This is a genomic window from Delftia sp. NA_296.1, from assembly GCF_052692095.1.
On record NZ_JBQZGF010000005.1, the window covers coordinates 1 to 446,186 of the forward strand.

The following is a 446,186-nucleotide window of genomic DNA, read 5'->3' on the forward strand; positions in this document are numbered from 1 at the left end:
CAGGTGGAGCAGCTGGCAGCCGCTGGCGACAACGGCAAGAGCAGCTTCGTGGGCCGTGAGGTCACCAAGAATGACCGCCCGGAACTGACGGCTGCCAAGATCATCGTCTCCGGTGGTCGCGCGCTGGGCAGCAGCGAGAAGTTCAACGAAGTCATGACCCCGCTGGCCGACAAGCTGGGCGCCGCCATCGGCGCTTCGCGCGCAGCGGTGGACGCAGGCTATGCGCCCAATGACCTGCAGGTCGGCCAGACCGGCAAGATCGTGGCGCCCCAGCTGTACATTGCGGCTGGTATTTCCGGCGCCATCCAGCACTTGGCCGGCATGAAGGACTCCAAGGTGATCGTGGCGATCAACAAGGACCCCGAGGCACCGATCTTCTCGGTGGCCGACTACGGCCTGGAGGCCGACCTGTTCCAGGCCGTGCCCGAGCTGGTGCAGTCGCTGTAAGAACGCAAGGCACCGCACCGGGAGGCGGTGCCAACGGGCCCGGGTGAAGTATCCGGGCCCTGGCCAGAGCGGCACACAAGGCATGTGCCCCGGCCCCACCTGGTTCAGAGATGCAGGAGACAGATATGCAGATTTCCATTGGCCGCCGCAGCCTTGCGCTTGCGGCTGTTGTCTTTGTGGCCACCACGGGCGCCAGCGCACCGGCATGGGCCCAGGCCAGCGACTTTCCCACGCGCCCGATCACGCTGATCGTGCCCTTCCCCGCAGGCGGCTCCACCGACCGCCACATGCGCACCCTGGCCGACATCGCGGGCAAGCAGCTGGGCCAGACCATCATCGTGGAGAACAAACCCGGCGCGGGCGGCACGCTGGGCCCGGGCAACATGTCCCGCACGGCCAAGCCCGATGGCTACACCATCACCCAGTTCCCCATGTCCATGCTGCGCATGGCGCACATGCAGAAGACGGCCTGGAACCCGGTCACGGACTTCACCTACATCATCGGCGTCTCGGGCTACACCTTCGGCTTCACGGTGCGCTCGGACTCGCCCTACAAGAGCTTCAACGAATACATTGCCGCCGCGCGCAAGAGCCCCGGCAAGATCGAGTACGGCTCCACCGGCATAGGCTCCTCGCCCCACCTGCTGATGGAGGAGCTGGCCGAGAACGCCAAGGTCACGCTCAACCACGTGCCCTTCAAGGGCAACGCCGACCTGCAGCAGGCCCTGCTGGGCGGCCACGTGGCCGCGCAAAGCGATGCCTCGGGCTGGGACACCTATGTGGATGGCGGCCAGATGCGCCTGCTCATGACCTTCGGCGAAAAGCGCACCCAGCGCTGGCCCGACGTGCCCACGGCCAAGGAGCTGGGCTATGGCGTGGTCTCCACCTCGCCCTACGGACTGGCCGGCCCCAAGGGCATGGACCCGGCCGTGGTGCGCAAGCTGCACGACGCCTTCAAGAAAGCCATGGATGACCCGCGCCACATCGAGGTGCTCAAGCAGCTGAACCAGGACTCCTGGTACCGCTCCGGCGCCGACTATGCGCAGTGGGTGCGCGAGGCCTATGCCAAGGACAAGGTCCTGATCGACCGCCTGGGCCTGGCCGCCAAGTAGGCCTGTCCTCCAATGCGCCCGCAGGGCCAGGGGGCTGGCGGGCGCAGTCCGCTTGAGATTCGTGAATTCGTGAAACGGAGTCCCTCATGACTGTCTCCCTGCCTTCGCCCGATGCGCCCTTCACCACGCTGGCCGAACTGATCCGCAGCCACGCGCGCCAGCAGCCGGCCCATGCCGCGCTGCGCGACGACCAGCAGACGCTGAGCTACGCGCAGCTCGACGCCCTCATGGACCGCGTGGCCGCCGCGCTGCAGCGCGACGGCGTGCAGCCTGGCCAGGCGATTGCCATCTGCGCGTTGAACTCGGTGCGCTATGCCGCGCTGTTCCTGGGCGCCTTGCGCGCGGGCGTGGTGGTTGCGCCGCTGGCGCCGTCCTCCACGGCCGACAGCCTGGCCTCCATGCTGCGCGATGCCCAGGCGCGCCACCTGTTCCTCGACAAGGCGGCCCAGGACCTGGTGCCTGCCGACGGCGCCCTGCAATGCATCTCGCTGGACGGCGCCGCGCCCGGCCGGGCCTTTGACGACTGGCTGGCGCCCGAAGGCGCGCAGCCCGCGCCCGTGAGCGTGGAGCCGGCCGCGCCGTTCAACATCATCTATTCCTCGGGCACCACGGGCACTCCCAAGGGCATCGTGCAGTCGCACGGCATGCGCTGGGCCCACATCAACCGGGGCAGCGTCTACGGCTACGGCCCCGAGGGCACGACGCTGCTGGCCACGCCGCTGTACTCCAACACCACGCTGGTGGTGTTCTTCCCCACGCTGGGCAGCGGCGGCTGCGTCGTACTGATGCCCAAATTCGACGCGGCCCGCTACCTGCAGCTGGCCCAGCAGCACCGCGTCACCCACACCATGCTGGTGCCCGTGCAGTACCAGCGCATCATGGCGCTGCCGCAGTTCGGCGAGCATGACCTGTCCAGCTTCCGCGCCAAGTTCTGCACCAGCGCGCCGTTCCGGGCCGAGCTCAAGGCCGACGTGGTGGCGCGCTGGCCCGGCAGCCTGACCGAGTTCTACGGCATGACCGAAGGCGGCGGCACCTGCATCCTCGAAGCCCATCTGCACCAGGACAAGCTGCACACCGTGGGCAAGCCCGCCGAAGGCCATGACATCCGCCTCATCGACGAGGACGGCCGCGAGGTCGCCCCGGGCGCGGACGGCGAGGTCGTGGGCCATTCGGCCAGCATGATGACCGGCTACCACGGCCAGCCCGCCAAGACGCGCGAGGCCGAATGGTTCGACCCCACGGGCAAGCGCTTCATCCGCACGGGCGACGTGGGCCGCTTCGATGCTGATGGATTCCTCACCCTGTTCGACCGCCGCAAGGACATGATCATCAGCGGCGGCTTCAACATCTACCCCAGCGACCTGGAAACCCAGCTGCGCGCCCACCCGGCCGTGGACGACGTGGCCGTGGTCGGCGTGCCGTCCGAGCAATGGGGCGAGACGCCCGTGGCCTACGTGGTGTCGCGCGCGGGGCAGCCGGCCCTGCCCGAGGACATCATGGGCTGGTACAACCAGCGGGCCGGCAAGACCCAGCGCCTGGCGGACCTGCGCTTCATTGCCGAGCTGCCGCGCAGCGCCATCGGCAAGGTGCTCAAGCGCGAGCTGCGCGACCAGTACGCGACGGGGCGCTGAACCGGCGGATGCTTTCTCCAAACGATGTCCACCACGATGTCCACCAAGAGGTACACCCCATGAGCAACGACACCACGATGTCCGAGGTCCGCCGCCAGGTGACGGCCGAGGAATGGCAGACCCGCATCGAGCTGGCCGCCGCCTACCGGCTGGTCGCCCACTTCGGCTGGGACGACCTGATCTTCACCCACATCTCGGCGCGCGTGCCGGGCCAGCCCGACCAGTTCCTGATCAACCCCTACGGCATGCTGTTCGACGAGATCACCGCGTCCAGCCTGGTCAAGGTCGATCACGAAGGCCGGCCGCTGATGGAGACCGAATACGACGTCAACCCGGCCGGCTTCGTCATCCACAGCGCCATCCACGACGGCCGTCCCGAGGTGCAGTGCGTGCTGCACACGCACACGCGCTATGGCGTGGCCGTCTCGGCGCAGAAGGAGGGGCTGCTGCCCATCTCGCAGCAGTCCATCTTCCCGCTGGCGCGCCTGGCCTACCACGACTACGAAGGCGTGGCCCTGCGCGACGACGAGAAGCCGCGCCTGGTCGATGACCTGGGCGCCAGCAACTTCCTCATCCTGCGCAACCACGGCCTGCTGACCTGCGGCCGCAACGTGGCCGAGGCCGTGCTGGCCATGTACACGCTGGAGTCGGCCTGCCGCATCCAGATCCTGGCGCAGTCGGGCGGCGGCGAGCTCACGCGCATCCCGCAGGACATCATTGCCGATGCGGTCAACCAGTCGCGCCAGGTCACCAAGGGCAAGGGCGCAGGCCTGGCCTGGCCCGGCCTGCTGCGCCGCCTGGACCGCATAGACCCTTCTTACAAGGACTGAAGGAAACCATGGGAATTCTGGTCAACATCCATCCGAGCATGGGCGCGCCCATCGTCGACTCGCTGCGCGCGCTGGCGCCCGGCGTGCAGGTCTGGGGCCACCGCGAGGAGGCGCCGGCCGACGCGGTCGAGGCCATGCTCGCCTGGAGCCTCAGGCCGGGCGTGCTGCCGGCCTATCCGGGCCTGAAGCTGCTGTGCGCGCCCAGCGCAGGCGTGGACAAGCTGCTGGCCGTGCCTGACCTGCCGGCCGGCCTGCCCGTGGCGCGCACCGTCGATCCGCAGCAGCATGTGGAGATCGCACAGTACGTGGTCGGCACCGCGCTGCGCCACACGCGCGAGCTGGACCTGTTCGCGCGCCAGCAGCAGGCCGGCGACTGGCTGCGCCGCCCCGTGCGCGCCAGCGCAGACTGCCGCGTGGGCATCCTGGGCCTGGGCGAGGTCGGCCGCTTCGTGGCCGGCGCCATGCAGGCCATCGGCTACCCCGTCGCAGGCTGGAGCCGCAGCGCCAAGAGCATTGCAGGCCTGGCCACGCACAGCGGTGCCGAAGGTCTGAAGCAACTGCTGTCCACCAGCGATATCCTGGTCTGCGCCTTGCCGCTCACGCCCGAGACGCGCGACCTGCTGGACCGCCGAACCCTGTCCCTGCTGCCGCGTGGCGCCTACTTCATCAACGTGGGGCGCGGCGAGCAGGTGGTGGAAGATGACCTGCTGGCCCTGCTCGACGAAGACCACCTGGCCGGCGCCGCGCTGGACGTGCTGCGCGACGAACCGCCCCAGCCCGGCAACAAGGCCTGGGGCCATCCCAAGGCCTTCGTCACGCCGCACATCGCGGCCCAGGCCTCGGCCGACACCGTGGCGCGCCAGTGCCTGGAGAACCTGCGCCGCCTGCGCGCGGGCGAGCCGCTGCTCAACCTTGTGGATGTGGCGCGGGGGTACTGAGCCTTGTTTTCCATCCGACGCTGCGCTGTTGCGTGGCGTTTTTTCATCGCCGGGCCGCCCCAAGATGAAAAGCGGCCCCCTTGGGGGCAGCGGACCTTGCGCAGCAAGGGTAGCGTGGGGGCCATTTTTCAACTGAGAAGAATCCAGAGACACCATGCCTTCGACTTCCCGCCGCGGCTTTTTGCAATCGACCGCTGCCGCCGCTGCAGCAGCCACCACCGTGCTGGCCCCCTCGGCCTGGGCCCAGAGCCCCTGGCCCTCCAAGCCCATCCGCATCATCGTTCCCTACACGGCAGGCGGCTTCACCGACCAGATGGCGCGCCTGCTGCAGGTCGGCCTGCAAAAGGCCCTGGGCCAGCCCGTCATCGTGGAGAACAAACCTGGCGCCAACAGCATCATCGGCGTGGACCAGATCGCCAAGGCCGCGCCGGACGGGCACACCTTCGGCGTGGTCATCGCGGCCTATGCGGCCAACACCACGCTCTATCCCAAGCTGCCCTACAACCCCAAGAAGGACCTGGTCGGCGTCTCGCTGATGGGCGTCTCGCCCCTGGTCGCTGCCGTGGCCATGAACGCGCCCTTCAAGACCACGCCCGAGCTGATCGCCTATGCCAAGGCCAATCCCGGCAAGGTGGGCTTCGGCTCCTCGGGCAGCGGCTCCAGCGCCCACCTGACCACCGAGCTGATGAAGCTGCTCACCAAGACGGACATGGTCCACGTGCCCTACAAGGGCGCCGCGCCCGCGCTGGCCGACCTCATGGGCGGCCAGATCCCGCTGTTCCTGGACCCGCCGCCCAACCTCATCCAGCCCGCCAAGGCGGGCCGCATCCGCCTTATCGGCGTGGCCAGCGACAAGCGCCTGGCCGCGCTGCCCGACGTGCCCACCTTCGTGGAGCAGGGCTACGACGGCCTGCTGGGCAGCACCTGGGCGGCCATGATCGCGCCGGCCGGCGTGCCGCGCGAGATTGTGCAGCGCATGTCCGCCGAGGTGTCGCGCATCATCCGCAGTGCCGAGGTGTCGCAGCGGCTGGAGCAGGTGATGGGGACGTTTGCGGAGGGGTCCACGCCTGAGGAGTGCGATCGGTTCATTGCTGCCGAGACGGAGAAGTGGGGGAGGGTGATTCGGGAGGCGAAGGTGACGGTGGACTGAGTCTTTCTTGTTCTCGGGTTCTGTTTTTGTCCCTGTCCCGTGCCTGCTCGTCCAGCCATCCGTCAGGCCTGGGTGACCTTGATGCCATGCCGATACATCTGTGTGGCATTGTCCTATGTGCTACCTTGTACGTACCCTGTAACATATGAGAGCCCGCGCCATGAGCGAAGCAACTTTCACCTTCCGGGTCGATGAGGTCCTGAAAAACGACTTTGCCACCGCCGCCAAAGCCTGCGACCGCACGGGTGCGCAGCTGCTGCGCGACTTCATGCGCTCATATGTGCAACAGCAGGAACAGACTGCGGCACATGACGCATGGTTGCGCGCGCAAGTGCAGGTCGGCATCGACGCGGCCAACGCGGGTGAGGTGCTGTCTGCCGATGAAGTGGAAGCAGAAGCACGGGCATGGCGGGCCGAAATGCGCAGGAAGATTTCCGCGCCGTGAAGCTGGTATGGACACGTCCAGCAGCCGCCGACAGGCGGGAGATCCGTGCCTACATCGCTCAAGACAATCCGTCCGCTGCGCTGGCCCTTGACGAGCGGTTTTCCGAAATAGCGGGGCATTTGATCGACCATCCCCTGCTTGGCCGAGTCGGGCGCGTCGCCGGCACGCGCGAACTGGTGGTGCATCCCAACTACATCCTGGTTTATGACGTGATCGCCGACAGCGTGCGTGTGCTGCGCGTCCTGCATGCGGCCCGCCAGTGGCCGCCGCAGCGGACATAGCCGTATCCCGGACGGGGAGATCCGGTACGCGCATGGATCGACGCGACGCAGGAGTCGATGGTCGATGCCCATCGCGAAGCGGTGTTCAAACGTCTATGCCCGTAGCCTTCCCGTCCAGGGCATCGACCCTCCACCGCCTCCTCGGCGCCCTCAGCGCATGCCTTTCCCGATAGGCAGCAGGCGCCATTCCCACATACCGCAAGAACACCCGCCGAAACGCCGAGGCATCCCCATACCCGCAGGCCAGCGCCACGGACGGTACGCTCTCCAGCGTGATCTCCAGCAGCACCCGGGCCCGCGCGCAGCGCAGGCGGTGCAGGTGGTCCAGCGGGCTGTGGCCCAGTTCCTGCTGGAAGTGGCGCAGCAGGGTGCGCGGGCTGGTGGATGCCGCGTCCGCGAGGGCCTGCAGGTCATAGGGCTGCTCCACGCGTGCCTCCAGCCAGGCGATGGCATGGGCCAGCACGCTGTTGCGCGTGGCGGGAATGCGGCGGTCCTGCAGGGCGGCGCGGGTGGCGCGTTCACGCTGGGCATCGGGCTGCAGCACGGCGGCCAGCGCTGCGGCCAGGTCGTCGCCGAAGGCATGGCGTGTGAGTGCAACGGCCATGGGTGCCAGGGCCTCGGGGTGGGAGGCGCTGAGCCAGGGCCTGTCGTCCACGAAGGGCTGGCCCTCGGCCAGTTCGATGCCCGGGAAGTCCAGGCCGAAGCCGCCCATGAAATACCAGGGCAGGGCCACAAGCCGGCCCTGGCAGCGGCCGCCGGTTGCCGCAAACCAGGCGGCGCTGCCCAGCGTGCATACGGCCAGGCCCTGGTCGAAGGCCGTGGTGATGCGGCGCACCAGGGCCGGATGCGCGGCGACGATGTCGCGGATGGAGGGAATATCAGGGCAGTGCAGCGCGCTCACGAAGACGGCCTGCGCGGGCCCCTCGGCTGCCGCGCCTTCGGCCGCATGCGGCATGGCGGGCAGGGGCCGGCCCTGGCCGTCGACCCACCGCCAGCCAAAGCGCGGTGCGCGCCGGCCCAGGCGCAGGCTGGCGACCAGGTTGGCACTGCGCAGCATCTCCACCAGGTGCGCGGCATGGCCGATGGCGCTGTGCTCCAGGCAGGGCAGCTCGATGATGAAGGCTCGGGGCATGGCGGTTCTGGCTCCTCAAATGGCGATTTTGACGTGCCCGTCATACGTGCTTCACTTTTAGCATGGCTGCTTGTGCCACTTTCCAGGACCACGAAGATGCTCCACACCAGCGCCGAGACAAAGCCTTCCTCCTCCCCGCGCACAGGCCTGCGCTCCATCGCCCTGGCCGGGCTGCTGGCCTGCGGCCTGCCACTGGCGGCCAGCGCCCAGGGGCTCGATGCACAGGGCCTGGCGGCCCTGGATACCGCCATCCAGCCGCTGGCGCCCAAGATGGTGGAGTGGCGCCGCGACATCCACCAGCACCCTGAACTGTCGGGCCAGGAAGAACGCACGGCCAAGCTGGTGGCCGATCACCTGCACCGCCTGGGCATGGAGGTGCAGACCGGCGTGGGCGGTACGGGCGTGGTAGGCGTGCTGCGTGGCGGCCAGCCCGGCAAGACCGTGGCGCTGCGTGCCGACATGGATGCGCTGCCCGTGGCCGAGAAGACCGGCCTGCCCTTTGCCTCCAAGGCCAAGGCCCAGTACATGGGCAAGGAGGTTTCGGTCATGCATGCCTGCGGGCACGATGCCCACGTGGCCATGCTCATGGGCGCAGCCGAGGCGCTGGCCGGCATGCGCGCGAAGCTGCCCGGCACGGTGAAGTTCATCTTCCAGCCCGCCGAGGAAGGCGCCCCGGTGGAGGCCGATGCCCACGGCCATGTGCCCAGCTTCGGCGCCAAGGCCATGGTGGAGGCCGGCGTGCTCAAGGACGTGCAGGCCATCTACGGCCTGCACATCACGGCCAATCTGCCCTCGGGCATGGTGGGCTATCGCAGCGGACCGCTGATGGCGGGTTCGGACAGCCTGAGCATCCAGGTCGAGGGCCGGGGCGGCCATGGCTCGTCGCCGTGGAATGCGGTCGATCCCATCGTCGCGGCCAGCCAGGTGGTGCTGGGCCTGCAGACCGTGGTCAGCCGCCAGCTCAACATCAGCCTGGAGCCGGCCGTGCTGACGATCGGCTCCATCCAGGGCGGCACGCGCTACAACATCATCCCGGACAACGTGGAGATGCAGGGCACGCTGCGCACCTTCGACGAGGACATGCGCCAGGAGGCGCACAAGCGCATCACCGCCACGGCCGAGCAGATCGCGGCCTCCAGCGGCGCCAAGGCCAAGGTGCGTTTCGGTCCGGTGGCCTATCCGGTGACCACCAACCCCGCAGCACTGACCGAGGCCTCGCTGCCCGCGCTCAAGCTGGCCATGGGCGGCAAGGCCATGGTGATTCCCAAGGTCAGCGGCTCCGAGGATTTCTCGGAATTCCAGAAGGTGGTGCCTGGCTTCTTCTACTTCCTGGGCGCGCCGCCGGCCGGCCAGGATTTCGCCAAGGCGCCGTCCAACCACTCGCCGCTGTTCGACATCGACGAGAAGCAACTGCCCACGGGCGCGCGCTCACTGGCCGCGCTGGCCGTGGACTATCTGCAGCGCAACCCATAGTTATTGGACTCCCCCTGAGCGGCGGACGCCGCTTCCCGTTGCACGGCGCCCCCTCTCTCGCTACGCGGGAGGGGGACGGCACCCTCGCTGCGGGGCGGCGCGGCCGGCGTAGGCCCTTGCTCGGTGCCCCTGGCTTGAGATCGAGTCCGTGCGAACCGCGTCGGCTTTATTTGGCGCTAGCGATTGCCGATGGGCCTTTCCACCACCGGGCGATGGCGAGCCGGAAGGGCAGCAGCAGCGCCACGCCCAGCACCAGCTTGACGCCCAGGTCGCCCAGGGCCCAGGTCACCCAGGGCTCGGCGGCGCCTGCGAAGGCGATGCTCCAGAACAGGAAGGTGTCCAGGCATGCGGCCAGCAGCGTGGCCACCAGGGGGGCACGCCACCAGCGGCCCGCACGCAGGCGGTGGAACACGCCGATGTCCAGCCATTGCGAGGCAATGAAGGCCGCGCCCGAGGCCAGCGCGATGCGCGGCGGCGCCAGCACCAGCGAGGCGGCAACGGCCACGGCAAAGCCCACCCAGGCCACGCGCCGGGCCTGCTGCGGGCCGAAGCTGCGGTTGACCAGCTCGCTCACCAGGAAGGCGAACGGATAGGTGATGGCGCCCCAGGTCAGCCAGTCGTTGATGGCGTACTGCACCAGGATGTTGGACGACAGCACCACCACGCCCATGGCCGCAATGGCGGCCAGCAGCTGGGTGCGCGAGGGGGCGGCGAAACGGTGCGGACGCGGTGTCATGCTGCGCCACCGGAGCCGCGTGCGCCCGACGAGGGCAGGGGCAGCCCGAGGATGGCGCAGGCCACGGCCTCGCCCACCTTGACGCCGTCCACGCCGGCCGACAGGATGCCGCCCGCATAGCTGGCGCCTTCGCCGGCCGGGTACAGGCCGCGCGTGTTCAGGCTGTGGAAGTCCGCGCCGCGCTCGATCTTCACGGGCGAGGAGGTGCGCGTTTCCACGCCGGTGAGCACGGCGTCGTGCATGTCGTAGCCGCGGATCTTCTTGCCGAAGGCGGGCAGCGCCTCGCGCATGGCCTCGATGGCGTAGGCCGGCAGCACGTGGTGCAGGTTGGTCAGCGTGATGCCGGGCTGGTAGGAGGGCTCGACCTCGCCCAGCGCGGCCGATTCCTTGCCCGCGATGAAGTCGCCCACCAGCTGGCCCGGCGCGTTGTAGTTGCGTCCGCCCAGCAGGTAGGCCTTGGTCTCCAGCTGGCGCTGCAGCACGATGCCCGACAGCGGGTGCAGCTCGCCGTCCTTGAGGTCTTCCACGCCATGGGTCTTGCCGTCGAAGGCCCAGGCAAAGCTCTTGGCATCGCGCGGATAGTCGGAGGGGTCGATGGCGCAGACCATGCCCGCGTTGGCATTGCGCTCGGCGCGCGAGTACTGGCTCATGCCGTTGGTGACCACGCGCTCGGGCTCGCTGGTGGCCGCCACCACGGTGCCGCCCGGGCACATGCAAAAGCTGTAGACCGCGCGCCCGTTGCTGGCGTGGTGCACCAGCTTGTAGTCGGCCGCACCCAGCAGCGGGTGGCCGGCATGCCTGCCCCAGCGCGCCCGGTCGATCAGGCCCTGCGGATGCTCGATGCGAAAGCCCACCGAGAACGGCTTGGCCTCCATGTGCACGCCGCGTTCGTAGAACATGGCGAAGGTGTCGCGCGAGCTGTGGCCCAGTGCCATCACGGCATGGTCGGTCTCCAGCCACTGGCGCTCGCCGCTGTCCTGGTCCAGCACCTCCAGGGCGGTGAGATGGCGGTCCTCGCCCTCGCCCTCGATGCGCATGTCACACACGCGCTGGCCGAAGCGGATCTCGCCGCCCAGGCGGATGATTTCCTCGCGGATGCCCTCGACCACCTTCACCAGCTTGAAGGTGCCGATGTGCGGGTGCGCGGCATAGAGGATCTCGGGCGGTGCGCCGTGGGTGACGAACTCCTGCATCACCTTGCGACCCAGGTGGCGCGGGTCCTTGATCTGGCTGTAGAGCTTGCCGTCGGAGAAGGTGCCTGCGCCGCCTTCGCCGAACTGCACATTGGACTCGGGCGCCAGCTCGCGCTTGCGCCATAGGCCCCAGGTGTCCTGGGTGCGCTCGCGCACCGAGCGGCCGCGCTCGATCACGATGGGCCGGAAGCCCATCTGCGCCAGCACCAGGGCCGCAAAGATGCCGCAGGGCCCGAAGCCCACCACCACGGGCCGGCGCTGCAGGTCGGCAGGCGCCTGGCCCACGGCATGCCAGCGCATGTCGGGCGTGGGGTTCACATGGGCATGGCTGGAGAACTGCTCCAGCAGTGCGGCTTCCTGGCTCTCGTCGGCCAGCGTCAGGTCGACGATGTAGACGGCCAGCAGCTCGGACTTGCGCGCATCGAAGCTGCGCTTGTGCACGTGCACGGAGGCAATGGCCTCCTCGGCAATGCCCAGCTGGCGCGCGGCCAGGGCGCGCAGCGGCTCCAGGGGCAGGTATTCGGTGTGGCTGTCGGGGTGGTATTGCACCGCCGACAGGGGCAGTTTCAGTTCAGAGACGCGGATCATGGCTTGTACCTATCAAGCAGAGGGCCGGCGATGGTAAGCCAAAGTGGGCGACCGCACAGGCTGCGGGCCGCACAGCCTTGGGGTGTGCTCGGGTTCGGATTTTCCGCCAGATATTCCTGGTCCTGGTGCTGCCCCGATCCGGGCACGGACCTTGCATGCAGGGCCGGCCATCCGCGAGCGGGGTCCTTCAGTCCCGCTCTGACGGGGTGGCTGCATCTGCGCGAAGTGGTGGTGGAACGGATGTAAGCTCGCGGCAAGCCTGCGGGCGGGTGCTGCCCCAGGTGAACAAGATCAACGCATTCCACGCACCACAAGGAGACATTTCATGAAGCAACCCCCTTCCAGGCAACGCCTGCCTGCATGGCAGTGGATCGGCCTTGCGGCCGCCACGCCGCTGTTCCTCGCATCGTGCGGAGGCGGTGGCAATGGCGGATCGGGCCAGGACGACCTGGCCGCCTGTGCCATCACCTCGGGCGATGGCAGCGTGGTCGTGGGCTCGGGCCTGCCCGGTGATCCGGCCGCACCCGAACCCTCGTCGGGCTACCGCCTCGGCAAGAAGGCCCTGCACACCTCCAAGTACATGGTGGTCACGGCCAACCCGCTGGCGTCCAAGGCCGGTTGCGAGGTGCTCAAGTCCGGCGGCTCGGCCGTGGATGCGGCCGTGGCCGTGCAGATGGTGCTGGGCCTGGTGGAGCCGCAGTCCAGCGGCATCGGCGGTGGCGCCTTCATGCTCTACCGCGATGCGGCCACGGGCAAGGTCGTGGCCTATGACGGCCGCGAGACCGCGCCGGCCGCCGCCACGGAAAACTACCTGCGCTACGTGGACGACACCGCCGACCAGACCGCGCCCAAGCCCTCGGCGCGCGCCAGCGGCCGCTCCATCGGCACGCCGGGCGTGGTGCGCATGCTGGAACTCGCGCACAAGGACTACGGCAAGACCGCGTGGCCCCAGCTGTTCAATTCGGGCATCGACCTGGCCAGCAAGGGCTTTCCCATCAGCGGCCGCATGGCTGCGGCGCTGGACGGCTCCAAGGTGGAACTGGCGCGCGACGCCGATGCCGCCAAGCTGTACTTCGATGCCCAGGGCAAGCCGCTGGCGCTGGGCGCCAAGTTCGTCAACCAGCCCTATGCCGACACGCTGCGCAGCATCGCCAATGGCGGCGCCGACGCCTTCTACCGTGGCGACCTGGCCCAGGCCATCGTCAGCAAGGTGGGCGTGACGCAGACCGTCTCGGACGGCGCACCCATCACCCCCGGCAAGACCACGCTGCAGGATCTGGCCAGCTACGAGGCCAAGCGCCGCGAGGCCGTCTGCACCACCTACCGCGCGCGCTACATGGTCTGCAGCATGCCGCCGCCGTCGTCGGGTGGCATCGCCGTGGCACAGGCCATGGGCATTCTGGAAAACTTCGACCTCAAGGCCTATGCGCCCACGGCCATCGATGGCGAGGGCGGCAAGCCTTCGGTGATGGGCGTGCACCTGGTCAGCGAAGCCCTGCGCCTGGCCTATGCCGACCGTGACAAGTACGTGGCCGACACCGACTTCGTGTCCCTGCCCGGCGGCTCGCCGGCCCTGATGCTGGACAAGAGCTACCTGCGCCAGCGCGCCGCCCTCATCTCCACCACCAAGAGCATGGGCACGGCCCAGGCAGGCAACTTCGGCACGCCTTCGCAGGGCGTGGTCGATGTCAAGGAGGCCGGCACCACGCACATGAGCATCGTCGATGCCAAGGGCAACGCACTGAGCATGACGACCACGGTGGAGTCCAGCATGGGCTCCTTCCACGTCACGCGCGGCTTCGTGCTCAACAACCAGCTGACCGACTTCGCTGCCATCCCCAGCACCACCGACGGCCCGGTCGCCAACCGCGTGCAGCCGGGCAAGCGTCCGCGCAGCTCCATGGCGCCCACGCTGGTGTTCGACCTGAAGACCGACGGCACCGCCGGCGACTTCAAGATGGCCACGGGCTCGCCGGGCGGCAGCACCATCATCCAGTACGTGACCAAGACCCTGGTCGGCGCGCTGGACTGGGGTCTGGATGCCCAGCAGGCCACGTCGCTGGTGGACTTCGGCGCGGCCAACAGCCCGACCACCAACGTGGGCGGCGAGCACCCCAACATCAACACGGCCAATGGCGGCAACGACGATCCGCTGGTCAGCGGCCTGCGTGCCCTGGGCCATGTGGTGTCCATCAGTGCGCAGTCCAGCGGCATCGGCACCATCTTGCGGGTGCAGCGCAATGGGCAGGCGCAGCTGGAAGGTGGGGCTGATCCGCGCCGTGAAGGGCTTGTTTTGGGCGATACCGTTCGCTGATCTTGGTCTGATGATTGACTGAGGAAGGCGCTGCTGGCAGGGATGCTGGTGGCGCTTTTCTTTTATGGGGTCCATAGCCTGCCCCCCGGCAGGGACAAAAAACATCCCTGAATGGCAGCCGCTCTGAAGGCATACGTGTCACGTCAAAGACATGCCCCAATCACCGCGATGCGCACAAAAAGCAGCCCACAAACTCTGCAAACCAAGTAACCACGTCACCCTGCGCTATAGAGTTCCACTCCCCGCACCCACGCTGCGCGTTTTCCCCAGACGCCCCAACGCTACGGGCTTGCCCGAATCCATGGTTGGCATGCATCCATCTAAATTGAACAGCAGCAAGTTCGATGGTCGTGAGCCTCTGAGGAAGATGGAAATGCAAAGACGAGTGTTTGGCGCATGGATGTGCGCATCGGTCCTGATGACGGGCGCAGCATGGGCGCAGGACAGCTATCCCAGCCGCCCCATCAGCCTGGTCGTGCCCTACGGCGCGGGCGGCGTGACCGACGTGGTGGCGCGTGCGCTGGCCCAGGGCATGGGCAAGCAGCTGGGGCAGACCGTGGTGATCGAGAACAAGCCCGGCGCAGGCGCGTCCATGGGCGTGATGGAGATGCGCACGGCCAAGCCCGATGGCTACCGCCTGACGCTGGCGCCCGTGAGCATCTTCCGCCAGCCCCACATCCAGAAGGTGCAGTACGACCCGGTGCGCGATCTCAGCTACATCGCCACGTACATGACCTATGACTTCGTGCTGGCCGTGCCCCAGGACTCGCCGTTCAAGACGGTGCAGGATCTGGTCGAGTTCGCCAAGAAGAATCCGGGCGCCGTGGATTACGGCACGCCGGGCAAGTTCACGGCCAACCACGTGGTGATGGCGCTGCTGGAGCAGGCCACGGGCGCACGCTTCACGCATGCGCCCTTCAAGGGTGATGCCGAGGCGCTGAACTCGCTGATGGCCGGCCACATCAAGTCCGGCGTGTACGCCAACACGGTGCTGCCGTACCTGAGCTCGGGCAAGCTGCGCGCGCTGGCCTCGGCCTCCGAGGTGCGGCCCGAGGCCTTTGCCAACGTGCCCACGTTCCGCGAGGCCGGTTATGCCTTCGATGTGCCCTCGCCCCTGGGCATCGCCGGGCCGCGCGGCCTGCCGCCCGAGATCGTGCGCAAGCTCGAAGCCGCCATCAAGGCCGCCATGGACGACCCGGCCTTCCGCCAGGTCGTCGGCAACTACGGCGTGCGCACGCAGTTCCGCGGCAGCCAGGAGTACACGGCGTTCGCCAGGAAGGCGTTCGAGGACGAGAAGAAGATCGTGCAGAACATAGGCCTGGAGGATTGAGGCCGCTACGCGGGCGGCAGCCCGGCCATGGCCCGCAGGTCCACCAGCCGGTCGTACTCGGCCGCCGTGATCAGCCCCAGCGCCACGGCCGCCTCGCGCGGCGCAATGCCGCGTGCCATGGCCTCGCGCGTGATGCGTGCCACGGCGTCATAGCCCAGTACCGGGTTGAGCGCGGTGGCCTGCAGCAGCGAGTGGCTGACCTGCTGCTCCAGCCGCTCGGTGTGTGCCTGCAGGCCGGCCACCAGCTTCTCGGCAAACACGCGGCTGGCGTCGCCCAGCGCGCGCATGGCGCGCAGCAGGTGGTGGATCAGCACGGGCTTGGCCACGTTGAGCTCGAAGTGCCCGGCCGAGCCCGCCAGCGTGACGGTGAGGTGGTGGCCCATGGCCTGGTAGGCGGCCTGCACCACGACCTCGGCCACGGTCGGGTTGCGCTTGCCCGGCATGATGGAGGAGCTCAGCCCATCGTCGGGAAACACCAGCTCCCCCAGGCCGCAGCTCGGGCCTGAGCCCAGCAGGCGGATGTCATTGGCCATCTTGGCCAGCGAACCGGCCACCACGTTGAGTGCGCCCGAGACCTCGATGAGCGCATCGTGCGCGGCCATGCCTTCGAACTTGCAGGGGTTGGGCGTGACCGCCAGGCCCGTGAGCGCCTGTATCTCCTCGCAGAAGACCCGGTCGAATCCGGCCGGCGCGTTGAGCCCCGTGCCGGCCGCCGTGCCGCCCTGTGCCAGGCTCCACAGCCGGGGCTGGGTGGCCTGCAGCCGGTGGATGCCATGGCCCACCTGGTGGGCAAAGGTCTCGAAGCTCTGGCCCAGCGTCATGGGCACGGCGTCCATCAGGTGCGTGCGCGCCACCTTGAGCACGCCGGCAAAGGCCAGGGCGCGTTCCTGCAGGCGCTGCTGCAGCCGCTCCAGGGCGGGCAGCAGGTGGTCGCGCAGCTCCAGCGCCGTGGCCAGGTGCATCACCGTGGGAAAACTGTCGTTGGACGACTGCGAGGCATTGGCATGGTCGTTGGGGTGGACCGGGCTGCGCGTGCCCGGGGGCTGGCCCAGCATCTGGTTGGCGCGGTTGGCGATGACCTCGTTGGCATTCATGTTGGTCTGCGTGCCCGAGCCCGTCTGCCAGATGGTCAGCGGGAAATGCGCGTCCAGCAGGCCGTCGTGCAGTTCGGTGGCCGCGGCCTCGATGGCCGCGCCGCGCTCGTCGTCCAGCACGCCCAGGCGCCGGTTGGCGCGCGCTGCCGCCAGCTTCTGCAGCCCGAAGGCGCGGTACAGGCCCTGCGGAAAGCGCTCCTCGCCAATGGTGAACAGCTCCAGCGCGCGCTGGGTCTGCGCGCCCCAGAGTCGGTCGGCAGGGATGTGGACGGGGCCGAAGGCATCGTGCTCGATGCGGGTATGAGCTTGGGTCTGTGCCTGGGCCTGGGTGCGTGTCTGGTCCATGGGCTCAGTCCAGCGAGATCTTCGCGTCGGCCGCCACCTTGCGCCAGCGCTCCACCTCGGCGGCCGTGTGGCGTGCCAGGGCTTCGGGCGCGTATTGATCTGCGGGCAGCAGGCGTATGCCCTGGGCGGCCATCCTGTCGGTCCAGGCCTTGTCGGCCAGCGCCTTGGTATAGGCCTGGTAGACCTTTTGCACCACGTCGCGCGGCGTGCCCTTGGGCGCGTAGATGCCGTACCAGGTGGCGGTCTCGAAGCCGGGCAGCAGCTTCTGGCCCAGTGCGGCGGCGCCCGGGAACTGGGGCATGGGCTTGTCCGAGGTGAGGGCGATGGCGCGTATGCGCTCGCCCGCCAGCTGGGGCAGGGCGGTGTTGGTCTGGTCGAACATGGCATCGACCTGGCCCGAGATCACATCGGTCATGGCCGGCGCCGCGCCCTTGTAGGCCACCTGGGTGATCTCCATCTGCGCGCGGCTGGCGAACAGCGCCGCCACCAGGTGCGAGGTCGATCCCACGCCCGCGTTGCCGAAGTTCAGCCGGCCCGGGTTCTGCTTGCCGAAGGCCACCAGCTCTTCGGCCGTCTTGTAGGGGGAGTTCTTGCCCACCAGCAGCACCAGCGGCGTGTCGGGGAAGCGGAACACCGCCTCGAAGTCCTTGACCGGGTCATAGGCCAGCTTCTTGTACAGCGACGGCGCCGCGCCCATGTAGCCCATGTGGCCGACCAGGAAGCTGTAGCCGTCGGGCGCCGAGCGCGCCGCCTTGGCCGCGCCGATGGTGCCGCCCGCGCCCGGCACGTTCTCGATGATGATCTGCTGGCCAAGTTGCGTGCTGGTGCGCTGGGCGATGTCGCGTGCCATGGCGTCGGTCGGGCCGCCGGCCGCGAAGGGCACGATCCAGGTCAGCGGCTTGGCGGGGTAGCCGCCCTGGGCGTGCGCGGCCAGGGCGAAGGTGGTGGCGGCCAGGGCAAGGGCCAGGCGTGGCAGGCGGGGAAGATGGAAAGGCATGGTGTTGTCTCCTGTAGTGCTGTGTTCTGTCCTGGGCCGGTGTGTCAGCGGCCGCTGGCTGTATGGGCGCGCGACAGCGCAAGGGCGCGGTCCACCATTTGCGGGGCCTCGCCCAGGTAGTTGCGCGGGTCGGTGAGGCGCTGCAGCGCCGCGCGGTCGAAATGGGCCGTGACTTCGGGCAGGCGGGCCAGCGCATCGGCCAGCGTGCCGCCCTCGGCGTTGACGCTGCGGCAGGCGGCATAGACGATGTCGTGCGCCTGCTGGCGGCCCGTGTGCGGGGCCAGGCCCATCATCACGGCCTCGGCCACGATCAGGCCGTCGGTCATGTCCAGGTTGCGGGCCATGCGTCCGGGATCGACGATGAGGCCGCCCAGCATGAAGCGCGCCTGGTGCAGGGCGCCGGCCGAGAGCACGAAGCTCTCGGGCAGGGCCACCCATTCGGCGTGCCAGGGGCCGGTGGCGCGCTCCAGGTCCTGGACCATGGCGTCCAGCATCAGGCCCGCATGCTGGCGCACGGCCTTGGAGGCGGCCAGCATCAGCTCGCTGGAGATGGCGTTGCGCTTTTGCGGCATGGTGCTGCTGGCGCCGCGCCCCGTGACGAAGGGCTCGAACACCTCGCCGAACTCGGTGGAGGACAGCAGCATCACGTCGTAGGCGATCTTGCCCAGCGAGCCGGTGACCAGGGCCAGGAAATTCACGGCCTCGGCCAGGCCGTCGCGCGCCACATGCCAGGTGGTGGCGGGCACGCCCAGGCCCAGTTCTTCCATCAGCAATTGCTGCACTTCCAGGCCCCGGCCGCTCAGCGAGGCCAGCGTGCCTGCCGCCCCCGCGAACTGGCCCACCAGCACGCGCGGGCGCAGTTCCTGCAGGCGCTGGGCATGGCGGTCGAACATGGCCAGCCAGATGGCGGCCTTGTAGCCGAAGGTGATGGGCAGGGCGTGCTGCAGGTGCGTGCGGCCGGCCATGGGCGTGTCGCGGTGGCGCTCTGCCAGGTCGGCCAGGATGGTGCGCAGCGCGGCGATGTCGGCATCGACCAGGTCCAGCGCATCGCGCACCTGCAGCACGGTGGCCGTGTCCATGATGTCCTGGGTGGTGGCGCCCCAGTGGATGTAGCGGCCTGCGTCGCCGCACTGTTTCACCAGCTGGTGCACCAGCGGCAGGATGGGGTAGCCGACAATGTCGGTTTCCTTGCGCAGCAGCTCGAAGTCCAGCGCGTCGAGGCTGCAGCGCTGCGCGATCTCGTGTGCGGCCTCGGCCGGAATCACGCCGCAGCGGCCCTGGGCGCGCGCCAGCGCGACCTCGACCTCGATGTAGCGCGACACCAGCGCGCTGTCGGCGAAGATGGCGCGCATGGCGGGGGTGCCGAAGGCGTCGCGGAACAGCAGCGAATCGATGGCGGTGCTGGAGGTGAAGGACGGAAGGGTCATGGTGCGCAATTGCAATTAAGTTCGGACATATCGATATTTTTATTTATGTACGTACATTACGAACATCCGGGTTTGCCTGGGGTGAGGGCCTGCGCCCATGGCTGAGACACGCTATGCCCAGGTGGCGCGCGACCTGTCCGAGCGCATTGCCTCGGGCGAATACGCCGTGGGCGCCCTGCTGCCCACCGAGCTGGAGCTGTGCGACCGCTATGGCGTGAGCCGCCACACCGTGCGCGCGGCGATTGCCGAGCTGCAGCAGTCGGGGCTGGTATCGCGGCGCAAGAAGGTGGGCACGCGCGTGGAGGCGGCGCAGCCCCATGCGCACTACCGCCAGGCGCTGACCTCGCTGGAGGACCTGGTGCAGTTCGGCGCCACCCATGTGCGCGAAGTGCGGCGCATCGAGGAGGTGGTGCTGGACCAGGACCTGGCCGCCGAGCTGGACTGCCCGGCCGGCAGCCGCTGGCTGGCCATCTGCAGCCTGCGCCGCGACGGCGCCGCGCCGCACCTGCCCATTGCCTGGACCGTGGTCTATGTGGATGCGCAGCGCTTTGACACGCAGGAACTGGCCCAGCGCGTGCGCGCCGCGCCCGAGTTGCTGGTCAGCAGCCTGCTGGAGCAGCAATACGGCCTGCGCATCGCGCGGGTGCGGCAGGCCGTGGTGGGAGCGCTCATTCCGGATGCGCTGTCGGAGGAATTGCAGGCCCCGGCCGGGTCAGCGGCGCTGAAGATCGTGCGCCGCTACCTGGATACCGATGGGGAGTTGATGGACCTCAGCGTGACCTTGCACCCGGCCAGCCGCTACACCTTGCATACGCAGCTGGACCGGGATCTGGCGAGCGTCTAGCCGTTGGCGTTGGCAGCTTCCGAGCCCTGCTCTGCGAGGAAGCCGCCGCTCTGGTGCGACCACAGCTTGGCGTAGATGCCGCCCAGCTCCAGCAGTTGCTGGTGCGTGCCCTGCTCGACGATGTGGCCCTGGTCCATGACGATGAGCCGGTCCATGGCCGCGATGGTCGACAGGCGGTGGGCGATGGCGATCACGGTCTTGCCGTGCATGAGGCTGTCCAGGCTTTGCTGGATGGCCGCCTCGACCTCGCTGTCCAGCGCGCTGGTGGCCTCGTCCAGCAGCAGGATGGGCGCGTCCTTGAGCATGACGCGCGCAATCGCCACGCGCTGGCGCTGGCCGCCCGACAGCTTGACGCCGCGCTCGCCCACCTGGGCGTCATAGCCGCCACGGCCCTTGAGGTCGGTCAGCGTGGCGATGAAGTCCGAGGCCTCGGCCTTTTGCGCGGCGGCCAGCATCTCCTGCTCGGTCGCGTCGGGGCGGCCGTAGAGGATGTTGTCGCGCATGGAGCGGTGCAGCAGCGAGGTGTCCTGCGTGACCATGCCCACCGCGCCGCGCAGGCTGTCCTGAGTGACGGTGCGTATGTCCTGGCCGTCGATGGTGATGCGCCCGCCCTGGGCTTCATGGAAGCGCAGCAGCAGGTTCACCAGCGTGGACTTGCCCGCGCCCGAGCGGCCGATCAGGCCGATGCGCTCGCCGGCGCGGATGTGCAGGTTCAGGTGGTCGATCACCTGCTTGCCGCCGTCCTTGTAGGCAAAGCTCAGGTCCTCGAAGGCGATGGCGCCGTGCGTGACCTGCAGCGGCCTGGCGTCGGGCGCATCCACGATGGTGCGCGGCTTGGTCAGCGTGAGGATGCCGTCCTGGATGGTGCCCACGTTCTCGAACAGGCCCGTCATCTGCCACATCACCCAGTGCGAATAGCCCATCAGGCGCAGCGCCATGGCGATGATGGCCGCCACCACGCCTGCGCTGGCCTGTCCGGCCGACCACAGGTACAGCGCCGTGCCCGCCGAGCCCACCAGCAGCATCGTGATCATCAGATGGTTGACGATCTCGAACTGGCTGACCAGCCGCATCTGCGCATAGCCCGTGGACTTGAAGGCCTCCATGGCGTTGCGCGCGTACTCGGCCTCGCGGCGCGTGTGGGCGAACAGCTTGACGGTGGCGATGTTGGTGTAGGCATCGGTCACGCGGCCCGTCATCATGGAGCGTGCATCGGCCTGCTCCTTGCCGATCTTGCCCAGGCGTGGAACGAAGTAGCAGCAGGCGCCGATATAGGCGGCCAGCCACAGCGCAAACGGAATCATCAGCCGCCACTCGAAGCTGGCCGCCAGGATCAGGATGCCGATCATGTAGACGCTCACGCCCACAAGCACGTCGACCACCATGAACACCACTTCGCGCACCGACAGCGCGGTCTGCATGATCTTGGTGGTGATGCGGCCCGCGAACTCGTCGGCATAGAACGACATGCTCTGGCCCAGCATCAGCCGGTGGAACACCCAGCGCAGCCGCATCGGGAAGTTGATGGCCAGCACCTGGTGCATCACCGCCGTGTGAAAGGCCAGCAACAGCACGCTGGACAGCAGGACGGCGGCAATGCCCCACACCGTGCCGCGCTGCTCTGCCCAGAAACCGGCCGGCGACACCGTGGACAACCAGTCCACCACATGGCCCATGAGGGCGAACAGCGCCGCCTCGTAGACGGCCAGCAGCGCCGAGGTGCAGGTCAGCAGCGCGATCCAGCCGCGCATGCCTTGCGTGCAGGCCCAGATGAAGGCAAAAAATCCCTTGGGAGGGACCGTGGGCTCGACGCTGGGATAGGGCGGAACGCGTTTTTCAAAGAAACCGAACAAGATTTTTTTACTCCTTGGTCAGACCATCGTAGGCCAGAGTCGGGTTTGCCCGATGCCCGTTCAGCATGACCTTGGGCCGCAACATGTTTTGTAAGAAATCTCCACACAACTGTCCTACGCGTGGGTTCGCGCCCGGATTTCAGTGCAGGGGAACACGGCGCCGTGGGGAAGATTGTCCGCGTCCGGGGCCGCTTCGTTGTGCGCGAATGGGGAATGCAGCATGCCGCTGGCGGCAACAAAAAAGGCCTCTTGCGAGGCCTTGTGTTTCATGCCGCAGTGCAGTGCACTGCAGCGGGCGGGGCTTGCCGCCGGTCAGGCAGGCAGAAAGCCTTCCACCGACAGGTAGCGCTCGCCCGTGTCGTAGTTGAAGCCCAGCACCTTGGCGCCTGCGGGCAGCTCGGGCAGCTTCTGCGCGATGGCGGCCAAGGTGGCGCCCGAGGAGATGCCGACCAGGATGCCTTCCTCGCGGGCCGAGCGGCGTGCGTACTCGCGCGCGGGTTCGGCCTCGACCTGGATCACGCCGTCCAGCAGGCTGGTGTCCAAGTTCTTGGGCACGAAGCCTGCGCCAATGCCCTGGATGGGGTGGGGCGAGGGCTGGCCGCCCGAGATCACGGGTGAGGCGGCAGGCTCCACGGCAAAGACCTTGAGCTGGGGGAACCTGGCCTTGAGCACCTTGGCCACGCCGGTCAGGTGGCCGCCCGTGCCCACGCCGGTGATCAGCACATCCAGGCCTTCGGGGAAGTCGGCCAGGATTTCCTGGGCCGTGGTGCGCACATGCACATCGATGTTGGCGGGGTTCTCGAACTGCTGGGGAATCCAGGCGCCGGGCGTCTGGCTGGCCAGTTCCTGGGCGCGGGCGATGGCGCCCTTCATGCCCTTTTCCTTGGGCGTGAGGTCGAAGCTGGCGCCGTAGGCCAGCATCAGGCGGCGGCGCTCGATGCTCATGCTCTCGGGCATGACCAGCACCAGCTTGTAGCCCTTGACGGCGGCCACCAGGGCCAGGCCGACGCCGGTGTTGCCGCTGGTGGGCTCGATGATGGTGCCGCCGGGCTGCAGGGCGCCGGACTTCTCGGCGTCCTCGACCATGGCCAGCGCGATGCGGTCCTTGATGGAGCCGCCGGGGTTGCCGCGCTCGGACTTGATCCACACATTGGCACCGGCGCCGAACAGGCGGTTGATGCGCACATGGGGCGTGTTGCCAATCGTTTGCAGGATGTTGTCAGCTCTCATCGGACCTCCGCGAGTTGGGGTGGTGGTTGGACAGTCGGGGGTGGCGCGCAGACACTGCGCGAAAACCAGGCATTCATTGTGCACGCAGCTGTTCTATGCATGGGCTATATCGATATGGCCTGGACGGCTAACATCGCCGCATGAATCTACGGTTCCTGGAAACCTTTGTCTTGCTGGCCGAGCTGCGCAATTTCCGCATGACGGCCGAGCGGCTGTACACCACGCAGGCCGCCGTCTCCAGCCGCATCGCCACGCTGGAGCAGGAGTTCGGCGTGCGCCTGTTCGACCGTGGCGTGCGCGAGGTCACGCTGACGGCCGACGGCGCCAAGGCCCTGGTCCATGCCGAGCGCATGCTGCGCCTCATGCGTGAGATGCGCGAGGACATGCTGGACAAGCAGGCCTATGCCGGCGTGATCCGCATCGGCGCCATCGAGTCCATCGTGCACAGCTGGTTCCCCGATTTCCTGGCGCTGCTGCAGCAGCGCTATCCGCGCCTGCAGGTGGAGATCGCCTGCGACACCACGCTGCACATGTCCGATCAATTGGTGAAGGGCCAGCTGGACCTGTCGCTGCAGGCCAAGCCCGTGACGGCGGCCGGCGTGGGCCATCTGTCGCTGGGTGAATTTCCCATGGCCTGGGTGGGCAGCCCCAAGCTGGGCATTGGCGACGAGACCCTGAGCCTGGCCGAGCTGGCGGCCTTTCCCATCATGTGCTTTGCGCGCGGCTCCGAGCCGTATGCGGTGATCGAGCAGTTGTTCTCCACCGAAAGCAGCGCCTCGGTGCACCTGAACTGCATTGCCTCGGTGGCCACCATGATCCGCGTGGTCTGCGACGGCCTGGGCGTGGCCGCCGTGCCGCCGGCCATCATCCAGCGCGAGCTGGCCGAGCAGCGCCTGCGCCTGCTGCGCGTGGACCGGGAGTTCCCTTCGCTGCCGCTGGTGGCCTGCTACCGCAACGACCACCAGAACCCGCTGACCGAAGTGGTGGCGCGCGCGGCCGAGGAGACCGCCGCCGCCTTTGCGCTGAACCACGGCCAGGCCGTGGCCCGGCTGCCGGGCAGCGGCCTGGGCGGCTAGGCCCGAGGCCGCCTGGTCGATCAGCCCTGCGCCGAAGCCAGCAGCTGCTCCACGGCCAGGGCCACGGACAGCAGTCGCCGGTCCTGCCCGCCGAGGCCGGCCAGGCTCAGGCCCACGGGCGCCTCGCCTGCGCGGTGGCAGGGCAGGGAGATGGCGCAGCCGTCGAGGAAGTTGATCAGCGTGGGGTTGCGCAGGATCAGGCCGTTGGCGCCGAAGTAGGCCTCGTCGCTCTGCGTGAGGTCGGCGATCTTCGGGGCGACCACGGGCACGGTGGGCATGACGATCAGGTCATGGTCGGCCATCTGGGCGCTCACGGCGGCAATCCACTGCCTGCGGCGTGCCAGCAGGTCGATGTAGTCGGCCGCGCTGATGTCCTTGCCGCGCAGGATGCGCGTGCCCACGCGCGGGTCGTACTCGGACAGGCGCGTGGCGATGTGGTGGCGGTGCCAGGCCCAGGCCTCGGCGGCCGTGAAGCCTCCCTTGGAATTGATGTCGGCCAGCTCGCCGAAGGGCGCGACCACGGCGTGGGTGATGTGGGCGCCCGCCTGCGACAGCAGGGACAGGGCGCGCTCCCAGGCGGCGGCCACGGTGGCGTCCATGCCGTCCAGCACCACGTTGGTGGGTGCCAGCAGGCGCAGGCCCTGTAGCGGCGCGGCATGCAGCTCGCCCAGCGGCTCGCCGGAGAGGATGGCGTCCAGCGTGGCGCAGCAGCGCACGCTGGGGGCCAGCGGGCCGATGGAGTCCAGGTTGGCCGACAGCGGCAGCACGCCTTCCATGCTCACGCGGCGCGCCGTGGGCTTGAAGCCCGTGAGCCCGCACAGCGCCGAAGGAATGCGCACCGAGCCGCCCGTGTCCGAGCCGATGGCCGCCATGGCCATGCCGTCGGTGACCGAGATGGCCGCGCCCGAGGACGAGCCGCCCGGGATGCGGCCGCCGCCCTCGTCACGCTGCCAGGGATTGCGCGGCGTGCCGTAGTGCGGGTTGATGCCCAGTCCCGAGTAGGCGAACTCGGTCATGTTGGTCGTGCCCACGATGACGGCGCCGGCCTGGCGCAGGCGCTGCACCACTTCGGCCGTGCGCTGCGCGGGCGGTGCGTCGGCCAGCAGGCGCGAGCCGCCCAGCGTGGGAAAGCCGGCGATGTCGAACAGGTCCTTGACCGAGACCGGCAGGCCCTCGATGGGCGAGCGCGCCAGGCCGGCCGCACGCAGCACGTCGCTGGCACGGGCCTCGGCCAGGGCCGCGCCCTGGAACACGCGCGTGAACACCTTGGGGCCTTCCCCCGACATGGTGCGGGCCAGGGCCTGCTCGGTCAGCTGCACCGAGGTGGTTTCGCCGCCATGCAGGCGCTGTGATGCCAGTTCCAGGCTGGGCAGGGGGAGGGCTTGGGTCATGTGGGAAGTCCTGTGGGTGAAGGCGGGCGTGGGCGGATCGGAGTCGTGGCTCAGGCCACGACGTCCAGCAGTTCGCTGCGGTAGCTGTGGCGGATGGAACGCTGGCTGCGGGGATCGTACAGCTCCATGGAGAACTGCGTCGAGGGGCGGATGCCACCGATGGCGCCCACCGTGCCGCAGGTCATGCCGCAGCCTGCGGGCAGCAGATCCTTGCCGCCCGTGAAGCCTGCGATCAGGTCCTGGGGCGTGCGCAGGCTGGCCAGCGTGCCTTCCTGGTAGAGCACATCGCGGCCGTCTTCCACGATCCACGAGCGCACGACCAGCTCATCCCAGTGGCCGGCCACGTCGGCAAAGCGCCAGGCCTGGGTGGCCACGGGCTTGACGCAGGCCTGCTTGGAAAAGGCCACGCTGTAGGCTTCCAGCTTGCGGTCCGTGTGGTCGGAGGCCAGGCTCACGAACATCTCGCCTTCGTGCGTGAACACGAAGACCTCGACCTCGCCGGAGGAGTCCGGGCCCAGCACCTGCAGCGCGCTGCGCTGGCTCAGCTGGTTGCTGGAGATGCGGTAGTACAGCGGCACGGCGCTGGGGCGCGGGATGCCGATGGCGGCCAGCTCCTCGATGTGGTGCTCGATGGCCTCGCGGTCGCGGCCGGCCCAGCCGGCGACGATCAGGGTGTCGAATTCAGGGGCGAAGGTCTGGCCCTCGGGGGTGGTGAACTGCAGTTGCATGGCAGGCGATCCAGGGAAAAGGCGGGGCCGCAGGCCCCGGTGGGAAAGAGGAGGGGGCAGTGGCGCGCGCGGTGCCGCGCGCAGGCATCACTGCTTCTTGACGAAGAGCACGACCAGGAAGGCCGCCAGGAATTCGAGGGCTGCCACGAAGTACAGGCCCGAGGACAGCGATCCCGTGCTGGTCTTGAGCGCGCCGATCATGTAGGGCGCCACGAAGCCGGCCAGGTTGCCGATGGAGTTGATCAGCGCAATGCCGCCGGCCGCCGCCGTGCCGGCCAGGAAGGCGGCAGGAATCGACCAGAACACGGGAAAGGCCGCGAGGATGCCGATGGAGGCCAGCGTCAGCGCGCACAGGGCGAGCACGGCGTTGTGCAGGAACAGGCCCGTGAGGATCAGGCCCGCCGCCGCGATCAGCGCGGACAGGGCGCAGTGCATGCGGCGCTCGCCGGTCTTGTCCGAGTGCATGCCGTTCCAGACCATGGCCAGGGTGCCGGCCAGGAAGGGAATGGCCGAGATCAGGCCGATCTGCAGCGTGTTCTGGATGCCGATCTCCTTGATGATGGACGGCGACCAGAAGGCAATGGTGGCGTTGCCGCTGACGATGCAGAAATACACGGCCGCGCACAGCCACACGCGGTAGTTGCGGCATGCGTCCAGGAACGACACATGCTTGTGGCCGGCCTGGTTTTCTGCCTCCACGGCGGCGGTCACGGCGCGCTGCTCGGCCGGGCTCAGCCACTTGGCGTTGGCGGGCTTTTCGGGCAGGTACAGCAGCACGAAGAAGCCGGCGATCACCGAAGGAATGCCTTCCAGGATGAACAGCCACTGCCAGTTGGACAGATGGCCCACGCCCTGCATGCCGTTCATGATGGCGCCCGCAATCGGGCCGCCCACGGCGCCTGCAATGGCGAACGAGGTCATGAACAGGCCGTTGACGCGCGCCCGATGGCGGGCCGGGAACCAGTAGGTCAGGTACAGCACCACGCCGGGGAAGAAGCCGGCCTCCACCACGCCCAAGATGAAGCGCAGCACGTAGAACATGGTGGGCGTGGTCACATAGGCCATGGCCATGGAGGCCGCGCCCCACAGGATGGTGATGCGCGCCAGCGTCTTGCGTGCGCCGATCTTCTCCAGCAGCAGATTGCTGGGCACTTCGAACAGGAAGTAGCCGATGAAGAAGATGCCGGCACCCAGGCCGTAGATGGCCTCGCTGAACTGCAGGTCGTCCAGCATCTGCAGCTTGGCGAAGCCGACGTTGACGCGGTCTATCCACGCCAGGATGAAGAGCAGCACCAGAAAGGGAATCAGGCGCCAGGCGATCTTGCGGTAGGTGGCGTCCATGTCGGGCGGCGATGCCTGGCCGGCGCCGTGGGCGGGGGAATGTGCGGCGGATGCCGGACTGCTCATGGGGTGTCTCCTGTCTTCGACGGTGCAGCGGGCACACGGACCGGGGCGGGGCCCGTGTGTCTCAGGGGCTTCAGGCGCTGGCGGGTCTGCAGTGAGACCGGCCGGGCGTCTGGAGCTGTTCCTGTGGCGGCAGTATCGAAAGGCGGGACAGGGCTGTCCAACAAGAAATTATGAGCAGGCCTGAATGCAAATTCTTATGGGCAGAGCTGGTGCGGGCGCCGCACCGGCATGCAGCATGCGTGCACCATTTGCGCTCGGGAAAACCCTGATTTTTTCAGGCGGTGGCGGCGGCACGCGGTGCGCGCAAAGGCTGCTTCCACAGCTCGGCCAGCAGCAGGCCGCCAATGGTCAGCACGCCGCCCACGGCGTGGTAGGCCGCCAGGGGCTCACCCAATGCCATGAAGGCGATCACGGCCGTGAAGATGGGTACCAGGTTGAAGAACATGCTGGAGCGGCCCGGCCCGATGCGCGCCACCGACATCATCCACAGCAGCGGCGCGGCGATGGAAGCCATGATGCCCGCAAAGCCCACCAGCGGCAGGTTGGTCGCGTTCAGCCCCGTGCGCGGCGCCATCAGGAACAGCGGCAGCTGCGCGATCACGGCCACCAGGATCTGCAGGTACAGCAGTTGCACCGTGGCCAGGCGCGGCATGGGCCAGCGCTTGAGCAGGATGTTGTAGACCGCATAGGCCAGCATGGCCACGAACATCAGCGCGTCACCGCCATTGAGGCCCTGGGTGAGCAAGGTGGCAGGCTGCCCCGAAGACACCACCAGGGCCACGCCCGCAATCGCCAGCACGCAGCCCAGCACGGCGCCCCGGCTCAGCGCCTGGCCCAGCATGGCGGTGGACAGGCCCAGCACCATCATGGGCGTGAGCGAGCCGATCAGGCCCATGTGCGTGGCCGATGTCATATGGGCCGCGTAATAGGCCAGGCTCTGGTAGATCACCATGCCCAGCATCCCCAGCACGATGAGGCGCGGCAGCAGCGGCCGGATGTCGGCGCGCTGGCGCCAGATGGACGGCAAAAGGAAAGGCGTGAACAGCACGGCCGCCACCAGCCAGCGGTAGAAACCGATCTCGGCCGCGCCGATGCTGTCGGCCGCCATCTTGCTGACCACGGTATTGACCGACCAGATGAGCACGGCGATCAAAGGGAAAAGGTAAGACCCCATTGGAAGACTCCTAAGACTGGTCCTATGATCGTTCTGTCCGACTTGGAGTGCATCCCTGGTTTCGGACAATCGATAGCGCAACCCGGACCATCCGCCATGCCCCGTCCCAGCAAGCCCATGCACATCCAGAACGTCGAGGATGTGCCGGGCGAGTACTACTTCCGCTACGACGAATTCGGCGCCGACACCGAGGTGCCGCCGCACAGCCACAGCTGGGGACACCTGAACTACACGCCCCACGGCAGCATGTGCATGGACACGGCAGGCCAGCACTGGGTCTCGCCGCCGCAGTACGGCGTCTGGGTGCCGCCCGGCGTGGTGCACAGCTGCCATGTGGCGCACGCCGTGGTCTACCGCTCGGTCTACCTGGCGCCTGCGCTGTGCAGGGAGCTGCCGGCGCAACCGTGCTCCATGCGCATCGGCGCCATCGTCAAGGCCATCCTGGCCGACTTTGCCGTGCGCGACGTGCACATTCCCGCCACGGATGCCGACCTGCGCCTGGCCCGTGTGCTCTACGACCAGTTGCGGGCCGTTCCCGTGGAGCCCGGCTATCTGCCGGCCGCCGAACACCCGGCCCTGGTCGAAGTGCTGACCCGCATGCGCGCTGCGCCCGAGGACCACCGCAGCCTGGCCCAATGGGCCGCCAGCGTGCACATGACCGAGCGCACCCTGGCGCGCCACTGCCAGCGCGAGCTGGGCATGGGCCTGGGCGAATGGCGCCAGCGCATGCGCTACCTGCTGGCCATCGACGCGCTGGAGGCCGGCCTGAGCGTGCAGCAGATCGCCTATGACCTGGGCTACAGCACGCCCTCGGCCTTCATCGCCATGTTCCAGCGCGAGGCCGGCACCTCACCCGAACAATTCCGCCGCGAGTTCTGCATGCCGCCGTGAGGCTGTTGCGCCATCTGCCTGCAGCCCGGCCCAAGCCGCGAGATAATGCCGCCCGTGAAGCACGCCAGACCGCCGCTGGTGCAATCGTGGAAACACGGCACTGGAGGAACGTCCGGACTGCACAGGGCAGCGTAGCAGCTAACGGCTGTCCACCGTGAGGTGAGGATCAGAGCAACAGAGACGAGTCGGGGACATGTGCCGCCAACTTGGTGTTCTATGGGGTGCCAGCGCAAGCTGGCGACGGATGGCGCAAGCCAGACGCCCAGGCGAAAGCCTGGGCCCCATAGCCACCCGGGGACGCGGAACGCGTCCCCGGGTGAAACGGGCAATCTCTACGCGCAGCAATACCAAGTAGGCACACGTTGACGGGGCCCCCGGAGTGTGCGGGTAGGTAGCACCGAGCCGGGCGGCGACGCCCGGCCCAGATTAATGGCGGTCACATGCGGGCAACCGCGTGCACAGAATCCGGCTTATCGGCGCGCTTCACACTTTCTTTCATGCCCCGCCACCGGCGGGGCATTTTCATGGGCGGTTCAGAACTGGTATTTGGCCGTCAGCAGCAGCCTGCGCGGCACGCCGAAATAGTTGCCGCCGTTGTTCGTGCCCAGGGTCTCGAAATAGCGGCGGTCGAACAGGTTGCTGACGTTCATCTGCAGGTCCAGCTGCCGGTTCACCCGATAGCCGATGACCAGGTCGGCCACGGCATAGGCGGACTGGCGGATTGCATAGCCTTCGGCGCTGGTCAGCGACTCGGACGTGGTGCGGCTCTGGTAGCGCAGGCCACCGCCCACGCGCCATGCGCCCAGCTCGCCGCCCAGGTGGTACATGGCCGACAGCTTGAGCTGGTGGCGCGGCGTGTAGCTGGCATAGGGCGCGCCCTTGGCGCCTTCGGTGCTGTCGCTGGCGATCTTGGCCTGAGTGAAGGTATAGCCAAGGCCGGCGTTCAGGCGCGGCAGGATCTCGCCGCTGATGTCCACGTCCAGCCCCTTGCTCTTGACCTTGCCGACGGAGCGGTAGCAATTGGTCTTCACCGTGCAGGAGTTGATGTCCGCGATGGCCTGGGGCAGGTTGTCCTGCGTGGTGTTGAACACGGCAACGGCCAGGTTCACGCGCTCGTCCAGGTAGCTGCCCTTGAGGCCCAGCTCGAAGTTGCGGCCCTCCACCGGCGCCAGCATGCTGCCCGAGACATCCAGAAAATCCTGCGGCCGGAAGATGCTGGTGTAGCTGGCATAGGCCGAGTAGGTCTTGCTGATGTCATAGGTCAGCGCGGCATAGGGCGTGGCATGGGCTTTCTCGCTGAATTCGCGCTCCCGGCTCCAGCTGCCCTGGCGCTGGACGTTGGTGAAGTCGTACCAGTCCAGGCGCGCGCCGGCGATCAGGTTCAGTGGCTCGGCCAGCAGGAAGCGGCCCGTGGCGTAGGCCGAGGTGAGCGTGGTCTTCTGGCGACGCGTCCACAGGTCTTCGGCCAGCAGGCCGGAGCGGTCCAGCGAGTCGGGGTTCCAGGTATAGGGATCGACGCCATTGGCGATCAGCCATTCCCCCGTGGGCGACAGGTAGCTGTAGCCCTGGTCGCTCCAGCGGATGGTGCGGCGGCTGACGCCGAAGGCCAGGTCATGCTCGCGGCCGAACAGGCGCACGGGGCCCTGGGCCGAGGCATCGAGGCTGAGCTGGCGCTTGTCGTAGTCGTACAGGCCGCCGGCCACGTCGTAGCGCGTGCGGCCCTGGTCGTCCAGGCCGCCCGAGACCAGGTATGCGCCGTCCAGCGCGGACTTGGCCTGCAGGGCGCGCGCGGCCAGCCTGGCCTTCCAGCCGTTGTCGAAGCGGTGCTCCAGGTCGGCGAACAGGCTGACCTCCTTCTTGTCCCATTTGCTCCAGGAGGGCGAGAAACGCCTGGATCGCGCAATGTCGAGGAAGGAGCCATCGAAGCCCATGGGCACGCCCATCCATTGCGAGCCGGGGTTGTCCTCGTTCACATAGGAGCCGCCCACGCTCAGCGTGGTGTCGCGCCCCAGGTCGAACTCGGCGGTGCCGTACAGCAGCTGGCGACGGCTGCTATAGCCATCAATGAAGTGGTCACGCGACTGGGCCGAGGCCACCACACGCCCGCGCGCCGAGCCGTGCTCGTTGAGGGCGCCCCCCACATCGACCTCGCCCACGGCCTGGTTCCAGCTGCCGCCGCGCAGGGTGACCGAGCGCTGGGTGGTGCGCGGCGCGCGCTTGCGCACGAAGTTGATCGTGCCCGAAGGGTCGCCCACGCCCGTCATCAGGCCCGTGGGGCCGCGCACCACTTCCACGTGGTCGTACATGGCCATGGTGTCGTAGGTGGAGGTGTCGGTTTCATACGAGACGGGCACGCCGTCCTGCAGGAAGGAGCCGATCACGAACCCGCGCGAGAAATAGCGCGCCCGGTCGTCGCTCCAGCGGTTGATGGTGATGCCGGTGGCGCTGTTGGCCACGTCGTCGATGGACAGCATGCCCTGGTCGTCCATCTTCTGGCGCGTGACCACGGTGAGGGACTGGGGCGTCTCGCGGATGGACAGCGGCAGCTTGGTCGAGGTGCTCATCAGCCCCGTGGTGTAGGAGCCCGAGCCCTCGGTGGTCGTGGTCTCGCCCACGGCGGAAACCGTGACTTCGGGCAGGGCCACGGTGCCGGCGCGCTTTTCCACCACCAGCGTGCCCTGGCTCACATGGCCTTCCAGCCCGCTGCCGCGCAGCAGCCGGGCCACGGCGGCGGCGGTGCTCAGGCGCCCTTCCACGGCGGGCGCACGGCGGCCCTGCACCAGTTCAGGCGCGGCCAGCAGCTGCAGGCCAGCCTGGCGGGCCAGTTGGGCCAGTGCCTGGTCCAGCGGCTGGGCGGGAATGTGGAAGTCGGTGCTGGCGGCCGTGGCTGTGGCCGGTGCCGCCTGGGCCAGAGCGGCTGGAGACAGCTGCAGGGCCAGCAGCGCGATGCCCGCGGCAACGGCATGGTGGCGGGCAAGGCGGGAAGGCTTGGAGGGGAAGGAAGACATGGAAGGTCCCGTGGCGGATCTGGGCAATGGCGATTTCCGGGCTGCGAATGCGTCGCGTTCCCGGGTCCTCATGCCTATACGAACGGGCGCAGACATTCCCTCACGCCTGGTGCGCATGTGCCGTGCATTCCGGGGCCATGGGCGCATCAGCGCATCAGCGCATCAGCTGCGGCGGCGGATGACCAGGGTGCGCCCGGTTCCCGGGCCCTGTTCCTTTTCCTGCACCTCTTCCTGCACGCTGACCGGCAGGGTGCGCGGGAGCATGCGCAGCCAGCCCTGGGCCGCCGCAATGCGCACGCGCCCGAGCACGGGCAGGGCGGCGGCGTCGGGCTCCACGCGCAGTGGCTGCAGGCTGTAGCGCTCCAGGCGCCGGGCGACCTCGGCCAGCGGCGTGTTCTGGAAGTCCAGCCAGCCTTCGCGCCAGGCGGCCACAGCCGCAACCGTTTGCACGGCGGCCGTCTGGCCAGGCGCCAGGCGCAGCAGCTGGCCTGCACCCAGTTCATGCCGGGCGCCGCTGCCGTCGCGCACCTGCACGCGGCCCGCATCGACGGCGACCAGCACCGCATCGTCCTCCAGCGCCACCTCGAAGCGCGTGCCCAGCACGGTGACCTGTACGTCCGCCGCCTGGACCATGAAGGGCCGTTCCGTGTCGCGCGCCACGGCGAAGAAGGCGCTGCCGGCCAGCAGCCGCACCTGGCGGCGCGTGGCGTAGAAGTCCACCTCGGCACGGCTGGCGGCGTCCAGCGTCAAGCTGCTGCCGTCGGGCAGGGGCTGATTCAGCAGGCGGCCGGTGGCCGTGGCCAGCCGCACCTGGTACTGCGGCATCCACTGGCGCCAGGCCAGCCACATCGCCGGGCTGCCGACACCCAGGCCCGCCATCCCCAGCAGGGTGGACAGGGCGCGGCGGCGGCCCGTGCGTGGTGCGGGTGCGGCGGTGTCTCCGCGCCAGCGGCGCAGCGAGGCTTCCACGCTGTCCATGGCGCGCATGACCTCGCGTTCCACGGTTTTGACCGAGACGCCGTGGCGCTCGGCCAGCTCTGCATGCGAGGCGCCCTCGATGCGGTCGGCCAGGAAGATGTCGCGGCAGCGCGCGGGCAACTGCGCCAGGGCGCCTTCGACCCCGGCCAGGGCCTGGCGGTAGGAATGGGTGTCGGCCACATCGGGGCTGAGGGGGGAGGGCGGCTCGCCTTCCCTCGCGCTGGTGTCAAAGCGCTCGGCCGTGCGCTGGCCATGGCGCAGGTGGTCGATGGCGATGTTCTCCATCACCGCGTAGAGATAGGCACGGCTGGCGCCTGGCGGACTGTCCGGCGCGGCGGGCGCATCGCTTTCGCCGCGCTGGCGTTCGGCCAGGCGTATCCAGGCGTCATGCACCAGGTCACGCGCGGCCTGCGGGCCGGCGCGGCGCGCCACGAAGCGCACCAGCTCGTGGTAGCTGTCCTGGAAGGTGCTCAGCAGGGAAGAAGAGGAAGAGGCGGGCGCAGGCATGCGGGAGGCCCGAAGGCAGCACGGGAATCCCGCATTCTATGAAATGATTCTCATTTGCCGAATGTGCTGCCCGCCGCGCACCCGGCAATGCCGGCCTAGAACCGCTCCCAGGGCATCAGGTAGCGCCACTGGCCTTCGGGCACCTTGGCCAGAGAGAGGCGGCCAATGCGCAGGCGGCGCAGGCTGACCACGCGAAGGCCCACTTCGGTGCACATGGCGTCGATCTCGTCGGGGGCGATGCCCTTGAGCGCAAAGCGCAGATGGTTCTCGTTCTGCCAGCTCACGCGGCAGGGCGGCAGCTGGCGCTTGCCGATCGGCAGGCCGGCCTTCATCAGCTCCAGGCCGTCCTCGTGGATCTGGCCCTCGACGCCGACGATGCATTCCTGCTCCAGCCACATGCCTTCCTCGCCCAGCTTGCGCGCCACGCGCTTGTCCTGGGTGTAGACGATGAGGCCGCTGGCCGGCAGCGGCAGGGGCAAAAAGGACTCGAGGTTCTTGAAGTGCTGGGCCAGCACCAGCAGCGGCATGGGCGTGTCCACCTGGGCCATGCTGGCTTCGCCCAGCAGGGAGTGGGCGCTGCGCACCCGGCCATAGGGCCGGCCCTGGGTGTAGCCCGCAGGCTTGTTCATCAGCAGGGTGACGGGCGGCACGGCCTCGGGCTGGGCGCCGCTGCGCAGCGTGACCTGCTGCTCGGGGCGCACGCGCGTCTCGGGCAGTTGCACGACCTTGCCGTCCACCTGGACGTTGCCGGCGGTGATATGCAGTTCGGCCTCGCGGCGCGAGCATTGTTCCTGTTCGGCCAGGCGCTTGGCCAGGCGAACGCTTTCAGATTCAGACATGCGCGCAGCTTAACCAGATACCAGGCCCCGCGCGCGTCGTCGGTCATTGCCGGTCATTGCCGCCCGCACAGCGCACGGATGCGCTCCACATGCGCCAGCAGCGAGCGCTCGGCAATCGGCCACAGCTGGGGCGGGGCGTCGTCATAGGCCAGCCGCACCCAGTCCTGCACGCTGCCGTCGGGCTGTTTTTGCATGGCGGCCAGCACCTTGGCCTCGCGCGCCAGCCGGTGGGCCTTGAGTTTGGCGATCGCCTGGCGCGCAAAGCCCAGCACATAGCCATGGGCCGGCAGGATGAAGCGCGCATCGTGCGCGGCGCACAGCGCGTCGAGCCTGTCCAGCGAATCGATGTAGTCGCGCATGTTGCCGTCAGGCGGATCGATGATGGTGGTGCTGCCATTGAGGATGTGGTCGCCGCTGAACAGCAGGGCGTCTTCCTCCAGCACAAAGCACACATGGTTGGCCGCATGGCCGGGCGTGAACACGGCCTGCAGGGTGTGGGTGGTGCCGCCTTGCGCATCCTGCAGCACGATGCGCTGGCCGTCGGTCAGTGCGTAGTCGGGCGTGAAGCGGCTGGCCGGCCGGGCCGTGGGCGCCGAGGGCAGGCCGCCAATGGCGGGCCTGGGCCTGCCGGCCTGCACGGCCAGCGCCTGCAGCAGCGCGGCGCCCGGCGAGTGGTCGGCATGGGAATGCGTGCACAGGATGTGGCGTATGTCGCCGCCCGCCGCATCGAACAGGCGCTGCACATGGGCGGCGTCGGCCGGGCCGGGGTCGATGGCTGCGTAGCCCGTGGCGGCATCGCCCACCAGATAGCTGTTGGTGCCGGGGCCGGTCATCACGCCGGGGTTGGGTGCCGTCAGGCGCAGCAGGTTCTTGCGCAGTGGCACGGCGCGCTCGCTCTGCCAGTCCAGCGTGTGCAGGATCTGGCCGTCCGGGCAGACCATTTCCAGCTCGCCGAAGGGGGCCTCGTCCTCCATGTGGCGGGCTTCCTTGCCATTGAGAAAGCCGGTGCGCGGGCAGCACTGCCACAGCGGCTGCTCTCCTTGCAGGGCGGCGAACACGGCATCGGTGCCCGGGAAGCGGCTGAGCCGGTCCAGCGTGCGGATGGTGGGGAAGATCATGGGGAAGCTGCCCGCGCGGTGGCGCTCCAGCGCTTCCTGCGGGCGCACCCAGATGGGCTCGAACTGTTCCGACCCGTCGGCGTCGGGTTCCTGATCCTCGGGCATGCGCGCCACGAAGAAGGGCACATCGAAGCGCCGGGGCTGGTCGCGGTCGGCCGTCCAGTGGGCCAGGTACCACAGCGCATCCACGGCCAGGTGCAGGCCGCGTGCCTGGCACTGGGGCACCAGCGGCGCCTTGCGGTCCAGCGTGGCCAGTTCGGCGGCAGATACCGGCCGGCCCTGGGCGTCGTGGGCCAGCAAAATGCCCAGTTCCTCGAAGGTCTCGCGCAGCCCGGCGATGGCCTGGGTGATGCGCAGTCCGTCGCCGGCCTGGGCGGGGCGGGTGCTGGCGCGGGCATGGGCGGCCTCGGCCGCGTCCTGGGCCTCGATGCCGCCGCCCGGGAAGACATAGGCGCTGGGCACGAAGCTGGCCTTGGGCGAGCGCCGAGTCATCAGCACCTCCAGCCCCTGGCCATCGGCGCGGTCGCGCAGCAGCAGGACGGTGGAGGCCTTGAGCGTGTCTACGGGCTGGCGCTGGGGGTGCAGGAGCTGGCTGGGGCGGGTCATGGGGGCATTATGCGGATTGGCCCGCCCGCCGCTGTTGCGCAAGAGACGCAAGTACTGCTGCGGGGCATGGCCCCGGATTGCGCCATGAGGCTGCCGTGCAGGGGATAATCGCCGGATGCAGATCCGCTTTACCAAGATGCAGGGCGCTGGCAACGATTTCGTGGTCCTCGACGAAACCGCCGGCCCGCTGGGCCTGAGCGCAGCCCAGTACCGCTTCCTCGCCCATCGCCAATTCGGCGTGGGCGCCGACCAGATCCTCACGGTGCGGCCATCGCCCGCCGAAGGCATCGATTTCGAATATGTGATCCACAACGCCGACGGCGGCGAGGTCGAGCAGTGCGGCAACGGCGCGCGCTGCTTTGCACGCTATGTGCACGACAAGGGCCTGACCGGCAAGTCCGTCATCCGCGTGCAGACGCTGGCCGGCCTCATTGCCCCCGAGCTGCATGCCGATGGCCGCGTCACCGTGGACATGGGCCAGCCCGTGCTGGAGCCCTCCCTGGTGCCCTTCAATGGTGCAGACCTTGTGCCCCGCCCGCTGGGTGCGGCGCAGCAATGGCCCCTGCAGCTGGGCGACGAGGCCACGGTCTGGATCGCCCCCGTTTCCATGGGCAACCCGCATGCGGTGCAACTGGTGGACGATGTGGACCACGCCCCCGTGGCCACCTGGGGCCCGCTGATCGAGCGCCATGTGCGCTTTCCCCAGCGCGTCAATGCGGGATTCATGCAGATCGTCGATCGCGGCCAGATCCGGCTGCGTGTTTACGAGCGCGGTGCCGGCGAGACGCTGGCCTGCGGCACGGGCGCCTGCGCGGCCGTGGTGGCCGGCATTCGCTGGGGGCTGCTCGACGCGCGCGTCGATGTGCACACCCGCGGCGGCCGGCTGACCATCGAGTGGGACGGCGGCGCAGTGCGCATGACCGGCCCCGCAGAGTTTGTTTTTGAAGGACAGATCGAGGTTCCCGACCAGCCATGAACAGCACTACCGATATCGCCGTCACCGAAGAGACGATTGCCGACTACCTGCTGAACCATCCGGAATTCTTCGAGCGCCACGCCGAGATGCTCGCGCGTGTGCAGCTGGTCAGCAGCCACAGCCCGCGCACCGTCAGCCTGCAGGAACGCCAGGCCGAGATGCTGCGCGAGAAGATCAAGGGCCTGGAGCACCGCATCATGGACATGATGCGCCACAGCAGCGAGAACGCCTCCATCGGCGACAAGCTGCATGCCTGGAGCTGCGCACTGGCCAAGGTCCAGGACCTGCGCGAGCTGCCCCACGCGCTCACGGCCAGCCTGCAGCATGTCTTCGAGGTGCCCCAGGTGGCCCTGCGCCTGTGGAACGTCTCCGGCGCCCAGACCAGCAGCATCTACACCATGGGCGTCAGCGAGGACGCCAAGTCCTTTGCGGCGTCGCTGACCATGCCGTTTTGCGGCCCCAACATGGGCTTCGAGCCCGGCGGCTGGCTGGTCGATCCCGATGCAGCCCAGTCCCTGGCCCTGCTCACGCTGCATGACGGCGACAGCATCAACCCGGCCAATGCCTTCGGCATGCTGGTGCTGGGGTCTCCCGATCCGCTGCGCTTCGAGGCCACCATGGGCACGGAATTCCTCTCGCGCATCTCGGCCCTGGCCAGCGCGGCCCTGTCGCGCATGCGGCCCGTGCCGCTGACCCTGGCGCGCGGCTGACCGGCTGAAAGCCCATGCCGGGAGCATCGGACAGGGACGGGCTCCCGGAAGGCGACCTTCCGGCAGAGGATCTGGCGGCACAGAACCTGGCGATGCTCCCCGCCGCCGTCCATGCCTATCTGGAGCATGTGCGCGTGCAAAAGCGCCTGGCCGACCGCACCTGCGCACTCTATGCGCTGGACATGGCCCGGCTTTGCACCATGGCCCGCGACGCCGGCCAGGAGCTGCTGGCGCTGCAGCCCGCCCATATCCGCCGCTTCGTGGCCCAGATGCATTCCCGGGGCCGCAGTCCGCGCGGCATTGCGCTCATCCTGTCTGGCTGGCGCAGCTTCTTCCGCTGGGCGGCCCAGCAATCGCTGGTGCCCTTCAATCCCGTCGAGGGCGTGCGCGGTCCCAAGGCCCCCAAACCCCTGCCCAAGGCATTGGGCGTGGATGACGCGGTGCAGCTGGCCGCCTTCAGCAACGCCAACGCCGACCCCTGGATCGAGTCACGTGACGCCGCCATCACCGAACTGCTCTACAGCTGCGGCCTGCGCGTGGGCGAGCTGGTGGGCCTGGACGTGGCGCCCGGCCAGAACACGCAACGCCAGGGCCGTGGCTGGATAGATTTGCAGGCCGCCGATGCCCATGTGCAGGGCAAGGGCGGCAAGCGACGCACCGTGCCCGTGGGAGCGGCCGCGCTGCAGGCGCTGCAGCGCTGGCTGGCCTTGCGGGAGACGGGCCTGGCTGGCGCGGCCGCGCAGGCTGCGCATCACGAACCCGCACTTTTCATCGGCCGGCGCGGCGAACGCCTGGGCGCGCAGTCGGTCTGGGCGCGGCTGCGCCAGCGCGGCCAGCAGGCCGGGCTGTCGGCCGGTGTCCATCCCCATGTGCTGCGGCATTCGTTTGCCAGCCACATGCTGCAGTCCAGCGGCGACCTGCGCGCCGTGCAGGAATTGCTGGGCCACGCCAGCATCTCGACCACGCAGATCTACACGCGCCTGGATTTCCAGCATCTGGCCCAGGCCTACGAGAGCGCCCATCCGCGCGCGCGGCGCCAGAGTGGGAACGGCAGCGACAGTGGCGATGGCAATGGCGATAGCGATGAAAAGGGCGGCCTCCGATAAAAAAGGCCAAGCCCTCTGGCAAAACGGCACTTGACAGGCTCGCTAAACTTATTCGGAACGTCTTTTCGACAAGGCCCGTCCGTGGTGGACGGGCCTTGCCGCTTCCCTTTGCTGAATTTTCTGAAAGCAATCCCATGGCACTGATTCCCGTCACCATCCTCACCGGCTTCCTGGGCTCGGGCAAGACCACGCTGCTCAAGCGCGTGCTCAGCGAGTCCCACGGCATGAAGATCGCCGTGATCGAGAACGAGTTCGGCGAAGAGAACATCGACACCGACATCCTCAGGACGGAGTCCAAGGAGCAGATCCTGCAGATGAGCAACGGCTGCATCTGCTGCACCATCCGCGAAGACCTGCGCGAAACCCTGCAGCTGCTGGCCGCCAAGCGCCGCAAGGGCCTGGTGGAGTTCGACCGCATCGTGATCGAGACCACGGGCCTGGCCGATCCCGGCCCCGTCGCCCAGACCTTCTTCATGGACGACGAGATCGCCGAGACCTATCTGATCGATTCCATCCTCACCCTGGTCGATGCCAAGCACGCCAACCAGCAGCTGGATGATCGCCAGGAGGCGCGCCGCCAGGTCGGCTTTGCCGACCAGCTGTTCCTGTCCAAGACCGACCTGGTCAGCGAGGACGAGAAGAACGCGCTCATCCACCGCCTCAAGCACATGAACCCGCGCGCGCCCATCCGCGCCGTGCATTTCGGCGAAGTGCCCCTGAACGAAGTCTTCGACCTGCGCGGCTTCAACCTCAATGCCAAGCTGGACATCGATCCCGACTTCCTCAAGGAAGACGATCACGACCACGGACATGACCATGGCCACAAGCATGAGCATGACGAGCACTGCGGCCACGACCATGGCCATGAGCACGACGAGAACTGCGGGCACGACCACGCCCATGACCACGAGCACGGCGAGCACTGCAAGCATCCGCACCACCATCACCACGATGACGACGTCAAGAGCTTCGTCTACCGTGCCGACCGGGCCTTTGACCCTGCCCGCCTGGAGGACTTCCTGGGCGCCATCGTCAACATCTACGGCCCGCGCATGCTGCGCTACAAGGGCGTGCTGAACATGCAGGGCACGGAGCGCAAGGTCATTTTCCAGGGCGTGCACCAGCTCATGGGCAGCGACCTGGGACCGCAGTGGGCCGAGGGCGAAAAGCGCCAGAGCAAGATGGTCTTCATTGGCATCGACCTGCCCCAGGACATCTTCCTGCAGGGCCTGGAGCAGTGCCTGGTCTGAGTTTTTTGTGAACCTTTGTGGGCAATCGGATGGCTTTTTGCTGACATCTGAATGACACAGGGGCCGCCCGCATGCGTGGGCGGCCCCTTTGCATTCCTGTGGGGTATGTGCAACGGCTTGCGCTCCTGTAGAGCATCGATACAATCGCGCCCCTGAAGAGAGCCCCCAAGCCCAATGGACTGCCCCGCAGGGGTCGCCCATACCGTGAGGAGACAGCAAGTGAGCGCCGAATCCAGCAAGAAGCCGTCAGTGGCCGCACCGGCCCCGGCTGCAAGCCAGAAGGCCGCGGTCCGCACTGCGGTCGGCGTTGCCGACCTGGTGTCCCTTGCTGACCGCAAAAGGGCTCTTTGCACGCACGGCCGCCGCACGGCCTGGATTGCCGCACCCCGCCGCACGGGGAAGCCGGCAGGTTCCGCAACTGCGGCGATCGGCTGTCCTACACGGCATTCGACCCGGGCGCCCCGATTGACAGTACCATCCATGGCCCCGTCCGAAGCCCTCGGCGCGGACTAAGTTAGCGAAACCAACACTATGCCTACCACTACGCAAACGCCTTCGTCGGGATCGACGAAACGAGACCCCAAGCTGGCCAATGCCTGGAAGACCAAGTCGGTGGAAGAACTGACGGATGCCGAAGTGCTGGCCATGTCGGATGACGAATACATGAATGAGAAGCAGATGGCGTTCTTCCGCCTCAAGCTGCTCACTCTCAAGCACGACATGCACACCAACGCGGGTGAGACGGCAGAAAACCTGCGCGAGGACACCGTGGTGGTTCCCGATCCGGCCGACCGCGCCACCATCGAGGAAGAGCATGCGCTGGAACTGCGCACGCGCGACCGCGAACGCAAGCTGCTCAAGAAGATCGAGCAATCCATTGCACGCATCGACGCAGGCGACTACGGCTACTGCGACGAGACCGGCGAGCCCATCGGCGTGGGCCGCCTGCTGGCCCGCCCCACGGCCACGCTGTCGCTGGAAGCCCAGCAGCGCCGTGAGCTCAAGCAGAAGATGTATGGGGATTGAGTTGCAGCAACGGCCTGCAGGCCGTCGGTGCTAATCTGACTCGCCATGGCAAAAGAAGAGAGCAGCAAATCGGGGGGGTTGTTGTCCAAGGTGGTGCGCTTTGTGCGCCACCCTACGGTCAATTGGTCCGACCTCGACGGCCTGGACGGGGAGCAGGAAAGCCAGTACAGCAAGCAGGCGCTCAAGGAAATGATCGAGCGCAAGCGCCGCAACGATTTCGTGCGCAAGCGCGAGTTCGACCAGCTGCGCCGCCTGCGCCAGGCCGAGCTGCAACAGGCCTCCAGGCCGGGCAGCGCACCGGTCGGTGTGCCCGGCCCCGCCGCGCAGGGCTCGCAATTTCTCAGCAGCCTGCTGAGCTCCAAATCCTCCGGTGAACGCGCCGTCACGCTCAAGAAGATCGACGAGATCGAGGCCCAGATGTCCCAGCAATGGTGGCGGGGCAAGCAGGCGGCCGATGCAACCACCATTCCCATGGCGCTGCCTGCGGGCGGCAATCCCGCTCCGGCCTCGTTCCGCAAGCAGCCGCCGCCGTCTGGGCAGATTCCCATGCTCAGCGATGTGGTGCCGCCGGCCATTGCCTCGGCCGGCGACGTGGCGGCCTTTGCCACCACCTTGCCCATGAGCCTGGCACCTGCGCCGCAGGTGCCCTCCGTCTCTACGGCTCCCATCATTGACCCCATGCCCATGGCCCGCCCCCTGCGGCCATTGGAGGGGGCGACCGATTTCCTGCCGGCCTTCGCGGCCACCGAGGTCTCTCCGCCGCAGCCCATGGACATGGTGCCGCCCTGCTTCGTGGTGTTCGAGCACGATCCCGACCTGGAAGAGCCGGCCATCCTCTTTGCCAATGGCGATGTGGATGGCGCCGAGCAGGGCATGCTGGAGCTGATCGACCGGCGCGATGTTCCCGCGCAGCTGCCGGTCTGGCTGGCCTTGCTGGACCTGTACCGTGCGGCCGACCGCCCGCTGCAGTTCGACAAGGCGGGCATCGAATTCGCGGCGCGCTTCGGCCGCTCCGCTCCCCAATGGTTTGCGATGCCGCAACAGCGCACCGCCCCCGTGGTGTCCATGCCGGGCGCAGCGGCAGGGCGTGGCTGGCGCTGGAGCGCACCTGCACAGATCACGCCGAGTGCCGTGGCGGCGCTCAAGGCCTCCCAGGCCAAGGCTTCCAGCCCCTGGAGCCTGGACTGGGCTGCAGTGGCCGGCATCGACGATGCGGCGGCCACGCCCCTGGAGGCGCTGCTGCAGCAATGGGCGGGCTCGCAGGGCGTGTTCGTGCTGCTCAATGCGGACCGGCTGCTGGCGCTGCTGGGCACGCTGGCTCCCTCGGGCGATTCCAGCGTGGATACGCTGTGGTGGCGGTTGCGCATGGCGGTGCTGCGTTTGATGAACCGGCAGGATGATTTCGAGCTGGTGGCGCTGGACTACTGCGTCACCTATGAGGTCTCGCCTCCCTCGTGGGTGGACCCGGTCTGCCAGTGCCTGACGCAAGCCATCGAAACCGAGGGCGCGGATGCGCCCCTGCAGGCAGGCATTGCTGCCACGGCGGACGCCGTGCGATTTGCGCTGGCCGGCACCATTGAAGGCGATGCCTCCACCTGGCTGGACCCGGTGCAGGAGGGGGCCAGCCTGGGCGAGCCCGTGTTCATCGACTGCACCCAACTGGTGCGCATGGACTTTGCGGCGGCCGGCTCCGTGCTCAACTGGGCTGCCCACATGCAGTCGCTGGGCCATGTGCTGCAGTTCGGCCAGCTGCACCAGCTGGTGGCGGTGTTCTTCAATGTGATCGGCATCCAGGAGCACGCGCAGGTCACTCCACGGCGGGACTGATCCTGCCGCGCGGCGGCTGCGCCACATCCCTTGCGGCAGGACGGCGCGCCCGCCGCGAAGAGCGCGTGGGCATTCTTTGAGCAGACCCTTGAGAAGGCCGCCTTCGCCCTCATCTGGCACCGCTATGGAACAGTATCACGGCACCACCATCATCAGCGTGCGCCGGCAGACCCCCGAAGGCGTGCAGGTCGCCATCGGTGGCGATGGCCAGGTCACATTGGGCAACATCGTCGTCAAGGGCACGGCACGCAAGGTGCGCAAGCTCTACCACGGCAAGGTGCTTGCCGGCTTTGCCGGCGCCACGGCAGACGCCTTCACGCTGTTCGAGCGCTTCGAGGCCAAGCTGGAAAAGCACCAGGGCCACCTGACGCGCGCAGCCATCGAGCTGACCAAGGACTGGCGCACCGACCGCGTGCTGCGCCGTCTGGAGGCCATGCTGGCCGTGGCCGACGCATCGGCCTCGCTGATCATCACCGGCAACGGCGACGTGCTGGAGCCCGAGCAGGGCATCGTGTCCATCGGCTCGGGCGGCGCCTACGCGCACTCTGCGGCCAAGGCGCTGCTGACCAATACCGAGCTGTCGGCCGAGGAGATCGTGCGCAAGTCGCTGGCCATTGCCGGCGAGCTGTGCATCTACACCAACATGCACCACACGGTCGAGACGCTCTGACACCCGCGCGGCGCCGGCTTGCCCAGCAGGCCGGCGATCGAAACGCACGGCATTGAAACTCACAGTCGCCAGCGGCCAGGCAACGGGGCTGGCGGCGCAATGCATCGAATACACACCATGTCCTCTGCCATGACCCCCCAGGAGATCGTCTCCGAACTGGACCGCCACATCGTCGGCCAGGCTGGCGCCAAGCGCGCCGTGGCCATCGCGCTGCGCAACCGCTGGCGCCGCCAGAACGTGGCCGACGGCCTGCGCCAGGAGATCACGCCCAAGAACATCCTCATGATCGGCCCCACAGGCGTGGGCAAGACCGAGATCGCGCGCCGCCTGGCGCGGCTGGCCGATGCCCCCTTCATCAAGGTCGAGGCCACCAAGTTCACCGAAGTGGGCTACGTGGGCAAGGACGTGGATGCCATCATCCGCGACCTGGCCGAGGTGGCCGTCAAGCAGACGCGCGAGGCCGACATGAAGAAGCTGCGCCTGCGCGCCGAAGACGCGGCCGAGGACCGCATCCTCGACGTGCTCGTGCCCCAGGCCCGCAGCGGCGAGGTGGCCGCCGACAACACGGCACGCCAGATTTTCCGCAAGAAGCTGCGCGAGGGCCAGCTCGACGACAAGGAAATCGAGATCGATGTCGCCGACGCGCCGCCCCAGGTGCAGATCATGGGTCCCCAGGGCATGGAAGAGATGGCCGAGCAGCTGCGCGGCATGTTCAGCCACATGGGCCAGGAAAAGCGCAAGACGCGCAAGCTGCGCATTGCCGAGGCCATGAAGCTGCTGACCGACGAGGAAGCGGCAAAACTGGTCAACGAGGAAGACGTGCGCACCCGCGCCATCGCCAATGCCGAGCAGAACGGCATCGTCTTCATCGACGAGATCGACAAGGTGGCCACGCGCCAGGAAACCAGCGGCTCCGACATCTCGCGCCAGGGCGTGCAGCGCGACCTGCTGCCCCTGGTCGAAGGCACCAGCGTCTCCACCAAGTACGGCGTGGTCAAGACCGACCACATCCTGTTCATCGCCTCGGGCGCCTTCCACCTGTCCAAGCCCAGCGACCTCATCCCCGAGCTGCAGGGGCGCTTCCCGATCCGCGTGGAGCTGGACTCGCTGTCGGTCCAGGACTTCGAGGCCATCCTCACCCAGACCCATGCCTCCCTGGTCAAGCAGTACCAGGCGCTGCTGGCCACCGAAGGCGTCACGCTGGAATTCACGCCCGAAGGCATCACCCGGCTCGCCGGCATCGCCTTCGATGTCAACGAGCGCACCGAGAACATTGGCGCCCGCCGCCTGTCCACCGTGCTCGAGCGCCTGCTGGACGAGGTCAGCTTCGACGCGGCCAATCTGTCGGGCCAGACCATCTCCATCGACGCGGCCTACGTGGACCAGCGTCTGCAGTCCCTGAGCCAGGACGAAGACCTCTCGCGCTTCATCCTCTGAAATGGGCCGGCTGCCGCGCAGCCGCCACCGAAGTGACTGCCCGCATTGCCGGGCAGTCACTTTTTGTAGGAGGGTTGCCCGAGTTGCAACCGGTCGCCAGCGAATTGAATCGTTGCAATTGCGTGCAGGCTTTGAGAGATCACTTGCAGTCAGTCCTCTAAGTACTTGTAAAGCCAGGGATTTTTGTCACCACTCACATTGCATTCGGCTTCTAAGTTGTTGATTTCATTGCAAATAATTGTCCATTCCCGGGTTGTGAAACACCAAATTGCTGCTACAGTGCAAAAAAGTGCAATTAAGTGGTGAAAGTTGCCTTTGTGCCCCGATTTCCGGGACGCGATGGCTCCAACCGACCGGGGTGACTGACCGTGTTTCAAGGGGCGTCCTCGCTGAATCTCGATGGAAAGGGGCGGCTGTCTGTGCCGACCCGGCATCGTGACGCCCTTGTGGCCATGGCCCAGGGCCAGGTCACCCTCACCAAACATCCCCACGGTTGCCTGATGCTGTTCCCGCGCACGGAGTGGCTGCAGTTTCGCGAGCGGATCGCGCAGCTGCCCATGTCGGCGCAGTGGTGGAAGCGCATCTTCCTGGGTAACGCCATGGACGTGGACATGGATGCCACCGGCCGCGTGCTGGTGTCGCCCGAGCTGCGTGAAGCCGTGGGTCTGACCAAGGAGGTCGTGCTGCTGGGCATGGGCAACCATTTCGAGCTGTGGGACAAGGCCACTTATGAGGCACATGAAGCGAAGGCCATGCAGGAAGAAATGCCTGCGGCCTTCCAGGATTTTGCTTTCTAGGAAAGAGGCGTTTTCTTGAATCAGCCGTTGCAACACATCACCGTTTTGCTCGACGAGGCCGTCGATGCGCTGCTGGACGGCGCCGCACAGCCCGTTGCCGGGCAATGGGTGGACGCGACCTTCGGGCGAGGCGGGCATTCCCGGCGCATCCTGCAGCGGCTGGGGCCGGATGGGGCCTTGCTGGCGTTCGACAAGGACCCGGACGCGATCGAAGAGGCAGCGCGCATCACCGATGCGCGTTTTTCGATTCGGCACGAAGGGTTTCGCCACCTCAGCGAGCTGCCGGCCGGCAGCGTGCAGGGCGTGCTGATGGACCTGGGCGTGAGCTCTCCCCAGATCGACAACCCCGAGCGTGGCTTCAGCTTCCGCTTCGAGGGTCCGCTGGACATGCGCATGGACACCACGCGCGGCCAGAGCGTGGCGGACTGGCTGGCGGAAGCCGATGCCCAGCAGATTGCGGAGGTGATACGTGACTACGGCGAAGAACGGTTTGCTGGCCCCATTGCAAAGGCGATTGTTGCTCGGCGCGAAAGCCAGGGGCCCCTTCGCAACACCGCGGAGCTTGCCGAGCTCGTGGCTGGCGCGGTCCGGACCCGCGAGGCTGGGCAGAACCCAGCGACACGCACATTCCAGGCTCTTCGGATTTTCATCAATGCCGAGCTTGAAGAGCTCGAACAGGCGCTAGAGGCCAGCCTGCGCGTGCTGGCGCCGGGCGGACGCCTGGTGGTGATCAGCTTCCACTCGCTGGAGGACCGCATCGTCAAGCAGTTCATCGCCAAGCACTCCAAGGAAGTCTATGACCGGCGCGCACCCTTTGCCGTGCCCACACCCATGCGCCTTGAAGCGCTGGGCCGCATCAAGCCCAGCGAGGCCGAGGTCGCCGCCAATGCGCGCTCGCGCTCGGCCGTGATGCGCGTGGCTCGCCGCACCGGGGTGCCTGCATGAAGCGCATTCACCGTCTGGCGCAAGAGGAGGGCGTGGCATGCTGCGCCTGAACCTCGTGCTGCTGCTGGCGGTGATGGCCAGCGCCATCTTCCTGGTGCACAACCAGTACGAATCGCGCCGCCTGTTCACCGAACTGGACCGCGCCGTGGCCGAGTCGCGCCGCCTGGCCACCGAGCAGCAGCGCCTGCAGGTGGAAAAGCGCGCCCAGGCCACGCCACAGCGCATCGAGGTCATGGCGCGCGAGCGCCTGCAGATGAAGCCGGCCACGCCGGCCATCGCCCAGTACGTCAATGACGATGCGCGCACCGGAGTGGCTCCATGACGCGCAGCGTGCTCTACACCTCCAGCCCCTTGCTGGCGTCCAAGACACCCCTGTGGCGCAGCAAGATGATCGTGGCCATGCTGGGCCTGGGCTTTGTCGGCCTGGGTGCACGCGCGGCCTATGTGCAGGTGTTCGGCAACGACTTCTTCCAGCGCCAGGGCCAGGTGCGCTTCGCGCGCACGCTGGAGCTGCCGGCCAACCGCGGCCGCCTGCTGGACCGCAATGGACTGATCCTGGCCTCCAGCGTGCCGGCCGCCAGCATCTGGGCCATTCCCGAAGATGTCGAGCAGGACGACCCCGAGGTCAAGGCCAAGCTCAAGCAGCTGGCCGCGCTCATGGAGATGCCGCTGCCAGCGCTGATGGAAAAGCTGGCCGACGAGGACAAGACCTTCGTCTGGATCAAGCGCCAGCTCGACTGGGACGTTGGTCAGCAGATCCATGCCCTCAACATCAAGGGCATCTACCAGCGCAAGGAATACAAGCGCCAGTACCCGGAAGGCGAATCGGCCGCCCACATCGTGGGCTTCACGAATGTGGAAGACCATGGCCAGGAAGGCATGGAGCTGGCCTTCGACAAGGAGCTGGGCGGCAAGCCCGGCTCGCGCCGCGTGATCAAGGACCGCCTGGGCCGCGTGGTCGAGGGCGTGGGCGAGGAAGTGCCCCCTCAGGACGGCCGCGACATCCAGCTGTCCGTGGACAGCAAGGTCCAGTACTTCGCCTACCAGAAGCTCAAGGAGCAGGTCATCGCGCACAAGGCCAAGGCGGGCAGCGTGGTGGTCATGGATGCGCACACCGGCGAATTGCTGGCCCTGGCCAACTACCCCAGCTACGTGCCCGACAAGCGCAAGAACCTGACGGGCGAGCAGCTGCGCAACCGCGCCATCACCGACACCTTCGAGCCCGGCTCGACCATGAAGCCCATCACCATCGGCCTGGCGCTGGAGTCGGGCCGCTTCAAGCCGGAAACGCCCATCGACACCACGCCGGGCCGCGTCAACGTCACGGGCTCGACGATTTCCGACACCCACAACTACGGCTTGCTCACCGTGGCCGGCGTGATCCAGAAGTCCAGCAACGTGGGCACGACCAAGATCGCGCTGCAGATGCCGGCCAAGGAAATGTGGGAAACCTTCTCGGCCGTGGGCTTCGGCCAGAAGCCGCAGATCTCCTTCCCCGGCGCCGCCAGCGGTCGCCTGCGTCCCTACAAGACCTGGAGGCCGGTGGAGCAGGCCACCATGGGCTATGGCTACGGCCTGTCCGCCAGCCTGCTGCAGATGACGCGCAGCTACACCGTCTTTGCCAACGGCGGGCGCGTGATCCCGGCCACCATGGTCAAGACCGACGAGCCGCCCGTGGGCGTGCCCGTGTTCTCTCCGCGCACGGCCAACGAGGTGCGCAAGATGCTGGCCCTGGCGGCCGGCCCCGGCGGCACGGGCCAGCGCGCCCAGACCATCGGCTACTCGGTGGGCGGCAAGTCGGGCACGGCCCGCAAGCAGCAGGGCAAGGGCTATGCCGCCGGCAAGTACCGCGCCTGGTTCACGGGCATGGCGCCCATCGAGAACCCGCGCATCATCGTCGCCGTGATGGTGGACGAGCCCAGTGCCGGCACCATCTACGGCGGCACCGTGGCGGCACCCGTGTTCAGCGAAGTGGTGCAGCAGACGCTGCGCCTGATGGGCGTGCAGCCCGATATGGAAGTCAAGCCCTTGATCGTCGCCAACCCCGTGGAGGAGCCATCGCTATGAGTTCCTCCCAAGCCCTGCGGGTGCTGTCCACGGCCACCGAGGCTGTCCAATGGCTGGCCGCCCGCCTGCAAGGCAGCGGCACGCTGCAGACCGACAGCCGCAAGGTCCGGCCCGGCGACGCCTTCATCGCCTGGCCCGGCGCGGCCACCGATGGCCGCGCCCATGTGGCCTCAGCCCTGGAGCGCGGTGCCATGGCCTGCCTGGTCGAAGCGCAGGGTGTCGAAGCCTTCGGTTTTTGCGGCGAGCACATCGCGGCGCTGCCCGGCCTCAAGGCCGCCACGGGCCTGATCGCCGACCAGTGGTTCCAGCATCCCAGCGCCCAGATCGACGTGCTGGCCGTGACCGGCACCAATGGCAAGACCACCACCGCCTGGTGGCTGGCGCACGCGCTGGCCCAGGTGAAGCTGCAGGAACGCAGCGGCTGCGCCCTGGTGGGCACGCTGGGCGTGGGCATTCCGCCCGCCATGGAATCCACGGGCATGACCACACCCGATCCGGTGCGGCTGCAGCGCGCGTTCCGCGAGTACGCCGATGCGGGCCTGGCGGCCTGCGCCATCGAGGCCTCGTCCATCGGCATCGTCGAGCACCGGCTGGACGGCACGCGCATCCGCGTGGCGCTGTTCACCAATTTCACGCAGGACCACCTCGACTACCACGGCAGCATGCAGGCCTACTGGGATGCCAAGGCCGCGCTGTTCGACTGGCCCGGCCTGCAGGCCGCCGTCGTCAATGTGGACGACGCGCATGGCGCACGCCTGTGGGCCACGCTGCAGTCGCGCAAGCAGCCTGCCGCGCTCGATGTCTGGAGCATTTCCATCGAAGGCGCGGCGCGCCTGCAGGCCAAGGACATTGCGCTGGGTGCCGAGGGCCTGAGCTTCACCGTGATCGAGGCCGGCCACAGCCTGCGCATGCACACGCGCATGGTGGGCCAGTACAACGTATCCAACCTGCTGGGCGTGCTGGCCGCGCTGCGCTGCCTGGGCCTGACCCTGGACCAGGCCGTTGCGGCCTGCGCCCACCTGGAGCCCGTGCCCGGCCGCATGCAGCAGATCGTCCAGCCCGGCCAGCCGCTGGTGGCCGTGGACTACGCCCACACGCCCGATGCGCTGGACAAGGCCCTGCGCGCCCTGCGCCCGGCCGCCGAGCAGCGCCGTGGCCGGCTGTGGTGCGTGTTCGGCTGCGGCGGCGACCGCGATGCCACCAAGCGGCCGCTCATGGGGCAGGCCGCCCAGAAGAATGCCGACTGTGTGCTGGTCACCAGCGACAACCCGCGCAGCGAAGTGCCCGACCGCATCATCGACCAGATCCTGGCCGGCATGCAGCCGGGCGAGAACCTGCAGTCCCAGGCCGATCGCGCAGCGGCCATCGCTCAGGCGATTGCGCACGCCAGCGAACGCGACGTGGTGCTGATCGCCGGCAAGGGACATGAGGACTACCAGGAGACGGCGGGCCAGCGCCATCCGTTCTCCGACATGGCCGAGGCGCACAAGGCGCTGGCGGCCCGCGAAGGAAAGAAGCGGTCATGATGACCTTGCAACAAGCGCTGGAGCTGATCCAGTCGCATATCCCCCAGGCACGGCTGGTCGGCAACGGCCAGGCCGTGCTCACGCGCGTGCACACCGACACCCGCACGCTGCAGGCCGGGGATCTGTTCGTCGCCTTGAAGGGCGAGCGTTTCGATGCCAACCAGTTCCTGGTCCAGGCCCGCGAGGCCGGTGCTGCCGCAGCCCTGGCCCATGGCGGCCTGGAGGCCGCAGGCCTGTCCGGCATCGAGGTGCCTGACTCGCTGGCCGCCCTGGGTGCGCTGGCCACGGCCTGGCGCGCGCGCTTTGCGCTGCCGCTGATTGCCGTCACCGGCAGCAACGGCAAGACCACGGTCACGCAGATGGTGGCCACCATCCTGCGCGCCCACGCGGGCGAGGAGGCCCTGGCCACGCGCGGCAACTTCAACAACTCCATCGGCCTGCCGCTGAGCCTGATGCGCATGACCGCCCAGCACCGCGTGGCCGTGCTGGAGATGGGCATGAACCATCCCGGCGAGATTGCCGAGCTGGCCGCCATCGGCCAGCCCACCGTTGCCCTGGTCAACAACGCGCAGCGCGAGCACCAGGAATTCATGCACACGGTCGAGGCCGTGGCGCGCGAGAACGGCAGCGTGCTGCTGTCCCTGCCCGCCGACGGCGTGGCCGTGTTCCCGGCCGGCGACACCTACACGCCGCTGTGGCGCGAGCTGGCCGCTGCGCGCCAGTGCCTGCTGTTCGGCGAGTCTGCCGATGGCGCCCAGGTCCATGCGCGCGATGCGCTGTGGCTGGGCGATGCCTGGCAGTTCACGCTGGTCACTCCCGAGGGCGAGGCCCCGGTGCGCCTGCACATTGCCGGCCGCCACAACGTGCGCAATGCGCTGGCCGCTGCGGCCTGCGCCCAGGCAGCCGGTGTGCCGCTGGCCGACATTGCACGCGGCCTGAGCGTGTTCGAGCCCGTGCAGGGCCGTTCGCGCGCACTGGGCGTTTCGGTGCAGGGCCGCACGGTCACCGTGATCGACGACAGCTACAACGCCAATCCCGACTCGGTGGCCGCAGCCATCGAGGTGCTGCGCGAACTGCCCGCTCCCCAGCTGCTGGTGCTGGGCGACATGGGCGAGGTCGGCGACCAGGGACCGCAATTCCATGCCGAGGCTGGCGCGCTGGCGCGCAGCCTGGGCATTGCCCGGCTGTTCACGCTGGGCGCGCAAAGCACATCCGCCGCCACCGCATTCGGTGCAGGTGCGCGGCATTTCGAAGACATGGCCTCGCTGCAGCAGGCAGCCTGTGCCGCGCTGCCCGAGGTGGGCAGCCTTCTGGTCAAGGGTTCGAGGTTCATGAAGATGGAGCAGGTGGTTCAGGCGGTCGAGGCGGCCGGCAAGGATGACGGTTGCAAGAAGGAGGCCGCATGCTGCTGATGCTGTCCCAATGGCTGCAGGGCCTGTCCCCCGAGTTCGGCTTTCTGCGCGTCTTCCAGTACCTCACGATGCGCGCCGTGATGGCCGCGCTCACGGCCCTGGTCATCGGACTGCTGGCCGGGCCGCGTCTGATCCGCATGCTGACCTCGCTCAAGATCGGCCAGCCCGTGCGCGGCTACGGCATGGAGACCCATCTGGCCAAAAGCGGCACGCCCACCATGGGCGGGGCGCTGATCCTGCTGTCCATTGCCGTTTCCACGCTGCTGTGGTTCGACCTGTCCAACCGCTTCGTCTGGATCGTGCTGCTGGTCACGCTGGGCTTTGGCACCATCGGCTGGGTGGACGACTGGCGCAAGGTGGTCAACAAGGACCCCGAAGGCATGCGCTCGGGCGAGAAGTATTTCTGGCAGTCCGTCATCGGCCTGCTGGCCGCGCTGTACCTGGTGTTCTGCATTTCCGAGAACTCCAATGCCCAGGTCTTCGAGCTGTTCGTCACCTGGGTGCAGTCCGGCTTTGCGCTGGACCTGCCGCCCAAGGCGGGCCTGCTCGTGCCTTTCTTCAAGGAAGTCAGCTACCCGCTGGGCGTGCTGGGCTTCGTGATCATGACCTACCTGGTCATCGTGGGCGCCAGCAATGCCGTGAACCTGACCGACGGGCTGGACGGCCTGGCGATCATGCCCGTGATCATGGTGGGCTCGGCCCTGGGCATCTTCGCCTACGTCACCGGCAATGCCGGCTACGCCAAGTACCTGCTGTTCCCGCACATCCCGGGTTCGGGCGAGCTGCTGGTGTACTGCGCGGCCATGGCCGGCGCGGGCCTGGCCTTCCTCTGGTTCAACGCCCACCCGGCCCAGGTGTTCATGGGCGACGTGGGTGCGCTGGCGCTGGGCGCCTCGCTGGGCACCATTGCCGTCATCGTGCGCCAGGAAATCGTGCTGGCCATCATGGGCGGCATCTTCGTGGTGGAGGCGCTGTCGGTGATGCTGCAGGTCACCTGGTTCAAGTTCACCAAGAAGCGCTATGGCCAGGGCCGCCGCCTGCTCAAGATGGCGCCGCTGCACCACCACTTCGAAAAGAGTGGCTGGAAGGAGACCCAGGTCGTGATCCGCTTCTGGATCATCACCATGCTGCTGTGCCTGCTGGGCCTGTCCACGCTGAAGCTGAGGTGAGTGCATGAACACCGAAGACTTCAAGACCGACCTCCACGCACTGCCGGCCACCGAGCCCGCCGTGCCGGCGTCCCCTGCCGAGCTTGTCGAGCTGGCGGAGCCGGCCGGGATGCCGGGCCTCGCTCCCGAGGGGCAGGTGGTTGCGGACCCGGTCCTGGACGATTCACCGGCTCCCGTGCCAGTTGGCGACGGCGAGGCGGAGCCTCCGGCCGTCGAGGTGCCGCCGGCGCCGCAGGTGCCTGTGGCCCTTACCGAGCCCGTGCCCGACATCGCCACGCTGACGGCAGCCAAGGATGCTGCCGCCTTCGTGGCCCAGATCTTTGCGGACCCCAGCATCTCCGACTCGTCCGATGCCGAGGTCACGCCCCTTGCCGCCGAAGAGGCGGTTGAATCCGAGCAGGTGCTGCCGCCCGTGGCTGCCGGCTGGCCCGGCGAGCAGGTCCAGCACCTGCAGGGCCAGCGCGTGCTCGTGCTGGGTCTGGGTGCCTCGGGCCTGGCCATGGCACGCTGGTGCGTGCGCTGCGGCGCCGAAGTCATCGTGGCCGATACGCGCCAGGCACCGCCCCAGCTGCAGCAACTGTCCACCGAATTGCCCCAGGTGCGCTTCGTGCCCGGCGAGTTCACGGCGCAGCTGGTGGACGGCCAGAGCCTGGGCCTGGTCTACCGCTCGCCCGGCCTGAGCCCGGCCGCCGTGGCGCCCGTGGTCGATACCGCGCGCGCCCAGGGCCTGCCCGTGGGCGGCGAACTCGATCTCTTCGCCATGGCGCTCAAGGCCCTGGCCGCGGCCCATGGCTACCGTCCCACGGTGCTGGGCATCACCGGGACCAATGGCAAGACCACGGTCACCTCGCTGACCGGCCAACTGCTGGAGCATGCGGGCCTGCGCGTGGCCGTGGCCGGCAATATCGGCCCCACGCTGCTGGACACGCTGACCCAGGCCATCGATGCCGAAACGCTGCCCCAGGCCTGGGTGCTGGAGCTGTCCAGCTTCCAGCTCGATGGCGTGCAGATGTTCGAGCCCACGGCCGCCGCCGTGCTCAACATCACCCAGGACCACCTGGACTGGCACGGCACCCTGCGCGCCTATGCCGATGCCAAGGCCTGCATCTTCGGCAGCAGCGGCACCATGGTGCTCAACCGCGAAGACCCCGAGGTCATGCGCATGCTGCCGGCGCCCGTGGTGCCGCCGGGCAAGCGCCAAAAGCCCCAGCAGCGCGCCCACATCACCTTCGGCGGCGACATGCCGCGCCGCCCCGGCGACTTCGGCCTGGAAGTGGTCAGTGGCATGACGTGGCTGGTGCGCGCCCATGAGGCCGACGAAACCGCCAAGGGCAAGAACGCCGAAGACCTGTACATCCAGCGCCTCATGCCTGCCGACGCACTGCGCATCCGCGGCCGGCACAACGCCATCAACGCCCTGTCCGCCCTGGCCCTGGCCAGCGCGGGCGGCTGCACGCTGGCGCCGCTGCTCTATGGACTGCGTGAGTACCGGGGCGAGCCGCACCGCGTCCAGCCCATTGGCCGCGTCAACGGCGTGGAGTACTACGACGACAGCAAGGGCACGAACGTGGGTGCCACCGTGGCCGCGCTGTCCGGCCTGGGGCCTGACCACCGCATCGTGGTCATCCTGGGTGGCGACGGCAAGGGCCAGGATTTCTCTCCGCTGGTCGCGCCCGTGTCGCGCCATGTGCGCACGGCCGTGCTGATCGGCCGCGACGCCGGCCGCATCCGCGCCGCCCTGCAGGACTGCGGCGTGCCCCTGGTCGATGCCACCACCATGGCCGACGCCGTGGAGCTGGCCGCCTCGCGCGCCCATGAGGGCGATGCCGTGCTGCTGTCGCCCGCCTGTGCCAGCCTGGACATGTTCCGCAACTACGAGGACCGGGCCCACCAGTTCGTCGATGCCGTGCGCGCCTTGGCGCTGGATGCCGGGCATGAACTCGGAGGTGCTGCATGACCGCCGTATCGCAGGTCCTGGGCCGGATGCGCTCCTGGTTCGGAGGCGCGCAGGAGAAGGCCATCGACGTGCTGCCCGTGCGCCTGGGCGGTCCCCAGTACCACCGGCCCACGCAGACGCCGGCCAGCGTGCTCGGCCTGGACCAGGCCCTGATCTGGGTGGTCATAGGCCTGCTGGCCTGGAGCCTGATCATGGTGTATTCGGCGTCGATCGCCATGCCGGACAACCCGCGCTTCGGCAAGATCGCGCCCACCCATTTCCTGATGCGCCATGCCATGTCCATCGGCATGGCCTTCGTCGGCGCGCTGCTGGCCTTCCAGGTGTCCATGGCCACCTGGGAGCGCATGGCGCGCAAGCTCTTCCTGGTGTCCCTGGTCCTGCTGGTGGCCGTGCTGATCCCGCACGTGGGCACCGTGGTCAACGGCGCGCGGCGCTGGCTGTCGCTGGGCATCATGAATTTCCAGCCGTCCGAACTGGCCAAGTTCGCCGTGCTCATCTATGCGGCCGACTACATGGTGCGCAAGATGGAGGTCAAGGAGCGCTTCTTCCGCGCCGTGCTGCCCATGGGGCTGGCCGTGGTGCTGGTCGGCGTGCTGCTGCTGGCCGAGCCCGACATGGGCGCCTTCATGGTGATCGTGGTGATCGCCATGGGCATCCTGTTCCTGGGCGGCGTGAACGCGCGCATGTTCTTCCTGATCGCGGCCCTGGTGGTGCTGGCCTTCGTGCTGATCATCGCCACCTCCGAATGGCGGCGCGAGCGCATCTTTGCCTACCTCAATCCCTGGGATGAAAAGCATGCCCTGGGCAAGGGCTACCAGCTGTCGCATGCGCTGATCGCCATCGGGCGCGGCGAGATCTTCGGCGTGGGCCTGGGCCGCAGCGTCGAGAAGCTGCACTGGCTGCCCGAGGCGCACACCGACTTCCTGCTGGCCGTGATCGGCGAGGAATTCGGCCTGGTCGGCGTGCTCTTGATCGCCGTCACCTTCCTGTGGCTGACGCGCCGCATCATGCTCATAGGGCGGCAGGCCATTGCGCTGGACCGGGTGTTCTCCGGCCTGGTGGCCGAGGGCATTGCGATCTGGATGGGTTTCCAGGCCTTCATCAACATGGGCGTGAACCTGGGCGCGCTGCCGACCAAGGGGCTGACGCTGCCCCTGATGAGTTTCGGCGGCTCGGCCATTTTGATGAATCTGATAGCGATAGCGGTGGTGTTAAGGGTGGACTACGAGAACAAGTTGCTGATGAAGGGAGGGCATGCATGACACAGCAGCCCACCTCCCAAGGCACGCAACGCCAGCGCACGGCCCTGATCATGGCCGGCGGCACGGGCGGACATATCTTCCCGGGCCTGGCCGTGGCCCAGGCCCTGCGCGAGCGCGGCTGGAACGTGCGCTGGCTGGGCGCGCCCGGCTCCATGGAGTCGCGCATCGTGCCCGCCCAGGGCTTCCCGCTGGAGACCATCGAGTTCTCGGGCGTGCGCGGCAAGGGCATCATGACCCTGGCCTTTTTGCCCATGCGCCTGCTGCGTGCCTTCTGGCAGGCGCTGGCCGTGGTGCGCCGCGTCAAGCCCGACGTGGTGGTCGGTCTGGGTGGCTACATCAGCTTCCCCGGTGGAATGATGGCCGTGCTGGCCGGCAAGCCCCTGGTGCTGCATGAGCAGAACTCCGTGGCCGGCATGGCCAACAAGGTGCTGGCCAGCGTCTCCCACCGCATCTTCACCGCCTTCCCCAACGTATTCCCCAAGGGCCGCTGGGTCGGCAACCCCTTGCGCCAGGCCTTCACCGAGCAGCCCGCGCCCGAGCAGCGTTTCGCAGGCCGCAGCGGCCCGCTGCGCCTGCTGGTGGTGGGCGGAAGCCTGGGCGCCAAGGCTCTCAACGAGATCGTGCCCCAGGCGCTGGCCCTGATTCCCGCCGATGTGCGGCCTGTCGTGCTGCACCAAAGCGGCGCCGCGCAGATCGATGCCCTGCGCGCCAACTATGCCGCCGCAGGCGTCGCGGCCGAGCTCACGCCCTTCATCGACGACACCGCGCGCGCCTTTGCCGAGGCCGATGTCATCGTCTGCCGCGCTGGCGCCAGCACGGTCACCGAGATCGCGGCCGTGGGCGCCGCAGCCATCTATGTGCCCTTCCCGTCCGCCGTGGACGACCACCAGACCACGAACGCGCGTTTCCTGGTCGATGCCGGTGGTGGATGGTTGATGCAACAAAGCGCACTGACTGCCCAAAGCCTGGCCGAAATGCTACAAAATATGCAGCGTGCGACGCTGCTGGAGCGCGCTGGAAAAGCCAAGAAAATGCAAAAGACCGATGCCACCGCCGAGGTGGTCGCCGCCTGTGAGGAACTGGCCGCATGAAGCACGCCATTCATCACATCCATTTCGTCGGCATCGGCGGCGCCGGAATGAGCGGCATCGCCGAGGTGCTGCACAACCTGGGTTACGCCATCTCGGGCTCGGACCTGTCCGACAGTGCCACGCTGCGCCGGCTCGCCGGCCTGGGCATCGCCACCCACGTCGGCCATGCGGCCGCGCACATCGAAGGGGCTGACGCCGTCGTCACCTCCACCGCCGTGCAGTCCGACAATCCCGAGGTGCTGGCCGCGCGCGAGCGCAAGATTCCCGTTGTGCCGCGTGCGCTCATGCTGGCCGAGCTCATGCGCTTCAAGCAGGGCATCGCCATCGCGGGTGCCCATGGCAAGACCACGACCACCAGCCTGGTGACCAGCGTGCTGGCCGAGGCCGGGCTGGACCCGACCTTCGTCATCGGCGGCAAGCTCAACAGCGCGGGCGCCAACGCCAAGCTGGGCCAGGGCGACTACATCGTGGTCGAGGCGGACGAGTCCGATGCCTCCTTCCTGAACCTGCTGCCCGTGATGGCCGTCGTCACCAACATCGACGCCGACCACATGGAAACCTACGGTCATGACTTCGGCCGGCTCAAGGGCGCCTTCGTCGATTTCCTGCACCGCATGCCGTTCTACGGCCGCGCCATCGTCTGTGTGGACAGCCCGGCCGTGCGCGAGATCCTGCCCCAGGTGGCCCGCCCCGTGACCACCTACGGCTTTGCCGAGGACGCCCAGGTGCGCGCCCTCAACGTGCGCGCCGAAGCTGGCAGCATGCATTTCACGGTGCGCCGCAGCAACGGCCAGAGCTATCCCGACCTGGACGTGGTGCTGAGCCTGCCGGGCGAGCACAACGTGCTCAACGCGCTGTCGGCCGTGGCCGTGGCCATGGAGCTGGAGATCTCCGACGACGCGCTGCTGCGTGCCTTCGAAAGCTTCAAGGGCGTGGGCCGGCGCTTCCAGCGCTATGGCGAACTGGCGACTGCCGACGGCGGCAGCTTCACCGTCATCGACGACTATGGCCACCACCCCGTCGAGATGGCGGCCACGCTGGCCGCCGCTCGTGGCGCCTTCCCGGGCCGTCGCCTGGTGCTGGCATTCCAGCCGCACCGCTACAGCCGCACGCGCGACTGCTTCGAGGATTTCGTCAAGGTCATCGGCCTGGCCGATGCCGTGCTGCTGACCGAGGTCTATGCGGCCGGCGAGGCGCCCGTGGTGGCGGCCGACGGCCGCTCGCTGACTCGCGCCCTGCGCGTGGCCGGCCGTGTCGAGCCGGTATTTGTGGAAAACGTTGCCGAGCTGCCGGCGGCCATTGCCGTCAATGCCCGCGATGGCGACGTGTTGTTGTGCATGGGGGCAGGCTCGATTGGCGCCGTGCCCGGAAAGTTGGTTGAAATGCTTCAGAAACAAGAGCTGCAGGCGCAGCAGGGAGCTGTGCAATGAGCAGCTTCGGCACCCAGATCGATGTCAAGGCCCTGGGCAAGGTGGCCGTGCTGTTGGGCGGCCGCTCGGCCGAGCGCGAGGTCTCGCTGATGTCGGGCACGGGCGTGCTCAAGGCCCTGCTGTCGCATGGCGTGGACGCCCATGCCTTCGACCCCGCCGAGCGTGACCTGGGCGAGTTGAAGAAGGAAGGGTTCGACCGCTGCTTCATCGCGCTGCACGGCCGCTACGGCGAAGACGGCACGGTGCAGGGTGCGCTGGAGCTGCTGGGCATCCCGTACACGGGCCCCGGCGTGATGGCCTCGAGCATCGCCATGGACAAGATCATGACCAAGCGCATCTGGCGCTTCGAGGGCCTGCCCACGCCGGACTGGCGTCTGGTCGCCAGCGCAGGCGAGACGCGCGCCGCGCTGCAGGCGCTGGGCGCGCCCATGATCGTCAAGCCCTCGCGCGAGGGCTCGACCATCGGCCTGACCAAGGTCTGGACGGCCGAGGAATGCGAGCAGGCCTATGTGCTGGCCTCCCGCTACGACCCCGAAGTGCTCTGCGAGGAGTTCATCGAAGGCGACGAGACCACCTGCCCCGTGCTCGGCACGGGCGAGGGCGCCCATGCGCTGCCCGTGATCCGCATCGTCGCCCCCGAAGGCAACTACGACTACCAGAACAAGTACTTCACCGACGACACCAAGTACCACTGCCCCAGCGGACTGCCCGCCGAGGAAGAGGCCGAGATCCGGCGCATCGTCGTGCGGGCCTTCCGCACGCTGGGCTGCCGCGGCTGGTCGCGCGCCGACATCATGATCCGCGCCAGCGATCGCAAGCCCTTCCTGCTGGAGATCAACACCTCGCCGGGCATGACGGGCCACTCGCTGGTGCCCATGTCGGCCCGCGCCATCGGTGTCAGCTACTCGAACCTCTGCCTGGGCATCCTGGCCAGCGCCGCGCTGGACGCCGCGCAACCGGAGCAGGAGCACGCATGAGCTACTCCCTGCCGGCCCCCTTCGACGTCAAGCTCATGAACGTGACCGCTACGGTCCTGTTCGTGGGCGTGGCTGCGCTGGGGCTGGCAGCGGTGAGCTGGTGGGCGCTGCGCCACCCGGCCTTCAACATCGGCCGCATCGTGGTCGAGGGCGAGCTGGTGCACAACAACACGGTGACGCTGCGCGCCAACGTGGCGCCCGTGCTCACGGGCAACTTCTTCACCGTGGACCTCAAGGGCGCCAAGGCGGCATTCGAGCAGGTGCCCTGGGTGCGCGAGGCGCAGGTGCGCCGCGACTATCCCAACAGCCTGCGCGTCATCCTGCACGAGCATGTGGCCGAGGCCTTCTGGGGCCCCGATTCGGGCACCGGCCTGATCAACAGCTTTGGCGAGGTCTTCGAGGCCAACCTGGGCGAGCTCGACCGCGACGGCCTGCCGCGCCTGCAGGGCCCCGAGGACAGCGCCCCGCAGATGCTGCAGATGTACCGGCTGCTGGTGCCGGCGCTGGGGCCGCTGGATGTGGAGATCGACGGGCTCACGCTCAATGCGCGCGGAAGCTGGCAGCTCAGGCTGGCCAATGATGCACAGATCGAACTGGGTGGCGGCAGCGTGGAAGCCGTGCTGCAGCGCGTGCAGCGCTTCGTGCGCACGCTGCCCCAGATCACGACCCAATACAAGCGCAAGGCCGACGCCATCGAGTCGGCCGACCTGCGCTACGAAGACGGATATGCGCTGAGGCTGCGCGGTGTGACCACCGGCACGGCCAAGGCGCCGGCTGCAGTGCGTCCCCGACGCTGAAGACGAGGGAGGAAAGACCTATGTACACGCACACCATGCAGCGACACAGCGACAGGACAGAACCAACCGGGGGCGGATGCTGATATGGCAAGAGAATACAAAGATGTGATCGTCGGACTGGACATCGGCACGGCCAAGGTCATGGTCGTGGTCGCCGAGGTCCTGTACAACGGCGAACTCAAGCTCGCCGGCCTCGGCGTGGCCCCGAGCAACGGACTCAAGCGGGGCGTGGTGGTGAACATCGACGCCACCGTGCAGAGCATCCAGCAGGCCTTGAAAGAGGCCGAGCTGATGGCCGACTGCAAGATCCAGCGCGTGTGCACCGGCATCACCGGCAGCCACATCCGCGGCCTGAACTCCAGCGGCATGGTGGCCATCAAGGACAAGGAAGTCACGGCCACCGACGTGGCGCGGGTGATGGAGACGGCCAAGGCCATCAACATCTCCTCGGACCAGCGGCTGCTGCTGGTCGAGCCGCAGGAATTCGTGATCGACGGCCAGGAAGTGCGCGAGCCCATCGGCATGAGCGGCATCCGCCTGGAGGCCAAGATCCACATCGTCACGGGCGCGCAGAGCGCGGCCGAGAACATCATCAAGTGCGTGCGCCGCTGCGGCCTGGAGGTCGAGCAGCTGCTGCTCAACCCGCTGGCATCGAGCCAGGCCGTGCTCACCGACGACGAGCGCGAGCTGGGCGTGGCCGTGGTCGATATCGGCGCGGGCGCCACCGACGTGGCCATCTTCACGGGCGGCGCCATCCGGCACACGGCCGTCATCCCGATCGCGGGCGACCTGATCACCAGCGACATCGCCATGGCGCTGCGCACGCCGACCAAGGACGCCGAGGACATCAAGGTCGAAAGCGGCTATGCCAAGCAGCTGCTGGCCGACCCCGATGCCCAGGTCGAAGTGCCGGGCCTGGGCGACCGCAGCCCGCGCATGATCAGCAAGCAGGCGCTGGCCGGCGTGATCGAGCCGCGCGTGGAAGAGATCTTTTCTTTGGTGCAGCAGGTGGTGCGCGATTCCGGCTACGAGGAAGTTCTGTCCTCGGGCATCGTGCTGACCGGCGGCAGCGCCGTCATGCCGGGCATGGTGGAACTGGGCGAGGACATATTCCTCAAGCCCGTGCGCCGCGGCATCCCCAAGTATTCGAGCGCTCTGGCAGACATGGTGGCCCAACCCCGCGCCGCCACCGTGATGGGATTGCTCGAAGAGGCCCGCCTGGCTCGCCTGCGCGGTTTCAAGGTGGCACAAAAGAGTGGGTCGATGAAGACCGCTTTTGGCCGTTTCAAAGACTTCATCGTGGGGAACTTTTGATATGTGCTTTCATCGACTGCGCATTACCGGCCCGCCCACCGGCTTCCGAATACCGGACAGAAGACAGAATTTTCCCCAGACGGTGGTGACCACTTACAGAGAGCTACAGGAGAACCAACATGCCCATCGACATGATTGAAGTTGAAGAATTCAACCAGGGTACGCAGATCAAGGTGATCGGCGTTGGCGGCGGCGGCGGCAACGCCGTCGAGCACATGATTGCGCGCAACGTGCAGGGTGTGGAATTCGTCTGCGCCAACACCGACGCGCAGGCGCTGCTGCGCAGCAGCGCCCACCGCACCATCCAGCTCGGCGGCAGCGGCCTGGGCGCGGGCAGCAAGCCCGACAAGGGCCGCGAGGCTGCCGAAATGGCCGAGGACGACATCCGCACCGCCATCGAAGGCGCGCACATGCTGTTCATCACGGCCGGCATGGGCGGCGGCACGGGCACGGGCGCTGCGCCCGTGATCGCGCGCGTGGCCAAGGAAATGGGCATTCTCACCGTGGGCGTGGTCACCAAGCCCTTCGAGTGGGAAGGCGGCCGACGCATGGCCAACGCCGACAGCGGCCTCAACGAGCTCGAAGCCAATGTCGATTCGCTGATCGTCGTGCTCAACGAGAAGCTGCTGGACGTGCTGGGTGACGACATCTCGCAGGACGAGGCCTTCGCCCATGCCAACGACGTTCTCAAGAACGCCGTGGGCGGCATTGCCGAAATCATCAACGAGTACGGCCATGTGAACGTCGACTTCGAAGACGTGCGCACCGTCATGGGCGAGCCCGGCAAGGCCATGATGGGCACGGCCAAGGCCGCCGGTCCCGACCGCGCGCGCATCGCCGCCGAGCAGGCCGTGGCCTGCCCGCTGCTGGAAGGCATCGACCTGTCGGGCGCCAAGGGCGTGCTGGTGCTGGTCACGGCCGCCAAGGGCAGCCTCAAGCTGTCCGAGTCGCGCCTGGCCATGAGCACCATCAATGCCTACGCCTCGCCCGATGCGCACGTGATCTACGGCGCCGCCTACGACGACACCCTGGGCGACGAGATCCGCGTCACCGTGGTCGCTACCGGCCTGTCGCGCCCCAGCGCACGCCGCCAGAACATGCAGGTGGTGCAGGGCGGTCTGCGCACCGGTACCGACAACATGAGCTACCAGCTGCCCTCGGCCTCCATGGGTGCCGCCACGGCAGCCGGCGGCCTGGTGGGCGGTGCCGCTGGCGGCGCCGACTATGCCAACAACATGTCGGTCCCCAGCGTCTGGCGTACCAACCGCACGCAGGCCGCTGCCCGCGTCGATGCCCTGGCCTCCGGCGGCATGGACGATCTGGAAATCCCGGCCTTCCTGCGCAAGCAGGCTGACTGAGCAGCGGCCCATACGGTCGCTGCATAGCCGTGATAGCGAAAGCCGTGCCAGGGCCATGCCCTGCGCACGGCTGCCGCGTTCTAAAATAGCCGGATGCTCCAACAACGCACCATCAAGACGATCACCCGTGCCGTTGGCGTGGGCCTGCACAGCGGCCAGCGCGTCGAGTTGACGCTGCGACCCGCGCAGCCCGACACCGGCATCGTGTTCCGTCGCGTGGACCTGCCGGAGCCTGTGGACATCCCGATCTCGGCCGAAGCCGTCACCGACACGCGCATGGCCTCCACCATCGGCACCGGCGGCGCCAAGGTGCATACCGTGGAGCACCTGATGTCGGCCATTGCCGGTCTCGGGCTCGACAACATCTATATAGACATCACCGCCGAGGAAGTGCCCATCCTCGACGGCTCCTCCGCCTCCTTCGTGTTCCTGCTGCAAAGCGCGGGCATCGAGCTGCAGAAGGCTCCCAAGCGCTTCATCCGCGTCATCCGCCCCGTCGAGGTGCGTGAGGGCGAGGGCCAGAACCTCAAGTGGGCGCGCTTCGACCCCTACCACGGCTTCAAGCTGCGCTTCGAGATCGACTTCGCCCATCCGGCCGTGGACTCCACGGGCCAGTGCGTGGAGTTCGACATGGGCGAGGACAACTACACGCGCGACATCGCACGCGCGCGCACCTTCGGCTTCACCAAGGACGTGGAAATGCTGCGCAGCCATGGCCTGGCGCTGGGCGGCGGCATGGACAACGCCATCGTCATGGACGACTACAAGGTGCTCAACAGCGACGGCCTGCGCTACGACGACGAGTTCGCCAAGCACAAGATCCTCGACGCCATCGGCGACCTGTACCTGATCGGCAGGCCGCTGCTGGCCGCCTACAGCGCCTTCCGCTCGGGCCACGGCATGAACAACCAGTTGCTGCGTGCCCTGCTGGCCCAGCCCGACGCCTGGGAACTGGTCAGCTTCGACAGCGAGCGCCAGGCACCCAAGGGCTTCGCCCAGCCCGCGCGGGCCTGGTGAGGCGAGCGCCGCCATGCTGATCTTCCGCTGGCTGGCCACCCTGCTGCTGCTGGCCTCGGCCGTCTCCTTCGCGTTCTACCTGGGCACGGGCCGGTCGCACTACAAGCGCTGGGGCTTCATCATCCTCAAGTGGACCGTGATTGCCGGCGTGACCTTCTTCGCCGTGCTGTTCTTTGGACGCATCGTCTGAGGGCGGCTCTGACTCGCATCTCATCCAACGCAATTGCGGTAGCGAGATCGAGACCATGGCGCTTGCGGGGGGCGCGCTCAGGCGAGAGACAGCAAGCAAGGGCCGCCCCGCAGCTAGGCTGTCGTCCCCCTCAGGGGGAAGGCGCGCAGCGCCTCAGGGGGAGTCAATACACCCTGCCGCCCTTGTAGACGGCGTGCTGGCGGCGCTGCAGCTGCGTGACCTCGGCCATCTTCGACATGGCGGCGCCCGCATGGGCGTGGGTGATGGCCAGGCCCAGGGCGTCGGCTGCGTCGGTGCCGGGCAGGCCGGGCAGTTGCAGCAGGCGGCGCACCATTTCCTGGATCTGGCTCTTGGCCGCGCGGCCGTGGCCGGTCATGGCCTTTTTCATCTGCAGTGCCGTGTATTCGGCGACCGGCAGGCCCGCATTGACCAGGGCCGTGAGCGCGGCGCCGCGCGCCTGGCCCAGCAGCAGCGTGGACTGGGGGTTGACGTTGACGAAGACGATTTCCACGGCCGAGGTGTCGGGCTGGTAGCGGCTGGCGACTTCCGAGATGCCGTCGAACAGCAGCTTGAGCCGGCCCGGCAGGTCGCCGAGCGCGATGCCAGTGGTGCGGATGGTGCCGCTGGCCACATAGGCCAGGCGGTGGCCGTCGACGTCGATCACGCCGAATCCCGTGGTCTGCAGCCCGGGGTCGATTCCAAGAATGCGCATGGCGTGACTGTAGCCGTTCAGGGGATGACGGCGCTGGGCATTCTTTGCATGACCGTGCGCGTGCGCTGCAGCAGATAGCCGGAGTTGGGCAGCTTCTCGAAGCGCTTGGGCTGGGGCAGCATCACGGCCAGGCGTGCGGCCTCGGCCGCGCTGAGCTGTGAGGCGCTCTTGCGAAAGTAGTGGCGGGCTGCAGCCTCCGCGCCAAACACGCCCTGGCCCCATTCCACGCTGTTGAGGTAGATCTCCAGGATGCGCTGCTTGCTCAGCATCAGTTCCAGCAGCTGGGTCAGCACCAGTTCCTGGCCCTTGCGCAGCAGGCTGCGTTCGCCCGACAGCAGCAGGTTCTTGGCCAGCTGCTGGGTGATGGTGGAGCCGCCGTAGATCTTGGGCGCCTTGCCGTTGTCTGCCTTCTGGGCACGGGCTTCGGCGCGCTGGTTGCGCTGCCAGGCCTTCTCGATGGCCTCCCATTGCACCCCGTGGTGTTCGGTGAAGCTGTCATCTTCGGAGGCGATGACGGCGCGCTTGAGCGTGGGCGCGATGCGGTCGTAGGGCAGCCATTGCTGGCTCCAGTGCAGGCCTTCGGAGCTGCGCAGCATCTGCCAGGCCTCGGAGCGCTGAAAGGCCGTGGATTCAGGATCGACCACCACCATCAGCGCAATGCGCAGCACAAAGAACAGCTGCAGCAGCAGGCCGGCGCACAGCACCAGCAGCAGGGCGCGTGCCAGGGATTTCATAAAGCGCTCAGCCGCCTTGAGCAATATGGGCGCGCAGCTCGTTCAGCACCTGGGCCGAGGGCGGGCGCACGCCGCGCCACAGCGCGAACGATTCGGCCGCCTGCTCCACCAGCATGCCCAGCCCGTCGCGGGCCTGGGCGCCATGCTGCTCGGCCCATTGCAGGAAGCCCTGGGCTGCGGCGCCGTACATCATGTCGTAGGCCAGGCTGCCAGGCCGCAGCACGCGGGCCGGCACGGGCACCTCGGCACCGGCCAGGCTGCTGGCGGTGGCGTTGATGACCACGTCGAAATCCTCATCCACGGCCTGCTGCTCCAGCGCCACCAGTTCCACGCCATGGTGCGCGGCGATGGCGGCATGGCGCTGCACCAGTGCCTGGGCGCGCTCGAAGGTGCGGTTGACCACGGCGATGCGGCGCGGGCGCTCGGCAAGCAGCGAGCCCAGTGCGCCGGCTGCGGCGCCACCCGCGCCCAGCAGCAGCAGGTCGCGCCCGGCCAGCGGCACGCCCGCATTGCGCACGATGTCGGCCACCAGGCCCAGGCCGTCGGTGTTGTCGGCATGGATGCCGTCCGCCACCAGCACCAGGGTGTTGGCGGCGCCGGCCAGTTGCACGCGCTCGCTGGAGGTGGTGGCCAGCTGTGCGGCTTCCAGCTTGAAGGGCACGGTGACATTGCAGCCGCGTCCGCCTGCCGCGACGAAGCCGCGCACGGCCTCGGCAAAGCCTTGCAGCTCCACATGCTGGCGCTCGTAGTGCAGGTCCTGCCCGCACAGTTCGGCAAAGCGGGCATGGATCCAGGGCGAACGGCTGTGCGCGACGGGGTTGCCCATGACGCAGTATCGGTCGGATGAGGTGGCGGCGGAAGTCATGTCGGAAAAGGAGGGTGCGCGAAGAGAGGAGGAGGGCGCTACTGCACCGTCGTCTGCAGCGTCTGCTCGCGGGTGAACTTGAAGCGCGAGACCACGGCGATCTGGTCGGCCTTGGCGCGCATGGCGGGGCCGAAATGGCCGAAGGGGCCGGCCGCACGCGCAATGGCCTCGGCCCGGGTGTCGAGCAGGCGGTTGCCCGAGCCCTGCACGATCTCAGTGGACAGCACGCGGCCGTCGTGGTTGACGGTGAGGATCATGACCAGCTCGCCATAGAGCTTCTTGCCCGCCTGTTCGGGAAAGTTCTCCGTGCCCTTGTCCTCGACCTTGCGGCGCAGGCCGTCGTAGTAGATGGCGTAGACGGCCTCGCGCGTGGACGGGCTGATATAGCGCTTCTTGGGGCGGGCGTTTTCCTCGTTGATGCGCTTTTCGATCTCGGCCAGCAGCTTGACCAGCTGCTGGCGCTTTTCCTGCTGGGCCTGCTGCTCCTTGGTCTGCTTGGCCGCCTCGCGCGGGTCCAGCGGCGGCAGGGCCGCGACCTGCTTGCGCAACTGCGTCAGCAAGACGGTCTGCTGCTCCTGCATGGAGTCGATCTGGCGCTGGCGCTCCTCGAAGTCGTCGCCCACGGCCGTGAGTGCCGAGTAGGGCATGGGGCTGGAGGCCCGGCCCTTGTCGGCCTCGCCGCCGCCGGCCAGCGAGGTCTGCGCGATGGCCTGCGCCTTGTCGGGCTGCTCGTTGGCGCGGGCATTGACCAGGATGACTTCCAGCGGCGTGTCCTGGAACACGCGGTCGAAGCGCTCCGGGTCGATGAACCGGAACGAGAACAACCCGGCATGCAGGGCGATGGAAACGCCCAGTGCCAACTGCAGCGTGCTCAGGGAACGGAGGGCGGTAGGCAGTTTCACGTCAGATCTGGGGCAGTTGCTCGGATGTGAGGCAGGTCAGGGCTGGGCGGGGTCGGCCGCCGGTGTGCCATCGGTCTCGTTCATGTCCACGGCGATGGCGATGGGGCCGGCCACGGCTTCCTCGTCATCCTCGGCGCTGTCTTCGGCGCCATCGGCAGCTGCCGCCGCATCGCCATCCAGGCGTTCGATCAGCGTGCCCGAGACATCGAGCGCGATCTCGTCGATCTCGCCCAGGCGCACGCGCACATGGGCGCCGCGCGGCAGGCCGGTGACGCCCAGCACGGGGAAGACCAGGGGCAGGTCATCGGCGCGCACCAGCAGGCCGCCGCCCATGCCTTCCTTGATGACGGTGGCCGTCAGCTCGGTGATGGCGTGCTGCTGCAGGTACTTGAGCGTCCAGAACCGTTCCATGCCGGCCTGGTAGCCGTTGTAGGCGCTGTAGGCACCGTCGAAGCTGCTGATGATGCCGAACAGCTCGGCATCCTTGGGCTTGAACGGCGCGGCCAGGGCGGCGGTCTTGCCGTGGCGCGCGCAGGCAATGATCTGCCACTGGTTGACCAGGTCCACGTAGCGGCGCAGCGGCGAGGTGGCCCAGGCATAGCTCTTGACGCCGATGCCTGCATGGGGCTGCGCCTTGGTGGACATGCGCACCTTGATGCCGGGCGCCAGGCTGGCCTGGCTGCGGTAGATGCCGGGCACGCCGAGCTCGGCCATCCAGCCGCCCCAGGTGCTGTTGGCCACGATGGCGGCCTCGGCCACGATCAGGTCCAGTGGCGCGCCGCGCTTGCGCACGCTGATCTCCACCTGCTCGTTGCCGCGGGGCTCGGCGCCGCCGTTGCCCACGAGGCGGAAGTTGTAGTCGGGGCGGTTGAAGTTCTCGGGCTTGCCGCGCACCAGTTCGCGCCCGGCCTTCAGGTGCCTGGCCCAGCGCTGCAGGAACGTCAGTTCGGCGCGCTTGCCTTGCAGCACTTCGGGCGTGCCCTCGACCTCGAAGGAGGGGTCGGCCAGCCACTGCTCGGTGACGATGTGGTCCAGCTTGTCATGGCGGAAGTTGACCTGCACGGGCACGCGCTCCAGGCGCGTCTCGCTGGCCGTGGTCTCCAGCGTGGCCTCGTCCACGGTGACGTACAGCGACACGGCGGGGTTGGCGCGGCCTTCGTCCAGCGTGTAGATCTGCACCACCTCGTCGGGCAGCATGGTGATCTTGTAGCCGGGCATGTAGACGGTGGACAGGCGCGAGCGGCCGAGCTGGTCCAGCGGCGTGCCCGGCACGATGGCCAGACCGGGCGCGGCAATGTGGATACCCACCGTGACCGTGCCAGTGCCCAGGCCGCGCACCGACAGCGCATCGTCGATTTCTGTGGTGGCCGAGTCATCGATGGAAAACGCCTGGACCTCGGCCAGCGGCAGGTCGGCCGGTGGCTGGGGTGCCTGCAGGGCCGGGAACTGCGTGCCCTTGGGGAAGTGGTCGAACAGGAAGCGCTTCCAGTGGAACTCGTAGGCCGATTCAATGGCGCCGGCCCTGTGCAGCAGATCCAGCGGTGCCAGGCGCGTGGCGCGGCTGGCCTCGACCACGGCCTTGTATTCGGCGGCGTTCTTGTCGGGGCGGAACAGGATCTTGTAGAGCTGCTCGCGGATGGGGCCGGGGCATTCGCCGGCGCCCAGCTGTTCGGCCCAGGCCGTGATCTGGGCCTGGATCTGCTTTTTCTTCTCTATGCCGGCCAGCGCCTGCTGCAGGATCTCGGCCGGCGCCTTCTTGAAGCGGCCCTTGCCGGAGCGGCGGAAGTAGTGCGGTGCGTCGTAGAGGCGGAACAGCGCGCCGGCCTGCTCGGCCAGCGTGGCCTTGTCCGAGAAATAGTCGCGTGCAAGGTCGGCGAAGCCGAATTCCTCCTCGGGGGCGAATTCCCAGGCCAGGTCCAGATCGATCTGGGCGGCCTGCGCCTGCGCCTGGGCGATCAGTTCGGCAGGCGCCGGCTTGTCGAACTTGAGCAGGATGTTGGCCGACTTGACCTTGACCCGTTTGCCCGAGTCCAGCTCCACCTGGGCGGAGGTGTCGGCTTCGGAGAGGATGCGGCCGGCCAGGAACTTGCCGGATTCTTCAAACAATGCGTGCATAGCCCGACATTCTCCCATGCTGCGGCTGGCAGCTGCCGCGCAGTCTTGCGCGGCATCAGGCCAGATTCAGGAACTCGTCCAGCTGAGGCAAGTACTCCTCGAAGTTGCTCAGCGCGTGATCGCCGCCCTCCTGGATGATCTGCAGCGCATGCGGATAGCGTGCGCTCATCTCGCGCCAGTCCAGCACCTCGTCGCCCTCGGCCGCCAGCAGCATTTCGGGGGCGGCCGGTGTCATGTGGCGCGTGTCCAGCGCGCGCAGCTCCTCGATGTATTCGCGGCGGAAGAAGAAACGCTCCTCCGGGTTGTGCCAGGAAGTCTGCTCGCCAATGTACTTTTCAAGATCGCGCGCCGGGTTGACGGCCGGGTTGATCATCACGCTGCGGCAGCGCGCCAACTGGGCCACCCAACTGGCGTAGTAGCCGCCCAGCGAGGAGCCGATCACGGCCATGGTCTCGCGCGGCCAGCTGCCGATGCCATCGGCAATCAGGGCAGCCGCCTCGCGCGGGGAAGGGGGCAGCTGCGGGCTCCACCAGCGCACATGGGGATGGCGCGTGGCCACATGCTCGGCCAGGCGCCGGGCCTTGTTGGATTGGGGAGAGGAGCGAAAGCCGTGCAGGTACAGCAAATGGGTGGTGGTCATGGCGGGCGCTCTCCTTTGCGTTGCTGGGGCCGGGCGCGGGATGCGGCCCGGACGGCTCATGGCCCATTGTGGCCGCTGCGGCAGGCGGCGCCCAGCAGGGAAGGCCCGGGCCGACAGCTGGATGACAACCGCCTCCGTGGGCAACCCTGCGCCGGGCTGGGCCGCATGCGCCACGGGATAATGGCGGCCCGTGCCCGCGACCGACCATCCCCGTGACCGAATTCGACAAGCCCTCCCTCTGGCAACGTGTTGCCCCGCTGCTGCGGGGCTTTGACTTCTGGTTGCTGCTGTTCGTGGGCATGCTGGCGTCGGCGGGGCTGATCGCCATGTACTCCTCGGGCTTCGACCACGGCACGCGCTTCACCGACCATGGGCGCAACATGCTGATCGCGGCGGCCATCCTCTTTGTCGTGGCCCAGATTCCCCCGCAGCAGCTCATGAAGGTGGCCGTGCCGCTGTACATGCTGGGCGTGGCGTTGCTGGTGGCGGTGGCGCTGTTCGGCATCACCAAGAAGGGGGCGCAGCGCTGGGTCAACGTGGGTGTGGTGATCCAGCCCAGCGAACTGCTGAAGATCGCCACGCCGCTGATGCTGGCCTGGTGGTTCCAGCGCCGCGAGGGCCAGCTGCGCGGCACGGACTTCGTGATCGCCATGGTCCTGCTCCTGGTGCCCGTGGGGCTGATCATGAAGCAGCCCGACCTGGGCACCTCGCTGCTGGTGATGGCCGCAGGCCTGTCCGTGATCTTTTTCGCGGGCCTGCCCTGGAAACTCATCGTGCCGCCCGTGCTGGCCGGCGCCATCGGCATCACGCTCATCGTGCTGTACGAGCCCCAGTTGTGCGCCGACGGCGTGCGCTGGCCCGTGCTGCATGAATACCAGCAAACCCGTGTCTGCACCCTGCTGGACCCCACGCGCGACCCGCTGGGCAAGGGATTCCACATCATCCAGGGGATGATCGCCATCGGTTCGGGCGGTGTCTGGGGCAAGGGCTTCATGGCGGGCACCCAGACCCACTTGGAGTTCATCCCCGAGCGCACGACCGACTTCATCTTCGCGGCCTATTCCGAGGAGTTCGGACTGGTCGGCAACCTGTTCATCATCGTCTCCTTCCTGCTGCTGGTCTGGCGCGGGCTGGCCATCGCCATCCAGGCCAACTCGCTGTTCGCGCGGCTCATGGCGGCAGCCGTGGCCATGATCTTCTTCACCTATGCCTTCGTGAACATGGGCATGGTCAGCGGCATCCTGCCCGTGGTCGGCGTGCCGCTGCCCTTCATCAGCTATGGCGGCACGGCCATGGTCACGCTGGGGCTGGCGCTGGGCGTGCTGATGTCGGTGGCGCGCTCGCAGCGGCAGCTGCCGGGCGAGGGCGGCGGGCCGCTCTGAATCGCACTTTGCGGCGCCAAAGGCGCCCGCAAATGTCAAAGAGTCTGGATGCCTGCGGTATCGGGCGTCGCATTCCTTCCTGCGATTTGGCTTGGAAACTGAGATTCCAAAAGCGCTGGTTGCTCCTTTTTTGATAGTTTCTGAGGGAGTCTGCTCACTTGCCACCGCCGCCAGGGCAGGCTACAAAGCAAGTGCGGACATGGGCCAGCATGTTCGCCATCCACGCGGATGCATGCCTACGGAATGCCGCTCAGCCTGGTGGAGCGGCATTCCGTTCTTTTTTGTGGGTTGGCAAGCCGCTGGCCGCAGCCGTTGCACGGCGAGGGCATGGCCGGCTCTCTACAATGCGTGAATGATCTCCCGCGAACCCACCATTGAACGCCTGGCCACAGCGCGCCAGTTGCTGCTTGAGCCCTTCGGGCTCGATGAAACCCATCTCGCGCGCGCACTGGCCGAGATCCGCAGCCACCAGGTCGACGACGCCGACCTCTACTTCCAGTACACCCGCGCCGAAGGCTGGAGCCTGGAAGAGGGCATCGTCAAGACCGGCAGCTTCAGCATCGACCAGGGCGTGGGCGTGCGTGCGGTCAGTGGCGAGAAGACGGCATTTGCCTATTCCGACGATATTTCCGAAGCCTCGCTGCTTGATGCCGCGCGCACCGTGCGCTCCATCTCGGGCGCGGCCCAGAGCAAGCGCGTGCGCGCCAATGCTCCCAAGATTGCGCAAAGCCGCTCGTTGTATCCCGGTCTGGACCCCATCGCCACGCTGGACAGCACGGCCAAGGTCGAGCTGCTGGGCAAGGTCGAGAAACTGGCCCGCGCCAAGGACCCGCGCGTTGTCCAGGTCATGGCCGGCCTGGCCAGCGAGTACGACGTGGTGCTGGTGGCCCGTGCCGATGGCACGCTGGCGGCCGACGTGCGGCCGCTGGTGCGCCTGTCGGTTACCGTGATCGCCGAGCAAAAGGGCCGGCGCGAGGTGGGCTCTGCCGGCGGCGGTGGCCGTTTCGGCCTGGCCTATTTCAGCGACGAGCAGATCGCTCAGTACGTGGACGAGGCCGTGAGCGCGGCCCTCACCAACCTGGAATCCCGTCCCGCGCCGGCTGGCGAGATGACCGTGGTGCTTGGCCCCGGCTGGCCCGGCGTGCTGCTGCACGAAGCCGTGGGACACGGTCTGGAAGGCGACTTCAACCGCAAGGGCGCCAGCGCCTTCAGCGGCCGCATCGGCCAGCGCGTGGCTGCCAAGGGCGTCACCGTGCTGGATGACGGCACGCTGGCCGATCGCCGCGGCTCGCTCAACGTCGATGACGAAGGCTGCACCAGCCAGAGCAATGTGCTGATCGAGGACGGCATCCTCAAGGGTTACATCCAGGACGCGATGAATGCCCGCCTGATGGGCGTCAAGCCCACGGGCAACGGCCGTCGCGAAAGCTATGCCCACATTCCCATGCCGCGCATGACGAACACCTACATGCTCGGTGGCGACCGGGAGCCGCAGGAAATCGTGGCCTCGATCAAGAAGGGCCTGTACGCCACCAACTTCGGCGGCGGCCAGGTCGATATCACCAGCGGCAAGTTCGTGTTCTCCGCCAGCGAGGCCTATTGGGTCGAGAACGGCAAGATCCAGTACCCCGTCAAGGGCGCGACCATCGTGGGCAGCGGCCCGGAATCGCTCAAGCACATCACCATGATCGGCAACGACATGCGCCTGGACAGCGGCGTGGGCACCTGTGGCAAGGAAGGCCAGAGCGTGCCTGTGGGCGTGGGCCAGCCCACGCTGCGCATCGACGGCCTGACGGTGGGCGGCACGGCCTGACGGTCCCATGCCCGCGCCCTGCATGGCAGGCCGGGCCCTGTCCTGCCTGACGCGGCCCGCCGCGTTCGATGGGCGCCGCCCGGCGCCGATTCCATGACCCAGCTTTCCTTTTCCTCCCGGCCAGGCCCGCGGACCTCCGTCCATCCCCTGCGCAGCCTGCCGAAGCAATGGCGTGCCTGGGCCGGCGAGTCGCGGCTGAGCCGCTTCTGGCAGCATGAGCTGATCGTGGGCGACCTGCAGCCCATGCACCAGCAACTGGCCTTGCTGGCCGTTGCGCTGGACGAGTCCGTGCGCGTGCGCTATGCGGGCAGCCCGCGCCCCGCGGTCGAAGACGCCATACAGCAGCTTGACCTGGCGGTGCTGGACCACCAGCACTTTCTCACCACCCTGGCAACGGGCTGGCATGCCCTCTACGAATTTCCTGCCTACCAGCGTCTGCTCAAAGGCTTCAGGGAGGCCGTCCACGCCTGGCAGCAGTCCGTGCTGGTGGGCGATGCCCAGGAGCCCGAGCACTTCCGCCGCTGCGAGCGCCTGGGCTGGCGTCTGCTGGGCGATGCCTGCCTGTTGACGGACATGTTTGCCGAATCCGCTGCCGTGGCCGGCGAAGCCGATGTGACTGCCATCCTGTCTGGCTACAAGGCGCGCCGATGGCAACCCTTGAGTGCCGTGCGCCGGGCCCTGCGCAGGCTGCGTGACGCGTTGCTGCGGCGTTGATCGGGCCCTTGCGTGACGCGCAGATGCGTCATTTCCCGGGGTTTGCACGTTTTCATGGCTGATGGCAATAAAACTGCATGGCATCGTGATTTTCTGCATATGCCTGAAGAATTTTTGCGTGAAACTGAGAAAAAAGCAGTTTTACTGCGTCAATGATTTTGTGCTTTCTCTCTGTGGTACGGTGAACGGCAGCTTCCCCGCCTTCATGTCCATGTTGCACTGCGAAAAATGACTGTGCTACATTCGATCCCCATGCAAGCCCGTGCCTCCTTCTACTTTTACTTTTGGTTCTCCTCCCCGGCGGAAGAGAGGTAAGCGCGCGCACCCGAACAAACCTCCCTCAAAACCGCCGAAGCTGTAAAGCCCGGCGGTTTTTTGTTTTTCCCTCCCGATTCTTCGCTCCGTTTTCCACGATCCATCTTTCCTCACGAAAGCAAGCAATGACTGCTCATCAAGCTTCCCTCGCCGATTCCTGGTATCGCGGCGGTTCCCAAAAGACTGGCCAAACCGACGACGCACGTATCAAGGACATCACCGTGTTGCCCCCTCCCGAGCACCTCATTCGCTTCTTCCCCATCCGCGGTACGGCCGTCGAGACCCTGATCGGCGACACCCGCCGCACCATCCACAACATCATGGCTGGCGAGGATGACCGCCTGCTGGTCATCGTCGGCCCCTGCTCCATCCACGATCCGGCGGCCGCCATCGAGTACGCGCGCCGCCTGGCGCCCATACGCGAGCAGTACAAGGACACGCTGGAGATCGTGATGCGCGTGTACTTCGAAAAGCCGCGCACCACCGTGGGCTGGAAGGGTTTGATCAACGATCCCTACCTGGACCAGAGCTACCGCATCGACGAAGGCCTGCGCATTGCGCGGCAACTGCTGATCGACATCAACCGCCTGGGCGTGCCGGCCGCCAGCGAGTTCCTGGACGTGATCTCGCCCCAGTACATCGCCGATCTGATCAGCTGGGGAGCCATCGGTGCGCGCACCACGGAAAGCCAGGTCCACCGTGAACTGGCCTCGGGCATCTCGGCGCCCATCGGCTTCAAGAACGGCACGGACGGCAACATCCGCATCGCCACCGACGCCATCCAGTCGGCCAGCCGTGGCCACCACTTCCTGTCCGTGCACAAGAATGGTCAGGTTGCCATCGTGAACACGGCGGGCAACCAGGATTGCCACGTCATCCTGCGCGGCGGCAAGACCCCCAACTACGACGCGGCCAACGTGGCCGCAGCCTGCGAGGATCTGGAAAAGGCCGGCCTGCCTCCCACGCTGATGGTGGACTGCAGCCACGCCAACAGCTCCAAGCAGCATGAGCGCCAAAAGGATGTGGCACGCGACATCGCCGGACAGATCAGCGGCGGCTCGCGCAGCGTCTTCGGCGTGATGATCGAGGGTCATCTCGTGGGCGGCGCCCAGAAGTTCACGCCCGGCAAGGATGAGGTGGCTGCGCTGACCTACGGCCAGAGCATCACCGATGCCTGCCTGGGCTGGGATGATTCCCTGGCAACGCTGGCCGAACTGTCCGACGCCGTGCAGCAGCGCCGCGTCAAGCATCCCGAGCCGGCTGCGGCCCTGGTTGCCGCCTGAGCCGGAAAAGAAAACGGGGCATGCATGCCCCGTTTTTTCCATGTCCCGGTTTTCTTGTTCAGTGTGGCGGCGTGGCGTCCGCCGGGGTCAGTCCGCCCTGGTTCAGCGTGTCGTCTATGCCCAGCAGCAGGACCAGCAACTGGCGCTTGTCGAATGCCACGGGCTGGCTCCATTCATGCTCGGCCAGTGGATGCACGTGGCTTTGGCAGGGCAGCTGGCCGCGGGCATCGACCACGGCACGCAGCCGGGGCAGGAAAACCCACTGCAGCCATTCGTGCAGCTTGAGTGTGTCGTACATGAACGGCATGGTCGATGCCATGGCCTCAGGGCTGGGCGCCACGGCCGACCAGAGGCTCTGGCTGCGCAACTCGTCTTCGAGTTGCTGCAACTGGTCGAGCAGTTTCTGGTGCGTGGTGTCGGTTGTCATGCGGTGAGGTCCATGAAAAAACGGGGCCAAATCTGTCGGCCATTGTACGTTTGCACCTTTGGGCAGGCGCTGGCAGGCCTTGAAACACCTGCTGGCGGCAGTGCCGACTCCAGCGCCGGAGCCAGTCTCTGGCACTTGAGGCATGTCAGCTTGCCCGGGGTGTGGAAAAGGCGCTTGCGGTTAAGCTCAGGGCATGAGTGACAGCCCTGTCTGCATGAGCGGGCACAGGGCCGTATCCCGTAATGAAGAGAGGAGTTCCATGCGCAGCGAAGTGATTGTGGTGTTGGATGCCGGACAAGAGTACCGCACGGACACCAGCGGGCTCACCCCCATGAGTTCCGATGAAGGACGGCATTGGCTGGACCAGCAGTTCATCTCCATGGACTGCGAACCCCTGCGCGCCAGCGGCAAGGTTCTGCTGGCCGACAAGCTGGTGGTGGTGGCGCGTGCGGCGCGTTCGCGCTCCGGGCTGTTCGACAACGAGCAATGGCGCAACAGCTATGCCGTGGCCGCCCAGGCCGTGCTGTCCAAGCCGCTGATCCGTGTCGATGTGCCGGCCATGTCCATCAGTTACTGACGACGGACAGATAGCGATACAGCAAAGAAGCCTGGGCATGACCCGGGCTTCTTTCATTGGGGGCTGTGCCCGGTTCAGCCTGCGGCTTGCAGCGCCGCCAGCAGCTTGGGATGAATGCCACCGAAGCCGCCATTGCTCATGCACACCACGTGGTCACCGGGGCGGGCGGCTGCGCGGATCTGCCCGATCAGCGTATCGATGTCTGCAGCCACCTGCGCCTTGTGGCCGGCTCCCACGCCCAGGGGGCGCAGCGCCTCGGCAGCATCCCAGTCCAGGCCGGCCGTGTGGCAGAACACCAGATCGGCACTTTCCAGGGCCCAGGGCAGTTGCGACTTCATGGTGCCCAGCTTCATGGTGTTGCTGCGCGGCTCGAACACCGCCAGGATGCGTGCCTGGCTGCCGAGCTTGCGGCGCAGGCCGTCCAGCGTGGTGCGGATGGCCGTGGGATGGTGGGCGAAGTCGTCGTACACGGACACGCCACCCGCCATGCCGCGCAGCTCCATGCGTCGCTTGACGTTCTGAAAGCGCGCCAGCGCATCGCAGGCCTGGGCCGGCGTCACGCCCACATGCTCGGCCGCTGCAATGGCAGCCAGCGCATTGAGCTGGTTGTGCTCCCCGGTCAGTGCCCATTCCAGGCGCGCGACCTTGTGGCCACGGTGCAGCACGTCGAAGGCGCTGGGATCACCCTGGGCACTGAAATCGCTGACCACCGCACCGAAGCTGGAGACCTCGCTCCAGCAGCCCTGGTGCAGCACGCGGGTGATGCTTTCCTCTATGCCGTTGACCACCAGCCGCCCGGAGGCGGGAACGGTGCGAACGAGATGGTGGAACTGGCGTTCGATGGCGCCGAGGTCCTCGAAGATGTCGGCGTGGTCGAACTCCAGATTGTTGAGCACGGCCGTGCGCGGGCGGTAGTGCACGAACTTGCTGCGTTTGTCGAAGAAGGCCGTGTCGTATTCATCGGCCTCGATGACGAAGACGGGCTCCGCGCCGGCCGGCCCCTGGCCTGGCGTCGGGCGGCTGGATGCGCCCAGGCGGGCCGAGACGCCGAAGTCCAGTGGCACGCCGCCGACCAGAAAGCCCGGAGCCAGGCCTGCGCATTCGAGAATCCAGGCCAGCATCGACGTTGTGGTCGTCTTGCCGTGGGTGCCGGCCACGGCCAGCACATGGCGCGGGCAGGACGGATGGTGCAGCACCTGTTCGCAAAGCCATTGCGGACCGCTGGTGTAGGGAGCGCCGCTTTCAAGAATCGCCTCCATCAGCGGGAACTTGGGGCTGCCGTCGGGCAGCCGTGCCCGGCTGACCACGTTGCCCACGACATACATGTCGGGTTGCAGGGCCATCTGGTCGGCGCCGTAGCCCTCGATCAGGTCGATGCCCAGTGCACGCAACTGATCGCTCATCGGCGGATAGACGCCGGCGTCGCAGCCTGTGACGCGGTGCCCAGCCTCGCGCGCCAGTGCGGCCAGTCCGCCCATGAAGGTGCCGCAGATGCCCAGAATATGTATGTGCATGGCCGGGCATTCTACGGTTGCCGTCATGTCCGGGAGGCCTGTCCTGCAAAAACAGGAGCTTGCGGCCCAGCAGGCACCGGGTCCCGGAAACACAAGGTTGCGAAATCGCCGGTGCAAGGCGCTGGCGGGAACGTGCAAAGCCCGTCTGCGGTCGGCGGTGCCGCGGCTTGGGTCACAATGGCCCGGGGCCATCCGCAGGGAAGGCCTCTTATATATATGTAGGGATACAGCGGATCGGAAAGCCATGGACCAAGCCACTGCCGAAATTGCCCAGACCGCGGCCCGCCTCGTGGTCGAGGAAGGGCTGGAATGGGGGGCTGCCAAGCACCGCGCACTTCGCCAGCTGGGGCTGCCCGCGCGCACCGCGCTGCCGGGCAACGACCTGGTGGAAGAGGCCGTGCGCGAATACATTGCCCTGTTCTGCGCCGACACCCAGCCCCAGGAACTGCAGGCCCTGCGCGAACTGGCCCTGCAATGGATGGACCGCCTGGCCGAGTTCCGGCCCCATCTGGCCGGCGCCGTCTGGCGCGGCACAGCCACCCGCCTGTCCGATATTTACCTGCAGCTGTTCTGCGACGACCCCAAGTCGGCCGAGATCGCGCTGATCAACCAGCATGTGGAGTACGAGCCCAGCACCGTCACCGGCTTTACGGGGCAGGCCGTGGAGGCCTTGAGCATCCACGCCTTCTGCCGCCCTTTGAACGAGTCCGTGGGCGTGCATCTGCTGGTGTACGACCATGATGATCTGCGTGGCGCACTCAAGCCCGACGGCCAGGGGCGCAGCCCGCGCGGCAGCGCCGAGGCGCTGCGCAGGCTGTTGGATCAGGATGAAGAGGAGGCCGACCGTGGCTGATTCAGTGGATGCAGGGCAAAACACATCTTCCCGTCGCCGTTGGCTGATGGGCGGCGTTGCCGCCGCCGCGGGCCTGGGTGGGGCAGGGTTTGCGTGGTGGCGTTTTCAGCCGCACGCCATGGATGCCAGTGCCGAAGAGCAGCTGTGGCAACAGCGCTTCATCACACCCGATGGCTCGGCCATGACGCTGTCGCGCTGGCGCGGCAAGCCGGTGCTGGTCAATTTCTGGGCCACCTGGTGCCCGCCCTGCGTGCGCGAGCTGCCCATGCTCGATGCCTTCTCGGCGCGCCAAGACCAGCATGGTATTCAGGTCATTGGCCTGGCCGTGGACAAGCCGGAGGCCGTGCAGCGCTTCCTGGGTCGCACACCGCTGCGTTTCCCTGTGGCGCTGGCGGTGGAAGGCGGTCTGGGCCTGACCCGCTCGCTGGGCAATCTGCAGGGCGGACTGCCCTTCACCGTGCTGCTCGGCGAAGATGGCATGGTGCAGCAACGTAAAATAGGTGAGCTTACTACCGAAGATCTGGCTTCCTGGAGCGCAAAAGGCTGATTTTTCGCATCATCGAAGCTGTGAAAGCTCAGGAAATGCCCTGAATTCCATGGCGACGTTGATGAAAAATATGCCTCAAAGCACGCAGAAGGGCGAAATTGGAGTAAATTCGCGCCCTATTTAGTTGTTAGCCGCTGGAGCTCCCATGGATTTGCGAAAACTCAAGACCCTCATTGATCTGGTGTCCGAATCGAACGTGTCGGAACTGGAGATCACCGAAGCAGAGGGCAAGGTCCGGATCGTCAAGAGCGAAGGCGCCGTGGTGCAGCACTATGTGGCAGCGCCCATGCAGGCTCCCATGGCCGCGCCGATGGCGGCACCCGTCGCCGCTGCCCCCGCAGCGCCCGTGGCGGCACCGGCCGAGGCAGCCGTCTCCGGCCACGTGGTGAAGTCGCCCATGGTCGGCACCTTCTACCGCGCCTCCAGCCCTGGCGGCAAGCCCTTCGTGGAAGTGGGCAACCAGGTCAAGGAAGGCGAGACCATCTGCATCATCGAGGCGATGAAGATTCTCAACGAGATCGAAGCCGACAAGAGCGGCACGATCACGCGCATCCTGGGCGAAAACGGCCAGGCGGTAGAGTACGGCCAGCCCCTGTTCGTGATCGAGTAACCTGCAGGCGAGCGATGCCGCAAGCGGCACGACGCCCTGGCGCGAACGCATGCCGCGGCGCGACAGAGCAATTGGCTCAACTGACGGCTTCGGCCTGCGTACCGGCGCAGGCACCAAGTCGCGAGGACCTTCATGTTTAAGAAAATTTTGGTTGCCAACCGGGGCGAGATTGCCCTGCGCATCCAGCGCGCCTGCCGTGAACTGGGCATCAAGGCGGTGATGGTGTATTCCGAGGCCGACCGTGACGCAAAGTACGTCAAGCTGGCCGATGAGGCCGTGTGCATCGGCCCCGCGCCTTCGCCGCTGAGCTACCTCAACATGCCGGCCATCATCTCGGCCGCCGAGGTGACCGACGCCGAGGCCATCCACCCCGGCTACGGCTTTCTCAGCGAGAACGCCGACTTTGCCGAGCGCGTGGAAAAGAGCGGTTTCACCTTCATCGGCCCCACGCCCGAGAACATCCGCACCATGGGTGACAAGGTCTCGGCCAAGCAGGCCATGATCAAGGCGGGCGTCCCCTGCGTGCCCGGCTCGGATGGCGAGCTGCCTGACGATCCCGTGCAGATCCGCCGCATCGCCAAGGCCGTGGGCTATCCGGTGATCATCAAGGCCGCAGGCGGCGGCGGTGGCCGTGGCATGCGCGTGGTGCATACCGAGGCGGCGCTGATCAATGCCGTGCAGATGACCAAGGCCGAGGCCGGTGCGGCCTTCGGCAATCCGGCCGTCTACATGGAAAAGTTCCTGCAGAACCCGCGCCATGTGGAAATCCAGATCCTGGCGGACAACCACCGCAACGCGGTCTACCTGGGCGAGCGCGACTGCTCCATGCAGCGCCGCCACCAGAAGGTCATCGAGGAAGCACCGGCTCCGGGCATTCCGCGCCGCCTGGTCGAGAAGATCGGCGAGCGCTGCGCCGCTGCCTGCAAGAAGCTGGGCTACCGTGGCGCCGGCACCTTCGAGTTCCTCTTTGAAAACGGCGAGTTCTACTTCATCGAGATGAACACCCGCGTTCAGGTGGAGCATCCGGTGACCGAACTGATCACGGGCGTGGACATCGTGCGCACCCAGATCATGGTGGCCGCAGGCGAGAAGCTGCCCTTCACCCAGCGCCAGATCAATGCCCAGCTCAAGGGCCATGCGATCGAATGCCGCGTGAATGCCGAGGATCCCTACAACTTCATGCCGTCGCCGGGCCGCATCACCATGTGGCATGCCCCCGGTGGCCCTGGCGTGCGCGTGGACTCGCACGTCTACAACAACTACTTCGTGCCGCCGAACTACGACTCCATGATCGGCAAGATCATCGTCCACGGCGACACGCGCGAGCAGGCGCTGGCGCGCATGCGCACGGCGCTGCTGGAGACCGTGGTCGAAGGCATCAAGACCAATATCCCGCTGCATCAGGATCTGATGGTGGACGCCAAGTTCATGGAAGGCGGCACCAACATCCATTACCTGGAAGAGTGGCTGGCGCACCGCAACGCCAACAAGCGTTGAGCAGGTCGCCCGATTGACCCTGCATGCTGGCCCCCGGCGACGGCGGCCAGCATTTTCATTTATTGCATAGAAAAGGATGGGCCCATGTTCGAGTTGAGCCTGCTGTGCCCGGAAGACCGGGTTGAGACCGTCAGCGATGCGCTGGATGCGCTGGACGCCCTGAGCGTGTCGGTGGAGGATGCCGACGCGCAGACCGAGGCCGAGCAAGCCCTGTTCGGCGAGCCCGGCATGCCGCCGCCCAAGGACGGCTGGCAGCGCAGCCGCCTGGTGGCGCTGTTCCCCTCGCAGCAAGCGGCCGAAGAGGCGCGTGATCTGCTGCTGCCCCAGGACTTCTTCGAGGGCTGCAGCATCATCGCCGTCAAGCAGGTGCCGGAGCAGGACTGGGTGCGCCTGACGCAGTCGCAGTTCGCCCCGGTGGACATCACGCCCGAATTCTGGATTGTTCCCACCTGGCACGAGCTGCCGCCCGAGGCGCGCGTGAGCATCCGCCTGGACCCGGGCCTGGCCTTTGGCACGGGCACGCACCCGACCACGCGCATGTGCCTGCGCTGGATCGCCCGCCAGCCCCAAGGCAGTCTTGGCCGCACGCTGGACTACGGCTGCGGCTCGGGCATCCTGGCCATTGGCGCTGCCAAGTTCGGTGCCACCGACATCGACGCGGTGGACATCGACCCGGCTGCCGTGGAGTCCACGCGCTACAACGCCGACGCCAACGCCGTGCAACTGAAGGCGGGCCTGCCCGATGCCGGCAACGGCGAATACCGCACCGTGCTGGCCAACATCCTGGCCACACCGCTCAAGGTGCTGGCGCCGCTGCTGTGCGGCCGCGTGGCAGCGGGTGGAAGCCTGGTGCTGGCCGGTATCCTGGAGCGCCAGGCCGACGAGCTCAAGGAGGCCTATGCGCCGTACCTGGCGCTGGAAGTGGCCGACAGCGAAGATGGCTGGATCCTGATGACCGCGCGCCGCGCGGCCTGATTTCCGGCCCGAGTCCCCGCGCGGCCGCCGCCTTCGTGGCGCGGGCCGCGAGCAGCTGCCTACAATCGATCGCTGATGAGCCAAGTCACCCGCTGTCCTGCCTGTGGAACCCGCTTCAAAGTGGTGGCCGACCAGCTGCGAATTTCGCAGGGGTGGGTGCGCTGCGGCGTCTGCCATGAAGTGTTCGATGCCTCCGAGGACCTGCAGCCCCTGCCCACGGCACCTGTGAACGCGGCCGGCACCTTGGTGGCCGGCACTCCGGTGGCTGGCGGGGCATCGCACAACCCGGCCGAATTCGAGGACGATGACATCCGCGAATTCAGGGAATCCATGTGGCTGCCTACGGCGCCGAGCGGATTGCCGGGGCGGGGCGCATCGGGGTCTGCTGCACCTGTTGCACCTGTTGCGCCCTCTGTACCTGCCACACCTGCCGCACCTGCGGTATCCACCGCAACCACGGCTGCCGCTGCCAGTGCCGAGCCTTCGCCGTCCATGCCGCCGGCCGAGATGCCGGCTCCAGAGGCCCCGCCTTCGCCCCCTGTGACCGCGAAGGACCCCTCCGCCAGCGCCGCCGAAGAGTCGGGCAGCGCGCTGCCTGGAGCGTCGCTGGTGGACGAGATCCTGGCTGCGTCCCGGGCAGCGCCGAAGTCCCCGCCCGCCGCCCAGGCCGGGCAAGCCGTTGACGGCCTGCTCGGACCCGAGCCTGACACTGCGGCTCCTGTGCCCGCACCGGCAAAGGATGAGGAAGGCGTGCCGTTCACACGGCCCCATAAGCCATCTGACAAGCCATCCGACAAGTCGTCCGACAAGTCGTCCGATGCGCCTGCGCCGTCCGTGCCAACCGGCCTGCTCCGGGAATCGGAGCCGCAGGCGCAGGCCTCCGTGCCTTCGCCGGAGTTCTCCCGCTGGCCCGACAGCGATGGCGAAGGCAGCGGTGAGGCTGCGGCCGCGCTGCCCGAGGCCGAGCCCGGCTTTGTGCGCCAGGCGCGGCGCAAGGCCTTCTGGCGCCGGCCTGCCGTGCGCGTGGCGCTTGTGATGGGCAGCCTGCTGGGCGTGGGCGCCTTGGCAGGCCAGGTCATGTGGGGCCAGCGCGATGCGCTGGCCGTGCAGCATCCTTCGCTGGCGCCCGCGCTGCAGGCCCTGTGCGCCATGGCGGGCTGCGAGCTGCAGCCGCGCCGCCAGATCGGCGATGTGGTGATCGGCAGTTCGGGCTTTCGGCAGTTGCCGCGCAGCGGCCAGTACCAGTGGAGCCTGAGCTTGGAGAACCGTTCCGACTTCCCCGTGGCCATGCCCGCTGTCGAACTCACGCTCACCGATGCCCAGGACAAGCTGCTGCTGCGGCGCGTGATCCGGCTTGACCAGTTCGGCGCGCCCGCGCAGATCGAGGGCCATGGCGAGTGGAGCGTTACGGCCCCGGTCGAAGTGCAAGGCCTGGAGGCGGCCGTGGCCGGCTATCGCGCCCTGGTTTTTTATCCCTGAATCCCCCTGACTTTTCAAGAAAGCCGAGACACACCATGGCCGCTCTCATCTGCGGATCGCTTGCGTTCGACAACATCATGACCTTCGAGGGAAGGTTTGCCGACCAGATCCTGCCTGACCAGTTGCACATCCTCAATGTGTCCTTCCTGGTGCCCACGCTGCGCCGCGATTTCGGCGGCTGCGCCGGCAACATCGCCTACGCCCTGCGCTTGCTGGGCGGCGATGCCTGGCCCATGGCCATGGTGGGCAGCGACGGCGCCGACTATGTGCAGCGCCTCGACGAACTGGGCGTGCAGACCGCGCACATCGGCCAGCTGCAGGACACGCACACGGCCCAGTGCATGATCATGACGGACCGTGACAACAACCAGATCACGGCCTTCCACCCGGGCGCCATGATGCAGGCCCACGGCAACCGCATCACGCCAGAGCTCAAGGAGCAGGTGCGCGTGGGCATCATTGCACCCGATGGCCGCCAGGCCATGCTCGAGCATGCCCAGCAGTTCAAGGCGGCCGGCATTCCCTTTGTGTTCGATCCAGGCCAGGGCCTGCCCATGTTCGATGGACAGGAGCTGCGCAGCTTCATCGAGCAGGCTGACTGGGTGGCCGTGAACGACTACGAGGCCCGTATGCTCAGCGAGCGCACAGGCTGGAGCCTGGAGCAGATTTCCGGGCAGGTGCAAGGCCTGGTGGTGACGCTGGGGGCAGAGGGCTGCGAGGTCTGGGTGCAAGGCGCCAAGACCCTGGTGGCGCCGGTGCAGCCCGCCGCCGTGGTCGATCCCACGGGATGTGGCGACGCATGGCGTGGCGCCATGCTGTTCGGCCTGGAGCGTGGCTGGGACCTGGTGCGTTGCGCCGAACTGGGCAACCGCCTGGGCGCGCTCAAGATTGCCAGCCGTGGCCCGCAGAACTACGTGCTGGACTTCGCCCAGCCCTGAAGCCGGGATCACCGGCCGGCGGCGCAGCCGCGGTCTTCACAATGAAAAAAGCCCGACTCCAAAGAGCCGGGCTTTTTGCTTTGAGACCGGAAAAGTCTCAGGGCTTGTTGCCTGTGGGGAAGGGCCATGCGGCTTGGGGAGCCAGGCGGGTTTGCGCGATGGGCGCGGGTGCGGCAGCGGGAGCTGCAGGCGCGGCAGCGGCGGGAGCTGCTGCGGCCTTCTTGGGGGCAGCGGCCTTCTTCGGGGCTGCAGCCTTCTTCGGGGCTGCAGCCTTCTTGGCGGGAGCGGCAGGAGCTGCTGCGGCCTTGGCGGGCGCTGCGGCAGGCTTGGCAGCTGCAGCGGGCTTCTTGGCAGCAGCAGGAGCGGCAGCCTTCTTGGCGGGAGCAGCGGCCTTCTTGGCAGCAGGTGCAGCAGCCTTTGTGGCAGCGGGAGCAGCGGCCTTCTTGGCAGCAGGAGCAGCAGCCTTCTTGGCAGGAGCAGCGGCCTTCTTTGCGGCAGGTGCAGCAGCCTTCTTGGCGGGAGCAGCGGCCTTCTTTGCGGCAGGAGCAGCAGCCTTCTTGGCAGGAGCGGCAGCCTTCTTTGCAGCAGGAGCAGCAGCCTTCTTGGCAGGAGCGGCGGCCTTCTTTGCAGCAGGAGCAGCAGCCTTCTTGGCGGGAGCGGCAGCCTTCTTTGCAGCAGGAGCAGCAGCCTTCTTGGCAGGAGCGGCAGCCTTCTTTGCAGCAGGAGCAGCAGCCTTCTTGGCGGGAGCGGCAGCCTTCTTCGCAGCAGGAGCAGCAGCCTTCTTGGCAGGAGCGGCAGCCTTCTTCGCAGCAGGAGCAGCAGCCTTCTTGGCAGGAGCGGCAGCCTTCTTCGCAGCAGGTGCAGCAGCCTTCTTGGCAGGAGCGGCAGCCTTCTTTGCAGCAGGTGCAGCGGCCTTCTTGGCAGCAGGAGCTGCAGCCTTCTTCACAGCAGGTGCAGCAGCCTTCTTGACGGGTGCTGCCTTGGCAGTGGCCGTGGTTTTCTTCACGGTTTCAGCCTTGGGAGCAGCCGCCTTTTTGGCAGTGGTCTTCTTGTCGGTGGGGGCCTTGGTGGAGGCCGTCTTCTTCGCAGTTGCCATCATCTTCTCCTTCGTTGATTTGCACAAAACACTTCGGGGTACGGGGCTCCGAAGCGATCCAAAGCGATGTGGAGTGACGCATCGCAATGAACACGGAGACGCCCCACGCCGCAACACCATCGGTATTGCAAAAGCGTGAAGCGCGTCATGGTTCGCATTGTGCCTGCAGAGAAGCGATTAATCCCAGGAAAGTGCGCCGCCGGTTTGATACTCGATGACGCGTGTCTCAAAGAAGTTACGTTCCTTCTTCAAATCGATCATCTCGCTCATCCAGGGGAACGGGTTTTCCTCGTTGGGGAACAGGGCCTCAAGGCCGATCTGCGTGGCGCGGCGGTTGGCGATGTAGCGCAGGTAGCCCTTGAACATCGATGCGTTCATTCCGAGCACGCCGCGCGGCATGGTGTCCTCTGCGTAGCGGTATTCCAGCTCGACGGCCTTGACGAAAAGCGCCGTGATTTCTTCCTTGAATTCGGGTGTCCACAGCTGTGGATTTTCGAGCTTGAGCTGGTTGATCAGGTCGATGCCGAAGTTGCAGTGCATGGACTCGTCGCGCAGGATGTATTGGTACTGCTCGGCGGCGCCGGTCATCTTGTTCTGGCGGCCCAGCGCAAGGATCTGCGTGAAGCCCACGTAGAAGAACAGGCCCTCCATCAGGCAGGCGAAAACGATCAGCGACTTGAGCAGGGTCTGGTCGGTTTCGAAGGTGCCGGTCTTGAAGGCGGGGTCCATGATCGCTTCGATGAAGGGGATCAGGAATTCGTCCTTGTCGCGGATGGAGGGGACTTCGAGATAGGCGTTGAAGATCTCGCCCTCATCCAGGCCCAGCGACTCCACGATGTACTGGTAGGCGTGGGTGTGGATGGCTTCCTCGAAGGCCTGGCGCAGCAGGAACTGGCGGCACTCGGGCGCCGTGATGTGGCGGTAGGTGCCCAGCACGATGTTGTTGGCGGCCAGAGAATCGGCCGTCACGAAGAAGCCCAGGTTGCGCTTGATGATGCGGCGCTCGTCCTCGGTCAGGCCGTTGGGGTCCTTCCACAGGGCGATGTCGCGGTTCATGTTCACTTCCTGCGGCATCCAGTGGTTGGCGCAGGTGGCCAGGTACTTTTCCCAGGCCCACTTGTACTTGAACGGCACCAGCTGATTGACGTCGGTCTTGGCATTGATGATGCGCTTGTCGGCGGCATTCACGCGCTTGTGTGTGGTGCTCGGCGCAGCCTCCGCGCCGCTGGGCGTGTTCGAGAGGGTGGCGTCGTCGTCAAAGGTCAGCATTGCAAATTTCTCCGGCATGCCCTGGGGCATATGTTCAGTTCATTCGGTGCGAAAGAGTCCTCTCTTTCTGCTCCGGTCAATGTAGGACCATGGGTGGCCTGGCGTGTTGAGCAGGCCCAAGGTCCATGGCGAAGATCCTGCGCATGGCGCTGGCTGGCGGGCAGGGCGCGGGGCCTGCGCCGTGGCGAGGCCCCGCGCTGCGCGGCTTACTGGCAGGCTTCGCAGCCGGGATCGTCGATGGCGCAGAACTTGATGTCCGTCGCCGGTGCCTGGGCGCGCGCGGCGGCTGCCGCGGCTTCCAGGGCGCTGGAGGTGTTCACGGCGGCAGGCTGTGCGGCGGCGGCCGAGGGCACGGCGTTGAGCACGCGGCTTTGCACCGTGGACTTCTCGATGTTGGTGGCGCTGGTGGTGCGCAGGTAGTAGGTGGTCTTCAGACCGCGCAGCCAGGCCAGCTTGTAGGTGTCGTCCAGCTTCTTGCCCGATGCACCGGCCATGTAGATGTTCAGGCTCTGGGCCTGGTCGATCCACTTCTGGCGGCGCGCAGCGGCCTCGACCAGCCAGGTGGGCTCGACCTCGAAGGCGGTGGCGTACAGGCTCTTGACGTCCTGGGGCACGCGGTCGATGGGGCGCAGCGAGCCGTCGAAGTGCTTGAGGTCCATGACCATCACGTCGTCCCACAGGCCCAGGCGCTTCAGGTCACGCACCAGGTACTGGTTGATGACGGTGAACTCGCCGGACAGGTTGGACTTGACCGACAGGTTGCCGAACGAGGGCTCGATGGAGGCATCGACGCCGACGATGTTGGAGATGGTCGCCGTGGGCGCGATGGCCACGCAGTTGGAGTTGCGCATGCCGTGCTGGCCGATCTTGGCGCGCAGGGCATCCCAGTCCAGGCGCGAGGAGCGGTCCACTTCCACATAGCCGCCGCGTGCCTTCTCCAGCAGGTTCAGCGTGTCCAGCGGCAGGATGCCCTGGTCCCACAGCGAGCCCTTGTAGCTGGAGTACTGGCCGCGTTCCTTGGCCAGCTCGGTGGAGGCCCAGTAGGCGTAGTAGCAGATGGCTTCCATCGACTGGTCGGCGAACTCCACGGCCGCGTCGCTGGCGTAGGCGATGCGCATTTCATAGAGCGCATCCTGGAAGCCCATCAGGCCCAGGCCCACCGGGCGGTGGCGCAGGTTGGAGTCCTTGGCCTTCTGCACGGCGTAGTAGTTGATGTCGATCACGTTGTCCAGCATGCGCATGGCCGTGGTGATGGTCTTGCGCAGCTTGCCGTGGTCGATGGCGCCATCGACGATGTGGCGCGCCAGGTTGACCGAGCCCAGGTTGCAGACGGCGGTCTCGGTGTCGCTGGTGTTCAGCGTGATCTCGGTGCACAGGTTGGACGAGTGCACCACGCCGGCGTGCTGCTGGGGCGAGCGCACGTTGCAGGGGTCCTTGAAGGTGACCCAGGGGTGGCCGGTCTCGAACAGCATGGACAGCATCTTGCGCCACAGGTCCATGGCCGGGATGCGCTTGAACAGCTTGAGTTCGCCGTTGTCGGCCTTGGTTTCGTAGGCCTTGTAGGCGTGCTCGAAGGCGGCGCCGAAGAGGTCGTGCAGGTCGCCGACATCGGAGGGCGAGAACAGGGTCCAGTGGCCCTTTTCCATGACGCGCTTCATGAACAGGTCGGGAATCCAGTTCGCCGTGTTCATGTCGTGCGTGCGGCGGCGGTCGTCGCCGGTGTTCTTGCGCAGTTCGAGGAATTCCTCGATGTCCAGGTGCCAGGTCTCCAGGTAGGTGCAGACGGCGCCCTTGCGCTTGCCGCCCTGGTTCACGGCCACGGCCGTGTCGTTGACCACCTTGAGGAAGGGCACCACGCCCTGCGACTCGCCGTTCGTGCCCTTGATGCGCGAACCCAGGGCGCGCACGCGCGTCCAGTCGTTGCCCAGGCCGCCGGCGAACTTGGACAGCAGGGCGTTTTCCTTGATGGACTCATAGATGCCGTCCAGATCGTCGGGCACCGTGGTCAGGTAGCAGGAAGACAGCTGCGAGCGCAGCGTGCCGCTGTTGAACAGCGTGGGCGTGCTGCTCATGAAGTCGAAGGACGACAGCAGCTCGTAGAACTCGATGGCGCGTGCATTGCGGTCCTCTTCCTGCAGCGCCAGGCCCATGGCCACGCGCATGAAGAAGGACTGGGGCAGCTCGATGCGCGTCTTGCGCACGTGCAGGAAGTAGCGGTCGTACAGGGTCTGCAGGCCCAGGTAGTCGAACTGCTCGTCGCGCTCGGCCTTGATGGCGGCAGCCAGGCGGGGCAGGTCGTAGTTCAGCAGCTCGGGGTTGAGCAGCTCGTTGTCCACGCCCTTGCGGATGAAGCCGGGGAAGTACTCTGCGTAGGCCGCCTGGATGTCGGCCGGGTGCACGTCACGGCCCATGACCTCGCGCACGATCGTGTGCAGCAGCAGGCGGGCGGTGACGTAGGTGTAGTCGGGGTCTTTCTCGATCAGCGTGCGAGCGGCCAGGATGGAGGCCTTGAAGACTTCTTCGATCGGCACGCCGTCGTACAGGTTGCGCAGCGTCTCGGCGACGATGGGGGCGGCCTGGATATCGGCGTTGAGGTTGCGGCAGGACGCCTCGATCAGCGCCAGCAGGCGGGCCTGGTCCAGCGGCACGCGCTGGCCGTTGTCGGTCACATGCAGCACGGGCGCCGGTGCGGCGGCAGCAGCCGCTGCGGCCTCGGCGGCCTTCTTTTGCTCGGCACGTTCCTGGTTGCGGCGGTCGCGGTACAGCACGTAGGCGCGCGCCACGTCGTGGTGGCCGCCGCGCATCAGGCCCAGTTCGACCTGGTCCTGCACATCTTCAATATGGAAGGTGCCGCCGCCCGGACGCGAGCGCAGCAGTGCGCGAACCACGGCCTGGGTCAGCTCGTCCACGGTCTCGCGCACGCTGGCGGAGGCCGCGCCCTGGGCACCGCGCACGGCCAGGAAGGCCTTGGTCAGCGCGACGGCGATCTTTTGCGGCGTGAAGGGCACCACATCGCCGCTGCGGCGGATGATCTGGTAGCCGTCCTGCACGGACAGGTGATGGGCGGAGGAAGGATTGGCAGCATCACCGTGCGCAGCGGGAGCCAAAGAATTCAGTGCTTCTTGCATGAGTTTCCTCAACGGGTGTTTGTGGATAGAACGGACGCGGACCTGCACTTGGGGCAGGCTTGCTGGGAGATGGAATCGGGGTCGGATGTACACACCGTTTTCACAGGGTGTGCACAGCTTGTGAACACTAGATATGGTGTCCAGCGTGCTTCTGGGCACTACCTGTAGTGTATCGCCGTCTCATGTACACGGGGTACTCACAGCCGGAAAACCGCTGTTTGCGCTGCGCCAAACGGGTGCGCAACCTACAAGCCAATAGCAGCAAAGGCCCGCTGCGCGGTGGCTTGCGGGCGATGGTCCGCCGCAAGCCGCGGCAGCCTTGGCCTTGCGCCGGTCGGACCGCTGAAAGCCCCATGGACAGTGGGGCTGCGACACATGCGTGAATTTGTAAAAAATGATCAGGCAGCCGGTGCGTGCGCCTGGCGCGCCACATCGGTTGCTTTCTGGATTGACACAGCCTTTGTCCTCTGCCTGTGGACAAGCGGGATTTTGCGCAAGACCTGGTGGTGCCTGCGATGAGGGTGTGCGCTTACGTGGAGGGCTGGCCCGCGCCCGGCGGCAGCTGCCAGTTCGCCGTGGCAGGGTGATGGGCCAGCAGCCCGCGCAGCCGGTGCCAGTCGAAGCCAGCGCCCGGATCGCATTTGCGGCCCGGCGCGATGTGCTCATGGCCTGCGAGATGGGCCACGGGGTAGCGCGCCGCGATGGCGTTGCACAGGGCATCGAGCGCCGCGTACTGGGCCTGTTCGAAGCGCAGGCCCTCCAGGCCTTCGAGTTCTATGCCGATGGAGTCGTCGTTGCAGCGGTCGCGGCCCCGCCAGCGGGAAGCGCCTGCATGCCAGGCGCGCGCATCGCAGTCCACAAACTGCCAGACCTCGCCCTGGCGCGTGATGAAGAAATGCGCTGACACCTCCAGGCCGCGTATCCCCTGGTAGTAAGGATGGGCGTCCCAGTCGAGCTGGTTGGTGAACAGTTGCTGGACCGCACCCGTGCCGTACTCGCCCGGGGGCAGGCTGATGGAGTGCACGACGACCAGATCGACCAGCGCCTGGGCCGGGCGCTCGCCAAAGTTGGGCGAGGGCAGGTGGCGGGCCTGCTGCAGCCAGCCGCCTTGCCAGGTCCAGGCCGGGGCCTGGGTGGCTTGCGCCTGTGGATCAGGACTCGCCATGGCCGCCTCCGTCCGTCTCCGCGCTGGCATCGCCGGGCAGGGCGATGTTCAGCCGGTCGATGCGGTAGCGGATCTGGCGCAGGCTCAGCCCCAGCCGTGCGGCCGTGGCCGTGCGGTTGAAACCGTTTTCCTGCAGCGCCTGCACCAGGATGCCGCGCTCGCGCTCGTCCAGCCAGGCCTGCAGGTCGCGGGGCAGGTCGGCATCGGCTGGCTCTGGCGATAGCGGGCTGCCTTGCGGCAGGGGGCGCGAAGGCGAGAGCGGAGGAGAGGGCGAGGCGGATGCAGGCGGTGCGGGCGGGGCTGGTGGCGTGCCGCAGGGCAGCTGCATCTCGGGATCTATGCGCAGCGGTCCGTCCTCGCCCAGCGTGATGGCGCGGTGCAGCAGGTTCTCCAGTTCACGCACATTGCCGGGCAGGGGCAGGCGGGCGATCTGCTGCACTGAACGCTCGTCGATCTCGGGCATGGGCAGGCCGGATTCCTGCGACAGCCGTGCCAGCAGGGCGCGGCACAGGGCAGGCAGGTCTTCGCGGCGTTCGCGCAGCGGGGGCAGCAGTACCTCAATGACATTGAGGCGGTAGTACAGGTCCTGCCGGAAGCGCCCCTGCTGCACATCGGCAGCCAGGTCGCGGTGGGTGGCGCTGACGATGCGTACATCGGCCGCTTCCTCCTGTGCGGAGCCCAGGGGGCGCACGCGGCGCTCCTGGATGGCGCGCAGCAGCTTGGCCTGCATGGCCAGGGGCAGGTCGCCGATCTCGTCCAGAAACAAGGTGCCGCCGCGCGCAGCCTGGAAGTAGCCGTCGCGGTCCTGGGTGGCGCCGGTATAGGAGCCCTTGCGCGCGCCGAAGAACTCGGCCTCCAGCAGGTTTTCGGGAATGGCGCCGCAGTTCACGGCCACCATGGGGCCATGGGCACGCTGGCTGCAGGCATGCAGCGCGCGGGCCACCAGCTCCTTGCCCGTGCCCGACTCGCCATGCACCAGCACCGGCGCCATGCCGCGGGCCACCTTGGCAATGCGCTGCTTGACGGCCTGCATGGCGGGTGACTCGCCGACCATGGCGTCCAGTGCGCCGCTGCCGTTGAGCACCGGGCTGGCGGCGGGAGAGGCCGAAGGGCTGCGCGCCGGCATCACGCCCGGGGCCGGCACACCGCCCACGCCCTGGGCGGCCGAGGCCACGACCAGGCGGAACTGCTTGAGGTCCACGGGCTTGGTCAGGTAGTCGAAGGCGCCTGAGCGCAGGGCCTCCACGGCGTTCTCGGCGGAGCCGTAGGCCGTCATGACCACGCAGCGCTCGCGCCGCTGCTGGCTGCGCAGGTCCTGCAGCAGCTCCATGCCCATGCCGTCGGGCAGGCGCATGTCGGTGATGACCACGTCGAAGCGCTGGGTCTGCAGTTGCTCGCGCGCCTCGCCCACGCTGGCGGCGGTTTCCACGCGGTAGCCTTCGCGCAGAAGGGTCAGTTCATAGAGGGTGCGCAGATCCGGCTCGTCGTCCACGACAAGGATCGATGCGGCAGCGGGCAGGGAGTTCAAAGGCATCACACCACAATCTGATCAAACAGGGAGGCCGGCAGGGCCGAGGCCGGGCCGGCACGGAACACGATGCTGAAGGCATTGCCCTCGACAGGGCCGTGCGGCGTGGGCCGCGACAGCCGCTGGTAGCTGATGCTGGCATCGTAGCGCTGGCACAGCTCGCGGCAGATATACAGGCCCAGGCCGCTGGAGCGGCTTTCCGAAGAGAAGAAGGGCTCGAACAGATGGCGTTGCACCGTGGGCTCCAGCGCGGCGCCGTCGCTCCAGACCTGTAGCCAGATCTGGCCGCCGGCCTGCGCGCCGGTCAGCACCTGCAGCGTGTGTGGCTCGTGGGCGTTGCTGCGGTAGCGCCGGGCGTTGTCCAGCAGGTTCACCAGGATGCGGCGCAGATGCTCGCCATCGAACACCACGGTCTTGTCCCTGGCGTCGAGCAGGAGCTGGATGCTGTGCGCGGGCTGGCCCTGGGCCTGCCATTCCTGGCAAACCTGGGCCACATGCTGGTCCAGGGCCAGCAGGCCGGCATGCGCCTCGCCAATGTGCTGCTGGGCCCGGGCGATGTTGAGTACGTCCTCGACGATGCGTGCCAGGCGCTCGGCATTCTGGCCTACGATGCGGCACAGCTGCTGCTGGGCCGGGTCCTGCGCCAGATCCTCGGACAGCAGGGCATTGGCCTGGGTGATGGCGGCCAGCGGATTGCGGATCTCGTGGGCCACGGCGGCCGACATGCGGCCCATGGAGGCCAGCTTTTCCGTGCGCAGCCGCGCCTCCATCTCGCGCAGATCATGCAAAAAGACCACGCACAGCTGCTGCAGCAGTGCGGGCTCGGCCGCGTCGGCGGCCTCGGATGGGGTGGCGACTTCGGTCAGCCAGGTGCGCAGGTGCAGGCCCGTCATGCCTTCCTGGCCGATGGACTGCAGATGGATGGCGGCCGAGATGGGCAGGTTCTGGGCAAAGCTCTGGGCCACGGCGTCCTGCAGCCGCTGCCAGCCGGAATGCTCCTTGAGGGCGAAGGGCAGGGCATGCGCGTCGGCCAGCCCCAGCAGGTGCAGCGCGGCCGGGTTGGCCTGCTGCACGCGGAACTGGGGATCGACCACCAGCACGCCTTCGCCCAGGTGGCGGATCACCAGGGCATTGACCTGTTCCTGCGTCTGGGCCTTGCGGCTGCTGTGCTGGGCCAGGTGGCGCTCGCGCCGCACGCGGCGTGCCAGTTCGTGCGTCAGATAGGCCACCGCGAAATAGCCTGCGCAGGCAAAGCTGGCCTGGTAGTAGGCCTGGGTGCTTTCTATGCGGCCAGCCACGTCCTGCCATGCCACCCAGCCCAGGGTCAGCAGCGTGACGCTGGCCGTGGTGGCCAGGGCCAGCGTCAGATTGCCCAGCACGGCCGAGATCAGGATGGGAATGGCCAGCAGGGCCGAGTAGTTCAGCGGCCCGGTCTGCAGCATCTGCAGCAGGCAGATGACTGCGATGTCCACGCCGATCACGGGCAGCCAGTGCACGCCGGCGCGGGGCGAGGGCGGCTGGGCGCGTGCCGTCAGCCGCAGCAGCAGCGTCAGCCCCAGGTAACCCAGGCAGACCAGCCAGACCAGGGAATTGCCGCCAGGCTGCACGCTGAGCAGCGCCAGCTGCAGCAGCAAAAGCGCAGTGGCGATGAGCACGCGGCCGGTCAGGAAGCCCTGCCATAGCCGGACAAAGGGGGCGTTGGCGTCGTGCGGCGACTGCGCCGCGGCCTCGTCGATGGTGGGTGGCTGGGGGGGGACCGCGTCCTGCATGCTCAGCGCCGTTGCGCCAGGGTGCGGTGCTCTGCGCTGCAGTAGCTGCGGCCGGCCGCCTCGATGGCCTCGCTGCGCGGCAGGTGCAGGCCGCAGTGCGCGCATTCAACCATGTCCTGCGGTGCCGCCAGCGGCGCATTGGCCGGGTTGGCCGGGTTGCGCGGCGCAGCGGCCTGGCGCCGCTCGCGGGCCTCGGCACGGCGCTGGCTGCGCCAGATGCCGACAGCCACGATGATGACGATCAGGACCAGCAGGTACTTCATGTGGTGCGCTCCAGCAGCACTTCCATGACGAAGCGCGATCCCGCATAGGCCAGCAGCAGCAGCAGGGCGCCTGCATAGAGCATGCGCACGGCGCTGCGGCCACGCCAGCCAAAGCGCGCACGGCCGATCAGCAGCACGGCAAAGGTCAGCCAGGACAGCAGCGAGAACACAGACTTGTGGTTCCAGACCCAGGCCTTGCCATAGAGCTGTTCGCCGAACAGCCAGCCTGCGGCCAGCGTGGCCGTGAGAAGCACAAAGCCTGCGGACACGAAGCGGAAGGTCAGGCGCTCCAGCGTGAGAAGCGGCAGGCCGCTGTCATGGCCACCGCCGCCCAGCCGCATGTGCTGCTCGGCGCGTGTCATCAGCGAGGCGTGGACCACGGCGGCCGCGAACAGTCCGTAGGAGGCAATGCCCAGTGCCAGGTGCAGCGGCAGCCAGGGCGAGGCGTTGACATGCAGGGGCGTTCCCGGAAACAGCGCGGCCATGAGCACGGCGGCCGTGCCCAGCGCGGACAGCGCCAGCTGCGCGCGCATCTTGGGGAACAACTGCTGCTCGACGCCATAGACGGTGAGCACCAGCCAGGCCGTCATGGACAGGGCCGGTGCGAAGCCGAAATGAGGCTGCTCCCCGAGCAGGCCCCAGGCCAGAGCCAGGGCGTGGAGCACCCAGGCCAGGCGCAGGGCAATGCGGGCGCCGGCCTGGCTGATGCGTCGGGCGCCGGCGGCTGGCACGGCATAGGCCACGGCTGCGGCAAGCGCCAGCATCCAGCCCAGGGGCGATACGTTGGCGGAAATCAGGGGGACGGAGAGCATCTTTCAATGATAGCTGTGGCTTTCCCGCCGCCGGTTGTGCAGGCTCAGAATCCGGGTGCCATGCCGTGGTTCGGCGCGCATTTTCAGGGCTCCACGGCTGCCTCGATGCGATTGCGCCCCTGGGCCTTGGCCTGGTAGAGCAGGCCGTCCGCCTTCTGCAGCCAGGTTTCCAAAGGCGCGGCAGACGGCTGCCGCACGGTGAGTACGCCGCAGCTGACGGTGAGCTGCGGCGCCGTGGGAGAGGCGGCGTGGGCGATGGACAGGCGCAGCACTTCCTGGCGGAAATGCTCGGCCATGGCCGGCGCATCGCTTTCGCCGGGGAGGATGAGCGCGAATTCCTCACCGCCAAAGCGCGCGGCCAGGTCGTAGGGCCGGCGCGCATGGCGCTGCAGCGTGGCGGCCACTGCCTTGAGCGCCTCGTCCCCCTGCACATGGCCATAGCAGTCGTTGTATTGCTTGAAGTGGTCTATATCAATGAGAGCCAGGCCCACGGGCTCGCCCGTGCGCAGGCTGCGGCGGTAGGCGCGCTCCAGCACGTCGTCGAAGTGGCGCCGGTTGGCCAGGCCGGTCAGCCCGTCCACCATGGCCAGGCGCTCCAGGGCCTGGCGCTGCAGGGCCAGCCGTATCTGGTTGCGCACGCGCACCTCGACCACGGCGGGGCGTATGGGCTTGGAGACATAGTCGGCCGCGCCCAGGCGCAGGCCGTATTCCTCGGCCTCGGCATTGCTCTGTCCGGTGATGAAGATGACGGCGATATGGGCGGTGCGCTCCTGCGCGCGCAGCGCACCCAGCACCTCGTAGCCGTTCATGCCGGGCATGGCCAGGTCCAGAAGGATCAGCTGCAGGCGGTGGGCCTCGCGGTGGGCGATCACCAGGGCGCCAGGGCCATCCTTGGCCAGCAGCACTCGGTAGTGGGGGCTCAGCAGCTCGGCCAGCATGCTGCGGTTCAGCCGCTCGTCGTCCACGATGAGGACCGTGGGCAGCTCCGACCCGGTCAGGGCGTCAAGCATCTGCGGCTCCCTGTAGGGCCATCCGGTTCGCAGCCATGCTCCGCGCCAGCTGATTGAGCGCCTGCAGCGCCGCCTCGGTTTCCAGGGACTCGGCGCAGCGCTGGATGCGCTGCAGCACGGACGCATGGCGCCCGCTGACCAGGGGCCGCAGCCGTTCCAGTTCGGCCACGGCGGCATAGTCGCTGTCGGCAATCTGCAGCCGCAGCCGAGCCAGCGTGGATGAGACTTCCTCTGCGGTCATCGGCTGCCGCTGCGGCGGCGGCGCAGCGCTGGACACCGTGGCCAGGGGTGGCAAGGCCGCATGCCTGGGCCGCACGGCGATTTCCGCCAGCAGGCCCTGCAGTCCATCGGCCAGCGCCTGCACCAGGGATGGCAGATCACCGCTGGGCCGGGCATTCCCGCCATTGCCGTCGCCTGACATGCAGGCATGCGCGCTGGTCTCGGCCATGGCCGACCATTGCTCCAGCAGGTTCGCGCCCAGGTAGCCCAGGCTGCCCTTGAAGGTATGCGCCAACGACGCCACGGTTGCCCAGTTGCCGCTGCGCGCGGCGCTGCGCAGCTGTTGCGGCGCATCGGCAAAGTCCTGGGCAAAGCCTTCGATCGCATGCAGCATGCGCGGCGATTGGCTGGCAAGGCGTTGCCGCAGCTGCACAGGATCCCAGGCCGGGGCAGGGGTTGGCGGCGTGGGCTGGGAGGGCCCGGCCGGCGCTGCCGTTGTCGGGGGGGCTGCGCGCAGGCAGCGCTGCAGCGTCTCGTACAGCAGCACATCGTCAACGGGTTTGGTCAGATGGGCATTCATGCCTGCGGCCTCGATCCGGGCGCGCTCCTCGACATAGGCCTGTGCAGTCAGCGCGATCACCGGAAGATGCCGCAGCGCGCTGCGCGTGCGCAGGGCGCGCGTGGCACTGAGACCGTCCATGCCGGGCATGTGCACGTCCATGAGCACGGCATCGAAAGGCTGGCTGTCGAGCAGCTGCAGCGCCTGCAGACCGTCTTGCGCAGTCTGTACCGATATGCCGGCCTGCTCCAGCAGCTCGGTGGCCACCTCGCGGTTGAGCACGTTGTCATCCACCACCAGCACCCTGCGCCCAGGCAGGCCCGGGTAGCGCTGCTGTGGCGACGGGCCGGCCGCCGGGTCTTCAGGCTGGGTCGATTCGGGGTCCCGCAGCGCCTCCCGGATGGAGGACCTCAGTGCCGATGCGGTCAGGGGCTTGATCAGCAGGCCCCGCAGGCCAAACTGCGCAGCATGCAGCTGCACTTCGTCGCGCCCGAAGGCCGTGACCATGAGCGCAGCCGGGGTCTTGACCAGGTCCTGTCGCTCGCGCATGCGGCGTGCCAGCTCCAGTCCGTCCATGCCGGGCATGCGCCAGTCCAGCAGGGCCAGGCCATAGGGGGATTCCTGGCGTGCGGCCTCTTGAAGCATGCGCAGCGCCTGCATGCCGTCCGCCGCCGTATCGCAGCGCATGCCCAGTCTGCGCACCATGGCGGCCAGCGCCTCGCGCGCGCTGGCGTTGTCATCGACGATGAGAACGCCGGTGCTGCCCAGGTTGTCGTGGCCGTCCAGCAGCGCATCCGTGGCAAGCCGGACCTTGGCCGTGAAGCGGAAGTCGCTGCCCTGGCCGGGCTGGCTGCACACGCCGATCTCGCCGCCCATGAGCTGCACCAGCCTGTGGCAGATGGCCAGGCCCAGACCGGTGCCGCCGTGGCGGCGCGTGGTCTGGATGTCGGCCTGGGTGAAGGGCTGGAACAGCCGCTCGGCCCGCGATGCATCCAGGCCTATGCCGGTGTCGCGCACGCTCACGCACAGGTGGTGCAGGGGCGCTGCCGTGGTGTCCGCATCGGCATCCGCAGGCGCGTCCACCGGCGGCGGCTCCAGATGCAGGGTGATCACCACCTCGCCATGCTCGGTGAACTTGATGGCGTTGCCGACCAGGTTGGTCAGCACCTGGCCCAGGCGCATTGGGTCGCCGCGCAAACGGGGCGGCAGGTGCGGGTCCAGCGCATAGACCACTTCCAACCCCTTTTCCTCTGCGCGCAGCGCCGTGGAGGCCGTCACGGTCTCCAGCACATCGTCAAGGGCGAAGTCCACTTCCTCCAGCGCCAGCATGCCCGCCTCTATCTTGGAGAAATCGAGGATGTCGTTGATCACGGCCAGCAGGGCGCTGGCCGAGCGCTCCACCTTCTCCAGGTAGCCGCGCTGGCGCGATGTCAGCGCGGTCTGCTGCACCAGGCGCGTCATGCCGATGACGGTATTCATGGGTGTGCGGATTTCGTGGCTCATGATGGCCAGGAAATCCGATTTGGCGCGTTCGGCCGCTTCGGCGGCTTCCTTGGCCTGATGCAGCGCCTGCTCGGCCTCGCGTTCGCGGGTGATGTCCAGCATGATGCCGTCCCAGACCATGCCCTCCTGACAGCGCCGGGGGGCCGAGCGGCAGCGCAGCCAGCGGATCTCTCCGTCGGGCCTGATCACGCGAAAGCGGCAATCGAAGACCCGCAGCGTATCGATCGAGCGTTGCATCATCCCCTGGTAGAGCGGCAGGTCCTCGGGATGGATGGCATTCAGGTAGACCTGCCGATCGGCCATGATGGCGTGGGCCGGCACGCCGATCAGGTTCTCTATGCCGGCGCTGATGTAGCTGAGCCGCAGTTGCGTCAAGCCGCCTTCCAGGCGGTAGATGGCGCCGCTGGGCAGGTTGTCGGCCAGGGCTTCGAGGCGCATGCGCGCGTCCTCGCGTTCGGACAGGTCCTGCAGCGTGCCGCTGAGCGCGACGATGCGGCCTTGCTCGTCGCGCAGGGCCCGGCCCATGAGGCGGGCAGCGAACTGCCGGCCGTCCGGGCAGCGCTGGACCACATCGATGCTGTAGGACTGGCCGGTGCTGATGCACAGATCCACGGCAGCGGTGAGCCGGGCAAGATCCTGCGGCCCGAGCATGGCGCGCAGGGCCTGGCGCGTCAGTGGCGGACCCTGGGGGTCCAGACCGTTCATCACATACATCATCTCCGAGGCCTGAAAGTGCCCGGTGTCCAGCTCCCATGTCCAGCTGCCCAGGCGCGCCAGCTGTTCGGCCTGGCGCAGCACGTCGTAGCTTTTTTGCAGCTGGGACTCGGTCTGGCGCATGAGGGTGATGTCGCGCGCAATGCCCAGCACGCCCACGGTCCGGCCCTCGGCATCGCGATAGGGAATCTTGGTGGACTGGAAGATGCGGCGCTGCCCGTCGACCAGCAGATGATCGTCCATCACCACGGGCGCATCGCTGTCCAGCACCCGGCGGTCGCCATCGGTGAAGCTGCTGTCGGAGAAAAGCTCCTGGTCGGTCTTGCCCACAATGTCTTCGGGCGCGCGTCCGGCAAAGCGCGCCGTGGCGGGGTTGGCGAAGGTGTAGCGGCCCTGCCGGTCCTTGGCGAAGACCAGGTCGGGCGTCTCGCGCATCACGGTCTCCAGCAGGCGCGTCGAGTCCTGCCACGGCCAGGTGCGGTTTTGCAGGTGCGGCTCAAGCTGCGCATTGGGCTGGCCGATCGGCTCGGCGTGGCCGGTGCGCTCGCTGAGGTCGTGCCAGGTAGTGAAGAAAAGCCGCCTGCCCGACAGTGACAGGCAATGGACATGGATCTCGGCGGGCAAGCTGCTGCCATCGCGGCGGATCAGCCGGCCTCGCAGAAGGGCCTGGCTGTCCACGACCATGTCCCGCCAGAAATCACGCGGCCGTCCATCCAGGTCCAGCCATACGTCCATGATGCCCAGCCCCAGCATGGCGGCCTTGTGATGGCCCAGGCTGGCGCAGGCCTGGGCATTGGCATCGAGCAGGCCGCCCTGCTCGTCAAACAGAAGAAACCCGTCGGGCACACGGTCCAGGGACTGGCGATACGGCGTATCAGGCATGAAGACTCCCAGGCGGTAGCAAGCCAGCATTGCGGAATGTGATAGCCATAAACTATGGAAACATTGCGCATGTTACTGCTGGCCGGTGCCTGCCGTGGGGCACGGAAGGCCGGTACTTACCCCGGCAGGGGCAGCGGGTAGAATCATCGGGATCTGCAGGGTCCGTGCCGCGACCCGGCCCCACTTGGCCACCTGGCCCCGGCTGGCTCGCTGCAGCACACCTTTTCCTTTCCGACGACTCCAGTTCCTCCCCGCTTATGGCCTCCGCTCTGACCGACAAACTTTCGCGACTCGTCAAGGAGATGCGCGGCCAGGCCCGCATCACCGAATCCAACGTGCAGGACATGCTGCGCGAAGTGCGCATGGCCCTGCTCGAGGCCGACGTGGCCCTGCCCGTGGTGCGCGACTTCGTTGCGCGCGTCAAGGAAAAGGCGCTGGGCCAGGAGGTGCTGGGCTCGCTGCAGCCGGGCCAGCTGCTGGTGTCCATCGTCAACAAGGAACTCGCCGCCACCATGGGCGAGGGCGTGGCCGACATCAACCTCAACGCCCAGCCGCCGGCCGTCATCCTGATGGCCGGCCTGCAGGGCGCCGGCAAGACCACGACCACGGCCAAGCTGGCCAAGCACCTGATCGAGCGGCGCAAGAAGAAGGTGCTCACCGTGTCGGGCGACGTGTACCGCCCTGCCGCCATCGAGCAGCTCAAGACCGTGACCGCCCAGGCCGGTGCCGAGTGGTTCCCCTCCACGCCCGACCAGAAACCCCACGACATCGCCGTGGCCGCGCTGGACTACGCCAAGCGCCACTTCTTTGACGTGCTGCTGGTCGATACGGCCGGCCGCCTGGCCATCGACGAGCTGCTGATGGCCGAGATCAAGGATCTGCACGCCACGCTCAAGCCGGTCGAGACCCTGTTCGTCGTCGATGCCATGCAGGGCCAGGATGCGATCAACACGGCCAAGGCCTTCAAGGAAGCGCTGCCCCTGACCGGCATTGTGCTGACCAAGCTCGACGGCGACTCGCGCGGTGGCGCGGCGCTGTCGGTGCGGCAGATCACGGGCGCCCCCATCAAGTTCGCCGGCGTGTCCGAGAAGATCGACGGCCTGGAGGTGTTCGACGCCGACCGCCACGCGCAGCGCGTGCTGGGCATGGGCGACATCGTGGCCCTGGTCGAGCAGGTCACCAAGGGCGTGGACATGGAGGCCGCTCAGAAGCTGGCCGAGAAGGTCAAGAGCGGCGACGGCTTCGACCTCAACGACTTCCTTGCCCAGATCCAGCAGATGAAGCAGATGGGCGGCCTGTCCAACCTCATGGACAAGCTGCCGGCCCAGCTCACGGCCAAGGCCGGCCAGGTGGACATGGACAAGGCCGAGCGCGAGATCCGCCGCAAGGAAGGCATCATCTGCTCCATGACTGCCAAGGAGCGCAAGAAGCCCGAGATCATCAAGGCCACGCGCAAGAAGCGCATTGCCGATGGCGCGGGCGTGCAGGTCCAGGAAGTCAACCGCCTGCTCAAGGAGTTCGAGCAGATGCAGGAGATGATGAAGAAGATGAAGGGCGGCGGCCTCATGAAGATGATGAAGCGCATGGGCGGCATGAAGGCCATGAAGGGAATGATGGGCGGTGGCGGCGGCATGCCCAAGCTCCCGTTCTGATGGGCACCGCCTGAGCCGCCGGGCCGCGCGCTCTTTCCCGCCAAGCCGCAGCGCAGCCTGCGGCTTTTCTTTTGGCCGCGAGGGCTTTGTGAGAACATGCAGCGCCATGAAGGCTGGTGTTTCGACTTCCCTTGCAGTGTCTCCGGTGACCGGGGCGCGGCTCTCGCGCCGTGACTGGGGTTTGCTGGCGGCCGCCGTGCTGCTGGCTGGCTGCTCGTCCGCACCACGCAAAGGCTCGGGCCCGGCGCCGGTGCCTTCGCCGCAGGCGCTCAATCTGGACGGCGAATTGCGCGAGGCGCTGCTGGCGCGCACCATGCTTGTGGTCAACACGCCCTATACCTATGGCGGCAATTCGCCCGAAGGCGGTTTCGACTGCAGCGGCCTGATCCAGTGGGCCGTGGGCGGCATCACCGAAAACCGCCTGCCGCGCACCACGGCGCAGTGGGCGCAGTTCAGCAATCCCGTGGGCAGCCGCAGCCTGCAGCGCGGCGACTTCGTGTTCTTCAATACCCTGGGCTCGCGCTATTCGCACATGGGCATCTTTGTCGGCAATGGCCAGTTCGTGCATGCACCGTCCAGCGGCGGCACGGTGCAGCGCGTGCGCATGGACAACATCTATTTCGCCAAGCGCTTCACCGAGGCGCGCAGCATCTTCGCCTGAACGCTGGCCGGGCGACGGGTTTGAGCCGAGTCTTCAATCGATGAGTCAATCAAGATTCCAGGGAAATCCAGGGTGTCGGAATGCGTAACAAGCTCGAATTCGCACTGCGCCTGCGCCAGGCCATCGAGGCTGCGGGACTGGAGCCCCGGCCCAGCGTGCTTCTGAAGCTGTTCAATTCCAGTTACTGGGGTCGGCCGATCTCCTTCCAGGCGGTCTCGCGCTGGCTGAACGGCGAGGCCGTTCCCGAGCAGGACAAGCTGGTGCTGCTGGCGGGTTTGCTCGAGGTCGAGCCCGATGTGTTGCGCTATGGCGAATCAGCCCAGCGGTCCCCGCCGTCCCTGCCGTCGCCGCTCGAATGCCAGGAGCCGGGCGTGGGCTATCTCGAACGCGAAACCTTCGATGCCTTTTTGAAGCTGCCCGCGCCTCAGCGCCAGGTGGTGCGGGAGGTGATCCTCACCTTCGCCAAGGTGCATGGCGAAGGCTGAGCATCGGGCAGGGCAGGCAGCACAGGCGGCGCACCCGCCTGGCGGCAGTCACCGGACGGCCTGCTGCTGCCAGGGCATCGCATGCCAGGGGTGGCGCGGATCGGCCACCCACTGCTGCACTTGCTCGGGCGTCACGCTGCACCCCAGCACGTCGGCGCGGCCACGGGCCAGCCACTGGCTGCGGCCACGTGCGTAGGCCTGGCCGAAGGCCTGCCAGCTGTCAAAGCAGTCCCGCGCGCGGCATGCGTTCAGGTGCAGGATCTGCTGGTGCAGGGCCTCGTCCACCCAGCCCAGCAGCCAGGCGCAGCGCACATGGAAGGCCACGCGCGCGCAGGCAAAGGCCATGGCGGCATGGGGATCGTCACCGGCCTGCAGGCGCTGCAGGTCCAGCGTGAACCAGCGCTGGCGCAGGCCGTCGGGCAACTGGCGTGCGATCTGGGCATCGTCCAGGTCGGTGCGCAGGCCCAGGTGGTGCAGCACCATGGGGCGCAGCTGGGTGGTAAGGGCGGAGTCGGCGCCGTTGAGCTGCCGGTCCGCAAAGCCGCCCTGGATGGCGTGAAAGGCCATGGGATGGGCCAGGGCCAGGGCCCAGTCCAGTGCCGCGTCACCGCTGCGGTAGCTGCTGAAGTCCCCGCGTTGGCGCGACGCACGCATGCGCCGCAGGCCGGCGCGCACTGCCCACCAGACCAATGCAGACAGCACAACAAGGGTGAAGGCGTTCATCGCGGATTTCCTGTCCTGCCCGGCGTTCCCGGTGTTGCCGGCGATCCCGCCCGGCGCCGCGCCAGCTCCAGCGACTGCTGCAGGGCCGCGCTGCGCGGCATGCGCTCGAAGGCGGGCACGGGCACGGTGTCGCGGCGTGCCGCAACCAGCCATTGCATCAGGGGCGACCGGATGTCCAGCTGCTCCAGCAGCGCCGGGTGGGACTGCAGCAACCACAGCTGCTCGGCCTCGGTGTGCAGCTCGCTGGCCGCGCACCAGGCAGCCGCGCTGCCCGGGGCCAGCAGCTGTGCCGGTCGGCGCACGATGCCCATGGCCAGGGCGTCCGCCGGCGCCTCGCCATCGGTATGGAGGTGATTGAGCAGGGCCAGCACATCGGCCAGGTAGCGCGCAATCGGCGGGCGGTTCTGCTTGCCCTTGATCTGGTCGATGCGCAGCCGCCCGTCGTCCCGTACCTGGGCGCTGACGGTGATGCGCGGCTGGGCCGTGCCCGTGCGGTAGCTGAACAGCCGCAGCCGGCCCTGCTCGCAGGCTTCGGCGTAGTGCTCGCCATAGCCGCCGCGCAGTGCGCCGCGCTCGCTGAACTGGCCCAGGCAGTGGCGCATCATCTGGCTTTCATAGGCCATTTCGGCGCGCAGGTCCGGGCTTTGGGCATCGAATTCAACGAAGACACCCAGCTGGCCACGCAGCAGCGGACGCACGGCGCCGGGCCGGTGCTCGGCCCAGCCGCTGTCGCTTCTCCGGGCGAAGGCCAGATGCTCCAGCGTCCAGCGCGCCAGCGCCTGCGGGCAGTTGATGCGCTGCAGCTTTCCCTCCAGCGCGGTGCCGCGCCGGGTGGACAGGAACTCCAGCAGCCGGCTCTCCAGCGCCAGCAGGGGTGCGCTGTCGGGCTCCACCCACCACAGCGGCGCGCTGCCGTCGGCCGCCGGCCTGTCCGGTGACAGCGGCTGGCGGGCCGCATGTTCGCGCAGGCGCTCCAGTGCCCAGGCGGCGGGCGCGGCGTGCCGGTGCAGGCGCAGCAGCTCGGCCTGCGTGGACACGGGCTGCACGGCCGGCGGATCGGCGTCGAGGTTGCCGATCACATGGCGGTAGAAGTGGTTGGCCAGCCAGGCGGCGATCTCCTCGCTGTCGCCGCGTGCAGCGCTGCGCTCGCGGATGCGCTGCTTGATGGCCGGCGCATTGACCACGTCGCGCGGCCGATAGGCACTGGCGGCGTTGGCACCGGCGCCCGGGTTCACCACAGCTTCCACCAGGGCTTGCTGTCCGAGCGCAGCTTGAGGCAGCGCTTGAGGCCGTCCTTTGCCATCCTGTGCTCGGCCTCGCCGTCGTCGGGCGTGAGCTTGGCGATGGCCTCGCGGTGCAGGGCCACGGCCTGGTCGATGGGGCCGCAGCTTTCCATGGCGCAGGCCAGGCGGCGCAGGGTGTAGCACTCGCCCAGGGCGCGCACTTCAGGCAGCAGGGCGTCCAGGCGCGGGCGCACCAGTTCGCCATGGTTTTCGGAGAAGAAGTCGAGCAGGGACATCAGCGAGGCCAGGTAGTCGCGCCGCTGTTCGCGCTGGTCGTCCTCGTCCAGTTCCTCGAACCACTGGTCCAGGCGCTCCAGCCAGATGCCGATTTCGCCTGCGCGGCCCAGCTGGTAGAGCGCCAGCGCCGCGCTGGGGAAGTAGTCCGTGGGGCAGTGGCGGCTGTAGCCGTAGTCCTGGGTGAAGTGCCACAGCTGCTCGGCTGCCGTGACGATGCCGGGGCGGTCGTCACGGCGGATGGCGCACCACAGCAGGCCGTCGTGGTGTTCGGCAAAGGGGCTGCTGGACAGGCCCTTGTGGTGCAGGGCCGCCGCCTCGTCATAGCGCTGCTGCGAGCGGTATTTGATGGCCAGGTTGTTGCAGAGCATGGAGTAGACGTGCAGGTGCGCGTCCTTGTACATGCCCTGGCCGCTGGCCCAGAAGGCCTCGAAGCGGGCCAGGCCCTCTTCGTAGTAACGCTGCACCAGCGGCTCGCGCACCTCGTCGGCCGGCACCTGCCGGCCTTCGCCCATGAGGGCGGCCAGGTCGTCCTCATCATCCAGGGTCACGCCCGCCGCATAGCACCAGTGGGCGCCGTGGCACAGGGGAAAGGGGCGTGCCAGCGCCTGGCCTGCGTCAAGCACCGCAAAGCGTGCAGCCCACAGCAGGGACAGCGGTTCGTAGTTGGCGTACCGGGGCTGCTCGCAAACACCGCGTTCGAGCAGTGGCAGCGCTTGGTCCCAATGGTGTTCCCGTGCCAGGCGCCAGCCTTCGATAAGGGCCAGCATCGGATGGTTCGGCGCCTGCGAGCGTGCCAGTGCCAGGTACTCGTCGGCACTGCGCGGCGCAGCCGGGCTGTCTTCCAGAAGCTCTTGGAGCTGGGGGTGCAGGCCGGCCCACGCCAGGATCAGCGCCCACGTGGGCGCTTGCCCGGTATCGCTGTCCACCATGCGCAGCGCGAGTTCGTAGGCCTGTGCAGCCGAGCCCTGGCGATAAGGCAATATGCATTCGAGAGCCAGGTCCGCCGCATCGGCCAGGCGGCCCGCCTCTTCCAGCCACTGCAGCACCAGGCCGCTGAAGGCATCGTCGGAGTCATCCACCAAGCCGAAGCGGCCCAGCGCAGCCAGCTGCAGCGCGGCCTCGGGCTGGCCCATGGCATGGCAGGCCATGGCCTGCAGCCGGGCCGCATGGACCTTGCGGTGCGTGCGCACCGCCTGCGATGCGGTGGGGCTTTCGGTGCGGGCCAGGTGCTGCTCTGCCGCCATGAGCACGGCCGGAACGCTTTGCGGGGCCAGCGGCAGGACCTCGCGCGCAAGGTGCAGCCAGTCGTCGAAGTCCACGTTCTGCTCTGCATCGGCCTGGGTCAGCAGCGCCGTGGCGGCCTGCACCTGGCGCACGGTGGCGGGCACATCGCCGCGCAGACGGGCCAGCTCGGCCTTGCGCAGGCAGGCACGCGCATCGCGGCGCGCGGGGGAGGCCTCGCCATCCGGGTCGCTGCGTTCGTGGCTGCGCTGCAGGTCCACGCCTTGCTCGGCCAGCTCCCAGGCCTGGGCTTCGCGGGCCAGGTAGTGCCAGCCGTTCCAGTAGCGGTAGGGCTCGCTGGTGTGCGGCAGCCGGCCCATGAGATCGGCAGCGGGCGCGAGCAGGGCCACGCCGCCTTCACGGTCAAAGCGCAGCCGGCTCTGGATGTCGCTGAGCGCCAGGCTGGCCGTGGCCAGCAGGTGGTTGTCGCCCTGCAAGGGTTGCAGCGTGGCAGCGCGGTGTTCGCGCAGCAGTGCGTTGGCGGTTTCGGGCCGTTCCAGGTCCAGCCAGAGATCGTGCAGACGCTCCAGCTCGCCCACCGTGGCCGGGGCGAAACGCTGCTGCGAGAGCAGCTCCATGACGGCCGCCTGGCGTTCGGCCGGGGCGATGGGGCTGGCATCAGCCTCCTGCTGCAGCAGGTCGTGCGCCTGGTCCATGAAGGCATGCAGGGCTTCGCCCTCAAGGACGGCCTGGGCGGTGGCGGGCTGGGAGGTGTTCATGGAATCGATAGCAAGCAAGCGAAGCTGGAAAAGCCATGCAGGCCGACGGACCTCAGGGCGGCGACCCCGCGATGCTAGCGGTCCAGCCAGCACCATGCCAGAGTGGCTGGGCTGTTTTCACGTCCTGTTACATGCAAAAAAGCCCGGCATTGCCGGGCTTTGGTTACGCAGGAGGTCGCTGGGCCGCCGGGGCCGGGTTGGGCTCAGTGGCGCACCACGACTTCGCCGCGCAGCGTGAAGGTGCGGGCCTCGGTGATCTTCACATCGATCATCTGGCCGATCAGGCGCTCGTTGCCCGGGAAGTTGACCACGCGGTTGCACTCGGTGCGGCCCATGAGTTCGCTGCCATCGCGCTTGGACAGTCCTTCCACCAGCAGGCGCTGCACCGTGCCCACGCGCTCGTCGCTGATGTCCTTGATGTTGTTGTTGATCACGGCCTGCAGCTCCTGCAGGCGGCGCAGCTTGACCTCGTGCGGCGTGTCGTCGTGCAGGTTGGCGGCCGGCGTGCCGGGGCGGGGGCTGAAGATGAAGCTGAAGCTGTTGTCGAAGCGCACGTCGTGGATGAGCTTCATCATCTTCTGGAAGTCTTCCTCCGTCTCGCCGGGGAAGCCCACGATGAAGTCGCTGCTCATGGCCATTTCGGGCCGGATGGCGCGCAGCTTGCGGATGGTGCTCTTGTATTCCATGGCCGTGTAGCCGCGCTTCATTGCCATGAGTATCTTGTCGCTGCCGTGCTGCACGGGCAGGTGCAGGTGGCTGACCAGCTTGGGCAGCCGAGCGTAGGCCTCGATCAGGCGTGGCGTGAACTCGTTGGGGTGGCTGGTGGTGTAGCGGATGCGCTCGATGCCGGGGATCTCGGACACGTACTCCAGCAGCAGGGCAAAGTCGGCGATCTCGGCCGTGTCACCCATCTTGCCCAGGTAGGCGTTGACGTTCTGGCCCAGCAGCGTGACTTCCTTCACGCCCTGATCGGCCAGGCCGGCGACCTCGATCAGCACGTCCTCGAACGGGCGGCTGACTTCCTCGCCGCGCGTATAGGGCACGACGCAGTAGCTGCAGTACTTGGAGCAGCCTTCCATGATGGAGACGAAGGCCGAGGAGCCTTCCACGCGCGCGGGCGGCAGGTGGTCGAATTTCTCGATCTCGGGAAAGCTGATATCGACCTGGGGCTTGTGCTTGGCGGCGCGTGCATTGAGCAGCTCGGGCAGGCGGTGCAGGGTCTGCGGGCCGAAGACCACGTCCACATAGGGTGCGCGCTTGATGATTTCCTCGCCCTCCTGGCTGGCCACGCAGCCGCCCACGCCGATGAGCACGCCGCGTTCCTTCAGGTGCTTGTAGCGGCCCAGGTCGCTGAACACCTTCTCCTGCGCCTTCTCGCGCACCGAGCAGGTGTTGAACAGGATCAGGTCGGCCTGCTCCGGGTCATCGGTGGATTCGTAGCCCTGGGCTGCGCCCAGCACATCGGCCATCTTGTCCGAGTCGTACTCGTTCATCTGGCAGCCGAAGGTTTTGATAAAGACTTTCTTGGACATGGTGGGGTTCCGTCAGGCAGCCGCCGCACTGCAAGCGGCGGTCTGCAAAAAATGAAGGTGGCTCGGCCAGGGGGCGGCATGCCCCATGGCCGGGCCGCTGCGACCTGCGAGGCGCGGGCCGCGTCAGCCGTGTACGTGCTGTGCGCTTGCTGTGGTGTGCGCGGTGCTCAGTTGAAGATGCGCTGCAGCATCGACTTGGGCTTGTAGTGCTTGTCGGCCTCGGCCTTGGTCAGGATCCAGGCCTGGTGCAGCCACTGCGTCTGCGGCTCGATCACATAGCCCACCACGAGCTTGCTGCCCCGGTAATTGATGGCCTGCACCAGCGTGCGTTCAGGGCTGAACAGGCGAAAGCCCGGACTGGTGCGAATGGTCTTGCCGTCGATCTCCACCTCGGGGAACTGGGTCACGACCAGCTCGCCGAACTGGGCCTGCGGCGGGAAATTGCGCGTCTCGTTGGACGGCAGGCCCTGCGCGGCCACGCCCAGGCTGGCGCAGGCCAGGCCGGCGAGCAGGGCGCCGGCACACAGGCGGCGGGCGGGAGAGAAATGGGGCTTGCAGCGGTTCATGGTGTACATCCAGGGGCTGAACCCGCGATTCTACGAACTTGCCGCTGCGCAGGCGCGGCACTCGGGCATTGGGTCAGGTGCGGCCCGGCGCATACAGCACCGCCTTGGGCGGGCGGCACAGGCCCCAGAAGCGCAGGCCGATCAGTTCGGCCATCTGCACGCCCATGGCCGTGGGCGCGGAGATGGTGGCCAGGGCGGCGATGCCGACCTTGGCGCATTTGCGCACCAGCTCATGGCTGCCGCGGCTGGAGAGCACGACAAAGCCGGCCTCGCCCAGGCGGCCTGTGCGGGAGAGGCGGCCGACCAGCTTGTCCAGCGCGTTGTGGCGGCCCACGTCTTCGAGCACATCCGTCAGTTGCCCGTCCAGCCCTGCCCAGCCTGCGGCATGCACGGCGCCGGCTTCGGCGTTGAGCAACTGCAGCGGCGGCAGTGCCGCGATGGCTGCGCAGACGGTGTCGGCATCGACACGGGCGATCCAGTCGTGCGCGGGCAGGGGGTCGAAGGACAGGTCCAGCGCCGCGAAGCTGTCCACGCCGCAGACACCGCAGCCCGTGCGCCCGCTCATGCTGCGGCGCCGGTCCTTGAGGCGGGCGAAGCAGCGCGAGGCCACGTCCAGCTGCACCTCGATGCCGTCCATGCCGGCCGGCAGGCCTGCGGCCTGTGCAGCCACGGTGCGCACCTCGATGCCGTAGCAGTCGGCAGCGCTGTCCAGAATGCCTTCGGTGAGCGCAAAGCCCAGCGCAAAGTCTTCCAGGTCCGAGGGCGTGCCCATCATCACGGCATGTGAGATGCCATTGAACACCAGGGCGATGGGGACTTCGCTGGCCAGCACCTGCGGTTCGGCCTGGATGCTGACGGCGCCGTCTTCACCGAGCCGGTGGCGCGCCACCGCATGCGTGCGCAGCGCGGCAATGGCAGGCGGGGCGGCGCATGCAGCATCTGCTGCGCCGGGGCCTTCGTCTGGGGCGGGGACGGGGGCGGGGGCGTGTTCGGTGGTGGCGTTCATGGCGTGGGCCGCGCAGGCGGCTTCCGCATGATATCGGCGCCGCCGCGCGTGCTCAGTCCAGCAATGCCATGCCCTTGATCTGGGCGAAGACATGCATGCCCGGCGCAATGCCCAGTTGCCGGGCGGAATGCAGGGTGATGCGTGCCAGCAGGCGGGACGGGCCCAGCTGCAGCGAGACCATGACCTGGCCCGGGCCGTCCTCGCGCAGCTCCTGCACGGTGGCAGGCAGGATGTTGAGGATGCTGCTGTCTTGCGGGTGCTGCAGGCTCAGGCTCACATCGCGTGCCTGCACGCGCAACTGCACGGTTTCGCCGACGGGGCGCGGGGAGGCCATGACAAGGCGCAGGCGCCCGCCATCGAAGGACAGCGTGCTCAGGTGTGCATCGGGATCGTGCTGCTGGACCTGTGCGCTGACCATGGCCGCTGCCGTGTCGCCCATGCTCAGGGGCAGGTCCAGCCGTGCCAGCAGCTCGCTGGTGGCGCCGGCCGCGACGATGCCGCCTGCCTTGAGCAGCACCAGGTGCTGGGCCAGGCGCGCGACCTCGTCGATGGAGTGGCTGACGTAGAGGACGGGAATGTCGAGTTCGCGGCGCAGCTGGTCCAGGTAGGGCAGGACCTCGGCCTTGCGCTGGGCGTCCAGCGCGGCCAGGGGCTCGTCCATCAGCAGCACCCGCGGGCTGGTGGCCAGCGCCCGCGCAATGGCCACGCGCTGGCGCTCGCCGCCCGACAGGGTGGAGGGCATGCGGTCCATCAGGTGGCCTATGCCCAGCAGGGACACGGCCTGGTCCTGGGACACCTTGCGCCGCGCGGCCGGCGTGCGCCGCATGCCGTAGTCGATGTTGCGCCGCACGGTCAGGTGCGGGAACAGGCTGGCCTCCTGGAACACATAGCCCAGCGCACGGCGGTGCGTGGGCAGCCACTGGCTGGCCGCATCGTCCTGCCAGACCTCGCCGTTGACGGCGACGCGGCCGCGCGCGCGCTCCAGTCCCGCCAGGGCGCGCAGGCAGGTGGTCTTGCCGCAGCCCGAGGGGCCGAACAGGGCGGTGACGCCGCGCCCGGGCAGCTGCAGCTGCACGTCAAGGCGGAAGTCGGCACGTTCCAGCGCCAGGTTTGCGATGATTTCCGAGGAGGGATGGGAGTGCGCGGCGTCGGACATCAGGGAGGGAGAGAAGGCGGTCATCATGCGCGGCGCTCCTCACGCGGCTGCAACAGGTGCAGGGCCAGAAGAACCAGGAAGGAGAACACCACCATGCCGCCTGCCAGCCAGTGGGCGTGGGCGTACTCCATGGCCTCCACATGGTCGTAGATCTGTACCGAGACCACGCGCGTCACGCCGGGAATATTGCCGCCCAGCATCAGCACCACGCCGAACTCGCCCACGGTGTGCGCAAAGGTCAGCACGGCCGCCGTGATGAAGCCCGGCCGCGCCAGCGGCAGCGCCACGGTGAAGAAGCGGTCCAGCGGCCCCGCGCCCAGGCTGGCCGCAGCCTCCATGGGCCGCGTGCCCAGGGATTCGAAGGCACGCTGCAGCGGCTGCACCGTGAACGGCATGGAATAGACCAGCGAACCGATGACCAGGCCCGGAAAAGTGAAGGGCAGGGTGCTCAGCCCCAGCGCCTGCGTCAGCTGCCCCACGGGGCCGTTGGGACCCATGGTCACCAGCAGGTAAAAACCGATCACCGTGGGCGGAAGCACCAGGGGCAGCGCCACCACGGCGCCAATCGGGCCGCGCCAGCGCGAGCGCGTATGCGCCAGCCACCAGGCCAGCGGCGTGCACAGCGTCAGCAGCAGCACCGTGGTCACGCTGGCAAGTTTCAGCGTCAGCCGTATGGCGGCGTAGTCGTCGGCGGTAAGAATCATGCGGGAAGAATTCAGTGGTTCGCAGCGCTGTTGGATCTCACTCAACGCACGAAACCGGCGCGGCCCGGCTCAGCGACGCTGAGCACGGGCCCGTGCCGGCCGACCCCTCCCCAGGAGAGAGGGAAGGCGCGCAAGCGCGCCTCAACAGGTGTCAGAAGCTATAGCCGTAGGAGCGGATGATGGCACGGGCCTTGTCGGCGCGCAGGTACTTCATCAGCTCGGCGGCGGCTTCGTTGTCCTTGCCGCTGTTGAGCACGATGGCGTCCTGGCGGATGGGCTCGTGCATGGAGCCGGGCACCTGCCAGGCCGAGCCTTCGCGCAGCTTGCCGTTTTCCATCACCTGCGACAGGGCCACAAAGCCCAGCTGGGCATTGCCCGTGGCCGCGAACTGGTAGGTCTGGGCAATGTTCTCGCCCATGACAATGCGCGGCTGCACCTGGGCCGTGATGCCCAGCTTGTTCAGCACTTCCATGGCTGCCGTGCCGTAGGGCGCCAGCTTGGGATTGGCCACGGCGATGTGCTTGTAGTCGCCGGTCTTGAGGACCTCGCCCTTGTCGTCCACATAGCCGGCCTTGGGGCTCCACAGCACCAACTGGCCGATGGCGTAGGTGAAGCGCGAATCGGGCAGGCCGCGGCCTTCCTTGGCGATCTTCTCGGGCGTGGTGTCGTCGGCGGCCAGCAGGATCTGGAAGGGCGCGCCGTTGACGATCTGCGCATAGAACTTGCCCGTGGCGCCGAAGGACAGCAGGGCCTTGTGGCCGGTGTCCTTCTCGAACTCGGCGGCGATCTTCTGCATGGGCGCCGTGAAGTTGGCGGCGACGGCCACCGACACTTCGGCGGCCTGCGCGGCGGCCCAGCCGAACAGGGCAAGGGCGGCGAAGGCGGTGGCACGCAGGGGCTGGTTCACGTTCATGGGTCTCTCGCTATTCCGTTGGTGAATAGCGCAGTGTAACGACCTGAAAATGCGCATGCAGGGTGCAGGCGTTTTGCTTGGCGGGAAATAACGCTTGGCGGGCATGATGCTGCGCATGACTGCCGCAACCCCCGCTTCTCCCTCAGACCTGGTGCCCGCGCTGGGCCATGACCTGGCCGACCGGCGCATCGCCATCCTGCGGCATATCGCGGCAGGGCATTCGATTTCCCAGGCCGCGCGCGAGGCGGGTGTCAGCTACAAGGCGGCCTGGCAGGCGCTGGATGTGCTGACCAATCTGGCGGGCCGTGCCCTGGTGGAGCGCTCGGTGGGCGGCGCCGGCGGTGGCGGCGCGCGCATCACCGAGGCCGGGCAGTCCCTGCTGGCCATGGCCGATGCGCTGGAGCAGGCGCGCGCGCAGGTGCTGCAGCGCTTTGGCGGGCCCGCCGGCGTTTCTTCTGCGGCTCCCGGGCTGGGGCTGGGCCTGCGCACCAGCATGCGCAATCTGTGGCCTTGCCGGGTTGGTGCCTTGCAGGCGCAGGGCGCCCAGGTCCGCGTCTGGCTGCTGCCCGACGGCGGCGGGGATGCATCAGGCATTGCCGCACGCATCACCGAAGAAAGCGCCCAGTTGCTGGGCCTGGCGCCGGGCCTGCCCCTGATGGCGCTGTGCAAGGCCACGGCCGTGCAGGTGCTGCCTTCGGCGCCACGCTCCGATGTGCATGCCCAGGCCAATGCCTGGCCCGCCCAGGTGCAGCGCGTGGCCCGGGCCGACAGGGCGGGGCCGCGTGAAGTGGTGGCACAACTGCCCTGGGGCGGTAGCGGCGTGGGTTACGCGGCCGAGCGGGCCGAGGGCGAGTCCTGGACCTTGCGCGCAGGGCGCAAGGTCTGGCTGACGGTGCCGGAGTCCGCCGTGGTGCTGGCCGTGGCTGATTGAGCGGATGGAGTGTTGAAAGAGCAGCAGCGCGTTGCGCATGCGCAGCAGTGGCTGCAGATTCGGACGGGTCTGATGGCGCATTCAGGGCGGTATACGAAGAATTGCGCCGCTGTGAAACCTGCGCGCTCTGGCGGCGCGGGCTTTTCTGGCGACCGAATCATCGAAACCTCCCTGGCCCTCCATGAGCATCCTGAAATTGCGCAGGCAAGAGAAAGTGGCGGTCTACACCGCCTTGCTGTGTTCCTTCATCGCGGCGTTCATCTTCTTCGCGTCCGAAGGTGTGGCTGACAGTTTTCAGCAGCGGCTGGATGCGCTGGCCATCTGCGCCGTCATCGGTGCGCTGGTGACCTGGTTCAATCACTGGTGGTTCCGGGTCTGGGGCTGGCATCTGGTGCCTGTGACCCTGCTGCTGTTTTATGCCGGCACACTGGCCGCAGGGTGGCTGTTTGGCGGATGAAGGCGGTGAAAGCGGTGGTGTGGGAACCTGCTGCCACGCTTTGCATCGAAGATCCTTTTCGACTGCCTCACCAGGCCATCCACGGCCTTGCCCCTGCCATGAAGACCACCCTGTCCGCCGCCCTGATCTGCCTGCTCCTGTCCACCCCGGCCATGTCCCGTCCGCTGGACCCGGCGCCTCTGGACGCCTCGCAGTTCAACCTGGGGCTGGTCGGGTTCGCGGGCGAGATCTCGCCTGCGGAGCGGCACCTGGAGGCCATGCTCAGGCGGCCCGAGGCCAATGCCGTCCTGCTGTCGGTGATCGACGATCCGCGCCGATCTCCCGTGGCCAAGCTCTATGCGCTGTGCGGGCTCAAGCGCATGGGCAGCGGAGGCTACGAGGCAGCGCTGGTCAAGCTGCGCGGCTTTGAGGGCCAGGTCTCCGTGATGCTGGGAGACCAGATGTTCCAGGAAGACATCCGCGAGGCGGCAGACCGCATCGAAAACCTGGAGTGCAGCGAAGGCGGTTGAGCCTGGGCACGCCGGTTGCCGGACAAAAAAAGAGCTGCCATCGGCAGCTCTTTGCATTGTGGGGCATCGTTCTGAGCCGGAGGATCTGAGCCGCTCAGGACAGCTCGCGTCCCTTGAGTTCAGGGATCAGGAAGGCCGTGGCCAGCATGTCCAGCACATAGATGGCCGCCAGCAGGGCGATCGCCACCTGGAACGAATAGCTCATGGCCAGCGCACCGATCACCACCGGGCCCAGTCCGCCCACGGCGCGGCCGATGTTGAACAGCACGTTCTGCGCGGTGGCGCGCGCCTCGGTGGGGTAGGCCTCGCTCATCACGGCGCCGTAGCCGCCCATCATGCCGTTGACGAACAGGCCCATGAGGGCGCCTGCCCAGAGCATGGCCGTGGGGTCGGACAGCTGCGAATAGAGCACGACCATGATGACCGAGCCCAGCTGGAAGATCAGGAAGCTGGGCTTGCGGCCGATGCGGTCGGCCAGCTGGCCGAAGACCCAGATGCCGACCATCATTCCCACCACGGTCACGGCAGTCCATATCGAGGACTTGGTCAGGCTGAAGCCCAGTTGCTTGGACAGGAAGCTGGGCATCCAGATCATGATGCCGTAGTAGCCGAAGTTCTGGACCGAGGTCAGCACGATCACGCCCAGGCTGACCTTGGTCGTGGCGCGGTCCTTCACCAGCAGCTTCAGGCTTTGCAGCACCGGCACGCGGGCCGAGGGCGTGGCGGACTGCTGGCGCTTCACGAAGACTTCGGGCTCGTGCAGCTTGTTGCGGATCACCCAGGCCACCACGGCCGGTATCACGCCCACCAGGAACATGCCGCGCCAGCCGATGAGGGGCAGCAGCAGCGGCGTCAGCAGCGCCGCACCCAGCACGCCCATTTGCCAGCCCAAGGCCACGTAGGACGAGACGCGGGCGCGGTGGCGTGCGGGCCAGGCCTCGGCGGCCAGTGCCATGCCGATGCCGAACTCGCCGCCCAGGCCGATGCCCGCAATCGTGCGGTAGGCCAGCAGGTCCCAGTAGCCCTGCGCGAATGCGCACAGGCCCGTGAAGACTGCGAACAGCATGATGGTCCAGGTCAGCACGCGGATGCGCCCGTAGCGGTCGCTGAGCAGGCCGAAGAAGATGCCGCCGAACACGGCACCGATCAGCGTCCAGGTCACCAGCGAACCGGCCTGGCCCGGCGTGAGGTGCAGGTCGGCCGAAATGGCCGACAGCATGAAGCCCAGGATCAGCAGGTCGAAGCCGTCCATGGCATAGCCCACGGCCGAGCCGGCCAGGGCCTTCCAGCTGTAGCCATTGACCTGGGTGGCATGTGTGCCGACATGCGTGTCTGTGCTGGCGCCGGCAGCAGTGGCTGCGAGCGCCCCGGAGGAAGTGGTGGTCACGTGAAGATCCTTGAAAGCCAGGACGGCGCGCGCTCTCGCTGGGGTGCGGCACCACGCAAAACGCCTGCGCCGCCGGCTGGGCCGGCGTGCGGGCACGCTGCGCGTGTGCGGCATCCTGGAGTGGCGATGGGCACGGGAAATCCTGGTGGGAAAACAAGCTGGGCGGCCGGCATGCCGGAGCATGGCAGGTGCTGCGCGCAAAGACAGAGCGCAAGGTGCAGCGCCAAAAGACCGCTTCTGCAAAAAGCGAAAGCCCTGAAATCGGCCGGGCGATCAGGGCTTGGTGGCCGTGGGCAGGCCCTGCGAGGAGAGGGTGGCCCATGCGAGCGGGCGCAATGGTAAGGGAAGTGGCCGGACAAGGCAAGCTGCGGGGCTTATGCCAGGGCGCTGGGTCTTTGGCCGGGGCGCCAAGGGTGCTCGTGCTAGGCTGGCGCCCGCTGCGGCCATTGCGCCGCTGGCGCGCCCCATTTCTGCCCGGGTCCGTCTATGACCTTGCGGTGCAGTGCGGCGATATCTCGCAGGTTTTGCCAATAAAAACAATTCTCATTACAGTTTGGCATTCCGAGTTCTCCAACCTCCGATCCTTTCTGCCATGCATCCCATCCTGATTGCAGCCGCCCTGGCCCTGGGCGCGGCCGCCCCGATGAGCCAGGCCGCAGCCGCCGGCACCGTTCAACAGCCCGTGAAGAAGAGCCTCTCCGTTGCGGAGGTGGTCAAGCATTACGGCACCCTGGTGCACGCCAATTACTCGGACTCCATCAGCTCCGCCAAGACCATGCAGAAAGCCATCGGGGCCTTTCTGGCAGCGCCCAGCGAGCAGGGCCTGAACCAGGCACGCAAGGCCTGGCTGGATGCCCGGGAGTACTACGGCCAGACCGAGGCCTTCCGCTTCTACGCCGGCCCCATCGACAACGATGAAGGCCCCGAAGGCCAGATCAACGCCTGGCCCATGGACGAGTCCTATGTGGACTATGTGGAAGGCAACCCCAACGCCGGCATCATCAACAACCGCAAGGAAGCCATCACCAAGAAGCGCCTGGCCGAGCTCAACGAGCATGACGGCGAGGAGAACGTTTCCACCGGCTGGCACGCCATCGAGTTCATGCTCTGGGGCCAGGACCTGAACGACAAGGGGCCGGGCGCGCGTCCGTACACCGACTTCGTCGATGGCAAGAAGTCCAATGCCGACCGCCGCCGCGAGTACCTGAAGGTGGTGACCGCGCTGCTGATCGAGGATCTGCAGTCCGTGGCCGACCAGTGGAAGCCCGGCTCGCCCAAGAACTTCCGCGCCCAGTTCGAGAAAAAGCCCGACGACGCGCTGCGCCGCATCTTCGTGGGCCTGGGTTCGCTGTCGCGCGGCGAGCTGGCCGGCGAGCGCCTGGAAGTGGCCCTGGCCAGCCGCGACCAGGAAGACGAGCACTCCTGCTTCTCGGACAACACGCACCGCGATGCGGTGACCAATGCCCAGGGCATCCTCAACGTCTGGCTGGGCAGCTACAAGCGCCTGGATGGCAGCGAGCTGCAAGGCCCGGGCATCAAGGACTGGGTGGCCTCCAAGGACAGCGCGCTGGCCGACAGGACCACGCGCCAGATCACGCAGTCGGTGCAGGCGGCCCAGGCCATTCCCGCGCCGTTCGACCAGGCCATCCAGGGCGCACGCGACTCGGCTTCGCGCGCCAAGATCCAGGCCACCATCGACAGCCTGGTCCAGCAGAGCAAGGATCTGGTGGAGGCGGCCAATGCCGTCGGCATCACCCAGCTCAACCTGGTGGACCCCAAGGCCAACTAAAAGAACATCCACGCCAGCGTCCATCCATTCCTGCGCCCATGTGCCAAGGCCGCCGCCCCCGAAAGGGTTCGGCGGCCCTGGCTTTTCCAGGGACGTCCCCACTCATGAATCTCTCCCCCTCGCTGCTGGTCGCTGCCTCCCTGGTCCTGATGGGCTGCTCGGCCCAACAGCAGGACACGGTGGCTGCCGCGCCAGCGCGCGCGCCAGCACCGCAGCCTGCTCCCGATCCAGCTCCCGATCCAGCTCTTTTGTTCGCGGCACCCGGCGAGCCCCTGCCCCCGGGCGGCCAGACCACGGTCCACGCCACGGGCCGCAACGCCTTCTCGCTGCCCGCCGCCAACCTGGAGGATGCAGAGCGCACGCGCTTTGTCATCGGCAACTCCTTCTTCAAGCGCAACTGGGTGCAGGCGCCGGCCTCCACCACGGCGCGCGATGGCCTGGGCCCGCACTTCCTGGCGCGCTCCTGCGGCGGCTGCCATGTGCAGGACGGCCGTGCCCAGCCGCCCGACTTCCACAACCCGCTCAAGCCCCAGCCCTTCGCGGGCCTGCTCATGCGGCTGTCCATTCCGGGCGAAGGCCCGCACGGCAGCCCGGTGCCGGACCCGGTCTATGGCGACCAGTTCAACACCGAGGGCGTGCTGGGCGTCAAGGGCGAGGGCCAGTTGCGCATCCGCTATGAACAGGTGCATGGCCGCTTTGCCGACGGCACGGCCTACACGCTGGAAAAGCCGGTCTACGAGCTGGCTGCGCTCAACTACGGCCCCCTGGCTGCCAACCTGATGACCAGCCCGCGCATTGCGCCCCAGGTCATCGGCCTGGGCCTGCTGGAGCACATCCCGGAGTCCGAGATCCTGGCCAACGCTGCAGCCCAGGCGGCCCTGGGCGGCCCCATCAAGGGCCAGCCCAACTATGTCTGGGATGCCTACGGCGAACGCATGATGCTGGGCCGCTTCGGCTGGAAGGCCAACGTGGCCTCCATTGCCCACCAGACGGCCTCGGCCTTCCTGGGCGATATCGGCATCACATCGAAGCGTTTTCCACACCAGACCTGCACGCCCGCACAAAAGGACTGCCTGGCCGCGCCCAACGGCAACGGCGCCGAGGGCGTGGAGATCGAGGACCGCGTGCTGGACGACGTGATCTTCTACCAGGCCACGCTGGCGCCGCCTGCACGGCGCAACGCCAGCGACCCGGCCGTGCGCCGTGGCGAGGCACTGTTCCACCAGGCCCAGTGTGCGCAGTGCCACCGGCCCTCGTACAAGACCGGCGGGGAGCTGTTCCCCGCGCTGTCGCCGGCACTCAGCAGCAAGGGGTTGTCGGGCCAGACCATTGCGCCCTACACCGACCTGCTGCTGCACGACATGGGCGATGCGCTGGCCGACGGCCGGCCCGACTTCAAGGCCTCAGGCCGCCAGTGGCGCACGCCGCCGCTGTGGGGCATAGGCCTGCTGCCCGATGTCAACAACCACCAGCGCCTGCTGCACGACGGCCGTGCGCGCGGCGTGCTGGAAGCCATCCTCTGGCACGGCGGCGAGGCCGAAGCCGCGCGCGAACAGGTGCGCCAGTTCAGCGCCGAAGACCGTGAAGCCCTGGTCAAATTTGTGGAGTCCCTCTGATGCAAGACATGCGCATGACCCCTCGCCAAATCCTTTGTGCCGCCGCGCTGGCGCTGCTGGCCGCCGCCCCTGTCCATGCCCAGGAAGTGGATGCCAACATGGCCATTCCCTTCTACAACACGGCCCACGCCGTGCAGGGGCTGTACGGCCAATGGTTCTCGCCCCAGGCCAAGGCCGCGCAGGCAGCCGCCCAGGCGCTGAGCCAGGCGCTGCGCGCGCACTGCACGGCACCTGCGGCACCTGCGGGATCGGCTGCCGCCACGCTGCAGACGGCGCGCCAGGCCTATGTGCAATCGTCGCGGCAGTGGAGCAGCCTCTCGGCCGTGGCCCTGGGGCCGCTGGTGGAGCGCCGCTCGGCACGTCTGGTGGACTTCCGCCCCATGCGCCCGGCCCTGCTCAAGAAGGCCATACAGTCGGCCCCCGCCGATCTGGCTGCCATGGAGCGCATCGGCGCACCCGCCAAGGGATATCCGGCGCTCGAGAACCTGCTGTGGACCCAGCCCGTGGAGCCGCAGACGCCGGCCTGCGCCTATGCCACCCTGGTGGCCGAGGAAATCGGCGCCGAGATGGGCATCCTCAGCAACGGCTTTGCCAAGCTCGCGGCCCAGGATTGGTCCGAGGACGGCGATGCCACCACCGAAGCCATGGCCGAGTTCATCAACCAGTGGGTGGGCGGCCTGGAGCGCCTGCGCTGGGCGGACATGGAAAAGCCTTTGCGCAGTGCGGGCAGTGCGGGCAGCAAACCGCCCGCCTGGGAGCATCTCGCCAGCGGCAGCACGCTGGAGATCTGGCGCGCGCACTGGCAGGGCCTGCGCACGCTGGCCGTGAGCGTGGACCGCAAGGTGCCCCAGCCCGGCGTGGACATCGTGCCCATCGAGTCCTACCTGCGCGGCCGTGGCCTCAACCCGCTGGCCGACCGCTGGCTCAAGGCAGTCAACGAGGCCGATGCCGGCATGCGCGCCCTGACCGAGCCGACCGCCAAGGCCGTCGATGCCGCGACCAAGCCGCTGTCGCGCCTCAAGCGCCTCATGGAAGGCGAGGTGGCGCCTGCGCTGGAAGTCAACATCGGGTTCTCGGATGCCGACGGGGATTGAGCAGGCGCTGAATCGCCGCCGCTGGCTGCAGGGCATGGGGCTGCTGGCTGCCATGCCGCTGGCAACCTCCCCTGCGGCCAGGCCGTCCGGGCCGGCACGGTCGCTGGCTGCGGCCTGGATGCAGGGCGAGCAGATGCGTGTCGGCATCGTGCAGGCCAGTGCGCAGGTGGACAGGCCGCTGCAGGTGCTGCAGGCCCTGGATGTGCCCACGCGCGCCCATGGCATGGCCGCGCTGCGCGACGGCTCCGTGGTCTTCGCCAGCCGCCGCCCCGGTGACTGGCTGGTACGCCTGAAGCCGGGACAGGCCGCCGAGGATGCGCAGTGGCAGTGGATCGAGCCCGACCGCTTCTTCAACGGCCATGTCATCGAAAGCGCCGATGGCCGCCATCTCTACACCACCGAGACCGACCTGGAAGACGCCCAGGGCCTGATCGGCGTGCGCGATGCCATCACCTTGGAGAAGATCGCCGAATGGCGCACGGGCGGCATGGATCCGCACCAGTTGCTGCTGGACGCCGACGGCACGCTGATGGTCGCCAACGGCGGCATTCCCACGCAGTCCGAAACCGGCCGGCGCAAGCTGCAGCTGGACCACATGGATTCGTCCATCGCACGGCTGTTGCCGGCCGAAGGCGGCGCCCGTGCCGGCCTGTGGAAGCTGGACGACAACCGCCTGAGCCTGCGCCACCTGGCCTGGGGCCCGCAGGTCGCCCACGCGCCCGCGCGCCGCTGGCTGGGCATTGCGCTGCAGGCCGAGCACCGCGACACCGAAGCGCGCGCCGCCGCGCCCGTGCTGGCCCTGTTCGATGGCCACCGTTTGCATGCCGTGCCCCTGCCCGAAGGGCGCGAGCCCCTGGCCGGCTATGGCGGCGACATAGGCTGCGACGGCCAGCTCTTTGCCGTCAGCTGCCCGCGCGTGAACACCGTCACCTGGTGGCAGGTGCCCGACAGCGGCCAGGCCAGCGGCCGCTGGCTGCGCGGTGACGCCATGCCGGGCGTGTACTGCGTGGCCAATGCAAGTGTCTCGCTGGATGCCAAGGGCCTGCCCCTGCCTGCCGAGCCCGCGCTGTGGATGGGCGGCGCACGCCAGGCCCAATTGCGCCAGCGCGGCCAGGTGCTGCGCACGGTGCCGGTTCCCGGCATGGCGCTGGACAACCACTGGATTGCGTTGGAGCGCGGCAGCTAGCAGCCGGAGGCGGCGCCGCAAACGGCGCGCTCTGGCGGAGTGCAGCGCCAACGGAAAAAGGGTCTACGTTTGCACGTAGACCCTTTTCTTTGTTTGGTGGCGCTTCACGGATTCGAACCGCGGACCTGTGGATTATGATTCCATCGCTCTAACCGACTGAGCTAAAGCGCCGTAAGACCTAAATTATATGCAGAATTTTCGGCCCATCCGGCAAGTTGTGCAAATTTCTCGAAATTTCTTTGCGAGAGGCTTGCTGCGCCTTGCCGGAAGACGCGCATTGTAGCGCGACTTTCAGCCCGCTCAGAGATGCTTGAAGCTGGCGGGACGCTTGTTGACGAAGGCGTCCATGCCTTCCTTCTGGTCCTGCGTGGCGAACAGCGCGTGGAACAGGCGGCGCTCGAACATGACGCCGTCGGCCAGCGAGCCCTCGAAGGCGCGGTTCACCGATTCCTTGGCCGCCATGACGGCAATCTGCGAGAAGCCGCTGATGATGATGGCGGCGCCCAGCGCCTCGTCCATGAGCTTGTCGAAGGGCACGACGCGGCTGACCAGGCCGGCGCGCTCGGCCTCGGTGGCGTCCATCATGCGGGCCGTGAGGGCCATGTCCATGGCCTTGGACTTGCCCACGGCGCGCGGCAGGCGCTGCGTGCCGCCGGCGCCGGGGATCACGCCCAGCTTGATTTCCGGCTGGCCGAACTTCGCATTGTCGGCGGCGATGATGAAGTCGCACATCATGGCCAGCTCGCAGCCGCCGCCGAGGGCAAAGCCGCTGACGGCGGCGATCACGGGCTTGCGGATGGAGCGGATGGCTTCCCAGTTGCGCGTGATGTAGTCGCCCTTGTAGGCATCGGCAAAGCTGTACTTGGCCATGGCGCCGATGTCGGCGCCAGCCGCGAAGGCTTTCTCGCTGCCGGTGATGATCATGCAGCCGATGGCCTCGTCCGCATCGAAGGCCTGCAGGGCCTGGCCCAGCTCGTCCATGAGCTGGTCATTGAGCGCGTTGAGCTGCTTGGGGCGGTTGAGCGTGATGATGCCGACCTTGTCGGCTTCGACGCGAACTTCAATCATTTCGTAGGCCAAGGGAGTCTCCTGCTGGGGTTGTCGTCGTGATCCTCAAGAATAACCGGCCGGCGGCGCGGGACGGCATGCGCCGTTCAGGGCGTGGCAGGCGCCTGCTCAGTGCCCGTGTGCCCGGCCAGCCAGCGTCCAGCGGTCTCCTCGTCCGTGATTTCCAGTCCGAGATTGCTGGGGGCGGGCGCTGCCAGGGTGCCGGATGTGGCAGCTTTTGCATCGCCGTTGTCCGTTTTCTCCACCATGGCGGCGGCCTCGGACAGCAGGCCCGAGCCCCAGGGCAGGGTGAAGGCCAGGATCTGCCGGTCGCGGGCCACCCAGGCGACGATGTCCAGGGCCGTGCCTGCATAAAGCGCCACGTCGTCCAGCCGGGTGATGCGCCAGCGCGCGGGCTGTGAATCCTCGGCGCCGGTGGGCAGCTCGATGGCCAGCCATTCGTCGCCCGCCATGAAGCCGGCGCGCTCGGCCAGGCTGCCGCGCAGCACGGTCTTGATGGTGATGCCCTGGCTTTCCTGCACGCGCAGGCCCAGGCGCTGGGCAGTCTGGGCCGGTTCGGCCTTGGCCTGCACGCCGTGCGCGGCCAGCAGCTCGGCCAGCGGCAGGTCGTCGGTGCCGTGCACCCATTGCGTGATCTCGGGCGCGAAGCTGCGCCCGCCCAGGTCCTGCAGCACGGCCAGCACGTCGGCCTCGCGCATGGGGCCGCCCTGGCAGCGCTGCCACAGCGCGCGCATCACGTCGTCCAGCGTACTGCGGCCTTCGCGGCGCAGTTGCAGGTCCAGGGCCAATGCGACCAGGCAGCCCTTGGTGTAGTAGCTGACGGTCTGGTTGGGCGTGTTCTCGTCCTGGCGGTAGTACTTGACCCAGGCGTCATAGCTGGCCTGGGCCACGGACTGCAGGTGTCGGCCAGGCGTCTGCAGCACCTGGTTGATGGTGCGCGTGATGAGCTTGAGGTACTGGGCGTTGTCGATCAGGCCGGCGCGGCGCAGCAGCAGGTCGTCGTAGTAGCTGGTGAAGCCTTCGAAGAACCACAGCAGCTCGGTGTAGTTCTCCTGCCCGTAGTCGTAGCGTGCGAATTCGGCCGGGCGCAGGCGCTTGACGTTCCAGGTGTGGAAGTACTCGTGGCTGATCAGGCCCAGCAAGGTGGTGTAGCCCTCGGCGGCCTTGCGCTCGCCCACGCGCGGCAGGTCGCGCCGGCCGCAGATCAGGGCCGTGGAGTTGCGGTGCTCAAGACCACCGTAGCCGTCGTCCACCACGTTGAGCATGAACACATAGCGCTGCATGGGCGCGGGCGTGGCCTGCTCGCCCGTACCGTGCCAGAAGGCCAGCACGGTCTCGCAGATCTTGCGTGCGTCGGCAATCAGGCGCGCGCCGTCGAAGCTGGGCGCGGCGCCCGCGACGACGAAGCTGTGCGGCACGCCTGCGGCCACGAAGTCGCCACGCCAGAAGCTGCCCATCTCCACGGGGCAGTCCACCAATTCGTCGTAGTGGGCGGCGCGGTACAGGCCCCAGCCGCGCGCATCGGTGTCCACGGCGTCCAGGCCGGTCGCCACCTGCCACGATGCCGTGGCGTCCGACGCAAGCAGCTGCAGCGTGTGCGGCGTGTCTTCCTGGCCGTGCACGCGCAGGCACAGGCTGGTGCCGTTGAAAAAGCCGCGGCGTCGGTCCAGCCAGGCCGTGCGCACCGAGCTGTCATAGGCGCAGAACTGGTAGTGGAGCACCAGCGGCACGCCGGCTGCGCAGTCGGCCTGCCAGAGGTTCTTGCCCTGCTGGGCCAGCGCGACGGGGCGGCCGTCCTGCTCGGCAGACAGGCCCTGGAGGTTCTTGGAGAATTCCCGCACCAGATAGCTGCCGGGAATCCAGACCGGCAGCGACAGGGTCTGGCCAGCGGCCGGGCGGGCGATGTGCAGTTGCACGCTGAACAGGTGCGCGTCCACATCAAGGGCCTGCACGCGGTAGTGAATGTCCGCTGCGGCAGTGGCAGCGGCGTTGGCGGTGGCGGCGAGGGGAGAGGTCATTCGGGCTCCTGCAGGTGTGGCCTGGAGGCTGCCCGGGCCCGCTGCGGTGGGCTGGAGCCGGGAAGCTCCGGCCGAGGGGGATCAGGTGGGCGGGCCCGGCGTCCACGGCGCCGGGCCCGCCCGGTGGCGGTCAGCGCGCGGCTGCGGCTGCGGCCAGGTTCTTCTCGACTTCCTGGGCGCTGATGGCGCCAGGCACGCGGGTGTTGTTGGTGAAGATGACGGTGGGCGTTCCCGTGATCTTGTACTTGCGGCCAAAGGCCAGGTTGCGCTGCACGGCCGAGGTGTCGCACTGGGCGGCGGCCGGCACCTTGTCGCGCAGCATGTGGTCGGCCCATGCACCGGCCTGGTCCTTGGCGCACCAGATGTTGCGCGACTTCTCGGCCGAGTCGGGGCTCAGGATGGGGTACAGGAACAGGTAGATGGTGACGTTGTCCACGGTCTGCAGGTCGCGCTCGAAACGCTTGCAGTAGCCGCAGTTGGGATCTTCGAACACGGCCATCTTGCGCTCGCCCTTGCCGTGGACGATGGTCACGGCGTCCTTGAGCGGCAACTGCTTGAAGTCCACCGCCGTCAGCTGGTTCATGCGGTCTTCGGTGAGATTGCGGCGCGCCTTGGTGTCGATCAGCTCGCCCTGGATCAGGTAGTTGCCCTTGGCGTCCGTATAGAACAGGTCCGTGCCGATGCGCACCTCGAAGAGGCCGGACATGGGCGTGGGGCGGATTTCGTCGATCTTTTCCAGCTGGGGGATGCGCTCGGTCAGCGTCTTGCGCAGGTTGGCGTCCTGGGCATGGACACCGAGGCTCCAGGTCAGGCTGGCGGCCGTCAGCAGGCAGGCGAAGAGTTTCATGGCAATGCGATGGGTGGGCGGGGCCGCGTTCAGGCCGGCCGCGCCGTGGTTGAGGGGGATTGCGCGGCGCGGGGCGCCACGGAGCAGGGGTACGAGTCGCAAAACGGCAAAGGGTTCAACGGCACGGGATCGGCTTGGCTCCAGGCTCAGGCGCCGCTGCGCGGGTCCAGGCCCATGGCCTGGCGCGCCATCCAGTCCTTGAGCGGGCCGAAGCGCTCGAAGCCCTTCATACCCCAGTTGCGCAGCATCTGCACCGGAACCTCGGAGCGGCTGAACAGCTGCTGCAGCCCGTCCATGGCCAGGCCCATGGGCGCCAGCGCGGCCTTGCGCTCGCGTTCATAGCGGCGCAGCAGGCGCAGATCGCCGGTGCTGCGCCAGTAGCCGCGCTCCTGCAGCACGCGTGCCAGCGCCTGCACATCGCCCAGGCCCAGGTTCAGGCCCTGGCCTGCCAGCGGATGCACGTTGTGGGCGGCATCGCCCACCAGCACCCAGCTGCGGGCCGAGCGTGCATCGCCGTCGGGCATGGAGCCGCACCAGTGGTCGGCCACGGCCTGCTGCAGCGGCCAGGCCATGCGCGGCGCGCTCAGCTCCAGCCGCCCCAGCGCGCCCTGGCTGATGGCTTCCAGCCGCGCGGTGAAATCCTGTGTGTCGGCGGCCAGCCAGCCGTCGGCCAGCTCGCGGGCGATGGACCAGACCACGGCCACGCTGTGGCCTTGCGGGCCGTCCAGTGGCAGCAGGGCCAGGATGCCTTCGGGCGTGAACCACTGTCGCGCCACCTGTCCGTGCGGCAGCTCGCAGTGCAGCCGGGTGGCGATGGCGTGCTGTGCATAGGGCGTGACGGCGAAGTCCACACCGAACTCGCTGCGCGTGCGGCTGGCGCGGCCCTCGCAGATGGCCGTCAGCGGCGCGGCCACGGGCTGGTCCACCACCTCGACCATGGGCTGGTAGCGCACGGCCTCGGCCAGGCGCTGCTCCAGCGCGGGCACATCGACGATCCAGGTCAGGGCCTCGACATCCTGGCTGGCGGCGTCGAACAGCACATGGCCGTCCAGGTCGCCAAAGACTTCCATTTGCGTCACGGGCGTGGCGTGCTGGTCATCGGGCCAGCAACGCAGGCTGTCCAGCAGACCGCGTGCGCTGGCATTGAGCGCGTAGGCGCGCACATCGGGCGCGTTGCCGGTCGGCGCGGCCACCACCAGGGCCACGCGCAGCCGTTCCCGGGCCAGCAGGAGAGCCAGGGTCCGGCCTGCAATGCCGGCCCCGCGTATACATACATCAAAGGTTTGCGCCATGGCCGGCATTGTAGGAGTCCGGGCCATGCCGGGGATTCCAACTGGCGCAAACTCCGGCTTTGGCATGATCTGCCGCAGCCTGCGTCGCCATCTGGCATATTGCCGCCCATCGCATGGCGCCATTCGCGCCATGGATGGCATACACACTCCAGATTTCCCAAAAAGAGCTATCCGATGTTTGACCAAGAAAGAGACGTGCAGGGCCGCATTGCCCAGTTGTGGGTATATCCCGTCAAATCCTGCGCGGGCATCGCGCTGCAAAGCAGCGGCGTCGGCGCCACCGGCCTGGCCTGGGACCGCCACTGGATGGTGGTCGATGCGCAGGGCGAATTCCTGACCCAGCGCGACCATCCGCGCATGGCATGGATACGCCCCGAGCTGGAGGCCGGGCACCTGGTGCTGCACTTTCCCCAGCAGCCGCCGCTGCGCATCGCGCTGCAGGCCACGGGGCCGGAGCGCCGGGCGCGCGTCTGGTCGGACTGGGTGCAGGCCTGGGACATGGGCCCCGAGGCCGCCCGCTGGCTGACGCAGGCCCTGGGCGCGGATTGCGCCCTGGTGCGCTTCGACCCGGCAGCGCCGCGCCGCGCCAGCGAGCGCTGGACCGGGGGCGAGGCCGCACCTGTGCACTTCGCGGACGGCTATCCGCTGCTGGTACTGAGCCAGGCGGCCGTGGATGAACTCAACCAGCGCCTGCAGGCAGCCGGCCACGCCGCGGTGGACGCACGGCGCTTTCGCCCCAACATCGTGATCGAAGGCCTGGAAGCCCACGACGAGGACCGGGTCGACGGGTTCGACGTGCTCGATGCCCAGGGCCTGCGGCTGCGCATGGCCAAGCCCTGCACACGCTGCCCCATTCCCGACATCGACCCCGTCACGGCCGTGCAGGGCACCGCCGTGGGTGACGCCATCCGTACCTACCGCCAGGACGACCGTGTCGATGGCGCCATCACCTTCGGCATGAATGCCGTGCTGGAAGGTCTGCACGACGGGGCCGAACTGGTCGTTGGCCAGTCCGTGGCCGGCGACTGGCAGTTCGCCTGAAACGACAGGAAATGCCCGGTTGACTAAAATACGGGGTTTGTCCCCAGAATCCCTGTAGAAAGCCCTGCCATGAGCCTCAAATGCGGCATCGTGGGCCTGCCCAATGTGGGCAAGTCCACTCTCTTCAACGCGCTGACGAAGGCCGGCATCGCCGCCGAGAACTATCCCTTCTGCACCATCGAGCCGAACACCGGCGTGGTGGAAGTGCCCGATCCGCGCCTGCAGAAGCTGGCCGACATCATCACGCCCGAGCGCATCGTCCCGGCCATCGTTGAATTCGTGGACATCGCGGGCCTGGTGGCCGGCGCCTCCAAGGGTGAAGGCCTGGGCAACCAGTTCCTGGCCCACATCCGCGAGACCGACGCCATCGTCAACGTGGTGCGCTGCTTCGAAGACCCGAACGTCATCCACGTGGCCAACAAGGTGGACCCCATCGCCGACATCGAGGTCATCCAAACCGAGCTGTGCCTGGCCGACCTGGCCACCGTCGAGAAGGCGCTGAACCGCTACAGCAAGGCCGCCAAGTCGGGCAACGACAAGGAAGCCGCCAAGGTGGTGGCGCTGCTGACCCCCATCCAGGCTGCCCTGGACCAGGGCAAGCCCGCACGCACGGTGCCCGTCTCCAAGGAAGACGCGCCCCTGCTCAAGCAGTTCTGCCTGATCACCGCCAAGCCCGCCATGTTCGTGGGCAACGTCAGCGAAGACGGCTTCGAGAACAACCCGCTGCTCGACAGCCTCAAGGCCTATGCCGAGGCACAGGGCGCTCCCGTCGTGGCCATCTGCGCCAAGATCGAGGCTGAAATGGCCGAGATGAGCGACGAAGACCGCGACATGTTCCTGCAGGAACTGGGCCTGGAAGAACCCGGCCTGAACCGCCTGATCCGCGCCGGCTTCGGCCTGCTGGGCCTGCAGACCTACTTCACGGCCGGCGTCAAGGAAGTGCGCGCCTGGACCATCAAGGTCGGCGACACCGCCCCCCAGGCCGCAGGCGTCATCCACGGCGACTTCGAGCGCGGCTTCATCCGTGCCCAGACCATCGCCTTTGACGACTTCATCGCCTTCAAGGGCGAGCAAGGCGCCAAGGACGCGGGCAAGATGCGCGCCGAAGGCAAGGAATATGTCGTCAAGGATGGCGACGTGATGAACTTCCTGTTCAACGTCTGACGATTTTTGCTGGATCTCGGTGGCGCTCAGTAGCGCTTGGTGGACAGGTTGGCCCATTTGAAATCAATGGGTTGCGTAAACAATACGGTCTACTGAGCGTTCCTATTGTTCATCGAGGTCCAGAAAATTCGGGGGTAGCGTTGGGGGTACTCGTGTTCAACCGTGGGGGTACATCTCCCCGCAGTGGAGTCCAACGATGCCCGAGAATCTACTCACCGACCTCAAGGTCAGGTCGGCCAAATCGACTGATCGAGACTGGAAACTATCAGACGGCGGGGGCCTGTTCCTGCTGGTCAAACCTACCGGCGGCAAGCTCTGGCGGTGGAAGTACCGCCTGCAAGGCAAGGAGAACCTCTTTGCCATTGGCGGCTTTCCTCAAGTAAGTCTTGCGGATGCACGTGCGGCCCGAGAGAAGGCGCGTGCCCTGGTCAAGCAAGGCATTCATCCTGCGCATGAGCGGCAGCAGGTCAAGCGGCGCAACCTCGAAGCGCTGGAAGAACGCAAGCGCGCTCGTGAAAGCTCGTTCGCCAAGGTGGCGAAAGCGTACCTGGCGGAGATCAAGCCAGTCTTTGCGCTCAGTTCCTACCGCACGAAAGAATCCCGCATCAGGAAGTACCTGTCGCCCAAGTTCGATGGGATGCCAATGAGCGACATTGGCGTGAAGCAGATTCGCCCGCTGCTGGAGGAGTGCAAGTCACACGGTGCGTGGGCGGCCATTCACGTCAAAGGCGATCTTGCGGCCATCTTCGAGTTCGCGGTGGTGCGGGGTCTGGTCGAGGCCAATCCTATTCCCAGTCTTCGCGGGCTGCTGCGCGTGCCGTTCAGCGAGAGCAAAGCGGCGATGACGCGAGAGCAAATCCAGAAGTTCTATCAGGAGTTGCGCGGCTACCGGGGCTATCCGGAAACCTCGTTGTGCCTGCGGCTGATTGCGCTGACCGCCTGCCGTCCAGGGGAGGCGGCGGATGCCGAGTGGGACGAGTTCGACTTTGAGGATGCCTTGTGGCGTCGGCCTGCGGCGAAGATGAAAGCGCGACGTGATCATGTCAGCCCGTTGTCGGCGCAGGCTATTGCCGTGCTGAAGGATTTGCAGTGCATCACGGGTGGTGGACGCTATCTGTTCCCACACCGGAGCGGCAAGGGCTTCACCACGCCCAATCGGCTGACCTACGCGATGCGAGATATGAACCTGGGCCGGGGCACGACGCCGCATTGCTGGCGGACGACCTTTTCGACCTGGGCCAACGAGAACGGATACCGGCCTGATGCAATTGAACGGCAGCTTGCCCACGTGGAAAGCAACAAGGTGCGGGCGACGTACAACAAGGCGCTGCTGCTGGATCAGAGAAGGACGCTGTTGCAGGACTGGGCGGACTATCTGGGTGCGGCGGAGGGCAGCGGCACGACATAGGGATGAGTTGGCTGGGTGTTGCAGAACCAATGGACAGAGCGACCTTTTCCTTTTCTGGATAGGGCCATTGTCCCTTGATTGCCGTTCCCTTGCCGTTTGCCTTTGCCCTGAGTTGGGCCTGGAAATGGGGTAAACAATGGGTAAAATGGGGTAATTTTGAAATTATTACCCTTTTTTAGGCATTTCCTTCCTGGTCGGCCATGCCGGCCCCTCGCGATCGGGCCTACGTTCAGGAAATGGGGTAATCAAACACCTTTAATGAGGTATTTCTAGATACAATGCCCCATTTAAAGACTATGATTACCCCCATTTAGACAGCCTAGGCTTACATTTCCATGCACTCGCTCACACCCGAGTACCTTGTCGCGCTTCGCTTCGATGGCACTCAGGCCGCCACGTTGCGCACACTGGGCGAGTACCAGGGTAAGCAGCAACTCTACGCCGCACAGTCGCCCGAAGCCCTCAAGGGCCTGCGCCAGATCGCGGTGGTGGAGTCCACCGAGTCGTCTAACCGGCTGGAAGGTGTTGTCGTCGCACCCTCGCGGTTGAAGTCTCTGGTCATCCGCAACGCAACGCCAAAGAGCCGTTCCGAACAGGAGATCGCCGGCTACCGTGATGCCCTGGCGCTGATCCACGAGTCCGCCACGCACATGCCCTTCAGCGAGGGTGTTGTGCTGCAATTACATACCCTGCTGTACCGCTATATGCCGCAGGCGGGCGGGCGCTGGAAGGCCACCAATAACGACATCATCGAGCGTCACCCAGACGGCACTTCGCGTCTGCGCTTCCAACCCGTCGCTGCGCACCTGACGCCGATGGCCATGGCTGATTTGACAGGGCGCTACGCTACCGCGCTGGACCAGCACCTGGCCGACCCGTTGGTACTGGTGCCGCTGGCGATGCTCGACTTCCTGTGCATCCACCCTTTCCCGGACGGCAACGGTCGCATGTCCCGCTTGTTGACCCTGCTGCTGCTCTACCACTTCGACTATGCCGTGGGCCGCTACATCAGCTTGGAACGCATCTTCGAAGATACCAAGGAAAGCTATTACGAGACGCTGGAAGCAAGCTCGCAGGGCTGGCACCAGGGGCAGCACGACGTAAAGCCCTGGCTCGACTACTTCTGGGGAGCCTTGCTACGGGCATACCGCGAGTTCGAGGAGCGTGTCGGCACCATCGAGCGTGGCCGTGGCAGTAAAGGAGACCGGGTGCGTGCGGAAGTCCTGGGGCGCACCCTGCCGTTCTCGATTTCCGAGATTGAAGAGGCCTGCCCGGGCGTGAGCCGGGACATGGTTCGACTAGTGCTGCGAGCGATGAAATCAGAGCGGTTGATCGAATCGACTGGCAAGGGGCGAGGGGCGAAATGGAAGCGCATCACAGCAGGCACCCCCGGTAGTACAGCGGTTCTGGCGATTGGCCACAAGATGGATCAGTGAGGACTCTCCATGGATAACGTTTTCCAATTCCGCGACCAACTCATCGAACGATACGGCAGCTTTTCCCGCAGTTTCGTTCGCATCGCTGCGCCTGATATCCAAGCCGAGGTCGAACATCAATATGCGCAAGGTCGCTATTGGCCTGAGCCGCTGGTGCAGATCAACCCGAATTACCAACGCCAGGGCACGGTGCAGAACCTGGCGGCACAGGGGGTCTTGCATGCTGCCTGCGCAGAGATCTTCCAGGTCGGGAAGTCTGAAGGTTCGCCAGAACCTCTGCATCTTTACAAGCACCAGATGGAAGCCTTGGCCAAAGGCCAGGAACGCCAAAGCTATGTGGTCACGACCGGAACGGGGTCGGGGAAGTCCCTGTCCTTTTTCATCCCGATCATCGACTGCATACTCAAGGCCAAGCAATCCGATGGCAAAGCACGTACCAGGGCCATTGTCATCTATCCGATGAATGCTCTGGCCAACAGCCAGCTGGAAGAACTCGACAAGTTTCTGCATGGCTATGCGCCAGAGCTTCGTCCCTTCACCGTCAAGCGTTACACCGGCCAGGAAAGCAAGGCGGAACGCAGCGCCATCGCGGATGACCCGCCCGATATCCTGCTCACTAACTTCATGATGCTGGAGTACATCCTCACGCGCTTCGACGAAGTGGATCGGCGTGTGGTGGAGCACTGCGAGGGACTTGAGTTCCTGGTGCTGGATGAGTTGCATACCTATCGTGGCCGTCAAGGGGCGGACGTTGCCTTGCTAGTGCGGCGCCTGCGAGAGCGCTTGAAAGCCGAGCAACTGGTCTGCATCGGCACGTCGGCCACCATGTCCAGCACAGGTAGCCAAGCCGACCGTAACCGCGTGGTGGCCGATGTGGCTAGCAAACTTTTTGGCACCCAGCTCAGCGAGCATGACGTCATCGGCGAGACCTTGGAGCGCGTCACCAACCCGCTCAAGGACGTCAACGCCATCCGCACAGAACTACCGGCGGCCATTACGCGAAAGCAGGATAGCTGGGCTGAGTTCGACGCCTTTCGCAATGATCCGTTATCCATCTGGGTGGAATTGAACCTGGGTATCGAACTACCTGCCGACGAGCCTCCCAGGCGGGCGAGACCTATGATGTTGGAAGAGGCCAGTCGCCGTCTAGCTGAAGACGCGGGTTGCCAGCCTGAAGCCGCTCGCACTGCCCTGCAGCGCTTTCTAGTGGCTGCCCATAATGTGCGCACGCCTCAGGGCAGGCCGCCTTTCGCGTTCAAGCTGCACCAGTTCATCAGCGGCCCCGGCAAGGTGCTCACCACGTTGGAGGCGCGAGGTAAGCGCCATGTCACGCTCGATGCTCAGCGTTTCGCGCCGGGGCGACAGCAAGAGAATGTGCTGCTTTACCCGACGCACTTCTGCCGCGATTGCGGCCAGGAGTACCTACCTGTCTGGCACGCACAGCAACCGGTCAGCTTCAGCTCACGTGAAATCGACGATATCGCGGCAGAAGACGACGCCAGCTATGGCTTCCTGTGTCCTCTGGTGCCCGGGCAGCAATACGGCGGCCTGCTCGAAGACCTGCCGGAAACCTGGATCGACCTCAGCCGTAGCGAACCCAAAATCAAGCCAGCCTACAAGAATGCCGTTCCCTATATGGTCACGGTCGATGCCAAAGGGCAAACGGGCTCGGGGACGGAGTTCTGGTTCATTCCGGGAAAGTTCCGTTTCTGCCTGAACTGCGGTACGACACACGAAGCCCACGGCAAGGATGCCAACCGCCTCTCCAGCCTGTCCGGCGAAGGCCGCTCCTCGGCTACCACCATGATTGCCCTGGCGGCCTTGCAGCAATTGTTCGCACTTTCCGAACCTGCGCCAGGGCAGCCTGACCCACGCAAGTTGCTTGGGTTTACTGACAACCGCCAGGATGCCGCTCTGCAGGCGGGACATTTCAACGACTTCATTTTCCTGCTGACGCTGCGTGCCGGCTTGATCGGCGCACTACAGGGCAGCGGCAGCCAACTCGATGAGGAGCACCTGGCCGAAAGCGTCTTCAAGGCCCTCGGCTTTCAAGGGGTCGATGAAGCGACCTTGGTGGAGTATCTGCGCACCCCCAAGCTCATGGGACTGGCCCGACAAGAAGCGCAACGCACATTGCGCTTCATCATTGCCTACCGGCTACTGCGTGATCTGCGGCGTGGCTGGCGCTTCAATAATCCGAATCTGGATCAACTCGGCCTGTTGCAGATTCGGTATCGAGACCTAGATGCCTTTTGCGCTGACGCCAGCATCTTTGCTGCAAACAGCACCTTGACCAAATTGACGGCAGTGCAGCGTACAGTTTTGTTCGAACTACTGTTCGACGCTTTGCGGCGCCATCTGTGCCTGGAAAGTCGTTACCTCGACCCGGTCGAGCAGGATAAGGCACGCACCAGCGCCCACACCTACCTGAATGAGCGTTGGACCTTCGCTCCCGACGAGAAACTCGATACCGGCCGCTATCTCATCCTCGGCAAGCGCCCGGAATACAAGGGCAAGCCGCGCACCGACCTAGTGACAGGTGGTCCACGCTCTCGTCTGCTACGGCAAATAAAGACGGCCGCCTTCTGGCGCAACAGCGCCTGCGCCAGCGAGGTCGCGCAGTGGAAAGATGTCGAGTGGGCTAAGCTGATCGAAGCGCTGCTGGAGTCTGCCAAGGACTATGGTTATGTGCAGCGCCAACCTATCGACGCCCAGCTCGCAGGCTGGCGCCTGAACGCGGCTGCCCTGGACTGGTGCTTGATTGCCGATCAGCCGCAAACTGATAGCAATCGAATCAACCAGTATTTCCGCACCCTGTATCTCGGCATTGCTGACCTGCTGCGTCAGCCCTCGCATCCGCTGTTCGACTTCGAGGCCCAAGAACACACAGCCCAGGTGGATGCGCCACGTCGGCAACTGCTGGAGCAGCGTTTTCGCTACACCGAAAAAGACAGGCAGGATTGGGCGCAGAACCCGGCCCACGAAGCGCCGTTGGAGCGGCTGCCGGTGATGTTCTGTTCCCCCACGATGGAGCTGGGCGTGGATATCTCCGCGCTCAACACCGTGTACCTGCGTAATGTGCCGCCGACCCCCGCCAACTACGCCCAGCGCAGCGGCCGTGCCGGTCGCTCGGGTCAGCAGGCGCTGGTCATCACCTATTGCGCGGCGCTCAGTCCGCATGACCAGTGGTTCTTCCACAATGCTGAGCAAATGGTGCATGGCGTCGTGCGCGCGCCAACCCTCGATCTGAGCAACCGTGATCTCATCGACAGCCACCTGCAAGCGGTCTGGCTTGCCAGTACCCAGGTGCCGCTGGACGACAGCATTGCGCCGATGCTGGATCTCGACCAGCCCGGTAAACCACTGAAACAGCCCTTGCACGAAGCACTGCGGGCGCAGGCTGTCCAGCAGCGGGCCTTGGCCAGTGCCGACCGGGTCATCAACCAGCTTGAGGGCGAGCTTGAAGGCAGCGCCTGGTTCACGCCTGACTATGTGCGCCAGGTCATCGACAACGCGGCGCAGGCGTTCTCTGGGGCGCTGGAGCGCTGGCGCGTGCTGTTCGATGCTACCCGCCAGCAGATGGATATGGCCGATCGCATCGTCAAGAGCCATACCGCCTCGCACATGGAGCGCCAAAATGCCCAGCGCCGCTACGGCGACGCCGCGCGCCAGTACGCCGTATTGCTCAAGTCCGGCAACGGCCAGAACAATGACTTCTATACCTATCGCTACTTGGCCAGCCAAGGCTTTTTGCCAGGCTACAACTTCCCGCGCCTGCCGCTGATGGCCTGGATTCCCGCCCGTGGCGGCCAGGCCGTCAATGGCAAGGATGACGAAGGCAGCATGGTCAGCCGGCCGCGCTTCCTGGCCCTGTCCGAATTCGGCCCCCGTAGCCTCATTTATCACCAGGGTCGCATGTACCGCGTGGTGCGTGCCAAACTCAACGTAGGCAATACAGACCACATTTCCGGCAACAGCCAGTTGGCCACCATTGCCTCGTTGGTGTGCAGCCAATGCGGCTACGGCCATCTCGGCGAGCCGGGCGGCGAACAACCGCTGGTCAATCGCTGCGAGAACTGCGACGCCTTGCTCACCGAGCACGATTGGGTGCGCGAGCTCTACCGCATCGAAACCGTGGAGACCGTGGCCACCGAGCGCATCTCCATCAACGACGAGGAGCGCCAGCGTCAGGGCTTCGAGCTGCAAACCACCTACCGCTTTCTACCCGGCCCCGATGGCCGTATCCAGCAGCAGAAGGCCACGATCCAACAAGGCGAGGACGTGCTAGGCGAGCTCACCTACGCGCCCGCTGCGCAAATCTGGCGCATTAATCGCGGCTGGCGCAGGCGCAAAGACAAGGAGCAACTGGGCTTCTACATCAATCCCATCACGGGCACCTGGAGCAAGCAGGACGCACCGGATGCGGAAGACGACCAGGGCGGCGACGATGCTTTGCTGGAGAAGGTGCCCAACCAGCGCATCGTTCCTTTTGTGGAAGATCATCGCAATCTGCTGATCTTCGCTCCCGTACATGCCCTGTCGCTGGAGGCCATGGCCACTTTGCAGGCCGCGCTCAAGCGCGGCATCGAAATGACTTTCCAGATCGAGGAATCCGAACTGGTGGTCGAGCCACTGCCGAAGTCCGACGAGCGCCGCGCCTTGCTGTTCTACGAAGCGGCGGAAGGCGGTGCGGGTGTGCTCACTCGCCTGGCAAACAATCGCGACGACCTTGCTCTCGTAGCCAGCAATGCCCTGCAACTGATTCACTATCGCAAACCGCAGAGCAGCATTTGGACGCTGGACGATCTGCCGTCGCTGGAACAGACCGATGCACTTGGCAATCATCAGTGCGAAGCCGGCTGCTATCAGTGCCTGCTGTCCTACTTCAACCAGCCGGATCACGAACACATCAACCGCCGCAATGCGGATGCGCTCAAGCTGCTGGTCGCGCTGGCCAATGCCCAGGTACAGCCCGTAACGAGCAGCCCGGCCACCGTTGCCTCGACGACTTCAGCTGACGAGCCACTTGATGCTTGGCTGTCCGCGCTCCGCCAGACAGGGGCTATACAACCTGATGCGGTCAACGTGTCCGTCAACAATGGCGCAGCCACCGCAGCGGCCCAGTACAAGGCATCTCGTGCTTTGGTGTTTCTGTCAGCGGTGGATGAGCAGGTCACCAGCGTATTGCAGGACAAAGGCTGGCAGGTGCTCGATTTTTCGGACGCTTCACGTTGGTCACAACAATTCGCCGCGCACGCCGATGTGTTCGGTTCCAAGGAATAAAGGCGCATGACGATCCTCGAACACGACTTTCTGCCCGGCAACCTGGTGCGCGCGCGAGGCCGCGAATGGGTGGTGCAAAGCGACTCCCGCCGCGAGTGGCTGCGCCTGCGCCCATTGAGCGGTGCCGATGACGAAAGCGTCGCCTTGATCCCCGAGTTGGAACTGCATCCCGTCGAACCTGCCACCTTCGACTGGCCCGATCCCGCACGCGCCGGCAACCACGCCGCCGCGCTGTTGCTGCGCGATGCCTTGCGCCTGACCCTGCGCGCCGGCGCCGGCCCGTTCCGCTCTTTTGGCAATATCGCCGTGGAGCCTCGCGGCTATCAGCTTGTGCCGCTGCTGATGGCGCTGCGCCTGTCCACTGTGCGCCTACTGATTGCTGATGACGTAGGCATCGGCAAGACCATCGAAGCCGGCCTGATCGCACGCGAGCTCATGGACCGTGGAGAAATCGCCCGCCTGGCCATCCTCTGCCCGCCACACCTTGTCGAGCAATGGCAAAGTGAGTTGGAAACCCGCTTCAACCTTCAGGCCGTGGCGTTGACTTCGGCTTCGGCCTCCCGCATCGAACGTGATCTTCCGCATGGTGTGCGCCTGTTCGACCATCATCCCGTGGTGGTCGTCAGCCTGGACTACATCAAGAGCGAACGCCACCGCGAACAGTTTCTCGCCACCGCCCCCGAATGCATCATCGTTGACGAGGCTCACACCTGCGCCAGCAGCGGCGCAGGCAAGCAATTGCGCTTCGAGTTGCTGCAACGCCTTGCCCGTGACGCGCAGCGACATTTGATCCTCCTGACCGCCACCCCTCACTCTGGTGACGAAACCGCCTTCTACAACTTGCTGTCGCTGCTCGATACACGTTTTGCTGCATTACAAGGCCGCATGACGGCCTCCGACCCGCTGCGTCAAGAACTGGCCCGCCACTTCGTCCAGCGCCGTCGCAAGGATATCGTTGAATGGCAGGCCGAGACCCATGACGGACGAGGTTTTCCCCGTCGCATGAAAACCGAGCTCACCTACCAGCTCAGCGGCGAATGGGGCGCGTTCTTCGACGCCGTGCAGGATTACTGCCGCGAACTGGCTGAAACCGTTGAGCAGCAAGAACAGCAAGGCGGCGCGCGCCTCATCTGGTACGCCACCCTGGCATTACTGCGCTGCGTGGCGTCGTCGCCCGCTGCCGCCGTCAAGGCCCTGACCACGAGGCTGGAAGGAACCCTGCCTGACGACGCCCTCCTCAGTGATGAACGCTTGCATGATGGCGAGGCCGATGACCTCTCCGGCAGTGATCTGGAGCCGCCTGCCCAGGTGCAGGACGCCGCGCCGCGCCTGCAAGCCTTGATCGCTGACGCGCAACGTCTTTCCGGCAAGGCCGGTGATCCCAAGCTGGCCGCGCTCATCCGGCATATCGGCCTGCTGGTAAAGGAGGGCTACCACCCGGTGGTGTTCTGCCGCTACATCGCCACCGCCCATTACGTGGCCGAACACCTCAAGGCCGCTTTCCCCAAGGCCACCGTCGATGCTGTCACCGGCGAACTCACCCCCGAAGAACGCCGCGAGCGCGTGGACGACATGGAGGATGCCGAGCAACGCATCCTGGTCGCCACCGACTGCCTCTCCGAAGGCATCAATCTGCAACATCTGTTTACCGCTGTCGTCCACTACGACCTGGCCTGGAACCCCACTCGCCACGAACAGCGCGAAGGCCGCGTCGATCGTTTCGGTCAGCAGGCTGATGAAGTGCGCTGCACCATGCTCTACGGGCAAGACAACCCGGTGGATGGCTTCGTGCTCAACGTCATCCTCAAGAAGGGCGAGGCCATTCAGAAGGAGCTCGGCGTGCTCGTTCCCATGCCCGAGGACGAAGCCCGCATCAATCAGGCCCTGGTCAAGGCGGCATTGATGAAACGCAGCGACAGTCGCACCTCATCGTCGCAAGCCGCATTCGACTTCGGTGAGCCGGAGCAATTGCTCGCTCCTCTGCAAGCCCAATGGCGCGACGCGCTGGAAAAAGCCAAGGCCAATCGCACCGTGTTCGCCCAGCGCCGCATCCGGCCCGACGACGTTCTACCCGAATGGCACAAGCAGCAGCAGGCCCTGGGCACCCAGGCTGACGTGCAGCGCTTCCTGCAAAGCGCTTGCGTGCGGCTGGGGGCGCCGTTGGAAATCGGCCGCAAGCAGACCGCACGCTTCTTGCCGCAGCACCTGCCCGAAGCCCTGCGCCAACGCTTGGCCGACGAAGGCATAGACAAACCCCAGATCATCGACTTCAGCGAACTGCACCGCAGTCACCCGCTGGTCGGCCTGCTCGCCCAGCACCTGCTGGAAGATGCACTCGGCGGCGAACGCCCGCTGGCCGCCCGTTGCGCTGCCACTCTTACCAATGACGTGGAGGTCGTCACCACCCTCTACCTGCTGCGCCTGCGTCACCAGCTCAGCTACGTGCGCCGTCGCGAACCCTTCCAGATGATGGCAGAGGAAACCGTGGCGCTGGCCGTGCAGGGCCGCAACGCCCCGCAATGGCTGGCCGACGACGGCGTGAGCCGCCTGCTGGAATGCACGCCCAGCGGCAACCTACCGCCAGAGGCAGCACAGCGCGAAATCCGCACCGCGCTCGACTTTCTCGCCGCGCACCCGCAGCAACTGCAAGCGGTGGCCCAACAGCGGGCTGATGCCCTGCTGGCCGACCACCAGCGCGTGCGCGAGGCCACCCGTGACGTCGGCCAGTACAGCGTCAGCCCCTGCCTGCCGGTGGATGTTATGGGCGTGTACGTGCTGCTGCCTGACTCGCTATAAGCCTCGGCCTGGAGAAGAACAACCATGAAACGCATCCGCAAGGCCCAGGCCACGCTGAACCTTCCCACCCTCAAGCTCGAAGGCGGGCTATTCCTGCCCGATCAACTGGGAAAAGCCGCTCAGGGCCGCGCCAGCGCCCAGAGCGAGGCCGACTACGGTACCCCCAAGGGCGTCAAGCTCAAGGACGAATACAGCCGCGCTTTCCAGATCGCCTGCGCCCAATGGCAGCACTTCGCCGCGCAGATGGAACGCGCCGACGTCGATGCCGCGCAGCTCACCACCGCCTTCGTCCACGAACTGCTGCGCGATGCCTTTGGCTACGCCACCTCGCAAGCAGCGGCAGCACAGCAAGTGGGTGAACTGCGTTACCCGGTCAGCCTCATGGCTGGTACCTTGCCCGTCTTGGTGGCACCACACTCTCTGGGCCTGGACGAGGCTGACGCGCGGTTTGCCGTGCAAGGCGGCGGCAACCGCAAGAAAGCCCCGTTCCAGGCCATGCAGGAATTGCTCAACGCCAGCGAACCGCTGCAATGGGGCATCGTCAGCAACGGCAGACAGCTGCGGCTGCTGCGCGACGCTGCCTCGCTCACCCGCCCCAGCTTTCTCGAAGTCGATCTGGCCGATCTGCTCGGCGACCAGCGCTATGCCGAATTCGCCAACGTCTGGCGTCTACTGCACGCCAGCCGCGCATCCCGCCCCGGCCAGGGCGCTACGGCGTGCATCTGGGAACAATGGCGCAGCGAAGGCCAGCAGGAAGGCACTCGGGTGCGCGATGGCCTGCGCAACGGCGTCGAACAGGCCCTGCTGACCTTCGGCGCAGGTTTCCTGCAACACCCTGCCAACTACGCCCTACGCGCCGCCCTGAACGACGGCACGCTCAGCAAGGATGACTATTTCCAACAACTGCTGCGCCTGATCTACCGGCTCATCTTCGTTTTCACCGTGGAAGAGCGCGGCGTGCTGCACCCGCAGGACGACAGCGCCGAAGCACAGGTTGCCCGCCGTGCCCATGCCGAAGGCTACGCCCTGGCCCGCCTGCGCGAGCTGTGCCTCAAGCGCCGTGCCCGCACTCGCCACGACGACCAGTGGCAAGCCATCCGCATCGTCTTCCGTGGTCTGGCACAGGGTGAGCCGCGCCTGGCCCTGCCCGCGCTGGGCGGCCTGTTCGCGCCCGAACAATGCCCCGATCTGGATGTCGCCAGCCTGGACAACGCCCACCTGCTCACCGCCTTGCAACACCTGCGCTGGGCAGTGGTCGCGCAAGGCAAGGGCAGCAGCCTCATCCCAGTGGACTATCGCAATATGGGCCCGGAGGAACTGGGTAGCGTCTACGAAAGCTTGCTGGAACTGGTGCCCGCTATCGACCTGCCTGCACGTACTTTCGGCTTCGTCGGCCGTACCGAGGAAGGCAGCACCGCCGGCCACGCCCGCAAACTCACCGGCAGCTATTACACCCCCGACAGTCTGGTGCAGGAGCTGATCAAAAGCGCGCTGGAGCCGGTCATCGAACAGCGCCTGGCTGCCAACCCGGCCAACCCCACCGAGGCGCTGCTGGCCATCCGCGTCATCGACCCGGCCTGCGGCAGCGGTCACTTTCTGCTGGCCGCCGCCCGCCGCCTGGCGGAAAAGCTGGCCCAGTTGCGCAGCCTCGAAGGCGGGCAGGAAGGCGCTATCCAGCCGCAGGACTACCGCCACGCCCTGCGCGAAGTGGTGGCCTGCTGCATCTATGGCGTGGATCGCAACCCCATGGCCATCGAACTGGCGCGCATGGCGCTGTGGCTGGAAGGCTACGAGGAAGGCCGACCGCTGGGCTTTCTCGACCACCACCTGCAAGTGGGCGACGCGCTGCTCGGCCTGACCGACCTGAACGTGCTGGAACAAGGCATCGCCAAAGATGCCTTCAAACCATTGAGCGGCGACGACAAGGATGTCTGCAAGGAACTGGCCAAGGCCAACGCCGCCGGCCTCAAGCAGATCGCCAAAGACCTGCAAGGCAAGCAGATGCTGCTGGGCGTGGACAACCGCAGCGGCCTGGAAGCCCTGCGCGCCATCGAAACCCTGCCCGCCGACACGCCCGAACAGGTGGCCGCCAAGGAACAAGCCTGGCGCCACTTTCTGGAGGACTCCGCCCAGAGCCCGCTGGCTCACGCCGCCGATGCGCTGGTGGGCACCTACCTCCTGCCTAAGACGGAGAACACGGCAGAAACCGTACCCACCAGCATCACCCTGCATGCGCTACTGACCGCGCCGGAACGCGCCCAGACCGAGCACGCCGCTCCTGTCGTTGCGGCCCGCGACGCCTGCGAGCAGGCTCGCGTGTTCCACTGGCCGCTGGCCTTTCCGCAGGTGGTCGCGCAAGGCGGCTTCGACTGCGTGCTGGGCAATCCGCCGTGGGAACGCATCAAGCTGCAAGAGGAAGAGTTCTTTGCCACCCGCCACCGTGACGTGGCGGAGGCCCGTAACAAGGCCGAACGCGCCCAGCGCATCCAGTGGCTCAGCGAAGGCATGCTGGCGCGCCACCTGTACCCCGACCTGGCCCATGAGGTGCATGAGGACGAGGCCGAAAAACGCCTCTACCGCGAATTCGTCACTGCCCGCCGCACAGCGGAGGCAGCCAGCGTGTTCGCCCATGTGAAAGGCACCGACGGCGGCCGCTACCCGCTGACCGGCGTGGGCGACGTGAACACCTACGCGCTGTTTGCCGAAACCATCCGCCAGATAACGGCGCCTTATGGGCGATCTGGTTTTATTGTTCCTTCGGGCTTAGCCACCGACAACTCAACTAAAAATTTCTTTGGCGATTTGATTTCCAAGAAATCCTTAGACAGTTTCTTTGAGTTTGAAAATGAAGGTTTCTTTCCTGGCGCTGGACAGGGCCATATGTTGCGCTTTGCATTGACGACGATCGTTGGATCTGAGCAAAGAATCGAAGAAACTCGATATCTTTTTCAAGGAAAGAAGCTGGAACAACTACACGACTCAGAGCGAGTTTTCACACTGAGCCCAGAGGATATCGAACGGGTTAATCCAAATACGTTGACTTGCCCGATTTTCCAGTCTCGCCTTGATGCGGAGTTGACCAAGAAAATCTATCGATGCATTCCGGTTCTGATTCGCGAAGCACGCGATAATACTCCGGAGAGAAATCTTTGGGGTATATCGTTTATGCGAATGTTTGATATGTCAAACGACAGTCATATGTTTAAGACTTATCATGAACTAAAACAAGAAGGTTATTCCATAGATGGTAATGTCTTTACGCTAGGAGGGGATATTTTTGCCCCTCTTTATGAATCAAAAATGGTTCATATTTATACGCATCGATATGGAGACTTTAGGGACTCCAATCATGAGCGAGCTCACGTTCTTCCTAGAGTTCCAGAGAGTCGTCTTGAGGATGCAGGTTACTGCACAACTCCTTATTACTGGATTTCTGAGAAAAATGTTTTAGAAAAGACTAAAGACGCAGGATGGAAGGAGAAGTGGTTCTTCGCATGGAGAAGAATTACCGATGCTCGGGCCAGTGCTCGGACACTTGTTGCAACAGTAATACCATGGTCTGCCGCTGGGGATAGTTTGTTTTTGCCGCTTATGCGCCCCCCTGAAAGAAAACAGCTTTTTGCGTGCTTCTTGGCGAACATGGGGTCAATCGTCTTGGACTATGTTGCCAGGCAAAAGCTTGGCGGCCTAAATCTTAACTATTTTACTTTTAAGCAGCTACCATTTTTGACGCCTGATCAATATAGTGACGCGGACGTGGACTTCATAACACCTCGTGTGCTCGAACTCACCTATGTTGCTCACGACTTAGAGCCATGGGCAAAAAGCCTTGGTTTTGATGGCAGACCTTTTAGTTTCAGCACTGAACGCCGCGCTTTATTGCGTGCAGAACTTGATGCCTATTACGCGAAATTGTACGGTCTAGGGCGCGACGAACTTCGTTTCATACTTGATCCTCAGTCGATTCGGCCAGGATATCCATCTGAAACATTTTCTGTTTTGAAGCGGAATGAAGAGCGAGATTTCGGTGAATACCGTACCCAGCGGCTGGTGATGGAAGCGTGGGAGAAGCTGGAAACTGGAGGGTTGACATGAAATCGATGGAAATTGGTGAATCGGTTGTTGAAGATGTCATCCTGCATCAGGTTGGCAATCGCCTGCGAGAAGAGCCGCTGATCTTGGCAGATCAATGCTTCGACATTATGGAAAGCATCGGGAACCTGATACTTGGCGGCTATCTGCGAGGCATCGTCAGCGATAAAAATCAGTACATGCTCACCCATGAAAGCGACATGACACTGAATGACGTGGCTCACCATGTGTCAGCTTTCTTTTCGAGAAAAATCTCTTTTATAGAGCTTTCCAGGAACTTAGCTACACATCTGTACGCTTCGGCACATCACCCTAACATCGCATCAGGCGATTTATTTGTCATTTTGTTTGACAAGCTAAAGCTGGATGGGAAGTATAAGTCTGCTATCGGAGTTTACAAGGCGGAATCAAAGCAGCAGTACATTTCCACCCGTGCCGATGGCGAAAGCAGGCAGCTCGAAGTGTCAAGCGGCATCAACCCGGATCTGATTGACAAAGGCGCACTCATCGTTGATGGCTCTGAAATCGTTTATGCCATCGATCGCTTGAGTAGCCGCACAAAATACTGGATTGAGGATTTTCTGAAAGCGAAGCAGGTTCCCAATGAGAACACCAAGTCAGCCGTCGCTGCTGGGCTGATAGAGAAGGTTCGGGACAACATCGAAAGCCCCGTGGCAAGGCAGGATTTTTGCCGCGAGGTCATTGCCTTGTGTGCAGACCGGGACGAAGTGCCGGGCGATGAGATCAGGACGGTGTCAGAGAAATACGTTTCCTCCGACGTATGGAGCACCGAGCTGGCCAGAATCACCGAACGCAAGGGGCTGGTGGGTACCGACGAAATCAATGTGCCGACCAGAAACCTTCAGGCCAAGTTGAAAAAGATGTTTAATCGCATCAATCTGGGTCAGGATATTGGATTGATACTACCGGACAGCCTTTCGTTCAATGATGCAAGATTCAAGGATGACGGACAAACCATCCAAATAAGCATAACACTGGGGAAGAAGCATGGGTGAGTCGTCGAAGACATCTGGTGAGAATGGCGAGAAGATCACGGAAGAACTCCTGAAGCTGATTGGGTGGAGCAATCTCCTGAAGGGCGTCAGCATTCCATGCAATAGAGCGGCACACGATAAGCAAACGCATGGCAATGATTTTGTGTTCATCTATAACAATCCGCTCCATGACAACCGAACTGATGTTGTTTATATCTCCTCGAAAAACGCCAAAAATGGTTACCCAAAAGGAGAGCAAGGCGTCAGGACGACGTTCAAAGGTCACCTGTCAGAGCTTGATGAGATAGTTTCCTGCTCAAAGATCAGCTCCGAAATCAATCAGGCGATACAAACCTTTGGTGGGCGCAAGCAAAAGAAACACATAGGCCTACTCGTATGGACGCATGGAGACAGGGAAACACTGGATAAAGAGATCAAGTCCGCCTTGAGCCGCATCCAGTTAGATTTGTCGTCAAACTGCCCCTTCTATCTTGTGGATATGGCGCGGGCCTCCTTCATCAAAGAGGCGGTCAGTCATTTCAGATCAATCAAGCAGGGGCAGCAGTACCATTTCTATTACCCCAAGCTTGGAAATGTCATCGCAAACGCAGATGAACGATACGGCGATCTGCTGCCAATCGAGCTTTTGGCATCAGACCTTATCCCCTTTCGGTTCATGTTAGGAGAAAAGCTATCTCTCTGCCTGTATGCCAAACAAGCATTCTCGGAAGAATCCCTGAAAAAGCTTTGCAGCCTGGCTTTCGACTTTGCCGATGGCTGGGTGCAGGATATTTTCATCGGCCTGGAAAGCTACCACCCGGCAGACGACAAGCAAGTGAAAGATGCTGTCCATGATGGCCTTTCGGGAAAGGAAAGCAAGCATCAAGGTGTTTTGCTACAAAGAGTCCGTTCTCGATCTTTTGGAGTGCTGATATGGATAAGCCGGCCAAGCAATTTGATTATGAACGGGCCATGCTCTGGGGAGATCGTTTGAGAGTACTGCTCAATAGCGATCACATCAGCAATGGCGAAATCACTGAAACTCTGAAGGAAAAGGGCATATTTATCGGCAGCGGTGAAAAATCCGATACCGTGCCACTGTTGAGTGCCTGCCTTCTCACGCCGAATGAGTTCACGAATCTTGTCGAAAAATCGTTCGTTCGCGAGTCTGGGAAGAAGTACTCATCCGGCAAATTCAAACTGACATCTTCAGATGCCGATTGGAAAACGGAAATACAGAACAATTTTGACTCGGTGATTGAGGGTATCAAGCTGGGGGATGATCGGGTGTTTGCTTCTGAACCCGCTCTCTCGATTGACCCCGATGGAAACGTAAGAATCACATATTCCGTACGTGTCCTCGACTTCAGCAAGGACTGGATAAACCAAGAGATCACTTACCCAGGTGAAATTCTTCTTAAGCAGTCCGGCAATGGCTTGGAAATTGAAGTCAACAAATCCAGAACATCACAAGACACCAATAAGCTCAATGACGCCATCACCGGCGCCATCGGAAAATTCTGCAAATCAAAGGGCATTACCACGGACGAAAAGCCAGAATCCATTCTCTTTGATGATTTCACGAACAACGAGCGCATCGGCTTCTTTCTGCAATTGACATCTGTCAGTACGCCCGAACTCTCCTTCAAGGGGATTGGAGATTTCGAGATCATTCGAGATCAGGAGGCGGGGGCGCTACCGAAAGAGGAGCGAATTGAGTGGATGGAGGGGCATGTCAACAAGATACAGATAAAAGGAAGTGATCTTGGAAAAGTCTTTCTTCTTGAGGAAGAAAGCTATTATCAGTATTACTACCTGATAAAAATGACGGCTACATATGCCTTCAAGTTCGGTGCAAACGCTGGCGACTGCGGGATTGAATTTGCCTTCTCTGGAAAAACGTCAAGGGACGATAATTACTCTGGGACTGTTTTTGACTTCAGCATTGAGCGACTTCCGCGCCTGGAGGAAGGAAGCAAGAATCGGGTCAGAAAGGACATTATCCAAAAAATTCAAGCAGCAATAGATGCTGCCTTCAAACATGTCAAGCCACCTGCCGTTGCCGACTTGGAAGGAGAGTAGCCCCGTATGTTGATTCATCTCAAACTGGAGAATTTCAAAATTTGGCGCAGCACGGGGCCGGTGCGACTTGCTCCGATTACTCTGCTGTTGGGTACCAATTCATCGGGCAAGTCCAGTCTGATTCAAAGCCTGCTGCTCATCCGTCAGACCGTCAAAGGCGATGATCCGAATCTGGATCTCAATCTAGGTAACCCTGATACCGGCGACTCCGTCACACTCGGCCAGTTCAAGGATGTGCTGTGTCGCCATGGCGCAGCAACAGAAAGCACGGCGTCCAATCAAATAGGTATCGAGTTTCGCTGGAGCGAAACGGGAAATGCCGCTGAATCGGCGATTTTCTCGGCACGCTACCGTAAAGGCCAGTCCGGCAGCGCTGAACTGGAGTTCCTGCGTTTGGGCAAAGACGGTCAAGGCTTCAGCGTCCAACGCCGGAAGCCCGGGATTTATCGCCTCACGCTGGGCAATCAAATCAAACCTTTGGGGCAAAGCGCGGATTTTCGTCCGCAGCGTTCGTTTGCATTTTCACCCTCTACGCTCAACAAGCTGGGTGTGCAGGGTGAGGTGATTCGGCCGGTTGGTCCAGCGCTGCTGGACGAGTTGGGCCGCATCATCTACCTTGGCCCCGTGCGCCGCTTGGCCCAGCGTGACTATGTATGGGCAGGGCGTATGCCTGCCCATATCGGCGACGACGGCGCTAAAGCCGTGGATGCATTGATTGCCAGCGGTGTGGCGTGCCAGCAAGCCAAGAGGCGTAGTCAAGCCTTGCCAGCGGAAGCCTATCTCTTTGAGCAAACGGTTCATTGGCTGAAGGAGATGAATCTGGCGCACGGTCTTTCCATCCGCGCCCTTGGAAATTCAGCGCGTCATGAGTTGCTGGTGGAAACCGATGGCCAGGCCAGTAACCTCAAAGACGTTGGAGTGGGAGTGTCGCAGGTGCTTCCTGTCATTGTGGCCGCCCTGTTCGCACAGCCCGGCCATATCGTGATCGTCGAAGAGCCGGAAAGCCATCTACACCCTCTGGCACAGAGCAAGCTGGCTGAGTTGCTGGCGCAGGTAAGCAAGGAGCGCAACGTTCAGTTCATCGTCGAGACGCATTCAGAGCATTTGTTTCGCCGCATGCAGACTTTGATTGCCCGCGAAGAAGTGTCCGTTGCTGACGCCGCCATGTATTTCGTTGAACGTGACGGCAAGGCCGCGCGATTGAGAACCCTGGAAATGGATGATTTCGGCCGATTGAAGAACTGGCCTGACGGTTTCTTTGGGGATGCGTTGGGTGAGACCCGCGAACAGGCACGCTTGATGTTCGAGCGCCAGAAGCGGAGTCAACCATGAGGGCGCGTTATGTCGTGGATACCAATGTTTTGATTGCTGCCAGTGCTGCTGACCCAACTCACCCGAAGGATATTGATGCGACGCCGGATGATCCGATGGAGCGTCAGAAGGTTTGGCAATGGTTAGATGAATTTCAGCAAAGCACGTCACGGCTCGTACTGGATCTGGTTGGTGAAATTTTCAAAGAGTACAACAACAAGCTGGGATTCAACGACTTCGGCATCCAGGTAGTCATGCACAAGTGGAGCACTGCCGCAGTCGATAATGTTGATGTTGCATATGACGAGCATGGTCATGGGGTATTGCAGCCGCCGTTGCTGGCGGTGATTCACGACGACGCAGACAAGAAAATGGTGGCGGCAGCGTTGGACTCACACAGGGAGTACGGCGAGGGCTGTGTTGCTTTTGCAGGGGACACCGATTGGCATGATTGGGAGACTGATCTGCTGGCGAACAACGTCTTGTTGGAGCCCCTCATTGAAAGTTGGTCACGGCAGAAACATGCTGAAAAGCAGGCTCGTTGAATGAGGATCATGCATTGACCGACTTCTTCCGCTTCCCTACTACTCCGCACCTCGCGTGGCTGGCCAAAGACGGCATGCCTCGCGATGACAAGGTGTTGTCGCCTGCCGAAGTGCAGGCGCTGCTATCAGGGGATGTGATCGTGGAGGAGAAGCTCGATGGTGCGAACCTCGGCCTGTCTCTATCACCCGACGGCACCGTACTTGCTCAGAATCGCGGCCAGTATCTGGGCGAGCCCTATGTTGGTCAGTTTGCGCGTTTACCCGCCTGGCTGGCGCAGCACCAATCCAGCTTGCTTGCCGTGCTGCGTCCTGAGTTGACGCTGTTCGGCGAATGGTGCGCCGCACGCCATTCACTGGATTACGACACGCTGCCCGACTGGTTTCTGTTGTTCGATGTCTATGACCGCAGCAAGAGGCGTTTTTGGAGCACCTCCCGGCGCAACGCGCTGGCCTCAGAAGCCGGATTGTTCACCGTGCCGTGGGTATCGAGTGGCCGCACCACCCTGGCGGCGCTAAAGCAGTTGGTCATGGATACACCCAGCCGCTATCGCGCCAAGCTGCCGTTGGAAGGCTTGGTGGTGCGGCGCGAATCAGCCGACTGGTGCGAGGCGCGTGCCAAGTTGGTGCGCCCCGATTTCGCCCAAGCGATCGACACCCATTGGCGCAAGCGCGTCATTGAGTGGAACCGAGTAGATTGGACGCGGACATGAATCCTCTGCAACGCACCATCATCGAAAAAGCCGGCCACGACAATGGCTTCGAGCACGTGCTGTCATCTGCTGGCGATGCGGTCATACTGACTTCGGCTCGTCATCGAAGTCAGGCGGCAGTGACAGCATTGGTCGGAGGCTTCGAGGTGCGCTTTCAACCTGCCACGCGCGCGCTGCTGCCGGAGTTGCTGCGCAGCTTCCAACCTTGGGCCGGAGCCGATGAGGTGTTTTGTGTGCCGACCCTGCCCGATTTGGCGGCTCTCCTGCGCCGCGCGGCCAGGCTGTCGCAGGCCTTGCCGAATCAGGCAGTGCGCGACTACCACGCGGCCGTGGCGCAAGCTGTCGAGACGATGTCTGCCGAAGCCCGGGGCACGGAAGTCGAACGCCTGGTGCGTCAGCGCGTGGGGCAGGCGCGTTACCGCGATGCCTTGCTGACCTACTGGGGCGGTGCCTGCGCAGTGACCGGCGTCGCGGTGACTGAAGCCCTGCGTGCCAGCCATGCCAAACCCTGGGCTGAATGTGCCGACGATGCCGAGCGGTTGGATGCCTTCAATGGCTTTCTGCTGGTAGCCAATCTCGATGCGCTGTTCGATCGCTTTTTGATCAGTTTCGACGATACCGGGCATCTCCTGACCAGCGCCCGTCTGTCCCCAAGCGATTGGCCTGGGCTTGGCATCCATACAGGGATGACGTTGCGCTGGCTGGCCAGCGAGCACCGGCATTATTTGCAATGGCACCGCGAGCGTTTCCTGCGCGGTACCTGATCGAAGGAAAAAACATGGCCAAGGCCGAAGCCAGCGTTGAAGAACTGGTATCAATGATCGAGCGGGGCGAGCTGCGATTGCCGGAGATGCAGCGCCAGTACGTGTGGCGCTCTACGCGAGTGCGCGATCTACTGGATTCACTATATCGCGGCTACCCATCGGGAGCAATCCTGCTTTGGGAAACGGATGAAGCTGTGCCGCTGCAGGATTTCGCGGTCAGCCAGAGCACGAATCCTTACCAGAGCACGCGGCTTCTGCTGGATGGTCAGCAGCGTCTGACATCGCTCTCTGCCGTCATTCGCGGCGAGCCAGTATCGGTGCGCGGCCGTCGTCGGCCTATCGACTTGCTGTTCAACTTGGAGCATCTCGACCAGTTGGCAGTAGTGACCGAAGTGGAAGAGAACGGCGACGACGAGGACGATGCCGACGACGATAGCGAACTGATTGGCGATGAGACGGACTCGACCGAGGACGAACTGCTCAAGCGCTTCAACAAGATGACTTTCGTGGTGGTCACTAAGAAGCTGGAGCAGTTGCCGCATTGGGTGAAAGTGTCGGAAGTGTTCAAGACCGACAACGATGCGCCTTTCCTCAAACGTGCCGGTATCAGTGGTTTTGACGATCCGCGGTACGAGAAGTACAGCCAGCGCCTGGCTCGGCTACGTGGCATCCGCAAGTACATTTATCGGATGGACGTGCTGGAACGCACGCTTTCCTACGATGAGGTCACGGAAATCTTCGTCCGGGTCAATTCACTGGGAGCCAAGCTGCGCAGTTCCGACTTGGCTCTGGCTCAGATCACCGCCAAGTGGCGGCACTCGCTGCAGACGTTCCAGGATTTCCAGAAGGCATGCGCCAAGACGGGCTTTGACCTTGAGCTCGGTTTGCACTTGAAGAATCTGATGGCGTTTGCCACCGGTCAATCACGTTTCCAGATCGTGGGTAGCCTGAATGTGGAGAATCTGCAGAAGGCATGGAAAGAAGCCTGCGATGGCATGGAATTCGCGCTCAACTTCCTGCGCAGCAATCTTGGCATCGATAGCCCGGCACTGTTGTCGTCGCCTTTCCTGCTGGTGGTGCTGGCGTATTTCGGGCATAGCCGCAACTATGCGCTGAGCAACGATGAGGCCCGCCAACTGCGCTACTGGGCGCTGATGGCCAATGCCAAAGGCCGCTTCTCCCGAGGCTCCAGCGAAACCATTCTGGATCAGGATTTGGCAAATATTCGTCAGGGCGGAGCGGTGAGCGAGCTGATCGACCGACTGCGCCTGCAGTTCGGCCGCCTGGACATTACTGCGGAGGAGCTGGAAGGCCGCAACCAGCGCAGCGCGCTGTTCAAGACCATGTTCCTGGCTTTCCGCGCTGCCGGTGCGAAGGATTGGCGCAGCCATCTGGCCATTGCTCTGGATCATTCGGGCGTCCAGCATCGCCTGCAGTTCCATCACATCTTTCCCAAAGCCGTACTGAAGACCAGCTTCACTGCCCGCGAGGCGGATGACATCGCCAATCTGGCCTTCATCGGCGGCAAGACGAATCGCGCGATCAGCGACAAGGCCCCGGCGGTTTACCTGCCCCCGCTGGTGGACCAGCTTGGCGAGCCAGCGTTCGCAGCACAGTGCATCCCGGTTGAGGCATCGCTGCTGGAAGTGGAAAGCTACAAGGCTTTCTTGCTTGAGCGACGCAAGAGGATTGCAACGGCGCTGAACACGTTTGTTGGGCCTGCAGATTGAGCCGATGGACGGCTATGTATGTAGCCAGGGGGCTCATACTGCCTGACCTAGCTACCGAGGTAGATGGCAATGATTTGAACGCGCTCGTGTCCCAACTCACGGCTGATGGTCTGACGCGCATGGCGGTCTTCTATGCGCTGCGTTGGACTTAACTCCGTGACTAATGGTCCATCTGCCGCTGGCGGCGGCCTTCCCGTCAACATCTCATAACGGCTTTGGGCGTACCGATGCCGCAGCCCATGCATATTGCTCAAGCCCGCCGCTTTGCACTGCCCATCGTAGACGTGCCGCTGCTGGATGTAGGTCTTGTTTGCCGGGATCAGTGATCCTGTGCCCGCCAGGCGGTGCGCTGCGTGGAGCGCGTCGCGTTGCTCTGTTGTGGTGATGGGCACCGTTCGCTCCCGACCGCCCTTGGTCCATGATCCCTTGAGGGCGATGTGGTCACCTCGATCCGCATAGCTGGGCTGGAACTTGATCGCTTCCTCCCGACGCAATCCGAAGGCGGCCTGTAGCTGAAGGCTCATGCGTACGTGCGCGTCGGTGACCTGTTCAAGACCTGTGCCCAGTTTTTGGGCCTTGCTGATGTTGGTCACATAGCGGCGCTCGGCCACGCCGAGTTGCGTGTTGTCCGCCGGCAAGATGCCGGCCTTGCCGATCTTCTCGGCCCACCAGCGCAGGTGAGAGAGTCGATTCTTGATGGTGCCGGACGACAAGCCTTCTTCCTGCCAGCGTTCCAGCAGCGCCTGGACGTGCTTGCCCTTGAGTGATGATGCCTTCATCTGCCGGAAACCGGCCTCACGTAGTTGCCACGCGGCTAGCGACAGCGAACGCATCCGGTCGGCCTGTGTGTTGTGGCTGCCGTCACGATTGCGCTGGCAAAGCTGCCGCAGGGTGTAAGTCAAGTCGTCCATCTTCAGGCCTCCAAGCAAAGCGCCGTACTGCGTTGTCCTGAAATTCAATGGTTAGTGTTGGTGCCAACTCGCTGAGGCGAGATCCCATGAGGGCAAGGGCATGGTGTTCAGGAGACACCAGAGCCTCGAATGAGGCGTCCGTCTTGCTCCCTGCTGGAAGCCCGGACGGGGGTACTACAAGACGAAAGTGATGCGAACGTGGACGAGTCCTCCTATGAAGTGAGTGGGATGAGAAATGCAGCGGGAACCCTGTGCGTTGCGCACAGGCAATTGCCGCAAAGGACAGTGCGCAAGGCGGCGCGGTAGGGATGAGTTCAAACAGACGAAGAAGGCTCCGCCCTCGGTGGGGCCGGTATGCGGTCGGAGCCTGGGCATACCTGGGGTGGCTCCACCCGGTCGGGCCAGCGCTTGCAGGAACCTGCGCTGTTGGGGTTGCCGATGTATGAAGCCCATCGGTCTTGGCAACTGCCCGGTCAGTGTGGGGCGGCCATCATCATGTAGGCCGCACGCAATAGGAACTGACTTTCTCCCGCATTGTTTGCGGTGTTGCGCGGGGCGTCACTGCGGCGTGCAGTGACGCCCCGTTTCGCGGCAGCATTTGCTACGCAGGACGCGGTTGCCATCCCCTGGCCTGCATTGCCTGTGCCGCGACGTCCCCAGCGTTCGTCGAGGCGTTCAGCATCTTGCGGATGTTGGCGATGTGCGCGAGGGCGGTTTCACGCGATGCCGGTGGCGCAGTCGGTTCCGGGCGGACTTCGGTGCGCGGCGGAGTTGTAGGCCGGTTCGCGGCAGACATCTCCTTACGTCCTGCCCACAGACGAAACTCGCCCGCAAAGACGCGCTTCACCAAGGCGAAGAAGTAGGCCACGACATTGCGCACGGTGCCGCTCTGGCTGCGTGCCTGCAACTCGTCGAGCACTTCCTGGCGACGCTGCGGCGACAGCCGCCGTAAGGCGGCCTGCACGTCCTTTTGCTGATCTGCCTGGGCATTGCTCAGGCAAGGTGGCAAGCTCATCAGCCGCGATGCCGGATCGCCGTCGCCTTCGCGCGCGCGGTACGTACGTTCTTTTTTATACATATACGTCTTATACGTACCGCCCGGCTCAGTCGTCATGTGGCGAGCGTGTCCGGTCTGTTGCGGAACAAGCGTGCTGCCAGCGGAATCGCCAGACAATGGCAGTGGGTCGGCTGCCTCGCTCGCCTGCGACGGCGGCGTCGGGGGCAAATCATCGTCATCGCGGAATTGATCGTGGGCCGCAATGGATGCAGCTTCCGGCGCTTGTGCCAGCGTTGCCTGAATGTGGACGGCCACCCGATCCACCTGGTTGTTTTCGTGGCCGATGGAGGCTTGCAGAAGCGCGGACAGGCTGGCATCGAGCGCGCAGGCCTGCTGGAAGTGCAGGGCGCTTTCGTGAACCTGATACAGCTCGCTGAGCACATGGCTGGTCAACGGATCGCGTTGCTGGCCCATCAGACTGATCCAGCCCGTCAACCGAAGCACGACGAGAACGCGCCGGGCCGTCTCGTACCCGGCCCTCTGCCCCAGCGGGGTGGAGGTGAGATAGCGGCGCAATTGCCCCAGGGTTGCCAGCGGGCTGATGCCCTCCGCAGAGCGCAGCATGCGCAGAACCTGCCAGCCATTGCGTTCCAGCGGCGTGAGGCGGGCGTCGAGCATGAGTGAGGCCGGAGTAGTGAACAAGGCGTCTTGCCCCAGCGGATTGTGACGGGTGTGGTGGTCTGCCATGAGAAGTCTCCAAGGTCTGGGCCACAGTGGCCCGTTCCTCTGCATCTCATCGCGTACCGTTCCAGGCGTCAGCCAAAAATGCGGTCTGCGCCATACCCGTTTTATCCGGCAGGCGCAGCGCTGGCACCAGCATCCAGACTGATCTATCATCCCGATACCCTCATTTTGGGGTACAACTGGGGGTACTTCCAGCGATTCCCGCAAAGCCCGTGGACCGATTTCCCCGCGAAACCTAGCGTTCACGGCCCTTTGCCGACCGATCAACGTTTAAACGTGTGATCAACGTCTGAGGCAACGGATGCCGCGGCAGAACTGCTGAAAAGCAGTTCTCGCCCACCTCAGGAAACCGCGCTTGTGCGCGGTTTTTTCATGCCTGGATCGATTCGGTCCCGCGCACCGAACGTCCATGGACAATGGCGCCTTTCCATTGGGGAAAGAGAGACCTTGAAATGGAACGCCCGCATTTCAGATTCCATCCCGGCGCCTACGAAACCGTCTTCGAGCAGGAAGAGGGTGTGTGCTCCTGCTGCGGACAAAACCGCAGCCTCAAGTACGAAGGCCCGTTCTACAGCCAGCAAAGCCCCGACTACCTGTGTCCCTGGTGCATTGCCAGCGGGCAGGCTTGCGAGACATACGACGGCGAACTTGTGGGATATACCGATATCGAAGGCGTGTCGCCTGACCCGGCAGACCCCGAGCCCACCATCGCCAGGGAACTGCTGCTGGAAATAGCTCAGCGCACGCCCGGCTACAGGGCCTGGCAGCAGCCTGTATGGCTCACGCACTGCAATGCACCCTGTGTCTTCCTGGGTCACGCCGACAGGCAGACCATCGAGCCTTTCCTCGCTGAAGTCCTGCCCGACATCGAAGGCAGCTGCAGGAACGATGCGCAGTGGATGCTGGAGCGCATGTCCACGGACGGCATGATTTCCGGCTGCCTTTTCCGGTGCGTGCATTGCGGCCGGCATCGGCTGCATATGGACGTGGGATGAATCCAATGACCACCTACGCCGACCTCTCCACCCAGACCGGCATTGCGCTGCCGCCGCTGTTGAGCGACCTCCTGGCATCGGGAAAGACCGTCTACGGTCCGGATTGGGCCGCCACCTGGCGCCAGCGCTGCCTGCAGGACCCGCCCTTGTTCATGAGTTGGCAGGACTTCGAATGGATAGACGCCGAAGCCAGCCGGGAAATCATCGAGGGCTGGCTTCATCCTGGCGCACAGAACGGCCGGAGCTTTCTGCCATTCGCCCAGTCGGGAGCCGGCGATGCCTGGTGCCTGACGCCGCTGGACACGCATGGCGTGGGCGTGGCGCTGGTGTTGCACGATGACGAGGCCAGCAGTGTTTCGCACGCCTGCTTCGATGACTTTGTCTGTGCGGGATTTCTGCAGGCCTTTGCGGACCTGAGCGATCAGCTGGATGACTTCTCGCAGCCGGAGGCCTTGCAAATGTTGCGGGCCGATGTCGCGCAGGCCGCGCGCTTCATGACGCAGGAGTTGGGTGACTATCTGCAGGATTTCTGCCGGCGCCCCTTGGAGATCAGGCCTTGGCGCGACGGGCCCCGGGCACGTGTTCGCCAGGTGGCTTCATTGATTTCACAAGATGAACTGGCGGCCGAACTGGACCGGCTGCCCGCCGTGGACCTTTCCTTTCCCGTCGTGGCACGCTGGGAAGTGCGTTCGGTGGAGGAGGGAGACGCGCGGCACGGCCCTGCGCCAGAGCCCGCAAAGATCGACTGGCGCACCCTTGCCGCCGACCCCCTGCAGAAGATGGCGGCCATCAGGGTCTGCCAGAGCGAGCATGGCTGCAGCCTGGGACAGGCCAAGGCCATGGTGGACCAGTACATCGGAAGCTTGGACCGCCATGCGTGAACGCGGGCGGACCGGCCCCTGCAACCCACCATAATCACCCATCCCGCCAACCGACCGCCCCGACCTCGAGCGTGAACTGGGATGCAGGATGATCAAACGGCCAGGCCTCCAGGCCACGGGTCAGTGGATCTATGAGTCCGTTCAGACCGATTCGCCGAAATACCCGCGCGTGTACCCCAGGGCCTTCGAGAGTTGCGCGGCGGCGTCGATGACGCGCGGCGCCATCTCCTTCATGCGGGCCACGCTCAGGCGGTCCAGCGGTCCCGAAATGCCGATGGCGGCCACGGGACGCTCGAAGGCGTCGTACACGGCTGCGGCCAGGCCGCCAACGCCTTCGCGCCATTCCCCGCGATTGACCGCATATCCGACGCGAAGCGCCTTGGCGCATTCGGCCTTCAGAAGCTCCTTGCTCACGATCGTGTTTGGCGTGAACCTCGGCAAAGGGTCAGGTAGCCGGTCAAGGTACTGCGCGGGCTGCGCCGCCAGCAGGGCCTTGCCCGTGGCCACGGCGTAGGCGGGAGCGCGGCCACCGATCATCGAGTAGGCGCGTATGGGCTGGATGCTGTCTATCTTGTCCACGTAGATGACATCCTGCCCTTCAAGCACCGACAGATGGACCGTCTCCGCGCTTTCCTCGGCCAGTACCGCCATGAAAGAGGGAGCGATCTTGCGCAGGTCGAGCTGCCCCAGCTGGCGCACGCCCAGTGCATACATCTTGGTCGTGCTGCGAAAGCCCCCGCCTGCCGGGTCGCGCTCCACGTATCCGGCGTGGATGAGGGTCTGCAGTGTCCTGTGCGCATTGCTTCGGGTGAGGCCCACGCGGGCCGCCACGTCGTCGATGACGCGTGCCTCGCCCTGCATCTCGGCAATGGCCTCCAGCACTGCCAGGCCCTTGAGTAGCGTTTTGTCCATGCAATGAATCCCAAATGTTGGGATGAGCTTAGCACGCATGGCGTCGCTCACGGCCCGGACAGCATCTTTGCGAGCCCGCTCGCGCCGTGCCCGGGGATCAGATGGGGCAGGTGCGCTCGGCCCGAGTTTCCGATGCGCACAACTCCTGGACCAGTCGGCCGGCCACTCCCCGTGCGAGCCGTGCGTTGACATCCATGGAGTTGGTCCAGAAGTAGGTTCCTGCCGCCATGGTGCCCAGCACGCTGATGTCCGCATTGATGCTGCCGTCGGACCGCATCAGATTTCCGGTCGCGAAATCCACGCACAAGCCGCCGAAGCGGTGAGGGCAGGCCTCGCCCCGGTCCAGCAGGTTGCGCAGCAATGGCAGGTCCGAGTGCCTGGCGTCCGCGGAAAAGCTCGTGGCATTGATGACCACGTCCGCTTGCAGCTCGGCCCTGTCCCGGGCCTGAATGCGGAACCGGTGGTGCTGGCCGGGGACCGGGGCTACAGACTGCAGGCCCGGCATCACCTGCAGGCGCCCCGCACGAAGCAGTGCCTGCAGCCTGCGTGCATTCTCGATGGGGAAGGTCACGCGGCGAGCCATCCAGATGCTGCGCAGCGTGGCGTCGAAGCGCTCGCGCCCGGCTTCGTCGAGCTGCTGCCAGATGGCGTCCACGACGGCGTTGAGCGCATTGCCCAGCGACTGCCATTGCCGTGGGCGCGATGAGGACAGCGTGATTTCCTCTTGCAGATAGTCCGTGGCAGGGGGCGGTGCAGCCTGCAGGTCCAGGAGTTCGTCGAACGCTATGCCCTGGTGCGCCAGTTCGTCTGCGAGCAGACCCATTGCCTCTCGCAGTGTCAGGCGGCGGCCTTGGGCGACCCCTTCGGCCAGGGTGGCCACAAGGCGCGGACTCAGTGTGACGGGCTGGTTCTTCAGGCCCCTGACCGACGGAAGCCTGCCGTTGCGGGACATGCAGTACATCGGCCCCGTGTGGCCGGCTTCTGCAAGCGCCACCACGGCGTCGATGGCGCTCAGGCTCGTGCCCAGCACGCATACCGTCGCATCGCGGGGGATGCCCCGGGCCAGTGCCCGGACCGGGTACGGGCTGTCGAAGTAGCCGGCGTGGCCGTGCAAGTCCTCGAACGCGGCCGAGCTCAGGTTGCCGATGGCGAGGATCACCCGTTGCGCGATGTGCTCTGCCTGCTGTGTCACGAGCCGGTAGCCGACCGGTGGGTCTGCCCTGACATCGTGCACGGCCTCCCGGACGTGGCGGATGTCCACGCCCAACGTGGCCCCCGTGTCACAGGTTTCGCGGTAGACATCTTCCAGATAGCGGCCGAAAAGCGGGCGCGGCAGAAACGAGTCGTGCGTGATCTGCTCGCCCTGGAAATGGGTGATTGCCTGGCGGTGGAGCCAGCGCAGAAAGTGTTGCCGGTCATCTTCGGCGACGGACATGCTGCCGGCCGTGACGTTCAGAAGATTGGTGGGTGCGTCGTCGGCATAGGCCGCTCCACGGCCGACGGCAGGGGCCGGCTCGAAGACCAGCACCTGCAGCCGAGGGAGGGCGCTTTGTGCCTGCACTCGCGCACGCACCAGATGGAACAGGAAGGATGTGGCCACGGAGCCGCCTCCCACGACGGCAATTCGCATGCTTTGCATGAGGGTGCCGTTGCGTTCACTGCACCTGGGCAGTTTTTTGAACCTGGCCCCACTTGGCCAGCTCGGCCTCGATGAGCCGGGTGGTGTGTTCGGGACTGCTTGCGTAGGCATCGGCGCCCTGCTTTTGCAGCGTCTGGCGTACTTCGCGCATCTTTGCGATCTCCTGCATGGCCTTCGAGAGCTGGCCCACGATGGCCAGGGGTGTGGCCTTGGGCGCGAGCAGCCCGTAGTAGGTCGTGACTTCGAAATCCGGGAAGCCCGATTCCTTGAGCGTGGGCACGTCGGGCAGCATGTCGCTGCGCCTGGCGCTGGTCACGGCCAGGATGCGCAGCTTGCCACTGCCGATCTGCGAGGCCAGTGCCGGCAGCGTCTCGAAGACCAGGTCGATCTGGCCACCCAGCAGATCGGCGACAGCGGGCGCGCTTCCCTTGTAGGGGATGTGCACCAGCTTCATGCCGGCCGCCTGCTGGAAGTACTCCCCCGTCATGTGCTGGGTGGAACCATTGCCCGCGGAACCATAGGTCAGGCCTTTGCCGCCGGCCTTGCCGAGCTTGACCAGCTCGGCCACGGAATGGGCGGGCAGGTCGCTGCGCACCGCGATGGCCAGAGGCACCGAACTGCCCATGGAGATGCCGGTCAATGCCGTCATCAGGTCGTAGGGAGGCTTTTGCGTGGGGATGACCGCGTGGATTGCCAGGCTGCCAATCGCTCCGAACAGCAGGCTGTAGCCGTCGCCGGCGCTGTTGGCCACGGCCGTGGCGCCGATTTCGCCTCCGGCGCCTGCCCGGTTTTCGATGACGAAGGGCTGGCCCAGCCATTGACCCAGGTACTGCGCATAGACGCGTGCCGTGATGTCGGTCGCGCCGCCGGGCGGGTAGGGCGTGACGACGCGCACGGGCTTTGCCGGCCATTGCTGTGCGAGCAACGGCCCCGAGCAGGCCATGCCTGCGATGCCTGCCAGGATTTGGCGTCTGTGAATCATCTTTTGTCTCCTTTTGCCCTTGGGGTCGATGGGTTTCTGATCGCTGTCGGCTTGAATTCAGTTCTTTATTTATTCCCAAAAATTAGGATTGATGTCTCATAATTTGTTGACATCATGGGTGCCGCTGGTAGGATTTGTCAACGCGGCAACACCTTGGCGATAACCCCAGCCAACCGCACACGCCGACCACGCCCCTCGTTTTTGGAGACAACATGAGCCATCAACTGCCGCTGGACGGCATCAAAGTGATCGAGATCTGCAACGTGGCGGCTGGGCCTTTTTGCGGAATGCTCCTGGCGGACCTGGGGGCCGAGCTGATCAAGGTGGAGAACCCGCAAGGCGGTGACACCCTGCGCAGCTGGCCACCCATCAGTGACGGTTACAGCGAGAACTTCGCCTCGCTCAATCGCAACAAGAAGTCGGTCACCCTCAACCTCAAGGAGGCCGGCGATGTGCAACTGCTGCGCGAGCTGGTCCGGGGTGCCGATGTGCTCATCGAGAACAATCGCCCCGGTGTCATGGACCGCCTGGGGCTGGGCTACAAGGACCTGCAGGCCCTGAACCGGCGCCTGGTCTACTGCTCCATCTCGGCCTACGGACAGTCGGGGCCGCGGTCCGGGGAAGGCGGGTTCGATCTCACCGTCCAGGCCATGAGCGGCATCATGGGCATCACCGGGGAGGAGGGCGGCGCTCCCGTGAAGTGCGGCGTGCCGCTGGCCGATTTCTCCGCGGGCCTGTATGCCGCTTTCTCCATTGCGGCGGCATTGCGTGCGGCGCAGGCCAGCGGACAGGGTGTACATCTGGATGTGCCAATGCTGGGCGCCACGCTGGGTATCGCGGCGCTACAGACATCGGAGTACTTCGGCAGCGGGCGTGACCCGCGCGCGCTGGGCTCGGCCCATCCCCGCAACGCGCCGTACCGCGTCTTTCGCTCGTCCGATGGCTACTTCGGCATGGCCGCCGGCAACAACGCGCTGTGGCGTTCGGTCTGCGAAGTGGTCGGCAAGATGGCGCTGCTGGATGATGCCCGTTTCCTGACGCCGACGCTGCGTGCCCAGCACCAGGATGCTCTGCTGGAGATCCTCGAAGAGGAGTTCGTGCGAGCCGACACGGCGACCTGGCTGCAGCGCTTTCGCGACGCGGGGGTGCCCTGCGCGCCCATCAATCGGTACTCGGAGGTGCTCGCCGACCCGCAGGTCGAGCACATGCAGTGGGTGCAACCGCTGGAGCTGCCCAACGGCGTGAAGACCAGGACCTTTGTCTCGCCCGTCCGCTTCGATGACCGCACGCTGGCGGTGCGGCTGCGGCCGCCTTCGCTGGGCGAGCACAACGAGCAGGTGCTGGGTCCGCTGCGCGATGGCGCAAAGGAGACGGTATGAGCGGCGTCCTGGATATCCAGGTCAGCGGCCACCGCTGGACTTTCACCCTCAACCGCCCCGACAAGCTCAATGCCCTCAACGCGGAGCTGGTCGACGCACTGCTGGAGGGGGTACGGCATGCCCATGCCCAGGGGGCTCGTCTGCTGGTCCTGCGCGGCGCTGGAAAGAGCCTGTGCGCCGGCTTCGATCTGTCCGACCTGGAGGCACAGAGCGAAGGCGATCTCGTCCTGCGCTTCATCCGCATCGAACAGCTGCTTCAGGCGCTTGCAACGTCGCCGGCATACACCGTCGCCCTGGCGCATGGCAAGGTGTACGGGGCTGGCGTCGACCTGTTCGCCGCATGCCGCCGGCGTATTGCCAGCGCACAGGGCATGTTCCGCATGCCCGGCCTGAAGTTCGGCCTGGTGCTCGGAACCCGGCGCTTCGCCGACCTGGTGGGAACGCAGAAGGCCTTGGACATCCTCGGCGCAAGCCGGCCGTTTTCCACGGACGAGGCCGTGCAGATGGGATTCGTCCAGCAGGTCCTGGCCCAGGAGGATTGGCCGGGCGTGGTGCAGGAATGCGAAGCGCTGGTCGTTGAACTCGAGGATGAGGCCCGGGCCTCGCTGTATTGCGCGCTCGATACGGTACAGGCGGATGCCGACCTGGCGCATCTGGTGCGTTCCGCCGTGCGGCCAGGGTTGAAAGACCGGCTGCGCAAGTATCTGGGCCAGTAGTGGAGCAATTTTCACAAGGACCAACCCATGCCTTCTGGATTCGTCGGAAAAAACAAATGTGTTCCCCTGCAGGAACTCGTCTCGCGCGTAGCGGACGGGGCCTCCCTGGCCATCGGCGGGAGCTTTCTTCACCGTGGCCCGTTCGCCTTCGTGCGCGAACTGATCCGCCAGGGCAGGACCGGCCTTGAAATCATCAAGCAGTCTCCCGGCTACGACATCGACATTCTTTGCCGGGCCGGGGCCGTCAGAAAGGTGCGGGCCGGCATCGTCGCGATGGAGGGCAACTTCGGCCTGGCGCCCTGGTACCGCCGGGCCGTCGAGCGCCAGGAAGTCGTTCTCGAAGAGCATGCCTGCGCGAGCCTGACCGCCGGGCTGCGCGCGGCGGCGTACGGCATCCCCTTTCAGCCTTGCGCGGGCTTGCACGGAAGCGACCTGCCCGCCTTGAACGGCTGGGTGAGCCTTCCGGACCCGTACTCGGATCGCGCACCGGTGTACGCCATCCCGGCCATCGAGCCGGACTATGCGGTGCTGCTTGCCTCGGAGATCGACCGGCAGGGGAACGTGCGCATTGCGGGCACGCCGCATTGGGACCGCATCATGAGCCGTGCCTCACGCAGTGTGCTGGTGGTGGCGGAAAAGCTGGTGGACACGCAGATATTCCAGGACAACCCGGAGTCCACCGTCGTGCCGTATTTCATGGTCGAAGCCTTCTCCGTCGTCCCCGGCGGCGCCTGGCCAGGCTCATGCTGGCCCAGCTATCCGATCGATTACCCCGCGGTCGAAAGCTATCTGGCCGAGGGCGACGAAGCCCTGGCCGCGCACCTGGCGAAAGCGCCCGAGGCAGCAACACAGGAGAAGGCACGATGAGCGCGAACTGGTCCGGTTTTTCATACATCGCCATCAACCTGGCCCGGTTCATCCGGCCCGGCGAGATCACGTTCAGCGGCGTCAATTCCACCTTGCCCATGCTGGCCTGCCTGCTGGCCAAAAAGACGCTGGATGAGGACTTCATCTACATCAACGTCGCGGGCGGCGTGGACCCCGAGCCGTCCAGCGTCCCGCTGTCGAGCTCGGACCCCGTGCTCGCGCAGCGCAGCGCGTCCATCTTCGCCAACGAGGACTTCTACGACCTGTGCTGCCGCGGGCGCATGGATTTGACGTTTCTTGGCGCGGCGCAGATCGACGGCGAGGGGTGCGCCAACAACTCGGCGATCGGCGACTGGCACAGGCCCAAGGTGCGCCTTCCCGGTGGAGGCGGCGGCGCCGTCATGCTTCCCACCGCCTTGCGCGCGTGCACCTGGCGTACCGAGCATTCGACGCGCACCCTGGTGAACAAGCTCGACTTTCGCACCTCGTGGGGAGGCTTTCATGGAGTGGTCACTCCGATCGCGACCTTCATCAAGCGCGACGGACGCCTGGCGCTGGATTCATGGCACCCGCAGGCATCCCTCGAAGAAGTGCGCGAGCGCACGGGTTTCGAGTTTGACGCCAGCACGGCGCATCCCACCGACCCGCCAACGCAGCGCGAGCTCCAGGCCCTGGCCTCGCTGGACCCTGACGGGCAGTTCGAGCGCGATGCACGCGTGAGCCTGCGCTGAGCCGCACCGGACAGGAGCTGCCAATGACCGACGAATTCGAATCCCTGGTCGCGGCCTTTCATCGCCGCTGGCAGTCGCCAGGGTGGGCCGCAAGGCCGGCCCTGGTGGCGCAAGGCGGTGTCCTGAGCTACGGAGCCCTCGCGCAGCGGGTGGGCGTGCTGGCCGGTGGCCTGCGGGCTGCCGGGATACGCGAGGGCGACCGCGTGGCCATTGCCGTGCCGCGGTCGCTGGACCTGGCCTGCGCCCTGCTTGCTACCCTGGTGGCCGGCGCCTGTCCCTGCGTGCTGGAGCCCGGGCTTGGCGCCGAGGAGACCGCAAGGCGTTTTGCGGCGACGGCCATGACCTGGCTGGTGCATGACCGGAGCCACCATGACGATCCCTGTCTGGCGGCCGTTGCGCAGGTACGGCGCATTGCATTGGAAAGCCTTGCTCCCGATGTGCAGCCGTACTGGGCTTGCACATCGGGCCCCCGGGACTGTGCCTACCTGCTGTTCACTTCCGGCAGCAGCGGCAAGCCCAAGGGCGTGCTGCAAAGCCACCTGGGGTTGCGGGTCAACGCGGACGGCATCGTCCGGCACACGGGGCTCGGCCCGCAGGACCGGCTGCTGCACACCATGCCGCTGCACCACACCAATGGCGTCAACAACCAATTGCTGGCCCCACTGCTGGCGGGCTCGGCCGTCGTACTGGCGGAGCGCTTCAAGGCGCAGGACATGCCGGCGCTGATGGAGCGGCATCGGCCCACCGTGATCACGGGAGTGCCGACCATGTACTCGCGCATGCTCGCGTTCGAGTTTCCGCCAGCCTCGCTGGCCGCCTTGCGAATGGCGCGCTGCGGCTCGGCCCCCATCACCGAGGAGCTGCACAGGCGGGTCGAGGAAAAGTTGGGCGTGCCCCTGGTCGTGTCGTACGGGCTCTCCGAAGCGACCTGCACCTCCACGATGAATCCGCCGCTCGCGCGCAGGGTGGGCTCCGTGGGCACGGTGCTGCCGGGGCAGCGGGTCTTTCTTGCCAGGCCGGGCGGTGCCGAGATCGAAGATCCCCTGCAAGAAGGAGAAATCTGCATCAGCGGACCCACCCTCATGCTGGGCTATCTCGAAGAGGAGACCGCAGGCGCGCCCGCCGACCCCGGGCCGGCACTGCGCACCGGAGACCTGGGGCGCTTCGATGCCCAGGGGTATCTGTACATCACCGGCCGCATCAAGGACGTGATCATCCGCGGCGGCGAGAACCTCTCTCCCAACCTCATCGAAGGCGTGCTTGCGAAGGTGCCGGGCGTACGCGCCTGCTGTGTCGTGGGCCGGCCCGATGCCGACCTGGGCGAGGTGCCGTGCGCCTTCGTCGTGAGAACCGGCGACGAAACGGGACGCGCGCTCACGGAGCAGCACCTGGCCGCTGCGGTGCTGGGCGAGCTCTCGCGGATGCATGCACCCGTTGCCTACCACTACGTTGACGCCCTTCCGGAAAATTCCGTAGGGAAGGTGGACAGGAAGATCCTCAAGGCCGCGCTGGCCTGAGTGGCCGGGTGAGCAGGGCGGGCAGCGCGACAGCTGGCCGCAGCGGTGGCAACCCACCATAGTCACCCATCCCGCCAACAGACTGTCCTCACCTTCGTGCCTCACCCCACCAGCCCTGCAGCCCCTCCCATCCGTGCCGAACTCTTCTGCGGGAATGCAATGCAGATGTCCCGCGGGGTGCCTGGACATTGAGCTTCCGATCGTGCCGGATCGCTCTGCAGAGGCCCAGGCTGTTTCGGAGCGAGCGCCGTAAGATGACCCATCGTCACCCGGCAGGGTGAAAAGACAGGCCCGAGCAAGGTAACGCCAGCAAGAAAGGAATCACGTCCTATGGATAAGCAGGCGCTTGGCGAACGCGATATCTGTACCAAGTTCATCACGCAGGCTATGGAAAAGGCTGGATGTGACGCCCGGACCGAGGTGCGCGAAGAATTCCCTCCGGACCCACTCAGGGCCACCAGCGGGGGCGCAGTATGAGCACCCACCTGCCCGCCGACTATCCGGCACTGCTGGCCGATATCAAGCAGCGTGTCCGCCATGCCCAGACGCGGGCCATGCTGGCGGTCAATGCCGAATTGATCCGCCTGTATTGGGATATCGGGGCACTGATCGACCAGCGCCAGAAACGGGAAGGCTGGGGTGCCGCAGTCATCCCTCGGCTGGCCAAGGATCTGCACAACGAACTGCCGGAGGAAAAAGGTTTTTCCGAGCGCAACATCAAGCGCATGCTGGCTTTTTATCGCGAGTATCCCTCTCTGGCTGCCACAGCCGGGAGCACAGAGAAAGTGCCACAGGCCGTGGCACAACTTGCCCCCAGCGAAAAAGTGCCACAGGCTGTGGCACAAAGCCGCCAGACACCGGGGGTGGCGGCAGATGGCGCACAGGTGTTTGCTGCTGATGTTCTGCTGTCCCTGCCGTGGGGCCACCATGCCGAGCTGATCGCCAAGGTCAAGGAGCCGGGCGCACGCCATTGGTACATGTGCGCAGCCATCGAAAACGGATGGAGCCGAAGTGTCCTGCTGATGCAGATCGAAACAGCCGCGCACCTGCGACAAGGCAGAGCTGCCAGCAACTTCGCCTTGCGCCTGCCTCCGCCGGATTCCGACCTAGTACAGCAAACGCTCAAGGACCCTTACCTGTTCGACTTCCTGACGCTGGAATCAGGTTTTCATGAGCGTGAGTTGGAAACCGGTCTGATCACCCATCTGGAAAAATTTCTCCTGGAGCTGGGCCAGGGCTTCGCCTTTGTGGGGCGCCAATATCACCTGGACCTTGGCGGAGACGATTTCTACATAGACCTGCTGTTCTACCACCTCAAGCTGCGTTGCTACGTGGTCATCGACCTCAAGCGGGGCGATTTCAAGCCTGAATACGCGGGCAAGATGAACTTCTACTGCAACGTTGTGGACGACAGGTTGCGACACGCAACCGACCAACCCACCATCGGTTTGATCCTGTGCCAGAAACCCAATCACGTGCTGGCCGAATATGCGCTGCGTGGCGTGGACAAGCCCATCGGCGTTTCCGGTTTCGAGCTCACCCGTGCCTTGCCGGAAACCCTGCAAAGCAGCCTGCCCAGCATCGAACAGATCGAGCGCGAGCTGGGAGGCGGGCATGAATGAGCACACCGCCGAACTGCTGGAAAAGCACCTGCGAGCGCTCGAACGCCGCGGATAGTCATGCGATAGAAAAACACGCCAATGCTCAACAGGTTGAATTTGACCGTCTGATGGCCCGTGGCGGTCTGGTGTGCCGGGCTCGAAGCTGCCCCTGCAACCCACCATAATCACCCATCCCGCCAACCGACCGCCCTCACCTTCGTGCCCCACCCCACCAGTCCCGCAGCCTCTCCCATCCATGCCGAACTCGTTGCCGTGCTGGCGGCGGTGACCCAGGGTACGCCGCGCGTGCTGACCACGGCGGACGGGCAGTTGCTGCCGGCGGGGCCGTTCGAGGTGGGGCACCGTTCGCTGCAGGCCGGCCTGCGCGCCTGGGTGGAGGAGCAGACCCATCACCCGCTGGGCTACATGGAGCAGCTCTACACCTTTGCAGATGGCGATCGCACCGATGCCAGCGGGGCGCGCGTGATCTCGGTCAGCTACCTGGGGCTGACGCGCGAGTCTGCCGACCGCAGCGCGGGGCAGGCCGTCTGGCAGGACTGGTACCGCTACTTTCCCTGGGAAGACTGGCGCGGCGGCGAGCCGGCCCTGCTGCGCTCGCACATCGCTCCGCGCCTGCATGCCTGGATGGCCGAGGCGCGCGGCGCCCAGCGTGCGCTGCGGCGCCAGCGCGCGGACATCGCCTTCGGCCTGGACGGCGGGCCCTGGAACGAGGACATGGTGCTGCAGCGCTACGAGCTGCTGTACGAGGCCGGACTGGTGCAGGAGGCTGCCCACCGCGTCCATGGCGCGGCCGCCATGCTGCCCGGCGAGGCCATGCACCACGACCACCGCCGCATCCTGGCCACGGGCATGGCGCGGCTGCGCGCCAAGATCAAGTACCGGCCCGTGGTGTTCGAGCTGATGCCGCCCGAGTTCACGCTGCTGCAGCTGCAGCAGACGGTGGAGGCCCTGGCCGGGCGCGGGCTGCACAAGCAGAACTTCCGCAGGCTGATCGAGCAGCAGGATCTGGTCGAGGAAACCGGCCAGCTCACGGTGGGCTCGGCGGGCCGGCCGGCCAAGCTGTTCCGCTTTCGCAGCGATGTGCTGCTGGAGCGGGCCATCTCCGGCAGCAAGCTGCCCCTGGCCAAGGGCATCGACGGTTCCCCCTGAGCTGCACGGCACTTGCCCGATTGTGACAATGGCTTGACAGCACTTATGCTCGTATCTAGCATAAGTTCCTCGCTCAAGCCCGCAAGGCCGCGCGCCACATTTTTTTGACCTACATATACTCAAAATGAGCATTAATATTGCCAATGCCCTCAGTGCCCGCCTGCCGGTACCGCCGCTGCCCGACCTGATGCTGGAGCCGCTGGTGCGCTCGGCCCTGCTGGAAGACCTGGGCCGTGCGGGCGACCTGACCACGGATGCCATCGTCCCTGCGGACGCACAGGCCGAACTGCGCCTGGTGGCGCGCCAGGAGGGCGTGCTGGCCGGGCTGGACATGGCGCGGCTGGCGTTCCGTGCGCTGGATGCGCAGTCGCGTTTCGAGCCGGTGCTGCGCGATGGCAGCGAACTGGCGCCCGGCCAGGAGATCGCGCGCATCCACGGCAGCGCGCGCGCCATCCTCACGGCCGAGCGCGTGGCGCTCAACTACCTGTGCCACCTGAGCGGCGTGGCCACGGCCACGGCATCGATCGCGCGGGCCATCGCCGACACGGGCGCACGCGTGACCTGCACGCGCAAGACCATGCCGGGCCTGCGCGCGCTGCAGAAGTACGCGGTGCGCGTGGGCGGCGGCAGCAACCACCGCTTCGGCCTGGACGATGCCGTGCTGATCAAGGACAACCACATCGCGCTGGCCGGCGGCGTGGCCGAAGCCCTGGCCCGGGCGCGCGCAGGCGTGGGCCACATGGTGCAGATCCAGCTGGAGGTGGACACGCTGGAGCAGCTGGAGGTGGCGCTGTCCCTGGGCGTGGAAGTGGTGCTGCTGGACAACATGGACCTGGACACGCTGCGCACGGCCGTCTCCATGGCGCGGGGGCGCGCGGTGACCGAAGCCTCGGGCCGCATCACGCCCGAGACGGCGCGCGCCGTGGCCGAGACCGGCGTGGACCAGATCGCCGTGGGCTGGATCACGCACAGCGCCCGGGTTCTCGACATCGGCCTTGACACCTGAAATGAGGCACCCCCTGAGCCGCTGCGCGGCTTCCCCCGTGTGCACGGCGCCCTCTCTCGCTGCGCGGGAGGGGGGCGTCCGGGCAACCGGCGACACCCTGGCTGCGGGGCGGCGCGGCCGGCTTAGGCCCTTGCTCGGTGTCCCTGAGTTGGGCTGCGCCGGTTTTTTGCACCTAGCCCAGTGGAGCAGTTGCCATGTTTTTTGAAGGGCGTACCTTGAAGCGACGGAGACTCTGGACGCTGGCGGCCTGCGCGCTGCTGGCCGGCGCATCGGGGCTGTGGCTGGCGGCGCCAGGCAAGGCCGGCACGCGCTTTGAGCGGCCCATCACCATCGTCGTGACCTTTCCGCCGGGCGGCGGCACGGACCTGCTGGCGCGGCGCCTGGGCGAGCAGTTGCAGCAGCGCCTGGGCCAGCCCGTGGTGGTGGAGAACCGTCCCGGCGCCAGCGGCAACATCGGCGCCCATGCCGTGGCCCAGGCCGCAGCGGACGGCAGCACCTTGCTGATGGCCAACAGCTCGTTCGCCATCAACCCCGGTGTCTACGAACGCCTGGATTTCGACCCGCGCAAGGACTTCACGGCGGTGTTCAACGCAGGCTCCATCGCCTCGGTGCTGGTCGTGCCTGCGGACAGCGGGCTGCAAACGCTGGAGGATGCGCTGGCCCAGGCGAGACAGGAACGGCCGCTGCTGTTCGCCTCCTGCGGCAATGGCACGCCCCAGCACCTGGCCGGCGAGATGCTGGCCCGGGAGGCGAAGCGCTTTGTGCAGCATGTGCCCTACAAGGGCTGCGGCCCGGCCATCACGGCCGTGGCGGCAGGCCAGGTGGCGGCGGGCATGGTCACGGCCAGCAGTGCCTCGGCCATGATCGCTGCAGGCCGTGTGCGCGCACTGGCCGTCACGGCGCCGCAGCGACTGCCGCAGCTGGCTGGCGTTCCCACGGTGGCCGAGCGCGGCCTGCCGGGCTTTGCGGTGGAGCAGTGGCACGGCCTGCTGGCACCTGCCGCCACGCCCCGGGCCACGGTGCAGGCATTGCATGACACGCTGGAGCAGGCGCTGGCCGATCCCGCCGTCAGCGCTGGCTTGCGCGACCAGGGCTACACCCTGGCGCGGCAGACACCGGGCCAATTCCAGGCGCTGATCGCGGCCGACATCGACCGCTATGCCGCCGTGACCCGGGCGCTGGGCCTGAAGGCCGATTGAGGGCCAGAGAAGAGCCAGAGAAGGGGCAGAGAAGGGCCGATTGGCGACTTACTGCATGAACCAGCCGTGGCTGACCACCAGCGACTGGCCGGTCAGCGCATTGCTGGGGAAGCCCGCGAACAGCAGGGCCACGCGGGCCACGTCCTCGGTGGTGGTGAACTCGCCGTCCACGGTTTCCTTGAGCATCACGTTCTTGATGACCTCGTCCTCGCTGATGCCCAGCGTGCGGGCCTGCTCGGGAATCTGCTTGTCCACCAGCGGCGTGCGCACGAAGCCCGGGCAGATCACATTGGCGCGCACGCCGTGCTTGGCGCCTTCCTTGGCCACGGTCTTGGCCAGCCCGATCAGGCCGTGCTTGGCCGTGACATAGGGCGCCTTGAGCAGCGAGGCTTCCTTGGAGTGCACCGATCCCATGTAGATCACGCTGCCGCCGCGGCCCTGCGCATACATGTGCTTGAGGCAGGCGCGCGTGGTGAGGAAGGCGCCGTCCAGGTGGATGGCCAGCATCTTCTTCCAGTCGGCGAAGCTGAATTCCTCCACCGGATGCACGATCTGTATCCCGGCATTGCTGACAAGGATGTCGATGCCGCCGAAGGCCCGGGCGGCCTCCTCGACCGAGGCGTTGACCTGGGCCTCGTCGGTCACGTCCACGGCCACGCCCATGGCCTGCGCTCCCGTGGCGCGCAGCTCGGCCGCCGTGGCGTCGGCCGCCTCCTTGTTGAGGTCGGCAATGACGATGCGCGCGCCCTCGCTGGCGAACAGCGTGGCGATCTCCTTGCCGATGCCGCTGGCCGAGCCGGTGATGAAGGCGACCTTGTCCTTGAGTTGCATGGTGAGTCTTTCCTGGAGAGTGGATAAAACAGGCCGGTGCCCATCTTCGGCGGGGCCGGCCGCGTGCCCTTGTCGGCGCAGGGACCAGTCTGGCGCCGGTTTCTTAGACGAAACTGAGTCGGCCCGCCCTTCAGGGCGCGGCGGCCTCGCGGTGCCGGGGCTGCTGGAACAGCTCGCAGACCAGTTCGCGCAGCCAGCGCTTGGCCGGTTCCTGCTCGAAGCGCCAGCTCCAGTGCAGCGACACGTCAAAGCGGTGATCGGGCAGATCGGCATCGCGCACCGCATAGCCACCGCGCTCGACAAAGCCGGCCGCGATCTCGGCCGGCATGATCACCGCCAGGTCGGTCTTGCCCACGATGGAGGGCACGGCCATGAAGTGTGCGGCCGACAGGCGGATGCGCTCATCGAGCCGCAGCGCCTGCAGGATGCGCAGCGTCTCCGAATGCGAGCGCACCGCCGCGAAATCCAGCTGGCGCAGCGTGGCCAGCGCCAGTGGCGCGTCTTCGGGCAGGTGCGCCAGCGCGGGGTGGCCGCTGCGCAGCAGCACGCCGTAGTGGTCGGACAGCAGCACGGTCTGCCGGGTCCGCGTGCCACCCGGCAGAAAGCCGATGGCGATGTCCAGCATGCCCCGGTCCAGCGCATCGGCAATGCCGTCCAGCGGCATGGGCAGGGTCTCCAGTTGCACATGCGGGGCGCGCTGGTGCAGCGCCTGCATCAGCGGCGGCAGAAAGCGCGCCTCGCCGATGTCGCTCAGGTGGATGCGAAAGCGCTGTCGCGCCTGCAGTGGCTCGAAGCTCTGGGCCTCGGACATGGCGACTTCCAGCACCTCCAGCGCCTGGCGAACGGCCAGCGCCAGGCGCTCGGCACGCGGAGTGGGGCGCACGCCCGCATGCGCGCGCTCGAACAGCGGATTGCCCAGCAGCAGGCGCAGCCGCGTCACGGCCTGGCTGGCGGCGGGCTGGGACATGCCCAGCTCCTCGGCCGCGCGGCTGACGCTGCAGTGGCGGTACACGGCGTCAAAGACGCGCAGCAGGTTGAGGTCCAGGTTCTTGATATCCATTTGGTGAATATCTCTTAGATAGTTTATTCAATTGCTGGAAATCATAAGCGCCTGCACCATGGGCGCCGATTTCCATGGCCACTGCGCGGCACGCACCGGGCGGCCGGCCCATTCCCCAGGAGACCCCATCTTGCAAGCACCCACCACACCGCGCAGCCAGCCCGCCGAGGCATCCTCTTCCACCGCGACCTGCACCGCGACCTACACCGTGCGCCATGCCGTGATCGCCATGCTGCGCGAGCTGGGCATGACGCGCATCTTCGGCAACCCGGGCTCGACCGAGCTGCCGCTGTTCCGCGACTACCCCGAAGACTTCTCCTATGTGCTGGGCCTGCAGGAAACCGTCGTCGTGGGCATGGCCGACGGCCACGCCCAGGCCACGCGCAATGCCAGCTTCGTGAACCTGCACTCGGCCGCAGGCGTGGGCCACGCCATGGCCAACATCTTCACGGCCTTCAAGAACCGCACGCCCCTGGTGATCACGGCGGGCCAGCAGGCGCGCTCGCTGCTGCAGTTCGACCCCTTCCTTCACTCCAGCCAGGCCGCCGAGCTGCCCAAGCCCTATGTGAAGTGGAGCTGCGAGCCCGCGCGCGCCGAAGACGTGCCCCAGGCGCTGGCGCGCGCCTACTACATCGCCATGCAGGAGCCGCGCGGCCCCGTGCTGGTCTCCATTCCCGCCGATGACTGGGACAAGCCGGCCGAGCCCGTCACGCTGCGCCATGTGGGCTTCGAGACGCGGCCCGATCCGCGCACGCTGGACCTCATCGGCGATGCGCTGGACGCCGCGCGTGCCCCGGCCCTGGTCGTGGGCGCGGCCGTGGACCGGGCCCAGGGCTGGGATGCCGTGGTCGCGCTGGCCGAGCGCCACCAGGCCCGCGTCTTCGTGGCCCCCATGAGCGGGCGCTGCAGCTTCCCCGAGGACCATCCCCTGTTCGCCGGCTTCCTGCCCGCCATGCGCGAGCGCATCGTGCAGCTGCTGTCCGGCCATGACGTGGTCTTCGCCGTGGGCGCGGCCGCCTTCACCTACCACGTGGAAGGCGAGGGCCCGCACATCCCCGAAGGCACGGCGCTCTACCAGCTGATCGAAGACCCGGCCATTGCCGCCTGGGCCCCTGTGGGCACGGCCGCCGTGGGCAATGTGCGCATGGGCGTGGAGGAGCTGCTGCAGCGCCCCGCACCCGCCCCGCGCCAGGCGCCCGCACCCCGGCCCGCAGCGCCCGTGCCGGCCGCGCCCGCCGCAGGCGAGCGCATGTCGGTGGCCTTTGCCATGCACACGCTGGCCCAGGTGCGCGACCGGCGCAGCATCGTGGTGGAAGAGGCGCCCAGCTCGCGCTCCACCATCCAGACCTACCTGCCCATCTTCCACTCGGGCACCTTCTACACCATGTGCAGCGGCGGCCTGGGCCACAGCATGCCGGCCGCCGTGGGCGTGGCGCTGGCGCAGCCCGAGGCCAAGGTGGTCGCCGTCATCGGCGACGGCTCGGCCATGTACGCCATCCAGGCCCTCTGGAGTGCAGCCCAGCTGCGCCTGCCCATCAGCTTCGTGATTCTCAAGAACCGCCGCTATGCGGCGCTGCAGGACTTCGCCCATGTCTTCGGCTACCGCGAAGGCGAGAAGGTCGAGGGCACGGAACTGCCCGACATCGACTTCGTGGCGCTCGCCCGTGGCCAGGGCTGCGACGGCGTGCATGTGGAGAACGCGGCCGAGCTGTCCGATGTGCTGGAGCGCGCGCTGGCCCATCCCAAGCCCATCGTGGTCGAGGTCGAGGTCGCCTGAGCGCAGGCCCCGGGGCAGGAGACAAAGCCATGGAAAACACAAGAAGCATAGGCATCCTCGGCGCAGGCGCCATGGGCACCCTGTTCGGTGCGCGGCTGGCCCGCATCGGCCTGGACGTGACCCTGGTCGATGTGAACGACGAGCTGCTGCAGGCCCTGAACCGCGATGGCGCGCGCTGCCACACCGATGAGGGGCTGCTGCAGGCCCGCGTGCATGCGGCGCGGGCCGAGCAGCTCACGGCCGGGCCCGCGCTGTGGCTGGTCTTCACCAAGTCGGCCCATACGCGGGCCGCGCTGCAGGGCATTGCCCATCTCATCGGGCCGGACACGCACTTCCTGAGCCTGCAAAACGGCATAGGCCATGCCGATGTGTTGCGTGAAATGGTGCCGCTCGAACGCATCGCCGTGGGCGTGACCACCTGGCCTGCGCGCGTGATGTCGCCGGGCGAGGTCAGCTCCATGGGGCAGGGCGGTATCCGCTTCATGCCTTGCGATGGCCAGCGCAGCGCGGTCTTCGACCTGCTGGCGGAAGACCTCAACCGCGCAGGCATGCATTGCCGCATCGACCCGCAGGTGCAGGAAGCCATCTGGGAAAAGCTGGCCTTCAATGCCGCCTTCAACGGCGTGTGCGCCGTGACGCGCCAGACCGTGGACGGACTGGCCAATCCGCAGGGCGAGGCCCTGCTGCAGCGCGTGCTGGACGAGGTGCTGTCCGTCGCCCATGCCCATGGCGTCGCCGCCAGCGCCGAGCGCGTGGGCGCGGCGGTGCGCGATGCGCTGGACCACCACCGGGGCCACCAGCCCTCGATGCTGCAGGACCTGCTGGCCGGCCGTGCCACCGAGACGGGCGCCATCCATGGCGCCGTGCTGCAGGTGGCCGACCGCCTGGGCATTGCCGTGCCCGTGACGCGCACGCTGCACGCACTGGTCAGCCTGTCCGAGAACGCGGGCGCCGTCGCACCGCGCTGAACGCGCTCAATGCAAAACGAGCCACTACAAGAAGGAGACAGGATGCTGCGCAGACAAGCACTCAAGGCCGCACTGGCCATAGGCGCCCCGCCCCTGCTGGGCATGGGCACGGCACACGCCCAGACCGGCAAGCCCGTCGAATGGGTGGTGGGCTTTGCCGCAGGCGGCGGCTCGGACGCCGTGGCGCGCACCGTGGGCGAGTCCTTTGGCAAGGCCCTGGGCCGCACCGTGGTCGTCATGAACAAGCCCGGGGCCGGCACCAACATCGCCGCCGAATACGCGGCGCGCACGCGCGAACTGGGCAGCCTGGTCTTCACGGCCGACTTCGCCACGCTGGCGGCCAACCCCCACCTGTTTCGCAAGCTGGCCTACAACGCCGAGAAGGACTTCGTGCCCATCGGCCTGCTGGCGCGATTTCCGCTGTTCCTCGTGGTCGGCAACCAGCTGCCGGTGCACAACCTGCAGGAGTTCACGCAGTGGGTGAAGGCCCAGCCAGGCCCCGTCAGCTACGGCAGCCCGGGGCTGGGCACGCCCCACCACCTGGCCACCGAACTGCTGTCGCAGCGCATGGGCGTGAAGATGTCCCATGTGCCCTATCGCGGCGCGGGGCCGGCCCTGATCGATGTGATCGGCGGCCAGATCCCCTTCATGCTGGCCGACAGCGCGGCGGCGGCCCAGCACATTGCGGCCGGCAAGCTGCGCGTCATCGGCGTGGCCAGCGCCGAGCGTCTCAAGAGCCATCCGGCCGTGCCCACGCTGGCCGAGCAGGGCGTGAAGGATTTCGAGGCCCATGCCTGGCAGGGCCTGGTCGCACCCGCAGGCACGGACGACGCCACCGTACAGGCCTGGTCCGTGGCGCTGCAGCAGGCGCTGCGCTCGCCTGCCGTGCTGGCGCGTTTCGAGGCGCTGTCGCTGGAGCCGCTGCCCGGCACGCCTGCGCAGATGCGTGACTACTGGCGCAGCGAAAGCCGGCGCTGGGGCCAGGTCATCGAGTCGGCGGGCATACGGCTGGATTGACCGTTGCGCCGCTGCGCCGCTGCTGCTTCAGGCGCCCTCACCGTTTTCAAGAACTCATAACCCAAGGAGACATAGCTCATGCACAAGACAAATCCCTTCAGCCGCTGGCGCCGCCTGGGCCTGCTGGCCCTGCTGGGCGCGACGGCCTCGGTCCCTGCGCTGGCGCAGAAGGCCGGCGAAAAATGGCCCGAGCGCCCCGTGCGCCTGGTCGTGAACTTCGCGCCCGGCGGCGCGGCCGACGTGCTGGCGCGCGCCATCACGCCCACCATGTCCCAGGTGCTGGGCCAGTCGGTGGTGGTGGACAACAAGCCCGGCGCGGGCGGCAACATCGGCATCAGCGAAACCGTGCGCGCGCCCAAGGATGGCTACACGCTGCTGCTCAGCTCGGGCGGGGCCATCACCATCAACCCGATGATCTACAGCAAGCTGGCCTTCAATCCCGAAAAGGACTTGACGCCCGTGGCTGCCGTGGCGCGCGTGCATGTGTTCCTGGAGACCAATCCCGCCGTGCCCGCCACCAACGTGGCCGAGTTCATCAAGCACCTGAAGGCCAACCCCGGCAAGCTGTCCTACGGCTCGCCGGGCCAGGGCAGCTCGCCGCACCTGGCCGGCGAGATGTTCAAGCGCATGGCCGGCGTCGATGCCGTGCACGCCCCCTACAAGGGCGCGGGCCCGGCGCTCAGCGACGTGCTCAGCGGGCAGCTGCAGTTCTGGTTCGACCCGGGTCCGGGTCTCAAGCAGGTCGAGGCGGGCAAGCTGCGCCTGCTGGCCATCGGCAGCCCGCACCGCTCGCCGCAGTACCCCAACGTGCCCACGCTGGCCGAAAGCGGCCTGCCCGGCTTTGATGCGGACACGCTGTTCGGCATCTACGCGCCCACGGGCACGCCCGAGTCTGTGATCGAGGCCGTTCGCACTGCCGTGGCCAAGGCGCTGGAGCAAAAGAACGTCAACGACGTCATCCTCACCCTGGGCGCCACGCCCGCGCCCCTGAGCCGCAAGGCCTTCATCGACCACCACGCCACCGAGCGCGAGCGCTTCGGCGAACTGGTGAAAGCCATCGGCCTGAAAGTGGACTGAGCTTTCCCGCAGGCCATCGCCCGCAAGCCGCCCGCTCCGCGCTGGCGGCTTTTTGCTTTCCGGTCCGGGCCGGGCCAGGCCGAGGGGCCTTGTGCCGGCCATCTTCTATACGAAGGTATATCCCGCATCCACCAATGAACAGGCCAGCCTTCCCAACAAAGGCTGGCCGCTGGCACTTTCGCCTTTGATAATTCCGGGCACATATTGCACTGCAGCAAACAGGACTCCCGGCCTGCACGGGGACTGCGCCACCCACACGCAAAGGAGTACCCCATGGACCCCGATCCTGATTCCGATCCCGATCCTGCCAGGCGCTGCCGCGCCGCCCCTTCCCGTCTTTCCCTTCTTCCATTTCTTGATCTGCCCGGACCCGGGCGGAGGCCTGTGATCGCCTGAAGGGGCGAGAGGTCTGCGCGGGTCCGTGGCGCCCGGAGACCTCAGGATGACCCGCTTTCTCGCTTCCGAACGACCAGGCCGACCCCATGGTCAACCCCATGGCCTGCACCAGCGCCATCCCTTGCTGGCGGCCGCCTGGCCTGTGGGCGGGCTGCTGATCAGCGTGGCCATGGCCGCCTGCAACGGCCCGGCCGAAACCCAGGCTGCAGTAGCAACCCCCGCCACCGCCGCCCCGCAGCCGGCCCCCGTGCGCCGCGAAGGCAACCTCATCGTGGTGCCCGAAGGCTCGCCGCTGCGCGAGCGCCTGCAGGTGGCCGAGATCGCCCTGCAGCCGCTGCAGACCCGCCTGTCGGCCCCCGCCACCATCGAGGCCGAGCCTGAAAAGCTGGTCCGCATCACGCCGCCCGTGGCGGGCCGCCTGGTGCGCCTGCACCACCAGCTGGGCGATGCGGTGAAGGCCGGCGATGCGCTGATCACCATGGACTCCTCCGAGATCTCCAGCGTGCGTGCCGAGCACGCCAAGTCCCAGGCCGCGCTGCTGCACGCGCGCCAGGAATTCGACCGCCAGAAGCTGCTGTTCGATGCCGAGATCGCCGCGCGCAAGGACTACGAGGCCGCGCAGCAGTCGCTGGCCGCCGCGGGGGCCGATGCGCGCGCTGCCTCCGATCATCTGTCCCAGCTGGGCGCAGCCGTGCAGGAAGGCTCGCGCGGCAGCTACGTGGTCAAGTCGCCCATCAGCGGGCGCGTGGTCGAGATGGCGGGCTCGCAGGGCGGCTACTGGAACGATGTGAATGCCTCCGTCATGACCGTGGCCGACCTGCGCAAGGTCTGGCTCAGCGCCAGCGTCAGCGAGCGCGACCTGGCCCATGTGGACGTGGGCCAGCAGGCCCACATCGCCCTGGCCGCCTATCCCGACCTGCAGCTGCAGGGCCGCGTGCAGTACGTGGGCGAGCTGGTGGACACCGCCACGCGCAGCGTCAAGGTGCGCGTGGCCGTGGACAACCCCGAAGGGCGGCTGCGCCCCGGCATGTTTGCGCGCGTGGGCTTCGACGCCCCGGCGCGCCAGGCCGTGATGGTGCCGGCCGCGGCCCTGCTGCAGGGCCAGGTCAGCACGCGCGTCTTCGTGGACAAGGGCGGCTGGCGCTTCGAGCCGCGTGACGTGCAGGTCGGCGCGCAGCAGGACGGCCAGGCCGAGATCCTCTCGGGCCTGACGGCCGGCGAGCGCGTGGTGGTCAACGGGGGAGTGCTGCTGCAATGATCGAGCGCATCGTCAACATCGGCTTTTCCCGCCGCGGCGTGGTGTGGCTGGTCTTTTGCTTCGCGGCCCTGTATGGCGTGTTCAGCTGGAAGCAGCTGCCGCTGGAGGCCTATCCCGACATTGCCGACGTGACCTCGCAGATCGTCACCCAGGTGCCAGGCCTGGCGGCCGAGGAGATAGAGCAGCAGATCACCATCCCGCTGGAGCGCGCGCTGCTGGCCACGCCCGGCATGCACGTGCTGCGCTCGCGCAGCCTGTTCGCGCTGTCGCTGATCACCGTGGTCTTCGAGGACGGCGTGGACGGCTACTGGGCGCGCCAGCGCCTGAAGGAGCGCATCGACGAGGTCACGCTGCCCTATGGCGCCCGCGCCGGGCTGGACCCCTACAGCTCGCCCACGGGCGAGGTCTACCGCTACACGTTGGAAAGCCCGGTGCGCAGCCTGCGCGAGCTGTCCGAGCTGCAGCAGTGGGTGGTGATCCCGCGCCTGAAGAAGGCCCAGTCCGTGGTGGACGTGACCAACTTCGGCGGCCTGACCACGCAGTTCATGCTGGAGCTGGACCCTGCGCGGCTGCTGCAGTACGGGCTGGCGCTGTCCCAGGTGATCGAGGCCATCAATGCCAACAACGCCAGCGGCGGCGGCAGCGTCATCGACCGGGGCGATGTCTCCTATGTGGTGCGCGGCGTGGGCCTGCTGGGCTCGCTGGACGATATGGGCAACGTGGTCGTCAAGACCACGGACAGCGGCACGCCCGTGCTGGTCAAGGACCTGGGGCGGCTGACCTACGGCAACGTGGAGCGGCGCGGCATCCTGGGCAAGGACGGCAACTCCGACACCCTGCAGGGCATCGTGCTGCTGCTCAAGGGCTCCAACCCCTCGCAGGCGCTGGAGGGCATCCACGCCGCCGTGGAGGAGCTCAACGGCAAGCTGCTGCCGCCCGACGTGAAGGTCGTGCCCTACCTGGACCGCACCACGCTGATCGAGCGCACCACCCACACCGTGGGCAAGACCCTGGCCGAAGGCCTGATCGTCGTCACCCTGGTGCTGCTGGTCTTCCTGGGCAGCCCGCGCGCGGCGCTGATCGTGGCGCTGACCATTCCCATGGCGCTGCTGCTGGCCTTCATCTTCATGCACCACGCGAAGATTCCGGCCAACCTGCTGTCGCTGGGCGCCATCGACTTCGGCATCCTGGTGGACGGGGCTGTGGTCGTGGTCGAGAACATCCTGCGGCGCCGCGAGGCCGACCAGAACCGGCCGCTCACGCCCAGGGACGCCATCACGGCCACGCTGCAGGTGGCGCGGCCCATCTTCTTCGGCATGTGCGTGATCGCGGCCGCCTACCTGCCGCTGTTCGCCTTCGAGCGCATCGAGTACAAGCTGTTCTCGCCCATGGCCAGCGCCGTGGGCGCGGCCCTGGTCGGGGCGCTGGCCGTGGCCCTGCTGCTCACGCCGGCCCTGGCCTGGCTGGCCTTCCGCAGGCCGCGCAGGATCTTCCACAACCCCGTGCTGCATCGGCTGGGCGTGGGCTATCACCGCTTCCTGGGCGTGGCCGTGGGCCGCGTGCGCTGGCTGGCGGGGGCCGTGGCGGCATCGCTGCTGGCGCTGGGCGTGCTGGCCGGCACCATGGGCCGCGACTTCCTGCCGTACCTGGACGAAGGCTCCATCTGGCTGCAGGTGCAGATGCCGCCCGGCATCACGCTGGACAAGGCGCGCGACATGGCCGACGCGCTGCGCAGCGCTGCGCTGGAGTTCCCCGAGGTCTCCTACATCGTCACCCAGACCGGGCGCAACGATGACGGCACCGACTACTGGACGCCCTCGCACATCGAGGCCAGCGTGGGCCTGCATCCCTATGGCGAATGGAAGTCGGGCCTGACCAAGCAGCAGCTGATCGCGAAGATGGCCGCGCGCTTCGACCAGCTGCCCGGCTATTCCGTGGGCTTCATGCAGCCCATGATCGACGGCGTGCAGGACAAGCTGTCGGGCGCGCACAGCGACCTCACGGTGAAAGTCTTCGGCCAGGACCTGGCCGAAGACCGGCGCGTGGCCGATGCCCTGGTGGCCGTGCTGGAGAAAGTGCCCGGCGCGGCCGACGTGGCCGTGGACGTGGAGCCGCCGCTGCCCAACCTGCGCATTGCGCTGGACCGCGCGGCGGCCGCGCGCTACGGCATCAATGCCTCCGAGGTGGCGCAGCTCATCTCCACCGGCGTGGGAGGGGCCTCCATTGGCCAGCTCTACGTGGGCGAGCGCAGCTACGACATGGCCGTGCGCTTCACGCCCGACACGCGCAGCAGCCCCGAGGCCATCGGCGCGCTGCGCCTGTCGGCCGCCAATGGCGCCCAGGTGCCGCTGGCCGACGTGGCGCGCATCACCACCACCGTGGGCCAGAGCGTCATCGTGCGCGAGGGGGGCGAGCGCCACATCCTCGTCAAGCTCAATGTGCGCGGCCGCGACCTGGCGGGCTTCCTCAAGGATGCGCACACCGCCATCGACCAGCACCTGGACTACGACCGCCAGAAGCTGCACATCGAGTGGGGCGGCCAGTTCGAGAACCTGCAGCGTGCCGAGGCGCGGCTGCTCATGATCCTGCCGCTGACGCTGGGCATCATGCTGGTGCTGCTGTTCGGCGAGTTCGGCAACCTGCGCCAGCCGCTGCTGGTGCTGGGCGTGGTGCCGCTGGCCATGATCGGCGGCTTTGCGGGCCTGCACCTGCGCGGCATGACGCTCAACGTCTCCAGCGCCGTGGGCTTCATCGCGCTGTTCGGCGTGGCCGTGCTCTCGGGCGTGCTCATGGTCTCGCAGATCAACCGCCTGCGCCGCGAGGACGGCCTGGGCCTGCGCGAAGCCGTGCTCGAAGGCGCCTCCAGCCGCATGCGCCCCGTGCTGATGACGGCCACCGTCGCGGCCTTCGGCCTCACGCCGGCCATGCTGGCCACGGGCCTGGGCAGCGACGTGCAGCGGCCCCTGGCCACCGTCGTCGTCTGCGGCCTGTTCAGCGCCACCTTGCTGACCCTGCTGCTGCTGCCCAACCTCTACTACGTGATCGAGGCCCGTGCCGCCCGCGCGGCCGAGCGCCGCCAGCGCCGCGCCGCTGAACGCGGTGAGAGCGGCGATCTGGATGCCGCCGAGGACGAGGGCGGGCATCGCACCGCAACGAGCCAACCCCATTGATGCGAGTCGCCATGCAAACGACCCTTTTCTTCCCCAGGCAGGCCCTGGCCGTGCTGCTGTGCCTTGGCGCCGCAGCCCAGGCGCAGACGGCGCCGTCCGCCGGCCTGCGCTTTTCCGACTACCTCAACGCCGTGGAGCAGCACAGCCCCCTGCTGCGCTCGGAGGAGCAGGGCGTGGAATCCGCGCGTGCCGGCATCGGCATCGCCGGCATACGCCCCGACCCCAGCCTCACGCTGGGCGCCTCGCGCGAACAGGTGCGCACCGGCCAGCCCCGGCCCACCACGCGCAACTACGAGATCAGCATGGAGCTGGAGACGGGCGGCAAGCGCGCCGCGCGCATCCAGTCCGCACGCAGCCAGGTGCGCCTGTCCGAGGCCGGCCTTGAAGGCGTGCGCAGCCAGCTGTTCTCCGATGCTGCCCAGGACTACACCCAGGCCTGCCGCGACTCGCTGGCGCTGGAGCGCAAGCAGCAGACGCTGAAGGCGCTGGGCGACGTGGTGCAGGCCAACGAGCTGCGGCGCAAGGCCGGCGACATCGGCGGCGTGGAATGGCTGCAGTCGCGCGTGGAGCGCGACCGCTTCCAGGCCGAGGTGGTGCAGGCGCGCGCCGAGGCGCAGACCGCGCGGCTGGCGCTGTCCGTCCCGCTGGGGCGCCGCCTGTCCGAAGTCTTTGCCAGCGACACGCTGCAATGCGGCTTCATGGAATTGGCCGAAGACTCGGGGCTGGAGGATGCCGACGCCCTGGTCGCCCAGGCGCTGCAGTCGCGCGCCGAGGTGCGCATCGCCCAGGCGGCGCTGGAGCATGCGCGCGACAACGCGGGCCTGGCCCGGGCCAACCGCTGGGTCAATCCCACGCTGGCCGTGGGCATGGCCGCCGTGCCGTCCACGGCGGCCGGCACCGATGCCCAGGGCAATCCCTTCGATGGCGGCGGGCGCTCGCGCACGCTGTCGGTCTCGGTCAGCGTGCCGCTGCCGCTGTCGCGCCTGGACCGGGGCGATCTGGTGCAGGCCGAGGCGGCCGTGACGCAGGCCATGCTGGCCCTGCAGCAGGCCCAGAACCGGGCAGAGGCCGATGTGCGCGGCGCGCGCTTTCGCCTGACCGCCGCGCGCGAGAACGTGCAGCGCTACCGCGACGGCGTGCTGCGCGATGCGCAGCGCGTGCTGGACGGCATGCGCCTGTCCTACCGGCATGGCGAGGCTTCGCTGCTGGAGCTGCTGTCCGCCCAGCGCTCGGCCGACGAGGCCTACCTGGGATCGCTGGAGGCCGAGACCGAGCTGGCCAAGGCCACCGTGGAGCTGCAGCTGAGCGTGGGCCGGCGACCCGCCCTCTGATCGCGGGAGGGCAGGGCATCTTGCGACACAATCGACACGCCCTCATCGCAGCCCTGCACGCCATGACCACCGCTCTGCGCCGCTTTCCCCATTGGCCCCGGGCCCTGATCCTGGCGGCCATGGGCGTCGCCATGGCCGCGATCTTCGCGCTGGACACGCTGACCGACTACGCCGTGGCGGCCGCCGTGTTCCACACTGCCATCATCCTGGTGGCGGTGCGCTGGTTCAGCCCGCGCGTGGTCATCGGCCTCACGGCGCTGTGCATCGTGCTGACCCTGGCCAGCTTTGCGCTCACGCCTGCCGGTGCCTATCGCACCGGACTGATCAACATGGTGATCAGCATCCTGGCCATTGCCATCACGGCCTATCTGGGCCTGAAGATGGTGGCGGCCCAGAACGCGGCCCATGAGGCGCGCACCCAGCTGATGCGCATCACCCAGACCACCAGCCTGGGGCAGTTGACGGCCTCCATCGCCCATGAGGTCAACCAGCCGCTGGCGGCCATCGTCACCAGCGGCAATGCCTGCCAGCGCTGGCTGGCCCAGGACCCGCCCAATCTGGCCAAGGCCGGCCAGGCGCTGGAGCGCATCCTGGGCGATGCGCAGCGCGCCAGCGATGTCATTGCCCGCATCCGCAGCATGGCGCGCGGCGAGGCGCCCAGCCGCCAGTCCTTCGACCTCAACGACGCCGTGCGCGAGATGGCGCGCCTGTCGGACGCCGAGCTGGACCGGCGCGGCGTGGCCCTGGACCTGCAACTGGCGCCCGCGCTGCAGCCGGCCTGGGCCGACCGCGTGCACATCCAGCAGGTGCTGGCCAACCTGCTGATCAATGCCATGGATGCCATGCAGGGCACGCCGGCCGCGCAGCGGCGCATCACCGTCACCACACAGGCCCTGGGCCAGCAACTGGTGCTGACCGTGGCCGATGCGGGCGAAGGCCTGTCGCCGCTGGCCCGCACCCACCTGTTCGATGCCTTCTGGACCACCAAGCCCGACGGCATGGGCCTGGGCCTGAACATCTGCCGCCACATGGCCGAGGCCAACGGCGGCCGCATCTGGGCCACGGACCGCCAGGACATGCGCGGCGGCACGGTCTTTCACATCACCATTGCCTGCACCCCGGCCACGGGCGACAGGTCTTCCACGGGATTGCGCCATGGCTGAACCCTCCACGGCCGAAGCCGAGGCACTTGTCTACATCGTCGATGACGACGCCTCGGTGCGTGCCGCCATCGAGGACCTGCTGGCTTCGGTAGGCCTGTGCGTGCGCGCCTTCGGCGCCACGCGCGAGTTTCTGGACCACTGGCAGCGGCAGCCGCCCGCGGGGCCTGCCTGCCTGGTGCTGGATATCCGCATGCCGGGCCAAAGCGGCATGGATTTCCGGCGCCAGATGCTGGAGATGGGCCTGAAGCTGCCCACCATCTTCATCACCGGCCATGGCGACATTCCCATGAGCGTGGAGGCCATGAAGACCGGCGCCATCGAGTTCCTGACCAAGCCCTTCCGCGACCAGGACCTGCTGGACGCCATCCAGCAGGGCATTGCCCTGGACCGCCAGCGCCGCGCGCTGGAGGCCGGCGAACAGGCGCTGCGCGCCTGCTGGCAATCGCTGTCGCCGGGCGAGCAGGAGGTGGTCGTGGGCGTGGTGCGCGGCCTGCTGAACAAGCAGATCGCGGCAGACCTGGGCGTGAGCGAGATCACGGTGAAGGTGCGGCGTGGCCAGGCCATGCGCAAGATGCAGGTGCGCACGCTGGCCGACCTGGTGCGTGCGCTGGAGCGGCTGGATATCCGCTAGCGCCCGGCTATGCCGCCGGCCTGGATGGCGGAGCGCTGACCTGGCGGCGCCAGTGGCCGGGCGGGCGGCCCTCGGCCTGGGTGAAGACGCGCGTGAAATGGCTCTGGTCGGCAAAGCCGCAGGCCGCCGCGATCTCCACCAGCGTCAGATGCGATTCCAGCAACAGCCCGCGCGCCACCGACATGCGCTGCGACTGCAGCCATTGCAGCGGCGTCTGCCCCGTGGTCTCGCGGAAGGCGCGGATGAAATAGCTGCGCGACAGGTGGCAGGCATCGGCGATCTCGCCGATGGACACCGTGCCGTCCAGCCGGCTGCGCAGCATCTCCTTGGCACGCGCTTCGTGCAGCCGCGACAGCGTGCGGCCCGCTTCACGCGCGCCCGCCAGGGAGCCGCCATAGCGGTCCAGCAGATGCGTGGTCATCACCGTGCCCATCTGGTCCAGGAACAGGGGGCTGGCTTCCTGTGGCCGGTGCAAGGCGGTGGACAGGGCCTGTGCCAGGTGCAGCAGCAAGGGATCGGCCATGCCGGTGACGCAGGCCAGGCCACGGATGCGGGCGCCCGGCCGCTGGGCGGTGGCGTGCTCGAAGGCGCGGCGCGGCAGCTCCATGAGCACGAAGTCGAAGGCTGTGTCCAGGTCGGCGCGGTAGTCCTCGGCGAAGTCGCGCACATAGATGGAGCCTGCCTCGAAGGCATGGGTGCGGGCGCGGCCCTCATGGAAGATGCGGCGCCGGTGGCCCGGCTGCAGCGAGATGCCGATCAGATAGCCGCGTGCGCTGGCGGGCGTGGCCACCTGGGAGGGCGTGGCCGTGCCTTTGCGCTTGCGAAGGAAATGGACGTCGGTGCCCGACAGTTCCTGGTCCACCTCCAGTCGGTCCAGCGAGCAACCCAGTGAATCCCGTTGCGCGGGGCCCGGGGCCGGGATGGAGAAAGCGGCAGCTGGCTGTGAGGGTGAGAAGGGCTTGAAGGGATCGCTGGTCACGCTGTTCGCAATGGCCCCCGGCCGCATGGGCGGCCGGGGTGGATGTCATCAGGCTGGCGACCATATCAGCTCTGGATGACATTGGCGGGGCCGGGCTTTTACCGCACTTTTTCAGTGCGTATGGCCCTGTCCCTGACCGTGCCCATGCGGGTCTGCCTGCGCAGGCCCGTTCGCTACGCTGGCGGCATCCAGCGCCAGGAAGTGGTGGACCACGGGCCGCCCGGGGCCAATGTGAAAGTGCAGCGCCTGGGCCTGCAGATCGGCATCGGCCTTGGACACGCGCTGGTGCTGGCGCAGATGCTCGGCCCAGGACTCCACCAGGAACCACTCGATCACCCGGCCCGGCTCGCCCGTGTGCTCGGCAATGCCCCAGGCATAGGCGCCGTCGCGCCGCCGCTCGCGCGCCACATGCTGCATGGCCTCGATGAAGGCTGGCAGGTCGTCGCGGCGCACCTGGTACTCCACCTGGATCATCACCGGGCCACGGTCATGGGCCACGGGCTCGGCCAGCAGTGGCTCGGGCCAGTGGTTGGAGGCCTGCAGGTCCGCCTCGCCCGTGGGCAGCTTGATGCGGTGGAACACCAGCGAGATGGCCACCAGGCCCGCCGCGCCGATCAGCAGCGCCGTGGGAATGCCAACACCCTGTGCAAACAGCCCCCAGGCCAGGCTGCCGCCCGCCATGGCGCCGTTGAACACCATCAGGTAGATGGCCAGCCCGCGGCCGCGCACCCAGTTGGGCAGCACCGCCTGGGCCACGCCGTTGAGCGTGGTCAGCGCAATGATCCAGCCCAGGCCCAGCACCAGCATCAGCAGCACGGCGGCCCATTGCGGCGGCGCCGTGGACAGCGCGGCCATCACGGCGGCGCTGAGCACGGAGGACAGCAGCACCAGGCCATCGGCATCCAGCCTTTTGCGCAGGCGCGGCAGCACCAGCGCTCCCAGGATGGCGCCTGCGCCCACGGCGCCCAGCATCACGCCGTAGAAGCCTGCCGAGCCGCCCAGCATGCGCCGCGCCACCAGCGGCAGCAGGGCCCAGACCGAGCTGGCGAAGAGGAAGAACACGGCGGCGCGCAGCAGCACCACATGCAGCTCGCGGCTGGAGCGGGCATAGCGCAGGCCTGCGCGGAATGCGCCGAAGAACTGCTCGTTCAGGGCCGAGGCCTCGGCCTTGGGGCGCTTCCACCAGACCAGCGCGGCGATCACGAACACGTAGCTGGCCACGTCCGCGCCATAGGCCGCCGCCGCGCCGAAGCTGGCCAGCAGCAGGCCGCCGGCCGCAGGGCCCAGGGCGCGTGCGATGTTGATGCCCAGCGAGTTCAGCGCCACCGCGTTCTTGAGGTCGCTGCGCGGCACCAGCTCGGGCACGATGGACTGCCAGGTCGGCCCCATCAGCGCCGCGCCTATGCCGCCCACGAAGGTCAGCGCCACCAGGTACTCCACGGTCAGCGTATTGGTGCGGGCCAGCAGCAGCAGGCTGGCGCTGACGGCGGCCAGCAGGATCTGGATGCCGATCAGGAAACGGCGGCGGTCCAGGATGTCCGACAGCACGCCGGCCGGAATCGCCAGCAGGAAGATGGGCAGCGTGGCCGCCGTCTGGATCAGGGCCACGGCGGCCGGGCTGGCCGACAGCTCGGTCACCATCCAGGAGCTGGCCACATCGCGCATGAAGCTGCCGATGTTGCCCAGCACCGTGGCGGCCCACAGCACCGCGAACACGGGCTGGCGCAGCGGCGCGAAGCTGCCGGAGGCGGTGGTTGCGGGTGCGCTCGAATCAGCGGTCATGGCGCTCTCCCAGGTCATGCCAGGCGACGAACAGGAAGCCGCCGACCAGGCCCAGATGCTCGAAGAAGGAATTGGCGGCCATGAAGCGCTCCTGCCCTGCGGGAAGCTCCCAGAAGCGCAGCGCGACGAAGGTGGCCAGCAGCGTGAACGCGGCCAGCGCCAGGGCGCCCAGCCAGCGCAGCCGGCCGGTGATGATCATGGCCGAGGCGCCCAGCTCCAGCGCGATCACCAGGACCGCGAACAGCGGTGCCGGCGACAGGCCGAAGTGGGCCATCTCGCCCAGCGCACCGGGAAAGTCGGTGAGCTTGACCAGGCCGCCCTGCAGATAGGCGGCGCACAGGCCCAGGTAGGCCACCAGGCGCACGGCCTGGCTGCCGAACACCGGGCGTGCGGCGGCCGCAAGGCGGCCGGAGAACGTACTGGCTTGGGTCATGGCGGGTGTCATGCGTGTGGTCCTCAGGCCATCCAGCAGGAGCAGCCCAGCGCGCCGAAGAAGCTTCGGGGGTCCGAGGTCGGCACGTTCGATGCCCAGGCGTCGGCATGGCTGTGGCCGTGCATGCCGCAGCTGGTGCCGCAGCCGCAGGCCGCCGCCAGGCTGCGGTAGCGCGCGGGGTTGAGCGAGTTCCTGCCCGCGCCCTCGGGCTCGCCCCAGGCGCCGTAGCCGCCAAAGCGCCGCACGGGCGACCAGTCGGGCATGGCCGGCGGCAGCGGGTTGTCGTCATGCGGCTGGAAGGGGCCTGCGCCATATACCACGCGGCCGCCCACCACGGTGAGGTCGGAGGTGAGAAAGGAGATCTCGTCCTCGGGCACGGCGAAGTAGTCCTTGCTGGGCACGATCATGTCGGCCAGCTGGCCCACCTGGATGCGGCCGCGCAGGCCTTCCTCGTTGGAGAACCAGGCCACGTTTTCGGTCCACATGCGCAGCGCGGTCTCGCGGTCCAGCAGGTTGCGCTGGGGGTACATCTGCAGGCCGCCCACGGTCTTGCCCGTCACCATCCACGACAGCGACACCCAGGGGTTGTAGGAGGCCACGCGCGTGGCGTCCGTGCCGGCCGAGGTCTTCACGCCGCGCTCCAGGATCTTCTTGACGGGCGGCGTGGCCTCGGTGGCGCGTGCGCCGTAGCGTTCGGTGAAATATTCGCCCTGGTAGGCCATGCGGTGCTGCACGGCCACGCCGCCGCCCAGCGCCGCAATGCGGTCGATGGACTTGTCCGAAATGGTCTCGGCATGGTCGAAGAACCAGTTCAGGCCGTCGATGGGCGTGTCGCGGTGCACCTTCTCGAACACATCGAGCGCGCGCGAGATGGTCTCGTCATAGGTGGCGTGCAGGCGCCATGGCCATTGGTTCTGCACCAGCACGCGCACCACTTCCTCCAGGTCGCCCTCCATGCTGGGCGGCATGTCGGGGCGCGGCTGGCGGAAGTCCTCGAAGTCGGCGGCCGAGTACACCAGCATCTCGCCCGCGCCGTTGTGGCGGAAATAGTCGTTGCCCTGCTTGTACTTCACGCTTTGCGTCCAGTTGAGGAAGTCGGCCTTCTCCTCCTTGGGCTTTTGCGTGAACAGGTTGTAGGCCAGGCGCACGGTGATCTGGTTGGCGTCGCTGAGCTTCTGGATCACGTCGTAGTCGTCGGGGTAGTTCTGGAAGCCCCCGCCCGCATCGATCACGCCGGTCACGCCCAGGCGGTTGAGTTCGCGCATGAAGTGGCGCGTGGAATTGACCTGGTAGTCCAGCGGCAGCTTGGGGCCCTTGGCCAGCGTGCTGTAGAGGATGGTGGCGTTGGGCTTGGCCAGCAGCAGACCCGTGGGGTTGCCGTTGGCATCGCGCGTGATCTCGCCGCCTGCAGGCTGGGGCGTGTCGCGGGTGTAGCCCACGGCGCGCAGGGCGGCGGCGTTGAGCAGGGCGCGGTCATACAGGTGCAGCAGGAAGACCGGCGTATCGGGCGCGATGGCGTTGATCTCGTCGATGGTGGGCAGGCGCTTTTCCACGAACTGGTGCTCGGTGAACCCCCCGACCACGCGCACCCACTGCGGCGCAGGCGTGATGGCCACCTGGCGCTTGAGCATGTCCAGCGCATCGGCCAGCGAGCGCACGCCGTCCCAGCGCAGCTCCAGGTTGAAGTTCAGGCCGCCACGGATCACGTGCGTGTGGTTGTCGAACAGGCCGGGCAGCACGCTGCGGCGCTGCAGATCGATGCGGCGCGTGCCGCTGCCGGCCAGGGCCAGCACTTCGGCGTCCGAGCCCACGGCGATGAACCGGCCGTCCTTCACGGCCACGGCGGTGGCGGTGGGCTGGGCCTTGTTCAGCGTGGTGAAGCGGCCGTTGTGGAAGATGACTTCGGGCGTGGAATCGGACATGGAGGCTCCTTGGCGAGCGTTGGTGGTGCAACCCAGCAGTCCACCCATGGCAAGGGTGGCAGCGGAGCCCAGGACTTTTCTGCGCGTGGTCATGGTGCAGTTTTCTTGGAGAGGGGGGGAGGGATCAGCCGTGGTGCCGATCGGCATCGGCATCGGCGTTCTTGCGGCCGGGCAACTGGCCCAGCACATGCTCGGTGGCCTGCGTCTTGCTGCAGGCGCTGCGCAGGTCCATGCCCTGCAGCAGATGCCGGCCCACGGGCACGATCTGCTCGCCGGCCAGGATGCCCAGCAGGCCGACCAGGGCCACCAGCGGCGGTGCGGGCGAGCGCACCTGCAGCAGGCTGTAGACCACACCGACCAGCAGGCCGGCCCCAAGGGAAAGTGCGTAGAGCTTCATGGTGTCACTCCGTGGACGGGGCCGGCGGCGGCGCTGACGCTCAGACCTTGGCGGGGTTCGGGCCCATGGTCTCGCCATGTTGCACGCGCTCGGCCGCCTTGTGCACCATGGTGTAGGCATAGTCCACGCCCATGCCGTAGGCGCCGGAATGCTCGCGCACGATGTCCATCACCGCGTCGTAGGTCTCGCGGCGGGCCCAGTCGCGCTGCCATTCCAGCAGCACCTGCTGCCAGGTCACGGGCACCACGCCGGCCTGCACCATGCGGTCCATGGCGTAGTTGTGCGCGTCCAGCGACGTGCCGCCCGAGGCGTCGGCCACCATGTAGATCTCGTAGTCCGTGTCATGCAGGGCCGACAGGGCGAAGGTGGTGTTGCACACCTCGGTCCACAGGCCGGAGACCACGATCTTCTTGCGGCCCTGGGCGGCGTTCCTGGCCAGTGCGTCCCGCACGTTCTGGTCGTCCCAGGAGTTCATGGAGCTGCGCTCCAGCAGTTGGTGCTCGGGGAACACGGCCAGCAGTTCGGGATAGGTGTGGCCGGAGAAGCTGCCCGTCTCCACCGTGGTGATGGTGGCGGGAATGCCGAAGGCCTTGGCCGCCTTGGCCAGGCCCACCACGTTGTTCTTGAGCACCTGGCGGTCGATGGACTGCACGCCGAAGGCCATCTGGGGCTGCTGGTCGATGAAGATGATCTGGCTGTTGGCGGGGGTCAGGACTTCGAGGTACTTGCGGTCGGTCATGGTGATCTCCTGGAGGCAGTTGGGACGGGTAGGGGAAATTTTTCGAGGAAGACAGGCGGGCCGGACAGGCCCTGCCGGAGAGCGGCGAATATTAAGAACCGTTCTCAACTTGGGATAGATGATTTGCGCGGTTTTTGAACGTTTGCGCACCGGGCCCCGGCCGGAGCCGGGGCGGCTCCGGGAGGGGCAATGGCGCTTCAGCGCGCCGTGTCGACGAGCACCAGCTCGGTGTCGGCCAGGGCCGTCACACGGAAGCTGTCCACATCGCTGATGGCGGCGCCGTCGCGCTCCTGCAGCGTCACGCCGTCGATCTGCACCGAGCCGCTGGCCGGCACCAGGTAGCCCAGGCGGTCGCGGCCGATGCGGTACTCCGTGCTCTCGCCGGCCTTCAGCGTGGCGCCCAGCACCCGGGCGGCGGTGCGGATGGGCAGGGCGTCCTCGTCACCGGGCAGGCCGCTGGCCAGGGCCACGAAGCTGCCCGAGCGCTCGCCCTTGGGGAAGGGCTTGGCACCCCAGGACGGGGGCTGCTGGCCGCGCTCGTCGGGCATGATCCAGATCTGGAAGATCCGCGTCGTGTCCTTTTCCTGGTTGTATTCCGAGTGGCGGATGCCGGTGCCCGCGCTCATCACCTGCACATCGCCCGCTTCGGTGCGGCCCTTGTTGCCCAGGCTGTCCTGGTGGGTGATGGCGCCTTCACGGACGTAGGTGATGATTTCCATGTTGGCGTGGGCATGGGGCGGGAAGCCTGTGCCGGCGGCGATGGTGTCGTCGTTCCACACCCGCAGCGCGCCCCAGCCCATGCGGGCCGGATCGTGGTAGCCGGCGAAGGAAAAGTGATGCTTGGCATCGAGCCAGCCGTGGTTGGCACCGCCAAGGGCTTGGAAGGGACGGCGTTCGATCATGGTGTTCTCCTGCTGCGTTGTGTGTTGCGATGGATGAACTTTATGTTTTGCAGATCAAGAAGAGAATAGAAAATATGCAAAGACATCTATTCCAAAACTTTCATGCCAAGACTTCCTGACCTCGAAGCCTGGGCCGTCTTCGCCAAGGTGGCCGAAACGGGCTCCTTCGCCAAGGCCGCCGCCGAGCTGGGCGTCTCCCAGCCCACCATCTCCAAGGCCATCACGCGGCTGGAGACGCGGCTCAAGACCAGCCTGTTCCACCGCACCTCGCGGCGCATGTCGCTGACGGCCAGCGGCCAGGCCTCGCTGGAGCGCGCCGCGCGCATCCTGGCCGAGGGCGAGGCCGTGGAGGCCGAGATCAGCGAGCAGTCCAAAAGCCTGCGCGGCCCCATCCGCATTGCGGCGCCCATGTCGTTCGGCATCTCGCACCTGGCGCCGGCCGTGCCCGCCTTCATGGCCGAGCACCCGGAAGTCACGCTGGACCTGCACTTCAGCGACGAACTGATCGACGTCGTGGCCCAGGGCTTCGACATCGCGCTGCGCATCTCCTCGCTGCCCGACTCCAGCCTGCTGGCACGGCGCCTGTGCACGGTGCGCCTGCTGCTGGTGGGATCACCCGAATACTTCGTGCGCCACGGCCGCCCCACCCATCCGCGCGATCTGGCGCAGCACCGGGCGCTGCGCTATGTGCACAGCCGCCTGGGCGAGGCCTGGCGCTTCGTGCATGCGCGCCGCGGCGAGTTCGCCCAGGTCGTTCCCACGGCCATGCGCGTGAACAATGCCGAGGGCCTGGCGCCGGCCCTGCGCGCCGGGCTGGGCCTGGCCCTGCAGCCCGAATTCCTGGCCTGGGAAGATTTGCAATCGGGTGCGCTGCAGACCTGCATGGACGACTGGCAGGTGCCCTCCATCGCCCTGCACATCGTCACGCCACCGGGGCGTGCCCGGCCGGCGCGCGTGCAGGCGCTGATCGATTTCCTGGCCACGCACTTCGCGCTGGCGCCCTGGGCGCGCGAGCCGCAGGCGTAGATCGCAAAAAGGGGAGGGCTTCGGTGGGAGGGCTTCTGCCTCAGCTGGCCCAGGAGGCCGGCAGCAGCTGCAGCAGCACCACCGTCATCACCACATAGCGCAGGAACTTGCCGATGGCCATGTAGAACACGCAGGGCCAGAACGGCAGCCGCAGCCAGCCGGCCACGGCGCACAGCGGATCGCCCACCACGGGCAGCCAGCTCAGCAGGCAGGCCTTGGCGCCCAGGCGGCGCAGCCACACGCGGGCGCGGCGCTCATGGCGGGACAGGGCGCGGGGCGGCTTGGCCCGCAGATCCTCGGGCAGTCCGGCGCGCCGCCGCTCGCGGGCCGCGCGCCAGGCCTTGTGCGCACCCAGGCCCATCCACCAGCTGATGGCGCCGCCCAGCGTATTGCCGGCCGTGGCCACGAAGACCGTTTGCCAGAACAGATCGGGGTTGAGTTGCAGCAGGCCCACCACCGCAGGCTCGGAGCCCAGCGGCAGCAGCGTGGCCGAGATCAGGGCCACGATGAACACGGTGCTGAGGCCGAACTGCGGCAGCGCCAGCCAGCCCAGCAGTTGATGCATCCAGAATTCCATAGAGCGTGTTGTGCACTTTTAAGTACTCGCGTTGGCTCTGCGCGCTGGTGATCGCAAGGCGCAGTGCGCCGCCAAGGCTCATGCCTTGGCAAGCGCTGCAACGCCGCGAGCGCCTGCGCGCAGAGCCAACCCGAAGGGAAAGCCGGGAAAGGGGCCCGGCCCTTCGTTGCAGCCCGCTTGCGGTGTGGCAACCGCGGCGCGTGCTACGCCTCGTTCCGGGCCCCTTTCCCGGCTTTCGCGGGCACTTAAAAGTGCACAACACGCTCTGCTGCCAAGTGTAGGTCTGCGCTGGCTGACGCCTTGTCGGCCTGAAGCTATCGTGGAACCCGTTCCAGAACCACAAGCACAGGGGGCGTCATGCAGACAGGGCGGATTGCAGGATGGGCGGGATGGGCAGCATTGGGAATGGCAGCAGCCGGCCTGGCCGGCTGCTCTGCGTTGCAGCCATCGCCGGGCAAGGACACCACCGTGGTGGCACAGGCCGCTGCCCAGGCGCCGCCCGCCCAGGCCGCACCGCCCTCCGCCTGGGGCAAGGCGCTGCAGGCCAAGGGCTGCACCCTGCCGGACCCGGCCGTGGGCGACAGGCTGGAGCAGCTGCAGCGCGAGCTGGAGCCGCTGGGCCTGGAGCCGCGTCTTCAAGGCTGCGTGAGCCTGGCCGGGTCCGAGCCCGGCCCGGCCCTGGTGCTGGACGCCTGGGTGACCGACGGGCGCAAGGCCATGGCCGTGGTGCGCGGTCCGCTGGCCGACGGCGAGGCGCTGGACCTGGGACTGGAGGCTGGGCTGCAGACAGCTGGGCCGCAGACAGCCGGGCAGCCGAAAGCCGGGCTGCAGAAGGTCGGCCTGCGCCCTATGCCCGACGACCAGGTCTCTCCCGACGTGCAATTCAACCGCCGCTGGTGGCAGGGCCGGCTCGGTGCCTACGGGCTGCAGGCCGTTCCGGGCCAGGTGCGCACCTTCGTGCCCACACCATGAAAACTGCGCACTGTCTTGTTTTCGCTGCTTGGCCGTCTTGACGGCCCGGTTTTAGCCCTGCTGAAAATTTGGGCAGGTACAATCTTGGTCCTTTGTTGCCGCCCGTTTTGTGCTCGGCGCGCGCGTTTTCTCCGGCTTTTCCGATGTCCTCCCCACCCCTGTCCATAGGCCCCCATGCCCTGGCCAATCGCCTGTTCGTCGCCCCCATGGCCGGGGTGACGGATCGGCCGTTCCGCCAGCTGTGCAAGGCCCTGGGCGCGGGCTACGCGGTCAGCGAGATGGTGACATCGCGCAAGGACCTGTGGAACAGCCTCAAGACCTCGCGCCGCGCCAACCATGAAGGGGAGCCCGGCCCCATCGCGGTGCAGATCGCGGGCACGGACGCCGAGATGATGGCCGAGGCCGCGCGCTACAACCTGGACCGCGGCGCCCAGATCATCGACATCAACATGGGCTGCCCGGCCAAGAAGGTATGCAACAAATGGGCCGGCTCGGCCCTGATGCAGAACGAGGCCCTGGCCGTGGAGATTGCCCAGGCTGTTGTAGAGGCCTGCGCCCCGCACGGCGTGCCCGTCACGCTGAAGATGCGCACCGGCTGGTGCGACGCGCACAGGAACGCCGTGGTGCTGGCCCGCCGCTTCGAGGAGGTGGGCATACAGATGCTCACCGTGCACGGCCGCACGCGCGAGCAGGGTTACAAGGGCTTTGCCGAGTACGACACCATCGCTGCCGTCAAGGCGGCGGTGCGCGTGCCCGTGGTGGCCAATGGCGACATCACCAGCCCCGAGAAGGCGCGCGACGTGCTCGCCTACACGGGCGCCGATGCCGTGATGATCGGCCGCGCGGCCCAGGGCCGGCCCTGGATCTTCCGCGAGATCGCGCACTTCATGGCCACGGGCGAGCACATGGCCCCGCCGCTGGTGGCCGAGCTGCGCCGGCTGCTGCTGGACCACCTGCAGGACCACTACAGCCTGTACGGCGAGGGCACCGGCGTGCGCAGCGCGCGCAAGCACATCGCCTGGTACCTGCGCAGCCTGCCGGGCGGTGAAGCATTCAGACAACACATCAACACCATCGAGGACTGCGCGGTGCAATGGCAGGCCGTGGCCGACTATCTGGACGCCCTGGGCGCACAGATGGACCGGATACCGGCCGCCATCGATGCCGGCGCCACAAGCGCCGAATTCGGAGAGCCCGCAGGAATGACAGTATGAGCAACCAGAACATCGAACAATGCGTGCGTGAAAGCCTGGAGGGGTATTTCCGCGATCTCGACGGCGAAAAGCCCAACGGCATGTACGACATGCTGATCCACCTGGTCGAAAAGCCGCTGTTGGAAGTGGTGATGACCCAGGCCGACAACAACCAGTCCCGCGCTGCCGACTGGCTGGGCCTGAACCGCAACACGCTGCGCAAGAAGCTGCTCGAGCACGACATGCTCTGAGCGGCACGAATCTCCATTTCTTCAAACTCCCTGCACTGACGCCCATGAACGCCCTGCTCTCCGTCTCTGACAAGACCGGTATCGTCGAATTCGCCCAAGGCCTGCACGCCCTGGGCATCAAGCTGCTGTCCACCGGCGGCACCGCCAAGCTGCTGGCCGAGGCCGGCCTGCCCGTGACCGAGGTGGCCGAAGTCACCCAGTTCCCCGAAATGCTGGACGGCCGCGTCAAGACCCTGCACCCCAAGGTCCACGGCGGCCTGCTGGCGCGCCGCGAGCTGCCCGCCCACATGGCGGCCCTCAAGGAGCACGGCATCGACACCATCGACCTGCTGGTGGTGAACCTGTACCCCTTCGAGGCCACCGTGGCCAAGGCCGGCTGCACGCTGGCCGACGCCATCGAGAACATCGACATCGGCGGCCCGGCCATGGTGCGCTCTGCCGCCAAGAACTGGGCCGACGTGGGCGTGATCACCGACGCCGGCCAGTACGAGGCCGTGCTGGGTGAACTCAAGGCCAGCGGAAAGCTGTCCGACAAGCTGCGCTTTGCGCTGTCCGTGGCCGCCTTCAACCGCATCGCCCAGTACGACGGCGCCATCAGCGACTACCTGTCCAGCGTGAAGTTCGAGGACGAGAAGCTCTCCGAAGCCTACGTGCCCGAGCGCAGCCCCTTCCCCGGCCAGAGCAACGGCCACTTCACCAAGGTGCAGGACCTGCGCTACGGCGAAAACAGCCACCAGCAGGCCGCCCTGTACCGCGACCTGTATCCGGCTCCCGGCTCCCTGGTCACCGGCGAGCAGCTGCAGGGCAAGGAGCTGTCGTACAACAACATCGCCGACGCCGACGCCGCCTGGGAATGCGTCAAGAGCTTCGAGCAGCCCGCCTGCGTGATCGTCAAGCACGCCAACCCCTGCGGCGTGGCCGTGGGCAAGGACGCGCACGAAGCCTATGCCAAGGCCTTCCAGACCGACCCCACCAGCGCCTTCGGCGGCATCATCGCCTTCAACCGCACGGTGGATAAGGCAGCGGCCGAGGCCGTGGTCAAGCAGTTCGTCGAGGTGCTGATGGCCCCCGACTTCACGGCCGAGGCGCTGGAAATCTTCAAGCCCAAGGTCAATGTGCGCCTGATGAAGATCGCCCTGCCGGCCGGTGGAGAGCGCGCCTGGGACCAGGGCCGCAACGCCATGGACGCCAAGCGCGTCGGCTCGGGCCTGCTGCTGCAGACCGCCGACAACCATGAGCTGGCCCTGGCCGACCTCAAGGTCGTCACCGTCAAGCAGCCTACGCCCGAAGAACTGCAGGACCTGCTGTTCGCCTGGAAGGTCGCCAAGTACGTCAAGAGCAATGCCATCGTGTTCTGCAAGAACGGCATGACCATGGGCGTGGGCGCAGGCCAGATGAGCCGCCTGGACTCGGCGCGCATCGCCTCCATCAAGGCCGAGGCTGCCAAGCTGAGCCTGCAGGGCACGGTCGTGGCCAGCGATGCCTTCTTCCCCTTCCGCGACGGCCTGGACGTGGTCGTTGACGCAGGCGCCACCTGCGTGGCCCAGCCCGGTGGCTCCATGCGCGACCAGGAAGTCATTGACGCCGCCAACGAGCGCGGCGTCGCCATGGTCTTCACCGGCGTGCGCCACTTCCGCCACTGATGGCCGGCCAACTGCCTCCTGACGCAGACGACGAGGGCGACGACGCCCCCCACCGGCCCCGCTGGCTGGGCTGGGCGCTCGTGGTCTTCATGCTGCTGGTGGCGCTGGGTGTCTTCAACATCGGCTGGCGCATCATGCGCGGGCCGGCTGTTGCGCCCGTTGCGGGCCTGCCGGCGGCTGCCGTGGCGGCAGCTGCAGATCCAAATGCAGGTGCAGGTACAGATGCAGGCCCCCGGCTGCTTGCCGGCAAGGCCCTGGTCGAGGGCAATGACTGCCTGCGCTGCCACGGCCTGGTGCGCCACTACGTGGGGCCGTCCTTCCAGCAGATCGCCGAGCGCTACCGGGCCCGCGAAGATGCCGCCGACTACCTGGCGCGCAAGATCCGCGAGGGCGGGGCCGGCGAATGGGGCCGCGCCATCATGCCGCGCCACCCGCACCTCGATACGGCGCAATCCCTGCAGATGGCGGCCTGGCTGCTGTCCCTCCCCTCTGCCGAGCCCGGGAAGTCCTGACCATGTCCCGCCTGTTCACCGCCCCCGACGGCCGGCCGCGCTGCCACTGGTGCGCCGCCACGGACAACTACCTGGCCTACCACGACCGTGAATGGGGCTTTCCCGTCACCGACGACCGGCGCCTGTTCGAGAAGCTCAGCCTTGAAGGCTTCCAGTCCGGCCTGAGCTGGCTGACTATCCTCAACAAGCGCGAGAACTTCCGCGCGGCCTTTGCGGGCTTCGACTTCCACCAGGTCGCGCGCTTCACCGAAGACGACGTGCTGCGGCTGCTGGGCGATGCGGGCATCGTGCGGCATCGCGGCAAGATCGAGGCCGTGATCAACAACGCGCAGCGGGCGCTGGAGATGGTGGAGGCGGAAGGCTCGCTGTCGGCCTTCTTCTGGCGCCATGCACCTGCACCCGTGACCGGTGGCGGGCCCGTGTCCGAGACGGCCGAGTCTCGGGCGCTGTCCAAGGAGTTGAAGAAGCTCGGTTGGAAGTTCGTGGGGCCTACGACTGTCTACTCGTTCATGCAGGCCATGGGGTTGGTCAATGACCATGTTTTGGGGTGTGTGGTGAGGGGTGAGGTGGAGCGGGCGCGGGGGGCGTTTCGCTTGGGCTGAACGGGCCTTCGCTTTGGTAAGGGCTGGGTTTCGTTTTTGACCCTGCCGGGTGGTTGTTTTTCGAGGCCGGGTTTCGGCCCGGCGGCCGACCTACCTTCTTTTGCTTCGCCAAAAGAACGTAGGCCAAGAAAAGGCGACCCGGATGTCCGCGACCCCTTCGCTTCGCTGCGGGGCAACCTGCGTCGGGCCGCCTGCGGGGTTCGCCGTGAAACTCACTTCGCGCTGCGCGCTCCGTTCAAACAATCACGGCGAGTCAGATGACGAAGCAGTCCTGTCCTTCGGCAGGACTGCAACCCCGCAGGCGGCCCGACGCAGGCGCTGACATACGGGGAGTGGGGGCGGGCCGTCGCTGCGCTCGGCCTTGTTTGCAATACCCAGCCATTACACTTGTCGCAGGCCGAAAGGCTTGGTGTGTCGTAACACCACGGATACGGAGGTGCGGCCCCCACCTTGAAGGGGGTCTTGTCATGTCCAGATACCTGGGGCAGATGCGTTAGTGCGCGCCTGTCTCCAACGGTTTTGGACGGGATGGGCCTACCCGCAAGGATGGTCGCACGGCCGTATCCGTGTTACGAACATCCCGTCCACCCGTTGCCTGTCGTAGGGTGACGAGTGGCTCTCTTGATTCATATGGGAACCAAGACATGCACCCTCTCACCGCCGCACAGGCGACCTCTCCCCAACCACCCCTTCTGCCCACCTGGCAGCAGGCCATGCACGCCTCGCTGGGGCTGGTGCAGAGCACGCTGCAGCAGTTGATCGATCTGATGGTCGACGATCCCGACAGGGACGACAGTGAAATCGATGTGGACTGCGCCGTGGAACTGGCGCTGGAGCACATCAAGCGCATGAGTGTCCAGCAGCATGCGGACCGCTATGCCTTCGAGGTGGAGTGGATCAAGGCAACGGCGGCGCTGCGGCTGGCGCAGGGCGCTTTCGGACGGCCGGAATCACGCTTTGGCCTGCGGCTGAAGGACGCCATCCAGCAGCTGGAGATGCTGCCGGAGCTGGTGGAGTTCGTGGACCAGGACGACGAGTGAAGTGACCGGCACGCCAGCGCCGGGGTACGGCGTTGGTGGCGTTGGCGTGCAAGGGAAGATATCTGCGGATATCAGAGCGTCTTGAACACTTCGCGCGCGGCTTCGATGGTTTTGTCGATGTCCGCGTCCGTGTGCGCGGCGCTCACGAAGCCGGCCTCGTACAGGGCGGGCGCAAAGTAGTGGCCGCGCTCCAGCATGCCGTGGAAGAAGCGGTTGAAGCGTGCGCCATCGGTCTTCATGACCTCGGTCCAGGTGCTGGGCAGCTCGGGCAGCAGGTAGAAGCCGAACAGGCCGCCCTGGTGGTCCACGCTGAAGGGCACGCCGGCGGCGTCGGCTTCGGCCTTGAAGCCGGCCATCAGGCGGCCGGTCTTCGCGTGCAGGGCGTCGTGGAAGCCCGGCTCGCTGATCAGCTCCAGCGTCTTGAGTCCGCAGGCCGTGGCGATGGGGTTGCCCGACAGGGTGCCGGCCTGGTAGACCGGGCCCAGGGGCGAGAGCTTTTCCATGATCTCGCGGCGCGCGCCGAAGGCCGCCATGGGCATGCCGCCGCCGATGACCTTGCCCAGCACGGTGATGTCGGGCGCAAAGCCTTCGATCTGCTGGGCGTACAGGCTCTGGGCGCTGCCCAGGGCCACGCGAAAGCCGGTCATCACCTCGTCGTAGACCATCAGCGCGCCATGCTCGCGCGTGAGTTCGCGGATGCGGCGCGTGAAGGGCACGCTGGCGCGCACGAAGTTCATGTTGCCGGCAATGGGCTCCATGATCACGCAGGCGATCTGGTCGCCGAACTGGGCGAAGGCCTCTTCGAGCTGGCCCACGTCGTTGTATTCCAGCACCACGGTGTCCTTGACCACGTCCTGCGGCACGCCGGCCGAGGAGGAGGCGCCGAACGTCGCCAGGCCCGATCCGGCCTTGACCAGCAGCGCGTCGGCATGGCCGTGGTAGCAGCCGTTGAACTTGATGATCTTGTTGCGGCCCGTGAAGCCGCGCGCCAGGCGCAGCGCGCTCATGCCGGCCTCGGTGCCCGAGCTGACCATGCGCACCATGTCCATGGAGGGCATGAGCGAGAGGATCTTCTCGGCCAGCACGACCTCGCGCTCCGTGGGCGCGCCGAAGGAGAAGCCTTCCAGCGCGGCGGCCTGCACGGCGGCCATCACCTCGGGGTGGCCGTGGCCCAGGATCATCGGACCCCAGGAGCCGATGTAGTCGGTGAACTGCTGGGCGTTCTCGTCCCAGAAATGCGCGCCCTGCGCACGGCGCACGAAGCGCGGCGTGCCGCCCACGGCGTTGAAGGCGCGCACGGGTGAATTCACGCCGCCGGGGATCACGGCCTTGGCGCGTTCGAACAGGGGAATATTCAGGTCAGTGGTCATAGTGCAGGAGTCTGCCATGTGCGGGGAACAAGCCAGAGGTGCCAAGCAAGGGCCTGTGCCGGCCGCTCAGGGGGTGGCCTGCCTCAATGCTTGGTGTCATGGGGCGGCATCACGAAGCCTTCGATGGCCTGGGTGTCGGCGTCAAGCTCGGTGAGCGGCTCGGCGGCCTCGGCGTCTTCGTCCTCGGGCTCAGGCTGGGCCCAGAACATGCGGTCGGGGATGAAGTGGCCCATGCCGGGGCGAAAGCCGCTGTCCAGGCTGCGGTCCAGGTACTCCAGCGCCTCCTGCGTGGCCAGCCCCAGGTCGTTGCCGCTGGCCACCAGGGCCGCCAGCGCGGCCGACAGGGTGTCGCCCGAGCCGGTGAACGTGGCGTCGAACATCTCGTACTTGCTGTTGCCCAGCACGGACTGCGCCGTGGCCAGCACGTTGTCCACGAACTGGTCGGGCAGGGGGATGCCGGTGACCAGCACGTAGGGCACTTCCAGTGCCTCGGCCGCCATGGCGATGTCGCGCGCCGTGGGGCTGCGGCTGTTGCTCCAGTCGGGCAGCAGCCAGCGGCACAGCGTACTGTGGCTTCCAACCAACACCGAGGTTTGCGGCAGCACAAGCTCCTTGAGCGCGTCCATGTACTGGTCGAGCGGGTCTTCCTCCCACCACGACAGGTCCGGCATGTAGCAGACGATGGGGATGTCGGGATAGTCGGAAGCTATCTCGGCGATCGCCGCCAGGTTGCCCGGGCTGCCCACGAAGCCGACCTTGATGGCGGACACGGGTATGTCCTCCAGCACGGCGCGCGCCTGCTCGGCCACGGCCTCGTCGTCAAAGGGAAAATGCTCGAAGATCTTGGCCGAATCGCGTGCGTAGGCACCCGTGACCACGGGCAGCGGATGACCGCCGACCGAGGCGATGGTGGCGATGTCGGCCGACAGGCCACCTGCTCCGCTGGGGTCGCTGGCGTTGAAGACCAGCACGCATACGGGAGCGGTTTCGTCCACCAATTCGGTGTCGGGACTGGGGGAGTTGGAGGGGTTCAATGCCATGGCTCAGCCCAGTTTGCGCCCCGCCAGCGAAGGCCGTGGCGGGTGGTTATGACTAGATACAATCGTTGCATTCTATGTGAAGGCCCTTTAAGCTGTGACCGACCCTAAAACTTGGATGTGCTTGATCTGCGGGTGGATCTATGACGAGGCGCAAGGCTGCCCCGAGCATGGCATCGCACCCCAGACGCGTTGGGATGACGTGCCCATGAATTGGACCTGTCCCGAATGCGGTGCACGTAAAGAAGACTTTGAGATGGTCGAAATCTGAGCGCGGGACCACCCGCGCCGACTCATACATTTCCGGGAGGTTTCTCAGTGACGACATCGGGCGCACCCTTGCGCGTACTCGTGGTGGATGACAGCAATACCATCCGCCGCAGCGCAGAAATCTTCCTCAAACAGGGCGGGCACGAAGTGCTCCTGGCCGATGACGGCTTCGACGCACTGTCCAAAGTCAACGACTATCAGCCCCAGCTGATCTTCTGCGACATCCTCATGCCCAAGCTGGACGGCTACCAGACCTGCGCCATCATCAAGCGCAACGCGCGCTTCTCCGATACGCCCGTGGTCATGCTCTCGTCCAAGGACGGCGTATTCGACAAGGCGCGCGGGCGCATGGTGGGCTGCCAGGACTACCTCACGAAACCCTTCACCAAAGACCAGCTGCTGCAGGCCGTGGAGCAGTTCGGCAAGCAAACCATAGGAGCACTTTGATGCCCATCCGCAAAGTCCTGGTCGTGGACGATTCCAAGACCGAACTGATGTTTCTGTCCGACATGCTGCAAAAGCAGGGACTGCAGGTACGTACGGCCGAGAACGGCGAAGAAGCCCTGCGCAGCCTGGCCGAAGACCGGCCCGACCTGATCCTGATGGACGTGGTCATGCCCGGCCAGAACGGCTTTCAGCTCACGCGCGCCATCACGCGCGACCCGCTGTACGCGGACCTGCCCATCATCATGTGCACCAGCAAGAACCAGGAAACCGACCGGGTCTGGGGCATGCGCCAGGGCGCGCGTGACTACATCACCAAGCCGGTGGATGCAGGCGAGCTGCAGGCCAAGATCGCGGCGCTGAACTGACGCGGTGCGCTGGCCATGGCGAACCGTGAAGCACTGCGCGATCTGCAATCCCGTCTGGCCGGCCGTCTCCAGGCCGCACGCAGCGAAGGCGTCAAGGTGGCGGCCTGGCTGGCCGTCCAGGCCGGCGGGCGCAACTACCTGATGCCGCTGGGCCAGTCCGGCGAGATCTTTCCCTGGGCCGGCGTACAGCCCGTGCCCTATACAAAGCCCTGGTTCCTGGGCATTGCCAACCTGCGCGGCACCCTGGCCGGGGTGATCGACCTGGCCAGCCTGCTGGGCCATGGCGTGGCGCGCAGCGAACCGGCGCTGGCCGAGTCCAGCCTGCTGGCCTTCAATGCCGCGCTGGAAGTGAACGCCTCCCTGCTGGTGGACCGCCTGCAGGGCCTGCGCAGCGCCGACGCCTTTGTGCGCACCGAGCCCGCGCCCGAGCAATCCCCCGCCTTTTTCGGCCCCGTGCATATCGATGAAGCGGGCCACCGCTGGCAGGAGCTGCAATTGCAGCGCCTGTCCCAAACCTCCGAGTTTCTGAGCATTCGCGCCTGAGTTTCTGAAGGTCGTCCCATGTCATTCTTGCAACGTCTTGCAAATCGCTTCCAACGCAAGCCGGCCGACTCCGGCTCGGGCGCGGACAACAGCATGCTCGGAGACACCGTCTCCCAGGATATGTACGCACTCGATGCGTCCATGACCGTGCAGGGCGCGCCCGACGCCATGCCGGGCGACGCCGGCGCAGTCCTGGACCAGGAAACGGTGGTCCTGCCGCTGCTGGGCCGCGCGCCTGCCGCGCGCCACCAGCGCACGCTGTCCACGCTGCTGGGCGTTTCCGTGCTGGCCCTGGTGCTGGCGGCGGCATGGGCTCTGCGCCAGGCGGACGGCTCGGCACAGCAGCTGGCCGCCACCGGCCAGGCCCTGATGCAGTCGCAGCGCCTTGCCAAGTCGGTGTCGCAGGCGCTGACCGGCGCGGCACCTTCGTTTGCGGACGTGCAAGACAGTGCGGGCGTGCTGGCGCGCAACGTGCGCGCCATCACCGCGGGCGATGACTCCATGGGCGTGCGCCCGCTGGGCGGAGCCTACGCCGACGAGCTGGGCCAGATCATGCCGCTGATGGAACGCGCCGAGCAAAGCGCCAAGGTGGTGATGGAGCAAAAGCAGATCCTGACCCAGGTCGGCGACGCGCTGCGCACCATCAACCGCCAGTCCTCGGACCTGCTGGAGATCGCCGAAACCATCTCCTCGCTCAAGCTGCAGCAGGGCGCCAGCCCCGCCGAGATCTCGGCCGCAGGCCAGCTGGTGATGTTGACCCAGCGTATCGGCAAGTCGGCCAACGAATTCCAGACCGCCGAAGGCGTGAGCCCCGAGGCCGTGTTCCTGCTGGGCAAGGACTTGAACTCGTTCAAGGAAATCTCCGAAAGCCTGCTGGGCGGCAGCAGCGAACTGCGCCTGCCCCCCACGCGCGACGCCCAGACCCGCGAGCAGATCGAGGCACTGATCAAGCTCTACGAAGAGACCCGCACCGAGGCCAGCGCCATTCTGGGCAACCTGCAGGGCCTGGTTTCCGCCCGCGAGGCACAGACCGCCATCAACGCCGACAGCGAACCGCTGCGCCGCCAGCTGGAAGACCTGCAGACCAAGCTGCAAAGCGGCGCCGGCATCGGCTCGCTGCCCATGGGCCTGCTGGCCCTGGCCACCGTGCTGGTGCTGCTGTGCGGCGTGGGCCTGTCCCGCGTGCAGCTGCTCGACAGCCGCCTGCGCCAGGAAGCTGCCGAACGCCGCCAGGAAGAGTCGCGCGTGCAGGAGCATGAAGCCAAGCGCATCAACGACGCCAACCAGGCCGCCATTTTGCGTTTGATGAACGAGCTGCAGTCGGTGGCCGAGGGCGATCTGACGCAGGAAGCCACCGTGACCGAGGACATCACCGGCGCCATTGCCGACTCGGTGAACTACACGGTGGAAGAGTTGCGCGCCCTGGTGGGCAGCGTGCAGAACACGGCAACGCGCGTGGCGCAGACCACGGCCGAGGTGGATGCCAACTCCACCGAGCTGCTGGCCGCATCGACCGAACAGCTGCGCGAGATCCGCGAAACCGGCCGCTCCGTGCTGGACATGGCCGGCCGCATCAACGAGGTCTCCACCCAGGCGCAGGAATCTGCCCAGGTGGCGCGCCAGTCGCTGGAAGCTGCCGACCTGGGCCTGAAGGCCGTGCAGAACGCCATCGGCGGCATGAACTCCATCCGCGACCAGATCCAGGAAACCTCCAAGCGCATCAAGCGGCTGGGCGAATCCTCGCAGGAGATCGGCGAAATCACCGAGCTGATTTCCGACATTACCGAGCAGACCAACGTGCTGGCGCTGAACGCCGCCATCCAGGCCGCATCGGCCGGTGAAGCCGGTCGCGGCTTCTCGGTGGTGGCCGAAGAAGTGCAGCGCCTGGCCGAACGCTCGGCCGACGCGACGCGCCAGATCGCGGCGCTGGTGAAGGCGATTCAGACCGACACCCAGGATGCCGTGGCCGCCATGGAGCGCTCCACCCAGGGTGTGGTCGAGGGGGCCCGCCTGTCCGACTCCGCCGGCACCGCGCTGACCGAGATCGACTCCGTGTCGCGCCATCTGGCCGAGCTGATCGAGCTGATCTCCTCGTCCACCTCGCGCGAAGCCGTTCTGGCCAACGACGTGGCCGAGAACATCCAGCACATTTTCGCGGTGACCGAGCAGACGGGCGAAGGCACGCGCACCACGGCACAGCAGGTGCGTGAACTCTCGCACATGGCCGAGGAACTGCGCCAGTCGGTGGCGCGTTTCAAGATTGCCTGACCCGGTCCAACATAGCTATGCACAGGCCCTAGGGGCTTGGGGAACTGTCCATGTCAGTGGTTGACGAATCGCAAACGGGCGCGGCGCAGGCCGCGCACACCGAACAGGACCTGGGCCCGCTGGCCTGGGTGCTCGATGAGCTGCGCAAGTCGCTGGAAGGGGCGAGCAAGGCGGTGGCCCGTTTCGTGCGCGATGCCGATGCGGCACGCGCCTCGGACCTTGAGGAGCTTGACACCTCGGCCCTGCGCATCGCCCGCCAGCAACTGCACCAGGCCTGCGGCGCCCTCGAAATGGTGGGCCTGGGCTCTCCGGCCCTGGTGCTGCGCGGCATGGAAAGCGCCGTGCAGCGCTTCGTGCAGCGCCCCGAGCTGTGCACCGACCAGGCTGCCGCCACGCTGGAGCGCGCCAGCTTCGCGCTCATCGAATACCTGGAAACCGTGCTGGCCGGCAAGACCGTCTCGGCCGTGGCCCTGTTTCCCCAATACCGCGACACCCAGGCGCTGGCCGGCAATGACAAGGTGCACCCGGCCGACCTGTGGCCTGCCGAGCGCCGCGCGCGCGAGCCCGAGTGGGCGCGCCAGCCCGAGCCGCTGGCCTACGGCCCCGATGCCCGGGCCCTGCTCGACGGCGTGGTGCTGCGCATGGTGAAGAGCGACGACCGCGAGGCCGCCGCCCAGATGCGCGACCTGTGCCTGCGCTTTGCCGTGGGCCAGACCGAGGATGTCACCGCGCGCAGCTTCTGGAAGGTGGCGGCCGGCTTCTTCGACGCGCAGTCGCGCGGGATGATCGTGGTCGACCTGTACGTCAAGCGCATGGCCTCGCGCGTGCTCATGCAGTACGCGGCCATGGCCAAGGGCGACCGCACGCCGCCTGCGCGGCTGCTGCAGGACCTGCTGTTCTTCTGCGCCCAGGCCCGCCCTGCCGAGCAGGCTGGCGCCGCCCTGCAGGCGGTGCGCCAGGCCTATGGCATGCAGGCCCAGCCCCAGGTGGACTACCAGCAGACACGCTTTGGCCGCTACGACCCGGCGGTGCTGGTGCAGGCGCGCAAGCGCATCACCACGGCAGCCGATACCTGGTCCGCCCTTGCCGGCGGCGATCGTGCCCGCACCAAGACCGTGGTGGACCAGTTCGCCCAGGTGGCCGAATCCCTGGTCAAGCTGCATCCGGCCAGCCATGGCCTGGCGCGCATGCTGATCAAGGTGGCCGAAACCGTGGCCCGCATCGGCGAGCCGCCACCGGCCGAACTGGCCATGGAAGTGGCCACCTCCGTGCTCTACCTGCAGGCGGCCTTTGCCACCATGGACATGGGCGACGAGGAGCTGGCCGAGCAGTCCGCCAACCTGGTCCAGCGCCTGGAGGAATCCCTGCAGGGCGCGCCCGCGCGTCCGCTGGAGCCCTGGATGGAGGAGCTGTACCGCCAGGCCAGCGACCACCAGACCATGGGCTCGGTCGTGGGCGAGCTGCGTGCCACGCTGGCCGAGGCCGAGCGGCACCTGGACCAATATTTCCGCAATCCTGCCGATGCCACCGTGCTGGCACCCGTCTCGGGCCAGATGGCCCAGATGCGCGGCGTGCTGTCCGTGCTGGGCCTGGACCAGGCCACGCAGGCCATGCAGCGCATGCGCGAGACCGTGGAACGGCTGGTGCTGGGTGAGATCGACGACGCAGAACGTCCCCAGGTGTTCGAGAAACTGGGCAACAGCCTGGGCGCCATGGGCTTTCTGATCGACATGCTGAGCTACCAGCGCAGCATGGCGCGCAAGCTCTTCGTCTATGACGAGGCCGAAGGCGGCCTGCGCATCCTCATGGGCCGTCGCGGCCACCGGGCCGATGATGCGGGCAAGGCGCCCGAGCAACTGCCCGCCCTGGATACCGCCGCCGTGCCGCCGCAGCGCGAAGCCGTTGCCGTGGCGCAGCCGCTGCCCGTGCCGCAGGACGCCATCGCCGAGCCGCAATCTGCCGCGCCCTCCACGCCGCCCCCGCCGCCCCCGGCTCCCGTGGACATCGCGACCGAGCCGCTGGCCCAGCCCGCGGCCGCCGAGCAGGACGCGCTGGCCGATGCCGCGGAACTGGCGCAATTCGCCAAGGCCCTTGAAGTGCCGGCCGAGCCGGTCTTCCAGCTGGACCAGTCCCTGGCCGAGCCAGAGCCCGCAGCCGAATCTGCGCCTGAAGCCGTCTCTGAATTCGTCTCTGCATCCGTGTCCGAGCCCGTGCCCCCGCCGGCGGGCCTGTTGGTCTCGGAAGAAGACTCGGACGACGAACTGCTGGGCATCTTCCTGGAAGAGGCCCGCGAGGTGGTGGACAACGGCCTGCAGGCCCTGCGCGCCCTGGCCGACGAGCCGGGCAACCTCAGCGAGCAGACCACGCTGCGCCGCGCCTTCCATACGCTCAAGGGCAGTTCGCGCATGGTGGGCCTGGATGAATTCGGCGAAGCCGGCTGGGCCATGGAGCAGATGCTCAACGCCTGGCTGGCCGAGCAAAAGGCCATGCCCCAGCCCATGCAGGAGCTGGCCAGCGATGCGCTGCGCGCCTTTGGCGCCTGGGCCTCGGCCATAGAGCGCCACCAGGCCGACGCCTGGCAGGCCACGCCTTTCCGCGCTGCGGCCGATGCCATGCGCCTGGAAGGCCTGCGCGCCGACGTGGCCCTGGTGCCGCGCACACCGCGTGCCGAGCCCCTCGCACAGCCCGAACCCGAACTCGAGCCCGCACCCGCACCCGCCGCAATCGAGGAGTTCGCGCCCGTGGCCCAGGAGCCGCAGGCAGAACACCTGGATGCGCCCGAGCAGGCCACGCCCGCCCAGCCCGCCCAGCCCGTCCAGACCTCTGGCGAGCTGGACTTTGCGCTGGACTTCGACCTGCTGGAGCCGGACCCCCAGCCTTCGGCCGCCGCGCCTCAGGAGTCGCTGGAGACACTGACGCCGCAAGCCGCCGAGGCGCCTGCCGAACTGGCCACCGACGCCGTCGAGGAACTGGACTTTGCGGCCTTCGAAGCCGCCATGCGCGACAGCGAGCAGGAGGCCCTGGCCGTCGTCGCGGGCGACCCGCCCGCGCTGCCCGAGGCCGCCGCCATCGAAGCCGAAGCCATCGAGGCCGAAGCTGGAACCGAAACTGAAACTGAAACTGAAGCACCGCAAGCCGCCGTGCCCCTGGCGCCTTTCGAGGGGCTGGACCTGGATCTGGGCCTGACACCGGCAGCGGCACCCGCCGAAGCGATCGAGATGATCGCGGTGCCAGAAACGGTTGAAGCGGTCGAAGCGCCAGAAGCGGTTGAAGCGGTTGAAGCGGTTGAAGCATCCGACGCAGTCGAGCCGGTCACGGCGCCCGAGGTGCCCGAGGCAGAAACCCCGCAGGCCGAAGAGTCCGGCGACGAGGATCTGTCCGGCATCGACGCCGATGGCTTCAAGATCGTGGATGGCCTGCGCATCAGCGCGCCGCTGTACAACGTCTACCTCAACGAGGCCGACGAATGGTCGCGCCGCCTGGACCTGACGCTGCAGCAATGGGCGACCGAGCTCGGCGAGCCCGTGCCCGACGACGCCGTCGCCTTTGCGCATTCGCTGGCCGGAAGCTCGGCCACCGTGGGCTTCAAGGCCTTGTCGGATCTGGCGCGCCTGCTGGAACATACGCTGACCCATCTGCAGCCGCAGCGCTGTGGCACGCCCGACCAGGTTGCCGCCTGCGTGGCGGCCTCCGACGAAGTGCAGCGCCTGCTGCACCAGTTCGCCGCCGGTTTCCTCAAGACGCCCCAGCCGGGCGTGGAAGAGGCCCTGCAGGCCCTGCTGGCGCTGGACATCGAGGCCGCAGACGCGCCGGACAGCCGCCTGGACGCGCTGGAGCAGCTGGACCAACTGGACCAGCTGGAGCCTCAGGACGCCAGCGATGGCACGGACGCCGTGCTCGACGCCGGTGCCCAGGCGCAGACACCGTCGGTGGCGCCCCTGGCCTACTCCATGCGCCCCCTGGTCAACGATGCGCGCCACGAAGCCGAGCTGCAGCGCCGCATCGACGAGGCCATCGCCCATGCCGTGGCCGTGGGCAGCGACCTGGACGATGACATCGATGCGCTGGACGAGGTCGATCCCGACCTGTTCCCCATCTTCGAGGAAGAGGCCATCGAGCTGCTGCCCCGCCTGGGCGCCGCGCTGCGCCGCTGGCATGGCCGGCCCTCGCTGGACGAGGCGCGCCACGAAACCCTGCGCGCCCTGCACACGCTCAAGGGCAGTGCCCGGCTGGCGGGCGCCATGCGCCTGGGCGAGATGGCCCACCGCCTTGAATCTGCCGTGGAGCGGGTCGATGGCGAATCTCCGACCGCCGAGCAGATCGAGCCCTTGCTGGGCAGCTTCGACGCGCTGCAGGCCGGCTTCGACGTGCTGCGCGTGGCTGGTGAGCAGGCGCAGGAAGCGCCGCTGGACCTGGGCGATGAAATCTCCCACGACGAGCCCGCAGCGGCTGCGGCCTCCGACGCATCGGCAGCGGCTGGATCACCGGCGGCTGCGGCCCCTGTGCCAGCGCCTGTCACTGCGCCGCTGCGCGCCGGTGCCCAGCAGACGGTGCGCGTGCGCGCCCAATTGCTGGACCGCCTGATCAGCCAGGCTGGCGAGGTGCTGATTGCGCGCTCGCGTGTCGATGCGCGCCTGGCCCAGGCCCGTGGCTCGCTGGACGAGCTGGCCGGCAACCTGGAGCGCCTGCGCATGCAGCTGCGCGACATCGAGGTCCAGGCCGAGAGCCAGATGCAGTCGCGCCTGGCCCTGTCCAAGGACTCGGCCGTGGGCTTCGACCCGCTGGAGTTCGACCGCTTCACGCGCGTGCAGGAACTCACCCGCATGATGGCCGAGTCGGTCAACGACGTGGCCACCGTGCAGCGCAACCTGCAGCGCGACATGGCCGGCGCCGAGGACGACCTGGTCGCCCAGGGCCGCCAGGCCCGCGAGTTGCAGCGCGACCTGCTGCGCACGCGCATGGTGGAGTTCGACTCCCTGGCCGAGCGCCTGTACGCCGTGGTCCGCCAGACCTCCAAGGAGATGGGCAAGCAGGTGCGGCTGAACATCCTGGGCGGCACCATTGAAATGGACCGGGGCATGCTGGACCGCATGATGCCGGCCTTCGAGCACTTGCTGCGCAACTGCGTGGCCCACGGCATCGAGTCGCCCGAGCAGCGTGCCGCCGCAGGCAAGCCCGCCATGGGCACCATTGAAATCATCCTGAGCCAGGAGCGCAACGACGTGGCGCTGTCGGTGGAGGACGATGGCGCCGGCCTGAACCTGCAGCGCATCCGCGACAAGGCCGTGGCCCAGGGCCTGTGGCCCGAGGACCAGACGCTGACGGAGCAGGACGCCGGCCGCCTGATCTTCGAGCCCGGCTTCACCACGGCCACCGAGGTGACCGGCGTGGCCGGGCGCGGCATCGGCATGGACGTGGTGCGCTCCGAAGTCAACGCGCTGGGCGGCCGCATCGAAACCCACAGCGAGGCGGGCCGGGGCAGTGCCTTCCGCCTCGTGCTGCCGCTGACGACCGCCGTCACCCAGGTGGTCATGCTGCGCGCGGGCCAGTTGCTGGTCGGCGTGCCCGCCAGCCTGGTGGAAATCGTGCGCCGCGCGCCGCTGGAGCTGCTGCAGCAGGCCTATGCCAGCCACAGCTTCGAAGACGGCAGCGAGACCCTGCCTTTCTACTGGGCCGGCGCGCTGTGGCAGTCCTCGCTGCGCAGCGAGGAAACCGTGGGCCGTACCCGGCCCGTGGTCATCCTGCGCAGCGCGGCGCAGCGTATCGCGCTGCACGTGGACGAAGTGCTGGGCAACCAGGAAGTGGTGATCAAGAACCTCGGCCCCCAGCTGGCCCGCCTGCCCGGCCTGACCGGCATGTCGGTGCTGGCCTCGGGCGCCGTGGTGCAGATCTACAACCCCGTGGCGCTGGCCAATGTCTATGGCGACGAGGTGCGCGCCCGGACCGAAGAGGCCGAGCGCGCCGCAGGCCAGGGCGACGGCGAAGCCGTGCTGGCCAGCGCAGGGCCGGCCTCGGTGCCGCTGGTGCTGGTGGTGGACGACTCCATCACCGTGCGCCGCGTCACCCAGCGCCTGCTGCAGCGCGAAGGCTACCGCGTGGCCCTCGCGGCCGACGGCCTGCAGGCCATGGAACGCCTGGCCGAGGAACGCCCGACCCTGGTGCTGTCCGACATCGAGATGCCGCGCATGGACGGTTTCGACCTGCTGCGCAACATCCGCGCCGACGAGGCCCTGCGCGACCTGCCCGTGGTCATGATCACCTCGCGCATCGCCCAGAAGCACCGCGAGATGGCGCGCCAGCTGGGAGCCAACCACTACCTGGGCAAGCCCTACTCGGACGAGGAACTGCTGGGCCTGATCCAGCACTACTCCCTGCAGGGCGGCAGCATCAGCGGCGGCCCGCTGGCGCCGCAGTCGCTGCAGGCGCTGCAGGCGGATAGCGAGCCCCTGGGCGAAGGGGCCTGAAGGCTGGTGGCCTGAACAAAAAAGAGCAGCATCCGCTGCTCTTTTTTTATTCCAGCAGGTTTTTCAGCTGGCCTGCTTGACCACGCCATAGCGGGTCAGAGTGCGCTCGCGCGCGGCTGCGTGGTCCACCACGGGATGGGGGTAGTCCGTGCCCAGCACCACGCCGGCCTCGGCCAGCTCCAGAGGCCGGGCCTGCCAGGGTGCGTGGCGCAGCGCGGCGGGCAGGCGGGCCAGCTCGGGCACGTAGCGCTCGATGAAGCGCGCATCGGCATCGAACTTCTGGCTTTGCGTGATGGGGTTGAAGATGCGGAACCAGGGCTGGGCGTCGCAGCCCGTGGAGGCCGCCCACTGCCAGCCACCGTTGTTGGCCGCCAGGTCGAAGTCGTTGAGCTGGCGCGCAAACCAGGCCTCGCCCCGGCGCCAGTCTATGCCCAGATCCTTGACCAGAAAGCTGGCCGCCACCATGCGCAGCCGGTTGTGCATGTAGCCCGTGGTGTTGAGCTGGCGCATGGCGGCATCGACCAGCGGATAGCCGGTGCGGCCCTCGCACCAGGCGGCGTACAGCGCGTCGGCCTCGGGGCCGGTATCCCACACGATGGCGTCGTAGGCGGGCTTGAAGCTGGCGTGCACCACGTGCGGATGGTGGGCCAGGATCTGGAAATAGAAGTCGCGCCAGATCAGCTCGGACAGCCAGGTGGCGGCGCCCTCGGCATCATGGGGCTGGCTCTGCGTTTGCTCCCAGGCCAGCCTTGCCAGGCGGCGGATGGAGACCGTGCCAAAGCGCAGGTGCACGCTCAGGTAGCTGGGGCCCTTGACGGCGGGAAAGTCGCGCGCCTGCTTGTAGCGCGGCAGGCGCGGCAGAAAGTCGGCCAGCAGTTCCTCGGCGCCAGCGCAGCCCGTGGGAAGGCGCAGGCCGTCCATCGTGCCGGCTTCGAAGCCCAGGTCGGCTGCGGTGGGCACGGGGCGGCGCTCGCCTTCGGGGCGCGGGGCCAGGCGCTCGGGCAGGTCGCGCTCGCTGGGATAGGCGGACAGGAAGAAGGGCGTGATCTGGCGCAGCCAGGCGTTCTTGTACGGGGTGAACACCGAGAACGGCGCGCCGGCCTGGGTCAGCACCTCGTCGCGCGCAAAGACCATGTGGTCCTTGAAGCTGTGCAGGGCCACGCCCTCGGCGGCCAGGGCCTGGCGCACGCGGGCGTCGCGGGCCAGGGCGTCGGGCTCGTCGTCCCAGTTGCAGAACACGGCCTGGGCGCCGAGCTGCCGGGCCAGGTCCGGGATCTGCTCAGCGGGCCGGCCGCGGCGCACGATGAGGCCGGTGTCGGCGCGGCCCGAGGCCTCGCGCAGCGCATCGTCCAACCCGCTCAGGCTCTGGCAGATGAACTCCACGCGCCGGTCTGCACGGGGCAGGGGGGCGAGGATGTCGTCGTCGAAGATGAACACGCAATGCACCTGCCGACATTGGCGCAGCGCGTGGTAGAGGGCAGCATGGTCGGCCAGGCGCAGGTCGCGCCGGAGCCAGACCAAGCCCACAGGGTAAGAAGGTGGCATGGATCGCCGGTAAAATCCGTGGTTATGTCTGCTGAAACTGCGCCTATCAATCTGACGCACCACTTCCTGATTGCCATGCCTGGCCTGGAAGACGAAGCGTTCTCGCGCAGTGTGATCTACCTGTGCGAACACAGCGAGCGCGGTGCGCTCGGTCTGATTATCAACAAGCCCTCGCAGCTTACGCTGGAAGGCTTGCTGGAAAAGGTGGATCTGGCCCTGGGCCGCGAGGACCTTCGCGGCAACCGTGTCTTCAACGGCGGACCCGTGCAGACCGATCGCGGCTTTGTGCTGCACGACCCCATGGTCATCGAAGGCGCGCCCGACGACGAGTCCGCCTACGCCTCGACCATGACCATTCCCGGTGGCCTGGAGATGACCACCTCCAAGGACGTGCTCGAAGCCCTGTCCGACGGCGCAGGCCCCAAGCGCCTGCTGGTCACCCTGGGCTATGCGTCCTGGGGCGAGGGACAGCTGGAGTCGGAGCTGGCCGAAAACGCCTGGCTCACGGTGGGTGCCGACGCCAACGTCATCTTCGACACCCCGGTCGACGACCGCTATGACCGCGCCCTGGGCCTGCTGGGCCTGCAGCGCTGGATGATCTCGCCCGAAGCGGGGCGTGCATGAGCCTGCCCGCTCCCGAGTCCCAGGCAGCAGCGGCAGCCGGCACGGCCGTGCCGCCCACCGTTCCCTCCCATTTCCAGAGTTTCGTGGCCTTCGACTTCGGGGCCAAGCGCACGGGCTGTGCCGTGGGCACGCGCATGCTGCGCTCGGCCAACCCGCTGCCCACCATCCGCGCCGAGGCTGGCGAGGCCCGCCTGGCCCAGGCCGGCGAGCGCATCAAGGAGTGGCAGCCCGATGCGCTGGTCATCGGCGTGCCCTACCACCCCGACGGCAATGCGCACGAGAACACGGCGCGGGCGAAGAAATTCGGCCGCCAGCTCAAGAGCCGCTTCGGCCTGCCTGTCTACGAGGTGGACGAGCGCTACAGCACCACCGAGGCCCTGGCCGGTGGTGCAAGGGATGCTGATGCGGCCTCCGCCTGCATCATTCTTGAACAGTTTTTGAGGAGTCTTCCATGAGTGAAACCATTGCGGGAGCCGGCAGCCTGGTGCTGGACGCCGAGGCCCTGTACCGCGAACTGCTGCGCGGCGTGCGCAGCCTCATGGGGCCTGAAACCCGCCTGGCCGGCATCACCTCGGGCGGCGCCTGGCTGGTGGAGCGCCTGCACAAGGACCTGAACCTGCCCGGCAACCCCAGCGTGCTGTCCTCGGCCCTGCACCGCGACGACTTCGCGCAGCGCGGCATGGCCACCAGCGCCCAGACGCAGATCGACTTTGACGTCAACGGCGCCGACATCCTGGTGCTGGACGACGTGCTCTACACCGGTCGCACCGTGCGCGCCGTGCTCAACGAACTCTATGACTACGGCCGCCCGGCCTGCGTGCGCCTGGCGGTGCTGGTGGACCGGGGCGGGCGCGAGTTGCCCTTCCAGGCCGACTTTGCCGCCGCGCGCATCGCGCTGCCGGCCGACCGCCTGCTTTCGCTGGCGCGCGATGACGCCGGCGTCTTCCAATTCCGCATCCAAGAGGCCTGACCGTGCTGTACAAGCGCAATCCCCAGCTCAACAAGAACGGCGAACTGATCCACCTGCTGTCCACCGAAGGACTGTCCAAGGACATCCTCACCCACATCCTGGACACGGCGGCCAACTTCGTCAGCGTCAATGACCGCGAGGTCAAGAAGGTGCCGCTGCTGCGCGGCAAGAGCGTGTTCAACCTGTTCTTCGAGAACAGCACGCGCACGCGCACCACGTTCGAGATCGCGGCCAAGCGCCTGTCGGCCGACGTGTTCAACCTGGACATCGCGCGCAGCTCGGCCAGCAAGGGCGAGTCGCTGCTGGACACCATCGCCAACCTCTCGGCCATGGCCGCCGACATCTTCGTCGTGCGCCACAGCGAGTCGGGTGCGCCCTACCTCATCGCCCAGCATGTGGCGCCCCATGTCCACGTGGTCAATGCCGGCGACGGCCGCCACGCCCACCCCACGCAGGGGCTGCTGGACATGTACACCATCCGCCACTACAAGAAGGACTTCGCCAACCTGCGCGTGGCCATCGTGGGCGATGTGCTGCACTCGCGCGTGGCGCGCTCCGACATCCATGCGCTGACCACGCTGGGCGCGGCCGAAGTGCGCGTCGTCGGCCCGCGCACCCTGGTGCCGCCGGACCTGGCGCAGATGGGCGTGCGCGTCTTCCACACGCTGGAAGAGGGCATCCGGGACTGCGACGTGATCATCATGCTGCGCCTGCAGAACGAGCGCATGAGCGGCGCCCTGCTGCCGTCCAGCCAGGAATACTTCAAGAGCTTCGGCCTCACGGCCGAGAAGCTGCGCCTGGCCAAGCCGGACGCCATCGTCATGCACCCGGGACCCATCAACCGCGGCGTGGAGATCGACTCCGAAGTGGTCGATGGCCCGCAGGCCGTGATCCTGTCGCAGGTGTCCTTCGGCATCGCGGTCCGCATGGCCGTCATGTCCATCGTCGCCGGCAACGAGGCTTGAAATGAAGCACCCCCTGAGCGACTGCGTCGCTTCCCCCTCTCTCGCTACGCGGGAGGGGGACGACGCCCTCGCTGCAGGGCGGCCTTTGCTCGGCGTCCCTGAGATGGGCCATGCTTTTTCCATGCCCGGTGTCCTGGACTGAGTCCAGGCGCTTTTTGTGAATGCAAATGTTTTTGATCGCCGCAGGCCGCAGCCCATGCGCCGCCTGCGGTCTACGGGGTAGCAAACCATGAAGATACTCATCCGCAACGGCCGAGTGATGGACCCGGCACGGGGCCTGGACCAGCAGGCCGACGTGGCCATCGACGGCGGCAAGGTGCTGGCCATCGGCAAGGCGCCCGAGGGATTTGCCGCAGAACGCGAGATCGATGCCGCCGGCTGCTGGGTGCTGCCGGGCCTGGTCGATCTGGCCGTGCGCCTGCGCGAGCCCGGCCACGAGCACGAAGGCATGCTGCAGTCCGAGATGGCTGCATCGGTGGCCGGTGGCGTGACCAGCCTGGTCTGCCCGCCCGACACCGACCCCGTTCTCGACGAGCAGGGCCTGGTGGAGATGCTCAAGTTCCGCGCCGAGAAGCTGCACCAGTCGCGCCTGTTCCCGCTGGGCGCGCTGACGCTGGGCCTCAAGGGCGAGGTGCTGACCGAGATGGCCGAGCTGACCGAGTCCGGCTGCATCGGCTTCAGCCAGGCCGAAGTGCCCATGACCAGCACCCAGACCCTGCAGCGCGCGCTGGCGTATGCGGCCACCTACGGCTACACCGTGTGGCTGCGCCCGCAGGAGCTGTACCTGGGCAAGGGCGTGGCCGCCAGCGGCCCGCTGGCCACGCGCATGGGCCTGTCCGGCGTGCCCGTGGCGGCCGAGACGATTGCCCTGCACACCATCTTCGAGCTGATGCGCGGCACCCAGGCGCGCGTGCACCTGTGCCGCCTGTCCAGCGCCGCAGGCGTGGAACTGGTGCGCCGTGCCAAGGCCGAAGGCCTGCAGGTCACGGCCGACGTGTCCATCAACTCGCTGCACCTGACCGATACCGATATCGGCTACTTCGACAGCAGCGCACGCGTCACGCCCCCGCTGCGCCAGCAGCGCGACCGCGATGCGCTGTCTGCCGCGCTGGCCGATGGCACCATCGACGCCCTGGTCTCCGACCACACGCCCGTCGATGAAGACGCCAAGGTCCTGCCCTTTGCCGAGGCCGAGCCCGGCGCCACGGGCGTGGAGCTGCTGCTGTCGCTGGCCGTCAAGTGGTCGCAGGAAAGCGGTGTGCCCCTGAACCGCGCACTGGCCGCCATCACGGCATCGCCCGTGCAGGTGCTGGGATCGGCGCTGGGCGAGCTGCAGGAGCAACTGGGCCGTCTGGCCGAGGGCGGCGTGGCCGACCTGTGCATCGTCGATCCGCAGGCGGCCTGGACCGTGAAGCCCCAGGAACTGGCCAGCCAGGGCAAGAGCACGCCCTTCGGCGGCTACGAGCTGCCGGCCCGTGTGCGCTGCACGCTGGTCGATGGCCGTATCGCTTACGAACGCCGCTGAACATGAGCCGTCTGCGCAGGGGAGGGCGCGCCACGCTGCGCGCAGCGCGCCTGTTCGGCCATGTGTGCAAGGGGCTGTGGATCGTGGCCCTGCGCTTTCCGCAGCTGCCCGAGGCGCGCCAGCACGCCCATGTGCAGGCCTGGGCCCTGCAGTTGCTGGCCCATGCGGGCGTGCGCCTGGAGATCCAGGGCGAGCCGCCGCGACAGGGCCCCATGCTCATGGTCAGCAACCATATTTCCTGGCTCGACATTCCCGTGCTGCATGCGGCGCGGCACTGCCGCTTCATCTCCAAGTCCGACGTCAAGGGCTGGCCGCTGATCGGCACGCTGGCCACGGCGGCGGGCACGCTGTACATCGAGCGCACCTCGCGCCGCGATGCCCGGCGCATGGTGCAGAGCATGGAGGAATCCCTGCAGCGCCGCGAGATCCTGGCCATCTTCCCCGAAGGCACGACGGGCGACGGCCGCAAGCTGCTGCCCTTTCATGCCAATTTGCTGCAGGCGGCCGTGCAGATCGATGCGCCCGTGCTGCCCGTGGGCCTGCGCTTCATCGACGGCGCCACCGGCCAGATCAGCCACGCACCCAGCTACGAGGGCGACGAAACCCTGCTGGGCTCCATCTGGCGCACGCTGTGCGCCGACGACCTGGTGGCCGTCGTCCACTATGGCCAGCCGCAGACGGCCGATGGCCGCGACCGCCGCGTCTGGGCACAGGACCTGCATGCCGAGGTGGACCGGCTGCGCCAGGCCTGAACGTTGCCAGCGACATGACTGACACCCTCAAGCTCCGGCCCTCGCGGCCTGATGACCTTCCGGCCCTGAACGCCGTTCTCTGGGCCACCTACGAGAGCACCTGGAAGCCCCAGCTGACGGCGGACAAGCATGCGCAGTTCTGCGCCTCCGGCAAGACCGCGCAGTACGTGCAGTCGCGCGGCCACCTGTTCTGGGTGGCCGAGTGCGATGGTGTGGTCGCCGGCTTCGTGGACTGGGTGGATGACTTCATCGGCGCCCTGCATGTGCTGCCGGCCTGGCAGGGGCGCGGCGTGGGCCGTGCCCTGCTGGCCCATGCCGAGCAGGCTCTGCGCGCCGCCGGCCACGCCCAGGTGCGCCTGGAGACCGACAGCTTCAACACCCAGGCCCTGGGCTTTTACACGGCGCAGGGCTACGCCACGCTGGACACCTATCCCGACGAGGAATGGGACTGCGGCCTGACCACGGTGCTCATGGGCAAGCCGCTGGCCTGAAAGGCCTGCCTCTCAGTTGCTGTAGGGCTGTCGCTCCAGCACCAGGTTGGCGAAGTCCTCCACCAGGTCGGCGCCCAGTTCCTCGATGGCGTCGTCTTCCTCGTCGAAGGCCCAGATCACGCGGATGTCCGTACCCTTTTGCCCGGCCTGGTCGAGCAGCTCGAACAGCGAGCGCAGTCCCATGGTCGATGCGCTGTTGATGTACTGCAGCTTCACCTCGGCCACGAAGCGTGCGGGCTGGCTTGCCTCGAAGTACTGGCCCAGCATGGCCAGCAGGGGGTTGAAGAAGGGCAGCGGGTTTTCGGGATAGCACTCGCCTTCGATGCGCAAAAGCTGCTCGGCCGGCGAGAAGACCACTTCGGGCGTGACGGAAGTGCGTTCGGATTTCAGTGCTTGCATGGCGGCGTCATTCGGATTCGGGAAGGGGGCCCGGCGCTCAGATCAGCGCCTTGACGTGGAACACGGCATGGGGCGCGGTATCTGCGGCGTCCTCTCCCGTGGCGATGTGGTACTGCAGCGGTGCCGAGGCGTCGCGCGCAATGGTCAGCCAGCCCAGACCCGCGCCGCGGCTGATGTCATCGCTGGCGCTGTGGTCGGTGTTGTGCAGCTGGGCCTTGTAGGCGGCCTTGATTTCGGGGTGGCTCATGGCGCGCACGGCATCCAGCTTGGCGGCCAGGCGCGGCACATGTTCGCGGCGCACGGCGTTGCTGCAGGCAATCCAGAAGCGCGCCTGTGCCTGATCGGCCCCCGCGTCCGGGGCACCGGCCGGTGCATCGATGCGGCCCACGCCTATGGCGCCCTGCGCCACGGGTTCGCCGAGTGCCTGGCTGGCTCCGGCGTCAGAGGCAGGCAGCGGCGCCGCGTAGTGCAGCACGTTCTGCGCCATCTCGATGAAGGTGGAAAACAGCTTGCGCTTGGCGCTGCTCGATCCGTCCTCGCTGGCCAGCCGGCACTTGAGCGTGTCGGCTGCCGCCTGGATCACGTTGGGGTTGAAGGTGCCCGCGTAGTACAGCAGCAGGCCGTTGTGCTCGGCCTGGGCGCGCAGGTGCGCGAATTCGGACGGGCTCATGGCTGCAGGGCCTGGTTGCGCCACACCAGCAGCGAGACATCGTCGCGGCGGCGCTGCGTGCCCTGCCACTGGGCAAAGGCCTGCCGGAATTCGGCGCAGGCCTGGGCGGCGGGGCGGTCGTGCTGCTCGTGCAGGAAACGCGCCAGGCGCTTTCTGCCATGGGCGATCTGGCGCGGGCCGCCCAATTGGTCAATGACGCCATCGGTGGCCACCATCAGCAGCGAGCCGGGCGCGACCTCCAGCTCCTGCGTGCTCCAGGCCGCGTCGTCGGGCGTGGTCGCATAGCCTATGCCCAGCTTGTCGCCGGCATGGATCTGCACCTGGGCCGCCTCCTGCACGCCGGGCGGCGCCACCAGCAGGTCCAGCCTGGCCGAGGCAAAGCGCAGTTGCGTGCCGCAGGGCGACTGCAGGAACAGCGCGGCGTCCAGGCCGTCGCTGGAGGATTTTTCGGCGGGCAGGCCATCGGCGGGCGCTGCCGGTGCGCCCCAGGCGGGCTGGACGTCGCGGCTGCGCTGCTGCAGCACGCGCTTGATGTAGCGGTTCATCTGGCCCAGCAGGGCGCCGGGGTCGATGGCGGCGCCGGTGCCGGTGCCGATACCTGCAGGCGCCACGGCCTGTTCGAGAAAGGACAGCGCAATCAGCGTCATGAAGGCGCCCGGCACGCCGTGGCCCGTGCAGTCGAACATGCAGCCCAGCAGGCCCTGCGGTGTGGCGCGGAAGAAATACGCATCGCCGCCCACCACGTCGCGCGGCTCCCACAGCAGGCCGTGGTCGGCCAGCTGGCTGGCGAGCACGCGGTCGGATTCGACCAGGTGCGAGCGCTGGATCAGGCTGGCGTAGTCGATGCTGGCCATGAGCTGGCGCGTCTTGTCGGCCTCGATGTCGGACATGGCGGCCATCAGCGCGTGGCCCGTGCCTATGCCTGCGTAGCGGCCTTCCTCCACGGTGATGAAGCCGTCCTTGAGCACGCGGCTGCCGCTGGCCAGCGCCTGCTGCACCAGCTGGTCGATGGGCAGGCCGGCCGCCACCACCATGGGCGCGGTGTCGGTGAATACCAGGCAGCTGCGGCGGCCGAACACGTCGCGCGCAAAGGGCCGCGCGTACTGCTCCATGAAGCGCTGGCGGTTGATCAGGCCCAGCGGCCGGTCGTCGGCCACCACGGCCAGGGTTTCGAGCAGGGGCTGCTCGCTGAACAGCCGGTGCACATCCTCGTTGCTGGTCTCGGGGGGAATCGGTGCCGTGGGCTGGCTGAGCTGGCCTGCACGGGCCACAAGGCGCGGCGCGGCGGGCGCCGGGGCCAGCGCGGGAATGGGTGCAGGGTCAGGTAGCTGATCCGCTGCAGGGTGCTGCGTGGAGGAGGGGTCCAGAGCAAACATGGGTGGCCTTGAATTGTCACAAGATGTGACTGATTCTGGGTTCCACCCGTGACCGTCGAATGACAAAGCCCGGACGGCGCGGCGGACGCCGCTGGTTCAGGCTGCAGCGGACTGCGGGGCGCTCTGTGTTTCTCGCGGGAAGGCGACCACGTGATTCATGTCGAGCCGGATTCCCACCCACTCGCCCACCGCATGGTCGTGGTGGCTGGGCACATGGGCCATCACGCTGTGGCCGCTGGCCAGCTCCAGCGTGTAGAGGAACTCCGAGCCGCGAAACGCCTTGCGCAGGATGCGTGCCTGCACGGGCGAGGCATCGTCGTGCACCACATCGTCGGCGCGCAGCAGCACATCGCATTCGCCGCCCGGAAACTGCGCGGGCAGCGGGCAGGTGGCCGGATCGACCAGATCGCCCAGCGCCGTGCGCGCCACCACGCCGCCGGCCCCGGAAGGCGCCAGCGTGGCCGGCACGAAGACGCCGTGGCCGATGAAGTCCGCCACGAAGCGCGTGGCAGGGCGGTGGTACAGCGAATAGGCGTCGTCCCACTGCTGCAGCTGCCCCTGGTGGACCACGCCGATCATGTCGCCGATGGCAAAGGCCTCCAGCTGGTCGTGCGTGACGAACAGGGCCGTGGCGCCTGCGGCCTTGAGGATGCCGCGCACCTCATGCGCCAGGCGCTCGCGCAGGTCCACGTCGAGGTTGGAGAACGGCTCGTCCAGCAGCATCAGCTGCGGGCTGGGCGCCAGTGCGCGGGCCAGTGCCACGCGCTGCTGCTGGCCCCCTGACAGCTCGTGCGGAAACCTCCCTGCACTGCCGGCCAGGCCCACCAGCTCCAGCACCTCGGCCACGCGCTCGGCTTGGCGTGCCTTGGAAAGATGGTGGATGCCGAAGGCCACGTTGCGGCCCACGTTCAGATGGGGGAACAGCGCATAGTCCTGGAACACCATGCCGATGCGCCGCTGCTCGGGAGGGAGCGAGAAATCCGCGCTGCCCACGAGCTGGCCGTCGATGCGGATCTCGCCGCCGCTCACGGGCTCCAGGCCCGCCACGGCGCGCAGCAGCGTGGTCTTGCCGCAGCCCGAGGGGCCGATGAGCACGCCGATGTCGCCAGCGGCCAGATTCAGCGTGACGCCCTGCACGGCAGGCCTGTCGCGGCCCGGGTAGCGCACCTCGAGTTGGGAGACGGTCAAAAACATGCGGCGATTGTAGAACCGCGCAAATGAATAGAATTCGCATTTGCATTGGCGGGCCAAGGGCATGCCCTTGGCCCGCCGACTCCAGCAGCCCGCAGGCACGTCCGGTCTCGGCGGCACATCGGCCCACAGGCCGGCGGCAGCCGCAGATCCCGGCCCGTTCCATAGCCCGGCAGCCAGATCCTCCCCCTCATCCTCTAGCCGAGACCTCCGCTTTGCGCCGTCTGTCGTCCGTACTCCGCTCCCTTCCCCTGCTATTGCTGGCCCTGGTGCTGATGCTGCCCGTGCTGGCCGTGCTCGGCTCCTGGCTGCCCGTGGGGCAGGGCGATGCCCTGGCCGGCTCCATCCTGCGCGAGATGGCGGCCACCGTGCTGCCCGGCTACCTGTGGACCACGGTCTGGCTGGGCCTGCTGGTGGCGCTGGGCGCGGCCATCGTGGGCACGGGCACGGCGGCGGCCGTGACGCTGTTCGACTTCCGGGGCCGGCGCCAACTGGAATGGCTGCTGCTGCTGCCGCTGGCCATGCCGGCCTATGTCACGGCCTATGCCTATACCGACTTCCTGCAGTTCAGCGGCCCGCTGCAGACCTGGCTGCGCGACACCTATGGCCTGGAAGGCCGGCTCCTGCCCGAGGTGCGCAGCCTGGGCGGCGCGGTCTGGGTCTTCATCTTCTCGCTCTACCCGTATGTCTACCTGCTGGCGCGCACCGCGCTGGGCGAGCGCGCCGCGCACCTGATGGAGGCCGCGCGCCTGATGGGCGCGCCGCTGTCGCGGCGCATCTGGTCGGTGGCGCTGCCGCTGGCGCGCCCGGCCGTGGCCGCTGGCGTGGCCCTGGTGGTGATGGAGACGCTGGCCGACTTCGGCGTGGTCAGCTACTTCGGCATACAGACCTTCACCACGGGCATCTACAAGGCCTGGCTGTCCATGGACAACCGCATTGCCGCCGCGCAGCTGGCGACCTTCCTGCTGGTGCTGGTGGTGCTGCTGCTGCAGCTGGAGCTGCGCGCCCAGCGGCGCATGCGCTTCGTCACCGGCAGCACGGGCCGCGCCAGCTCGGCCGAGGCGCAGCCGCTGCGCCTGCGCGGCTGGCGCTGCGCGCTGGCCTGGCTGGCGTGCCTGCTGCCCGTGCTCATGGGCTTTGTGGCACCCGTGTTCTTCATGCTGCGCCCGCTGGCAGCCGACTGGTCGGTGCTGCCCTGGGACCGCTTCCTCGACTGGGCGCTCAACAGCGTGCGCCTGGGCACCATCACCTCGGTGCTGGCCGTCATCATCGCCGTCGCCCTGGCGTTTGCCGTGCGCCGCCACAAGGAGTCGGCCGTCACGCGCGGCGTGGTGCAACTGGCCAGCCTGGGCTATGCGGTGCCGGGCGCCGTCGTCGTCGTCGGCCTGCTGCTGCCCGTGGGCTGGGTGCAGCAGGTGCGGCCCGAATGGGGCTTTGCCGGCCTGGTCACGGCCACCGCCGTGGGCATTGTCTGGGCCTACCTGGTGCGCTTTTGCGCCGTGGCCCTGCAGTCCATGCAAAGCGGCTATGCGCGCATCGCGCCCAGCCTGGACGACTCGGCCCGCATGCTGGGCACGGGCGCCTGGGGCATGCTGTCGCGCGTGCACTGGCCGCTGCTCAGGCGCTCCACGGCGGCGGCGGCGCTGCTGGTCTTCGTCGATGTGATGAAGGAGCTGCCCGCCACCATGGTGCTGCGCCCCTTCAACAGCGACACCCTGGCCGTCGTGGCCTACCAGCTCGCGCGCGACGAACGCCTGGGCGAGGCCGCCCTGCCGTCGCTGGCCCTGGTGCTGGTGGGCCTGATCCCCGTGATCATGCTCAGCCGCACGCTGCGCGCCGAGCGCCCGGGCACGGCCCGCTGAGCCTGCGCTGCCGGGTGCTGCAAAGCGCGGCCCGGCAAACCCCGCTACGCTCGCGCCATGCACGCCAGAGTCCTGCGCTATCTCGACGAAGTGGTCCGCCGCGGTTCCATCCGCAAGGCGGCCGAACATCTGCACGTGGCCCCCACGGCCGTCAACCGCCAGATCCTCGACCTGGAGGCCGAGCTGGGCACGCCCCTGTTCGAGCGCATCCACAAGCGCCTGCGCCTCACCCCGACGGGCGAGATGGTGCTGGCCCATGTGCGCGCCACGCTGCGCGAGCATGCGGCGCTGCGCGAGCGCATTGCCGAACTGCAGGGCGCGCGCAGCGGCGAGATCACCGTGGCCGCGACCACGGGGCTGGCCGGCTCGCTGCTGCCCTCGCTGGTGCATGAATTCCGCCAGCGCCACCCGGGCATCGTGGTGCGCATCATCGACCTGCCCCTGAGCGACATCGCGGCCGCCGTGGAAGGCGGCGACGCCGACCTGGGCCTGGCCTACGACCTGTCCGAACGCCCCGCGCTGCGCGCGCTGGCCACCAGCGAATGGCAGATCGGCGCCATCGTGCCGCCCCGGCATGCGCTGGCACGCCAATCGTCCGTGCTGCTCAGCGAGTGCATAGGCCATCCGCTCATCCTGCCCGCGCCGCCGCTGTCCATCCGCAGCCTGCTGGACGAAGCCTTTGCGCGCAACGCCATCGAGGTCACGCCCGTGGCCGAGTCCACCTCCATGGCGCTGATCCAGCGCCTGGTCATGCTGGGCGAGGGCATTGCCCTGCTCAATCCGCTGGACGTGATGGAGGAGCGCAGCCGCAATGCCCTGGTCTTCGTGCCTTTGCGCGATGCGCATCTGCGGCGGCAGACGCTGGTGCTGACCGGCCGGGCCAGGGGGCAGTTGAGCGCGGCGGGGGAGCTGATGGCCCAGTCCATCGGCCAGGCGCTGGCAAGGCTGTTTGCCGGGGGGCGGTGAGTCTTAGTCACTTGTCCACTTTTTGTGGACACATCGGGCGGAATTCAGCGCTATCGGCAATGGCTTGTCCTTCCTAGACTGGCGGCTTTTCCATTTCGAAGAAGAGAACGCCATGACCTTGATCGCACTGAACGCCGATGTACTCGTCACCATGGATGCGCAGCGCCGCGAGATCCGCGACGGCGCCCTGGTGGCCGACGGCCCGGCCGTGCAATGGGTGGGCGCCACGGCCGATCTGCCGCCGCAGTACCGCCGCATGGTGGACGACGGCACGGCCCAGGTGCTGGACATGCGCGGCCGCGTGGTCATGCCGGGCCTGGTCAACACGCACCACCACATGTACCAGAGCCTCACGCGCGCCGTGCCGGCCGCGCAGGATGCAGAGCTGTTCTCGTGGCTCACCAACCTGTACATGCTGTGGTCGCACCTCACGCCGGAGATGATCCACGTCTCCACCCAGACCGCCATGGCCGAGCTGATGCTGTCGGGCTGCACCACCACCAGCGACCACCTGTACCTGTATCCGAATGGCGCTCGGCTGGATGACTCCATCGCCGCAGCGCAGCAGATGGGCATGCGCTTTCATGCGGCGCGCGGCTCCATGAGCCTGGGCCGCAGCAAGGGCGGCCTGCCGCCTGACGCGGTGGTGGAGGAAGAGGAAGCCATCCTGCGCGACAGCCTGCGCCTGATCCAGCAGTACCACGACAGCGCACGCCACTCCATGCTGCGCGTGGTGCTGGCGCCGTGCTCGCCGTTCTCGGTGACGCGCGAGCTGATGCGCGAGTCCGCCGTGCTGGCGCGTGCGCACGGCGTGTCGCTGCACACCCACCTGGCCGAGAACGACAACGACGTCGCCTTCTCTCGCGAGAAATTCGGACTCACTCCCGCGCAGTACGCCGAAAGCCTGGGTTGGGTCGGCCCCGATGTCTGGCATGCCCACTGCGTCAAGCTCGATGCCGAAGGCATTGCGCTGTTCGCGCGCACGGGCACGGGCGTGGCGCATTGCCCGTGCTCCAACATGCGCCTGGCCTCGGGCATTGCGCCCGTGCGCACCATGCGCGATGCGGGCGTGCCGGTGGGCCTGGGCGTGGACGGCAGCGCCTCCAACGACGGCGCCCACATGCTGGGCGAGGCGCGCCAGGCCCTGCTGCTGCAGCGCGTGGGCCACGGCCCCGCTGCCATGGGTGCGCGCGAGGCGCTGGAGATCGCCACCCTGGGCGGTGCGCGCGTGCTGGGGCGCGACGACATCGGCGCGCTGGCGCCGGGCATGTCGGCCGACTTCGTGGCCTTCGACATGTCGGGCGTGGGTTACGCGGGCGCAGGCCATGACCCCGTGGCCGCGCTGGTGTTCTGCACGCCTACCGACGTGTCCACCAGCGTCATCAACGGCCGCGTCGTGGTCCGTGACGGCCACCTGCTCACGGCCGACCTGCCGCGCGTGCTGACCCGCCACCGCGAGCTGGCCCGCACGCTGTTCGAGCGCGCAGCGGGCCACTGACATATCCCTGCAGCGCGGCAGGCCGGCACCCAGGCCATCGCGGGTGCCGGCGTGCCGCCCTGCGCCATTCCCCCGAAGCATCTCCAGGAGGCTCGAAGACCCAGGCAGCACTTTCAGGACCCCCACCCTTTTCCGGCACCACTGCCCCGACATACATACAAGTGCCTCTGAAGAGGCCGACGGCCAGGACACAAGGAGACAAGACAATGGAACAACTGCTTTACAAGGTGGAAGACCGTCCGCCAATGCTCATCACCACGGTCCTTCTGTCGCTGCAGCACCTGCTGGCGGCGCTGGGCGGCATCATCGCCGTGCCCCTGGTCTTCGGCGGGGCGCTCAAGCTGCCGGCCGACCAGATCGTGGCGCTGGTGAATGCAGCGCTGCTGGGCTCGGGCGTGGTCACCATCGTCCAGTGCAGGGGGGTGGGGCCCGTGGGCATACGGCTGCCCTGCGTCATGGGCACAAGCTTCGCCTTCGTGGGCGCGGGCATCAGCGTGGGGCTGGAGCATGGCGTGGCCGGCATCCTGGGTTCCTCGCTGGTAGGGTCGCTGGTGATGATCGTGGGCAGCTACTTCATGCCCGTGATCCGCCGCTTCTTTCCGCACACCGTGACCAGCGTGGTCGTGACCATGATCGGCCTGTCGCTGACCCCCGTCGCCGTGGACTGGGCTGCGGGCGGCGTGGGTCGCAGCGACTACGGCGCGATCGGCCACCTGGCCATCGCCGGCTTCGTGCTGGTGCTGGTGATCGGCTTCGTGCAGTGGGGCAGGGGCATCGTCTCTGCCTCGGCCGTGGTGCTGGGCATCGCCTGCGGCTATGTGCTGTGCCTGGCGCTGGGCCTGATCGACTTCACCCAGGTGAGCGAGGCCGCGGTCTTCGCCATCCCGCAGCCGCTGACCTTCGGCATGACGTTCCCGGTGGCCGGCATCGTCGCCATGTCCATCGCCTTTCTGGTGACCATCGTCGAGACCACGGGCACCTTCATGGCCCTGGGCGCGGCCACGCAGACGCGCATCGACGGCAAGCGCCTGTCCAGCGGCATGCTGTGCGACGGCGTGGGCTCGGCCTTCGCCGCCGTGATGTCCAGCCCTCCGCTGTCCACCTTCGCCCAGAACGTGGGCGTGGTCTCGCTGACCGGCGTGGCCAGCCGCCACGTGGTCATGCTGACGGGCGTCATGCTGCTGCTGGCCGGACTCTTTCCTGTGCTGGGCGCACTGGTGGTGACGATTCCGCAGCCCGTGCTCGGCGGCGCGGGGCTGATGATGTTTGCCATGATCATTTCGGCCGGCATCCGCATGCTCAGCGGCGCCGAGCACTCGCGGCGCGCCAGCCTGATCATCGCGGTCTCGCTGGGCTGCGGCCTGGCGGTCACGGTGCGTCCGGACCTGCTGGCCCGCATGCCTGCCTTCGTGCGCGAAGTCTTCGGCTCGGGCATTACCGTCGGCGCCCTGGTCGCGGTGGGGCTGAACCTGCTGCTGCCCGGCCGCGAGGTCGATGCCCATCCCGAGGAAGCCGTGGCCTGATGCGCATTTTCATGGGCCTACACTGCGGCCCATGAACACCACCGCACCCCGCACCGACATCACCATCTACCACAACAACCGCTGCAGCAACTCGCGCGGCGCGCTGGCCCTGCTGCGCGACAACGGCGTGGAGCCGATCATCGTCGACTACATCGCCCAGCCCCTTGACGCTGCGCAACTGCAGGCCCTGGTCCGGCAGCTGGGCGTGCCCGTGCGCGAGCTGCTGCGCAGCAAGGAAGCCGTCTACACCGAGCTGGGCCTGGGCGATGCATCCGTCAGCGATGAGCAGCTCATCACCGCCGTGGCCGAGCACCCCGTGCTGCTCAACCGCCCCATCGTCGTCACGCCCAAGGGCGCGGCGCTGTGCCGTCCGCCGGAGAAGGTGCTGGCGCTGATCTGAGATGCACGGCGAGGGTTCTAAGCCTCGCCTAAGTCTGCCCCTTCAGACTTCTCCTCAACGCAGCAAGGAACGCTGCTTTTGAGGAAAGGTCTGCGATGAACAAGATTCTGTCCACTCCCCGCCGTCTGGTGCTGGCCCTGGTGGCCGCAGGTGCCATCGGCGCCCTGGGCGCCACGGGCGCCGGTCTGGTTGGTGTGGTGCATGGCGATGCGCGTGCCGCCACGTCGCTGTTTGCGCCTGCAGCACAGCCTGCTTCTCCAGCTTCCCCCGCCGCCGCCGTGGCGGCGCCCAACTTTGCCGACATCACGGCGCGCAATGGCGCGGCCGTGGTCAACATCAGCGTGGTCGGCAGCTCGCGCGCCATGGGCGACGATGGCGACGAGGCCGCTGCGCGGCAGGGCCAGGGCCAGGGCCAAGGTCAGGGCCTGCAGGGCATGGACCCCAACGATCCGTTCTTTGAATTCTTCCGCCGCTTCGGCGTGCCCGGCATGCCGGGCATGGGCCAGGGCCAGCCCCAGCGCGATGTGCCCACGCGCGGCGAAGGCTCGGGCTTCATCGTCTCCAGCGACGGCCTGATCCTGACCAACGCCCACGTGGTGCGCGGCGCCAAGGAAGTGACCGTCAAGCTCACCGACCGACGCGAGTTCAGCGCCAAGGTGCTGGGCGCCGATCCCAAGACCGACGTGGCCGTGCTGCGCATCGAGGCGAAGAACCTGCCCACCGTATCGCTGGGCAAGACGGCCGACCTGCGCGTGGGCGACTGGGTGCTGGCCATCGGCTCGCCCTTCGGCTTCGAGAGCAGCGTGACGGCCGGCGTGGTCAGCGCCAAGGGCCGTACCCTGCCGGACGACAGCTTCGTGCCCTTCCTGCAGACCGACGTGGCCATCAACCCCGGCAACTCGGGCGGCCCGCTGTTCAATGCGCGCGGCGAGGTGGTGGGCATCAACAGCCAGATCTACTCGCGCTCGGGCGGCTACCAGGGCGTGTCCTTCGCCATTCCCATCGAGGTGGCCACGCGTGTGCAGCAGCAGATCGTGGCCACGGGCAAGGTGCAGCATGCGCGGCTGGGCGTGGCCGTGCAGGAGGTGAACCAGGCCTTTGCCGACTCCTTCAAGCTCGACCGTCCCGAAGGCGCCCTGGTGTCCAGCGTGGACAAGAGCGGCCCCGCCGCCCAGGCAGGCCTGGAGCCCGGTGACGTGGTGCGCAAGATCGATGGCCAGCCCATCGTGGGCTCGGGCGATCTGCCGGCCTTTGTGGGCCAGGCGCTGCCGGGCCAGAAGGTCACGCTGGAGATATGGCGCAACGGCGAGGCCCGCACGCTCAGCGCCGTGCTGGGCGATGCCAGCGACAAGGCCGCCAAGGTGGCCAAGGACAAGCCCGACGCCGGCAAGGGCAAGCTGGGCCTGGCCCTGCGCCCGCTGCAGCCCGAGGAAAAGCAGCAGATCGGCGTGAAGGACGGTCTGGTCGTGGCCGACGCCGCAGGCCCGGCCGCCGAGGCCGGCATCACCCAGGGCGATGTGCTGCTGTCCATCAACGGCTCGCCTGCCGGTGATATCGAGGCCGTGCGTGCCGCCATGGCCAAGGCCGGCAAGACCGTGGCCGTGCTGATCTGGCGCGATGGCAACAGGATCTTTGTCCCCGTACGTCTCGGGTAAGTGAAAGGAGGTAAGGGACCAGAAGCATCCACACACTTGATTGATCGCACGGCCCCGGCGTGAATGCGCCGGGGCTATCGCTTTGGGAAAACCCAGAGAAAAATGCCAGCGGTCCAAGGAGCGGTAAGCCAATGTGATGGTTGTATCGTGTGAAATAACGCCCGTTTGCGTTAGTAATGTTTCTTTTTGTGACGGATTGATGTAAGGGAAACCGCTTAGACTGCCGGCCCATCGAGGCGTGCGCTGACCGTCTTGATTCACGGAATACGGCCCCTGGGGGCGCAACGCATCACAGGAAAGGCACGGCTTTGAATCAGGACTACAGCTTGCAGGTGGCGGGTTTGGGCGCATCGTTCGGTGCGCGCGTCATCCTGGCTGAGGTGGACTTCGCACTGCCCGCCCGGGGCGTCACCGTTTTGCTGGGGCCTTCGGGATCGGGCAAATCCACCCTGCTGCGCACGCTGGCCGATCTCAATGCCGCCAACCCGCGTTTTCGCCGCTGGGGCAGCACGCGCTACGCGGGCCAGCCATGGCGCAGCGGCCTGCAGGCGCCGCGCCTGGTGCAGCAGCAGGCCAGGCTGATGATGGCCAGCACCTTCGATGCCATCGTGGAGCTGGCGCGCCCCCGTCTCAAGCTGGTGCCGCATGAGCTGCGCGACTGGTGCCGCGCCCAGGTGCAGGCCTTTGGCTTCCCCGAGCTTGCGCTGATGTTCGACCAGCCGGCGCTGCAGCTGTCCCCCGTGCAGCAGCGGGCCGTGGCCATCCTGCGCGAGGCGCTGGCCGAGCCGGTGCTGCTGATGGTGGACGAGCCCACGGCCGAGCTGGAGGGCTACGAGGCCTTCGTGCTGCTGGAACTGCTGCGCCAGGTGGGTCAGCGCACTGCCGTGCTGATGAGCACGCACCAGCAGCAGCACGCGCAGGCCGTGGCGCAGGACATGCTGCTGCTGGCCGGCGGCCGCATCGCCGAGGCGCAATCCATGGAAGCCTTTCAGCGTGCGCCGCTGTCGCTGGCGGGCCAGCAGTTCTTGCGCACCGGCAGCTGTGCCGTGGCCTCTCCCGATGCGCGGGCCGAAGACCTGGAGGAGGGCGTGCCCCTGCCTCCTCCGCTGCCTGCAGCGGCCATGGCCGCGATCTCCGAGTTTCTGTCGGATGCAGTGGCCACCGAGCCTGCATCCGAGCCCATGCCTGCACCTGAGCCTGCACCTGCCCCCGTGCCTGCATCCATGCCTGCGCCGGTATCTGCACTCGCACCGACACCCGCTGCCGCTCCCCGGCCGCGCGCCGTCAATCCCGCCGTGCTGGTGGACTGGCAGCCGCTGGCCGCCGACCCGCAGGCCGTGCCCGCCAGCCGTGGCCCCAACGGTTTTGCCTGGCTGGTGCCGGGCCGGCTGGCCGGTGCGCCGCAGCCCGGCGTGGTGCAGTCCATGGACTTTGACCTGAAGGCCCTGCGCGGCTGCGGCGTCACCGTGCTGATCACGCTGACCGAAAACGACCTGCCGCAAGAGCCGCTGCAGCGGCACGGCCTGCGCAACCTGCACCTGCCGGTGCGCGACCACGAATCACCCACGGTGGCACAGATCCAGATGCTGCTGGCGCGCATGTCGGCCATGCTGCGCGCGGGCGAGGTGCTGGCCGTGCACTGCCTGGCCGGCCTGGGCCGCACGGGCACGGTGCTGGCCGCATGGCTGGTGCGCGAGGGCCTTACCGCCGACGAGGCGCTGCGCCGCGTGCGCCTCATCGACGCCCAGTACGTGCAGTCCCAGGCCCAGGAGGACCTGCTCTACGCGTACGAAGTGGCACTGCTGCTGAAGATGGGCTGACCGATCACATCCATTCACAAAAAAAGGAAAGCTGCAATGAGCCTGGATAACGTTTTGAGCGAGGTGGCCGGGTCCGTGCCCGAGTGCCTGGCCATCGGCTACGTGGATGCCGCCTCCGGCATGCTGCTGGCCATCCGCACGGTGGACTCGCATCCGCGCGAAGTCATCGACCTGGTGGCCGCCGCCACGGCCGACCTGTTCAATGGCCCCAATGTCTCGATGATCGAGAGCCTGTTCAAGAAGTCGCGCGGTCTCAAGGACGACGGCCACCACTACTTCCAGGAGCTCATCGTCAACAGCGACAACCTCATCCACGTCTTCCTGCGCGGCAAGCTCATGCCCGACTACGTGGCCGTCTTCGTCTGCCGCCGCACGGCCAATCTGGGCATGGCGCTGACCAAGGCCCGCATGGCCATGCCTAAGATTGAAGCGGCGGTGTAGCCGCCGCTCACCCCCTGAGTCGCCAACTGAGCCAGCCTTCCAGGGAGCTATTCTTCAACCATGCGCTTACTGCTTGTTGAAGATGACGCCATGATCGGCGAGGCCGTGCAGACCCTGCTGCGCGGCGAGGGCCATGCGGTGGACTGGGTCCGTGACGGCCTGCAGGCCGATGCGGCCCTGTGCCCCGGCCCGGGTGGCGGCCATGGCTATGACATGGTGCTGCTGGACCTGGGCCTGCCGGGGCAGGATGGCCTGCAGGTGCTGCGCCGCCTGCGCGGGCGCCGCGACCGCACGCCGGTGCTGGTGGCCACGGCGCGCGATGCCGTGCGCGACCGCATTGCCGGGCTGGATGCGGGGGCCGATGACTACGTGGTCAAGCCCTATGACCTGGACGAGCTGCTCGCGCGCCTGCGCGCGCTGGCGCGGCGTGCCTCTGGCGGGTCCGACCCGCTGTACGAGCGCGAGGGCGTGCGGCTCAATCCCGCCACGCGCGAGGCCAGCGTCGATGGGCGCGACGTGGTGCTCTCGGGCCGCGAATGGGCGGTGCTGGAGACGCTGCTGGCACGCCCGGGCAGCACGCTGTCGCGCCAGCAGATCGAGGACAAGCTCTACGGCTGGGGCGACGAGGTCAGCAGCAATGCCATCGAGGTCTACATCCACGGCCTGCGCAAGAAGCTGGGCGCGGGGCTGATCCTCAATGTGCGCGGCGTGGGCTACATGGTGCCCAAGCCATGACGGCGCCGGCTTCCTCCCTTGTTTCCTCCCTTATCGCCCGGGCGCGCAGCCGCCTGCCCGGCGCACTGGGCACGCGGCTGCTCATGTTCCTGGGCGCGGCCATCGTGCTCACGGCGCTGCTGCAGGGCCTGCTGGCCTACCGCAATGCGCTGCTGCAGACCGACACCCTGTTCGACTACCAGATGCAGCAGACCGCCTTTGCGCTGCGCGCCGGCCTGCCGGTGGATGCGCGCGGCAGGCCCCAGGGCACGCCGCCCGAGGATGAGAACCACGAATTCATCGTCCAGGTCTGGACCAACGAAGGCCTGCGTATTTTTGAATCCGCCCTGGGCGCCGCGCTGCCGCAGATGGCCGTGCTGGGCTTTGCCGACGTGCCTGCGCGCGGCACCGTCTACCGCGTGTTCTCGCTGCAGACGCGCTCGCAGGTGATCCAGGTGGCGCAGGACATGCGCGTGCGCCGCACCCTGGCGCGCGATGCCGCCTGGCAAAGTCTGCTGCCCATCGCCTTGCTGGCGCCCGTGCTGGCGCTGGCCGTGTGGTGGGTGGTGCGCAGTTCGCTGGCGCCCGTGCAGCGCGTGCGCCGCGAGCTGGCCACGCGCCGCCCGCAGGACCTGGCCCCCGTGCCTGCCGAGGGCCTGCCCGACGAGGTGCGGCCCCTGGTGGCCGAGCTCAACGCGCTGCTGCAGCGCGTGGGCCAGGCCTTCGAGGCGCAGCAGCACTTCGTGGCGGACGCCGCGCACGAGCTGCGCTCTCCGCTGGCCGCGCTCAAGCTGCAACTGGTGGCCTTGCAGCGCGCGCCCGATGCGGCCGCGCATGACGAGGCCGTGCAGCGTCTTTCGGCCGGCATAGACCGGGCCACACGGCTCGTAGAACAATTGTTGACATTGGCGCGGCAGGAAGCCCAAGGCACGGTACAAGGCACGGCACAAGGCGTGCAAGGCATGCAGGGGCAGCACGACGCTGCCGCGGCCGCACCTGCCGACGTGGACCTGCGCGAGGTGGTGGAGCAGGCCCTGGCAGACCAAGCCGTGGCCGCCCAGCAGCATGGCCTGGACATGGGGCTGAGCGAGTCCCCGCAACTGCGGCAGTCCTTTGCCGTGGCGGGCGACGCACAGTCCTTGCATATGCTGGTGCGCAACCTGCTGGACAACGCCGTCAAGTACGTTCCGCAAGGCGGCCGCGTCGATGTCGGCTGGCGCAGCGATGCCCAGGGCCGCGCGCTGGTGGTCGAGGACTCGGGCCCCGGCATTGCCGAAAGCGAGCGCGAACTGGTGCTGCGGCGCTTTGTGCGTGGACCTTCAGCGGCTTCTGCGGGCCAGCAGGCGCAGGGCAGCGGCCTGGGCCTGGCCATCGTGCAGACCATTGCCGAGCGCCACGGTGCTCGCCTGCTGCTGGACCGCTCGCCCACGCTGGGCGGCCTGCGCGTGCAGGTGCTGTGGCCGCCCGTGTCGGGCCGCTGACATCGGCCGTGGCGCGCAGACGTATCAGCGTGTAGCGCGCGGCGGGAATGCTTCCCGCTTGCGTCCGGTCGGGTCACAATCCCCAAATTGGTGCCGGCCCGCCTGCCTTCCCATTCCCTCATCAGGCGCGCGGGCAGTCTGCATCCGTAGTTATTTCGAGAGGTATTTCATGGAGTCCCTTGTCCAGCGCCTGTCCCAGTCCGTGACCCAGGCGCATTCGTTGGAAGAGTTGACGCGGCCCCTGCTGCAAATGCTCGAAGAGAGCACGCATCTGGAGTCCACCTATCTCACCACCATCAACGAAGAACAGGGCCAGCAGCGCGTGCTCTACGCACGTAACGCGAGCGAGATGCAGATTCCCGAGGGCCTGGTCGTTCCCTGGGGCGACACGCTGTGCAAGCGCGCCCTGGATGAGGGCCGCATGTACACGCCCGATGTGGGCGACTGCTGGGGAGACTCCGAGGCCGCGCGTGAACTGGGCATACGCACCTACGCCAGCGCGCCCGTGCGTTTTTCGGATGGCCAGCTCTATGGCACGCTGTGCGCGGCCAGCAAATCCTCGCAGGCCCTGAGCAGCGAGGCCGAAGGCATGCTGCGCCTGTTCGCCAACCTGATTGCCGAGCGCGTGGAGCGCGAGCAGCTCATCGCCAGCCTGAACCGGACCAACCGGGAGCTGGCGGCGCTGGCCTTGCTGGACCCGCTGACCGGCCTGCCCAACCGGCGCTGCCTCACCGATGAGCTGGGCCGGCTCATTGCACGCTGCGCACGCAGCCAGGAATGCGTGGTGGTCGGCTTCATCGACCTGGACCGCTTCAAGAACGTCAACGACGAGCACGGCCACGAGGCCGGCGACGCGCTGCTGCGTGCCATGGGCGAACGCCTGTCCGCCCACCTGCGCAGCGCCGACATGCTGGCGCGCTTTGGCGGGGACGAGTTCGTCTTCATCGGCGTGGGGCCCTTGTTCGGCAGCGAGGCCGATGCCGTGGCGCGTGAACTGCAGCAGCGCCTGTCGGATGCCTCGGCCTTCCAGGTCGATCTGCCCGATGGCAAGACGCTGGACTACGGCGGCGCCAGCGTGGGCGTGGTCTGTCTCAGGCCCGAATCCATCGATGCCGACGACGCGCTGCAAAAGGCCGATGCGGCCATGTACCGCGTCAAGATGGCGCGCAGCCGCGAAGCCAGGGGCAACGCGCTGCATTGAGCCAGCCGCAGGCCCTGGCCCGGCGGCCAAGGCCTGTTGCTGCCTTGCCCTGGCCTGTCTCGCTGCTTCTCGCGCGCGCTCTTTTTTCTTTCCGTCTCAGCCTGCTGCCAGCATGGGCTGCCTGCGCTGCAGCTCCACGGCGGCATGCTGATGGCCGCTTGCCGCCTCCAGCTTGAAGGCGCCCACCGTGCGCACCAGGTCGCCGGCCTGACCGCGCAGGCTGGAGGCGGCGGCGGCCATCTCCTCCACCAGTGCCGAGTTCTGCTGGGTGGCCTGGTCCATCTGCGTGACCGCCTGGCCGATCTGCGCCACGCCCGAGCTTTGCTCGGAACTGGCGGCGCTGATTTCGCCCATCAGATCCGTCACGCGGCGTATGGCGTCCACCACCTCGGCCATGGTCGTGCCGGCCTGGTCGGCCAGCGCGCTGCCGTTGTGCACGCGGCTGGCGCTGTCGGTGATCAGTTGCTTGATCTGCTTGGCGGCCTCGGCACTGCGGCTGGCCAGGCCGCGCACCTCGGTGGCCACCACGGCAAAGCCCCGGCCCTGCTCGCCCGCACGCGCCGCTTCCACGGCCGCGTTCAGCGCGAGGATATTGGTCTGGAAGGCAATGCCGTCGATCACATTGATGATGTCGGCGATCTGCCGGCTGGAATCACTGATGCCGCGCATGGTGTCCACCACCTGCCGCACGACCTCGCCGCCCTGCTCGGCCACGGTGGAGGCACCCAGCGCCAGCTGGTTGGCCATCTGCGCGTTGTCGGCGTTCTGGCGCACGGTGGAGCTGAGCTGCTCCATGGAGGCGGCCGTCTGCTGCAGCGCGCTGGCCTGGCTTTCGGTGCGCGAGGACAGGTCCTGGTTGGCCTGCGCGATTTGCCCGCTGGCCGCTGCCACGCTGACCGATCCCTGGTGCACCTGGCGCACCACGCCACGCAGCCCCTCCTGCATGGTCTGCAGCGCGCGCAGCAGCATGGACACCTCGTCCTTGCCGCGCACATCGATGTGCCGTGTCAAATCGCCCGCCGCCACGGCATCGGCTGTATGGATGGCCAGGCGCAGCGACCGCGCCATGTTGCGGATGATGGACCAGCCCAGCAGCACCCCCAGCAGCACGCCCGCGATGATGGAGCCCACGGCCACCGCAAAGATCACCTGGTAGAGCGACTGCGCGGCGTCGTATTCCTCCTTGGCGACGCGGGTCTGCAGCGCGGTCAGCTGCACGATCACATCACGCAGCGGCGCGTACAGGGCCTCGTCCTTGTCGATCAGCAGCTGCCGGGCCAGCTCCAGGTCGCCGGACTGCAGCGCCTGCTGGGCCGGCTTCAGAAAGCCCTGCAGGAACAGCGCGCGCACGGCCTCGAAGCGGTCGGCCAGCTGCGCCTCTTCCTCGGTCAGCCGGGTCTGGCGGAACGAGGTCCAGAACTTGTTCACGTCGTTGATGTTGGTCTGTATCTCTTGCTGCTTTTGCTGCGTGTACTCGGGCAGGTGCACGGCAATGGCGCCCGAGACCGCATTGCGGTTGCGCAGCAGCAGGCGCTGCACTTCCAGCAGATCGCCCAGTGCGACCAGGCGCTCCTCATAGACCACCTTGAATCGGCGGTTGGACTCGCTGATTCCATATAGCCCAAAAGCGCCGATCACGATCATGAGCAGTGAGAGAAAACCAATCAAGGCGGTCAGGCGAGTCGATAACTTGAAATTATTCATACTGCGTCCTTTGCATGCATTGCGGATGGTTGGTGGGTACTTGCGTTGTCAGGCCGCCCCGTGATGACTCGCATCTCTCATAACGGAATCGTTAATGAAAATGAGATTTCATTAACGAAAAATGCCCGGTCTGCACAAATGCTCACAGGCATCCGGAAACGGCGATGCTGGCTTGCCGATGGCCAGCGTGGCCAATGGCGATCCATGTTGTATTGGTTTGTAAACTATTTGTTACAAACTATAGTATGAATCGAATGCTCCAGGCAATACCAGTTTTTCAGGCATTGGCCTTGGCCTGATAGGGGTTCTCTGCGTACTGCTTCGCTATTGTTTCGCTATGAAAAATACAGGCGGCAACGGCCCTGGCAGTGGCTGCGGCGCCGAACGGCCCGCCTAGAATCCGCCTTTATGCGCTGTGCATGAGCGTTCATGCGCGCTTGCGCGAGGCCCCTGGCCTGCCTTCACGAAAGAGATCCATGAAACCCAAAACCCTTGCCCGCGCGCTGGCCGCCCTCTGCGTGGCTGCGGCCGGACTGCTCTACGCATCGCCCTACATCGCCCTGCACCAGATCGGCAAGGCCGTGGAGCGCCGCGATGCCCTGGCCCTGTCCGGCTACGTGGACTTTCCCGCGCTGCGCGAAAGCATCAAGGGCCAGATGATGGCCAGGCTGCAGTCCCAGATGGGCGGCTCGGGCGACAGTTCGTCCAACCCCCTGGCCGGCTTTGGCCAGCAACTGGCCCAGGGCCTGGTCAGCCAGTTCACCGAGGCGCTGGTCTCGCCCGACGGCGTCATGCTCATGCTGGAAAAAGGCAAGCCCGGCAAACCCACGGACGTGGCCGCCGCAGGCGTGGGCGTGGACACGCAGGGCGGGCCGCCGCGCAAGGACTACTCCGTGGAGTACCAGGGCTGGTCCAAGGTCTTCGTGCACCCGCGCGGCGAGCCGGGCGGCTTCATCTTCAGGCGCGAAGGCCTGATGGGGTGGAGGCTGGTGGCCGTGAAGATGGATTGAGGGGCGCGGGCAGGCTGCCAGCACCCTGGCCCCTCAGCCTTGATGCAGCACCTTCATCACATGGCGCTTGCCCAGCCGCAGCGCGCGGGCATCGGCCTCTGGCTGTGTGTCGCAGGGCTGGTCATCGGTGACGGCCTCCAGGGCCTTGCCGCTGGCCACCTCCTGCAGGGTGGCGCGCGGCAGCCAGGCGCCTGGCGAGGCATTGCTGGGAAGTGATGCGGGCGTGATCCGCACGCCCATGTAGAGAAGACTGTCCATGGCCTGCCGTATCCGTTCGGATCAGCCTGCCAGCGGCGGGCGGGGCAGGGCCAGCCACTGCTGGACGGCGGGGTGCTGCCACTGCCGGCGCGCATAGGCGGCCAGCGGCGCAGGCACGGCGTCGCCGTTGAGCACCAGGCGGTTGAGCATCAGCGCCAGATCCACATCGGCAATCGACCACGGGCCGGCAATGTGGTCATCTTCCGAGCGGATGAAGGCTCCCGCCACCGAGAACAGCTTGCGCGCCGCCGCCTGGCCCGCATCCGACAGCGGCGTGGGCGTGGGGCGGTAGAACACCACTTCGGTGCTGCGCTCCGAGCGCAAGGCCATCAGATCGCTGCGCAGCCAGGCCTGGACCTGGCGCACGCGGGCACGCGCCTGCGCATCCTGGGGGTAGAGCGGGGCGCCGCCAAAGCGGTCCTGCAGGTACTCGCAAATCGCCGAAGACTCCGACAGGCTGAAGTCGCCATCCACCAGCGTGGGAACGCGCGCAGTGAGCGATGCAGCCACATAGTCCGCCCCGATGTTCTGTCCCGCCGAAAGGTCCAGCGTGCGCAGCTCGAAGTCAATCCCCTTGACCTTCAGCGCAACGAATACGGACATGGCATAGGGAGAGGCGAATTGCGAATCGGCGTAAAGCAGCATGGGGGCCTTTCGGGGAAACTGCATGGGGATTGGGGCACCGATGGTAGCCGAGCAGCCCGGGCGCATCGGCCATGATCGGTCATGCGCTGTCCGGGGGATCGCCGCAGATGCGGCCCATGCCGCCTTCAAAGACATCGCGCACGTCACGAAGGGTCTGCGAGCCCCATTCATCACGGTGCTCGCCATGCAGGGCGGCTGCCACGTAAACGATCTCCGACAACTGCGAGATGCGTGCCGCCATGCCGTGCGCCACGATATGGCTCTCCGTGTTCTGGTGGTCGCCCATTTGCATCAGCACCTGCGCCAACTGCTGGACCTCGTAGTTGGCCTCGCGGGCCAGTTCGCGCCACTGCGATGGCGTTGCGCCGGTGTCCAGCCTGGCTTGCAATTCGTGCAGCGTGGTGCGTGGAAACACGATCCCGTCCACCGGCGTCTCTGATATCTGCGCCAGCGCCTGGGCCGCTTCTGCCAGCAGGCGAGTGCGTGGGCCTGACTCCGCATCGCCGGGCACCAGCCGCGCCGAATTGATGCAGGCGGCCACATCAAACGCCGTGTTCTGCAGATCGCACATCGAGCCGGGCTGCGCCGCGTGGCGTGCCACATCGCTGGCAATGCGCAGCAGGCGGTCGGATTCCCCGCTGTGCCGGTGCGTCTCATCGGTCATCGCGGCCTGCTTGAGTGCTTCAGCGGCCTGCAGGAACAGCGCGCGGTCCGCTTTGGCGAGCTTCTTGCGCGATGGTTTTGCGGCAGCGTGCTTCATGGACCTCCTTTGAGCAACTTACAGGCGCAGCAAAGGAGCCACCTGAGGGGTCAGGTAGTATTTGGCGCTTGTAGTGACAACGCTCCATAGACTATCAAACGAAAATTTGGTCTTCAATGGTTTATATAAAAAATGTTTGACTTCTCTGCGCGCCTGACGGAGGAAAGAAATAGGCTGGGCCTTAGCCAAGAGGCGTTTGGCGCTATCGCGGGAGTGTCAAAGATGTCCCAACTCAACTATGAGAAGGGCGTCAGAAAGCCAGATGCGGGTTATCTCATGGCTGTGGCGGAGCAAGGGGTTGACGTTGCCTACCTGTTAACAGGTCAACGTTTGTTTGACCCGAACGCCATCCAGCACGAGCGCTCCGAACCGACCCTCGCGGCCCGCCTGCAGCAGGAACGCCAGCGCCTGAACCTCAGCGAAGCCGAACTCGCCCGCAAGGCCGGCCAAGCCAAACAGGTCCTGCAGCAATTCGAGTCCGGCGCCCTCGTCCCCGACGCCACTGCGCTGCAGCAACTGCACCTTGCCGGTGTCGATATCGGCTACGTGCTGCTGTCCCTGCGCTCCCATGCGCCCGACGCCGATGTGCAGGCACTGCTGGCGCATTACGGCAAGGCGACGGACGCTGGGCGTGCGCTGGTGCGAGGGGTGGCGGAGCTGGCCGGGCGGGGGTGAGGCTGGAGGCCTTCAACGCTCCCGGCCTGCGCGGCACATATCTGAAAAGCGTCAATAGCTACTGAATGAATAGCAAAATTGCAGCGCACACAAGCCGTGCTGGACAGAGTGAAAAGCGGTAGCTACCATTGGTGGCTACCAGTCAAGGAGCCCGCCATGGACACCGCACGCCTTTTCCAATCCGGCCGCAGTCAAGCCGTGCGGCTGCCCAAGGAATACCGTTTCACGGGCACTGAAGTCGTGGTGAAGCATTTCGGCAATGGCGTGTTGCTGCTGCCCGCAGATGACCCTTGGCAAACACTGCAAGCCGGGCTGGCTGAGTTTGAACCGGGCTTTGTGCTCGAGCGCGAGCAGCCTGACGCCCAGCAGCGGGACGAGATCAGCCCATGATCCTGCTCGACACCAACATCTGCATCTACATCATCAATGCCAAGCCCCCGGAGGTGCTGGCGCGCTTTCAGCAGTACCGCATGGGCGAGGTGGGATTGTGCAGCGTGGTGGCTGCCGAACTGGCCTTTGGCGTGGCCAAAAGCGGCTCGGTCCGTAACCGCCAGGCCCTGGAGATGTTTCTTGCCCCGCTCACCATCCTCCCGTTTGACGAGGCGGCCGTGTGGGCCTATGGCGACCTGCGTGCCGATCTGGAGCGTCGAGGCAGTCCCATAGGCGCGCTTGACACCATGATCGCTGCCCACGCCCTCAGTCAGCGGGCCCTGCTGGTCACCAACAACACCCGCGAATTCGCCAAGGTGCCCGGCCTGCAGTTGGACAACTGGGCTGTCGCTACCTGATTCCCTGGGTAAATCCGATCCTTGTGCTTGCTGTATGAGCGCAAGCAGCTATCAAATGTGAAGTAATCGATATCTTTTCATCGAAACCCGGCTACCCAGTTCGCGCCTCTGGACAGCGCCTGCATGCATGCTGGCTGGCCGGCTCGCACTGACCCTGGACCGAACGGAAAAAGCCCCTCGGCACCTTTCTGGTGCCGAGGGGCTTTTCTTGTTTCTAAGCCACCTGTGCCCAGGCATGTCCCCGGGGCCCAAGTGCAATTCGCAAGCCATTGATACAGGAGCAATTCAATGGTCCCTCCGACAGGAATCGAACCTGTATCTGGCGCTTAGGAGGCGCCCGTTCTATCCATTGAACTACGGAGAGTTGGGGGGCATTGTAGCCCTAATTTTTGCACCGCTCCCTGTGAGCGTCTCATCCCGTATCATTCCGTTCCATCGACCAAGTGATACACAGTGATACGGTGTATCACTATCAAGGAGAGACGACACAGTGGCCAGCATCACCAAAATCGGCAACCGCTGGCGTGCGCTGGTGCGCCGCAAAGGGTATCCATCATATTGCAAGACGTTTGGCGTCAAGGCGCACGCCGAGGCGTGGGCGCGGCGCATCGAGAGCGAGATAGACGGCGGCTCATCCCCGCGCGCCGAGGCGGTGCTGGGCAAAAAATTGACCGTGGCCAGAGTCATCGACACGTATGTGGAGATGCGCGAGCAGTCAGGCCGACCCATCGCCGAATCCGCAAGCGAATACTTCCAGCTGGCCTGCTTGAAACGGCTGCTCGGCACCAGTGATGCGGCAAACCTATCGGTAGACGATGTGGTGGGGTTCTGCCGGGTCCGCGCCGAAGAGGGCGCGGGCCTGTACACGATCAATATGGACGTGTCCAAGCTCGGCACGGTGATGCGGTACGCGGCGCCGATGCTCAAGGTGAAGCTGCCCGATGTTGTGCACGAGGCCAGGCCTCTGCTGTCGCACCTAAAACTGATTGGCGGCGGCGGCGTGCGATATCGCCGCGCAGAGGGCACGGAGCTGCCCGACATCCTTGCGCAGCTGGCGAAGCGGCGCGGCCAGCGGTATGCAGATGCTGTGCAGTTCGCCGCGCTTACCACCATGCGGCGCAGCGAGTTCACGCGCATCGTCTGGGCCGATGTGGACGAGGCCAAGCGCCTGGTGCTGGTGCGCGATCGAAAAGACCCGCGCAGCAAAAAAGGGAATAACCAATGGGTGCCCCTGTTGGGGCCGGCGTGGGATCTGCTGCAGGCCCAGCCCAGGGACGACGAGCACGGCCGGATTTTCCCGCTGCACCCTCAGACCCTGAGCAAGTATTTCAAGGAGGCATGCACGGCCCTGGGCATCGACAACTTGCGGCTGCACGACATGCGCCACGAGGGCACGAGCCAGCTATTCGAGGCGGGCTTTCAGGTGCCAGAGGTTGCCATGGTCACGGGCCATAAAAATTGGAAGCACCTCAAGCGCTACACGAATCTGCGGCCGGAGATGCTGCACGAAGGGCCGGCCGCTGTGCGTGCGGCGAACCAGGCCAGTGCGAAAAAGAAGGGCGAAGACGATACACAGGCCGAGGGCTGAGCCCTCGACCTGGCCTACAGCGCTGCACGCGAGCGGCAATTGTCGATGTACTCGGCCACGTCGCGGTAGTCCGCAAACCGCTTGCCGCCGTCTTTGTAGGTGGGGATGGGCAAATCGCCGTCGCTGATGCGGTTCAGCAGCGCGCCCGGGGTGATGTTCAGCAGCGCGGCCAGCTGCTTGGAGTCCAGCCGCATGCCGTACTTTTCCACCACGATCATTTGCGTTACCAGGCTCATGCTGGCACCTCCTCTTGTGCGGGTTGGACGATGGCATCGGCCCGGATGGTGCCGGCCAGGATGCACGCGGCCAGCTGGTACGCGCCGTCGAACACTTGGGCAGCGATATCGCCGTTTTCGACCAGCAAATCGGCGGACAGGTCCGCAGCTGTTGCCAGCTGCGCGGCCCATGCCGAGTCCCACCGGCCGCCATCGCAGGCCATCTGCACCACCATAGCCAGGGAGTGGTGCAGGCCGTGGGCGTTGCGCTTTTCGGCTGGCAGGCGGGCCGCCACTTCGGCGCCGATGCCCACGAGCTTGGCCAAGTAGGCAAGCAGCTCCCGCTGCTCGCTGCCGTGGTCTGCCATGACCATGGCCACGGACTTTTCGCGCAGCTCGCGGGCCATGGCACGCATGGCGCTGCCGCGCCAGATGGGCGCGCCGTGGGGGTTGTAGTGCTTGCGCTTTGTGTGCTTTTTCATGCCGTTGTCCCCATGGCCAGCCCCAGGGCAATAGGCCGCACCCATACCGGCTGCGCCGAGAGGATGAACGTTTCGCCGCTCAGCGCGAGCAGCAGCGTTTCGCCCATGACGTGGGCGATGGCTTCGCCGGCCTCGCTGGGCACGGCATTGCCGATGCGCTCACGCTTGGCCTGGTCGCTGGTGCCGTCCAGTTCCAGCAGCTCGTCGGGTTCGACCAGGCTCTGCAGGTGCGCCAGCTCCAGGGTGGTGAAAGGGCGGTGCCATGTGCCGTCCTCGGACACGATGCGGCACACGAGCTTGTCAGCAGCTGCCGGCATGCGCGGATCTGCCACGCTCCAGCGGCCGTTGTCGTGGCAGGCCGCGCCGCTGACGGCGCCGGCCTGGCTGTCCCAAGGCACCACGCCGTAGTGGCCGCCCGTGGTGTACGCGGTGCGCTCGGCGTCCATGCCGCTGCGCGGGTCGGCCACGGCAAACGCGCCCTGGCCGGTGGTGCTTCCGCTGATGACGGTGCCGGCGTGCGTGCCGTAGGGCGTCACGGCGTACTTTCCGAAGCTGGGGCCATCGCGGCGCGGATCTGCCACGGCCTGGCCGGTACCGTGGGCACTGGTCACGGCCATGGCGGCACGGTCCCAGCGCACCACGCGGTACTCGTTTGAGTGCTTTGCGGGGCCGTGGTGACGTGGGTCCGCCACCGAAAACGCGCCGTTGGAAGGCAGGCTTTCGCCGGCCACCGTCCCCATGCTCTCGCCCCATCCTTGCACGCCATAGGCGCCGCCACGCAGAGCTGGCACGATCAGGTAGTCCCGCAGCGTGCCATCCTCGACGGCCAGCCGGTTGAGGCTGCGCCAGTCGCTGCCGGCCTCCACGAATGCCAGGCGCACCCAGGTTTTCCACTGCAGGCTGGGCACACGGTGCATGGGGCCGGCGCGCAGGTCGCCGGGCAGGAGCATGCGGCCCAGCACGTCGCCCACGGCGCGCAGCGGCTTGCTGTGGGGCTGGTACAGGAACGATGGCACCTTTTCGGCGTGGCGGGCCACCAGCAGGAAGCGGCGGCGGCTCTGTGCCAGGCCGCCGATTTCGCCGCAGTCGTGCGTCGTCTCGGCCACGGCGTAGCCGTAGGCGCGCAGCAAGGCCACGATCTGGTCCAGCAGGTGCCGGCCGCGCGTGGCGATGCGCGGCACGTTCTCGAAAATCACCAGCTCGGGCGGGTCATCGCTCCAGGCCTCCAGCATCAGCCACACGCCGCGCAGCGTCAGGCGGTTGAGGGCCTGGTACTTGTCGGTTTTGCTCTTGCCCTCGGACAGCAGGCCGCTGAATCCCTTGCAGGGAGCGGACAGAAACACGATGTTCGGGCGTTCGCCGCCAGCTGCGCGCTGGATATCCGCGGCTGTGGCTTCGCGCCAATCCGCTGGCGGTTCGGCGCCGTGGAAGGTGCGGTATTGCTCGCGGTCGAACAGATCCAGCACGGTGCCAGGCACGCCGGCCAGGCGGCCGAAGTCGCGGATGCTGGCCGGGTCCACGTCGATGCCGCCCAGGCAGCGGAATTTCGCCTGCAGGTTGCCCACTCGGGGGCTGGCGCGGTTGAAGCCACGCGCGCCGCCGCCGAGGCCGCAAAACAGATGGAAGTGGCGGATTTCTACGGGGGTGGTTACACGCATGGTCATGCTCCCTTGGCTTGGTCTGCCAAGCGGATTTCCTTGGCGACCTCTGCAATTTCCCCAGCGCTCCAGCCATACCTAAATAGCTGCCGGGCGTGGACACCTGTCATACCTTTTGGGTGCTGCCGCTCGATCAGCGCTAGGCCATCCACTTCTGGCGCCTGGGGTGCTGCTGTCAGGGCCTGCGTGATCTCGCACGTCACAAGGTCGATCAGCTCCGTCCCCGTCACGAGCATGGCCTCGGGCCAGTCCTCGGGACTGTTGCGATCGGGCAGCTCAGCCACGCGCTGGCACACAGCTTCCGCGATAGCGGCTGCATTCAAGGCAGCAGGCGCTTTCTGATCTTTCGCGCTCGGCGCAAAGGCGCCTTGGTGGCCTTCCAAATCGCGCAACACGACGATCGCGGCATGCAACTCCTGTTCGCGGTTGAGCAATTCGCGCACGGGTTGGGAATCCCATTCGCTGGCCGGTGTCTGGTCCAGGTCTTTGGACACCTTGTCGAGCGCGGCCTCGATGCTTTCGACGGCTTTGGCTGCAGTCATTTCGGATAGGTAACGTTGCGCGGCCATGGCTCAGGCCTCCAGGCGTTCAACGCGCAGCACGGGGCGGCCCGTGGCCAGGTGCGCCAGATTGCTGGCCGCGCTGGCAGTGGGCGCGCTCAGGTTGTGGGTGGGCAGCAGGCCGGCGTCGGCCAGCTGCTCCAGCTCGCTGGCCTCGATGTGCGGGGGGACGATGACGGCGCGGTAGCTGCGCAGGGTGGGGGTGGCTTGTTGCATGGTGGCTCTCTGAGTGGTGGTTGGTGGTTGCGGGGTCAGCCGACCAGGCGCAGCTGGGCGGGGTTGGTGTCGGGGATCGCGGCGCGGGGCTTGCGTTGGCGGCGCGGCTTGGCGGCGGCCAGGCGCTCGCGCTCGGCCTCGAAGACCTTGGCCAAGTGGTTCGGCGCCATGTGCTCGCTGCGGATGTAGTCGCCATTGATGGAGCGGGCCCAGCAGTGCACGCGGGGCTCGGTGCGGCGGGCGGCGAGGGTGATTTCGGGCATGGGGTGGCCTCCTTTGCGGGATCAGCGGGAAAAAACGGGGGAAGGGGTGGCGGTGGCGGGCCGGTAGAGCACCGAATCGGGGCTGCTGGGACTGCTCCAGTCCTCTGCCTCGTGCCTGCCGCGCCCGAAAAGGGCTCGCAGCGTCTCGCCGCGCAGGCGGGCCGTACAGTTATTGAAACCAGTCCAAGGGCGCGCCAGCGGCGCGCGGTCAGCGCCCATCGCAAGCGCCTTGCCGCTATCGGCATCGGTGCACGTTGCGGGGTCGAAAGTCTCGGTTTCCTTGGCCACGCTGCGCCATGAAATGCGGCGCGACACCAGCCAGCGGCCGGCGCGGGTTTCCAGGCCCACCACGCGGCCCTGGCCTGGGGCAATCTCTTCGCCGTACTGATTCACGGCGCCGGCCGGCACGGGGCGGCGGGCAATGCTCAGGTGCCAGTGGCCACGGCCCACGCAGTGGCCGCCCATGGCTTCCATGTAGCGGCGCCAGTCGGCCTTTATGTCGTCGCTGTGCTTGTGGCAAGCGCCCCAGGCCTTCCAGGTGGCGCGGTCGCCATCCAGGCGCATGGTTTCGATCTGGTCTTTGCCCACGCGGCGCAGCTCGCGCCACACGCACACGCTGGGCATGCCAATGGCTTGGAACTGGCGAATGCCCCAGCACGCGGCCCAGGCGTCTACGCGGCGGTGGCCGGGCATATCGCCCTGCTCCACGTCCCACAGCTGGCCTTGCACCACATCCAGGTGGTCAGCCAGGGCCGCATGGCCCACGCTCTTGGCGATGTACTTGGCCACATAGCCGGCCGCGCCGCCTGTGGTCATGCGCTTGACGTTGATTCGATTCTTGGCCGCGCCGCGCTCGTCGCCATCGTCGGCCAGCCACTTGTCGCGGATGACCTGCTCAATGCGCTGGGCTGCGGCCTCATGCTCGGCCCAGATCAGGGCGTGCCAGTGGGGCGTGGCGTCGTGGTGGGGCTCGGCCACGCGGATGCCGTACATCCGCACGCCATCGCGGTCCAGTTGGGCACGCACGCGCTGCCATTTGTTGCGCAGCCACAGCTGCGCATCGCGCGGCGTGCTCACGCCGTCATAGCGGGGGTTGGGGCGGGGCCGGCCGCCGCTGCCCAGCGTCACGGCATGGAAACGGCTGGGAGCTGTCAGCGTCAGGAACAGGCCCACATGATTGCGGGCGTCTGCATATTCCTCGGCGCCACGGATGCGCGTCATCAGCTCGCCGCCGCGAATCACCGGGTTGGACGGGGACAGGGCCGCCAGCTCGGCCAGCGTGAACACCTGCCCGGCCTCGTTTTTGAACAGCGAGCGCTCCAGCGCCTTGGCGTTGCGCTCCACCTGCGCCGTGCGGCGGCGCACCGTGGCATTGCTGGCATAGCCGCCCGCAAAGCGGTTGACCACGCCCAGCTTGACGGCTCCGGCCTCCACCGTGCGCGTCACATGCTTGCGCAGCAGGCGCCGCCACCAGGCCGAATCCATGGCACGCCGAATGGCGGGCTCACCCACCAGCGGCGCGGACTCCTGCACGCCCATCATGCGCAGCATCAGGCGCACCAGGTCCACGCGCGCCGGCAGGTCCACGGCCTGGGCCTGGGCGCCCGAATCCAGCTCGGCCACCTCTTCGGCCAGGCGCTTGGCCATGGCGCATATCTCGTAGTCGCTCAGATTCCACTCGGCCGCATTGCCGTGGCGCGCTGCAAAGTCGTCAATGGCCACCAGCGCGTCGAAGCACGCCGCCCACTCGGGCAGATCGCCCGCGCCCAGCTTGCCCAGGCCCATGGCGCGGATGGGCTGCAGCCACTGCGGCGGCAATGCCTTCTCCAGCGCCTGCATGGCGGCTTGCACCATGTGCGGGCGGGGCTTGTGGCGCTTCCATTCCTGCTGCGATGCAGTGCGCAGGCGGCGGCCGGTGGGCTTGGCGTTGAGCAGCGCGGACATAGCTAGTTCCGCAGGGTCAGCGAGCGCAGCCCGGCCATCTCATCGGCCAGATAGCGAATCTGCGCCTTGATCGCGGCGCGCTCGGGCGGTGGCAGCTCGCGCCATTCGCGGCGGGCCAGCTCTTCCATTTCGCCCTCGATGCCCGCCAGCAGCACAACCGTCATGCGCGTGCTGATGTGCAGGCTGGTCCACTCGCGCGCCTCGGCATCGCTCCATCGGCCATTGCTTGCACGGCGCACGGCGTCGTCCTTGAGCATGCGCAGGCGGGCGCGGCATTCGTCCGGGCTCAGGCCCGCGAACTCGGGCGCCACGGGCGGCGGCGGCAGGCGGCGCAGGGCCGGCGCCATTGCGGGCGGTTGGCTGTGCAGTGCCACGAGGCGTTGGAACTCGGGCGCGGACAGGTCTGCCAGATTCATCGGGCACCCCTGCGCAGGCGCACGGCGGTCAGGAACCAGGGCAGGCCGTAGATGCGCTCCACGGCGGCCTGGGCGGCTGCGCGGTTGGCGGCGCTGAGCACCAGGCGGCGGCGCACATGCAGCGCGTCCACATGGGTGATGGCGTATTGGCTCATGCTTGCGAGCCCTCCGCATCACCGTCCCAGCGCAGGTGCGGCACGGGGTCCAGGTGCTCTTTCTTGCGACGGCCCTTGAGCCCCCAGACGTGGGCCATGTGCTCGAAGCGCATGCCGAAGTCCGTGCGGCCGTACATCTGGTTCAGCCACTGATGCACTTCCATCGTGGGGCAGGCATCGAACTGCAGCAGCGTCAATGCGCGCTGCAGGTTCTCGGCGTCTAGGCAGCGCAGGTCCGTCAGGTCAAAGGGAAAGCGCCGGCCGTTGTAAAGGCCCAGCAGCAGGTGCGCTGCCACACGGGCGCCGTCATGGTCTTGGCAGGTGGCCAGGATGAAGAACTGCACCAGGGCGCGCAGCGGGTCCGTGGTGCTCGCCTGGCAATGGGTGGTGCTAGTCATGCCGCACCGCCTTGCGCACCGGCCCCAGCTGCACGCGGGTCCACGTAGAACGCCAGATGCAGGCCGCCCAGGTCCAGCTCCACGGCAAAGCCGCCATCCTTGAATGCGGCCCTGTTGCGGGCCTTGCCGCCCATGCCCATCAGGGCCTGCAGCATGCGGCCGTTGCGGGCGCGGTCCTGGCCGCCGTGGATGAACAGGCCGCCGATGTTGGCGCACTCGTGGCCGCTCACGTCCACGCCAGCAGCGCGCAGCGCGGGCAGGTGCTGCTGCAGCCGCTGCAGGTCGCTGGCGAGGCCGTCAATTTCCTTGAGCCGCGCAGCGTGCCGGGTGTGCTCGGCCCGCAGGGCCTCATCCACCAGGGTGATCTGCTGCGCGGGCCGGGGCCTGCGGAGTTCAAAGATATGCATTGCGTCCTCTCGGGGTTGGCGTTTTTCAGGGTGAGCACGTCCCGCAGGGCCTTCTTTCAGGCTCCGCAGGGCAGGGGGAACGGGGTATGTGGGTGGGGCTCTAGGCCCCGTGGTCAGTCCGTTGGCGGGCTGGTGCCGAACAGCTCCAGGGTGCTGGGCGCGGTCTGGGTGGTGCGGTAGTCAGAGGGCTGGGCGCAGGCCAGCTGCTCGCGCATCAGATCGCGGCGCACATGGGTGCTCAGGGGCAGGCGCACCGTGGGGTTGGGCGTTGCGCTGGGGCTCAGGGTGCGCGTGATTTCCATCGTGGCGCTGAAGGTGTGGCCGCACTCGAAGTTGGTGCAGGCAAAGGCGTATTCGCGCGTCAGGTTCGTGACCTGGTTGCTGCGGCGGATGGTGGCCGGGCTCTCGCAGTGCGGGCAGGCGATGCGGTGGAATTCGGATTTCAGGCGCGGGCCTTCGTCCTGGGCCTGGGCCTGCGTGTCGGCAGATGTTTCCGGCTTGGACAGGTTGTTACAGCCTTGCACGCCTTTTCGCACAGTGGCGCGCGCCTTGGGGGCGGGCTTGCCGGCCCGGTGGATTACACCCAGAGCGGCCTTGGTGAATCCAAGATTCGGCTGCGTGCCGAGCTGGGGCTGAAAGGGGTTTGCTGCTGCCTGTGCCATGACCGGACTTTCAGCGCTGCTCGGCGGCGGTGGCGGTGCCGGTGTCGTTGTGGCCCAGCACGATGCGGCCGTGCTTGGCGTACTGCTCCATGCCCATGTTGTGGATCATGCGGATGAAGTTGCTTGCGCTGCGGCCCTCGTGCTGGGCGCCTGCCCATGCACGTTCCAGCTCTTCGCCGGTCAGCCGCAGGGGAATGGGTTTGGCGTGCATCAGGGGCTCGACCGTAGCCGAGCGATGGCGGGTTTGGTGCGCTGGGGTGGTCATGTAGTATCTGGAGCTAGGTTGTTACAAGGTGGCTCCAATGTATTTGACGAACGTACAACGAGTCAAGAATTATTTGAACTATGTCCAATTTTTTTGAGCGCTTGATAGTGGAGCGCAAGCGCTTAGGTCTCAACCAAGAGGACTTTGGAGCGCTTGCTGGCATCTCAAAATTCACGCAGCTCAACTACGAAAAGGGCACCCGCAAACCGGACTCGGACTACCTCGCCGCGCTGGGCAGCGAGGGCGTGGACATCCCGTTCCTACTGACAGGCACGCGCTCGTTTGACCCAAGCGTGCGTCCTGCTGGGCTTGAGCCTGCGGGCGAAACCATCGCGCAGCGGCTCCAGCAGGAGCGCAAAAGGCTGGATTTGACGATTGGCCAACTGTCCGAGAAATCCGGCGTGGACCGTCTGGCCCTGCTGAAATTTGAAGAGGGCGAGTTCGCGCCCGACGCCAAGGCGCTGCAGCAGCTGCACGCCGTGGGCGTGGATGTGGGCTATGTGCTGCTGTCGCTGCGCGCAGGCGCGGCCGGTGGCACTGCCGGCGCGGCGGGCTCAGTCAGTTCTGAGTTACAGCAGCTGCTGCAGCACTACGAAAAGGTGCCGCAAGAGGCACAGGCTGCGCTGCGCACGTTGGCGGCCATGTTGGCCCGCGCCTGAGCAGGCATCCGTTTTTCACCACCGGAGGGAGAGCAATGAAGAAGTACGTTTTGGCGCTGGCCCTGGCGGCCGTGGCCACGCTGTCGCATGCGCAGTTCAAGGGCAGCATTGAAAAGGTCATTGAAGAGATGGGCGATTTCTCGCCCGACAACAAGACTTTCGAGGTCATCACAGCCAAGCCGCTGCACATCCGCCTGTCCCCGCGCGTGATGACGCTGGCGGCGCCCGAGCAGACCCGCGAAGAGGTGCTGCGCGCCGTGGTGTACGGCGTCTACCGCACGTTCATCCACACGGACCAGGCGCAGGTGCAGGTGACGGCGCAGCCGGTGCTGATGGTGCCCAAGCCCACCGTGCTGGATGCGCCCCGCGCCACGGTATCGGTGACGCGCGCCAAGGCCCTGCAGGTGGCCCAGAAGACGCTGGGCGTGAAGTCGTTCAATGAGCTTGTGGACAGCGACGACACATGGAGCGACAAGATGCAGAACGGCCGCTACCTGAACCGCAAACCCGGCCTGGCCAAGCTGGCCCAAGACCTGGGCGTGGTGTACGTGGCCAAGTAGCCGCCAGCTGCGCAAGACAAAGCCCGCTGCGTGCGGGCTTTTTTGTGCGCCGTCGCGTGCGGGCCACGATGCCCCTGCGATAGAGATTTTCAAAAACGGTAGTGAGCGCTGACACTGTATATTTATCCAGTGAACTGCGAAATTACCTTCCTCCGCCGCAACGGGGTGCGCCTGCACCCCCGCGACTGGCCCGCGCCCGTGGCAGGCGATCTGCGCATGGAGTACGCGGACGGCCGCAAGAACAACATGCGCCGCACGCTGCGCGAGTTCCATCTGTACGAGCGCTGGATATCGCTGGAGCATTCGCGCCACCGGCTGGCGGACCCCATCCCCGTGGACATCCTGGGCGATGCGATGCTGTGGCGCGGCTACACCACGGCCATGACACCGGAGGGGCTGGCCGAGTTCGAGCAGCTGTGGCTGATCCGCCCCAGGCCCACGCTGGACGACACGCCGCTGCCAGCATTCGATTGGGCGGCGCATGTGGAGCAGCTGCCGCAAGCGATTGCACCCACGCCCGAGCGCGGCGCACGCACGGAAACCGTGGCAGAGCAGTGGCATAGGGAGTACGTCCGTGTACCCAGACGATGACCCGCTCAACGTGCTGCACCCCACCCTGGTGCGCCCGCCGCGCTGGGCAGGCATCTGGGGTGAGCGGGTATTGCCGCTGCGCCCCGAGGACTACCGCGTGGAGCACACAGGGCCGCACTGGACGCGGGTGTATGCGCCCGATGGGGAAATCGTCTACGACTTTGTGGGGCCGGCCGAGGTGATCCGCTCACCTGCGCCGTTCTGACCCCGCCTAGCGTTGGCGCAGGATTGCACCAGGTGCCAGGTAGTCACGTTCGCCGGGCCTTGACCCGTAGCGGTAGGCGTTGAGCTGGCGGTTGTCCAGCGTCATCAGCAGCAGGTGCGCCGCATCAAATTCCTGCTCTTGCAAGGCACCGAATGCTGCCGCCGCAGCAGCAAAAACAGGGGTTTGGGTGCGCGTGGCGGGCAGCACTTCGCTGCCCCCGGCGCGCTGCTTGATCACATAGACGCGGTACATGCATGGAGTTTATCCGGCCCACCTGCCCAACACTTCGGCAGCGGGGGCCAACTGGGCGGGCTTGAGGTGGCCGTACACGTCGGCCGTGATGGCCACGGATGCATGCCCAAGCATTTTGGAAACCATGGTCAGCTCCACCCCTTCGGCAAGCATGTGCGTGGCCACGCTGTGCCGGATGACATGCGGCGTGACTCCCTGCACGCCCGCCTGCAGGGCGGCGGTCTTGAGCTGCTGGCGAGCAGATGACACGGACAATCCGACCACGCGGGCGCCCGGCACTGGACGCCGGCCGCGTCCTCGGTGCACCTCTGGCGCGTCACGATAGGCGGCCAAGTAAGCGGCCATCTCGCTGGTGATGGGGACTACAGCGCGGCGCTTCATGCGTTGCGCCAAGGGGTGACGGGAGCGCAGATCAATGACGCGCTCGTGCAGGTCCACGGCGGCCCACGTCAGTTCGCACACAGCAGATACGCGCCCGCAGGTGGCGATGAGCAACCGAAGGAACGCATGCAGGCGGGGCCTGGGTGCGGTTGCCGCAAGCAGGGCACGGACCTCATCCCGGGAGAGAACGCGCTCACGGCGGTTGCTGTGCGCCGGCATGGGCAGCGGGGGCACACGATCAATCAGGCCATCGCGCCAGGCCATCCGCAGTGCGGCCCGCAGGGACACCAGCTCACGGCGAACGGTTGGCGATTTCAGGCCTGTGGCCTGGCGCTTTTGAGCGTACTCCAGCACGGCGCTGCGGGTGATCTCTGCCACCGTGAGCTGCCCGAAGAATGGCAGCAGGTGCGCCACCGTGTCACGGATGCGCTGGGGCTGCACCACCACCGCCACGCGGTCCCGCTCGTACACCTGCAGCAGATGGGCAATGCGGGGCGCGCTCATGAAAAGAATTCCTCGATTTCCAGCAGCGGCGATGCGCCGGCCGCCATCATCATGACCCTTCCGATAGGCGTGTCCCACGCGAACAGCTGGGAATTGAGTTGACGGGCGGGCCGGCCGTTGAGAAAGCAGCTCAGCGAGTATTGCGTGCCCATGCCGTGGCCATTGCTGGGCGTCAGCCGCATTTCAAAAGTGTCGTGCTGGTCGCTGTAGAAGAGGTGCGGCCAGCCTTGGCCGCCTTGTGCTTCGCGGGCCTGCGTGAAGATGTGGGCCAGGGGGCGCACCAGGTCGGCGCGCGTGAGAGTGGTGCATGTGGACATGCGATTGCTCCTATCAAGCATCCGGGAACCCGCCCGGCCGGTTGGTGCCCGGCGCCATGCCAGGCTGGATTGTGTTTAGGCCAACTTGCCGCGCTTCACCGCCTCCCGCAGCACCTCATTGACGCGCGATTGCCAGCCGGCCCCGGTGGCCTTGATTGCCATCAGAACGTCTGCATCCACACGCATGGTCATGGACAGCTTGGGCTGCTCCAGCGGTGGACGGCCTCGCCGGGCCAGCGGTTGCATTTCGGCGAGCATGTCGCCCGTGATTTCCATGGTGTCCGGGTCTTGTTCGATGCCCCGGGCAATGGCGGCATCTTCGGCCGCCGTGGGCTGGATCAGCGCCACTTTCTTAGATTGCTTCATAAGCCTTGACCTCTCTGGAGTTTGCCTTGCGGAGACTGACGATTCGCATGGTCTGCCCGCGCTGCACGAACACCACAACGTACAGCCGTTGGCCGATGACGGTGAAGCCGATTTCACGTACTTCGCCGTAGTCCCGGCGCGCATCCGGCATGCACAGAACATTGCTCCATTCGATGTGGCCCGCCATCTCCAGCGAAACGCCGTGCTTGTCGATATTGGCCTGGTTCTTGGCGGGGTCGAATTCGATGTCCATGGGAATTATTGTACATACGATATTTCCCGGGTCAAGGCTTTTTTGTATGTACGTTAATTGCCGTCGTCCGGTATTTCCGTCGCCGCATCATCCGCATCATCCTGGGCCTGCGCGTCGCCATCGCCCTGGCGCTCCAGCTCGATTTGCGTAGTGAAGCCACCATCGCCCAGCGCGTGCTCCACGGACTTGACCAGCCAGCCCTCGCCGTCAATTTCGGGTTTGAAGCCCTCCACGGTCACGGCCGCCTGCGGCATGAGGTGCGGCCGGCCCAGGGCCAGGGCCAGGCTCAGGGTGGCGGCGCCACGGTCCACGCGCTGCATCTCCGATTGCGCGGCCTGGCGCGCGGCTTCGGCGCTGGCGAAGGTGTCTTTCAGGGTCTTGACGCTGCCTGTCTTGGTGCCCGCCAGCACGCCCCTGCGGCGAGCGCGCTTGCCGTCAGTCCAGTAGGCGCGCACCCCGGTGTAGTTGGTGCGGTCTGCGGTGTGCCATCGGTGTTGATCGCCCGATGCGCGCACGATGTGCATGGGCGCGATGGGCTGGCCGCTGGCGTTGGTGCGGTGGTTGGTGCGCAGAAAGATCAGCTGCCCCTTTTTGACCGTAGCCACGGCGTCGTGCTGGCGGGCCAGGCGGGACAGAAAATGCAGGTCCGATTCGTTGGTCTGGTCGATGTGCTGCACCTTGCGCTCGGCCAGCTCGGGAGCGATGCGCGCCGGCAAGCTGTTGCGCGCGGCAATGTCCCGCACCACGGTGCCCACGGTGCTGTCGTTCCAGCTGTGGCTGGCGCGCTCGCGCAGGCTCTTGGCCATGTCCGCACTGCGGGCGCGCACGCTGATGCGGTCGGGGCTTCCGCCGTGCTCCACCTCATCCACCACAAAGCTGCCCTTGTCCACCATGCCCTCATTGAGCCAGCCAAGGCGAATGGAGATGGTGGCGCCCTTGGGCGGGATGGCCATGCGGCCGTCCGAATCGTCCAGCGTCAAATCCAGTTGGTCGGCCTCTTCGCCGCGGCTTTCGCGCAGGCGCAATTCGATGAGGCGTTTGCCCACCCGTGGCGTGATGTTGGTGCCGTTGATGGTCAATTCGTAGTCAGGCTGTTGGTAGGCGCCCGTGGCCTGGTTTTCGGTGCCGCTCATTCCAGAATCCAGCGCCAGAAGTCGTCATCGCCCCAGTCGTCATCCGTGCCGCCATCGCTGCCGCCGCTGGGGTCGGCCTGGGCATCGTCCACGCGGGCCAGCTCCACGGTGAAGTCGATGCGGCGGGGTAGACCTTCCTTGATGAACACGCTGCCGTTTTCGCTCAGGCGCTGAATGACCCAGGCACCCAGGTTGTCCCCGGCCCCGTTGACCATGGCGTATGCGCTGCCGGCGTCGGCCATCTTGCGCAGCTCATCCAGGGTTTTGCGGCCGCCCCGGAATTCGGGAACAAACAGCCCCGTAAGCGTGATGGTGTCATCGCCCTGGCCCACGTACTGCCGCGCCGGCCGGGCGCCCACGCGGCTATTGCTGGGGTGGCGCCAGTCGGTGGCGCGCTGCATCTCTTGATACGCCACGGTATCGAGGCCAAACACAAATTGGCCCAGGGTCATCATTGGCATTGGTGGCTCCTTTATCCCTCGGTGTCGCTGAGCTGGCTGAGCACGCGGGATTTGTTGGCGCGGTCGCGCTTGTCCAGCTCAGCAGCCACGGCGCGGGCTATGTCTTTTGGATCCATGCCGGGCGCGGCATGAATGGTGATGGTGATGGGGCCGCTGGGCGCTGCCATGGGTGCGCCCGCGCCGGCCGCATTGCCACGTCCCAGGGCGCTGCCGCTGGGCGCCATCAGCGGCGCGGGCGCAGCGAATGCCGCAGGCATGTCAGCCATGGCCGGCATGGCCACAGCCATGGGCAGTGCCTGGGCAGCGGCCAGCGCGTCGGTGCCAGCTGCAGCCATGGGCGCGGCGGTGGCGCCGGCCAGGCCCACGGCCGCCGCTGCGGCCAGGCCCTGGCCCTTCTGGATGCCCAGGGCCGCGCCCTCGGACACCCAGCCGCCGTATTCCATGAATACGCGGCTCGGGCTCGCAATGCCCAGCGTTTCCTTGAACCACTGGCCCACGGATGTGGCGGCGCCCACCACGGTGTCCTTGAGTGCGGTGAGTTTGGCGGTCACGCCGCTGATGAGGCCGTCAATCATCTGGCCGCCAATCTGCACAAAGTTGCCGGCCATGCCCTTGAGGCTTTCCCACAGCGCCAGGGCGCCGGCCTTGATCTCTTCCCAGCGCGTGACGATGAGGTATGCCGCAGCGGCCAGGGCCACCAGGGCCAGGATGACGATGCCAATGGGGTTGGCCGCCAGGGCTGCATTGACCAGCCACTGCGCTGCGGCAAATGCCTTGCTGGCCAGCGCTGCGGTGCGGCTGATGACCATGCTGGCCACCATGGCGCCGGTCTGCAAAATCCAGGCCATGCGCGCCGCAATCAGCACGCCGCGCACGGTGAGCAGGGCGCCCTTGATCAGCGCGAATCCGTAGCCCGCTGCAATGGCCACCACCTTGCCCAGCACCAGGGCGGCCACCAAGAGGACCACGGCGCGCGTGACACCGGGAAAGGCCTGGGTGAGTGCAGACAGGCGCTCCATCCAGGGCGTCAGCATGGTGAGCCCGTCATTGAGCGATGGCAGCAGGATGTTGCCCAGGGAGATGCCCATGGCCGCCGCCTGGTTGCTGGCCAGTTTCAGGCGGTTGGCCGTGGTCGCTGCGCGCTTTTCGTACTCCGCATTCACGGCGCCGCCGTACTTGCTTTCGTCCGTGACCTTCTCGAAGTTTTCTTTGAGCGTGTCCAGCTGGCTGAGCAGGGGCGCAATGGCCTTGATGGATTCCTTGCCGAAGAGCGTTTGCAGGGCGGCGGCCTGCTGGTATTTCTCCAGCCCGCGCACCTTGTCGAAGACGTTCATCATCGTGGCCGTGGCGTCCTGCTGCATGCTCTTGGCCACTTCCACGGCGTCCAGGCCCAGGGCCTGCAGGCCCTCGCGCTGGCTCTTGGTGGCGCTTTCGCCTGCCACCAGGGCAAGCATCAGGTTTTGCACGCCCGTGGCCGCCACTTCCTCCTGCACGCCCATGCCCGCCAGCGTGGAGCCCAGGGCCGCAATGCCCCCGGCCGCCACGCCTGCCACGCCGCCCAGCGGCCCAACGCGCGTAACGATGTTGAGGATCTGCTTTTCGTTGGCCGCGCCCGTGTTGCCCAGCAGGTTGATTTTGTCGGTGAGCGTGGCCACTTCCGGGATGGACATGCCGAAGGCAGATTTCATCTTGGCCATGGCCTCGCCTGACTCTTCGGCCGTCATGCCAAAGGCCGTGCCCATCTTCACGGCGTGCTCTACAAAGCCCACCTGTCCGTCGCCACCCAGCAGCTGCTTTTCGTCCAGGCCGGACTGTCCGCCCAGGGCCATGATCTGGGCGATGTCCTTGGCCGCCATGGGCAGGCGCTTGGACAGATCAATGGCGCTTTGGGACATGCGCTCAAGGCCGCTTTTGTCCAGGTCCATGACCTTGTCCACATCGGCCATGGACGACTCGAAGTCAACGGCCATCTTCAAGGGCGCGGCCAGGGATGCAGCCATGGCGGCGCCGTCAAACAGAGCGCCGCGCGCATCACCCCGGGCGGCCTTGTTGGCGTCCACGGCGGCGCGGTGCTTGTTGGTCAGCTCCTGCGCCTTGCGCTGACGTTCCAGGGCCTTGGTGGTGCGGTCGATGGCCTCGCGCAGCTTGCCTTCTGCCTGGGCCACGTTTGTGATGCCCATGCCGCTGAGCCCGGCGCGCAGGCGCTTGGCCTGGTCAATTTGCCGCTCATGGGCGGCCGAGAGTTTTTGCAGTTCCTCGGTGGTCTTGCGGTATTGCGCACCCAGGGCCTGGGCGGTGGGGCCGCCCTTTTGCATCTCGGCACCCAGCGCGGCCTTGCCCGCCTTGAGCGCGGCCATGCGCTGCTGCGTCTCCTGCAGGCGCTCCTGCATGGAGCGCATCTTGCCCACGGCGGCCTGCTGCTGCTGGAGCTTGCGCAGCGCGTCCTGCGCGCCGCTCACGTCCTCGCCCACGGACTTGGCGCCCGCGCCTATGCGCTTGAGCGGTGCTGATACCCGGTCGGCCAGGTCCAGCAGTACCTGCAGCTTGAGCTTATCCATGCTTGTTCATCTGTTGGAAGCGGTCTACAGCCAGGGCGCGCCAGTGCATCAGCTCGGCCAGGTCCATGGGGTCCATGTCGGCCGGCCGCCAATGGAAGATGGCAGCCACGTCCGCCATGGCGTCCTCTACACGCTCAGGGATTCCATGGCCATCGCCTGATTGGCCTTGACCGTCTCCAGCTGCCGCGCCGGCACCAAAAAATTGACCACCTCCGTAGCGCAGGCCACCAGGTCCACGGAGTCCATGGTCGCAACGTCTTCCCGCGTGAGGGTGGGGGTGGTGATGCGCGGCAGCAGCAGCATGACCGACTCGGCTCGCAGGGTCAGCAGCTCGGCCAGGTTGATGCCGCGCAGTGCGCCGGCCAGGGGCTTGCGCAGCGTTACCACGTCGATGACGCCGCTGCCGCGCGGGATCGGTGTTTCCAGCGTGACATTGACCTGCACGGTCTTGGGGCTGGTGGTGGTTTCGGTGGTCTTGGCTTGGGGGTCCATAGGTGCCTCGGTGGTTGGTTGTGATGAAAAAAAGCGCCGGCCAAGGTAGTGGCCCAGGCCGGCGCGAAGGGCCGTTTCCCATGCGGCCGGAGACAGACGAGAGGGGAAGGAAAACTGTTTGCGGGCGCGGGCCGTCAGATGCCCAGGGCGGTGCGGGTCTGGGCCATGCGGTCCTCGCCGTGGACCTTCTCGACCAGGTTCACGAAGTCGATTTCGAGGATGGTTTCGCCGTCCAGCACTTCCTTGTAGTAACTGAGCGAATACTTGAAGGTCTGCTCCACCATGTCGCCAGCCTTGGAGCTGCCGGGGTCGCGCTCGGTCAGGCGGCCACGCATGACGACTTCAACGGCCTGCACGCCCTCGCTGTCATCGGTCTGCAGGGCGCCGGCAAAGCGCAGCATCACGGCGTCGTGCTTGGCGGCACCCCATTGCTTCATGAGGCCCTTCATGTAGCCGGCGGCCTTGAGTTCGGCTTCCATCTTGTCCTGGCCCATGTCCAGATCAATGGGGCCGTTCATGCCGCCCGAACGGTATTCCTCCAGCTTGCGGGTGAGGGTGGGCAGGGTGACTTCGGGCATTTCGCCCATGTAGTTCTCGCCGTCGATGAAGGTGGCGAAATTCTTGAGTTTGCGGGGCAGTCCCATGGTGTGGATCTCCTGTGTGCTGGAATGCGGCCGGGCTTACTGGCCGGTGCCCACGCGCATGGCGAAGTCGCCGAAATACTTGTCGGTGATGCGCTGGCGGAATCCCAGGTCTTCCAGCGGCGGCACGGGCGTGTAGTCGTAGTCAATGACCAGCTTGCCGGCCTTGAGGGCTTCGGTGGTGTTGACCTCTACGTCAAACCAGGCGCGGCCGTCGAGGATGTAGCCCAGGGCCTTGAGTTCGCGGAACTTGGCATTGATGCCTTCCACGATGTCTTTCACCAGGCTGGGGTGCAGAGGCTTGTCGATGAAGGCGAAATGGCCTTCTGCCACGGTGTCGGCCAGCACCTGGGCGGTGCGGGTTGCGGACTCGAAGCGGAACAGTTCGTCCGTGCTGCAGGTGCGCGAGCCCCAGAAGCGGTAGCCCTGGTTGTTGATCAGAGTGGTGACGTTGCCCTCATTGAGAATGTTCGCGTCCGTCTCCGAGCTTTGCAGGTCGAAATGCACGTCCTTGCTGATGCCAACCGGGCCATTGAGCGGCACGTTGGAGAGGGTCTTGTGCCAACCCTGCTCCACGTCGATGCGGGCACGCAGGCCCAGCGCATAGGCCACGGCCGGCACGTTGGTGGCCGCGTTTGTGGTGGTGCTCCAGGCCTTGAAGTCGGGCCAGATGACCATGGTTTCCCGTGCGCCGAAAGTCTCTCCATAGGCCAGCGCCTCGCTCACATCGTCTGCGCCGTAGCCCTGCACGTAGGCCATGGCGCGCAGCTTGATGGCGGCGGCCGTGAGCGCATCGGCCACGGGCTTGGAGTCCAGGCCCGGCGCGCCCAGGATGCGGGGCTTGACGCCCAGCTGCTGCTGCGCGGTGAGCAGGGCCTGAATGCCGGAGCGCTTGCCGCCCACGTTGTCGCCAATGACCAGGCTGGTCTGGTCGGCCTCGGCCTCTTCTGGCGTGGCACCTGCGCCCAAGGGCACGCGGACGATGACGAGCACGGGGCGGGCCTGGTCCTTGATGGCCTTCAAGGCCTCGGGCAAGGTGCCGGTGGTGCCGGCCGCGTCCAGCGCCTTCTCGATGTTGGTGAAGAGAACAGGCGTATCCAACGGGAATTTGGTGGGGTCGGCCCCGGGGCCGGTGGCCACCAGGCCGATGACGGCCGTGGAGACAATGCGCAGCGTGGTGGTCCCGGTGTTGACTTCCGAGACGCGCACGCCGTGGTGGTAGCCGGCGAGTGACATGGTGATGGGCTCCTGCAGGTGTTCGGTGGGTGTGCGGTGTGTGTCTGCATGTTCCCCCGCCCGCGCGTAGGCGGCCAGCAATGGGCGCGGTGCCAGAGCCTGCTACCCAGAAAGACAAAGCCCGCCAGGGTGGCGGGCTCGTCGTAGTGGCGCGGCCAGGTCAGGCCGGCAGTTCGTCCGGGCGCGGCGGCGTGTCCGTGATCTGCAGCGCGCGGCCGTCAGCGATCAGGCCCACGGTTTCCAGCAGCTGCACGCCGGCCGCCACATCGGGGTCGTCCAGGTCGATGTAGCTGGCCAGCTCCTGGTCCTTGAGGTTGCTACGCAGCTGAGCGGCCTGCATGCGCTCCTGCTGGTCCGCATCGGCGCGGTCAACGGCGGCCCATTCGATGGCGGCGCGCTCGGCTGCGGTGAAGCGGCGGCGAAAGGCCAGCGGGGTGATGCGGCGCTGCACCGGCTCGGGCTCGCGCGGCACTTCGGCCCAATGGGTGCCGGTCCAGCGCATGCCCAGCAGCTCGGGACGAAACTCCGGCATCTCCACCATGTTGGGCGCTTGTATGGGGGCATCGCTTTGGGTCATGGCCACCGCCATGCCGTGGTCATCGATCTGCACGTAGTTGGGCATTATTTGTACTCCACGACTTCCCAGGAAAAACGCACGTCCGTGTGGTCGGGCTGGTTGTAGAGATAGTCAGTCATCCAGAATTCCAGGGTGCTGGCACTGGATAGCCGCAACAACCCATCCCGGCGGTTACCGGCAAACACCCCCTCCACGCCCAGCAGGCTGATGGCGCACTTCGCGGGGTTGACTGCGGCGATGGCCAGGGTGAAGGATTTAATGCCTGTGCTCGAGATCTTCGATATGTGGCCCACGCCACGCTGGACATTCTTGATGGGACTGCTGGCCGCGCCCGCCGCAATTTCATTGCGCGCCGCCGCCAGCTCGCTGCGCGTGGCGCCCAGATTGTTGGCTATCCATGTGATATCGCCGCGCGCACTTGCCAGCGCCGTGCTGACGGCGGCCAGTTCGGCGCGTGCCCTCACCAGGTCGGCGCTAATGATGGGATCTAGGCTGCTCACGTCTGCACCTCCGTTGCAGTAATGCCGCTGACTTGGCCGCCCGCATAGGCATAGGTTTCGGTGCGGGTGCGGTTCTTGTATAGCGTGGTGACGCGGGCCACGGTGCCGTCGCCGTTGTAGGCCATGGTGGTGGTGGCGGGCTGGCCGTCGCGCGTCTCCACGATGCTGGAGACGCGGCCGGTGCCGTCATAGGTGATGGTGGCCTGCGTGGGACCGTTGGCCGGCCCCAGCGCCAGGTGCTCGGGCTTGAGGGTGACAGCCACGCCGGTCTGGCCGTTGATGCTGGCCACCTTGCCCGTGGTCAGGCCGTTGATGCTTTGCTGCAGGGCCTGCAGGCCGGCCTGCACCTCGGTGGCGATGGCGCGGGCGGCCACGGCCTGGTCGATGCGCTGCAGCTCGCCGTCCAGTTGCTGGATGGTGTCGATCAGGCGCAGCACGTCCTGCTCCAGCTGGTTCTCGGGATCAGGCAACGGCAGGCCGTAGCCGGGGGTCTGTTGCTCTGCCATGGTCAGGACTCCAGCACCACGGCGCGCAGGTGGGTGGCGGTGGGGCGCGCGTTGAGGTCGCCCGTGATGGCCAGGCGCACACGCACGCGGGCGCTTTGGATGCCGTCTTTCTGATAGGTGTTTTCCAGCGCGCCGGCCGTGGGGTGGCTGGTGGATTTGTAGGGCACATCGGCCCAGGTGTTGCTGCCCTCGGTCTGGTACTGCACCAGCACGCCGCTGCCGCCCGGCAGGGTGGCGTTGAGCACCACGCGCAGCGAGCTGGCCCGCGTGGCGTCTGCGTTGATCCAGGCGCCCACATAGTCGCCATTGGCCTGCAGGCTGCCGGCCAGCAGGGTGACGCCGGGCTCCAGCGCGGCGGCCAGTTCGCGCGTGCAGTGCAGCAGGGCGCGGACCTTGACGCGGCCCGTGTAGCGCTCGGTCAGCTGCTTGACCTGGCCAGGGGCCACGCTGTGGATCACGGTTTTGCCGGCGACGGTGGTTTCCAGCTCGAAGGTGCAGCCGGCGCCCACGGCGGGCTCATGCGCAAAGGCGGACACCATGAGGTCAGAGGCGGCCACCACATCGGCATGGCCCAGGTCCAGCGCGCTGGTGGCGCCCGTGTACTCGGCCACCAGCAGCTCGAAGGCCAGATCCTGGGTTTGGTGCGCGGTCCAGGTGGATGCGTTGGAGCTGGACAGCAGCACGCCCACCGTATAGGGCTGGGTGGTGATCCACTGCTGCCCGGTGATGTCCCACTGCCCCAGCTCGGCCACGGCCAGGGCGCTGGTGGCGTCGTTGGCCAGGACCACGGCGCAGTATTCGCGGCCGGCGTCCAGCAGCGTGGGCTGCCAGGTGGCGATAGTGGGCGTGCCATCGGTCTTGATCTGCTCGGCCTTGAGGTGGCATTCGGCCAGGATGCGCTGGGTGGGGTAACCGTTGTCCACTTCGCGCAGCTGCACCTGCAGCGGGCCGCCCACGGCGGTGGCCCAGAATTTGAAGCCCAGGGCCTGGCGGGTCTGGGCGAGTGTGAAGGTCTGCGCCAGGGGGTCGTATTTCTCGATCCATATGCGCGTGACCTGCTGCAGCTGCTTTTCGATGAGGGTGCCCTCTCCCGTGAATTGCGTGGTGCCGTAGCTGCCGCCCGTGCCCTTGAATTCCACATCCTTGGTGCCGGCCGGCAGGTTGGCGGGCACGGTGAATTTGCCGCGCAGCAGGCCAGCGGCATCGGCCACCAGGGTGCCACCGGCCAGCGGCGTGGCGGCCACGTCCAGGCCCGCGAATTTCACGCTTTGCAGCGTCTCCCCGGGGCCGAAGTGGCAGACGAATTCCACGGGGATGGTGCGCAGGAATTCCAGGGCGTGGCTGGTTTCGCCAGTCACCACTTCCACGATCTCGCGGCCGCTTTCCCGTTGCAGCAGCCCCCCGCCAATCTTGGTGTAGAACTTTTCCTCGGTGGGCGAGATGTAGGCGGCCGTGGTTTCGGTCCAGCGGTCCACGGAGGGCATCAGCTCCACCAGGCTGGGAGCGATGCCGAAGGCGTCATAGGGGTTGACCTTCATGGCGCCGCTGCGCAGCGGCTGGCTGATGGCGGCCACGGTGGTCGCCTGCACGGTGGTGCGCTGGGTGATGTCCACGCCCAGCGGATAGGCGGTGATGCTGATGGGCAGCTGCAGCGCGCCGTTGGCAATGGCGCCGGTCTGGGCCGTGCCCATGTCGCGCATGCTGTTGTTCAGCATGGGGTCGGCAAAGCGGCCCTTTTGCACGCCGGACCAGCGGCCGGACACGTCCACGGCCAGGCTCATGGTGGCCAGTGCCACCTCGAAACCGTTCATGCGCTCGATGGCGCGATTCTGGGACTCCATGGACACCATCTGCACGCGCTCGTCAATGACGCGGCGCTCATCGGTCCAGGGCTGGTAGACGGTGGCGATGCTCAGGCATCCGGCCGGCGTGCGGGGCTTCAAGGGATTGAAGGCCGAAGACACGCCAGTGACCCACTGCGGCACGCCGTCCGCATCCAGGATGAGGCGGTCATAGCGGCGCAGCGCGAAGTTGTACGAGGCCAGCACCTGGGTGCCGGGCAGGGCGCCCTGCACCTGAAAACTGCGCTCGGTCTGGTTCTTGACCTCGGCCACGATGTTGCATTTGTAGCGCACCTGGTAGGTGGTGCCCGGCGCGGGCTCGGCGCCGGCCGGGCTCCAGTCGATCTGCCCGGCCACCAGCTGCCAGCTGGTGCCCTGGGCGTAGACGGTGGCGCCCTGCTTGACTTCCTCCACCTCGATCACGGAGTTATCGGGCAGCGGGTCGGCCGCGCCGATGAAACCGCCGTGCACCACGTTGACATTGCGGCGCACGGTGATGCGCGCCTGCACGGCGCCCACGGCGGGCCAGCGGTCCAGGGTGATGGTTTGCAGCGCTTCGGTGAGGCTGGCGTGGGGCTCGCTGTCGATCCACTGCACATCGGGCTGGGCCGCGTAGACGATGCGCCGGTCGGCGCCCAGGCGCAGGGCCAGGCCGTTGATGCGCGCGGCGCCCGCCTTGAGGGTGTAGACCTGCTCGCCGCCGGCCAGGTCATCGCCCAGGACCAGCTGCAGGCCGCTGGAGACGTAGTTGCTGCCCGTGGATTCCACGTCATACCGGGCCAGGGCCTGGGTGACGGCGTCGATGTTGGGTGGCGGTTCCTTGGGCCGCACGTTGCCGTCCTCGATCATCCAGACGGGCACGAATTCGCCGCGCGTGCCGTCATCCTTCACGCCCCATACCAGGGTGATGCGCTCGCGGTCGGCGCCGGGTTCGTCCCAGCCGCGCGTGCCCACGGCGGGGTTTTTCAGGCTGGGGTCTTCCAGATGGGTGATGACATCGCGCTGCAGGTAGGCGCCGATATAGACGGTGCCCTCGGTGGCGATGGCCAGCTGCGCGGCTTCGATCTCGTGCACGGCGGCGTCGATGTACAGGCGCCCGGCCTCGATCTTGGCCAGCTTGGCGGCAATGTCGGTCACGCACATGGCGCCGCCGATGATGTCGCCGCTCTTGAACAGCACGCCCATCAGGCCGCGCAGGCGGTGCTCCTGCATGGCCTGCAGGTCGTTGGCTTCGGCGGACTGCACCACGCGGTCGTGGTGCACCAGCATTTTGCTGTAGCGCTTGGTGGGGTCGAAACGGGTGTAGACGGTCATGGCGGGCCTGGTCAGAAGGGCAGGATGATTTCTTCCACGTCGCGCTTGTTCGCGGGGCGCACCACGGCATTGCGCCGCTCCAGGGTGTAGAGCTTGCCGGGCTGGGTGATCTGGCCGGGCTCCACGTAATACTGGCCCGCAGGCACGGCGGGGTCCACGACGGTGCCCATGATTACGGCCATCTCGCGGATGGGCTGGCCCACGGCCTCGCCGTAGGCAAAGGTGGTGCGGATCAGCAGCAGCCGCGTGGGTGCGGCGCTGACGCTGTAGCGGTCGCCGCCCGGGGCCTCGATGGTGCCGGCAGGGTCGCGCACCACGTACAGCTTTTCCGTGACCAGGCGGCGGCCGATTTCATCGACCAGCGCAGTCTGGCCGCTGCCGGCAGGGGGCGTGCCCTGGCCGTCCCACTCGGGCCGGCCCCGGCCGTAGGCAATGTGGATGGTCATGGCCGCTACGGCCTGGGCCAGCACGATGCGGCCCTCTTCTTGCAGTTCTGCTGCCATTGGTCAGTCCAGTCTTGTGGTGATGGTCGGGCACACGATGGCCCAGGTTGCGGAGTCCCAGGCGCCGCGCCAGGTGCGCGTGTTGTCCAGGGGAATGGGGGCCTGCGCAAAGGCACGGCCGCCGCCGAATGCAATGGGGTCGGGTGCGGGCCAGGCGCTGACAGAGAGGTGGCCGTCAGCTGCCATGACGGTGGGCACGAATCGCTGGTACTGCGGCACCTCGGTGGTGGTGATGCCTGCGCTGCCCATGGACACGTCGCGCATGATCTCGCTGTCATAGGCCCATGCGTCGTAGGTGAGGGCGTCGGCCGAGGTCACGGCGGTGTGGCGCAGGCCCAGGGCCATGAGCAGCACATCGGACAGCAGCGGCGCCGGGCTGACGGTGGTGTGGCGCTCGGCCTGGCTTACTTTCACGGGGTCCTCGCCGTCCAGCTCCACCCAGCCGCCGCTGTCGTTGTCCCAGAGGGCGCCGTCATAGCGCGAGCCGTCATAGCGCAGCGCGCGCACATCGTCGCCGTGATAGACGCGATAGAAACTCACATGCAGCGGGATGCTGGCACGCACCACGCGGGCGATGTGCAGCAGGTCGGCGTCGGACACCAGGCGGCCCGGGTCCAGGTGCAGCAGGTAGCCGTCTTCCTCGATGCGCAGGGCCAGGGTGTCATAGCCCAGCCAGCCCAGGGCGCGGCGCACGCCGGCCCCGTTGCCGCGCTCGCGCAGCCAGGGCAGGGCGTGGGTGAGCAGGGCGCCCAGATCAGGGAAGTAGGGCGCAAAGCGCGCCACCTGCCACTGCATGGCAATCCAGGGCTGAAACGCCGCGTTGCCGCGCACGCTGGCCGGCTCCACGGCGTCGGCCAGGTCGCCCCACTGCGGGGTGGCCTGGTCCACGGCGCGCTCCAGCGGTGTGACCTGGGGCGGCAGGATGTGGCGGCGCACGGTGGGGGCTGTGGCCATGGCTACAGCACCCCCGCGTCGGTGAGGTCCACGGCGCCGGGCACCGGGTATTCGTCGGCCGCCAGCACGGTGCTGGCCGGTGGCGCGTCGTCGCCCACGTAGTCCACAGCTGCCACGCCCGGGGCGTGCAGGATGCTGGTGATCCAGCTGCGCGCCACGCGCCGGCCCAGGGTGGCCTGGGTGCCCATGTTGGCGGCCAGCAGCGCGGCCAGGTCGCCCAGCAGGGTGGGCGATGCGCCGGCCGTGCGCCAGATCCTGGCGCGCACGTTGATGGGGCGGGGCTTGGCCAGGCCCACAGACATGGCAACGCCCAGCATGCGGGCGCCCTCATGGTCCAGCGCGGCCCGCACCTGCTGCACGGTGTCCTGGCCCGCGTCATGCAGCCACAGGACCACATGCACGCTGCCGGGCGCGGGCTGCATGGCGTGGGCGCCGCGCACGTTCAGGCTGGTGGACAGGGCCACGAATTCATAGTGCTCCCGCGTGCCCTGGCCGGCCAGCGCGGCAATGCGCAGCTGCAGGCGCAGGCGCAGGCGCTCGTCGTCTTCGCCGGCCAGGCGCTGCACGCCGAACAGGGCGGCCAGGTGGTCGAGGTCGCCGCCCGTGGCGAAGGCCAGCAGGTGGGCGCGGGCGGCATCATTGACGCGGGCGCGGTAGAGCATTTCGCGGTAGGCGAAGGCTTCCAGCAGCTTGACCATTGGTTCCGATTCCAGGGCCAGGACTTCGGCGGCCTCGGGGTAGCGGGCCAGCACATCGGCCTTGATGTCGCGCACCAGGGCCTCGAAGTCCAAGGGCTCCACTACGGCCGGTGGCGGCAGGGTTGCCAGGTCGGTGGTGGTCATGGGGCACCCCCGATGGTGACGGCCAGGCGCAGGGCGCGGGCCTTGGCAGCGGCGGGGCTCAGGTAGTCGCCCCAGATGGTGAGGGTGGCGCGGCCGGGCTGGTCGGTGTCACGCTCGATGAGGATCTGCCGCAGCGCCAGGCGCGGCTCCCAGCGCATCAGGGCGCTGGATGCGGCAGACAGCAGGCGGATTTCAGTGGTGCGGTTGTCGGGCTGGTCCACCAGCGCGGGCACCAGCGAGCCGTAGTCGCGGCGCATGACGCGCGTGCCGATGGGCGTGGCCAGGATGTCGCCGATGGACTGGCGCAGATGCTCCACCTCGGTGATGGCGCGGCCGGTGTTGCGGTCCATCATCGCGGCGCCCCCGTGTTGCTGTCGCCGGTGCGCACGCCGCCGTGGACATGCTCCACAAGGCTGATTCCCTTGGCCACGATGTCCACGTTGGTGGAGATGCCCCCGGCCGTCATGCTGAACGATGCTCTGCCCACGTTGAGCTGCAGGCTGTCGGGCGTCATGTGCACGCGGCACTGGCCCTGCCCCACGTCCAGCGTGATGGATTCAAGGCAGAGGACTTCCAGGGCGCCGCGCAGCCACTGCAGGTAGTTGTCTTGCGCCCACTCCATGCGCTCGCATTCCGGCTGGTCGCTGGGCTGCGGCATGGCGTCGGAGTACAGGCCCACCAGGGCCACGCCCTGGGTCATGTCGCCGCCCTGGCACAGCACCACGGCCTGCTCGCCCACCACGGGCGGGGACCAGTGCCGCCCGCCCTGGGCGCCTCCAGCGCGCAGGGCCAGCCAGGGGAGCCATGCCGTGGTGTTGTCGCCCACCTTGACGCGGATGCGCGCCGGGCTGGCCAGCCGCACGGCGGCCACGGTGCCGCGCCGGATCAGGTTCTCCAGGCGGCGGGCGGCCTCGTAGGGCGATTCGGTTTGTGCGACGGGCGATTCCATGGCCCCCATGGTGGCCACGCACGCGCGCGAAGGCCACAAGCATGGCCGGTGCCAGGCGGTGCAACCGCCGAGAGGCGATCTAGAGTTTCAGGTGCTGTAGCACCAGGGTGCGCAGCTTGTCCAGGTCCTCGTCTCCGTAGCCCAGCAGCTCGCGTGCCGGGTAGTCGTAGCGCGGGCCTCGGCCGGGGTTCACGTTGTCCGTTTCGCCGAAGTGGTGGACGCGGGCCACGCGCTGCGCACGGCCCAGGAATTCGACCACGGCGCCGTCTGTCTGGCCCTTGGCCTGCAGGGCTTTGGCGCGCTTGAGCTTGGCCATCATGGGGCCGGTCTTGGTTTCAAAGCGGGGCTTGCGCCGGCCCTTGAGCGACGGTGGCGGCTTGCGTGCTTCCCAGCGGCTGCCGTCTGGCGCCTGCTGCTGCGTCATGCGGCGCGTGTTGGTGGTGCGCAGGCTGCGCGCCACCTGGGCGGCCAGGCGCTTGCGCTCAGGCGGGCTGAGCTTTTCGAGGAAGGCGCCGGCCCAATCCTCCAGGGCCTTGAGTTCCTGGGCCATGGTTTACAGCGGCATGCGTTGGCGCCAGGCGGGCGGCAACAATTCCCAGGTGGCCAGCTTTTGGTCCCGCATCCACAGCTCCCAGACTTCGAGCTGCCGCACGTCCTTGCCATCGAAGCGCTGCAGGCCTACGGGGCCGGGTTCGTCGGGGTGTGTGATGCGCAGGCGCGTGTCGTGGTCCGGGTCGGGCGTGACGATGGCGCGCTCTGTGAGGTCTATCTCTATGCCCAGGTCGTAGGTGGATGCGCTTTGTGGTGCCACTTCAAAGCGTATGGCGTTCTCGCGCTTGGCAGGGTTGTCGAACAGCTCGGGCTGGTTGACCTGGCACCAGGCCAGCAGCGGCACCATGATGGCGTCCGGGTGGCCCGCGTAGCCCAGCAGGGTGGCATAGGCGGTGTATCGGTACTCGAAGGACAGCGAGGCCGTGCCCGTGGCGATGAGGCGGCCGTCATCGCCATAGACGATGAAATTCTCAGGGTCACGCGCCAGGTCGGGCGCGCATTGGGCCAGGAAGTCGCGCAGGCTCTGCAGCTTGAGCATGTCAGCCCCCCATGCCGGCCAGCGTCTGCTCGGTCCAGCGGTCCATGGCCTTGCGCATCAGCTCGTATCGGTCGATGCAGTGATTCAGCTCCCGGATTCCCTGGTCCCCATCGTGGGCGATGTCGGCAAGATTTGCTGCTGCCGTTGGGTCAAGTTGGGCATACGCGGTTTCAGGCCCAGCGGCTCCACCCTGGGCGGGGCTGCGTGGCGTAGGTCCACCGCAGGCGGGCACTGCAGGGACGATGGGGACGCGCACGCGGACAGTGCCAGCACGCACGCCAGCGACATGGGTTTGATGAGCTGCATTGGCGTTTCCTTGGGTGGTTTCGAGTTTGGCTTTCTGGTCGGCGATCTGCTTGCGCAAGTCGCGCTCTGTGTCGTCGCGCTCGGCGCGCAGCTTGTCCACAGCCTCGTCGGCCTTGCGCTGCTGGGCCTGCAGTGCGGTCTGCTGGGCCTTGGCGGCGCTGCGCCCTTCGTAGAGCACGCCCATGTAGAACGTGGCCAGGATCAAGGCCAGGAGCAGCACGCCGGTCAGCAGGAATTGCGAGCCGAGCAGGCCGCGCTGGTGGTGGTGCGGGGTCACGTCAGGGCCTCCATACATGCGCTGTGCCGCGCGAGCTGCCGGGTCCAGACGCCGCGGCAAACGCGGTTGCCCGGCGTGCTGCAGTCAAAGCGCCAGCGGCGCGGCCGGCCCGCGCTGTCCCATTGGTAGGCGGTCCAGCCTACGGCCTCCTGCCGCGTGCTGGTCATGTAGCGATAGGCCAGGTAGGCCTGGCAGGCGCCCGCATAGTCGCCGGCCCGGGTGCGCGCCAGCATGCTGGAGCCGCGCCAGGCGCCGCAGCCGTACTGCCCGGCAAAGTCCACGGCCTGGGCGAATTCAGCGGCATGCATGGGCGTGTCGCCCAGCGAGTCGCGCACACAGGTGCCGTATTGCGCTTCCAGCAGGTTGGTGGCCAGCTGCCGGGCGCGCTCGCGCGTGATGAGCGGATCTTCCATGGTCACGCGCTTGCCGTCCTCGTAGTGGGTGGCGCCGTGGCCGATGGTGGGCACGTCGCCCTGCACCGGCACGATGGGCGCCGAGCTGAAACCCTCGGCCGCAATCCAGGCGGTGACGATGGCCGCGCCGATGCCCAGCAGCTTGGCGGGGATGCGCTGGCCGCTCATGCCTGCACCTTGCAGGCTGCGGCCTGGTCCAGCGCCTCGCGCGCCTGCTTGGCGCGGCGGTCTTCGCGCTCATTGCTCCAACGCCACACGAGGTAGGCCGCCTGCAGCAGCACGTAGATGATGGTGAGCGCGGTAGCGGTTTGGGTCATGGTCCAGCCGTTGGCAACGTTGGCGGCCACGACGGTGACGGGCGGGGCGGCCTTGGCACCCTCCATGGCAACGGCTTTCACGATGGTTTCGCGGTCCATATCAGTCCCACAGTTGAATCATTGGGCGGGCCGGCGCGGGCGCGGCCACCAGTTGGACGGGCTCGCCAGCGCCCAGGCCAGCGGCGCGCTTGGCCAGGCCCGGGTGGGCGTTGAGCGTGGCCTCCACGGCGCCGGCCGTGCGGCCCAGGTGCCGGTGGCACAGGGCGTCCAGCGTGTCGTGCTCATGGGCGCGCACGGTGGTGGTGGGGCTGCTGGTGGTGACCATGGCTACAGCAGTTCCACGGTGCAGCGGGCACGGCCCACCAGGTCGGCAATGGCCCAGCGCTGGTTTTTGCGGTGGTAGTCCACCTTGGCCGCCAGGGCCTCGCGCACGGCTTCCTCGCCGCCGCCGCCCACCTTGGTGGCCGCGCTTTCACGGTAGGCCTCCTGCAGATCCGCCTGCAGGCATTCGTGCACGGCGCGGCGGTAGTGCAGGAGCTTGGCGCTTTCGCCGCCCACCTGGGGCGCGGGCACGTCAGCCAGCTGCGCATAGCCCCAGCGGACGCGCTGCTCGGCCGCCCATTCCTGCAGCTCGGCATTGACGCTGAGCATTGCGGCTTTGAGGGCGAGCAGCAGGCGCGGTGTGGTCACGGTGCCGTCCAGGCGGCAGGCATCGCGCACCTGGGTGGGCACCAGGTCGGGAAACCAGCCGTCATTGCTCACGGTGGGCTCGGCGGTGGATGCTGGCGGGTTGGCGTTGGCAATGAAGGACATGGCGGGCGGGGGCGGATGGTGAAGGTGGGCGGTGGTCCGTGGCGTTGGCCGTGCATGGCATGGCCAGATGGCCGTGGCCACGGAGCCGCCCGGTGCGTGGGGTTCGCTCAGGTGGGAGGGTTGGACTGCAGCTCGTTCAAGCGGCGCTCCAGACGCTCCACGTCTTTTTTCACGCCCACCTTTTCAAACAAGGTGACGGCGCGTGTCAGGTGCTCCAGCGCGATTTGCACGGGCTGCAGCTCCAGCTGTTTGGGGTCCACCTCGGTGGTGGTGGTCTTGCCCATGGCGGCCCAGCCGATGGCCTTGTGCAGCTTCGCGCGCACTTGGTCATGGATGTCCAGGCCGGTGGTGAGCTGGTCCACCTTGGCCAGCGTGACCATGGCGTCATGGCCGGCCAGCTTGCCGGCAATGGCGGCCTCGGCGGTCTCTTCCATGACCACCGAGGCCAGGTCGCGGCTGTACCTGTCGGACATCTGCAGGCCGTGGCGTAGCGCGTAGTCGGCCAGCTCCAGGACGCGGGGCCAGTTGCCCACGTCGATCTGCCACACGAGCACCTCCACCAGCACGGGGTCTTGCGCACCGGCATCGGCCTGCAGCACGCCGTCGATGTAGGCGTCGAAGTCAGGCAGCAGCTTGACCTTGGCCGCGATCTTGTTGTCCACGGCCTTGATGTTTTTCAGCGTGGCCTTATGGGCGTACAGCGTGGCCAGCATGAGCTGGTGTTCGCTGCCTTGCATGGGGCCGTGCGGGTCGATGGCGGCGGATGCGGCGGCCTCTTGTTCCGCCAGCACACGCATGCGGTGCAGGCGCGCGGGAGTCATTGGCATGGTGTGTTCCAGGTGGTGGCTTGCAACATGGGCCGCGCCGCTGAGCTGCAGCACGGCCCTGGCCCCTCGGCGTGGGGCCGGGCTATTCGATGAATTCGATGTTTTCGACGAAGGCGCAGGCGCCGAAATCCTCGATCACATAGTCGTCGTTGGAGCTGTTGAAAAAGTCCACCTGGTTCATGGACGGGTTGTCGATGATGGCCTTGCGGCGCGCATCGCGTTGCCAGTAGATGGACAGGTTTTTCAGAGGCGTGATGAGCAGGCCACCGTCGATGAAGAAAGGCACGGTCACGGCCTGGCTGCCGCCCAGGCGCATCTGGCTCACAACCATGTCGGCCGCCAGGCGCTCGCTGGGCAGATCGTTGTTGTTCACGATGGGGAACAGCTTGTCATGCATCAGGTCATCGCTGCAGATGGCGCGCAGATCCGGGTGCTTGCGGTGCCACGAATCAATCAGCGAGTGCTTGGCATCCATGGCCAGGGCGTCGAGGTTCTTGTAGTCGCCACCCGGTCCCACAGTGACCTTGCCCGCCACCTTGCCAGAAGACATGACGCGCTCGGGCGCCTCTTCGCGCAGGCGCTGCAGCCACCCCTTGGTCAAATCCTGCAGCAGAGGGTTGGCGGTCAAGTTGGTGGTGGCCTTGGCTTCCTTGCCGTTCCATCCCACCATGATGCGGTCCAGCGCATTGCGTTCGGCAATCAGGTCGCTGATACGCACCTGAAAGTCGGGGAAGTGCGCCCAGGCATCGAGCATCGCGTACTTGATGTGGGTATCGGAATCAATCTGCAGGCAGTGGTATCCGGTCTTGTCCTTGCCTGTCGGATCTTTGGTCTTGCGGGGGCCGTCAGCGGTGGTGTCCGTGCGGCTGGCGACGGGACGGGTCAGGCTCAGACCCACCTTTTCGCCCTGCTGCGGCACCACGGGCAGGATGTTGATGGACTTCAGGAATGAGCTCGATTCCTGCATGCGGGTTTCCAGCTTCTGCTGGACCGTCGGAGAGACGTTGTAGTGCCGCGCGACGCTGGCCACGCCCGACAGCTGGGCTTGCCGTTGTGTGTAGGCATCGAAGAGGGCTGCGGTTGCGTTGAGCATTGTTTGTTTCCTCGGTGATTCGGTGGTGGGCTGGTGAGCCGGGCGTGGTTGTCAGTAGTCGGCCATGGTCTGGCCGTTGCCGCCCGTGGCGGGCTGGCGTTGCTGGCCGGGCTGTTCTTCCTGGCTGAGCTTTTTCACCAGGTCGGTGTGCTGGGTTTGGAGCTGGGCGAACTGGCTGGCCACCGCATCCTGCTTTTTCGCCATGGTTTCGAGCACTTGGCCGATTCCGGTGAAGGCTTCCAGCACCTTGTCCTTGTCCACGCTGTGCGCCTGCACGGGCTCGGGCTTTTTTTCGGGCTGCGGCATGAGGCGCTCCAGCACCTTGGTGAATGCGCTCACCACGGCTTGCACTGCGCCGGTTTCGCCACTAGTGGCTGCCGGTGTCTCTTCAAACACCAGCTCCGCAGGTTCAGCCACCGAGAACATCAGCGCCTGGTCCACCTTGCGGCCGACAAACGGGCTTTTCGCCAGGTCGCCAGCCGAGAACTTCAGCACCTCGGTGCTGAGCGAGGCGGGGCTATCGGTGACGGCCAGGCCGAAGAAGTAGGCGCCGCCCGTCTTGGGAAAGCTGGGATGAATTTCGATGGAGCTGAAAATCTTCTGCCCCTTCTTGTTCATTTCGATGAGGCCCTGCAGCGGCTCGATCTGCGCGAACAGCTGCAGCTTCTTGTCCTCGTTTTCTTCGGCTTTGAGTGCCAGCACGTCGCCCAGGGCGTCGAATGGACCACCGGGCACGGTGCCCCGGTAGTGCTCCAGCCAGACCCGCGCACCATAGGTTTTTTCGCGGTCATAGCTGGCGGCCATTTGCTGGATTTCGGCGCGCGTGATTTCGCGGCCATCGGTGGTGGCGCCTTCGGTGGCCACGCGGAACCATTTGGACTTGGTGGGCATGTGCTGCAGTTCGGTGGATGGTGTGGATCGGCCCCTTTTGGGGATGCCTCTATGCTCCCGCCGCACCGCGTAGGCGTCCAACTGAATGGCCGGTGCGAGGCGATCACAGCGGGCAAAGGTGATGCGCGCGCGCGAGGGCATGCAGACACTCGATGGCATGACTTCTGCCGTGCGCCGAAAGAGGCCTGCCAACCCCTTTCCCATCCAACCCGACGCCCCGCCGCCCGACCAGGTGCAGCTGCTGCATGACCTCACTGCAGACGGGGAGGCGGGCCAGCGGCGCCAGGCTCGGGCGCTGTACTGGATGGGGTGGCGCATCACGCATATCGCCGAGCACCTGGGCATTGCGCGCACCACGCTGCACGACTGGAAAAAGGCCGATGGATGGGACGCGGCCAAGCCCGTGGAGCGCGTCGAGGGATCGCTGGAAATGCGCCTGTGCACGCTCATCCACAAGGAGGGCAAGGGCAACGGCGATTACAAAGAAATGGACGCGCTGGGGCGTGCCATGGAGCGCTTGGCGCGGGTGCACAAGTACGAGCGCACGGGCCGCGAAACGGATCTGAATCCGGCCATCGAAAAGCGAAATGCCGGGCCGAAGAAGCAGCCCGAGCGCAACCACTTCACGCCCGAGGACGTGGAGAAAATTACTCGTGAATTTTTGGACTCGCTTTTCGACTATCAGCGGGTCTGGTGGGAGCACGGGGACCAGCGCACCCGGGTCATCCTCAAATCGCGCCAGATCGGCGCCACGTACTATTTCGCGCGTGAGGCATTCATTGATGCCCTACGTACAGGGCGCAATCAGATTTTTCTGTCCGCCAGTCGCGCGCAGGCACATGTGTTCCGGCAGTACATCATCGCGTTCGCCAAGGAGCATTGCGATATCGATTTGAAGGGCGATCCCATCGTCCTGAGCAATGGCGCCACCCTGTATTTCTTGGGCACGAGCGCCCGCACAGCACAGTCCTACCACGGCAATCTCTATTTCGATGAGTTCTTTTGGACTCACAACTTTAAGGAACTGTGGAAGGTGGCCAGCGGGATGGCCATCCATGCGAAATGGCGCAAAACGCTTTTCTCTACCCCCAGCAGCTTGCAGCACCAGGCCTACGCGCTGTGGAGTGGTGAGCGCGTCAACGAAAAGCGCAGCAAGGCCAATCGTATTGAGCTGGACCTGAGCCATGACAGGCTGGCAGGCGGATTCACTGGCGAGGACATGATCTGGCGCCAGATTGTCACGGTGCAGGATGCTGTGGCTGGTGGCTGCAATCTTTTCGACATTGATGCACTGCGCTTCGAGTATTCGGACGAGGAATGGGACAACCTGCTGATGTGCGGGTTTGTCGATGACACCTTCGCCGTTTTCCCGCTGTCCACGCTGATGCGCTGCCATGCGGACAGCTGGGATGCGTGGAGCGATTTCAAACCTTTCACGCTGCGCCCCTTTGGCCAAAAGCCCGTCTGGATTGGCTATGACCCCAGCCACACGGGCGACTCGGCGGGCCTTGTTGTGCTGGCCCCGCCAGACAAGCCGGGCGGCAAGTTCCGCGTGTTGGAGCGCATGCAGTTCAAGGGAGCGGACTTTGAAGGGCAGGCCGAAGTCATCCGCCAGATGACCGAAAAGTACAACGTGGTCCACATCTGCATTGATTCCACAGGTCTGGGCCAGGGCGTGCTGCAGATCGTGAAGAAGTTTTTCCCGGCCGTGAAATCGCTGCAGTACAGCGTGGAGGTCAAAACGCGCCTGGTGATGAAGGCGGCAAGCCTGATGCGCGCCGGCCGCTTTGAGTTCGATTCTGGCGACGTGGACCTGCAACGCAGTTTCCTGGCCATCAAGCGCGAGATGACGGGCTCAGGCAAGAGCGTGACCTATGCGGCTGGCCGTGGTGGGGAGACGGGGCACGCGGATCTGGCCTGGGCCTGCATGAATGCGATGGACAACGAGCCACTGGAGGCCGTCGCCGTGGGCGGCGTTCCCAGTCGCACGACTTTGGAGATTTACTGATGACAGACACCACAACCCCAGCGGGCACCATGACGACGCCGGCCACTGCCGAAGCATTCTCTTTCGGCGATCCCGAGGCCGTGCTGGACCGACGCGAAATCTTGGATTACGTGGAATGCTGGCTCAATGGGGATTGGTACGAAACCCCCATCAGCTTCGATGGCCTGGCGCGCACGCTGCGCGCTGCCACCCACCACGAAAGCGCCATCCAGTTCAAGGCCCAGGTGCTCGCCAGCACGCTGCGCCCGCATCCACTGCTGAGCCGCGCCACGGTGCATTGGGCTGCTCTGGACTTCCTTGTTTTTGGCAATGGCTACTTGGAGCGCCCGCGCAATCGTCTAGGTGGCACATTGCCCCTGCGCCACGTACTTTCCAAGTACACGCGCCGGCACCGTGGCTTGAGGCTCTTCGGGTTCCGTCGCACCTGGCAGGAAGAGCACACGTTTCCCGAAGGGAGCATTTGCCACATCTTCCAGCCCGATGTGCACCAAGAAATCTATGGACTGCCGCAGTACCTGGCCGCGCTGCAATCCGCCTGGCTCAATGAGTCGGCCACGCTGTTTAGGCGCCGGTATTACAACAATGGGAGCCATGCCGGATACATCCTCTATCTGAGCGATCCCGAAGTGGCAAAAGACGATGTGGATGCGCTGCGCCAGGCCTTGAAATCTTCCAAGGGCATGGGCAATTTCCGCAATCTGTTTTTCCATTCGCCTGGCGGCAAAGAGAAAGCCATCCAGCTGCTGCCCATCGGCGAGGCGGCGGCCAAGGATGAATTTTTCAACATCAAGAACGTGAGCCGCGATGACCAATTGGCCGCCCACCGCGTGCCGCCGCAGCTTATGGGCGTGGTGCCGGCCAATGCTGGCGGCTTCGGCGATGTGGTCAACGCTGCACGGGTGTTCGCGCGCAACGAAATCCAGCCCCTGCAGACGCACTTCGCGCAGGCCATCAATGAATGGATGGGGGATGTTGTCTGCAGCTTTGACCCTTACCTGCTGCCCAGCGTTGAGCAGGCCCAGCAAGGTCTGGTGTAGACGGGAAACGATGGAACAAAGGGGCCTGCATGCAGGCCCCTTTTTCATTGGCGCTGTCAGCTGGTGGCGCGGTCCAGCGTCTTGAGAGCGGGCTGCAGCAGCTGCCGCACATGGCAGGCGGGAATGGGGTTTGCCTGCGCCGCCTGCAGCAATGCATCCAGGGCAATCAGGCTCGCATAGATGTCCCGCGCTGCCGCATGCATCGGCTCATCCGTCTCATTGCTATCGCTCACTCGTGGCCCCTTCTGTCTCTTGGTTCTGTGGAAATATACAGTGTTCTACTGTTTAAATATACAGTAGTTTTGAATCTGTAACTTTTCGCTTACGCACCTGCAGGCCTCCAGCGCGCTCGACCCATGCGGCCTGTCCCACCCCTTGCCGCTGTCCCGTCGCGCTGCCCAGCGGCCCGCCACGCCCCTGCACGCCCCCATCGCAGGGCACCCCCTTCCCGCCATCCAGCCGAAAAGGCCTATCTTGACCGCCAGCGCGCGCTGAGACCCCCGCCTCACCAGCGCGCTAAATGTTTGGCTTTCGACGGCCCTGCCGGCCAGGGCCAGCGCCAAGCGCGGTGCGGCCTGCGCGGCGATGTGGCCTGTATTTCACATGACGGGATTTGACGCAGAAATGCGCGTTTTGACGGTGCTGGACAGGCAGCTGCGGGAAGCCGGGGCGGCAGGGCCAGGAAAACCGCGCGAACGCGGTCCAGAAGCGACAAGGCCCGCGAGGACTCATTTTGTCCGCGCGGGCCTTGGTGATACGAAAGTGATACGAAACTGATTTTTTCCCTCTGTAGCTACTCATTGAACTACGGAGAGGAGCAAACGGCGATTGTAAACCCACGCCGGACCCGCCCCGCGCACCGCCGGGAGGGCGGCATGCGGGGCGCTGGGGCGTCAGTCCTTGCGCACGGTGTAGATCAGGTCCAGCGCGCTGGTTTCCCCGGTCTGGCCGCGCAGGGTGAGGCGGCGCGAGAGGTCGTAGAAGATGTACAGCGTGCCCATGGCCCCCGAGAGGCTTTGCTCGTAGGTGACATAGAGGTCGCTGGACAGGCGCTTGCCCAGGGTGAGGGCCGCGCCGGTGGAGCCTTCGCCGCCCGGGCCCTTGAAGCCGATTTCGTCCAGGCCCAGGTTGCTGGCGATCTTGCCGCTGTTGTTGCGCCCGCCGCTGAGCAGGGACAGCGCGGCCTGCTGGAGCAGGGCGCTTTCGGCGCCGCCCGTGGCGGGGTCACGGCCCATGACCACCCAGGAGAGCTTTTCGGCATCGGGCATTTCGGGGTCGGAGTACAGGCGCACGCGCGGGGCGTTGGCCGTGCCCTGCACCTGCACGCCTGCGCGCACGGCGATGTTCGGGCGCAGCGCCAGGATGTCCAGCGAGGGGTTGGCGTAGGGGCCGTTGAAGCGGATGAGGCCGGTCTCCACGTCCAGCGACTGGCCCCAGGCGCGGTAGCGGCCCTGCACGGTGCGGATCTCGCCGGTGATGCGCGGCGGGCCGCCCGCCACGGTGGGGCCTTGCACTTCCAGCGCGCCTTCCAGCCGGGTGGTGATGCCGTAGCCCTGCAGCGCGAAGTCGCGGCCCAGGTCGAGCTTGACGAGGATGTCGGGCAGCTTGATGGTTTCCGCGCGGGCCTGGGCCTTGCGGTCGGCCTGCTGCTGCTTGCGCGCCGCTTCCTGCTCGGCCTTGCGCGAGGCGGCCGAGTGCACGACCACGTCGGAGTCCAGCGAGGGGGCGGATTCCTCGGGCAGGATGATGGTGGCGCGGTCGGTGGTGAGGTCGCCGCGCAGCGTGAACTGGCCTTGCTCCAGCTTGGCCTGCAGGCCGCCCGATATGCTGACCTGGCGGTCCGCGCGCACCAGCACCTGCAGCCTGGTGGCCTGGGCGCGCAGGTCCATGCTCAGGCCGGAGTTGCTGCCATCGGCATTGGGCGGATCCCAGCGCACGAAGCCCGAGCCTGTGAGTTCGCCGCCTTCGCGCGGGGCCGTGGTGAGGTTGCCGCTGTAGCCCAGGATGCGCGCATTGCTGCCGCGCCCGCCCTGCATGCGCAGTTCGGTCAGGTCCAGCCGGTTGCCTTGCAGGCGGGCGCGCAGCACGCCGTTTTGCAGGTCGATGCCGTCCAGCGCGGACAGGATGCTCAGGCCGTCGGCCGAGAGATTGCCCTGCCACTGCGGGTTCTGGCGGTCGCCGCTGATCTCGGCCTTGGCCTGCAGCGAGCCGGTGACGCGCCAGCCGGGCGGGGCGAACAGCGCCCAGATGCCGATGTCGGGCATGCGGGCGTCGATCTGGCCGGACAGCGGGGCCTTCTCGGGCCAGGTCCAGGTGCCGTCCTGCTGGGCCAGGCGCGTGCCCAGCTGGGCGGTCAGGGTGCCGGCGCGTTCGCTGTCCCAATCGAGCTTGGCCTGCACGTCGTCGCCCTGGGCGCGCACGCTCAGGCGTGCCTGCTTGATGTGGGCGCGCATGCCGGCGCCGCGCACGGTATGCGTGCGCACTTCGCCGGGCTTGCTGGAGCGCGGGCCGGTGGTGTGGATGACGGTGGTGCCCGAGCCGTCTTCCACGGCCAGGCGCAGGTCGCCGGCTGCACGCTCGACCAGCAGTTCGGCCTTGAGCGTGGGGCCGGTGGTGTCCAGGTCCCAGCGGGCGTTGAAGCTCAGGTCACCGCTCAGGCCCATGGCAGCCAGCGGAGGCTCCTCGGCCATGGACAGGGCATCGACCCAGGCCAGCGGCAGGGCCTGGGCGCGGCCGGTGCTGCGCAGGGCCCAGCGGCCGTCTCCGCCCTGGGTGGCGCGGGTGTCGTCCCAGGCCAGCAGCACGGGCTGCGGCGCCTCGGCATTGGCGCGGCGCTGGGCCAGCGTGGGCGGCGTGACCTGCAGGCTGCCGGCCGATGCCGTGAAGGTGGTGGACAGCACGGTACGGCCCGTGGTGCGCTGGGCGATCTGCACGGGCTGCTTGCCCGCCAGTTGCAACTGCCAGGGGCCGGGCAGGTCCTGGCCCGGATTCAACCGGGCCTGCAGTCTGTCGATGCTGGCCTGCCAGTCCAGGGGCGCGGCACCGCGCGCCGTGGCAAGGCCTGCCTGCAGGGCCGTGTCGATCTGCGCGGTCTGCGTGCCACGCTTCGCCTGGCCGGTGAGGGTGAGGCTGGCCTGCTCGGGCGAGCCCTTGAGGGCCAGGCGCAGCTCGGGCAGCTCCAGCGCCTGCTCGGGCGGCGTGTTGGCGGGCAGGTAGCGCAGCTTGGCGGCCTGCAGGTCGGCCTGCAGTTGCAGGCCGCTGGCGGGCAGCGGGTCGCCCACGGCGGCCTTCATGCGCTTTTGCAGGGCGCCCCATCCGCCGCGCCAGCTGGCGTCCAGCTGGGCCTGGCCTTCGACCAGGGCCCCGGCCAGCGGGTCCTTCATGCCGGGCAGCTTGCGCAGCCACTGCGTGAGGGCGGTGAGTGACGACAGCTTGAGCTGGCTGCTGCCCTGGCCTGCGGCGGGGCTGATGTGGCCGTCCAGCGAGAGCTCGGCGCCGGGCAGCTCGGCCTTCAGCACGGTCTGCAGTTTTTGCTGTTCGGTGTCGAACTGCAGGCTGCGGCTGCGCACCGACGCCTGCAGCGCATCAAGCTGCAGGTTCTCCAGCGAGAGCACGGGCTGGGCCCAGCGGCCCTTGGTGGCGAGTTTCTCTATGCGCAGGGGCTGGCGCTTGCCGCCCGCGGGCGCGGCTGCGGCCTGGATGTCCACGCTGAAGTCCACCTGCTGCTCGGCCGTGGTGCTGGCGCGCAGCTCGCCCTGCAGCGGCGCTGCTTCCAGGATGCTGTAGAGCGCGGCGGGGTCCAGGCGCTGGACCTTGGCCTGGCCTTCGAAGACCTTGGTGGCGGGCTCGAAGCGGCCCTGGGCGTCGATGCTGCCCGAGCCGATGGCGATCTGCGCCTGCTCCAGCAGCCACTGCTGGCCGTCATAGCGCACCGCGGCCTCGATCTGGTCCAGCGGCAGGCGCTGGCGGTCCCAGGGGCCAGGCATGGCGTTGTTCAGGCGTGTCGTCAGCTGCCAGGCGGTGGTGGCGATGGCCGAGCCTGGTGCCTGGTCCGATGCCTGATCCGTGGCGGGTGCTGTGCCTGGTGTCGTGGCTGGTGCCTGGGCTGTATCAGCTGCCTTGCCATCCGGCCCGGCCTGCAATTCGCCGCTGATGCGGGTGCGCGGTCCCTGGGGCCAGAAGGCGGCGATGTCGATCTGGCTGAGCTGGGCGCGCGCGGTCTGCAGCGGCTGGGGCTGCCAGGGCCGGATGCTGGCCTCGATGTCCGCATGCATGGGTTCGGACACGGGGGCGGCTTCCTTGCGCTCCCTGGCCTTGCCGTTCTTGCCATCGGCCTTGGCGGATTTCTGTACGACGGGAGGGGCAGGCGTTTCCTCGGACACCGTCCCGGGCTTGGCATCAACCTGGAGCTTGATGCCCAGTTGCGCAGCGGCGGTGGCCAGGGTGCCGTCGATCTGTGCCTTGGCCTGCACGGCCAGCGGTGCAGGTTTGGGGGCCTTGGCCGTGGAGGCTTCGTCATCCGATGCCAGGGCCGGCGCCTGCAGGTCGCCCTGCAGCTGGGCCTGGATGGCCATGGGCGCGCGGGCCTGCAGGCGCAGCCTGGCCTGGTAGTTGCCATCGGCCCATTGCAGGTCGCGCACGTCCAGCTGGTGCTCGCTGCCGTCATAGATGTAGTGGCCTTGCAGGCCCAGTACCTCGGCTTGGGGCGGGCCTTGCCAGACGATGCGCTCCACATGGAAGGGCACGTCGATCTTCACGGGCAGCACGAGCTGCTGCAGTGGCTCGACGGGTTTCTTGTCCTCGGGGTCGGGGGTGCTGGCAATGCTCAGCTCGGCGATGCGCACTTCGCCCAGGCGCACGGTGCGCGACAGCAGGGGGCGCAATTGCCAGCCGATGGTGGCGTCGCGCAGCTCCACCTTCATGGTGGGGCTTTGCCATTGCAGCCAGCCGATGCGCCCGCCCTGGCGCACGGTGCCGGTGACTTCCTTGGCCTGCAGGCTCTGGCCTGCGGGCAGCCAGCCGGCCACGCGCTGCAGGGTGTAGGCCAGCGAATCGGCACGGCCGGCCCACCACCATGCGGAACCCAGCAGGGCGGCCAGCAGCAGGACCAGCACCAGGAAGAACCAGAGCAGGGCGCGCAGCCAGCGGCGGCGCCGGGGCGCAGGCGAGGGAGGGGACGCCTGGGGGCTTTGATCTGGCGCGGCGGAGGAGGCAGGGGTATTCAAGCGGGAATCCACCATGGTCAGAAGTTGAAGCCCAGGCGCAGGTGCAGGCGCAGCTGCTTTTCCTGGGCGCCCCAGGCGATGTCGGCCTGCACGGGGCCCACGGGGCTGCGCCAGCGCAGGCCGGTGCCCACGCCCACGCGCATGTACATGGAGTCGGGCGCATCGCCCACGGTGCCGGCGTCCAGGAAGACGGCGTGCTCCCAGTCCTGTGTGTTGCCCTTGATGACGATGGGCCGCTGCCACTCGATGCTGCCCACGGCCATGTAGCGCCCGCCGATGACCTTGCCGCTGTCGGTGCGCGCACCGATGCTCTGGTAGCCGTAGCCGCGCACGGTGTTGTCGCCGCCGGTGATGAACAGCTGGGTGACGGGCAGGTCGGCATCCTTGCGGGCCAGCAGGGCGCCGCCGGAGGCGCGCAGCGCCAGGCGGCTGCGGCGCTTGGTCTCGGGGTCGACCTCGCCGATGGGAATCAGGCTGAGCCAGCGGCCGGAGACGCGGCCGAACGGCGTGCGCTGGGGCGTGAGCGTGGTGCCCGCGCCGACTTCCCAGGCAAAGCCGAAGCCCGAGGAGGGCGCCAGCGTGCTGTCGAAGTAGCGCCCGGTCCAGCCGTAGTTGGCCGTGACCGACGAGCTGGACGGGGGCGCGCCCTCGCCCTGGGTCTTGGCGTAGTCGTACTGCAGGTAGTAGTTGCGATCGATGTGGTCTTCGGACTTGGTGCGGCCGGCGCGCAGCTGCAGGCTGTTGACATCGAAGTCGCCCGAGGGCGCGCGCTCGGCCTTGGCCGTGGTGAACCAGCGCCACAGGGTTTCATCGGGCAGGGCGGTCCACTGCGTGGAGATCAGCGGGTTCTTGCGGTCGAAGCGCATGCGCGTGACGGCGCGCCAGCCCAGCCAGGGCAGGCGGTTGTGGATGTGGTCCACGCTCAGGCGCGGGCCGGTGTCGGTGCTCATGCCCACGCCGAAGACCCATTTCTGCATCTGGGCCTCGCGCACCTGGGCGATGACGGGCGTGGTGACCTGGGCGCCCTTGCGCTTGAGGGCCTCCTCATCCTCGGCGGCGCTTTCTCCCTGCTGGGGCACATTGGCCAGCGTGAGGAAGACGGAGTCGTAGTAGCCGCTGCTGGCCAGGCGCAGCTGGGCATCGACCAGGGCGGTCTGGTCGTATTCCTCGCCCTCGGGCAGGCGTGCGATGCGGGCCGTGCCCACGGGGTCGTAGCGCTGGGCGCCTTCGATGCGCAGCGGGCCGAAGGTGTAGGCCGGGCCGGGCGCATAGGCCACGCTGACATCGGCCTCATGCGTGTCGGCGTCGATGTCGGCCAGGCTGGAGTCGATGCGCGCCAGCGGGTAGCGGCGCGACTGCAGCGTGCGCAGGCCCTGGCTCTTGGCCTGGCTCCAGCTGGACTGGCTGAAGCGCTGGCCGGGCTGCAGCGGCCAGTCCTCTTCGATGGTGGCGCGCTGGGAGGCGCCGTCGGGATCATCGGCATTGACGCCCGCAAAGCGCACCTGGCTGCGCGCAATGGTGGCGGGCTCGCCCGGGTCCACCTTGACGGTGACCTGCAGCGGGGCCTCTTCGGATTCGGGCGTTTCCTTGATCTCCACCGTGACCGTGGGGCTGAAGTAGCCCAGCGTGCCGATCAGGTCGCGCACGTTGGCGTCGGTGGCGCCCAGCAGCCGCGTGAGCTCGCGCCGCTGCAGATCGCTCTGGTAGCGGTAGCGGCGCAGTTCGAGGTGCTTTTCCAGCAGCTCGCGCACTTCCTTGGGCGCATCGACGACGAGCGAGAAGGCCGGGTCGCCGGTCGCTGCAATCAGCGACGGGTCCGTGTCCTTGTCATCATTCTTGGACGGCAGGAGGCTGCAGCCACCGAGCATCAGGGCTGCACTCAACAGAAACAAAAACGCCGGCCCTCGGGCCGGCGCTGTCGCGGGGGGGAGCTTGGGCATCGGCCTATTTTGACAGCAGGCGCATGGCGTCTTCCAGACCTTTGAGTGTCAAAGGGTACATGCGGTTGCCCGTGAGCTGCTGGATGATGCTGATGCTCTGGCGGTACTGCCAGACGCCAGGCGGCTCGGGGTTGATCCAGGCAAAGCGCGGGAAGGCATGCGTCAGGCGCTGCAGCCATTCGGCGCCGGGCTCCTCGTTCATGTACTCCACGCTGCCGCCGGGCTGCAGGATCTCGTAGGGGCTCATGGTGGCGTCGCCCACGAAGATCAGCTTGTAGTCCTTGTTGTACTTGCGGATGATGTCCCAGGTCGGAAACTTCTCGGCGAAGCGGCGGCGGTTGTTCTTCCACATGAAGTCGTAGACGCAGTTGTGGAAGTAGTAGAACTCCAGGTGCTTGAACTCGCTCTTGACGGCCGAGAACAGCTCTTCCACGCGCTGCACATGCTCGTCCATGGTGCCGCCCACGTCCATGAGCAGCAGCACCTTCACGTTGTTGTGGCGCTCCGGGATCATCTTGATGTCCAGGTAGCCCGCGTTGGCGGCCGTGCTGCGGATGGTGTCGGGCAGGTCCAGCTCCAGCTCGCCGCCTTCGCGGGCGAACTTGCGCAGCCGGCGCAACGCGACCTTGATGTTGCGCGTGCCCAGCTCCTGCGTGTCGTCGTAGTCGCGGTAGGCGCGCTGCTCCCAGACCTTGACGGCGCTCTTGTTGCGGCCCGGCCCGCCGATGCGCACGCCGGCCGGGTTGTAGCCGCCGTGGCCGAAGGGGCTGGTGCCGCCCGTGCCTATCCATTTGTTGCCGCCTTCGTGCCGCTCCTTTTGCTCTTCGAGCCGCTTCTTGAGCGTCTCCATCAGCTCGTCCCAGCCCATGGCCTCGATGGCGGCCTTTTCCTCGGGCGAGAGCTCGCGCTCCAGCAGCTTCTTCAGCCAGTCCTGGGGAATTTCGCGCGTGAGGTCGGCCACCATCTCCACGCCCTTGAAGTAGGCGGCAAAGGCGCGGTCGTACTTGTCGTAGTGCTTCTCGTCCTTGACCAGCACGGTGCGGCCCAGGTGGTAGAAGTCGTCCAGGCTCCAGGCGTCGTCGCTCTTGGGGCCGACCACGCCGGCCTGCAGTGCCTCCAGCAGGGTCAGGAACTCCTTGACCGAGACGGGCAGCTTGGCCGCGCGCATGGTGTAGAAGAAGTCGATCAGCATGGCATCTCCCGAGGGCCCGGCGTACGCGCCCTCATGTGCGCGCCACGGCGGTGCTGCCGTCCGAATGGCGCTGCAACTGGTCCAGCAGCTGGGCGCGCGACTCGGGCCATTCGCCGCTGCGCAGGCTGTACATCACGGTGTCGCGGATGGTGCCGTCGCGGCGCAGCGCGTGGCCGCGGATCACGCCGTCCTTCTTCGCGCCCAGGCGCTCGATGGCGCGCTGGCTGGCGAAGTTGAAACAGTCCGTGCGCCAGCCCACCACATGGCAGGACAGCGTGTCGAACGCATGGCCCATGAGCATGAGCTTGGCCGAGGTGTTGACATGGGTGCGCTGCACGCTGCGCGCGTACCAGGTGTAGCCGATCTCCACGCGGCGCACCTCGGGCAGGATGTCGTGGTAGCTGCTGGTGCCCAGCACCTTGCCGCTGTCGTCGTCCAGCACGGCAAAGGCGAAGCGCTTGCCCAGGCTGCGCTGCTCCAGGGCGGCTTCGATATAGGCACGCACATCACCGGGCTCGGGTGCCGAGGTCACGCGGATGCGCCACAGCTGGCCGTCCTGCACGGCCTCGCGCAGCCCGGCTTCATGGGCGAGGGCCAGGGGCTCCAGCCGCACGCCGTTGAAGCGCATGACCACGGGTCGCACAAAGCCCTGGTGAGCCACCGCGCCGGCCACGGGAATGGTCGTCACCTGGCCGGTGAGGGCCGGCACGCCCGTGTCGTTGGTGTGTTCGGGATGGGGCATGGGCGCAGGCCTCAGCGGTTGCGCTGGTTCATGAAGACCAGCTTCTCGAACAGGCTCACATCCTGCTCGTTCTTGAGCAGGGCGCCCACCAGCGGCGGCACGGCGACCTTGCCCTCGGCGGTCTGCAGCGATTCCACGGGAATGTCCTCGGCCACCAGCAGCTTGAGCCAGTCGATCAGCTCGCTGGTGGAGGGCTTCTTCTTGAGGCCGGGCAGGTTGCGCACGTCGTAGAAGACCTTCATCGCGGCGGTCAGCAGCTCGCCCTGCAGCTTGGGGAAGTGCACGGCCACGATCTGGCGCATGGTGTCGGCGTCGGGGAACTTGATGTAGTGGAAGAAGCAGCGGCGCAGGAAGGCGTCGGGCAGCTCCTTTTCGTTGTTGGAGGTGATGAACACCAGCGGCCGGTGCTTGGCGCGGATCATCTCGCGCGTCTCGTAGCAGTAGAACTCCATGCGGTCGATCTCGCGCAGCAGGTCGTTCGGGAATTCGATGTCGGCCTTGTCGATCTCGTCGATCAGCAGGGCCACGGGCCGGTCGGCCGTGAAGGCCTGCCACAGCACGCCCTTGATGATGTAGTTGTGGATGTCCTTGACGCGCTCGCCACCGTCGATGTCGGACAGCTGCGAGTCGCGCAGGCGGCTGACGGCGTCGTATTCGTACAGCCCCTGCTGGGCCTTGGTGGTGGACTTGATGTGCCACTGCAGCAGCGGCATGTCCAGCGCCGCGGCCACTTCCTCGGCCAGCATGGTCTTGCCCGTGCCGGGCTCTCCCTTGACCAGCAGCGGGCGCTGCAAGGTGGCTGCGGCATTCACCGCGAGCATCAAATCCTGGGTGGCGACGTAGTTCTCGGAACCTTGAAATTTCATGGGCGGTATCAGCGTAAGTATTGATGGGGACGCTTGACGGTGACTGCCATAATCGTTCGCGCTACCCGCTCAGCAGTAGGCATCCGTCAGAACTCTTGAAGGATTGTGCGCGCAAAATGATAAAAACTTTGACCACGGTATTGGCGCTGACTGTCGCATCTGTGACCCCTGTGGCACAGGCCCAGCAAAGCAAAGGTGACGCAAAGGCAGGGGAGGGGAAGATCGCCATGTGCATTGGCTGCCATGGCATCCAGGGCTACCAGGCCAGCTTCCCCGAGGTGTACAAGGTCCCCAAGATTTCAGGACAGGGCGCACCCTACATCGTGGCCGCGCTGCAGGCCTACCAGAAGGGCGAGCGCAAGCACCCCACCATGCGCGGCATCGCCGATCCGCTGACCGAGCAGGACATGGCCGACGTGGCCGCCTACTACGCCGAGCATGGCGTGGCCAAGGCCGCCGACGCCAAGGTCCGCGAGCCCAGCACCCAGGTTGCCGCGCTGCTGCAAAAAGGGGCCTGCGTCTCCTGCCACGGCCAGGGTTTTTCCAAGCCCATCGACCCCAGCTACCCGAAGGTGGCGGGCCAGTATGCGGACTATCTGTACTCTGCCCTCAAGTCCTACAAGACCGAAGGCAACCCCCACATCGGCCGCAGCAACGGCGTGATGGCCGGCATTGCCAAGCAGTTCACCAACAGCGAACTCAAGGCGCTGGCCAACTACATCGGCAGCCTCGATGGCGAGCTGCAGACCCTGCCCCAGCCCCATTTCCGCCTCGGCCAGAAATCGCAGTAGGTCGCGCCTTTCCTCCAAAGCAAAAGCCCGCAATTGCGGGCTTTGTCTTGAGGGCAATGAAGGGCCGGAACTATACGCCGCCCGTGGCCTTGGCGCCGTCGCTGGTGGCGCGGCGCTGCACGGCGGCAATGTAGGCTTCGCCATCCGGGGGGCGGCCCGAGCGCTGGCTTTCCCAGAGCATCTGCCCCAGGCATTCCATGGTGGCGTGGTGGGCGTCGTGCAGCGAGTCCAGGCGGCGGCTGAGCAGCTCCACCGCCTGGCGTATGCCGCGCGGCTGGTCGATGCTGCACTGCTCGCTGATGGACAGGTGCATGGACAGGTGCAGGAAAGGATTGGTCACGCCGGGCGTGGCGTCGTAGTCGCGCAGCAGGGCGGCGTCCACGTCGGCGAGGTCATCGAAATACTCGGGATGCTCGGCAATCCAGAGGCTGGCCAGCGTCTCTATGGCCTCCATCGGCGCGCCGTTCAGCATCTTGGTGCGCACGCCGCAGAAAAAGCGCCGCACATCGGCTTGGGTGGGGTTGAACATGGTGGCGCGCAGCGTAGCACGCAGCCCTTTTGGGCGGGCACGCAAGGACTTTGCCGAGGGCCCGCCGCAAGAAGAGGTCAGAGCACTTCGAAGACCCTGCCGGTCTGGGCGCCTTCCACGCTGCGCTGGTAGGCCAGGGCCACGCGGGCGGCAGGCACGGTCTCGAAGCCGGGGAAGACCGAGCCATAGGCATCGGCCGATTCGGTCAGCAAGGTGGGGCTCACGGCATTGATGCGCAGGCCGCGCTGCAGTTCGACCGCAGCGCCGGTGACGAATCCGTGGAGGGCGGCATTCACCGTCGATGCATTGGCGCCGTGGCGGATGGGCTCGGTGGCGGCGACGCCGCTGGTCAGCGTGATGGAGCCGCCGTCGCGCAGCCAGCGCTGGCCCAGCAGGGCGAGCCGCACCTGGCCCAGCAGCTTGTCCTGCAGGCCGGAGTTGAACTGCTCGGCCGTCATCTCGGACAGCGGGCCGAAGTGCAGTTTGCCGGCCGTGCTGACGATGGCGTCCACCTGGCCGGCGGCTTCGAACATTTTCTGCAGCGTCTCGGGCTGCGTGAAGTCGGCGCGCAGGTCGCCGCTGTTGCGGCCCACGGTGACGATGTCATGGCGCGGGGCCAGCAGGGCGTGGACAGCGCGGCCAATGGTGCCGGTGGCACCGATGAGCAGGATCTTCATGCGGTTTTCTTTCGGAAGGAGTGAACAGGCCTCCAGTGTTTTGCAAATCGCTCATGCCATAAAGTAGCGAAATATTTTTGTACTACTAAGCATTGGTTAGCAATCCATGGACAAGCTGCGCAATATGGAGGTCTTCATGGCCGTGGTCGAGGACGGCAGCTTTGCCCAGGCCGCGCGGCGCCTGGACATCTCGGCCGTGATGGTGGGCAAGCATGTGCAGCAACTGGAAGCCCACCTGGGCGCGCGCCTGCTGCAGCGCACCACGCGGCGCCACAGCCTGACCGAGGTGGGGCGCAGCTTCTACGAGGACAGCCGCCAGGTCTTCGAGCAGTTGCGCTGGGCCGAGTCTGCCGTGGAGCGCAGCCGCAGCGCACCCCAGGGCCTGCTGCGCATCAGCGCGCCGACCACGCTGGGCAACCATGTGATCGCGCCGCTGGTGGCCGACTACCAGCTGGCCAATCCGCTGGTGCGCGTGGACCTGCAACTGAGCGACAGCATGGCCGACCTGGTGGGCGAGAACATCGATGTGGCCGTGCGCATCGGCCCCGTGGGCGGCGAAGGCCTGGTGGCGCGGCCGCTGCAGCCCTATCGCATGGTGATTGCGGCGGCGCCCTCGTACCTGCGGCGGCGCGGGCATCCGCGTGGCGTGGACGATCTGGCGCGCCATGACTGCCTGAGCTACGCGGTCTGGCAGCGCCGCTCGGAATGGATTTTGCGCGGCGACGGCTCGGGTTCGGTGCAGTGGCCCGAAGACGCCCGCCTGCGCTGCAACAGCGGCGACGGGCTGCGCCATGCGGCGCTGCGCGGCCTGGGCCTGATCCTGCAGCCCGAGGTGCTGCTGGCCGCCGACATGGCCGCGGGCCGGCTGGTGCCCGTGCTGCAGGACTGCGTGCCACTGCCGCGCCCGGTGCACCTGGTCTATCTGCCGGACCGCCGCCAACTGCCCAAGCTGGCGCAATTCGTGGACCACATGGTGCGGGCGCTGGGCGCGGCCTGAGGCCCGGTTTTCAGGGGCCGGGCGGCGGCGGGGCTTCCTGCGGCGCCTGGTCCTTCTCCTGCTGCGCCTGGGCCTCCTGCCGCTCCTTGGCCATCTGCTCGACCAGTTGCTGGCGGCCCTGCTTGGCCACGGCAATGAGCTGGGCCTGGTCCTTGTGGTGGGGGTACATGCGCTCGATCAGCTCCAGGTTGTGCTCCCGAAAGCGCGTGGTGGTGCGCTGGGCCTCGGCAGGGCTGTGGCCGGCGAGTTCCAGCACGGTGCGCGCCGAGACCAGGCTGGACTCGAAGACTTCGCGCTCGACATGGTGCACGCCCAGGTCGCGCAACTGGTACCAGTGGGCCATGTCGCGCGCGCGGGCCACGATCTCCAGGTGCGGAAAGCGCTTGCGCACGCGGGCGGCGATCTTCAGCGATTGCTCGGAAGAGTCCACGGCAATGACCAGCACCCGCGCCTTGTCCGCGCCGGCAATGCGCAGCAGGTCCATGCGCGTGGCATCGCCGAAGAACACGCGGTAGCCGAAGGTGTGGGCCACTTCCAGCATCTCCACGCTGTGGTCGAGGATGGTGGCCGGCACGCCCTGGGTCAGCAGCACGCGTGCCACGATCTGGCCGTAGCGGCCAAAGCCCGCAATGATGATTTGCGCGTCCTGCGGCTCCGATATTTCATGGGGCCTGGCAGGCTGGCCCGCGCCGTCGACCTGGCAATCCTTCATGTCGGCAAAGCGCTTGAGCAGCAGCTTGTCCATCAGCACCAGCACCAGCGGGCCGATCAGCATGGACAGGGCCACGGCGGCTACCAGCATGGACGAGATGCTGTGGTGGAACACCTTGTACTGCGCCGCCGTCTGGAACACCACGAAGGCGAACTCCCCGCCCTGGGCCAGCAGCAGGGTGAACACCGGGCGCTCGCGCCAGGGCAGCTTCAGCACGCGGGCCAGGGTGTAGAGCACGGCGCCCTTGAGCGCCAGAAAGCCCAGCACCATGGCCGCCATGGCCCAGGGCGCGCGCAGCAGCACGCCGAAGTCGATGCTCATGCCCACGGCCATGAAGAACAGGCCCAGCAGCAGGCCCTTGAAGGGCTCGATGTTGGTCTCCAGCTCGCTGCGGTACTCGCTGTCGGCCAGCAGCACGCCGGCCAGGAAGGCGCCCAGCGCCATGGACAGGCCCACCTGCACCATCAGCATGGCAATGCCCACCACCAGCAGCAGCGAGGTGGCCGTGAAGATCTCGGGCGTGCGGCTGCGCGCGATCCAGCGCAGCAGGGGGCGCAGCAGCAGGCGGCCGCCCACCACCACGGCGGCGATGGTGCCCACGGTCTTGAGCACCTGCAGCCACAGGTGGCTGTCGGTGTGCGTGGCATTGGCGGCCTTGACCGCGCCCAGGATGGGGATCAGCGCCAGGATGGGAATGGCGGCCACGTCCTGGAACAGCAGGATGGAAAAGCCGGCCTGGCCGCTGGGCGTGCGCATGAGGTTGCGCTCGGCCATGACCTGCAGGCAGATGGCCGTGGACGACAGGGCCAGGCCCATGCCCGCGATCAGGCTCACGCGCCAGGAAAAGCCGAAGGCCCAGGCCGCCAGGAACAGCACGCCCGTGCAGGCCAGCATCTGCGCCAGCCCCCATCCCAGGATGGGCCGGCGCAGCTCCCACAGGCGGCTGGGCTGCAGCTCCAGCCCGATCACGAAGAGCATCAGCACCACGCCGAACTCGGCAAAATGAAGAATGTCATCCACATTGCTGACAAGCGACAGTCCCCAGGGGCCCATGGCAATCCCGGCACCCAGGTAGCCAATGATGGCGCCCAGGCCCAGGGCACGCGCAATGGGCACGGCCAGCACGGCGGCGGTGAGATAGAGAAAGCCGTAGGTCAGCCAGATGGGGGCGCTGTGTTCCATGGGAGCTTGGGATCTTGGAGTTGGTGTTTACCCTGGGGCAATTGATTGTGTCACTCTCACAGCCGGGTCAGCTTTCTGACAGGGTTAAAAATGCCCCCACGCTCCCCTTGCTGCGCAAGGTCCGCTGACCCTGGCCGGGCGCCCCCCGAGGGGGCCGTTTTCATCTTGGGGCGGCCCGGCGATGAAAAATGCCACCGAATGCTTCACCGCCCCATCCGGCTTTGCCGCGGCAGTGCGTCATATCGGCTGCACAGTTTTAAGATGCCGGCCTGCTCCGTATTTTTAAGGTGTTTGGCATGGATTGGCATACTTGGATCGCCTACTTTGTGGCCTGCTGGATCATTGCGGTCTCCCCAGGCTCGGGCGCCGTGCTGTCCATGAGCCATGGCCTGTCGTATGGCGTGCGCAAGAGCAGCGCCACCATCTTCGGGCTGCAGCTGGGGCTGCTGACCATCTTGCTGATCGCCGGTGCGGGCGTGGGCTCGCTGCTGCTGGCCTCCGAATGGGCGTTCAACGCCGTCAAGATCGTCGGCGCCTGCTATCTGATCTACCTGGGCATCAGCCAATGGCGCTCGGGTGCCGCACCCCTGGCCACCCAGGAATCCATGCCCGAGCTCAGCGTGCGCCGCCGCGTGCTCACGGGCTTCCTGACCAATGCCACCAATCCCAAGGGCATCATCTTCATGGTGGCCGTGCTGCCCCAGTTCATGACCACCAGCCGCCCGCTGTGGCTGCAGTTGCTGATCCTGGCCGCCACCATGCTGGCCGTGGACACCATGGTCATGCACGGCTATGCGGCCAGCGCCAGCGCGCTGCGCGGCTTCATGCGCAGCGCGCGTGCGGTGCGCAGCCAGAACCGGGTCTTTGGCGCACTGCTGATGGCCGTGGGCACAGGCCTGTTCTTTGTTCAGCGCGCGTCCAGGTGACATCCACCCTGGACTAACCCTAGCCTGTCGCGCGCCCGACATGGAGCGCGCGGCACCGGCCCCTACCATTTGGGGCATGAAAACCTTCCATTCCTATTCCGAAGTGCGTGCCTGCGTGGGGCAGGAAGTCGCCGTCAGCGACTGGATCACCATCACCCAGCAGCAGGTGCAGCTGTTCGCCGATGCCACGGGCGACCAGCAATGGATCCATGTGGACCCCGAGCGCGCGTCCAAGGGCCCCTTCGGCGCGCCGATTGCGCACGGCTTTCTGACGCTGTCGCTGATCCCCCAGTTTTTCCAGAACTGCTTTCACATCGAAGGCGCGCAAATGGGCGTGAACTACGGCCTCAACCGCGTGCGCTTCACCTCTCCCGTGCCCGTGGGCAGCCGCCTGCGTGCGCGCCTGACGCTGCAGGCCGCCGAGCCCATCGAGCCCGGTGGGCTGCAGATGACCTGGCTGGTGACCGTGGAGCGCGAAGGCGCCGACAAGCCCGCCTGCGTGGCCGAGTCCGTGGCCCGCAACTACGGCGCCAAGGCCTGAATCAAAACTGACCCCCACGCTACCCTTGCTACGCAAGGTCCGCTGCCCCCCGGAGGGGGCGCTTTTCATCTTGGGGCGGCCCGGCGATGAAAAAAGCCCGCAGGGGGCACCTGCGGGCTGGCTGCGTGGTGGCAGCGGTTGCGGGGGGCTGAGGCTCAGGCGCCGAAGTTCAGCTGGCCCGAACGCTCGGCGGCGGCGGCTTCGCGGCGCACTTCATCGCGGCTCACGGTGGCGGTGGCAGTGTTCTGGATGGGCAGGTAGCCTTCGGCGACGGAGGGCATGGTGCCATTGGCCTGGGCGGCCTTGAGGTCGGCCATGACCTGGGCACGTGTCAGCGTGCTTTGGGTCTTCACTTCGGGCGGGTAGCTGCTGTTGTCGGCGTAGTCGAAGCCGGCAGCCTGGGCGGCGATGGCGGAGATGGAGAGGGCGGCCAGGACGGCAAAACGGCGGGTGTTCTTCATGATTCAAGTCCTTTGTTTTGTTTCTGGGACAGGGCGTTCTTTGCGGAAATCGCTTGGTAACGTAGAGCCCATGACTCAAATGTAGGACGGCTTGGAATCGGGAAAAACCCTTGGATTGGCAATGCGCTTTTTCAGCTGTTGAAACAATCGGCCGGGAACTTTCCGCCCGGTCCGACCGATCGCTCAGGCCGCGCCGGCTGCTCCCTCGGCCAGGGCAGCGCCCGCGAATTGCTGCTGGCGCCAGGCTTCGAACACGGTCACGGCCACGGCATTGGACAGGTTCAGGCTGCGCTGCTGCGGCAGCATGGGCAGCCGCAGGCGCTGCTGCGGCGGGAACTGCTCGCGCACCTCGGCGGGCAGGCCCTTGCTTTCGGAGCCGAACACCAGCCAGTCGCCGGGCTGGAAACCGATGGCGTGGGCGGGGCTGCTGCTGTGCGTGGTCATGGCGAACATGCGCTGGCGGTCCGGCTGGCAGTCCTGCAGGAAGGCCTGCCAGTCGGCATGGCGGCGCACGGGCGCGTACTCGTGGTAGTCGAGGCCGGCGCGGCGCATCAGGCGGTCTTCCATGGAAAAGCCCAGCGGCTCGATCAGGTGCAGGCTGCAGCCGGTGTTGGCGGCCAGACGGATCACATTGCCGGTATTGGGCGGGATCTCCGGCGCGACGAGAACGATATGGAACATGGCCCGTATTGTCTCGCGGCGGCCTATGCCCCCGGGCCCCGAACCCCCACGATCAGGGCGTGCGCGCCAGCACCAGGGCGCTGACCTCGGCCGCGCCTGCACGCCGCAGGCAGGTGGCCAGCGCATGCAGGCTGGCACCCGTGGTCATCACATCGTCGATCAGCAGGACCCTGCGGCCGCGCACATGGGGCAGTTGCGCCGGCGGCACCGCGAAGACCCCGCGCAGCTGGCGCAGGCGCAGGGCGCGCGGCAGGTCATGCTGGGCCTGTGCCGTGTGGGCGCGCTGCACGGCCTGGTGCCGCAGCTTGCCGCGGGTGGATGGGCCTGACAGCGCACGGGCCAGCACCAGGGCCTGGTGAAAGCCGCGTTCGCGCAGGCGCTGGGCAGACAGGGGCATGGGCAGCAGCAGATCGCATTGCTCCAGCTGCTCGCGGGCCCCGTGCTGCTCCAGCAGCAGGGCGGCCAGGCTGCGTGCCAGGCCGGTGTCTCCCCGGAATTTGAAGTCGCCGATCACCGTGTGCCAGGGATAGGCGTAGTCCAGCGCGGCAAGGCAGTGCGTCAGTGGCGGGGGCTTGACCAGGCAGGCGCCGCAGACCTGCTGGCCCCCGCTGGCGCCGTGCCCCGCTGGCAGCGGCATGGCACAAAGCCCGCAGCGCGGCAGCGGCCTGGCCCAGCGCAAGCGGCAGTCCTGGCACAGGCGCTGCGCCGGCCAGCGGCGGCAGACGGCGCACTGGCTGGGCAGGCCGGCATGCCAGTGCGAAAGCCATGACGCAGGCAGGTTGGGCATGGAGTCAATATACTCGCGCCGCGTCCGCCACCCCTTTGCTCCGGGGCCGGGCGCCTGTCTTTCGAGGAGCCCGGATTCCCCGCCCAGCCATGTCCCACGAATTGCCCCCCACCATCGATCCGGCCGCCGCATTGCGCTGGCAGCAGGCCGCGCCTGCGGCCTCGCCGTGGCTGCATGAGGAGGTGGCGCGCCGCATGCAGGAGCGGCTGGACTGGATCGTCAAGCCGCCCCAGCGCTGGTGCCACTGGCAGCCCGTGCGCGGCGGCCTGCAGGCCCATGCGCTGCTGCGCCAGCGCTATGCGCAGTCCGAATGCCTGGTCTATGAAGCCTCGCCGCTGCATGAGGCCGCCGCCCGCGAGCAGCTGGGCGCGCGCTGGTGGCAGCCCGCGCGCTGGACCGGGGGCGCCACGCGCTTCGGCGAACCCGAGCCTGCCGGCGTGGACATGCTGTGGGCCAACATGGCCCTGCACCAGCAGGCCGACCCGCAGGCGCTGATCACGCGCTGGCATCAGGCGCTGTCCGTGGACGGCTATGTGATGTTCTCCTGCCTGGGGCCCGATACGCTGCGCGAGCTGCACGCCATCTACGCCCAACTGGGCTGGCCGCCCGCCGGCCAGGCCTTCACCGACATGCATGACTGGGGCGACATGCTGGTGCACGCAGGCTTCAGCGAGCCGGTGATGGACATGGAGCACATCACGCTGACCTTTGCCACGCCCGAGCGGCTGCTGCAGGAGCTGCGCGAGCTGGGCCGCAACTTCCATCCGCAGCGCTTTGCCGCCCTGCGCGGCCGCCGCTGGCAGCAGCGCCTGCACGATGCCCTGCGCGAGCGCCTGGCCGGCCCCGACGGGCAGCTGGCGCTGACCTTCGAGATCGTCTACGGCCACGCCTACAAGCCGCAGCCGCGCGTGCGCCTGGAGTCCAGCAGCGCCGTATCGCTGGAGGACATGCGCAGCATGCTGCGCCAGCCGCGCAACACGGGTTTGCGATAGCCCCAATGTCGCTTTCCGGTCATTGATCGAAAACAAAAACGTCTACACTTTTCCCGAGCTGACAGAGACAACAGCTTTCCCTGGGCTCGCTTTCCCGGGCCGGGAAAAGACCAGCGGTCCGCAGGCCGAAAGGGGAGACGATTTGGTGTTTCGTTTTGCCACGGGAACGAGAACGGGCCGACCCATCCAGGAGCGGCCTGCCCACGAGTTTGATCATCACCGGCTGCAGCAGTGCCTGTTCCTCTGGGAGCGGGCACTGGTCTTTCTGTCCCTGCTGTCCCCTCTTCTGTGTCGCATGCCGGGCCGCATGCGCCCCCTTTTCCAATCCGCTCCCGGCCCCCATGGCACACATGCCCTGAATGGCCGGCGTGCGCGCATTCTTCCGTCCACCTTGCTGCTGTCCTCCGAATTCATGCGCCTGCAGGCGCAGGCGGGGATGGCTGTACGCCCGAATCCTGGTCCCACGTCCGAGCTGCCGTTGATGCCGGCTGGCACGCTATTGGTGATTGCGCGCAGGCACATCTGCGGCGCTTTCATGCATGCTCGGACAGTTGAGGCCGGGAGTTGCCCTTTGGGCAGGCGTTGAACGGTCTGGCTGCGCGGCCCCCACGCCGGCGCAGCGGAGCGAGTGGATAACCCGAGGCTTAGATGTAAGTGAAAACTATGAAAAGCATTTCCACCAAGCTGGTTCTCTGGGGCTTGATGAGTGTGGCAGGGGGAGGCTCCCTTGCGCATGCGACGACAGATCTGCCAGGCGGCCCGGCCGTCAATCAGCTCAACCTTCATCCGGCAGTCACGCGCATCGCGCATGAGCAGCATTACCTGCACTGGATGATGCTGATCATCTGCACGGTGATCTTCATCGGCGTGTTCGCCGTGATGTTCTATTCGATCTGGAAGCACCGCAAATCGCGCGGCGCCAAGGCGGCGAACTTCCACGAATCGGCCACGGTCGAGGTGGTCTGGACCATCGTGCCGTTCATCATCGTCGTGCTCATGGCGCTGCCGGCCACCAAGGTGCTGGTGGCGCAGAAGGACACCACCAACGCCGATGTCACCATCAAGGCCACGGGCTACCAGTGGAAATGGGGCTACGACTACATCAACGGCGAAGGCGAGGGCCTGAGCTTCATCTCCACGCTGGACAGCAGCCACCGCGCGCTGTCCGACAGCGGCGATGTCTCCAAGGCACCCAACGACTACCTGCTCAAGGTGGACAACCCGCTGGTCGTGCCCGTGGACCGCAAGGTGCGCATCATCACCACGGCCAATGACGTGATCCACTCCTTCATGGTGCCGTCCTTCGGCATCAAGCAGGACGCGATCCCGGGCTTTGTGCGCGACACCTGGTTCCGTGCCGAAAAGACCGGCGACTACTACGGCCAGTGCGCCGAGCTGTGCGGCAAGGAGCATGCCTACATGCCCATCCACGTGAAGGTGCTGTCGAGCGACGGCTACAAGGCCTGGGTGGACGAGCAAAAGAAGATCGCCGCCGCCAAGAAGGACGACCCCAGCAAGGTCTGGAGCCTGCCCGACCTGATGGCACGTGGCGAGAAGGTCTATGCCGCCAACTGCGCGGCCTGCCACCAGGCCAACGGCAAGGGCGCCGGTCCCATCAAGCCGCTGGACGGCAGTCCCATCGTCCTGGGTCCCACGGCCGAGATGATGCATGTGGTGCTGGAAGGCCGTGCCAACGGCGCCATGCCCGCCTGGAAACAGCTGAGCGATACCGAGCTGGCCGCCGTGGTCACCTTTGCCAAGAACCACTGGTCCAACAAGACCGGCCAGCTGGTGCAGCCGGCCGAGTTCGTGGCCGCCCGCACCGGCAAGTTCCCCGGCCAGTGAGCCCGCAAGACAGATGAGCGATTGGAGATAACAGCATGAGCGCCGTACTTCCCCCCATCCACAGCCCTGCGGGCGAGGGCCACGAACATGCGCATGAGCACGAGCATGGACACGGGCATGACGACCATCACCACCACGCCACGCCCACGGGCTGGCGGCGCTGGATGTTCGCCACCAACCACAAGGACATCGGCACGCTGTACCTGCTGTTCTCGTTCACCATGCTGATGGTGGGCGGGGTGCTGGCGCTGCTGATCCGCGCCGAGCTGTTCCAGCCCGGGCTGCAGATCGTCAACCCCGAGCTGTTCAACCAGCTGACCACCATGCACGGCCTGATCATGGTGTTCGGCGCCATCATGCCGGCCTTCGTGGGCTTTGCGAACTGGATGCTGCCGCTGCAGATCGGCGCCTCCGACATGGCCTTCGCGCGCATGAACAACTTCAGCTTCTGGCTGCTGATCCCGGCCGGCCTGATGCTGGTGGGCTCGTTCTTCATGCCCGGCGGCGCCCCCGCCGCAGGCTGGACGCTGTATGCGCCGCTGACGCTGCAGATGGGCCCGTCCATGGACACCTCCATCCTGGCCATGCACATCATGGGCGCCAGCTCCATCATGGGCGCCATCAACATCATCGTCACCGTGCTGAACATGCGCGCGCCCGGCATGACGCTGATGAAGATGCCCATGTTCGCCTGGACCTGGCTGATCACCGCCTACCTGCTGATCGCCGTCATGCCCGTGCTGGCCGGCGCCATCACCATGACGCTGACGGACCGCCATTTCGGCACCAGCTTCTTCAACCCCGCAGGCGGCGGCGACCCGGTGATGTACCAACACATCTTCTGGTTCTTCGGCCACCCCGAGGTCTACATCATGATCTTGCCGGCCTTCGGCATCATCAGCCAGATCGTGCCGGCCTTCAGCCGCAAGAAGCTGTTCGGCTATGCCTCCATGGTGTATGCGACCTCGTCCATCGCCATCCTGTCCTTCATCGTGTGGGCGCACCACATGTTCACGACCGGCATGCCCGTCACGGGCCAGCTGTTCTTCATGTACGCCACCATGCTGATCTCGGTGCCCACGGCCGTGAAGATCTTCAACTGGGTGGCCACCATGTGGCGCGGCTCCATGACCTTCGAGACGCCCATGCTGTTCTCGGTGGGCTTCATCTTCGTGTTCACCATGGGCGGTTTCACGGGCCTGATCCTGTCGATGGCGCCCATCGACATCCAGCTGCAGGACACCTACTACGTGGTGGCCCACTTCCACTACGTGCTGGTGGCCGGATCGCTGTTCTCCATGTTCGCGGCCTACTACTACTGGGCACCCAAGTGGACCGGCGTGATGTATTCGGAGACGCGCGGCCAGATCCACTTCTGGGGCTCACTGATCTTCTTCAATGTCACCTTCTTCCCCATGCACTTCCTGGGCCTGGCCGGCATGCCGCGCCGCTATGCCGACTACCCCATGCAGTTCGCCGACTTCAACATGGTGGCCTCGCTGGGCGCGCTGGGCTTCGGCCTGATGCAGGTGTATTTCTTCCTCTTCGTCGTCGTGCCCGCCATGCGCGGCAAGGGCGAGAAGGCGCCGCAAAAGCCCTGGGAGGCCGCCGAGGGCCTGGAGTGGGAAGTGCCTTCGCCGGCGCCGTTCCATACCTTCGAGACGCCGCCCAAGCTCGATGCCACCGCCACCCGCATCATCGGTTGATGCAAGCCCCAAGGGAGATGCACATGGACGCACAGCAACGAAAAGCCAACCTGCGGCTGGCGCTGATCCTGGTATCGGTGGCGCTGGTCTTTCTGGCCGGCTTCGTGATCAAGATCACCGTGCTCCATTGAGGGCAGGCAACAGGAGGGACGTCCGTGAGCGTGCGCAGTGAAAACGCGAAGATGGTGGGCAAGCTGGCCGTGGTGGCGCTGGGCATGTTTGCCTTCGGCTACGTGCTGATTCCCATCTACAAGCACATCTGCGAGCTCACGGGCATCAACATCCTGTCGCTGTCCGAGCGCCAGGTGCCGGGCAACGGCACGGCCGGGCGCGATGTGAAGCTGCCCGCCAACTCGCAGGTGGACAAGAGCCGCACCATCACCGTGGAGTTCGACGCCAATGCGCGCGGGCCCTGGGACTTCAAGCCGGCGCAGCGCTCCATCCAGGTCCATCCGGGCGAGCTGGCCACGGTCATGTACGAGTTCCAGAATGTGCAGGACCGCCGCATGGCGGCCCAGGCGATACCGAGCTATGCGCCACGCCAGGCGGCCGCGCATTTCAACAAGCTGGAGTGCTTTTGCTTTTCGCAGTACACGCTGGAGCCCGGAGAAAAGCGCGAGTGGCCGGTGGCCTTCGTGATCGATCCGCGCATCTCCAAGGATGTGACCACGATCACGCTGTCCTATACCTTCTTCGAGGTGGGCGGCAGGACGCCGGCCGCACCCACGGGCGAGGCGCCGGTGGCGGCAGGGCCGAAGCAGGAGCCCGCCTCATGAATGCGCCGCAGCCACGGGAGCCGCGCCGCCCGCCCAGCGTGTGGCGCACGGTGCGCGCCGTGGCTTGGTCGCTCTTCGGCGTGCGCAGGGGAAGCGAGTACCAGCAGGACGGGGAGCGCATCACGCCGCTGCATGTGATTGCAGTGGGGCTGGCGGCCATCTTCGTGCTGGTGCTGGGATTGATCGCGCTGGTCAAGCTCGTGGTCTGAGCGGCGCGGCCATCGGGGACAGAGTGATAGACGGGAAACCGAGAACCAAGAATTTCAGGAGCTGAGCAATGAGTGCAACCACCCACGGCAAAACGCCTTACTACTACGTGCCGGCCGAGTCCAGCCACCCCGTCATGGCGGCGGCGGGGCTGTTCTTCGTGATCCTAGGCGCGGGCAACTGGATCAATGGGCATGAATGGGGCATGTACAGCCTGGGCCTTGGCCTGGTCTGGTGGCTGGCCGTGCTCTTTTTCTGGTTCCGGGAAGCCGCGCATGAAAGCGAGTCGGGCAAGTACGGGCGCAAGATCGACCTGTCCTTCCGCTGGAGCATGAGCTGGTTCATCTTCTCCGAGGTGATGTTCTTCGGCGCCTTCTTCACCGCCCTGTGGTGGGCGCGTTCGCATTCGGTGCCCGCGCTGGGCAGCCTGGACAACGCTTTGCTCTGGCCCGACTTCAAGGCCGTCTGGCCCAGCATGGCGGCCGGTGCCACGGCCTCGCCGGCCAACAGCGTCGAGCCCTTCCAGACCGTGGGTCCGTTCTGGCTGCCCACCATCAACACGGCGCTGCTGCTGACCTCGGGCGTGACGCTGACCATCGCCCACCATGCGCTGCAGGCCGGCCACCGCGCCCGCACCATCGCCTTCATGTGGATGACGGTGGTCCTGGGCTTCGTATTCCTGTGCGTGCAGGGCTACGAGTACTACCACCTGTACACCGAGCTGAACCTCAAGCTGTCCTCGGGCGTGTTCGGCTCGACCTTCTTCCTGCTCACAGGATTCCACGGCTTCCACGTCTTCGTGGGCATGCTGATGCTGTTCTTCATCACCATGCGCCTGCATGCGGGGCACTTCACGTCCGAGCGGCATTTCGGCTTCGAGGGCGCGGCCTGGTACTGGCACTTCGTGGACGTGGTCTGGCTGTTCCTCTACGTCCTCGTGTACTGGATGTGAGGGCCTGCCCGCCCCATGCAAAAAGAAGCGCCTGGGCGCTTCTTTTTGTTTGCGGGGGCAGGGGGCTTGTCTATTGCCCGGCGGTCCAGCCCGTGGGATGGATGTAGCCCTGCTTGGCGGCCAGCAGCACGCACAGGAACAGCGTGATGGACAGGCCCACGCGCAGCGCCAGTGCGCGGAACATGGCGCGGCTGCGGCGCCTGTCGTCGCCCGGACCCTCCTGGTCTTCGGGATTGCGGCGCATCATGAAGAACAAGGCGCTGCCCAGACTGGCGACAATGGCCAGCAGGGCGAGAACGATCACGAATTTCATGGGTGGATTATCCGGTGCGTGTTTCCAGAATGCCAGACCGCTGGCGGTTTGTACTGATCACCTTGGCCGCGCTGATCGGCGTGGCCATCACACTGTCCCTGGGCCGCTGGCAACTGCAGCGCGCGGCCTACAAGCAGCAATTGTTCGATGCCGTGCAGCGCCAGCAGGGCCTGCCGCCGTTGGACAACGCGCAGCTGGCGCCCATGCAGCCCGGTGCTGCCCTGAACACCGAGGCGGCGCCCTGGCTGCACCGGCCCGTGCGACTGCAGGGCCACTGGATTGCCGGGCAATCGCTGTACCTGGACAACCGCCAGATGCAGGGCCAGCCGGGCTTCTTTGTGCTCACGCCGCTGCGGCTGGCCGCGCCGCATCAGGATGTGGTGATTGCCGTGCAGCGCGGCTGGGTGCCGCGCAACTTCCTGGACCGCACGGCCTTGCCCGAGGTGCAGACGCCCGAAGGCCTGGTGACCGTTGAGGGGCGCATGGAGGCCGCGCCGTCCCGGCTCTACGAATTCGGCCGTGCAGGGGCAGACCCTGATGGGCAAAAGTCGCGCATCCGACAGAATGTGGACATTGCCGAATGGGCCGTGGCCTCCGGGCTGCCGCTGCGCGAATGGAGCCTGCTGCAGACCGGCGAAGCCAGCGAAGGCCTGCGGCGCGACTGGCCCGTTGTGACGGCCGGTGTCGAGAAACACCATGGCTATGCGTTCCAATGGTTTGGACTTGCGGCCCTGATCACGCTTTTGTATGTCTGGTTCCAAATCGTCCGACGCTTTGTCCGCCCGCGCCATGCCCGCTCCTGAGACTCCCCTGGAGATGACCGTCCATGGCCTGCCACCCTTGCAGCCGGCCCTTGCCGGCGCGCAGCGCACGCGCAGCGGCCGCTGGAAGATGCTGGCCGTGTTCGCGGTCTGCGCCGCGCCCGTGGTGGCCTCCTATTTCACCTACTACGTGCTGCGGCCTGGCCAGCAGCGCAGCTTTGGCGAGCTGATCGCGGCCCAGCCGGCCCTGCCTTCGGCCACGGCCACCACGCTGGACGGCGCGCCGCTGCCGCTGCAGTCGCTCAAGGGCCAGTGGCTGCTGCTCAGCGTGGCGGGCGGTGCCTGCGGCAGCGCCTGCGAAAGCCATCTCTATCTGCAGCGCCAGCTGCGCGAGACACTGGGCCGCGAAAAGGACCGGCTGGACCGGGTCTGGCTCATCTCCGACGACGCACCCGTGCCCGCGCACCTGCGCCCCGCGCTGGCCCAGGCCACGGTGCTGCGCGTGCCTGAGGCCGTGCTGCGCGGCTGGCTGCAGCCGGCGCCCGGCCATGCGCTGCAGGACCACCTGTACGTGGTGGACCCGCAGGGCCACTGGATGATGCGCATGCCCGCAGGCCTGGGCATGGCCGATGCCGGCAAGGCCAAGCGCGACCTGGACCGGCTGCTGCGTGCATCGGCCTCCTGGGACACGGCAGGGCGTCCGGGCGACGGCGAGTAAGGCTGGCAGGCCCCGGTAGGCCGGCAGGCAGGCCCCGCGGCGCCGGGGTCTTGCGGTTATGGGTTATGGTTTGCGGCTGTGCGAAAGCGCCTTCAGCGGACGCTTTCGCCTTTTCCCTTTCCAGCCCGGGCCGGCGCGCAGCCTTTGCGGCCACGCAGCCTGCGGCAACTACCTTGTTGAGGAAGCATGAACAAACGGACAGCGCTGCGCGTTCTGGGCTTGACCGCCATGGCATGGGGCGCCCTGGCGCTGAGCGGATGCTCGCGCGAGGCAAAGACCAGTTTCCAGGGCGTCGATGTCACGGGCGCCGAATACGCCAAGGACATTCCCCTGCGCGATGTGGACGGCAAGCAGCGCAGCATCAAGGACTTTGCGGGCAAGGTCGTCGTGGTCTTCTTCGGCTACACGCAATGCCCCGATGTCTGCCCCACCACCCTGCAGGAGCTGGTCGAGGTCAAGCAGCAACTGGGCGCCGATGGCGACAGGCTGCAGGGCGTCTTCGTCAGCCTGGACCCCGAGCGCGACACGCCCGAGGTGCTCAAGGCCTACCTGGGCAACTTCGACCCCGGCTTCGTCGGCCTGCACGGCACGCCGGACGAGACGGCGGCCGTGGCCAAGGACTTCAAGCTCTTCTACAAGAAAGTGCCCGGCAAGACCGAAGGCACCTACACGCTGGACCATTCGGCCGGCAGCTATGTCTATGACACGGCCGGCCGCCTGCGCGTGTATGAGCGATACGGCGGCGGCCCGCAGGTGCTGGGCGCCGACGTCAAGGCCCTGCTGCAGGAAAAGCGTTCCTGATCCTGCGCGCGCCGCAGCCAATGTGACCCCCGTCACATTGACTGCGTTTAGGTGCGCTGCAGCACACCATCCCTGATGTGCATCGCCTCAGGACTGCTTAGAGTGGGCCCCGCCTGGGGGTGTCATGCCGACGCCCCGCCCATCTCCGAGAGACCTGATCCATGCGGCGAAACGTGTACGTCACCCAGCGTGAGTACCCTCTGAGCGAAGGAGAGACGCTTCTTTCCGTCACCGACCTGAAGGGGCGCATCGTCTATGCCAACGATGCCTTCATCCGCGTCAGCGGCTTCGAGGCCGCCGAGCTCTACGGCAAGGCCCACAGCATCGTGCGCCATCCCGACATGCCGGCCGCCGCCTTTGCCGACATGTGGTCCACCATCCAGCGCGGACTGCCCTGGAGCGCCCTGGTCAAGAACCGGCGCAAGAATGGCGACCACTACTGGGTGCGCGCCAACGCCAGTCCCATACGCCATGCGGGCGCCGTGGTCGGCTACCTGTCCGTGCGCACCCGGCCCGAGCCGCGCGAGGTGCAGCAGCATGCGGCGCTCTATGAACAGATCAATGCCGGCGTGCACTCGCTTGGCCTGCACCGGGGCTTTCCCGTGGGGCGTGGCGCCGTGGGCGCGCTGCAGCGGTGGTGGCGCTTTCGGCCACTGGCCTGGCGCGTGCAGGCCGTGGTGGCCGGCCTGTGGCTGCTGGGGTCGGCCGGGCTGTGGTCACCCGCGCTGCAGGCATCGGCCGTGCCGCCGGCCCAGGTCTGGCCGGCCTGGCTGATCTGGAGCCTGGCCTGCGTGGCGTCCGGGCAGTGGCTGCGCAGCCGGCTGCTCATGCCCCTGGCGGCGCTGCGCGGCCAGGCCCAGGCCGTGGCCAGCGGGCAGCAGACCGATGCACGGTTCCTGCAGCGCACGGACGAGATCGGTGCCATCGGCAGCGCCGTGCGGCAGACCGGACTCAACCTGGTCTCCCTGGTCGGCGACATCCAGGGCAAGAGCGACCAGGTGCGCCGCTGCGCGCTGGCCGTGCAGCAGGGCAGCACCGAACTGAGCGACCGCACCGAAGCCGCGGCCGCAAGCCTGGAGCAGTCGGCCCAGGCCATGCAGGCCCTGGCCAGCGCCATCGAGCGCAGCAGCGCCCAGGCCGGCGAGGCCGCCGCCCGCGCGCGGCACGGCGTGGACATGGCAGGGCAGAGCAGCCGCATGGTCGTGCAACTGGACCAGGGCATGCGCGGCGTGGCCCAGACCAGCGACCAAGTGGGGCAGATCAGCTCGCTCATCGACGGCATCGCCTTCCAGACCAACCTGCTGGCGCTCAACGCCGCCGTGGAGGCGGCACGCGCGGGGGAACACGGCAAGGGCTTTGCCGTGGTGGCCGACGAGGTGCGCGGCCTGTCCCAGCGCAGCGCCCACGCCGCGCGCCAGATCAAGGCGTTGATCGAGGCATCGCAGCAGCAGGTGGCGCAAAGCTGCGCCATGGCGCGCGAAGTGGGCGAGGCCATGCTGGCCGTGCAGGCCGATATGCGCGAGCAACTGGTGCTGGCCGAAGGCATGCAGGCCGCCAGCCAAGCCCAGGCCGGTGGCGTGCAGCAGGTGCAGGCCGCCGTGCAGCAGCTCGAACAGATGACCCAGCACAATGCCGCCCTGGCGCGCGACACCATCGGGCACGCACAGCTGCTGGCCGGACAGGCGCAGGCGCTGGAGGCTGCGGCATCGGTCTTTCACGGCAACGGGGCGTCCGCATGATGGCGGCGGGCTGGAGCATGGTTGCCGGCGATCCCGCCGCACCGGGCGAGGCGCTGGACGAAGACCTCAAGCGCGTGGCCATGGAGGCCGCGCCCGACGGCATCCTGCTTGTGGACCGCAGCGGCCGCATCCTGCTGGCCAATCCCGCCATGCAGGCCATGAGCGGCTATGGCGCCGCTGAATTGCTGGGCCACTCGCTGCACATGCTGCTGCCGGCCGAGGCGCAGGCGGCCCACGGGCCGCAACTGCAGTCCTACTTCGCCCAGCCCGCGCGCCGGCCCATGGGCCAGGGGCGCGATCTGTGGCTGCTGCGCAAGGACGGCAAGCGCCTGTCGGTGGACATCGCCCTGGGCCACTCGCCGCACGGCAGCGGCGTGGCCGTGGCCTTTGTGCGCGACCTGTCGCAGCTGCGCCAGATGGAAGCCTGCATGCACTACCACGCCACCCACGACACGCTGACGGGCCTGCTCAACCGCTGGCAGTTCGGGCTGCAGGTGGAACAGGCGATCTCGCAAGCGCAGGCGCAGTCTGAATCGGGCGCAGGCCCCGCGTCCTTTGCGCTGCTGCTGCTCGACCTCGACAACTTCAAGGCCATCAACGACGGTTATGGCCACGACGTGGGCGACCAGGTCCTCAAGGAGGTGGCGCGCCGCCTGCAGGTCGCGCTGGGCGGCTCGGCCACGCTGGCGCGCATGGGCGGTGACGAGTTCACCGCCCTGCTGCAGCCCTGCAACGAGCCCGATCTGAGCCAGCGCATCGACGCGCTGCTGCACGAGCTGTGCCGGCCCTGCACCATAGGCCACTACGCGCTGAACTTCGGCGCCAGCGTGGGCGCAGCCTTCTATCCGCAGGACGCGGGCGATGCGGCCACCCTCATGCGCTATGCCGACATGGCCATGTACGACGCCAAGCAGCGCAGCCGCTCCTCCTATGCGCGCTATGCCAGCGCCATGGGCGAGGCCATGGCCGAGAAAGTGCTGCTGCACGAACGCCTCAAGCGTGCCCTGGACCGGGGTCTGCTGAGCCTGCACTTCCAGCCCCAGGTGCAGGTGCTGGGCGGCCAGGTCCAGGGCGTGGAAGCCCTGCTGCGCTGGAACGACGAGCAGATGGGCTGGGTCTCGCCCGAACGCTTCGTGCCCGTGGCCGAATCCACGGGGCTGATCCTGGCGCTGGGGGAATGGGTGATCGATGCTGCCTGCCGGCAGGCCGGCGACTGGCTGCGCGCAGGCATGCCGCTGCGCGTGGCGGTCAACCTCTCGGCCCAGCAACTGCGCCAGGCCGACCTGCAGCAGCGCCTCATGGCCAGCCTGGCCCGGCATGGCGTGCCGCCGCACCTGCTGGAGCTGGAAGTCACCGAGTCCGCCGCCATGACCGACCCGCTGCAGGCGCGCGAGCTGCTGGGCAGCCTGCTGGCGGCCGGCGTCTGCGTGGTGCTGGACGACTTCGGCACCGGCTACTCCTCGCTGGCCCACCTGCGCGATCTGCCCGTCTCGCGCGTGAAGATAGACCGCACCTTCATCGGCCCCATGCTCGACAGCCCGGCCGACGCCAAGATCGTCAAGGCCGTGATCGCGCTGGCCCGCACCCTGGGCCTGCAGGTGGTCGCCGAAGGCGTGGAAACCGCCGAGCAGCTGCGCCTGCTGCGCATCCTGGACTGCGACGCCTACCAGGGCTGGCTCTTCGCCCGCGCCATGCCGGCAGAGCAGATTCCGCCTCTGTTGCAAAGGCCTGCAGAGGCGGTGTTGGTGCAGTAAGCGGGTGATCCGAGTGTCAGGCTGCTGGCTGCTGCGATGCGGCAGGAGCGATGGTGAGTCTGAAGCCCATGGCCTGAATCACCTTGAACAGCGTCTCGGAACTGGGCGCCCGTTCGCCAGACAGGCTTTTGTAGAGGCTTTCGCGAGAAAGTCCGGTGTCGCGAGCGAGCTGAGTCATGCCGCGCGCGCGTGCGATGTCGCCCAGCGCCGCAGCCAGTTCGGCCGGATCGTTGTCTTCCAGCGCCTGGCGCAGGTACTCCACGATTTCCTCTTCGGTGCCGAGGTAGTTGGCCATGTCGAATGGCCGCATCTTGATGTTGCTCATAGCTTGATCTCCCTGGCCATCGCCCTGGCCGCAGCAATGTCCTGCGCCTGGCTGGACTGTCTGAATCACACGCGGGCAAAGTGTAGCCAGGTGGCTACATGAAATCGTCGGATAGGCATGCTCAATCGCCACTCCCTCCATATTCCTTTGCCTGCAGACCTCCCCCACTGATCCTCAACAACACCGCAGGCTGCAGCACGCAGTGCCATCGGTCGGGCCGCTCCAGTGCGCCGAGCTGCACCAGGCGCACAAGGCTGCGCGCGATGGTTTCGCGCGTGGTGGCCAGCAGGGCGGCCAGTGCGCCCTGGCTGGGCAGGCGCACGAGCAGGCTTGACTGCAGCGCGGCCAGTTGCATCAGGGTGGCGGCCAGCTGGCGCATCACGCCGGGGATGCGGACGATGTGGGCCCATTCCGCCAGCAGGGCGTTGTTGCAGGTGTAGCTGGCGGCCAGCGCGCGCACGAAGGCGGCATCGACCAGGCCGCGGCGCGTGATGGTGGCAATGTCCACGTAGCAGATGCGCCCCGGGCCCAGTGCCTCGAAGTGCATGGCCGAGGGCTGCTGAAGCCAGCCCGGGCTGCCCAGCGCGTGGCCGTTGCCGAACAGTGCCACGGGCCGCTGCACGCCGTCGCCGCCACGGCGGATGGCCAGGACGAAGCCGATCTTGATCACCTGGAATTCATGGGCGACGCTGCCCTGCGCCTGGAGCTTCTGGCCCTTGGCCAGGCCGCGTTCGCGGATGTGCGGAAGCCATTGCTGGAATGCGGGCTCGGGCAATTGGCCCAGCAGGCAATGGGACGAACGCATGCATTCGCTGCAGCGAACCGCTGAAGGCGTGGAGGACGACGATGGCATGGGGCACGCAGGCTAGGATGCGCCGCAGCCTGGGCGGGCAGACAGCCACCCAGGGCACCGGCAGTGGACCCGGGCGGCGCGCCCCGGGAGAAGCCGTGCAGGCTAGCGGGCTATGCCGTTGAATGCAACGCGATGTAACGCGTTTCGCGCGGGATGGCGGCCATCTGCCGCTGTTTCTTGACCTGGGTCAGACGGCTGCGGTGCTGTCGGCGTTGTTGGCGCTGCCGCTGCTGTCACTGCCGTGGGCGCGGGCCGCCTCGCGCATGCGTGCCAGCTCGCGTGCGGGCAGCGGGATGTCGCCGCTGGCGACCTTCATCAGCAGGCAGTGCAGCATTTCGGTGGACAGGCCGTGTAGCACCAGGCGGTGGCCGGCGCGCAGGGTGGACAGGGGCACCAGCGGGTGCTTGTTGTTGAGCATGACCAAGTGCTCGGGCGAGGCGAGGATCTTGGCCGCATAGATGGCCACGGTCTCGTCCAGCTGCAGCGAGTTGCTGGCGCGCCAGAAGTCGTTGTCGGTCAGCAGCAGCTGGTAGACGGGCGTGTAGACCTCGATGGCGCTTTGCAGGTCCAGCAGGTTCAGGCGCCCGCGCGGCATGTCCTCAAGGCGCAGGGGCGGGTTGCGCAGCATGGCGAAGTCGGGCTCGGCCACGGGCTGCAGTTCCTGGCCTGCGGCGCGCAGCGCGTTGTTCAGGCGGATGACGAAGTTGAACAGGTTCAGGTCGTGCCTGAGGAACAGGTCGTCCTTGATGTCGTCGATGCTGTCCGGCTCCAGCGGTGTGGTGGACACGGGCGTGGGCGCGTTGGCCGCGACAAAGGCCAGGATCTGCGAGCCCAGGTGGAAGTGGCGCAGGATGAGCCAGTTGGCCTCGGGCGAGACGAAGCGGTTCATGCTGAAGGCCAGCAGCCGGTGCAGCAGCCTGGAGTGCGCCCAGTTGCGCGGCAGCAGCACCTTGAGGATCTGGATGAGCACGATGCTGGTGCGTGCCAGCGGCCGCAGGAAGGGCAGCAGGTACTGGCGCGAGCCGCTGCTGCAGTCACGCAGCCAGGCGGCCTTGACGTCGTCGGGCAGCGGCGTGCTCTGGTCCAGGTACAGCGCGCGCCAGGGGCTGGGGTCGCGCTCGTCGTGGGGCGGTTCGATGAAGTCTGGTGGTTGCATCAGTGCTCCTCGGGCAGGACATGCTCGAACTGCATCAGGTACAGCGCCGCCGTGTGGCGCGCGGTGCGTACGATGGCCTGCGCCGCCGTGCCCCCGCTTCCGTCTGTGTCGTCCAGCGCCATCACCATCTGCACGGCCATGAGCCAGCGCTCCAGGTGGTGTTCGTCGTTGGCGCCGTGGTATTCCAGGAAGCGGAAGGCATCGGGCGGCAGCGGCAGGCTGGCGCGCAGCAGCGGCAGCAGGCTGGGCACGATGCGCTGGCCCGTGCCTTCGATGATGTAGATGGCGCCCAGCAGGCCGATCGGATTGGGCGTGGCGGCCAGGCCGTGCAGGTAGGCGTTGAGCGCCTCGCCGCCGGGGTTGCGGCGCAGGCGGGTAAGGTCGGTCTCGGTGCCGCCGGCCTTGAGGTAGTCCTCGTGCAGGATGCGGAAGTCGTTCTGCTCCTCGCCCGCATGCACGTCGATCAGCGCGGCCAGCGCCGCGTGCTCGCCGGTCAGCGATGCCGCGCCCTCGCGCATCCACAGGCTGCCCTCGCGCACCTGGGGAACCCAGTGGCTCATCCAGCGCACGTAGTCCGCCGTCTGCAGCCTGCCTGTGCGTATGCGCTGCAGCAGCGGCGTGCGCCACACGCGTGAGCGGTAGTCCTGCCAGAGGCTGGCCAGTTCGGTCAGCAGCGGCGCCAGCGTGGCCGGGGCCTGGTTCGGGTCGTGGGGCGGGGCGATGGTGGAGACATCGGGCAGCAGGTCCGGGGCAGCGGGAGCTTCGGCGGTGGCACTGCGTGCTGCGGCCGTGGCCGGGGTGGCGGTGGGAGCCTGGGCCGCATCCTCCACTTCCAGCAGCATGTAGCCGGCCGTGAAGCGGCCCGATTCGGGAATGAAGCACAGCACGGTATCGCCGTGCTTCAGGCGTGCCGATTCCGTGCGCAGGAACTCGGACAGCATCACGAAGATGGAAGCCGCGCCCGTGTTGCCACGCCAGGCCAGGTTGCTCCACCAGCGCTCGCGCGGGATGCCGAGCTGGGCCTTGCCCAGCAGCTCATCGACCACGGGGATGAAGCGCTCGGACGAGTAGTGGCACAGGAAATGGTCGATGCCGCGCTCAGGCACCCAGCCCGTGTGCGCCAGGTGGGCGTATTCGTGGATGCAGACATCGAACAGGTGCGGCAGCAGGCGGATGTCCTGGCGCAGCGACAGCGCGCCTGCTGCCTCGGCATCGCCCCAGGCGGCAAAGTCCAGGTGGCTGGTGGCGCGGTCGGGCGTCAGGCCCAGTTGCATGCAGACCGGGTAGTCGCCCGCAAAGCTGCGCAGGTGCGTCCAGCGCAGCTTCAGGCGCAGGCCCGGCGCCTGGGGCAGGGCCTGCGGGCCGCCCAGCAGCACGGCGCCTGCGCCATCGGACAGCATCCAGCGCAGGAAGTGGGCATCGAAGTCCGTGTTGTATCCCTGGGCCGCGAAGCGCGAGCGCTTGAACAGGCGCGAGGGCATTTCGCTGGCCACGGCCAGGGCCAGCGAGTCGGGCGCGCGGTCCACGGCCTGGGCCGCTGCCTGCAGCGCGCCCACGCTGGCGGCGCAGACGCCGTGCACGGACAGGGTCTCCATGGGCGGCGCGGCCATCTCGCCCTGGATCATGTTGGCAAAGCCGGGCATGAGTGCATCGCCGCCCGACGAGCCGCTGGCCAGGAAGCCGACATCGCCCAGCGCACGCCCGGCCTGTGCCAGGCAGTCATGGATGGCCTGGGCGGCCATGGCCGTGTTGCTGTGGACGGTGCGGCCTTCGGCGTCTATGGCGTAGTGGCGCTGGACAATGCCGTTCTCGGCCAGGATGCGGCGCTTGAGGCGCTCGGACAGGCGGTTGAGCGGCGCCACGTAGGCATCCATGCCTGCGTTGTCCACGGGTTCACCGGGCAGGAACATGCCTGCGGCATGCAGATAGACGTTGGAATAGGCGACGGGCATGGGTTCAGGGTCGTATCAGTCGTATGTTCCGGGAGGCATTTGCGCACGCGTGCGCGCCGGCGGCCAGACCGTGCCGAGCACGAAGACGCGGGCCATGTAGGGTAGCAGTCCGCCTTCGTTGAGCGCAGGTGCCACGCGCTGGCGGTAGTGTTCGCTGTGCAGGCGCGTGAGCTCGGACCAGTGGGCCTGGGGCCGCTCGTGGTGGGCCGTGTGCAGGCCGATGTTGAACAGCAGCGGATTGACCCAGCCCTCGAAATTGCGCGCGTAGTTCAGTGGCGTGGCGCTGTCCATCCGCTGGCCGCGCGTCAGCGGCCGGCCATCGGCATGGGCGTGCTGCAGGTAGTTGGTGGCCAGCAGCCAGTGCAGGCCATGCAGCTGGGGAACGATCACCAGCAGCAAGGCCTTTTGCCAATCCAGCGACATCAGCAGTGCCCAGCTGCCCAGCCACAGCAGGTACTGGCCCATGCAGTAGCGAAAAGCGCCGGGCCAATGCCGCCGCAGCTGGCCCAGCCAGCGCAGGAACAGCGGGTACAGCACCCAGCCGGCCTGCAGCGGGTGGAGCAGGTAGCCCAGCAGATGGTTGTGGTCGCCGCCGAAGCGGTAGGTGCGTGCCATGTCGCGCGGGCCGTGGCGGAAGCGGTGGTGGTTGGCCACATGGGCGGGCCAGAACACAAAGGTCGGGTGGCCCTGCAGCAGGGTCAGCCAGTAGTCGGTGAAGCGGTTGGCCCAGCGCCCGCGCCACATGCGCAAATGCGTGTGGTTGTGGTGGATGACGCCCACGCCCAGCGTGAGGAACAGCTCGATCCCGTAGAGCCACAGGTTCCAGCCATGCTGCCACTGCCACCACACGATCAGCGGCAGCGCCACCAGATAGGCCAGCGACTGCAGGTCGCGCCAGTGGCGCAGCCGGGGCAGCCGTGGCTGGACGTGGCGAGCAGGCGGTCGGCTCATTCCGTCCTGGGCCGGGCCGTGGCGGGCAGTGCCACGCGCGTGCGCATCAGCCGGTCCATGAAGGCCAGCGCAAAGCCGTAGTTGCCATTGGGCCGGGCATGGTGCAGATGGTGGCGCCGGCTGGCGGCCAGCGCATGCGTGTCGGACACCCCGGGAAAGAAGTCATAGTTGGAGTGGCCTATGACGTTCAGCAGCAGGCTGAGTACCGGCACCGAGGCCAGCGACCAGAAACTGAAGTCATGCACCACCATGGGCAGCAGGATGACGTTGCCCAGCATCAGCGCCTCGATGGGATGGAAGCTGTAGGTGGACCACGGCGTGGTGACGATGGAGCGGTGGTGGTCACCATGAAAGCGCCCCAGCAGCCGCGTATGCAGCAGGCGGTGGTTGATCCAGAAGTGCACATCGTTCCAGATCAGCAGCACCACGATTTCGACGGCAATGCGCCAGGGGCCTGCATCGGGCTCCAGCCGCGCCCAACCCAATTGCAGAAGGCCCCAGGGCACGATCATGCCGATGCCGAAGATCAGCACCGAATGCAGCGACTGGCGCCATTCGCGGCGCAACTGGTCGGGCTTGAGCGGGCGCGTGTCCAGCACGCGGCCCACGCCGCGCCGCTGCAGCCAGCGCGTGAGCGCCGTCATGCCCCAGCCGCCGGCCGTGTACAGCACGCCGAAGAAGAGCAGGCCCCAGGCCATGACCTGCCAGGCGTTGAGTTCGGTGAAGGCTTGGGCAGCGGTCATGGCAGTGTGATCAAGCACGTCATTGCGCGTGGATTCCCTGTTCGCGGATGATGCGGCCCAGTGCCGTCACGTCCTGGCGTATGCGCAGGGCCAGGCCCTCGGGTGAGCTGCCGACAGCCTGCCAGCCCTGGGCGGCCAGGCGTGCACGCATCTCGGGCGAGCGCACGATCTCGCTGACCGCTTCGGCCAGCTTCTGCACATGGGCGGCGGGCATGGCCTTGGGCGCGGCCACGGCGTTCCAGATCTCCAGATCGAAATCCCCCACGCCCAGCTCCTTGAGGCTGGGCAGTCCCGGCGCCAGCGGGCTGCGCGCGGCCGAGGTCACGGCCACGCCGCGCAGCTTGCCGGCCTGCACCTGGGCCATGGCCAGTGCGGGCGGCAGCATGGACAGCTGCAGGTCGCCCCCCTGGATGGCGTTGAACACCTGCGGATAGCCGGGATAGGGAATGTGTTCGGGCCTGAGCGCGGAGCGGCTCTTGAGCAGCTCCATGCCCAGGTGGCCCACCGTGCCCACCCCTGGGGAACCGTAGCTCCAGCGGCTGCCAGCCTGGGCCGCGGCCTCCAGGAAGGCGCGGCCCTCGGGCGCGCCGGCCGGAGCCACCAGCACCAGGGGCGCCACGCCGATCAGGCTGACGGGCTGCAGATCCTTGACGGGGTCGTAGCGCACGGCCGGGTTGAGCAGGCGGGCAATCGTCAGGTTGCCGTTGATCATCACGCTGAAGGTATGGCCGTCGCGCGCACGGGCCACCTGCTCGCCTGCGATGTTGCCGCCTGCGCCCACCTTGTTCTCGACGATGACGGGCTGGCCCAGGCGCTTTTCCAGCGGCTCGGCCAGTGCGCGCGCCGTGAGGTCCGGGGAAGATCCTGCGGGAAAGCCGACGATCAGGTGCAGCGGCTTGCTGGGCCAGTTGTCGCCCGCCACGGCAGCGCAAGGCAGCAGGGCCGAAGCCAGGGCGGTGGCCAAGGCATTGGCGAAGAGGCGGCGTAGTGGCGAGATGGCGCTGGCGGGCATGGGGTACGTGGGGGCCGCAAAGGATGCGGGCAATAAAAAACCCGGAGATTATCCGGGTTTGTCTTGAAGCGGCCTGTCAGCCCAGGCCGTCAGGCCATCAGGCGAACTCGGCCAGGGCCTTCTTCATCTTCTTCATGGCAGCCACCTCGATCTGGCGGATGCGCTCGGCGCTGACACCGTAGACGGCGGCCAGCTCATGCAGCGTCATGCCGCCCGAGCCGTCGTCGTTGACCTTGAGCCAGCGCTCCTCGACGATGCGGCGGCTGCGGTCGTCCAGCGAATCCAGCGCCATGGCAATGCCGTCGGTGGCCAGGTGGTCGCGCTGGCGCGACTCGATCATGGCCGTGGGTTCGTGGGCGCCATCGGCCAGGTAGGCGATGGGGCCGAAGGCCTGCTCGCCATCGTCGCTGGGCGAGGGGTCCAACAGCACGTCGCCACCGGCCAGGCGCGTTTCCATCTCCATGACTTCTTCGCGCTTGACGTTGAGCTTCTCGGCCACGGCGTCGATCTCGCCCGAGGTCAGCGTGTCACGCAGCATGGCGCCGTCCTCGGCCATGGCGGCGTCGGACTTCAGGCCCTGCTTCATGGAACGCAGGTTGAAGAACAGCTTGCGCTGGGCCTTGGTCGTGGCGACCTTGACCATGCGCCAGTTCTTCAGGATGTACTCGTGGATCTCGGCCTTGATCCAGTGCATGGCGTAGCTCACCAGGCGCACGTTCTGATCGGGGTCGAAGCGCTTGACGGCCTTCATCAGGCCCACGTTGCCTTCCTGGATCAGGTCGCCGTGCGGCAGGCCGTAGCCCAGGTACTGGCGCGAGATGGACACCACCAGGCGCAGGTGGGACATCACCAGACGCCCTGCGGCATCCAGATCGCTGTGTTCTTTGAGCTTGCGGGCGTAGTCCTGCTCTTCCTCAAGGGTGAGCATGGGCAGGCGGTTGACCGCGGAAATGTAGGCATCCAAATTGCCCAGAGGCGGCACCAGGGCCCAGGGGTTAGCGGGTGCCAAGGTGGTCGCAATGGAGCCGGAGGCGTTTGTCATTGCAGAGTTCCTTTCTTCCATTCCTTCATATTAGCACTCGTTATGACCGAGTGCTAAAGCCAAAGTTCCGTGGGTTTTTCAGATGGTTGCACTCATTTTTGGAGTGCCAAAAGTCGTTTGTGCCTAGTCTGAGCGATTTTTGGAAACCCTGCTTGCCAGCGGTGGGCGCATATTGCTGGGAGAGCATTACAGTTTTTCCAGCAGGCTTTCAATCTGCCGGCCCAGTTGCAGCAAGGCCGGGTGCAGCTCCTGCACGATGGCCGGCAAAGGCTCCGTGGTGGAGACGCTGCAGTTCAGGACATAGATGGCATCGGGTGTCACCAGCGGCGTGGCCAGCGCAACCACTTCCGGCTGCCACGATGCGGCGCAGAAGCCTTGGCTTTTCACGGACTTGATCGCCGCCTGGATCTGCTGCTCCAGCGCAGGCCATTGGGCGCCCCTCTTGAGCCTGAAGCTGTCGAGCAAGGCCTTGCGCCTGGCCGCTGGCGCTGCTGCCAGGTAGGCGCGCCCCAGCGACGTCAGTTCCATGGGAACGCGCTGGCCCGAGACCACATGCCTGAGCACGATCCGGCGGTTGTAGCGGATGGATTCCAGGTAGACCATCTCGTCCCGGTCGGGACATGCCAGGCCCACGTTGATCCGGCGTGTCTCGGCGAGGGTGCGCATCAGGGGCGCCGCAATCGACAGCACCGTCGAGCCCGTGCTCGAGCTTGCCGCGCCCGTTGCCGGCGAGGGACGTGCCCGGCAGCTGCTTTCCAACATCTGGGAGCTTGAACGGGCGGGCTGCCTTGCCGGCCTCGCGGCCTGACAAGGCTGCATCGCTTGTGGATTGCAGCCTGGCCGTCAGCAGGCCTGTGACAGCTGCTCCAGGATCGCCGGGTTCTCCAGGGTGGAGGTGTCCTGCACGATGGGCTCGCCGCGTGCAATGCTGCGCAGCAATCGCCGCATGATCTTGCCGCTGCGGGTCTTGGGCAGGTTGTCCCCGAACCGGATGTCCCTGGGCTTGGCGATCGGCCCGATCTCCTTGGCCACCCACTCCCGCAGCAGCCTGGCGATGTCGGCCGCCTCGGCGCCGCTGGGCCGCGAACGCTTGAGGACGACGAAGGCGCATATGGCCTCTCCCGTCGTGTCATCAGGCCTCCCCACGACGGCGGCCTCCGCCACCAGGTCGGTCATGGCCACCAGGGCGGACTCGATCTCCATCGTGCCCATGCGGTGGCCGCTGACGTTGAGCACATCGTCGATGCGGCCGGTGATGGTGAAGTAGCCGGTGCGCGCATCGCGGACCGCGCCGTCTCCCGCTAGGTAGTAGCGGCCCTTGAATTCTTCGGGAAAGTAGCTGGCGACAAACCGCTCGGGATGGCCCCAGATGTTCCTGATCATGGAGGGCCAGGGGCGCTTGATCACCAGGATGCCGCTGTCGCCCCAGGGCAGCTCGTTGCCGGCCTCGTCCACCACGGCGGCGGCAATGCCCGGGAAGGCCAGCGTGCAGGAGCCGGGCACCAGGTCCGTGGCTCCGGGCAGCGGCGTGATCATGTGCCCGCCCGTCTCCGTCTGCCAGAACGTATCGACGATGGGGCAGCGGCCCCCGCCCACCTGCTCGTGGTACCAGTGCCAGGCGGCGGGATTGATAGGCTCGCCCACGGACCCCAGGATGCGCAGGCTGCCCAGGTCGTAGCGCGCGGGATGCACCTGCGCATCGGCGTCGGCGGCCTTGATCAGCGAGCGAATGGCCGTGGGCGCCGTGTAGAAGACCGTGACCCCATGGGCCTCGATCATTTTCCAGAAGCGTCCCGCGTCCGGGTAGGTGGGCACGCCCTCGAACACCACCTGCGTGGCGCCCAGCGCCAGCGGGCCGTAGGCGATATAGGTATGGCCGGTCACCCATCCGATGTCCGCCGTACACCAGAAGACATCGCAGGGCTGCAGGTCGAAGGTCCAGGCGCAGGTCACGGCGGCATGCAGCAGATAGCCTCCGGTGGCGTGCTGGACGCCCTTGGGGGTTCCGGTGGAGCCCGAGGTGTAGAGCAGGAACAGCGGATGCTCGGCCTGCACCCATTCCGGTTCGCAGACATCGCTCTGGGCTGCGGTGATTTCTTCAAGCCACAGGTCCCGGGGCTGGTGCATGGCGATGGTGCCGCCCGTGCGCCGTGCCACCAGCACGTGGCGGACCTGCTCGCAGCCGGGCTGGGCCAGGGCCTCGTCCACGATGCTCTTGAGAGGCAATTGCCGTCCTCCCCGCACTTGCTGGTCTGCCGTGATGACGGCGCAGGCCCCCGTGTCCGCAATGCGGTCGCGCAGCGCCGTGGCGGAGAAGCCGCCGAACACCACGCAGTGAATGGCACCTATGCGTGCACAGGCCTGCATGGCGGCCACGCCGTCAATCGACATGGCCATGTAGATGACGACGCGGTCGCCCTTGCCGACGCCCAGGCTGCGCAGGGCGTTGGCCAGGCGATTGACCCGGGCAAGAAGCTGCGCATAGGTCACCTGCGTCACCGCGCCATCGTCGGCTTCGAAGATGAGGGCCGTGCGCTCGCCCAGCCCCCGCTGGATGTTGCGCTCCAGGCAGTTCCAGCTGGCGTTGAGCGTGCCGTCATTGAACCATTCGTAGAACGGGGCGCGGCTTTCATCGAGCACGCGCGTGAACGGGCGCTTCCACGCGACGAACTCGCGCGCGAGCCGGCCCCAGAACGCCTGGGGGTCGGCGTCCGCCTCCGCGACGAGCCGGTCATAGGCGGCGCGCCCGCTCACGCGCGCATTGCGGGCCAGCTCTGCAGATGGGGGATAGGACGGTGCAAGGGACGGTGCAAGGTCTTGGCTCATGGTGGTTGTCTCCTGGGTCTAGAAATCAAGGGGGCACGAAGCCGGCGCAAAAAAACTCCGGCGCAAAGGCTTCGGCGCAAAGGCTCAGGCGCAAGGCCCCGGGGCGTCAGTCCCCGCAGTGCCGGCCTATCCAGCCGGCAATGGCCGCCACGCTGCGGAAGTCGTCGCAGGAGCGGGCCGGAATGTCCGGATGGCGCTGGTTCCACAGGCGTGCCAGCGCCTGGCCGGGGCCGATCTCCAGAACGCACCGCACCTGGCGTGCGGCAATGCTGTCCATGCAGTCGTCCCAGTGCACCGTGCCCGCTATCTGCTCGGACAGGGCTGCACGGGCGCCTGCGGCGTCACGCACCCGCCGGGCCGTGTTGCTGAAAAGCGCCACGGCGGGCGCGTGCACGGCCACCTGGCCCAGGTCCTGTGCGAAGGCCTGTGCGGCCTGTCGCATCCACGGGGTGTGGGAAGCCACCTGCACGCGCAGCCGGGTGGCATGCGCGCCCTGGCGCACTGCCAGCGCCTGCGCCTGCTCCAGCGCCGCATGGGGGCCGCCCAGGATGAGGTTCTCTGGGCCGTTGCGTATGGCCACGGCCAGTCCGGTCGTCTCCAGCAGGGCGGCCATGCGCGCGGGCGGCAGGCCGCTGACGGCCAGCAGCCCGCCGCCGGGCATCTGCTGGGCGCAGCGGTCCATGGCCGCCGCGCGGCGCGCGGCCAGGGCAACGATGTCGCAGGCATCCAGCGCGCCCGCGGCACCGAATGCGGGCAGTTCCCCCACGCTGTAGCCCGCCACGGCCGAAGGCGCGGGCAGTTGCGGGGACAGCTGCATCCACGCGGCCATGGCCAGGCCCGCCAGCAGCGGCTGGGCCACGGCGTTGGACTCGGCCCACGGCGCATCCGCCAACCTGTCGCGCCAGTGCGAAACCTGCAGCTGTTCGCAGACTGCCTGTGTCCATGCATCGTCCGCCAGCCAGGGGAGCATGGCGGGATGCTGCGTACCCTGGCCCGAAAACAGCAGTGCAAAGCTCATGGCCGCTCGCAGACACGCAGCACCCAGCAGGCCGCCGCCAGGGTATCGGCCGCGCCGCCCGGTGAAAGGCGGCGCGCCACGAAATCGTCGCAAATGGCCTGCGCCCTGGACAGGCCGTCGGGATGCGCGCAGCCGCCCGCCTGGAGAAAGCGCCGCGCGGCATCCTGGCCTTGGCGCAGCCCCTGCATGCCCGCGCGGTGGGCGAGGTTGCAGTCGTCCAGCACCGCCATGATGTGGAACAGGGCCTCCAGCCGCGCCAAGGGAGCGGGCAGCCCGCTGGCATGCGCTCTGGCCAGCGCCGGCACGGCGGTCTCGAACAGGACGGGGAAACCCAGGGCAGCCTCCTGCGAGGCGCCCCGCAGGCCGTGGCGGCGCGCGGCGATGCCACCGGGCAGGGCGGAGGCCCGCAGGCTGCGCTGCTGCAGCGCATCGCCCCAGTGGCGGCACAGGGCCTCGCGCAGCCATGCGGCGCCGGGAATGCAGGCCTGCTCGGCCAGCACCGCGCCGCCGGCCGCGCACAGCAGGCCCAGCATGAAGACGGCGCCACGGTGGGTGTTGATGCCGCCGGTGGCGGCCAGCATGCGCTGCTCCGCCTCGATGCCCAGGCGCTCCAGCACGGGAAACGATGCGCCCTGGCTGCCTGCCTGGGCCATTTTGGGGAAGTAGCTGCGCAGCGCGAACAGGCTGCGCATGAAGCTGTGGGCATCCATGTCGTCATGGCTGCCGCGGTCCACCAGGGTCACCAGGCCGGGCTTGGGTGTCAGCGACAGCTCGTCGTAGAGGGCCAGCGTGGCCGCGCGGCCGATATGCCCGGTCGATGGCAAGGCCCGGGCCGGGTGGAGAAGGGCAGGTTTCATGCAGGAACTCCAGGCGCCGCAGCCGGCGCACACCATTCATGGTCTTCACGCAGTGCCACCCCGTGCAGGCCCTTGACCAGGACCGATCGCACCCTGCCTGCACGCCAGGCGGCCCATTCGCGCCAGGCCACGGCCCAGCCGCCGGGAAACACCAGCTCGGCATCCACGCGCGGGCCTTCCTGCGGCATGGCCTGCAGCAGGCGGGCCAGCCGATCGCCCTGTTCGGCGCCATCGACCGGAACCCAGAGGTCGATGTCCGAGCCGGGCCGCAGATAGGGCAGGCCCGTGATGCACTGCCACCCGTGGCTGCCGAAGACAAAGCCCGTCGCGCCGGCAGCGCGCAGGCACTGCTGCAAGGCGCCGTATGTGGCGAGGGGAGAGGCCGAGTGCGAGATCGTGTGCGAGGCCATCAGCTCGCCCAGCGAGGGAAATTCGCGGGTGCCGATGGCCGCGCCGCGCGCCACATCGAAGCCCATGCGCCGCCGCTGCCAGCGCCCGGGCGCAGGCAGGCCCAGCGCCATCAGGCCGGCGGCGGCATGGTCGGCCGACTGCCGCGCGACCACCAGCGGCAGTGCATGGTCGCGCCAGTGCGTGAGGATCTCGCGCGCCTGCGCATCCCAGGGGCGTTCCAGCAGGTCCGCCCAGGCCTGGGGGCCGAGGTTCACCAGCTGGTGGCGGTGCAGGGTGTCCAGCATGCTGCGGCCTGCCTTCATCCAGCGGCCAGAACGCGCTGCACCACCTCGGCGGCCAGCTTGCGGCCGCCGCGCTCGGCGCCGTCCAGTGCGCGCATGTCCTCGCGCGGGCTGTGGGCCAGGGCGTCGCGCAGCGCCGCCTGCAGGTCGCCTTGCCACAGGCCGCGCACGCCGCCCATGGCCACGTAGTTGCCCACGCCGGGCGCGAACACCGGGTTGGACTCGGACAGGGCATTGAGCAGGGACTCGGGCAGCTTGGTGATGCGCGACATGGCGGGGATGCGCATCACGCGGATCTCGGCCTCGGGCAGGGCGTAGCAGGCATCGGCGATCAGGCCCGAGGTGATGAAGCCGCCCGACAGCGCCTGGTCATAGACCAGGCCGATGACGCGGTGGCCCTGGCGCCGTGCCAGGTCGATGCAGGTGCCCAGGTGGGCCATGGCACGGTTGATGCCCAGCAGCTCGTCATGGCGGCGCAGTTGCTGGCCCTGCGTGTCGATCAGCAGCACGATGGGGCGGCCAGGGTGCGCGCCGACCGTCTCCAGCACCACCCGGGCCTGGGCCAGGGCCAGCCGCACGCCGATGGGCGCGTGGCCCGTGGTGCCGACGATGGTGAGGGGCTGGCCATCGAACACGGCGTGGCCTTCGAGGAAATCGCCGTTGGCGTGAATCTGGTGGCCCGGGCCGAACAGGTGCTCGGCAAGTGTGTTCCATTGCATGGCGGCTACTCCTGTGAAATGCCCGTGGCGGGCGTCGTGCGCAAGGCACGCACGGCGGCGGCGTCCAGGTCGGGCACGCGCCAGGCGTCGGGCACGCCCAGGGCCTGCCACAGGCGCATGGCCTCGTCCTGCGGGCCGATGGCGCTGCCCGCCTTGAGGGCGTCCAGGGTGTCCAGCCGCGCGCGCAGCAGCGCATGCTCCTGCAGCAGCCCTTCAAGACTCACCGGACGGGAGTGGTCCAGCGCGGCGATGGCGGCGGCGCGGAAGGCCTCGACATCGTCGGCCACCAGCGCATCGCAGTCGCCGCACAGCCAGCGGTGCTTGCCGCCCGTGGTGCGCCAGACCAGGGCGCGGTCGCGCGCATCGAATTCATCGACGCCGTGCGAGGCCTCGATCACCTCCGGTCCCGACATGGCCAGGCGGCCGATGTCGCTCATCACCACCTGGTCGGCGCAGCGCGCCACGATGCCCATGCCGCCGAAGCAGCCGTTGGCTCCGCCGATGAGGACCACCACAGGGATGCCCGAGGCGCGCACGTCCAGCAGGGCGCGCATGACCTCCGACACCGCGATCAGCCCGGCATTGGCCTCATGCAGCCGAACGCCGCCCGACTCGGCCAGCAGCAGCACGGCCGCGGGCCGCTCCAGCTGGGCGCGGCGCAGCAGGCCCACGAGCTTGGCGCCATGCACCTCGCCCACGCCCCCGCCCATGAATTCGCCCTCCTGCGCGGCCACGAACACCGTGCGCCCGCCCAGCAGGCCCCGGCCGATGGCCACGCCGTCGTCAAAGGCGCTGGGCACGCCCAGCTGTGCCAGATGCGGGCTGGTCAGACGCTCGGAGGGCGGCAGCCATTCATGGAAGCTGCCGGCATCCAGCAGCTTCGCCAGGCGCTCGCGCGCCGTGCATTCCGCGTAGCTGATCATGGCCGGCCTCCCTGCAGTTCGGCCAGGGCCTGGTCCAGCCGCAGGCTGACCACGGCCGGCGTGGCCCCCATGTCGTTGATGGACACGCGCACGCCGCCCACGGGGTGGCGCTCGCGGAAATCCTCCACCACGGCCTGCCAGATGGCGCCGAAGCCGTGTGCCGAGGTCTGCACCTGCACTTCGCAGCCATCGCCGCCCGTGCTCTCCAGCATCACCTCCAGGTTGCCCGAGCCGACCACGCCGACCAGGACGGGGGCAAAGGCGCCGGCCGGCCGGCCGCCTGCGAAGCAATAGCTCAGGGACTCCAGCCCTGCGGGTATCTCGCTCATATCGTCTCTCCTACCAGTTCCTGAATCGGCGGGGAGGCTGGTACAGCCCGCCCGAGGCCTGGGCCAGATCGCGCATGCTGCGCGCGGCCAGCAGATTGCGCGTGGCCTGGCGCGGGTCGATGCCCAGGTCCTGCGGACGGCGGATCACCCCGCGGTCACGCAGGTTCTCCACCATGCGACGGTCGCGCGCCAGGCCCACGGCCGTGTAGCCGGCCACGCCGCGGATGGCCTGCTCGCGCTCTTCGTCGCTGCGGCACAGCAGCAGGTTGGCAATGCCTTCCTCCGTCAGGATGTGGGTCACGTCCTCGCCGTAGATCATGATGGGCGGCAGGTCCATGCCGGCCTGCTCCTGCAGCGTCCAGGCATCGAGCCGCTCCACGAAGGCGGGCTGCATGTGCTCGCGGAAGGTCTCCACCATCTGCACCACCAGCTTTTGCCCGCGCGGCGTGCCTGCCGCGCCGCTGCGGCCCGCCCGCGCCTCGCGCCCGGCCTTGAGCCAGGCGGCGCTGGCATGGCGCCGGCCGCGCGCGTCCGCGCCCATGTTGGGGGCGCCGCCGAAGCCGGCAATGCGCCCCAGCGTCGCGGTGGAGCTGTTGCCGTCCAGGTCGATCTGCAGCGTCGAGCCGATGAACAGGTCGCAGGCATAGTGGCCGGCCGCCTGGCAGAAGGCGCGGTTGCTGCGCAGGCTGCCATCGGCGCCGGTGAAGAACACGTCCGAGCGCGCCCGGATGTAGTCCTCCATGCCCAGCTCGGAGCCGAACGAATGGATGGACTCCACCCAGCCGGCCTCGATGGCCGGTATCAGCGCCGGATGCGGGTTCAGCGCCCAGTGCCGCGCAATGCGGCCCTTCAGCCCCAGCGATTCGCCATAGGTCGGCAGCAGCAGCTCGATGGCCGCCGTGTCGAAGCCGATGCCATGGTTCAGGCGCTGGACCTCGTACTCGGCGTAGATGCCCTTGATGGCCATCATGGCCATCAGCACCTGGATTTCGCTGATCTGGGCCGGGTCGCGCGTGAACAGCGGCTCGATGACGTTGGGCCTGGGCGCCTGCACGACGAAATGCACCCAGTCCGAGGGAATGTCCACGCGCGGCAGCGCCGTGGTGGTGCCATCCACCATCTCGTTGACCTGGGCGATGACGATGCCGCCCGAAAAGGCCGTGGCCTCGACGATGGCCGGCGTGTCCTCGGTGTTGGGGCCGGTGTACAGGTTGCCCTGGGCATCGGCCGCGTGGGCCGCCACCAGGGCCACCTTGGGCGTCAGGTCCACGAAGTAGCGCGCGAACAGCTCCAGGTAGGTGTGGATGGCCCCGATCTCCAGCTGCCGGGCCGAGACCAGTTTGGCCAGCCGCGCCCCTTGCGGGCCGGAGAAGCTGAAGTCCAGCCGCCGCGCGATGCCGTTTTCAAACACATCCAGGTGCTCCGGCAGCGCCAGCACCGACTGCACCATGTGCAGGTCGTGCACCTGCTGCGGATCGAGCTGGACCAGGGCGCGGGCCAGGAAGTCGGCCTGCTTCTGGTTGTTGCCTTCGAGGCAGACGCGGTCGCCGGGCGCCAGCACGGCGTGCAGCAGCTCGGTGATGGCGCCGGCATCGACGCGCTTGCCGGCCAGGCGCGGCCCGAGGGCGGCCTGGGCGCGCGCCAGCCTGGCGGCGCGCTCCCCGGCTTTGAGGTTCCAGGAGGGGTCAGTCATGGGGTATCAGGGGTTGGCGTGACATGGAGGGGGCAGGGGGCGGGCGTCCCGGTCGAAGTGCCTGGCTAGAGGACCACGAACAGCAGCCACACGAGCAGCGGCGCCACCAGGGTGACAAGGCCGCCGTAGACCATCAGCTGGCGGAAGAAGCGGTCGCGGTCCACGCCCTTGGCATTGGCCAGGACGAGGGCGCCGTTGGTCGAGAAGGGGCTGACATCCACGATGGTCGAGGACACGGCCATGGCCGCGATGAAGCCGACGGCGCTCACATCGGAGCCGCCCTGCAGGAAAGGCACGGCCAGCGGAATCAGCGAGCCCAGCACCGCCGTCGAGGAGGCGAAGGCCGACACCACGGCGCCCACGAAGCACAGCAGCAAGGCCGCCACCAGGGGCGAGGTCAGCTGCGCCACGCTGTGGCCTACGAAGTCGATGGTGCCCATCTTGTCCATCACGCCCACATAGGTGCTGACACCCACGATGAGCATGATCTCGGGCCAGGACACCTGGCCCAGCGCGCGCTTTTGCAGGTTGGGCGCCATCAGCGTCAGCACCAGGCCGATGGTGATGGAGACAAAGCCGATGTCCTGCTTGAAGAACAGGGTGAGGACCGCGAGCGCCAGCAGGCCGACCACGGTGGCCACCTGGTAGCTGCGCGATTGCGGGGCGGCGTCCTGTTCAGGGGCGGCGCGCATCAGCGAGTCGCTGGAGCGTGCAGCCGTGTTGCGCTCCTCGGACAGGGCCTCGCCTTCGGCGTCGCCATACACCTGGGCGCCGCCCTGGGCATGCGAGACGCGCGGCGTGGCGGGCACGCTGCCATCGGCGTCGGCCTTCATGCGCATCAGCCGGGCGCCGCCCATCAGGAAGAACAGCAGCACGGCCACGGCCAGGTTGACCCCCATGCTGGCCAGCATGGTGGCCATCTCGTTGAGCGGCAGGCCCGCCTTGGCCACGATCTTGTTGGTGATGCCGCCGTAGATGCTGATGGGCGAGAAGCCGCCGCCCTGCGCGCCATGGATCACCAGCAGACCCATCATCAGCGGATTGATGCCGTACTTGGCGGCAAAGCCCAGGGCAATGGGCGCGATGATGGCCACGGCCGCAGGGCTGACGGCGCCCACCGCCGTCAGCAGGGCCGCAATGAAGAACATGATCCACGGTATGGCGGCAATGCGCCCGCGCACGGCGCGCACCGCCATGCGGACCAGCCAGTCGATGGTTCCGTTGTTCTGCGCCAGCGCGAACAGGTAGGTGATGCCCGCCAGCGTCAGAAACAGGTCGGCGGGAAAACCGCCAATGATGGCCTTGGTCCCCATGCCGGCCACCAGGGTGCCGACCAGGAAGGCCCCGACAAAGGCCAGCAGGCCCATGTTGATGGGCAATGCCGTCGCCAGGACGAACATGCCTATCAACGCGCCAATCGATATCCAATGGGAATTCATGCGATGTCTCCGGTTTTTTATGCGCCTGCAATACGTGTGCATGCTGGTATGCACGGTACGCGGCGGCCCGGAGCGCATCAATAAAGCGCGAGCGCCAACAATTACGCAGAGAGAAACAATGAAGGGTTAACCCGGCGAAGCGGGGCTGCCGCCCCCGGCATGCCGGGTCAGCCGAGCTGCCCGTCCGCGAGGCGGCACACGCTGAGCAGGGCCAGCAGGTTGGGGTCGCGTTCGCGGGAGCGCAAAAAGGTCAGCACGATGGTCTGGCGCATCAGGTACCTGGCCTGTAGCGGTATCAGCTGCACCTTCTGCGGCATCACGCCGCGCACACGCCCGGGCAGCAGCGTGTAGCCGACGCCGCCGCTGACCAGGTTCATCAGCGAGAAGATGTCATCCGTCTTCATCACCACGTTGGGCGTGAAGCCGGCCACCCGGAAGGACTCGATGAAGCCGCCATAGGTCGCAAAGCCTTCGCCCAGGCTCACGAAGTTCTCGCGCGCCATGGCGCCCAGATCGACCTCGGCCAGATGCGCATAGGGCGAGCCCACGGGCGCGGCAAAGAAAATGTCGTCCTCGAACAGCAGCTGCGTCTGCATGTCGGCGGCGTTGTCCGGCATGGCCATCAGCGCCGCGTCCAGCGTTCCGTTGCGCAGCCGCTCCAGCAGGCCGGCGTTCGAGCCCAGCACCAGTTCGGTCTGCAGATCGGGGCGGCGCAGCTTCAGCGCCATCACCAGCGCCGGCACGGTGCGGTTGGTCAGGGAGTACAGCGAGCCGATGCGGATGCGGTCCGCCGAGTAGCCTGCCACCTCGCGCGTGGCGCGTATGCCCTCGGACATGGTGGCCAGCACCTCCCTGGCGACATCGGCCAGGGTCTGCGCTGCCTCGGTGGGCTTGAGGTTGCGCCCCTCGTGCCGGAACAGGGCGCAGCGCATGCCGGCCTCCAGCGCATGCAGGGCGCGGTGCACGCTGACCGAGCTGGTCTCCAGCCGTTCCGCCGTCTTGGCGAGATTGCCTGTCTCCAGGAAGGCGAGCAGCACCTCGAGTCTGCGGAAGGTTATTTCGTCATCGATTCTCAGGCTCATGGCAACGTCACGCTCTCATCGTGGGGGACGGGCGGATTGTGGCGTTGATCGCGTTGCGTGCACAGACTCCGGTCTGTGCGGGGGCCGGGGCCCCGGGTGGCTCACGATGCGGATTGGCTGCGCTGGATGCTGCGGATGTCGAAGGCGCCGCCGGTCTGGGCCTGGTCGCTGGTGGTGACGGCCTGCTTGCCGAGCAGGGGGAAGACCAGCTCGGCAAAGCGGATGGACTCCTCCAGGTGCGGGTAGCCCGAAAGCACGAAGCTGTCCGCGCCCAGCGCGGCGTATTCGCGCAGGCGCTCGGCCACGGTGGCCGCGTCGCCGACCAGGGCCGTGCCCGCGCCGCCGCGCACCAGGCCCACGCCGGCCCAGAGGTTGGGCGCCACCTCCAGCCGGTCGCGCCGCCCGCCGTGCAGCGCGGCCATGCGCGACTGGCCCACGGAGTCCATGCGCGCATAGCCGGCCTGGGCGCGGGCGATGTCCTCGTCGGTGAGCTTGCTGATCAGGCGCTCGGCATCGGCCCAGGCCTCCTCGTTGGTCTCGCGCACGATGACGTGCAGCCGCACGCCCAGGCGGACCTGGCGGCCCTGCTGCGCGGCGCGGCGGCGGATGTCGGCGAACTTTTCGGCCACGGCGGCGGGGGGCTCGCCCCAGGTGAGGTAGGCGTCCACCTGGCGCGCGGCCAGGTCGTGGGCGGCGTCCGAGGAGCCGCCGAAGTACAGCGGCGGATGCGGCTTTTGCACCGGAGGAAAGAAGTTGCGGCCCTGCTTGATCTTGAAGTATTTGCCGTCGAAATCCACGGCCTCGTCGGCCAGCAGGCGGCGCCAGATGGTCAGGAATTCATCGGCATAGGCATAGCGTTCGTCGTGGGCCAGGAAGATGCCGTCGGCCTCCAGCTCGGTGGCATCGCCCCCGGGCACCACGTTGAGCAGCAGGCGCCCGCCCAGGGCCTGGTCCAGCGTGGCGGCCTGGCGCGCGCTGGACACGGGCGCGCCCAGCGAGGTGCGCAGGGCCACCAGCAGCTTGATGCGCTGCGTGACGGGCACCAGGCTGGAGGCGACCACCCAGGGGTCCAGGCAGGAGCTGCCGGTGGGGATCAGCAGGCCGTCGTAGCCCAGCTCCTCGGCCGTGACGGCGATCTGGCGCATGTAGGCGTTGGTGGGGGCTCGGCCGAAGTCGGAGGTGCCGAGGTAGCGCGTGTCGCCCGAGGTGGGCAGGAACCAGAAGATGTCTGGCGATGCGTGGGGGTCTTGGCTCATGGGATCTCCGGGGACGATGGAAAAGACGGTGGCGCGGCCTCGCCCGGCACCTGGCCCAGGCGCTGCAGCCGCGCGCGCACCACGCTGCGGCTGATGCCCAGCTGGCGCGCGGTCTGCACCTGGTTGCCGCGGTTGCGCTGCCAGGCCTTGAGCAGCAGGGCGCCCAGCACGTGCTGCTCCAGGCCTTCGGCATGCACGTCGCACAGGCTGTCCAGCGCTTCGCCCAGGGCCAGTTCGGCGGCGGCGGCCTGGGCGCCGTGTTCGGCCTCGCGCGTGGGGACGGGATCGGGCTCGCCCTGGCTGCTGGCGATGTGCAGGTCGCCCGCGCCGATGTGCATGCCCTGGGTCAGCAGCAGGCTGCGGTGGATGACGTTCTCCAGCTCGCGGCTGTTGCCGGGCCAGTCGTGTTCCAGCAGCTTGCGCTGCGCGTCCTGGCTGAGTGCCATGGGCGCGTAGCGCATGCGCTGGCAGTAGCTCGCGATGAAGTGGCGCGCCAGCGGCAGGATGTCGGCCGGGCGCTGGCGCAGCGGCAGCACGGTGAGGGTGACGACATCGAGCAGGTAGTACAGGTCTTCGCGAAAGCGCCGCGCCGCCACCTTGGTGTGCAGCGGCGCGCTGCTGGCCGCGAGCACGCGCACATCGGCCGGCGTGCGCTGGCTGGCGCCGATGCGGGTGACCGCCCTGTCCTGCAGCACGCGCACCAGCTTGCTCTGGATGTGCAGGGGCAGGTCGTCGATCTCGTCCAGCAGCAGGGTGCCGCCGTGGGCGTCCTCGAAGCGGCCGGGCAGGTTGCCGAAGGCCCCCGTCAGCGCACCGCTTTCGTGGCCGAAGAGCTCGGCGTTGATCAGGGCCTCGGACAGCGCGCCGCAGTTGACGGCGACAAAGGGGCCGTGGCGGCGCGGGCTCAGGCGGTGGATGTGGCGGGCCACCATTTCCTTGTCGGCGCCGCTGTCGCCCAGGATGAGGACGCCGGCCTCGCTGGCGGCCACCTGTCCCATGGTCTTGAGCAGGGCCTGCGAGGCCGGGTCTTGCAGTATCCAGGGCGCGGGCGCGGCGCCGTCATCGTGCGCGGCAGAGGCTGCGGGCGCATGCACGGTTGCAGGTACGGGCGCAGGTACGGGCGCAGGTGTTGCCGAGGACTTGCCGGGCGGCCAGGTGGGCAGACGGGTGTTCATGGCGCGGCGTCACGAGTAGAAGCTGGGCTGCGGATGGGTTCCGTTGAGCACCCAGTCGCCCAGCTCCTGCAGCTTGTAGTGCAGCGGGTCGTGCAGCGTCTGCGTGCGCAGGTTGCGCCAGAAGCGGTCAAAGCGCAGCGCCGCGTGCGTGGCGCGCGCGCCCGTGGCCTCGAAGATGCGGCTGGACAGGTCCAGCCCCGAGCGCGTGGTGGCAATCTTGGCGGCCGTCACGGCCACGGCGACTTCGCCGCGCTCGTGGGCGGTCAGCGCCGGGCCACGGCGCCAGGCGGCGTCAAAGCGCTGCGCGGCCTGCAGGGTCAGCAGGCGCGCGCCTTCCAGCGCGGCCCACAGCTCGCCATACAGCGCCTGGATGTGGGGGTCTGCGCCGGCCGCATCGGCAGGGGACTTGAACCAGGGCCGCGCCTCGTTCAGCGTGTAGCCGCGCGCCTGCTCCAGCGCGCCCTGGGCAATGCCCAGGAACAGATGGGCCAGGATGAGCTGGGCCAGCAGCGGGCGCAGCGCGGCATGCGGCGTGGACAGCGGCCCGGGGTCCAGCAGCAGCTCGGCCGCTTCCACGCGCACGCGCTCGAACAGGGCCGAGCCGCTGTCGGTCTGGCGCTGGCCCATGTTGTCCCAGTCGCGCAGCAAGGTGATGCCCGTGCGCTCCGTGGGCACCACGCCGATCAGCAGCTGGCCGCTGTCGGCATCGATGGCCGAGGCCACCAGCATCTGCGAGTCCAGCGCGCCCGAGGTAAAGCTCTTCTTGCCCGAGAACTCCCAGTGGCCGGGCTGGCGCGTGGCCGTGGTGCGGCGGTCCAGAGGATTCAGCGTGTTGCCCCAGAACCAGCGGTGGCGTGCCGTCTGCAGCAGCCAGGGCCGCCACTGGGCGGGCTGGCCGAACAGCTGCACGGTGGCCAGGTGCAGGTGCTGGAAGCCGTAGACATGGGCCAGCGAGCCGTCTGCCGTGGCCAGGATGCGCACCGTCTCCAGCGTCTGCACCCAGTCCGCGCCCAGGCCGCCCAGCTCGCGCGGAATGCTCAGTGCCAGCAGGCCGCTGGCGCGCAGCGCATCGCGCTCGGCCTTGGGCGTGCCGCCTGCGGCATCGCGCCGGGCCGCCGTGGCGGCAAGGCGCTGCGCCAGATCCTGCGCAGTGGCTATCGGGTCCGCAGGGACGGCCTCTGCCTGGCTCACGCGGGCTGCCCGGCCAGGGCCAGGTCGGCGGCTTCGGGAACAGGCGGCTGTGCCTCGGCCTGGGCCTGAGCCTGGGCCTGCGCCAACTGCTGCAGCGCACCGCGCAGCACCGGCGCCGACAGCTGCACGGTCAGCTCGATGCGCTGGCGCAGCGATTCGCTGTGGACCTGGCCGTCCTGGATGTCCTCGGGAGTGGAGTACACGCCAATGGGCAGGGTGAGGGCCGAGAAAAAGCCGAACAGCGGGCGCAGCTGGTGGTCCAGGATGAGGGCGTGGCGCGGGCTGCCGCCGGTGGCGGCCAGCAGCACGGGCGTGCCCTGCAGCGCGTCCAGGTCGATGAGGTCGAACAGGTGCTTGAGCAGGCCCGGCAGGCTGGCGCGGAAGACCGGCGCGCCGACGATGAGGAAGTCGGCCTGCTCGATGGCTTCGATGGCCTGCAGCGTGGCCGGCGGCAGGTCGTTCTTGGACAGGGCCGCGCCCAGGTGGGGCTGCAGGTCCAGCAGGTCGATGACCTGTGCCTGCAGCGGCAGCTCCTGGCCCAGGCGGGCATGCAGGGCGTCCAGCAGGACACGGGTGCGGGAGGGGCGGCTCAGGCTGCCATTGACGATGACAGTCTTCAGCGATCGGCTCATGGAAACTCCTTGGCGTGGGTTCCAGGAGGCAGCGCGGCATGCGGTTTGCGAAGACTGCCAGCCCGGATGAGGTGGGATGGATGCCTTCATTACAGGGCCGAACGCCGGTATGGCGAAAGAAACTTAACGCATTTGCTTATCGGTTTGAGTGACTTGGCAAGTGCTTGTTTTTGAAAGGAATTTTGTGGCGCATGGCATGTGCTAATGCGTTCTGGCGATATGCGCACGGCCGCTGCGCCCGTCCCTGCGCAGCGCGGCCGCGCAAGGGCCTTCAGCCCGCCACGCCCGTCACGCCCACGTGCCAGTAGTAGATGGGGTCGGCGCCGTTGAGCAGGATGTCGCCCGCCGAGCGGGCCTTGTACAGCACGGGGTTGTGCGAGGCCAGGGTGCGCGCATTGCGCCAGTGGCGGTCCAGTGCCAGGTCTTCGGACAGGGCGCTGGAGCCGCCCACCTCGAACAGCCGCGCGGCCGCCTGCAGCACGGGATCGACCACGGCCACCTGGGCCTGGGCCGTGCGCAGCTCCAGGGCATGCAGTTGCTGCAGCGGCACCTCGCGCCCGGCCTCGCGCTCGCGCGCGATGCGGCCCAGCTCGGCGGCCACGTCGGCCACGGCCAGGCCTGCGATGTAGGCCGTGCCGGCCAGCTGGCCGACGATGTGCTGCACCAGCGGATCGTCCTTGGGCAGGGTGGCGCTGCCGTGGCTGAACACGCGGCGGCGCGCCTGCACATAGGCGATGGCATCGCGCTGCAAGGCCCGGGCAATGCCGGCCAGGGTGGCCAGGTGGGCCAGCTGGAAATAGGCCACCAGGGGCGTGGGCTGGGCGCGCGGGAAGCGGATCACGGCGTCGTCGGGCACGCGCACCTGGCTGAGCACGGTGGTGCCCGAGCCGGTCAGGCGCTGGCCAAAGCCGCGCCAGTCATCGAAGCGCTGCACGCCGGCCTCCGAGGTGGGCACGACGGCGTGCACGGTCTGGTCCTCCTTGCCCGGCTCCACCGCGCGCGCCACCACGGTCACCCAGTCGGCATACAGCGTGCCCGTGCTGTAGAACTTGCGCCCGTCCAGCCGCCACCAGCCGGGCTGCGCATCGGGCACCAGGGTGGTCTGCAGCGTGCCCAGGGTGCCCGTGCCCACCTCGGTGGTGGCATTGCCGAACACGGCGCCGCGCGCGGCCAGCGGCAGCCAGCGGGCCTGGGTGGCGGCATCGCGGTCGATGAGCACGCGGTCCAGAAAGCCGAAGTGCGGGCGCAGGATCTGGGCGACGTTGGAGTCGGCCTCGGCCAGCTCGGTCCACAGCGCGAACAGCTGCTCCACGCTGGCGCCGGCTCCGCCAAGGCGGCGCGGCACGCGCAGCGCGGTGAAGCCGCTGTCACGCAGCCAGGCGATGGGTTCATGGGCCAGGCTGCGCGTGCGTTCGCGCTCGGCCGCACCCTGGGCGATGCGGTCGAACACGGGGCGAAAACGCGCCTGCAGGGATGGCAGCGAGGGCGCGTCGGGATCGGCCGGGCCGTCTGTGGTTGGGCCGGGCGCCGCGTAGGCCGCAGGCTCGGTGGCGCAGGAGAGGGTGGTGGTCATGGCTTTGCAAATTCAAAGGCCCGCCAACCCGGCCTGCCTGCAAGGCAGGGCCGGGCCACGGGCCGGTGGGGGAGGGTGGCTAAGGACTTCAACGCCGCCAGCGCGCGGCGGCGTGGCTGGCGGGCAGGCGGTCGCCCTGGCCGAACAGGCGCTGGCGCAGCGTGGCGTCCTCGCCGTAGCTGGTGCGGTAGCGGCCCCGGTTCTGCAGCTCGGGCACGACCAGGCGGGCGAAGTCTTCCCAGGTCTCGGGCGCGACGATGCGCGTCAGGTTGAAGCCGTCGATCTCGCCCACGTCGATCCAGCGCTCCAGCTCGTCGGCCACCTGGGCCGGGTCGCCCACGATGGTGGCGTAGCGGCTGCCCAGCGTGAACTGCTCCAGCAGCTTGCGCCGCGTGGTCCAGCCCTGCTTCTGCGCGGCCTGGGCCGCCGACTGGATGGCGTTGGTGTTGCCGAAGGAGATGGGGTCGTCCAGCCCGTACTGCGCAAAGTCCACGCCGGTGCTGGCGGCAAAGTGGGCCAGCCCGCTTTCCGCGCTGGCGTGGGCCAGGTAGTCGGCGTATTTCTCTCGCGCCTCGGCCTCGGTGCGGCCGGGCACCACGGCCACGCCGGCGTAGATCTTGATGTCCTCGGGGCGCCGGCCCGCGTCCACGGCGGCCTGGCGCAGCTGGCGCGAGGCCTCGCGCGCGGCCTCGGGCGTGCGCGCGCCGATGAAGATGCCCTCGGCATGCCGGCCCGCAAAGCGCAGCCCGCGCGGCGAGGTGCCGGCCTGGAACAGCACGGGCGTGCGCTGGGGCGAGGGCGCGCTCATGTGGATGGCGTTGGCGCGGTAGAACGGCCCCTCGTGCACCACCGGGTGCACCTTGCCGGGCAGGGCGTGGATGCGCCGCGCCTTGTCGGCGATCACGGCGCCCTCTTCCCAGCTGCCTTCCCAGAGCTTGTAGGAAAGCTCCAGGAAGTCGTCGGCGCGGTCGTAGCGGCTGTCGTGCTCGGCCAGGCCGTCCTGGCCCAGTCCGCGCGCGCCGCTGTCCACATAGCCGGTGACGATGTTCCAGCCGATGCGGCCGTTGGTCAGCTGGTCCAGCGTGGTCACGTCGCGCGCGAAGGTATAGGGCTGGTGCGCGCCCACGGTGGCCGTGAGGCCGAAGCCGATGTGCCGCGTCACCGCCGCCATGGCCGAGACCAGCAGCCAGGGGTTGTTGACGGGCAGCTGTATGCCTTCGCGCAGGGTCAGGTCCACGCCGCCCTGGTAGACGTCGTAGTAGCCGACCACGTCGGCGATGAAGATGCCGTCGAACAGGCCTTCCTCCAGCACCCTGGCGATGTGGGTCCAGTAGGCCAGCGTGCCGTACTCGGTGGAGCGGTCGCGCGGATGGGTCCACAGGCCGTGGTGTATGTGGCCCACGCAGTTCATGTTGAAGGCGTTGACGTGGATGTGGCGCTTGGCTTGCGTCATGGGGCGGGTCCTGCAGTCCGTTGCGTCAGTTCTTCAACCAGGCCAGGCGGTAGAGCTTCTGGTCGTTCAGGTAGAAGGCGTGGATGGTCTTGCGCACCACGTCGGAGTTTTTGTAGATGTCCAGGAAGCGGGCGATGCGCGGGTCGGCCGCGCGGTCGCTGCGGGCCACGAACTGGATGGCCCAGGAGTCGTCCTCGTAGCTGGTGTAGGCCAGGCCCTTGCTGGCATCGAAGGCCTTGGAGGCGATGATGAAATACGGAAAGCCCTGGGCCAGGTCCACGTCGGGCGTGGTGCGCGCCAGCTGCGGGCCCTCGATCTCCACGAACTGCAGCTTCCTGGGGTTGGAGACGATGTCCGCCTGGGTGCCCAGCAGCCCGGTGTCGGGGCGCAGCGTGATCAGGCCCGCGTGCTGCAGCAGGCGCAGGCCGCGGCCCACGTTGACGGGGTCGCTGGCAATGGCCACCTTGGCGCCCGTGGGCAGGTCGGCCAGGGATTTGTGGCGCGTGGAGTACAGGCCCAGATAGGACAGGATGCCCGCCTGCACGCTGGTGAACTTGAAGCCCTTGCTGCGCGCTGCATTGGCCAGGTAGTTGCTGTTCTGGTAGTAGTTGAGGTCGATATCGCCCGCGTCCAGCGCCACGTTGGGCGTGGCCCAGTCGGTGAATTCCACCACCTGCACGTCCAGGCCCTGCTTCTTGGCCTCCTTGGCGGCGGCTTCCACCGAGTCCGCGAAGATGCCCGGCACCACGCCGATCTTCAGGGGCGCGGCCAGGGCGCTGCCCGCGAGCAGGGCAGCGCCCAGGAAGGCGGCCAGCCGGGGCCAGAGTGTGGGGGAGGTCGTTGTCATCATTGCATTCCTGTGTCGTTGATAAAGGTCAGAGCGCGCCATGGCGCGGCGGGCGTATGCCGTTGAGCACGTAGTTGCCCACGGCGTGGTATTTCCAGCGCACGGGGTCGTGCAGGGTGTGGGTGCGCGCGTTGCGCCAGAAGCGGTCCAGGCCCTGTCCCGCCAGGGTGGAGGCCGTGCCTGCCAGCTCGAACAGCTTGCTGCCCGCCAGCAGGCTGGCGCTGGTGCTCAGCGCCTTGGCCTGGGCCACGGCCACCGAGGCAGCGGCCACGCTGTCTTCCGTGGGCGCGCGCTGGGCGGCGTCCACGGCCAGGGCCGCGCGGGCCACGAGGGCATCGGCGGCGCGCAGGCGCACGTGGACATTGCCCAGTTGCTGCAGCAGCAGCGGGTCCTGCGTGGCGCTGGCCACGCCCGCGTCCACCCAGGGCCGCGCATGCTCGCGGATGAAGGGCAGGGCGGCCTGCAGCGCGCCGTGGCCAATGCCCGCATCCAGGGCGGCATGGATGATCTGGGCAAAGGGGCCGATGGTGGTGGGCCGCTCGAAGGAACTGGTGAAGGGCACCACCCATTCGGGCTCCACGCGCACGCGGTCGAACTGCACCGAGCCGCTGCCCGTCACGCGCTGGCCGAAGCCGTCCCAGTCGTCGGTGACGGTGACGCCGGCCGCATCGCGCGGGATGAAGACCAGATACATGCGCTCGCCTTGCCCCGGCGCCTCTTCCTGCGCGCTGACCAGGGTGGGAATCCAGTGCGCGAACAGGGCGCCCGTGCAATAGAACTTGCGCCCCTGCACGAACCAGCCGCCGCTCTCGCGCAGCAGCCGCGTGCGGCGCTGGAAGTCGCGGTGGCCGATCTCGGCCAGCGCATTGCCCAGGCGCTCGCCGCGCAGCACACGGTCATAGAAGAAGGCCTTTTGCGCGGGCGATCCGCCCACGCGCAGCACTTCCAGCGAGTAGTAGTGGTTCTGCGGAATGTGGCCGAAGTTGCCATCGGCCGCCGCGATCAGGGCAATGGCCCGGGTCAGCGTGGCCGTGGACACGCCCGCGCCGCCGTACTCCCGGGGAATGGTGATGCCCCACAGGCCGCTCTGGCTGAACTGCTCCACCTCCTGCCAGGGCAGCAGGCGGTCGCGGTCGCGCGCCAGCGCGCCGGGGGCGATGAGGGCGGCAAAACTGCGGGCCGCCTCCAGCGCCTCGGCCTCGCTGCCGATGATGTGGGCGGGCCGGGCTGGAGGCGCGGCGGGCGCGGGCTGGCTGCCCGGTGTGGAGGCCAGGGCCTGCAGCTCTTGGGTTGATGTCTGTGTCATGGCGGTCAGTTCCACTGGTGGCGGCGCGGCAGGGCGCCGTTGAGCAGGTAGTTGCCCAGCAGGTGGTATTTCCAGCGCACGGGGTCGTGCAGCGTGTGCACGCGGGCGTTGCGCCAGTGGCGGTCCAGGCGGTGGGCAGCGCGGCTGGCCGAGGAGCCGGCCAGTGCGAACAGGTGCTCGCCGGCCTGCAGCGCGGCCTCGGTGGTGAGGATCTTGGCCTCGGCCACGGCCACCGAGGCCTGGGCGCTGGCCTGCTCGTCCACCGCGCCACCAGCCGCTGCAGCAAGCGCATCCAGCGTGCGCGCGGCCTCCAGCAGCACGGCATGGGCTGCGTCCACGTCGATCTGCAGTTGGCCGACCTCGTGGATGAGGTGGGGATCGTCGCTGGCGCGCGCCACGCCGGAGTCCATCCAGGGCCGGCTCTTGTCGCGCACGAAGTCCACCGCGTCGCGCAGCGCGCCCAGGGCAATGCCCGCGTCGATGGAGGCCTGGATCAGCTGCGACACCGGGCCGGACAGCGAGGGCGTGGCCTCGAACTGCCAGGCAGGCACCACGTCCTCGGGCTGTACCTGCACCTGGTCCAGCTGCACGCTGCCGCTGGCCGTGGTGCGCTGGCCGAAGGAGTCCCAGTCGTCGAACACGGTCACGCCTGGCGCATCGCGCCGCACCCAGACCTGCACGATGCGGCCTTCCTCGTCCTGGGCGCGAAACGGCACCCAGTGTGCAAATGCCGAGCCCGTGGAGTAAAAGCGCGTGCCGCTGACGCGCAGGCCCCCATCGGCATCGCGCGACAGGCGCGCCGTGGCCTCCAGCACATGGGCCGCGCGCCCCTTGCGCTCCGGCCCCGCATTGCCCAGGCGGTGGCCGGCCAGCACGTCGGCGAACCAGCGGCGCTTCTGGGGCTCGCTGCCCATGTCCCGCAGGTTCTGCAGCACGGCGAAATGGTTCTGCGGAATCTGGCCCAGCGAAGGGTCGGCCGCGCACAGCGTGACGAAGACCTGGGCCAGCGTCTCGTACGAGGCGCCCAGGCCGCCGTAGGCGCGGGGCACGGTGATGGCGCCCAGCCCGCTGGCCGTGTGGCGCTCGATTTCCTGCCAGGGCAGGCGCCGCTCATGGTCGCGGGCGGCTGCGTCCGCGCGCCATTCATCGGCCAGGGCCTGGGCGGCCTGCAGGGCCTCGGCCTCGCTGGTGATGCGGTGCGGGGTGGAGGGCGGCAGGGGCAGGCGCCGCAGCGCCCCGCCCGGGGTGTGGTGTGTGTTGCCGGGCAAGGCTGCGCCCAGGGCATCCGGTGTGGTCATTCCGTGCCTCGTTGCTGAGTCGGTGGGGAGAGGGCCGCCAGGCGGCGGCCCCGGAGGGAAAGGCGTGGTGCCTGTTTTCAGCGTCAGCGGCTGCGCAGCCGGCGCACGTAGCGGTCGCCCAGCACCTGGACCACGGTGACCAGCGCGATCAGCACGGCAATCACCAGCAGCATCACCTGGGTGTCGAAGCGCTGGTAGCCGTAGCGGATGGCCAGGTCGCCCAGGCCGCCCGCGCCCACGGCGCCGGCCATGGCCGAGGAGCTGATCAGCGCCACCAGGGTGATGGTGAAGCCGCCCACGATGCCGGGCAGGGCCTCGGGCAGGTAGACGTGGCGCACGATGTCCCACTTGCGGCAACCCATGGCCTGGGCGGCTTCGATGAGGCCGGGATCGACCTCGCGCAGGCTGACCTCGACGATGCGCGCGAAGAACGGCGTGGCGCTGATGGCCAGCGGCACGATGGCCGCCCACACGCCGATGGTCGTGCCCGTCACCAGCCGCGTGAACGGGATCAGCGCCACCAGCAGCACGATGAAGGGCGTGGCACGGAAGCCGTTGATCACGCTGCCCAGCGCACGGTGTGTGCGCGGCGAGGCCAGGAAGCCGCCGGGCGCGGTGACGATGAGCAGCACCGCCAGCGGAATGCCCGCCGCCAGCGCGATGCCGCCCGAGACGCCGACCATCATCAGCGTGTCGGCCAGCGCGTTGCCATAGCGCTCAATGGGAATGGACAGATTCAGCGACATATCCGAGATCCTTGATGTCATGCGCAATGGCCGCCGGGCCCTGCGTCAATGTGTGCCAGTCATGCGCGGCCGTGCCGCCGCCCAGCGCGATCAGCAGCTGCCCCTGGGCATGGCCCTGGATGCGGTCCACGCCGCCATGCAGCAGGCGCACCCGGCCGCCCAGGGCCTGGGCGATGCGCGGGAAGTCGGGCTCCAGCCCGTCCTCGCCGCGGTAGGTCAGCTGCAGGATGCGTTCGTGGCGGCCTGCGGGCGCGTCGGGCAGCAGGCGCTGGCGCAGGTCGTCGGGCAGGCCGTGCTGCAGCGGTGCCAGCAGGGCGCGCGTGGCCGGGTGCTGCGGGTTGCCGAAGACCTTCCAGACCTCGCCCAGCTCGGCGATGCGGCCCTGCTCCAGCACCAGCACGCGGTCGGCGATCTCGCGGATCACGCTCATCTCGTGCGTGATCAGGATGATGGTGATGCCCAGCTTGCGGTTGATGGTGCGCAGCAGCTCCAGGATGGACTGCGTGGTCTCGGGGTCCAGGGCCGAGGTGGCCTCGTCGCACAGCAGGATCTCGGGGTCGGTGGCCAGGGCGCGGGCAATGCCCACGCGCTGCTTTTGCCCGCCCGACAGCCGGCTCGGATAGGTGCCAGCCTTCTCCTGCAGGCCCACCAGGGCCAGCAGCTCATTGACCCGCGCATTGATGCGTGCGCGCGGCAGGCCCGCCACCTGCAGGGGCAGGGCCACGTTGTCATGCACCGTCTTGGCCGACAGCAGGTTGAAGTGCTGGAAGATCATGCCGATGCGCCGGCGCAGCTGCACCAGTTGCGACTCGTCCAGCGTGCCGATGTCCACGCCATCGACCCGCACCTGGCCGCTGCTGGGCTGCTCCAGCCGGTTGATGGTGCGCAGCAGGCTGGACTTGCCCGCGCCGCTGCGCCCGATGATGCCGAAAATGCTGCCCGGCGCGATCTCCAGGCTGATCGCATCCAGCGCCTGTACGGGCCCGGCCGAAGACTGGTAGGTCTTGGCCACGCCGCTGAAGGCCACGGCGCCGGGTCCACGGATGGATTCCCGCGTGGTGCCGGCCGCTGCCGATGAGCGCCTGCCCGCGTCATGGGCCGGCCTGTCCGCCTCGTGGGCCGGCCTGTCCGCCAGGGGCTGCCTGGCTGCAATGCTGGTTGACATGGCTGAAGTCCTCCCCGTGCCGCTCAGGGCTTGACCCAGGCCAGGTTGTACAGGCGCTTGTCGTTGGAGAAGGCGCGCTGGGCCTCGGCCTTCACCGCATCGGAGTTCTGGTAGATGCGGATGAACTTCTGCACCACGGGGTCCTGCGTGCGGTTGGCCTTGACCACGAACTGGATGGAAAAGCGCGCATCCTCGATGCCCGAATATGCAAGCCCGCTGGACGGATCGAAGGCCTTGGCCGCCACGATGAAGTGCGGGTAGCCCTGGGCGAGGTCCACGTCGCCCGTGATGCGCACCAGCTGCGGCCCCTCGACCTCGACGAAGCTGAGCTTCTTGGGGTTCTCGACGATGTCGTCCAGGCTGCCCAGGTAGCCCACGCCGGGCTTGAGCTTGATCAGCCCCACCTTCTGCAGCAAGAGCAGGCCGCGCCCCTGGTTCACGGGGTCGTTGGCAATGCCCACCTTGCCGCCCTGCGGCACCTGGGCGATGGCCTTGTGCTTGAGCGAGTACAGGCCCACGTTGGCCAGGATGCCCGTGCCCGCGCTGGCCAGCTTGTAGCCGTTCTTCTGGATGGCGTTGTCCAGGAAGGGCTGGTGCTGGAAGTAGTTGATGTCCAGGTCGCCCGAGTCCACGGCCACGTTGGGCGTGGTCCAGTCGGTGAACTCCACCACCTGCACATCGATGCCCTGGGCCTTGGCCTCCCTGGCAGCGACGGCCACCGAGTCGGCGTAGGCGCCGGGCACCACGCCGATGCGCAGCTTGTCGGCAGCGTGGGCGGAGAACAGGGCCAGGGCGGCCAGCGGGGCGATCAGGGCACGGGAAAGCTTCATCGGGATCTCCGGAAAAAAAGGTTCGAAAAAGGCAGGAAGGGGCCGCGTCACGGCTTGCGCCACGGCAGGCTGTACAGCCTGTCGTTGGCGGCGAATGACTTGTGGATCTGCGCCTGCACGGCGCCCGAGGTCTGGTAGATGCGCACGAACTGCGCAATGCGCGGGTCCCGGGCGTTGTCCTGGCGCGAGACGAAGCGGATGGCGTAGTACAGGTCGTCAATGCCCGAATACAGCAGCGCATTGCCGGCCACCTGCGGCCGCCCGGCGTTGACGAAGTGGGCCGGGTAGCCCTGGGCCAGGTCCACATCGTCCAGCGCGCGCACCAGCTGCGGCCCTTCGATCTCGACAAAGCGCAGCCTGCGCGGGTTGGACACGATGTCGTCCAGCCCCGCGCGCGGGCCCTTGCCTTCGCGCAGCTGGATCAGGCCGGCCTTCTCCAGCAGCAGCAGGCCGCGCCCCTGGTTGACGGGGTCGTTGGCCACGCCGACGCGCGCTCCCTCCTTCAGGTCGGCAAAGCGCTGGGTCTTGAGCGAGTACAGGCCGATGTTGGGCAGCAGGCCCGTGGCCACGCTGGTGAAGGCATAGCCGCGCTCGCGGATGGCGTTGTCCAGGAAGGCCTGGTGCTGGAAGTAGTTGAGGTCGATGTCGCCGGCCGCCAGCGCCGTGTTGGGCGTGGTCCAGTCGGTGAACTCGATGACCTGCACGTCCAGCCCCTGGGCGCGCGCCTCCTTGGCGGCGACCTCCACGGAGTCGGCCAGCGAGCCGGGCGTGACGCCTATCTTCAGCGCGGCGGCCGCCGCAAGGCCGGGCAGCGCCAGCGTGGCGGCGAGCGACCAGAGCAATGTGTTTCTGCGCGTGGGCAAGGCGTGGTTCCTCCAGCTCGGCCAGGCCCGGCGCCGGCGCCCACATGGCGCCTGCCGGCATGGCCTCTGAAGGCATTGCAACACCCGGCCCCGGCGCGCACCACGACGGAATTCACATTTCCTTATAGCGAGCCATGCGCGGCGCAAGGCATTGATCGCAAAGGAAATTTTGCACAGGCAAGATTGAGCTTATGCCCGCGCGAAATATGGCACCGTGCCGGCTGCGCAGGCTTGCGGCAGCCAGGGCGGCCTGCCGCGCTCCCAGGCTCAAGCGCCCTGTTGCGCCTTCATCCTCGTCCAGGCCTTGAAGAGGATGGACTGCAGGCTGGCACGCTCGCCCTCGTCCAGGTAGTCGACCAGGGACTCGCACATGCGCCAGAAGGCCGGCAGCGCGCGGGCCAGCACCTCGCGGCCCTGGTCGGTGAGCGCCAGGTCGAAGCTGCGGCGGTCTTCCTGGCTCAGGCTGCGCGCCAGCAGCGAGCGCTTTTCCAGCCAGTCCAGCAGGCCCGTCACCGACGAGCGCGTCACGCCGACGTAGCTGGCGATATAGGAGGGCGTGACCACCGTGTCGCCCAGCAGCCCGCGCTCGGCCAGGCCGAAGATCATGAGCACGTCGAGCTTGCTCTCGGACAGGCCGAACGCCTGCAGCGATGCGTTGGCGCGCTGCTCCACATCATCGGCCAGCCACAGCAGCAGCAGGCCCAGGCCGGCGGCCGGCGTGTCGGTGCCGGGCTGCGCGGTCTCGGCCATCAGGGCCAGGTGCGGGCGCAGCGCTTCGGGGGCGTTGGCGAGGGGGGTGGAATCGGGGGCCGGTGCGGCAGCGGTCTTGCGCGGACTCATGGGAGTGGATGGAAGCGGGTGAAACCGGGTTGAAGGCGGGTTGAAGCCGGGAGAAGAAAAGGCGGTTGATTTTACGGCTTTCATATATTACGCTTTGTGTATAGTACGTTAAGCGTATTATTTGGCGGCACACAAATCTGCAAGGACATCCCATGCCCATCAAAGTTCTGGAACTCCACCATGTCGGATTCGGCGTCAACCACGCCCAGGCCGACGCCATGCTCGACTTCTACCGCGAAGTGCTGAACCTGCCCCAGGACGCCGCGCGCTGGAAGATCCCCGGCATCTACGGCTCCTGGATCAACCTGCCCAACGGCAGCCAGTTGCACATCCTGGGCAGCGAGGGGCCGTCGCGCTATGCGCAGGGCCCGGGCAAGGACCCCGTGTCCAACCACATCGCGCTGGCCGTGGACGACATCCTCGGCGCCGAGCAGGAGCTGCTGGCGCGCGGCGTCGATTACTTCACGCTGGACAACGTGGCATCGCCCAGCCTCAAGCAGCTGTTCCTGCGCGACCCGGCCGGCAACCTGGTGGAACTGCACCAGTCCAATGCGCGCGCCCCCGGCATCGCCCAGGCCGAGCAGGACGCGGCGCGCGCCGGCAACGAGTGACGCGACGCCCTCCCCTTTTCCCTTCCCCTCCGGAATCCCATGTACTTTGAAATGCAATCGCTCAACAGCGAGCAGCGCAGCAACATCCTGCACTCCCTGGTTCTGCCCCGTCCCATCGCCTGGATCAGCTCGGTGGACGGGGACGGCACGGTCAACGTCGCGCCGTTTTCCTTCTTCAACGCCATGTCGGGCGATCCGCCGCTGCTGTGCGTGTGCATCGGCTCGCGCCAGGGCGTGCTCAAGGACACGGCGCGCAACATCGCGGCCACGGGCGAGTTCGTGGTGAACCTGGTGTCCGAGCCGCTGGCGCGCCGCATGGCGGTGACGGCCATAGAGTTCGGCGCGCAGGTGGACGAGTCGGCCCAGGCCGGCCTGGTCCTGGGCGATGCACGGCGGGTGAAGGCGCCGCGCATCGTGGACAGCCCTGCGTCCTTCGAGTGCCGCGTGCGCCAGATCATCGATATCGACGGCGTGCGCAGCCTGGTGCTGGCCGACGTGCTGGCCGCCCATGTCATGGATGCGGCCGTGGTCGATGGCGAGCTCATGTACTTCGACCCCGCGCCCATGGAGCTGATCGCGCGGCTGCAGAACCCCGGCTGGTATGGCCGCGTGGGCGATGCCTTCCAGATGCCCACGCCTTCGGTGGCGCAGTGGGACGCCATGCAGCGCCAGGGCGTGTCCGACGGCTACCTGGCCTGGGCCGACGATGGCGCCGCCGCGCGCTGAAGGGCCGCCCATGCTTGCGCAACACACCATAGACAGCTTGGCGGCCGAGCTGCACGCCAGCGAAAAAAGCCGGGTGCAGATCCGGCACTTTTCCCGCCGCCATCCCGACATGACGGTGCAGGACGGCTACGCCATCTCGCGCGCCTGGATGCGGCTCAAGCGCGCCGAGGGCCGCACGGTCAGGGGCCACAAGATCGGCCTCACTTCGCGTGCCATGCAGCAGGCCGTGCAGATCACCGAGCCCGACTACGGCACCCTGCTGGACGACATGTTCTTCGAGCCCGGCGGCGACATTCCCTTTGCGCGCTTCATCGCTCCGCGCGTGGAGGTGGAGCTGGCCTTCGTGCTGGGCCGCACGCTCAAGGGGCCGGGCGTCACCCTGTGCGATGTGCTGGCCGCCACCGACTGGGTGGTGCCCGCCGTGGAAATCATCGACGCCCGCATCGAGCAAAAGGACCGCGATACCCAGGCCATGCGCACGGTGCGCGACACCATCGCCGACAACGCGGCCAATGCCGGCATCGTCATGGGCGGGCGGCCCGTGCGCCCCGACGCGGTGGATCTGCGCTGGGTGTCGGCGCTGCTGCAGCGCAACGGCGTGATCGAGGAGTCCGGCGTGGCGGCCGCCGTGCTCAACCATCCGGCCACGGGCGTGGCCTGGCTGGCCAACCGGCTCGCGCAATGGGATGAGCAGCTGGACGCAGGCCAGGTGGTGCTGGCCGGCTCGTTCACGCGGCCCGTCACGGCCCAGGCCGGCGACAGCTTCCATGTGGACTACGGGCCGCTGGGCTCCATTGCCTGGCGCTTTGCCTGAGCTTCGTCCGCAGTGCGGCGATGGTGTCGCCTGCGGCACAGTCCGCAGGCCCGGCGCGTCGCCGACAATGCAGCGGCGCCGCCCGCCACCGGTGCGCGGGCGGCGGCTGCAATACATGCACTACAGGATGGACAAGCAATGGAGATGAAGAACGCAAAGACGGCCGTGGTCACGGGCGGAGGAACCGGCGTGGGCAAGGCCGTGGCGCTGGCCCTGGCGGGCGCGGGCTACCAGGTGGTGGTGGCGGGCCGCCGCCAGGCGCCGCTGGATGAGACCTGCGCCGAGGCCCAGGCAAAGTACGGCGCGGGCGAGCGCATGCTGGGCATTGCCACCGATGTCAGCGACCCGGCTGCCGTGGAGCAGCTGTTCGCGCGCACGGTGCAGCGCTTCGGTCGCGTGGACCTGCTGTTCAACAACGCCGGCCGGGGCAATCCGCCCGGCTCCTTCCTGGACTGGACGCCCGAGCAGTGGCGCGAGGTGGTCGATGTCAACCTCAACGGCATGTTCTATTGCCTGCAGCAGGCGTTTCGCACCATGCGCGACCAGTCGCCGCGCGGCGGCCGCATCATCAACAACGGCTCCATCTCCGCGCATGCGCCGCGCCCCAATTCCAGCGCCTACACGGCCACCAAGCATGCCGTCATGGGCCTGACCAAGACCGCTGCGCTCGACGGCCGTGCCTACGACATCGCCGTGGGCCAGATCGACATCGGCAATGCCATGACCGAGCTGGCATCGCGCATGGCCAAGGGCGTGCCCCAGGCCAATGGCGAGATCGCGGTGGAGCCGCTGATCGACGCGGATGTGGTGGGCCAGTCCGTGCTCTACATGGCCAGCCTGCCGCTGGAGGCCAATGTGCTGTTCCACACGGTGATGGCCACCAAGATGCCCTTCGTGGGCCGGGGCTGAACCGGCAAAGTCAGGCCCTCAGGCCTGCACGCGGCGGCTCGCCGTCTCGGACGGGAGCTCGCCGAAGCGGCTGCGGTACTGGGCCGCGAAGTGGCCCAGGTGCAGGAAGCCGTATTTCTGCGCCACGTCGCGCACGCCGGAGCCGGCTGCGACGCCCGGGCCCTTGGCTGCCTGGAGTTCGGCGCGCACCCGGTCCAGCCGCAGCTGGCGCAGGAAATCCATGGGCCCCATGCCTGCGTGCTGGCGGAAGGCGGCCTGCAGCGTGCGCGCGCTGCAGCCGGCCTCGCGGCAGACATCGGCCAGCGACAGGGGCTGGTCGGCATGGGCCTGCATGTACTCCTGGGCCTTGCGCACGCCGCGCGGCAGCAGGCTGCGCCGGCTGTCCCCGGCCAGTGCGCGGCTGTGGCTGTGCGTGGCCGACATCAGCAGGCTGGTCAGCAGGTATTCCTCCGCATGCTGGGCCAGTGCCTGCGTGGCCTGCAGGGCGTTGCCCGCATCCAGCGTGTGCCGCAGGCAGTCGATGAAATGCACCAGCGGTGCCAGCGCCGGCTGGTCCAGCGGCACGCCCAGATCGAACACCAGGGGCCGGCCTGCGGGCGCCTGCAGCAGCGCCTCCAGCCGCGCCACCAGGGCCGGGCGGGCCATGCGCACGATCAGGTGCGGGCTGTCGTCGGCCCAGCGCATGGACAGCGGCTCGGTCGGCGAGGGCAGGGAGGCCAGGCGCGGCGTGGCATCCACCTGCTGCGCGCCGCAGCGGATCTCGGCACTGCCGCGCAGGGGAATCTGCAGCAGGAAGAAGTCCCGCAGGTAGCCGGGCTCGATGTGCACGCCGGGGCCGTACTGCACATAGTTCAGGCTGACGTTGCGGGAAAGCGGCGCGCTGTGGTGGCAGGCGTCCAGCTCGGCGCGCGGGCGCAGCATGCCCAGGCCATGCGGACAGAAGACGCGCGCCACGCTTTCGCGGGCCTCGTCCATGTCGTGGCTCTCGAAAAGCCGGTAGCGCTGCAGCGGCAGCGGTGTGTGCATGGCGTGTTCCATAGGCTGGGCAGAACGTAGCAAAAACCACCCGCTCCCACAATTCGGACCATTCCCCTGGAGCCAATTTCTGCGCGCCAGGGACAGTGCCTGCGCTTGCCGGATGCCTGCGCGGCCCGGCCCCCCGTAACGTGTGCTGCACAGGCCAGCCCGGCCTGGCATCCACACGGGAGAACAAGCGTCATGTTCAAGGGACTCGAAGGCAAAAGCGCCATCGTCACCGGCGGCTCCACCCTGATAGGCGCCGGCGTGGTGCGTGCGCTGCACGCGGCCGGCGTGAAGGTGGTCATTGCCGACATCGATGCCGACAACGGCCAGGTGCTGGCCGATGCGCTGGGCGAGGGCGCGCTTTTCGTGCGCACCGACATCACCGACGACGCCCAGGTCGCCGCCTGCGTTCAGCAGGCATGCAGCCGGCACGGCGGCGTGCACATCCTGGTCAACCTGGCCTGCTCCTATGTGGATGAGGGCATGCAGTCGCCGCGTGCCGACTGGCTGGCCTCGTTCAACGTGAATGTGGCCAGCGCCGTGGCCATGCTGCAGGCCGTGCACCCGCACATGGTGGCTGCCGGTGGCGGGGCCGTGGTGAACTTCACCAGCATCTCCTCCGAGGCCGCGCAGACGGGGCGCTGGCTCTACCCGGCCAGCAAGGCGGCCATGAAGCAGCTCACGCGCAGCATGGCCATGGACCTGGCGGCCGATGGCATCCGCGTCAACAGCGTCTGCCCGGGCTGGACCTGGTCGGCGGTGATGGACCGGCTCAGTGGCGGCGACCGCGCCAAGACCGACCGCGTGGCCGCGCCCTTTCACCTGCTGGGCCGCGTGGGCGATCCGCACGAGGTGGCGCAGGTGGTGCTGTTCCTGTGCTCGGACCATGCCAGCTTCGTGACCGGCGCCGACTACGCGGTGGACGGCGGCTACGGCGCCATGGGGCCCGAGCGCGCCGTGGCCGCCATTCCCCAATTGATGGACTAGTACGCAGTACGGACACGGAGCCGCAAGGAGACAGCCATGAAGAAAATCGCCATCGTCGGAGCCGGCCAGTCGGGCCTGCAACTGGGCCTGGGCCTGCTGGCCGCGGGCCATCAGGTCACGATACTGAGCAACCGCACGGCGCAGGACATCGCCCAGGGCCGGGTCATGTCCAGCCAGTGCATGTTCGACAGCGCGCTGCAGATAGAGCGCGGCCTGGGCCTGGACCACTGGTCGCGCGAATGCCCGGTGGTCGAGGGCATCGGCCTGTGCGTGCCGCATCCGGCGCAGCACGGCGGGAAAGCGGCCGACAAGGCCATCGACTGGGCCGCGCGGCTGAACGCGGGCGCGCAGTCCGTGGACCAGCGCCTGAAGATCCCCGCATGGATGGACGACTTCCGCCGCCAGGGCGGCGAGCTGGTGCTCAAGGACGCGGGCATCGCCGAGCTGGAGGAATGCACGCACAGCCATGACCTGACCCTGGTCGCCAGCGGCAAGGGCGAGATATCGAGGCTGTTCGAGCGCGATGCCCACCGCTCGCGCTTCGACCAGCCCCAGCGCGCGCTGGCGCTGACCTATGTGACGGGCATGAAGCCGCGCGAGCCGTTCTCCGCCGTGTCCTTCAACCTGCTGCCGGGCGTGGGCGAGTATTTCGTGTTCCCGGCGCTGACGACCACGGGCCCCTGCGAGATCATGGTGTTCGAGGGCGTGCCCGGCGGCCCCATGGACTGCTGGGGCGATGTGAAGACACCGGAGCAGCACCTGGAGCGCAGCCGCTGGATCCTCGACACCTTCGTGCCCTGGGAGGCCGAACGCTGCCGCGACATTGCGCTGACCGATGACAACGGCATCCTCGCGGGCCGCTTCGCCCCCACGGTGCGCAAGCCCGTGGCCACGCTGCCGTCGGGGCGCAAGGTGCTGGGCATGGGCGACGTGGTGGTGCTCAACGACCCCATCACGGGCCAGGGCTCCAACAACGCGGCCAAGTGCGCCGACACCTATCTGCGCAGCATCCTGGCGCGCAGCAATGGCGACGGTAATGGTGACGGAAATCGTGACGAAAATGGCGCATTCGACGCCGCCTGGATGCAGCAGACCTTCGACCGCTACTGGTTCGGCTATGCGCAATGGGTCACGCAGTGGACCAACATGCTGCTGGCACCACCGCCACCCCATGTGCTCAAGCTGCTGGCCAGCGCGGGCACGCTGGCACCGCTGGCCAGCGCCTTTGCCAACGGCTTCGACGACCCGCGCACCTTCTTCCCCTGGTTCGCGGATGCGGGCGAGGCGGACCACTACATCGACAGCTGCGCGGCCATCGCCGCCATGGCAGCCGTCCCCGCCTAGCTGCAGAGGCCGCCATGAGCACATGCGACACCCCGGCCGCCGCCACGGCCTGCTCTTTCGATCCGCGCGAGCTGCGCAAGGCCTTCGGCCAGTTCACCACGGGCGTGACCGTCATCACCACGCGCGCGCCGGACGGGCGGCGCGTGGGCATGACGGCCAACTCGTTCTCCTCGGTCTCGCTGGACCCGCCGCTGGTGCTGTGGAGCCTGGCGCGCCAGGCGCCCAGCGTCTGCGATTTCCAGGGCGCCAGCCATTTCGCCATCCACGTGCTGGCTGCGGGCCAGCACCTTCTGTCGCGGCGCTTTTCCACGCCGCAGCAAGACAAGTTCGGCGGCCTGGACTGCGCGGAAGGCCCGGCCGGCGTGCCCCTGATCGATGGCGTGCTGGCCCGCTTCGTCTGCCGCAACGTCCGGCAATACGATGGCGGCGACCACCTCATCTTCATCGGCCAGGTCGAGCGCTGCGAACGCTTCGACGGCGAGCCCCTGGCCTTTCACGCGGGCTACTATCAGGTGACGGTGCGGCACCCCGAATGCGTATGACGGGCCATGAAAAAAGCGGCACCGCAGCTTTCCCCACCCTTTGAAACGGAGACAGACCCATGCAGCAGAAAGAACCCCCGGCAAGCCGCCATGTGCGCATCAACGCGCTGGACGGCAGCGGCAGCTTCAACGCCTACCTGGCCGTGCCGGCCTCGGGCAGCGGCCCCGGCCTGGTGCTGGCGCAGGAGATCTTCGGCGTCAACGCCACCATGCGCGAGGTGGCCGACTACTACGCCGAAGAAGGCTACGTGGTGCTGGTGCCCGACCTGTTCTGGCGCCAGCAGCCCGATGTGGAGCTGGGCTACACGCCGGCGGACTGGGAGCGCGCCTTCGGCTTCTACAAGGGATTCGACGAGGCCCTGGGCGTGCAGGACATCCAGGCCTGCCTGAACGCCTTGCGCCAGCGCCCCGAGGTCACGGACGGCAAGGCCGGCGTGCTGGGCTTTTGCCTGGGCGGCAAGCTGGCCTACCTGGCCGCCTGCCGCACCGATGCCGATGCGGTGGTCGGCTACTACGGCGTGGGCATCGAGGCGGCGCTGGACGAGGCCGAGCGCATCCGCTGCCCGCTCACCCTGCATGTGGCCGAGCTCGACGCCTTCTGCCCGCCCGAGGCGCGCCAGCGCATCGTCCAGGCGCTGGGCGGGCGTCCCGGCGTGGCCGTGCATGTCTATCCGGGCGTGGACCATGCCTTTGCGCGCAAGGGCGGCGATCACTTCCACCGCGCCTCGGCCCTGATGGCGCACGAACGCAGCATTGCCACGCTCAAGTCCGCCATCGGCCCGCATTTCGACCTGGCCGCGCTGTGGGACAAGCACTGCGAGTACGAGTTCGCCACGCGCAACGTGGACGACACCATGGCCACCATGGTGGCCGAGCCCTATGTGAACCACATCCCCACCATGACCGGCGGCGTGGGCTTCAGCAACCTGCACGCCTTCTACACGAACCACTTCGTCAACAGCAATCCGCCCGACACGTCGCTGACCCCGATTTCACGCACGGTGGGGGCCTCGCAGGTGGTGGACGAGATGCTGTTCTGCTTCACGCACACCACCGAGATCCCGTGGATGCTGCCCGGCGTGCGGCCCACGGGGCGGCGCGTGGAGATCCCGCTGCTGGCCGTGGTCAAGTTCCGGGGCGACAAGCTCTACCACGAGCACATCTACTGGGACCAGGCCAGCGTGCTGGTGCAGGTGGGCCTGCTGGACCCGGCGCTGCTGCCCGTGGCGGGCGTGGAGACGGCCCGCAAGCTGTTGGACGAGACACTGCCTTCCAACGAACTGCTCAAGCGTTGAGCGCGGCGCGGGCGCATGGGTTTCACCCTGCGCCCGCTGGCGGCCTGCAGGCCGCCAGGGCTCTCAGGGTTGCCACCAATGTTGATATGTCAACATTGGCGGATCATGCGGCCATCGCAATCGCCATCGCCGCCCGGTTTCCTCTGCCCAATGCCCCGCCCACGCACATCCACGATCCCTGCCGCCGATGCCGCCACCGGCCCTGCACCGGACACGCAGGTCTGCAGCCAGACGCTGGCGCTGGAGGACTTCATCACCTTCCGCCTGGGCGCGCTGTCCAATGCGCTGCAGACCCAGGTGACGCGCCACTACATCGCACCGGCATCGCCCGTGGGGCTGACCGAGTGGCGGCTCATGGGCCAGATCCAGCGCCACGGTGAACTGCACGCCAGCGCGCTGTCGCGCCTGAGCCTGATGGACAAGGCCCAGATCAGCCGCGCGCTGCAGCCGCTGATCGACCGGGGCTGGGTGCTGCGCCGCGCCGATCCGCAGCACGCGCGGCGCCACCTGCTGCAGCTGAGCGAGGCAGGGCAGGCGCTCTTCGACGAGGTGCTGTCCCGCGCCCGCCCCTACCAGGCGGCCCTGCTCAATGCCCTGACGGCCGATGAGCGCGCCATGCTGGACCGCATCCTGGACAAGCTGGGCCGTGCCTCCCAAGCGCTGGACCAGGGGCTGGACCAGGGGCTGGATGCCTGATTTCCCCACAAGCCACTGCACAACCCACCTCAGAACCCACCCCACGAGCCACACCATGAATTGCTCCATGCACCCTGATGAGCGGGCCGCCCGCATCGAACTGGCCGCCTGCTACCGCGTCTTCGCCATGCTGGGCTGGGACGAACTGATCTACAACCACATCACGGTGCGCCTGCCCGACAGCGTGACGGGCGGTGAAAAGCAGTTCCTGATCAACCCCTTCGGCCTGCACTACGAAGAGGTCACGGCCAGCAACCTGGTGCGCATCAATGTGCGCGGCGAGGTGCTGGACGGCTCGCGGCATCCGGTCAACCCGGCCGGCTTCGTGGTGCATGCGGCCATCCACGACGGACTGCCGGGCGCCCACTGCGTGATGCACACGCACACCACCTCGGGCATGGGCGTGGCCTGCCTGGAGCAGGGCCTGTCGCAAAGCAACTTCTACAGCGCCCAGCTGCACGGCATGGTGGCCTACCATGACTTCGAGGGCATCACCATCCATGCCGACGAAGGGCCGCGCCTGCTGGCCAGCATCGGCCACCGCAAGGCCATGATCCTGCGCAACCACGGCCTGCTCAGCTGGGGCAGCGACCTGCCCCAGGCCTTCGTGGTGCTGTGGACGCTGCAGCGTGCCTGCGACGTGCAGATGGCCACCCTGTCCATGGGCGCGCCGCGCATGGTCTCCGACGCCATGGCCCAGCGCTGCAACGAGGACTCGCTGACCTTCAACGACAGCCACGGCGGTGCCCGCGATGTGTTCGACCACCTGGTGCGCCGTGTGAACCGGCGCGACAGCAGCTATCTCGATCTTTGAACCCGGAGCTTCCCGCGCATGACCATGGAACAGACACGCATTTCATTCGACAAGGCCTGCATCTTCGGCGCCGGTGCCATCGGCGGCTGGATGGGCGCGGCCCTGGCCCGCGCCGGCTGCCAGCTCAGCGCCGTGGCGCGCGGCGCCGCGCTGCAGGCCCTGCGCACCCAGGGCCTGACCCTGGTGCACGGCGAGCAGCGCGAGCACTTCGCGCTGCGTGCCGAACAGGACCCGGCCGCCCTGGGCGTGCAGGACCTGGTCATCATCTCCGTCAAGGCACCGGGCATGCCCGATGTGGCCGAGCGCATCGGCCCGCTGATCGGCCCGCAGACCGTGGTGCTCACGGCCATGAACGGCGTGCCCTGGTGGTTCCTGCACGGCGGTGTCGATGCCAGCGTGCGCGGCAAGCAGCTGAAAGCCGTGGACCCTGAAGGCCGCATTGCGCGGGCCATACCGCTGGGCCAGGTGCTGGGCTCGGTGGTCCATGCCAGCTGCTCCAACGATGCGCCCGGCGTGGTGCGCCGCCACTTCGGCAACAGCCTCATCCTGGGCGAGCCCCTGGCCACAGGGCCCGGCCAGCCGCCCACGCCGCGCCTGGCGGCACTGGCCCAACTGCTGCAGCGTGGCGGCATCGAGGCCAAGGTCTCCGACAACATCCAGCGCGACGCCTGGTACAAGCTCTGGGGCAACATGACCGTCAACCCCGTCAGCGCGCTGACGGGCGCCACCTCGGACCGCATCCTGGGCGACGACCTGGTGCGCGGCCTGATCACGCGCGTGATGCTGGAGGCCAAGGAGATCGGCGCGCGCATCGGCCTGCCCATCAACGAATCGCCCGAAGACCGCCATGCGGTCACGCTCAAGCTGGGCGCCTTCAAGACCTCCATGCTGCAGGACGTGGAAGCGGGCAAGCCCGTGGAACTCGACGCCCTGGTGGGCGCGGTGCGCGAAATGGGCCAGCTGTGCGGCGTGGATACGCCCTTCACGGATGCGCTGCTGGGCCTGGCGCGGCTGCAGGCACGGCAAAAGGGGCTGATGGCCTGACGCCGCAAGGGCCCGTACCGGCCTGCAGCGCGCAACCGTAGACTACGCCCCCATGACTTCCGCCAAGAACCCCGCCTCGTCCTGGTCCACGCTGTGCGTGGTGGCCACCACCGTCCCCAGCGCCGAGGAGGCCGCCCATCTGGCGCGCAGCCTGGTGCAGCAGCAGGCTGCGGCCTGCGTGCAGGTGGAGCCCATCACCTCGCACTATGTGTGGGAGGGCGAGATGCACGCCACGCCCGAGTGGCGGCTGGTCTGCAAGACCCTGCCCGACGTGCTGGAGCGCCTGGCCCGGCTGCTGCGCGCCGGACACAGCTACAGCGTGCCGCAGATCACCATGCGCACCGAGCGCTGCATGGCCGACTATGCGCAGTGGCTGCGCTCCCAGGTCTCGACCCGGGACGTGGCGGACATTGCAGAAAGGGCCGCCGCGACCCGCATCACTGCGGCGTGACGTTGGCGGCCTTGATCACGGGCACCCAGGTCGCTGTCTCCTTGCGGATCAGCTCGCCGAAGGCGCTGCCCGTGACCACCCAGGGCTCGATCCCCTGCAGGTCCAGCTGCCTGACCACGGCCGGCGTGTTGAAGATCTCCTGAATATCCTTCTCCAACTGCCTGAGCACGGCCGGCGGCGTCTTCTTTGGCGCCATCACGCCGTACCAGGACGAGATGGCAATGCCCGGCACGCCCGCCTGGGCCAGCGTGGGCACATCAGGCAGGTACTTGCTGCGGGCCGGGTCGGTCACGGCCAGCGCGCGCAGCTTGCCCGACTGCACATGCGGCAGCAGTGCGGGCACATTGCCCACGATCATTGGCACCGTGCCGCCCAGCACATCGTTGAGGCCGGGCGCCGTGCCCTTGTAGGCCACGTGCAGGATGTCGGCGCCGGTCTGCTGCTTGAACAGCTCGCCGGCCAGATGCAGGCTGGAGCCCACGCCGGGCGAGGCATAGCTGATGGTGGCCGGCCTGGCCTTGGACAGGGCCACCAGCTCCTGCACCGTTTTGGCGGGCACGCCAGGGTGCACGGCGATCACATTGGCCGCCTTGGCCAGCGAGGCCACGGGCGCGAAGTCCGCCTCCACGCTGTAGCCGGGCTTGGCCAGCAGCGTGGGATTGATGGTCAGGTTGCCCTGGGGCACGACCAGCAGCGTATGGCCGTCCGGCGCGGCACGCTTGACCATGTCGATGCCGATATTGCCGTTGGCCCCGGGCTTGTTCTCCACCACCGAGGTCTGCTTGTAGCGCTCGGCCAATCCCGTGGACAGCAGGCGGGCCAGCGCATCGACGGGGCCGCCGGGCGGAAAAGGCGCGACGATGGTGAAAGGCTTGGCGGCCAGTTGCTGCTGGGCGGCGGCATCCTGGGCGAGGGCGCTCTGGCATGCGGCTGCGGCCAGCAGGGCGGCAGTGCCGAGCAAGGTGGGGGCTTTCATGGGGAACTCCGGGGAACAAGGCAAGGCAGGTACAAGCAAAAGAAATGCCTGAGGGCTATCGATTGTTTCTTGTGTAAAACAACGTTCTTCTTATAAATCAATGCAAAGCATAAAACCTGCGGCTTGATTCGAATCAAGGGAAAACCCTTGCCTGCATGCCCTGGTCTTCTCGGTACCTGCGCGCCCATGAAAATAGGAGCGCAGCGCGCTCCCGTAAGTCCACTCCAGAGAATGGGTCAAAGCGCATCAACAGGGGAGCTGATGCAGTCAATGCCAAGCCGCAGGACGACAGAGCCACGAGCAGGTCTTGCTGCCATCGCATGTCAGGCCTGTAGGCAAGTCACCACCAGACCCAACAGCATCAGGCCCATGCCGATCTTCTCTGCTCGACTGAAGCTTTCGCTGAACACGCGGCGCGAAACCAGGTAGCTGAAAACGACCTCGATCATTCCCAAGGTGCGCACAGGCGATGCTCCTTGCATGGCGTAGGCCGTGAACCAGGCAATTGAAGCGGCTGCACCCATGCAACCGGCAAGGAGCGAGATGCGCCAAGCTCGAAAAATAGGTGCCAGACCTTGAGCTGTGCGCAACTGAATCCAAAGTCCCATGCCGACGGTTTGCATCGACTGTGCGATCAGCACGCCCCAGGCGCCAGATAACCATGCCGTTTCGGCGCCAAGTGCCAGCGACCCTCCTCGAAATCCTACTGTTGCAACTGCAAAGCAGGAGCCGCAAGCCAGGCCATAAAGTGCCGATCGGTTGAGCCAGGCGGATAGTGAGAGCAACTGGTCGCGTGGCGGCAGGGACAGCAGCAGCATGCCGATTGTGGCTACGATCATTGCGGCCAACGCCAGCGGTGTTGGAAGTTCATGGAGAAAAACCGATGCGAACAGAGCTAGCTGCAGCACCTCTGTCTTTGTCAGAGTGACAGCCACGGCAAAGTTGCGCTCCTTCATCGCCAGCAGCAAAGCGACTGTTCCAGCCAATTGGAAAAAAGCGCCCAATGCAATCCAGCCAAGGTAAATCGGCGTGATCGAAGGTACAGCGTATGGCTTTGCTGGTACCAGATACAGCAGTGCCAGCCACAACATGGCAAAAGGTAGGCCATACAGAAAACGCACCAGCGTGGCCGATAGCGCGCCCAGCTCCTGTGTCAGGCTGCGCTGCGCTGTGTTTCGTACCGTTTGAGCGAGAGCGGCGAACAGGGTTATGGGAACCCATAACCAAGAAAAACCTTGAATGGATTCAAGCATGAATATGGAGGAGGTATGGGTAAATGGGGCGTAGAGTAAATTTTTACATTGCTGTGGATTATTTGGTAATGCGCAGCAATGCTCATTTGCTGATTAGAGAAATTTTGCTCTGTTGAAGATTTATTGAACGGTTGAAGACAGAGACTCGAGATAGAACATGAGGCCTGCGTAGAGCGTTTCTTCCGGGGTGCCTGCGCGAGGAGAGCTCGGCATCATCCAGGTGTCCTTGCTTCCATTTATCCGCATGCTGCGGAGAAAGCAGTATGTGGTCAATGCGTAGAATTTACGGTAATTTTCTTCGCCAATCCAATTGGATATTTCATGAATGCTACGAATTACCGGTATTTGATCCAGCATCTGCCGATGCTGATCATGCTTCATGAGAAATAGTACGCTTTTCTCAAGTGGAACGATGTTGATGCTATCGCGAATCTCGGCCGCCAGCTCATGCCAGAAGGAAAATGCGAAACGCGAAAATCCAAAGTAAGGGTCGATGCCTTGAACAGAACCATCCGGATCGATGAAGCTGATTTCATTCAAAGTCTCGTCGTAGAGAACATTGCCAAAGTGAAAATTGCAGTGTGCACTTGTGCTGCTCGCCAGGAAAATTTCTTCCTCGGCATAAGCAAGAGCCCTTTCTACCACGGCACGACCACTTGGGATAATAATCTTTCCCTCAATAATTACAGGTTTGTCAAACAGGCTGTGCAATTGTTTTGAGGAATCCCATTCGTAGCGAATCTTTTGGTGTAGTTGATACGTTGACTCTATCGGTTGACTGCATTCAATTTTCACTGCTGTCTTTATGCTGTCCAGGGCATGTTTTATGATTTGGTTTTTATATTCTATGGATTTTGTTGCATCGAATACAAGGCTTGCCAGAGATGCACCAGACTTCTTTTCAAGAATATAAAAATGACGACCTCCAACCAATCCTGTGTGAAGAACTGGCACCATCAGTTTGGGATAAATTCCGTGAAGAGCTTGAATCTGTTGGACTTCTGTTTTGAGCTTCTCATTGAACTCGGCTGTATTGGCTGTTTTAAAAACGAATCCCGAATCAAGAATATCGACGCTGTGCGAGCTTGTCATTTCACATTCCTTAGAAAATGGTGCTGAAAAGACCTAATGCGATGTTGCGTGCAGCTGAAATAGCGAGGCTGGAGTAGCCTACGGTATTGTTGACAAAGGATTGAATTGTTAGTTGAGAAAGTCCTTGTGGCTCCAAATAGCTGGGTCGAGATAGCAGTAAATGGTGAGGGTCAGTAAGAATAGTGGCGCATCGATGGTCGTGTGCATAGGCTCTGCTTCCGAGTGGCATCGTGGTTCCTTGCGCGATGTATCTATATCTATCAAATAAATTATCGATTGATGCTTCAACAGCCTCGCGGGTCATCAAGCCTCGATCCTGAACGATGAATCGATTTATCTGAAAACCTGGCGCATGGACCGGCGCTCGCAGGGAGATGGTATTTACGAGAGGTGCCCAAGGCATAACCTTGGTTTGGCTTTGGGTGATTTGAGAGAAGCTAGGGCGTAAATTGTTCCGTGCATCTTGATCCCTGCCTTCGAAGGAACGGGTGCCTAGAACTCCGTTGGGAGTATCCGGGTGGATGATGTCCGTCTCCACTGCGAGGATGCTCTGGGCTGTAAGGCCAAGTGTTCGCAGCGTATCTATAACTATACGAAGAGACGCATGCATGCCATTGGTTTGGCATGAACCAAGACAATAAACACCATCAGTAATTACTCTGGTTTTTGCGGTTGGCAGATCTGAGGATGAAAGATCTGCAAGACAGCTATATATACTTGGGAGATCATTTGCTTCCGCAACTCCTAGAATCGTGTGACATTTTCTTTTAAGCCACGAGACTACAGCGCTTTCTGCAGAAATGTCTGCTTTGCTCGTCGCGAGAAAAGCTATATCAAAGGAGGTTGATATTGTTGGAAACTCTTTGCGCAGATCACAGAACTCGAATTTGACTTCCCTGGATCCAATTTTCAGTGTTTTTTCATCGATTGCCTGTACAAGCGCATGTGCTCCAGGTTGAGCGAGGGCGAGGCGCGCAATAATTCCATCAATTGGCCGGAGGTGGGGATAGTTTTTGTGAACAGATGGTGTGTTTGTTAGTACTGTTGTAATTGCAAATCCGTCTTTTTCCGGATTGTTCAAGAGCAGTAAATTTGAACCAATTTCCGCGCCTGCTCCAACAAGCATTGCCGTTTTCATGTCATTATCCTCCACGTTGTGATTTGGCGATATTTCTTTGGAAATCGTTTATTTTGTCTGGGTGATTGCGGGCTGTGTCTCAGTCGCGATAGATTTTTTGGCTGTAGATTGACTCGAAAATACGCTTAAGATGATTTTTCTTAAATGTGGAGATATTGAAGTTGATTTGCAGAGTGCGCACTTCTAGTAAGCAATTCGGGGAAAGAATTGCTTTTTCTCAAAAGCAAGCATGAGTGTGCTTGCTATAAAAAGATGATGCGGTGTCTTTATTCTCTGATGCTATCTAAAAATAGCATGACTATAGATGGTGGCTTATCTTGCGTACCAATTTTGAAAGAGCGATTTCATAGGTCCCTGCGTATAGCCGCCAGCAGGCTTTTCGAAGAATTCCAGATATGCTGCTCGGCAAGGGCCTGGGCCTTCTTTGGGTCGCGATTACGGATGGCGGCGAGGATGCCGCGTTTTTCTTCTGTGCTTTCTGAGGCCCGTGAGCTGTGAGAAAGTGAGAGTCTCCGCAGGCGTGCGAGGCGGCTCCTTTGTGAAGAAAGATAGCTTGCCATCAGCGAATTTTGGGCTGCATCCAGGAGAACTTCGTAGAACTCTTCGATGGTCTCGATCTGAGCCCCGACATCGCCCGAAATCTGCGCTTCATTCATCGCTTTCACTGTGACATCCAGGCGCTCGATTTGCTCTATGGTGGCTCGCTCTGCGCACAGTGCCGCCACATAGCCTTCAACGGCTGCACGCATTTCAAAGATCTGGCGAATGCCGTCTTCATCGATAACGGCGACTATCGGGCCTTTATAGGGCTCCTTTGTGATCCACCCTTCTGCCTCCAATTGCCCCAGGGTTTCACGAACTATCGTTCTGCTCACATCAAGGAGATCGCACAGCTTGCGTTCTACCAAACGTGATCCAGGTGGAAGTTGGCCTTCCACAATGGCGCGCTTCAATTGCTCAAGTGCCAGCTGTCGGAGCGTTGGATTCACACGCTCTACGGCCATACTGCCTCGCGGAATTCCCATGTCTGTCAATGCAGGTCTGTCTGTGTCTGTACCTGCTTTAGAGGCTTGCCGTTTCATGTCTGTTGGACTTTCTTGCGAATTGAGTGATGGTATACCAACATACAATCTTGGGTCAAGATATGGAAGGGTGCGAAAAATTGAGAGGCATCTGGTGGGGAAGGCAGCAGGAAGACAGTGACCAAGCCATCTCCGCCATCGATGGTTTGTCTCTGATTGGTTTGCAAGCCACATAAATTGGCCTGAATTTGCCATCCGCAGCCAGCAAGTAGCCTAATCGGCTGGTTTAAAACTCTTGTGTGCTTTTACGAGCCCGAAAAGTGGGGGTAGCAGAGCGGGAGAATATGCTTGGAATGATGCGCGGCACACGCCGTAGTTGGCATATCGAAGGCAGGTCGCACTGAAGAGTCTGTTGCCGAGTTTTCGCACACGCTACTCTGAGTGCGGGCACTCAACAGAGTTGCTGCGCTTGCCGAGGCATGGGCCGTGCGCTCACCCGCACGCAAAGCTGGAGCGACGGGAAAAAATGCGTTCTCCACATCGGAGGCCAGAGTTGAGTGCGGTGGTGCACCGCAAGGCCTGCCAGCCGGCGTCAGTGAGGAAGAGCTAGGATTTCTGACCGTCCGAAGCAAGGACGGGCCTGTCGGTGCTACCGAGCACTGGCGGAAGTGCTGCTTTGACTGGCCGAAGAGATTCGTCAATTGCCCCGTGACGATGAGAGGCTGCTTCGGTGATTGAAGGGCATGCCCTTTCTGGTCTTTGCCGCGCCCACGCTGTCGGCTGTGGCGAAGTTACTGGGCTTTTGCGGCAAGTCACATGAGCTAACCCGGTAGGGCCTAGCCTGATCAGTCCCGAGGCGGTTGAGTGCGTCAGAGGTTGAGGCTGGAGAGCTCTTCGTTGAGCGGTCACTCCCCAATGGATGAGCGGAGAGCGGCTTGAGCGCCAGCTCGCAATTCATCCATTCCGCCTTCCTGTGGCGCCTTTCGAGAAAACTCTGAACAGATTGTCAGGACAGCAGCGCCTGCGCGAATTCCCGGGCGTTGAAGGTTTCCAGGTCCTCGACCTTTTCGCCCACGCCGATGAAGTACACGGGGATCGGCCGTTCCTGGGCAATGGCGGCCAGCACGCCGCCCTTGGCCGTGCCGTCAAGCTTGGTGACGATCAGGCCCGTGAGCTGCAGCGCATCGTCGAAGGCGCGCACCTGGGCCAGCGCGTTCTGGCCGGTGTTGCCGTCGATGACCAGCAGCACCTCATGGGGTGCCGTGGCGTCGGCCTTGCTGACCACGCGGCGGATCTTGCGCAGCTCTTCCATCAGGTGCAGCTGGGTGGGCAGGCGGCCTGCCGTGTCCACCAGCACCACATCCTTCTTGCGCGCGCGGCCGGCGGTGACGGCGTCAAAGCTCACCGCCGCAGGATCGCCCCCTTCCTGGCTGACGATCTCCACCGTGTTGCGGTTGGCCCAGACGCCAAGCTGCTCGCGCGCGGCGGCGCGGAAGGTGTCGGCGGCGGCCAGCAGCACGCTCTGGCCTTCATCGGCCAGGTGACGGGTCAGCTTGCCGATGGAGGTGGTCTTGCCCGCGCCGTTGACGCCAGCCACCATGATCACGGTGGGCTGGTGCTCACCGATGACCAGCGGCTTTTCCAGCGGGCGCAGCAGGTCGGCCAGGGCATCGGCCAGCAGCGCCTTGACGGCGGCGGGGTCGGTGGCCTTGGCCTCCTTGACGCGGCGGCGCAGGTCGGCGAGCAGGTGCTCGGTGGCCTTGACGCCGGTGTCGGCCATCAGCAGGGCGTCTTCCAGTTCCTCGTACAGCGCATCGTTGATCTGCGTGCCCGTGAAGACCGTGGCAATGCTGCTGCCGGTCTTGCGCAGGCCGGTCTTGAGGCGCTGCATCCAGTTCTGGCGGCTGGCACCCTCGGCCTCGGGCTTGGCCGTGGGCTCGGGCGCGGCAATGAAGTCCGCAGACGCGATGGTGGACGCGGGTGCAGCAGCTGGGGCAGGCGGGGTCTCGGGGGGCGCGGCATCGCCCTTGCCGCCGCCAAAGGGCTTGCGCCACCAGGCACTGCCGGTGTCGGCGGCCGGGGCTGCTGGTGCGGCCGGTGGCAGGGCAGGGGGGCTGTCCTGCGGTGGGGTTGCGGGAATGCCGGCCTTTTCAGGCGCGGCGCTGCTGTCCGTCGGGGAAATCTCGGCGGCGGAGGGGGTGGGCTTTTTCTTGAAAAAACTGAACATCGGCAGGTTCTTAGAATCACAGCATTCTATGAAACATGCACTCACCCTCCTGGGCTTAATGGCCTGCATGGGCACCGGGGCTGCTTTGGCAGCCCCGGATGCATCATCTTCCATCCCTTCGTCGCTGCTGCAGACGGTGGCCAGCCAGGCCGCCGGCGGCACGCGCACCGCCACTTCGGCACAGCAATTCACCTTGAAGAACGGCATGCAGCTCATCGTGCAGCCCGACCGGCGCGCGCCCACGGCCGTGCACATGGTCTGGGTGCGCGTGGGCTCCGTGGACGAGGTCGATGGCACCTCGGGCGTGGCCCACGCGCTCGAACACATGATGTTCAAGGGCTCGCGCAAGGTGGCTCCCGGCGAGTTCTCGCGCCGCGTGGCCGCGCTGGGCGGGCAGGAAAACGCCTTCACCAGCCGCGACTACACGGGCTACTACCAGCAGATTCCGTCCAGCCGCCTGGAAGACGTGATGAAGCTCGAATCCGACCGCTTCGCCAACAACCACTGGCCCGACAGCGAGTTCAAGAAAGAGATCGAGGTCATCAAGGAAGAGCGCCGCATGCGCACCGAAGACCAGCCGCGTGCCGTGCTCATGGAGCAGTTGATGGCGGCGACCTTCGTGGCCTCGCCCTACCACCGCCCCGTGATCGGCTGGATGAGCGACCTGGACGCGCTGACGCCCGGCGACGTGCGCGACTTCCACGGCCGCTGGTATGTGCCCGGCAATGCCACCATCGTCATTGCCGGCGATGTGGACGTGGCCAAGGTCCGCGCCTGGGCCGAGAAGTACTACGGCAGCATTCCCGCACGCGCCGTGCCGGTGCGCAAGCCGCGCACCGAGCCCGCGCAGATCGGCATCCGCCGCATCGAGGTCAAGCAGCCGGCCGACCAGGCCCTGGTGGCCCTGGCCTTCCGCGCGCCCTCGCTGACGCGCGTCAGCGACCTGCAGGCCGACGACCGGGATGCGCTGGCGCTGCTGGTTCTGTCGGCCGTGCTGGACGGCTATGAAGGCGCCCGCCTGGAGCGCGCCCTGGTGCAGGGCGAAGGCCGCGTGGCCGACGGCGCGGGCAGCTCCATGTCCCTCATGGGCCGTGGCCCCGGCCTGTTCATGCTGACGGGCGTGCCCGCCACGGGCAAGACTGCCGCCGAGGTCGAGGCGGCGTTGCGCGCCGAAGTGGCCAAGGTCGCCAAGGATGGTGTGGAGCCCGCCGAGCTGGAGCGCGTGAAGACGCAGTGGATGGCCTCCAATGTCTATGAGCGCGATTCGGTCATGGGCCAGGCCCAGAGCCTGGGCAATTACTGGATACAGGGCATGCCGCTGGATGCGGAAGACCAGCTGCTGACCCAGCTGCGCACCATCACGCCCGATGACGTCAAGCGTGTGGCTGCCAAGTACTTTGGCGATGACCAGCTCACGGTGGGCACCCTGGTGCCGCAACCGCTGCCCGAAGGCGGCAAGCCCCGTCGCCCCGATGCGGGTGCCGGCATCGGCGGACCCCTGCATTGATGCCCCCGAAGCACGCTGGAGTGAAGATGAAGAACATGAAAAAAATGGTGGCCAGCACGGTGCTGGCAGGCGTGGGCCTGGGCTTTGGTGCCACGTCCGCATGGGCCCTGCTGCCCATCCAGCACTGGACCCAGCCCAGCGGGGCGCAGGTCTGGCTGGTGGACAGCCCGGGCATTCCCATGGTCGATGTGCAGATGGACTTCGATGCCGGCAGCCGGCGCGATCCCGCCAACCAGGTCGGCCTGGCCAGCGCCGTGGCGCTGATGGCCTCCAAGGGCGTGACCGCCCAGGGCGATGCGCCTGCGCTGGACGAGAACGGCCTGGGCCAGGCCTGGGCCGATCTGGGTGCCAGCTTTGGCGCCCAGGCGGGCCGCGACAGCTTCAGCTACGGGCTGCGCTCCCTGACCGAGCCTGCGCTGCTGCAGCGCGCCGTGGCGCTGGCGGCGCGCCAGATCGCCAGCCCCAGCTGGCCGCAGGACGTGTGGCTGCGCGAGCGCGAGCGCTGGACCGCGGCCATCAAGGAATCGGACACGCGCCCCGGCACGGTGGCCGGCAAGGCCCTGAGCCAGGGCGTGTTCGGCACCCATCCCTACGGCGCGCGCGCCACGGGCGAGAGCCTCGCGCACATCGACCTGTCCGACATGCAGTCCTTCCACCGCCGCCTGATCGCGGCCTGCCGCGCCAAGGTCAGCATCGTCGGTGCGGTCAGCCGCGAGCAGGCCGACCAGCTGGTGCAGCAACTGCTGGCTCCGCTGCAGGCGGCGCAGGGCCAGGACGCCAGTGCCTGCGCGCCCCTGCCCGACGTGCCCAAGGTGCAGGCGCTCAAGGCGCCGGTCAACGAGAACATCCCCTTTGCCTCGGCCCAAGCGCAGGTGCTGATCGCCCAGCCCGGCATTGCACGCAACAGCCCGGACTTCATGGCCGTGCTGGTGGGCAACCACATCCTGGGTGGCGGCGGCTTCACCTCGCGGCTGACCGAGGAAGTGCGCGAAAAGCGCGGCCTGAGCTACAGCGTCTACAGCGATTTCTCGCCGGGCCTGGACGCAGGCGCCTTCACGATCGCCCTGCAGACGCGCCCCGACCAGGCAGCCGAGGCCCTGAAGGTGTCGCAGGACACGCTGCGCCGCTTCGTGGCCGAAGGCCCGACCGAGAAGGAGCTCAAGGCCGCCAAGGACAACCTGATCGGCGGCTTTGCGCTGCGCATCGACAGCAACCGCAAGCTGCTGGGCAATGTGTCCAACATCGCCTGGAACGGCTTGCCGCTGGACTACCTGGAGCACTGGACCGAGCGCGTGCAGGCGCTCACCGTGCGTGATGTGCGCGAGGCCATGCAGCGCATGCTGCAGCCCGAGCGCATGGTGACCGTCGTCGTGGGAGGCAAACAATGAGCCGCAACAGCATCAAAATTCATACCCCTGCCGGCAAGCGCTGGCTGGAAAAGGCCACGGCCGAGGCCGCAGCACCCAAGGCAGCTGCCGCAGCGCCTGCTGCCGCCAAGGCGAAAGCCGGACGGCCGGCGCCGGTGGGCGCGGGCGAGGTCCGCATCATCGGCGGCCAATGGCGCCGCACGCGGCTGCCCGTGGCGCAGCACCCGGGCCTGCGGCCCACGCCGGATCGCGTGCGCGAGACCCTGTTCAACTGGCTGGGCCAGGACCTGACGGGCTGGCATTGCCTGGATGCCTTCGCGGGCACGGGCGCGCTGGGCTTCGAGGCCGCATCGCGTGGCGCGACCAATGTGCTGATGAACGAGCAGGACGCCACCCTGGTCCAGCAGTTGCAGCGCCTGCGCGAGCGCCTGGATGCCCAGTCCGTGCGCGTGCTGCGCGGCGATGGCATCGGCTGCCTGCGCCAGGTGGCGCCGGGCACGCTGGACCTGGTGCTGATCGATCCGCCCTTCGACCATGCCGATCTGTTCGAGCCTGCGCTGAAGGCCGCCGCGCAGGCGGTGTCCGCCACGGGCTATGTCTATCTGGAGGCGCCCCAGGCCTGGACCGAGGAGCAACTGGCCGAGGCCGGTGGCCTGCAGCTGTTCCGCCATCTGAAGGCGGGCGCCGTTCACGCCCACCTGCTGCGCAAGGCACCGCAGGACGAGTAAAGGGCGCTGCGGCGGCCGCGTTCCCTGGCAGGAGCGCGGCTGTCGCACAGCCGACCGGCCATGCTGCAGCGCAATGCATAATGCGCCATCCGTGCCGGACCAGGGCACGCGCAGCCAATGAAAGCGACCGCCATGAGCCACGACGTGATTGCCGTCTACCCCGGAACCTTCGATCCGATCACGCTGGGTCATGAAGACGTGGTGCGCCGCGCGACCCAGCTGTTCAGCCACGTCATCGTCGCCGTGGCGGCAGGCCACCACAAGAAGACCATGTTCAATCTTGAGGAGCGCATGCAGATGGTGCGCGAGGCCGTGTCCATATATCCCCATGTCCAGGTCGAGAGCTTTCATGGCCTGCTGCGCGACTTCGTGGTCGAGCGCGGCGGCAAGGCCATGGTGCGCGGCCTGCGTGCGGTCACCGACTTCGACTACGAGTTCCAGCTCGCCGGCATGAACCGCACGCTGATGCCCGAGGTGGAGACCGTCTTCCTCACGCCCAGCGACCGCTACCAGTTCATCAGCAGCACCTTCGTGCGCGAGATCGCCACGCTGGATGGCGAGATCGACAAGTTCGTCTCTCCCAGCGTGCGCACCCGCCTTCTGCAGAAGGTGCAGGCCAATCGTGGGTCGTGATCGCACCACCTGATCGCACAACCGGATCGCACGCCTTGATCCCGCGCCCTGATGCCCTGACCGCCTGGCTGTCCTGAGGACCGGCAAGAGCCAGGGCCCTCTCAAAGTTCCTTCTTAGAAGGCAGCCTGCCGCGTGGCGCTCGCATTCACGGCGGCGTGCACGAATTCCAGCTTGCGCCTGGCCCCGGCCGAAAGGGCGAACGGATAGGCATCGCCATGGCCCAGGCTGCGGTTGAGGCTGTTGGTCAGCAGCGTCAGCGGCACCCACTGGTCCAGCATGGTGCCGAAGTCCGGCCGTGCATGGACCGCAAAAGGGTCCTGCACGCACAGCGCGGGCTGCGTGCCTGAGCCTGTACTTGTCCCTGAGCCTCCAGGCATGGTGATGCAGGTGCCATAGCTGGCCGCAGTCTCCAGCAGATCCACCATGTGCAGGTAATGGGCCCAGCTTTCGGCCCAGTCTTCCCACGGGTGGGAGGTGGCATAGGCGCTGACGAAGTTGTCGCGCCACTGCTCATCCATCGGGTCGCGCGCATAGTAGTTCTGCAGGGCCTGGCCATAGTCCTGGCGCTCGTCGCCGAACAGGCGGCGGAATTCCTCGATACGGCCCGCGCCCACCACCAGCCTGTCCCAGAAGAAGTGGCCGGATTCATGGCGCAGATGGCCCACCAGCGTCCGGTAGGGCTCATGCAGGGCCTGGCGGCGCCGGGCACGCTCGGCATCATCGGCCTCCACCACGTTCAGCGTGATGGTGCCGTTGGCATGGCCGGTCATCACGGGCGCCTGCCCCGGCAGGTCGGCCAGCAGCTCGAAGCGCGGCCCATCCTCTCCAGGCCGTGGACCCAGGCCCAGGCGGGCCAGCGTGTAGAACAGCTGGCGCTTGGCGGCCTCGATCCGGGTCCAGCGCAGCGCATTGGACGGGTCTGACAGATCGGGCAGCCAGCGTGTCTGGCGGCAGGACTCGCACAGCGCATGGGGATCGTCTGCGGGCAGGGCGAAGTTGCACTGTCCCACGGGACCCCGGTGGCTGCACATCTTGTAGAGCCGGCCTGGCGGCTTGCCGCTCGTCAGCGAGGACAGGCTCTCCCACAGCACGCTGTCCCGCGTGCCGGAAACCGGGCGCAGGCAGGCCACATGCAGTCGCTCGGGCAGGAAGGCCAGGGTGGCGCCGCAGTGCACGCATTGAACGCTGTCGAAGAAGACCGGGTGGCCACAGGCATCGCAGTTGAAGACTCGCATGTCGGTCACTTTACGCCGTATGTCCGGCGCACGGTGGAAAGGGGTCGTACCTGCCGTCGGCTGCAATGGTCGGCAATCCTCGCGGCGGACCGTGCGGCAGTTGGAGCCCTGGATGAAAAAAGGCCGGAAGTCTCCGGCCTTGTACTTGGATCAGCCCCCGCAGGGGCCTGCATCAGGGACGAACCACGATGCTGTTGCGCACTTCACGCACGTTCTTGGTGGTGCGGGCGATCTCGGCGGCGCGGGCCTTTTCCGATTCGGACTTGGCAAAGCCCGACAGCTGCACCGTGCCGTTCAGGGTCTCGACGCTGATGGAAGTGGCCGAGACGCTCTTGTCCTCTGCCATCTTGGCCTTCACGGCCGTGGTGATGCCGGCATCATCCACATACGAACCCACGGACTGCTGGTCGCGGGCCACGGAGCAGGCGGTGGTACCGAGCACGGTGGCACCGGCGACGAGAGCGAAAGCGATGGCACGGGTGTACTTTTGCATGATCAGTTCTTTCCTGGACAAGAAGATTGAGAGTAACGGTACTCGAGGGAACTCAGGGGACTCGGCGGCAGCTCACTTGCGCGAGCGGGAACTCATGAAGAACGCGGTGGCCAGGGCAGCGCCCGTAGCTGCAGCCAGCAGGATGGAGCGGCCAGGCTGTTCGATGACGTAGCGCGTGGTGGCTTCCGTGGCCGATTGCAGCTGGCGGCGGGCGCGGTCGGAGCTGTCGGCACAGAAGTTGATGCCGCGTGTGGCCAGTTCCTGGGCACGTGCTGCGAGGTCATCGATGACGGGGTTCAGTTCACGCTCGATGGACTGCACACCTTCCTCGGCCTTGTCCAGCGCACTCGCTGCAGTGCGGCGTGTGGTGTTGACGGCTTCCTTGGCGGCATCCGCGACATCCTGGGCAACGTCCTTGGCGGTATCGGCGGCTTTGTTCACGGCTTTCTCGGCTTGGCTCATTGGTTCTATCTCCTCAAAACTGGCATGAATGCGAAAGGCGGTCGGGCTGCCGGGCTGGCTGCCCGCGGGAAGCGGGCTTGGGCTGGCAGGGGGCTGAAGGCGGCGCCGCCGCTACTTCTTGATCAGGCTCATCACAAAGGTGACGACAGCCATGATCACGAAAATATAGAACAGGATCTTGGCGATGCCTACAGCACCTGCCGCAATACCACCAAAACCGAATATGGCGGCTACCAGGGCGATGACGAAGAACACGATGGCGTAGTGCAGCATGTAAAACTCCTTGGGTTGTTCGTTTCCAAGAAACGGCACGGGGCGGATGGGCCAAGTGCTGTTTGCATGGGTTCGACTGTACTGAGCCGCCAAAGGTGTATCTGACGGTGGCCGGCGTGGCATGGCGTCAGGGTTAGGCGGGGGGGTGGTGTAGGAATGCTCCGGCTGCACTGGGCTTGCAGCCGCCGCCGGCTGCGACCATTCGGGGGCGCGCATGCAAAATGGCCCCCACGCTACCCTTGCTGCGCAAGGTCCGCTGCCCCCCGAGGGGGCTGCTTTTCATCTTGGGGCGGCCCGGCGATGAAAAAAACCCCTGGCGCGTTGGCGCGCAGGGGCTTTTGCATGGCGGGTGTTGCCGCTTCAGGCGGTGGCGACCGTACCGGCGCTTTTGTCCGTGGAGATCGGCGCCAGCGGTATGACGGCGGAGATCGCCGTGCCCTTGCCCAGTTCGGACGACACGGTCAGGCGGCCGCCTGCGGCCTCCACGCGGTGGCGCATGCCGGCCAGCCCGTGGGAGTTGGGGCGCATGGCCGAGGTCTCGAAGCCTTCGCCGTCGTCCTGGATCTGCACCGTCACATAGGTCGGATAGTTGTGCACGGAGACCAGGACATGGCTGGCCTTGGCATATTTGCCGATGTTGGTCAGCGACTCCTGGACGATGCGGTAGACCGTGAGCTGGGTGGATTCCGGCAGTTCCACCTGCTCCAGGTTGGCCGTGACTTCGATGCCGCTGCGCTCGCCGAACTCGCGCGCCAGGATTTCCAGCGCCGTCGTCAGGCCCAGGTTGGAAAGGGAAGAGGGGCGCAGGTCCTCAATGATGCGGCGCTTGAGGGCGATGCCGCTGTTGAGCGTCTCCACCAGATGGCTGACGCGTTCGCCCACGTCCGGCGCGCTGAGGTCGATCTTGGATTTGAGGCGCGCCACGTCGAGCTTGGCCGCCGTCAGCAGCGAGCCCAGCTCGTCGTGCAGTTCGCGCGCCAGGTGTCCGCGCTCGTCCTCGCGCACCTGCTGCAAGTGGTTGGCCAGCTCCGTCAGCGTGGCCGTGCGCTCGCGCACCAGGGCTTCGAGGCGGTTGCGCTCGTCGCGCTGGATCTCCTGCTCGCGCTGGTGGGCCTGCTGCAGCGCGTGGGCCTGGCGCAGGTACATGAAAAAGCCCAGCACGCCCAGGGCCGTGACCGTGGCGATGCCTATGCGCGACAGCGACAGCGTGTGCTCGATGTCCTGCAGGTTCTTGGCCGAGCGCTGGTCTATGCCTGACAGCAGCTTGCCCGTGTAGTCGCGGATGGCGTCCATGTTCTCCATGCCCACGTCGGTGAACATGACGAAGCGCCAGGCCTCCTCGTTGCCCTGGCGGTACAGGCGCAGGCTGAGTTCCATCTCGCTCATCTTGCGTTCGACCTGGCGCGCCAGCGGGGTGAAGATCGCCAGCTCCTGCGGGTCGTAGATGAAGATCTGGCGCAGCTCGTCCATGTTGTAGTTGATGGCCGTGATCGCCTTGCTGTAGGGCTCCAGGTAGCGCTCCTCGCCCGTGAGCAGGTAGCCGCGCAGGCCGGTCTCCGCATCGAGCATCAGCCGCAGCAGCTGGCTGATCTCCGAGCGGGTGTTCTGGGTCTGGGTCATGGCCTCCAGCGCCTTGGTGGAGCGCTTGTAGCTGGCCTCGTTAATGCTCACCAGCAGCACGGCCGCGACGATGGCGAATGCCAGGCTGATCGCAATTCTTCGGAAATTTATCCAACGCATAAGCATCCTCTCACCTACAAGATCTTCGCCGATATTCTGCATAATTCGTGTTATCGGCTGCCGGGGCAGTTCCTGCGCCGGCCGTTACCATATATTGTTTGCACGACCAGCGATCCCGCTGGTCCCCCGAAAAAGAGGTATTCATGATCAGAATTGGCATTGTGGACGACCATGCAATTGTGCGCTCGGGCCTGCGTCAGTTTCTCTCGGAACACGTGGACCTGCGTGTAGTCGGTGAGGCCGCCAATGGCCGCGAGGCCATCGATCTGGTGCGTGCCCACGAGATCGACGTGCTGTTGATGGACCTGTCCATGCCGGGCCAAAGCGGTATCGACGCGCTGGCCATGCTGCGCGCCAAGGCGCCGGACATGGGCATCCTGATCCTGAGCGGCTATCCCGAGGAGCACTACGCGATCAACCTGATCCGCCAAGGCGCCAGCGGCTACCTGAACAAGGAATGCGATCCCCAGGAGATTGCCGAAGCGATCCGCACCGTGGCCCTGGGCCGCCGCTACCTGACGCCGGCCGTGGCCGACCTGCTGGCCCAGCAGCTCAACCGCAAGGATGACGCGCCAGCCCATGAACAGCTGTCAGAGCGTGAGTTCCAGGTCTTCCTCAAGCTCGCGCGTGGCGAAACCGCAGGTGATATTGCAAAGTCGCTTTCACTGAGCGTAAAGACGGTCAGCACCTATCGCACGCGACTCATGGAGAAAATGGGATTGTCTTCCAACAGCGATCTGACGTATTACGCACTGAAGAACAGGCTGATCGATTGATTTTCAGTCAATAGAAAATACGGGCTGCACGATTATCAAGTCGTGCAGCCTTTTTCTTTGGTGAAAAATCAAATGCAGTGCTTTGGGTTCAGGCTGTTTTGAGTTGGTTGAGTGACGCCGCATCGATATTCATGCAATAGTCCATGAGTGCGTCGATTTCATTGGACTTGTCGAAGACGGCATCCACGCCGAGCTGGGCGCAGCGGCTGCGGATGTCTGGTGTGGCGTAGTTGCTGAGCACCACGATCTTCTGGTGCGGCTGGCGCTCGCGGCAGGCGGTGAGCACACCCAGGCCGCTGCCCTGGCGCAGGAACAGGTCGACGATGGCGAGATCCCATGCGTCGGGGTTCTGCTGAAGCCAGTCCGTCCCCGCGCTCTCCGTCTCCGCGATGCCCACGGCCTCGACATCGGCCAGTTCTTCGAGCGTGGCGATCAGGTTCTCGCGGATCGTAGGGTTGTCTTCAACAAGATAGGTGCGCAATTTCACGGCTGTATCCAATAGGGACGCGGATGGCAATCGGAGTCCGGTGGAGCCCGGCCTCCATTGTCCTGCGCGACAGCGGGCGATTGTGCCAGTGAGGGATCGGCGTCGGGGTCAGCCGATTCCTACGCCTTGTTACCGCAAACGGGACATTCCGGTACACGAGTGGTTTGCATGCTACTCCAATCCAGGCTGCGGCTGTCGAACATGGTCAGGCGGTTTGTTGCAGGCGTGCCAAATCCCGCGATCAGCTTGAGGGCTTCCGCCGCCTGCAGCGTGCCCATGACGCCCACCACGGGCGCGAAGACGCCCATGGTCGAGCACTGCACTTCCTCGAACTGCGCATCGGGCGGGAACACGCAGGCATAGCAGGCGCAGTTCTCGTCGCGCGGGTCCATGACCATGAGCTGGCCGTCCAGTCGGATGGCTGCCCCCGCCACCAGGGGCACCTTGTGTCGCACGCAGGCCGCGTTGATCATGTGGCGCGTGCGGTAGTTGTCCGTGCAGTCCAGCACCAGGCTGGCCTGGGGCACGAGCTCGTCGAGCAGCGCGTCGTCGGCGCGCTGCTGGCGGCAGTCGATGCGGATGCCGGGGTTGATGGCATGCACGGCCGTGCGTATGGATTCCACCTTGGGCTGGCCCACGCGGTCCGTGGTGTGGGCGATCTGGCGCTGCAGGTTGGTCATGTCCACCGCATCGTCGTCCACCAGGGTGATGCGGCCTATGCCGGCCGAGCCCAGGTACAGCGCGGCGGGCGCGCCCAGGCCGCCTGCGCCGATGATGAGCACATGCGCCGCCAGGATGCGCTCCTGGCCCTCGATGCCGATTTCGTCGAGAAGGATGTGGCGCGAGTAGCGCAGCAGTTGATCGTCGTTCATTCGCGTCTCCAGACGTGAAAAAGCCGGGCGCGCGGCCCGGCTTGGTGCAGGCGCGGACCCGGTCCGCGCCGCGCTGTCAGTTTTCCTTCTTCTCGGGCTCGCGCTCGGTCAGGGTCTTGCTGACCATGACGGGCTGGCCCTTGAGGCGGTTGAGCGCCTGCTGCAGCTGGAAGTCCTTTTCGGTGCCGAACTCGGGCAGGCGGCGCTCGGCCGGCGGCTTCTTGGCTTCCTCTTCCAGGCGCTTGCGGGCTTCCTCGCGGGCTTTCTCGCGCACCTCGTCCTTGACCTCGGCGCCCTGTCCGCTGGACAGGTGCTTTTCCAGGTCGGCCTCGCGCATGCGCAGGGCGGCGAACAGGTCGCCTTCGGGCGTCTCATCCACCATCACGTCGGGCACGATGCCCTTGGCCTGGATGGACTTGCCGCTGGGCGTGTAGTAGCGCGCCGTGGTCAGCTTCAGGCCCGTATCGGGGCCCAGGGGGCGCACGGTCTGCACGGAGCCCTTGCCGAAGGTCTGGCTGCCCATGATGATGGCGCGCTTGTGGTCCTGCAGTGCGCCGGCCACGATCTCGCTGGCCGAGGCCGAGCCTTCGTTGACCAGGACCACCAGCGGCAGCTTCTTGAGCGAGGCCGGCAGGCGCTGCAGCGGGTCGCCCATGCCGCGGCGGGCATAGAAGCTGGGCGATGCCTTGTAGGTTTCCTTGCTCTCGGCCAGTTGGCCGTTGGTGGAGACCACGGTCACATCCGGCGGCAGGAAGGCTGCCGAGATGGCGACGGCAGCGTCCAGCAGGCCGCCCGGGTCGTTGCGCAGGTCCAGCACCAGGCCCTTCATGTTGGGGTCCTGCTTGTACAGTTCCTCGACCTTGCGCACGAAGTCGTCCACCGTGCGTTCCTGGAATTGGCTCAGGCGGATCCAGCCGTAGCCGGGCTCGATCACCTTGCCCTTGACGGACTGCGTCTTGATTTCTTCGCGCGTGATGGTCACGGGGAAGCTGCGGCTTTCATCCTTGCGCAGGATGGTCAGCTGCACCTTGGTGTTGGGCTCGCCGCGCATGCGCTTGACGGCATCGTTGAGCGACAGGCCCTTGACGGCCGTGTCGTCGATCTTGGTGATCAGGTCGCCGGTCTTGAGGCCGGCGCGGAAGGCGGGGGAGCCTTCGATGGGCGAGACGACCTTGATCAGGCCGTCTTCCTGGGTGATCTCGATACCCACGCCGACGAAGCGGCCCGAGGTGCCCTCGCGGAATTCCTTGTAGGACTTCTTGTCGAAGTACTGCGAATGCGGATCGAGACTGGACACCATGCCGGAGATGGCATCGGTGATCAGCTTCTTGTCATCGACCGACTCGACATAGTCGGTCTTGATCAGGCCGAAGACGGCGGACAGCTGCTGGATTTCCTCCAGCGGCAGCGGGGTCATGGCACCGCGGGCCACGGTCTGCAAGGAAACCGTGGTCAGTGCTCCGGCGATTACGCCTACGGAAACCCAGCCGGCAATTTTGATTTTCTGGCCCATATCACCCCTTTAACCGCGTCAATATACACCCGCTTGGAAAGGCAAGCGCCCGCGTGGTTCCCTAAAAACGGCGCAGCAAGCGCAATTTCCGCAGCAGGCGCTCACCTCAAGCGGGCCCGGCTCAGGCCTTGCCCTGTGCGGCCACGGCGGCTGCAGCCTTGGCGGCAGCTTCTGCATCGCCCAGGTAATAGTGGCGAATGGGCTTGAGATCGGCATCCAGCTCATAGACCAGCGGAATGCCATTGGGCACGTTGACGCCGACGATGGCGTCATCCGAGATGCCGTCCAGGTACTTGATCAGCGCGCGGATGGAGTTGCCGTGGGCCGCGACCACGACGCGCTTGCCGGACAGGATGGCGGGCGCGATGGACTCGTTCCAGAACGGCAGCACGCGGGCCACCGTGTCCTTCAGGCATTCGGTCAGCGGCACCTGGCTGGGGTCCAGCTGTGCGTAGCGCACGTCGCTGCGCTCGCTGCGCGGGTCTTGCGGCTCCAGGGCCGGCGGGGGCGTGTCGTAGCTGCGGCGCCACACCAGCACCTGGGCGTCGCCGTATTGCTTGGCCATGTCCGCCTTGTTCAGGCCCTGCAGGCCGCCGTAGTGGCGCTCGTTCAGGCGCCAGCTGTGCTGCACGGGCAGCCAGGTGCGGTCCATTTCGTCCAGCGTGTGCCACAGCGTGCGCGTGGCGCGCTTGAGCACGCTGGTGTAGGCCAGGTCGAAGTCGTAGCCTTCGGCCTTGAGCAGGCGGCCGGCGTTCTTGGCCTGTTCGACGCCGGTGGCGGTCAGGTCCACATCGGTCCAGCCGGTGAAGCGGTTTTCGAGGTTCCAGGTGGATTCACCGTGGCGGATCAGCACGAGCTTGTACATGGCGGCTTTCTAAGTCTCTCGATGCGACAAAGCTGGGCTGTCGCGGGGGCAAAAGCCAGCATTCTAGAATTGACAGGTTTGCCAACCCAAGGAATGACGTGAAATTCATCATCGATAACTGGTATTTGATCCTGATCGCGCTGGCTTCCGGCGTGATGCTGCTGCTGCCCCTGGTGCGCGGCGCAGGCGGCGGCTCGCTGACGGCGGCGCAGGCCGTGCAACTGATCAACCGCCAAAAGGCCGTGGTCATCGATGTCTGCGAGCCCGAAGAGTACGCGGCCGCCCATGCCAACGGCGCCAAGAATGTGCCGCTGAGCCAGTTCGAGGAAAAGCTGCCCACCACCGTGAAGAACAAGGCGCTGCCGCTGGTGCTGATCTGCACCAAGGGCAACCGCGCCTCCCGTGCCGAAGGCATTGCGAAGAAGCTGGGCTACGAAAAGGCCCAGGCCCTGGCCGGTGGCCTGAAGGCCTGGCGCGATGCCGGCATGCCGGTTGAAAAGGCCTGAGGCGCCCCCATCTGACGGCGATGGAAGCCGCTGCTCCGAGCCCCGGGCGCCAGCCGGCGGCACGCCGCAAACTCGAAGAAAGACGCACATGCAAGCCGTGAAGATGTACACCACCGCTGTCTGCCCCTATTGCATCCGGGCCAAGCAGATCCTCAAGTCCAAGGGCGTGGAGCAGATCGAAGAGATCCGCATCGACACCGATCCGGCCGCGCGCGACGTGATGATGCAGAGCACGGGCCGCCGCACGGTGCCCCAGATCTTCATCGGCGACCACCATGTGGGCGGCTGCGACGACCTGATGGCGCTGGACGCCGACGGCGGTCTGGTACCTCTGCTGCAAAGCTGAAACACGGGCACTGCATAATGCTGGCCCAGGTGCCCGCTGCGCAAGCTCTTGGCAGCGGGCATTTTGTTGGTGATTTTTTTGATGCCCTGGTCACCGCACCAGGGTTTTTTGCCCAGAAAGACTGATTCCATGGCCGAACAGGACACTCCCGTCTTCCAGATCCAGCGCGTCTACCTCAAGGACCTGTCGCTGGAGCAGCCCAATTCGCCCGCCATCCTGCTGGAGCAGGAGCAGCCCAGCGTGGACATCCAGCTTGGCGTCGAGGCGACTCCCGTGGCCGAAGGCATCTACGAAGTGGCCGTGACCGCCACCGTGCAGACCAAGATCCAGGACAAGACCGTTTTCCTGGTCGAGGCCAAGCAGGCCGGCATCTTCGAGATCCGCAACGTGCCCGAAGACCAGATGGGTGGCGTGATCGGCATTGCCTGCCCCCAGATCATCTATCCCTACCTGCGCGGCAACGTGGCTGACGTGGTCACCCGCGCCGGCTTTCCGCCCGTGCACCTGGCCGAGATCAACTTCCAGGCCATGTACGAGCAGCAGCAGGCAGCCGCCCAGGCGGACGGCAACTCGCTGCCGCAGTAAGCCGGTCCATTCCCGGACGATGTGATTTGCGCCCAGGCGCGTCGCATCGCTGTGGTACAAGAAAAGAGGCCCGAGGGCCTCTTTTTTTCATCAACGTCGCTTCTTCAACGTCGAGCAGATATGAACATAGTGGTGATTGGCGCAGGCGCCTGGGGCACGGCGCTGGCGATGAGCGCGGCCTCGCGCGGTGACGGGCGTGTCGTGACCCTTTGGGCGCGCGACGCCGCCCAGGCGCAGGCCATGCACGGCAGCGGCGAGAACGCACGCTACCTGCCGGGCGTGGCACTGCCTGCCGCGCTGCAGGTGGTGCATGGCGAGATCGACGGCCATCTGGCGGCCGCCGACCTGATCGTGATCGGCACGCCCATGGCTGCCCTGCGCGAATGGCTGGGCCGGCTGCAGCATGTGCCCGCACCCGTGGCCTGGCTGTGCAAGGGCTTCGAGGCCGTGCCCGCAGGCGCTTCGGCCGCCGCCCATGGACTGATGGCGCACGAGGTCTGCGCCGAGGTGGCGCCCGATCTGCTGTGCGGCGTGCTCAGCGGCCCCAGCTTTGCGGCCGAGGTGGCACGCCACCAGCCCACGGCCCTGGTGGCGGCCAGCCGCCATGCCCAGGTCAATGACGCCCTGGTGGCCGCCTTCCACGGCGGCGCCATGCGCGTCTATGCTAATGCCGACATCGTGGGCGTGGAAGTGGGCGGCGCCGTGAAGAACGTGCTGGCCATTGCCACCGGCCTGTGCGACGGCCTGCAGCTGGGTCTGAACGCCCGCGCCGCGCTGATCACGCGCGGCCTGGCCGAGATGACGCGACTGGGCCTGGCCCTGGGCGCGCGCACCGAGACCTTCATGGGCCTGTCGGGCCTGGGCGATCTGGTGCTGACGGCCACGGGCGACCTGTCGCGCAACCGCAAGGTGGGCCTGCTGCTGGCCCAGGGCCGCACGCTGGAGCAGGCCGTGGCCTCGCTGGGCCATGTGGCCGAGGGCGTGTACAGCGCGCGCACCGTGCTGGCGCGCGCGCGGCTGCTGAATGTGGAGATGCCGATCACCGAAACCGTGGTCGAGCTGCTGGACGGCCGGCTGCAGGCGGCCGAGGCCGTGCAGCACCTGATGGCGCGCGATCCACGCGGCGAGTGATTCTTCGGTGTCCATGAAAAATGGCCCACACGCTTCCCTTGCTGCGCAAGGTCCACTGCCCCCCGAGGGGGCCGCTTTTCATCTTGGGGCGGCCCGGCGATGAAAAAGCCCCGGAGCTGGAAGGCCCCGGGGCTTTTTTGCGTCAGAAATCCTGGCGCCTGGCGCGCTACATGCCCAGTTACAGGCCCAGCTCCAGACCCAGCAGTTCCTCCACCGTCTGGCGGCGGCGGATCAGGCGGGTGCTGTCGCCATCGACCAGCACCTCGGCGGCCAGCGGGCGCGTGTTGTAGTTGCTGGACATGGAACTGCCATAGGCTCCCGTGTCATGGATGACCAGCAGGTCGCCCACCGAGGCGCCTGCCAGCGCTCTCGGCAGCACCACGCCGCCGTCGCCCTGGGTGAAAACGTCGCCCGATTCGCACAGCGGGCCGGCGACCACGGCAGCGCGCAGGGGCATGGCCTGGCCGTCGCGGCGCAGCACTTCCATGCCGTGCCAGCTGCCGTACATGGAAGGGCGCATCAGCTCGTTGAAGCCCGTGTCGACCAGCACGAAATGGTTGCTGCCCGCGTTCTTGGTGGCGCGCACCTGGCCCAGCAGCACGCCCGACTCGGCCACCAGGAAGCGGCCCGGCTCGATCTCCAGGCCCAGCGCATGGCCCACGATGGCCTCGGCGTCCTTGCGTGCCGCATCCCACAGGCCGTGGTAGTGGGCGGTGTCGATGGTGGCGTCGCCATCGCGGTAGGGGATGGACAGGCCGCCGCCGGCCGAGATGGCCTGCAGGTCATGGCCTGCCTGGCGGGTGGCGCGCACCAGCTCGACCATGGCGCCGCAGACCTGCTGCAGATGGCCGTAGTCCACGCCCGAGCCGATGTGCATGTGCAGGCCGGCCAGCTTCAGGCCGCCGTCGCGGATGGCCTGCAGCGCCGCCAGCAGGTCGCTGTGCCAGATGCCGTGCTTGCTGTGCTCGCCGCCCGTGTTGGTCTTGTTGCTGTGGCCGTGGCCGAAGCCGGGGTTGATGCGCAGCCACACGGGATGGCCGGGCGAGGCCTGGGCCAGCTGGTGCAGCATGTCGATGGAGCCGGCGTTCACGGGCACCTTGTGCTCGGCCACGCAGGCCAGCGTGGCCTCGTCCATCACGTCGGCGGTGAACACGATGTCGCTGTGCAGGTCGTCGCCATGGCCGGCCGCGTAGCCGGCGGCCAGCGCGCGCAGGATTTCGCCGCGCGAGACGGCGTCCACCTTCACGCCCTGCTCGCGCATCAGCCGCAGGATGTGGATGTTGGAGCAGGCCTTCTGTGCAAAGCGGATGGTGTCGAAGGCCTTGAGCTGGGCAATGCGCGCGCGGATGGTGGCGGCGTCATAGACCCACAGCGGCGTGCCGTGCTGGTCGGCCAGGGCCCAGAGCTGGGCGGGAGAGAAGGGATTGGACATGGTGTCTCTTTCAGGGGAACTGCCGCGCATGATGGTGGATGGCGGTCATTCAGTCCAATGCTTGTTCTTATGGTGTCTATTTGATTTGGATATGCTCCTGCCATGCAAGACCCCGCGCTGCCGCACACGTCCCCCGAGCCCCGCATCTCCCACCGCCACCTGGAGGTGTTTCGCGCGCTCATGCTCAGCGGCAGCGCCACGGCGGCGGCGCAGATGCTGTTCAGCTCCCAGCCCACCGTCAGCCGCGAATTGGCGCGGATGGAGAGCCTGCTGGGCTATGCCCTGTTCGAGCGTGCCCAGGGCCGGCTGCGGCCCACGGCACGCGCCCTGTCGCTGTGGGCCGAGGTGCAGCGCAGCTGGCAGGGTCTGGACCGCGTGGTCGAGCATGCGCTGGCCCTGGGCCGGCCGCACCAGGCGCGCATCAACGTGCTGTGCCTGCCCGCCCTCAGCCATGCGCTGCTGCCCGCAGCGCTGGCGCGCCTGCATGCGGAGCACGGCCCCGTGGCCGTCAGCGTGGCCACGCAGGAGGCGCCGCTGCTGCAGGAGTGGATGGCCGCCCAGCGCTACGACCTGGGCCTGGCCGAGCTGGCCGAGGCGCCTCCGGGCACGCGCGCCCTTGCGCTGCCCGCCATGGACGAGGTGGCCGTGCTGCCCGCAGGCCATGCGCTGGCCGCAAGGCCGGTGCTGGAGGTGGCTGACTTTGCCGGGGAAAGCTTTGTCAGCCTGGCGCGCGACGATCCCTATCGCCAGCAGATCGATGCCGTGTTCGAGCAGGCCGGCGTGCAGCGCCAGCTGCACCTGGAGACCCACAGCGCCGTGGCGGTCTGCGCCATGGTCCAGCATGGCCTGGGCGTGGCCATCGTCAATCCGCTGACGGCGCGTGCCTGCGCGGGGCCGCAGCTGGTGGTGCGGCCGCTGGCGTTTTCCATTCCCTTCCAGGTCCATGCGCTGCTGCCGCTGCACCGGCCAGCCGTGGCCGAGGTGCAGTGGCTGGTGGACGCGCTCGCCGCCGAGGTGGCCGCGGTCGGCTGAAGGCGGCAGTGCCTAGGCCGAAGGGGTGCGCACCATGTCGGCGGGAACGATGGCCTGGGCGCTGCGCTCCAGGCGCTGGCGCAGCCACCGGTGGGCGCTGTCCTCATGGCTGCGCGCATGCCAGACCAGCTCCACGGGGAAGGACGGAAAGGCAAACGGCAGCGGGCTGATGGCCAGGCCGAACAGCGGCGCATAGTGGCGTGCCACGATGGCCGGCACCGTGGTCAGCAACGGTGCGCGTGCCACGGTGGCGAACAGCGTGAGGAAGTTGGATGCCGCGAGCACCGGGTTGATGGCCACACCGGCCGCCTCCAGCGCATCTTCCAGGTAGCCGTACAGGCTGTCCTTGGCCGAGATCATGGCGTGGCGGCCGGCCTGGTACTGCGCCAGGCTCAGCGGCGCGGCAAACGGCAGCAGGGCCGGGTGGTAGCAGCAGACCACACCCAGGTCGAACAGCATCTGCCGGCGGTGCCAGCCGCTGCCGCCGGGCAGGTAGCCGATGGCCAGGTCGATCTGCTCGGCATCCAGCGCGTCGAAGGCCCGCTCGCGGCTGGTGGGGCTGAGCAGCAGCTTCACGCGCGGTGCGGACACGGCCAGGTCGGCAAACAGCTCGGAGACCAGCAGCGATTCGGACTGGATGGAGATGCCGATGCGGAAGGTGTGTTCATCGGTGGCCGGATCGAAGCTGCGGCGCGACAGCAGCAGCCTCTGCGAGGCCTCCAGCAGCTCGCGCACCGGGGCGTGCAGTTCGCGGGCCATCAGCGTGGGCTCCATGTGGTAGCCCACGCGCACGAACAGTTCATCGTCCATCAGCAGGCGCAGCGTGGACAGCGCATGGCTCATGGCCGGTTGCTTGATGCGCAGGCAGGCGGCGGCGCGCGTCACGCTGCGCTCCTGCATCAGCGCGTCGAAAGCCAGCAGCAGGTTCAGGTCGAAGGAGCGCAGATTGAAATGATCGATGCGAGACATCATTCATATCGATTTGTTGAATCAAGACCCGAAACCTACACTGAATTTCAATTTCACGCGGCCAGACAGGCACAGGGCGGCCCGGTCCGGAAAGACGCCATTCAAGAGCCATACGAGGAAACATGATCGTGATACACCCCCGCCTCATCCTGCCGGCCCTGGGCTGCGCGCTGGCCACCGCCGCAGGCGCGCAGGAGCCGCGCTTTCCCATGCAGCCCATACAGATCATCGTCGGCTTCACGCCGGGCGGCTCGGCCGACACCACGGCCCGCCTGGTCGGCGACGGGCTGGGCCGCGAGCTGGGCCAGGCCGTCATCGTGGTGAACAAGCCGGGGGCCGGCACCAACATCGCGGCGCAGTTCGTCGCCAAGGCGCCTGCCGATGGCCATACGCTGCTGTTCGGCGGGACCTCGCTGGTCTACAGCCCGGGCTTGCTGTACCCCTCGATGAAGGCCAATCTGGCCAGGGACTTCGCGCCCGTGGGCGGCCTGGTCAAGGTGCCCAACATCCTGGTCGTTCGGCAGGACTCGCCGCTGCGCGATGTCCGCCAGCTCGTGGCGCAGGCCAAGTCCCGGCCCGGCGGGGTCAACTACGGGTCCACGGGCGCCGGCGTGAGCCCGCAGATCGCCATGGAGATGCTCAGTGCCCGCGCAGGCATGCGCATGACCCATGTGCCGTACAAGGGCACGGCCCCCATGCTCACGGGCATCCTGGCCGGGGATGTGGATGTGGCCTTCGATATCGCCTCGTCCTCGGGCCCCATGATCCAGGCCGGCAAGATGCGCGGCCTGGCCGTCTCGGGGGCCACGCGGCTCAAGAACCTGCCCCAGATCCCGACGATCGCCGAATCCGGCTACCCGGGCTTCGACGTCACTTCCTGGTACGGACTGGTCGCGCCCCAGGGAACGCCCGAGGCCGTCATCCACAAACTCAATGCTGCCCTGCAAAAAGTGCTGGCGCAGCCGGACATCCAGACCACGCTGGCGGCCACCGGCAACGAAGTCATGCCGGGAACGCCAGCCGATTTCCAGGCCTTCCTGGCGGCCGAGCACCGCAAATGGAACGATGCCGTCAGGCAGCTGGACCTGCGCCCCGAGTGAGCCCAAGCATGAACCAGACCGCAAGACACCAGAAACTGGCCGAGCTGGCCGGGGACATGCCCGAGATCCGGGCCATCCGCCACCGCATCCACAGCCATCCCGAGATCGCATTCGAGGAGCGCAGCACGGCGGCGCTGGTCGCCGAAAAGCTGGCCGAATGGGGCTTCGAGGTGGCCACCGGCGTGGGTACCACGGGCGTGGTGGGCACGCTGAGCGCGGGCACGGGCGGCCGCCGCATCGGCCTGCGCGCCGACATGGACGCCCTGTCCATGCAGGAAAAGACCGGCCTGCCCTATGCCAGCCGCATCGAGGGCAAGATGCACGCCTGCGGCCACGATGGCCACACCGCCATGCTGCTGGGCGCTGCCCGGTACCTGGCCAGGACGCGCAATTTCTCGGGCACGCTGCACCTGTACTTCCAGCCGGCCGAGGAGCGCGGCCATGACAGCGGGGCCGAGCGCATGATCGCCGACGGCCTGTTCGAGCGCTTTCCCTGCGATGCCGTGTTCGGCATGCACAACCATCCGGGCGCGGAGCTGGGGCACTTCATGATGCGCAAGGGTGCCTTTCAGCCGGCGACGGACAAGATCGCCATCCGCGTCATCGGCAAGGGCGGGCATGTGGCGCGCCCCCATCTCACGGTGGACCCGTCCGTGGTCTCGGCCAGCATCGTGATGGCGCTGCAAAGCATCGTCTCGCGCAATGTCGATCCCATGCAGACGGCGGTGCTGTCCGTGTGCTCGCTGCAATCGGGGGGCTTCTACGGCGTCATTCCCGACGAGGCGCGCATCGAGCTGAGCGTGCGCTGCTTCGATCCCGGCGTGAGGGTGCAACTGCGCGAGCGCATCGAGGCCATTGCCCAGGGGCAGGCGCAAAGCTATGGCGCCAGCGTGCAGATCGAGCACCAGCAGGGCTATCCGGTGCTGGTGAACACCGGGCGCGAGGTCGATTTCGCCGTGGAGGTCGCGCGCGAGCTGGTGGGGCCGCAGCGCGTGGACCCGGACTTCGGCCCGATCACGCCGGGCGAGGATTTCGCCTTCATGCTGGAGCGCCGGCCGGGCTGCTACCTGCGCCTGGGCAATGGCCTGTTCAGCGAGCACTGCCACCCCGTACACCACCCGCGCTACGACTTCAACGACGACAACCTGCTGACCGGTGCCGCGTACTGGAGCCTGCTGGTGGAGCGCTATCTGGTGGACTGAGGCCGGGGTTCGGCGGCGGGCTCGGGGGCCAGGCACGGGCCCGGGCCCCACTCCATCCAGTCGTCGCCAAAGATCTCCACCGGGTGCTGTGTGCGGTCCGATCCGTTGCCGCAGGCCAGCTCGTCGCGGGCGCAGTAGCGGTCACAACCCCAGCAGGTGCGCTCGGGATGGGCGGGGTGGATGGGGAATTTCTTGACCATGGCATCCAGCTTGGACCGCCATGGCCGCCAGGGTTTTGCGCTGGATCAGAACTCCAGGTTGTCGATCAGGCGCGTCTTGCCCAGGCGCGCAGCGCCCAGGGCCACCAGTGGTGCACCGGCCAGTTGCGCGCCCTCGGCGGGGGGCTGCAGGTCACGGCGCAGGCGCACGGTCAGGTAGTCGGGCTCCCAACCCTGGGCGGCCAGGGATTGCATGGCCCAGGCTTCCAGTTCGGCCAGCGGCGCCTGGCCCGCACGCGCGGCATCGGCCAGTTGCTTGAGCGCCAGCGACAGCGCCATGGCCTGCTGCCGCTCGTCGTCGCTCAGGTAGCCGTTGCGCGAACTCAGCGCCAGGCCGTCGTCGGCGCGCGCCGTGTCGCCGGCCACGATGTTCACGGGCAGGGCGAACTGCTCGACCATGCGGCGGATCACCATCAACTGCTGGTAGTCCTTTTTGCCGAACACGGCCGTTCCGCCGCCGCTGGCGAAAAATACGGCCGAGAACAGCTTCATCACCACGGTGCACACGCCCGTGAAGAAGCCGGGGCGGAAATGGCCTTCGAGGATGTCGGCCAACTGCGCGTCGGGCTGGATCTTGAAGGTCTGCGGCTCGGGGTAGAGATCGGCTTCGCGCGGGGCGAACAGCAGGTCGCAGCCTTCGGCCTCCAGCTTGGCGCAGTCGGCCTCCCAGGTGCGCGGATAGCTGTCGAAATCCTCGTGCGGCAGGAACTGCAGGCGGTTCACGAAGATGCTGGCCACGGCAATGTCGCCGTGCTGGCGCGCGGCGCGCACCAGGGACAGGTGGCCGTCGTGCAGATTGCCCATGGTGGGCACGAAGGCGGGGCGGCCCTTGCTCGACAGGATGGCGCGCAGGTCGGCGATGGAATGGACGATTTGCATGGGAAAACGGGGGGAACGGGAAGCGGAAAGCGGAAAAACGGATCGTGCAGCCTGCCGGACTACCAGGCGTGCTTGCTGTCGTCGGGGAAGCTGCCGTTCTTCACGGCATGCACATAGGCCTCGAAGGCGCCCTTGACGCTGCCCGCATCCGCCATGAAGTTGTGCACGAAGCGGGCCATCTTGCCCAGGTTCACGCCCAGCATGTCGTGCAGCACCAGGACCTGGCCGGCCGTGCCGCTGCCCGCGCCGATGCCGATGGTGTGGCAGTGCGGCAGCTCGGCCGTGAGTTCGCGCGACAGCTGTGCCGGCACCATCTCCAGCACCAGCATGGAGGCGCCTGCATCCTGCAGCTCCAGCGCATGGCGGCGCAGCGTGGCCGCGCCCTCGTCGCTCTTGCCCTGGACGCGGTAGCCGCCCAGCGCATGCACGGTCTGCGGCGTCAGGCCCAGGTGGGCGCAGACGGGCACGCCGCGCTCCACCAGGAACTGCACGGTGGGCGCGGTCCAGCCGCCGCCCTCGAGCTTGACCATGTGGGCGCCGGCCTGCATCAGCTCGCAGGCGCTGCGCATGGCCTGCTCGCGGCTTTCGGCGTAGCTGCCATAGGGCATGTCGGCGATCAGCCAGGCCGTGCCCTGCACGCGGTGCAGGCCGCGCGCCACGCTGGCGGTGTGGTAGCACATGTCCTGCAGCGACACGCCCACGGTGCTGTGCAGGCCCTGGCAGACCATGCCCAGCGAATCGCCCACCAAAATGCACTCCACGCCGGCCGCATCGGCCACGGCCGCGAAGGTGGCGTCATAGGCGGTGACCATGGTGATCTTCTCGCCGGCCTCGCGCATCTGCGCCAGGCGCGGAAGGCTCACGGGGCGGCGCTGGGGCAGCGGCGAGGCGGGAGGGATGGTGCCGTAGGGCGTGCCGGCGGTGACGGGTGCTTGGGTCATGGGGCGCTCGGAGGGGGATGGAATTGCCGCGAGTCTATGCGATGCGCGCGGGGGGCACCTGTCCCTGAGCTGTCCTTTGCTTTTCCGTCACCTTTCGGGCAGGCCACGCCATCGGCGCCACAGCGGAGACAGCAGGGCCACGAGCATGGCCGTGCTGGCTGCCACGGCAGGCGCGCCCATCAGCAGGTCCAGCCAGTGCTGGGTATCCGTCCAAGGGCCTGCGCTGCCGGCGGGTTGGGGCAACAGCAGTGCGGACCACTTGGACCAGGCGGCGGCGAGCCATATCAGGGCCAGCGACATGCCCAGGGCCAGCAGGACCGCGCCGGCCCAGGGGCGCTTGAGCACACGGATGCGCAGCCAGGCGACCGATATCAGCGCGGCTGGAAACAGCCCCAGCACATAGAGGTTGGTGATTCCCAGCATCCCGGCCAGCACGCTGCCAAGCAAGGTCAGGACCAGGCATGCGCCCCAGGCCACCAGCTGCATGGCAGGCATCAGGCGCACCAGCACCAGGGCCAAGGCGAGGAAAAAGCCAGCGCTGGCGGCCGCCAGCAACTGGGACATCCTTGGCCATTCGTCGTCGCGGGACCTGTCAGCGCGCCGCAGATGGCTTTCCTGGTAGGCCGGCAGGGCCAAGCCGTAGCGCGCGTGCTTCCATTGCACATGCTGCAGCGGGCTCCACCGGCTGTCGAACATCTCCAGCAGCATGAGCCACTCACGGTTGCTCTGGGCCAGATAGGTACCGAAGCATTTGCGCGGATCCGGCTCCAGATCCAAAGGCCTGCTGCGACCCAGGGCTGGTTTGCAGTTGGAGTTCTGCGCTCTGGATGCCTTCTCGCCATTCCCTGGTTCCGGGTTCGCGGCCAGGTAGGCGCGCCATTCCTCGGCCAGGGGGGATTGCAGCGCGCTGCGGTAGCTGGCCAGCAGGTGCTCCGCCTCGTCCTGGGCGGAGCTGGCAGACTGGCGCACATAGCCTCTGGCCTGCAATGGCTGGCCGTAGCGCTCGAGTGTCGCGGCAATCGCGGCATGGTCTCCGCGCATCAACCAGACCAGGGCCTGGATGCTCGGGTACTTCGCCGGATCGACCTCTTCCTCGCGCAGCACACGTATCCATTCCACGAGCATGGCCGCCTGGCGTGGCGCGACAAGCGCCTCCAGGGCGGCGACTTGCTCGACAGTCTGGATCTGTGCACTGACATCCGTGTCCGACCATTGGCGCTGCATCCGCATTTCATAGATGGGCGAAAAGGCGATCGCAGGCGCGAACAACAGCGATAGGAACAAGGCTCCCCACAGGTACTCCCACCACAGGCCCCAGCGGCCCACGGGGGCGTGTTCGCGCCAGCGGTTGTGGATGCGCACGCGCAGCAACCACCACAGCGCCAGGCCGATCGCCACGATCCAGGCCACGACGAAGCCGATGTCCAGTGCCAATTGCTCGGGCGTTTGCCGGGCCGTGGACGCAACGCCGGGCAGGGAGCCCATCCAGCGCGCGGGTTCGGCCATCCACTGCATCCAAACGCCGAGCACCAGCACGCACCACAGCAGCGCCAGCGGCAGATACCAGTGCAGGCGCAGCTGCCACAGCAGGGGGCAGCGCATCAGCACCCATTGGTCCCAGCGGTTCGTCATATCGGAAAAACGTGGCATGGCTCAGTCCCTCACGAACAGGCGGCGGGTGGATGCGGTGATGTCGCGGAAATAGCGCACGGGCATCTGTGCCTGCACGGCCTGCGCCAGGAACTGCGCTGCCGTGAACGGCACGTGAAAGCTCACGATATGGGTCTGGCCGCTGAGCTGGTGCGTATGGGATGGCAGCCGGTCCAGCCAGGGTTTCAGTTGCGCCATGGCCCAGCCGGTCTCGAACTCGATGGCGCAGCCTTCCATGGCGGCAAAGCTCTGCTGAACGCTGCGCGGCTGGCCTTGCTCCAGGAACAGCACCTGGTCGGCCACCTTTTCCACCTCGTACAGCTGCTGTGAACTCAGCACCAGGGCCATGGGTTGCCAGGGCGAGCGCGCCAGCGACTGCAGATCGGTCAGCAGGGTCTGCTGGGCGTTGATGTCCAGATTGGCCAGGGGCTCGTCCAGCAGCAGCACGCGCGGCCGGCACAGCAGGGCGCGCGCCAGCTCGAAGCGCATCTTGTAGCCCGAGGACAGCTGTTTCCACTGGTGGCCCCGGAAGGCGCGCAGCCCCAGCTGCGCGATGACCAGCTGTACCAGGCAGATGTTGCGTTGGCCCACGGCGCCATGGCTGCGCGCGGCGAATTGCAGATGGTCCATCAGGCGCCCGCCCCAGACGGCCGGGCGCTGGGGGATATAGGCGAGCTGGGTGCGCAGCAGGTAGGCATCGGCGGCGGGAACGCCCCAGTCCAGCTGCCCTGCGTCGGGCGCCAGATCGGCGGCCAGCAGGCGCAGCAAGGTGGTCTTGCCGTTGCCGTTCTCGCCCACCAGTCCCAGGATGGTGCCGGGCTCGACGGCCACATCCACTGGCCCCAGCGCAAAGCCGCCGCGCCGGTAGCGCTTGACCAGTTGCCGTCCCTGTACACGGTACGCGCGGTGCGCACGGTGCGCGCGGGAAGGTGCGGAGTCGGCCTGCAGCGCCTGGCCCGGGGCATGGGCGGCATGCAGGGCATCGAAGGCCTGCTGCACCAGCGCGCGGCGTGGCTCTGCGCCGGAATCGGCCGCAAGGCCATCCCAGGCGTCCAGCGCAGTCAGCAGGCTCTGCTGCACGGCGGCTTCGGCCGGCAGGGCGGCGTCTATGAGTGCACGCCACGCGCCATGCCATTGCTGGCTGGCGATCGCCTGTTCCACGGATTGCGCCCAGGCCGCCACGGTGGCCTGCGGGCGCGCGGGTGGTCGTGCCGATTCGATGCTCGATTCCATGAAGCCCTCCCTTTTTTCTGTGCTGCGCGGTGCGGCCATCCGGGGAGCCGGACAGTGCGATTCCCGGCGCGCGACGAGTCTATGCGATCCCGCTATGCTGTACTTCCCGCGACGGACGACAGGGCCCGCACAGGCCCTGCGGATGCGCTTCAACGGTGTTGCACCATGTCCGGTTCCTTACAGACATCTCCGCTTCTTCCCGCCGTGGCCTGGCAGGGCCTGCGCCAGGTCCATGTGCTGCAAAGCCTGACCGACGAGCGCCTGGCCGAACTGGCGGCGCAATGCCGCTGGCAGCATCTGGCGCTTCACCAGACGCTGGAGGGCGCGTACACCGATCAGCGTCTCTACATGCTCGTGCAGGGCGGCTTGCGCGTCAGCAGCTATGCCCCCAACGGGCGCGGGCTCACGCTGGGCGAGATTGCCCAGGGCGTGTTCTTCGGCGGCCTGCCGCAGCAGCAGGTGGGTTGCACGGCCATGCCCCTGGTGGTGGAGGCAGGCGTGCCCAGCCTGATTGCCTCGCTGGCCCATGAGGATGTGGAAGCCCTGCTCATGAACGAGCCCCAGGTCCTGCGCGCCTTCATCGGCCGGCTCAGCGACCTGGCCGTGGCGCTGGCGCGCCGCATGGTGGATCTGGGAACGCTGTCGGTGCGCAGCCGCCTGCATACCCAGTTGCTGGAACGTGCCGAGCGCGCGGGCATCGACCAGGGGCAGGCCCTGCTGGCGCCCGCACCCCGGCAGACCGACCTGGCCCTGATGCTGGGCTCCAGCCGCGAGGAAGTGGCGCGCGAGATGTCGCGCCTGGTGCGCCTGGGCCTGCTGCGGCGTGAAGGCCGCAACCTGCGCATCTGCCATGTCGAAGGCCTGCGCGTGCTGCTCGAGGAAGCGCGCTGAGCCTTGTCTGCCGCGGCTGTTTCAAGCCGCGAAAAACACTGTTTCAGGAACGCGTGAATTCGCCTTCTGTCGAGGGGAGCACGGGTGAAAAGGCAGCGGGCCGCCCGGGCCGGATGCGAAAACACGTGAGAAAACGCACAGACGAAGAATGCTGCAGCGCCGCATAGTACGTCCATGCCGTGAGGAAATGAATGCCGAGCGGCCTTTTGAAAGGATCTGACATGCGTACCCTCTCCGCTGCACTGGCCGCCCTGACCCTGGGCCTCGCCGGCACTGCAATGGCCCAAGAAGCCGTTTCCCCCTCGTCCTCCGCCACCGCAGGCCTGAGCCGCGCCGAAGTGCTGGCCGACCTCGAAATGTGGCACCAGGCGGGCATGACCTACCTGCCCTCGCCCTCGGCAGACCGCGACATCAGCTACAACTCGGCCGAATACCAGCGCGGCCTGGCCCGCTACCAGCAACTGCGCAGCGGCCCCGCCTACCGTGAGGCCGTGGCCCGCCTGGAAGGCCAGCACACCGTCACGCAGAAGTGATTTGAATGGATATGGGTCCGGCTTGGTGCCGGGCCTGTTGGTGGAAAGCGTCCTTTCGGGATGCTTGGTTTGGCGCCCTTCGGGGCGCTTTTTTGTTTCCCTCGCTCTACACTGGGCGGCCCCGTGTCAGTGGCTGCTATCGATAGCGAAGCTGCTGATGCAAGTACAGCATGCGTTGACGGCCGTTTTGTGAAGTTTCTGATCGATTTTCCCAACCCCCATGACGGTTCGGCCGCCCGGCTGCGCCATGGCTTCGGGCCGCCGCTGCGCAGCCTGGCAGCCCATGCGCCCGAGCAGGTGCGCGGTGTGCTTGACGCCGTGCAGCAGGCCGCCCAGGCCGGCCTGTGGTGCCTGGGCTGGGTACGCTACGAGGCGGCGGCGGCCTTTGACGCGGCCTACGCGGGCGCCTTGCATGCCACGCCGCCAGGCGAGCCGCTGGCCTGGTTTGCCGTCTTCGACGGCCCCCGGCCCTGGCCTGAAGACGCGGATGCATTCGATACCGGCCCTCAGGCGCAATCTCAGGTGCAATCTCGGGTGCAATGGCAGCCCGGCCTGGAGCGCGCCGATTTCGATGCCGCCATTGCGCGCATCCACGAGGCGATTGCGGCCGGTGACTGCTATCAGATCAATTACACGGCCCAGTTCATGGGCCGGCTGCTGGGAGACATCCCATCGCTGTTCGCCGCGCTGCGCCGTGCCCAGCCCGGTGGCTACGTGGCCTGCATGGACAGCGGCGACGAGCAGGTGCTGTCCGTCTCGCCCGAGCTGTTCTTCGACTGGGATGGCGAGCGCATCCTCACGCGCCCCATGAAGGGCACGGCGCCCCGTGGCGCCACGCCTGCACAGGACGAGGCGAATGTCCAGGCCATGCGGTCCTCGCCCAAGGAGCGGGCCGAGAACGTGATGATCGTGGACCTGCTGCGCAACGATGTCTCGCGCATTGCCGAGCCTTTCAGCGTCCAGGTGCCGCGCCTGTTCCATGCCGAACCCCTGCCCACCGTGTGGCAGATGACGTCCGACGTGCAGGCGCGCACGCGGCCCGGCACCGGCCTGGCGGACGTGTTTGCGGCGCTGTTTCCCTGCGGCTCCATCACGGGTGCGCCCAAGCGCCAAGCCATGCGGCTCATCCACGAGCTGGAATCGGGTCCGCGCGGCGTGTACTGCGGCGCCGTGGGCGTGGTGCGGCCCGGCATCGCCGCGGGGCGCGTGCACGCCACCTTCAATGTGCCCATACGCACGGTGGTGGCGCGTGGCACGGAACTGCGCTGCGGCATCGGCAGCGGCATCACCTCGGGCGCCGAGGCGCCTGCCGAATGGCAGGAATGGCGCCACAAGAGGGCTTTTCTGGACAAGGTGTGAAAGGGCGTGCAGCCATGGCGGATACGGACTTCGATTTCGACATTCTGGAAACCCTGGCCCTGCGGGATGGCGGTTTCATCCACCTGCAGCGCCATGTGACGCGCATGCAGGACGCGGCGCGGCATTTCGGCCGGCCCTGCACGGATGCCGTGCTGGAGCAGGCATTGCAGCAGCTGCGCCAGGCGCACGCCAGCGGCCACTGGCGCGTGCGCCTGGCGCTGGATGCCACGGGGCGGATACAGACCCAGGCGGCGCCGCTGCCGCCTTCCGCCACGCCTGTTCGGCTGGCGCTGGCCGGCCGGCCCATCGCCAATGCGGTGGCGCATGGCGACTGGGTGCGCTTCAAGACCTCGCGCCGCGCGCACTACGACAGCCTGCAGCCCACCGATGCCTCGGTGTTCGACACCGTGCTCCACAACGAGGACGGCGAGATCACCGAGGGCACGCGCGGCAACATCGCCGTGCTGCTGGCGGGCCGCTGGGTGACCCCGCCGCTGTCCAGCGGCCTGCTGCCCGGCGTGGGCCGCGCGGTGGCGCTGGACGAGGGCCGCGTGGCGGAGCACCCGGTGCGGCTGGACGATCTGCCGCGCGTGCAGGGCTGGGCCTTCGTCAACAGCCTGCGCGGCTGGCTGCCGGCGGTTCTGCGCTGAACTGCAGGCTAGGGCCACGGGCGGAACTCATGGTTTTCAGGGATGGATTGCGGATGGCAATGTCAGACAATCGGTGAATATTGTTGAGCAATATCATTTTGATTGTTGGCTGATGCCTGTCTCCCCTGAGATCGATCCATGCATGAATTCCGTATTTCCCGCCGCGCGCTGATCAGCGCCGCGGCTGTCCTGGCGGCGGGCCCGCTGTGCGCCCAGACCACCTATCCCAACAAGCCCATTCGCGTCGTCGTCGGCTACGCGGCAGGCGGCTCGGTCGACCTGGTGGGGCGCGTGGTGGGTGACATCCTGGCCAAGCACCTCAATGCGACCGTCGTGGTCGACAACGTGCCCGGTGCCGCCGGCGTGGTGGCCGCGCAGCGCGTGGTCGGTGCCAAGGCCGACGGCTATACCTTGCTCGCAGGTTCCAGCAACGAATTGGCGGGAACGAAGTTCGTCAACGCCGCGCAGAAGTACGACCCGGCCACGGACCTGACCGGCATCGCGCTGACCGGCGTGCTGCCCAACCTGTGGGTGGCCGGCACCAAGATGCCGGCCCGGACCATCGACGAGTTCATCGCCCTGGCCAAGGCCCATCCCGGCAAGTACAGCTACGGCAGCCCGGGCATCGGGTCCACGCCGCATTTCTCGGGCGAGCTGATCAAGAAGATTGCCGGGGTGGACATCGTCCATGTGCCCTACAAGGGATCGGCCGCGATGACCAGCGACCTGGCGGGCGGCAATCTGGATTTCGCCATCGTCTCTCCCTCGGTGGCGGCTCCGTTCATCCAGAGCGGCAAGATCAAGGCCCTGGGCGTGACCACGGCCCACCGCATCGCCATGATGAAGGACGTGCCCGCACTGGGCGAGAACGCGGCGCTCAAGGGCTACGCGCTGAGCGGCTGGTTCGGGCTGGCTGGACCCAAGGACCTGCCTGCCGATGTGGTGGCCAGCCTGCAGAAGGCCTTGAAGGCGGGCCTGGCCGATCCGGCGATGCGCGCGCGCCTGGAAGGCGCGGGCATCATTGCCCCCACGGGCGACGAAAACCTGGCCCAGATCATCCGTACCGACATGGGCAAGTACGCCGAACTGGTCAAGTTCGCCAAGATCACGCCGGAAAACTGAAGCAGGGCCGGCCGCCATGAAAAACGCCTCGCTCCCCGAGGCGTTTTTTCATTCGGGCCTGTGCAGGGCATGCAGGGCCAGCAGCCCCTCGAACGCATCGCGCAGCGGCTGCAGCGACGGGCCGGCAGGCGTCAGCCGTTGCAGCGCGCAGGCCGCTGCCTCCAGCGTGGACAGCTGGCCCGGCGCATGGGCCTTGCGCAGGGCGCCGTAGCGCGAGGCGGGCAGGTCGCCCTGCAGTGCCAGGCGCGGCAGGGCCTGCAGGCCGGGGTTGAGGTAGAGCATCTTGCGGCTCTTGCGCCAGGTGGCGTCCAGCACCACCAGGCGCAGGTCCTCGGGGCATGGCGCGGGCTGCGGCCAGGGCGCTTGCCTGGCCAGGCCCAGCTGGTCGCCGTGCGGCGTTTCCGGATAGAGCAGTACGGCCTGCCGCGGGGCGTCGCCCGACTGCCAGGGCGCGTGCAGCAGTGCCTGCAACTGCGCTGGCTCGAAGGCCTCGCCCACCGCCAGGCGGCTGGCGGGCAGGCACAGGTGCAGCAGCCGGCCCGTGCCCTTGGCCTGCAGTTCTTCCTCGGGATGCTGGAGCACCAGCAGCTGCACCGCATGCGGCACCGGCTGCACCAGGGGGCACAGGCAGGTGCGCTCAGGGCGCAGGCATTGCGCGCAGCGTGCGCGGGTGCTCACGGCGGACAAGGCCCGGCGCCTGCCTTACAGGCGACCCTTGTAGTAGCTGGGCTTGTCCATGTCGGCGATTTCCACGCTGAGCTGGACCATCATGCCGGCCGGCTGGGGCGTGAGGCGGCGCAGCACCGCGGCAATGCCTTCTGACAGTTCCTTCTTGGCCGTGTCGGTACGGCCCGCCAGCAGGCGCAGCTGCACGTGGACGAAGCCGCGGTTGGCGGGTGCCGAGCCGATCTCGAACTGGCTGACCGGCAGCAGGCGGGCCTTGACGTCGGCCTCGTCCAGGATGCTGGGGTGGCCGCAGACGAAGGCGTTGAGCTCGGTCAGCAGTTGCTGGCCGGGCAGGCCGGCGAGGTTGTCGGTGTATTCGACGTAGAGATGGGGCATGGATGTCTCCGTTCCGGTGGTGAAGAGGGATTCAGGGTAGGGGTGGGGCCAGGCGCGAGACCTCGTCCAGCGCCGTCAGCAGCAGCTGCACGTCGATGCGCGTGTGGGAGGCCGACAGCGCGATGCGCAGCCGCGCCGTGCCTTCGGGCACGGTGGGCGGGCGGATGGCGGGCACCCACAGGCCGCGCTCGCGCAGGCCTTCCATCACGGCCAGGGCCGTGGCGTTGGAGCCTATGACCAGGGCCTGCACGGCGGTGCGCGAGGGCAGCAGCTGCCAGCCCGTGCGCGCCAGCAGCGGCGTGAGGCCGGCGCGCAGCTCGGCAATGCGTTCGGCCAGGGCCTCGCGGCGCTCGTCCTCGGCCTCGATCAGGGCCACGCTGGCCTGCAGCGCGCTGGCCAGCATGGGCGGCGCGGCCGTGGCGAAGATGTAGCTGCGCGTCTTTTGCAGCAGCCATTCGACCAGCATGTCGCTGCCCGCGACAAAGGCACCGGCCACGCCAGCGGCCTTGCCCAGGGTGGCCATGTAGAGCACGCGCGGCGAGGCGTTTGCGCCCGTCAGTCCCGCCTCGGCCAGGCTGCCCCGGCCCTGGGGGCCCAGCACGCCGAAGCCATGCGCGTCGTCGAGCAGCAGCAGTGCGTCGTACTGCTCGCACAGCGCCAGCAGTCCGCGGATGTCGGCCACATTGCCGTCCATGCTGAACACGGCATCGCTGATGACCAGCTTGCGGCGGGCCGTGCTGGCGGCCAGTTGCGCGGCCAGATCGGTCAGGTCGGCATGGGCATAGCGGTGGACCTGGGCGCGCGACAGGCGGGCGCCGTCGATCAGGCAGGCGTGGTTGAGCGCATCGGAGAACAGGGCATCGCCAGCACCCACCAGGGCCGGCACGATGCCGGCATTGGTGGCGTAGCCCGCATAGAAGTAGAGCGCGCGCGGCAGTTGCACGAAGCGCGCCAGCTGTTCCTCCAGCGCGGCGTTGGCCGTGCTGTGGCCGCTGACCAGGGGCGAGCCGCCCGAGCCCACGCCAAAGGCCTGGGCGCCCGCGCAGGCGGCGCGCACCAGGGTGGGGTGGCCGGCCAGGCCCAGGTAGTCGTTGCTGCAAAAGGCCAGCATGGGGTGGCCGTCCACCTCCATGTGGGCGCCGCTGGCGGCGCCCTGCAGCGGCGCCGTGGCGCGGCGGCGGCGGCGCAGGTGGGCCGCGTCGAGCTCGGCGATGCGCGCGGGGATGTCGTCCAGCCAGGAGCCGCTCATTGCCATTGCTCCGGCAGGGTATAGGTGGTGGCGCGCGGGTCGGGGTGCTGCTGGAAGGGGATGTCGGCCAGCAGCGGTGCCTGCAGTTGCCGGTCCAGGTGCTGGCGCAGCCAGGCCATGTTTTCCTCGGGCACCAGCATGGCGGGGTCCACGCGGCTGGCAATCCAGCCGGCCAGGCGCAGTCCGCGCGCGCGGATGGCCTCGGCCGTGAGGGCGGCGTGGTTCAGGCAGCCCAGCCGCAGGCCCACGACCATGACCACGGGCAGGTCCAGCGCGCAGGCCAGGTCAGCGCCCGAGAGCTGGTCGGACAGCGGCACGAGAAAGCCGCCCGCGCCTTCCACCACCACGGCGTCGGCCTGTTCGGCCAGGCGCCGGTAGCTGTCCACGATGTGTGCGATCTCTATGGAGCGGCCCGCACGCTGCGCGGCGATGTGCGGCGACATGGGATCGGGCAGCAGCACGGGGTTGTCCAGTTCGGGCGGCACGGCCAGGGTGGAGGCGGCGCGCAGCGCCAGCGTGTCCTCATTGGCCCAGCCGCCGTGGCCGTCGGGCTCGGCGCCTGCGGCCACGGCCTTCATGCCCACCACGCGGGCATGGTGGCGGGCCAGCGCATGCAGCAGCCCGCAGGAGGCCAGGGTCTTGCCCACGCCCGTGTCGGTGCCGGTGACAAAGCAGCCAATGGTGCGGTGGGCGTTCACGAATGGTTCTCCTCGGCCAGGGTGTCTTCAAGGGCGGCCAGCGCGCTGGCCGCCAGGTGCTGCATGGCCTCTTCGTCCAGCAAATAGGGCGGCATGGCGTAGAGGGTGTTGCTGATAGGGCGCAGCAGCAGCCCGCGCTCCAGTGCGGCTGCGCTGTAGCGGCGCGAGAAGTCGGGCAGCGAGGTCTGCACATCCCAGGCCCAGATCATTCCCTGGCGCCGTGCGTGGCGCACGCGGGCGTGCTGGTTCAAAGGGGCGAAGGCGCCGTCAAGCCTTTGCGCCAGCGCGAGGTTGGCGTTGATGGCATCGGTCTGCTCGAACAGCTCCAGCGTGGCCAGGGCCGCACGGCAGGCCAGCGGGTTGCCGGTGTACGAGTGCGAGTGCAGGAAGCCGCGCGCCACGGAATCGTCGTAGAAGGCGGCGTAGACGGTCTCGGTGGTCAGCACGGCCGACAGGGCCAGCGTGCCGCCCGTCAGGCCCTTGGACAGGCAGATGAAGTCCGGCCGTATGCCGGCCTGCTGGTGGGCGAACATGCTGCCCGTGCGGCCGAAGCCCACGGCGATCTCGTCCACCACCAGGTGCACCTCGTAGCGGTCGCACAGGGCGCGCGCCAGGCGCAGGTATTCGGGGTCGTGCATGGCCATGCCGGCCGCGCACTGCACCAGCGGCTCGACGATGAGGGCGGCCGTCGTCTCGTGGTGCTGCTCCAGCCACTGGCGCAGGCCTTCGGCGGCGCGCCGTGCCACATCGACCGGGCTTTCGCCGCCTTGCGCGCCGCGTGCATCGGGGCTGGGCACGGTGTCGGCCAGGCGCACCAGGGGGGCATAGGCTTCGCGGAAGAGGGGGATGTCGGTCACGGCCAGCGCGCCCACGGTTTCGCCGTGGTAGCCGCCGGCCAGGCCTGCAAAGCGGCTCTTGGCGGGGCGGCCCAGGTTGCGCCAGTAGTGCGCGCTCATCTTGAGGGCGATCTCGGTGGCCGATGCGCCGTCGCTGCCGTAGAAGGCATGGCCCAGGCCGGTGAGCGTGGCCAGCCGTTCGGACAGCTCCACCACGGGCGCGTGCGTGAAGCCGGCCAGCATCACATGGTCAAGCCTGGCGAGCTGGTCGGTGAGCGCGGCCTGGATGTGCGGATGGCTGTGGCCGAAGAGGTTGACCCACCAGGAGCTGACGCCATCCAGGTAGCGGCACCCTTCGGTGTCGTGGAGCCAGGGCCCCTGGGCGCGCGCGATGGCGATGGGGGGCGCGGCCTCGTGCCGCTTCATCTGGGTGCAGGGGTGCCACACAGCCGCAAGGCTGCGGGCGGCAAGCGATTGAGTCATCGCGCGATTGTCACACCGCAGCGCAGCTTACAGCTGCTGCGTGGGAACGTGGTGGCGCAGTTCGACCTGGCGGTTGGCATCGTCCACGAAGACCAGCTGCGGTTGGTGCGTGGCCACGTCGGTCTCATGCACCTGGGCGAAGGAGGCAATGATCAGCAGGTCGCCCACGGCAGCGCGGCGCGCGGCCGAGCCGTTGACCGAGATCATGCCGCTGCCGCGCTGGCCCTTGATGGCATAGGTGACGAAGCGCTCGCCGTTGTCGATGTTCCAGATGTGCACCTGCTCGTTCTCGACGATGTTGGCGGCGTCCAGCAGGTCCTCGTCGATGGCGCAGGAGCCTTCATAGTGCAGCTCGCATTGCGTGGTCTTGACGCGGTGGATCTTGGATTTGAGCAGGGTGCGGAACATGTTCTGTCTCTCGAGGGGCGCTTTGCGCGGTCTTGATGGGGCCTGGGCTGGCAAAAAAAGCCACCAAGTCTATATGCGAAGGAGAAATCCCATGAAGGCCGTGAAGTTGTTCAACGGCAGCGGCGCTGCTGCGGGGCCTGGCTTCAGTTCAGGTCGAGCACGCAGCCATCGCCGATGCTGTCGCGCCATACGCGGATGCGGCTGGGAGCGGGCTGCAGGTCGGCCAGGGAATCGGCAATGAACAGGCACAGGTTTTCCAGCGTGGGCTTGCCCAGGCCGGGGATTTCGTCGAGAAAGCGGTGGTCCAGCGCGTCGCCCAGGGTCTTCAGGCGCGAGCGCAGGTAGCCCAGGTCGATCACCATGCCGTTGTCCGGATTGCGCGGGCCGGTGACGCTGACCTCGGCATAGTAGGTGTGGCCGTGGATGCGGCGGCTGCTCTCGGTCTCGATGGCGCGCTCCAGCGTGTGGGCGGCATCGAAGAAAAAGCGCTGGTGTACGGTGAACTGCATGGCAAAAATCAGCGGATGCCGGTGAGCTTGTGGGTCTGCAGGCTCAGGCGCCAGGCCGGGCGCTGCAGGCATTGCGCTATGCAGGCGGCCGTGTTGTCGGCCTGCAGGACGTTGTCCATGGGCTGCAGGAAATAGCGGTCGAAACGGGTGCCGGCCTCGATGGCCTGCAGATCGAAGCCGGGCTGCGGCCAGACCAGCTTGAGCTCCTGGCCGCTGCGCTGCACCCATTCGGCGCCGGCCTTGGGGCTGATGCACAGCCAGTCGATGCCCTCGGGCGCGGCCACCGTGCCGTTGCTTTCCACGGAAATACGAAAGCCGCGCGCATGCAGGGCCGCGATCAGGGGCTCGTCCACCTGCAGCAGGGGCTCTCCCCCGGTCAGCACCACCATGCGGTGCTGGCTGTCGCCGGCCGGCCATTGGGACAGGATGCGTTCGGCCAGGGCGTCGGCCGTGGCGAACTTGCCGCCCAGCGTGCCGTCGGTGCCCACGAAGTCGGTATCGCAGAACTGGCAGATGGCGCTGGCGCGGTCCTGCTCGCGGCCGGTCCAGAGGTTGCAGCCTGCAAAGCGGCAGAAGATGGCCGGCGTGCCGGCCTGGCCGCCCTCGCCCTGCAGGGTGTAGAAGATTTCTTTGACGCTGTAAGTCATGGTGCATGGAGGCCGGTGGAGCCGGCCTGTCGGTGTGCGCGTGCCTGTATCCGTGCCCGCTAGACGGGCGTATAGGCCAGGCGCACGTAGATGGGCGCAAAGGCTTCGGCCTGGGTGATCTCGATCAGCGTTTCCTTGGCCAGCTCCAGCAGGGCGATGAAGGTCACGACCAGCACGGTCGAGCCTTTTTCGGGCTGGAACAGGGTCTCGAACTCGACGAAGCGCCGGCCCTGCAGGGCCTTGAGCACCTGGCTCATGTACTCGCGCACCGAGAGTTCCTCGCGCGTGATCTTGTGGCTTTGCACAAGCTTGGCGCGTTTGAGAATGTCGCGCCAGGCCGATTGCAGCTCGGCCACGTCCACATCGGGAAAGCGTGGCTGCAGGTTCTGCTCGATGTGGATCTGGGCCCTGAGGAAGTCACGCCCGTAGTGCGGCACCTGGCCGAGCTGGTGGGCAGCGAGCTTGATCTGCTCGTACTCGAGCAGCCGGCGCACCAGCTCGGCGCGCGGGTCCTCGGCCTCTTCGCCGCCTTCCTGCTTCTTGGGCGGCAGCAGCATGCGCGACTTGATCTCGATGAGCATGGCCGCCATCAGCAGGTACTCGGCCGCCAGTTCGAGGTTGCGGCTGCGGATCTCGTCGACATAGCGCATGTACTGGCGCGTCACGTCCAGCATGGGAATGTCGAGGATGTTGAAGTTCTGCTTGCGGATCAGGTACAGCAACAGGTCCAGCGGCCCTTCGAAGGCTTCGAGGAAGACCTCCAGCGCATCGGGCGGGATGTACAGGTCCTGCGGCAGGGCGAACAGCGGCTCGCCGTACAGGCGCGCCAAAGCCACCTGGTCGATCACGACCGGGGTGCCGTCGCCAGGAGGGGGGGATGTGGCGGAGGCGCCCGCAGGCGCCAGCGCGGATTCAGCCTCGGCCATGCCTTGCTGCCTGGGCGAATGCCGCATGCGCAGGGTGCACGGTGGGAACAGGCTGACTTTTCATCGCATGGGCAATCAGGAGTTCGTCTGGTAGACGTAGGGCTTCTGGTCCACGCGGCCGGCGCGCAGGTCTTCCCAGACTTCGTGGTTCACGTCCTTGTCCCACAGCAGCGAGCGGCCGGCCAGCTGTTGGCTGGGCAGCTCGGGCTTTTGCTTCTTCAGGTCATTGATGAAGTTGGTGGCGTCGGAGCGATAGTCGGGGCGGCGAAAGAATGACATAGTCTGATAACCTCTTGAATCGCGTGATTTTACCGGGACACCGCCGATGAACCTAGTCTCCCGTCTTCTGGGGGTTGCCGTGGCCGTGATGGGCATGCTCTCGCTGCCCGGCTGCGATCCCCAAAACATCAAGGAACTCGAAGAAGGCCTGTCCACCGAGGCCGACGTCCGCGCCCGCTTTGGCGAGCCCGAACGCATCTGGACCGAGCCCGACGGCTCGCGCACCTTCGAGTACAACCGCCAGCCTGCCGGCAGCCGCAACTACATGATCACCATCGGCACCGATGGCCGCATGAGCGCGCTGCGCCAGGTGCTGGCGCCGCACAACTTCGAGAAAATCCGCCCCGGCATGGACGAGGAGCAGGTGCGCCGCATGCTGGGCAAGCCCGCCAAGATCACGCCCTACCAGCTCAAGCAGGAAACCGACTGGGACTGGAACTACATCGATCCCCCCACGCGCGACATGGAGTTCACCGTGACCTTCGGCCCCGACGGCCGCGTGCTGCGTAGCGCCGGCCGCGAGAAACTGCACGGCGGCGCCTGACAGCAGGCCCCTGCAAGCATCCTGCGATGCGCTGTACCCTGCACGCCACAGCGCGCCGGGGCAACAATCTCTAGAATCCGGGTTTGTACCTATGACACCCCATGGGTACGGTGAAGGCCCCGAACCGGGGCCTTTGCGACGATAGATCTGTCATCACCCCGACAATGTCCACGCCTTCCCTACCCGCTGCCGCGCCTGCTGCGCCTGTCCCGGCCACCGCTTCGCTGCGCCATGGCCTCTTCGAGGATGTCCAGGCCCTCTTCACCGGAACCCTGTTCGTGGGCATCGCCATGATGATGTTCGCCCAGGCGGGGCTTTTGACGGGAAGCACGGCGGGCCTGGCCTTCGTGCTGCACTACGCCACGGGCTGGCCGTTCGGCCTGGTCTTCTTCGCGATCAATATCCCGTTCTACTGGTTTGCCTGGACGCGCGTGGGCCGCACCTTCACGGTCAAGACCTTCATCTGCGTGGGCGCGCTGTCGCTGATCACCGAAATGGGGCCGCGCCTCATCCACATCGACTACCTGCACCCAGCCTTTGCCGCCATTGCGGGCGGCCTGCTCATGGGCTCGGGCCTGCTGTTCCTGGCGCGCCACCGCTCCAGCCTGGGCGGCGCCACCATTGCCTCGCTCTACCTGCAGGACCGCTACGGCATCCGCGCCGGCAAGGTGCAGATGGCCATCGACTGCTGCGTGGTGCTGCTGGCGCTGTGGGTCGTGCCCTTCGAGCGCGTGGCCTGGTCGGTGCTGGCGGCCGTGATCATGGGCGTGTTCCTGGCCGTGAGCCACCGGCCCGGGCGCTACGCCGGGCAGTAGCCTCAGGGCGTCAAGGGCTGCCCATCGGGCGTGCGGTAGCGGACCGTGATGCCGCTGTTGTCTGCGGCTGCCCCGTCATCGCTCATCGCATCGACGGCCTTGCCCACTCCCTTGCCGACGATTTTTGCCGTGCCCACAGCCGCATCCGCGGCCAGCCCCACGGCCGAGGCCGTGACGCTGACCGCCGTGGCCGTCACGGCCACCACGGTGCAGCCGGACAGCAGGGCGCTGGCGCACAGGCAAAGAAAAGCCCCCAGGGCCGGGGACCGTGAGGGCTTGCGGGACATGGATGCCTTGCTTCAGTGGATGCGCATGCCAGGTGTGGCACCGGGGAAGGGCTCCAGCACGTAGATGCCGGGGTTGGCCTTTTCATCGGCGTGGCTGGCGGCCAGCACCATGCCTTCGGAGATGCCGAACTTCATCTTGCGCGGCGCCAGGTTGGCCACCATCACGGTGAGCTTGCCCTGCAGTTGCTCGGGCTGGTACATGCTGGAGATGCCGGAGAACACGTTGCGTGTCTTGCCTTCGCCCACGTCCAGCGTGAGCTGCAGCAGCTTGGTCGAGCCTTCCACGGGCTTGCATTCCACGATCTTGGCAATGCGCAGGTCCACCTTGGCGAAGTCGTCGATGCTGATGGTTTCGGCAATTTCCTCGCCGCCGGGCAGGACCTTCTCGACCACGGGCTCCGGGGCCTCGAAGAGAGCCTCCAGCTGCTTGACGTCCACGCGCTGCATCAGGTGCTTGTACAGGCCGATGGCATGGCCGGCGCCCAGCAGGTTCTGTGCGTCGGCGAACTGCAGCGGCGCCACGTTCAGGAAGCCTTCCACCTGTTCGGCCACGGCCGGCAGGATGGGCTTCAGGTAGATGGTCAGCAGGCGGAAGGCCTCGATGCAGGTGGTGCACACGTCCTGCAGGCGGGCGTCCATGCCTTCCTGCTTGGCCAGCTCCCAGGGCTTGTTGGCATCCACGTATTCGTTGACGCGGTCGCACAGCTGCATGATTTCGCGCACGGCGCGGGCCGTGTCGCGGTTCTCGAAGGCCTGGACAACGGCCTCGCTCTGGCCGCGCAGCTGGGCCAGCAGGGCCTGGCCGTCTTCGCTGACCGTGCCCAGCTTGCCGTCGAAGCGCTTGGCGATGAAGCCGGCGGCGCGCGAGGCAATGTTCACGTACTTGCCGATCAGGTCGGAGTTGACGCGGGCCATGAAGTCATCGGGGTTGAAGTCGATGTCTTCATTCTTGCCGTTGAGCTTGGCGCCCAGGTAGTAGCGCAGCCACTCGGGGTTCATCTGCAGGCCCAGGTACTTGAGCGGGTCCAGGCCGGTGCCGCGGCTCTTGCTCATCTTCTCGCCGTTGTTCACGGTCATGAAGCCGTGCACGCAGATCTTGGTGGGCGTCTTGCGGCCGCTGAACTTGAGCATGGCGGGCCAGAACAGCGTGTGGAAGGTGATGATGTCCTTGCCGATGAAGTGGTACTGCTCCAGCGTGGGGTCGGCCATGTAGGCCTCGTAGTCCTCGCCGCGGCGGTCCAGCAGGTTCTTGAGCGAGGCCAGGTAGCCCACGGGCGCGTCCAGCCAGACGTAGAAGTACTTGCCCGGCGCATCGGGGATCTCGATGCCGAAGTAGGGCGCGTCGCGCGAGATGTCCCAGTCACCCAGGCCCTCGCTGGTCGTGCCGTCCGGGTTGGTGCGCACGCCGAACCATTCCTTGATCTTGTTGGCCACCTCGGGCTGCACATGCTGGCCGTCCTGGGTCCACTCGGTCAGGAACTCCACGCAGCGCGGGTCCGACAGCTTGAAGAAGAAATGCTCCGAGCTCTTGAGCACGGGCTTGGCGCCGGACAGCGCCGAGTAGGGATTGATCAGGTCGGTGGGCGCGTAGACGGCGCTGCAGACCTCGCAGTTGTCGCCGTACTGGTCCTTGGCGTGGCAGCGCGGGCATTCGCCCTTGATGAAGCGGTCGGGCAGGAACATGTTCTTCTCGGTGTCGAAGAACTGCTCGATGGTGCGCGTCTCGATGAAGCCGGCAGCCTTCAGGTCCCTGTAGATCTGCTGGGCCAGCACATGGTTCTCGGGCGCGTCGGTGTTGTGCCAGTTGTCGAAGGCGATGTGGAAGCCGTCCAGGTACTGCTTGCGGCCTGCGGCGATGTCGGCCACGAACTGCTGGGGCGTCTTGCCGGCCTTCTCGGCCGCAATCATGATGGGCGCGCCGTGGGCGTCATCGGCACCCACGAAGTTGACCGCGTTGCCCTGCATTCGCTGCGCACGCACCCAGGTGTCGGCCTGGATGTATTCCATGATGTGGCCGATGTGGAAGTTGCCGTTGGCGTACGGCAGGGCGGTGGTGACGAAGAGTTTGCGTGCGGTCATGGATGGCGGCTTTCTCGGGGGAACCTGACATTCTAGAAGGGCTGGGCGGTTGTGGGGCGGCGATGGCTTTTTGGCGCGCCTGCCGCGGTCCTTCGTCAAGGTGCGGCCGGGGCTTTTGCGTGACGGGAACGAAAACCATCCATGTTCTTCTTGGACGGTGAGACGGGTTCTTCTACTTGGGAGAAACGTCAGCCCGATGTGCTCGCCAGGTGCTGATGGAATGCATTCTTCAATTCGTGATGATTGGTGTAGCCAAGGGTCTGCTCGCTCAGGATCCTGGCCAGGGACTCTTCGCTGGCCTGTATTCCATTGATTTTCAAGACCGTGAAAATCAAGGGAACGGGATGGGAGTAGTACTTGGGTCTTGCCAGGATGTCGTCCACCATGGCCGGGCCTGTCTCGAGTGCATTGAGAACGATGGGAAGGTAAGTGCCGTTGAGCAGAGCAAGCATTCGCCTGCATGCATTTTCAATGCCCTGTTCGGTCGTTGGCAGGTCGATGCAGGCGTCTTTTTCGCTGGTGGTCGACATGCTGTAAACGAACCTCGCGTTTGCCAGGTTCGACGGGTAAGGAGGGGCCATTTGCGCGATTGCTGCCTGCAGTACGGGCTGCTCCACGAGGATGGTGGCCTCATACGACCGGGTGTTGGTCAGATATTCAAAGTGAATGTTGGCAACGGCACCGGATTCTTTCCTGGTGATGTTGATTCTGTTCCTTGTGAACTTCGTGCCTGAAAGATGGGAGAGCTCTTTCTTCAGGAATTCAATCAGCCTTTTTTCGAAGTTCTTGCGCAACTCGGCGGTGTTTTGCTTCATTTTTCCGATTGTTCAGATATTGAGAGGCCTGAAATCGCGGCGTCCTATGCGCTCGGGAAGATGGGTGCGCTTGCGGCCGGCACGCGCTGCCAGCCCAGGAACTGCTCGATATCGCTGCGCCGCGCCAGCGCGTCGCGCCGGCCCAGTGCCATGAGTTCGCGGGTGAAGCTGCGCTCGAACAGCAGGTAGCTGGCCAGGGCGGCGCCGCGCGGGTCACTGGCGTCCTGGCGCACGCCCAGGGCGCCCAGCAGGGTGCGCATGGGCAGCGGCAGCTGGCCCACATGGCGCGCGGCGATGGCGTCTATGCGCTCGGACGGCGAGATGACCAGCAACTGCAGCGGGCGCAGTCGGCTGCGTTCGCGGTCGGCGGGGGGGATCAGGGCCAGCGTCTGGTTGATGCGCTCGGCGCGCTCCACGTCCAGGGACAGGGCGTCAAGGAAGATGCTGGACAGCGTGTGGCCCGCGATGTGGGCCAGCGACGGGTAGCTTGCGCCTTCTGGCGGCGGCCTGGCCGGCGGCTCGGTGCGCCGGCCCGCGCCCACGACGAGGATGCGCTCGGCGCCCAGGTGGATGGCGGGCGCCAGCGGCGCGGTCTGGCGCATGGAGCCATCGCCGAAGTATTCGGTGGCGCCGTCCAGCGGCAACGGCGTGGCCGGAAAGATGAAGGGGATGGCCGAGGACGCCAGCAGGTGCGCGTGCGTGATCTGGGCGGCGGCGGCCTTGCGCTGGTTGCGCACCCAGGGCTGGAGCTGGTCCTGCGCCTGGCAGAAGGTCACGTGCTCGCTGGTGGTGTAGCTGGAGGCGGACACCGCCAGCGCGCGCAGGTGGCCGCCCGCGATCAATTGCGGCAGGCGTTCCAGCGGAACCAGGCCGCGCGACAGCAGCCGGCCCAGCGGCTGGTTGTCCAGCAGCGAACGCGGACGCATGCGGCCCCAGCGCGCCAGGGCCCAGCCCAGGGACAGCAGGGTCAGCCAGCGTGCGCCGCTGCGCAGCACGCTCAGCGAGTCGGACAGGTAGATGTCCTCGGGCCGCAGGTTGCGCCAGATGCGCGACATGCGGCGCACGGCCCGGTCGAAATGGTCGCTGCCGCAGGCCAGGGCCGCCGCGTTGATGGCGCCAGCCGAGGTGCCGACCAGGATGGGGAAGGGATTGGGGCCATGCTGCTGGCCGCAGGCGCGGCGTATCTCGGCAATGGCCTCCAGCACGCCGGCCTGGTAGGCGGCGCGGGCGCCGCCGCCGCTGAGCAGCAGTCCGGTGCTGGGGGGAGGGAGGCTGGAGTCGGGTGAGGGCGCGGCATCGGGCATGCCTGGAGTGTGCCGCGCGCCGGCCGTCATCAGATCGGGGGATGACCCCGAAGGGATCAGGCCTTGGCCAGCAGGGAGCCCAGGTCCTTGCCGGAGATCAGGGCGATGCCCTGCTGCTTGGCCCAGGCGGCTGCATTCTCGGCCGGCGGCTGCAGCGACAGGTAGCAGACCGTGGCCGCATCGCGCGCCTGGCCTGCGGCCAGCAGGGCGCGCAACGGCTCCATGCCGTGCACGCCGGCCTTCCAGCGCTTGGCGCTGGCCACGGTGGTGCGGCCTTCGCGTTCCAGCACGAAGTCGGCGCCGTCCTTGTCGGACAGGCGGGTCACGGTGTAGCCCTCGGCCTGCCAGGCGCGATCGAGCCGATCGGCGAACTCGCGCCAGCTTTGCTGGGCGGCGATCTCCAGGGCCTGCTCCACCTTGGCGGGGCTGGGCGCGCGCAGCTGGCGCCAGGCGGCAACGCAGCCTATGCCGAAGAAGGGCAGGGCGGTGATGGCGGCGAACGGCGCGATGTCCTTGGGCAGCAGCGCCGTGGACACCAGGGTCACCAGCGCGGCCAGCGCGATGCTGATCCACCAGCGCGAGCGCAGCAGGATCGCGAACAGGGAGTTGTGGGCCATCTTGAATTTCACGGGGCGGATCTTTCGCGGAAAAAGGCGGGAACAGGGGCCGCAAAGGCAGCAAGGCCCGCATTGTCTCGCGTGAGCGAGGGGATGGTGCCTTGGATAGACTATCCGGCTCTAGGAGTAATCAAAGCAATGGCAGTCACAGAACAAGCGCTCTTGGCCGCGCTCTCCAGCGTGCTCGATCCCCACACCGGCAAGGACTATGTGAGCACCCGCGCCCTGCGCAACCTGCAGGTCACGGGGGCAGACGTGGCCTTCGACGTGGAGATGGGCTATCCGGCGCAAAGCCTGGTGCCGGCGCTGCGCGGCCAGTTCGTCGCGGCGGCCAAGACCGTCGAGGGCGTGGGCAATGTCTCGGTCAACATCACGTCCAAGGTCGCCGCGCATGCGGTGCAGCGCGGCGTGCAGCTGCTGCCGGGCGTCAAGAACATCATCGCCATCTCGTCCGGCAAGGGCGGCGTGGGCAAGAGCACGACCACGGCCAACCTGGCGCTGGCGCTGGCCGCCGAGGGCGCGCGCGTGGGCATCCTGGATGCCGACATCTACGGCCCCAGCCAGCCCATGATGATGGGCATCTCGGGCCGCCCCGAAAGCCCTGACGGCAAGACCATGGAGCCCATGGAAAGCCATGGCGTGCAGGTCATGTCCATCGGCTTTCTGGTCAACAACGACCAGGCCATGATCTGGCGCGGCCCCATGGCCACGCAGGCGCTGGAGCAGATGCTGCGCCAGACCAACTGGAAGGATCTGGACTACCTGCTGGTGGACATGCCGCCCGGCACCGGCGACATCCAGCTGACGCTGGCCCAGCGCGTGCCCATGACGGGCGCCGTGGTCGTCACCACGCCCCAGGACATCGCGCTGATCGACGCCAAGAAGGGCGTGAAGATGTTCGAGAAGGTGGGCGTGCCCATCCTGGGCCTGGTGGAGAACATGGCGGCCCACGTCTGCACCAACTGCGGCCATGTGGAGCACATCTTCGGCGCCGAGGGCGGCAAGCAGATGGCGGCCGAGTACGGCATCGACTACCTGGGCGCCCTGCCCCTGTCGCTGCAGATCCGCCTGCAGGCCGACAGCGGCAAGCCCACCGTGGTGGCCGAGCCCGACAGCGAGGCTGCGCAGATCTACAAGAAGGTGGCGCGCGACCTGGCCGTGAAGGTGGCGCTCAAGGCACGCGATTTCACGAGCAAGTTCCCCACCATCACGGTGAGCCAGGGAACCTGACCCTTCTGGCGCTGCCGGCATGAACCTGCTGACCTCGATGCGGTATCTGGCGGCGCTCAACGAGCACCGCCATTTCGGCCGCGCGGCGCTGGCATGCCACATCACCCAGCCGGCGCTGTCCAATGCGCTGCGCGCGCTGGAGGAGGAGTTCGGCACGGTCATCGTGCGCCGGGGCCGCTCGTTCGCGGGCTTCACGCCCGAGGGCGATCAGGTGCTGGCCACGGCCCTGGCCATGCTGCGGGCCGAGGAAGGCCTGCGCCAGGAACTGAGCGCCGCCGCCGGCGCGCTGCGCGGGCAGCTGCGCATGGCGGCCGTGCCCACGGCCATGCCCATGCTCACGCGCTTTGCGGCCCTGCTGCGCGAGCACCATCCGGGCATCACGCCCGTGGTGCTGTCCATGAGCTCGGCCGAGATCGAGAGCGGGCTCGAAGACCTGTCGCTGGACCTGGCCCTGGGCTACAGCGCGCGCATGCCGCCGCGCGGACCGCGCCTGCAGTCCTGGCCGCAGTACGAGGAGCACTACTACCTGCTGTGCCGCGAGTGCCCCGAGTGCCGCGATGGGCAGGGCGAGGGCCGGCCCTTTGCCTTTGGCGCCGACATCGCCTGGCGCGAAGTGGCCGGCATGCCGCTGTGCCTGCTCACGCCCGACATGCACAACCGCACGGTGATCGACGAGGCCTTCGCCGCCGTGGACATGGCCGTGCAGCCCGCCATGGAAACCAACTCCGTGCTGACCCTGGTGATGGCCGTGGCGCAAGGAACGGATGGCATGACCACCGTGCTGCCCGGCGCCATGGTGGCAACGGTGCGCCACATGCCGGGCCTGGTGGCGCGGCCGCTGCGCTCGCCCGAACTGGTCACCCCCATAGGCTTCATGGCCCAGCAGGGCGTGGCGCCCACGCGCGCTCTGCAGGCCGCGCTGCAACTGCAGGACGACGCCGGTTGGCGTGCGCAGTGCCTGCGGCATGCGGGGGCGCTGGCGGGTTAGGGCCTGTTCACACTAATGCGAGGATCGCGTTGCCCGGCTGCGGGGTCGTATGCAAGGCGCGCGTGCGCAGCAAGGCCCGTGCCTTGCAAGCGCGTGCAACGCCGCAGACGGCCCCGCAGCCGGGCAACCCGAAGGGAAGCTGCCTGCCAGCCCGCCACTCAGCGTTGCGCTCCTTGTGCGTGTGAGCACACGCACGGCGTCGCGCGCCTTGATTGGCGGGCTGGCAGGCAGCTTCGCGACCCCGCATTAGTGTGAACAGGCCCTAGCGCCCTTCGCTGGAAGCAGCGACCGGGAGTGCTGTCGGTTGGGTTTCTTCCGGCACAGGCGGGCATCGTTCAAAGGCCGTAATATGATTCATATCAGAGCGCTTGCATGCTGCAAGCACTCGTATGAGAATATTTTGATGGCAACTGCAACCAATCTTCCTGTTGATCGGGCCATCAAGGCACTGGGCCAGAGCATTGAACTGGCGCGGCGGCGGCGGGGGCTGTCGCAGGCCGATCTGGCATCCCGCATGGGCGTTTCGGTCAGCACCGTGCGCCGCCTGGAAGATGGCCACCCTGGAATTGCGCTTTCCTATCTGGCAAGTGCCCTGCAGGTCTTCGGTGAGTTGGAGAAATTGCGCCTGCTCCTGGACACCCCGACCGACTCCGTCGGACTGGCACTGATGGATGCGCAACTGCCTGCGCGCATCTACAGCAAACGCCGCAAGGCACCCAAGGCGTTCTGAAGGGTGAATGCGACATGGTGACGCGCTCCGCTGCAATGGTCCACAACATGAAGTCGGAACTGGACGTGTGCCTGGGCAAGGCGGGCACGGCCGTGGGCAGGCTGGTATTCGTGCGCAACGGCATGCGCATGTTCACCCAGTTCGCCTACTTCCAGGACTGGCTGGGTCACAAGGATGCGTTCAACGTCTCCCCCGATCTCGCGCTCACACCGATCTACCAGACGCGCAAACCAGAGACCCGGGAGGACTCCTTGTTCTTCCTTGCGCTGGGAGACACGGAGCCGGATGCCTGGGGGCGGCGTGTCATTGCCCGTGCGCATGCCAAGCGGCGCGAGAAGGACCCGGCTCTTGGGGCACTGACCGAACTCGACTACCTTTGCGCCGTCGATGACTTCAGCCGGATGGGCGCCCTGAGGTTGCGCAGTGCGCAAGGCGTCTATCTGGAGTCCGTACGCGCAGGGCAGACTGCGACGCCTCCGATGCTGGAACTGGAGAAAATGCTCGCCTCCTCGAGGGCCGTGGAACTCGGCAGGGAGTCGGCCCAGGATCTGGCCTACCTGCGGGGCAAGGCGACCTCGCTGGGAGGCATGCGCCCGAAGTGCAGCATCCTTGATGAAAAGGGGCATTTGGCGTTGGGGAAATTCCCCAGCGTTCAGGACGATCGCAATGTGACGCGTGCCGAAGTCCTGGCGTTGAAACTGGCACGCCTGGCCGGCATTGATGCTGCACAAGCCCATGTGGTTGCCGTGCATGGCACACCTGTGGCGGTCATCCGCCGTTTCGACCGTGGGCCCGGGGATACGCGCATTCCCTACATATCCGGCGCCACACTGCTGCAGGCGAGTCGGCAGCATGAACACGCGTACACCGAGGTGCTCGCGCAGATGAAAGGGCTGAGCGCGAACTACGTGGATGACGCGCGGCAACTATGGCGGCGCCTGGTGTTCCATCACCTCATCACCAATGTCGATGACCATCTGCAAAACCTGGGGTTCCTCTATGTAGGGGACAACCAATGGCAGCTTTCCCCGGCATTCGACATCAATCCCATGCCGGAAAAGAACCGTGAGTCCAAGACATGGTTGAGCGAAGACACAGGCCCTATCACCAGCATGGCGCAGTTGATGGGCCAAGCCTCGCAATTTTCACTGAGCCGCGACCAGTCGCTGGCGATCGTGCGCCAGGTTGTCGAGGCCGTGTTGCAGTGGCGCGTGCTGGGCCTGTCTGCGGAGGTTGGAATGACCGCGCAGGAACTCGATGAGTTTGCCCTGGCGTTCGACCACCCGGACCTGGATGACGCCAGGAAACTGGCGGGCCTGTGAGGGCCTGGACGGTTTAGGCCGGCTGGGTCCGCTGGCCTGCCAGCGCAGTCTCTGGTGTGGCGTTCGGCGCGGCATTCAGTGCGGCGCGCACCACGTCGGGCGTGAAGGGCGCGGCGTAGAAGCGCCGGCCGGTGGCGTCGAACAGCGCATTGGCCAGCGCGGCCGGGCCGGGGACCGAGGCCGATTCGCCTGCGCCCATGGGGGGCTCGTCCTGGCGCGGCATCAGCACCACTTCGATGGGGGGCAGGTCGCGGAAGCCGATGATGGGGTAGCTGCCCCATTCGCGGCTGGCCACGCCTTGCGCATTGAAGGCGACCTTCTCCATCAGGCTGCGGCTCAGGGTCTGGATGACGTTGCCGTGGATCTGGTGGCGCACGCCGTCGGGGTTGACCATCATTCCCGTGTCCTGGCCCACGACCAGGCGCCGCACGGCGATGCGGCCGCTGGCGGGGTCCACGTCGATGTCGATGACCCAGGCGGCCCAGGCCGCGCCGAATCCGGGAAAGCGGCTGTGGATGTAGCGCGCATAGGCCACGCCGCGCCCGTGCAGCAGGCCGTCGGCGCCGGGGCGGCCCCGGCTTCCCGGCCGGTTTTGCTGCCAGCCCGCGTGGCGGGCCGTGGCCTCGATCAGCTCGACGGCGCGCGGGTCATCGAGGTGGCGAACACGGTAGTCCACGGGGTCGGCGCCGGCCGCGTGGGCCAGCTCGTCGATCATGCAATCGTGGGCAAAGGAGTTGGGCAGGGCCGAGACGCCGCGCAGCCAGGACGAGCGCACGATGGGCGCCATGTCATGGCAGGTGATGCGCTGGCTGGCATAGCGGTAGGGCGGCACGGCCGTGCGGTCGCCCATCTCCAGCGTGCGCGGCTCGCCCGGGATGCGGCCGGTGAGCAGCAGGGCCAGCAGCGGCGCGTCGTTGGAGGGGTAGCGCACGGCAAAGTCGTAGGCCAGCAGTTCGCCCCGGGCATCGATGGCCGCGCTCACGTCCATGAGCTGGGCCGTGCCCTTGGGCTCCCACTGGTGTTCCTGCTCGCGCGTGAGCTGCACGCGCACGGGCGCGCCCACGGCCATGGACAGCAGGGCGGCGTCGGCGCAGACATCGTCGGCGCAGTTGCGGCCGTAGCAGCCGGCCGCCTCCAGGCGCACGATCTCGATGCGGTCCTCGCCCAATTGCAGCAGGCGGTCCAGGTCGGTGCGCAGCATGTGGGGGTTCTGCGTGCCGGCCCAGAGCTTGAGACGGCCCTCGCTGAAATCGGCCACGGCGCAGGACGGGCCGATGGAGGCATGCATCTGGTAGGGCCAGACGTAGCTGCGGCGCAGTTCGGTGGCCGCACCCGTGCCGACGCCCGCGAAGGCATCGTCCACAGTGCCCTGGTCCACCAGCGCACGGTGTTGGGCGGGATTGGCGCGTATCGCCGCAGCCAGATCGGATAAGTCAGGCGCTGGCGGCGCGGCCTGCCATTGCACGCGCAGCGCGCGCATGGCGGCAATGGCCTGTTCCTCGCGGTCGGCGACCACACCGACGAAGTCGCCTTCGGTGACCACCTGCACGTTGCCGGGCAGGTGGGCCACGGAGTCGCGCTCCACGGCCACCAGGCAGCGGCCGATGAAATCGCCACCGTCGCGGCCCGGGTGCGGAGGGCGGATGACGCGGCCATGGCGCATGCCGGGCACGCGCACATCATGGACAAAGCTCAGTTCGCCCGTGGCCTTGGCAGGGATGTCCACGCGCGCAGCGCCGTGGCCGACGAGCCGGTATTCGCTGGCGGGCTTGAGCTTCACTTCCTGATCCGGCGGGGCCAGCGTCAGCTGCAGTTGCTGGCCGCGCAGCAGATCGCCATAGCCGAGTTCACGGGCATCGCTGCCATCGGCAAAGCGCACCAGGCCTTCGCGCGCCTGGAGCCGGTCCGCCGCCACGCTCCATCGCTGCGCGGCCAGCGCCAGCAACTGCTCGCGCGCCTGGGCGGCGGCGCGGCGCAGCGGCACGGCCGAGATCTGGATGCTGGCGCTGGCAATGGTCGGGCCCTGGTTGGGTGCGGCGGCCGTGTGGCCCAGCACCATGTCCAGGCGCGCCAAAGGCACTTCGAGCTCTTCCGCCACGATCTGCGCCAGGGCCGTGCGTATGCCCGTGCCCAGGTCCACATGGCCGTTGAAGGCCAGGGCGCGCCAGCCCTGGGGCGCGGCTTCGTCGGCCAGCACGGCCACGAAGACCTCGGGCGTGGATTGCACATAGTCGGTGGCCGTGCCGGGCTGGCCGGGCGCAGGGCGCGGCGGCGCCACGGGCTGGCGCACCACGAGCAGGGTGTCGGCGCGCGTGAGCAGCTGTGCGTGCAGGGCTTGGGGCTGGGGCAGGTTCATGGGGCGGTGTTCTTCGCGGGCACGCTTTCAGGCGTGCCCTGTGCATGTTATGCACTCCGGGGCCGGCTGCGCAGGGCCGGCCCCATAGGCGCGTTGGCGCGGTGGGATCAACCTGCGGCGAGGGCGTCGGTGTCGGCGATGGCCTGGCTCAGCGGCAACACGGCCGCGTACTTCTGGGCCATGTCGAACAGGTTGGCCTCGTGCGGACCCAGGGCGCGGTCGCCGCAGCAGTCGGCCACCACCAGCGGGCGAAAGCCCGACTGCATGGCATCGACCACGCTGGCGCGCACGCAGCCGCTGGTCACGCAGCCGGCCACCAGCAGGGTCTGCACGCCGCGCTGGGCCAGCCAGGGTGCGAGCATGGTGCCGAAGAAGGCCGAGGGCGTGCTCTTGCGCACCACGTATTCGCCAGCGGCCGGGGCCAGCTGGGGCACGATGGCGCTGTTGGGGCTGTCTTCCTTCAGGGTCAGCATGCCGGGCACCTTCAGGCAGAAGATGTTGTGGTCGGCATCGTCGTCCGAGAACACGATGCGGCTGTGCGCCACGGGCCAGCCGCGCTCGCGTGCATGGGCCAGCAGGTGCTGCGTCTGCGCGATGGCTTCGGGGATGTTGCCGCCGCCGAAGACGGCCGGGTCGGCAAAGCCGTTGACGAAGTCGATGATGAGCAGGCCGAACGGGGCCTTGAGCGGCAGCGGCGTGCCGAAGCCCTGGCGTGCATAAACCGAGATGTCAGCAGAGATGTCGCCCTGCACGCCCTCGGTGGGAACGCTTTGCGTGCCGGTGGCCTGGCCGGTGGTTGTCGTGGTCATGCGATGTCCTTTCCTTGCTTGGACCTTTTGGCGGCGCGCGCCAGTCCTTCCTCGTCCTGCACCACGCCGTCGATGACCGTGGGCTTGCCGTCCAGCGCCACCGAGCAGTGGCGCATGGGAATGTCGATGTGGCAGGCCGTGGTGCGGCTGCCCCCGGCCTCGTTGTTGGGACCCATGGACCACAGGAAGTTGCCCTCGAAGGCGCGGGCGTCCATGCCGATGTGGGTTTCCTTGTTGTAGTGGGCCAGCATGGACCAGTGGGCGCGCGGCTGCAGCCCCCAGCCGATGTGGGAGACGGCGTAGGCCTCGGGGTCCTCGTAGGAGGCCATGTACTCCTTGAGGATGTCGGCCTGCAGGCCGCCGCTGATGCGCGTGACGTAGCCCTTTTCGATGACGAGTTCTATGGGCTCGGTCACGTAGTCCTTCATGGGCAGCAGGATGTCGCCCCGGTCCAGCACCACGCGGCCGTTGCTCTCGCCCTCGTCGGGCCAGGTCAGCACGAAGCCGCTGGGCCAGTGGTCCCAGCGGCCGGGCTGGTCCACGAAGCCGTATTCGCAGATGGCCGGGAAGCTGCCCAGGCGGCAGCGCAGGTCGGTGCCCGCAGCCGAGGTGATGTGCATCTGCCCGGCCGCCTCGATCAGCTTGGATGCGGCCTGCACGCGCGCACGGTCGCCCTCGGTGGGCACCAGGCGGCACAGCACCTCGGGCGGCTCCACGGCCAGCAGGATCTTGGTGCCGGTCTGCAGGATCTCGTGCTGCTCGGGCGAGAACAGCAGCGTCATCAGGTCCAGCACCAGGTCGCTGGCCTTGAGCGCGGCGATGGCGGCGGGGTTGCCGGTCAGCGGCGTCGTGCCCAGGTAGGCCAGGGAGTCGCGGCTCAGTGATTTTTCGGCATTGACGGGCGGCAGGTCCAGGCGGTTGACGCGCGCACCCATTTCGCTGGAGGCGGCAATGGCGCAGCGCAGCGTCTGCGGGTGCGTGTCGGCGCCCGTGAGCACGGTGACGGTCTGGCCGGCTTCGAGCCGGGACAGCGTGAGCACCTGCTTCCAGGCGTGGATCAGATCGATATCGCTGACGGACATGGTCGGCTCCTTGGTGTCGCGATGGATGGGAGTGGGCTGCGGTTGGGCATTCAGTCCACCCGCGCGCCGAGGAAATCGCCCAGGGCCGAATAGAAGCCGGCCTCGTTGTCCCAGGGAATCATGTGGCCGGCATTGGGCACGCGCACATGCTCGGTCTGGGGTGCCAGGTCTTGCCACTCGGCCACGTCCTCGCTGCGCACCACGTCGCCGCGCTCGGCAGTGACCAGCAGCAGCGGGTGCTGGATGCGGGGCAGGTCGGCATGGATGTCGTCACGGCCGAAGTCCTCGAAGCTCTGCACGATGGCCGGCTCGTGGCAGGTGTGCAGCCACTGGGCGCGCAGCTGGCGCTGCTCTTCGGTCCAGGTGGGGCAGAAGGCGCGCATGGCCTCGGCATCCATGCCCAGCGTGGCCTGGCGGATGGAGTCCACATACCAGGGCAGGGCGGCCGGGTAGGCGCGGCGGCCGGGGCCGGAGACCGGCGGATCGACGATGACCAGGCGCGTGAGCCCCACCGGCTGGCTGCGTGCGGCGCGCACGGCGATGCGCCCGCCCATGGAGTGGCCGACCAGCGCCCAGCGCTGCAGGCCCAGGGCCTGGGCGAAGGCGGCCACGTCGGTGGCCTGGGCATCGAGGCTGTAGTCCAGGCCCGGGCCGGAGGACGACAGGCCGCGCCCGCGCACATCGAGCACATAGGTGTCGAACTGGCGGCCCAGGTGCTCGGCCACGAAGCCCCAGGTCACGGCCGGGCTGGTGATGCCGGGGATCAGGATGACGGCGTCGCGCTGCGCGCGTTCGCCCTCGGCGCCGCCGTAGCGCAGGTAGTGCTGGCGGATGCCGTTGGCGTGGACGTTGCCGCCGTAACGGAATGTGCTTGGGGTGCTGGAGGTGCTGGTCATGCGTGTGTTCCTCAGGCCTTGGCTGCGCTGGTGCCGGTGTCGTAGGGATAGGCGCCCGACAGCAGCGCGCCCGCGCCCGGCACCACGGGGTCCAGCCCCAGTTCCTTGAGGATGGCATAGGTGGTGGCGATGGAGGCGGTCAGCACGGGCTTGCCGGTCTGGGCCTCTACCTGGGCCACGGCCGGCAGCGAGGGCATCTGCACGCAGGCCGACAGCACGATCACATCGGCGTCGGCGTAGTTCATGCCGGCCACGATGCCGGGCAGCTTGGCGGGGTCGTGGCGGCCCACGTCCAGGTTGTCGGGGATCTCCAGCGCGCGCCAGTCCACGATCTCGAAGCCTTCGGCAGCCACGTAGTCCATGACCAGCTGGGTCAGCGGAATCATGTAGGGCGCCACCAGGGCGATCTTCTTGGCGCCCATGACCTTGAGCGCCTCCACCAGCGCGCCGGCGCTGGTAATCACCGGGGCGGTGGCGCCATTGCTGGCCGTGCGCTCGGTCAGGCGCTGCTGCGAGACGCGGTGGTAGCCCTTGCCCATGGCCATGATGGCCACCAGGCAGGCATAGCCCAGCACGTCCACGCGCGCGTCGCTCAGCTCCAGTGCGCAGCGGTCGCTTTCGGCGTCCATGGCGGCCAGCTCCTCCTTTTGCACCTTCTTCATGCGCATGCGGCTGGAGTGGAAAGTGAAGCGGTCCTGCGGGCGCAGCGTGGAGTGGGCCTGCAGCATGGCCGGCACTTCGGTCTCCATGGTGGTGTTGGAGCTGGGGACGATCTGGCCGATGCGGAACGTTTTGGTCATGGACTTGCCTTTGCGAAGTTTCGAGGGTTTCTGATCAGAATCAACTGAGTGTGTACGCTTTATTCTTGCAAAAGACGTGCCGCCTTGCAAATGAGAATTTTCTCGGGGTTTGTACTGATTTGGTGCAGAAATTGCACCAAAAATGGCGAACTTCAATTTATTCTGCCGCCCTGTGGTGCATGCGTCGATTTGAAAAATTCAAGCGCATACACCTGAATTAAGTGTTTTGTTGCCTGGCACGCTTCCTGCTCTACACCCTGCAAGGACGCGCCGAAGCAACGGTTGCCCCGTCTGGCTTTCAACATTCCTGCAAGGAGAAAACTGTGTCTCAATCCCCTCGAATCGCCGTTGTCGGCGCCGGTCTCGGCGGGGCTGCAGCTGCCAAGCTGCTGCTCCAGGAAGGCTTCAATGTCCGCGTCTATGAGCAGGCGCCCAGCTTCTCGCGCCTGGGAGCCGGCATCCACGTCGGGCCCAATGTGATGAAGATCCTGCGCCGCATCGGCATCGAGGACGCGCTCAACGAGCAGGGCTCGCATCCCGACTACTGGTACAGCCGCCACTGGCAGACTGGCGACGTGCTGGCCCAGATTCCGCTGGGCGACTACGCCGTCAAGGAATACGGCGCCAGCTACCTGACCGTGCACCGTGGCGACTTCCATGCGCTGCTGGTCGAGGCCCTGCCCGACAGCGTGATGGCCTACGGCAAGTTCCTGACCAAGGTGGAGGACCGCGGCAACGTGGTGGTCATGCACTTCGCGGACGGCACGACCGAGGAGGCGGACATCGTCATCGGCGCCGACGGCGTGAACTCCCGCATCCGCGAGGAACTGCTGGGCCCCGAGCTGCCCAAGTACGCGGGCTACCTGGCCCACCGCGCCGTGTTCCCCACGCCCGAAGTCAAGGCCGGCATGCTGCCCTTCGATGCCTGTGTGAAGTGGTGGAGCGATGACCGCCACATGATGACCTACTTCGTCACCGGCAAGGCCGACGAGCTGTACTACGTGACCGGCGTGCCCGTCGAGAAGTGGGATCTCAACGACCGCTGGCTGGAAAGCAGCAAGGAAGAGATGCGCGAGGCCTTCTCGGGCTGGCATCCCACCGTGCAGGCACTGATCGACGCCACCGTGGAAGTGACCAAGTGGTCGCTGCTCGAGCGCGATCCGCTGCCGCTGTGGAGCCGTGGCCGCCTGGTGCTGCTGGGCGATGCCTGCCACCCCATGAAGCCTCACATGGCCCAGGGTGCGGCCATGGCCATCGAGGACGGCGCCATGCTGGCGCGCTGCCTCAAGGAAGTCGGCGCGCACAACCATGAGCTGGCCTTCGCCCTGTACGAGGCCAACCGTGCCGAGCGCGCCAGCAAGGTGCAGCGCATCTCGCACGACAACACCTGGCTGCGCACCAACGAAGATCCGTCCTGGTGCTTCGGCTACGACGTGTTCAACGTGCCCCTGGTCGAGCCCAAGGTCAAGGCAGCGGCCTGATACTCGCTGCCTTGCCGGACGAGGGGAGGGGAGGGAATCCCCCCCTCCTGTCCGGCCGCAGAACGCCGACATCCTGAACCGCAGCCAAGTTGCAAGAGCCTCGTCCCATGGGAACCCCAGTCCATCCAAGCAGTACCCCCAGCCCCATCCGCCTGCAGGTCAATGCACGCGCATGCGAGGTGCCGGCAGCGCCCGGGACGGCGCTGCTGCATGTGCTGCGCAATGACCTGGAGCTGAACGGGCCCAAGTACGGCTGCGGCCTGGGCGAATGCGGCGCCTGCACGGTGCTGATCGATGGCGTGGCCGCGCGTTCCTGCGTGATCCCCGTGCGGGCGGCCGTGGGCCGCGAGGTCACCACGCTGGAAGGCCTGGGCTCGCGCCAGTGCCCCGGCCCCACGCAGCAGGCCTTCATCGACTGCCAGGCGGCCCAGTGCGGCTACTGCCTCAACGGCATGATCATGACCGTGGAGGCCCTGCTGCGCCGCAACCCCAATCCCACCGAGCAGGAGCTGCGCAACGAGCTGCACCACAACCTGTGCCGCTGCGGCACGCATGTGGAAATCATGCAGGCCGCCCTGCGCGCCGTGCAGCTGCGTGCGCAACGCGCCGCGCTGCAGGCGCCCTCCGGTTTTCCATCTTCCAGCGCGGGCGAGGTCCAGCCATGAGCCCGGCCGGCCACACTCCCGCCCTGCCTTCCGACCTGCTGCACGGCCTGGCGCTGCGCCCGCCCGTCGCGGCCTGGGACGGTCTGCGCTACCGGGGCAGCGTGCCCCTGCATGCACGGCTGCAGGACGCCCAGGCCATGGCCGGCGTGGTGGCCGCCGTGCAGCGCGGGCATTTTCTGGGCGTGGTGGCCGTGGCGCCTGTCCATGCCCGGCAGGCCGCTGCCAGCCTGGCCCCTGCCTGGGACGACCGGCAGGAAGCCAGGGCCGCCAGCGCGCCCCGTGCTGCCGACAGAGCCGACAAGGCTGGCAAGGCCGACCTGCCCGATGCCGGCCGCTATGTCTGGCGCATGGCGGCGCCCGTGCCTTGCGAGGGTGCCGCACGCGCAGCCGTGTGGTGCCTGGACGGCCATGCCAGCGTCTGGCTGCCGCCCTGCGACGCGGATGTGCGGCAGATGATCGGCCGTGAACTGGCCGCATTGCTGCAATGCCCCGAGTCCGCGCTGAGGCTGTTCAGCCTGCCGGCTACGGCGGCCGGCACCCCGCATGTGCTGGATCTCATGGACGCAGCGGCCGATGCGGCCCTGCTGTCCCAGGCCGTGGGCCGGCCTGTCAGCGTGGCCTGCGAGGCCTGGACTGCTGCGGGCAGCGCAGACAGCCGGGAGCTGGTGCTGCGCGTGGGTGCGCAGCCTTCGCAAGGGCTTGAAGCCGACACGGTGGTGCAGCCTCAGCCGGGCAATGCATCGCCGCAGCCAGACCTGCTGCTGTCCGACACGCCCTGGGCCGTGCGCCCCAGCATGGCGCGCCTGATGAGCCAGCCCGAGCTGGCGCGCGCCGCGGCCCTGGCCACCGTGCTCGATGCCGGCGAAGTGCATGAACGCCGGCAGGCCGCCAGCCTGCGGCATGCCGGCGTCGATGATCTGAATGCCGCCCAGGTCTTTGCCCGCGAAAGCCACTGGCATGAGCAGGCGCTGGACCAGGGCCGTGATCCGCTGCAATGGCGGCTGCAGCACCTGCCCGAAGGCCCGGTGCGCGATCTGGCCCGGCAGGTGGCCGAGCGTGCGCAGGCATCGCAGCAGGCACCGTCCCACGAGGGCGCCGATGGCCGCCTGCTGGGCCGGGGCTTTGCCACCGCCCAGCTGCAGACCCTGGACGCGCAGGGCGCCGACCTCCATGCCTGGAGCGCCTGGGTGGCCGAGGTGGCAGTGCACCCGCAAACGGGGCAGATCGAAGTGACCCGCGTCGTGGCCGGCCATGACAGCCGCAGCCTGCAGGCGGCGCAGGCCGCCAGCACGCGGCCCGAGATCGTCCAGCAGGACCCGCAACTGCTGGCCGATGCGCGCCGGCTGCTGGGCACGGCGCCCGCTTTTGACGACTGGGCAGGGGCCACAGCTTCCGCTGCTTCTTTCGATGTGATCGCCAAGCCCGGCTCCGACCTGGCGCAGCATGCGCCCGGCGATGTCGCGGTCATCCGCCAGGGCGATCTGGCGCTGGATGGCGTGGCCACGCTGCCCGCCGCCGCCGCCATTGCCAACGCCATTCACCATGCGACAGGCGTGCGCCTGCGCGAAGTGCCCTTCCAGCCAGAGCAACTGCGCCTGGCGCTGGCGGGCGAGGGGGCGGGCAGGCCCGGTGCGGCGCGGCCCGGCCGTGGCTGGGGCTGGCTGGCCGCAGGCGCCGCAGGCCTTGCCGGCATGGCGGCCATGGTCTGGCCGCTGAAGCCGGCCCTGCCGCTGACCGACGGGCCCGACGTTTCCCTGTACTCGCCGCAGGCCCTGGAGCGCGGCCGCCTGGTGGCGGCTGCGGGCGACTGCGTGGTCTGCCACACGGCCCCGGGCGGTGCGGCCAATGCCGGCGGCTTCGGGCTGGAGACGCCGTTCGGCACCATCTACTCCACCAACATCACGCCCGACAACGAGACCGGCATCGGCCGCTGGTCCTACGCGGCCTTCGAGCGCGCCATGCGCCACGGCATCCACCAGGACGGGCGCCAGCTGTATCCGGCCTTCCCGTACACGGCCTTCGCCAAGCTCAGCGATGGCGACCTGCAGGCCCTCTACGGCTACCTGATGTCCCAGCCCGCCGTGAAGGCCAAGGCGCCCGAGACGCAGCTGGCCTTCCCCTACAACCTGCGCCCGGCCATGGCGGGCTGGAACCTGCTGTTCCATGACGCCACGCCCTTCAAGGCCGACCCTGCGCGCAGCGCCGAATGGAACCGGGGCGCCTACCTGGTCGAAGGCGCGGGCCACTGCGCGGCCTGCCACTCGCCGCGCAATGCGCTGGGTGCGGAAAAGACCGGCATCCACTACCTGGGCGGCGGCGAGGCCGAAGGCTGGACGGCGCCCGCGCTCAATCAACTGGCCGGCGGCAAGCTGCCCTGGAGCCGCGAAGAGCTGTACCAGTACCTGCGCACCGGCTTCTCGGCCCGCCACGGCGTGGCGGCAGGCCCCATGGCGCCCGTCATCCACGGCCTGGCCCAGTTGCCCGAAGCCGATGTGCGCGCCATGGCCACCTATCTGATGGAACTGCCGGGCCAGGCCCCACAGGCCGCCCAGGCCGCCGCCCCGGCCATGCCGGCACCGGCCGCCGTGCAGGCGGCGGCGCCTGCGGTCGCACAACATGCCAGGGCCCTGGACCGCCATGCCAATGGCGAGCGCATCTACCAGAACGCGTGCGCGGTCTGCCATGAGGCGGGCAGCGGTCCCACATTGTTCGGCGTCAAGCCGCAGCTGGCTTTGAACACCAACCTGCACGCGGCCAGCCCCGACAACCTGGTCCAGGTGATCCTGAACGGCATACAGGCGCCGGCCGACGATGCGCTGGGCTACATGCCCGGCTTCGGGGACAGCCTGGACGACAGGCAGATCGCGGACCTGCTCGGATATTTGCGCGAACGATTTGCACCGGAGGAAAAAGCTTGGCCAGACGACACGAAGACGATTAACCGGCTGCGCATGCAGGCACAGGCGCATGCGCACTGAGGGCGGCAATGGGCAGCAATGGGCGGCGGCAGGGGCGATGCCGCGGATATGGACACCTTGCCCTGGAATCTCTCCAGGGCCTGGGTCCTGACATCTGATGCTGGGGACGGGTGATGGGCAACAACGGGCAGTGCTGTCGATGTGCAGCCTGTCCGCAATGCGCCCATCGCCCGGATGCAGAGACCGACATCCGGAAATTTTCCATCGGGCCATGGAGATGGCGCCGAGGGAGCGGTTCGCTCCGGATGTGTGAAGGGTGGAAGGCACGGCAGGAGACGGCAACACAAGCTGAACGGCCTTGCCTGGGAAAAGACAGATTCAACAATTGCGATGGCTAGAAAAGGAGTCCCTGCATGTCATCTACATACATTTCGGTGGAAAAAGGCATCCAGACAGCGGGTGTCGGCAAGTTCCAATATCGGCTGTTCGTCATCTTCGGGCTGGTCTGGCTGGCCGACGCCATGCAGGTGCTGTCCATCGGCTTCAGCGCGCCGTCCATTGCCAAGACCTTCGGCAAGACCGTGCCCGAGGCGCTGCAGACCGGCACCTTCTTCTTCATCGGCATGCTGATCGGCGCCTTCGTCTTCGGCCGCCTGGCCGATCGCATCGGGCGTCGCCCGGTGCTGATGATGGCCGTGGTGATCGACGCCTTTGCGGGCGTGGCCTCGGCCTTTGCGCCCGAGTTCGCCTGGCTGCTGGTGCTGCGCTTCATCACCGGCATCGGCGTGGGTGGCACGCTGCCCGTGGACTACACCATGATGGCCGAGTTCCTGCCCAGCGACCGCCGCGGCCGCTGGCTGGTGCTGCTGGAATCGTTCTGGGCCGTGGGCACCATCTTCCTGGCCATCCTGGCGCTGGTGGCCGTGTCCTGGGGTGACGATGCCTGGCGCGTGATCTTCTTCGTGACCGGACTGCCGGCGCTGATCGGCGTGGTGCTGCGCTTCTACATCCCCGAGTCGCCCATGTTCCTCAACCGCAACGGCAAGTCCGAGGAGGCGCGCAAGGTGCTGCAGCGGGTGGCCAAGGTCAACGGCACCACCGCGGAAATCCCCGCCCTGCAGCCTGAAAAGCAGGAGCGCAAATCCATCCTCGCGCTGTTCAACGGCGACCTGCGCCGCCGCAGCCTCTCGCTGTTCCTGGCCTGGGCGCTGATCTCCATCGCCTACTACGGTGTCTTCGTCTACCTGCCCGTCAAGCTCAGCAGCGAGGGCTTCGCCTTCATGCGCGGCCAGGTCTTCCTGGTGGTGCTGGCCCTGGTGCAACTGCCCGGCTTTGCGCTGTCGGCCTATGGCGTGGAGCGCTGGGGCCGCAAGCCCACGCTGATCGGCTTTTTGCTGCTCAGCGCCGTCGGCTGCATGTTCTACAGCCTGGGCTCGTCGCCCTTCGTGGTCATCGGCTCCACCCTGCTGATGAGCTTCTCGCTGCTGGGCACCTGGGGCGCGCTGTATGCCTTCACCCCCGAGGTCTACCCCACCGACCTGCGCGCCAGCGGCATGGGCATGGCCGGCGCCGTGGCGCGCTTCGGCGGCCTGTTTGCCCCGGCCATCATTGCGCCCATCATGGCCACCCACTTCACCCTGGCCCTGGCCGTGCTGTCTGCCATGTTGGTGGGCGGTGCCCTGTCGATCTGGGCCGTGGATGTGGAATCGCGCAACCGGGCGCTGGATTGATGACGGCCTGAGCTGACTGAAAGGTCGGCTCAGCAAAAAGGCCAGAAGGATTTTTCCTTCTGGCCTTTGTGTTTTTTTGGGGGCTGCAACGGCTCAATCCGCCTCGCCACCTTCCAGCATCTTCTTGAGCAAAAAATCCAGCGCCAGGCGCTCGGCCGGATTGAGCTTGCCGTAGGTGCTTTCGGTGATCTGCTTGGCGAAGGGCTCCATGTCGCGCACCAGGTCCTGGCCGGCCTCGGTGAGGTTGATGACGACCTTGCGGCGGTCGATGCGGTCATGGTCCACCTGCACCAGTTCGCGCTGCTTGAGGCGGTCCACCACGCCGCGGATGGTGGCCTGGTCGATCACGGTGGCCTTGACGATGTCGGCCAGCGAGCTGCCGCTGTTGTCGCGCACGGAGCACAGCACCACGAATTGCGCAGCCGTGAGCTGCGAGTCGGGAATGTATTGCTGGAAGAGTGCAGTGTGGCGCTGATAGACACGCCGCAGCAGGTGGCCGATCTGGTCTGAAAAATGATAGCCATCCTGTGGCGTCATGGCTGATGGCGGGTGGTTCATGGTGCGCGTGAGCTTATCAAAATTCACACCAAATACCGTGTGATTTGCGACAAGCCGGGCGCATTTGCCAAGTGGCGCAAACCCGCGCCGGCTGCGGCATCCGCAACACCTGGGGCAGCAGGCGCAGCACTGCCCGGCGGCTCATTTGCCGATTGAATGGCGCAATCATCCGTTTGAATTTGACGGCTTGCCCGGCAGGCCTTGAAATGGCATCAGAGACAAAGCGCCAGCGGACCGGACCGCGCCGCTCCCCACAACGAAAGCCAGCAGGGATACCCATGCCAGCCACACAAGGGAAGATCATTCCCATTGCCGTCCTCAATGCCGCTGTTGCCGGCAGCGCACTCGGCGCCCATGAGCGCGAGGCCGTCGAGCACGCCATTGCCGTCCATGCCCGGCGCCCCGGCCCCCTGATCGAGTTGCTGCACGCCGTGCAGGACATGCTGGGCCATATCCCCGAAGCCGCCGTGCCGCGCATTGCCGATGCGCTGAACCTCTCGCGTGCCGAGGTGCATGGCGTCATCTCCTACTACCCCCATTTCCGCAGCACGCCAGCGGGCCGCCATGTGCTGCAGGTCTGCCGCGCCGAGGCCTGCCAGTCGCGCGGTGCGGATGCGCTGCTGGCCCACGCAGGCCAGGCGCTGGGCTGCGGATCGAGTGGGCACGGGCACGGGCATGGGCATGGAACCAGTGCCGATGGCGCCGTCACGCTGGAGCCGGTCTACTGCCTGGGCCTGTGCGCGTCATCGCCTGCCGTGATGCTCGATGGCCAGCCCCATGCGCATGTCTCCGCCAACGGACTGGATGCACTTATCGCGCAATGCCGCCAGCCGGAGCAGGCTGGCGAGCCGGTGGCGCAGCCTGCGCATGCAGGGGCAGGGGCAGGCTCCGGCGTGCGCGTCTACGTGCCCCGCGATGCCGCCGCGCTGGCCGTGGGCGCTGACGCCGTGGCCGGCGCCCTGCAGCGCGAGTGCGCGGCGCGCGGCCTTCAGGTGCAGATCGTGCGCAACGGCTCGCGCGGCCTGCTGTGGCTGGAGACCCTGGTGGAAGTCGAGACGCCCGAAGGCCGCGTGGCCTACGGCCCGGTCACGGCCGATGCGGTGCCGGGCCTGATCGATGCCGGAATGCTGCAGGGCGGCAGCCATGCGCTGTGCCATGGACTGACCGAGGCCATGGCCTACCTGGCGCGCCAGGAGCGCCTGACCTTTGCGCGCGTGGGCGTCATCGATCCGCTGAACCTGGCCGACTATGCGGCCCATGGCGGTTGGCAGGGGCTGGAGCGCGCGGCGCGCATGGAGCCCGCGGCCATCGTGCAGGAGGTGCTGGATTCGGGCCTGCGCGGCCGTGGCGGTGCGGCTTTTCCGGCCGGCATCAAGTGGAAGACCGTGGCCGCCGCAGCGGGGCCGCAAAATTACATTGCCTGCAACGCCGACGAGGGCGACTCGGGCACCTTTGCCGACCGGCTGCTGATGGAGGGCGATCCCTACACGCTGATCGAAGGCATGGCCATCGCGGGCCTGGCCGTGGGCGCCACGCAGGGCCTGGTCTATGTGCGCAGCGAGTATCCGCATGCCATCGCCACCCTGCGCGAAGCCATTGCGCGCGCCGAGGCCGCAGGCTGGCTGGGCCGCGACGTGGCCGGCAGCGGGCGGGCCTTCCACATGGAGGTGCGCAAGGGCGCGGGCAGCTATGTCTGCGGCGAGGAAACGGCCATGCTGGAGAGCATCGAGGGCCGGCGCGGCATTGTGCGCGCCAAGCCGCCGCTGCCGGCCATAGCGGGGCTGTGGGGCCGGCCCACGGTGATCAACAACGTGATCACGCTGGCCACGGTGCCGCTGATCCTGGCGCGCGGCGCGGCTTTCTACCAGGGCTTCGGCATGGGCCGCTCGCGCGGCACCCTGCCGTTCCAGCTGGCCGGCAACATTGCGCGCGGCGGCCTGGTGGAAAAGGCCTTCGGCCTGAGCCTGCGCGAGCTTGTGGAAGACTTCGGCGGCGGCACGGCCACCGGCCGCGCCATCAAGGCCGTGCAGGTGGGCGGCCCGCTGGGCAGCTATGTGGCGCCGGCCGACTGGGATGCGCCGCTGGACTACGAGGCCTATGCCGCCAAGGGCAACGTGGTGGGGCACGGCGGCATCGTCGTGCACGACGACACGGCCGACATGGCGCAGCTGGCGCGCTACGCCATGGAGTTCTGCGCCATCGAGTCCTGCGGCAAGTGCACGCCCTGCCGCATCGGCTCCACGCGCGGCGTGGAGGTCATCGACCGCATCGTGCGCGCCGGCGCCGACCCTGCCGCCCACGCCGGCCAGGTGGCCCTGCTGGAAAGCCTGTGCGACACCATGCAGCACGGCTCCATGTGCGCCATGGGCGGGATGACGCCGTATCCCGTGCGCTCGGCGCTGAACCACTACCCCCAGGACTTCGGCATCGAGTCCACCACGGCCGCAGCGGCTGCCTGAACGGAGAACACCATGCTCGACCATTTGAAGCAAGCCGACTGGGGCACGCCCGCCAGCCCGTCCGAACGCCTGATCACCCTGGAGATCGACGGCCGCGAGGTCTGCGTTCCCGAGGGCACCTCGCTGATGCGCGCGGCCATGGAAGGCGGCGTCAGCGTGCCCAAGCTGTGCGCCACCGACAGCCTGGAGCCCTTCGGCTCCTGCCGCCTGTGCCTGGTGCAGATCGAGGGGCGCAAGGGCTTCCCGGCCTCGTGCACCACGCCGGCCGAGCCGGGCATGAAGGTGCGCACGCAAAGCCCGCAACTGCAGGAGCTGCGCCGCGGCGTGATGGAGCTGTACATCTCCGACCATCCGCTGGACTGCCTGACCTGCAGCGCCAACGGCGACTGCGAACTGCAGGACATGGCCGGCACCGTGGGCCTGCGCGAGGTGCGCTACGGCTTCGACGGCGCCAACCACTTCAAGGGCCAGGCGCGGGCCGAGGTCGATGTCTCCAACCCGTACTTCAGCTACGACCCCAGCAAGTGCATCGTCTGCAACCGCTGCGTGCGCGCCTGCGAGGAGACGCAGGGCACCTTTGCGCTGACCATCTCGGGCCGGGGGTTCGAATCGCGCGTCACGGCGGGGCAGGGCGGCAGCTTCATGGACAGCGACTGCGTCAGCTGCGGCGCCTGCGTGCAGGCCTGCCCCACGGCCACGCTGCAGGAAAAGACCGTGACCGAGCTGGGCCAGGCCGGGCACAGCGCCATCACCACCTGCGCCTACTGCGGCGTGGGCTGCGGCTTCAAGGCCGAGATGAAGGGCGAGCAGGTCGTGCGCATGGTGCCCTGGAAGGACGGCCAGGCCAACGAGGGCCATGCCTGCGTCAAGGGCCGCTTTGCCTGGGGCTATGCCACGCACAAGGACCGCATCACCCGGCCCATGGTCCGCGCGAAGATCTCCGACCCCTGGCGCGAAGTGAGCTGGGAAGAGGCCATTGCCCACACGGCCCGCGAGTTCCGCCGCATCCAGGCGAAGCACGGCAAGGATTCCATTGGCGGCATCACCTCCTCGCGTTGCACCAATGAAGAGGCCTACCTGGTGCAAAAGCTGGTGCGCACGGCCTTCGGCAACAACAACGTCGATACCTGCGCGCGCGTGTGCCACTCGCCCACGGGCTATGGCCTGGGCCAGACCTATGGCACCTCGGCCGGCACGCAGACCTTCAAGTCCATCGAGCACACGGACGTGGTCATGGTCATCGGCGCCAACCCCACGGCCGCGCACCCGGTGTTCGGCTCGCGCATGAAAAAGCGCTTGCGCGGCGACGGCCGGCGTGCGGGCGCCAAGCTCATCGTCATCGACCCGCGCGAGATCGAGCTCGTCAAGTCGCCCCACATCCGCGCCGACTACCACCTGCAACTGCGGCCCGGCACCAACGTGGCCATGATCACCTCGCTGGCCCATGTCATCGTCACCGAAGGCTGGCTGGCCGAGGACTACATCGCCGAGCGCTGCGATACCAAGTCCTTCGCGCAATGGAAGGAATTCGTGGCCCGGCCCGAGAACTCGCCCGAGGCCATGGCCGAGGTCACCGGGGTGGCGCCTGACCTGGTGCGCGGCGCCGCGCGCCTGTATGCGCTGGGTGCCGAGGACCACGCGGCGGGCACTCCCGTCAACGCGGCCATCTACTACGGCCTGGGCGTGACCGAGCATGCGCAGGGCTCGACCATGGTCATGGGCATTGCCAACCTGGCCATGGCCACGGGCAACGTGGGCCGCGAAGGCGTGGGCGTGAACCCGCTGCGCGGCCAGAACAATGTGCAGGGCTCCTGCGACATGGGTTCCTTCCCGCACGAGCTGCCCGGCTACCGCCACATCTCGGACAGCACGGTGCGCGCCGAGTTCGAGGGGGCCTGGGGCGTGGCGCTCAGCCCCGAGCCCGGGCTGCGCATTCCCAACATGTTCGAGGCGGCCCTGGCCGGCAGCTTCATGGGCCTGTACTGCGAGGGCGAGGACATCGTGCAGTCCGACCCCAACACCCAGCATGTGGCGGCCGCGCTCTCGGCCATGGAATGCGTGGTGGTGCAGGACATCTTCCTCAACGAAACCGCCAAGTACGCCCATGTCTTCCTGCCGGGCGCTTCCTTCCTCGAAAAGGACGGCACCTTCACCAATGCCGAGCGCCGCATCTCGCGCGTGCGCAAGGTCATGGCGCCGCTGGCCGGCTATGCCGATTGGGAGGTCACCCAGTTGCTGGCCAATGCGCTGGGCTACGCCATGCACTACACGCACCCGAGCGAGATCATGGCCGAGATCGCCGCGCTCACGCCCAGCTTTGCGGGCGTGAACTACGACAAGATCGACCGGCTGGGCAGCGTGCAATGGCCCTGCAATGACAGCACCGAAGAGGCCGGCACCTCCATCATGCACAGGGACCGCTTCGTGCGCGGCAAGGGCCGCTTCATCATCACCCAGTACGTGGCCACCGACGAGAAGGTCACCCAGCGCTTTCCGCTGCTGCTGACCACGGGGCGCATCCTGTCGCAGTACAACGTGGGCGCCCAGACCCGGCGCACGCACAACAGCCACTGGCACAGCGAGGACCGGCTGGAAATCCATCCGCATGACGCCGAGGACCGCGGCATACGCGACGGAGACTGGGTCGGCATCGCCAGCCGCGCGGGCGAGACCGTGCTGCGCGCCACCGTCACCGAGCGCATACAGCCCGGCGTGGTCTACACCACCTTCCACTTTCCCGAATCGGGCGCCAACGTCATCACCACCGACAGCTCCGACTGGGCCACCAACTGCCCCGAATACAAGGTCACGGCCGTGCAGGTGCTGCCCGTCCCCCAGCACGCCCAGCCGTCCGACTGGCAGCGCGGCTTTGCGCGCATGCACGAAGAGCAGATCGGCCTGTTGCAAGCCGCGCAGGCAGGCAGCATGGCCGTGGCAGGAGGCAAGTGATGGACAGCGCCAACCTGGTCCGCATGGCCAACCGCATCGGCGAGTTCTTCGAGGCCATGCCCGAGCGTGACGAGGCCCTGCAGGGCATTGCCGAACACATCCGCAAATTCTGGGAGCCCCGCATGCGCGCCGAACTGGCCCGCGTGCTGGCCAGCCCCGACGAGGCCCAGGCGCTCAAGCCCATCGTGCGCGAGGCGCTGGTGCTGCATCCGCTGACCTTGCCGTCGGCGGCGCAGGCTTAGCCAAACTGCTTCTTCTTCGCCATCTCCCGCGCCAGCTCCACAAAGCCGGCAGCCGCTGGCGACAGCCGTTCCATGCTGCGCACGGCCAGGCCGGTGACGCGGCGCTGGCGGGGCGAGAGGCTGCGGTAGACCATGCCTTCAGGCGCCTGCTCGGGCACGGCCAGGCGTGCGGCAATCGCAATGGCGTGGCCCTGGGCCACGAAGCCCTGCATGGAGGACATCTGCTCGAAGTGGTAGATGGCCGCAGGCTGGGCGCCGGCCTCGGCCAGGAAGCGGTCGATGTGCGCGCCCGACCCGGCCGAGGTGCGCACAAAGGCCTCGCCCTGCAGGTCGGCGGCGCGGATGCTGCGCTGGGCCGCCAGCCGGTGCGATGCGGGCAGCAGCGCCACCAGTTCGTCTTCCACCAGGGGCACGGTCTCGAAGCGCTCATCGGGCAGCACGACGAAGCCGATCTCCACGCGCCGCTCCAGCAGCCACTTGACCACGGTGTCGTCGTTTTGCTCGTCGATCTGCACCAGCACGGCGGGCTGGCGACGCCGGTACTCCGTGATCAGCGGGGGCAGCAGCCGCAGCGAAGAGGTGGCGCCGAACGAGGCCACGCGCAGCGTGCCGCGCGCCATGCCGCGCTCGGCATCGGCCTCCTGCCGCAAGGCCTCCTTTTGCTGGAGGATGTCGTTGGCGCGCTGCAGCAGCCGCGTGCCTGCGTCGGTCAGCGGGGAGTGGGGGCCTTCGCGCCGCACCAACTGCACCTGCAGCTCGCCTTCCAGCGCGCGCAGGGCATGGCTGACGGCGCTCTGGGTAATGCCCAGCAGCGCGGCCGCGCGCGAGAAACTGCCGGCGCGGGCCAGCGCCGCGAACACTTCGAGCTGGGTGAAGGTCATGGGATCACAGTGTTTGGGTCATGAGCATTCGCTCATTTGTCTATGAATCGATATGAGCACATAGTACGCGCCATGAATTTTCAACGCTTCTTCGGTCCCCACCTGCGGCTTGTCGGCATGGCCCTGCTGTGGGGCGCTTCCTGGCCTGCGGGCCGCGTGGTGGCACAGAACATGCCGCCGCTGGCAGCCGCCAGCCTGCGCTTCCTGCTGGCCGCCGCCGTGCTGCTGCCGTGGCTGTACTGGGCCGGTGGCATGGCCGGTCTCAGGCACTGGAGCGCCAAACGCTGGCTGGGCATGGCGGCCGCTGGTGCCACGGGCGTGTTCGGCTATGCGGCCTTTTTCCTCATGGGGCTGCAGCATGTGCCGGCCGGCAAGGCGGCCCTGGTGATCACGCTCAACCCGGTGCTCACGCTGGCGCTGGCGGTCTGGCTGTTCGGCGAGAGGCTCAACCGCACCATTGCCCTGGGCATGGCGCTGGCCGCCTGCGGCGCCGTGGTGGTGATCTCGCATGGCCAGCCGCTGGCGCTGCTGCAGGGATCGGTGGGCGCGGGCGAGCTGCTGATCCTGGGCTGCGTGGTGTGCTGGGTGACCTACACCCTGATCGGCCGCTGGCTGCTCACGGGCGTGGATGCACTGTCGGCCACGGCCGTGACCTCGACCATGGGCGCGGCCATGCTGCTGGTGGCCAGTCTGGTGGTGGAAGGGCCGGCCGGCCTGCAGGCTGCCGTGCTTGGCAACGCAACCGCCTGGGGTGCGCTGGCCTTCCTGGCCTTCGGCGCCACGGCGCTTGCCTATGCCTGGTACTTCGATGGCGTCAAGGCGCTGGGCGCGGGTGCGGCCTCTGGCTACATCACCCTGGTGCCCGTGATCGGCGTGGCGCTGTCGGCGCTGTGGTTGGGCGAGAGCATCGATGCCAGCATCGTGCTGGGCGGCGGCATGGCCGTGGCCGGCACGGCGCTGATGAACTGGGGGCGCAGGCCGGCGCCCGCCCCGCGCATGCAGGGTGCGCAGGCGGCAGTCCGCAGTTGACGTGTCAGGTGCCGCGCCTGGCGCGGATGGCGTTGCGCGCGGCGCGCAGCAGCTTCAACTGGAGCCAGGATGCGGCCAGCAGGCCTGCCGCAACGATGAGCCAGTGATGCAAGGCAAACCCTGGCTGGTGAAAGCGCACGGGCAGATCGACTGCCTCCACCAGCACGCCGATCTCGATGAACGCCAGCAGGCCTGCCATGGCGGCAAGCCAGCCGGGTTCGCGCTGCGATGGGCCGGCTTGGGACCGCTTTCGGCGTCCTGCCAGCCTGAAGAAAATGCCCAGGGCGATGGTGCCCAGAATCAGGGCCAGCACCAGCTTGCCCAGCAAGCTGGCTGCGGCCGCGCCGCCCAGGGACAGGATCAGGCCCACGATTTCGGCCACGGCTTCGAACCGTGCCGCAAGGGCCTTGCGGATGCGCAACAACATGGCAGCCTTCCTTCAGCGTCCGTGCGCTTCAGAAGGCCGTGTGCTGCAGCATGGTGATTTCCTGAGCTTGCCCATCCCGTCCCCCTGGTTGTGTGATCCGGCGAGCGTATCAAAACCTGTCGGGCGACCGGAAGCGGCCCAGGCTCAATCCATGCTGATGTTGCGCTCCGTGATCACCTTGGTCCAGCGCACGGACTCGGCCTGCAGGTGCTTGGCCGCTTCCTCGGGGGTGGAGCCCACGACTTCGGCGCCGATGGCCTTGAAGCGTTCGAGCACGTCGGGCTGCTTCATCTCGGCCACGAAGACCTGGTTGAGCTTCTTGACGATGGCCGGCGGCGTGCTGGCGGGCATGAAGACGGCGAACCAGGGCGAGACCTCGTAGCCCTTGATGCCGGCCTCTTCCATGGTGGGCACGTCGGGCATGCTGGACGAGCGCTTGGCCGTGGTCACGGCCAGGGCGCGCAGCTTGCCCGACTGGATGTGCGGGCGCGCCGAGGTGATGGAGTCGAACATGTAGTTGACCTGTCCGCCCAGCAGGTCGGAGACGGCCGGGCCCGATCCCTTGTAGGGGATGTGCAGGATGTCCACGCCGGCCAGCGAGTTGAACACTTCGCCCGCCAGGTGGATGGAGGTGCCGTTGCCGGCCGAGGCATAGGTCAGCTTGCCGGGCGAGGCCTTGGCGGCGGCCACCACGTCGGCCACGCTCTTGACGTTGGGCTGGGTGGAGTTGCTGACCAGGATGTTGGGCACCACGGCCAGCACGCCCACGGGGGCGAAGTCCTTGATCGGGTCGTAGCTGAGCTTGCGGTACAGCGGCTTGTTGGTGGCCATGCCGATGGAGGTGATCATCAGCGTGTAGCCGTCGCCGGGCTGCTTGGCCACGAAGTCGGCGCCGATGTTGCCGCCGGCGCCGGGACGGTTCTCGATCACGAAGGGCTGGCCCAGCGTGCGGCCGGCCTTCTCGCCCAGGGTGCGCGCGATGGCGTCCATGGCGCCGCCCGGCGGGAAGGGCACGATCCAGCGGATGGGCTTGCTGGGCCAGTTGGCCTCGGGGGACTGCGCATGGGCGGCGGGCATCACGGCGGACAGGCACAGGCCTGCGGCTGCGGCGGTCAGAAAACGGCGTTTCACATTCACTTCAGTTGTCTCCGAAAAATTTGGTCTTGGTTTGGGCTGTGCTCAGGCGATGGCCGAGGGATGCCTTGCCAGCGGCGTGACCTGGATGTCCATGTAGGGGAACAGCGGCAGGCCCTGCAGCAGCTCGTGCAGCTCGTCGTTGGAGGCCACGTCGAACACGCTGTAGTTGGCGTACTCGCCGACCACGCGCCAGATGTGGGGCCAGCGGCCGTCGTGCTGCAGCTGCTGGGAATAGGCCTTCTCGCGGGCCTTGATCTCGGCTGCCACGTCGGCGGGCAGGTCGTGGGGGATCTTCACGTCCATGCGGACCAGATAAAGCATGTTTGTCTCCAGGAGGAATGAAAGGAATTCAGGTCGCAGCCCCGGTCCGGGCCTGCCCCATGTCGAAGTGCTGCGGCTGGCTGCCGGCCAGCGCGCGGTCGAAGCGCGCGAGTTGCTGCAGGTCGATCTCCACGCCCAGGCCCGGCCCGTCGGGCAGTTGCAGCTCGAAGTCGCGGATGGCCATGCGCTCGGTGACGATGTCGTCCACCAGCAGCTGGGGGCCGAACAGCTCGCAGTTGTAGTGCTGCCCGCCCAGCGTGGCAAAGACGTGGGCCGAGGCGGCCGAGCCGATCGAGGTCTCCAGCATGGTGCCGCCGTACCAGCCGATGTCGGCCGCCTGGGCAATGGCCGCCACCTTGCGCGTGCGCAGCAGGCCGCCGTGCTTGGCCACCTTGAGCGAGAACACATGGCTGGCCTGCTCGCGCGCCAGGCGCATGGCGTCGTAGGGCGTGCACACGCTCTCGTCGGCCATGACCAGCGCGCCCTGCAGCGTGGCGGTCAGCTCGCGCAGCGCGGGTACGTTCCAGCCGGCCACGGGCTGCTCGATCAGGGTCACGCCGGCATCGATCAGCTGCGGCAGAAAGCGCCGCGCCGTGGCGCCGTCCCAGGCCTGGTTCACGTCCACGGTCAGCGTGGCGCGGCCCTGCAGGCCGCGTGCGATCTCGCTCACATGGGCCACGTCGGCCTCGGGCGTGCGCGCGCCGATCTTCATCTTGAAGATGCGGTGGCGCTTTTGTTCCAGGCGCAGATGGGCCTCGGCCAGGTCGCGCTCGATGTCGCCGCTGGCCAGCGTCCAGGCCAGGGGCAGGCTGTCGCGCTGCTTGCCGCCCAGCAATTGCCACAGCGGCAACTGCAGGCTGCGGGCCACGGCGTCCAGCAGCGCGATTTCCACGGCGCTCTTGGCAAAGGCATTGCCCTTGCAGGCCAGGTCCATGCGCGAGAGGCAGGCCTCGAAGCGCGCGCCGTCCTGGCCGATCAGGCTGGGCGCCAGATGGTTGGTGATGGCGTGGTGGATGCTCTCGGGCGATTCCTCGTTCCACGACGGGCCGCCGATGGTGGCGGCCTCGCCAAAGCCCGTGGCGCCATTGCGCAGCCACAGCTGCACGATCACCGGGCTTTGCCGGCTGATGGAGCCGAACGACAGCTTGTGCGGACGGATGGTGGGAATGTCGAGGATCCGCGCCTCGATGCGCTCGATCAGGAAACGGTCTTGCATGGCAATGGCGTGTGTCTTGGCTGGCGGCGGCTGCCGGCGATGGACACAAGCGTAAATCCATGCATTGTGTGGATCTATTGAATTATTTGTGAGAAATCATTCGATGGTGTCGATGTATTGAATGCCTGCGCGGCAGGCAGGGGGCGCGGCAGCCTTGTGCTGCGCACGCCCTCTGGCGACTGGATCAGAAACTGCTGCGCAGCGTGACCATGATGCTGCGCGGCAGGCCGTAGTAGTTGCTGCGCGTGGCCGTGCCCACGCGCTCCCAGTAGACGCGGTCGAAGAGGTTGTCGATGTTCACGGCCAGCTTGACCTTGGGGGTGAGCGGGTAGGCGGCATAGACGGACCAGACGCCGTAGCCGCCCGCGCGCCAGCGCACGGTGCCCAGGGTGTCGTAGAACTCGCTGACGGCGCGCACGCCCGCGCCCAGCTCCAGCCCCTGGGCCACGGGGCCGGCCACGCGGTAGCGCGCCCACAGGTTCACGCTGTGGCGCGGCGACATGGTGCTGAAGTCGGTGCCCGTCTGCGTGACAGTGCCCTGCAGGTATTTGGAGCGCATGTAGGCGTAGCTGGCCGCCACGTCCCAGCGCGGCGACAGCGAGCCGACCACTTCGGCCTCGAAGCCTTCGGAGCGCACCTTGCCTGCGGGGATGACGAAGGCGGCATCGCCAGGATCGGCCAGCGCGCGGTTGGTGTCCTGCATGCGGTACACGGCGGCGGTGGCATTCAGGCGTCCGTCCAGCAGGCTGCCCTTGATGCCGGCCTCCACCTGCCGGCCCTCGCGCGGGGCGATCTGGCCGCCGCCGGCCAGGCGCCCGCTTTGCGGCTGGAAGATGCGCGACTGGCTGGCGTAGAGCGTCCAGCTGTCGTTCAGATCGAAGAGCACGGCGCCGAAGGGCGTGAACTGGCCATCGACCTCGTAGCCCGAGCGCGTGTTCTGCAGCCGATCCGAGGTTTCTGTCTTCCACCAGCTCTTGCGCGCGCCCGCCACCAGGGTGAGGGCCTGCGTGGGCTTGATGCGCAACTGGCCGTAGACGCCGCGCAGGCTGGTGCGCGTGATGTCGTCGGCAAAGGGCTTGAAGCTGGGCTCGGGGATGGAGGAGGGGTCGTAGTGGAACAGGTCGGCCGGCGTGTTCATGGCGCCGCGCAGCATGCGCAGGTGCATGTTGGAGCTGCGGTAGTCCGCGCCCGCGATGAAATGGTGCGTCTGCCCGGCCCATTGCCAGGGCGTGCTGTAGTAGATGTCGGCCGTGGTGTCGGCGTAGTCCCGGTCCACGGTCTGGGCCTGGGTGAAGCGGCTGATGCCGGTGTCCGAGACGGCCGAGTAGCCGTTGATGTACTTGTCGCGCTGCTGGCGCAGCACGCGGCGCGCGGCCACCTTGAACAGGCCGCCGCCGTCGAGCCGCGTCTCCGACTCGATGAAGCCGGCCAGCGATTCGGGCGCGGCGCGGCCCCAATCGGCGGCAATGGCCACGTCGCGCGGAATGGGGGCCAGCCTGCCGTCGGCGTGGGCGGGCAGGCCGGTGTCGTAGTTGCCCCGGCCGCGCTGCCAGGTGGCGCCCACCGAGACCGTGCTCTGGGAAGTGATGTCCAGCTCCACCGTGCCATACAGGGCCTGCTTGTGGCCGTCCATGGCCATCACGGGGCTGCCGAAGTTCTCGTGCAGCGCCACCACCCGGCCACGCAGGCGGCCATCTTCGGACAGCGGGCCGGTGACATCCACCTCGGCCCGCTTGCGGCCCCGCGAGCCCAGGCCGATGGCGCCCTGGCCCTGGTAGTCCGGCAGGGCGCGCTTGCGCACCAGGTTGAGCATGACGCTGGGCTCGCCCGCGCCCGAGAACAGCCCGGCCGGCCCGCGCAGGGCCTCGACCCGGTCGAACAGGGCCAGGTCCAGCGTTTCCTGGGTGGCCGGGTTGCCGCTGACGGTGAGACCGTCCAACTGGTAGGTGGAGGACTGGTAGCCGCGCGAGAGGATGTCGCTGCGCCCGCCCGTGCTGCTTTGCCGGCGCACGACGATGCCGGGCACCACCTTGGCGGCTTCGGTGAGCTCCACGAAGTTCTGGTCATCGAGCTGCGCGCGCGAGATCACGGATACGGACTGCGGCGTCTCCCGCGCCGTCAGCTCGATCTTGGTGGCCGCGCTGGCATAGGGCGCCCGGTAACTGCCCGTGCCTTCCGTGCGGCCGTCGCGCAGGGCCGTGGCCGTCACCCGCACTTCGTCCAGCGCGGTCTGCGGGCGCGCCGGGGCGGGGCGCAGCAGCCAGCCGCCCTGGGGCTGGGCAGAGGCTTGCAGGCCGCTGCCGGCCAGCAGGCGCTGCAGTGCCTCGGCCGGCTCCAGGCGGCCCTGGACGGCGGGCGCGGTCTTGCCTGCCAGCAGGGCGCTGTCGGCCGCGATGCTGGTGCCGGTGGCGCGCGCCAGGGCCTTGATGGCGTCGGACAGCGGCTGGGCCGGCAGGTCGATGTCGGCAGGCGCGGCCAGGGCTGGCGTGCAGGCCAGTGCCGCCGCGCAGGCGAGCAGGGACAGGCAGGCGCGTGCCGGGCGGGAGGAAAGAGGGCGGGCGGGCATGGCGGGAACGTTCTCCTGGAAATCGGTTGTGCTCGCCTGTATGACGGAGCAGCCCGCCGGATCCCTGATGTGTGTTGGCCGTTTTTTTCAGTTTTTCCGGATTTTTTCCGGCGCCGTGCTGCGCGGGGCCAGCCAGGTGGCGCCGTCGCGCTCCTGCACGCGCACGGCGGCGATGCGCGGCAGCGCGTCCAGGAAACTCTCCACATCGGCGCGCTGCACGGCGGCCGTGATGCGCGGCCCGCCCGTGCCGTCGGCTACGGCCGCACGCACGGGCTGGCGGCGCCAGCGCGACAGCGTGGCCGCGATCTCGCCCAGCCCGGCGCTGTCGAAGACGATGAGGCCGCGTTCGATGGACGAGAAGCTGTCGCGCGCATCGCGCTGCACGCGACGGGGGCGGGGGCTGGCGTGGGCACCATCGGCACCGGGGACAGCACCGGCGCTTTCGTCCGGCAGTTCCCCCACTTCGCCAGCCTGCAGCAGCAGGGACGGTTCTCCTTCAGCACCTTTCACCGCCAAACGCACCGTGCCATGCTCCACGCTCACCCGCACCAGGCCCGGCAGGCGGTTGACGGTGAAGCGCGTGCCCAGCACGGTGATGCGCGCCTGGCCTGCGTCGATGGTGAAGTGGCAGTCTGCATCCCTGGCCACGTCGAACAGGGCCTCGCCCTGCTCCAGCACCACGGCGCGCCGGCGGCGCGTGTAGCGCGTGGCGATGCGGCTGGCCGGTCCCAGGGTCAGCACGCTGGCGTCGGGCAGGTTCAGCACGATGCGTTCGCCAATCGCACTGTCGCGGGCCAGGGCGAACACGGTGGCGTCCTGCCATTCAAGCCAGCCGCGCCATGCCAGCAGGCCCGCCGTGCCCAGGCCGGCAACGCCCAGCACGCCGCGGGTGATGGCTGCGCGGCGCGTGTTGCGGCGCTGGCGTGCGGCGGTGTTCACGGCCGTGGCCAGGGCCTCGGTGCGGGGCGTGGAGTCGAAGTCCTGCCACAGCGCCTCGAAGGCGGCGTATTCGGCGGCGTGGCGCGGGTCGGCGTCCATCCAGGTGCGCCAGGCGGCGGCGTCGGCGGCGCCGGGCTGCGCTCCCGCATCCCGGTGCATGCGTATGAACCAGCGCGCGGCCTCTTCGCGCGGCGTGGTCATGGCGCGAGCAGCTCGCGCGCGGCGCGCAGGTCCAGCAGGGCGCGCATCAGGTGGCGCTCCACCATGTTCAGGCTGATGCCCAGCGTGGCGGCAATCCTGGGCTGGGAATGGCCTTCCACCTTGCACAGCCAGAACACCTCGCGGCAGCGCGGGGGAAGCCCTTCGATGACCCGCTGCGCAGCGGCCAGGCGCTGCTGCAGATCGGCCAGCACCTCGGCAGAAGGCGCGGTGAATGCTTCCTGCACGGCGATGGCGTCCGTGCGCCTGCCGGGGGCCGTGGAGTCCGGCTCGCCTGCCAGGTCGGGCAGGGGCACGAAGCGGCGTTCATGCGCCATCTGGTCCGCGAGCACGGTACGCGCCACCACGCGCAGATAGGCGTGCGGCTGGGCGATGCCTTCATGCCTGCCGCTGAGGGCGTAGCGCACGAAGGCGTCATGCAGCACATCCTGCGCACGGTGGATGCAGCGCGTGCTGCGCCAGATGGCGGGCAGCAGGCTGCCGTAGGCCCAGCGCAGGTCCAGGCCCAGCCAGGCTGCGGGAGTCGGATGGCGTGTCATACGAACGGGAATGGAGGCCGGGCGTGCCGACCGGCAGGTTCAGGGAGCAGGGTTGCGGCATTCTAAATGAGACTTTTTCTCATTTGTTGCCGAATGCCCACGCGCGCTCTGCCCTGTCTGGCTCCGCTACAGCAACTCCGCCGGCCGCGTCTCCGATGCGCCGGTGCGGCAGGGCAGGGTGATGCGAAACAGCGACCCGCCTTCGGAGCGGTTGCTGGCGGCGATGGTGCCGTCCATGGCGTCGATGATCTTGCGGCAGATGGCCAGGCCCAGGCCGGTGCCGCCCGAGCCGTTGCGGGTTTTGCTGGACTGCACGAAGGGCTGGAAGATCTTGTCCAGCTCCTGCGGCGGAATGCCCGGCCCCTGGTCGGAGACGGCGATGCAGATATCGCCCTGCTCATCGATGCGGCCCTGCACATCGATGCGCCCGCCGATGGGCGAGAACTTGATGGCATTGGCCAGCACATTGCGCACCACCTGCTGGAAGCGCACGGGGTCGGCCTTGGCGATCAGCGGCGTGTCGTCGAGCTCCAGCCGCAGGTCGATCAGCTTTTGCTGCTGCTGCGGCTCCAGCTCGCGCACCACGGGCCGGATCAGGCTCCTGAGGTCGGTGCGCTCCACGTGGATGGTGCCCACGGCGCTTTCCAGCTTGGCCACGTCCAGCAGGTCGTTGACCAGGGCCAGCATGCGTATGCCCGCCTCGTGGATGTCGTTGAACATGTCGGCCATGGCGGGATTGCCGCGCGAGCGCAGGCCGCCCAACTCGGCAAAGCCCATGATGGACTGCAGCGGGGTGCGCAGCTCATGGCTCATGTTGGCCACGAATTCCGATTTCACGCGGAAGGCCTCTTCGGCCGCGTCGCGGGCTTCGCGGGTGGCATGCTCGGCTGCGCGGAATTCGCTCACGTCCACAAAAATGCTGAGCACGCCGGTGATCTGGCCCTGGGCATTCTTGACGGCTGCCTTGGAGATCTGCACATCGCGGTAGCTGCCGTCCACATGGGGCAGCCGGGCCTCCACCATCATGCGCTGGCCCGAGCGCATCACGACCTGGTTGCTGCGCATCTGCAGCAGGGCATCGTCGCGCGCGTGCAGGCCCTTGATCTCGTGGCCGAGCACGGCGTAGCGGCCCCGGCCGAAGAAGTCCTCCCAGGCCTTGTTGACCAGGGCCACGCGCTGGTCCGCGTCGGTGACCAGCATGGGCAGGGGCGTGGTCTCGAACAGCAGATGCTGGAAGGCCAGCTGGGTCTGCAGCTCCTGCTGGGCCTTCCAGCGGGCGGTCACGTCCACGGCGCTGCCGGCAAAGCCCACCAGCCGGCCGTCGCGCAGCAGGGGAACCACGGCGATGTCGCAGAGCATCTCCCGGTTGCCCGGCAGGCGGAACATGGCCTGGCAGTTGCGCGGTGCCAGCCGGGCCAGGGGATCGAGCAGGGCCTGGATCTGCGCCAGGTACGAGCCGTCCACGATGTTCTCCAGCGGCTGGCCCACGGCCTCGGCGCTGGGCTGGCCGGTCAGCTGCTCCCAGCGCGCGTTCACGAAGGTCAGCAGTCCCTGGCTGTCGGTGCGAAAGATCAGCTCCTGCACGCTGCGCATGAGCACGGCCATCTCATGCTCGCTGCGCGCCAGGCGCGCCTGTGCCTGCTCCATGGCCTGCAGTGCCGACTTCTGGACCCTGCGGGTCTTGAGCACCGACCAGCTCAGTCCCAGCACCAGGGCCAGCAGGGCCACGCCGGCCACGAAGAAGGCAAAGGCGTTGTCCCGCCAGCGCGCCACCATGGCCGCGTAGGGCTCCTCCACCACCAGCAGCAGGGGCCAGTTGCGCACGGTGCGGAACGACACGATCTGGTGGCGCCCCAGCATGCCCGCGCCGATGTAGGAGCCGAATTCGCTGTGCGGCAGCCATTCCTGGAACAGCGGCGTCTGCAGCGCGGCGGCCGCCTGCACGCCCGTGCCCTCATTGGTGCTGGCCAGGGGTCGGCCGTCATAGGTCAGCAGCACGGCCTCGTAGCTGAGGGTCTCCAGCGTGGACTGGTAGAAGTTGGCCACGGCGTCGGGATTGATCAGGGCCACCAGCACGGCGGGCATGCCGTTGTCCTGGTGGAAGGTCAGCAACTGCGGCAGAAAGGACACGCCGCGCGGCGTCGGATGCGCCCGTGGCGCCAGCGACGACAGGCTGCGGCCGGGCACCAGCCGGCCCAGCTGGGGCTTGCCGGGGACGAGGACGGCCGCCTTGTCGTGCAGCAGATCCTGCGTGTTGATCTGCTGGCCGGCCTCCCCGGCCTGGGTGCTGGCCAGGATGAGGCCCTTGTCGTCGATCAGCGCCATGCTGCGCAGGTAGGGCAACTGGGCGATCAGCAGGGCCATGGCGGCCTCGCGCGTGCCGCGCCCACTGCCTGCGGCCACGATGGCCGGGTTGTGAGCCAGGCTGGCCAGGGCCATTTCGGTGTTCTCGAAGGTCTTGGCCGTCTGGTCCTCCAGCACGCGGGCCAGCAGCGAGGCCTGGGACTTGCTCTGGTCCGCATCGGCATGCAGCTGGCTCCAGACGAAGAGCACCAGTCCGGCAAGCACGCACAGTGCAAAGGTCAGCACCAGTGCCTTGATGTGGGCACTGCGCCGGGCTCCGAGAAAATGATGCGCGGCAGCTCGTTCAGACATGATGAAGGTGCTCCATCGGAAG

General features: G+C 67.2%; 415 protein-coding genes, 2 tRNA genes and 1 other RNA gene. 199 read left to right on the forward strand and 219 right to left on the reverse strand.

The window, feature by feature from the left end; translation table 11 throughout:
* The 8 genes from ACUTR7_RS13755 to ACUTR7_RS13790 all read left to right on the forward strand — a co-directional run.
* Window positions 1-447: electron transfer flavoprotein subunit alpha/FixB family protein (locus tag ACUTR7_RS13755; RefSeq protein WP_445609031.1), on the forward strand; the 447-nt coding region annotated here is incomplete at its 5' end.
* Between the two features lie 125 nt (window positions 448-572).
* A complete protein-coding gene (locus ACUTR7_RS13760) occupies window positions 573-1,559 on the forward strand; it encodes a tripartite tricarboxylate transporter substrate binding protein (protein ID WP_445609032.1) in 987 nt (328 codons plus the stop codon).
* Window positions 1,560-1,645: 86 nt separating this feature from the next.
* A complete protein-coding gene (locus tag ACUTR7_RS13765; protein WP_445609033.1) occupies window positions 1,646-3,190 on the forward strand; it encodes a class I adenylate-forming enzyme family protein in 1,545 nt (514 codons plus the stop codon).
* A 59-nt stretch (window positions 3,191-3,249) separates the two neighbouring features.
* On the forward strand, window positions 3,250-4,020 hold the full coding sequence (locus tag ACUTR7_RS13770) for a class II aldolase/adducin family protein (protein WP_012203336.1): 771 nt from the start codon (window positions 3,250-3,252) through the stop codon (window positions 4,018-4,020).
* 8 nt (window positions 4,021-4,028) lie between these two features.
* A complete protein-coding gene (locus ACUTR7_RS13775) occupies window positions 4,029-4,958 on the forward strand; it encodes a 2-hydroxyacid dehydrogenase (RefSeq protein ID WP_445609034.1) in 930 nt (309 codons plus the stop codon).
* Window positions 4,959-5,112: 154 nt separating this feature from the next.
* Entirely contained in the window at window positions 5,113-6,108 is a 996-nt protein-coding gene (locus ACUTR7_RS13780) for a tripartite tricarboxylate transporter substrate binding protein (RefSeq protein WP_043823801.1), read from the forward strand.
* A 160-nt stretch (window positions 6,109-6,268) separates the two neighbouring features.
* The gene (locus tag ACUTR7_RS13785; protein ID WP_013804138.1) at window positions 6,269-6,553 is read left to right on the forward strand and encodes a CopG family ribbon-helix-helix protein; all 285 of its coding nucleotides are present in this window, start codon (window positions 6,269-6,271) and stop codon (window positions 6,551-6,553) included.
* Window positions 6,514-6,834: a type II toxin-antitoxin system RelE/ParE family toxin gene (locus tag ACUTR7_RS13790; protein WP_099734645.1), complete on the forward strand. Its 321-nt coding sequence runs from the start codon at window positions 6,514-6,516 to the stop codon at window positions 6,832-6,834. The genes ACUTR7_RS13785 and ACUTR7_RS13790 overlap by 40 nt, the downstream gene beginning before the upstream one ends.
* Window positions 6,835-6,919: 85 nt before the next feature.
* Here ACUTR7_RS13790 and ACUTR7_RS13795 read toward each other — a convergent pair whose 3' ends face one another.
* Window positions 6,920-7,966, reverse strand: coding sequence for a GlxA family transcriptional regulator (locus ACUTR7_RS13795; protein ID WP_445609035.1), 1,047 nt, complete (start codon window positions 7,964-7,966; stop codon window positions 6,920-6,922).
* Between the two features lie 96 nt (window positions 7,967-8,062).
* Between ACUTR7_RS13795 and ACUTR7_RS13800 the strand changes: the two genes are divergently transcribed.
* Window positions 8,063-9,439: an amidohydrolase gene (locus ACUTR7_RS13800; RefSeq protein ID WP_445609036.1), complete on the forward strand. Its 1,377-nt coding sequence runs from the start codon at window positions 8,063-8,065 to the stop codon at window positions 9,437-9,439.
* A 166-nt stretch (window positions 9,440-9,605) separates the two neighbouring features.
* Here the strand turns inward: ACUTR7_RS13800 and ACUTR7_RS13805 are convergent, their stop codons facing one another.
* Window positions 9,606-10,175, reverse strand: coding sequence for a VUT family protein (locus tag ACUTR7_RS13805; RefSeq protein ID WP_034390445.1), 570 nt, complete (start codon window positions 10,173-10,175; stop codon window positions 9,606-9,608).
* On the reverse strand, window positions 10,172-11,956 hold the full coding sequence (locus ACUTR7_RS13810) for an NAD(P)/FAD-dependent oxidoreductase (RefSeq protein WP_123693033.1): 1,785 nt from the start codon (window positions 11,954-11,956) through the stop codon (window positions 10,172-10,174). Before ACUTR7_RS13810 ends, ACUTR7_RS13805 begins: the two co-directional genes overlap by 4 nt.
* A 325-nt stretch (window positions 11,957-12,281) precedes the next feature.
* On the opposite strand from ACUTR7_RS13810, the gene ggt reads away from it, so the two are divergent.
* Both ggt and ACUTR7_RS13820 read left to right on the forward strand, forming a co-directional pair.
* Complete coding sequence (gene ggt, locus ACUTR7_RS13815) at window positions 12,282-14,270, forward strand: gamma-glutamyltransferase (RefSeq protein ID WP_445609037.1); 1,989 nt, start codon at window positions 12,282-12,284, stop codon at window positions 14,268-14,270.
* A 373-nt stretch (window positions 14,271-14,643) separates the two neighbouring features.
* Window positions 14,644-15,600, forward strand: a complete 957-nt coding sequence (locus ACUTR7_RS13820; RefSeq protein ID WP_012203366.1) for a tripartite tricarboxylate transporter substrate binding protein — start codon at window positions 14,644-14,646, stop codon at window positions 15,598-15,600.
* Window positions 15,601-15,605: 5 nt separating this feature from the next.
* Here the strand turns inward: ACUTR7_RS13820 and ACUTR7_RS13825 are convergent, their stop codons facing one another.
* The 3 genes from ACUTR7_RS13825 to pcaB are packed head-to-tail and all read right to left on the reverse strand — an operon-like array spanning window position 15,606 to window position 19,463.
* Complete coding sequence (locus ACUTR7_RS13825; RefSeq protein ID WP_445609038.1) at window positions 15,606-17,039, reverse strand: class II fumarate hydratase; 1,434 nt, start codon at window positions 17,037-17,039, stop codon at window positions 15,606-15,608.
* Window positions 17,040-17,043: 4 nt separating this feature from the next.
* The gene (locus tag ACUTR7_RS13830; protein ID WP_012203368.1) at window positions 17,044-18,036 is read right to left on the reverse strand and encodes a tripartite tricarboxylate transporter substrate-binding protein; all 993 of its coding nucleotides are present in this window, start codon (window positions 18,034-18,036) and stop codon (window positions 17,044-17,046) included.
* A 44-nt stretch (window positions 18,037-18,080) separates the two neighbouring features.
* Window positions 18,081-19,463, reverse strand: a complete 1,383-nt coding sequence (gene pcaB / locus ACUTR7_RS13835) for a 3-carboxy-cis,cis-muconate cycloisomerase (protein ID WP_428140756.1) — start codon at window positions 19,461-19,463, stop codon at window positions 18,081-18,083.
* Window positions 19,464-19,560: 97 nt separating this feature from the next.
* Between pcaB and ACUTR7_RS13840 the strand changes: the two genes are divergently transcribed.
* Window positions 19,561-20,307: a GntR family transcriptional regulator gene (locus ACUTR7_RS13840; RefSeq protein WP_034390462.1), complete on the forward strand. Its 747-nt coding sequence runs from the start codon at window positions 19,561-19,563 to the stop codon at window positions 20,305-20,307.
* On the opposite strand, the gene ACUTR7_RS13845 is transcribed toward ACUTR7_RS13840, so the two are convergent.
* The gene (locus ACUTR7_RS13845; RefSeq protein ID WP_013804128.1) at window positions 20,304-22,160 is read right to left on the reverse strand and encodes an ABC transporter ATP-binding protein; all 1,857 of its coding nucleotides are present in this window, start codon (window positions 22,158-22,160) and stop codon (window positions 20,304-20,306) included. The two genes, ACUTR7_RS13840 and ACUTR7_RS13845, sit on opposite strands and share 4 nt — an antisense overlap.
* A 312-nt stretch (window positions 22,161-22,472) precedes the next feature.
* A complete protein-coding gene (gene cysK, locus ACUTR7_RS13850; protein WP_013804126.1) occupies window positions 22,473-23,390 on the reverse strand; it encodes a cysteine synthase A in 918 nt (305 codons plus the stop codon).
* Between the two features lie 140 nt (window positions 23,391-23,530).
* Here cysK and ACUTR7_RS13855 point away from each other — a divergent pair, with 140 nt between their 5' ends.
* Window positions 23,531-24,466, forward strand: coding sequence for a LysR family transcriptional regulator (locus ACUTR7_RS13855; protein WP_017406934.1), 936 nt, complete (start codon window positions 23,531-23,533; stop codon window positions 24,464-24,466).
* A 20-nt stretch (window positions 24,467-24,486) separates the two neighbouring features.
* On the opposite strand, the gene ACUTR7_RS13860 is transcribed toward ACUTR7_RS13855, so the two are convergent.
* The 4 genes from ACUTR7_RS13860 to ACUTR7_RS13875 form a co-directional block, all read right to left on the reverse strand.
* On the reverse strand, window positions 24,487-25,857 hold the full coding sequence (locus ACUTR7_RS13860) for an amidase (protein WP_070080667.1): 1,371 nt from the start codon (window positions 25,855-25,857) through the stop codon (window positions 24,487-24,489).
* Between the two features lie 50 nt (window positions 25,858-25,907).
* Window positions 25,908-26,585 (reverse strand): DUF2848 domain-containing protein, encoded by a 678-nt coding sequence (locus ACUTR7_RS13865; protein WP_445609039.1) that lies wholly within the window; start codon window positions 26,583-26,585, stop codon window positions 25,908-25,910.
* 87 nt (window positions 26,586-26,672) lie between these two features.
* Window positions 26,673-27,992, reverse strand: coding sequence for an MFS transporter (locus ACUTR7_RS13870; RefSeq protein ID WP_445609040.1), 1,320 nt, complete (start codon window positions 27,990-27,992; stop codon window positions 26,673-26,675).
* 274 nt (window positions 27,993-28,266) lie between these two features.
* Window positions 28,267-29,166, reverse strand: coding sequence for a DMT family transporter (locus tag ACUTR7_RS13875; protein WP_012203377.1), 900 nt, complete (start codon window positions 29,164-29,166; stop codon window positions 28,267-28,269).
* 96 nt (window positions 29,167-29,262) lie between these two features.
* Here ACUTR7_RS13875 and ACUTR7_RS13880 point away from each other — a divergent pair, with 96 nt between their 5' ends.
* Together ACUTR7_RS13880 and rnpB are read left to right on the forward strand one after the other, a co-directional pair.
* On the forward strand, window positions 29,263-30,057 hold the full coding sequence (locus ACUTR7_RS13880; RefSeq protein ID WP_043780839.1) for an AraC family transcriptional regulator: 795 nt from the start codon (window positions 29,263-29,265) through the stop codon (window positions 30,055-30,057).
* 56 nt (window positions 30,058-30,113) lie between these two features.
* Window positions 30,114-30,546, forward strand: an RNA gene (gene rnpB, locus ACUTR7_RS13885) — RNase P RNA component class A.
* Window positions 30,547-30,590: 44 nt separating this feature from the next.
* Here the strand turns inward: rnpB and ACUTR7_RS13890 are convergent.
* From ACUTR7_RS13890 to ACUTR7_RS13905, 4 genes are all read right to left on the reverse strand, one after another.
* Window positions 30,591-33,065 carry a TonB-dependent siderophore receptor gene (locus tag ACUTR7_RS13890; protein ID WP_445609041.1) on the reverse strand — a complete coding sequence of 825 codons (2,475 nt, stop codon included), beginning with the start codon at window positions 33,063-33,065 and terminating at the stop codon, window positions 30,591-30,593.
* Between the two features lie 162 nt (window positions 33,066-33,227).
* Window positions 33,228-34,550: a sigma-70 family RNA polymerase sigma factor gene (locus ACUTR7_RS13895; protein ID WP_445609042.1), complete on the reverse strand. Its 1,323-nt coding sequence runs from the start codon at window positions 34,548-34,550 to the stop codon at window positions 33,228-33,230.
* Between the two features lie 95 nt (window positions 34,551-34,645).
* Complete coding sequence (locus tag ACUTR7_RS13900) at window positions 34,646-35,389, reverse strand: pseudouridine synthase (protein ID WP_012203381.1); 744 nt, start codon at window positions 35,387-35,389, stop codon at window positions 34,646-34,648.
* Between the two features lie 53 nt (window positions 35,390-35,442).
* On the reverse strand, window positions 35,443-37,113 hold the full coding sequence (locus ACUTR7_RS13905; protein ID WP_445609043.1) for an MBL fold metallo-hydrolase: 1,671 nt from the start codon (window positions 37,111-37,113) through the stop codon (window positions 35,443-35,445).
* 115 nt (window positions 37,114-37,228) lie between these two features.
* Here ACUTR7_RS13905 and dapF point away from each other — a divergent pair, with 115 nt between their 5' ends.
* The 25 genes from dapF (at window position 37,229) to ACUTR7_RS14030 (ending at window position 65,424) form a co-directional block, all read left to right on the forward strand.
* A complete protein-coding gene (gene dapF / locus ACUTR7_RS13910) occupies window positions 37,229-38,089 on the forward strand; it encodes a diaminopimelate epimerase (protein WP_012203383.1) in 861 nt (286 codons plus the stop codon).
* Entirely contained in the window at window positions 38,086-38,799 is a 714-nt protein-coding gene (locus ACUTR7_RS13915) for a DUF484 family protein (RefSeq protein WP_012203384.1), read from the forward strand. Before dapF ends, ACUTR7_RS13915 begins: the two co-directional genes overlap by 4 nt.
* Before the next feature lie 14 nt (window positions 38,800-38,813).
* Window positions 38,814-39,905, forward strand: a complete 1,092-nt coding sequence (locus ACUTR7_RS13920; protein ID WP_445609044.1) for a tyrosine recombinase XerC — start codon at window positions 38,814-38,816, stop codon at window positions 39,903-39,905.
* Window positions 39,906-40,039: 134 nt separating this feature from the next.
* On the forward strand, window positions 40,040-41,155 hold the full coding sequence (locus tag ACUTR7_RS13925) for a CobW family GTP-binding protein (RefSeq protein ID WP_013804115.1): 1,116 nt from the start codon (window positions 40,040-40,042) through the stop codon (window positions 41,153-41,155).
* A gap of 531 nt (window positions 41,156-41,686) precedes the next feature.
* Entirely contained in the window at window positions 41,687-42,181 is a 495-nt protein-coding gene (dksA, locus tag ACUTR7_RS13930) for an RNA polymerase-binding protein DksA (RefSeq protein ID WP_012203387.1), read from the forward strand.
* Window positions 42,182-42,226: 45 nt separating this feature from the next.
* Entirely contained in the window at window positions 42,227-44,008 is a 1,782-nt protein-coding gene (locus ACUTR7_RS13935) for an STAS domain-containing protein (RefSeq protein WP_445609045.1), read from the forward strand.
* Window positions 44,009-44,132: 124 nt separating this feature from the next.
* Window positions 44,133-44,678: an ATP-dependent protease subunit HslV gene (gene hslV, locus ACUTR7_RS13940; RefSeq protein ID WP_012203389.1), complete on the forward strand. Its 546-nt coding sequence runs from the start codon at window positions 44,133-44,135 to the stop codon at window positions 44,676-44,678.
* 117 nt (window positions 44,679-44,795) lie between these two features.
* Window positions 44,796-46,115, forward strand: coding sequence for an ATP-dependent protease ATPase subunit HslU (gene hslU / locus ACUTR7_RS13945; protein ID WP_445609046.1), 1,320 nt, complete (start codon window positions 44,796-44,798; stop codon window positions 46,113-46,115).
* Between the two features lie 368 nt (window positions 46,116-46,483).
* On the forward strand, window positions 46,484-46,912 hold the full coding sequence (mraZ, locus tag ACUTR7_RS13950) for a division/cell wall cluster transcriptional repressor MraZ (RefSeq protein WP_012203391.1): 429 nt from the start codon (window positions 46,484-46,486) through the stop codon (window positions 46,910-46,912).
* Between the two features lie 15 nt (window positions 46,913-46,927).
* Entirely contained in the window at window positions 46,928-47,857 is a 930-nt protein-coding gene (gene rsmH, locus ACUTR7_RS13955) for a 16S rRNA (cytosine(1402)-N(4))-methyltransferase RsmH (protein ID WP_012203392.1), read from the forward strand.
* A 37-nt stretch (window positions 47,858-47,894) separates the two neighbouring features.
* Window positions 47,895-48,179 (forward strand): cell division protein FtsL, encoded by a 285-nt coding sequence (gene ftsL, locus ACUTR7_RS13960; RefSeq protein WP_012203393.1) that lies wholly within the window; start codon window positions 47,895-47,897, stop codon window positions 48,177-48,179.
* Window positions 48,176-49,924, forward strand: coding sequence for a peptidoglycan D,D-transpeptidase FtsI family protein (locus ACUTR7_RS13965; protein WP_013804112.1), 1,749 nt, complete (start codon window positions 48,176-48,178; stop codon window positions 49,922-49,924). Before ftsL ends, ACUTR7_RS13965 begins: the two co-directional genes overlap by 4 nt.
* The gene (locus tag ACUTR7_RS13970; RefSeq protein ID WP_310637243.1) at window positions 49,921-51,450 is read left to right on the forward strand and encodes a UDP-N-acetylmuramoyl-L-alanyl-D-glutamate--2,6-diaminopimelate ligase; all 1,530 of its coding nucleotides are present in this window, start codon (window positions 49,921-49,923) and stop codon (window positions 51,448-51,450) included. The genes ACUTR7_RS13965 and ACUTR7_RS13970 overlap by 4 nt, the downstream gene beginning before the upstream one ends.
* On the forward strand, window positions 51,447-52,862 hold the full coding sequence (locus tag ACUTR7_RS13975; RefSeq protein WP_445609047.1) for a UDP-N-acetylmuramoyl-tripeptide--D-alanyl-D-alanine ligase: 1,416 nt from the start codon (window positions 51,447-51,449) through the stop codon (window positions 52,860-52,862). The genes ACUTR7_RS13970 and ACUTR7_RS13975 overlap by 4 nt, the downstream gene beginning before the upstream one ends.
* Window positions 52,853-54,031, forward strand: coding sequence for a phospho-N-acetylmuramoyl-pentapeptide-transferase (gene mraY / locus ACUTR7_RS13980; RefSeq protein WP_012203397.1), 1,179 nt, complete (start codon window positions 52,853-52,855; stop codon window positions 54,029-54,031). The genes ACUTR7_RS13975 and mraY overlap by 10 nt, the downstream gene beginning before the upstream one ends.
* Window positions 54,032-54,035: 4 nt before the next feature.
* The gene (murD, locus tag ACUTR7_RS13985) at window positions 54,036-55,988 is read left to right on the forward strand and encodes a UDP-N-acetylmuramoyl-L-alanine--D-glutamate ligase (RefSeq protein ID WP_445609048.1); all 1,953 of its coding nucleotides are present in this window, start codon (window positions 54,036-54,038) and stop codon (window positions 55,986-55,988) included.
* Window positions 55,985-57,250: a putative lipid II flippase FtsW gene (gene ftsW, locus ACUTR7_RS13990; RefSeq protein ID WP_012203399.1), complete on the forward strand. Its 1,266-nt coding sequence runs from the start codon at window positions 55,985-55,987 to the stop codon at window positions 57,248-57,250. The genes murD and ftsW overlap by 4 nt, the downstream gene beginning before the upstream one ends.
* On the forward strand, window positions 57,247-58,341 hold the full coding sequence (gene murG / locus ACUTR7_RS13995; protein ID WP_216295157.1) for an undecaprenyldiphospho-muramoylpentapeptide beta-N-acetylglucosaminyltransferase: 1,095 nt from the start codon (window positions 57,247-57,249) through the stop codon (window positions 58,339-58,341). Before ftsW ends, murG begins: the two co-directional genes overlap by 4 nt.
* Window positions 58,338-59,771, forward strand: a complete 1,434-nt coding sequence (gene murC, locus ACUTR7_RS14000; protein WP_013804106.1) for a UDP-N-acetylmuramate--L-alanine ligase — start codon at window positions 58,338-58,340, stop codon at window positions 59,769-59,771. The genes murG and murC overlap by 4 nt, the downstream gene beginning before the upstream one ends.
* The gene (locus tag ACUTR7_RS14005; RefSeq protein ID WP_445609049.1) at window positions 59,768-60,748 is read left to right on the forward strand and encodes a D-alanine--D-alanine ligase; all 981 of its coding nucleotides are present in this window, start codon (window positions 59,768-59,770) and stop codon (window positions 60,746-60,748) included. The genes murC and ACUTR7_RS14005 overlap by 4 nt, the downstream gene beginning before the upstream one ends.
* Window positions 60,745-61,545 carry a cell division protein FtsQ/DivIB gene (locus tag ACUTR7_RS14010; RefSeq protein WP_013804104.1) on the forward strand — a complete coding sequence of 267 codons (801 nt, stop codon included), beginning with the start codon at window positions 60,745-60,747 and terminating at the stop codon, window positions 61,543-61,545. Before ACUTR7_RS14005 ends, ACUTR7_RS14010 begins: the two co-directional genes overlap by 4 nt.
* A gap of 84 nt (window positions 61,546-61,629) precedes the next feature.
* Window positions 61,630-62,859, forward strand: coding sequence for a cell division protein FtsA (gene ftsA / locus ACUTR7_RS14015; protein WP_012203404.1), 1,230 nt, complete (start codon window positions 61,630-61,632; stop codon window positions 62,857-62,859).
* A 119-nt stretch (window positions 62,860-62,978) separates the two neighbouring features.
* Window positions 62,979-64,217: a cell division protein FtsZ gene (ftsZ, locus tag ACUTR7_RS14020; protein WP_012203405.1), complete on the forward strand. Its 1,239-nt coding sequence runs from the start codon at window positions 62,979-62,981 to the stop codon at window positions 64,215-64,217.
* Between the two features lie 93 nt (window positions 64,218-64,310).
* A complete protein-coding gene (gene lpxC, locus ACUTR7_RS14025; RefSeq protein ID WP_012203406.1) occupies window positions 64,311-65,234 on the forward strand; it encodes a UDP-3-O-acyl-N-acetylglucosamine deacetylase in 924 nt (307 codons plus the stop codon).
* 13 nt (window positions 65,235-65,247) lie between these two features.
* A complete protein-coding gene (locus ACUTR7_RS14030; protein ID WP_445609050.1) occupies window positions 65,248-65,424 on the forward strand; it encodes a hypothetical protein in 177 nt (58 codons plus the stop codon).
* Between the two features lie 163 nt (window positions 65,425-65,587).
* Here the strand turns inward: ACUTR7_RS14030 and ruvC are convergent, their stop codons facing one another.
* The 6 genes from ruvC to ACUTR7_RS14060 are packed head-to-tail and all read right to left on the reverse strand — an operon-like array spanning window position 65,588 to window position 71,392.
* A complete protein-coding gene (ruvC, locus tag ACUTR7_RS14035) occupies window positions 65,588-66,136 on the reverse strand; it encodes a crossover junction endodeoxyribonuclease RuvC (RefSeq protein ID WP_012203410.1) in 549 nt (182 codons plus the stop codon).
* A gap of 17 nt (window positions 66,137-66,153) precedes the next feature.
* Window positions 66,154-66,870, reverse strand: a complete 717-nt coding sequence (gene mtgA, locus ACUTR7_RS14040) for a monofunctional biosynthetic peptidoglycan transglycosylase (RefSeq protein WP_012203411.1) — start codon at window positions 66,868-66,870, stop codon at window positions 66,154-66,156.
* 7 nt (window positions 66,871-66,877) lie between these two features.
* Window positions 66,878-67,735 (reverse strand): shikimate dehydrogenase, encoded by an 858-nt coding sequence (gene aroE / locus ACUTR7_RS14045; protein ID WP_445609051.1) that lies wholly within the window; start codon window positions 67,733-67,735, stop codon window positions 66,878-66,880.
* A 38-nt stretch (window positions 67,736-67,773) separates the two neighbouring features.
* Window positions 67,774-68,637, reverse strand: coding sequence for an energy transducer TonB (locus tag ACUTR7_RS14050; protein ID WP_012203413.1), 864 nt, complete (start codon window positions 68,635-68,637; stop codon window positions 67,774-67,776).
* Between the two features lie 36 nt (window positions 68,638-68,673).
* On the reverse strand, window positions 68,674-70,752 hold the full coding sequence (locus ACUTR7_RS14055) for a ribonuclease catalytic domain-containing protein (RefSeq protein ID WP_445609052.1): 2,079 nt from the start codon (window positions 70,750-70,752) through the stop codon (window positions 68,674-68,676).
* 55 nt (window positions 70,753-70,807) lie between these two features.
* A complete protein-coding gene (locus tag ACUTR7_RS14060; protein WP_012203415.1) occupies window positions 70,808-71,392 on the reverse strand; it encodes a YqiA/YcfP family alpha/beta fold hydrolase in 585 nt (194 codons plus the stop codon).
* A gap of 212 nt (window positions 71,393-71,604) precedes the next feature.
* Here ACUTR7_RS14060 and rodA point away from each other — a divergent pair, with 212 nt between their 5' ends.
* The 4 genes from rodA to ACUTR7_RS14080 all read left to right on the forward strand — a co-directional run bounded on the left by rodA (window position 71,605) and on the right by ACUTR7_RS14080 (window position 76,899).
* On the forward strand, window positions 71,605-72,774 hold the full coding sequence (rodA, locus tag ACUTR7_RS14065) for a rod shape-determining protein RodA (RefSeq protein WP_013804102.1): 1,170 nt from the start codon (window positions 71,605-71,607) through the stop codon (window positions 72,772-72,774).
* Window positions 72,775-73,126: 352 nt separating this feature from the next.
* Complete coding sequence (gene tldD, locus ACUTR7_RS14070) at window positions 73,127-74,587, forward strand: metalloprotease TldD (protein ID WP_445609053.1); 1,461 nt, start codon at window positions 73,127-73,129, stop codon at window positions 74,585-74,587.
* A gap of 93 nt (window positions 74,588-74,680) precedes the next feature.
* The gene (locus ACUTR7_RS14075; protein ID WP_043780846.1) at window positions 74,681-75,301 is read left to right on the forward strand and encodes a hypothetical protein; all 621 of its coding nucleotides are present in this window, start codon (window positions 74,681-74,683) and stop codon (window positions 75,299-75,301) included.
* A gap of 440 nt (window positions 75,302-75,741) precedes the next feature.
* Window positions 75,742-76,899 (forward strand): 3-deoxy-7-phosphoheptulonate synthase, encoded by a 1,158-nt coding sequence (locus ACUTR7_RS14080; RefSeq protein ID WP_012203418.1) that lies wholly within the window; start codon window positions 75,742-75,744, stop codon window positions 76,897-76,899.
* 58 nt (window positions 76,900-76,957) lie between these two features.
* On the opposite strand, the gene ACUTR7_RS14085 is transcribed toward ACUTR7_RS14080, so the two are convergent.
* The gene (locus tag ACUTR7_RS14085) at window positions 76,958-77,326 is read right to left on the reverse strand and encodes a YqcC family protein (protein ID WP_445609054.1); all 369 of its coding nucleotides are present in this window, start codon (window positions 77,324-77,326) and stop codon (window positions 76,958-76,960) included.
* Between the two features lie 259 nt (window positions 77,327-77,585).
* Here ACUTR7_RS14085 and ACUTR7_RS14090 point away from each other — a divergent pair, with 259 nt between their 5' ends.
* The gene (locus ACUTR7_RS14090) at window positions 77,586-77,903 is read left to right on the forward strand and encodes a hypothetical protein (RefSeq protein WP_445609055.1); all 318 of its coding nucleotides are present in this window, start codon (window positions 77,586-77,588) and stop codon (window positions 77,901-77,903) included.
* A 74-nt stretch (window positions 77,904-77,977) separates the two neighbouring features.
* Here ACUTR7_RS14090 and mpl read toward each other — a convergent pair whose 3' ends face one another.
* A complete protein-coding gene (gene mpl / locus ACUTR7_RS14095; protein ID WP_445609056.1) occupies window positions 77,978-79,417 on the reverse strand; it encodes a UDP-N-acetylmuramate:L-alanyl-gamma-D-glutamyl-meso-diaminopimelate ligase in 1,440 nt (479 codons plus the stop codon).
* Between the two features lie 244 nt (window positions 79,418-79,661).
* Here mpl and ACUTR7_RS14100 point away from each other — a divergent pair, with 244 nt between their 5' ends.
* The 7 genes from ACUTR7_RS14100 to ACUTR7_RS14130 all read left to right on the forward strand — a co-directional run bounded on the left by ACUTR7_RS14100 (window position 79,662) and on the right by ACUTR7_RS14130 (window position 86,316).
* On the forward strand, window positions 79,662-80,270 hold the full coding sequence (locus ACUTR7_RS14100) for a hypothetical protein (protein ID WP_013804096.1): 609 nt from the start codon (window positions 79,662-79,664) through the stop codon (window positions 80,268-80,270).
* 46 nt (window positions 80,271-80,316) lie between these two features.
* Entirely contained in the window at window positions 80,317-80,817 is a 501-nt protein-coding gene (locus ACUTR7_RS14105; protein WP_013804095.1) for a TlpA family protein disulfide reductase, read from the forward strand.
* Window positions 80,818-80,962: 145 nt separating this feature from the next.
* Window positions 80,963-81,427, forward strand: a complete 465-nt coding sequence (gene accB / locus ACUTR7_RS14110; protein ID WP_012203424.1) for an acetyl-CoA carboxylase biotin carboxyl carrier protein — start codon at window positions 80,963-80,965, stop codon at window positions 81,425-81,427.
* A gap of 132 nt (window positions 81,428-81,559) precedes the next feature.
* A complete protein-coding gene (gene accC / locus ACUTR7_RS14115; RefSeq protein ID WP_012203425.1) occupies window positions 81,560-82,924 on the forward strand; it encodes an acetyl-CoA carboxylase biotin carboxylase subunit in 1,365 nt (454 codons plus the stop codon).
* A gap of 84 nt (window positions 82,925-83,008) precedes the next feature.
* A complete protein-coding gene (prmA, locus tag ACUTR7_RS14120) occupies window positions 83,009-83,899 on the forward strand; it encodes a 50S ribosomal protein L11 methyltransferase (RefSeq protein ID WP_012203426.1) in 891 nt (296 codons plus the stop codon).
* Between the two features lie 75 nt (window positions 83,900-83,974).
* Window positions 83,975-85,378, forward strand: coding sequence for a DUF3426 domain-containing protein (locus ACUTR7_RS14125; protein WP_445609057.1), 1,404 nt, complete (start codon window positions 83,975-83,977; stop codon window positions 85,376-85,378).
* Between the two features lie 35 nt (window positions 85,379-85,413).
* Window positions 85,414-86,316 (forward strand): carbohydrate kinase family protein, encoded by a 903-nt coding sequence (locus tag ACUTR7_RS14130; protein WP_012203428.1) that lies wholly within the window; start codon window positions 85,414-85,416, stop codon window positions 86,314-86,316.
* Window positions 86,317-86,413: 97 nt separating this feature from the next.
* On the opposite strand, the gene ACUTR7_RS14135 is transcribed toward ACUTR7_RS14130, so the two are convergent.
* The 10 genes from ACUTR7_RS14135 to ACUTR7_RS14180 form a co-directional block, all read right to left on the reverse strand.
* Window positions 86,414-87,412 carry a hypothetical protein gene (locus ACUTR7_RS14135; RefSeq protein WP_445609058.1) on the reverse strand — a complete coding sequence of 333 codons (999 nt, stop codon included), beginning with the start codon at window positions 87,410-87,412 and terminating at the stop codon, window positions 86,414-86,416.
* Between the two features lie 177 nt (window positions 87,413-87,589).
* Window positions 87,590-88,681 (reverse strand): ribonucleotide-diphosphate reductase subunit beta, encoded by a 1,092-nt coding sequence (locus tag ACUTR7_RS14140; protein ID WP_012203430.1) that lies wholly within the window; start codon window positions 88,679-88,681, stop codon window positions 87,590-87,592.
* A 206-nt stretch (window positions 88,682-88,887) separates the two neighbouring features.
* Window positions 88,888-91,809, reverse strand: coding sequence for a ribonucleoside-diphosphate reductase subunit alpha (locus ACUTR7_RS14145; RefSeq protein WP_034390517.1), 2,922 nt, complete (start codon window positions 91,807-91,809; stop codon window positions 88,888-88,890).
* Window positions 91,810-92,338: 529 nt separating this feature from the next.
* The gene (gene ampD / locus ACUTR7_RS14150; protein ID WP_445609059.1) at window positions 92,339-92,974 is read right to left on the reverse strand and encodes a 1,6-anhydro-N-acetylmuramyl-L-alanine amidase AmpD; all 636 of its coding nucleotides are present in this window, start codon (window positions 92,972-92,974) and stop codon (window positions 92,339-92,341) included.
* Window positions 92,961-94,508 (reverse strand): sigma-54-dependent transcriptional regulator, encoded by a 1,548-nt coding sequence (locus ACUTR7_RS14155; RefSeq protein WP_445609060.1) that lies wholly within the window; start codon window positions 94,506-94,508, stop codon window positions 92,961-92,963. Before ACUTR7_RS14155 ends, ampD begins: the two co-directional genes overlap by 14 nt.
* Window positions 94,508-96,271 carry a sensor histidine kinase gene (locus tag ACUTR7_RS14160; RefSeq protein WP_445609061.1) on the reverse strand — a complete coding sequence of 588 codons (1,764 nt, stop codon included), beginning with the start codon at window positions 96,269-96,271 and terminating at the stop codon, window positions 94,508-94,510. The genes ACUTR7_RS14155 and ACUTR7_RS14160 overlap by 1 nt, the downstream gene beginning before the upstream one ends.
* 2 nt (window positions 96,272-96,273) lie before the next feature.
* Window positions 96,274-96,534 carry a PP0621 family protein gene (locus tag ACUTR7_RS14165; RefSeq protein WP_043825658.1) on the reverse strand — a complete coding sequence of 87 codons (261 nt, stop codon included), beginning with the start codon at window positions 96,532-96,534 and terminating at the stop codon, window positions 96,274-96,276.
* Window positions 96,531-97,346, reverse strand: a complete 816-nt coding sequence (locus ACUTR7_RS14170) for a cytochrome C assembly family protein (protein WP_012203436.1) — start codon at window positions 97,344-97,346, stop codon at window positions 96,531-96,533. The genes ACUTR7_RS14165 and ACUTR7_RS14170 overlap by 4 nt, the downstream gene beginning before the upstream one ends.
* 83 nt (window positions 97,347-97,429) lie before the next feature.
* A complete protein-coding gene (locus tag ACUTR7_RS14175; RefSeq protein WP_012203437.1) occupies window positions 97,430-98,356 on the reverse strand; it encodes a GGDEF domain-containing response regulator in 927 nt (308 codons plus the stop codon).
* The gene (locus ACUTR7_RS14180) at window positions 98,349-102,233 is read right to left on the reverse strand and encodes a response regulator (protein ID WP_445609062.1); all 3,885 of its coding nucleotides are present in this window, start codon (window positions 102,231-102,233) and stop codon (window positions 98,349-98,351) included. The genes ACUTR7_RS14175 and ACUTR7_RS14180 overlap by 8 nt, the downstream gene beginning before the upstream one ends.
* A 257-nt stretch (window positions 102,234-102,490) precedes the next feature.
* Here ACUTR7_RS14180 and ffh point away from each other — a divergent pair, with 257 nt between their 5' ends.
* The 3 genes from ffh to ACUTR7_RS14195 all read left to right on the forward strand — a co-directional run bounded on the left by ffh (window position 102,491) and on the right by ACUTR7_RS14195 (window position 105,031).
* On the forward strand, window positions 102,491-103,885 hold the full coding sequence (gene ffh / locus ACUTR7_RS14185; RefSeq protein ID WP_012203439.1) for a signal recognition particle protein: 1,395 nt from the start codon (window positions 102,491-102,493) through the stop codon (window positions 103,883-103,885).
* Window positions 103,886-103,991: 106 nt separating this feature from the next.
* The gene (locus ACUTR7_RS14190) at window positions 103,992-104,546 is read left to right on the forward strand and encodes a C40 family peptidase (protein WP_034390530.1); all 555 of its coding nucleotides are present in this window, start codon (window positions 103,992-103,994) and stop codon (window positions 104,544-104,546) included.
* Between the two features lie 80 nt (window positions 104,547-104,626).
* Window positions 104,627-105,031, forward strand: coding sequence for a helix-turn-helix domain-containing protein (locus ACUTR7_RS14195; protein ID WP_097203552.1), 405 nt, complete (start codon window positions 104,627-104,629; stop codon window positions 105,029-105,031).
* Between the two features lie 48 nt (window positions 105,032-105,079).
* Here ACUTR7_RS14195 and ACUTR7_RS14200 read toward each other — a convergent pair whose 3' ends face one another.
* From ACUTR7_RS14200 to modA, 9 genes are all read right to left on the reverse strand, one after another.
* Complete coding sequence (locus ACUTR7_RS14200) at window positions 105,080-105,754, reverse strand: DUF1266 domain-containing protein (protein WP_012203442.1); 675 nt, start codon at window positions 105,752-105,754, stop codon at window positions 105,080-105,082.
* Complete coding sequence (locus ACUTR7_RS14205; protein WP_445609218.1) at window positions 105,751-106,989, reverse strand: hypothetical protein; 1,239 nt, start codon at window positions 106,987-106,989, stop codon at window positions 105,751-105,753. Before ACUTR7_RS14205 ends, ACUTR7_RS14200 begins: the two co-directional genes overlap by 4 nt.
* On the reverse strand, window positions 106,986-109,274 hold the full coding sequence (locus tag ACUTR7_RS14210; protein WP_445609063.1) for a hypothetical protein: 2,289 nt from the start codon (window positions 109,272-109,274) through the stop codon (window positions 106,986-106,988). Before ACUTR7_RS14210 ends, ACUTR7_RS14205 begins: the two co-directional genes overlap by 4 nt.
* Window positions 109,275-109,477: 203 nt before the next feature.
* Window positions 109,478-110,806: a tRNA (N6-isopentenyl adenosine(37)-C2)-methylthiotransferase MiaB gene (gene miaB / locus ACUTR7_RS14215; RefSeq protein ID WP_012203445.1), complete on the reverse strand. Its 1,329-nt coding sequence runs from the start codon at window positions 110,804-110,806 to the stop codon at window positions 109,478-109,480.
* Window positions 110,807-110,973: 167 nt separating this feature from the next.
* Complete coding sequence (locus tag ACUTR7_RS14220; RefSeq protein WP_034398183.1) at window positions 110,974-111,372, reverse strand: hypothetical protein; 399 nt, start codon at window positions 111,370-111,372, stop codon at window positions 110,974-110,976.
* 73 nt (window positions 111,373-111,445) lie between these two features.
* Window positions 111,446-112,378 (reverse strand): formate dehydrogenase accessory sulfurtransferase FdhD, encoded by a 933-nt coding sequence (gene fdhD, locus ACUTR7_RS14225; RefSeq protein WP_445609064.1) that lies wholly within the window; start codon window positions 112,376-112,378, stop codon window positions 111,446-111,448.
* Window positions 112,379-112,430: 52 nt separating this feature from the next.
* A complete protein-coding gene (gene modC, locus ACUTR7_RS14230) occupies window positions 112,431-113,561 on the reverse strand; it encodes a molybdenum ABC transporter ATP-binding protein (RefSeq protein ID WP_445609065.1) in 1,131 nt (376 codons plus the stop codon).
* The gene (modB, locus tag ACUTR7_RS14235; RefSeq protein ID WP_013804076.1) at window positions 113,558-114,238 is read right to left on the reverse strand and encodes a molybdate ABC transporter permease subunit; all 681 of its coding nucleotides are present in this window, start codon (window positions 114,236-114,238) and stop codon (window positions 113,558-113,560) included. The genes modC and modB overlap by 4 nt, the downstream gene beginning before the upstream one ends.
* 151 nt (window positions 114,239-114,389) lie before the next feature.
* Window positions 114,390-115,151 (reverse strand): molybdate ABC transporter substrate-binding protein, encoded by a 762-nt coding sequence (gene modA, locus ACUTR7_RS14240; RefSeq protein WP_063327200.1) that lies wholly within the window; start codon window positions 115,149-115,151, stop codon window positions 114,390-114,392.
* Window positions 115,152-115,254: 103 nt separating this feature from the next.
* Between modA and ACUTR7_RS14245 the strand changes: the two genes are divergently transcribed.
* From ACUTR7_RS14245 to ACUTR7_RS14255, 3 genes are all read left to right on the forward strand, one after another.
* Entirely contained in the window at window positions 115,255-116,082 is an 828-nt protein-coding gene (locus ACUTR7_RS14245; RefSeq protein WP_445609066.1) for a molybdenum-dependent transcriptional regulator, read from the forward strand.
* 181 nt (window positions 116,083-116,263) lie between these two features.
* A complete protein-coding gene (locus ACUTR7_RS14250; RefSeq protein ID WP_013804073.1) occupies window positions 116,264-116,539 on the forward strand; it encodes a hypothetical protein in 276 nt (91 codons plus the stop codon).
* 98 nt (window positions 116,540-116,637) lie between these two features.
* Window positions 116,638-117,048, forward strand: a complete 411-nt coding sequence (locus ACUTR7_RS14255) for a hypothetical protein (RefSeq protein WP_043824879.1) — start codon at window positions 116,638-116,640, stop codon at window positions 117,046-117,048.
* A 94-nt stretch (window positions 117,049-117,142) separates the two neighbouring features.
* Here the strand turns inward: ACUTR7_RS14255 and ACUTR7_RS14260 are convergent, their stop codons facing one another.
* Window positions 117,143-118,300: an MFS transporter gene (locus tag ACUTR7_RS14260; RefSeq protein WP_224986381.1), complete on the reverse strand. Its 1,158-nt coding sequence runs from the start codon at window positions 118,298-118,300 to the stop codon at window positions 117,143-117,145.
* A gap of 727 nt (window positions 118,301-119,027) precedes the next feature.
* On the opposite strand from ACUTR7_RS14260, the gene ACUTR7_RS14265 reads away from it, so the two are divergent.
* The 4 genes from ACUTR7_RS14265 to ACUTR7_RS14280 all read left to right on the forward strand — a co-directional run bounded on the left by ACUTR7_RS14265 (window position 119,028) and on the right by ACUTR7_RS14280 (window position 124,120).
* Complete coding sequence (locus tag ACUTR7_RS14265) at window positions 119,028-120,224, forward strand: imelysin family protein (RefSeq protein WP_445609067.1); 1,197 nt, start codon at window positions 119,028-119,030, stop codon at window positions 120,222-120,224.
* A gap of 104 nt (window positions 120,225-120,328) precedes the next feature.
* A complete protein-coding gene (locus ACUTR7_RS14270; RefSeq protein ID WP_034390558.1) occupies window positions 120,329-121,840 on the forward strand; it encodes a di-heme oxidoreductase family protein in 1,512 nt (503 codons plus the stop codon).
* Complete coding sequence (locus tag ACUTR7_RS14275; RefSeq protein WP_445609068.1) at window positions 121,840-122,934, forward strand: imelysin family protein; 1,095 nt, start codon at window positions 121,840-121,842, stop codon at window positions 122,932-122,934. Before ACUTR7_RS14270 ends, ACUTR7_RS14275 begins: the two co-directional genes overlap by 1 nt.
* Window positions 122,918-124,120 carry a DUF1513 domain-containing protein gene (locus ACUTR7_RS14280; protein WP_445609069.1) on the forward strand — a complete coding sequence of 401 codons (1,203 nt, stop codon included), beginning with the start codon at window positions 122,918-122,920 and terminating at the stop codon, window positions 124,118-124,120. Before ACUTR7_RS14275 ends, ACUTR7_RS14280 begins: the two co-directional genes overlap by 17 nt.
* Window positions 124,121-124,214: 94 nt before the next feature.
* Here ACUTR7_RS14280 and ACUTR7_RS14285 read toward each other — a convergent pair.
* The 5 genes from ACUTR7_RS14285 to ACUTR7_RS14305 form a co-directional block, all read right to left on the reverse strand.
* Window positions 124,215-124,291 (reverse strand) — tRNA-Met (locus ACUTR7_RS14285).
* Between the two features lie 129 nt (window positions 124,292-124,420).
* The gene (locus ACUTR7_RS14290) at window positions 124,421-125,200 is read right to left on the reverse strand and encodes an enoyl-CoA hydratase (RefSeq protein WP_012203459.1); all 780 of its coding nucleotides are present in this window, start codon (window positions 125,198-125,200) and stop codon (window positions 124,421-124,423) included.
* Between the two features lie 74 nt (window positions 125,201-125,274).
* The gene (locus ACUTR7_RS14295; protein ID WP_445609070.1) at window positions 125,275-127,206 is read right to left on the reverse strand and encodes a M61 family metallopeptidase; all 1,932 of its coding nucleotides are present in this window, start codon (window positions 127,204-127,206) and stop codon (window positions 125,275-125,277) included.
* Window positions 127,207-127,336: 130 nt separating this feature from the next.
* Window positions 127,337-128,053, reverse strand: coding sequence for a DsbC family protein (locus ACUTR7_RS14300; protein WP_034390564.1), 717 nt, complete (start codon window positions 128,051-128,053; stop codon window positions 127,337-127,339).
* Window positions 128,054-128,199: 146 nt separating this feature from the next.
* Window positions 128,200-129,345, reverse strand: a complete 1,146-nt coding sequence (locus ACUTR7_RS14305; RefSeq protein WP_172642969.1) for an FAD-dependent monooxygenase — start codon at window positions 129,343-129,345, stop codon at window positions 128,200-128,202.
* Window positions 129,346-129,519: 174 nt separating this feature from the next.
* On the opposite strand from ACUTR7_RS14305, the gene ACUTR7_RS14310 reads away from it, so the two are divergent.
* The 15 genes from ACUTR7_RS14310 to ACUTR7_RS14380 all read left to right on the forward strand — a co-directional run bounded on the left by ACUTR7_RS14310 (window position 129,520) and on the right by ACUTR7_RS14380 (window position 154,702).
* Window positions 129,520-130,386: an MOSC domain-containing protein gene (locus ACUTR7_RS14310; RefSeq protein WP_445609071.1), complete on the forward strand. Its 867-nt coding sequence runs from the start codon at window positions 129,520-129,522 to the stop codon at window positions 130,384-130,386.
* Window positions 130,387-130,455: 69 nt separating this feature from the next.
* Window positions 130,456-131,550 (forward strand): redox-regulated ATPase YchF, encoded by a 1,095-nt coding sequence (gene ychF, locus ACUTR7_RS14315; protein ID WP_012203464.1) that lies wholly within the window; start codon window positions 130,456-130,458, stop codon window positions 131,548-131,550.
* 196 nt (window positions 131,551-131,746) lie between these two features.
* Window positions 131,747-132,958: a tyrosine-type recombinase/integrase gene (locus tag ACUTR7_RS14320; RefSeq protein WP_445609072.1), complete on the forward strand. Its 1,212-nt coding sequence runs from the start codon at window positions 131,747-131,749 to the stop codon at window positions 132,956-132,958.
* Between the two features lie 335 nt (window positions 132,959-133,293).
* Window positions 133,294-134,394, forward strand: a complete 1,101-nt coding sequence (locus tag ACUTR7_RS14325; RefSeq protein WP_445609073.1) for a Fic family protein — start codon at window positions 133,294-133,296, stop codon at window positions 134,392-134,394.
* 9 nt (window positions 134,395-134,403) lie between these two features.
* Window positions 134,404-139,677: a DEAD/DEAH box helicase gene (locus tag ACUTR7_RS14330; protein WP_445609074.1), complete on the forward strand. Its 5,274-nt coding sequence runs from the start codon at window positions 134,404-134,406 to the stop codon at window positions 139,675-139,677.
* Between the two features lie 6 nt (window positions 139,678-139,683).
* Entirely contained in the window at window positions 139,684-142,473 is a 2,790-nt protein-coding gene (locus tag ACUTR7_RS14335) for a helicase-related protein (protein WP_445609075.1), read from the forward strand.
* A gap of 24 nt (window positions 142,474-142,497) precedes the next feature.
* Window positions 142,498-146,568, forward strand: a complete 4,071-nt coding sequence (locus ACUTR7_RS14340) for an Eco57I restriction-modification methylase domain-containing protein (protein WP_445609076.1) — start codon at window positions 142,498-142,500, stop codon at window positions 146,566-146,568.
* Window positions 146,565-147,581: a nucleoid-associated protein gene (locus ACUTR7_RS14345; protein WP_445609077.1), complete on the forward strand. Its 1,017-nt coding sequence runs from the start codon at window positions 146,565-146,567 to the stop codon at window positions 147,579-147,581. Before ACUTR7_RS14340 ends, ACUTR7_RS14345 begins: the two co-directional genes overlap by 4 nt.
* On the forward strand, window positions 147,574-148,554 hold the full coding sequence (gapS4a, locus tag ACUTR7_RS14350; protein ID WP_445609078.1) for a GapS4a family protein: 981 nt from the start codon (window positions 147,574-147,576) through the stop codon (window positions 148,552-148,554). The genes ACUTR7_RS14345 and gapS4a overlap by 8 nt, the downstream gene beginning before the upstream one ends.
* Window positions 148,494-149,642 carry a GapS4b family protein gene (gene gapS4b, locus ACUTR7_RS14355; protein ID WP_445609079.1) on the forward strand — a complete coding sequence of 383 codons (1,149 nt, stop codon included), beginning with the start codon at window positions 148,494-148,496 and terminating at the stop codon, window positions 149,640-149,642. Before gapS4a ends, gapS4b begins: the two co-directional genes overlap by 61 nt.
* 6 nt (window positions 149,643-149,648) lie before the next feature.
* Entirely contained in the window at window positions 149,649-150,974 is a 1,326-nt protein-coding gene (locus ACUTR7_RS14360) for a DUF3696 domain-containing protein (RefSeq protein ID WP_445609080.1), read from the forward strand.
* Entirely contained in the window at window positions 150,971-151,498 is a 528-nt protein-coding gene (locus ACUTR7_RS14365; RefSeq protein WP_445609081.1) for a hypothetical protein, read from the forward strand. Before ACUTR7_RS14360 ends, ACUTR7_RS14365 begins: the two co-directional genes overlap by 4 nt.
* A 14-nt stretch (window positions 151,499-151,512) precedes the next feature.
* Window positions 151,513-152,208: an RNA ligase family protein gene (locus tag ACUTR7_RS14370; protein WP_445609082.1), complete on the forward strand. Its 696-nt coding sequence runs from the start codon at window positions 151,513-151,515 to the stop codon at window positions 152,206-152,208.
* Window positions 152,205-152,972 (forward strand): HNH endonuclease, encoded by a 768-nt coding sequence (locus tag ACUTR7_RS14375; protein WP_445609083.1) that lies wholly within the window; start codon window positions 152,205-152,207, stop codon window positions 152,970-152,972. Before ACUTR7_RS14370 ends, ACUTR7_RS14375 begins: the two co-directional genes overlap by 4 nt.
* Before the next feature lie 14 nt (window positions 152,973-152,986).
* Complete coding sequence (locus ACUTR7_RS14380) at window positions 152,987-154,702, forward strand: GmrSD restriction endonuclease domain-containing protein (RefSeq protein ID WP_445609084.1); 1,716 nt, start codon at window positions 152,987-152,989, stop codon at window positions 154,700-154,702.
* Window positions 154,703-154,749: 47 nt separating this feature from the next.
* On the opposite strand, the gene ACUTR7_RS14385 is transcribed toward ACUTR7_RS14380, so the two are convergent.
* Together ACUTR7_RS14385 and ACUTR7_RS14390 are read right to left on the reverse strand one after the other, a co-directional pair.
* A complete protein-coding gene (locus ACUTR7_RS14385; RefSeq protein ID WP_445609085.1) occupies window positions 154,750-155,613 on the reverse strand; it encodes an integrase domain-containing protein in 864 nt (287 codons plus the stop codon).
* Between the two features lie 601 nt (window positions 155,614-156,214).
* The gene (locus tag ACUTR7_RS14390; protein WP_445609086.1) at window positions 156,215-157,357 is read right to left on the reverse strand and encodes an STY4528 family pathogenicity island replication protein; all 1,143 of its coding nucleotides are present in this window, start codon (window positions 157,355-157,357) and stop codon (window positions 156,215-156,217) included.
* A gap of 449 nt (window positions 157,358-157,806) precedes the next feature.
* On the opposite strand from ACUTR7_RS14390, the gene ACUTR7_RS14395 reads away from it, so the two are divergent.
* Together ACUTR7_RS14395 and ACUTR7_RS14400 are read left to right on the forward strand one after the other, a co-directional pair.
* Window positions 157,807-158,349, forward strand: a complete 543-nt coding sequence (locus ACUTR7_RS14395) for a CbrC family protein (protein ID WP_313238493.1) — start codon at window positions 157,807-157,809, stop codon at window positions 158,347-158,349.
* A gap of 5 nt (window positions 158,350-158,354) precedes the next feature.
* Window positions 158,355-159,230 (forward strand): SMI1/KNR4 family protein, encoded by an 876-nt coding sequence (locus tag ACUTR7_RS14400; RefSeq protein WP_445609087.1) that lies wholly within the window; start codon window positions 158,355-158,357, stop codon window positions 159,228-159,230.
* Window positions 159,231-159,371: 141 nt separating this feature from the next.
* Here the strand turns inward: ACUTR7_RS14400 and ACUTR7_RS14405 are convergent, their stop codons facing one another.
* The 3 genes from ACUTR7_RS14405 to ACUTR7_RS14415 form a co-directional block, all read right to left on the reverse strand.
* Entirely contained in the window at window positions 159,372-160,142 is a 771-nt protein-coding gene (locus ACUTR7_RS14405) for an IclR family transcriptional regulator (RefSeq protein WP_063327189.1), read from the reverse strand.
* A gap of 97 nt (window positions 160,143-160,239) precedes the next feature.
* Complete coding sequence (locus tag ACUTR7_RS14410; RefSeq protein WP_445609088.1) at window positions 160,240-161,892, reverse strand: FAD/NAD(P)-binding protein; 1,653 nt, start codon at window positions 161,890-161,892, stop codon at window positions 160,240-160,242.
* Window positions 161,798-162,763: a Bug family tripartite tricarboxylate transporter substrate binding protein gene (locus ACUTR7_RS14415; RefSeq protein ID WP_445609089.1), complete on the reverse strand. Its 966-nt coding sequence runs from the start codon at window positions 162,761-162,763 to the stop codon at window positions 161,798-161,800. The genes ACUTR7_RS14410 and ACUTR7_RS14415 overlap by 95 nt, the downstream gene beginning before the upstream one ends.
* A gap of 212 nt (window positions 162,764-162,975) precedes the next feature.
* On the opposite strand from ACUTR7_RS14415, the gene ACUTR7_RS14420 reads away from it, so the two are divergent.
* From ACUTR7_RS14420 to ACUTR7_RS14460, 9 genes are all read left to right on the forward strand, one after another.
* The gene (locus tag ACUTR7_RS14420) at window positions 162,976-164,142 is read left to right on the forward strand and encodes a CaiB/BaiF CoA transferase family protein (RefSeq protein ID WP_216295122.1); all 1,167 of its coding nucleotides are present in this window, start codon (window positions 162,976-162,978) and stop codon (window positions 164,140-164,142) included.
* Window positions 164,139-164,858, forward strand: coding sequence for an enoyl-CoA hydratase/isomerase family protein (locus tag ACUTR7_RS14425; RefSeq protein WP_216295121.1), 720 nt, complete (start codon window positions 164,139-164,141; stop codon window positions 164,856-164,858). The genes ACUTR7_RS14420 and ACUTR7_RS14425 overlap by 4 nt, the downstream gene beginning before the upstream one ends.
* 27 nt (window positions 164,859-164,885) lie before the next feature.
* Complete coding sequence (locus ACUTR7_RS14430) at window positions 164,886-165,725, forward strand: CoA transferase subunit A (protein WP_445609090.1); 840 nt, start codon at window positions 164,886-164,888, stop codon at window positions 165,723-165,725.
* Entirely contained in the window at window positions 165,722-166,456 is a 735-nt protein-coding gene (locus ACUTR7_RS14435; protein ID WP_063327183.1) for a CoA-transferase subunit beta, read from the forward strand. Before ACUTR7_RS14430 ends, ACUTR7_RS14435 begins: the two co-directional genes overlap by 4 nt.
* Window positions 166,457-166,479: 23 nt before the next feature.
* Window positions 166,480-167,973, forward strand: a complete 1,494-nt coding sequence (locus ACUTR7_RS14440) for a class I adenylate-forming enzyme family protein (protein ID WP_065347411.1) — start codon at window positions 166,480-166,482, stop codon at window positions 167,971-167,973.
* A 473-nt stretch (window positions 167,974-168,446) separates the two neighbouring features.
* Window positions 168,447-169,595 (forward strand): PDDEXK nuclease domain-containing protein, encoded by a 1,149-nt coding sequence (locus ACUTR7_RS14445; RefSeq protein ID WP_445609091.1) that lies wholly within the window; start codon window positions 168,447-168,449, stop codon window positions 169,593-169,595.
* 198 nt (window positions 169,596-169,793) lie between these two features.
* Window positions 169,794-170,744 (forward strand): NUDIX hydrolase, encoded by a 951-nt coding sequence (locus ACUTR7_RS14450; RefSeq protein ID WP_013804059.1) that lies wholly within the window; start codon window positions 169,794-169,796, stop codon window positions 170,742-170,744.
* A 124-nt stretch (window positions 170,745-170,868) separates the two neighbouring features.
* The gene (nadC, locus tag ACUTR7_RS14455) at window positions 170,869-171,750 is read left to right on the forward strand and encodes a carboxylating nicotinate-nucleotide diphosphorylase (RefSeq protein ID WP_016447964.1); all 882 of its coding nucleotides are present in this window, start codon (window positions 170,869-170,871) and stop codon (window positions 171,748-171,750) included.
* A 194-nt stretch (window positions 171,751-171,944) separates the two neighbouring features.
* Window positions 171,945-172,949, forward strand: a complete 1,005-nt coding sequence (locus tag ACUTR7_RS14460; RefSeq protein ID WP_445609092.1) for a tripartite tricarboxylate transporter substrate-binding protein — start codon at window positions 171,945-171,947, stop codon at window positions 172,947-172,949.
* 48 nt (window positions 172,950-172,997) lie between these two features.
* Here ACUTR7_RS14460 and ACUTR7_RS14465 read toward each other — a convergent pair whose 3' ends face one another.
* Entirely contained in the window at window positions 172,998-173,780 is a 783-nt protein-coding gene (locus ACUTR7_RS14465) for a 3-hydroxybutyrate dehydrogenase (protein ID WP_012203473.1), read from the reverse strand.
* Between the two features lie 130 nt (window positions 173,781-173,910).
* Window positions 173,911-174,840 carry a LysR family transcriptional regulator gene (locus ACUTR7_RS14470; RefSeq protein ID WP_096915248.1) on the reverse strand — a complete coding sequence of 310 codons (930 nt, stop codon included), beginning with the start codon at window positions 174,838-174,840 and terminating at the stop codon, window positions 173,911-173,913.
* 130 nt (window positions 174,841-174,970) lie between these two features.
* Here ACUTR7_RS14470 and mdlC point away from each other — a divergent pair, with 130 nt between their 5' ends.
* From mdlC to ACUTR7_RS14515, 9 genes are all read left to right on the forward strand, one after another.
* The gene (gene mdlC / locus ACUTR7_RS14475) at window positions 174,971-176,617 is read left to right on the forward strand and encodes a benzoylformate decarboxylase (RefSeq protein ID WP_445609093.1); all 1,647 of its coding nucleotides are present in this window, start codon (window positions 174,971-174,973) and stop codon (window positions 176,615-176,617) included.
* A 29-nt stretch (window positions 176,618-176,646) separates the two neighbouring features.
* Entirely contained in the window at window positions 176,647-177,585 is a 939-nt protein-coding gene (locus ACUTR7_RS14480) for a ketopantoate reductase family protein (RefSeq protein WP_123692963.1), read from the forward strand.
* A gap of 42 nt (window positions 177,586-177,627) precedes the next feature.
* Complete coding sequence (locus ACUTR7_RS14485) at window positions 177,628-178,602, forward strand: Bug family tripartite tricarboxylate transporter substrate binding protein (RefSeq protein ID WP_192367176.1); 975 nt, start codon at window positions 177,628-177,630, stop codon at window positions 178,600-178,602.
* Between the two features lie 78 nt (window positions 178,603-178,680).
* A complete protein-coding gene (locus ACUTR7_RS14490) occupies window positions 178,681-179,679 on the forward strand; it encodes a Bug family tripartite tricarboxylate transporter substrate binding protein (RefSeq protein ID WP_192367175.1) in 999 nt (332 codons plus the stop codon).
* 442 nt (window positions 179,680-180,121) lie between these two features.
* Window positions 180,122-181,333, forward strand: coding sequence for an efflux RND transporter periplasmic adaptor subunit (locus ACUTR7_RS14495; RefSeq protein ID WP_445609094.1), 1,212 nt, complete (start codon window positions 180,122-180,124; stop codon window positions 181,331-181,333).
* Window positions 181,330-184,503, forward strand: coding sequence for an efflux RND transporter permease subunit (locus tag ACUTR7_RS14500; RefSeq protein WP_445609095.1), 3,174 nt, complete (start codon window positions 181,330-181,332; stop codon window positions 184,501-184,503). The genes ACUTR7_RS14495 and ACUTR7_RS14500 overlap by 4 nt, the downstream gene beginning before the upstream one ends.
* Window positions 184,504-184,514: 11 nt before the next feature.
* Window positions 184,515-185,834, forward strand: a complete 1,320-nt coding sequence (locus ACUTR7_RS14505; protein ID WP_445609096.1) for a TolC family protein — start codon at window positions 184,515-184,517, stop codon at window positions 185,832-185,834.
* Window positions 185,835-185,896: 62 nt separating this feature from the next.
* Window positions 185,897-186,997 (forward strand): sensor histidine kinase, encoded by a 1,101-nt coding sequence (locus ACUTR7_RS14510; protein ID WP_445609097.1) that lies wholly within the window; start codon window positions 185,897-185,899, stop codon window positions 186,995-186,997.
* Window positions 186,990-187,628 (forward strand): response regulator transcription factor, encoded by a 639-nt coding sequence (locus ACUTR7_RS14515; protein ID WP_013804046.1) that lies wholly within the window; start codon window positions 186,990-186,992, stop codon window positions 187,626-187,628. The genes ACUTR7_RS14510 and ACUTR7_RS14515 overlap by 8 nt, the downstream gene beginning before the upstream one ends.
* A 7-nt stretch (window positions 187,629-187,635) precedes the next feature.
* On the opposite strand, the gene ACUTR7_RS14520 is transcribed toward ACUTR7_RS14515, so the two are convergent.
* The 7 genes from ACUTR7_RS14520 to ACUTR7_RS14550 all read right to left on the reverse strand — a co-directional run bounded on the left by ACUTR7_RS14520 (window position 187,636) and on the right by ACUTR7_RS14550 (window position 194,782).
* On the reverse strand, window positions 187,636-188,607 hold the full coding sequence (locus tag ACUTR7_RS14520; protein WP_445609098.1) for a helix-turn-helix transcriptional regulator: 972 nt from the start codon (window positions 188,605-188,607) through the stop codon (window positions 187,636-187,638).
* Between the two features lie 111 nt (window positions 188,608-188,718).
* Entirely contained in the window at window positions 188,719-190,389 is a 1,671-nt protein-coding gene (locus ACUTR7_RS14525) for an MFS transporter (RefSeq protein ID WP_445609099.1), read from the reverse strand.
* Complete coding sequence (locus tag ACUTR7_RS14530) at window positions 190,379-190,822, reverse strand: DoxX family protein (RefSeq protein WP_170962084.1); 444 nt, start codon at window positions 190,820-190,822, stop codon at window positions 190,379-190,381. The genes ACUTR7_RS14525 and ACUTR7_RS14530 overlap by 11 nt, the downstream gene beginning before the upstream one ends.
* Window positions 190,823-190,845: 23 nt before the next feature.
* A complete protein-coding gene (locus ACUTR7_RS14535; protein ID WP_445609100.1) occupies window positions 190,846-192,744 on the reverse strand; it encodes an amidohydrolase in 1,899 nt (632 codons plus the stop codon).
* A gap of 124 nt (window positions 192,745-192,868) precedes the next feature.
* Complete coding sequence (locus ACUTR7_RS14540) at window positions 192,869-193,141, reverse strand: XapX domain-containing protein (protein ID WP_012203487.1); 273 nt, start codon at window positions 193,139-193,141, stop codon at window positions 192,869-192,871.
* Window positions 193,142-193,181: 40 nt separating this feature from the next.
* A complete protein-coding gene (locus ACUTR7_RS14545; protein WP_013804042.1) occupies window positions 193,182-193,880 on the reverse strand; it encodes a hydrolase in 699 nt (232 codons plus the stop codon).
* Window positions 193,881-194,077: 197 nt separating this feature from the next.
* The gene (locus ACUTR7_RS14550) at window positions 194,078-194,782 is read right to left on the reverse strand and encodes a pirin family protein (RefSeq protein WP_012203489.1); all 705 of its coding nucleotides are present in this window, start codon (window positions 194,780-194,782) and stop codon (window positions 194,078-194,080) included.
* Window positions 194,783-194,884: 102 nt separating this feature from the next.
* Between ACUTR7_RS14550 and ACUTR7_RS14555 the strand changes: the two genes are divergently transcribed.
* A complete protein-coding gene (locus ACUTR7_RS14555) occupies window positions 194,885-195,808 on the forward strand; it encodes a LysR family transcriptional regulator (RefSeq protein ID WP_445609101.1) in 924 nt (307 codons plus the stop codon).
* Between the two features lie 40 nt (window positions 195,809-195,848).
* Here the strand turns inward: ACUTR7_RS14555 and ACUTR7_RS14560 are convergent, their stop codons facing one another.
* Complete coding sequence (locus ACUTR7_RS14560) at window positions 195,849-196,373, reverse strand: YqaA family protein (protein WP_013804040.1); 525 nt, start codon at window positions 196,371-196,373, stop codon at window positions 195,849-195,851.
* Between the two features lie 369 nt (window positions 196,374-196,742).
* On the opposite strand from ACUTR7_RS14560, the gene ACUTR7_RS14565 reads away from it, so the two are divergent.
* The 7 genes from ACUTR7_RS14565 to ACUTR7_RS14595 all read left to right on the forward strand — a co-directional run bounded on the left by ACUTR7_RS14565 (window position 196,743) and on the right by ACUTR7_RS14595 (window position 202,598).
* Window positions 196,743-197,357, forward strand: a complete 615-nt coding sequence (locus ACUTR7_RS14565) for a hypothetical protein (RefSeq protein WP_445609102.1) — start codon at window positions 196,743-196,745, stop codon at window positions 197,355-197,357.
* Window positions 197,358-197,500: 143 nt separating this feature from the next.
* Window positions 197,501-198,571 carry a tRNA dihydrouridine synthase DusB gene (dusB, locus tag ACUTR7_RS14570; protein WP_013804038.1) on the forward strand — a complete coding sequence of 357 codons (1,071 nt, stop codon included), beginning with the start codon at window positions 197,501-197,503 and terminating at the stop codon, window positions 198,569-198,571.
* On the forward strand, window positions 198,568-198,801 hold the full coding sequence (locus tag ACUTR7_RS14575; RefSeq protein WP_013804037.1) for a Fis family transcriptional regulator: 234 nt from the start codon (window positions 198,568-198,570) through the stop codon (window positions 198,799-198,801). Before dusB ends, ACUTR7_RS14575 begins: the two co-directional genes overlap by 4 nt.
* Window positions 198,802-198,845: 44 nt before the next feature.
* Complete coding sequence (gene purH / locus ACUTR7_RS14580) at window positions 198,846-200,444, forward strand: bifunctional phosphoribosylaminoimidazolecarboxamide formyltransferase/IMP cyclohydrolase (protein ID WP_043824897.1); 1,599 nt, start codon at window positions 198,846-198,848, stop codon at window positions 200,442-200,444.
* Entirely contained in the window at window positions 200,444-200,956 is a 513-nt protein-coding gene (locus ACUTR7_RS14585) for a c-type cytochrome (RefSeq protein WP_445609103.1), read from the forward strand. The genes purH and ACUTR7_RS14585 overlap by 1 nt, the downstream gene beginning before the upstream one ends.
* A 2-nt stretch (window positions 200,957-200,958) precedes the next feature.
* Window positions 200,959-201,558 (forward strand): DNA-3-methyladenine glycosylase I, encoded by a 600-nt coding sequence (locus tag ACUTR7_RS14590; RefSeq protein ID WP_445609104.1) that lies wholly within the window; start codon window positions 200,959-200,961, stop codon window positions 201,556-201,558.
* Window positions 201,559-202,202: 644 nt separating this feature from the next.
* Window positions 202,203-202,598 (forward strand): hypothetical protein, encoded by a 396-nt coding sequence (locus ACUTR7_RS14595; protein WP_445609105.1) that lies wholly within the window; start codon window positions 202,203-202,205, stop codon window positions 202,596-202,598.
* Between the two features lie 71 nt (window positions 202,599-202,669).
* Here ACUTR7_RS14595 and hemL read toward each other — a convergent pair whose 3' ends face one another.
* The gene (gene hemL, locus ACUTR7_RS14600; protein WP_373681038.1) at window positions 202,670-203,986 is read right to left on the reverse strand and encodes a glutamate-1-semialdehyde 2,1-aminomutase; all 1,317 of its coding nucleotides are present in this window, start codon (window positions 203,984-203,986) and stop codon (window positions 202,670-202,672) included.
* Between the two features lie 65 nt (window positions 203,987-204,051).
* Complete coding sequence (thiD, locus tag ACUTR7_RS14605; RefSeq protein WP_012203499.1) at window positions 204,052-205,008, reverse strand: bifunctional hydroxymethylpyrimidine kinase/phosphomethylpyrimidine kinase; 957 nt, start codon at window positions 205,006-205,008, stop codon at window positions 204,052-204,054.
* 115 nt (window positions 205,009-205,123) lie between these two features.
* Between thiD and ACUTR7_RS14610 the strand changes: the two genes are divergently transcribed.
* Genes ACUTR7_RS14610 through ACUTR7_RS14635 form a run of 6 tightly spaced genes read left to right on the forward strand, consistent with a single transcriptional unit; the run spans window position 205,124 to window position 215,362 of the window.
* Window positions 205,124-205,276 (forward strand): rubredoxin, encoded by a 153-nt coding sequence (locus tag ACUTR7_RS14610; protein WP_013804031.1) that lies wholly within the window; start codon window positions 205,124-205,126, stop codon window positions 205,274-205,276.
* Window positions 205,277-205,323: 47 nt separating this feature from the next.
* Window positions 205,324-205,722, forward strand: coding sequence for a response regulator (locus tag ACUTR7_RS14615; protein WP_012203501.1), 399 nt, complete (start codon window positions 205,324-205,326; stop codon window positions 205,720-205,722).
* Entirely contained in the window at window positions 205,722-206,087 is a 366-nt protein-coding gene (locus tag ACUTR7_RS14620) for a response regulator (protein WP_013804030.1), read from the forward strand. Before ACUTR7_RS14615 ends, ACUTR7_RS14620 begins: the two co-directional genes overlap by 1 nt.
* A 15-nt stretch (window positions 206,088-206,102) precedes the next feature.
* Window positions 206,103-206,630 carry a chemotaxis protein CheW gene (locus ACUTR7_RS14625; RefSeq protein WP_012203503.1) on the forward strand — a complete coding sequence of 176 codons (528 nt, stop codon included), beginning with the start codon at window positions 206,103-206,105 and terminating at the stop codon, window positions 206,628-206,630.
* An 18-nt stretch (window positions 206,631-206,648) separates the two neighbouring features.
* A complete protein-coding gene (locus ACUTR7_RS14630) occupies window positions 206,649-208,898 on the forward strand; it encodes a methyl-accepting chemotaxis protein (protein ID WP_034390611.1) in 2,250 nt (749 codons plus the stop codon).
* Between the two features lie 50 nt (window positions 208,899-208,948).
* Window positions 208,949-215,362: an Hpt domain-containing protein gene (locus tag ACUTR7_RS14635; RefSeq protein ID WP_445609106.1), complete on the forward strand. Its 6,414-nt coding sequence runs from the start codon at window positions 208,949-208,951 to the stop codon at window positions 215,360-215,362.
* A 63-nt stretch (window positions 215,363-215,425) separates the two neighbouring features.
* Here the strand turns inward: ACUTR7_RS14635 and ACUTR7_RS14640 are convergent, their stop codons facing one another.
* Window positions 215,426-216,907, reverse strand: a complete 1,482-nt coding sequence (locus tag ACUTR7_RS14640; RefSeq protein WP_445609107.1) for a cryptochrome/photolyase family protein — start codon at window positions 216,905-216,907, stop codon at window positions 215,426-215,428.
* A gap of 24 nt (window positions 216,908-216,931) precedes the next feature.
* Here ACUTR7_RS14640 and ACUTR7_RS14645 point away from each other — a divergent pair, with 24 nt between their 5' ends.
* The 7 genes from ACUTR7_RS14645 (at window position 216,932) to ACUTR7_RS14675 (ending at window position 222,234) form a co-directional block, all read left to right on the forward strand.
* The gene (locus tag ACUTR7_RS14645) at window positions 216,932-217,531 is read left to right on the forward strand and encodes a YqgE/AlgH family protein (RefSeq protein WP_012203507.1); all 600 of its coding nucleotides are present in this window, start codon (window positions 216,932-216,934) and stop codon (window positions 217,529-217,531) included.
* Entirely contained in the window at window positions 217,528-217,986 is a 459-nt protein-coding gene (ruvX, locus tag ACUTR7_RS14650; RefSeq protein WP_012203508.1) for a Holliday junction resolvase RuvX, read from the forward strand. Before ACUTR7_RS14645 ends, ruvX begins: the two co-directional genes overlap by 4 nt.
* A complete protein-coding gene (pyrR, locus tag ACUTR7_RS14655; protein ID WP_012203509.1) occupies window positions 217,983-218,501 on the forward strand; it encodes a bifunctional pyr operon transcriptional regulator/uracil phosphoribosyltransferase PyrR in 519 nt (172 codons plus the stop codon). The genes ruvX and pyrR overlap by 4 nt, the downstream gene beginning before the upstream one ends.
* Window positions 218,502-218,503: 2 nt before the next feature.
* A complete protein-coding gene (locus ACUTR7_RS14660; RefSeq protein WP_012203510.1) occupies window positions 218,504-219,466 on the forward strand; it encodes an aspartate carbamoyltransferase catalytic subunit in 963 nt (320 codons plus the stop codon).
* A 229-nt stretch (window positions 219,467-219,695) separates the two neighbouring features.
* The gene (locus ACUTR7_RS14665; protein ID WP_043824192.1) at window positions 219,696-220,991 is read left to right on the forward strand and encodes a dihydroorotase; all 1,296 of its coding nucleotides are present in this window, start codon (window positions 219,696-219,698) and stop codon (window positions 220,989-220,991) included.
* 2 nt (window positions 220,992-220,993) lie between these two features.
* Complete coding sequence (locus tag ACUTR7_RS14670) at window positions 220,994-221,743, forward strand: lysophospholipid acyltransferase family protein (protein WP_071954448.1); 750 nt, start codon at window positions 220,994-220,996, stop codon at window positions 221,741-221,743.
* A 14-nt stretch (window positions 221,744-221,757) separates the two neighbouring features.
* Window positions 221,758-222,234, forward strand: coding sequence for a GNAT family N-acetyltransferase (locus ACUTR7_RS14675; protein WP_445609108.1), 477 nt, complete (start codon window positions 221,758-221,760; stop codon window positions 222,232-222,234).
* A 12-nt stretch (window positions 222,235-222,246) separates the two neighbouring features.
* Here ACUTR7_RS14675 and ACUTR7_RS14680 read toward each other — a convergent pair whose 3' ends face one another.
* The 4 genes from ACUTR7_RS14680 to ACUTR7_RS14695 form a co-directional block, all read right to left on the reverse strand.
* Window positions 222,247-222,633: a DUF1987 domain-containing protein gene (locus ACUTR7_RS14680; RefSeq protein WP_445609109.1), complete on the reverse strand. Its 387-nt coding sequence runs from the start codon at window positions 222,631-222,633 to the stop codon at window positions 222,247-222,249.
* 37 nt (window positions 222,634-222,670) lie between these two features.
* On the reverse strand, window positions 222,671-223,303 hold the full coding sequence (locus ACUTR7_RS14685) for a DUF6272 family protein (RefSeq protein ID WP_034390625.1): 633 nt from the start codon (window positions 223,301-223,303) through the stop codon (window positions 222,671-222,673).
* A complete protein-coding gene (locus tag ACUTR7_RS14690) occupies window positions 223,300-224,679 on the reverse strand; it encodes a SpoIIE family protein phosphatase (protein ID WP_445609110.1) in 1,380 nt (459 codons plus the stop codon). The genes ACUTR7_RS14685 and ACUTR7_RS14690 overlap by 4 nt, the downstream gene beginning before the upstream one ends.
* Before the next feature lie 96 nt (window positions 224,680-224,775).
* Window positions 224,776-225,873, reverse strand: coding sequence for an ABC transporter ATP-binding protein (locus ACUTR7_RS14695; RefSeq protein ID WP_445609111.1), 1,098 nt, complete (start codon window positions 225,871-225,873; stop codon window positions 224,776-224,778).
* Between the two features lie 212 nt (window positions 225,874-226,085).
* Between ACUTR7_RS14695 and ACUTR7_RS14700 the strand changes: the two genes are divergently transcribed.
* The 11 genes from ACUTR7_RS14700 to ACUTR7_RS14750 all read left to right on the forward strand — a co-directional run bounded on the left by ACUTR7_RS14700 (window position 226,086) and on the right by ACUTR7_RS14750 (window position 239,431).
* Entirely contained in the window at window positions 226,086-227,732 is a 1,647-nt protein-coding gene (locus ACUTR7_RS14700; protein WP_096915293.1) for an ABC transporter permease, read from the forward strand.
* A gap of 57 nt (window positions 227,733-227,789) precedes the next feature.
* Complete coding sequence (locus ACUTR7_RS14705; RefSeq protein WP_012203519.1) at window positions 227,790-228,698, forward strand: LysR family transcriptional regulator; 909 nt, start codon at window positions 227,790-227,792, stop codon at window positions 228,696-228,698.
* A 112-nt stretch (window positions 228,699-228,810) separates the two neighbouring features.
* On the forward strand, window positions 228,811-230,196 hold the full coding sequence (locus ACUTR7_RS14710) for an 8-oxoguanine deaminase (protein WP_013804017.1): 1,386 nt from the start codon (window positions 228,811-228,813) through the stop codon (window positions 230,194-230,196).
* Between the two features lie 206 nt (window positions 230,197-230,402).
* Entirely contained in the window at window positions 230,403-231,719 is a 1,317-nt protein-coding gene (locus ACUTR7_RS14715; protein ID WP_013804016.1) for a nucleobase:cation symporter-2 family protein, read from the forward strand.
* Between the two features lie 31 nt (window positions 231,720-231,750).
* Complete coding sequence (gene arsC, locus ACUTR7_RS14720; RefSeq protein ID WP_445609112.1) at window positions 231,751-232,119, forward strand: arsenate reductase (glutaredoxin); 369 nt, start codon at window positions 231,751-231,753, stop codon at window positions 232,117-232,119.
* A gap of 95 nt (window positions 232,120-232,214) precedes the next feature.
* Window positions 232,215-233,774: a Do family serine endopeptidase gene (locus tag ACUTR7_RS14725; protein ID WP_445609113.1), complete on the forward strand. Its 1,560-nt coding sequence runs from the start codon at window positions 232,215-232,217 to the stop codon at window positions 233,772-233,774.
* A gap of 308 nt (window positions 233,775-234,082) precedes the next feature.
* Window positions 234,083-235,594, forward strand: a complete 1,512-nt coding sequence (locus ACUTR7_RS14730; RefSeq protein ID WP_445609114.1) for a phosphatase domain-containing putative toxin — start codon at window positions 234,083-234,085, stop codon at window positions 235,592-235,594.
* A gap of 36 nt (window positions 235,595-235,630) precedes the next feature.
* Window positions 235,631-236,035: a hypothetical protein gene (locus tag ACUTR7_RS14735; protein ID WP_012203525.1), complete on the forward strand. Its 405-nt coding sequence runs from the start codon at window positions 235,631-235,633 to the stop codon at window positions 236,033-236,035.
* A 60-nt stretch (window positions 236,036-236,095) separates the two neighbouring features.
* A complete protein-coding gene (locus ACUTR7_RS14740; protein ID WP_034390638.1) occupies window positions 236,096-236,770 on the forward strand; it encodes a response regulator in 675 nt (224 codons plus the stop codon).
* A complete protein-coding gene (locus ACUTR7_RS14745; RefSeq protein WP_445609115.1) occupies window positions 236,767-238,230 on the forward strand; it encodes an ATP-binding protein in 1,464 nt (487 codons plus the stop codon). The genes ACUTR7_RS14740 and ACUTR7_RS14745 overlap by 4 nt, the downstream gene beginning before the upstream one ends.
* Window positions 238,231-238,399: 169 nt before the next feature.
* Window positions 238,400-239,431 carry a diguanylate cyclase gene (locus tag ACUTR7_RS14750; protein ID WP_445609116.1) on the forward strand — a complete coding sequence of 344 codons (1,032 nt, stop codon included), beginning with the start codon at window positions 238,400-238,402 and terminating at the stop codon, window positions 239,429-239,431.
* Between the two features lie 96 nt (window positions 239,432-239,527).
* Here ACUTR7_RS14750 and ACUTR7_RS14755 read toward each other — a convergent pair whose 3' ends face one another.
* On the reverse strand, window positions 239,528-241,135 hold the full coding sequence (locus ACUTR7_RS14755) for a methyl-accepting chemotaxis protein (protein ID WP_445609117.1): 1,608 nt from the start codon (window positions 241,133-241,135) through the stop codon (window positions 239,528-239,530).
* 476 nt (window positions 241,136-241,611) lie between these two features.
* On the opposite strand from ACUTR7_RS14755, the gene ACUTR7_RS14760 reads away from it, so the two are divergent.
* The gene (locus ACUTR7_RS14760; RefSeq protein ID WP_445609118.1) at window positions 241,612-242,145 is read left to right on the forward strand and encodes a DUF2939 domain-containing protein; all 534 of its coding nucleotides are present in this window, start codon (window positions 241,612-241,614) and stop codon (window positions 242,143-242,145) included.
* Window positions 242,146-242,178: 33 nt separating this feature from the next.
* Here the strand turns inward: ACUTR7_RS14760 and ACUTR7_RS14765 are convergent, their stop codons facing one another.
* The 3 genes from ACUTR7_RS14765 to ACUTR7_RS14775 form a co-directional block, all read right to left on the reverse strand.
* The gene (locus ACUTR7_RS14765; RefSeq protein WP_239973854.1) at window positions 242,179-242,403 is read right to left on the reverse strand and encodes a hypothetical protein; all 225 of its coding nucleotides are present in this window, start codon (window positions 242,401-242,403) and stop codon (window positions 242,179-242,181) included.
* Between the two features lie 21 nt (window positions 242,404-242,424).
* Window positions 242,425-243,048 (reverse strand): glutathione transferase, encoded by a 624-nt coding sequence (gene yfcF, locus ACUTR7_RS14770; RefSeq protein WP_445609119.1) that lies wholly within the window; start codon window positions 243,046-243,048, stop codon window positions 242,425-242,427.
* Window positions 243,049-243,127: 79 nt separating this feature from the next.
* Window positions 243,128-243,808 carry a hypothetical protein gene (locus ACUTR7_RS14775; protein WP_445609120.1) on the reverse strand — a complete coding sequence of 227 codons (681 nt, stop codon included), beginning with the start codon at window positions 243,806-243,808 and terminating at the stop codon, window positions 243,128-243,130.
* Window positions 243,809-244,030: 222 nt separating this feature from the next.
* Here ACUTR7_RS14775 and ACUTR7_RS14780 point away from each other — a divergent pair, with 222 nt between their 5' ends.
* The 3 genes from ACUTR7_RS14780 to vapC all read left to right on the forward strand — a co-directional run bounded on the left by ACUTR7_RS14780 (window position 244,031) and on the right by vapC (window position 245,271).
* Window positions 244,031-244,483: a helix-turn-helix domain-containing protein gene (locus ACUTR7_RS14780; protein ID WP_445609121.1), complete on the forward strand. Its 453-nt coding sequence runs from the start codon at window positions 244,031-244,033 to the stop codon at window positions 244,481-244,483.
* Window positions 244,484-244,639: 156 nt separating this feature from the next.
* The gene (locus ACUTR7_RS14785; RefSeq protein WP_043824440.1) at window positions 244,640-244,873 is read left to right on the forward strand and encodes an antitoxin; all 234 of its coding nucleotides are present in this window, start codon (window positions 244,640-244,642) and stop codon (window positions 244,871-244,873) included.
* Entirely contained in the window at window positions 244,870-245,271 is a 402-nt protein-coding gene (gene vapC / locus ACUTR7_RS14790) for a type II toxin-antitoxin system tRNA(fMet)-specific endonuclease VapC (RefSeq protein WP_043824438.1), read from the forward strand. The genes ACUTR7_RS14785 and vapC overlap by 4 nt, the downstream gene beginning before the upstream one ends.
* Before the next feature lie 289 nt (window positions 245,272-245,560).
* Here the strand turns inward: vapC and ACUTR7_RS14795 are convergent.
* Window positions 245,561-245,635, reverse strand: a tRNA-Arg gene (locus ACUTR7_RS14795).
* A gap of 126 nt (window positions 245,636-245,761) precedes the next feature.
* Between ACUTR7_RS14795 and ACUTR7_RS14800 the strand changes: the two genes are divergently transcribed.
* Window positions 245,762-246,859, forward strand: a complete 1,098-nt coding sequence (locus ACUTR7_RS14800) for a tyrosine-type recombinase/integrase (protein WP_445609122.1) — start codon at window positions 245,762-245,764, stop codon at window positions 246,857-246,859.
* Between the two features lie 14 nt (window positions 246,860-246,873).
* Here the strand turns inward: ACUTR7_RS14800 and ACUTR7_RS14805 are convergent, their stop codons facing one another.
* From ACUTR7_RS14805 to ACUTR7_RS14865, 13 genes are all read right to left on the reverse strand, one after another.
* Window positions 246,874-247,095 carry a hypothetical protein gene (locus ACUTR7_RS14805; protein WP_096915316.1) on the reverse strand — a complete coding sequence of 74 codons (222 nt, stop codon included), beginning with the start codon at window positions 247,093-247,095 and terminating at the stop codon, window positions 246,874-246,876.
* The gene (locus ACUTR7_RS14810; RefSeq protein ID WP_445609123.1) at window positions 247,092-247,556 is read right to left on the reverse strand and encodes a hypothetical protein; all 465 of its coding nucleotides are present in this window, start codon (window positions 247,554-247,556) and stop codon (window positions 247,092-247,094) included. Before ACUTR7_RS14810 ends, ACUTR7_RS14805 begins: the two co-directional genes overlap by 4 nt.
* A complete protein-coding gene (locus tag ACUTR7_RS14815) occupies window positions 247,553-249,220 on the reverse strand; it encodes a DNA cytosine methyltransferase (protein WP_445609124.1) in 1,668 nt (555 codons plus the stop codon). The genes ACUTR7_RS14810 and ACUTR7_RS14815 overlap by 4 nt, the downstream gene beginning before the upstream one ends.
* Window positions 249,217-249,783, reverse strand: a complete 567-nt coding sequence (locus tag ACUTR7_RS14820) for a hypothetical protein (protein ID WP_445609125.1) — start codon at window positions 249,781-249,783, stop codon at window positions 249,217-249,219. The genes ACUTR7_RS14815 and ACUTR7_RS14820 overlap by 4 nt, the downstream gene beginning before the upstream one ends.
* A gap of 3 nt (window positions 249,784-249,786) precedes the next feature.
* Window positions 249,787-249,990, reverse strand: a complete 204-nt coding sequence (locus ACUTR7_RS14825; RefSeq protein ID WP_445609126.1) for a hypothetical protein — start codon at window positions 249,988-249,990, stop codon at window positions 249,787-249,789.
* A gap of 35 nt (window positions 249,991-250,025) precedes the next feature.
* Window positions 250,026-250,253 (reverse strand): hypothetical protein, encoded by a 228-nt coding sequence (locus tag ACUTR7_RS14830; RefSeq protein WP_333907160.1) that lies wholly within the window; start codon window positions 250,251-250,253, stop codon window positions 250,026-250,028.
* A 21-nt stretch (window positions 250,254-250,274) separates the two neighbouring features.
* Window positions 250,275-252,197 carry a replication endonuclease gene (locus ACUTR7_RS14835; protein WP_445609127.1) on the reverse strand — a complete coding sequence of 641 codons (1,923 nt, stop codon included), beginning with the start codon at window positions 252,195-252,197 and terminating at the stop codon, window positions 250,275-250,277.
* Window positions 252,198-252,199: 2 nt separating this feature from the next.
* Window positions 252,200-252,613 (reverse strand): hypothetical protein, encoded by a 414-nt coding sequence (locus ACUTR7_RS14840; RefSeq protein ID WP_052195771.1) that lies wholly within the window; start codon window positions 252,611-252,613, stop codon window positions 252,200-252,202.
* Window positions 252,610-252,768: a hypothetical protein gene (locus tag ACUTR7_RS14845; protein WP_445609128.1), complete on the reverse strand. Its 159-nt coding sequence runs from the start codon at window positions 252,766-252,768 to the stop codon at window positions 252,610-252,612. Before ACUTR7_RS14845 ends, ACUTR7_RS14840 begins: the two co-directional genes overlap by 4 nt.
* Window positions 252,765-253,166 carry a DUF7673 family protein gene (locus tag ACUTR7_RS14850; RefSeq protein WP_445609129.1) on the reverse strand — a complete coding sequence of 134 codons (402 nt, stop codon included), beginning with the start codon at window positions 253,164-253,166 and terminating at the stop codon, window positions 252,765-252,767. Before ACUTR7_RS14850 ends, ACUTR7_RS14845 begins: the two co-directional genes overlap by 4 nt.
* A complete protein-coding gene (locus ACUTR7_RS14855) occupies window positions 253,163-253,573 on the reverse strand; it encodes a hypothetical protein (protein ID WP_338498055.1) in 411 nt (136 codons plus the stop codon). The genes ACUTR7_RS14850 and ACUTR7_RS14855 overlap by 4 nt, the downstream gene beginning before the upstream one ends.
* A 113-nt stretch (window positions 253,574-253,686) precedes the next feature.
* Window positions 253,687-254,235 (reverse strand): ogr/Delta-like zinc finger family protein, encoded by a 549-nt coding sequence (locus ACUTR7_RS14860; protein ID WP_445609130.1) that lies wholly within the window; start codon window positions 254,233-254,235, stop codon window positions 253,687-253,689.
* 10 nt (window positions 254,236-254,245) lie between these two features.
* Window positions 254,246-254,446 (reverse strand): hypothetical protein, encoded by a 201-nt coding sequence (locus tag ACUTR7_RS14865; RefSeq protein WP_445609131.1) that lies wholly within the window; start codon window positions 254,444-254,446, stop codon window positions 254,246-254,248.
* 134 nt (window positions 254,447-254,580) lie between these two features.
* On the opposite strand from ACUTR7_RS14865, the gene ACUTR7_RS14870 reads away from it, so the two are divergent.
* The 4 genes from ACUTR7_RS14870 to ACUTR7_RS14885 all read left to right on the forward strand — a co-directional run bounded on the left by ACUTR7_RS14870 (window position 254,581) and on the right by ACUTR7_RS14885 (window position 256,515).
* The gene (locus tag ACUTR7_RS14870) at window positions 254,581-255,159 is read left to right on the forward strand and encodes a helix-turn-helix domain-containing protein (RefSeq protein ID WP_445609132.1); all 579 of its coding nucleotides are present in this window, start codon (window positions 254,581-254,583) and stop codon (window positions 255,157-255,159) included.
* A 35-nt stretch (window positions 255,160-255,194) separates the two neighbouring features.
* Window positions 255,195-255,719 (forward strand): hypothetical protein, encoded by a 525-nt coding sequence (locus ACUTR7_RS14875; protein WP_445609133.1) that lies wholly within the window; start codon window positions 255,195-255,197, stop codon window positions 255,717-255,719.
* A 165-nt stretch (window positions 255,720-255,884) separates the two neighbouring features.
* Window positions 255,885-256,310 (forward strand): hypothetical protein, encoded by a 426-nt coding sequence (locus ACUTR7_RS14880; RefSeq protein WP_445609134.1) that lies wholly within the window; start codon window positions 255,885-255,887, stop codon window positions 256,308-256,310.
* Window positions 256,294-256,515: a hypothetical protein gene (locus ACUTR7_RS14885; protein ID WP_197956859.1), complete on the forward strand. Its 222-nt coding sequence runs from the start codon at window positions 256,294-256,296 to the stop codon at window positions 256,513-256,515. The genes ACUTR7_RS14880 and ACUTR7_RS14885 overlap by 17 nt, the downstream gene beginning before the upstream one ends.
* 6 nt (window positions 256,516-256,521) lie before the next feature.
* Here the strand turns inward: ACUTR7_RS14885 and ACUTR7_RS14890 are convergent, their stop codons facing one another.
* From ACUTR7_RS14890 to ACUTR7_RS15040, 31 genes are all read right to left on the reverse strand, one after another.
* Entirely contained in the window at window positions 256,522-256,767 is a 246-nt protein-coding gene (locus tag ACUTR7_RS14890) for a hypothetical protein (RefSeq protein WP_016454087.1), read from the reverse strand.
* A 9-nt stretch (window positions 256,768-256,776) separates the two neighbouring features.
* Window positions 256,777-257,652, reverse strand: coding sequence for a tyrosine-type recombinase/integrase (locus ACUTR7_RS14895; protein ID WP_445609135.1), 876 nt, complete (start codon window positions 257,650-257,652; stop codon window positions 256,777-256,779).
* On the reverse strand, window positions 257,649-257,969 hold the full coding sequence (locus ACUTR7_RS14900; RefSeq protein WP_197956855.1) for a hypothetical protein: 321 nt from the start codon (window positions 257,967-257,969) through the stop codon (window positions 257,649-257,651). The genes ACUTR7_RS14895 and ACUTR7_RS14900 overlap by 4 nt, the downstream gene beginning before the upstream one ends.
* A 75-nt stretch (window positions 257,970-258,044) precedes the next feature.
* Window positions 258,045-258,335: a BrnA antitoxin family protein gene (locus tag ACUTR7_RS14905; RefSeq protein WP_445609136.1), complete on the reverse strand. Its 291-nt coding sequence runs from the start codon at window positions 258,333-258,335 to the stop codon at window positions 258,045-258,047.
* Window positions 258,322-258,588 (reverse strand): BrnT family toxin, encoded by a 267-nt coding sequence (locus tag ACUTR7_RS14910; RefSeq protein ID WP_034368507.1) that lies wholly within the window; start codon window positions 258,586-258,588, stop codon window positions 258,322-258,324. The genes ACUTR7_RS14905 and ACUTR7_RS14910 overlap by 14 nt, the downstream gene beginning before the upstream one ends.
* A 53-nt stretch (window positions 258,589-258,641) precedes the next feature.
* A complete protein-coding gene (locus ACUTR7_RS14915; protein ID WP_445609137.1) occupies window positions 258,642-259,721 on the reverse strand; it encodes a contractile injection system protein, VgrG/Pvc8 family in 1,080 nt (359 codons plus the stop codon).
* Complete coding sequence (locus ACUTR7_RS14920; RefSeq protein WP_096915332.1) at window positions 259,718-260,182, reverse strand: phage tail protein; 465 nt, start codon at window positions 260,180-260,182, stop codon at window positions 259,718-259,720. Before ACUTR7_RS14920 ends, ACUTR7_RS14915 begins: the two co-directional genes overlap by 4 nt.
* An 11-nt stretch (window positions 260,183-260,193) precedes the next feature.
* Window positions 260,194-262,740 (reverse strand): phage tail tape measure protein, encoded by a 2,547-nt coding sequence (locus ACUTR7_RS14925; protein ID WP_445609138.1) that lies wholly within the window; start codon window positions 262,738-262,740, stop codon window positions 260,194-260,196.
* Window positions 262,733-262,858 carry a GpE family phage tail protein gene (locus ACUTR7_RS14930; RefSeq protein WP_016454096.1) on the reverse strand — a complete coding sequence of 42 codons (126 nt, stop codon included), beginning with the start codon at window positions 262,856-262,858 and terminating at the stop codon, window positions 262,733-262,735. Before ACUTR7_RS14930 ends, ACUTR7_RS14925 begins: the two co-directional genes overlap by 8 nt.
* An 8-nt stretch (window positions 262,859-262,866) precedes the next feature.
* Window positions 262,867-263,232: a phage tail assembly protein gene (locus tag ACUTR7_RS14935; RefSeq protein ID WP_445609139.1), complete on the reverse strand. Its 366-nt coding sequence runs from the start codon at window positions 263,230-263,232 to the stop codon at window positions 262,867-262,869.
* A gap of 134 nt (window positions 263,233-263,366) precedes the next feature.
* Window positions 263,367-263,876, reverse strand: a complete 510-nt coding sequence (locus tag ACUTR7_RS14940; RefSeq protein WP_445609140.1) for a phage major tail tube protein — start codon at window positions 263,874-263,876, stop codon at window positions 263,367-263,369.
* A gap of 36 nt (window positions 263,877-263,912) precedes the next feature.
* Window positions 263,913-265,109: a phage tail sheath protein gene (locus tag ACUTR7_RS14945; RefSeq protein ID WP_445609141.1), complete on the reverse strand. Its 1,197-nt coding sequence runs from the start codon at window positions 265,107-265,109 to the stop codon at window positions 263,913-263,915.
* A 160-nt stretch (window positions 265,110-265,269) separates the two neighbouring features.
* On the reverse strand, window positions 265,270-265,731 hold the full coding sequence (locus tag ACUTR7_RS14950; protein WP_445609142.1) for a hypothetical protein: 462 nt from the start codon (window positions 265,729-265,731) through the stop codon (window positions 265,270-265,272).
* On the reverse strand, window positions 265,731-266,186 hold the full coding sequence (locus tag ACUTR7_RS14955) for a hypothetical protein (RefSeq protein WP_445609143.1): 456 nt from the start codon (window positions 266,184-266,186) through the stop codon (window positions 265,731-265,733). The genes ACUTR7_RS14950 and ACUTR7_RS14955 overlap by 1 nt, the downstream gene beginning before the upstream one ends.
* Entirely contained in the window at window positions 266,183-266,692 is a 510-nt protein-coding gene (locus tag ACUTR7_RS14960; protein WP_445609144.1) for a hypothetical protein, read from the reverse strand. Before ACUTR7_RS14960 ends, ACUTR7_RS14955 begins: the two co-directional genes overlap by 4 nt.
* Window positions 266,693-266,694: 2 nt before the next feature.
* Entirely contained in the window at window positions 266,695-269,847 is a 3,153-nt protein-coding gene (locus tag ACUTR7_RS14965; protein ID WP_445609145.1) for a DUF4815 domain-containing protein, read from the reverse strand.
* An 11-nt stretch (window positions 269,848-269,858) separates the two neighbouring features.
* Window positions 269,859-270,350 (reverse strand): hypothetical protein, encoded by a 492-nt coding sequence (locus ACUTR7_RS14970; protein ID WP_252652968.1) that lies wholly within the window; start codon window positions 270,348-270,350, stop codon window positions 269,859-269,861.
* Between the two features lie 3 nt (window positions 270,351-270,353).
* On the reverse strand, window positions 270,354-271,304 hold the full coding sequence (locus ACUTR7_RS14975; RefSeq protein ID WP_445609146.1) for a phage tail protein: 951 nt from the start codon (window positions 271,302-271,304) through the stop codon (window positions 270,354-270,356).
* Window positions 271,305-271,306: 2 nt separating this feature from the next.
* On the reverse strand, window positions 271,307-272,146 hold the full coding sequence (locus ACUTR7_RS14980) for a baseplate J/gp47 family protein (RefSeq protein ID WP_096915344.1): 840 nt from the start codon (window positions 272,144-272,146) through the stop codon (window positions 271,307-271,309).
* Window positions 272,143-272,496: a GPW/gp25 family protein gene (locus ACUTR7_RS14985; RefSeq protein ID WP_445609147.1), complete on the reverse strand. Its 354-nt coding sequence runs from the start codon at window positions 272,494-272,496 to the stop codon at window positions 272,143-272,145. Before ACUTR7_RS14985 ends, ACUTR7_RS14980 begins: the two co-directional genes overlap by 4 nt.
* On the reverse strand, window positions 272,496-273,095 hold the full coding sequence (locus ACUTR7_RS14990) for a phage baseplate assembly protein V (protein ID WP_445609148.1): 600 nt from the start codon (window positions 273,093-273,095) through the stop codon (window positions 272,496-272,498). The genes ACUTR7_RS14985 and ACUTR7_RS14990 overlap by 1 nt, the downstream gene beginning before the upstream one ends.
* A gap of 79 nt (window positions 273,096-273,174) precedes the next feature.
* Window positions 273,175-273,645, reverse strand: coding sequence for a phage virion morphogenesis protein (locus tag ACUTR7_RS14995; RefSeq protein WP_096915347.1), 471 nt, complete (start codon window positions 273,643-273,645; stop codon window positions 273,175-273,177).
* Window positions 273,646-273,648: 3 nt separating this feature from the next.
* Complete coding sequence (locus ACUTR7_RS15000; RefSeq protein WP_445609149.1) at window positions 273,649-274,185, reverse strand: phage tail protein; 537 nt, start codon at window positions 274,183-274,185, stop codon at window positions 273,649-273,651.
* 1 nt (window position 274,186) lies between these two features.
* Window positions 274,187-274,768, reverse strand: a complete 582-nt coding sequence (locus ACUTR7_RS15005; protein ID WP_445609150.1) for a hypothetical protein — start codon at window positions 274,766-274,768, stop codon at window positions 274,187-274,189.
* Window positions 274,765-275,349, reverse strand: a complete 585-nt coding sequence (locus ACUTR7_RS15010; protein ID WP_445609151.1) for a glycoside hydrolase family protein — start codon at window positions 275,347-275,349, stop codon at window positions 274,765-274,767. Before ACUTR7_RS15010 ends, ACUTR7_RS15005 begins: the two co-directional genes overlap by 4 nt.
* Window positions 275,346-275,597, reverse strand: a complete 252-nt coding sequence (locus tag ACUTR7_RS15015) for a hypothetical protein (protein ID WP_445609152.1) — start codon at window positions 275,595-275,597, stop codon at window positions 275,346-275,348. The genes ACUTR7_RS15010 and ACUTR7_RS15015 overlap by 4 nt, the downstream gene beginning before the upstream one ends.
* A gap of 1 nt (window position 275,598) precedes the next feature.
* Window positions 275,599-275,823 carry a tail protein X gene (locus tag ACUTR7_RS15020; protein WP_445609153.1) on the reverse strand — a complete coding sequence of 75 codons (225 nt, stop codon included), beginning with the start codon at window positions 275,821-275,823 and terminating at the stop codon, window positions 275,599-275,601.
* A 2-nt stretch (window positions 275,824-275,825) separates the two neighbouring features.
* The gene (locus ACUTR7_RS15025) at window positions 275,826-276,311 is read right to left on the reverse strand and encodes a head completion/stabilization protein (protein WP_445609154.1); all 486 of its coding nucleotides are present in this window, start codon (window positions 276,309-276,311) and stop codon (window positions 275,826-275,828) included.
* Window positions 276,312-276,418: 107 nt separating this feature from the next.
* On the reverse strand, window positions 276,419-277,138 hold the full coding sequence (gene gpM, locus ACUTR7_RS15030; RefSeq protein WP_445609155.1) for a phage terminase small subunit: 720 nt from the start codon (window positions 277,136-277,138) through the stop codon (window positions 276,419-276,421).
* Between the two features lie 82 nt (window positions 277,139-277,220).
* A complete protein-coding gene (locus tag ACUTR7_RS15035; RefSeq protein ID WP_445609156.1) occupies window positions 277,221-278,231 on the reverse strand; it encodes a phage major capsid protein, P2 family in 1,011 nt (336 codons plus the stop codon).
* A 51-nt stretch (window positions 278,232-278,282) separates the two neighbouring features.
* Entirely contained in the window at window positions 278,283-279,122 is an 840-nt protein-coding gene (locus tag ACUTR7_RS15040; RefSeq protein WP_445609157.1) for a GPO family capsid scaffolding protein, read from the reverse strand.
* 121 nt (window positions 279,123-279,243) lie between these two features.
* Between ACUTR7_RS15040 and ACUTR7_RS15045 the strand changes: the two genes are divergently transcribed.
* Window positions 279,244-281,130: a terminase large subunit domain-containing protein gene (locus ACUTR7_RS15045; protein ID WP_445609158.1), complete on the forward strand. Its 1,887-nt coding sequence runs from the start codon at window positions 279,244-279,246 to the stop codon at window positions 281,128-281,130.
* The gene (locus tag ACUTR7_RS15050; RefSeq protein WP_445609159.1) at window positions 281,130-282,167 is read left to right on the forward strand and encodes a phage portal protein; all 1,038 of its coding nucleotides are present in this window, start codon (window positions 281,130-281,132) and stop codon (window positions 282,165-282,167) included. Before ACUTR7_RS15045 ends, ACUTR7_RS15050 begins: the two co-directional genes overlap by 1 nt.
* Window positions 282,168-282,223: 56 nt before the next feature.
* Here ACUTR7_RS15050 and ACUTR7_RS15055 read toward each other — a convergent pair whose 3' ends face one another.
* The 6 genes from ACUTR7_RS15055 to ACUTR7_RS15080 form a co-directional block, all read right to left on the reverse strand.
* Window positions 282,224-282,400, reverse strand: a complete 177-nt coding sequence (locus ACUTR7_RS15055) for a hypothetical protein (RefSeq protein ID WP_198818742.1) — start codon at window positions 282,398-282,400, stop codon at window positions 282,224-282,226.
* A gap of 660 nt (window positions 282,401-283,060) precedes the next feature.
* Window positions 283,061-287,407 (reverse strand): translocation/assembly module TamB domain-containing protein, encoded by a 4,347-nt coding sequence (locus ACUTR7_RS15060; protein ID WP_445609160.1) that lies wholly within the window; start codon window positions 287,405-287,407, stop codon window positions 283,061-283,063.
* Window positions 287,408-287,409: 2 nt separating this feature from the next.
* On the reverse strand, window positions 287,410-289,332 hold the full coding sequence (locus ACUTR7_RS15065) for an autotransporter assembly complex protein TamA (protein ID WP_202760167.1): 1,923 nt from the start codon (window positions 289,330-289,332) through the stop codon (window positions 287,410-287,412).
* Window positions 289,333-289,336: 4 nt separating this feature from the next.
* Window positions 289,337-290,524 (reverse strand): vWA domain-containing protein, encoded by a 1,188-nt coding sequence (locus ACUTR7_RS15070; protein WP_012203587.1) that lies wholly within the window; start codon window positions 290,522-290,524, stop codon window positions 289,337-289,339.
* A gap of 31 nt (window positions 290,525-290,555) precedes the next feature.
* Window positions 290,556-291,266 (reverse strand): GNAT family N-acetyltransferase, encoded by a 711-nt coding sequence (locus ACUTR7_RS15075; RefSeq protein WP_013803995.1) that lies wholly within the window; start codon window positions 291,264-291,266, stop codon window positions 290,556-290,558.
* 11 nt (window positions 291,267-291,277) lie between these two features.
* Window positions 291,278-292,132: an AAA family ATPase gene (locus ACUTR7_RS15080; RefSeq protein WP_012203589.1), complete on the reverse strand. Its 855-nt coding sequence runs from the start codon at window positions 292,130-292,132 to the stop codon at window positions 291,278-291,280.
* Between the two features lie 116 nt (window positions 292,133-292,248).
* Between ACUTR7_RS15080 and ACUTR7_RS15085 the strand changes: the two genes are divergently transcribed.
* Window positions 292,249-292,923 (forward strand): c-type cytochrome, encoded by a 675-nt coding sequence (locus ACUTR7_RS15085; RefSeq protein ID WP_012203590.1) that lies wholly within the window; start codon window positions 292,249-292,251, stop codon window positions 292,921-292,923.
* A gap of 70 nt (window positions 292,924-292,993) precedes the next feature.
* On the opposite strand, the gene ACUTR7_RS15090 is transcribed toward ACUTR7_RS15085, so the two are convergent.
* Complete coding sequence (locus tag ACUTR7_RS15090) at window positions 292,994-293,452, reverse strand: DUF1841 family protein (protein ID WP_445609161.1); 459 nt, start codon at window positions 293,450-293,452, stop codon at window positions 292,994-292,996.
* Window positions 293,453-293,529: 77 nt separating this feature from the next.
* Window positions 293,530-294,129: a short chain dehydrogenase gene (locus ACUTR7_RS15095; protein ID WP_096915363.1), complete on the reverse strand. Its 600-nt coding sequence runs from the start codon at window positions 294,127-294,129 to the stop codon at window positions 293,530-293,532.
* A gap of 106 nt (window positions 294,130-294,235) precedes the next feature.
* On the opposite strand from ACUTR7_RS15095, the gene ACUTR7_RS15100 reads away from it, so the two are divergent.
* Window positions 294,236-295,126, forward strand: coding sequence for a LysR family transcriptional regulator (locus ACUTR7_RS15100; RefSeq protein ID WP_012203593.1), 891 nt, complete (start codon window positions 294,236-294,238; stop codon window positions 295,124-295,126).
* A 10-nt stretch (window positions 295,127-295,136) separates the two neighbouring features.
* Here the strand turns inward: ACUTR7_RS15100 and kefC are convergent, their stop codons facing one another.
* Complete coding sequence (gene kefC / locus ACUTR7_RS15105; RefSeq protein WP_013803992.1) at window positions 295,137-297,020, reverse strand: glutathione-regulated potassium-efflux system protein KefC; 1,884 nt, start codon at window positions 297,018-297,020, stop codon at window positions 295,137-295,139.
* Between the two features lie 296 nt (window positions 297,021-297,316).
* Here kefC and ACUTR7_RS15110 point away from each other — a divergent pair, with 296 nt between their 5' ends.
* Together ACUTR7_RS15110 and ACUTR7_RS15115 are read left to right on the forward strand one after the other, a co-directional pair.
* Window positions 297,317-297,946 carry a LysE family transporter gene (locus ACUTR7_RS15110; protein WP_012203595.1) on the forward strand — a complete coding sequence of 210 codons (630 nt, stop codon included), beginning with the start codon at window positions 297,317-297,319 and terminating at the stop codon, window positions 297,944-297,946.
* 76 nt (window positions 297,947-298,022) lie between these two features.
* Window positions 298,023-298,487 carry a MaoC family dehydratase gene (locus ACUTR7_RS15115; protein ID WP_034390662.1) on the forward strand — a complete coding sequence of 155 codons (465 nt, stop codon included), beginning with the start codon at window positions 298,023-298,025 and terminating at the stop codon, window positions 298,485-298,487.
* 155 nt (window positions 298,488-298,642) lie between these two features.
* On the opposite strand, the gene ACUTR7_RS15120 is transcribed toward ACUTR7_RS15115, so the two are convergent.
* The 3 genes from ACUTR7_RS15120 to ACUTR7_RS15130 form a co-directional block, all read right to left on the reverse strand.
* Window positions 298,643-298,948: a DUF4148 domain-containing protein gene (locus tag ACUTR7_RS15120; RefSeq protein ID WP_013803990.1), complete on the reverse strand. Its 306-nt coding sequence runs from the start codon at window positions 298,946-298,948 to the stop codon at window positions 298,643-298,645.
* Window positions 298,949-299,131: 183 nt separating this feature from the next.
* Window positions 299,132-299,629: a tRNA (uridine(34)/cytosine(34)/5-carboxymethylaminomethyluridine(34)-2'-O)-methyltransferase TrmL gene (trmL, locus tag ACUTR7_RS15125; RefSeq protein ID WP_065346320.1), complete on the reverse strand. Its 498-nt coding sequence runs from the start codon at window positions 299,627-299,629 to the stop codon at window positions 299,132-299,134.
* 52 nt (window positions 299,630-299,681) lie between these two features.
* On the reverse strand, window positions 299,682-300,416 hold the full coding sequence (locus ACUTR7_RS15130) for a ComF family protein (protein WP_012203599.1): 735 nt from the start codon (window positions 300,414-300,416) through the stop codon (window positions 299,682-299,684).
* Between the two features lie 89 nt (window positions 300,417-300,505).
* On the opposite strand from ACUTR7_RS15130, the gene ACUTR7_RS15135 reads away from it, so the two are divergent.
* The 7 genes from ACUTR7_RS15135 (at window position 300,506) to ACUTR7_RS15165 (ending at window position 306,894) form a co-directional block, all read left to right on the forward strand.
* The gene (locus tag ACUTR7_RS15135; protein WP_012203600.1) at window positions 300,506-301,408 is read left to right on the forward strand and encodes a class I SAM-dependent methyltransferase; all 903 of its coding nucleotides are present in this window, start codon (window positions 300,506-300,508) and stop codon (window positions 301,406-301,408) included.
* Between the two features lie 663 nt (window positions 301,409-302,071).
* Entirely contained in the window at window positions 302,072-303,253 is a 1,182-nt protein-coding gene (gene coxB, locus ACUTR7_RS15140; protein WP_013803986.1) for a cytochrome c oxidase subunit II, read from the forward strand.
* 35 nt (window positions 303,254-303,288) lie between these two features.
* Window positions 303,289-304,959 (forward strand): cytochrome c oxidase subunit I, encoded by a 1,671-nt coding sequence (gene ctaD / locus ACUTR7_RS15145; protein ID WP_012203603.1) that lies wholly within the window; start codon window positions 303,289-303,291, stop codon window positions 304,957-304,959.
* Between the two features lie 23 nt (window positions 304,960-304,982).
* Window positions 304,983-305,090 carry a cytochrome oxidase small assembly protein gene (locus ACUTR7_RS15150; protein WP_012203604.1) on the forward strand — a complete coding sequence of 36 codons (108 nt, stop codon included), beginning with the start codon at window positions 304,983-304,985 and terminating at the stop codon, window positions 305,088-305,090.
* A gap of 24 nt (window positions 305,091-305,114) precedes the next feature.
* Window positions 305,115-305,735: a cytochrome c oxidase assembly protein gene (locus ACUTR7_RS15155; protein ID WP_013803985.1), complete on the forward strand. Its 621-nt coding sequence runs from the start codon at window positions 305,115-305,117 to the stop codon at window positions 305,733-305,735.
* The gene (locus ACUTR7_RS15160) at window positions 305,732-305,944 is read left to right on the forward strand and encodes a DUF2970 domain-containing protein (protein ID WP_013803984.1); all 213 of its coding nucleotides are present in this window, start codon (window positions 305,732-305,734) and stop codon (window positions 305,942-305,944) included. The genes ACUTR7_RS15155 and ACUTR7_RS15160 overlap by 4 nt, the downstream gene beginning before the upstream one ends.
* 68 nt (window positions 305,945-306,012) lie before the next feature.
* The gene (locus tag ACUTR7_RS15165) at window positions 306,013-306,894 is read left to right on the forward strand and encodes a cytochrome c oxidase subunit 3 (RefSeq protein ID WP_012203607.1); all 882 of its coding nucleotides are present in this window, start codon (window positions 306,013-306,015) and stop codon (window positions 306,892-306,894) included.
* Window positions 306,895-306,964: 70 nt separating this feature from the next.
* Here ACUTR7_RS15165 and ACUTR7_RS15170 read toward each other — a convergent pair whose 3' ends face one another.
* Window positions 306,965-307,207, reverse strand: coding sequence for a twin transmembrane helix small protein (locus ACUTR7_RS15170; protein WP_445609162.1), 243 nt, complete (start codon window positions 307,205-307,207; stop codon window positions 306,965-306,967).
* A gap of 29 nt (window positions 307,208-307,236) precedes the next feature.
* Between ACUTR7_RS15170 and ACUTR7_RS15175 the strand changes: the two genes are divergently transcribed.
* From ACUTR7_RS15175 to ACUTR7_RS15195, 5 genes are all read left to right on the forward strand, one after another.
* Complete coding sequence (locus ACUTR7_RS15175) at window positions 307,237-308,010, forward strand: SURF1 family protein (protein ID WP_445609219.1); 774 nt, start codon at window positions 307,237-307,239, stop codon at window positions 308,008-308,010.
* On the forward strand, window positions 307,997-308,686 hold the full coding sequence (locus tag ACUTR7_RS15180; RefSeq protein ID WP_043783264.1) for an SCO family protein: 690 nt from the start codon (window positions 307,997-307,999) through the stop codon (window positions 308,684-308,686). The genes ACUTR7_RS15175 and ACUTR7_RS15180 overlap by 14 nt, the downstream gene beginning before the upstream one ends.
* A gap of 186 nt (window positions 308,687-308,872) precedes the next feature.
* On the forward strand, window positions 308,873-309,487 hold the full coding sequence (locus ACUTR7_RS15185) for an SCO family protein (RefSeq protein ID WP_445609163.1): 615 nt from the start codon (window positions 308,873-308,875) through the stop codon (window positions 309,485-309,487).
* 161 nt (window positions 309,488-309,648) lie between these two features.
* A complete protein-coding gene (locus ACUTR7_RS15190) occupies window positions 309,649-311,226 on the forward strand; it encodes a methyl-accepting chemotaxis protein (protein ID WP_445609164.1) in 1,578 nt (525 codons plus the stop codon).
* Complete coding sequence (locus ACUTR7_RS15195; RefSeq protein ID WP_445609165.1) at window positions 311,223-312,980, forward strand: putative bifunctional diguanylate cyclase/phosphodiesterase; 1,758 nt, start codon at window positions 311,223-311,225, stop codon at window positions 312,978-312,980. Before ACUTR7_RS15190 ends, ACUTR7_RS15195 begins: the two co-directional genes overlap by 4 nt.
* Window positions 312,981-312,996: 16 nt before the next feature.
* Here the strand turns inward: ACUTR7_RS15195 and ACUTR7_RS15200 are convergent, their stop codons facing one another.
* The 33 genes from ACUTR7_RS15200 to ACUTR7_RS15360 form a co-directional block, all read right to left on the reverse strand.
* Window positions 312,997-313,305 (reverse strand): addiction module antidote protein, encoded by a 309-nt coding sequence (locus tag ACUTR7_RS15200; protein WP_063327131.1) that lies wholly within the window; start codon window positions 313,303-313,305, stop codon window positions 312,997-312,999.
* A 121-nt stretch (window positions 313,306-313,426) separates the two neighbouring features.
* On the reverse strand, window positions 313,427-314,110 hold the full coding sequence (locus tag ACUTR7_RS15205) for a Crp/Fnr family transcriptional regulator (RefSeq protein ID WP_445609166.1): 684 nt from the start codon (window positions 314,108-314,110) through the stop codon (window positions 313,427-313,429).
* Between the two features lie 235 nt (window positions 314,111-314,345).
* Complete coding sequence (locus ACUTR7_RS15210) at window positions 314,346-315,314, reverse strand: DUF6999 family protein (RefSeq protein ID WP_088166208.1); 969 nt, start codon at window positions 315,312-315,314, stop codon at window positions 314,346-314,348.
* Window positions 315,314-317,266: a StlD/DarB family beta-ketosynthase gene (locus ACUTR7_RS15215; RefSeq protein ID WP_071954482.1), complete on the reverse strand. Its 1,953-nt coding sequence runs from the start codon at window positions 317,264-317,266 to the stop codon at window positions 315,314-315,316. The genes ACUTR7_RS15210 and ACUTR7_RS15215 overlap by 1 nt, the downstream gene beginning before the upstream one ends.
* Window positions 317,267-317,281: 15 nt before the next feature.
* Window positions 317,282-318,217, reverse strand: coding sequence for a fatty acid desaturase (locus ACUTR7_RS15220; protein ID WP_445609167.1), 936 nt, complete (start codon window positions 318,215-318,217; stop codon window positions 317,282-317,284).
* A complete protein-coding gene (locus tag ACUTR7_RS15225; RefSeq protein ID WP_043824659.1) occupies window positions 318,214-318,960 on the reverse strand; it encodes a sterol desaturase family protein in 747 nt (248 codons plus the stop codon). Before ACUTR7_RS15225 ends, ACUTR7_RS15220 begins: the two co-directional genes overlap by 4 nt.
* 19 nt (window positions 318,961-318,979) lie before the next feature.
* Window positions 318,980-319,972 carry a Bug family tripartite tricarboxylate transporter substrate binding protein gene (locus tag ACUTR7_RS15230; RefSeq protein WP_034390683.1) on the reverse strand — a complete coding sequence of 331 codons (993 nt, stop codon included), beginning with the start codon at window positions 319,970-319,972 and terminating at the stop codon, window positions 318,980-318,982.
* A 97-nt stretch (window positions 319,973-320,069) separates the two neighbouring features.
* Window positions 320,070-321,014, reverse strand: coding sequence for an RNA polymerase sigma factor RpoH (rpoH, locus tag ACUTR7_RS15235; protein WP_012203622.1), 945 nt, complete (start codon window positions 321,012-321,014; stop codon window positions 320,070-320,072).
* 186 nt (window positions 321,015-321,200) lie between these two features.
* A complete protein-coding gene (locus ACUTR7_RS15240; protein ID WP_445609168.1) occupies window positions 321,201-321,680 on the reverse strand; it encodes an IclR family transcriptional regulator domain-containing protein in 480 nt (159 codons plus the stop codon).
* Window positions 321,681-321,857: 177 nt separating this feature from the next.
* Window positions 321,858-323,840, reverse strand: coding sequence for an acetate--CoA ligase (gene acs / locus ACUTR7_RS15245; protein ID WP_445609169.1), 1,983 nt, complete (start codon window positions 323,838-323,840; stop codon window positions 321,858-321,860).
* 106 nt (window positions 323,841-323,946) lie between these two features.
* Window positions 323,947-324,858 (reverse strand): acyltransferase domain-containing protein, encoded by a 912-nt coding sequence (locus ACUTR7_RS15250; RefSeq protein ID WP_445609170.1) that lies wholly within the window; start codon window positions 324,856-324,858, stop codon window positions 323,947-323,949.
* Entirely contained in the window at window positions 324,855-325,715 is an 861-nt protein-coding gene (gene mdcB, locus ACUTR7_RS15255; protein WP_445609171.1) for a triphosphoribosyl-dephospho-CoA synthase MdcB, read from the reverse strand. The genes ACUTR7_RS15250 and mdcB overlap by 4 nt, the downstream gene beginning before the upstream one ends.
* Complete coding sequence (mdcG, locus tag ACUTR7_RS15260; RefSeq protein WP_445609172.1) at window positions 325,712-326,410, reverse strand: malonate decarboxylase holo-[acyl-carrier-protein] synthase; 699 nt, start codon at window positions 326,408-326,410, stop codon at window positions 325,712-325,714. The genes mdcB and mdcG overlap by 4 nt, the downstream gene beginning before the upstream one ends.
* A gap of 14 nt (window positions 326,411-326,424) precedes the next feature.
* A complete protein-coding gene (locus tag ACUTR7_RS15265) occupies window positions 326,425-327,126 on the reverse strand; it encodes a biotin-independent malonate decarboxylase subunit gamma (protein ID WP_202758613.1) in 702 nt (233 codons plus the stop codon).
* 5 nt (window positions 327,127-327,131) lie between these two features.
* Window positions 327,132-328,049, reverse strand: a complete 918-nt coding sequence (locus ACUTR7_RS15270) for a biotin-independent malonate decarboxylase subunit beta (RefSeq protein ID WP_198818873.1) — start codon at window positions 328,047-328,049, stop codon at window positions 327,132-327,134.
* Window positions 328,046-328,378: a malonate decarboxylase acyl carrier protein gene (gene mdcC / locus ACUTR7_RS15275; protein WP_216294834.1), complete on the reverse strand. Its 333-nt coding sequence runs from the start codon at window positions 328,376-328,378 to the stop codon at window positions 328,046-328,048. Before mdcC ends, ACUTR7_RS15270 begins: the two co-directional genes overlap by 4 nt.
* 10 nt (window positions 328,379-328,388) lie before the next feature.
* A complete protein-coding gene (gene mdcA / locus ACUTR7_RS15280; RefSeq protein WP_034390705.1) occupies window positions 328,389-330,071 on the reverse strand; it encodes a malonate decarboxylase subunit alpha in 1,683 nt (560 codons plus the stop codon).
* A 65-nt stretch (window positions 330,072-330,136) separates the two neighbouring features.
* Window positions 330,137-331,510 (reverse strand): SLC13 family permease, encoded by a 1,374-nt coding sequence (locus tag ACUTR7_RS15285; protein ID WP_012203696.1) that lies wholly within the window; start codon window positions 331,508-331,510, stop codon window positions 330,137-330,139.
* Between the two features lie 167 nt (window positions 331,511-331,677).
* Complete coding sequence (locus ACUTR7_RS15290) at window positions 331,678-332,592, reverse strand: LysR family transcriptional regulator (RefSeq protein WP_012203697.1); 915 nt, start codon at window positions 332,590-332,592, stop codon at window positions 331,678-331,680.
* Window positions 332,593-332,693: 101 nt separating this feature from the next.
* Window positions 332,694-333,848, reverse strand: coding sequence for an FMNH2-dependent alkanesulfonate monooxygenase (gene ssuD / locus ACUTR7_RS15295; RefSeq protein WP_445609173.1), 1,155 nt, complete (start codon window positions 333,846-333,848; stop codon window positions 332,694-332,696).
* On the reverse strand, window positions 333,845-335,023 hold the full coding sequence (locus ACUTR7_RS15300) for a sigma 54-interacting transcriptional regulator (RefSeq protein WP_445609174.1): 1,179 nt from the start codon (window positions 335,021-335,023) through the stop codon (window positions 333,845-333,847). The genes ssuD and ACUTR7_RS15300 overlap by 4 nt, the downstream gene beginning before the upstream one ends.
* Before the next feature lie 9 nt (window positions 335,024-335,032).
* The gene (locus tag ACUTR7_RS15305) at window positions 335,033-336,214 is read right to left on the reverse strand and encodes an acyl-CoA dehydrogenase family protein (protein ID WP_012203700.1); all 1,182 of its coding nucleotides are present in this window, start codon (window positions 336,212-336,214) and stop codon (window positions 335,033-335,035) included.
* Window positions 336,211-336,846 carry an FMN reductase gene (msuE, locus tag ACUTR7_RS15310; protein ID WP_445609175.1) on the reverse strand — a complete coding sequence of 212 codons (636 nt, stop codon included), beginning with the start codon at window positions 336,844-336,846 and terminating at the stop codon, window positions 336,211-336,213. The genes ACUTR7_RS15305 and msuE overlap by 4 nt, the downstream gene beginning before the upstream one ends.
* A gap of 271 nt (window positions 336,847-337,117) precedes the next feature.
* Complete coding sequence (locus tag ACUTR7_RS15315; protein WP_445609176.1) at window positions 337,118-338,419, reverse strand: acyl-CoA dehydrogenase family protein; 1,302 nt, start codon at window positions 338,417-338,419, stop codon at window positions 337,118-337,120.
* Window positions 338,420-338,507: 88 nt separating this feature from the next.
* Window positions 338,508-339,872 (reverse strand): LLM class flavin-dependent oxidoreductase, encoded by a 1,365-nt coding sequence (locus tag ACUTR7_RS15320; protein WP_445609177.1) that lies wholly within the window; start codon window positions 339,870-339,872, stop codon window positions 338,508-338,510.
* Between the two features lie 25 nt (window positions 339,873-339,897).
* The gene (locus ACUTR7_RS15325; RefSeq protein WP_012203704.1) at window positions 339,898-340,722 is read right to left on the reverse strand and encodes a MetQ/NlpA family ABC transporter substrate-binding protein; all 825 of its coding nucleotides are present in this window, start codon (window positions 340,720-340,722) and stop codon (window positions 339,898-339,900) included.
* A 25-nt stretch (window positions 340,723-340,747) separates the two neighbouring features.
* Entirely contained in the window at window positions 340,748-342,025 is a 1,278-nt protein-coding gene (locus ACUTR7_RS15330) for an SfnB family sulfur acquisition oxidoreductase (protein ID WP_445609178.1), read from the reverse strand.
* Between the two features lie 5 nt (window positions 342,026-342,030).
* Window positions 342,031-343,323: an SfnB family sulfur acquisition oxidoreductase gene (locus ACUTR7_RS15335; protein WP_445609179.1), complete on the reverse strand. Its 1,293-nt coding sequence runs from the start codon at window positions 343,321-343,323 to the stop codon at window positions 342,031-342,033.
* A gap of 83 nt (window positions 343,324-343,406) precedes the next feature.
* Entirely contained in the window at window positions 343,407-344,069 is a 663-nt protein-coding gene (locus ACUTR7_RS15340; protein ID WP_012203707.1) for a methionine ABC transporter permease, read from the reverse strand.
* The gene (locus ACUTR7_RS15345) at window positions 344,041-345,234 is read right to left on the reverse strand and encodes a methionine ABC transporter ATP-binding protein (protein ID WP_445609180.1); all 1,194 of its coding nucleotides are present in this window, start codon (window positions 345,232-345,234) and stop codon (window positions 344,041-344,043) included. The genes ACUTR7_RS15340 and ACUTR7_RS15345 overlap by 29 nt, the downstream gene beginning before the upstream one ends.
* Window positions 345,235-345,257: 23 nt before the next feature.
* Window positions 345,258-346,064, reverse strand: coding sequence for a MetQ/NlpA family ABC transporter substrate-binding protein (locus ACUTR7_RS15350; protein ID WP_141830001.1), 807 nt, complete (start codon window positions 346,062-346,064; stop codon window positions 345,258-345,260).
* Between the two features lie 47 nt (window positions 346,065-346,111).
* On the reverse strand, window positions 346,112-346,927 hold the full coding sequence (locus tag ACUTR7_RS15355) for a MetQ/NlpA family ABC transporter substrate-binding protein (protein ID WP_016449091.1): 816 nt from the start codon (window positions 346,925-346,927) through the stop codon (window positions 346,112-346,114).
* A 267-nt stretch (window positions 346,928-347,194) separates the two neighbouring features.
* Window positions 347,195-347,767, reverse strand: a complete 573-nt coding sequence (locus ACUTR7_RS15360; RefSeq protein ID WP_016454129.1) for a MarR family winged helix-turn-helix transcriptional regulator — start codon at window positions 347,765-347,767, stop codon at window positions 347,195-347,197.
* A 152-nt stretch (window positions 347,768-347,919) separates the two neighbouring features.
* Here ACUTR7_RS15360 and ACUTR7_RS15365 point away from each other — a divergent pair, with 152 nt between their 5' ends.
* The 4 genes from ACUTR7_RS15365 (at window position 347,920) to ACUTR7_RS15380 (ending at window position 350,827) form a co-directional block, all read left to right on the forward strand.
* Window positions 347,920-348,378: a VOC family protein gene (locus tag ACUTR7_RS15365; RefSeq protein ID WP_017404212.1), complete on the forward strand. Its 459-nt coding sequence runs from the start codon at window positions 347,920-347,922 to the stop codon at window positions 348,376-348,378.
* Window positions 348,379-348,417: 39 nt separating this feature from the next.
* Window positions 348,418-349,104, forward strand: a complete 687-nt coding sequence (locus ACUTR7_RS15370) for a flavin reductase family protein (protein ID WP_034390731.1) — start codon at window positions 348,418-348,420, stop codon at window positions 349,102-349,104.
* A 10-nt stretch (window positions 349,105-349,114) separates the two neighbouring features.
* Window positions 349,115-349,918 (forward strand): 2-oxo-hept-4-ene-1,7-dioate hydratase, encoded by an 804-nt coding sequence (gene hpaH, locus ACUTR7_RS15375; RefSeq protein WP_445609181.1) that lies wholly within the window; start codon window positions 349,115-349,117, stop codon window positions 349,916-349,918.
* A 138-nt stretch (window positions 349,919-350,056) separates the two neighbouring features.
* Complete coding sequence (locus ACUTR7_RS15380; protein WP_013803947.1) at window positions 350,057-350,827, forward strand: SDR family oxidoreductase; 771 nt, start codon at window positions 350,057-350,059, stop codon at window positions 350,825-350,827.
* A gap of 18 nt (window positions 350,828-350,845) precedes the next feature.
* On the opposite strand, the gene ACUTR7_RS15385 is transcribed toward ACUTR7_RS15380, so the two are convergent.
* Window positions 350,846-351,853 (reverse strand): AraC family transcriptional regulator, encoded by a 1,008-nt coding sequence (locus ACUTR7_RS15385; protein ID WP_016454133.1) that lies wholly within the window; start codon window positions 351,851-351,853, stop codon window positions 350,846-350,848.
* 192 nt (window positions 351,854-352,045) lie between these two features.
* On the opposite strand from ACUTR7_RS15385, the gene ACUTR7_RS15390 reads away from it, so the two are divergent.
* The 8 genes from ACUTR7_RS15390 to cutA all read left to right on the forward strand — a co-directional run bounded on the left by ACUTR7_RS15390 (window position 352,046) and on the right by cutA (window position 359,023).
* Window positions 352,046-352,837: an SDR family oxidoreductase gene (locus tag ACUTR7_RS15390; protein WP_043824618.1), complete on the forward strand. Its 792-nt coding sequence runs from the start codon at window positions 352,046-352,048 to the stop codon at window positions 352,835-352,837.
* 36 nt (window positions 352,838-352,873) lie between these two features.
* Window positions 352,874-354,181 carry a styrene monooxygenase/indole monooxygenase family protein gene (locus tag ACUTR7_RS15395; RefSeq protein WP_445609182.1) on the forward strand — a complete coding sequence of 436 codons (1,308 nt, stop codon included), beginning with the start codon at window positions 352,874-352,876 and terminating at the stop codon, window positions 354,179-354,181.
* Between the two features lie 14 nt (window positions 354,182-354,195).
* Entirely contained in the window at window positions 354,196-354,723 is a 528-nt protein-coding gene (locus ACUTR7_RS15400; protein ID WP_034390735.1) for a flavin reductase family protein, read from the forward strand.
* Window positions 354,724-354,782: 59 nt separating this feature from the next.
* The gene (locus tag ACUTR7_RS15405; RefSeq protein ID WP_016449084.1) at window positions 354,783-356,018 is read left to right on the forward strand and encodes a dienelactone hydrolase family protein; all 1,236 of its coding nucleotides are present in this window, start codon (window positions 354,783-354,785) and stop codon (window positions 356,016-356,018) included.
* Between the two features lie 150 nt (window positions 356,019-356,168).
* Entirely contained in the window at window positions 356,169-356,714 is a 546-nt protein-coding gene (locus ACUTR7_RS15410; RefSeq protein ID WP_016454136.1) for a MarR family winged helix-turn-helix transcriptional regulator, read from the forward strand.
* Window positions 356,707-357,528: a class II aldolase/adducin family protein gene (locus ACUTR7_RS15415; RefSeq protein WP_445609183.1), complete on the forward strand. Its 822-nt coding sequence runs from the start codon at window positions 356,707-356,709 to the stop codon at window positions 357,526-357,528. The genes ACUTR7_RS15410 and ACUTR7_RS15415 overlap by 8 nt, the downstream gene beginning before the upstream one ends.
* 18 nt (window positions 357,529-357,546) lie before the next feature.
* The gene (locus tag ACUTR7_RS15420; protein ID WP_063327104.1) at window positions 357,547-358,572 is read left to right on the forward strand and encodes a 2-dehydropantoate 2-reductase; all 1,026 of its coding nucleotides are present in this window, start codon (window positions 357,547-357,549) and stop codon (window positions 358,570-358,572) included.
* Window positions 358,573-358,624: 52 nt separating this feature from the next.
* On the forward strand, window positions 358,625-359,023 hold the full coding sequence (cutA, locus tag ACUTR7_RS15425; protein WP_445609184.1) for a divalent-cation tolerance protein CutA: 399 nt from the start codon (window positions 358,625-358,627) through the stop codon (window positions 359,021-359,023).
* On the opposite strand, the gene ACUTR7_RS15430 is transcribed toward cutA, so the two are convergent.
* The 6 genes from ACUTR7_RS15430 to ftsY all read right to left on the reverse strand — a co-directional run bounded on the left by ACUTR7_RS15430 (window position 359,010) and on the right by ftsY (window position 366,731).
* Window positions 359,010-359,999 (reverse strand): Bug family tripartite tricarboxylate transporter substrate binding protein, encoded by a 990-nt coding sequence (locus ACUTR7_RS15430; protein ID WP_445609185.1) that lies wholly within the window; start codon window positions 359,997-359,999, stop codon window positions 359,010-359,012. The genes cutA and ACUTR7_RS15430 overlap by 14 nt on opposite strands.
* 323 nt (window positions 360,000-360,322) lie before the next feature.
* Window positions 360,323-361,252: a DMT family transporter gene (locus ACUTR7_RS15435; protein WP_065346174.1), complete on the reverse strand. Its 930-nt coding sequence runs from the start codon at window positions 361,250-361,252 to the stop codon at window positions 360,323-360,325.
* Between the two features lie 120 nt (window positions 361,253-361,372).
* A complete protein-coding gene (locus ACUTR7_RS15440; RefSeq protein WP_445609186.1) occupies window positions 361,373-362,344 on the reverse strand; it encodes a hypothetical protein in 972 nt (323 codons plus the stop codon).
* A 10-nt stretch (window positions 362,345-362,354) separates the two neighbouring features.
* Complete coding sequence (locus ACUTR7_RS15445; protein WP_445609187.1) at window positions 362,355-363,482, reverse strand: hypothetical protein; 1,128 nt, start codon at window positions 363,480-363,482, stop codon at window positions 362,355-362,357.
* A 344-nt stretch (window positions 363,483-363,826) separates the two neighbouring features.
* Entirely contained in the window at window positions 363,827-364,564 is a 738-nt protein-coding gene (locus tag ACUTR7_RS15450; protein WP_254662032.1) for a GntR family transcriptional regulator, read from the reverse strand.
* A gap of 946 nt (window positions 364,565-365,510) precedes the next feature.
* Window positions 365,511-366,731, reverse strand: a complete 1,221-nt coding sequence (ftsY, locus tag ACUTR7_RS15455; RefSeq protein ID WP_445609188.1) for a signal recognition particle-docking protein FtsY — start codon at window positions 366,729-366,731, stop codon at window positions 365,511-365,513.
* A 28-nt stretch (window positions 366,732-366,759) separates the two neighbouring features.
* On the opposite strand from ftsY, the gene ACUTR7_RS15460 reads away from it, so the two are divergent.
* From ACUTR7_RS15460 to coaD, 4 genes are all read left to right on the forward strand, one after another.
* Complete coding sequence (locus ACUTR7_RS15460) at window positions 366,760-368,238, forward strand: M16 family metallopeptidase (protein WP_445609189.1); 1,479 nt, start codon at window positions 366,760-366,762, stop codon at window positions 368,236-368,238.
* Window positions 368,239-368,264: 26 nt separating this feature from the next.
* On the forward strand, window positions 368,265-369,626 hold the full coding sequence (locus ACUTR7_RS15465; RefSeq protein ID WP_202758631.1) for a M16 family metallopeptidase: 1,362 nt from the start codon (window positions 368,265-368,267) through the stop codon (window positions 369,624-369,626).
* The gene (rsmD, locus tag ACUTR7_RS15470) at window positions 369,623-370,333 is read left to right on the forward strand and encodes a 16S rRNA (guanine(966)-N(2))-methyltransferase RsmD (protein WP_012203729.1); all 711 of its coding nucleotides are present in this window, start codon (window positions 369,623-369,625) and stop codon (window positions 370,331-370,333) included. Before ACUTR7_RS15465 ends, rsmD begins: the two co-directional genes overlap by 4 nt.
* A gap of 132 nt (window positions 370,334-370,465) precedes the next feature.
* Window positions 370,466-370,966, forward strand: a complete 501-nt coding sequence (coaD, locus tag ACUTR7_RS15475; RefSeq protein WP_013803934.1) for a pantetheine-phosphate adenylyltransferase — start codon at window positions 370,466-370,468, stop codon at window positions 370,964-370,966.
* A 114-nt stretch (window positions 370,967-371,080) separates the two neighbouring features.
* Here the strand turns inward: coaD and ACUTR7_RS15480 are convergent, their stop codons facing one another.
* The 5 genes from ACUTR7_RS15480 to ACUTR7_RS15500 form a co-directional block, all read right to left on the reverse strand.
* Entirely contained in the window at window positions 371,081-372,202 is a 1,122-nt protein-coding gene (locus ACUTR7_RS15480) for a zinc-binding metallopeptidase family protein (RefSeq protein WP_192367103.1), read from the reverse strand.
* Window positions 372,203-372,374: 172 nt separating this feature from the next.
* A complete protein-coding gene (locus ACUTR7_RS15485; protein WP_013803932.1) occupies window positions 372,375-372,695 on the reverse strand; it encodes a BON domain-containing protein in 321 nt (106 codons plus the stop codon).
* A 72-nt stretch (window positions 372,696-372,767) separates the two neighbouring features.
* The gene (locus ACUTR7_RS15490) at window positions 372,768-373,157 is read right to left on the reverse strand and encodes a hypothetical protein (protein WP_428141878.1); all 390 of its coding nucleotides are present in this window, start codon (window positions 373,155-373,157) and stop codon (window positions 372,768-372,770) included.
* A gap of 111 nt (window positions 373,158-373,268) precedes the next feature.
* On the reverse strand, window positions 373,269-373,430 hold the full coding sequence (locus tag ACUTR7_RS15495; RefSeq protein WP_013803930.1) for a DUF1328 domain-containing protein: 162 nt from the start codon (window positions 373,428-373,430) through the stop codon (window positions 373,269-373,271).
* A 360-nt stretch (window positions 373,431-373,790) separates the two neighbouring features.
* The gene (locus ACUTR7_RS15500; protein ID WP_013803929.1) at window positions 373,791-375,170 is read right to left on the reverse strand and encodes a sensor histidine kinase; all 1,380 of its coding nucleotides are present in this window, start codon (window positions 375,168-375,170) and stop codon (window positions 373,791-373,793) included.
* A 143-nt stretch (window positions 375,171-375,313) separates the two neighbouring features.
* Here ACUTR7_RS15500 and ACUTR7_RS15505 point away from each other — a divergent pair, with 143 nt between their 5' ends.
* Entirely contained in the window at window positions 375,314-375,946 is a 633-nt protein-coding gene (locus tag ACUTR7_RS15505; protein ID WP_012203736.1) for a response regulator, read from the forward strand.
* An 88-nt stretch (window positions 375,947-376,034) separates the two neighbouring features.
* Here ACUTR7_RS15505 and ACUTR7_RS15510 read toward each other — a convergent pair whose 3' ends face one another.
* The 4 genes from ACUTR7_RS15510 to gpmA form a co-directional block, all read right to left on the reverse strand.
* Window positions 376,035-376,433: a response regulator gene (locus ACUTR7_RS15510; protein ID WP_013803928.1), complete on the reverse strand. Its 399-nt coding sequence runs from the start codon at window positions 376,431-376,433 to the stop codon at window positions 376,035-376,037.
* A gap of 119 nt (window positions 376,434-376,552) precedes the next feature.
* Window positions 376,553-377,305 carry a HesA/MoeB/ThiF family protein gene (locus ACUTR7_RS15515; RefSeq protein WP_012203738.1) on the reverse strand — a complete coding sequence of 251 codons (753 nt, stop codon included), beginning with the start codon at window positions 377,303-377,305 and terminating at the stop codon, window positions 376,553-376,555.
* Window positions 377,306-377,381: 76 nt separating this feature from the next.
* The gene (locus tag ACUTR7_RS15520) at window positions 377,382-378,818 is read right to left on the reverse strand and encodes a S41 family peptidase (RefSeq protein ID WP_013803927.1); all 1,437 of its coding nucleotides are present in this window, start codon (window positions 378,816-378,818) and stop codon (window positions 377,382-377,384) included.
* A 121-nt stretch (window positions 378,819-378,939) separates the two neighbouring features.
* Entirely contained in the window at window positions 378,940-379,683 is a 744-nt protein-coding gene (gene gpmA, locus ACUTR7_RS15525) for a 2,3-diphosphoglycerate-dependent phosphoglycerate mutase (protein WP_034390756.1), read from the reverse strand.
* Between the two features lie 98 nt (window positions 379,684-379,781).
* Between gpmA and ACUTR7_RS15530 the strand changes: the two genes are divergently transcribed.
* From ACUTR7_RS15530 to ACUTR7_RS15545, 4 genes are all read left to right on the forward strand, one after another.
* Complete coding sequence (locus tag ACUTR7_RS15530) at window positions 379,782-380,189, forward strand: rhodanese-like domain-containing protein (protein ID WP_013803926.1); 408 nt, start codon at window positions 379,782-379,784, stop codon at window positions 380,187-380,189.
* Window positions 380,190-380,277: 88 nt separating this feature from the next.
* Window positions 380,278-380,535, forward strand: coding sequence for a glutaredoxin 3 (grxC, locus tag ACUTR7_RS15535; protein WP_034390758.1), 258 nt, complete (start codon window positions 380,278-380,280; stop codon window positions 380,533-380,535).
* Between the two features lie 129 nt (window positions 380,536-380,664).
* Window positions 380,665-381,120, forward strand: coding sequence for a protein-export chaperone SecB (gene secB, locus ACUTR7_RS15540; protein WP_013803924.1), 456 nt, complete (start codon window positions 380,665-380,667; stop codon window positions 381,118-381,120).
* 120 nt (window positions 381,121-381,240) lie between these two features.
* A complete protein-coding gene (locus tag ACUTR7_RS15545; protein WP_013803923.1) occupies window positions 381,241-382,251 on the forward strand; it encodes an NAD(P)H-dependent glycerol-3-phosphate dehydrogenase in 1,011 nt (336 codons plus the stop codon).
* 178 nt (window positions 382,252-382,429) lie between these two features.
* Here ACUTR7_RS15545 and lysA read toward each other — a convergent pair whose 3' ends face one another.
* Complete coding sequence (gene lysA, locus ACUTR7_RS15550; protein WP_097203320.1) at window positions 382,430-383,683, reverse strand: diaminopimelate decarboxylase; 1,254 nt, start codon at window positions 383,681-383,683, stop codon at window positions 382,430-382,432.
* A gap of 102 nt (window positions 383,684-383,785) precedes the next feature.
* On the opposite strand from lysA, the gene ACUTR7_RS15555 reads away from it, so the two are divergent.
* Entirely contained in the window at window positions 383,786-384,715 is a 930-nt protein-coding gene (locus ACUTR7_RS15555) for a LysR family transcriptional regulator (protein ID WP_013803921.1), read from the forward strand.
* 12 nt (window positions 384,716-384,727) lie between these two features.
* On the opposite strand, the gene ACUTR7_RS15560 is transcribed toward ACUTR7_RS15555, so the two are convergent.
* Complete coding sequence (locus tag ACUTR7_RS15560; RefSeq protein WP_082848279.1) at window positions 384,728-385,684, reverse strand: LysR family transcriptional regulator; 957 nt, start codon at window positions 385,682-385,684, stop codon at window positions 384,728-384,730.
* 122 nt (window positions 385,685-385,806) lie between these two features.
* On the opposite strand from ACUTR7_RS15560, the gene ACUTR7_RS15565 reads away from it, so the two are divergent.
* Both ACUTR7_RS15565 and ACUTR7_RS15570 read left to right on the forward strand, forming a co-directional pair.
* Complete coding sequence (locus ACUTR7_RS15565; RefSeq protein ID WP_230590716.1) at window positions 385,807-386,784, forward strand: Bug family tripartite tricarboxylate transporter substrate binding protein; 978 nt, start codon at window positions 385,807-385,809, stop codon at window positions 386,782-386,784.
* Window positions 386,785-386,792: 8 nt separating this feature from the next.
* Window positions 386,793-387,986: a M20 aminoacylase family protein gene (locus ACUTR7_RS15570; protein WP_034390765.1), complete on the forward strand. Its 1,194-nt coding sequence runs from the start codon at window positions 386,793-386,795 to the stop codon at window positions 387,984-387,986.
* Here the strand turns inward: ACUTR7_RS15570 and ACUTR7_RS15575 are convergent.
* The 5 genes from ACUTR7_RS15575 to ACUTR7_RS15595 form a co-directional block, all read right to left on the reverse strand.
* Entirely contained in the window at window positions 387,971-388,186 is a 216-nt protein-coding gene (locus tag ACUTR7_RS15575; protein WP_445609190.1) for a DUF3079 domain-containing protein, read from the reverse strand. The two genes, ACUTR7_RS15570 and ACUTR7_RS15575, sit on opposite strands and share 16 nt — an antisense overlap.
* Window positions 388,187-388,231: 45 nt before the next feature.
* Window positions 388,232-389,083 carry a pantoate--beta-alanine ligase gene (gene panC, locus ACUTR7_RS15580; protein ID WP_012203748.1) on the reverse strand — a complete coding sequence of 284 codons (852 nt, stop codon included), beginning with the start codon at window positions 389,081-389,083 and terminating at the stop codon, window positions 388,232-388,234.
* 59 nt (window positions 389,084-389,142) lie between these two features.
* Window positions 389,143-390,024 (reverse strand): 3-methyl-2-oxobutanoate hydroxymethyltransferase, encoded by an 882-nt coding sequence (panB, locus tag ACUTR7_RS15585; protein WP_012203749.1) that lies wholly within the window; start codon window positions 390,022-390,024, stop codon window positions 389,143-389,145.
* Window positions 390,025-390,111: 87 nt separating this feature from the next.
* Window positions 390,112-391,674 carry a hypothetical protein gene (locus ACUTR7_RS15590; RefSeq protein ID WP_445609191.1) on the reverse strand — a complete coding sequence of 521 codons (1,563 nt, stop codon included), beginning with the start codon at window positions 391,672-391,674 and terminating at the stop codon, window positions 390,112-390,114.
* 3 nt (window positions 391,675-391,677) lie between these two features.
* Window positions 391,678-392,907, reverse strand: coding sequence for an ATP-binding cassette domain-containing protein (locus ACUTR7_RS15595; protein WP_445609192.1), 1,230 nt, complete (start codon window positions 392,905-392,907; stop codon window positions 391,678-391,680).
* Window positions 392,908-393,072: 165 nt separating this feature from the next.
* Between ACUTR7_RS15595 and ACUTR7_RS15600 the strand changes: the two genes are divergently transcribed.
* From ACUTR7_RS15600 to ACUTR7_RS15620, 5 genes are all read left to right on the forward strand, one after another.
* Window positions 393,073-393,798, forward strand: a complete 726-nt coding sequence (locus tag ACUTR7_RS15600; RefSeq protein WP_043781030.1) for a Crp/Fnr family transcriptional regulator — start codon at window positions 393,073-393,075, stop codon at window positions 393,796-393,798.
* Window positions 393,799-394,019: 221 nt separating this feature from the next.
* Complete coding sequence (locus ACUTR7_RS15605; protein WP_013803916.1) at window positions 394,020-394,331, forward strand: DUF4148 domain-containing protein; 312 nt, start codon at window positions 394,020-394,022, stop codon at window positions 394,329-394,331.
* Between the two features lie 189 nt (window positions 394,332-394,520).
* Window positions 394,521-395,690 carry an aminodeoxychorismate synthase component I gene (pabB, locus tag ACUTR7_RS15610; RefSeq protein ID WP_445609193.1) on the forward strand — a complete coding sequence of 390 codons (1,170 nt, stop codon included), beginning with the start codon at window positions 394,521-394,523 and terminating at the stop codon, window positions 395,688-395,690.
* A 14-nt stretch (window positions 395,691-395,704) separates the two neighbouring features.
* Window positions 395,705-396,340 (forward strand): aminotransferase class IV, encoded by a 636-nt coding sequence (locus ACUTR7_RS15615; protein WP_445609194.1) that lies wholly within the window; start codon window positions 395,705-395,707, stop codon window positions 396,338-396,340.
* Window positions 396,341-396,478: 138 nt separating this feature from the next.
* Window positions 396,479-397,462, forward strand: coding sequence for a Bug family tripartite tricarboxylate transporter substrate binding protein (locus ACUTR7_RS15620; protein ID WP_013803913.1), 984 nt, complete (start codon window positions 396,479-396,481; stop codon window positions 397,460-397,462).
* 48 nt (window positions 397,463-397,510) lie between these two features.
* On the opposite strand, the gene ACUTR7_RS15625 is transcribed toward ACUTR7_RS15620, so the two are convergent.
* The 10 genes from ACUTR7_RS15625 to ACUTR7_RS15670 all read right to left on the reverse strand — a co-directional run bounded on the left by ACUTR7_RS15625 (window position 397,511) and on the right by ACUTR7_RS15670 (window position 404,559).
* Window positions 397,511-398,149, reverse strand: a complete 639-nt coding sequence (locus ACUTR7_RS15625) for a tRNA-uridine aminocarboxypropyltransferase (protein WP_445609195.1) — start codon at window positions 398,147-398,149, stop codon at window positions 397,511-397,513.
* A gap of 15 nt (window positions 398,150-398,164) precedes the next feature.
* On the reverse strand, window positions 398,165-398,524 hold the full coding sequence (locus tag ACUTR7_RS15630) for a 5-carboxymethyl-2-hydroxymuconate Delta-isomerase (protein ID WP_012203756.1): 360 nt from the start codon (window positions 398,522-398,524) through the stop codon (window positions 398,165-398,167).
* Window positions 398,525-398,555: 31 nt separating this feature from the next.
* Window positions 398,556-399,773 carry an 8-amino-7-oxononanoate synthase gene (gene bioF / locus ACUTR7_RS15635; protein ID WP_445609196.1) on the reverse strand — a complete coding sequence of 406 codons (1,218 nt, stop codon included), beginning with the start codon at window positions 399,771-399,773 and terminating at the stop codon, window positions 398,556-398,558.
* Window positions 399,770-400,471 carry a dethiobiotin synthase gene (bioD, locus tag ACUTR7_RS15640; protein ID WP_043790591.1) on the reverse strand — a complete coding sequence of 234 codons (702 nt, stop codon included), beginning with the start codon at window positions 400,469-400,471 and terminating at the stop codon, window positions 399,770-399,772. The genes bioF and bioD overlap by 4 nt, the downstream gene beginning before the upstream one ends.
* On the reverse strand, window positions 400,468-401,790 hold the full coding sequence (gene bioA, locus ACUTR7_RS15645; RefSeq protein ID WP_445609197.1) for an adenosylmethionine--8-amino-7-oxononanoate transaminase: 1,323 nt from the start codon (window positions 401,788-401,790) through the stop codon (window positions 400,468-400,470). The genes bioD and bioA overlap by 4 nt, the downstream gene beginning before the upstream one ends.
* A 27-nt stretch (window positions 401,791-401,817) precedes the next feature.
* Window positions 401,818-402,198, reverse strand: coding sequence for an aspartate 1-decarboxylase (gene panD / locus ACUTR7_RS15650; protein WP_012203760.1), 381 nt, complete (start codon window positions 402,196-402,198; stop codon window positions 401,818-401,820).
* Between the two features lie 143 nt (window positions 402,199-402,341).
* Entirely contained in the window at window positions 402,342-402,707 is a 366-nt protein-coding gene (locus ACUTR7_RS15655; RefSeq protein WP_012203761.1) for a 6-pyruvoyl trahydropterin synthase family protein, read from the reverse strand.
* An 8-nt stretch (window positions 402,708-402,715) separates the two neighbouring features.
* Window positions 402,716-403,354, reverse strand: a complete 639-nt coding sequence (gene queE, locus ACUTR7_RS15660; protein ID WP_192367094.1) for a 7-carboxy-7-deazaguanine synthase — start codon at window positions 403,352-403,354, stop codon at window positions 402,716-402,718.
* A 59-nt stretch (window positions 403,355-403,413) separates the two neighbouring features.
* A complete protein-coding gene (locus ACUTR7_RS15665) occupies window positions 403,414-404,280 on the reverse strand; it encodes a segregation and condensation protein A (protein ID WP_013803906.1) in 867 nt (288 codons plus the stop codon).
* Window positions 404,281-404,355: 75 nt separating this feature from the next.
* Window positions 404,356-404,559: a DUF3460 family protein gene (locus ACUTR7_RS15670; RefSeq protein ID WP_012203764.1), complete on the reverse strand. Its 204-nt coding sequence runs from the start codon at window positions 404,557-404,559 to the stop codon at window positions 404,356-404,358.
* 46 nt (window positions 404,560-404,605) lie between these two features.
* Here ACUTR7_RS15670 and bamE point away from each other — a divergent pair, with 46 nt between their 5' ends.
* Window positions 404,606-405,103 (forward strand): outer membrane protein assembly factor BamE domain-containing protein, encoded by a 498-nt coding sequence (gene bamE / locus ACUTR7_RS15675; RefSeq protein WP_012203765.1) that lies wholly within the window; start codon window positions 404,606-404,608, stop codon window positions 405,101-405,103.
* A gap of 164 nt (window positions 405,104-405,267) precedes the next feature.
* A complete protein-coding gene (locus ACUTR7_RS15680; RefSeq protein ID WP_063327090.1) occupies window positions 405,268-405,918 on the forward strand; it encodes a YitT family protein in 651 nt (216 codons plus the stop codon).
* Window positions 405,919-405,920: 2 nt separating this feature from the next.
* Here ACUTR7_RS15680 and ACUTR7_RS15685 read toward each other — a convergent pair whose 3' ends face one another.
* From ACUTR7_RS15685 to ACUTR7_RS15705, 5 genes are all read right to left on the reverse strand, one after another.
* Entirely contained in the window at window positions 405,921-406,205 is a 285-nt protein-coding gene (locus ACUTR7_RS15685; protein ID WP_017404252.1) for a hypothetical protein, read from the reverse strand.
* 12 nt (window positions 406,206-406,217) lie between these two features.
* Window positions 406,218-408,284, reverse strand: a complete 2,067-nt coding sequence (gene metG / locus ACUTR7_RS15690) for a methionine--tRNA ligase (RefSeq protein WP_071954515.1) — start codon at window positions 408,282-408,284, stop codon at window positions 406,218-406,220.
* 188 nt (window positions 408,285-408,472) lie between these two features.
* Window positions 408,473-409,099 (reverse strand): hypothetical protein, encoded by a 627-nt coding sequence (locus ACUTR7_RS15695; RefSeq protein ID WP_445609198.1) that lies wholly within the window; start codon window positions 409,097-409,099, stop codon window positions 408,473-408,475.
* Between the two features lie 44 nt (window positions 409,100-409,143).
* Window positions 409,144-410,403 carry a patatin-like phospholipase family protein gene (locus tag ACUTR7_RS15700; protein WP_445609199.1) on the reverse strand — a complete coding sequence of 420 codons (1,260 nt, stop codon included), beginning with the start codon at window positions 410,401-410,403 and terminating at the stop codon, window positions 409,144-409,146.
* Window positions 410,404-410,459: 56 nt separating this feature from the next.
* Window positions 410,460-411,020, reverse strand: coding sequence for a restriction endonuclease (locus ACUTR7_RS15705; RefSeq protein WP_034398227.1), 561 nt, complete (start codon window positions 411,018-411,020; stop codon window positions 410,460-410,462).
* Between the two features lie 138 nt (window positions 411,021-411,158).
* Here ACUTR7_RS15705 and apbC point away from each other — a divergent pair, with 138 nt between their 5' ends.
* The 4 genes from apbC to ACUTR7_RS15725 all read left to right on the forward strand — a co-directional run bounded on the left by apbC (window position 411,159) and on the right by ACUTR7_RS15725 (window position 415,290).
* Complete coding sequence (apbC, locus tag ACUTR7_RS15710) at window positions 411,159-412,250, forward strand: iron-sulfur cluster carrier protein ApbC (RefSeq protein ID WP_012203771.1); 1,092 nt, start codon at window positions 411,159-411,161, stop codon at window positions 412,248-412,250.
* A 19-nt stretch (window positions 412,251-412,269) separates the two neighbouring features.
* Window positions 412,270-413,238, forward strand: coding sequence for a LysR family transcriptional regulator (locus tag ACUTR7_RS15715; RefSeq protein WP_063327086.1), 969 nt, complete (start codon window positions 412,270-412,272; stop codon window positions 413,236-413,238).
* Between the two features lie 403 nt (window positions 413,239-413,641).
* On the forward strand, window positions 413,642-413,968 hold the full coding sequence (locus tag ACUTR7_RS15720) for a helix-turn-helix domain-containing protein (protein WP_013803898.1): 327 nt from the start codon (window positions 413,642-413,644) through the stop codon (window positions 413,966-413,968).
* Window positions 413,969-413,982: 14 nt separating this feature from the next.
* Window positions 413,983-415,290, forward strand: a complete 1,308-nt coding sequence (locus ACUTR7_RS15725) for a type II toxin-antitoxin system HipA family toxin (protein WP_013803897.1) — start codon at window positions 413,983-413,985, stop codon at window positions 415,288-415,290.
* Between the two features lie 13 nt (window positions 415,291-415,303).
* On the opposite strand, the gene ACUTR7_RS15730 is transcribed toward ACUTR7_RS15725, so the two are convergent.
* The 5 genes from ACUTR7_RS15730 to ACUTR7_RS15750 form a co-directional block, all read right to left on the reverse strand.
* On the reverse strand, window positions 415,304-417,646 hold the full coding sequence (locus ACUTR7_RS15730; protein WP_445609200.1) for a molybdopterin cofactor-binding domain-containing protein: 2,343 nt from the start codon (window positions 417,644-417,646) through the stop codon (window positions 415,304-415,306).
* Between the two features lie 107 nt (window positions 417,647-417,753).
* Window positions 417,754-418,455 carry an N-carbamoylsarcosine amidohydrolase gene (locus ACUTR7_RS15735; protein ID WP_445609201.1) on the reverse strand — a complete coding sequence of 234 codons (702 nt, stop codon included), beginning with the start codon at window positions 418,453-418,455 and terminating at the stop codon, window positions 417,754-417,756.
* Window positions 418,452-419,537, reverse strand: a complete 1,086-nt coding sequence (locus ACUTR7_RS15740; protein WP_012203775.1) for a hypothetical protein — start codon at window positions 419,535-419,537, stop codon at window positions 418,452-418,454. Before ACUTR7_RS15740 ends, ACUTR7_RS15735 begins: the two co-directional genes overlap by 4 nt.
* Window positions 419,538-419,587: 50 nt before the next feature.
* Window positions 419,588-420,433, reverse strand: coding sequence for an alpha/beta fold hydrolase (locus tag ACUTR7_RS15745; protein ID WP_445609202.1), 846 nt, complete (start codon window positions 420,431-420,433; stop codon window positions 419,588-419,590).
* Window positions 420,434-420,444: 11 nt separating this feature from the next.
* The gene (locus ACUTR7_RS15750) at window positions 420,445-421,233 is read right to left on the reverse strand and encodes a maleate cis-trans isomerase family protein (RefSeq protein ID WP_012203777.1); all 789 of its coding nucleotides are present in this window, start codon (window positions 421,231-421,233) and stop codon (window positions 420,445-420,447) included.
* A gap of 323 nt (window positions 421,234-421,556) precedes the next feature.
* Here ACUTR7_RS15750 and ACUTR7_RS15755 point away from each other — a divergent pair, with 323 nt between their 5' ends.
* The 4 genes from ACUTR7_RS15755 (at window position 421,557) to ACUTR7_RS15770 (ending at window position 428,027) form a co-directional block, all read left to right on the forward strand.
* Window positions 421,557-422,714 (forward strand): FAD-dependent monooxygenase, encoded by a 1,158-nt coding sequence (locus ACUTR7_RS15755; protein ID WP_012203778.1) that lies wholly within the window; start codon window positions 421,557-421,559, stop codon window positions 422,712-422,714.
* Window positions 422,715-422,821: 107 nt separating this feature from the next.
* Window positions 422,822-423,379, forward strand: coding sequence for a (2Fe-2S)-binding protein (locus ACUTR7_RS15760; RefSeq protein ID WP_012203779.1), 558 nt, complete (start codon window positions 422,822-422,824; stop codon window positions 423,377-423,379).
* Window positions 423,376-426,357 (forward strand): c-type cytochrome, encoded by a 2,982-nt coding sequence (locus ACUTR7_RS15765; protein ID WP_445609203.1) that lies wholly within the window; start codon window positions 423,376-423,378, stop codon window positions 426,355-426,357. The genes ACUTR7_RS15760 and ACUTR7_RS15765 overlap by 4 nt, the downstream gene beginning before the upstream one ends.
* Window positions 426,358-426,710: 353 nt before the next feature.
* Window positions 426,711-428,027: an MFS transporter gene (locus tag ACUTR7_RS15770; RefSeq protein WP_012203781.1), complete on the forward strand. Its 1,317-nt coding sequence runs from the start codon at window positions 426,711-426,713 to the stop codon at window positions 428,025-428,027.
* A 93-nt stretch (window positions 428,028-428,120) separates the two neighbouring features.
* On the opposite strand, the gene ACUTR7_RS15775 is transcribed toward ACUTR7_RS15770, so the two are convergent.
* The gene (locus ACUTR7_RS15775; RefSeq protein WP_016449026.1) at window positions 428,121-428,564 is read right to left on the reverse strand and encodes a MarR family winged helix-turn-helix transcriptional regulator; all 444 of its coding nucleotides are present in this window, start codon (window positions 428,562-428,564) and stop codon (window positions 428,121-428,123) included.
* Window positions 428,565-428,863: 299 nt separating this feature from the next.
* Here ACUTR7_RS15775 and ACUTR7_RS15780 point away from each other — a divergent pair, with 299 nt between their 5' ends.
* Genes ACUTR7_RS15780 through ACUTR7_RS15790 form a run of 3 tightly spaced genes read left to right on the forward strand, consistent with a single transcriptional unit; the run spans window position 428,864 to window position 434,235 of the window.
* Window positions 428,864-431,044, forward strand: a complete 2,181-nt coding sequence (locus tag ACUTR7_RS15780) for a formate dehydrogenase subunit gamma (RefSeq protein ID WP_445609204.1) — start codon at window positions 428,864-428,866, stop codon at window positions 431,042-431,044.
* Window positions 431,045-431,056: 12 nt separating this feature from the next.
* Window positions 431,057-433,993, forward strand: coding sequence for a formate dehydrogenase subunit alpha (fdhF, locus tag ACUTR7_RS15785; RefSeq protein ID WP_445609205.1), 2,937 nt, complete (start codon window positions 431,057-431,059; stop codon window positions 433,991-433,993).
* A complete protein-coding gene (locus ACUTR7_RS15790) occupies window positions 433,993-434,235 on the forward strand; it encodes a formate dehydrogenase subunit delta (protein ID WP_013803888.1) in 243 nt (80 codons plus the stop codon). The genes fdhF and ACUTR7_RS15790 overlap by 1 nt, the downstream gene beginning before the upstream one ends.
* On the opposite strand, the gene ACUTR7_RS15795 is transcribed toward ACUTR7_RS15790, so the two are convergent.
* On the reverse strand, window positions 434,232-435,116 hold the full coding sequence (locus tag ACUTR7_RS15795; protein WP_315532742.1) for a LysR family transcriptional regulator: 885 nt from the start codon (window positions 435,114-435,116) through the stop codon (window positions 434,232-434,234). The two genes, ACUTR7_RS15790 and ACUTR7_RS15795, sit on opposite strands and share 4 nt — an antisense overlap.
* A 72-nt stretch (window positions 435,117-435,188) precedes the next feature.
* On the opposite strand from ACUTR7_RS15795, the gene ACUTR7_RS15800 reads away from it, so the two are divergent.
* Entirely contained in the window at window positions 435,189-436,145 is a 957-nt protein-coding gene (locus ACUTR7_RS15800; protein WP_445609206.1) for a DMT family transporter, read from the forward strand.
* 4 nt (window positions 436,146-436,149) lie between these two features.
* Here ACUTR7_RS15800 and ACUTR7_RS15805 read toward each other — a convergent pair whose 3' ends face one another.
* From ACUTR7_RS15805 to ACUTR7_RS15840, 8 genes are all read right to left on the reverse strand, one after another.
* Window positions 436,150-436,572 carry a hypothetical protein gene (locus ACUTR7_RS15805; protein WP_392459270.1) on the reverse strand — a complete coding sequence of 141 codons (423 nt, stop codon included), beginning with the start codon at window positions 436,570-436,572 and terminating at the stop codon, window positions 436,150-436,152.
* Between the two features lie 144 nt (window positions 436,573-436,716).
* Window positions 436,717-437,709, reverse strand: coding sequence for a Bug family tripartite tricarboxylate transporter substrate binding protein (locus ACUTR7_RS15810; RefSeq protein WP_445609207.1), 993 nt, complete (start codon window positions 437,707-437,709; stop codon window positions 436,717-436,719).
* 42 nt (window positions 437,710-437,751) lie between these two features.
* Window positions 437,752-438,030 carry a muconolactone Delta-isomerase gene (catC, locus tag ACUTR7_RS15815; protein WP_012203794.1) on the reverse strand — a complete coding sequence of 93 codons (279 nt, stop codon included), beginning with the start codon at window positions 438,028-438,030 and terminating at the stop codon, window positions 437,752-437,754.
* 28 nt (window positions 438,031-438,058) lie between these two features.
* Entirely contained in the window at window positions 438,059-439,246 is a 1,188-nt protein-coding gene (locus ACUTR7_RS15820; RefSeq protein WP_230356400.1) for a muconate cycloisomerase family protein, read from the reverse strand.
* 184 nt (window positions 439,247-439,430) lie between these two features.
* Window positions 439,431-441,812, reverse strand: a complete 2,382-nt coding sequence (locus tag ACUTR7_RS15825) for a TonB-dependent siderophore receptor (protein WP_353177540.1) — start codon at window positions 441,810-441,812, stop codon at window positions 439,431-439,433.
* Window positions 441,813-441,899: 87 nt separating this feature from the next.
* Window positions 441,900-442,952, reverse strand: a complete 1,053-nt coding sequence (locus tag ACUTR7_RS15830; protein WP_445609208.1) for a FecR family protein — start codon at window positions 442,950-442,952, stop codon at window positions 441,900-441,902.
* Window positions 442,949-443,509, reverse strand: coding sequence for an RNA polymerase sigma factor (locus ACUTR7_RS15835; RefSeq protein WP_034390819.1), 561 nt, complete (start codon window positions 443,507-443,509; stop codon window positions 442,949-442,951). The genes ACUTR7_RS15830 and ACUTR7_RS15835 overlap by 4 nt, the downstream gene beginning before the upstream one ends.
* Window positions 443,510-443,635: 126 nt before the next feature.
* Entirely contained in the window at window positions 443,636-446,164 is a 2,529-nt protein-coding gene (locus ACUTR7_RS15840; RefSeq protein ID WP_013803879.1) for a sensor histidine kinase, read from the reverse strand.
* Window positions 446,165-446,186 lie beyond the last annotated feature (22 nt).

Excerpts from the sequence above, each read along its gene's own strand:
- ACUTR7_RS13760 (WP_445609032.1), top strand. The coding sequence starts at position 573 with ATGCAGATTTCCATTGGCCGCCGCAGCCTTGCGCTTGCGGCTGTTGTC.
- ACUTR7_RS13765 (WP_445609033.1), top strand. The coding sequence starts at position 1,646 with ATGACTGTCTCCCTGCCTTCGCCCGATGCGCCCTTCACCACGCTGGCC.
- ACUTR7_RS13770 (WP_012203336.1), top strand. The coding sequence starts at position 3,250 with ATGAGCAACGACACCACGATGTCCGAGGTCCGCCGCCAGGTGACGGCC.
- ACUTR7_RS13775 (WP_445609034.1), top strand. The coding sequence starts at position 4,029 with ATGGGAATTCTGGTCAACATCCATCCGAGCATGGGCGCGCCCATCGTC.
- ACUTR7_RS13780 (WP_043823801.1), top strand. The coding sequence starts at position 5,113 with ATGCCTTCGACTTCCCGCCGCGGCTTTTTGCAATCGACCGCTGCCGCC.
- ACUTR7_RS13785 (WP_013804138.1), top strand. The coding sequence starts at position 6,269 with ATGAGCGAAGCAACTTTCACCTTCCGGGTCGATGAGGTCCTGAAAAAC.
- ACUTR7_RS13790 (WP_099734645.1), top strand. The coding sequence starts at position 6,514 with ATGGCGGGCCGAAATGCGCAGGAAGATTTCCGCGCCGTGAAGCTGGTA.
- ACUTR7_RS13795 (WP_445609035.1), bottom strand. The coding sequence starts at position 7,966 with ATGCCCCGAGCCTTCATCATCGAGCTGCCCTGCCTGGAGCACAGCGCC.
- ACUTR7_RS13800 (WP_445609036.1), top strand. The coding sequence starts at position 8,063 with ATGCTCCACACCAGCGCCGAGACAAAGCCTTCCTCCTCCCCGCGCACA.
- ACUTR7_RS13805 (WP_034390445.1), bottom strand. The coding sequence starts at position 10,175 with ATGACACCGCGTCCGCACCGTTTCGCCGCCCCCTCGCGCACCCAGCTG.
- ACUTR7_RS13810 (WP_123693033.1), bottom strand. The coding sequence starts at position 11,956 with ATGATCCGCGTCTCTGAACTGAAACTGCCCCTGTCGGCGGTGCAATAC.
- ggt (WP_445609037.1), top strand. The coding sequence starts at position 12,282 with ATGAAGCAACCCCCTTCCAGGCAACGCCTGCCTGCATGGCAGTGGATC.
- ACUTR7_RS13820 (WP_012203366.1), top strand. The coding sequence starts at position 14,644 with ATGCAAAGACGAGTGTTTGGCGCATGGATGTGCGCATCGGTCCTGATG.
- ACUTR7_RS13825 (WP_445609038.1), bottom strand. The coding sequence starts at position 17,039 with ATGGACCAGACACGCACCCAGGCCCAGGCACAGACCCAAGCTCATACC.
- ACUTR7_RS13830 (WP_012203368.1), bottom strand. The coding sequence starts at position 18,036 with ATGCCTTTCCATCTTCCCCGCCTGCCACGCCTGGCCCTTGCCCTGGCC.
- pcaB (WP_428140756.1), bottom strand. The coding sequence starts at position 19,463 with ATGACCCTTCCGTCCTTCACCTCCAGCACCGCCATCGATTCGCTGCTG.
- ACUTR7_RS13840 (WP_034390462.1), top strand. The coding sequence starts at position 19,561 with ATGGCTGAGACACGCTATGCCCAGGTGGCGCGCGACCTGTCCGAGCGC.
- cysK (WP_013804126.1), bottom strand. The coding sequence starts at position 23,390 with ATGAGAGCTGACAACATCCTGCAAACGATTGGCAACACGCCCCATGTG.
- ACUTR7_RS13855 (WP_017406934.1), top strand. The coding sequence starts at position 23,531 with ATGAATCTACGGTTCCTGGAAACCTTTGTCTTGCTGGCCGAGCTGCGC.
- ACUTR7_RS13860 (WP_070080667.1), bottom strand. The coding sequence starts at position 25,857 with ATGACCCAAGCCCTCCCCCTGCCCAGCCTGGAACTGGCATCACAGCGC.
- ACUTR7_RS13865 (WP_445609039.1), bottom strand. The coding sequence starts at position 26,585 with ATGCAACTGCAGTTCACCACCCCCGAGGGCCAGACCTTCGCCCCTGAA.
- ACUTR7_RS13870 (WP_445609040.1), bottom strand. The coding sequence starts at position 27,992 with ATGAGCAGTCCGGCATCCGCCGCACATTCCCCCGCCCACGGCGCCGGC.
- ACUTR7_RS13875 (WP_012203377.1), bottom strand. The coding sequence starts at position 29,166 with ATGGGGTCTTACCTTTTCCCTTTGATCGCCGTGCTCATCTGGTCGGTC.
- ACUTR7_RS13880 (WP_043780839.1), top strand. The coding sequence starts at position 29,263 with ATGCCCCGTCCCAGCAAGCCCATGCACATCCAGAACGTCGAGGATGTG.
- ACUTR7_RS13890 (WP_445609041.1), bottom strand. The coding sequence starts at position 33,065 with ATGTCTTCCTTCCCCTCCAAGCCTTCCCGCCTTGCCCGCCACCATGCC.
- ACUTR7_RS13895 (WP_445609042.1), bottom strand. The coding sequence starts at position 34,550 with ATGCCTGCGCCCGCCTCTTCCTCTTCTTCCCTGCTGAGCACCTTCCAG.
- ACUTR7_RS13900 (WP_012203381.1), bottom strand. The coding sequence starts at position 35,389 with ATGTCTGAATCTGAAAGCGTTCGCCTGGCCAAGCGCCTGGCCGAACAG.
- ACUTR7_RS13905 (WP_445609043.1), bottom strand. The coding sequence starts at position 37,113 with ATGACCCGCCCCAGCCAGCTCCTGCACCCCCAGCGCCAGCCCGTAGAC.
- dapF (WP_012203383.1), top strand. The coding sequence starts at position 37,229 with ATGCAGATCCGCTTTACCAAGATGCAGGGCGCTGGCAACGATTTCGTG.
- ACUTR7_RS13915 (WP_012203384.1), top strand. The coding sequence starts at position 38,086 with ATGAACAGCACTACCGATATCGCCGTCACCGAAGAGACGATTGCCGAC.
- ACUTR7_RS13920 (WP_445609044.1), top strand. The coding sequence starts at position 38,814 with ATGCCGGGAGCATCGGACAGGGACGGGCTCCCGGAAGGCGACCTTCCG.
- ACUTR7_RS13925 (WP_013804115.1), top strand. The coding sequence starts at position 40,040 with ATGGCACTGATTCCCGTCACCATCCTCACCGGCTTCCTGGGCTCGGGC.
- dksA (WP_012203387.1), top strand. The coding sequence starts at position 41,687 with ATGCCTACCACTACGCAAACGCCTTCGTCGGGATCGACGAAACGAGAC.
- ACUTR7_RS13935 (WP_445609045.1), top strand. The coding sequence starts at position 42,227 with ATGGCAAAAGAAGAGAGCAGCAAATCGGGGGGGTTGTTGTCCAAGGTG.
- hslV (WP_012203389.1), top strand. The coding sequence starts at position 44,133 with ATGGAACAGTATCACGGCACCACCATCATCAGCGTGCGCCGGCAGACC.
- hslU (WP_445609046.1), top strand. The coding sequence starts at position 44,796 with ATGTCCTCTGCCATGACCCCCCAGGAGATCGTCTCCGAACTGGACCGC.
- ftsL (WP_012203393.1), top strand. The coding sequence starts at position 47,895 with ATGCTGCGCCTGAACCTCGTGCTGCTGCTGGCGGTGATGGCCAGCGCC.
- ACUTR7_RS13965 (WP_013804112.1), top strand. The coding sequence starts at position 48,176 with ATGACGCGCAGCGTGCTCTACACCTCCAGCCCCTTGCTGGCGTCCAAG.
- ACUTR7_RS13970 (WP_310637243.1), top strand. The coding sequence starts at position 49,921 with ATGAGTTCCTCCCAAGCCCTGCGGGTGCTGTCCACGGCCACCGAGGCT.
- ACUTR7_RS13975 (WP_445609047.1), top strand. The coding sequence starts at position 51,447 with ATGATGACCTTGCAACAAGCGCTGGAGCTGATCCAGTCGCATATCCCC.
- mraY (WP_012203397.1), top strand. The coding sequence starts at position 52,853 with ATGCTGCTGATGCTGTCCCAATGGCTGCAGGGCCTGTCCCCCGAGTTC.
- murD (WP_445609048.1), top strand. The coding sequence starts at position 54,036 with ATGAACACCGAAGACTTCAAGACCGACCTCCACGCACTGCCGGCCACC.
- ftsW (WP_012203399.1), top strand. The coding sequence starts at position 55,985 with ATGACCGCCGTATCGCAGGTCCTGGGCCGGATGCGCTCCTGGTTCGGA.
- murG (WP_216295157.1), top strand. The coding sequence starts at position 57,247 with ATGACACAGCAGCCCACCTCCCAAGGCACGCAACGCCAGCGCACGGCC.
- murC (WP_013804106.1), top strand. The coding sequence starts at position 58,338 with ATGAAGCACGCCATTCATCACATCCATTTCGTCGGCATCGGCGGCGCC.
- ACUTR7_RS14005 (WP_445609049.1), top strand. The coding sequence starts at position 59,768 with ATGAGCAGCTTCGGCACCCAGATCGATGTCAAGGCCCTGGGCAAGGTG.
- ACUTR7_RS14010 (WP_013804104.1), top strand. The coding sequence starts at position 60,745 with ATGAGCTACTCCCTGCCGGCCCCCTTCGACGTCAAGCTCATGAACGTG.
- ftsA (WP_012203404.1), top strand. The coding sequence starts at position 61,630 with ATGGCAAGAGAATACAAAGATGTGATCGTCGGACTGGACATCGGCACG.
- ftsZ (WP_012203405.1), top strand. The coding sequence starts at position 62,979 with ATGCCCATCGACATGATTGAAGTTGAAGAATTCAACCAGGGTACGCAG.
- lpxC (WP_012203406.1), top strand. The coding sequence starts at position 64,311 with ATGCTCCAACAACGCACCATCAAGACGATCACCCGTGCCGTTGGCGTG.
- ACUTR7_RS14030 (WP_445609050.1), top strand. The coding sequence starts at position 65,248 with ATGCTGATCTTCCGCTGGCTGGCCACCCTGCTGCTGCTGGCCTCGGCC.
- ruvC (WP_012203410.1), bottom strand. The coding sequence starts at position 66,136 with ATGCGCATTCTTGGAATCGACCCCGGGCTGCAGACCACGGGATTCGGC.
- mtgA (WP_012203411.1), bottom strand. The coding sequence starts at position 66,870 with ATGAAATCCCTGGCACGCGCCCTGCTGCTGGTGCTGTGCGCCGGCCTG.
- aroE (WP_445609051.1), bottom strand. The coding sequence starts at position 67,735 with ATGACTTCCGCCGCCACCTCATCCGACCGATACTGCGTCATGGGCAAC.
- ACUTR7_RS14055 (WP_445609052.1), bottom strand. The coding sequence starts at position 70,752 with ATGCACGCATTGTTTGAAGAATCCGGCAAGTTCCTGGCCGGCCGCATC.
- ACUTR7_RS14060 (WP_012203415.1), bottom strand. The coding sequence starts at position 71,392 with ATGACCACCACCCATTTGCTGTACCTGCACGGCTTTCGCTCCTCTCCC.
- tldD (WP_445609053.1), top strand. The coding sequence starts at position 73,127 with ATGATCTCCCGCGAACCCACCATTGAACGCCTGGCCACAGCGCGCCAG.
- ACUTR7_RS14075 (WP_043780846.1), top strand. The coding sequence starts at position 74,681 with ATGACCCAGCTTTCCTTTTCCTCCCGGCCAGGCCCGCGGACCTCCGTC.
- ACUTR7_RS14080 (WP_012203418.1), top strand. The coding sequence starts at position 75,742 with ATGACTGCTCATCAAGCTTCCCTCGCCGATTCCTGGTATCGCGGCGGT.
- ACUTR7_RS14085 (WP_445609054.1), bottom strand. The coding sequence starts at position 77,326 with ATGACAACCGACACCACGCACCAGAAACTGCTCGACCAGTTGCAGCAA.
- ACUTR7_RS14090 (WP_445609055.1), top strand. The coding sequence starts at position 77,586 with ATGCGCAGCGAAGTGATTGTGGTGTTGGATGCCGGACAAGAGTACCGC.
- mpl (WP_445609056.1), bottom strand. The coding sequence starts at position 79,417 with ATGCACATACATATTCTGGGCATCTGCGGCACCTTCATGGGCGGACTG.
- ACUTR7_RS14100 (WP_013804096.1), top strand. The coding sequence starts at position 79,662 with ATGGACCAAGCCACTGCCGAAATTGCCCAGACCGCGGCCCGCCTCGTG.
- ACUTR7_RS14105 (WP_013804095.1), top strand. The coding sequence starts at position 80,317 with ATGGGCGGCGTTGCCGCCGCCGCGGGCCTGGGTGGGGCAGGGTTTGCG.
- accB (WP_012203424.1), top strand. The coding sequence starts at position 80,963 with ATGGATTTGCGAAAACTCAAGACCCTCATTGATCTGGTGTCCGAATCG.
- accC (WP_012203425.1), top strand. The coding sequence starts at position 81,560 with ATGTTTAAGAAAATTTTGGTTGCCAACCGGGGCGAGATTGCCCTGCGC.
- prmA (WP_012203426.1), top strand. The coding sequence starts at position 83,009 with ATGTTCGAGTTGAGCCTGCTGTGCCCGGAAGACCGGGTTGAGACCGTC.
- ACUTR7_RS14125 (WP_445609057.1), top strand. The coding sequence starts at position 83,975 with ATGAGCCAAGTCACCCGCTGTCCTGCCTGTGGAACCCGCTTCAAAGTG.
- ACUTR7_RS14130 (WP_012203428.1), top strand. The coding sequence starts at position 85,414 with ATGGCCGCTCTCATCTGCGGATCGCTTGCGTTCGACAACATCATGACC.
- ACUTR7_RS14135 (WP_445609058.1), bottom strand. The coding sequence starts at position 87,412 with ATGGCAACTGCGAAGAAGACGGCCTCCACCAAGGCCCCCACCGACAAG.
- ACUTR7_RS14140 (WP_012203430.1), bottom strand. The coding sequence starts at position 88,681 with ATGCTGACCTTTGACGACGACGCCACCCTCTCGAACACGCCCAGCGGC.
- ACUTR7_RS14145 (WP_034390517.1), bottom strand. The coding sequence starts at position 91,809 with ATGCAAGAAGCACTGAATTCTTTGGCTCCCGCTGCGCACGGTGATGCT.
- ampD (WP_445609059.1), bottom strand. The coding sequence starts at position 92,974 with ATGGCGAGTCCTGATCCACAGGCGCAAGCCACCCAGGCCCCGGCCTGG.
- ACUTR7_RS14155 (WP_445609060.1), bottom strand. The coding sequence starts at position 94,508 with ATGCCTTTGAACTCCCTGCCCGCTGCCGCATCGATCCTTGTCGTGGAC.
- ACUTR7_RS14160 (WP_445609061.1), bottom strand. The coding sequence starts at position 96,271 with ATGCAGGACGCGGTCCCCCCCCAGCCACCCACCATCGACGAGGCCGCG.
- ACUTR7_RS14165 (WP_043825658.1), bottom strand. The coding sequence starts at position 96,534 with ATGAAGTACCTGCTGGTCCTGATCGTCATCATCGTGGCTGTCGGCATC.
- ACUTR7_RS14170 (WP_012203436.1), bottom strand. The coding sequence starts at position 97,346 with ATGCTCTCCGTCCCCCTGATTTCCGCCAACGTATCGCCCCTGGGCTGG.
- ACUTR7_RS14175 (WP_012203437.1), bottom strand. The coding sequence starts at position 98,356 with ATGCTTGACGCCCTGACCGGGTCGGAGCTGCCCACGGTCCTCATCGTG.
- ACUTR7_RS14180 (WP_445609062.1), bottom strand. The coding sequence starts at position 102,233 with ATGCCTGATACGCCGTATCGCCAGTCCCTGGACCGTGTGCCCGACGGG.
- ffh (WP_012203439.1), top strand. The coding sequence starts at position 102,491 with ATGGCCTCCGCTCTGACCGACAAACTTTCGCGACTCGTCAAGGAGATG.
- ACUTR7_RS14190 (WP_034390530.1), top strand. The coding sequence starts at position 103,992 with ATGAAGGCTGGTGTTTCGACTTCCCTTGCAGTGTCTCCGGTGACCGGG.
- ACUTR7_RS14195 (WP_097203552.1), top strand. The coding sequence starts at position 104,627 with ATGCGTAACAAGCTCGAATTCGCACTGCGCCTGCGCCAGGCCATCGAG.
- ACUTR7_RS14200 (WP_012203442.1), bottom strand. The coding sequence starts at position 105,754 with ATGAACGCCTTCACCCTTGTTGTGCTGTCTGCATTGGTCTGGTGGGCA.
- ACUTR7_RS14210 (WP_445609063.1), bottom strand. The coding sequence starts at position 109,274 with ATGAACACCTCCCAGCCCGCCACCGCCCAGGCCGTCCTTGAGGGCGAA.
- miaB (WP_012203445.1), bottom strand. The coding sequence starts at position 110,806 with ATGTCCAAGAAAGTCTTTATCAAAACCTTCGGCTGCCAGATGAACGAG.
- ACUTR7_RS14220 (WP_034398183.1), bottom strand. The coding sequence starts at position 111,372 with ATGAACCGCTGCAAGCCCCATTTCTCTCCCGCCCGCCGCCTGTGTGCC.
- fdhD (WP_445609064.1), bottom strand. The coding sequence starts at position 112,378 with ATGAACGCCACCACCGAACACGCCCCCGCCCCCGTCCCCGCCCCAGAC.
- modC (WP_445609065.1), bottom strand. The coding sequence starts at position 113,561 with ATGATGACCGCCTTCTCTCCCTCCCTGATGTCCGACGCCGCGCACTCC.
- modB (WP_013804076.1), bottom strand. The coding sequence starts at position 114,238 with ATGATTCTTACCGCCGACGACTACGCCGCCATACGGCTGACGCTGAAA.
- modA (WP_063327200.1), bottom strand. The coding sequence starts at position 115,151 with ATGAACGTGAACCAGCCCCTGCGTGCCACCGCCTTCGCCGCCCTTGCC.
- ACUTR7_RS14245 (WP_445609066.1), top strand. The coding sequence starts at position 115,255 with ATGATGCTGCGCATGACTGCCGCAACCCCCGCTTCTCCCTCAGACCTG.
- ACUTR7_RS14250 (WP_013804073.1), top strand. The coding sequence starts at position 116,264 with ATGAGCATCCTGAAATTGCGCAGGCAAGAGAAAGTGGCGGTCTACACC.
- ACUTR7_RS14255 (WP_043824879.1), top strand. The coding sequence starts at position 116,638 with ATGAAGACCACCCTGTCCGCCGCCCTGATCTGCCTGCTCCTGTCCACC.
- ACUTR7_RS14260 (WP_224986381.1), bottom strand. The coding sequence starts at position 118,300 with ATGGACGGCTTCGACCTGCTGATCCTGGGCTTCATGCTGTCGGCCATT.
- ACUTR7_RS14265 (WP_445609067.1), top strand. The coding sequence starts at position 119,028 with ATGCATCCCATCCTGATTGCAGCCGCCCTGGCCCTGGGCGCGGCCGCC.
- ACUTR7_RS14270 (WP_034390558.1), top strand. The coding sequence starts at position 120,329 with ATGAATCTCTCCCCCTCGCTGCTGGTCGCTGCCTCCCTGGTCCTGATG.
- ACUTR7_RS14275 (WP_445609068.1), top strand. The coding sequence starts at position 121,840 with ATGCAAGACATGCGCATGACCCCTCGCCAAATCCTTTGTGCCGCCGCG.
- ACUTR7_RS14280 (WP_445609069.1), top strand. The coding sequence starts at position 122,918 with ATGCCGACGGGGATTGAGCAGGCGCTGAATCGCCGCCGCTGGCTGCAG.
- ACUTR7_RS14295 (WP_445609070.1), bottom strand. The coding sequence starts at position 127,206 with ATGACCTCTCCCCTCGCCGCCACCGCCAACGCCGCTGCCACTGCCGCA.
- ACUTR7_RS14300 (WP_034390564.1), bottom strand. The coding sequence starts at position 128,053 with ATGAAACTCTTCGCCTGCCTGCTGACGGCCGCCAGCCTGACCTGGAGC.
- ACUTR7_RS14305 (WP_172642969.1), bottom strand. The coding sequence starts at position 129,345 with ATGGCGCAAACCTTTGATGTATGTATACGCGGGGCCGGCATTGCAGGC.
- ACUTR7_RS14310 (WP_445609071.1), top strand. The coding sequence starts at position 129,520 with ATGTTTGACCAAGAAAGAGACGTGCAGGGCCGCATTGCCCAGTTGTGG.
- ychF (WP_012203464.1), top strand. The coding sequence starts at position 130,456 with ATGAGCCTCAAATGCGGCATCGTGGGCCTGCCCAATGTGGGCAAGTCC.
- ACUTR7_RS14320 (WP_445609072.1), top strand. The coding sequence starts at position 131,747 with ATGCCCGAGAATCTACTCACCGACCTCAAGGTCAGGTCGGCCAAATCG.
- ACUTR7_RS14325 (WP_445609073.1), top strand. The coding sequence starts at position 133,294 with ATGCACTCGCTCACACCCGAGTACCTTGTCGCGCTTCGCTTCGATGGC.
- ACUTR7_RS14330 (WP_445609074.1), top strand. The coding sequence starts at position 134,404 with ATGGATAACGTTTTCCAATTCCGCGACCAACTCATCGAACGATACGGC.
- ACUTR7_RS14335 (WP_445609075.1), top strand. The coding sequence starts at position 139,684 with ATGACGATCCTCGAACACGACTTTCTGCCCGGCAACCTGGTGCGCGCG.
- ACUTR7_RS14340 (WP_445609076.1), top strand. The coding sequence starts at position 142,498 with ATGAAACGCATCCGCAAGGCCCAGGCCACGCTGAACCTTCCCACCCTC.
- ACUTR7_RS14345 (WP_445609077.1), top strand. The coding sequence starts at position 146,565 with ATGAAATCGATGGAAATTGGTGAATCGGTTGTTGAAGATGTCATCCTG.
- gapS4a (WP_445609078.1), top strand. The coding sequence starts at position 147,574 with ATGGGTGAGTCGTCGAAGACATCTGGTGAGAATGGCGAGAAGATCACG.
- gapS4b (WP_445609079.1), top strand. The coding sequence starts at position 148,494 with ATGGATAAGCCGGCCAAGCAATTTGATTATGAACGGGCCATGCTCTGG.
- ACUTR7_RS14360 (WP_445609080.1), top strand. The coding sequence starts at position 149,649 with ATGTTGATTCATCTCAAACTGGAGAATTTCAAAATTTGGCGCAGCACG.
- ACUTR7_RS14365 (WP_445609081.1), top strand. The coding sequence starts at position 150,971 with ATGAGGGCGCGTTATGTCGTGGATACCAATGTTTTGATTGCTGCCAGT.
- ACUTR7_RS14375 (WP_445609083.1), top strand. The coding sequence starts at position 152,205 with ATGAATCCTCTGCAACGCACCATCATCGAAAAAGCCGGCCACGACAAT.
- ACUTR7_RS14380 (WP_445609084.1), top strand. The coding sequence starts at position 152,987 with ATGGCCAAGGCCGAAGCCAGCGTTGAAGAACTGGTATCAATGATCGAG.
- ACUTR7_RS14385 (WP_445609085.1), bottom strand. The coding sequence starts at position 155,613 with ATGGACGACTTGACTTACACCCTGCGGCAGCTTTGCCAGCGCAATCGT.
- ACUTR7_RS14390 (WP_445609086.1), bottom strand. The coding sequence starts at position 157,357 with ATGGCAGACCACCACACCCGTCACAATCCGCTGGGGCAAGACGCCTTG.
- ACUTR7_RS14395 (WP_313238493.1), top strand. The coding sequence starts at position 157,807 with ATGGAACGCCCGCATTTCAGATTCCATCCCGGCGCCTACGAAACCGTC.
- ACUTR7_RS14400 (WP_445609087.1), top strand. The coding sequence starts at position 158,355 with ATGACCACCTACGCCGACCTCTCCACCCAGACCGGCATTGCGCTGCCG.
- ACUTR7_RS14405 (WP_063327189.1), bottom strand. The coding sequence starts at position 160,142 with ATGGACAAAACGCTACTCAAGGGCCTGGCAGTGCTGGAGGCCATTGCC.
- ACUTR7_RS14410 (WP_445609088.1), bottom strand. The coding sequence starts at position 161,892 with ATGCCTACGCAAGCAGTCCCGAACACACCACCCGGCTCATCGAGGCCG.
- ACUTR7_RS14415 (WP_445609089.1), bottom strand. The coding sequence starts at position 162,763 with ATGATTCACAGACGCCAAATCCTGGCAGGCATCGCAGGCATGGCCTGC.
- ACUTR7_RS14420 (WP_216295122.1), top strand. The coding sequence starts at position 162,976 with ATGAGCCATCAACTGCCGCTGGACGGCATCAAAGTGATCGAGATCTGC.
- ACUTR7_RS14425 (WP_216295121.1), top strand. The coding sequence starts at position 164,139 with ATGAGCGGCGTCCTGGATATCCAGGTCAGCGGCCACCGCTGGACTTTC.
- ACUTR7_RS14430 (WP_445609090.1), top strand. The coding sequence starts at position 164,886 with ATGCCTTCTGGATTCGTCGGAAAAAACAAATGTGTTCCCCTGCAGGAA.
- ACUTR7_RS14435 (WP_063327183.1), top strand. The coding sequence starts at position 165,722 with ATGAGCGCGAACTGGTCCGGTTTTTCATACATCGCCATCAACCTGGCC.
- ACUTR7_RS14440 (WP_065347411.1), top strand. The coding sequence starts at position 166,480 with ATGACCGACGAATTCGAATCCCTGGTCGCGGCCTTTCATCGCCGCTGG.
- ACUTR7_RS14445 (WP_445609091.1), top strand. The coding sequence starts at position 168,447 with ATGAGCACCCACCTGCCCGCCGACTATCCGGCACTGCTGGCCGATATC.
- nadC (WP_016447964.1), top strand. The coding sequence starts at position 170,869 with ATGAGCATTAATATTGCCAATGCCCTCAGTGCCCGCCTGCCGGTACCG.
- ACUTR7_RS14460 (WP_445609092.1), top strand. The coding sequence starts at position 171,945 with ATGTTTTTTGAAGGGCGTACCTTGAAGCGACGGAGACTCTGGACGCTG.
- ACUTR7_RS14465 (WP_012203473.1), bottom strand. The coding sequence starts at position 173,780 with ATGCAACTCAAGGACAAGGTCGCCTTCATCACCGGCTCGGCCAGCGGC.
- ACUTR7_RS14470 (WP_096915248.1), bottom strand. The coding sequence starts at position 174,840 with ATGGATATCAAGAACCTGGACCTCAACCTGCTGCGCGTCTTTGACGCC.
- ACUTR7_RS14480 (WP_123692963.1), top strand. The coding sequence starts at position 176,647 with ATGGAAAACACAAGAAGCATAGGCATCCTCGGCGCAGGCGCCATGGGC.
- ACUTR7_RS14485 (WP_192367176.1), top strand. The coding sequence starts at position 177,628 with ATGCTGCGCAGACAAGCACTCAAGGCCGCACTGGCCATAGGCGCCCCG.
- ACUTR7_RS14490 (WP_192367175.1), top strand. The coding sequence starts at position 178,681 with ATGCACAAGACAAATCCCTTCAGCCGCTGGCGCCGCCTGGGCCTGCTG.
- ACUTR7_RS14495 (WP_445609094.1), top strand. The coding sequence starts at position 180,122 with ATGACCCGCTTTCTCGCTTCCGAACGACCAGGCCGACCCCATGGTCAA.
- ACUTR7_RS14500 (WP_445609095.1), top strand. The coding sequence starts at position 181,330 with ATGATCGAGCGCATCGTCAACATCGGCTTTTCCCGCCGCGGCGTGGTG.
- ACUTR7_RS14505 (WP_445609096.1), top strand. The coding sequence starts at position 184,515 with ATGCAAACGACCCTTTTCTTCCCCAGGCAGGCCCTGGCCGTGCTGCTG.
- ACUTR7_RS14510 (WP_445609097.1), top strand. The coding sequence starts at position 185,897 with ATGACCACCGCTCTGCGCCGCTTTCCCCATTGGCCCCGGGCCCTGATC.
- ACUTR7_RS14515 (WP_013804046.1), top strand. The coding sequence starts at position 186,990 with ATGGCTGAACCCTCCACGGCCGAAGCCGAGGCACTTGTCTACATCGTC.
- ACUTR7_RS14525 (WP_445609099.1), bottom strand. The coding sequence starts at position 190,389 with ATGACCGCTGATTCGAGCGCACCCGCAACCACCGCCTCCGGCAGCTTC.
- ACUTR7_RS14530 (WP_170962084.1), bottom strand. The coding sequence starts at position 190,822 with ATGACCCAAGCCAGTACGTTCTCCGGCCGCCTTGCGGCCGCCGCACGC.
- ACUTR7_RS14535 (WP_445609100.1), bottom strand. The coding sequence starts at position 192,744 with ATGTCCGATTCCACGCCCGAAGTCATCTTCCACAACGGCCGCTTCACC.
- ACUTR7_RS14540 (WP_012203487.1), bottom strand. The coding sequence starts at position 193,141 with ATGAAGCTCTACGCACTTTCCCTTGGGGCCGGCCTGCTGGTCGGTGTG.
- ACUTR7_RS14545 (WP_013804042.1), bottom strand. The coding sequence starts at position 193,880 with ATGACCGACCGCAAGTACCTCGAAGTCCTGACCCCCGCCAACAGCCAG.
- ACUTR7_RS14550 (WP_012203489.1), bottom strand. The coding sequence starts at position 194,782 with ATGATCGAACGCCGTCCCTTCCAAGCCCTTGGCGGTGCCAACCACGGC.
- ACUTR7_RS14555 (WP_445609101.1), top strand. The coding sequence starts at position 194,885 with ATGCCAAGACTTCCTGACCTCGAAGCCTGGGCCGTCTTCGCCAAGGTG.
- ACUTR7_RS14560 (WP_013804040.1), bottom strand. The coding sequence starts at position 196,373 with ATGCATCAACTGCTGGGCTGGCTGGCGCTGCCGCAGTTCGGCCTCAGC.
- ACUTR7_RS14565 (WP_445609102.1), top strand. The coding sequence starts at position 196,743 with ATGCAGACAGGGCGGATTGCAGGATGGGCGGGATGGGCAGCATTGGGA.
- dusB (WP_013804038.1), top strand. The coding sequence starts at position 197,501 with ATGTCCTCCCCACCCCTGTCCATAGGCCCCCATGCCCTGGCCAATCGC.
- ACUTR7_RS14575 (WP_013804037.1), top strand. The coding sequence starts at position 198,568 with ATGAGCAACCAGAACATCGAACAATGCGTGCGTGAAAGCCTGGAGGGG.
- purH (WP_043824897.1), top strand. The coding sequence starts at position 198,846 with ATGAACGCCCTGCTCTCCGTCTCTGACAAGACCGGTATCGTCGAATTC.
- ACUTR7_RS14585 (WP_445609103.1), top strand. The coding sequence starts at position 200,444 with ATGGCCGGCCAACTGCCTCCTGACGCAGACGACGAGGGCGACGACGCC.
- ACUTR7_RS14590 (WP_445609104.1), top strand. The coding sequence starts at position 200,959 with ATGTCCCGCCTGTTCACCGCCCCCGACGGCCGGCCGCGCTGCCACTGG.
- ACUTR7_RS14595 (WP_445609105.1), top strand. The coding sequence starts at position 202,203 with ATGCACCCTCTCACCGCCGCACAGGCGACCTCTCCCCAACCACCCCTT.
- hemL (WP_373681038.1), bottom strand. The coding sequence starts at position 203,986 with ATGGCAGACTCCTGCACTATGACCACTGACCTGAATATTCCCCTGTTC.
- thiD (WP_012203499.1), bottom strand. The coding sequence starts at position 205,008 with ATGGCATTGAACCCCTCCAACTCCCCCAGTCCCGACACCGAATTGGTG.
- ACUTR7_RS14610 (WP_013804031.1), top strand. The coding sequence starts at position 205,124 with ATGTGCTTGATCTGCGGGTGGATCTATGACGAGGCGCAAGGCTGCCCC.
- ACUTR7_RS14620 (WP_013804030.1), top strand. The coding sequence starts at position 205,722 with ATGCCCATCCGCAAAGTCCTGGTCGTGGACGATTCCAAGACCGAACTG.
- ACUTR7_RS14625 (WP_012203503.1), top strand. The coding sequence starts at position 206,103 with ATGGCGAACCGTGAAGCACTGCGCGATCTGCAATCCCGTCTGGCCGGC.
- ACUTR7_RS14630 (WP_034390611.1), top strand. The coding sequence starts at position 206,649 with ATGTCATTCTTGCAACGTCTTGCAAATCGCTTCCAACGCAAGCCGGCC.
- ACUTR7_RS14635 (WP_445609106.1), top strand. The coding sequence starts at position 208,949 with ATGTCAGTGGTTGACGAATCGCAAACGGGCGCGGCGCAGGCCGCGCAC.
- ACUTR7_RS14640 (WP_445609107.1), bottom strand. The coding sequence starts at position 216,907 with ATGCCACCTTCTTACCCTGTGGGCTTGGTCTGGCTCCGGCGCGACCTG.
- ACUTR7_RS14645 (WP_012203507.1), top strand. The coding sequence starts at position 216,932 with ATGTCTGCTGAAACTGCGCCTATCAATCTGACGCACCACTTCCTGATT.
- ruvX (WP_012203508.1), top strand. The coding sequence starts at position 217,528 with ATGAGCCTGCCCGCTCCCGAGTCCCAGGCAGCAGCGGCAGCCGGCACG.
- pyrR (WP_012203509.1), top strand. The coding sequence starts at position 217,983 with ATGAGTGAAACCATTGCGGGAGCCGGCAGCCTGGTGCTGGACGCCGAG.
- ACUTR7_RS14665 (WP_043824192.1), top strand. The coding sequence starts at position 219,696 with ATGAAGATACTCATCCGCAACGGCCGAGTGATGGACCCGGCACGGGGC.
- ACUTR7_RS14670 (WP_071954448.1), top strand. The coding sequence starts at position 220,994 with ATGAGCCGTCTGCGCAGGGGAGGGCGCGCCACGCTGCGCGCAGCGCGC.
- ACUTR7_RS14675 (WP_445609108.1), top strand. The coding sequence starts at position 221,758 with ATGACTGACACCCTCAAGCTCCGGCCCTCGCGGCCTGATGACCTTCCG.
- ACUTR7_RS14680 (WP_445609109.1), bottom strand. The coding sequence starts at position 222,633 with ATGCAAGCACTGAAATCCGAACGCACTTCCGTCACGCCCGAAGTGGTC.
- ACUTR7_RS14685 (WP_034390625.1), bottom strand. The coding sequence starts at position 223,303 with ATGAGCCCGTCCGAATTCGCGCACCTGCGCGCCCAGGCCGAGCACAAC.
- ACUTR7_RS14690 (WP_445609110.1), bottom strand. The coding sequence starts at position 224,679 with ATGTTTGCTCTGGACCCCTCCTCCACGCAGCACCCTGCAGCGGATCAG.
- ACUTR7_RS14695 (WP_445609111.1), bottom strand. The coding sequence starts at position 225,873 with ATGTTTTTGACCGTCTCCCAACTCGAGGTGCGCTACCCGGGCCGCGAC.
- ACUTR7_RS14705 (WP_012203519.1), top strand. The coding sequence starts at position 227,790 with ATGCACGCCAGAGTCCTGCGCTATCTCGACGAAGTGGTCCGCCGCGGT.
- ACUTR7_RS14710 (WP_013804017.1), top strand. The coding sequence starts at position 228,811 with ATGACCTTGATCGCACTGAACGCCGATGTACTCGTCACCATGGATGCG.
- ACUTR7_RS14715 (WP_013804016.1), top strand. The coding sequence starts at position 230,403 with ATGGAACAACTGCTTTACAAGGTGGAAGACCGTCCGCCAATGCTCATC.
- arsC (WP_445609112.1), top strand. The coding sequence starts at position 231,751 with ATGAACACCACCGCACCCCGCACCGACATCACCATCTACCACAACAAC.
- ACUTR7_RS14725 (WP_445609113.1), top strand. The coding sequence starts at position 232,215 with ATGAACAAGATTCTGTCCACTCCCCGCCGTCTGGTGCTGGCCCTGGTG.
- ACUTR7_RS14735 (WP_012203525.1), top strand. The coding sequence starts at position 235,631 with ATGAGCCTGGATAACGTTTTGAGCGAGGTGGCCGGGTCCGTGCCCGAG.
- ACUTR7_RS14740 (WP_034390638.1), top strand. The coding sequence starts at position 236,096 with ATGCGCTTACTGCTTGTTGAAGATGACGCCATGATCGGCGAGGCCGTG.
- ACUTR7_RS14745 (WP_445609115.1), top strand. The coding sequence starts at position 236,767 with ATGACGGCGCCGGCTTCCTCCCTTGTTTCCTCCCTTATCGCCCGGGCG.
- ACUTR7_RS14750 (WP_445609116.1), top strand. The coding sequence starts at position 238,400 with ATGGAGTCCCTTGTCCAGCGCCTGTCCCAGTCCGTGACCCAGGCGCAT.
- ACUTR7_RS14755 (WP_445609117.1), bottom strand. The coding sequence starts at position 241,135 with ATGAATAATTTCAAGTTATCGACTCGCCTGACCGCCTTGATTGGTTTT.
- ACUTR7_RS14760 (WP_445609118.1), top strand. The coding sequence starts at position 241,612 with ATGAAACCCAAAACCCTTGCCCGCGCGCTGGCCGCCCTCTGCGTGGCT.
- ACUTR7_RS14765 (WP_239973854.1), bottom strand. The coding sequence starts at position 242,403 with ATGGACAGTCTTCTCTACATGGGCGTGCGGATCACGCCCGCATCACTT.
- yfcF (WP_445609119.1), bottom strand. The coding sequence starts at position 243,048 with ATGCTGCTTTACGCCGATTCGCAATTCGCCTCTCCCTATGCCATGTCC.
- ACUTR7_RS14775 (WP_445609120.1), bottom strand. The coding sequence starts at position 243,808 with ATGAAGCACGCTGCCGCAAAACCATCGCGCAAGAAGCTCGCCAAAGCG.
- ACUTR7_RS14780 (WP_445609121.1), top strand. The coding sequence starts at position 244,031 with ATGTCCCAACTCAACTATGAGAAGGGCGTCAGAAAGCCAGATGCGGGT.
- ACUTR7_RS14785 (WP_043824440.1), top strand. The coding sequence starts at position 244,640 with ATGGACACCGCACGCCTTTTCCAATCCGGCCGCAGTCAAGCCGTGCGG.
- vapC (WP_043824438.1), top strand. The coding sequence starts at position 244,870 with ATGATCCTGCTCGACACCAACATCTGCATCTACATCATCAATGCCAAG.
- ACUTR7_RS14805 (WP_096915316.1), bottom strand. The coding sequence starts at position 247,095 with ATGAGCCTGGTAACGCAAATGATCGTGGTGGAAAAGTACGGCATGCGG.
- ACUTR7_RS14810 (WP_445609123.1), bottom strand. The coding sequence starts at position 247,556 with ATGAAAAAGCACACAAAGCGCAAGCACTACAACCCCCACGGCGCGCCC.
- ACUTR7_RS14815 (WP_445609124.1), bottom strand. The coding sequence starts at position 249,220 with ATGACCATGCGTGTAACCACCCCCGTAGAAATCCGCCACTTCCATCTG.
- ACUTR7_RS14820 (WP_445609125.1), bottom strand. The coding sequence starts at position 249,783 with ATGGCCGCGCAACGTTACCTATCCGAAATGACTGCAGCCAAAGCCGTC.
- ACUTR7_RS14825 (WP_445609126.1), bottom strand. The coding sequence starts at position 249,990 with ATGCAACAAGCCACCCCCACCCTGCGCAGCTACCGCGCCGTCATCGTC.
- ACUTR7_RS14830 (WP_333907160.1), bottom strand. The coding sequence starts at position 250,253 with ATGCCCGAAATCACCCTCGCCGCCCGCCGCACCGAGCCCCGCGTGCAC.
- ACUTR7_RS14835 (WP_445609127.1), bottom strand. The coding sequence starts at position 252,197 with ATGTCCGCGCTGCTCAACGCCAAGCCCACCGGCCGCCGCCTGCGCACT.
- ACUTR7_RS14840 (WP_052195771.1), bottom strand. The coding sequence starts at position 252,613 with ATGAATCTGGCAGACCTGTCCGCGCCCGAGTTCCAACGCCTCGTGGCA.
- ACUTR7_RS14845 (WP_445609128.1), bottom strand. The coding sequence starts at position 252,768 with ATGAGCCAATACGCCATCACCCATGTGGACGCGCTGCATGTGCGCCGC.
- ACUTR7_RS14850 (WP_445609129.1), bottom strand. The coding sequence starts at position 253,166 with ATGACTAGCACCACCCATTGCCAGGCGAGCACCACGGACCCGCTGCGC.
- ACUTR7_RS14855 (WP_338498055.1), bottom strand. The coding sequence starts at position 253,573 with ATGCATATCTTTGAACTCCGCAGGCCCCGGCCCGCGCAGCAGATCACC.
- ACUTR7_RS14860 (WP_445609130.1), bottom strand. The coding sequence starts at position 254,235 with ATGGCACAGGCAGCAGCAAACCCCTTTCAGCCCCAGCTCGGCACGCAG.
- ACUTR7_RS14865 (WP_445609131.1), bottom strand. The coding sequence starts at position 254,446 with ATGCACGCCAAACCCATTCCCCTGCGGCTGACCGGCGAAGAGCTGGAA.
- ACUTR7_RS14870 (WP_445609132.1), top strand. The coding sequence starts at position 254,581 with ATGTCCAATTTTTTTGAGCGCTTGATAGTGGAGCGCAAGCGCTTAGGT.
- ACUTR7_RS14875 (WP_445609133.1), top strand. The coding sequence starts at position 255,195 with ATGAAGAAGTACGTTTTGGCGCTGGCCCTGGCGGCCGTGGCCACGCTG.
- ACUTR7_RS14890 (WP_016454087.1), bottom strand. The coding sequence starts at position 256,767 with ATGTACCGCGTCTATGTGATCAAGCAGCGCGCCGGGGGCAGCGAAGTG.
- ACUTR7_RS14895 (WP_445609135.1), bottom strand. The coding sequence starts at position 257,652 with ATGAGCGCGCCCCGCATTGCCCATCTGCTGCAGGTGTACGAGCGGGAC.
- ACUTR7_RS14900 (WP_197956855.1), bottom strand. The coding sequence starts at position 257,969 with ATGTCCACATGCACCACTCTCACGCGCGCCGACCTGGTGCGCCCCCTG.
- ACUTR7_RS14905 (WP_445609136.1), bottom strand. The coding sequence starts at position 258,335 with ATGAAGCAATCTAAGAAAGTGGCGCTGATCCAGCCCACGGCGGCCGAA.
- ACUTR7_RS14910 (WP_034368507.1), bottom strand. The coding sequence starts at position 258,588 with ATGGACATCGAATTCGACCCCGCCAAGAACCAGGCCAATATCGACAAG.
- ACUTR7_RS14915 (WP_445609137.1), bottom strand. The coding sequence starts at position 259,721 with ATGAGCGGCACCGAAAACCAGGCCACGGGCGCCTACCAACAGCCTGAC.
- ACUTR7_RS14920 (WP_096915332.1), bottom strand. The coding sequence starts at position 260,182 with ATGCCAATGATGACCCTGGGCCAATTTGTGTTTGGCCTCGATACCGTG.
- ACUTR7_RS14925 (WP_445609138.1), bottom strand. The coding sequence starts at position 262,740 with ATGGATAAGCTCAAGCTGCAGGTACTGCTGGACCTGGCCGACCGGGTA.
- ACUTR7_RS14930 (WP_016454096.1), bottom strand. The coding sequence starts at position 262,858 with ATGGCGGACGTGGCTGCCATCTTCCATTGGCGGCCGGCCGACATGGAC.
- ACUTR7_RS14935 (WP_445609139.1), bottom strand. The coding sequence starts at position 263,232 with ATGGACCCCCAAGCCAAGACCACCGAAACCACCACCAGCCCCAAGACC.
- ACUTR7_RS14940 (WP_445609140.1), bottom strand. The coding sequence starts at position 263,876 with ATGGGACTGCCCCGCAAACTCAAGAATTTCGCCACCTTCATCGACGGC.
- ACUTR7_RS14945 (WP_445609141.1), bottom strand. The coding sequence starts at position 265,109 with ATGTCACTCGCCGGCTACCACCACGGCGTGCGCGTCTCGGAAGTCAAC.
- ACUTR7_RS14950 (WP_445609142.1), bottom strand. The coding sequence starts at position 265,731 with ATGCCCAACTACGTGCAGATCGATGACCACGGCATGGCGGTGGCCATG.
- ACUTR7_RS14960 (WP_445609144.1), bottom strand. The coding sequence starts at position 266,692 with ATGGCAGAGCAACAGACCCCCGGCTACGGCCTGCCGTTGCCTGATCCC.
- ACUTR7_RS14965 (WP_445609145.1), bottom strand. The coding sequence starts at position 269,847 with ATGACCGTCTACACCCGTTTCGACCCCACCAAGCGCTACAGCAAAATG.
- ACUTR7_RS14970 (WP_252652968.1), bottom strand. The coding sequence starts at position 270,350 with ATGGCAGCAGAACTGCAAGAAGAGGGCCGCATCGTGCTGGCCCAGGCC.
- ACUTR7_RS14975 (WP_445609146.1), bottom strand. The coding sequence starts at position 271,304 with ATGGCCACAGCCCCCACCGTGCGCCGCCACATCCTGCCGCCCCAGGTC.
- ACUTR7_RS14980 (WP_096915344.1), bottom strand. The coding sequence starts at position 272,146 with ATGACCACCACCGACCTGGCAACCCTGCCGCCACCGGCCGTAGTGGAG.
- ACUTR7_RS14985 (WP_445609147.1), bottom strand. The coding sequence starts at position 272,496 with ATGGACCGCAACACCGGCCGCGCCATCACCGAGGTGGAGCATCTGCGC.
- ACUTR7_RS14990 (WP_445609148.1), bottom strand. The coding sequence starts at position 273,095 with ATGGAATCGCCCGTCGCACAAACCGAATCGCCCTACGAGGCCGCCCGC.
- ACUTR7_RS14995 (WP_096915347.1), bottom strand. The coding sequence starts at position 273,645 with ATGGCCCAGGAACTCAAGGCCCTGGAGGATTGGGCCGGCGCCTTCCTC.
- ACUTR7_RS15000 (WP_445609149.1), bottom strand. The coding sequence starts at position 274,185 with ATGCTCAAGCTGCAGAGCCTGCGCGACTTCCTGGCCCAATGCGCGCCC.
- ACUTR7_RS15010 (WP_445609151.1), bottom strand. The coding sequence starts at position 275,349 with ATGAGCGGCCAGCGCATCCCCGCCAAGCTGCTGGGCATCGGCGCGGCC.
- ACUTR7_RS15015 (WP_445609152.1), bottom strand. The coding sequence starts at position 275,597 with ATGGACCGCGAAACCATCGTGAAAGCCGTTGCCATGGAGGGTGCCAAG.
- ACUTR7_RS15020 (WP_445609153.1), bottom strand. The coding sequence starts at position 275,823 with ATGGTCACCACCAGCAGCCCCACCACCACCGTGCGCGCCCATGAGCAC.
- ACUTR7_RS15025 (WP_445609154.1), bottom strand. The coding sequence starts at position 276,311 with ATGTCCTTCATTGCCAACGCCAACCCGCCAGCATCCACCGCCGAGCCC.
- gpM (WP_445609155.1), bottom strand. The coding sequence starts at position 277,138 with ATGCCAATGACTCCCGCGCGCCTGCACCGCATGCGTGTGCTGGCGGAA.
- ACUTR7_RS15035 (WP_445609156.1), bottom strand. The coding sequence starts at position 278,231 with ATGCTCAACGCAACCGCAGCCCTCTTCGATGCCTACACACAACGGCAA.
- ACUTR7_RS15040 (WP_445609157.1), bottom strand. The coding sequence starts at position 279,122 with ATGCCCACCAAGTCCAAATGGTTCCGCGTGGCCACCGAAGGCGCCACC.
- ACUTR7_RS15045 (WP_445609158.1), top strand. The coding sequence starts at position 279,244 with ATGCGCGCGCGCGAGGGCATGCAGACACTCGATGGCATGACTTCTGCC.
- ACUTR7_RS15050 (WP_445609159.1), top strand. The coding sequence starts at position 281,130 with ATGACAGACACCACAACCCCAGCGGGCACCATGACGACGCCGGCCACT.
- ACUTR7_RS15060 (WP_445609160.1), bottom strand. The coding sequence starts at position 287,407 with ATGGTGGATTCCCGCTTGAATACCCCTGCCTCCTCCGCCGCGCCAGAT.
- ACUTR7_RS15065 (WP_202760167.1), bottom strand. The coding sequence starts at position 289,332 with ATGCCCAAGCTCCCCCCCGCGACAGCGCCGGCCCGAGGGCCGGCGTTT.
- ACUTR7_RS15070 (WP_012203587.1), bottom strand. The coding sequence starts at position 290,524 with ATGCTGATCGACTTCTTCTACACCATGCGCGCGGCCAAGCTGCCCGTC.
- ACUTR7_RS15075 (WP_013803995.1), bottom strand. The coding sequence starts at position 291,266 with ATGCCCCATCCCGAACACACCAACGACACGGGCGTGCCGGCCCTCACC.
- ACUTR7_RS15080 (WP_012203589.1), bottom strand. The coding sequence starts at position 292,132 with ATGAAATTTCAAGGTTCCGAGAACTACGTCGCCACCCAGGATTTGATG.
- ACUTR7_RS15085 (WP_012203590.1), top strand. The coding sequence starts at position 292,249 with ATGATAAAAACTTTGACCACGGTATTGGCGCTGACTGTCGCATCTGTG.
- ACUTR7_RS15090 (WP_445609161.1), bottom strand. The coding sequence starts at position 293,452 with ATGTTCAACCCCACCCAAGCCGATGTGCGGCGCTTTTTCTGCGGCGTG.
- ACUTR7_RS15095 (WP_096915363.1), bottom strand. The coding sequence starts at position 294,129 with ATGAAGATCCTGCTCATCGGTGCCACCGGCACCATTGGCCGCGCTGTC.
- ACUTR7_RS15100 (WP_012203593.1), top strand. The coding sequence starts at position 294,236 with ATGGACAAGCTGCGCAATATGGAGGTCTTCATGGCCGTGGTCGAGGAC.
- kefC (WP_013803992.1), bottom strand. The coding sequence starts at position 297,020 with ATGGAACACAGCGCCCCCATCTGGCTGACCTACGGCTTTCTCTATCTC.
- ACUTR7_RS15110 (WP_012203595.1), top strand. The coding sequence starts at position 297,317 with ATGGATTGGCATACTTGGATCGCCTACTTTGTGGCCTGCTGGATCATT.
- ACUTR7_RS15115 (WP_034390662.1), top strand. The coding sequence starts at position 298,023 with ATGAAAACCTTCCATTCCTATTCCGAAGTGCGTGCCTGCGTGGGGCAG.
- ACUTR7_RS15120 (WP_013803990.1), bottom strand. The coding sequence starts at position 298,948 with ATGAAGAACACCCGCCGTTTTGCCGTCCTGGCCGCCCTCTCCATCTCC.
- trmL (WP_065346320.1), bottom strand. The coding sequence starts at position 299,629 with ATGTTCCATATCGTTCTCGTCGCGCCGGAGATCCCGCCCAATACCGGC.
- ACUTR7_RS15130 (WP_012203599.1), bottom strand. The coding sequence starts at position 300,416 with ATGCCCAACCTGCCTGCGTCATGGCTTTCGCACTGGCATGCCGGCCTG.
- ACUTR7_RS15135 (WP_012203600.1), top strand. The coding sequence starts at position 300,506 with ATGTCCCACGAATTGCCCCCCACCATCGATCCGGCCGCCGCATTGCGC.
- coxB (WP_013803986.1), top strand. The coding sequence starts at position 302,072 with ATGAAAAGCATTTCCACCAAGCTGGTTCTCTGGGGCTTGATGAGTGTG.
- ctaD (WP_012203603.1), top strand. The coding sequence starts at position 303,289 with ATGAGCGCCGTACTTCCCCCCATCCACAGCCCTGCGGGCGAGGGCCAC.
- ACUTR7_RS15150 (WP_012203604.1), top strand. The coding sequence starts at position 304,983 with ATGGACGCACAGCAACGAAAAGCCAACCTGCGGCTGGCGCTGATCCTG.
- ACUTR7_RS15160 (WP_013803984.1), top strand. The coding sequence starts at position 305,732 with ATGAATGCGCCGCAGCCACGGGAGCCGCGCCGCCCGCCCAGCGTGTGG.
- ACUTR7_RS15165 (WP_012203607.1), top strand. The coding sequence starts at position 306,013 with ATGAGTGCAACCACCCACGGCAAAACGCCTTACTACTACGTGCCGGCC.
- ACUTR7_RS15170 (WP_445609162.1), bottom strand. The coding sequence starts at position 307,207 with ATGAAATTCGTGATCGTTCTCGCCCTGCTGGCCATTGTCGCCAGTCTG.
- ACUTR7_RS15175 (WP_445609219.1), top strand. The coding sequence starts at position 307,237 with ATGCCAGACCGCTGGCGGTTTGTACTGATCACCTTGGCCGCGCTGATC.
- ACUTR7_RS15180 (WP_043783264.1), top strand. The coding sequence starts at position 307,997 with ATGCCCGCTCCTGAGACTCCCCTGGAGATGACCGTCCATGGCCTGCCA.
- ACUTR7_RS15185 (WP_445609163.1), top strand. The coding sequence starts at position 308,873 with ATGAACAAACGGACAGCGCTGCGCGTTCTGGGCTTGACCGCCATGGCA.
- ACUTR7_RS15190 (WP_445609164.1), top strand. The coding sequence starts at position 309,649 with ATGCGGCGAAACGTGTACGTCACCCAGCGTGAGTACCCTCTGAGCGAA.
- ACUTR7_RS15195 (WP_445609165.1), top strand. The coding sequence starts at position 311,223 with ATGATGGCGGCGGGCTGGAGCATGGTTGCCGGCGATCCCGCCGCACCG.
- ACUTR7_RS15200 (WP_063327131.1), bottom strand. The coding sequence starts at position 313,305 with ATGAGCAACATCAAGATGCGGCCATTCGACATGGCCAACTACCTCGGC.
- ACUTR7_RS15205 (WP_445609166.1), bottom strand. The coding sequence starts at position 314,110 with ATGCGTTCGTCCCATTGCCTGCTGGGCCAATTGCCCGAGCCCGCATTC.
- ACUTR7_RS15210 (WP_088166208.1), bottom strand. The coding sequence starts at position 315,314 with ATGCAACCACCAGACTTCATCGAACCGCCCCACGACGAGCGCGACCCC.
- ACUTR7_RS15215 (WP_071954482.1), bottom strand. The coding sequence starts at position 317,266 with ATGCCCGTCGCCTATTCCAACGTCTATCTGCATGCCGCAGGCATGTTC.
- ACUTR7_RS15220 (WP_445609167.1), bottom strand. The coding sequence starts at position 318,217 with ATGAGCCGACCGCCTGCTCGCCACGTCCAGCCACGGCTGCCCCGGCTG.
- ACUTR7_RS15225 (WP_043824659.1), bottom strand. The coding sequence starts at position 318,960 with ATGACCGCTGCCCAAGCCTTCACCGAACTCAACGCCTGGCAGGTCATG.
- ACUTR7_RS15230 (WP_034390683.1), bottom strand. The coding sequence starts at position 319,972 with ATGCCCGCCAGCGCCATCTCGCCACTACGCCGCCTCTTCGCCAATGCC.
- rpoH (WP_012203622.1), bottom strand. The coding sequence starts at position 321,014 with ATGACAAACGCCTCCGGCTCCATTGCGACCACCTTGGCACCCGCTAAC.
- ACUTR7_RS15240 (WP_445609168.1), bottom strand. The coding sequence starts at position 321,680 with ATGCGCACCCTCGCCGAGACACGCCGGATCAACGTGGGCCTGGCATGT.
- acs (WP_445609169.1), bottom strand. The coding sequence starts at position 323,840 with ATGAGCCAAGACCTTGCACCGTCCCTTGCACCGTCCTATCCCCCATCT.
- ACUTR7_RS15250 (WP_445609170.1), bottom strand. The coding sequence starts at position 324,858 with ATGAGCTTTGCACTGCTGTTTTCGGGCCAGGGTACGCAGCATCCCGCC.
- mdcB (WP_445609171.1), bottom strand. The coding sequence starts at position 325,715 with ATGAAACCTGCCCTTCTCCACCCGGCCCGGGCCTTGCCATCGACCGGG.
- mdcG (WP_445609172.1), bottom strand. The coding sequence starts at position 326,410 with ATGCTGGACACCCTGCACCGCCACCAGCTGGTGAACCTCGGCCCCCAG.
- ACUTR7_RS15265 (WP_202758613.1), bottom strand. The coding sequence starts at position 327,126 with ATGCAATGGAACACACTTGCCGAGCACCTGTTCGGCCCGGGCCACCAG.
- ACUTR7_RS15270 (WP_198818873.1), bottom strand. The coding sequence starts at position 328,049 with ATGATCAGCTACGCGGAATGCACGGCGCGCGAGCGCCTGGCGAAGCTG.
- mdcC (WP_216294834.1), bottom strand. The coding sequence starts at position 328,378 with ATGAGCGAGATACCCGCAGGGCTGGAGTCCCTGAGCTATTGCTTCGCA.
- mdcA (WP_034390705.1), bottom strand. The coding sequence starts at position 330,071 with ATGACTGACCCCTCCTGGAACCTCAAAGCCGGGGAGCGCGCCGCCAGG.
- ACUTR7_RS15285 (WP_012203696.1), bottom strand. The coding sequence starts at position 331,510 with ATGAATTCCCATTGGATATCGATTGGCGCGTTGATAGGCATGTTCGTC.
- ACUTR7_RS15290 (WP_012203697.1), bottom strand. The coding sequence starts at position 332,592 with ATGAGCCTGAGAATCGATGACGAAATAACCTTCCGCAGACTCGAGGTG.
- ssuD (WP_445609173.1), bottom strand. The coding sequence starts at position 333,848 with ATGAGCCAAGACCCCCACGCATCGCCAGACATCTTCTGGTTCCTGCCC.
- ACUTR7_RS15300 (WP_445609174.1), bottom strand. The coding sequence starts at position 335,023 with ATGAACACCCGTCTGCCCACCTGGCCGCCCGGCAAGTCCTCGGCAACA.
- msuE (WP_445609175.1), bottom strand. The coding sequence starts at position 336,846 with ATGAGCCGATCGCTGAAGACTGTCATCGTCAATGGCAGCCTGAGCCGC.
- ACUTR7_RS15315 (WP_445609176.1), bottom strand. The coding sequence starts at position 338,419 with ATGACCACCACCCTCTCCTGCGCCACCGAGCCTGCGGCCTACGCGGCG.
- ACUTR7_RS15320 (WP_445609177.1), bottom strand. The coding sequence starts at position 339,872 with ATGACGCAAGCCAAGCGCCACATCCACGTCAACGCCTTCAACATGAAC.
- ACUTR7_RS15325 (WP_012203704.1), bottom strand. The coding sequence starts at position 340,722 with ATGATGACAACGACCTCCCCCACACTCTGGCCCCGGCTGGCCGCCTTC.
- ACUTR7_RS15330 (WP_445609178.1), bottom strand. The coding sequence starts at position 342,025 with ATGACACAGACATCAACCCAAGAGCTGCAGGCCCTGGCCTCCACACCG.
- ACUTR7_RS15335 (WP_445609179.1), bottom strand. The coding sequence starts at position 343,323 with ATGACCACACCGGATGCCCTGGGCGCAGCCTTGCCCGGCAACACACAC.
- ACUTR7_RS15340 (WP_012203707.1), bottom strand. The coding sequence starts at position 344,069 with ATGTCGCTGAATCTGTCCATTCCCATTGAGCGCTATGGCAACGCGCTG.
- ACUTR7_RS15345 (WP_445609180.1), bottom strand. The coding sequence starts at position 345,234 with ATGTCAACCAGCATTGCAGCCAGGCAGCCCCTGGCGGACAGGCCGGCC.
- ACUTR7_RS15350 (WP_141830001.1), bottom strand. The coding sequence starts at position 346,064 with ATGAAGCTTTCCCGTGCCCTGATCGCCCCGCTGGCCGCCCTGGCCCTG.
- ACUTR7_RS15360 (WP_016454129.1), bottom strand. The coding sequence starts at position 347,767 with ATGAGTCCGCGCAAGACCGCTGCCGCACCGGCCCCCGATTCCACCCCC.
- ACUTR7_RS15365 (WP_017404212.1), top strand. The coding sequence starts at position 347,920 with ATGCCCATCAAAGTTCTGGAACTCCACCATGTCGGATTCGGCGTCAAC.
- ACUTR7_RS15370 (WP_034390731.1), top strand. The coding sequence starts at position 348,418 with ATGTACTTTGAAATGCAATCGCTCAACAGCGAGCAGCGCAGCAACATC.
- hpaH (WP_445609181.1), top strand. The coding sequence starts at position 349,115 with ATGCTTGCGCAACACACCATAGACAGCTTGGCGGCCGAGCTGCACGCC.
- ACUTR7_RS15380 (WP_013803947.1), top strand. The coding sequence starts at position 350,057 with ATGGAGATGAAGAACGCAAAGACGGCCGTGGTCACGGGCGGAGGAACC.
- ACUTR7_RS15385 (WP_016454133.1), bottom strand. The coding sequence starts at position 351,853 with ATGCACACACCGCTGCCGCTGCAGCGCTACCGGCTTTTCGAGAGCCAC.
- ACUTR7_RS15390 (WP_043824618.1), top strand. The coding sequence starts at position 352,046 with ATGTTCAAGGGACTCGAAGGCAAAAGCGCCATCGTCACCGGCGGCTCC.
- ACUTR7_RS15395 (WP_445609182.1), top strand. The coding sequence starts at position 352,874 with ATGAAGAAAATCGCCATCGTCGGAGCCGGCCAGTCGGGCCTGCAACTG.
- ACUTR7_RS15400 (WP_034390735.1), top strand. The coding sequence starts at position 354,196 with ATGAGCACATGCGACACCCCGGCCGCCGCCACGGCCTGCTCTTTCGAT.
- ACUTR7_RS15405 (WP_016449084.1), top strand. The coding sequence starts at position 354,783 with ATGCAGCAGAAAGAACCCCCGGCAAGCCGCCATGTGCGCATCAACGCG.
- ACUTR7_RS15410 (WP_016454136.1), top strand. The coding sequence starts at position 356,169 with ATGCCCCGCCCACGCACATCCACGATCCCTGCCGCCGATGCCGCCACC.
- ACUTR7_RS15415 (WP_445609183.1), top strand. The coding sequence starts at position 356,707 with ATGCCTGATTTCCCCACAAGCCACTGCACAACCCACCTCAGAACCCAC.
- ACUTR7_RS15420 (WP_063327104.1), top strand. The coding sequence starts at position 357,547 with ATGACCATGGAACAGACACGCATTTCATTCGACAAGGCCTGCATCTTC.
- cutA (WP_445609184.1), top strand. The coding sequence starts at position 358,625 with ATGACTTCCGCCAAGAACCCCGCCTCGTCCTGGTCCACGCTGTGCGTG.
- ACUTR7_RS15430 (WP_445609185.1), bottom strand. The coding sequence starts at position 359,999 with ATGAAAGCCCCCACCTTGCTCGGCACTGCCGCCCTGCTGGCCGCAGCC.
- ACUTR7_RS15435 (WP_065346174.1), bottom strand. The coding sequence starts at position 361,252 with ATGCTTGAATCCATTCAAGGTTTTTCTTGGTTATGGGTTCCCATAACC.
- ACUTR7_RS15440 (WP_445609186.1), bottom strand. The coding sequence starts at position 362,344 with ATGACAAGCTCGCACAGCGTCGATATTCTTGATTCGGGATTCGTTTTT.
- ACUTR7_RS15445 (WP_445609187.1), bottom strand. The coding sequence starts at position 363,482 with ATGAAAACGGCAATGCTTGTTGGAGCAGGCGCGGAAATTGGTTCAAAT.
- ACUTR7_RS15450 (WP_254662032.1), bottom strand. The coding sequence starts at position 364,564 with ATGAAACGGCAAGCCTCTAAAGCAGGTACAGACACAGACAGACCTGCA.
- ftsY (WP_445609188.1), bottom strand. The coding sequence starts at position 366,731 with ATGTTCAGTTTTTTCAAGAAAAAGCCCACCCCCTCCGCCGCCGAGATT.
- ACUTR7_RS15460 (WP_445609189.1), top strand. The coding sequence starts at position 366,760 with ATGAAACATGCACTCACCCTCCTGGGCTTAATGGCCTGCATGGGCACC.
- ACUTR7_RS15465 (WP_202758631.1), top strand. The coding sequence starts at position 368,265 with ATGAAGAACATGAAAAAAATGGTGGCCAGCACGGTGCTGGCAGGCGTG.
- rsmD (WP_012203729.1), top strand. The coding sequence starts at position 369,623 with ATGAGCCGCAACAGCATCAAAATTCATACCCCTGCCGGCAAGCGCTGG.
- coaD (WP_013803934.1), top strand. The coding sequence starts at position 370,466 with ATGAGCCACGACGTGATTGCCGTCTACCCCGGAACCTTCGATCCGATC.
- ACUTR7_RS15480 (WP_192367103.1), bottom strand. The coding sequence starts at position 372,202 with ATGCGAGTCTTCAACTGCGATGCCTGTGGCCACCCGGTCTTCTTCGAC.
- ACUTR7_RS15485 (WP_013803932.1), bottom strand. The coding sequence starts at position 372,695 with ATGCAAAAGTACACCCGTGCCATCGCTTTCGCTCTCGTCGCCGGTGCC.
- ACUTR7_RS15490 (WP_428141878.1), bottom strand. The coding sequence starts at position 373,157 with ATGAGCCAAGCCGAGAAAGCCGTGAACAAAGCCGCCGATACCGCCAAG.
- ACUTR7_RS15495 (WP_013803930.1), bottom strand. The coding sequence starts at position 373,430 with ATGCTGCACTACGCCATCGTGTTCTTCGTCATCGCCCTGGTAGCCGCC.
- ACUTR7_RS15500 (WP_013803929.1), bottom strand. The coding sequence starts at position 375,170 with ATGCGTTGGATAAATTTCCGAAGAATTGCGATCAGCCTGGCATTCGCC.
- ACUTR7_RS15505 (WP_012203736.1), top strand. The coding sequence starts at position 375,314 with ATGATCAGAATTGGCATTGTGGACGACCATGCAATTGTGCGCTCGGGC.
- ACUTR7_RS15515 (WP_012203738.1), bottom strand. The coding sequence starts at position 377,305 with ATGAACGACGATCAACTGCTGCGCTACTCGCGCCACATCCTTCTCGAC.
- ACUTR7_RS15520 (WP_013803927.1), bottom strand. The coding sequence starts at position 378,818 with ATGGGCCAGAAAATCAAAATTGCCGGCTGGGTTTCCGTAGGCGTAATC.
- gpmA (WP_034390756.1), bottom strand. The coding sequence starts at position 379,683 with ATGTACAAGCTCGTGCTGATCCGCCACGGTGAATCCACCTGGAACCTC.
- grxC (WP_034390758.1), top strand. The coding sequence starts at position 380,278 with ATGCAAGCCGTGAAGATGTACACCACCGCTGTCTGCCCCTATTGCATC.
- secB (WP_013803924.1), top strand. The coding sequence starts at position 380,665 with ATGGCCGAACAGGACACTCCCGTCTTCCAGATCCAGCGCGTCTACCTC.
- ACUTR7_RS15545 (WP_013803923.1), top strand. The coding sequence starts at position 381,241 with ATGAACATAGTGGTGATTGGCGCAGGCGCCTGGGGCACGGCGCTGGCG.
- lysA (WP_097203320.1), bottom strand. The coding sequence starts at position 383,683 with ATGTCCAATCCCTTCTCTCCCGCCCAGCTCTGGGCCCTGGCCGACCAG.
- ACUTR7_RS15555 (WP_013803921.1), top strand. The coding sequence starts at position 383,786 with ATGCAAGACCCCGCGCTGCCGCACACGTCCCCCGAGCCCCGCATCTCC.
- ACUTR7_RS15560 (WP_082848279.1), bottom strand. The coding sequence starts at position 385,684 with ATGTCTCGCATCGATCATTTCAATCTGCGCTCCTTCGACCTGAACCTG.
- ACUTR7_RS15565 (WP_230590716.1), top strand. The coding sequence starts at position 385,807 with ATGATCGTGATACACCCCCGCCTCATCCTGCCGGCCCTGGGCTGCGCG.
- ACUTR7_RS15570 (WP_034390765.1), top strand. The coding sequence starts at position 386,793 with ATGAACCAGACCGCAAGACACCAGAAACTGGCCGAGCTGGCCGGGGAC.
- ACUTR7_RS15575 (WP_445609190.1), bottom strand. The coding sequence starts at position 388,186 with ATGGTCAAGAAATTCCCCATCCACCCCGCCCATCCCGAGCGCACCTGC.
- panC (WP_012203748.1), bottom strand. The coding sequence starts at position 389,083 with ATGCAAATCGTCCATTCCATCGCCGACCTGCGCGCCATCCTGTCGAGC.
- panB (WP_012203749.1), bottom strand. The coding sequence starts at position 390,024 with ATGACCCAAGCACCCGTCACCGCCGGCACGCCCTACGGCACCATCCCT.
- ACUTR7_RS15590 (WP_445609191.1), bottom strand. The coding sequence starts at position 391,674 with ATGCCACGTTTTTCCGATATGACGAACCGCTGGGACCAATGGGTGCTG.
- ACUTR7_RS15595 (WP_445609192.1), bottom strand. The coding sequence starts at position 392,907 with ATGGAATCGAGCATCGAATCGGCACGACCACCCGCGCGCCCGCAGGCC.
- ACUTR7_RS15600 (WP_043781030.1), top strand. The coding sequence starts at position 393,073 with ATGTCCGGTTCCTTACAGACATCTCCGCTTCTTCCCGCCGTGGCCTGG.
- ACUTR7_RS15605 (WP_013803916.1), top strand. The coding sequence starts at position 394,020 with ATGCGTACCCTCTCCGCTGCACTGGCCGCCCTGACCCTGGGCCTCGCC.
- ACUTR7_RS15615 (WP_445609194.1), top strand. The coding sequence starts at position 395,705 with ATGGCGGATACGGACTTCGATTTCGACATTCTGGAAACCCTGGCCCTG.
- ACUTR7_RS15620 (WP_013803913.1), top strand. The coding sequence starts at position 396,479 with ATGCATGAATTCCGTATTTCCCGCCGCGCGCTGATCAGCGCCGCGGCT.
- ACUTR7_RS15630 (WP_012203756.1), bottom strand. The coding sequence starts at position 398,524 with ATGCCCCATCTCTACGTCGAATACACCGACAACCTCGCCGGCCTGCCC.
- bioF (WP_445609196.1), bottom strand. The coding sequence starts at position 399,773 with ATGAGCGGCTCCTGGCTGGACGACATCCCCGCGCGCATCGCCGAGCTC.
- bioA (WP_445609197.1), bottom strand. The coding sequence starts at position 401,790 with ATGACTCAATCGCTTGCCGCCCGCAGCCTTGCGGCTGTGTGGCACCCC.
- panD (WP_012203760.1), bottom strand. The coding sequence starts at position 402,198 with ATGTTCCGCACCCTGCTCAAATCCAAGATCCACCGCGTCAAGACCACG.
- ACUTR7_RS15655 (WP_012203761.1), bottom strand. The coding sequence starts at position 402,707 with ATGCAGTTCACCGTACACCAGCGCTTTTTCTTCGATGCCGCCCACACG.
- queE (WP_192367094.1), bottom strand. The coding sequence starts at position 403,354 with ATGACTTACAGCGTCAAAGAAATCTTCTACACCCTGCAGGGCGAGGGC.
- ACUTR7_RS15665 (WP_013803906.1), bottom strand. The coding sequence starts at position 404,280 with ATGGCCGAGGCTGAATCCGCGCTGGCGCCTGCGGGCGCCTCCGCCACA.
- ACUTR7_RS15670 (WP_012203764.1), bottom strand. The coding sequence starts at position 404,559 with ATGTCATTCTTTCGCCGCCCCGACTATCGCTCCGACGCCACCAACTTC.
- bamE (WP_012203765.1), top strand. The coding sequence starts at position 404,606 with ATGAACCTAGTCTCCCGTCTTCTGGGGGTTGCCGTGGCCGTGATGGGC.
- ACUTR7_RS15680 (WP_063327090.1), top strand. The coding sequence starts at position 405,268 with ATGTCCACGCCTTCCCTACCCGCTGCCGCGCCTGCTGCGCCTGTCCCG.
- ACUTR7_RS15685 (WP_017404252.1), bottom strand. The coding sequence starts at position 406,205 with ATGTCCCGCAAGCCCTCACGGTCCCCGGCCCTGGGGGCTTTTCTTTGC.
- metG (WP_071954515.1), bottom strand. The coding sequence starts at position 408,284 with ATGACCGCACGCAAACTCTTCGTCACCACCGCCCTGCCGTACGCCAAC.
- ACUTR7_RS15695 (WP_445609198.1), bottom strand. The coding sequence starts at position 409,099 with ATGAAGCAAAACACCGCCGAGTTGCGCAAGAACTTCGAAAAAAGGCTG.
- ACUTR7_RS15700 (WP_445609199.1), bottom strand. The coding sequence starts at position 410,403 with ATGCCCGATGCCGCGCCCTCACCCGACTCCAGCCTCCCTCCCCCCAGC.
- ACUTR7_RS15705 (WP_034398227.1), bottom strand. The coding sequence starts at position 411,020 with ATGGCCCACAACTCCCTGTTCGCGATCCTGCTGCGCTCGCGCTGGTGG.
- apbC (WP_012203771.1), top strand. The coding sequence starts at position 411,159 with ATGGCAGTCACAGAACAAGCGCTCTTGGCCGCGCTCTCCAGCGTGCTC.
- ACUTR7_RS15715 (WP_063327086.1), top strand. The coding sequence starts at position 412,270 with ATGAACCTGCTGACCTCGATGCGGTATCTGGCGGCGCTCAACGAGCAC.
- ACUTR7_RS15720 (WP_013803898.1), top strand. The coding sequence starts at position 413,642 with ATGGCAACTGCAACCAATCTTCCTGTTGATCGGGCCATCAAGGCACTG.
- ACUTR7_RS15725 (WP_013803897.1), top strand. The coding sequence starts at position 413,983 with ATGGTGACGCGCTCCGCTGCAATGGTCCACAACATGAAGTCGGAACTG.
- ACUTR7_RS15730 (WP_445609200.1), bottom strand. The coding sequence starts at position 417,646 with ATGAACCTGCCCCAGCCCCAAGCCCTGCACGCACAGCTGCTCACGCGC.
- ACUTR7_RS15735 (WP_445609201.1), bottom strand. The coding sequence starts at position 418,455 with ATGACCACGACAACCACCGGCCAGGCCACCGGCACGCAAAGCGTTCCC.
- ACUTR7_RS15740 (WP_012203775.1), bottom strand. The coding sequence starts at position 419,537 with ATGTCCGTCAGCGATATCGATCTGATCCACGCCTGGAAGCAGGTGCTC.
- ACUTR7_RS15745 (WP_445609202.1), bottom strand. The coding sequence starts at position 420,433 with ATGACCAGCACCTCCAGCACCCCAAGCACATTCCGTTACGGCGGCAAC.
- ACUTR7_RS15750 (WP_012203777.1), bottom strand. The coding sequence starts at position 421,233 with ATGACCAAAACGTTCCGCATCGGCCAGATCGTCCCCAGCTCCAACACC.
- ACUTR7_RS15760 (WP_012203779.1), top strand. The coding sequence starts at position 422,822 with ATGGGAACCCCAGTCCATCCAAGCAGTACCCCCAGCCCCATCCGCCTG.
- ACUTR7_RS15765 (WP_445609203.1), top strand. The coding sequence starts at position 423,376 with ATGAGCCCGGCCGGCCACACTCCCGCCCTGCCTTCCGACCTGCTGCAC.
- ACUTR7_RS15770 (WP_012203781.1), top strand. The coding sequence starts at position 426,711 with ATGTCATCTACATACATTTCGGTGGAAAAAGGCATCCAGACAGCGGGT.
- ACUTR7_RS15775 (WP_016449026.1), bottom strand. The coding sequence starts at position 428,564 with ATGACGCCACAGGATGGCTATCATTTTTCAGACCAGATCGGCCACCTG.
- ACUTR7_RS15780 (WP_445609204.1), top strand. The coding sequence starts at position 428,864 with ATGCCAGCCACACAAGGGAAGATCATTCCCATTGCCGTCCTCAATGCC.
- fdhF (WP_445609205.1), top strand. The coding sequence starts at position 431,057 with ATGCTCGACCATTTGAAGCAAGCCGACTGGGGCACGCCCGCCAGCCCG.
- ACUTR7_RS15790 (WP_013803888.1), top strand. The coding sequence starts at position 433,993 with ATGGACAGCGCCAACCTGGTCCGCATGGCCAACCGCATCGGCGAGTTC.
- ACUTR7_RS15795 (WP_315532742.1), bottom strand. The coding sequence starts at position 435,116 with ATGACCTTCACCCAGCTCGAAGTGTTCGCGGCGCTGGCCCGCGCCGGC.
- ACUTR7_RS15800 (WP_445609206.1), top strand. The coding sequence starts at position 435,189 with ATGAATTTTCAACGCTTCTTCGGTCCCCACCTGCGGCTTGTCGGCATG.
- ACUTR7_RS15805 (WP_392459270.1), bottom strand. The coding sequence starts at position 436,572 with ATGTTGTTGCGCATCCGCAAGGCCCTTGCGGCACGGTTCGAAGCCGTG.
- catC (WP_012203794.1), bottom strand. The coding sequence starts at position 438,030 with ATGCTTTATCTGGTCCGCATGGACGTGAAGATCCCCCACGACCTGCCC.
- ACUTR7_RS15820 (WP_230356400.1), bottom strand. The coding sequence starts at position 439,246 with ATGCAAGACCGTTTCCTGATCGAGCGCATCGAGGCGCGGATCCTCGAC.
- ACUTR7_RS15825 (WP_353177540.1), bottom strand. The coding sequence starts at position 441,812 with ATGCCCGCCCGCCCTCTTTCCTCCCGCCCGGCACGCGCCTGCCTGTCC.
- ACUTR7_RS15830 (WP_445609208.1), bottom strand. The coding sequence starts at position 442,952 with ATGACCACGCCGCGCGAAGAGGCCGCGCGCTGGTTCATACGCATGCAC.
- ACUTR7_RS15835 (WP_034390819.1), bottom strand. The coding sequence starts at position 443,509 with ATGACACGCCATCCGACTCCCGCAGCCTGGCTGGGCCTGGACCTGCGC.
- ACUTR7_RS15840 (WP_013803879.1), bottom strand. The coding sequence starts at position 446,164 with ATGTCTGAACGAGCTGCCGCGCATCATTTTCTCGGAGCCCGGCGCAGT.